The following is a 461,373-nucleotide window of genomic DNA, read 5'->3' as shown; positions in this document are numbered from 1 at the left end:
GGACTACACCCTGATCGCACCAGTTTCGAATATCAGCACCACCAGCGTGCAGCAGGCCGCCACTGAGCTCAGTGCTGTGTACGCGGCGCAAGGAGTCTCGGTATCAGTGTCTGCCAACAAGCTGCTCGTGCAGCCCGTAGCGGTATCAACCGGATCCAAGCTTTAAGGACGCGTCGACTGATGCGATGCACCTGTGGCATCACATTTACAAGGACGTCCATGCCTCCCAGATGCCCGCAACCCATCGCGGCAACAGTTTCAGGCCTGACAAGGCCCCACGGTGACGGATCTAGACATGTTGCGTAAGAAGGTCAGTGAGAAAGATGGATCTGCCCAAGTCGGTGCAGCCGTCCAGAAGGCGGTTAATTACGAGGTGAGCATCGCTGATCTTGCGCGCCGCAGTGAAAAGCGTGCGTGGATTGTGGCGACCTTGTCGATGGTCGTGACGGTCATGACTGCGGGCGGCTATTACTACATGTTGCCGTTGAAGGAGAAAGTGCCTTATCTGGTCATGGCAGACGCCTATTCGGGCACAAGCACTATCGCCAAGCTTGAAGCGAATTTTGGTGGGCGGACGATTACTACGAGTGAGGCCTTGGCGCGCAGCAATATCGCACGCTTCATCATTGCCCGCGAATCGTTCGATTTGTCGATCATCGGTCAGCGTGACTGGAATACCGTGTCAGCAATGGGCACGACAAATGTTGTAAACGAATATCGCGCACTGCATTCTTCAAACAATCCTCTACGGCCGTTGAATATATACGGCAAGCTTCGTGCAGTGCGCGTCAATATCCTGAGTATCACGCTGATTGGTGGGAAAGGCCAACCTTACAAAGGTGCGACCGTGCGCTTCCAGCGAACCGTATATGACAAGAATTCAACGCTTTCCACGCTGCTCGATAACAAAATTGCGACTATGGGATTCGTCTATCAGGACAATCTGGAGATGAGTGATAGCCTGCGTGTCGAAAATCCCCTTGGATTTCGGGTGACAGATTATCGGGTCGATAACGACTACTCCTCGCTGCCAGCAGCGCCTGCGGCTGGTGCCGTCATCAACGCGCAGCCTCAAGCAGCGGCACAGCAGCCTGGCACGGGCGTTGTCGATCCGAATGCGGCAAATGTCTCTGGTGCAGTCCCGCAAGGCGGCGTTCCGCTCCAGCAAGGAGCCTTGCCGCAGGGTGGCGTGCCGCAACAGCAAGCACAGCCAGCGTTTCCCGATCAGATGCAGCCACCGGGTCAGCCTGCGATTCAACCCCAAGGGACGCCGAATAATGTCAATGGAGCAAGCGGTCGATGAAACTCTTTAATCGGTACAGGGCTGCGTTATTTTCAGCACTGCCACTTGCACTATGTGCTTTTTCAGTAGCGGCGCAGGTGGTTCAGGAATACGAATATGCGCCTGATCGTATCTATCAGGTGCGTACGGGTCTGGGGATTACCACTCAGGTCGAGCTGAGCCCGAATGAGAAAATCCTGGACTACAGTACCGGGTTCACTGGTGGCTGGGAACTCACTCGGCGTGAGAATGTATTTTATCTGAAACCCAAAAATGTCGACGTCGACACGAACATGATGATTCGTACGGCGACGCATTCTTACATTCTTGAGCTCAAGGTGGTTGCAACAGATTGGCAGCGCCTCGAGCAGGCGAAACAGGCGGGTGTTCAATACAAGGTTGTGTTCACCTACCCGAAAGACACGAGCTTCAACAACGTGGAAGATGCAGACACATCGAAGAAAGGTCCACTGTTGAACGCAAAGATCCTGAAGGATCGTCGTTACTACTATGATTATGATTACTCCACGCGTACCAAGAAATCCTGGTTGATTCCAAGCCGGGTGTACGATGATGGCAAGTTTACTTACATCAACATGGATTTGACGCGTTTTCCGACTGGGAATTTCCCAGCGGTATTCGCTCGAGAGAAAGAACATGCCGAGGATTTTCTCGTCAATACGACGGTGGAAGGCAATACCCTGATTGTGCATGGGACCTATCCTTTCCTGGTGGTTCGCCACGGCGATAACGTCCTCGGTCTGCGAAGGAACAAGCAAAAGTGAACTCGAATATTCCAAACAGCCCAGACGATCACTCCCCGGCAAACCGCGGGGAAGAGCCGCGAAACGGCGAGTACGATGAGCGCAACAACCCGTACTTTGCACGTCAACAGGCAGGTGCCACGCCTGACCTGGATGCTAATGAGCCGGTGCTACGCTCCAGCGACATCAAGCGGCTGAACCGTAAGGCGCTCGTGTTTCTGGCTGCCATCGCCGCTCTGCTGATTCTCGTTATTTTCTGGCTAGCAACGCAAAGTGGGGACGATTCGGCACCGCCGAAGCCGCGAGCTGAGACTGTTGTGGCGCCTGCGCTACCGCAAAATATGACTGCGCCCGTCGAAGAGGCACCCGTGCCTCTCGCGCAGCAGCCGAGTCTGCCGCCACTGCCGCCGATGCCGACTGTTGATAGCGAAGAGGCCGGTTCTGCGCCGGAACGTCAGCGCGGTCCTACATTGTTGGAGCGCCGAATCCTCGCCGAATCCGCTGTGAATGGCGCAGGCATGCCCGGTCAACCTGGTCCGCCAGCTGCACCTGGAGAGGAAGACACTGCTGTCACACTGGCAAAGCCGATTAGCAACCCGGACGGATTGTTGGTGCGTGGTACGTACATTCGCTGCATTCTCGAGACCCGGATCATTTCCGATTTCGGTGGCTATACATCTTGCATCGTGACTGAGCCGGTGTACTCCATCAACGGGCATAACCTGCTGCTGCCGAAGGGTTCCAAGATGCTTGGTCAGTATGGCGCCGGAGAGCCAACGACACGGCGCCTGCAGGTGGTCTGGGATCGGGTTACCACGCCGACCGGGCTGGATGTCACGCTCGTGGGGCCTGGTATTGATACGTTGGGCAGCGCTGGCCATCCAGGCAACTACAACGCCCATTGGGGCAACAAGATTGCATCGGCTCTGTTCATCAGTTTGCTGAGCGATGCCTTCAAGTATGCGGCTGCCGAATATGGTCCAGAAACGACCACAATCGGTGTTGGCAGCGGGATCGTCACTCAGCAGCCTTTTGAAAGTAATACCGCCCGCAGCATGCAGCAGCTTGCCGAGCAGGCTGTCGAAAAGTCTGGGCGCCGTCCGGCAACCTTGACGATCAATCAGGGCACCGTGTTGAACGTTTATGTTGCCAAGGACGTCGATTTCTCGGCGGTCCTGCCGAAGTGAATGACATGGCTGCCATGACGATCGATGATTCCCCGACAGCGCGCATTTCGAACGACTTCCTGGATTACCAGTACTCAGTGCTGGGAATCCTGGATTACCTGAATTCGCCTGACGTGACCGAAATTTGCATCAATCGTCCGGGTGAGTTGTATCTTGAGACCATTCATGGGTGGCAGCGGGTTGATGTGCCGTCCCTCACCTACGATCGGGCTCGGCAGTTTTGTACGGCGGTCGTCAACGAGAGCAATACCGGACAACGTATTACTGACGCTGACCCGGTGGTGTCACTGACTTTTCCGACCGGGCAGCGCGCGCAGTTCGTGATGCCGCCGGCATGTGATGCCGGCAAGGTATCCATCACTATCCGGCTTCCTTCCAAGCACACCAAGTCGCTGGAGCAGTACAAACACGACGGTTTCTTCGACGAGGTGCTGGAACAGTCTGCGGATGTCAGCGATCATGATCAGGAGTTGCTGGAGTTACGACGCAAGCGTGACTATGCCGAGTTCTTCAAAAAGTGCGTGTTGTACAAGAAGAACGTCGTCGTTGCTGGAGCGACCGGCAGCGGCAAGACCACCTTCATGAAGGCGTTGGTCAATCATATTCCGAACCAAGAGCGCCTGGTGACCATCGAGGACGCTAGAGAGCTTTTTATCAGTCAGCCTAATTCCGTGCACCTGCTGTACTCGAAGGGCGGGCAGAGCGCCAGCAACGTGACTGCCAAGAGTTGTATGGAGGCGTGCCTGCGCATGAAGCCGGATCGCATCATCCTGGCCGAGTTGCGAGGTGATGAGTCGTTCTACTTCATCCGTAACTGCGCTTCGGGACATCCGGGTTCCATCACCAGTTGCCACGCCGGTAGTGTCGAGCAGACCTGGGACCAGTTGGCCTTGATGGTGAAAGCATCCAACGAAGGCTCTGGTCTGGAGTTCGAGGTGATCAAGCGTTTGCTGAGAATGACCATCGACATCGTGGTTCACATCAAGGCGCACGCGGGACGGCGGTTCATTACAGGCATCGACTTCGATCCTCTGAGAACCTTGCGCGGCAGTTGAGAGGTAAATTCTTTCGTTGGGGTTGGTTTGGTTTTGCAAGGAGTAATGACATGTTGCCTGGCATGGAACTGATGGGGTGCACTGGACTTGCTGTTCCTGGCGAGGTAATGCAGCACGTTGTCCGTGTCGAGTCGTCGCGCAATCCGTATGCCATCGGTGTGGTTGGCGGGCGCTTGGTGCGTGAGCCACGGGGTTTGGCTGAGGCAGTCGCCACCGCCAAGATGCTGGAACAGAAGGGTTATAACTTCTCCCTGGGGCTAGGCCAAGTCAATCGCTACAACCTGCAGAAGTACGGGCTGACCAGTTACGAGATGGCATTCGACAAATGCCCCAATCTTGTCGCTGCTTCAAGGATTTTAGCGGAGTGCCATTCGCGCTCAGGCGCTAATTGGGGCAAATCGTTCAGCTGTTACTACTCCGGCAACTTCGAGACCGGCTTCAAACATGGTTATGTCCAAAAGATCTATGCATCCATTCGTCAGTCGGTAGCATCGCCTGGACCCGAGCCCATTGCGGTCGTGCCGACCCGCCAGGTGCAGTTGCGGCCTGCCAATCCGCTTAAGCAGGCGGCCGCCGAATTGGCAGATGCGATTGTCGCGCGTCGTATTCAGGATCTATCCGGTGCCGGCAACACGGTGGCTTCACCGTCGGGGCCTATGCTATCGGCACCGTCGGTACCTTACTCTCTGCCGAGCCGGGCCACTCCTGTGGCTCCTGCGGCGGAGAACGAGCTGTATGTGATAAAGCCGACAGGCCAGGGGCGTGGGGTGGCGTTGCCCGCCGTCGCACCGCAGGCCTCGATGAAGACTGATCAACCCGCAAATTCCGTCTCAATGCCGCTTGCACCACAGACGGCTCCGCAAATAGACAGCGCATTTGTTTTTTAGGATGGAAGATCGCCAAGGATATGGCTGCTGGACCCCCTCTGTTCCCAAGGAGTTAGACATGAAGTTTGAAATCGACAAGAAGACAATGGCAAATGCCAAGATGGTTGGCGCTCAGGCGATGAAGGCACTGGTGTTCACCTCGCTGCTGTTGGTGGCCGGTGGTGCCGGGGCGACAAATGACCTCGGCGGCACCGATGCCCGGGTTTGTGGCTTCCTGAATAACGTGACGAAACTGTTGAACATGGGCTCGATCGCCGTCGTCACCATCGCCGTCATCGTGGCCGGCTATCAGATCGCATTTGCACACAAGCGCATCTCCGAGGTGTCCCCTATCCTTATTGGTGGCGTTTTGATCGGTGCTGCGGGCCAGATTGCAAATATGATCCTTCAGAACAAGGAGGGAGGCGCTGAGGAGTGCTCGACACTCACCTCCTCGCTGCTGCAGATAGCTCAGTACTATGCATAAAGACGTACTCTTCCGCGGCTGCACCCGCCCTGCGATGTTCTTGGGGGTGCCTTATATCCCTTTCTTCATCGGTGCGGGCGGTGGCTTGCTGCTGGGGATGTACATCAATCTTTGGTACCTGCTCACCATCCCCGTCATCATCTTTGGCATGCAGCAAATGGCAAAGAGGGACGAAATGATTTTCAGGTTGCTTGGATTGCGCTGGCTTTTCCGAATGCGCGCCCGAAACCTTCAGCGTTATTCCGGGATGTGGGTATTCACTCCCAACGAGTACCGCAAGGGACCCCCGGTCAAGCCGCGATGAGCACGTAAAAAAGTCAGCCAACCCCATGCGTTTAATCCGCGTGGGGTTGGTGTTTTAGATAGTTCCTGGTGTGATGCTTTCCCCTTAACTTGGTAAGACCATGTTCAGTCCAGACAGTCCGATCGGCGAATTTGTTTCCATTTCGACACATGTCGCACCGTCCGTCGTCAAGACGACTGGTGGCGACTATCTGTTGATCTGGCATCTGGCTGGCTTGCCCTTCGTTGGGCGTGACGAGTTCGAACTCGAACAGCGGCACAACACGTTTAATCGGTTGTTGCAAACCTTGCGTGCACCGGATTTCGCCAATATCGCGTTCTGGGTTCACGACGTTCGCCGTCGTCGTAGGATCGGTACCGGCGGACGCTTCAAGCAATCGTTCAATCAGACGCTGTCCGACGAGTATTACGCGGCGCTTTCATCGCAAAAAATCATGCAAAACGAGTTGTACTTCAGCATGATCTATCGTCCTGTCGTTACCGGACGACGTCTGGTCGAAAAGTCTGTCAATCCAGACAAGATCAGGGCCGAGGAAGAGCAGGCCATCTCCAAGATCATCGAGTTGGCCACGAACGTTGAAGCGGTGCTGAAGGATTATTCGCCTTACCGTCTTGGCATGTATGAAGCCAAGAATGGTGTCGTGTTTTCCGAGACACTGGAGTTTCTCGGTTACTTGCTCAACCGGATCGACGAGCCTGTCCCGGTGCTGCAGGCGCCTGTGCCGGCGTATCTGCCTGTCAGCAAGCACATGTTCGCCAACAAGACCGGCGATTTTGTCATTCGCACGCCGGATGGCATCAATCATTTCGGTGCGATCCTCAACGTCAAGGAATATGCGGACGGAACCTATCCAGGCATTCTCAATGGCTTGAAATATCTTGATTTCGAATACGTGATGACGCATTCGTTCAGCCCGGTCGGGCGCCACGATGCCTTGAAGGTGTTGGAACGCACCAAGGGAATGATGATTTCGTCAGGCGACAAGTCGTCCAGCCAGATCCGCGACCTGGACCTGGCGATGGACGACGTGGCCTCCGGCAACTTCGTATTGGGCGAATATCACTTTACCTTGGCAGTCTATGCCGATAGCCAGGAGAAGTTGGCCAGGCAGATCGCGACGACACGTGCCGAATTGTCCAACGCAGGTTTCGTGTCGGCCAAGGAAGATCTGGCAATCGCTTCTTCGTTCTATGCGCAACTGCCGGGCAACTGGCGCTTCCGCACGCGTATTGCGAATCTGAGCTCGCTCAATTTCCTTGGCCTGTCGCCTCTGCACAACTTCGCCCAGGGCAAGCAGCACAACAACCCGTGGGGCGACTGTGTCACCACGCTGCAGACCACCAACGGGCAGCCGTATTACTTCAACTTCCACGCCACACATCCGGCCGAAAATTCCCTCGGCGAGAAGGCGATCGGCAACACGATGGTCATCGGCAAGTCCGGTACCGGCAAGACGGCGCTGATCAACTTCCTGCTGAGCCAGGTACAGAAGTTCGATCCGATCCCGACCATTTTCTTCTTCGACAAGGACCGCGGCGCGGAGATCTTCGTGCGCGCCTGCGGCGGCAATTATCTGGCGCTGGAAAATGGCGTGCCGACCGGCTTCAACCCGTTCCAGTGCGAGCGCAATGAAGCCAACACGCAGTTTCTCGCCGAATTGATCAAGGTGTTGGGCGGCAAAGCCGAGTACAGCGCCCGCGAGGAAGAAGACATCTACCGCGCGGTGGAAGGCATGCTGGATACGCCCATGCACCTGCGCAGCATGAGCAACTTCCGCAAGAGCCTGCCCAACATGGGCGACGATGGCCTGTATGCGCGTCTGCGCCGCTGGACTACTGGTAACTCGCTGGGCTGGGTGTTCGACAACCCGGTCGATACCATCGACCTGACACGCGCCTCGATCATCGGCTTCGACTATACCGACGTGATCGACAACGCCGAAGTGCGCGTGCCGGTGATCAATTACCTGCTGCACCGCCTGGAAGCGTTGATCGACGGCCGTCCGCTGATCTACGTAATGGACGAGTTCTGGAAGATCCTCGATGGCAAGGGGGGCCTGAAGGAATTCGCCAAGAACAAGCAGAAGACCATCCGTAAACAGAACGGCCTGGGCATCTTCGCCACGCAAAGCCCGGAAGATGCATTGGCCAGCGATATCGCCGCGGCGCTGATCGAACAGACCGCCACGATGGTGCTGCTGCCCAACCCGAACGCCAGCCGCGACGATTACATCGAAGGCCTCAAGCTGACCGATGCCGAGTACCAAGTAGTGGTTTCGCTGGACGAGCGCTCGCGCTGCTTCCTGGTCAAGCAAGGCCATGCCTCGGCGGTGTGCCAGCTCAATCTGCGCGGCATGGACGATGCGCTGTCGGTGATTTCGTCTTCGACCGACAACATCGAGATCATGCATCAGATCCTGGCCGGCAAGGCCAGCAAGCTTGGCGTCACCGTCGATCAGCTGACGCCGGAGCAGTGGCTGGAAGACTTCTATGCCAACCGCAAGGGCTCTGGGAAGCGCAAGTCTGTCAAGGATAAGGAGGTCGAAGATGCGTAACTCCAACATTCATCAAGAAATTCACCCGGCAACATATCCATCTGTATCACAGGAGGCGAAGAACACCATGACAACCAAGTTCAGACATTTTTCTCGGGTATTCACGGGACTGGTGCTGCTCTGCATGGCGGGAGCGGCCAGTGCGCAGTGGGAAGTGGTGGACAAGACGTTGAACGAGAAGGTGGAGCAGATTCGCAAGAATCAGACCATCAAGAACGGCGATGGCAAGGAATCCAGCGGCAAGGAGGTCGAGAAGCCCAAGGAAGCGCTGAAGAAGGTGCCAGATGACTTCGGTGTGAGCACATGCGCTTCGTCGACCTCCGGCACGCCGGTCTCCAGTGTGCAAAAGCAGGTCTGTGAAATGACCCAGCGTACGCGCAATGCCCAGTACAACTACATGGTGGCGATGAACGAGATCACCACCAAACGTCTTGAGCGCTTACGCACGATCGAGGAAGAGCGCAAGAAGATCGGCGATCAGAAAATCGGCGAGCTGGAGAGCAATACCAACAAGCTGTTGGCGTTGAAGGCGATGATGGATATCGACCGTCAGCAGATGGAATCGGCAATGTTTGCCTACGACAAGCGCCTGGCGTATCTGACCGACAAGCAGACGGGAGCGGCATTGGCGGCGATGAGCGGCACCGAGCCACCGGATCCCGATGGCGAGTCCTCGTGGTGGTCGCAGATTACCGGCGATTTGATGAGCCTTGGCAAGACGGCGATCGCCGGCGCAGCGATGAAAGTTGCATTCGAGACCATCAAGAGCGATGAGCCTGAGGGTTACCGGCCATTGATGATCGATGAGAAGAAGTAATGCGCACTCACTGTGGTGGAAGCGTGTATTGCAATGGACTCAACATCGGGCAGCAGTTGCCCCACGGCGCAGCCGTCTCAGTGGATGTGGTGACTTATGAACCTCAGTGATTTCCTGACGAATATCGGTAATTACGAATTTTTTCGTCTCATCAACACGTACCTGCGCGACGAAATTTCCATCTTTCAATGGGAGTTGTTGCAGCGCACGACGGCCTGGGTCGGTATGGTGTCATTGACGGTGCTGACGCTGTGGATCTTCATCCAGGGCTACCGCATCGTGACCGGCCAGTCGCGCGAGGCAGCGATGGGGTTGGTAGTGACGGCGCTGCGGGCGGCGCTGATTATCGGTTTGGCGACGAGCATGGCCAAGGGCTCGCCGCAACTGTATTGGACCCTAACCGACGGGATCAGCTCTGCCATCACCAAGACAGTGACAGGGGACTCGGATAGCCCCTACAAGTCGATCGATCAGAACTTGATGCTGATGCAGATGGCGCTGGCAGGGCTTGACCAGATCAAGACCGGCGGCGACAAGGAAAGCGAAGATGCCAAGAACCGAGCACGCTGGTTCACCGGCATCGGCATGGCAGGGCCGGGCGTGGTGGCCGGTTCGATGCTGCTGTTGAACAAGCTGGCGATGGCGCTGGTGGTGGGATTCGGACCATTGTTCATCCTGTGCCTGCTGTTCCAGGCGACGAAGTCGCTGTTCAGCAAATGGCTGTTATATGGATTAGGCACCATGTTCTCGCTGTCGGTGTTGACCTTCACCGTGAGCTTGGCGACCAAGGTAGTTGGAGCGGTGGGCGTGGCGTTTCTGGCGAAGTGGGCGGTCAGCGGTGGCAATGGCGAAGGCATCAGCAGCATGGCGCTGCAGCAAGGAGGACTGGGCTTGGTCTTGACGACGTTGATCATCACCGCACCACCGATGGCAGCGGCCTTCTTCCAGGGCACGCTGGGCCAGTTCACGGCGTATTCGGCGCTGGGGCAGTTGGATCGAGCGAGCCAGGATGGGAGTGGTGGTAGACCTCAGACGCCGGCTCCTCATAGAGAAACGCAAATGAATACTAACGATAACGGTACTGCCTATCAGAAAATTAACAGTGGATCTGGTCATGAAAATCAGGTTGCACAGGCCGGTAGCCGCGGAAATGCTAATAATTCTTAAAAGGCAATCAATGAAAGCGATAATTTTTTCAATCCTTCTTATATTAACTTCATTATTGCCTATTGTTTCGGTTGCTCAAACTGCTTGCCCTGTAGGAGTTGCGCCTGGAAGTCCCCAATGTGGACCTGATTCCGGAACCTCAAGAGGTGACTCTGTTGCCCCACCTCAACCAACGGGCAGGTGGATCAAGACCTGGGGAGCAGTTGTTGGTTCGGACGAAGGAAAACAAGGATGGACCTCAACAGGAAAGTTAAATGAAGAAGCTGCTAAGCAAGATGCTTTGCAGAAATGTTTTGCAACCGGCGTACATGATTGTCGGGTAGATATGGCTTATTTCAATCAATGTGTGGCTATTGCAATGCCAGTTAATGGAGGCTCTAGTAGCATTGTTACTGGTAAAGATGAGCAGGTTGCTAGCGGTGTGGCTCTCGATAGGTGTAAGAAGAAGTCGGCTTCCACTTGCTCCATTTTTTTCACGGAATGCACAGAGCCATTTTTTGAGAAATTCTAGGTTTCTGCCTAGGTTGTCGCATCGGAATTAAAAACCGTAAGAAGAGCGGTGGCAACCCGTTTAATTTTTATAACCTGAATGTACTAAGCCAATGTTCCGAAAGTTCCAGGATTTTTCAACGGATGCGTTTGGCTTAACTTAAATTGGGAGGCATTAATTATTATGAATTATATTTTCGCCGCCAAGCCGCTTTATGGCGGCGTACCTTTTTTTAAATCAATCAATAGTATAAATTTTACATTTCTTATTTTTGCGTTTCTTGTGGCAGGGTGTACGTCAAGAGAAGATAAACTATCCTTAGAAAATAAATCTTCGACTGCGAAGACTTTGGGTACAGCAACGAGCGCGCCAGTTAGCGGTGGTGACCATGCTTCAATAGATCCGGCAAAGCTTACGTCTATCGCGAAAGAAGTGATGGATTCGGCTTACGGCGCTAATAATTTTGACGCGTTGCGTAGTTGCTGGAAATATTCATTTCAAGCAGGCAGTGAATCGCTGGATTACTGCATGATTGGTGCTGTCTCCAAGGTGTCCAGCGATGCCGATGGGGTCAAGGTCTACGTACAGTCGCACAGCGATCCGCAGGCTGAGATCTATTCACAAGTTGACCCTGGCCTGGAAGGGTTATTTTTTGTTGGGCTGGATGCTGACAAGAAGGTGACAGTGCTTGCCTCGAAGCCGGCAATCGATATGGGGCAAGCTGGGGATTGCGGTTGTCTCGATGCCAAGGTGATTCAAGTCGGGCCTGCTCGGTATGGCTGGTTGTCGACCACCGGCGGCGTTTGGCAAGGGGTGCAAGTGACGCGTTACTCACTCCAGGTTCCAGTGGGTAGCGAGATTCGTGACGTTTCGGGCATTCCGCGCGTCAGCGAGAACACCCCGGACGAGAGGATCGATCTCAACGTCAAGAGCGATGGGAAAGTGGTTGCCGGCATGTATCCACTGGAAATTACACGCAAGCGTGGCGACAATGTGCTGGAAACACGGTTGGTGTCTTACGACGAAGCGAAAGGAATCTACCCCTGGAGTCCTTGAGTCAACGCATGAATTCTGATTAAGGAGAATGTCGCATGGCAAGGATCGACGATAGATGGGCTGAGCATCGGAAAGAGCTTGAAGATGCAGCACATGCCGCGGGCATCGATCCGCGTGTGATGGTCAAGATTGCCGGATTTGAATCCGGATTCAATCCAGAAGCGCGGCCGGTTGCGATTACGCATCCTGAAAACAACACGGTCAAGCAGTTCGACGGGACGATGGCGATCTCGTCAGCGTACGGGTATGGCCAATTTCTCAATGGCACCTGGCAACAGATGATCAACACCTACGGTGAAAAGTATGGTGTTGAAAACGCTGCCGATCTTACTCGCACGCAGGCAAATTCGCCCGAGCTTCGTCAAGATACGCGTCTGCAGGCTGCGATGTTGGCTGAGTTCACGCGTGAGAATATCGTTCGCGCTGCAGAGTATGGTGGCAAGGATGTAGCAGCAAATGTCTATGCAATGCATAACCTTGGCACAGGTGACGGTCCCAAGTTTTTACAGGCAGTGCACGACAATCCAGATGGAAAAGTAAACAGTGTGCTGAGTGCGGCGGTTATCAAGGGCAATTCTTCCCTTTATGGGGATGGCAACATTACCAATGCCCAAGCATATGCGGCGATGGGCCGCAAGATGGACCAATATGCGGTCTATGCGGACAGTGTAGGTAATAGCCGGTCAGATCGTACGCCTACAGAAACCATTCAAAGAACTGCGGTCAAGCAATCGGGCGAGGGTGCTCCTTCCAGGCATCATGCTGGTTTTTCATCCCATGACGGCCATCTCGAGCAAGGCGAGCGTGGCCAGTCTGTCAAGCAATTGCAAAGCCAGCTCGCCCAACTCGGCGCCAAAGGCCGCGACGGCAAGCCGTTGCAAGCCGATGGTGACTTTGGTGGAAACACTAAGCATGCCGTGGAGCAGTTCCAGCGCGAGCATGGCTTGCAGGTGGATGGTGTGGTCGGTCAACGCACGCAGGCCACATTGGGCCAGGCGCTGTCGCAGCACACGGCCAAACACGCCGAGCAGTCAGCACTGCAAGCTGCACCGGCCGGCATCCCTCTGCTGTCCGATCCGCGCCATCCAGACAATGCGATGTACAACGGCGCAGTGAGCAAGCTAGAAGCGCTTGGCGAGCGTGGCGGTTTTGCCAACCGGCAAGAACTCCAGCAAGCGGCCGGCCAGATCGTGTTCGAGGCCAAGGTCAGCGGTATGCAACGCATCGACCATGTGGTTCCCAACAAGAGCGGAGACGGCTTCTTCGCAGTACAAGGCGAGATGACCGACCCGGCGATGCAACGGGTCTTTGTGGATCGCGCGCAGGCGCAGAATCAGCCGTTGGAACACAGCAGCCGACAAGCGGTTGAAGAAAGTCAGCGTCAGTCACAGCAAACACAAGTACAAGAAGCCGATACGCGCAGCCGAACGCTCTAGCTAGAACGTGCTCCGGCTTACCCGCTGGCCTTGGCTTTTGCCAAGGCCATCGTCTTTTTGGCTCTTCTGTTCGCTCACTGAGCGCATAGAGCGGTCGCTGTCGAGACGTTTTGCATATACCCATTTTTATCATTCATCCATCATTAATTTTAAGCGTTGTCTGATTTTACGGTGCCGACAGTCAGGAGAAGTTGGCCAAGCAGATCGCGACCACGCTTGCGGAGCTGTCCAACGCCGGATTCGTGTCGGCCAAGGAAGACCTAGCGATCGCCTCCTCGTTCTACGCACAGCTGCCGGGCAACTGGCGCTTCCGCACCCGCATTGCGAACCTGAGCTCGCTCAATTTCCTTGGCCTGTCGCCGCTGCATAATTTTGCCCAGGGCAAGCAGCACAACAATCCCTGGGGCGATTGCGTCACCACCTTGCAGACCACCAATGGTCAGCCGTATTACTTCAATTTCCACGCCACCCACCCGGCCGAAAACTCCCTTGGCGAGAAGGCGATCGGCAATACCATGGTGATCGGCAAGTCCGGTACCGGTGACCTGCCCCCACTGATCAACTTCCTGTTGAGTCAGGTGCAGAAGTTCGACCCGATCCCGACGATCTTCTTCTTTGACAAGGACCGCGGCGCAGAAATCTTCGTGCGCGCCTGTGGTGGCAATTATCTGGCGCTGGAAAATGGTGCGCCGACTGGTTTTAATCCTTTCCAGTGCGAACGTAATGAAGCCAACACGCAGTTCCTGGCCGAGCTGATCAAGGTACTGGGCGGCAAGCCCGAATACAGCTCGCGCGAGGAAGAGGACATCTTTCGCGCAGTGGAAGGCATGCTGGACACGCCGATGCACCTGCGCAGCATGAGCAACTTCCGCAAGAGCCTGCCGAACATGGGCGACGATGGGCTGTATGCGCGCCTGCGTCGCTGGACCGCCGGCAACTCGTTGGGCTGGGTGTTCGACAACCCCGTGGACACCATCGACCTGACGCGCGCCTCGATCATCGGCTTTGATTACACCGATGTGATCGATAACGCCGAAGTGCGCGTGCCGGTGATCAATTACCTGCTGCATCGCCTGGAAGCGCTGATCGACGGGCGCCCACTGATCTATGTGATGGACGAATTCTGGAAAATCCTGGACGGCAAGGGCGGGCTGAAGGAATTCGCCAAGAACAAGCAGAAGACCATCCGTAAACAGAACGGCCTGGGCATCTTCGCCACGCAAAGCCCGGAAGATGCATTGGCCAGCGATATCGCCGCGGCGCTGATCGAACAGACCGCCACGATGGTGCTGCTGCCCAACCCGAACGCCAGCCGCGACGATTACATCGAAGGCCTCAAGCTGACCGATGCCGAGTACCAAGTAGTGGTTTCGCTGGACGAGCGCTCGCGCTGCTTCCTGGTCAAGCAAGGCCATGCCTCGGCGGTGTGCCAGCTCAATCTGCGCGGCATGGACGATGCGCTGTCGGTGATTTCGTCTTCGACCGACAACATCGAGATCATGCATCAGATCCTGGCCGGCAAGGCCAGCAAGCTTGGCGTCACCGTCGATCAGCTGACGCCGGAGCAGTGGCTGGAAGACTTCTATGCCAACCGCAAGGGCTCTGGGAAGCGCAAGTCTGTCAAGGATAAGGAGGTCGAAGATGCGTAACTCCAACATTCATCAACAAACTCACCCGGCAACATATCCATCTGTATCACAGGAGGCGAAGAACACCATGACCACCAAGTTCAGACATTTTTCTCGGGTATTGACGGGACTGGTGCTGCTCTGCATGGCGGGAGCGGCCAGTGCGCAGTGGGAAGTGGTGGACAAGACGTTGAACGAGAAGGTGGAGCAGATTCGCAAGAATCAGACCATCAAGAACGGCGATGGCAAGGAATCCAGCGGTAAGGAGGTCGAGAAGCCCAAAGAGACGCTGAAGAAGGTTGCAGACGATCAGGGCGTGGCCGCCTGTTCGGCGTCTACCTCCGGCACACCTGTATCTGATTCGCAGAGAGAGTCCTGCGAGTTGATCCAACGTACGCGTAACTCTCAGTTCAATTACATGGTGGCGATGTACGAGATCACCACCAAGCGCCTGGAGCGCCTGCGAACGATCGAGGAAGAGCGCAAGAAAATTGGCGACCAGAAGATTGGCGAGCTGGAAAGCAACACCAACAAGCTTCTGGCGCTGAAGGCAATGATGGATATTGATCGCCAGCAGATGGAGTCGGCAATGTTTGCCTACGAAAAGCGCCTGGCGGCCTTGACCGAACTGCAAACAGGCGCTGCGAAAGCCGCCATGGCGGGGAAGGAGCCGCCGAAGGGAGATGGAAGCGGTTCATGGTTTCCATCCTGGATTCCAGCGGATCTGTTGAGCCTGGGCAAGACAGTCGCAGCCGGTCTGGTGATGAAAGGTGCATTCAAGACGATCGAGAGTGACAGGCCATCTGGCATGGAACCGCCGTTGGCGATCGACAAGGACTGACGCTGTGGCACGGCTGGATCACGCAACGTAATCAACCCCGGGGCAGCGACTGCCCCACGGCGTAGCCGTTAAGTGGATGTGGTGACATATGGATTTTTTGACGAACATCGCCAACTACGAATTTTTTCGTCTGATCAACGATTACCTGCGCGACGAGATCGCGATTTTTCAGTGGAATCTGTTGCAGCGGACGACGGCGTGGGTGGGCGTGGTGGCGCTAAGGAACCTCTGAACAACGCACCACAGATACGCGACACTACCCGCCTGATGTTGAGGAGTGATCCATGCAACTGACGTTCGGTGACGCTGAGGGCCTGGGCAAGCGCAAGCAGACCCGGCGCGAGATCTTTCTGGCCGAGATGGAGCAGGTTGTTCCGTGGCAGCAACTGCTCGGTCTGATCGCGCCGCACTATCCGGTATCGGGCCGGCCAGGTCGGCAGCCGTACGCACTGGCGACGATGTTGCGGATTCATCTGCTGCAGCAGTGGTATGCGCTGAGCGATCCGGCGATGGAAGAAGCACTGCACGAGATCCCGACCTTGCGGCGGTTTGCCCAGCTCGGTGGCTTGGACAACGTTCCGGACGAGACCACGATTCTCAACTTTCGGCGCCTGCTGGAGACCCATGGCCTTGCCGCGCGGATGCTGGAAGCGGTCAACGCGCATCTGGCGCGCAAGGGCCAGAGCCTGCGGTCGGGCACGATCGTCGATGCGACGCTGATCGCGGCGCCCAGTTCGACCAAGAATGCCGACAACGCGCGCGACCCTGAGATGCATCAGACCAAGAAGGGCAATCAGTGGTATTTCGGGATGAAGGCGCACATCGGCGTGGATGAATTTTCCGGGTTGGTGCACCACGTCCATTGCACAGCCGCCAACGTCGCCGATGTCACGGTGATGCACACGTTGCTGCATGGCAAAGAAGACAGCGTGTTCGGCGATAGCGGCTACACCGGTGCGGACAAACGCGAAGAACTGCAGGCCTGCAAGGCTGCATTCTTCATCGCCGCCAGGCCCTCGACGATGCAAGCCCTCGGCAACAAACGCGAGCGTGCTCGGGAAAGACGTTGGGAACACTTCAAGGCCAGCGTGCGCGCGAAGGTGGAGCATCCATTCCGGGTGATCAAGCGCCAGTTCGGCTACACCAAGGTCCGCTATCGCGGCCTGGCCAAGAACACCGCGCAGGTGCTGACCTTGTTTGCGCTATCGAACCTGTGGATGAAGCGAAAGCAGTTACTGCCGACGATGGGGAACGTGCGCCTGTAACCCGGGCAACACCCTGCAAACGCGCCGGAAACGGCAAAAAAATCGAGGATCTGAGCGCCGTCAGCCTGGTCGATGTGGTTAGGCTCATCCTCCGATGCCGTTGATCAGACCATCCCTAACGGTGCTGACGTTGTGGATTTTGATCCAGGGCTATCGGATCGTCACCGGCCAGTCGCGTGAGGCGGCGATGGGTCTGGTGGTGACGGCGCTGCGTGCAGCGTTGATCATCGGTCTGGCCACTAGCATGGCCCAAGGGTCGTCGCGGCTGTACTGGACGTTGACCGACGGGGTCAGCCATGCGATCACCAAGACGGTGACCGGCGACTCGGACAGCCCCTACGAGGCGATCGACAAGAACCTGATGCTGATGCAGGTGGCGATGTCCGGTCTGGACCAGATCAAGACCGGTGGCGATGAAGAAAGCAAAGACGAAAAAGACCGGGCCCGTTGGTTCACCGGCATCGGCATGGCTGGCCCGGGCGTCGTCGCGGGCTCGATGCTGCTGCTGAACAAACTGGCGATGGCGCTCGTTGTAGGGTTTGGGCCTTTGTTCATCCTGTGCCTGTTGTTTCAGGCAACGAAGTCGTTGTTCAGCAAGTGGCTGCTATACGGAATAGGCACTGTGTTTTCGCTGTCCGTATTGACGTTTACGGTGAGTCTTGCAACCAAGGTGGTGGGCGCAGTGGGTGCGGCCTTCGTGGCGAAGTGGGCAATGAACGGTGGCAGCGGCGAAGGCATCAGCAGCATGGCGCTGCAGCAGGGAGGATTGGGCTTGGTGTTGACGACGTTGATCATCACCGCACCGCCGATGGCGGCCGCTTTCTTCCAGGGCACGTTGGGCCAGTTCACGGCGTACTCGGCGCTGGGGCAGTTGGATCGGGCGAGCCAGGATAGTAGTGGTGGACGGCCGCAGACGCCGGCGGCGCCGGCCAGAAATGATGAAACACCCAATACACAGCAGGCGACGACTGGGCGCACTGCGTACTCTAATCCTTCATCTGATAATAGCGTCCAAACTGGAAAGCTTGGCAAGGCGACCTGAGAGTTCTTAAGTCATGAATATAAAATTTTTTAAACCCATTATAATAATATTTTTTTCTGTGATCTTCATGGATGCGTCAGCTCAGACTGCTTGCCCAGCAGGAGTCGCGCCCGGTAGTCCGCAGTGTGGACCTGATTCTGGCACCTCAAGAGGAGATATTGCACCTCGACCGCCTGTGCCTACAGGAGAGTGGATTAAAACCTGGGGTGCGGTTGCTACTGCTAATAATGGTGATGCCGGTGTTAGCTCTGGGCGTAAGACAAAGGAACAGGCTGAAAGAGATGCAATTTCTAGTTGTGAAGGTTTGGAGTCAGGGAAATGTAAAGTAAGTCTAGCTTTCTTCAACCAATGCGTGGCAGCTGCAGCTTCCGGACAGGGGCAGGGATCTATTTTCGGTGCTGCTAGCATTGAGAAAGCGTCAGAGTTAGCTCTTAGCCAATGTGAAGAAAACTCCAATACGAGATGTAAGATTACTCTTTCTAAATGTAGTGATCCGATTTTTAAAGAATATTGACTTTTTGAAATAGAACTTGGGTTGCACTGATATGCATGAGCTAGGGAAGTTTGTGGCACCTACAATTTCGGCATGTTTTCTCTTGCTTGCAGCTTGCAGCCCAGCCGTGCCACACACAGATGTCGAAGAAAAAAATGCAACTGCTGGTGATCAAGCTGGCGTGGCGGCCGAATCTGCTTCACAAAAGGATTTGAAGATGCCATCTACTGTCAGTGCCAAACTCAACGACAAGGGTGAGATTAGTGCAAAGATCAGTGATATTGCGGTTGTTGTTAAGGCGCAGGGCTGCAACGACGATAGTCCAGGGATCATGCTTTGTAATCGCTCACCGGTTGTAGAGGTAACTTTCCCGGGCGTTAAGGAACCTCTGAACAACGCACCACAGATACGCGACACTACCCGCCTGATGTTGAGGAGTGATCCATGCAACTGACGTTCGGTGACGCTGAGGGCCTGGGCAAGCGCAAGCAGACCCGGCGCGAGATCTTTCTGGCCGAGATGGAGCAGGTGGTTCCGTGGCAGCAACTGCTCGGTCTGATCGCGCCGCACTATCCGGTATCGGGCCGGCCAGGTCGGCAGCCGTACGCACTGGCGACGATGTCGCGGATTCATCTGCTGCAGCAGTGGTATGCGCTGAGCGATCCGGCGATGGAAGAAGCACTGCACGAGATCCCGACCTTGCGGCGGTTTGCCCAGCTCGGTGGCTTGGACAACGTTCCGGACGAGACCACGATTCTCAACTTTCGGCGCCTGCTGGAGACCCATGGCCTTGCCGCGCGGATGCTGGAAGCGGTCAACGCGCATCTGGCGCGCAAGGGCCAGAGCCTGCGGTCGGGCACGATCGTCGATGCGACGCTGATCGCGGCGCCCAGTTCGACCAAGAATGCCGACAACGCGCGCGACCCTGAGATGCATCAGACCAAGAAGGGCAATCAGTGGTATTTCGGGATGAAGGCGCACATCGGCGTGGATGAATTTTCCGGGTTGGTGCACCACGTCCATTGCACAGCCGCCAACGTCGCCGATGTCACGGTGATGCACACGTTGCTGCATGGCAAAGAAGACAGCGTGTTCGGCGATAGCGGCTACACCGGTGCGGACAAACGCGAAGAACTGCAGGCCTGCAAGGCTGCATTCTTCATCGCCGCCAGGCCCTCGACGATGCAAGCCCTCGGCAACAAACGCGAGCGTGCTCGGGAAAGACGTTGGGAACACTTCAAGGCCAGCGTGCGCGCGAAGGTGGAGCATCCATTCCGGGTGATCAAGCGCCAGTTCGGCTACACCAAGGTCCGCTATCGCGGCCTGGCCAAGAACACCGCGCAGGTGCTGACCTTGTTTGCGCTATCGAACCTGTGGATGAAGCGAAAGCAGTTACTGCCGACGATGGGGAACGTGCGCCTGTAACCCGGGCAACACCCTGCAAACGCGCCGGAAACGGCAAAAAAATCGAGGATCTGAGCGCCGTCAGCCTGGTCGATGTGGTTAGGCTCATCCTCCGATGCCGTTGATCAGACCATCCTTAGGTTGATCGTCAAAACCGCGCTTGAGAACGGTGTGACCGATCCAAAGCAAATATCGTACATGTTGGCGACGGCTCAGCATGAGACGCGTAACTTTCAGGCGCCTGAAGAAGATTTCGGGCGTAGCCAAGCGCGCAAGCTTGGATATAGCGGCGGCGAAGAATTTTATGGCCGTGGCTACGTGCATCTCACCCATGACTACAATTATGCAAAGTTTGACAAGTTGCTGGGCCTAAATGGCGAAATGGTCCGTAATCCAGATATGGCGAAGGATCCAGAAATCGCCGCAAAGGTGCTGGTTGTTGGTATGCGCGATGGCTTGTTTACCGGCAAGCCTCTTGATCGATACATTGATGCCGATAGCCACGACGTCTATAACGCCAGGCGTGTAGTAAATGGTGTTACGCCCAGCAAACCTTGGAGTATCGAAGCAGCCAAAGACTGCCAAAGGCACGCGGAAAGTTGGGAGCGTCGTGTTCCTGATTTGATCGAGAGCATCAAGCGCGATGGTGTTGATCTCAAAGCCAGCATAGCGCCCAGTTCGACCTCCCATCACGCCGTGAAATCGCACGATGGCAAACTAGAACAGGGCGAGCGCGGTGAGTCGGTGAAGCAGTTGCAAGGCCAGCTTGCTCAGCTCGGCGCAACCGGCCGCGACGGCAAGCCGCTGCACCCCGATGGCGACTTCGGCGGCAACACCAAATACGCGGTCGAGCAATTCCAGCGCGAGCGTGGTTTGCAGGTAGATGGTGTGGTGGGTAACCAGACGCAGGCAGCCTTGGGGCAGGCACTGTCGCAGCAAACGGCCAGGCAAGCCGAGCAGACGGCTGCTCCCGCTGCACAGGCACAGTCAGCATCTGGTCCCCTGCTTTCCGACCCTCGTCATCCAGATAACGCGATGTACAACGGAGCAGTGAGTAAGCTCGAAGCGCTAGGCGAGCGTGGCGGTTTCGCCAACCGCAAAGAGCTTGAGCAAGCAGCTGGTCAGATCGTTTTCGAGGCGAAAGTCAGTGGGCTCGAACGCATCGATCATGTGGCGCCGAATAAGAGCGGTGACGGTTTCTTTGCAGTGCAGGGCGAGATGACCGATCCGGCGATGCGCCGGGTTTTTGTGGACCGCGACCAGACGCAGAGCCAATCATTGGAAAACAGCTCCCGACAAGTGGCCGAGGAAGGCCAGCGCCAGGCGACACAGGTGCAGTCTCAGGTGCAAGAAACCGAGGCGCGTAGCAGGACGATTTGATCGTGCCGTAGGGGTCAACTGATGACCTTGGCATTTGACATAAGCATTGCCAAGGTCATCTTGTCTGCACATGAAGATCTTGCAGCGACGAGATCGATATATTTCAGTGGACGCTACTGCAGCGCACCTCGGCCTTGATTGGCATTGTGTCCTTGACGGTGTTGACGCTGTGGGTCATGTTCCAGGGGTATCGCATCGTGACCGGCCAGTCCCGCGAGGCGGCCATGGGCTTGGTGGTGACGGCGTTGCGTGCGGCGCTGATCATCGGTCTGGCGACGAGCATGGCCGAAGGTTCGTCGAAACTGTACTGGACGCTGACTGACGGTGTTAGCCAGTCCATTACTCAAGTGGTGACCGGGGATTCGGAAAGTCCCTACGATGCGATCGACAAGAATTTGGGCTTGATGCAGATTGCGATGATGAGCATCGATCAGATCCAGACAGCAGGCAACCAACAGCGCGACGACGAGAAGACCCGTGCGCGCTGGTTCACTGGGGTAGAGATGGCAGGCCCCGGCGTGGTGGGGGGGCACTGCTTCTGTTGAACAAGATTGGTATGGCGCTGTTTGTGGGCTTCGGTCCCTTGTTCATCATGTGCCTCCTGTTCCAGGCGACAAAGTCGTTGTTCAGCAAGTGGCTGCTATGCGGATTAGGTATGGTGTTTTCGTTGTCGGTGCTGAGCTTTACGGTGAGCCTGGCAGCGAAGGTGATCGGCGCAGTGGCTGTCGCATTCCTGGTGAAGTACGCGATGCCAGGAAATAGTGGCGAGGGCATCAGCAGCATGGCATTGCAGCAAGGAGGGCTTGGCCTGGTCATGACAACCTTAATCGTCACCGCTCCACCGATGGCAGCGGCCTTCTTCCAGGGCACGCTGGGCCAGTTCACGGCGTACTCGGCGCTGGGGCAATTGGATCGAGCGGGTCAGTCGCCTGCGGCTGGACGGCCTTATGAGCCGGGTGCGCCGGCTACAGATTCAGGTCGCCCCGACAGTCATGCTAGAGGTGGCGCGAATAACGTCGTTCGATCAGATACAGGAGCCCGTTTTGATTCTTCTCCTCCCCAGGAATCCGGGGACCGTGGTCTTGCGCAGCGGTAGGCGCAACTTTAAGGAGTGCTGAATGAAATTTATTTATTTAATAGTGGTCATATTTTTATTAACGAGTGCTAATCCAGTTCTCTCGCAGACGGCATGCCCTTCAGGAGTCGCTCCCGGTAGCCCGCAGTGTGGGCCTGACTCTGGCACATCAAGAGGCGACCTTCCGATTCCTCCCCCTAGACCTACTGGAGAGTGGCTTAAGACGTGGGGAGCAATTGCTACTTCTGAGTCGACTGGTGAGGCCGGTACATCAGCCAATAAATTTTCGGAAAAAGATGCTCGAAATTCCGCTATTAACCAATGTGCGTTGGGTGGTGCCTCGGATTGTAAAGTCCATTTAGTCTACAGAAATCAGTGCGCTTCATTTGCGGCTTCTCATTCTGATACTTTCTTCCAAGCAGCTGAAAGTAAAGAAGTGGCAATCGAATTGGCGAAGAGGAACTGCGAAAAAAGTGGAACTGGCTCCTGTAAAGTTATGTATTCCGATTGTACCGAGCCGGTATTTAAGAAATATTGATCTGAATTGGAAGGAATTTCTATAATGGAGCGTGCACTGGCAAAGGAGGGCTAGGCCTGGTCATGACAACCTTGATCGTCACCGCCCCGCCGATGGTAGCGGCCTTCTTCCAGGGTACGCTGCGTCAGTTCACGGCATATTCGGCGCTGGGGCAGTTGGATCTGTCAGCCTCCCGTAAAATTGTTCCAGCCATAACTATAGGTCTCCGGCATCCTGCCACGCGCCCGCCGGCCCCGTGCCGGCATGCGCAACGCCGGGTTGATTGGTTTACCATTCGTCTCCAAGACCCCTTGCGAGAAGGTGGCCCGCGCCCCGCGCCGGCCTAGCGTGCGACATGAGCACTACCACTGCCCACTGCTGATTCCGGCCGCGCCAGTTCGCACGGCGCCCGCACGGCGTTCTTTCTGCACCACCTCTCGCCGCATCCCTATCCGAGCCTGTCCCGCAGTGGGCAGGTCTCCCTTGCAGCCGTCGCGCTGCAGCCAGCACAGACCTCATTCTTGCCCATGATCAACATCACGCTCCCCGACGGCAGCCGCCGCGAATTCGAATCCCCCGTCTCGGTGATGCAGGTCGCCCAGTCGATCGGCGCCGGCCTGGCCAAGGCCACCATCGCCGGCCAGGTGGACGGCCAACTGGTCGATGCCAGCGACGTCATCGACCACGATGCCAGCCTGCGCATCATCACCGCCAAGGACGCCGAAGGCGTGGAGATCATCCGCCACTCCTGCGCGCATCTGCTCGGGCATGCGGTCAAGCAGCTGTACCCCGAGGTCAAGATGGTGATCGGTCCGGTCATCGCCGAAGGCTTCTATTACGACATCTACAGCGAGCGTCCGTTTACGCCGGACGACATGGCCGCGATCGAGCACCGCATGCAGGAACTGATCGCGCAGGACTACGAGGTGATCAAGAAGGTCACCCCGCGTGCCGAGGTGATCGAGGTGTTCGCCCGGCGCGGCGAGGAGTACAAGCTGCGCCTGATCGAGGACATGTCCGCCGACATCACCGCGATGGGCCTGTACTACCACCAGGAATACGTGGACATGTGCCGCGGCCCGCACGTGCCCAATACGCGCTTCCTCAAGGCGTTCAAGCTGACCCGCATTTCCGGTGCTTACTGGCGCGGCGATGCCAAGAACGAGCAGCTGCAGCGCATCTACGGCACCGCCTGGGCCGACAAGAAACAGCTGGACGCCTACATCCTGCGTATGGAAGAAGCCGACAAGCGCGACCATCGCCGCATCGGCAAGCAGCAGGACCTGTTCCATCTGCAGGAAGAGGCGCCCGGCCTGGTTTTCTGGCATCCCAAGGGCTGGTCGCTGTGGCAGGTGGTCGAGCAATACATGCGCAAGGTCTATCGCGACAGCGGCTACGGCGAAGTGCGTTGCCCGCAGATCCTGGACGTGTCGCTGTGGCAGAAGTCCGGTCACTGGGACAACTACCAGGACGCGATGTTCTTCACCGAATCGGAGAAGCGCACCTACGCGGTCAAGCCGATGAACTGCCCTGGCCACGTGCAGGTGTTCAATCAGGGCCTGCACAGCTACCGCGACCTGCCGATCCGCTACGGCGAGTTCGGCGCCTGCCACCGCAACGAGCCGTCCGGCGCGCTGCACGGCATCCTGCGCGTACGCGGCTTCACCCAGGACGACGGGCACGTGTTCTGCCTGGAATCGCAGATCGAATCCGAAGTCACCGCCTTCCATCAGCAGGCACTGGCGGTCTACACCGCGTTCGGCTTCGACGACATCGAGATCAAGATCGCGTTGCGCCCGGAAAAGCGCCTGGGCGACGACGTCACCTGGGACAAGGCCGAAGCCGCGCTGCGCAGCGCGCTGGGCGTGTGCGGGGTGGAGTGGCAGGAGCTGCCGGGCGAGGGCGCCTTCTACGGCCCCAAGATCGAATACCACCTCAAGGACGCCATCGGCCGCACCTGGCAGCTGGGCACCATGCAGGTCGATTTTATGATGCCTGGCCGCCTTGGCGCCGAGTACGTGGACGAGCACAGCCAGAAAAAACACCCGGTCATGCTGCACCGGGCGATCGTCGGTTCGATGGAGCGTTTCATCGGCATTTTGATCGAACACCACGCCGGCGCCTTCCCCTCCTGGCTCGCCCCGGTCCAGGTCGTTGTCGCAAATATCACCGATGCCCAGGCAGACTATGTGGACTCGGTTCGGAAAACCCTTGCAAATCAAGGCTTCCGTGTAAACGCCGATTTGCGTAACGAGAAGATCGGATATAAGATTCGCGAGCATACGCTGCAACGCGTGCCCTATCTGCTCGTGGTCGGTGACCGCGAGAAGGAAAACGGCGCCGTCGCCGTGCGGACACGTTCGGGAGAAGACCTCGGGACCATGACGGTCTCGGCCTTCGTCGAACGTCTGCAGGCAGAGCAGGCAGCGTGAGCCAACCCCGGCCGGTCTGGATGATCCGGATGCGCCGGTTCGATTCCCCTGGGAGATTGCAATATCAGTACCCCTGACAACAAACAGAACCGCAAGAACCAAGAAATCCGCGTGCCGCGCGTCCGCGTGATTGGCAGTGACGGAGAGATGGTCGGCGTGTTGTCGCGCGACGAAGCGCTCGCCAAGGCCGAGGAAGAAGGCCTGGATCTGGTCGAAATCCAGCCGCAGGCCGATCCGCCGGTCTGCAAGATCATGGATTTCGGCAAGTTCAAGTTCGAGCAGCAGAAAAAGGCCAACGAGGCCAAGAAGAAAACCAAGCAGGTCGAGATCAAGGAACTCAAGTTCCGTCCGGTCACGGACGAGGGCGACTACCAGATCAAGCTGCGCAACATGCGTCGCTTCCTGGAAGAGGGCGACAAGGTCAAGGTCAACATCCGCTTCCGTGGCCGCGAAATGAGCCACCAGGAGCTGGGTCGCGAAATGGCGTCCCGGATCGAGGCCGATCTTGGCGAAGACATCGTCATCGAGTCGCGTCCGCGCCTGGAAGGGCGGCAGATGGTCATGATGATCGCGCCCAAGAAGAAGATCTGATCCCGCGTTGCGGCCAGCCCCGGCGGGGTCGGTCGCAGTGCAGACAGCAGCGATTTGCAAGAATTCCCGGCAACGGGCATACTGCGCGACCCGGTTTTACCGTGGCGCCGCGTAAGCGGTACAGGACCTGTCCGGATCGTGTTCGATCACGGACTTACAAGCAGGCAAGGGCAAGGATGGAAAGCGTGGTCGCAAGACTGCCGCCCGGGTCAGTGACAAAACACCATCAAGGACATTGCAATGCCCAAGATCAAGACCAACCGGGCGGCGGCCAAGCGTTTCCGCAAGACCGCCTCCGGCAAGTACAAGTGCGGCCACGCAAACCGTAGCCATATCCTCACGAAGAAAGCGACCAAGCGGAAGCGCAACTTGCGGCAGACGAACCACGTCCGTCCCGAGGACGCAGGCCGTCTCGATCGTATGCTTCCCTATCTCTGAGGACTGAACCATGGCACGAGTAAAGCGTGGTGTGCAGGCGCGCCGCCGCCACAAGAAAATTCTGAACCTGGCGAAGGGCTACTACAACGCCCGTCGTAAGGTCTTCCGTGTTGCCAAGCAGGCGGTCATCAAGGCACAGCAGTACGCCTACATTGGCCGTAAGCAGAAGAAGCGCGTGTTCCGTGCGCTTTGGATCACCCGCATCAATGCGGCTGCCCGCATTAATGGTCTGAGCTACAGCCGTTTCATGAATGGCATGCTCAAGGCTGGCATCACCCTGGACCGCAAGGTGCTGGCTGATATCGCCGTGCACGACGCTGCCGGCTTTGCCGCGCTGGCTGAGAAGGCAAAGGGCGCGCTGGCGGCGTAAATGCAGGTCCCTCGCAGGAGCCCGCACGTCGTTGGTGCGAGTCCTTCGCAAGAGCCCGCACATCCATGTGCGGACTGTTGAAGGGGTAGATCGTCTCGAGCAGCCGCATACTCGTGTGCCTGCTTTGGGTGATGAAACGCAGATATGCAGGGGGAAGGGCGCGAGTCCTTCCCCTTTTGCGTTTTAAATAGCCGGCATCTCTAGATTTGGATGGTTGGCAAGAGTCATGTGGTAATGCGTTCCGGTGCATCCGGAAACACCGTTCGGCTGAGCAGTTGAGGCGCGAGTGCAATGAGTGAGATTCAATCCCTGACCGAGCGCGCGTTGGCAGATGTCGCCGCCGCACAGACGCCGGACCAACTGGAAGCCTTGCGCGTTGCATTGCTGGGCAAGAGCGGAAGCATCACCGCCCAGCTCAAGCAGCTCGGCACGCTGCCGGCCGATCAACGCAAGGCCGCTGGCGAGGCCATCAACCTGTCGCGCGACGCGCTGAGCGCTGCGCTGTCAGAGCGCAAACACACGCTGGAAAACGCCGCACTGGACGCACGTCTGGCTGGCGAGCGCATCGATGTCACCTTGCCGGGTCGTCGCAGCGAGCGCGGTGGATTGCACCCGGTCACGCGCACGCTCGAGCGCATTGTCGAGATCTTTGCACGCTTGGGGTATGAGCTGTCCGATGGTCCTGAGATCGAGGACGACTGGCATAACTTCGAAGCTTTGAATTTTCCGCCGCACCATCCGGCGCGCGCGATGCACGACACGTTCTATTTCGGCGATGGCCGCCTGTTGCGCACCCATACCTCCGGTGTGCAGGTGCGTTACATGGATGCGCACAAACCTCCGCTGCGCATGATTGCGGCCGGCAAGGTGTATCGCTCCGATTCGGACCAGACCCATTCGCCGATGTTCCATCAGGTGGAAGGCCTGCTGGTGGATGAGCATTCCAATTTCGCCGACCTCAAGGGCACCTTGTCCGAGTTCGTGCGTGCGTTCTTCGAACGCGATTTCGAAATGCGTTTCCGCCCCAGCTATTTCCCGTTCGTGGAGCCGGGTGCGGAAGTTGACATCGCCTGGCAGCAGCCCGACGGCAGCACGCGCTGGCTAGAAGTGCTGGGTTGCGGCATGGTGCACCCGAACGTGCTGCGCAGCGTCGGCATCGATCCGGAGCGCTATACCGGCTTCGCGTTCGGCCTGGGCGTGGAGCGCTTTGCGATGCTGCGCTATGGCGTCAACGACCTGCGCGCGTTCTTCGAGAACGATGTGCGCTTCCTCAGGCAGTTCGCCTGACGGCGAAGATTGGGGATTCGGGATTGGGGATTTGCAACAGCGCCCTCGTCCCGCCCCCGTCGACTGTTTTTTACGAATCTCAAATCCCGAATCCCCAATCCCGGCCCCTCATGAAATTCTCTGAAAATTGGCTGCGCAGCCACGTTCCCATCCAGGCCAGCCGCGACGAACTTGCCGCGACGCTGACGGCGATCGGTCTGGAAGTGGAAGAGGTCACGCCGTTGGGCGAAGCCTTGGGTCAAGTGGTGGTGGCGCGCATCGTCGAGGCGGTGCGTCATCCGGAAGCCGATCGTCTGCAGGTCTGCAGCGTCGACGCAGGGCAGGGCGAGTTGCTGCAGATCGTGTGTGGCGCGCCCAATGCGCGTGCCGGTCTGGTGGCGCCTTTGGCGCTTGTCGGTGCGCAGATCGGTGCGCTGACCATCACTGCGGCCAAGCTGCGCGGCGTGGCGTCCAACGGCATGTTGTGTTCGGCCAAGGAGCTGGGTCTGGATAGCGACGCGTCCGGCCTGTTCGAGCTACCGGACGATGCGCCGGTGGGTCAGGCCTTGGCGGAATATCTGGGGCTGCCCGATGCCAGCATCGAGATCAAGCTCACGCCCAATCGCGCCGATTGTTTCAGCGTGCGTGGCATCGCCTTCGATGTGGCCGCAGCGTGCGCCAGCGAAGTGGTGGCCTTCGATGCAGGCGCGGTGGCGCCGGTGTCGACGCGTACCTTGTCAGTGCAGCTGGATGCCGGCGACGAGGCGCCGCGTTACTGCGGTCGCGTGATCGAAGGCATCGACCCGGCGGCAAAAACGCCGGTGTGGTTGGCCGAGCGCCTGCGTCGCTGTGGCGTGCGGCCGGTGTCGCTGCTGGTGGATATCACCCAGTACGTGATGCTGGAGCTCGGCCAGCCGATGCATGCGTTCGACCTGGACACGCTGCAGGGGCCGATCGGTCTGCGGCGTTCGCGCAGTGGCGAGCAGCTCGCGCTGCTGGATGGGCGTCAGGTCACCTTGGACGACAGCTTTCTGACCATCACCGATGCAGGCCGGCCGGTTGCGCTGGCCGGTCTGATGGGCGGGTTGGAGACGCGTGTCACCGAGGCCACGCGCAATGTATTTCTGGAATCGGCGTATTTCGATCCGGCCGCGATCATGGGCCGTGGCCGCAAGCTCGGGTTGCATACCGATGCCGGTCATCGCTTCGAGCGTGGTGTGGATCCGGCATTGCCGCCACAGGCGATCGAAATGGCGACACGGCTGGTGCTGGAGCTGGCCGGTGGGACGCCGGGCCCGGTCGTACATGCGCAATTGCCGCAGCATCTGCCGCAGCATCTGCCGCAGCCTGCGCGCATCCTGCTGCGGCGTGCGCGGATTGCGCGCGTGCTGGGCATCCAGATCGACGATGCCGAGGTTGTGCGCATTCTCACTGCGCTCGGCATGCAGCTCGACGCGGTGGCCGAAGGTTGGCAGGTGATGGCGCCGAGCCGTCGCTTCGATATCGCCATCGAAGAAGATCTGATCGAAGAGCTGGCGCGTATCCACGGCTACGACCGGGTGCCGACCACGCTGCCCGGTGGCGCAAGCCGGATCGCGATGCCGAGCGAAACCCAGCTGGACGAACTCAGCGTGCGTCGCCAGCTGGTGGCGCGCGAGCTGCAGGAAACCATCAACTACGCCTTTGTCGATGCGAACCTGTTGGAGCGCTGGCAGCTGACCGATAGTCTGGTGCCGTTGGCGAACCCGCTCAGTGCGGAACTTGCAATCATGCGTCCGCGCTTGTTGCCGGGTCTGGTGGCGACGCTGGGCCGCAACGCCGCCCGCCAGGCCGGGCGGGTGCGCCTTTTCGAGCTGGGCAAGGTATTCACAGCGTCTGCCGAGACCGGCGCCGCACCGCAGGAAGCGCAGCACGTCGCCGCAGCAGTCTGTGGCGATGCCTTGGCGCTGCAGTGGGGCGAGTCTGCACGCAAGGTGGATTTCCACGATCTGAAGGGCGATCTGGTGGCGCTGGCTGCGGCCAGTGGCGCGGTGCTGGATTTCCAGCCTTCCACCCAGCCGTTCGGGCATCCGGGGCGGTCGGCCGATATCCATCGCGATGGCGTGCACATCGGCTGGATCGGGCAGGTGCATCCGCGTCTTGCCAAGCAGTTGGAGATCGACGTGGACGTGATCGCTTTCGAGCTGCAGCTGGCGCCGCTGGCGCAGCGTGCGCTGCCGCGTGCCGGCGAGCTGTCGCGGTTCCCCTCGGTGCGTCGCGATCTGGCCTTCCTGGTGCCGGAAGAGGTGACCTGGGCGGCGCTGTCTGCCAGTGTGCGCACCACGGTTGGCCCGTTGTTGCGCGAGGTGCAGCTGTTCGATCGCTATGTCGGGCAGGGGGTCGAGCCAGGTTTCAAGAGTCTGGCTATGGGCTTGATTTTGCAGGATAACTCGCGCACTCTCACCGACCGGGACGTCGATGCAGTCGTTGCCGATGTGGTGGCCGTGATCGAGCGCGAGCACCGCGCCCGGATTCGGAGTTGAGGCGGTAACCAGGGGATTGGCATGGCATTGACGAAAGCGGAGATGGCCGAACGTCTGTTCGACGAGGTCGGTCTGAACAAGCGCGAGGCAAAGGAATTTGTCGACGCGTTTTTCGATGTGCTGCGCGATGCGCTGGAGCAGGGCCGTCAGGTGAAGTTGTCCGGTTTCGGCAACTTCGATCTGCGGCGCAAGAATCAACGGCCCGGTCGCAATCCCAAGACCGGCGAGGAAATTCCGATTTCGGCCCGCACGGTGGTGACTTTCCGTCCAGGCCAGAAGCTCAAGGAGCGGGTGGAGGCTTATGCTGGATCCGGGCAGTAATCGCGAGCTACCGCCGATCCCGGCCAAGCGCTACTTCACCATCGGCGAGGTCAGCGAGTTGTGCGATGTCAAACCGCATGTGCTGCGCTATTGGGAAACCGAATTTCCGAGCCTGGAGCCGGTCAAGCGGCGCGGCAATCGCCGTTACTACCAGCGTCACGACGTGCTGATGGTGCGGCAGATCCGCGGCCTGCTGTACGAGCAGGGCTATACCATCGGTGGCGCACGTCTGCGTCTGGAAGGCGACGGCGCCAAGAGTGAGTCGGCGTTGAGCAACCAGATCATCAAGCAGGTACGCATGGAGCTGGAAGAAGTATTGCAACTACTGCGCCGCTAGGAAATTGTGTCGCAAAGCCGCTATAATCGCAGGCCGTCCTCGCGACGGAGTGCAGCATCTTCGGGGTATAGCGCAGCCTGGTAGCGCACTAGTCTGGGGGACTAGTGGTCGTCGGTTCAAATCCGGCTACCCCGACCAAACACAAAGCCCATGTCTACACTGACATGGGCTTTTTTGTTGCGTCGCAGCATGTGGGTTAGGGGCTTCGGGGAGAGGTGCTGCATATGCAGAACGGCATAGTGCGCTGCAGCAGGAAAAGGGCCGAAGAGCCCGCTTTGCACGGTCCCGTCTGCTGTGGACCTGGATCACAGAGCGGTGCTAAGTATCCGAAAATCCTCCAAATCATTAGCGCGTGATTAGTAACTGGATCACGTTTTGTTAACGTCGCAACGACGAACTTGAATCAATAGGCCAACGCCGTCAAAAAAATGGCGTGCAGCGTCTTGCGATGTTTTCTTTCTATGCCATAGTGCAGTGCAACACGTCACACCTGTCGTGATCCCGATGTCATACGGGATGAATTTCTCTGTCGTACGTTCGTGCTGGCGTGTTGGCCGGTTGAATGCTGCGCGGGTTCCTGTCCCACCAATCAAGGCAGCCAGCTACACGCATGAAAAGACTGATCGAACGATTCTGCCAAGGCCTCAGCCTGGCGTTGATCTGCTCGATGACACTGGGCGCTTGCAGCACCGGTCCGAAGATGGCGGACTCTCTGCCGCTCCCGGATCCGCTTGCGATGTCCGCAGTGCAGCCAGAGTATCGACTGGCGCCGGGCGACTTGCTGTTGGTCAAGGTATTTCAAGTCGACGATCTGGAGCGGCAGGTCCGCATCGATCAGAACGGTCACATCTCGCTGCCACTGATCGGCGATGTCAAGGCCACCGGCCTGGGCGTTGGCGAGCTGGAAAAACTGGTCGCAGAACGCTACGCCGCCGGATATCTGCAGCAGCCGCAAGTGTCGGTGTTTGTGGAGGAATCCAACGGCCGCCGGGTCACGGTCACTGGTGCGGTGGACGCGCCCGGGATCTACCCGGTGATCGGCTCCAACCTGACCTTGCAGCAAGCGATTGCGCAGGCAAAGGGTGTCAGTACGGTGGCCAGCCGCGGCAATGTCATTGTCTTCCGCATCGTCAATGGGCAAAAAATGATCGCTAGATTCGACCTGACCGAGATCGAGAAGGGTGCCAATCCCGACCCGGAGATCTACGGCGGCGACATCGTTGTGGTGTATCGCTCGGACGCACGCATCTGGCTGCGCACCATGCTTGAACTGACCCCCTTGGTAATGGTGTGGCGCGCTTACCGATGAGTATGAATTCCGAAAATCGTTCCTCTTCTTCTCATCGTCATGGCCATCTCGAGCTGGCGGATGTGGGTTTGCTCGACTACTGGCGTGCGCTGGTCTCGCAGCGCTGGTTGATCATCGGGGTCACGCTGTTCGCAGTGCTGCTGGCCTTTGGCATCACGCTGTTGATGCCGGAGAAGTACCGCGCCACCAGCACGCTGCAGATCGAGCGTGATTCGCTCAACGTGGTGAACGTCGACAATCTGATGCCGGTGGAGTCGCCGCAGGATCGCGATTTCTACCAGACCCAGTACCAGTTGCTGCAGAGCCGTTCGTTGGCGCGTGCAGTGATCCGCGAAGCCAAGCTGGATCAGGAGCCGGCGTTCAAGGTGCAGGTCGATGAGGCACTGGAGAAGGCTGCGGCCAAGAATCCGGAAGCCGGCAAGTCGGTCGATTCGCGCCAGGCGATCGTCGAGCGCACCTTGACCGACACTCTGCTGGCCGGATTGGTGGTCGAGCCGATCCTCAATTCGCGCCTGGTCTACGTCAACTACGACTCGCCGGATCCGGTGCTGGCCGCCAAGATCGCCAACACCTATACCAAGGTCTTCATCGTCAGCACGCAAGAGCGCCGGATGAACGCGTCCTCGTTCGCGACCAAGTTCCTGTCCGAACGTCTGGAGCAGTTGCGCGGCAAGGTCGAAGACTCGGAAAAGACGCTGGTCTCTTATTCGACCCAGGAACAGATCGTGTCGATGGGCGATGACAAGCCATCGCTTGCGGCGCAGAACCTGGGCGATCTCAACGCGATGCTTGCCTCTGCACAGGACACGCGCATCAAGGCCGAAGCGGCATGGCGGCAGGTCAGCACCGGCGACAGCATGTCGTTGCCGCAGGTGCTGAGCAATCCGTTGATCCAGAGCCTGCGCGGTGAGCAGATCCGCTTGAACACCGAGTACCAGCAGAAGCTGTCGACCTTCAAGCCGGACTATCCGGAAATGCGGCGCCTGAAGGCGCAGATCGAAGAGTCGCGCCGTCAGATCAACGGCGAGGTCATCAACATCCGTCAATCGTTGAAGGCCGCCTACGACGCCTCGGTGCAGCAGGAGCGTTTGCTCAACGAGCGCATTGCCGGTCTGCGCAGCAACGAGCTGGATCTGCAGAGTCGCAGCATCCAATACAACATGCTCAAGCGCGACGTCGATACCAACCGTCAGCTCTACGATGCGCTCCTGCAGCGTTACAAAGAGATCGGTGTTGCAAGCAACGTGGGCGCCAACAACGTGACCATCGTCGATACCGCAGACGTGCCTACGTCGAAGACTTCACCGAAACTCAAATTGAACCTCGCCTTAGGCTTCATCTTTGGCGTATTCCTTGGTGTGGCTGTGGCCCTCGTGCGCTACTTCCTGCGAGGCAATGGGCCGGAGACGCGGTTGAACTGACATCGTGATGTTGCAAAACGATGGTTAATTTAAGTGACAACTGATTCAGCGTGGAAAAAGTCGGATCCCGTAAGTTTCGGGATCCCTCGTTTGAAAGTTTGTCTCTGTTGAAACAAAGGGCTGTCGTGCGATCTGGGGTCGGTAGGTATTACCGCGGTGATCGTTCGACGGAGATGATTGAAAGCTCGCGTGCGTTTCGTATGTTCCCCCGCATGCGCCGTATCGAGTTTGGAGGACATCCCCATGCTTTTGGCAGACTTGAGTAGCGCGACCTACACCACATCCTCGCCGCGATTGTTGTCCAAGTATTCGGCTGCAGCCGACCTGGTTCTGCGCGTTTTCGACCTGACCATGGTCGTCGTCTCCGGACTGATTGCGTATCGCATCGTGTTCGGCTCCTGGGTGCCGGCGGCGCCGTATCGGGTCGCGATCGCCACCACCTTGCTGTATTCGGTGATCTGCTTTGCGCTGTTCCCGCTGTATCGCAGCTGGCGCGGTCGTGGGTTGTTGAGCGAGTTGTTGGTCCTGGGTGGTGCGTTCGGTGGTGTGTTCGCGCTGTTTGCGGTGCATGCATTGATCGTGCAGGTCGGCGAGCAGGTGTCGCGCGGCTGGATCGGCTTGTGGTTCGTCGGTGGCCTGGCTTCGCTGGTGGCGGCACGCACGGTACTGCGCGGCTTCCTGAACCACCTGCGTACGCAAGGTGTGGACGTGCAGCGTGTGGTGGTGGTCGGTCTGCGCCATCCGGTGATGAAGATCAATCACTACCTCAGCCGCAATCCCTGGGTCGGCATGAATCTGGTCGGCTACTTCCGTACGCCGTACGACATCGCCGTGACCGAGCAGCGGCAGTCGTTGCCGTGCCTGGGCGACCCGGACGCGTTGATCGAGTATCTGAAGGACAACCAGGTCGAGCAGGTATGGATCTCGCTGCCGCTGGGCGAGCGCGATCACATCAAGCAGTTGCTGCAGCGTCTGGATCGTTATCCGATCAACGTCAAGCTGGTGCCGGATCTGTTCGACTTCGGTCTGTTGAATCAGTCCGGCGAGCAGATCGGCAATGTGCCGGTGATCAATCTGCGTCAGGGCGGTGTGGATCGCGACAATTACTTCGTGGTCGCCAAGGCGCTGCAGGACAAGATCCTGGCCGTGATCGCGCTGATGGGCCTGTGGCCGTTAATGGCTGCGATTGCGGTGGGCGTCAAGATGAGTTCGCCGGGTCCGGTGTTCTTCCGTCAGCGTCGTCATGGTCTTGGCGGTCGCGAGTTCTACATGTTCAAGTTCCGCTCGATGCGCGTGCATGACGACCACGGCACCACCATCCAGCAGGCGACCAAGAACGACACCCGCATCACGCGCTTCGGTTCGTTCCTGCGTCGCAGCAGCCTGGATGAGTTGCCGCAGATCTTCAACGTGCTGGGCGGCAGCATGTCGATCGTGGGCCCGCGTCCGCACGCCGCGCAGCACAACACGCACTACGAAAAGCTGATCAACCATTACATGCAGCGGCACTACGTCAAGCCGGGCATCACCGGTTGGGCGCAGGTGAACGGTTTCCGTGGCGAAACCCCGGAGCTGCGCACGATGAAGAAGCGTATCCAGTACGACCTGGACTACATCCGTCGTTGGTCGCTGTGGCTGGATATCCGCATCATCGTGCTGACTGCGGTGCGTGTGTTCGGACAGAAGACCGCGTACTGATGATGGTGGGTAGTGTGCGACCTGGCGCATCCAGCGCCGCGGGCGGCTGCATCGCAGCCGCCCCCTTCAAGCAGGCGTCTGCATGCTGATCCAAATGAGCGAGGAGACCCGCGTTCGCTGGCATAACCTGCTGATCGAACTGACGCTGTTGGTCGGCGTGGGTTACAACCTAGTGCTGGCGCTGATCAACGCGAACGTGTTCACGGTGCGTCCGGTGATCACCTATGCAGTCGAATTCATCATCTACGCCGCGTGCTTCCTGCTTGGCCTGGGCTCAATGAGCCGCAAGCGCATCGCGTTGATCATCAGCGGGTTGGGGCTGATCGTCACCTTGATGTTCGTGCGCTTTTTGGTGAACTGGCAGATTGATCCCAAATTTTTCCGCGATGCCCTGGTGGTGTTTGCGTTTGTCGTGCTGGGTTCGGCCTATACCGGGTCGGTGCCCAAGCTGTTCGTGCGTATGACGATCATCGTCTCGCTGGTTGCCGCCTTCGAGCTGGCGATGCCAAGCGCCTACGGCGATCTGGTCAATCCGAAGAGCTTCTTCGTCAATGCGCGTGGCATGAGCGCGGAAGGCTTCTGGAACGAAGACAGCAATCTGTTCGTCAGCGCCACGCGGCCGGGCGAACGTAACTTCCTGCCGGGCTCCAACCTGCCACGCGCCTCCTCGATGTTCATCGAGCCGGTGACGATGGGCAATTACATCTGCTTCTTCACCGCAATCGTGCTGGTGTTCTGGCGTTGGATGCGGCCGTCGATGCTGATTCTGTCGGTCGGCTTGATCGGTTTCATGATTGTTGCCTCCGATGGACGGCTCGCGGCTGGCACCTGCGTGCTGATGGTGCTGCTGTCGCCGCTATTGAAACGCCTGGATCAGCGACTGGCGTTCCTGGTGTTTCTGGTGGTGATCATGACCGCGTGGTTGCTGGTGTGGATCACCGGGATCACCGCCTATCAGGACAACACGATGGGGCGGATATTCTTCACCGTGTATTCGATGAACAACCTGTCGTTCGAGTCCTGGATGGGCCTGGATTTTGCGCAGGCGTATCGCTACTTCGACAGTGGTATTGCCTACTTCATCGCATCGCAGTCGATCGTTGGCGTGCTGGCGTTTCTGTTGTCCTATTCGTTCCTGCTGCTGATGCCGAGCAAGGAAGGGCAGCTGTTCAAGAATCTGGCGATCTTTGCGTTCGCGCTGAGTCTGCTGGTGTCCAACGGCTACTTTTCGATCAAGACCTCGGCGCTGTGGTGGTTCGTGTGCGGCTGCATGTGGCACATGCTGCCGACCTGGTCTGCTGCAACGGCGGCTAAGGTGAGCAAGCAGGATCCAACCGACGATGGCGGGCAGCTGCCATTGCCTGCGGGAGGGGCGCGATGAATCTGGCGGCGACGCAGGCACAGCAGCCGGTCTTGCCGACTGCCGGCGCACACGTCGCCACCCCGCAACGCGGTCGCGACTTGCGTATCGATGCCGCCAAGGCGATCGCGATTTTGCTGGTGGTGTTTTGCCACGCCAAGGGCGTGCCGCACGGCATGACCTTGTTCGCCTACAGCTTCCATGTGCCGCTGTTTTTTCTGGTCTCCGGCTGGCTGGCCTCCGGGTACGCCTCGCGCGCCACCGGGCTATCGCAGACCGTCAGCAAGCAGGCGCGCAGCCTGTTGCTGCCGTATGTGGTGTTTTATCTGCTTGGCTATGCGTATTGGCTGCTGACGCGCAATATCGGCGAAAAAGCGGCACGCTGGGGCAGTCATCCGTGGTGGGAGCCGATCGTGGCGATGTTCACCGGGATCGGCCCGGACCTGTACGTGCAGCCTCCGCTGTGGTTTCTGCCGGTGATGCTGGTGACGGTGGTCGGCTATGTGCTGCTGCGCCGCTGGCTGCCGCCGGTGGTGATTGCCGTTGCGTCGTTGGTCGTTGCCTGGTTCTGGATGCACTGGTTCCCGGCACAGGGTGTGCGGATTTTTTTCGGGCTGGATGTGCTACCGGTGTCGCTGTGCTTCTATGCACTTGGCGCCTTGCTGATCCACCTCTCGCCGCACCTGCCGAAATCGTTGGTTGGGAGCGTGCTTGCGACGGTGGTGCTGGGGATTGCGGTTGCCTGGCTGGCTGATGTCAACGGCCGGATCGACGTCAACATGCTGGAATTCGGCCGCAATCATGCGCTGTTTCTGCTGAGTGCAGTGCTTGGGTCGCTGATGGTGATCTGCGCCGCGCGGTTGGTGCAAGGCTGGGCATGGGTGCAGTGGATCGGGCGCAATACGTTGTTGATCCTGTGCACGCACATGCTGGTGTTTTTTGTGCTTTCCGGTGTTGCGGCACTGGCTGGTGGATTCGGTACCTCGCGTCCGGGGCTTGGCTGGGCGTTGTTCGTCACCATCTTCGCGTTGGCCGCATGCGTGCCGCTGCGCTGGTTCCTGATGCGTTTCGCGCCGTGGACATTGGGTGCCCGCCCGGTGGCGGCATGACCGGCACCGCGCCATGACGACCGCGCCGTATTCCACTGCAGCCAGGCACGACAGCTCGGGGGCCAGGGCCGCGCCAGCACCGGCGTTGACCCGCGATTGGCAGATCGATGCAGCAAAAGCGCTGGCCATCGTCCTGGTGGTGTTGGGGCATGCCAGCGGCATGCCGGCGGCCTACAAGTTGTTCGCCTACAGCTTTCACGTTCCGTTGTTTTTTGTGCTGTCCGGCTGGGTGGGCGAGCGCTTCGGCCGCCGTGCAATGACGGTGGCGACGATCAAGAAGTTGGCGCGCACGCTGCTCCTTCCCTACCTTGCGTTCTTTCTCGTGGCCTACGCTTGCTGGATGTTGATGGGAGTGACCAGCCGCGCGGCGCATCCATCGCACAGCCTGCCGTGGTGGGACCCGTTTATGGGTCTGTTCTGGGCCAACGGCGCAAGCCTGTATGTGCTTCCGGCGTTGTGGTTTTTGCCGGCGCTGTTTGTCACCACGCTCGCCTACATTGCATTGCGCGCGCGCTTGGGTACGACGGTGCTGGCTGCAACCTGCCTGCCGCTTGCATTGGCATGGGCCGGCTGGTTCCCGTCGCTGCAGCTGCGGCTTCCGTTTGCGTTGGACGTGTTGCCGGTCGCGTTGTTCTTCATCGCCGTTGGCGGCTGGCTATCGCGCTACGCCGATGCGCTGCGATCGCTTGGCGCCATGGCGTGGGCATTGGCACTCCCGGTGCTGGCAGCAGCCTGGTGGTGGTTGGCGGCATGGAACGGGCAAGTGGATGTGAACAATCTGCAGTTCGGGCAGTCCGCTGCGGTGTTTTTGCTGGTGAGCTTGCTGGGCACGGCGATGACCTTGTGCGTTGCCTACTTCGTTCGGCAATGGCGTTGGCTGCAGTGGATTGGCGCCAACACCTTGCTGATTCTGTGCACGCATACGTTGGTGTTTCTGGTACTCACCAGCGTGGTGGCACGCACCGGTGTGATCGCACCCAGCATGATCGGGACACCTGCATGGGCGATGAGTTTGTGCACGGTGGCGATTGTTGCCAGTGTGCCGATGCGTGCAGTGTTGGTGCGCATTGCGCCGTGGATGTTGGGGTTGAAAGGTAAATGACGAGCTTCCAGAATCATCAGCCGTCGCAACACGCCGTTGCGCGTTGCGGGCACAGGAGATTGGCGTAATGAAAGTGGTGCATGTTGTCCGCCAATTCCATCCTTCGATCGGAGGCATGGAGGAAGTCGTTCTCAATGTGGCCCGTCAACATCAGGCCAACAGTGCCGATACGGTGGAGATCGTGACGTTGGACCGGGTGTTCACCGATCCAGGCGCGCAACTTGCTGCGCAGGAAACGCATCAGGGCCTGCCGATCCGGCGCATCGGTTACCGCGGTTCGTCGCGCTACCCGTTTGCGCCATCGGTGCTCGGTGCGATTCGCTCGGCGGATCTGGTGCATCTGCATGGCATCGATTTTTTCTACGACTATCTTGCGCTGACCAAGCCGCTGCATGGCAAGCCGATGGTGGTGTCCACGCATGGCGGGTTTTTCCATACCGCCTACGCCTCGCGGATGAAGCAGTTGTGGTTTCAGACGCTGACCCGCACTTCTGCGCTGGCGTATGCGCGGGTGATCGCTACCAGCGAGAACGATGGCGATCTGTTCGCCAAGGTGGTGTCGCCGGCGCGCCTGCGGGTGATCGAGAACGGCGTTGATGTAGAGAAGTACGCAGGGCAGGGCGCAACGACGCCCGGGCGGACGATGCTGTATTTCGGGCGCTGGTCGGTGAACAAGGGGCTGATCGAAACCCTGGAGTTGCTCCAGGCCGCGCTCAAGCGCGATCCGCAGTGGCGGCTGATCATCGCCGGCCGCGAGTACGATTTGAACGAGGCCGATCTGCGCAAGGCGATCGCCGAGCGTGGCTTGCAGGACAAGGTGCAGCTGAGCATGTCGCCTTCGCAGGAACAGTTGCGGGCGTTGATGCATCAGGCGCAGTTCTTCGTGTGCCTGTCGCGGCATGAAGGGTTCGGCATTGCGGCAGTCGAGGCGATGAGTGCGGGCCTGATTCCGATCCTCAGCGATATCCCGCCGTTCGTGCGTCTTGCCGGCGAGTCCGGTCAGGGCGTGATCGTCAATCGCGACAGGCTCGAGATAGCGGCCGATCAGGTGCAGGCGCTTGCGCTGCAGTCGGATGCGGATTTCGATACGCGTCGCGTGGCATCCATGGCATATGTGAGCCGCTACGACTGGAAGCATGTGGTGGGGCGCTATATCGACGAGTACCACACTGCGCTGGGCACGCGCCGCGCGCAGGAGGCGGTGCGATGAGTGCGCTTGCGTCTGCCTCGCTGACGCGTGCGGCCACGCAGCCGCAGGTCACCGTGCTGTTTTCCACCGAGAAGCCCAACGCCAACACCAATCCGTATCTGACTCAGCTCTACGCTTCGTTGCCGGATGCGGTGCAACCGCGCTTCTTCTCGATGCGCGATGCGTTGTTGTCGCGTTACGACGTACTGCATCTGCATTGGCCGGAGTATCTGCTGCGTCATCCGAGTGCTGCCGGCACGTTGGCCAAGCAGGTGTGTGCGGCGCTGTTGTTGCTCAAGCTGCAACTGACCGGCACGCCGGTGGTGCGTACCTTGCACAACCTGGCGCCGCACGAAGATCGCGGCTGGCGTGAGCGCAACCTGTTGCGGTGGATCGACCGTTTGACGCGTCGCTGGATCCGCATCAATGCGACCACGCCGCCGCGGCCGCCGTTCACCGACACCATCCTGCATGGCCATTACCGCGACTGGTTCGCGACCATGCAGCAGGGCAGTACGGTGCCGGGGCGGCTGCTGCACTTCGGTTTGATTCGTCCGTACAAGGGTGTGGAAACGCTGCTGGATGTGATGCGCGAAGTAGGAGATCCGCGCTTGAATCTACGCATCGTCGGCAACCCGGCCACGCCGCAGATGCGCACGTTGGTGGAGGATGCCTGCGCGCAGGATCCACGCGTCACCGCGCTGCTGGCCTATGTGGAAGAGCCGGTGTTGGCGCGCGAAGTCAGCCAGGCCGAGCTGGTGGTGTTGCCGTATCGGCAGATGCATAACTCCGGCACGCTGCTGCTGGCGTTGTCGCTGGCGCGACCGGTGCTGGCACCGTGGAGCGAGTCGAATGCGGCCATTGCCGAGGAAGTCGGCCCGGGCTGGGTGTTTCTCTATGAAGGCGACTTCGATGCAGCGCTGCTGACCGGCATGCTGGACAAGGTGCGCGCCGCGCCACGCGGCCCGGCACCGGATCTTTCGCAACGTGATTGGCCACGGATCGGGCAGTTGCACTACCGCACCTACCTGGAAGCGCTCGGCAAGGATGGAGACGCCGCGCTGTGACCGCAGAGATCCCAACGATGACATCCCCCACGCCGCCCCCACCACGCAGCCTCGGTTCGCGTGCCGCCGGTGGCGCAGCGGTGACCATGATCGGCCAGTCCGCCAAGATGGTCGTGCAGTTCGGCGGCATCATTTTGCTGGCGCGGTTGCTGACGCCTTACGACTACGGCCTGATGGCGATGGTCACCGCGATCGTCGGTGCAGCCGAGATCCTGCGCGATTTCGGTCTGTCCGCCGCTGCCGTGCAAGCCAAGCATGTCAGCCGCGAACAACGCGACAACCTGTTCTGGATCAACAGCGGTATCGGCTTGTCGCTATCGGTGGTGGTGTATGCCTCTGCCCACCTGATCGCCAATTTCTACAAAGAGCCGGCGCTGGTGATGATCTCGCAGGCGCTGGCGGTGACCTTCCTGATCAACGGCATGACCACGCAGTACCGCGCGCATCTGAGCCGTGGCCTGCGCTTCGGGCAGGTGGCGTTGAGTGATGTCGGTTCGCAGGTGCTGGGCTTGGTTGCAGCTGTTGCTGCGGCGTTGCTCGGTTGGGGTTATTGGGCGCTGGTGGTGCAGCAGGTGGTGCAAGCCAGCGTCAATTTCTTGATCGCCGCGAGTTGCTCGCGCTGGTTGCCGCGCGGCTACCAGCGTGCAGCGCCGATGCGCGATTTCATGAGCTTCGGCTGGAATCTGATGGCCGCGCAGTTGTTGGGATATGCCAGCCGCAATGTCGGGCAGGTGATCATCGGTTGGCGGACCGGCCCGGATGCACTGGGCCTGTACAACCGCGCCTTTCAGTTGCTGATGATGCCGTTGAACCAGATCAACGCGCCGGCGACCAGCGTGGCGTTGCCGGTGCTGTCGCAGCTGCAGGACGACCGCGAACGCTTCAACGCTTTCCTGCTGCGTGGGCAAACGGTGATGGTGCACTTGATCTTTGCACTGTTTGCCTTTTCCTGTGCGCTGGCGATGCCGTTGATCGTGCTGGTACTTGGCGAGCAGTGGCGCGATGCGGTGCCGTTGTTTCAGGTGTTGACCCTGGGCGGAATTTTCCAGACCGCGTCCTACGCCACCTATTGGGTCTTCCTGTCCAAGGGATTGATGCGCCAGCAGCTGATTTACTCGCTGGTCGGGCGCATCGTGCTGATTGGCTGCATCTTTGCCGGCTCGCGTTGGGGGGCGATGGGTGTGGCGATCGGCTATTCGTTCGGGCTGCTATTGATCTGGCCGTTGTCGCTGGTCTGGATTGGCAAGATTTCCGACGCGCCAGTGCGCTCGCTGTTCACCAACGCCTTGCGCCCGATGGTGGCCTACGGCGTGGCCGGTGGCTGCGCGTACTACGCCTCCGTCGTGGCCGGTGGCCCGTTGTGGCAGCAACTTGCCGCTGGTGCAGGGGCGATGGCAGCCGTCTGTCTGCTGGCTCTGGCGATCTGGCCGGCGTTCCGCCGCGATGTGCTGTCCATCGTCAACATCCGCAAATTACTGACCCAGGCCAAGGCACGCCGATGAGATCGACACTGTCCTCGCCTGCGTTGGTGCATGCTCTTTTCCACTCATCCATAGGACACGGCCCATGAGCGACACACCCGCCGCTGCTTCCGGCATTGCCCGGCCTTGCTATCTGGTCTTGTCCGCACACGATTACCGCACGCCGCGCCGCGCCAATATCCATTTCATCACCGATCAACTGGCGTTGCGCGGGACGACGCGATTCTTCTCGCTGCGCTACAGCAGGCTCTCGCGCATGAAGGGCGACATGCGCCTGCCGCTGGACGAAACGGCGAACACTGTCGTCTCGCACAAGGGGGTCGACTGCTATCTATGGCGCACCACGGTGCATCCGTTCAATACGCGCCGCGCGTGGCTACGTGCGGTTGAGGATGCGATGTTTCGCTGGTATGCCGCGCATCCACCGCGTCAGTTGCTTGACTGGATGCGCGAGGCGGACGTGATCGTGTTCGAGAGCGGCATTGCAGTTGCTTTCATCGAGCTCGCCAAGCGTATCAATCCTGCGGCCAAGCTGGTCTATCGTGCATCCGATGCGTTGAGCACGATCAATGTCGCTTCCTACATCGAGCGCGAGTTCGACCGTGTTGCGCCAACGCTCGATGTGATCGCGCTGGTGTCGCCAGCGATGGCCGAGGAAGTGGCAAGCCGTGACAACGTCTATCACGTCGGCCATGGCGTGGATCACAACCTGGACCAGCTGGGCGACCCATCGCCGTATGGCGAGGGCATCCACGCGGTGGCAGTGGGCTCGATGTTGTTCGATCCGGAATTTTTCGTTGTCGCCAGCAAGGCCTTTCCGCACGTCACGTTCCATGTGATTGGCTCGGGCATGGGGCGTCATCCTGGTTACGGCGACAACGTGACGGTCTATGGCGAAATGAAACACGTCGAGACCATCGGCTACATCAAGCACGCCCGTTTCGGGATCGCGCCTTATGCATCCGAGCAGGTGCCGATCTATCTGGCCGACAGTTCGATGAAGCTGCTGCAGTACGATTTTTTCGGGCTGCCGGCAGTCTGCCCGAACGTCGTCGTCGGGCCCTATCAGTCGCGTTTCGGCTACACTCCGGGCGACGCTGATTCGATCATTGCGGCAATCGGGCTGGCATTGGAAGCACCGCACGTGCGCTATCGCCAGTGCCTGAATTGGTCCGATACCACCGATCGCGTGCTCAATCCCGGTGCGTATCCAGAGACCCGGTTGTACCCGTACAACACCGGCGCAGCCGCGCGCACCTCTGCGGAGGCTGCGCTCTCGCATTGATGCGGCGCGCTCATTCGTTTTTTAAAGGAGATCCCTCACGATGGCCAACGCTTTACTGCAGAAGTGGATAGAACATGCCGAACGTCGTGCATTGTTCTGGTGGCAGCCGAAAAACGCTGGCGTCAACATGGGGGATCACCTGTCCAAGGTGATCGTCTCTTGCGTGCTGTCCTTGCAGGACAAAACGTTGATTGAAAAGCGCGATCTCAGCAAGAAATTGATCGCGATCGGCTCGGTGCTGCACTTCGCCAAAGATGGCGACACCGTCTGGGGCAGTGGCATCAACGGCAAGATTCCGGCCGAACGCAACACCTTCAGTACGCTCGATGTGCGTGCAGTGCGTGGGCCGAAGACGCGCAAATTCTTGATGGAGCGCGGCATCACGGTGCCCGAGGTCTATGGCGACCCCGGTCTGCTGACGCCGATGTTCTTTCCCGCCGATGCGCTTGGCGCGGTAAACAAGCGTCCGTTCGCCATCGTTCCGCACTTCAACGAGCCGGTCGAAAAATACAGCGCGTATGCCGACCATCTGGTATTTCCCAACGTCAAGCCTGCGACCTTCATGAGCGCATTGCTGGGCGCCGAGTTGGTGATCAGCAGCTCGCTGCACGGGCTGATTCTGGCCGAGGCCTACGGGATCCCGGCGGTGTATCTGGACTGGGGCAACGGCGAAGACCGCTTCAAGTACGACGACTACTACAACGGCACCGGACGCACGCAGTGGCATTCGGGCAATAGCGTGGAAGAGTGTCTGGAACTGGGCGGCAATGGCGAGTTCGACCTGGCGAGTTTGCAGGCCGGATTGCTGGCCGCATTCCCTTACGACCTTTGGTGATTCGATGATGCAGGGCCAGCACGTGGATACGGAAACAACGACTGCCGGCAATGGCGCGCCACCCCAAGGCGTGGTGATTCCGCTTGGCGGGTTTCCGGTGTTGTCCACGACGCAAGAAGCCTTTGCGCTGGAGTTGTTCCATGCGCTGGCGGCGCAGCAGCGGCGCCGGGTGTTCTTTGCCAACACCAATTTCATCGTGCAATGCCAGGCGTTGCGCATGCGGATGCGCGAGCCCAGCGTGCGCATCGTCAATGACGGGATCGGCATGGATCTGGCCGCGCGGCTGATCCATGGCCGCCGCTTTGCCGGCAATCTCAATGGCACCGATCTGATTCCGTATCTGTGTCGCCACGCTGCGCATCCGCTCAAGTTCTTCCTGCTCGGCGGGCGCCCGGGCGTGGGCAAGACCGCGGCCGCCACGCTGACCGGCACGCTGGGGCAGCAGGTGGTGGGCATGTGCGATGGCTACGGCGAGTTTGCCGCGGCGGGCGAGGGCCTGGCCGAGCGCATCAACCGCTCCGGCGCCGATGTGCTGCTGGTGGCCTTCGGCAACCCCTTGCAGGAGCGCTGGATCCTCGATCACAGCCAGGCGCTGACGGTGCCGCTGGTGTTCGGTGTCGGCGCACTGCTGGACTTCCTGTCCGGTACCGCCAAGCGTGCGCCCGAGTGGGTGCAGCGTCTGCACATGGAATGGATGTATCGGCTGCTCCACGAGCCGCGCCGTCTGCTCAAGCGCTATAGCTGGGATCTGCTGGTGTTTTTCCGCACCTGTCTGCGCGCGGGCAAGCATCTGCCGTGATGCATGGCGGCGCGCGCTGTCTTAGCATGCAGGGATGCATCCAACCGCCGCTGACCTGATTCGCTCGCTCGACCTCGCCCCGCATCCGGAAGGAGGGCACTTCCGTCGTGTCTACGCGTCTGCTCGTCAGATCACCGATGGCGGGCACACGCGTCCCGCGCTGACCGCGATCCGCTTTCTGCTCAGTGCCGGCGAATGCAGCGCCTGGCACCGCGTGGACGCCGAGGAAAGCTGGCATTGGCAGCAAGGCGATGCGCTGGAGCTGCTGATTTACGATGAAGCCAGCGGGCAGTTGCAACGCCTGATCCTGGATGCGGCCGAGCGCGGTGCGCCGATGCACGTTGTGCCGGCCGGCTGCTGGCAGGCAGCACGCTCGCTTGGCGATTTCACCCTGGTGGGTTGCACGGTCTCGCCCGGGTTCGTGTGGGAAGGGTTCGCGCTGCTCGACGATGCCTCGCGGCTGGCCGCGCAGTTGGCAGCTCTGGTCCCGCGCTGAGCCACGGTTGCGCCTGCCATGCCGAACGCTTCCCTAACGCGGCGGTGGCGGGCTTGGCGTAATGTCCGCGTCTCACACAGGGGCGACATGTGATGCGAGGCAAGGGGGCAGTGTGGGGAGCGGGATTGATGCTGGTGTCGCTGCTGGCGGCGGCCAGCGATGGCGTAGGGCCGAAAGTCGCTGCGCCATCGTCATCGCCACCGGCGGTGGTCGATCTGGAAGCGATGGTGGTGCGCGGCGTGCAGCCCGGCCCTGGCTTGTGGAAGGTCAGCAAGGGCGATCACGTGTTGTGGATCCTGGGCACCTTGTCGCCATTGCCAAAGCGGTTGCAGTGGCAGTCCACGGAGGTGGAAACGATCATCGGGCAGTCGCAGCAGGTCCTGATGGCGCCGACCGTGCAGATCGATGCGGACATGGGATTTTTCGGCAAGCTGACCTTGCTGCCGTCCGCCATGAAGGCGATGAAGAACGAAGACGGCGGCGAACTACGCGAGGTGTTGCCGGCCGATCTGTATGCCCGCTGGAGCCTGGCCAAGGCACGCTATATCGGTGGCGATCGGGGTGTGGAGCGCAAGCGCCCGATGCTTGCCGCCGGTGAGTTGTATCAGGCCGCGATCAAGCGCTCTGGCCTTGCCCGTTCGCCGGTGATCTGGTCGGTGGTGGAGCATGCCGCCAAGCGCGCAGGTATCAAGCCGACACCTACGGCGCTGGACTACAAGATCAAGGACCCGCGCCAGGCCATCAAGGAATTCCGTGCCGGTGGCATGGACGATACCGCGTGCTTTCGCAGCATTCTGGTGACAGTGGAGCGCGATCTGCCCACGATGGTCGAGCGCGCCAACGCATGGTCGGTGGGCGATATCGAAGCGCTGCGCCAGCTGCCGCGCGAAGATCCGCAGGCCGCCTGCATGAGCGCGATGGCCAGCTCCGGTGCGGCCAGGGCGCGTGGTATCGACGATCTCGAACGCCGCATGCGCGAGCACTGGCTGAGCATCGCCACCACGGCGTTGCAGCGCAATCGCAGCACCTTCGCGGTGCTGCCGATCAGCCGGCTGACGGCGCCGGATGGATATCTCGCACGGCTGCAGGCGATGGGGTATGCGGTGGAGGCGCCGTAAGCGCAGCAGGTTCGATGGCCGCTCCTAAGGCTTGATCGGCCGCGCCATGGTCTTCTTCGTTTGAAGGCGATGCGCAGCGTGCGATCGATCGAGTCGGCCAACGCCAGCCACGTTATGCTGCGCGCCTTGTCCAATGAGACCTCCGCGTTGAACGCATTGCCGCTGCGCATTCTGGGCACCGGGCGCCATGTCCCCGCGACGGAGGTGACCTCGCAACAATTGGACGCGCGCTGGCAGTTGCCGGCGGGCACCACGTTCGCGCGCTCGGGTGTGGCCACGCGCCATTACGTGGGCGAGGGCGAGACCGCATCGTCGATGGGCGCCGCTGCCGCGACCCAGGCGCTGGCAAGCGCCGGCATCGAGGCCGGCGACATCGATTGCCTGATCTCGGCCTGCAGCGTCATGGAGCAGCCGATTCCCTGCCAGGCGGTATTGATCCAGCGCGCGCTTGGCCTGGGCGATTCGGGTATTCCCGCGTTCGACGTCAACGCGACCTGTCTGAGTTTTCTGGTGGCATTGGACATGGCCGCCAATGCGCTGGCGCTCGGGCGCTACCAGCGCGTATTGATCGTCTCCAGCGAGGTGGCATCGGGCGGGCTGGATGCATCGGCGCCGGCCACGGCCGGGTTGTTTGGCGATGGTGCGGCTGCAGTGATCGTGGGACGCAGCGCTGCGGAAGACGGCTCGGCATTGCTGTCCAGCCGCCTGTGCAGTTATGGCAGTGGCGCCGATCTTTGCCGCATTCGCGGCGGCGGCACGCGCTATCCGCGTGGCGAAGAAAATGCGCCCGATGCTGCGCGCACCTTCAGCATGGATGGACGCGGCGCCTACCGCTTCGCGGCGCGCTACCTGCCTACCTTCTGGGAGCAATTGCTGCGCGAGGCCGGCACCACCACAGACGCCTTGCGCTGCTTTGTGCCGCATCAGGCCTCCGGCGGCGGTCTGGATCATGTGGTGCAGGCCTTGGGGCTGCGCGCCGATCAGGTGATTCGCATCCTGCATGCCACCGGCAATCAGGTCGCCGCATCGTTGCCGCACGCCTTGCATCACGCGCGGATCGAGCAGCGCCTGCAGCGCGGCGATCTGTTCGCACTGCTCGGCACCGGCGCCGGGCTGGCGATCGGCGGCATGGTATTGCGGTACTAGGACGTGTACTTACTTCCCGAACAGGACTCGCACTGATGCCGCCGCGCGTGCAGCTGGAGTTGCTGCGCATCGGCCATTGCCGCCATTGCGAGCGCATGGTGCGTGCGGACGGGCACTGGCATGCGGTGGAGTTCCCGGCATTGAGCGTGCTGATTCGGCATCCGCAGCGTGGGGCGCTGCTGTACGACACCGGTTATGCCGCGCATTTCTTTCGCGCCACCGATCCCTGGCCCGAGCGCCTGTACCGCTTGACCACGCCGGTGAGCTTGCCCGCGCACGAAACGCTGGGCGCACAGTTGGCGCGTCGCGGCGTGCAGCTGGAGGAGATTGCCTGGTGCCTGATTTCGCACTTCCATGCTGACCATGTCGGCGGTCTGCGCGATCTGCCGAATGCGCGCTTCATCTGCTTGCGTGCGGATTATCAACAGCTGCGCAGTTGTTCGCGCCTTGGCGGCCTGCGCCGTGCCTTGTTGCCGCAGCTGCTGCCGGCCGATTTCGATCGACGGCTGCAGTTCGCCGAACAAGCGCCAGTGCGCGCGCTGACCGGTGCCTGGCAAGGGTTGGGTGAGGCCTACGATCTGTTCGAAGACAGCAGCGTGCTGGCGGTGCCGTTGCCCGGACACGTGCCTGGGCAGATGGGCCTGTGGTTACGCGATCAGCACGACCGCGAGGTGTTGCTGTGTGCCGACGCGGTGTGGTCGTCGGTGACGTGGGCAACGCTGCAATGGCCAGCATGGCCCACGCGGTTATTGATGGACGATTGGGCAGCGTTTCAACGCACCGTGCATCAGTTGCACGGGCTGTCGCAAGTGCATCCTGAGCTGGCGATCCTGCCTTCGCACTGCCAGCCCAGCCTTGACCGTTATCAACCGGAGTGGCGATGAGCCTGCGCATTCTCGTGACCGGCGCTTCCGGTTTTGTCGGTGGTTCGTTCCTGCGGCGTTTCCAGGACCAGCCGGGTGTGGAGATCCATGGCATCGGTCGCCGCGCCAGCGATCTACCCAACTACCATCGCATCGATCTGAGCCGGCCGTTCGCGCTGCAGTGGCAGCCGGATGTGGTAATTCATGCAGCGGCACTGGCATCGCCGTGGGGCACGCGCGCGCAATTCCAGCTGCATAACGTAGAGGCCACCGCCAACGTCATCGATTTCTGCACGCGCAATGGCTGCCCGCGTCTGCTGTATGTGTCGTCGAGTTCGGTGTTCTATCGCGAGGCGCATCAATACGACCTCACCGAGGACAGCCCGATCGGGCCGGCGTTCGTCAATACCTACGCGCAGACCAAATATCTGGGCGAAACCTTGCTCGATCACTATCCAGGCGAGAAATCCGTGTTGCGCCCACGCGCGGTCTTCGGGCCGGGAGATACGGTGCTGTTCCCGCGCGTGATCGCCGCTGCGCGCAAAGGCGCGTTGCCACGCTTTGTCGGCCAGACCCAGCCGGTGATCGGCGATCTGATCTATATCGATACGTTGTGCGATTACCTCTATCGCGCGGCCACCGCGCCGCGGTTGCAGCCGGCCTACAACCTCACCAATGCGCAGCCGGTGGATCTGCAGCAGTTGCTAATGGACTTGCTGACGCGCCTGCAGCTGCCGTTGCCGCAGCGCGAGGTACGTATCGCAACCGCGCTGCGCATGGCAAGCGTGGTGGAGGCGGCCTACCGCCTGCTGCGACTGCGCGGCGAACCGCCGATCACCCGCTTCGGTGTTGGCGCATTTGCCTACTCCAAGACCTTCGATCCACGACGCACGCTTGCCGATCTCGGGCAACCCAGCGTTGGCCTGGAAGAAGGTATCGAGGCGTTCGTACGTTGGCAGGCGGCGCAATGGACGTAGCCGCACTGGCGTTGGCAGCGGCCTATCTAGCGGTGCTGATGGTCAAGACGGCTGCGGTGCTGTGGGTCGTGCGCGGCGCACGCGCGCGGCCATCGAGCGATGCCGCTGCAACCCAGGCCGAGGTGGCGATATTGCAGCCCGTCCTCGGCGGCGACGCGCATCTGCAGCAGGTGCTTGCCGCCAACCTGCAAGCATTGCCGGATGCACACTTCATCTGGTTGCTGGATGCGGAGGATCGCGCAGGAAACACGGTGGCCGATACATTGGTGATGCTGTATCCGCAGCGACGCATCGAGCGTGTGCTGGTGCCTCCGGCGCCACCTGGCATCAATCCGAAAGCATGGAAGCTCGACTACGCGCTGCCGCATGTGCGCGCACCGATCAGCCTGATCCTCGACGACGATGCGCAGCTGAGCAACAGCGCGCTTGCCCGGTTGTTGCAGGATCTGACCCACGCCGATGTGGTCACTGCGCTGCCGTATTACCAGGACAGCGCAACGCTGGCTGGCCGCCTGTTGTCGCAGTTCGTCAACAACAATGCGGCGCTCACCTATCTGGGCTGGCTGCCGTTCGCCGCGCCGCTGACCATCAATGGCATGTGCTATGCCGCCCGCACCGAACAACTGCGCGCCTGGGGCGGTTTTGCCGCGTTGCTGGAGCAACTGACCGACGACCTGGCGTTCGCAACACTGGTGCGTGAGCGCGGTGGGCGAGTACGCCAATCCACCGCGCCGGTGGCCATGCGCACTGCGATACCTGATCTTGCGAGTTACATGCGTCAGATGCATCGGTGGATGCTGTTCGCGCTGATCCTGCTGCGCCGTCAGACGTTGCTCGTACGCAGCGCAATTTTCGTACTGCAGGGGCTGCCGCCGCTGTTGCTGACGGGCTTGCTGCTGTGTGTTTGCGTGCAGCCAACATGGCTGGCCATCGCATGTGCGCTGACTACGTTGCTGCTGCGTGCCTTGCTGCTGTGTCTGGTGCAATGGCGCGTCAGCGGAGCGATTCGTCACCGGCCATTGCTGTCGATTTGCGCCGAAGTTCTACAGCCGCTGCATCTACTGCATGCAGCTGTGGTGCGCACGATCCGCTGGCGCACGCGTCGTTACCGCGTATTGCCGGATGGGCGTTTCCATGCCGATTGACAGCGCTACGCTGCAAATCGCCTTCCTTACCGGGCAAAGCAATCCACAGCGCTGCGCATTGAGCATCGAACAGCAGCACTTCTTGCAGCAGCTGCAAGGCCAGGGCCGGCAACTGATCGACTGCAATTATCCGTATCGCCCCGATCGCGCTGCGCACCGGCGCACGCCGCTCTGGCGCGCCAGTCTCTCCAACGCGCGGCAGTACCTGGCAGCACGCGCCGCACGTATCGTGGACGCCGATCGCATGCGTGTCATGGCGCTATTGGAGCAGGCGCCGATCACGGTAGTGCTGGCTGGCAGCTGCGGCCTGCAGTTACTCACCGCGCTGCAGCTTCCGCAGGCACTGCGTACGCGTCTGGCAGTGTTCGCCTACGGTCCGGTCTGTAACGCACCTGCCTCGTTCGCACAGTTGCGCGTGTTGCAAGGGCAGCGCGATTGGATCTCGCGCGCGCTGTTCGGTGCTGCGATCGATCTGAGGCCCGCGTGCGGGCACATGAATTACTTGCGTAACGCGGCGGTGCTCGCCGATTGCCAGACGTTCATCGCGCGGCTCGAATACGCCGTGCAGGGGAGGGCAGATGCGCATCGATCTGATCGCACCGCCATATAGCGGGCACCTGCATCCGATCCTTGCGATCGCCCGTCAGCTGGCGCCGCATCACCAGGTGCAGGTCATCAGCACGCCAGCGGCGCAGGCGCGCATCCGTGCATGCGGGCTGAGCGCAGTCAGTGTGCTGGATGCGCAAGCCGATCGGCTGTTGCTGGAGATCGCCAACCCACCGCACGCGGTGGGCCACAACCCGTTGCGCTTGCGTCGACAACTGCACAATGCGCTTGGGTTGATGGCGCGGATGGGGGATGCGCTGAAAGCGCGCTGGCGCGAGCGCAGGCCGGACCTGGTGATCGTCGATTTCACCTTGCCCAGCGCAGGACTGGCGGCGCAGGCGATGGACATCGCGTGGTGGACCAGCATGCCGTCGCCGTGCGTGATCGAAACAGTCGACGGGCCTCCAGCGTATTTCGGCGGTCTGCTGCCGGCGACCACAGTAACGCAGCGGATCTGGCATGCGATCGCGCGGCGTTTGACGCGTGGATTCAAACGAAGCGTGCATGCCTGTTATCGGCGCCAGATGCATGCCTGCGGATTGCCGGCGATATATCGCAGCGATCGTAGCGAGGCGGTGTATTCGCCGCAGTGCATCCTGGCGTTGGGTCTGCCGTCGTTCGAGTTGGCGCAGCGCTGGCCTGCGGCGGTGCGCTTCGTCGGGCCGCAGTTGTGTACGCCGCCATCGGCAGTTGCGTCGCCTGAGTTCGTCGCTGGGCAGCGGCATGTGCTGGTGACGCTGGGCACGCATCTGCACTGGGTCAAACACCACATGGATGCGGTGCTGCGCGCGTTGGCGCCGCAGTTCCCGGAAGTGATCTTTCATTTCAGCGATGGCGATACCGCAGCGCCGCAGCAGCAGGCGCACGGCAACTATCAACGTCTGCCGTATGTCGACTATGCGCAGCACCTGCATCGCTACGCGCTGGTGGTGCACCACGGCGGCGCCGGCATTCTGTACGCCTGCCTCGCTGCCGGCTTGCCATCGATCGTGTATCCGCTGGACTACGACCAGTTCGACCACGCCGCACGCCTGCAGGTCGCCGGAGCAGCCTGGTGGTTGCGCGCGCTGGACGAATTGCCGGCACTGTTGCGCGAGGCGCTTGGCACGAGCGAGCTGCCGTCAGGCGTGCGTCGATTGCAAACGGAGCTGCACGCCATCGATGCGCAGGCACGCATCATGCGGTTGGTGAATACGTTTGCGCAGACCGGTGTGGTGCCGCAGGTCTGATGCGTCGCCACGCGAGATCGGTCGCGCATTGCGTCAGCGCAGCCGCGTCAACACGACGCTTGGGTCGCGGTTGATACGGGCAGGCGAATCTCCAATCGCCTGCCGGGACTGAACATCCAAGAGCGGCTCACAAAACTGCCAAGTGTGCGCAGCCGGCTGATCTGCAGCTTGGTTGCGGGGCCCTTGCCCGCCCACCATCGCGGGACCTTACGCGGCATCCATGCCGCGTAAGGTCCCGCGACGGTGGGCGGGCAAGGGCCAGTCGAGAGGGTCAGTGTGCATGGTTGCGGGCAGTGCGCGCGGCGCGACCGTCCGATGCGGTCATGCTCGGCTCCTGTCGATCCGAGCAATGGCATTGCCATTGCCGACATCGCTCCAGTGTCCAACGAGGGCGAGTGCGACCAGCACGTTGTCGCCCTCGATAAAGCGTTCGAGAGGTTTTGTTAGCCGCCCCAAGTCGCTCTAGCGATCGCAGGCCTCAGCCCGCAGCAGCATTCAACGAAGGCGTCTTGCTGACCATCAGCTGCGGCCAGCGCTTGAGCACCGCGGCGCGGATGCCGGCCTGGTCGATTCCGGCGTCGGCCAGCAGGTCTTCGCGGCTGGCGTGGTGCTGGAAACTGTCGGGCAGGCCCAGGTGCAGCATCGGCATGGTGATCGCTTCGGCATTGAGCAGCTCTGCCACACCGGAGCCGGCGCCACCGGCGACGACGTTGTCTTCGATGGTGACGAAGCCTTCGTGGCTCTTGGCCAGTTCCAGAAGCATGGCTTTGTCGAGCGGTTTGACGAAGCGCATGTTGACCACGGTCAGGCCGAGTTCGCGCCCGACCGCTTCTGCCGCATCCACGCTCGCGCCGAAGCCGAGCAGGGCGATGCGTGCGCCGTTATGGCGCAGCTGCGCCTTGCCGATCGGCAAGGTGGTGAGCGATGTGTCGAGCGCACTGCCTGGGCCTGTGCCACGCGGGTAGCGCACTGCTGCCGGGCCTTCGTAGCGCACGCCGGTGGTCAGCATCTGGCGGCACTCGGCTTCGTCTGCCGGCGCCATCACTACCATATGCGGCACGCAACGCAGGAAGCTCAGATCCAGATTGCCGGCGTGGGTGGCGCCATCGGGGCCGACCACGCCGCCGCGATCGATCGCAAACAGTACGTCCAGTTTCTGCACCGCCACGTCGTGCACCAGCTGGTCGTAACCGCGCTGCAGGAAGGTGGAGTAGATCGCCACCACCGGTTTTGCGCCCTGGGTCGCCATGCCGGCCGCTAACGTGACCGCATGTTGCTCGGCAATCGCCACGTCGAAATAGCGCTGCGGATACTCCTTGCTGAAACGCACCAGGCCCGAGCCTTCGCGCATTGCCGGAGTGATCACCAGCAGCGTTGGCTCGGCCGCGGCCATGTCGCAGACCCAGTCGCTGAAGACATCGGTATAGGTCGGCTTCTTGGCGCCGGCCTTGGCAATCAGCCCCTTGCTCGGATCGAACGGACCCACCGCGTGGTAGCCGATCTGGTCGCCTTCGGCCAGCTCGTAGCCCTTGCCCTTGGTGGTGATGACGTGCAGCAACTGCGGGCCCTTGAGCGTCTGCAAGGTCTTCAGTGCGCCAACCAGGCTGGGCAGATCGTGGCCGTCGATCGGGCCGGTGTAGTGGAAGCCCATTTCTTCGAACAACGTGGACGGCACGAACATGCCTTTCCAGTGTTCTTCCCAGCGCCGCACGAAGCGCGCGGTGGGGTTGTTCTTCTTGTCGCCGAGGATCTTCTTGCCGCCCTCGCGGATCGCGTTGAGCGTGCGGCTGCCGCTGGCACGGCCCAGCATCTTGGTCAGCCCGCCGACCGCTTCGGAGATCGACATGCGGTTGTCGTTGAGGATCACCAGCAGGTTCGGTTCCGGGTCCATGCCGCCGGCGTGATTGAGCGCCTCGTAGACCATGCCGGCAGTCATCGCGCCGTCGCCGATCACCGCCACCACCTTGCGCTCGTCGCCGTTGCGCTGCGCGGCGATCGCCATGCCCAGCGCGGCCGAGATCGAGGTCGACGAATGGCCGACGCCGAAGGTGTCGTAGATGCTTTCTTCGCGCTTGGGAAACGGCGCCACGCCGTCCTTCTGCTTGACCGTGTGGATCTGGTCGCGACGGCCGGTAAGGATCTTGTGCGGGTAGGTCTGATGGCCCACGTCCCACACCAGCTGATCGACCGGGGTCTGATACAGGTAGTGCAAGGCGACGGTGAGTTCGATCACACCCAGGCCAGCCGCGAAGTGCCCGCCGCTCTTGCCCACCGACTCGATGAGGTAGGAACGCAGTTCTTCGGCGATCGCCGTGAGCTCGGCCTCGTCGAAGCGACGCAGATCGTCGGGGGTCTGGATGCGCGACAGGCGCGGATAGCGGGTGGAATCGATCATCATCGTGTCAATGTTCTGAAGCCATATTGTCCTCCCCATGCGAAGGCCCGGCAAGCAAACCGGTTCAGCTGTCAGCGGGAAGTGATGGCTGCGCTCGCCGCCATTGCTGGCGGGCACGGTGAACGCCTGTACATGCGGCAATCTGCCGCACCCGGTTGGACGCGCAGATGCATGCTGGGCGTGCGAACGCCAGGCGCTGGGAGTTGGTGGCTGAAACGACAGTGCTGGTCAGCCGCACGATTTACTGCGTCATCGCACAGGCGTGGACCCAGGTCCACTTACTCGCTCTTGTTGAGCCCGAATACGTGCAAGCCCGTGCGATGTGCGCGGGGATGGATGACACGCGCTACAGCGACAGCTTGGAGCGCTTGGGCAACTGCGCGCGCAGGAACGCCATCTGATCGGAGAGGATATTGCGGTTGGAGAGGATCAGATGTTCGATCCAGCTCGGCCTATACGGCACCGCCAGCAGCGGCATATGCGCCTGCTGTGGCGTGCGGTTGGCCTTGCGCGAGTTGCACTGGAAGCAAGCAGTGACCACGTTCTCCCAGGTATCGCGACCGCCCTTGGACACCGGCATGACATGGTCGCGGGTCAGTTGCGGGCGGCTGAAGTGCTGGCCGCAATACAGGCACAGCTGCGCATCGCGTGCGAACAACGCGGTGTTGCTGAGCGTGGGGGTCGGGTCCAGTGCGCGCGAGCGTGCGTGACCACGCGCGGCGATGATGGGATGCAATTCCAGCACGCTGCGCTCGCCGGTCAGCCGCGAGATGCCGCCATGGATTTGCATGCACGGTTCGCCCAGCGTCCAGGAGACCGCGCCGCGTGCGTACAGACAGGCGGCGTCTTGCCAGTTGATCCAGTCCAGCACCCGGCCATGCGCATCGAGCGAGAGCAGGCGCAATGCGGGAAGTTGCTGAAACGCAGCGACAGAGCTGCCCGCGACCGGGGCATCGAAGCCGCCGGGGACGATCACACCACGTGCGTGAGTGTCTGTCTCCATCGGGAAAACAGCTTATACCCGATCGTTGACAGTTTGTGTATCGCAGCGATCAGCCTTCGCCGAACAGCTCCGCTTCCAGCGTCATCAAGGGGACGGCGCCGCTGCGGATGGTGGCGGCATGGGTCAGCGTGCGTGGCAGCACGCGCGCGAAGTAGAAGCGTGCGGTCTCGCGCTTGGCGCGTTTGAAGTCCTCGCTGTGCGCGGAGGCATCGGCAGCGGCCACGCTGCGCGCCCACCAGTAGGCCAGCACCACGTAGCCGGAATAGAACAGATAGTCGTAGCTGGCGGCGCCGAGTTCGTCGGGGTTGCGGGCGGCGCGATCGAGCACGTCGCGGGTCAGCATCGCCCACTCGCTGGCGTTGTCGCGCAGCGGCTTGATGAACTCGGCCAGCGCCGCATTGCCTTGCTGGGCATTGGCGAAGGTTTCCACATCGGCCAGGAACAGCTTCAAGCCCGCAGCCTGGCTGGCGGCAGTCTTGCGGCCGATCAGGTCCAGCGCCTGGATGCCGGTGGTGCCTTCGTAGATGGTGGTGATGCGGGCGTCGCGGGCCAGTTGCTCCATGCCGTATTCGCGGATGTAGCCATGGCCACCGAAGCACTGCAGCGCGTGGTAGGTGTTCTCGATCGACCACTCGGTCTGGCAGGCCTTGGAGATCGGGGTGAGGAAGCTCACCAGGGTCTCGGCATCGGCGCGTTTCTGTTCGGTGGCGCCGTGGTGGCTGATGTCGACCAGGCTGGCCGCGTGCAGCGCCAGCAGGCGGCTGCCTTCGGTCAGCGACTTAATGGTGAGCAGCATGCGGCGTACGTCCGGGTGCACGATGATCGGGTCGGCCGGCTTGTCGGGGAACTTGGCACCGCTGAGCGCGCGCGATTGCAGACGCTCGCGGCTGTAACGCAGCGCATTTTGATACGCGCGCTCGGACAGGCCGATGCCCTGCAGGCCCACGCTCAGGCGCGCGGTATTCATCATCGTAAACATCGCCTGCAAGCCCTTGTGCGGCTGGCCGACCAGATAGCCTTGCGCGCCTTCGAAGTTCATCACGCAGGTCACCGAGCCCTTGATGCCCATCTTGTGCTCGATCGAGCCGCAATGCAGCGCGTTGCGCTCGCCCACGGTGCCGTCGCGGTCCACCTTGAATTTGGGGGTGACAAACAGCGAGATGCCCTTGGCGCCCGCCGGTGCATCGGGCAGTTTGGCCAGTACCAGATGCACGATGTTGTCGGTGAGGTCGTGCTCGCCGGCGGTGATGAAGATCTTGGTGCCGGTGATGGCGTAGCTGCCGTCGGCGTTGGGTTCGGCACGGGTCTTGAGCAGGCCCAGGTCGGTGCCGCAATGCGGCTCGGTCAGGCACATGGTGCCGGTCCAGCGGCCGTCGATCAGCGGCTTGAGAAAGACGTCCTGCTGCCAGGTTTCGCCGTGCTGACGCAGCGCTTCCATCGCGCCGTGCGAGAGTAGCGGGAAGTTGCCCCAGGCCAGGTTGGCGGCGTTGATCATCTCGCTCAACGGCACGCCCAGCGTATGCGGCATGCCTTGACCACCGAACTGCGTCTCGGCGGTGAGCCCGTTCCAGCCGCCTTCGACGAATTGGTCGTAGGCCGCGCGGAAGCCGGGCGGGGTGGTCACCGCGTGGGTGCTCTTGTCGAACGCACAGCCGATCTCGTCGCCGATGCTGTTGAGCGGCGCCAGCACCTGCGAGGTGAAGCGACCGGCTTCTTCGAGCACGGCGTCGATGATGTCGGTGCTGGCATCGGTGTAACCGAGCCGGGCGAACAGGGCTTGCGCACCGAGTACGTCGTGCAGGGCAAAGCGGAAATCTGTCAGCGGGGCGGTGTAGCTGCTCATGCGGAGTCCTTCAAACGAGTGCGGGAAGGCGTGCGCGTCAGCGCAGCACGCCGTTGAGGCCGGGGGCCGGGCTGAGCGTATTGCGCGATTCGACGGTGAAATCGCGCTGCTTCTTGTCCTGCGGGGTCGCCCATACCGTGCCCTTGAGCGTGTACGGCAGCGAGCGCCCGCTGGCGAGCACGTCGGCGACGGTGAGGCGGCCCAGCGAGGTCGGCTGCAGGGTGACAGTCACCACGTCGGCGGTCTCCGGGCCGATCGAAATACCCACGGCCTGGTCGAGCTTGCCGGCCAGCTGGTCGCCGGCGGAGATCTCCAGCGCCACGCGCTCGAACTGCATCGGGATGCTGCTGTAGTTTTGCAGCCGCAGGTCCACCGACCAGGCGCCATCTGGGCGCACGGTCAGCTGCTGGATGCGGGCGGCCGGCTCGGAGACGCGGCGCACCGCGCCGCCGCAGGCGCTCAGCAGCAGGGCGCAGGTCAGCGACACAATCACAAGGCGATAGGCACGACGCATGTACTCGGATCCTTGGCTGGGTAAGGCGGCGCCAAGAATACTACGCAGTACGGTTGCTGCCTTGCTGCCTTGCTGCGTGCACGGTGCAGAGGGCGTGCGGTCACAGCGCTGCACTCACAGCAATGGCGCCGCCACGATCAGCGGCGACAGGTCGTAGCCCATCTGCGTGGCTTGGCGTTTGAGCTGTTCAAACTGCGCGCGCTGCATCTGTGGCGAGCGCGACAGGATCCACAGGTACTTGCGATCCGGCTCGCCGACCACCGCCCATTGATAGTCCGGGTCGAGCGCGATCACCCAATAGTCGGCCCACACCAGCGGCAGCCAGCTCAGCCATTCCGGAGCGAAGCGCACCTGCAACTGGCCGGGGTGCCCGGCGACCGGCCGCGCCACACCCTCGGCCTGGGTCAGGGCGCCATCGGCGGTGCGGCAGCCGTTGCGCACGCCGATCAAGCCATCGTCGCGCAAGGTGTAGCTGGCGGTGATATCGCTGCGGCACTTCTTCTGGAACGACACCGGCAGGTGCGCGATCTCGTGCCACTGCCCGGCGTACCGGGAGATGTCCAGCTGCGGCACCGCGCGTATCGGCTGTTGGGCAACAGCGGTCAATGGCAGCAGCAAAGCGAACGACAGCAGCAGGCGGGGCAGGCGCATGACAATCTCCTCGGGACGCGCGCAGGCTAGGCCATGCCACCCGCCGCGCGGCGTGAACCGGCGCAAGAAACCCGGCTGCCGGCACCGGCCCGCAACAAAGTTGCGTGCAAGGCTTGCCCAAACTGCGCCTGCTCGCTATGATGCGCGTCCTCGCAACGCAGGCATCGCGTTGCAGGTAGTGGCCGAGTAGCTCAGTTGGTAGAGCAGGGGATTGAAAATCCCCGTGTCGGCGGTTCGATTCCGTCCTCGGCCACCATTTCTAAGCGTTGCAGCGCGGGCACTCGCCCCTTTCAGCCGCTGCTGATCCAACAGCCTTCCAATTGATGTGATCCGATTTTGCACCAGTTGCCAAAGTCGGTAAACGTGCTGCGTCGATCGCCAGATGTTCCGGCTACAAGTGAGCGTAGCGCAAGACGGATTGGTACGAGCGCCAGCCGCCCAACTCAATGAGCGATCGCAGCGACGTGCCGGCATGACGTGCCAGCTTGCCAATGTGTGCCGAAGGTCGTGCCAACGCAATGGCGCGATGCGCGCGCGCCGCTGTGCCGCTTTGAAGCCGTGGTTGTTGCCACGGTCGTACGGCTCGCCTTCGTCGTTCGGAAATACCCAGCGCGGGTGCTTGCCCTTTTGTGTTGCCAACACGGCCATTGCCTGGTCGTTGAGCGGTGAACCGATTGCGCGCTTCGCCTTTACCTGGCTGCCTGCCACCCACGCTACCTTGCGGTGCAGATCGATTCGGCTCCATTCCAACCGAAGAACGTTCTGCTTGCGCCAGCCGGTAGCCAGGGCAAAGAGGTAGGGCGCGCTAGCGTTCCGCCAGCACTGGTCCGGGTTCGTGTAAGCGGCCTTTATGATCGACGCGTACGCACGGCGGATCATGGGCTGGAATGTCTCGCCGACTGCGCATACGGATTTCGTGGTAAACGCAATGGAGCAGGCGTTGCATGCGCGGCGCCCAAACCGAATGCAGTCTGATCGACCACTCTAACTGCGGCGCGCAGTACGTTTCGATCCGCTACACCGAGAGGCTGGGCGAAGCAGGGATTGAGCCGTCGGTGGGCAGCGTGGGCGATAGCTACGAGCGCGAAGCCTGCACTTGGGGTGCAACGCGCCGGCCGAGACGATTAAAGACCGGGGTGATACACCAACGTTCGTAGCGTAATCGCCAGGACGTGGAATTGACCACGCTGGATTGGGTGGACTAGGGCCTGTTAACACATCCGAAGCCCATCAACGACTAGGACGAAGCTGAGGAATCCAAGGAACATGACATCTAGCTTCTCGAAGCGCGAGAAAATCCGGCGGTAGCCTTTCAAGCGACGGAACAGTCTCTCTACTTCGTTGCGCCGCTTGTACATCTCCCGGTTGTATTCCCAAGGCTCGACCCGATTGGATTTCGGTGGAACCACCGGAACGAAGCCAAGATCGAGCGCCAACTGGCGGGTTTCGTTGCCTTCATAAGCACGGTCCATCAACAAATGAATCGGCCGCTCCACTGGCCCGAGGTGTTCAAGCAACGCGCGGCCTGCAGGTGCGTCATGCACGTTGCCAGGCGTCAATCCAAAGGTGATGGCTGTTCGAGCATCTGCGGCAACCATATGAATCTTGGTGTTCCATCCACCGCGGGACTTGCCGACGGCCTGCGGGCCGTTTTTTTTAATGCACCCGTGCCATCGGGATGGACCTTGACGCTGGTGGAGTCCAGCGAGACTGCTTCGATTTTGATGCGCACGATCTGGGACTTCTGCAATTGGGCGAACATCCGGTCCAGCACACCCGCCTTGGCCCAACGGTTCATGCGTGTGTAGACCGTATGCCAGTTGCCAAAGCGCTTGGGTAGGCCGCGCCATTTGCAGCCATGCTCGGCAACGTAAAGGATGGCGTTGACCACTTGCAGGTTGGTCATGCTGACATTGCCGCGCTGCGCCGGCAGGCAGTGTTCGATCAGAGAAAATTGTGCTGGCGTGATCTCCATGCTCAATAGTTTAATCGCTCGGGCCATTAGTGTTAACAGGCCCTAGTACAACCGCAGACGCTTATTGGCGCGCATCGGGGACATTCCTCCAGCAGCAGCCGAAGAGACTCACTATCGACAACAAGCCGGTTATGCTGAAGCAGCGTGACTGAAACAAAACAGCCTCCTAACTTCTCGGGGCGGTTCAGTCTCGATGCAAAGTCCGTATGGAGAACGCCACTAACTGTGGCGAAGGGCGTAAAGCTGCTGCCCTATGAAGGGATGTTCAACGAGCGACGGTGTTCAACGCGGGTGTCAATGCCACGCTCAGGCGGCCAACGATGGCGTGCAAGGGTTCTTGCGGGAGTTCGTTCTTCTTGAGAAATGCCAGCCACAGCGCCTGGCGCGAAGCGTCGTGCGCAAACTCGTCCGTCAAACCGACTGGCAACGCGTCAGGAACCACCATACCCCGTCTTTCGAATGTGGCGTTGATCGCTTGGGCCAGCAGATCAGTGTCCAGAGTTTCTCGTTTCAACAGCACCGACAGATCGAAGTAGTCCTTCAGGCGGCTGTTGGTCATGCCCAGCAATGCGATTGCGTGGAGCTTTTCCGCGACGACGGTGTACGTTGGGTAGGCCCGCAGCCGTGGCGCGGGCATTTCCTCCAGCAGGACTGGGTAGACCGAATCAACAGGCGCCGGGGTGACGGCGTCGCCGAAGCCGACATCGATTTGGGTCTTGCAGCGAGCTCTGGCCAGATCGCCCGCAATCATCACGCGAACCCCGCCGTAGCCAGCTTCCTTGCGGATCTCCTCGACCGTGACGGATGCTGGGTCGAACACGATGCCGTCGTCGACCGGCACAGCTGCGATGTCCCAAAATACTTGGGCCACTGACTCCAGATCACTTGCCCCGAAACCCAACAGATCGGCGTCGCGTGTGGCCCGGTGTGGCATGTCGTACCAGAGCGTGAACAGCAGCGCACCTTTGAGCAGAAAACGGTCCGCGTGCGGCGACTTGGTCAGCCGATAAAGAATGCGCTCCAAGGCAAAGCGCACCAACACCTGATTGAAATCGACGCCTTGCGCCTTGGCGACATTGAGTAGACGCGCTCGGACGGACGCCGCGACATTTGGGGTGGCCGCACTCATCCGACGCTCTCCAGGTAGGGGCGCATCACGTTGGCCACGCGACATATCTTGGCGAAACGCCAGATGTCGTCGACGGATGCCTTGTTGCGCGCCCGGGCGTCCTTCAGCGCCTCCAGCGCCACATCCAGCCCGATCTTGTTGCGGTGCTTGAAGCAGTCCGCCACAGTCTTGGCTGCGCTGTACACCCGGAGCCTGACGCCGTCACGTTCGACTTCGTCAATTCCTGCCGAGTAGGCATCACCCGTGAACTGCACCAATTTGACGGGCGGGTAGTCGACACGGGGCGGGTGGCTGCCACGAGGCATGGCGATCCAGATCTGACGCGGCAGCTCCGTGGTCAGCTCATGAAACTGCAGCGCTGTAAGTAGGCAGAACACCGCTTGGGGTGCCTTGGTTGCAATGGTGCCCAGACTCTCAAATTCCGAAATCTGTGCATCCGGCAGGCGGTACAGGCCACGCCCTACCTTCTCCAGTAGACCCGCAGCGGTCATACGCGTCAGAACGACGCGGGGCGCACTGATGGCTTCCAGATCGCTGGCACGCAGTAGCCCTTTCTGGCTGGCCAGATCGAGGACGCGCTGATTGTGGGTACTGGAGAGCATGAGAGGATTATGTTCCGTTATTTCGTCGAATAAAAATTATGGAGGACAAAACGAAACATTCAACCCACGTTCTCCTGATAAAAGGTGCTGGCAGACGATCCGCTGGGCACGCTACAAATCGGGGATATCATGGCTTCAATCGCAGCATCATCCAAACGAAAACCTTTTAAGCGAAATTAATATAAGATAGAATCCTTTTTAGCGAAATCCGAGGACGGTTGTCGATGGCCCAGCCTAACCAAGAAACGATCCACGACCTGCTTGTGAGGAATATTCCGCGTGAGCTTGTTATGGGCCTCGAAGAGGCCAATCTGGTCGGCGCTCAACGTGCCTATGCTGCAGCGCGAGGGATGGACGACGGGCACTTGCCTAGCGTGGTGGGGCAGTTACGCCACTTCCATATAAACGAGTCCTTCCATCGCGCACTCGCCGTTGCAGACGCATCTCCTTCACCGCTACGCGGCAATCAGATCGTCACAGGCCGGTCGGGGATATTCACCTTGGCACGGTTCAATACCAAGTATGGGGTCTGGAATAGCGGGCGGCGTAGCGAAACCCGAAAACAGATGTCCCTGGCGAACGCAGCCATCGAGCCACTGGTTCAACCCGGACTCTTTTCAGGCTACGTGGAGCCATCCCAAGCGGTCGTGTTCGTTGTGGCCTGCTTTGCAGGATCGTTGTGCAGCCAGCCGGACACACCTGTCTCCATCGAAATCGCGGTCCCAGATCGCCACATGCAAGACTGGCTTTTCCGGGAATCCATTGACGCATTTATCAAGCGCTACGACCAGCAGCCGTCAGCAGGTCAGGACGATTTGGCTGTGCCGAAGCTGAAGAAGAACATTGGCAAACAACAAGACAAAGACGGAACAGGATCATGAGCAGGGGCGGTGTACAAGGATTTCAGAAAGACCGACTTAGCCAAATTCTTGCGGCCCGTCGTCTGACTCAAGTCCAGCTGGCCTCAATGGTCGATGTGTCTCCGGCGACCATTAGTAAGTGGCGCGCAGGAACGCAAGCGCCCGAGCGTGACGCGCTTGAACGCCTTGCTGGCGTGGTCAACGTTACGCCTGAATGGTTTACGCGTACGCCTGGTGCGAAGTTGTCGTTGCCGCTTTTTCGCAGCAACGCGTCAGCGCACGTCGCTGCACGAGCCATGCTGGAGGCCCGCCTCGAGTGGGCCCAAGACGTGGCGGCTGCCCTGATGGAGTACGTTGACTACCCCGATGTCAATTTACCCTCTCGCGATTACACCGATCCAGAAGAGATCACTAACGAGGACATCGAGAAGGCTGCCAGCGAATGCCGGGATCTGTGGCGCTTGGGCCGTTCGGCGATTCAAGACTTGGCGCTCGCAGTGGAAGGCGCAGGGGTGATTGTCGTGAGGGAAGAAACCGGCATCGCTCAGATCGAAGGGCTGTCGGCATGGAGTGAAGCATTGGGGCGACCGCTCATCCTGTTGTCCGCCGACAAAAACAATGGGTACCGCAGTCGCTTCGATCTTGCCCACGAGGTCGGGCATCTAATCCTGCATCGTTACATTCAGCGCACGACAGACAACGCGCGCCATAAAATGATGGAAGCACAGGCACACCGTTTCGCAGGCGCTTTTTTGCTACCCGCTGAAACGTTCGCCAGCGAAGTTCGCGTGCCACCGACTCTGGATGACCTGTTGCTGCTGAAGCGCCGTTGGGGCGTGTCGGCCGCGGCGATCATCATGCGGCTCAAGGCACTTGAGATGCTGGATGAAGATGGTGCTCTGATGCTTTTCAAGCGTCGCTCTGCCCGGTGGGGCGCGAAATCAGAACCCGGAGACGAGGATCGTCGACCAGAGCAGCCACGTTTGCTTCGTCGCACCATCGATCTGTTGGTTGAAGAGAAGGTCATGCCTTTGGAAGCCATCCCGAGGCATATCGGACTGGCTGCGGGCGACGTGGAAGCACTCGCAGGATTGCCCGAAGGCTACTTCCAGGGCAAAACCAATGTCGTGGAGTTTGCGCGACTCAAAGCAACCCAGAAGCAGGTTGAAGGCCAACCAGCCCAAGGCAACAAGGTGGTGCCATTCCGGCCCCTCTCCAAATCCTGATGTGAAAGGAGCAGCGATGTCCAAGAACACAAAGCAGACGTCCTCACGAGTTGGTCGGCTGGCGTCTGAAACGCTGCAAAGCAGCAGTTCGTCGCAAGTGGCCAAGAGCCTGGCCGCCTCCGCACTGTCTCAGCGCAGCGGCGACAAACAGACCGGTGCCCAGATGGAAGATAAGGCTGCACGCGTTTTAGCCAGCGACCGGTACGCCAAAGAGACGAAAGAACTGGCGGCTTCGGTTCTGTCCCAAGCCAACAAGCAGCGCTGATCCAGGGTGTCGAGTCCCTCTTGTCACAGGATCTGAGCGACTCGCGCCTGAAGTATCTCTGGCGTCAGGGAAAAATTCTGGTCATCTTTAAGCGCAATAAGCCACTTCCGGTTCTGGCGCGCATTCCGTTCGCCGAAGGAAACATAGAGGGGCTGCGGGATGACCGGCGCTTGACGCCCGATTGGTGTGCGCAGTTCAAGCCCTGGGAAATTCGACTGCTCTGATGTGATCACGTGTCGACGCAGACTAGCGCGTTTGTTCGGTATGATTAGGCGTCTGCGCAGATCTTTCGTTTGCGCGATGCAATCTATTTCCACGTGATCTTCAACTGCGCGTGGCGATACTTGCGCGCATGACGCACAAGACACTTCGACGCACGTTGATTCATGGCTATTGCGGTGAGTTCCGCGTGGAGACGTTGGAAAGCCAGGCGCCTGGCGCGACGTTGTGGCTCTCGACCGCGTTCGTCTACCACCGCGACCGCGCGTCGCCAGTGGCCACGATCGAGGGCGCCGGGCAGGGCGAGTATCGCGGCGATGCGCGTGAGCAGGCGCTGCGCGTCGGCTCCTGCCTGGCGGAGTTTCTGGATCCGAAGGAATACCGGGTTCGCGAGACCTAGGGATGGTCTGATCAACGGCATCGGAGGATGAGCCTAACCACATCGACCAGGCTGACGGCGCTCAGATCCTCGATTTTTTTGCCGTTTCCGGCGCGTTTGCAGGGTGTTGCCCGGGTTACAGGCGCACGCTCCCCATCGTCGGCAGTAACTGCTTTCGCTTCATCCACAGGTTCGATAGCGCAAACAAGGTCAGCACCTGCGCGGTGTTCTTGGCCAGGCCGCGATAGCGGACCTTGGTGTAGCCGAACTGGCGCTTGATCACCCGGAATGGATGCTCCACCTTCGCGCGCACGCTGGCCTTGAAGTGTTCCCAACGTCTTTCCCGAGCACGCTCGCGTTTGTTGCCGAGGGCTTGCATCGTCGAGGGCCTGGCGGCGATGAAGAATGCAGCCTTGCAGGCCTGCAGTTCTTCGCGTTTGTCCGCACCGGTGTAGCCGCTATCGCCGAACACGCTGTCTTCTTTGCCATGCAGCAACGTGTGCATCACCGTGACATCGGCGACGTTGGCGGCTGTGCAATGGACGTGGTGCACCAACCCGGAAAATTCATCCACGCCGATGTGCGCCTTCATCCCGAAATACCACTGATTGCCCTTCTTGGTCTGATGCATCTCAGGGTCGCGCGCGTTGTCGGCATTCTTGGTCGAACTGGGCGCCGCGATCAGCGTCGCATCGACGATCGTGCCCGACCGCAGGCTCTGGCCCTTGCGCGCCAGATGCGCGTTGACCGCTTCCAGCATCCGCGCGGCAAGGCCATGGGTCTCCAGCAGGCGCCGAAAGTTGAGAATCGTGGTCTCGTCCGGAACGTTGTCCAAGCCACCGAGCTGGGCAAACCGCCGCAAGGTCGGGATCTCGTGCAGTGCTTCTTCCATCGCCGGATCGCTCAGCGCATACCACTGCTGCAGCAGATGAATCCGCAACATCGTCGCCAGTGCGTACGGCTGCCGACCTGGCCGGCCCGATACCGGATAGTGCGGCGCGATCAGACCGAGCAGTTGCTGCCACGGAACCACCTGCTCCATCTCGGCCAGAAAGATCTCGCGCCGGGTCTGCTTGCGCTTGCCCAGGCCCTCAGCGTCACCGAACGTCAGTTGCATGGATCACTCCTCAACATCAGGCGGGTAGTGTCGCGTATCTGTGGTGCGTTGTTCAGAGGTTCCCTAGCGCCGCCACAACGGTGTGTGAGTTGTTGGCTGTGCGCAGGTGGTGCTCAGTCGCCTGTGGCGCTGCAGCGCGTGGTACTCCGCAACGCATCACCGGTCGAGGAGCCTGCATGGCCGGGTATGCTTGTGGGCTTGATCAGACGAAGGAACGGCAATGACGAAACACCACTGGTGGTTGGCAATGGCAATGGCAATGGCACTGGCCGCGGCCGTGCCGTGTGGCGCGTCCACGCTGCCTGCCAATGCGTCAAAGTTGCTGCCTGCCGGGCAGACGGTGATCGGCGTTGCCACTGCGGATCTGACTGGAGACGGCCGGCAGGATTATGTGGTGGCCCTGCGCGCCTCGTCTGAAGGCACATTGGATGCGCTGCGCTCCAGCGGGCGTGCTGCGCCTGCGCGCACCTTGCTGGTGTTGGTGGCGAACGCGGACGGTGGCTTTGTCGAAGCCGGGCGCAATACGCGGGTGATCTTCAAGGCCGACGAAGGCGGCCAGTGCGATCCGTTTCTGGATGGCGAAGAAGGCTTGGTGGCGAAGGGCGCGTATTTCACCGTACAGAATGGCGTGTCGTGCGGGCAGCATTGGACCGACTACATCACCTTCCGCTACGACCGTGCCCGCGGTGGGTTCTTTTTCCACAAGCGTGTGACGGAAAGCTGGGAAATGAATACCGATGACAGGCCTGATGCCGAGGCGATGCGGATGAGCGAGCACACCGAGATCAAGGCCGATCCGCGCAAGCCGGTGTCGCTGTCGGCGTACGCGCCGACGCCGTGATGGCATAGCGTTGCGATCAGCCGCCTGCCGGCCTCCAGTTGTCCATGTTGCGCCGATAGACGAACAGACGCGGTGCCTTGGCCACCTGCACCGAGGCCTGGCGATCGCCGGCAATCAGCGAAAACCCGATGTCTGCGAGCATGCGCGATAGTGCATTGGCATTGCCGCGGCCCGGGTCGCTGATGACGATCTCGCACGAGGGCTTGGCAAGCGCGGGGATGAGTTTTGCCAGCATGGTGGCGTGGCGGGTTTCGTAAAGCACGTCGCTGGCGATGATCATGTCGAACTGGCCCATGTTCGGCGCGCCGGTGTCCCAGTCCAGGCGCCGGTACGGCACCGATTCCAGCGCATTGAGCGCAGCGTTGTAGGCCAGAAACACTTCGGCCAGCGGGTGGTGATCGCTGGCGACGACGTCGGCGCCGCGCCTGCGCAGCACCAGACTCGCCAGCCCCAAGCCGCAACCGAGTTCGAGGATGCGTCTGCCTTCGATCGGGCGCGTGGCCATCGCTTCGGCCAGCAGTTGCCCGGCCGGCCAGACCTGGCCGAACAGACTCCACTGCGCGGACGAAATGCCCGCCTCGGCAGCGCTTTCATCGGGATCGGCGTACTGCTGCTTGTCGGCCAGTGCGCGAATGACGTAGGTCAGCTGCCCGAAGGTCAACTCGTGAATCTGGGTCTGGTAGCCCGGCATGGTGATACCGCATGGTCGCCAGACGAAGGCACTGGCGCGGGAAAGAATGCGCGCAACGGTGCCAGAACGGCCGGACGCGGCGCAGGAGCTGCTTGGTGCCCGCGCATGCTACGGCAAAACCTTGCCGATGCACGTCTGCGGATGTCTAGGCATGGCAGCGTGTGGCGCCAAGCTTGGCCGGCTTGCAGCAAGCGACCATGTCTGCGATGGCTCACAGCTGCGCGCTTGCATGCAAGCCGGCGCTGGCGGTTATGGTCGCCGGATTGCGGACGACAAGGTGGCAGCGATGAAGAACTGGGTGTTCCTGGCGGTGGCAATCTGCGCAGAAGTCACCGCGACCTCGGCGCTCAAATCCAGCGAAGGCTTCACGCGCTTGTGGCCATCGCTGCTGACGGTGCTGGGCTATGGCATTTCGTTTTATTTTCTTGGGCTCACATTGCGTGTCATCCCGGTCGGCATCGCCTACGCCCTGTGGTCGGGCGCGGGCATCGTGCTGATTTCGCTGGTGGCGTGGGCACTCCATGGGCAACGCCTGGATGCACCGGCGATGCTGGGTATGGGGTTGATCGCGGCTGGGGCAGTGGTGATCAATGTGTTTTCCAAGGTTGCGCCACACTAGCCTGCACGGGCGAACGCTGCCTTAGTGGCAAAACGTACGCAGCGCCTGTGAGGAGTCAACTAACCGCCTCCAACTAGACTCCGGTCATGAACATTGCCCTGCGCAGAAGATGCACTTGAACGATCCCGGTCACGGAGCGCCATGTGCGCCCCACATCAGCGGATCTCGCGGTCCTCCTGTCGAGAAGCAACGCTCGGATATCTTTTTTGCCGCGGTGGAAACCACGCGGATGCCGATGACGGTGACCGACCCGCATTTGCTGGACAACCCCATCGTGTTCGCCAACCGCGCATTTCTGGAAATGACCGGGTATTCGTCGGAAGAGGTCATTGGCCACAATTGCCGTTTTCTGCAAGGGCCGGACACCGACCCGGCCAACGTCAACGAGGTTCGCGATTCCATCGCCAACCGTCGCGCATTCGCCACCGAAGTGATGAATTACCGCAAGGACGGTTCTTCGTTCTGGAATGCGCTGTTCGTCTCGCCGGTGTTCGATGACAAGGGCGAGCTGGTGTATTTCTTCGGTTCGCAGCTGGATGTGAGCCGTCGCCGCGATGCCGAGGATGCCTTGCGTCAGGCGCAGAAGATGGAAGCGCTGGGTCAATTGACCGGCGGTATTGCGCACGATTTCAATAATCTGCTGCAGGTGATGTCCGGCCATCTGGAAGTGATCCAGATGATGGCTGCGGACGGCGGTGGTAATGCCAAACGCATTGCGTTCAGTGCCGAGCAGGCGGCCGCTGCTGCTACCAAGGCGGCCACATTGACCCAGCAACTGCTCGCATTTTCGCGCAAGCAGAAGTTGCGCGGCGGCGTGGTGAATCTCAACGGTCTGGTGTCGGGCATGAACAACATGGCCGAGCGCACGCTGGGCGGCGACATCAGCCTGCGGCAGTCGCTGGAAGAGGGGCTGTGGAATTGTCAGATCGACACCACCCAGGCCGAAATGGCGCTGCTGAATGTGTTGATCAACACGCGCGATGCGATGGCCTATGCCGAGCGCAAGGAAGTCACGGTACAGGCGCAGAATGTGGAGATCACCAGCCACAAGCTGGCGACCTATCACCAGTTGGCACCGGGCCGCTATGTGAGCATCGCGGTGCGCGACACCGGCTCGGGCATGCCGCCGGACATCGCCAGCCGGGTCATGGAGCCGTTCTTCACCACCAAGGAAGAAGGCCAGGGCACCGGGCTGGGGTTGTCGATGGTGTACGGCTTCGTCAAGCAGTCTGGCGGCACCGTGCGCATCCATAGCGAAGTGGGCGAGGGCACCACGGTACGGCTGTACTTCCCGGCATCCAGCAAGTATGCGGAGGACATGCCGGCGGTCGAACAGCGCGTGATCGAGCAGGGCGGTAGCGAGAACATCCTGATCGTGGAAGACAAGCAGGACGTGGCGGTGGTCGCCAAGCTCTTTCTGGAAGGTGCCGGCTACCGTGTCCTGTGCGCATCCAGCGGACGCGAAGCAATCGCAGTGCTGGAGCTGCATCCGGAGGTGGATGCGTTGTTCACCGATCTGATCATGCCGGGCGGCATGAATGGTGTGGTGCTCGCACGCGAGGCCTGCCGCATGCTGCCCAAGATCAAGATTCTGCTCACCACCGGCTACGCCGATGCCGGCATCCAGCGCACCGATGTAGGCGGCGCAGAGTTCGGCGTAGTCAATAAGCCGTATACGCAGAAGGAATTGCTCAAGCGGATCCGCTTGTTGCTGGACGGGCCTGTTGTTGTCTATTGAGCGGTGTTTGCCGAGGCAATTCGGGTGCCTGGGTGAAAAGGTGTCGCAGCTCAGAGCGAGTAACAAAGGTTAGCGAGCGGTCACCTGGCGGTGAGCGCAGCTTTTTGTTGGCCGCCTCTTGTTGGATGCAGCCCAACTCAAACGCTGGGGCGGTCGAGGGCGCGATGCCCTCACCGCTCGCGGGACACGCCGCAAGTACGTCCATGTAGGCTCGGTGGCGGCATCCATGCCGCCACACGGTCCCGCAATCGGTGAGGGCACCGCACCAGAAAGTGAGTCGGTTGCTTTGTTGAAAGCCTGCCTGTTAATCACATTGCATTTGGGAGCTGTAGGACACGCCGTCATCCAAACAACTTGCCTCTTACCTCATGCATTGCTTGCACCACGCACACCGACCATCTCCACTGGTCCTTGCCCGCCCACCATCGCGGGACCTTACGCGGCATGGATGCCGCGTAAGAGCCTACATGGATGTACTTGCGGCGTGTCCCGCGATGGTGGGCGGGCAAGGGCCCTGCAGCCAAGCCGCAGCCAAGCCGCAGATCATCCGCCCTACAGCGAAGACCCAAATCATCCGCTCTGCAACGGACCGGCATGAAGTCGTTTTTAGTAGTTCTAAATCAGTGCTGCATTTAGAGCGACTAACAAAACTACTGCGCGGCCGTCAGGCGTGCGCGGATGGTGCTCGGAATCCTCATGCACCACTCTTAGACTCCGGCCCCTGCGCGCCGTCCACGCCCACCTGACGACCGCTCGCTACATTTTGTTAGCCGCTTTTAGTCGGCAGGCTGCGCGCCCGCCTGGCGGTGAGCACAATGGTGCCCGATGGACGCGCTTACTCTTCGCTCATCGGCGCGACATAGCCATCCGGCTTGTCTGCATTGCGCTCGAACAGGAACTTCTGCAATTCGGCTTCGAGAAACGCGCGGTGCTTGGGGTCGCGTGGCGAGAGCCGGTTTTCGTTGATCAGCATGGTCTGATGCGCCAACCATGCCTGCCATGCGGTCTTGCCGATGTGTGCGAACACACGCTGGCCGAGTTCGCCGGGATACGGCACAAAATCCAGGCCGTCGGTGTCGCATTGCTGGTACTGGCAGAACACGGTGCGTGACATGCAAATTCCCTTGGATGCGCGCTCAACGTGCGCGCTTGGAGTGTGAGTGCGCCTTACAGAGCGTCGAGCAGTTTGCGGATCGGCGCCGGTAGGCCCAGCGCTGCGAGATCGGCGCGGGCCACCCAGCGCAGATCGTCATTGTCGCGCACCGCTGTACGCAGCGCGACCTTGCGGATGCGCAACGGCTGCAGATGCAGGCGGTAATGGCTGAAGGTGTGCACGATCAGCGGCATCTCATCGGCGCGCTCGTAATCACCTTGGATATGGTTGGCGAACCATGCGCGCATGCCGCTGTCGGTCTCGGCCTGTGGCAACGTCCATAGCGAGGCCCAGATACCGGTTGGCGGGCGGCGTTGCAGCAGGATCTGGTTGTCTGCGTTTTCCAGCAGCAGCGCGGTGGCTTCGCGCTCGGGTAATTGTTTGCCGGGCTTGGGCGTAGGCAATGCTTCCACCAGGCCCTCGCGGCGCGCCACGCAATCGTCCTGCAACGGACACAGCACGCATGCCGGTTTTGCGCGTGTGCACAGCGTGGCGCCGAAATCCATTTGCGCCTGCGTGTAGTCGGCCAAGCGGCCGGCCGGCACATGCGTGACATGCGTCGTCGCCAGTTGCCATAACTGCTTTTCGATCACCGGCAGGCCCGGATAGCCGGCAATGCCATGGAAGCGCGTCATCACGCGTTTCACGTTGCCGTCCATGATGGCAAAACGGTCGTTCCAGGCCTGGCTGAGGATGGCGCCCGCCGTGCTGCGGCCGATGCCGGGCAGCGCGAGCAGCGCATCGAAATCACGTGGCAACTCGCCGTCGTGCAAGGCGACGCATTGCTTGGCGGCCGCATGCAGATTGCGTGCGCGTGCGTAGTAGCCCAACCCGGCCCAATGCGCCATCACGGTGTCGTTGTCGGCCGCAGCCAGGTCGGCCAGGGTCGGGAAGCTGGCGACGAACTTCAGGAAGTACGGGATGACCACCGCGACCTGGGTCTGCTGCAGCATGATTTCCGACAGCCACACGCGGTAGGGCGCGCGCGGATGTTGCCAGGGCAGATCGTGACGACCGTGGCCGTCGAACCAGTGCAGCAGGCGGTGGACGAAAGCGTCAGCGGTGGGCGTGGCGTGGTCGGCTGGCATGGGCTCTGCTGGCGATGACTTCATAACGGCGGCAGACGCGTCCAGGCGTCTGCCGATCAGCTGCCCAACGCTTCCGGCAGCAACGCATCGACGAAGGCGACCGGGTCGAACACGCGCAGATCTTCCGGGCGCTCGCCGATGCCGGCGAAGCGGATCGGAATATTGAACTCGCGCGCCAGTGCGAACACCACGCCGCCCTTGGCGGTGCCGTCGAGCTTGGTGACCACCAGGCCGGTGACGCCGACGGCGGCATGGAACTGGCGCAGCTGCGAAATGGCGTTCTGGCCGGTGGTGCCGTCGATGACCATCAGCACTTCGTGCGGTGCGGCGGCGTCGATCTTGCCGAGCACACGGCGGATCTTGCCGAGCTCGTTCATCAGCCCGGTCTGGGTGTGCAGGCGGCCGGCGGTGTCGGCGATCAACACTTCGGTGCCGCGCGCCTTGGCCGCCTGCAGCGCGTCGAACGCCACCGATGCGGCATCGGCGTTTTGCCCTTGCGCGATCACCGCCACGCCGTTGCGGTCGCCCCAGGCCTGCAATTGCGCCACCGCGGCGGCGCGGAAGGTGTCGCCGGCGGCCAGCATCAAGCTGTTGCCGTCGTCCTTGAAACGCTTGGCGAGCTTGCCGATGGTGGTGGTCTTGCCGACGCCGTTGACGCCCACGGTGAGGATCACGAACGGCTTGACCGAGCGATCGATGACCAGCGGTTTGGAGACCGGCTGCAGCAGCGCGATGAGATCGGCGCGCAGCGCCTTGAACATCGCCTGCGCATCGACGAACTCGCGCGACTTCATGCGCTTGCGCAGGCCTTCGACCAATGCGGTGGTCGCGCCGATACCGACGTCGGCGGTGATCAGTGCGGTCTCGATCTCGTCGAGCAGATCGTCGTCGAGCTTGGGGTTGCGCGAGAACAAACCGCCGAAGCTGCGCGCGAAGGTACTGTTGCGCAGACGGTCGCGCCAGCCCGGCTTGCCGGCCGGGGCTGCGGGTAGCGCATCGCGCTGGCCAACGATGCTGTCGTTGTCCTGGGTACTCGGTAGCGGGGTGTTGACGACGACCGGTGGGGTTACGACGGGCGTGGCGACGGTGGGGGTTACGGCAACGGCCGGAGCTGCAGACGTCGGTGCAGCGGCAGGCGGTGCAACGACAGCGGGTGTTGCAGCTGGCGGGGCGGCAGGTGCCGCAGTCGTCGATGGAGCGGCAGGTGCGGGCGCAGAAGCAGCAGTCTGCGACGGCGTTGCAGGCGTTGCAGGCTGCGCGGGCACGGCAGCAGGCAGCACCGGCGCGGTGTGTGGCTGCGCGACAACCGGCGCCACCACCACTGGAGTGGGGGCAGTAGGCGTGACAGGCGGTTTGGGATCAGGCAGTGCCTGCAATGCCGAAGGCGCGGGCGTTGCCGGCGGGGCAGGCGCGGTGGGCACTGCGGCGATGCTCTGGGCCTGACCGGTACGCGCGGCGATATCTTGTGCAAGCTGTTCGGCCGGAGCGGCAGCGGGCGTGGGAGTCGCCGGCTCAGCCTGTGCGGGAGCAGGTGTGGCAACCGGTGTAGCAACCGGCACCCCTGCGGTTGTGCCGCTCGGCGCAGCAGCCGGCATGGCCTCAACCGGCGAAACCGGGGTGGCGGCAGAAGGTGCGGTCGGAAATGCGGCTGCCAGTTCTTCCAGGCTGTAGCGCGAGGTACGCGCGCTGTCGGGCGTGGTTGGCTTGTTGCGGCGAAAGAAGCTGGCCATTGGCAACGCAGTTGGGGAAACCCGAAATTCTACCATCCGGGCCCTGGCTCGCCTTGACGCGACCTTCAGCGCCGCCTCATCCGGGGCAGCACCCGGCGCGCTGCACGGTCGCCGCCGGAACCGCGAAAATCGCATCGCAACGGCAACCCAAATCCTGCCGAATTCGGCATTTGTGCCAGCCGTATGTCAGCGCCGATTTTTCGCTTACAACTGGCCTTTGAGCGCGCGGTAATCGCGCGGCGTCATGCCGACCGTGGCCTTGAATTGGCGTGCGAACGCGCTCTGGTCGGCAAAGCCGCAACGTTGCCCGATGCTGGCGATGCTGTCGTCGCCGTACAGCAGCCGCATCGCCGATTCGATGCGCAGCTTGGTCAGCAGCTGCTGCGGCGTCACCTGGAATACGCGGCGGAAATGCCGCTCCAGCTGCGCCACCGACAAGCCGGCCAGGTCGGCCAGACTCTGCACGCGCAGGTTGTCGCCGAAGTTGGCCTGCATGTGCTCCATCACCTGGCTCAAGCGTTCGTACGCGGAGTGACGGCTGTCGGGCTGGCCCAGATCGCGCGAAATACCCACGATGCCGATCACTTCGTCGGCTTCGCACAGCGGGCGCTTGAAGGTCAGGCACCAGCCGGGCAGGCGATTGGGGTACAGATGCACCTCCAGTTGATTGTCGATGAGCTCGCCGCACAGCACGCGGCGGTCCTGCATCATGTAGCTTCCGCCCAGCGGCAGCGGGAACACTTCCAGCGGCGAGCGGCCGATGATTTCGCTGCGCAGCTTGCGTCCCAGCCGGCGCACGAGCGTAAGGTTGCAGTGGGTGTAGCGGCCCTGCCCATCCTTGATGAAGAACACCACGTCCGGCAGTGCGTCGAACAGCGTCTGCATTTCCAGCGCGGGAAGGTTGAGGTCCATCGGCGTCATGGTGGCGGTCACGATTGACGGCTGCACGAAAGGCGCGGCCCAGCAATGATCCTAGCGCAAACGCGGGGCTGTGAACCGGGTTGTCGATTGTGCAGATTTCCGCATTTGCAACTCGCATTGGACGCTAGTCGCCTGCCAGCCCGCAGTGGGAGCATGAGCCATGCACACCATCGACGTCATCGACTCCCATACGGCCGGCGAACCTACCCGCGTGGTCCTCTCCGGCTTCCCCGATCTGGGCGATGGCGATCTGGCGCAGTGTCGCGAGCGCTTTCGTAACGAGTTCGATCAGTGGCGCAGCGCGATCGCCTGCGAACCACGCGGCTCGGACACCATGGTCGGCGCCTTGTTGCTGCCGCCACGCGACCCCAGCGCCTGCACCGGGGTGATCTTCTTCAACAACGTCGGCTACCTGGGCATGTGCGGGCACGGCACCATCGGGGTGGTGCGCACGCTGGCCGCGCTGGGGCGCATCGCGCCGGGCCAGCACCGCATCGAAACCCCGGTCGGCACGGTCGGCGTGGAGCTGGCCGAAGACGGCACGGTGTCGGTCGACAATGTCGAGAGTTATCGCTTTGCGACCGGCGTGGAGGTGGACGTGCCCGGTCACGGCCGCGTGCGCGGCGATGTGGCCTGGGGCGGCAACTGGTTTTTCATCACCGAGCAGGCGCCGTGTGTGCTGGATCTGGCGCATCAGCGCGAACTGACCGCTTATACCGAAGCGATCCGGCTGGCCTTGGAAGCGGCCGGCATCACCGGTGAGGCCGGTGGCGAGATCGACCATATCGAAGTCAATGGCGCCGCCCCCGATGCCAGCGGCGTGGCACGTAATTTCGTGCTGTGCCCGGGCCTGGCCTACGACCGCTCGCCGTGCGGCACCGGCACCAGCGCCAAACTGGCCTGCCTGGCCGCCGACGGCAAGCTGGGCGAGGGCGAGCATTGGGTGCAGCAAGGCATCCTTGGTAGCACGTTCGAAGGCAGTTATCGGTTGAGTGGGCGTGGCATTGCGCCGCGCATCAGCGGGCATGCCTACATCACCGCGCGCTCGCAGTTGTCGATCGACCCGGCCGACCCGTTCGCCTGGGGCATCGTGGCCTGATGCACCAGCTGCCGCGCGCGCAGGGAAGTGCCGGCGCAGCGCCTGCTGCGTCAGCCGCCGTGTCCGCGGCCGCGCAGACCGGTGATGCGGTGGCTGCATACGCCGCTGCACGAACAGACACGCACACATCGCCGACCGCTGCGGCCACGCGACGCAGCTACGACCTGATTGTGATTGGCGCAGGCATTGTCGGCGCGGCCTGCGCCGAGGCGGCGGCTGGCGAAGGGCTGCGCGTGGCCATCGTCGAGCCGGGGCCGATCGGCGGCGGCTCCACCGCTGCGGCGATGGGGCACCTGGTAGCGATGGACGACGACCCGGCCGAGCTGGCGTTGTCGGCGTACTCGTTACGGCTGTGGGAGCGGTTTGCGCAACTGAGCGAGGCCGAATTCAGCCGTTGCGGCACGCTGTGGGTGGCGCGCGATGCGCGCGAGCTGGCGGCGGTGCCGGCCAAGATCGCGCGCTTGGCGGCGGCCGAGCTGCATGCCGAAGCCATCGATGCGACGCAGTTGTATGCATTGGAACCGCAACTGGTGCCGGGCCTGGCCGGCGGCATGCGCGTGCCCGGTGAGGCCGTGGTGTATCCGCCGCGGGTGGCGCGGCATCTGGTGAGCCTGGCCTGCAAGGCGGGCGCGCAGCTGTTTGCTGGCCGCAAGGTGGAGCAGTTGCAGGCGCATGGGGTGCGTCTGGACGATGGCCAGCTGTTGGCCGGCCCGGTGCTGGTGGCCAGCGGTGTGGCCTTGCCGCAGTTGCTGCCCGAGCTGGCGTTGCGCCCACGCAAGGGCCATCTGGTCATCACCGACCGCCATCCGGGGGTGATCCGGCATCAGTTGCTGGAGTTGGGCTATGCGGATTCGGCGCATGGCGCCGACGACACTAGCGTGGCGTTCAATGTGCAGCCGCGACCGACCGGGCAGATCCTGATCGGCTCTTCGCGCCAGTTCGGCGAGCACGATCGCGCGCTGTCGATGCCGGTGCTGCAGCAGATGCTGCAACGTGCCTTTGCCTATCTGCCGGTGTTGCGCGAGTTGCAGGCGATCCGGGTGTGGACCGGGTTGCGCCCGGCCACACCGGACGGGCGGCCGTATCTGGGGGCGGTGCCCGGCCGGCGCGATGTGTGGGTGGCCGCCGGTCATGAGGGGCTGGGTGTCACCACGGCGCTGGGGAGCGCACGGGTGATCGTGGACAGCCTGCTCGGGCGCACGCCAGCCATCGACCCGGCGCCTTATGCACCGGCACGCGCCGTGCATGGTGCAGCCGCATGAGCGCGACGGTGCGTCTGCACGTAGATGCGCAAGCAGTCGAAGTGCCGGCCGGCGCCAGCGTTGCCGCGGCTGTGGCGCTGGCGACGCTGCAGTTTCGGCAATCGTGCAGTGGCCAGCCGCGCGCGCCGTTGTGCGGCATGGGCGTGTGTTTCGAATGCCGGGTGCGTATCGATGGCATCGGCCAGCAACGCGCCTGCCTGGTGGATGCGCGCGACGGCATGCAGGTACGCACCGATGGCTGAGCGCGTGCAGCATTTCGATGTGTTGGTGATCGGCGCCGGCCCGGCCGGCCTGGCGGCGGCGCAGGCGGCGGCCAGCCATGGCGTGCGCGTGGGCGTTGTCGACATGCAGCCGCGTGCCGGCGGGCAGGTGTGGCGCAGCGATGTGCAGTACGGTGCGCCGGCCGATGCGCGCGCGCTGTTGCAACAGGTGCAGGGCGATACCTCGATCACGCTGCTGACGCGCACGCAGATCCTGTTGGCGCAGCCGGGTTGGCTGTTGGCCGATGGCCCGGACGGCACGCTGCAACTGCATTACGCAGCCCTGGTGCTGGCCACCGGTGCGCGCGAATTGCTGCTGCCATTCCCGGGCTGGACCTTGCCCGGCGTTACCGGCGCCGGCGCGGCGCAGGCGCTGGCCAAACAGGGCTGGCCGCTGGCCGGCAAGCGCGTGGTCGTCGCTGGCAGCGGCCCGTTGCTGCTGGCCAGTGCGGCCACCTTGCAACGGCATGGCGCACAGGTGCTTGGCATCCACGAACAAACTTCTGCAGCTGCGTTGCGGCAGTTCGCATTGCAGTTGTGGCGCTGGCCGGGCAAGGCGGCGCAGGCGGTGTCGTTGCGCTTGCAGTTGCGCGCGGTGGCGTATCGCGCAGGTAGTTGGGTTGTTGCCGCTTACGGCGACACGCAACTGCGCGAAATCGAAATCGAAGGGCCTGCCGGCCGCACGCGTATCGCCTGCGATCAACTGGCCGTTGGCTATGGCCTGGTGCCCAATACCGAGCTTGCGCAGTTGCTGGGGTGTCAGCTCGAAGCCTGCGGCGCGCATCAGCAAGTACGCGTGGATGCGTTGCTGCGCACCAGCGTCACCCAGGTATTCGCAGCCGGCGAAGCCTGCGGCATCGGCGGGCGCGATTGCGCGCTGATCGAAGGCGCGATGGCCGGACATATGGCCGCCGATGCGCCCGAGGCCGCGCTGCGCTTGCAGCCACGTCGGCGTGCCGCGCGTGCGTTCGCGGAAGTATTGCAACAGCAGTTCGCACTGAATCCAGGCATCCGCACGTTGGCGCAGCCCGACACCCTGGTGTGCCGCTGCGAAGACGTGCCGCTGGCTGCATTGGACAGCTTCAACGATGCACGCGATGCCAAGCTCGCTTCGCGCTGCGGCATGGGCGCTTGCCAGGGCCGTATCTGCGGCACTGCGCTGGCCGAACTGGGGCGCTGCCCGCCCGAACTTTCCACCGACGCCGGCCGCCGGCCGCCGTTGTTCCCGGTCCGCCTCGCGGCGCTGGCCGACCCGTTCACTTCCGACTCGCAAGGGAATCATCCATGAGCATTGCTGCGTTCTGGCACGGCGTGTTGCCGGCCATCACCACCCCGTTCACCGCCTCCGGTGAGATCGACCACGACTTCCTGGGCAAGCACGCCAATCAGCTGGTGGACGCCGGTTGCACCGCGATCGTGCCGCTGGGCTCGCTGGGCGAAGCGGCCACCCTGAGCGTGGACGACAAGCTTGCCGTACTCAAGACGCTGATCACCGCGTTGAACGGCCGCGTGCCGGTGGTGCCCGGCATCGCCAGCCTGGCGACCGCTGAAGCGGTGGCGCTGGCCAAGGCCGCAAAGGAACTCGGTTGCGGCGGGCTGATGGTGTTGCCGCCGTACGTCTATTCCACCGATTGGCGCGAGATGGGCGCACATGTGCGCGCAGTGATCGCCGCGACCGATCTGCCGGTGATCCTGTACAACAATCCGGTGGCCTACAAGACCGATTTCGGCCCGGCGCAGATCGCCGAGCTGGCGGCCGAATTCCCCAATCTGCAGGCAGTGAAGGAATCCTCGGGCGATGTGCGTCGCTTCGCCGCGTTGCAGGAATTGCTGGGCGATCGTCTGGCGCTGCTGGTCGGCATGGACGATGCCATCGTCGAAGGCCTGAGCATGGGCGCCAAGGGCTGGATCGCCGGTCTGGTCAATGCGTACCCGAAGGAATCGGTGCGCCTGTTCGAACTCGCGCGCGATGGCGGGTATCCGGCGGCCAAGGAACTCTACGACTGGTTCCTGCCACTGCTGCGCCTGGATACCGTGCCCAAGTTCGTGCAGTTGATCAAACTGGTGCAGGAAAAAGTGGGCCTCGGCAGCGAGCACGTGCGCGCGCCGCGCATGGTGGTCGACGGTGCCGAGCGTGAGGCGGCGCTCAAGGTCATCGATCATGCGATCGCCACTGCGCCGACATTGTCCTGACGATGACGTCTTGCTGCACGCTACTGGGTGATCGCCGTGCACGGAGTCACGCGCTGACGTGGCGGCCGGTGTAGCGAGACGTTTGTCGATGAGGATGTCGCATTACCGCGACATCCTCCTCGCTCCTGGTCGGCCGCTGCCGCATGGTGCGCAGGGTCCGTCCTCATGCAACTGTTCCATGCAACCGAAGGTGCCGCAATGAACGACACGATCCACTCCATCCCCTTGCAGCAGGCCGAGGTATTGCTGGCCGGCCAGTGGCAAGCCAGCCGCGATGCGACCGGCAGCTTCCGTGCGGCCGACCCGACCACGGGCGAGGCGATCGGGCCGCAATTCCCGGTCAGCGGTGCGGACGACATCGAGACGGCAATTGCGGCGGCGCAAGCGGTGGCAGCAGAGCTTGCGGCAGCGTCGGTCGAACAGATTGCGGCGTTTCTGGACGCTTATGCCGACGCGCTGGACGCCGATGCCGACACGCTGGTGGCGCTTGCGCATGCCGAAACTGCATTGCCGGCGCCCACGCGCTTGCGCGGCAACGAACTGCCGCGTACCAGCGGTCAATTGCGCCAGGCCGCACAGGCAGTGCGCAGTTACAGCTGGACCCAACCCATCATCGACACCGCTGCCGATCTGCGTTCGCATCTGGCGCCGCTGGGCAAGCCGGTATTGGTATTTGGCCCGAACAATTTCCCGTTCGCCTTCAATGCGATCGCCGGCAGCGATTTCGCCTCGGCCATTGCCGCGCGCAACCCGGTGATCGCCAAGGCGCATCCGCTGCATCCGGCCACCAGCCAGCGCATGGCGCAGCTTGCGCACGCCGCCTTGGTCGCGGCGGGCCTACCGGCTGCGGCGGTGCAATTGCTGTATCACTTCGACAACGCGATAGGTGTGCGACTGGCCGGCGATGCGCGGCTGGGTGCGATCGGCTTCACTGGTAGCCGCGCAGGCGGGCTGGCGCTGAAGGCGGCCGCCGATGCGGCCGGCGTGCCGTTTTATGCGGAGCTCTCCAGCGTCAACCCGGTGTTCCTGCTGCCGGGCGCACTAGTCGAACGCGGTGCCGCCTTGGCGCAGGATTTCTTTTCCTCGTGCACCTTGGGTAGCGGCCAGTTCTGCACCAATCCCGGTGTGGTGGTGGTGCCGCACGGCGAAGCGGGCGATGCGTTCGTTGCCGCGACCACGGCGCATTTCGACGCCGCCATGCCGATGGTGCTGTTTTCCAGTTCAGGCGTGGAAGGCGTGCAACGCGGTGTGGCGGCCTTGCGCGCTGCCGGCGCCGCGCTGCTTGCCGGGGGGCATACCGGCGAAGACGGGTATCGCTATGCGCCAACCTTGTTGAATGTGGATGCGCAGGCATTCATCGCAAACCCGCAGGCGCTGCAGACCGAGGCCTTCGGCCCGGTGAGCCTGCTGGTGCGTACGCGCGACGTTGCGCAGATGCAACAGGTTGCCGCCGCATTCGAAGGCAATCTCACCGGCACCTTGTATCGCGCGGCCGATGGCAGCGACGATGCGGCCTGGCAGGCCATCGCACCGGTGCTGCGTGCGCGGGTGGGGCGGTTGATCAACAGCAAGATGCCGACCGGCGTTGCAGTAAGCGCGGCGCAAAATCATGGCGGGCCGTTCCCCAGCACCGGGCATCCGGGGTTCACCGCGGTGGGCATGCCCGGTTCGATTCGCCGTTTTGCTGCCTTGCATAGCTACGACGCGGTGCCGGACGCCTTGCTGCCGGCCGAGTTGCGTCAGCGCAATCCGGGCGGTGTCGCACGTCTGGTGGATGGGCAGTGGAGCACTGCCGATCTCGGAGCGGGCACATGAGCAGCCAGATCGGCGGGGTGTCGTTGGAACAGGCACGCGCGCAACTGACGCCGTGGACGCAACGCGCCGCGCCGATCGCCGCCGACGAATACCAACAGCGCATCGAACGCGCACGCCGCCTGATGCGCGCGCATGGCGTGGATGCATTGCTGGTCGGCGCCGGCACCTCGCTGCGTTATTTCACCGGCGTGCCGTGGGGTGCGAGCGAGCGTCTGGTCGCGCTGCTGCTCACGCTGGACGGCGACCCGGTCTTGATCTGCCCCGCGTTCGAAGAAGGCTCGCTGGATGCGGTGCTGAAGATTCCAGTTGCCAAGTATCTGTGGGAAGAACACGAGGACCCGTACGCGCTGGTGGTGCAGGCCATGGACGAACGCCACGCGCATGCATTGGCGCTGGATCCAGGGATTGCCTTTGCCGTGCACACCGGCTTGCGCGCGCATCTGGGTACGGCGATCCGCGATGCCGGCTCCATCATCGATGGCTGCCGCATGTGCAAGTCGCCGGCCGAGCTGGCGCTGATGCAGCAGGCTTGCGACATGACCTTGCTGGTGCAGCGGCTGGCGGCCGGCATCGCGCAGGAAGGCATCGGGACCGATCAGCTGGTGCGCTTCATCGACGAGGCACATCGCGCGCTGGGCGCGGACAACGGCTCGACCTTCTGCATCGTGCAGTTCGGCCATGCCACCTCGTTCCCGCACGGGATTCCCGGTGTGCAGCATCTGCGCGAAGGCGAGCTGGTGCTGATCGACACCGGCTGCACCGTGCAGGGCTATCACTCCGATATCACTCGCACCTGGAGTTACGGCACGCCCAATGCTGCGCAACAGCGGATCTGGGACCTGGAACAGGCTGCGCAGGCGGCGGCGTTTGCGGCGATACGCCCAGGCATCGCCTGCGAAGCAGTGGACCAGGCGGCGCGCAAGGTACTAGAGGCGGCAGGGCTTGGCCCCGACTATCGCTTGCCCGGCTTGCCGCATCGCACCGGTCACGGCTGCGGACTGGCGATCCATGAAGCGCCGTACCTGGTGCGTGGCAATGCGCTACCGCTGCAGCCGGGCATGTGCTCCAGTAACGAGCCGATGATCGTGGTGCCCGGCGAGTTCGGCGTGCGCCTGGAAGACCATTTTTATGTCACCGATGCCGGCGCGCAGTGGTTTACACCGCCATCGCTGGCGATCGACCAACCGTTTGCATAAGCCTGCACGGGCCAACGCATCCGTAGGAGCGCGCTTGCGCGCGATGGGCGTTACCGAGAAAGCCGCTCGCGCGCAAGCGCGCTCCTACCGCCGTCCTCGCATCTTGGAGTAACTGCATGAACCACCTGCGTCCTGTCGCCATCGGCCTGCTGGCCGCCGCACTGTTCACTGCCTGCAAGCCGGCGCCGCCCGCAGCGGAGACAGCGGCTGCGGCCACTTCCGCGCCGAGCAGCGAGCAGGCCGCCAAGGCCTTCGACGCGCTGTTGGACAAACAATGGCAGTACCAGCTGCAGCACAACCCGGAGTTCGCCAGCATTATCGGCGACAAACGTTACAACGATCGTTGGAGCGACTACTCGCTTGAGGCCGTGCAGGCCGAGCGCAGCGCCACTGCCGAGCTGCTCAAGCAGTTCGAGGCAATCGACAGCAAGACGCTGGACGAACAACGCCAGCTCAGCCTGCAGATGATGCTCGGCCAATTACGCGACAAGCTGGAAGGCATCGACCTGAAAACCTATGCGATGCCGCTGGAGCCGATCGGCGGCATCCAGTTGGGGTTGGCAGGCTATGGCGATGCGTTTCCGTTCGAAAACGCCAAGGATTATCAGGACTACATCAAGCGCCTGCAGACGATTCCAACGGTGATCGACCAGGTGATCGCGGTGTCGCGGCAGGGTGCTAAAGAGGGTCTCACCCAGCCGCGTTATCTGCTGGAGCGCCTGCCCGAGCAGATCGACAAGATCGCAGCGCTGACCGGCGAGCAGAGCCCGTTCGCCTCGCCGCTGAAAAAACTCGACGCCGCCGTGCCGGCCGACCAGCGCGACGCGCTGCGCAAACAATTACTCGCTGCGATCGAGCAACAGGTACGCCCGGCCTACGGCAAGTTGGCCGCGTTCGTGCGCGACGAATACGCCGCGCAAGGGCGCGCGCAGGAAGGTCTGTGGTCGCTGCCCGATGGCGAACGCCGCTATCGCTACGCCATCCATACCCAGACCACCACCGATATGGCGCCGGAGGAGATCCATCAGATCGGCCTGAAGGAAGTCGCGCGCATCGAAGGCGAGATGACGGTGATCGCCAAGGCGCAAGGCTTTGCGGATCTGGCCAGCTTCCGCAAGGCGGTGGAGACCGACAAACGCCACTTCGCCACCTCCAGCGAGCAGATCCTGCAGCAGTACCGCCAGTACATCGCCGCGATGCAGCCGGAACTGCCCAAGCTGTTCGGCCACCTGCCGAAAACACCGCTGGACGTACAGGCGATGCCGGCATTCCGGCGCAGCGCACCCGGCGCCGAATATTGGCAGAGCAATCCGGAAGGCACCAAACCGGCGATCGTGAAGGTCAACACCAGCGACTTCGCCAGCCGCACGCTGGTCAATATCGAAACCACCGCGTATCACGAGGGCGTGCCGGGCCATCACCTGCAGATCTCGCTTGCGCAGACGCTGCCGTTGCCGCCGTTCCGCCAGCAGGCCGGCTACAACGCCTACATCGAAGGCTGGGCGCTGTATGCCGAGCGGCTGGGCAAGGAGATCGGCTTCTTCAAGGACCCGTACAATGATTACGGTCGGCTCTCCGGCGAGTTGTTGCGGGCCAACCGCCTGGTGCTCGACACCGGCGTGCATTACAAGCATTGGAATCGCCAGCAGATGGTGGAGTTCTTCCACGCGCATCCGTCCGACGACGAGCCCAGCATCCAGTCCGAAACCGACCGCTATATCGTCTGGCCGGGTCAGGCACTGGGTTACAAGTTGGGGCAGCTGCAGATTCTTGCGCTGCGTGCGGAAGCCGAAAAAGAACTCGGCGCTCGCTTCGACGTGCGCGCCTTCCACGATGCGGTGCTGGGCGGTGGCGCGATGCCGCTGGCGATGTTGCAGCAACGCGTGCGGCAGTGGATTGCACAGGCCAAAGCTGCGCCGGAGGCACGCGGATGAAGACGGGCAGCGCTTTACGCGCGAGCGCATTGAGTCTGTTGATTGCGGCAAGCGTGAGTGGCGTTGCCTGGGCCGCCCAGGCTGCCGAGCCGGTCGCCGCCACGCAGAACACCGCCACGCAGAACGCGGCAGCCGCGCGCTTCAAGGCGTTGTACACGCGCGAATGGCGCTGGCGGCAGGCGCAGCTGTCCGGCGCGGTGGATGAAGACAATCAGGCTACGCAAGACAAGCAGTCCGACCATCTGCCAAAGGTCGATGTGGCCACGCAAAACCAGCGCACCGCGTATTGGCAACAGGCCTTGAAGGAACTGGATGCGATTCCGTCGGCGCAGTTGCCGGCCGAAGATCAGGTGAGTTATCAGGTGTATCGGCAACAGTTGCTGGTGCTGCTGGATCAGCAGCATTTTCGTGCCTGGGAAATGCCGTTCAACAGCGACTCGGCGTTCTGGAGCGATCTGGGTTTCAGCGCCGAGGCCAAGTTGCGCACGCGCGAGGACTACCTGCGCTATCTGAAGATGCTGGCCGATATCCCGCGCTATTTCGCCGAACACACCGACAATATGCGTGCCGGCCTGGCGCGTGGTTTCAGCCAGCCCAAGGTGACGCTCACCGGGCGCGACCAATCCATTGCCGATGTGGTGCAAGCCAAGGGCGAGGTCAACCCGTTCTATGCACCGTTCAAGCAGATGCCGGCGACGCTGCCGGCCGATGTGCAGGCGCAATTGCGGCAGCAGGCGGTGCAGACCATCGATGCGCAGGTGCTACCGGCCTACGCCAAGCTGCTGGACTTCATCCGCAACGAGTACCAGCCGCGCGCGCGCACCACGCTGGCCGGCGAGGCATTGCCGGATGGCCAGGCCTACTACCGCGCGCAGATCCGCGAGTTCACCACGCTCGAGTTGAGCCCCGATCAAATCCACCAGATCGGCCTGCAGGAAGTGGCCAAGCTGCGCACGCAGATGGATGAGACCATCGTCGCCAGCGGCTTCAAACCGCCGGCCGGGCAGGCGGTGTTTCCTACGTTCCTGCATTTCCTGCGCAGCGACCCGCAGTTCTATGCCAAGACGCCGGAAGAATTGCTCAAGCAGGCCGCATGGATCGCCAAGCGCGTGGATGCCAAGGTGGGCGATTACATCGGCCGGCTGCCGCGCCGACGCTTTGCGATCGAACCGGTGCCGCCGGAACTGGCGCCGTTCTATACCGGCGGCCGCGGCGGTCCCGGCATCTATCTGGTCAACACCTACAATCTGCCATCGCGGCCGTTGTACAACCTGACCGCATTGACGTTGCACGAGTCATCGCCCGGCCACGCACTGCAAATGCCGCTGGCGGCAGAAGCGCAAGGGCTACCGGAGTTCCGCCGCTATGGGTTCATCTCCGCCTATGGCGAGGGCTGGGCCTTGTACTCGGAGTATCTGGGCCAGGAAATGGGCATGTACGACACGCCCTATGATCGCTTCGGTTATCTCACTTATCAGATGTGGCGCGCCTGCCGTTTGGTGATCGACACCGGCATCCACCACAAGGGCTGGACGCGCGCGCAGGCGCAGGCCTATCTGCGCGACAACACTGCCTTGAGCGAACACGAAGTCACCACCGAGGTGGATCGCTATATCGCCTGGCCGGGGCAGGCGTTGTCGTACTACCTGGGCGAGCTGAAAATTCTTGAGTTGCGTCGCAAGGCCGAAGCCGCCTTGGGCGAGACATTCGACCTGCGCCATTTCCACGACGCGGTACTGCAGACCGGCTCGGTGCCGCTGCCGGTGCTGGAGGCGCGCATCGACCGGTTCATTGCCGACGGTGGTGTCTCGCCGTATGCCGCCGAAGATGCTGCCGAGTCACCGGCGGCAGATGCCAAGGCGGCTGCCAGCGACTGATACACGTAAAACCTGCTGACGTTTTTTCGCAACAGCAACCGCGCTTTCCACTCTTCGGGGCGACGAATGACCACACACGGTGCGACCACGCAAGGCAAGTTTCACAAGCGACTCAGCCTGACCGACCTGACCTTTATCGGGCTGGGTTCGATCTTCGGCTCGGGCTGGCTGTTTTCGGCCAGCCATGTCTCTTCCATCGCCGGGCCGGCCGGCATCCTGTCGTGGATACTCGGTGGCATCGCAGTGCTGCTGCTGGGGCTGGTGTATTGCGAATTGGGGGCAGCGCTACCGCGTGCCGGCGGGGTGGTGCGCTACCCGGAGTATTCGCATGGCGCCTTGCTCGGCTCGTTGACCGGCTTCATCACCTTGATCGCGTTCTCCAGCCTGATCGCGATCGAGGTGGAAGCCGCGCGCCAATATGCGGCGGCATGGTTTCCGGTGCTCAATCAGGCCAATGGCTCGCACCCAAGCATCTGGGGTTGGTTGGTACAGCTCGCATTGCTGCTGCTGTTTTTCCTGCTCAACTATTTCAGCGTCAAGACCTTTGCGCTGGCCAACAACATCGTCAGCGTGTTCAAGTTTCTGGTGCCGATCCTGGTGATCGTGCTGCTGATGAAGCACTTCAATCCGGGCAATCTCACCGTGCACGGGTTTGCACCTTCGGGCATGGCCGGGGTGGAAGCGGCGATCTCGGCCGGCGGCATCATCTTCGCCTACCTGGGCCTGACGCCGATCGTGTCGGTGGCCAGCGAGGTGCGCGACCCGCAGCGCAATATTCCGATCGCCTTGATCCTGTCGGTGGCCTTGTCCACGGTGATCTATGTGCTGCTGCAGCTGGCGTTTCTGGGCAGCATTCCGTCTGCGCAATTGGCGCCTGGCTGGAGCGGTATCGACAAGGTGTTTGCACTGCCGTATCACGACATCGCGCTGGCACTGGGCATGGCGTGGTTGGCCGCGTTGGTGATCTGCGATGCGATGGTCTCGCCCAGCGGCACCGGCAATATCTACATGAATGCCACCCCGCGCGTGGTGTACGGTTGGGCGCGTAGCGGCGGGTTCTTGCCGGTGCTGACGCGGGTGGATCCGCAATCGGGCATTCCGCGGCCGGCGTTGTGGTTGAGCCTGGGCCTGTCGATCTTCTGGACGTTGCCGTTTCCCTCGTGGGAGACCTTGATCGGCGTGGTGTCGGCGGCACTGGTGCTGAGCTATGCAGTGGCGCCGGTCACCGTGGCCGCGTTACGCCGCAGCGCGCCGGATTTGCCGCGGCCGTTCCGGGTGCGTGGTTTTGCGGTGCTGGGTCCGTTGTCGTTCATTGTCGCCGCCTTGATCATCTACTGGTCCACCTGGCCCACCTTGTCGTGGTTGCTCGGTCTGCAGGTGCTCGCGTTCGTGCTGTACGTACTGTATCGCTTGCCCTCACGCGAGGGCCGTGCACGCTTGCTGCGGCAGGTGCGTGCATCGCTGTGGTTGATCGTGTTCTTCGTGCTGGTGATGGCGGTGTCGTGGGCGGGCACGTTCGGCGGTCACGGCTGGATCGCGCATCCGTTCGATACCTTGAGCGTGGCGGTGATTGCGTTCTTCATTTACCACTGGGGCGCGCGTAGCGGCTTGCGCAGCGATGAGCTGGCGCTGGAGGAGGACGATGGCGAGTGAGCTGCGCCGTGACGCGCGCGTGTCGCACTGGTTGCGTGGCTGCTGGAATGGGTTGGCTGCGTGCATCGTGGTGCTATCGACTGCTGCGCAGGCGGCGCCAAGCGTGGCCGACTACCAACGCTCGCTGGGGTTGCGCGAACAATGGAGCACGTTGACCGAGAACGTGGCGTGGCCTGCGCAATGGAAGGACAATGGCGCGTTTTACTACCGCAAGACGGTGCCTGGCGGATTCGCCTTTGTCAGCATGGACGTCGCCACGCTGCAGAAAAAACCGGCCTTCGATCAACTGCGCGTGGCGCAGGCATTGCAGGCGGCGACCGGCAAGACCTACACCGCGCTGCAGTTGCCGTTCGAACGCTTTGCGTATGCACAAGACGGCGTGGGTGACGCCGTTGCGATCCGCTTCGAGCTTGGCGAAGAGATCTGGCGTTGCACGCTGACGAGCTACCGCTGCGCACGCGATGATGCCGGCACGCAGGCACGTCCACGCGGCTTCGATGTGGTGCGCGACCCTGGAGTGCCAGCCGACAACACGCCACGTCGTTCGCCCGATGGCCGTTGGGAAGCGCTGGCCGATGGCTGGAATTTGGTCTTGCGCCGCGTTGCCGATGGGCAGCTGACCCGGCTCAGCACCGATGGTCGTGCAGACGATTATTTCGATCCGGAGAGCATCGCCTGGTCGCCGGATTCGCAGCGCCTGGCGGTGTATCGCGTGCGTCCCGGCCTTGCCCGCCGCGTGACCCGTGTGGAAGCTGCGCCTGCGGGTGGCGGCCAGCCGGTCGTGCGCAGCCAGCTGTATCCCAAGCCGGGCGATGCGGTGGATGTGGAGCGGCCGGTGCTGTTCGCCGTGGACGGCACGCGCCATGACGTGGAGACCAGCTTGTTCGCCAATCCGTATGTGCTGTCGCCTTTGCAGTGGCGCAGTGATGGCCGCAGCGTGAGCTTCGACTATGTGCAACGCGGCTTTCAACGCATGCGGGTGATTGCGGTGGACGCGCAGACAGGTCGCGCGCATGTTGCGGTCGGCGAGGACACGTCTACATTCGTGTATGCCGACCGTAGTTTCCGTCACGATGTGGATGCACACGGCGATGAGCTCCTGTGGATCTCCGAACGCGACGGCTGGCGGCATCTGTATCTGATCGATGGCCGCAGCGGCAAGCCCAAGCGACAACTCACGCATGGTGCGTGGATCGTGCGCGATGTGTTGCGCGTGGACGATGCGCAGCGGCGCATCTGGTTCACCGCCAGCGGCATGGATGCCGGCAAGGACCCGTACTACCGGCAGCTCTACAGCGTGGATTTCGACGGCCGCCAGTTGACCCGGCTGACGCACACCGACGCCGACCACGATGTGGCGATTGCAGAAGACGGCCGGCATTACATCGATGTGTATTCGCGCCCGGATCTGCCGCCGGTGATGGAACTGCACGCCATCAATGGCCGGCTGCTGCAGCAAGTGGAACAGGGCAACATCGACAAGTTGCTGGCAGCCGGCTGGCGCGCACCGGAGACCTTCGTGGCCAAGGGCCGCGATGGGCGCACCGACATCTGGGGCATGGTGGTGCGCCCGCGCGATTACGATCCCAGCAAGAAATATCCGGTGATCGAGAACATCTACGCCGGACCGCACGACTCCTTCGTGCCCAAGACGTTCTGGCCGTTCGGCTATCACTCCGGTGGCGACAAGCAGATCGGCATGCAGGCGCAGGCGGATCTGGGCTTTATCGTGGTGATGATCGACGGCATGGGCACCGCCAATCGCTCCAAGGCCTTTCACGATGTAGCGTGGAAAAACCTCGGCGATTCCGGCTTTCCCGATCGCGTCGCCTGGCATCGTGCGTTGGCCGCAAAAGATCCGTCCTACGATATCGGCCGGGTCGGCATCTATGGCGCGTCGGCCGGTGGACAGAGCACGCTGGGCGCGCTCGAGCGGCATCCGGATTTCTACAGGGTGGGCGTGGCGTTTGCCGGTTGCTACGACAACCGCATGGACAAGATCAGCTGGAACGAGCAATGGATGGGTTGGCCGGTGGATGCCAGCTATGCGCAGGCCTCGGGCGTGGTCAACGCGGCCACGCTGCAGGGCGATCTGCTGCTGATCGTCGGCGAGCAGGACAGCAACGTGGATCCGGCCTCCACTGCGCAGGTGGTCGATGCGTTGATCAAGAGTGGCAAGGACTTCGAGCTGCTCAACGTGCCCGGCGGCGAACATTCGGTGGGCCGGTCAAGCGGGCCGATCGACTATGTGCAGCGCCGCCAGTACGACTTCTTTGTGCGCCATCTGCGCCATGAACCCACACCGCATTGGAACTCACTACCGTCGGAGGCGCGATGATGCGTTTGTTTGCCCGAAAAATGGCGCAACCGCGCGGCCGTATCGCAGGCCTGCTGTGGTCGCTCGCGGTGTTGGCCGGTAGCGCGCCGCTGCTGGCCAATGCAGAAGACCTGCCGCGCTTCGTTACCCAAAACGGCCACCATGCGGTGTTCGTCGATGGCGCGCCCTACACCATACTGGCTGCGCAGCTGCACAACTCCAGCGCCTGGCCGGCAGTGCTGCCCAAGGCGCTGGACGAAGTAGTGGCGCTGCATGCCAACACGGTGGAAGCACCGGTGTATTGGGAGCAGTTCGAGCCGGCGCCCGGGCGCTTCGATACCACCAACGTGGATGCCTTGATTGCCGGCGCGCGCAAGCGTGGTCTGCGTGTGGCGTTGTTGTGGTTCGGCAGCTGGAAGAACGGCCAGATGCATTACGTCCCCGAATGGATCAAGCGCGACGAGGCCACCTACCCGCGCATGCGCGATGCCAACGGCGAACCGGTAGATGTGTTGTCGCCGCATGTGGCCGCCAACGTACAGGCCGATGCGCGCGCGTTCACCGCGTTGATGCAGCACCTGCGCAAGGTCGATGGCGACCGCCACACGGTGATCCTGGTACAGGTGGAAAACGAGCCTGGCGCCATCGGCACTGTGCGCGATCATGGCCCGGCTGGCGAGGCGGCGTTCGCGCAGCCCGTGCCTGCCGCAATCGCGCAAGCGCTGGGTAAACCGCAGGGTAGCTGGCAGCAGCTGTTCGGTGCCGAAGCGGCCGAAGCCTTCAATGCGCATGCCACCGCGTCGTATATCGAACAGGTGGCTGCGGCCGGCAAGCGCGCCTACCCGCTGCCGCTCTACGTCAACACCTGGCTGCGCTACAAGGGCAAACGCTATCCGGGCCTGGATTATCCGTCCGGCGGTGCGACGGTGAACATGTTCGCGCTGTGGCGCGCGGCCACGCCGTCGATCGACTTCATCGGCACCGATATCTATACCAACGACTACAACGAGTACACCAAGGTCATCGGCCAGTACGCGCGGCCGGACAACCCGGCCTGGGTCTCGGAGACCGGCTTCGAGGCGGCGACGGCGCCGTATCTGTTCCATGTGCTGGGGCAGGGGGGGATCGGCTTTTCGGTGTTCGGCATGGATGGCAACCAGGACAGCGCCGCCAACCGCGCCGCGATCGCTGCGCACGCGGCCAACTTCAAGTTGCTGGCGCCGTTGCAGCGGATCCTGGCCCAGGCGGCCTTCGACGGCCGGCTGCAGGCGGTGGCCGAACAGCCCGGCGCGCCGCAACGCACGCTGCGCTTCGGCGACTGGGAGGCCAAGGTGTCGTTCGGTGCGCCGATGTGGGGCGATGCGCCGGCGATCCTGCCGGGCAACGACGACCACGCAGGGCGGCTGCTGGTGGCGCAGCTGGGGCCGGAGGAGTTCCTGGTCACCGGCATGGCCGCGCGGATTGAATTTTTCCGCGATGCGGCCGATACCCGTCATGGGCAACTGTTGCGGGTGGAGCAGGGGCGGTATGTGGACGGACGCTGGCAGGTCGAAAGACAGCTCAACGGCGACCAGACCGACTATGGCCTCAACTTTGGTCGTGTGGATGCGGCGGGCGAGGTGCCTGTGGTGCTGCGTGTGCGGGTCGGCACGTATTGAGCGTGCGTGAGGCGACTGCGCAGCCGTGTGGCGGGTGTGGTCGGAATCGGTGAGTGCTAGACCTGGATTGCAGTTTCTGTCCGCCGGTTGTCCTCACGTAAGGAACGCTTGCCACGCGGCTTGGATGGCGTAAGAGCGACAGCAGCACAGCGCGTTTGCCAGCAACGATTGTGCTGATTGGTCGGTAAACAAACATCATCGGTTTTTTCTCAGTTTCTGCACCGGAGCCACCATGAGCATCAGTCCCATCGCCAGTTCCGGAATGCAGGTTGCCGCGCTGCGTCAGCAGGTGGCCGCCAGCAATGTGGCACGCCAGCCGGTAGACGGCAGTCCGCGTCAGGCCGTTGCGGCCAGCACGCAGGCCAATGGTGGAGTGGCGGCCAGCGTGGTCGATGCCAGCTCCGATCCTTCTGCGCCAGCCACTGATCTGGTCGAAGGGCTATCGGCACGCAACGATTTCCAGGCCAACGCCACTGCGCTACGGCGCTCCGACGAGATGTTGGGCAGCTTGTTGGACGTATTGAGCTGAGAGCTCGGAGTGGACGAAGGCCGTTGTCGATCTAATGCACGGCTGTCCGTTTGATGCGGTGCTTGGCGACACTTGTCTGCCACTTCACTGCAGGGCCCTTGCCCGCCCACCATCGCAGGACACGCCGCAAGTACGTCCGTGTAGGCTCTTACGCGACGGTGGGCGGGCAAGGACCAGTCGAGAGTGTCGGTATGCATGGTGCAAACAGTGCATGACATGCGTTGTCTGGATCACAACGAGTCCAATCAGCTCCCCAGTGCAAGCAGAGCGACAGTACGCTCTCCCCCAAGTCATCGATCAACTTACTGGTGCGGTGTCCTTGCCGATTGCGGGACCGTGTGGCGGCATGGATGCCGCCACCGAGCCTACACGGACGTACTTGCGGCGTGTCCCGCGAGCGGTGAGGGCACCGCGCCCTCGACTGACTAGGCTTTTGACCTATAGCGTCATGCTGAAGTCGTTGTACTCACTGCCCTTCAGTGCCTAATACCTGCGCCGCATCGACGATATCCACGCCCTGCAGTTGTCCTAGCCAGTTGTCGAACCAGGGCTTGTGCATGGCGCCGACCACTGCCAGCACGCGCGCGCCGGGTTGTTCGGCAAAACTGGCGCGCACGTTCGAGACCATGCGCAGGTTGCGGATTTCCCAGCCGGACATGTAGCGGTAGCCGTAGCGTTGTGGCGAGCCCTCGCTCAATGCCGCGCGAAAATCCACTGCGATGGCCAACTGCTGGCTGGCCGGCAGGTTGATCGCGCGATAGAGCTCCAGCAATTTGCCTTCGCTGGCCAGTTGGTCTTCGCGCTCACGCATGGCGTTCGCACGCGGTGCGGCCTTGTCCCAAGCCGCCTGGATGGCCTTGCCGTATGCGACAGGGTCGCCCAGGTCCACGTTGTCGCCGGTGTGATCGTCGGCCGGGTAGACGCGCTGCAAGCCGAGCTTTGCGGCCAGTCGCGCCGCGATCTGGTCGCTCTCGTTCGGGCGAGTTTCCATGGCGCGCAGTCGCGTCACCAACGCCGCATCCAGGCCATCGCCGCTGCGCTGTTCGGCCTGCGCAAGCTGCAACCATTGCACCAGCGCAGACGACGGATCGCCGGAGGCCAGAAACAGCGCGGCCAGGTGTCGACGCTGTGCCGGTGTGGGCGCGCTCGGCAAGGTGCCGAGCGCTGCGCGTACCTGGCCTAGCGCGGTGGGAACATCCAGTCCGGTGGCACGTGCCGCGTCGCTGGTGTCGGGGCAATAGGTCGCACTGTCTTCGGGTAAATAGACTGCAGGATGGCGTCGCATCAGATCGCAGGTTTCTCCCGAAAGATTCTCTACGGTGATGATGGTCGGCTTGTAGGCGGCCAGCCGGTCCATCAACGGTTGCAAGCGCGCCGCACCGATGTCGCTGCCCTTGGGCAACTGTAACAAGTGCACGCTGCCTAGGACCAGTATCTGGGTGCGTGGGGCGGCCATCTCGGCATCCAGCTGCGACAGATCGACCTGCGCGTGTGCGATGCAGGGCGCGATCAAGGCCAGCCACAGCAAGTAACGCGCTGAACGTTTCAACAGCTTGGCGGAGTGCGCACTGGTGTCAACAACCCGTGCTGCCGCGCGGGCAATGTGCGAGATGCGAGGTGGCTGTGGCTGCATGACGTTCCTTGTGTACGGGTTATGGCTGCGCGGCTGTCTGGCGACGATGCAGCTTGGGTCTGTGCCGCAGTGTGGCGGTCACCGCACACTCGGGCGTGGCCGAAAAGTCACTTGGCCAAATGGCAGGGGCGACAAGCAGGCGCTGCACGTGGCTGCTACGGCAGCGCGCCAGCCGGTGCAGCCGACATCCTGCGTGTTTGAGCAATGCTGGCAGGCGCGCACCGTCGGGTACGCCGAGTCCGGCGTTGGCATCCCGTCCGTCCGACGCACGGAAGCCGCCGTTGTCGCCATCGCCGCTGTCGCGGAAGGCATCGGGTTGGCCAGACAGGTGCTGCACCACAACGCTGGGTTGGCTGCGATTGCAGCGAGATCCGTGCCAATCACGCAGCCCACGCCGGCAGGGCTGCGCTGGTGCCGCCATTATCGCCGGTTGTGTATCAAACTGCAGACAGCAGGCTCGGCATCGCAGCAGGTACAACTGTGAGTCGATCGATGCCCGCTTGTGTGCAGATTTCCGCACAGGTGCCGGACACGTGCCACAAGACGCCGGGCGCGTTGTCGCGCACGATGGGGCAGATATCACTTCGGGGCGCAACGATGGACCGTAGAACGTTTTTGCGTCAGGGCATGGCAGCGACCGCGGTGGTGGGTGCAGGTGCTGCGATCGCAATGCCGGGGACACTGCAAACGCCGACGACGCTGCCACCACCGGCCCTGCCACGTCTGGAAGCACTCCCCTCCGCCGCGCATGTCGGCAGCACGCTGTGCCGCTTTCGGCATCTGCAGCAGCAGTGGACAGTATACGAGCATCTCGACAACCCGCAGGGCCAGCTGACGCTGTGGACCGAGGCCGGCGTGCTGCGCCTGGACAAACGCACCGAGCCGGCCTATCCGGCCGAGGGCAAGCCGTACTTCGGCATGTCGCTGGCCGAGGTGGCGATGGCCGAAGCGGATCTGCTTGCCGACCGCCTGCTGCGCGATGGCGACCCGGACGAGGCGCAGGTGCGCGATGTCGCGCCGCCACCGGCCTCGCTGCTCGACCCCAAGGACAATGGTGGGCGCTGGCCGTGGACCACGTTTGTCGGCACGCGCGAAAGCCTGGACACCATGCCGATCCTGCCCAATGGCCGCAGCCGCACCTCGCGCCCTGAACAGGCGTTTGCCGAGTTGGGCGAAGAAGCCCTGATCAAGCGCCGCGAGGAAGGCATGCTGGGCGGGTGGATGCCGGCAGTGCGCAAGGTGATGCGCCGCGAGGGCGGGGCCGATGCCTGGTACGACGTACTGGTCTTTGCCGACGTGCGTGCCAGCGATCGCTTCGTGGTGCAGACCTGGCATCGCACGATGCATGTGCGCGGCGGCGAGATCGTTGGCGTGCATTACACGCACAGCTATCCCGCGTTCGCGCCTTCGCGAAAAGAGGCCACCGCCGAACAGTTCTACGCCGCGTTGATCGATTTCGCCGCGTACTGGCAGCAGGCCCTGGACGGTACGGTGCAGGCGCAGCTGCCCGATGCCAGCTGGAACGACATGGCGCAGTTCGCGTTCGCGCGCGAGCTGGTGGTGCGGCCCGGTGGCGATTACCCCAAGTACGGTGCGGTGGAGCGCGACTACTACGGCAACGAGTACGACGGCTTCCAGGACACCTTCACCAGTTCGTTCTACGCCAATCTGGAATGGGGCCGCTTCGCGCAGGCCGCCGCGGTGCTGGACAATTACTTCGACGCGTTCGTGCAGGACGATGGCCTGCCGAACATGCGCGGGCCGGAGGTCGGGCAGTTCGGGCTGACCCTGTCGCTGTTGGCGCGCTATCTGCGTTACACCGGCGATGCGGCGCGGCTGCGGCGCCTGTTGCCCAAGATCGCGGCCACTGCACAGGTGCTGTGCGACTTGCACGACCAGGCGTTGGCGTTGCCGCGCAGCGCGCATGGTCATGGCCTGCTGCACGGCTGGAACGAATCCGACGCCTGTCTGTTTCCCGATCCATCGCTGTGGTGGAAGCCGTACTACGCCAATAGCGCACTGACGATTCGCGGTTGGGAAGACATCGCGCAGGTCTGGAGCACGCTCGGTGGCGATGCCGGTTTGGCCAACCAATGGCAGCGCCGTGCCAAACAATTGCGCACGCGGTTGGAAGCCAGCCTGCGTGCCAATGTGCGCCGCGATGTATCGCCGCCCTATGTCGGCCCATTGCCTGGCGCCAAACTCACCTTTCGCCAATCGCTACTGCAGGAAAAACCCAGCGAGCAGCAATGGCCGCACCGCGCCTACGCTGAACTGTTGCAGGCCGATGTGTTGCCGGACGCGTTGGCTCACCTGGTGATCGATTGCCTGCGCGGCCATGGTGGCACCAGCATTGGCGTGGTGGCCAATATCGCGCCGCCGGAGCCGGGCAGCCGCGATCTGCTTGGATTCATTTCCTACGGTTATGCGCAACAGCTGCTGCGGCTGGATCGCATCGAAGAGTACCTGTTGTTCGTCTATGCACACCGCTACCAGGTGCATACGCGCGGCAGCTGGACAGCGGGCGAAGTCAGCGGTATCACCGGCGGCATGCCGTTGTTCTGCATTCCCGCGCAGATGACCATCCCGCTGCTGCTGCGCTGGATGCTGGTCAGCGACGACAGCGCCGGCGAGCAGTTGTTTTTGGCGCGTGCGTTGCCGCGTGCCTGGTTGGGCAGCGGTGCAACAGTCGGCATCACCGCAGCGCCGACGCGTTGGGGCAAGGTCACGCTGACGCTGCGTACGGATGTCGATGCGCAGCGTATCGATGCACAGGTGCAACTGCCGGAGCAGGCGCCCAAGCGCACCTGGCTGACCTTGCGTGCGCCACAAGGCACGCGGCTGGAGCGTGTGCTCGTGGACGGCAAGCCTGCACGCCTGCAAGGCCCACATGCGGATCGCGTGGCGTTGTCTGGCAGCGCTGCCGTGGTGGCAGTGCAGGCGTGGTACGTGTGACGCACCGTGCCGCAGTGCCGGAATCGGCACGCGGCGCGCGCTGGGTACAGCGTGGCGTCGGTGGCGTCGATCGCAGGATCTTGTGCGCTCGGTAAGCTGGTTACTTCCCATGTCAGCTGCGCTGATCGCGCCACGGTGTTGGCCGTGATGTCGACACATCGACACAAGCATGTGAATTTCCGCATGGCTGCCGGATAAATTCGTCAAGACGGCGCCGAGGCGTTGCCGCAAGATTTTTTAACGTGATCTGTCATCGATTGGTCATGTGCTCTCAGGGGGAGAGCAGCGTCGTCGTCTTGCTTGGATAGTTGCCGCTTCGTGCGGCAACTCACTGGTGTCGTGTTTGTCGCGATCGATCTCTCATCTTGCGCTGTCGCAGTGCGGCTTGGCCGTGCGCGCAGGTTGGCCGTTGTCCCCACGAAAGCACAAGGAATTCCGATGTCGCCCAGCCGCTCCGCCTTTCTGTCGCAACCCCTTGTTTCCACGCGTCATCCGTTGGTCAAGGCAATTATCCTGGTCTTGTCCATCGTTGCAGTGCCGGCAGGCGCACAGCAGCGCACACCCGACGACGACGCCACCCAGACCCTGGATCAGATCAACGTCACCGGTACCCATCTGCGCCGCGTCGATGCAGAGACGGCCAGCCCGGTCATCGTGGTCGACCGGCAGCGCATCGAAGACAGCGGCAAGAGCACGTTAGGCCAGTTGCTGCAGCAATTGCCGGCGATGGCCGGCTTCATGCCCGGCCCGGCGCTCAACTCCGGTTTCAGCCATGGTCGCGCACTGGTGTCGCTGCGCAATCTGGGGCCCGAACGCACCCTGGTATTGGTCAACGGTCATCGCATGGCCGGTCCTGCGAGCAGCGTGGCCTCGGCGCCGGGCGTGGACGTCAACGCGATTCCGGCATCGATGGTGGAGCGGGTGGAAGTGCTCACCGATGGAGCCTCGTCGGTGTATGGCTCCGATGCGATCGGCGGCGTGGTCAACATCATTCTCAAGGACAAGTACGACGGTTTTGCCGCCACGGTCGATTACGCACAGAGCACGCATGGCGATGCCAACAGCCGCACGCTGGGAGTGGAATGGGGCAAGACCTGGGAGCGCGGCGGGTTGATTCTCGGGCTCAGTCGCAATTCGATGAACCCGGTGTTCAACCGCGATCGCGGCTACGCGGCCAAGGCAGTGGAATATCTCGACGGCCAGGTCAGCGAAATCCGTGGCGGCAACACGCGCGCGTTCTTGAACGATGGGCGCGTGCTCACACCCGCAGAGGGCGTTGCACCTGGCGCTGTAGGTGAAGATGCGTTTCGCCCGTATCAACGCGCGACCGATAGCTACAACGTCTACGATGCGCAGTATCTGATCACGCCGATCGAGCGCACCAACGCCTCGTTGCACGGCAGTTTCGAGTTCACCCCGAACGTGCAGGGCTACATGGACGTGTTCTGGACCCGTAGCAAGACCACCTCGCGTCTGGATGCGTTCGGCATGCAGATGGATGGCGCGGCCGACAACTACTACAACCCGTTCGGCGATCAATTGGACCGCTATCTGTTGCGCTCCACGCAGGCCAATACGCGCGTCTACACTGCGACGATGTTTCAGACCAACATCGTGGCCGGGCTGCGCGGGCGCGTGGAAGGCACCAGTTGGCAATGGGACGCCGCAGCCGGCTATGCGCGCTACAAGGACACCTTGGTGCGCACCGGGTTTTCGATCACTTCTGCGTTGAACAATGCGGTGGGTGCTTCGTTTCTGGACAACGATGGGGTGGTCAAGTGCGGTGCGCCGGGTGCGGTGATTGCTGGCTGCACGCCGATCAATATCTTCAACCCCAACGACCCGGCCACCATCGCCGCGTTGCGCGGCACCCAGCGGCCGGTGGATCTGATCGACGAGAGCCAGATGCGCTTTGTCGATATCAGCGCCAACGGCGATCTGTTCGAACTGCCGGCCGGGACGGTGCAGGCCGCCGTCGGCCTGGTCTATCGCACCAACAAGTTTGCGCAAGGCACCAGCAGCGAGGTGGCGGCTGCCGATGCCGACGGCAATTGCGACTACAACGATGGCTGCATCCTCAAGCAGGGGCGCGACGAATCGGTGCGCGAGGCGTATGCAGAACTGCTGGTGCCGCTATTGAAGGAGGTGCCGTTTGCCAACAGTCTGAATCTCAATCTCGGTTCGCGCTATTCCAAGTACGACGCCTGGGGCGCCACCACCAACAGCAAGGTCGCCATCGAATGGCGGCCGATCGCCAACCTGCTGGTGCGCGCGACCGGCTCGCAGGTGTTTCGCGCGCCGGCGCTGGGGGATCTGTATGGCTCGCCGTACACGGCTGTGGTGGATAACACCGGCGATTTCCAGGACCCTTGCGAAGGCTTCACCGGCACGCCCAATCCGGCCTGCGCGAACGTGCCCAACGATGGCAGCTTCCGCAACACTGCGCAGTTCGATGTGGTGACGTCGGGTGCGAACAACGTCGGTTTTCAGCTCAAGCCCGAGCGCGGTCGCTCCTACAACGTCGGCCTCGTCTACGACCCGGATCGGATGCCCGGCTTGTCGCTCAACGTGGACAGCTGGCGCGTGGTGCTGGACGACATGCTGTCCGGCGTAGGCCTGCAGCAAGTGGTCAACGATTGCTTCGAGGGACGCGACGCCGCGTTCTGCCCGTTGATTCAGCGCGATGCGGCTGGCCAGCTGACCCGCGTGTCGGTGCCGTTTTCCTACAATAGCGGCAAGGTGGATATCCGCGGCTACGATGCCGGGATCCACTACACGCTGGCCGAGACCGCTTGGGGCGATTTCTCTGCCGGTCTGGACGCGACCTTCTTCTCCAGCTTTCGTTTTGCCGGTGAAACGCATAACTATGTTGGCGAAAATTCCAGTTGGGGCAACATGCCGCGCTGGCGTGCGGTGGCCAATCTGGCCTGGGACAACGGGCCGTGGCATGCAAGCTGGACCACCCGCTATCTGGGCCGTACCGTCAACGGAAGCGCGTACGACGATTTTTGCGCCGACACCGAAGCCGATGGCAGCTGCCGTTACTTTCCGATCGGGTCGGTGGTCTATCACAACGCCTCGCTGAGCCGGAAAATCGCGTCGCTGCATAGCACGCTCGCGCTGGGCGTGGATAACATCGCTAATCGCGCGCCGCCGCGGTTCTACAGCTACTCCAATGCGGCCAACACCGATGCCACCACGTACGACACCTTGGGCCGTTACTTCTGGAGCAGAGTGCGGGTGGAGTTTTGAAGTGCCGGTGCAGGTGCTGACCGCATGGGCTGGCACTTTTCAAGGAGCCTGCGCATGCGCAGATCTCGCGTGATGTCGTTCCTGGATCGGCACCGGCGCTGGCCTCGCCTGCTCCAGCGTTCCGGTGCGGCCGCGCTGCTCTGTGGGTGTGCGGTCTTGAGCGTGCCGTCGGCAATCGCCAATGAAACGCAGGACACGCCGATTGCGGCGACCAACGCCGCCATCGGCGAGCCACGTTTTCGCGGGCTCGCGCATCCGGTGCCAAACAGTGGTGTGGCCTTCGCGCCTGGCGGACAACTGGCAAGGATCTATGCCGCCGATATCGCACACGGGGCCGGGCAGGTGCCGGGCAAGGATTTCTGGATCGACCGCATGCTGGCGCGCGACGGGGAGGACGGTGGGGCAGGCGATAACAACCAGTGGTTGTTGACACGTGGCCGCGCCGCTTATCTGGCCGATCACCAACCTGCGCAACCCGGCTTCGTTGGCCAGGTGGCGTACTGGCATGCCACCGACTACGACGCGCTGCTGCGGATCCAGTCCATGCAGGGTACCCAGCCGGTGCAGTGGAAGGAGGACGCCACGCAGCGACGGCAAACGCCCAGTTATTTCAGCAGCGTGTACGACGATGCCGGCGTAGGCGTGCGCATGCGGCTGGTGAAATACATCACCGAACAGAATGTCGCAGTGGCCAGTCTCACCTTTTCCAGCCTGGATGGCGCAGCGCATGCACTATCGGTGCAGGCGCTTTCGCCGATGGCGCAGCATGCAGACGGCAATGAATTGACCGGCGCCTTCGCTGCCTACAACGCAATCACCACGGTGTTTCCACGCATGTCTGGCGATGGCTTCCAGGTGCAAGGCAAGCGCCTGGTGCGTGAGGTGGCCGTGCCCGCCACCGGCGAGACTGCTGCAGTGAAAGTGCAGTTGGGCCTGCTCACCCACGAACTGCCCGAAGCGCGCGCCGAGTACCTGCGCATCGCCGCGCAGTCGCCGCAGCAGGCCTACCAGGCACATGTCGCCAGCTACAACCGCTGGTGGGTGGACAACCTGCCGTATCTGGACACGCCCGACGAAAATATCACCAAGAGCCTGTTCTATCGCTGGTGGGTGCTGCGCTTCAATTTTCTCGATGCCGACGTGCCGGGCAACGACTACCAGTTTCCGGTCGCCATCGAAGGCGTGCTTGGTTACAACAACGCGATCGTGCTGACCACCGGCATGTTTCTGGATGACCTGAAGTATCTGCGCGATCCGCTGTATGCCTACGGCAGTTGGCTCAGTGCAGGCGAGACCGCCGGCGGCGGCAAGTACACCGACAATCCCGGCTCGCCGGAACACTGGTCCAACTCCTACGCGCAATACATCACCGCCGCCGCATGGCGATCGATGCAGTTGCATGGCGGGCCGGCCGCACTCGCGCAAAAATTGGCGCGTTATGGCAGCGGCGATGTGGATGGCGTCCTGGCCGCTTACGATCTCAATCACAACGGATTGATCGAGTACGACTGGGCCGCGATGACCGGCAACGACGCCGATGCGGTGTCGTTCGATTGGGCCAAGCAGCACGGGCAGATCCGCATGGATCGCACCGAAAGCGCCTATGTCTATGCCAACGCGCAGGCCGCCGCGCAGGCTGCGTTGCTGGCCGGCGACACCGCGACGGCGCAGCGCATGCAGGCCACCGCGCACCGCATCCGCAAGGCGGTGGTCGAGGTGCTGTGGCAGGACCATAGCGACTCCGCCGATTCGGTGGGTTTGCACGGCGATCTGCTCAAGCACCGCCAGGCCAGCGGGCCGCGCTTACCGGTGGACTGGAAGGAGACCAATAACTATTACCCCTTCAGCGTGGGCTTGATGCCCAAGCAGGGCGAGCCCGACTATGACCCCAAATATGTGCGCGCACTGCGCCTGTTCGCCGATGCGGTGCAGTACCCGCTGTTTCCGTTCTATACCGCCAACCAGGTCGATCTGCAGGCGCGCAGCAGCGGCGCCGATGCGGGCAGCAACAACTTTTCCACCATCAACGCCACTGTCGCGTTCCGTCTGTTAGGCGAGGCGCTGCGCGATTACCCCAGCCCGTTTCTGAGCGCGCAGAGTTACCGCACATTGCTGTACTGGAACGCGTGGGCGCCCTACATCGACGGCGACAACCGCTACCCGGACCAGAACGAATTCTGGGCCAAGGGCAGTGCAGGCAACGGCGGCAAGATCGGCTACCGCTCATGGATCCACCACACCCAGTTGGGTGCGACCAACTTCAGCATGATCGAGGATGCGATGGGCTTGCGTCCGCGCAGCGACGAGAGGATCGAGCTGTATCCGATCGATATCGGCTGGGCGTATTTTGCCGCCGAACATCTGCGCTATCGCGATCGCAACCTGAGCATCGTCTGGGACCGCACCGGCACCCATTACGGCGGCAAGGTGGGCAAGGGATATAGCGTGTATCTGGATGGACGGCTGGCGTTTCGCGTCGACCGGCTGGCACACGTGATCTACGACCCGGCGAGCGGCAAGGTGAGTGCAGCCCCGGATGCGGTCAATCGCAATGGCGTGGCGCAGGTGCTCGACGCACATCCCCTGCAACTGGCTGCAATGTCGCAGGTGTGCTTTGCGAGCACCTCGCGCACCGCGCAGATCCTGGCCAAGGCCGGTGTGGATGTGACATTGCCCACCACTGCCAGCCGCAATCTGGCCGAAGGCGCCGCTGTCACAGCCAGCTTCGCCGCGCCCGGATTTGCGGCAGCTGCAGCGGTGGATGGCAGCACCGCCAGCACGCCGTTCTGGGGCACGGTCGGCTCGCCGTTGGCTAGCGACTGGATTGCGCTGGACTTGGGCCAAGCACGGCAAGTAGATCAGCTGGTGCTGTATTTCTATCGCAGTTCTTCGCCCGCTGGCGAGCAACACGGCTTTGCGTCTGGCACCATTCCTGGCTACGCCGCGCCGTGGATCTATGCCGTGCAATACCAGGACGGCGCCGGCAACTGGAAGCGCGTTCCCGGACAGGTGCGTGATACAGCGATTGCGCAGGGCAATCGCAACCGCGTGCGCTTTCCGCCGATCCGTGCCCGTGCGCTGCGTGTAGTGGTGACCCACGCCGGCAGTGCGCGCACTGGCATCAAGGAAATTCAGGTCTTCGACAGCGGTATGCCCGCACCTGCACTCGCCGATAATGCGCCGCCGCAGGTACTGGCGTGGCAGCTGGACGATCCCGGTTCCGATGGCACCGTGGTGGTGGATGGCCGCGTGGGCGACGACGGCTTGCCCAACGGTGCGCTGCAGGTGCACTGGCAGACACAGCACGCGCCCGACGGCGGTGAAGCGCTGTTTGCAGATACCTCCGCACTGCGCACGGTGGTGCGCTTCACCCGCGCCGGGCGCTATACGCTGCGGCTGCTCGCCAACGATGGCACGCTTGCCGGCCATGCCGATGTGCAAGTGGATGCGCCCGAATCGCCGGCACTGCAGCAGGTGCCGTTACAGGGCATGGCCACTGCCAGCGCTGAGGTCACCAGCGCGCATCACCGCGTGGAGGCGCTCAACGACGGCTTCATTCCCGTTGCCGAAAGTGTGCCTGGCAATGCGCGTCGCTGGGGCAGTTATGGCCGCGCGCAACCTGCATCGGTCTGGTTGCAGTACCAGTGGCCACGGCCGGTGCGTGTCTCGTCCAGCACGCTGTCGTTGTGGGACGATCAGCCCGACGGCGGCGTGGCACCGCCCTCCAGCTGGAAGCTGCAGTTCCTGCGCGACGGGCGCTGGCAGGACATCGTGGCCAAGGGCGGTTACCCGATTGCCGGCGGCGGCGCAGCGAGCACGGCGACTTTTGCGCCCATCGTGACAGCAGGCCTGCGCGCAGTGTTGACGACGCAAGCCACTGCGACCGGGCATGCGGCAGTCGGCGTGGACGAATGGCAGGTGTTTTCCGAACTGCCCAGCCAGCTCGAGACGATCGACCTGCGCACTGCGCCCGGGCAGCTGCCCTCGCTGCCACAGGAAATCACCGCGTTCTTCGCCGACGGCAGCGTGTTGCCGGTTGCGGTGCAGTGGGCGCAGTTGCCTGCGGATCGTTTGAGCGGGGAGGGCGCAGTGGAGCTGCAAGGTTTGGTGGAAGGCGCGATTCCGATCAAGGCCAGCGTCTGGTTGCGCGCCACGCCGCCGGGGCAGATCACCACCGTGCAGGCGTTGCCAGTGGTGAGCGCGATGGCTGGGCATGCGCCGACGCTGCCGGGGTTTGTCAGCGTGCAGTACAACGACGGTTCGCGCGAACGGCTACCGGTGCAATGGCCGGCGCTGGCACCTGCGCGCTACGCGCACCCCGGCGAGATCGCATTGACCGGTACGGCCCAGGGGCGAGCGCCCACCGGGCAGGTGTCGGTCCCGCTGACGGTGCAGATCAAGACCGCCACTCCATGACGCGCATCCTCACGCGCGTGTTCGGACTGGCATGTGCAGTGTCGCTGGCCAGTGTTCCGGCATGCGCCGCAACGCCAACGCCAACGCCAACGCCAACGCCAGGCAAGCGCCTGCATGCACCCGGCAACCCGATCCTGGCCGATGGCAGCACCTATTCGGCCGACCCGGCGCCGCTGGTCGCCAACGGCAAGTTGTACATCCTGGCCGGGCGCGATACCGCCGCGCCCGACCAGAACGCATTCGTCATGCCGGCTTGGCAAATGTTCGTCAGCAGCGACCCGGGCAGCGGGCAGTGGATGCATTACCGCGATCTCCTGCACCCGCAGCAGGTGTTCGCCTGGGCAGACAAACGCTACGCCTACGCCGCGCAGATCGTGCAGGGGCCGGATGGGCGCTATTACCTGTATGCGCCGGTGCAGCAGCGCAATTCGCCGAACCCTGATCCGTTCGCCATCGGCGTGGCGGTGGCCGACAGCCCGCTCGGCCCCTGGACCGATGCGCATCCGCAAGGGCCGGTGGTGTCGCAGTCGGTGCCAGGCACCAACGACATCCAGAACATCGACCCAACCGTGCTGGTGGACGACGATGGGCGGGTGTATCTGTACTGGGGCACCTTCGGCGCGTTGTATGGCGTGGAGCTGCAGCGCGACATGGTCAGCTTCAAGGGCACGCCGGTGCGGGTGGAGACGCTGGCCGGCTATTTCGAAGCGCCCTGGCTGTTCAAGCGCAACGGCAGCTATTACCTGGCGTATGCGGCCAACAATGCCGGCCGCGATTCCGCCTGCACGCCCACGCTGTATCACGCGTGCATCGCCTATGCGAGCGCGCCGACTGCGCTGGGGCCGTGGACCTATCGCGGCATCGTGTTGCCGCCGGTGTCTTCGACCACCTCGCATCCCGGCATAGTGGCCTTCAACAAGCAGTGGTATCTGGTCTATCACACCGCCGATGCGCGCGGTGGCGGGCATTTTCGCCGCAGCGTGGCGATCGATCGCCTGGAGTGGGACGACAGCACGCAACCGGCGCGCATTCGCACCGTCACACCGACCCGGCGCCCGCAGCCGCCAACACCGCCGCAGCGCAATCAGGCGCCTGCCGCCTACGCCACCGCGTCCAACGGCCCGGACATTCCGCCGCAGTACTGGATGGCCGCGCTCAACGACGGCATCGTCAAGGCCAATCCGCTGCCGCCGCAACTATGGGGAAGCTGGACGCCGAACAATCCGCCGCAGCAGTGGATTCAATACAGCTGGTCACAGCCGGTGACCCTGGACCGCACCCGCATCGTGTTCTGGGCCGATCAGCCGGCCGGCGCGCAGATCGGCGTGGCGCCTCCGGCGCGTTGGCATCTGGAATTTCGCAAGGGCGGGCAATGGCATCCGGTGCAGCCGAGCGACAGCTACGGCACGCGCACCGATCGCTACGAAGCGGTGTCGTTTGCGCCAGTGACCACGCGCTGCGTACGCGTGGTGCTGGAGGCCTCCGGTGCCGGAACCCGCCACGCCGCGCTGGCGGTGCAGGAATGGGAAGTGTTGGCGCCGCAGCCGCAGCGTCTGCCTGCAGCGAGCGCTGCCGACAGTACACACTGCGATGCGCCATAACGCGGCTGAAAAAGCGCTGGCTCCCACGCTGCGGCTGGATGCTGGCGACGCTACGCAATCGTCGGCGTGCAGGCAGCCCAATCAGGGTGTGCCCGACTCGGGCAATCACCGCATTGCATCAACCACGCTGTCCCATCTCTACTTGCATGACAGATGTTGATCGTGACCACGCTCCATTCCCGGATAAACGCATGAAGCCAACGCTGCACCACACACAGACCTCCCGGTGGCACACCATCGCAGCGTGGTGCCTGAGCATCGCGCTCTGCGCGCTATCGGCAAGCGCAGTGGCTGCATCGGTCGCAGCCACGCCCACGCCCACACCGGCGCAGTACGCGCAGGCCATCGGCTTGTCCGATCACTACGCGTCCCTGGTCGACCAGCAACCGACGGCGCCAGTGTGGATCGATGCGGGACGCTTCCTGTATCGGCGCGGTGTTGCACGCACCAACCAGGCGCCGGCCATCGAGTACCGCCTGGTGGATGCCGCCAGTGGCCGCAATACGCCGGCCTTCGATCATGCGAGGTTGGCGGCGGCGTTGACCCAGGCCGGTGCGCAGGACATCGATGCAACGCAACTGCATCTGGAGGAACCCACGCTGCAACAGCAACGCCTGGGCTTTCAGCTGGCGAAGCTGGGCTGGCAGTGCGATCTGGCGCGCTACCGCTGCGAACATGTGCCCGAGCACGATGTGCCGGCCGAGACGATGGACATGCGTCTGCCGTTCAAGCAGGGCGAACGCGAGGCCAAGGTGTCGCCGGATGGCCGCTGGCGCGCCTGGGTGGAGCAAGCCAATCTGGTCATCGCGCCGGTGGCCGGTGGCGAGCGCAGCGTGCTCAGTCTTGATGGTCGTGCCGATGATTACTACGCGCTCGACAGCATCCAGTGGTCGCCGGATTCGCAGCATCTGGCCGCGTATCGGGTCAAGGCGCCACCGCCGCGCATGGTCTATTACATCGAATCCGCACCAGCCGATCAGGTGCAACCCAAGTTGCACCAACAGGTCTATCCCAAGCCCGGCGATGTGTTGCCGGTGATGCAGCCGGTGTTGTTCGACATCGCCACGCGTGCGGCGCATCCGGTGGCGATGACCTTGCTGCCCAATGCCTTCAGCTTGAGCGAGATGGTCTGGTGGAAGGACAGCCGCGGCTTCACCTTCGAATACAACGCGCGCGGCCATCAGCTGTATCGGGTCATCGAAGTGGACGCACGCACGGCCGCCGCGCGCACCGTGATCGAAGAAACCTCGCCCACCTTTATCGAATACTCCGAACTCAGTGGCGACCATGAGAACGGCGGCAAGCACGCGCGGCGGGATCTGGCCGATGGCAGGCAGATCCTGTGGGCGTCCGAACGCGATGGCTGGGAGCATGTGTATCTGTACGATGGCCGCAGCGGCGAGGTGATTCGCCAGGTCACCCGCGGCGATTGGGTGGTACGCAAGCTCGATTACCTCGACGAGGCCGCAGGGCAGCTGTATTTCACCGCCTCCGGCATGCAGCCCGGCGAAGACCCGTACTACCGCCACGCCTATCGCATCGGCCTGGATGGCAACGGACTCACTGCATTGACGCCAACCGCCGCCGACCATCAGGTCAGTTACTCGCCGGATGGAAAGTGGTTGCTCGACCTTTACTCGCGCGTGGATCTTGGGCCGGTGCTGGAGTTGCGGCGCAGCGTCGATGGCAGCCTGGCGCGCACGGTGGAGCGTACCGATCTGAGTCGTCTGCAGGCCGCTGGCTGGCAGCCGCCGTTGCCGTTCCACACCACCGGGCGCGATGGTAAGACCGAGATCTGGGGCGTGATCCAGCGCCCGCAGCAACCGAATCCGCAGCAGCGCTACCGCGTGATCGAATACATTTACGCCGGCCCGCAGGGCTCGTTCGTGCCGAAGAGTTTCACCACGCGCGTGCCGGCGCTGACCGGGCTGGGCTTTGCGGTGGCGCAGATCGATGGCATGGGCACCAATAATCGCGCGCGCGCCTTCCACGATGTGGCCTGGCGCAATCTCAAGGATGCCGGCTTGCCGGATCGTATCGCCTGGCATAAGGCCGCCGCCACGCAATATCCGTGGTACGACATCGCCGGCGGTGTCGGTGTGTACGGCACCTCGGCAGGCGGGCAGAACGCGTTGGGCGCGTTGCTGTTTCATCCGGAATTCTATGTGGCGGGCGTGGCCAATTCCGGTTGCCACGACAACCGCATGGACAAGATCTGGTGGAACGAACAATGGATGGGCTGGCCGGTGGGGCCGTGGTACGCCGAGTCGTCGAACGTGGAAAATGCCGCGCGGCTGCAAGGTCACCTGCTGCTGGTCACCGGCGACATGGACATGAATGTCGACCCGGCCAGCACCTTCCAGGTGGCCGATCGCCTGATCAAGGCCAGCAAGGATTTCGATCTGCTGGTGGTGCCTGGCGGCGATCACGGTGCCGGTGGCGATTACGGCAAGCGCCGTCTGCTGGATTTCTTCATGCGCTGGATGCAGCAATCGCCAACGCCGCAATGGAATCGCAACCCGGCAACGTCAACCACGCAGGCACCGTGATGGATGCGGCTTGCGTGCCACGGCACGCTGCCTGATCGCGCACTGTGTGCACTGGCGGAGTAAGCAATGCGCACAGGAGAATGCGCATTGCTCGCCGTCATTTTTGCCGGCGCGCCCAAACATCAGTACAGGTAGCGACAAGCGATACATCGACGCAGCTGCCTCAAAAACTGCCGCGCAAAGGCACGTCCAGCTGTGGACTGGACTGCCAAACACAACGCCACCCGATGATCGTTCAGATGCAAACCATGCTGTTTTCCGCATGCGTGGTCGCCAAATGCGACAAGACGTGGCGCGTGCGCACAGGCACATTGTGACCAGCTGATGAAACTGGAGCGCATGGGCGACTCCAGTGCGGAATGATCCCTTTAGACAACGCGCGTCGTTGCGTGGCCTCTGCTGGTCGCGCGCATCGCAGGTTGTCTGCGTGTCCACTGTATGGCCGTCGCCAAAGATGTCGTTGCGACGCGCCGCTGCCACTTGTCTCCACCCGTGCTGGTGCACGCCGGTACGGGCGTGTGTTGCCCGCCGTTTGTCTGTCGTTTGAATCAGGAGCCCCGCATGCCGATGTTGCTGTTGCCTTTCTCACGGACCACCGTTGCCAGTGTGCGGCCCGTGCCGAGCATGCTTGCCAGCGCGCTGGTACTGGCGCTTTCCGCAACTTCGGCAGCTCCAGTGGCTGCGCAGCAGGCAGGCAGCACGAGCGATGCGCCGCAAACGCTCGATAGCGTCGTCGTCACCGGCTCGCGCCTGCGCCGCGTGGATACCGAAACCGCCAACCCGGTGATCACCGTCAGCCAGGAACAGATTGCCGCCACCGGCAAGGCCACCGTCGGCGATCTGCTGCAGGAGCTGCCATCCATTGCCGGCAACGCCACCAACCCGTACACCAACAACGGCGGCGGTACCGGCGCCTCGGCGATTTCGCTGCGCGGCCTGGGCGATAAGCGCACGCTGGTGCTGGTCAACGGTATCCGGCTCGCCTACAACGACGTCAACGCGATTCCGGCCAGCATGATCGAGCGCATCGAAGTGCTCAGCAATGGCGCCTCTGCGGTGTATGGCTCCGATGCCATCGGCGGTGTGGTCAATTTCATCCTGCGCAGCCAGTTCGACGGCGTGCAGTTCAGCAGCGACTTCGGCACCAGCAGCGAGGGCGATGGCAACCGACGCAACTTCGCCTTGACCACCGGCAAGACCTGGGAGCGCGGCAGCCTGATCGGCGGCCTGTCGTACCACAACATCGACCCGGTCTCGGCGGCGGCGCGCGACTATTCCAAGGACGCGCTGGCATTGACCAACGGGCAACCGGTGAAGCAGGGCTCGTCCGCCACGCCGACCGGCACGATCAATTTCAACGATGGCTCGGAACAATCGAATCAACTCGCGCAGGCCAACGGCTGCGGACGCGTCACCCTCAACAGCGGCGTCAGCGGCCGCGCCGGTCCGGGCGATTTCCATTGCTACAACGCCAGCGCCGACTCCTACAACTACCAGCCGTTCAACCTGCTGCAGACCCCGCAAAAGCGCACCAATGCCTTTTTGCTAGGCACTTATCGCTTTAGCGATAATGTCGAAGGCTACGTCAACACCTGGTTCAGTAAAACCGAGTCCGCCTCGATCATTGCGCCGATTCCGATCTTCTCCAACGGCGACAACATCCTGGTGTCGTCGCAGAGTTACTACAACCCGTTCGGGGTGAACTTCGGCACCGATCGCAGCACGGGCACCTCTTACAACGACCTCAACACGCGCGCCACCGTGCTGGGTAATCGCAGCTATCAATACAACACCTACAACTTCCAGATCAGCCCGGGCTTGCGCGGTCACTTCGGCGACAGCTCCTGGCAGTGGGACGCCAACTTCAACTACGGCAAGGTCAAACAGAAATCGATCAACAACGGCTTTCTCGACTACGCAACGTTCAATCAGGCCATCGGCCCGTCATTCCTGGACAGCGATGGTGTGGTCAAGTGCGGCAGTGCGGGCGCGGCGGTTGCCGGCTGTACTCCGCTGAATTTCTTCAACCTCAACGACAGCAGCAACCTTGCCACGTTGCAGGGCATGGTGGTCAACCCGATCGTGACCAGCGTCTACACCGTCAAGCAGTTCGAGGCCAATGCCAACGGTTCGTTGTTCGATTTGCCGGCCGGCACCGTGAGCCTGGCAAGCGGCATCTCCTATCGCAAGGAGCGCTCGACCACTGCCTCCGATGCGCTATGGACTGGCGATGAAGACGGCCTGTGCGGTGTGATCGAGTTCTGCGCATCCACCTTGAGCGGCAGTTTCGACGTCAAGGAAGCCTATGCCGAAGCCTTGTTCCCGTTGCTCAAGGACTTGCCCGGCATCAACGCGTTGAACGTCACGCTCGGCACGCGTTTTTCCGACTTCAGCTCGGTCGGTAGCAAGACCAACAGCAAGGTGTCGCTGGAATACCGGCCGATCGAAAATCTGTTGCTGCGCGGCACTGTTTCGCAGGTGTTCCGCGCGCCCAACATCAACGAGTTGTATGCCGGCGTGGCCGGCGATGCGGCCACCGTCAACGACCCGTGCAACGGTTACACCGGCGGCAACAGCGTGGCCTGCGCAAATGTGCCGACCAACGGCAGCTATCAGCAATCCGATGGTCAGGTGTCGGGCAAGGTGTCCGGCGCGGTGGTGGCCGGTTATCAACTCAAGCCGGAAACCGGCAAGTCCTACGATGTGGGGCTGGTCTACGACCCGCAGTGGATCGATGGCCTGTCGCTGAGCGCGGACTGGTGGCGCATCGATCTGGAAGACACCATCACCACGGTGTCGGCGCAGACCGTACTCAATCAATGTTTCGCCAACTCGGCAAGTTCCTTCTGCGCGCTGATCCATCGCAACGGCAACGGCACCATCAATTACATCGCCGAGCCCACCGTCAACCTGGGCAAGCTGTGGGCCAAGGGCATCGATTTCAATCTGACTTATCGCCTGCCATCCACTCCGTGGGGCAATTTCACTGCAGGTCTCAATGGCACCTATCTCACCCGCTACGACGTGCTGCCCGATACCACCGATCCCAGCTCGGTCACCATCCACAACGTCGGCCGCTACACCCAGGCCTACGGCAATTTCCCGCGCTGGCGTGCGTTGGGGACCGTGAATTGGGCGTTGGACGATTGGAGCGCCACCTGGCGCATCCGTTATGTCGGCAATACCGCCATCGGTAATTCGGATCCGGACCAGAGCCTGTCGGCCGATTCCAGCGAGCCGACGGTGGTGCGCAAGATCGGCGCCTACGTCTACAACAACCTGCAGCTCGGTTATAACGTGGAGCCCTGGCATACGCGCTTTGAAGTGGGCGTGGACAATATCGCCAACAAGCAACCACCGTTGTATTACTCCAACAACGTGGGTAACGCCAACACCGATGTGGCGACCTACGATCTGCTTGGTCGGTTCTATTGGGCACGTGCGACGGTGAAGTTTTGATCGCCGCCTTGTCGTCGCCGTTTCAGTGCACTGGCGCGCGCCATCCGATCCGGTCGGGCGCGCGCAGGCGGTGCCACGCAATCGCTTCTCTGGCGGCTTCTGCCAGTGTGGGTTGTAACGGCGCGCGCAGTCTGCGCGCACCGACAGGAGCTAAGCTGATCCTATGACCGATGTCTTCGTTACCGAGCACACCACCGACCACGCGCTGAGCTTGTCGCGGCGGCGCTTTCTGGCCTGGAGCAGTCTGGCGGTTGCTGCGGGTTTTCTGCGATTTCCCGCGCAGGCCAACGCCGCACAACCGGGCAGTATCCGCGCGGTACCGTTGGCGCAGGTCAGGCTGACGCCGTCGCTGTTTCTGGATGCGCTGCAGACCAATCGACGCTATCTGATGCGGCTGGAGCCGGACCGGCTGCTGCACAATTTCGTGCTGTACGCCGGCCTCGACCCCAAGGCGCCGGCGTATGGCGGTTGGGAAGCGGACACCATCGCCGGGCATACGCTGGGGCACTATCTCAGCGCATTGGCCTTGATGCATGCGCAGACCGGCGATGCGCAATGTCGCACGCGTGCGCATTATCTGGTCGCAGAGCTCGCACGCTGCCAGGCGCATGCAGGCGATGGCTACGTGGCCGGATTCACGCGCAAGAACGCTGCAGGCAAGATCGAAAGCGGCCGCGCCGTGTTCGATGAACTGAAGAAAGGCAAGATCGACCCGGCGCCGTTCTATCTCAACGGCAGCTGGGCACCGCTGTACACCTGGCACAAGTTGTTCGCCGGCCTGCTCGACGTGCATGCGCATTGCGATAACGCGCAGGCGCTGCAGGTCGCGGTGGGCCTAGCTGGCTATCTGCAAGCGGTGTTTTCCGCACTCGACGATGCGCAGTTGCAGAAGGTGCTGTCGTGTGAATTCGGTGGCCTCAACGAATCCTTCGTCGAGCTGCATGTGCGCACCGGCGATGCGCAGTGGCTGGCGTTGGCGCAACGCCTGCATCACCACGCCGTGCTCGATCCGCTCATCGCCCAACGCGATGAACTGGTGCATCAGCATTCCAACACCAACATCCCCAAGCTGATCGGCCTGGCGCGCGAGTACGAAGTGACCGGCGATGCCGCCTCGGGCGCGGCGGCGCGCTTCTTCTGGCACACCGTCACCGATCACCACACCTACGTGATCGGCGGCAATGGCGACCGCGAATATTTCCAGCAGCCCGACAGCACTTCGAAGTTTCTCACCGAGCAGACCTGCGAGCACTGCGCCAGCTACAACATGCTCAAGCTCACCCGCCATCTGTACCAGTGGGGCCCGCAGGCGGAGTTCTTCGATTACTACGAGCGCACGCTGCTCAACCACGTGATGGCACAGCAGCATCCACGCACCGGTATGTTCACCTACATGACACCGATGCTGGCCGGCGAAGCGCGCGGCTGGTCATCGCCGTTCGACGATTTCTGGTGCTGCGTCGGCAGCGGCATGGAAGCGCACGCCCAGTTCGGCGATTCCATCTTTTGGCAGGACGGGCAGGGCGTTTACGTCAACCTCTACGTGCCCTCCAGCGTGCGTGATGCCGCCGGGCTGGACATGACCCTGCACAGCGCGATGCCGGAGCAGGGCAGTGCATCGCTCCGCGTCGATGCGGCGCCGGCAGAGCAGCGCACGCTCGCACTGCGCGTGCCCGGCTGGGCGCAGTCGCCGGTGTTGCAGCTTAATGGCCAGCCTGTCGATGCTGCCGTCAGCGAGGGCTATCTCCGTATCACCCGCGTCTGGCGCGCTGGCGACACGCTCGGCTTGTCGTTCGAAATGCCACTGCGCCTGGAAGCCGCAGCGGACGACCCGGCCTGGGTCTCGGTGCTGCGGGGGCCGCTGGTCTTGGCTGCGGACCTGGGCGATGCGGCAAAGCCATGGTCGGGCAAGACCCCGGCATTGATCGGCGGCGATGAGGTCTTGCAGCGTTTGCAGCCGGTGGCCGGCCAGTCCGCGTTCGACTACAGCGACGGCGCCCAGCACTGGCGGTTCTCCCCGTTCTACGCCCAATTCGATCGCCGTAGTGCGCTCTATCTGGAACACCGTGACACCGCCGCGTGGCAGCAGCAACAGGCCGAGCAGGCCGCAGCAGAAGCAAAACAACACGCGCTCGACACGCGCGCACTGGACCGTGTCGCCCTGGGTGACGAAGCATCCGAAAAAGCCCACGGCCTGCAGAGCGAAAGCTCCTACGCGCTCAGCTACCGCCGCCGCGCCGGCCGCGACGCCCGCACCGGCGGCTTCATCGCCTTCACCCTGCGCAACACCGCGCAGGCCCGCATCCTTCGCCTACGCTACTGGGGCGACGAAACCCGCCGCCGCTTCCGCATCCTCGCCGACGGCGAACTCATCGCCAACGAACGCCTGGACGGCAACCGCGGCCTGGACTTCGTCGATGTGGATTACGCATTGCCGGCAGCCGTAGCCGGACGCGCCACCCTGCAGATCTGCATCGAACCTGAAACCGGCTACTCAGCCGGGCCTGCGTTTGGGTGTTGGGTGTTGGAGTCGGCGTGAGCGCAGGCGCGAGTGTCGTAGCGAACACATCTTAATCATATGACGGGCCCTTACGAGACATCGAAAAGCAGTAAAGTAGTAAGGATTTATTCATACCCCTTAAAGCCTAGAACTTTCGCGTCCTTTTTGTCTAGCGTATATTCTCCGCCGCCGCCTATGATTCCTAAGCGCTTATTAACTAAAAAGACGACTATTATTTTTGAGGGCGTTTGGGAAATTCCCATCGAATAAGAGTCGAGGTCTCGCAGCAAAGAGTAATCGCCGCTGGGAGGATACATTGCTATTATTCGAGTTTGAAAATCTTTGCTTGCTGCTTCAATTGCTTTAATGATTTCTGCACTATTAGGTTCCGCGCTAGAGGTGCTAACGAAGAATAGCGATAAAAATAGCATAAAGGATTTGAATTTCATAATTGCCATCCGAAAGCATTGCTGAGAAATTCCAAAAGCCTATTGTTGTTGCCGTCGCATCCGCAGCCGGAGCTCGGAATTGCCTCAGGGAGATCAATGTAAGGCGAGCCTGAAGTGGAAAATCTCAATAACTTGCCCGAGGGCGTTCCTAAGTAGGCCGCATCCCCATAGGGTATTCTTGTGTCAGCCTTTGAGAACGCTTCTCCCAAATAGCCCGGAGTTACATCTCCGTGTGTGTGGTACGCGCCAGTTGCTCCATCTGGCCGCGGGCCAGGGTTCACTGAAGATGTCAGACCGCGTCGTGGCGCCGTGTAACTATAGTACCCGTTCGGTTTTTGATACACCCAGCCACCGTATTCCAAATCTTCTCTTATCGATGCCGGTAGGATGTCCTTAAGCGCCTGAGCTGCTGCCAAATTTTCTGTCCTGTAACAATCACCTGGAAGCAGGCCAAATTTGTCCGACCAACGGAATGGACTTGAGAGGCTATAAACGTAAGTGCCGATCCCTCCGTTAAATCCAATCGGATCACTCTGTCCATACCGTCCGGTAGCAGTGTCGTAGTCCCGGAAGTAGTTCTGATTCAACCCGCTCGCCGCGTCAAACCGCTGCCCCGGGAAGCGCATATCCAACACCAGCGCTGCACCATCTCCATCAGGATCCTGATTCGGTGCGGTGTTGCCGAAGGCTTCGCCCTTCAAGCTCCATGTCCACACGGCCACATCGCGGGTTGGGTCGATCACTACTCGCGAGCTGCCCAGGTGATCGGGTTCGATGTAGTGCAGGGTGTTGGCGTTAGCCAGCAGGCCGACCGGTAGATCGTCCAGCCAGATCGCCTGCTGCTTGGGCGCGCCGTTGCTGTCGTAGTCGCCTAGCCAGTGGCCGGCTTCATCGTAGAGCGTGTAGGTGTTGGTGGTGCCAAGGAAGCGGCGCACCTGCTCGCCACGGCCGTTGTAGCGGTAGTTCATGGTCACCGCACCGGCGCGGCGGGCCTGGGTCATGCGGGCGGTGGTGTCGTAGGTGCATTGGCGCGCGGTGCCGCCGATGGCGGTGGTGTTGTCGGTGGCGTCGTAGCTGTAGCCGCCGATCAGCGTGTCGGTGCTGCCGTCATTAAAGGCGGTCAGGCGGCCCAGGGCGTTGTAGCCTGGGTCGATTTTCAGAATAGTATCGATCCGGCCAAAGTCCAAACTCATCTTTTGCCTGCTTAGTTAGGTGAGGCGGATGTCTGGTGACGGACGGTATATTAATTAAATTAAATTAATTGGCTACGTTAGAATTTTCATTAACTGCTCTTTTGTCATCATTCCGCTAGGTAGGTAGGAGAAGTAATTATCAGGTATTAATAAGCACTCTCTTGATGCTTCATCGTATCTCTTTAATTTAAGCAGAATTGCTACTAAGTGCATGCGAGATGAGTTTGTGTAGTAATCAAAATCCTATTTATTTCCAAGAGTTATTGCTTCCGAAAAAGCTGTCGCTGCTTCAGAAAAACGGCCTGAGCGCCATAAGCCAATGCCCAACTCATAGTGGTCGCCCGGTTCCTCTGAGCCAAGATTGGCAAGAGATTCCAGGTCGGCAAGTTCCAGATTTCTCTCGCGCATGTCGGCATATATGTCAGCTCGGGCGCGCAGTCCTGCTAAGCAGGTTGATGGCTCATCCAAAAGTTGTTGGCAGGTCTTAAGCGCGGACTGAAAATCAGCAGCATCCTTGAATATTTCCGCAGTTCGCAGGATTTCTTAAAGTTCAGCTTCGTTTCTTGGAATCTCATTCATCTTTGCACTTTATTTTCACCGCATTTTGACTTAGTAGGCCGCGGGCACATTCCTTAGGGAACCTCTGAACAACGCACCACAGATACGCGACACTACCCGCCTCATGTTGAGGAGTGATCCATGCAACTGACGTTCGGTGACGCTGAGGGCCTGGGCAAGCGCAAGCAGACCCGGCGGGAGATCTTTCTGGCCGAGATGGAGCAGGTGGTTCCGTGGCAGCAACTGCTCGGGCTGATCGCGCCGCACTATCCCGTGTCGGGGCGGCCAGGTCGGCAGCCGTACGCACTGGCGACGATGTTGCGGATTCATCTGCTGCAGCAGTGGTATGCGCTGAGCGATCCGGCGATGGAAGAAGCGCTGCACGAGATTCCGACCTTGCGGCGCTTTGCCCAGCTCGGTGGCTTGGACAACGTTCCGGACGAGACCACGATTCTCAACTTTCGCCGCCTGCTGGAGACCCATGGCCTTGCCGCGCGGATGCTGGAAGCGGTCAACGCGCATCTGGCGCGTAAGGGCCAGAGCCTGCGGTCGGGCACGATCGTCGATGCGACGCTGATCGCGGCGCCCAGTTCGACCAAGAATGCCGACAACGCGCGCGACCCTGAGATGCATCAGACCAAGAAGGGCAATCAGTGGTATTTCGGGATGAAGGCGCACATCGGCGTGGATGAATTTTCCGGGTTGGTGCACCACGTCCATTGCACAGCCGCCAACGTCGCCGATGTCACGGTGATGCACACGTTGCTGCATGGCAAAGAAGACAGCGTGTTCGGCGATAGCGGCTACACCGGTGCGGACAAACGCGAAGAACTGCAGGCCTGCAAGGCTGCATTCTTCATCGCCGCCAGGCCCTCGACGATGCAAGCCCTCGGCAACAAGCGCGAGCGTGCTCGGGAAAGACGTTGGGAACACTTCAAGGCCAGTGTGCGCGCGAAGGTGGAGCATCCATTCCGGGTGATCAAGCGCCAGTTCGGCTACACCAAGGTCCGCTATCGCGGCCTGGCCAAGAACACCGCGCAGGTGCTGACCTTGTTTGCGCTATCGAACCTGTGGATGAAGCGAAAGCAGTTACTGCCGACGATGGGGAGCGTGCGCCTGTAACCCGGGGAATTCCCAAGGAAAGCTCCAGAAATTGCGAAAAATCCGAAGATCCAAACGCGACTCTCCGGAACGATGCGACATCCCGCACTCTCAGGCCTCATTGTTCAGACCTTCCTTAGGGAACCTCTGAACAACGCACCACAGATACGCGACACTACCCGCCTGATGTTGAGGAGTGATCCATGCAACTGACGTTCGGTGACGCTGAGGGCCTGGGCAAGCGCAAGCAGACCCGGCGCGAGATCTTTCTGGCCGAGATGGAGCAGGTGGTTCCGTGGCAGCAACTGCTCGGTCTGATCGCGCCGCACTATCCGGTATCGGGCCGGCCAGGTCGGCAGCCGTACGCACTGGCGACGATGTTGCGGATTCATCTGCTGCAGCAGTGGTATGCGCTGAGCGATCCGGCGATGGAAGAAGCACTGCACGAGATCCCGACCTTGCGGCGGTTTGCCCAGCTCGGTGGCTTGGACAACGTTCCGGACGAGACCACGATTCTCAACTTTCGGCGCCTGCTGGAGACCCATGGCCTTGCCGCGCGGATGCTGGAAGCGGTCAACGCGCATCTGGCGCGCAAGGGCCAGAGCCTGCGGTCGGGCACGATCGTCGATGCGACGCTGATCGCGGCGCCCAGTTCGACCAAGAATGCCGACAACGCGCGCGACCCTGAGATGCATCAGACCAAGAAGGGCAATCAGTGGTATTTCGGGATGAAGGCGCACATCGGCGTGGATGAATTTTCCGGGTTGGTGCACCACGTCCATTGCACAGCCGCCAACGTCGCCGATGTCACGGTGATGCACACGTTGCTGCATGGCAAAGAAGACAGCGTGTTCGGCGATAGCGGCTACACCGGTGCGGACAAACGCGAAGAACTGCAGGCCTGCAAGGCTGCATTCTTCATCGCCGCCAGGCCCTCGACGATGCAAGCCCTCGGCAACAAACGCGAGCGTGCTCGGGAAAGACGTTGGGAACACTTCAAGGCCAGTGTGCGCGCGAAGGTGGAGCATCCATTCCGGGTGATCAAGCGCCAGTTCGGCTACACCAAGGTCCGCTATCGCGGCCTGGCCAAGAACACCGCGCAGGTGCTGACCTTGTTTGCGCTATCGAACCTGTGGATGAAGCGAAAGCAGTTACTGCCGACGATGGGGAACGTGCGCCTGTAACCCGGGCAACACCCTGCAAACGCGCCGGAAACGGCAAAAAAATCGAGGATCTGAGCGCCGTCAGCCTGGTCGATGTGGTTAGGCTCATCCTCCGATGCCGTTGATCAGACCATCCTTAGATCAATTATCATTTCTGGGATCTGATCTCCATAATTCTTGACCAGGTTGTGTTGTCGCTACTTTCCCAAACTGCGTCAAGCATCTTCCTGAAAACCGGATTTTGCTCAGCTTCAACTTCTATTTGATCGATAAAGCGATTGCCATGCGAGTCAATTAAATCTTCAAGCGGTCCAGCGCCCGCAATACTGATGACGCCTTCCGGTGGATTGCGTCGGCTTATTTCCACAAGGGCTTCCCAACAGGCTTCTGGCTTCGATTCCATTAGTTCGAAAAATAGGTCTACAGCCCACCAAAGTGGATCTTCGGCATTGGTGATATGGCGCTTCTGTGCCTCAATGTAAGTCTGAGCCCAGCGTTGGATTTCATTAGATTTCATGATTTTTAAAAGCCTGGTGCGTTTAAGTTGGCGACACGTTCCCATTCGCCATACTCGGCTGGTAATGGCTTGCAGTACATTCGCACCCTTCTTAGGGCGTCGCGTAGGCGCGCTTGCAATTGAGTGATTGCCTGTAAGTGGCCGGGGTCGCGACCTCTGGTCCCACCGGTTTGGAATTGAGGGATTCTTTTTGTGATCAATTTAAAGTAGGCGTTTCGTGCGTCTGTCTTTGCTTTTTCGCAGAGCTCGTCATTGTTTTCAGGGCATAGCGCATTGGCTATTGTGAGCGACTGATCAAGCAAGGAAAAACCAGGTGTTGTTTTGGAGATTTGATAAAGTCCGCCAAGCACTCCTGCTGCGGTCGGCTCCGGTAGACGGGGGCCGCCAAAGTCATCCATGCCATTTTCTCCTTCTCCGAATCCTGGAGGTCCGATGGGAAGCGGCATAGGAAGAGGAATAGCTTGCAGCCCGTTATGATCTACGCTGCTTAGAGGTCTAGAGCTGACATAGGCGTAGGAACTCAATCCACCTTCTAGTCCAATCGGATCGCTCTGCCCATACCGCCCCGTAGCCGCCTCGTAGTCCCGGAAATAGTTCTGACTCAACCCACTCGCTGCGTCGTACCGCTGCCCCGGAAAGCGCATATCCAACACCAGCGCTGCACCATCTCCATCAGGATCCTGATTCGGTGCGGTGTTACCGAAGGCTTCGCCCTTCAAGCTCCACGTCCACACGGCCACATCGCGGGTTGGGTCGATCACCACGCGTGGGCTGCCCAGGTGGTCGGGTTCGATGTAGTGCAGCGTGTTGGCATTGGCCAGCAGGCCGACCGGTAGATCGTCCAGCCAGATCGCCTGTTGCTTGGGCGCGCCGTTGCTGTCGTAGTCGCCTAGCCAATGGCCGGCTTCGTCATAGAGCGTGTAGGTATTGGTGGTGCCGAGGAAGCGGCGCACCTGCTCGCCACGGCCGTTGTAGCGGTAGTTCATCACCAGCGCGCCTGCACGCTTGGCCATGCTCATGCGGCCGGATGCATCGTAGGAGAACTCCCTCGCTTTGCCGCCGATCGTCAGCGTATTTCCCGCTTTGTCGTAAGTGCGCGCCACGCTTGCTACCGCACTCAGGCGATGATTGGTCGCCGGATAGGTGTAGACCTGTGTCACGCCGCCGAACTTGGCGCTGAGGCGATTGCCGGTGGCGTCATAGCTATAGCCGTCGATGACTGTTCCAGTGGTACCGTCCGTGAGGGCGGTGAGGCGGCCAAGGGTGTCGTAGCCCAGGCCGATCTCTGGTGTGGGATTGCCTGCTGGGGTGAGCGCGGTGAGATTGCCGACAGGATCGAAGCCGAAGCCCACTTCCAGTCCGCCCGGGCGGGTGTCCCGGATAGCCTGTGGGCGATAGTCCAGATCGTACTGGCGGGCGAGGGTGCGGCCATTGCCGTAGGTCCAGCCGGCGGCCGGGCCGAACGGATAGTAGCTGGCGTTGCTCAGCAGTACCTGGCGGCTGCCACCGGCCGAGGTAACGCCAACTTCGGTGGTCTGGCCTTGCGCGTTGCGCAGGTAATCGACCACCGCGCCATCCGGATAGGTCATGCGCCGCAGCTGCCCTCCGACCGTGTAGTCGTAACGCAGCACTAGTACTTTGCCGTTGCTGGTCTGCACCTTGCGGGTAACATCGCCAAACGCGTTGTAGCAATATTCGGTGGTGCCACTGGCATCGCTCATGCGCGACAGGCGGCCGACAACAAACGCTTCGCCGGCCGCACAGACCGTCGGCACAACGTCGTAGGCGTAACTGATATCCAGGCCGTCGGTTGGCTTTGGATAGGTCAGCTTGGTGAGGCGATTGAGCGCGTCATAGCCGTAAGTCGTGATAACCCCACGCGCATCGGTCTGAGTGGCGCGGTTGCCGGCGCTGTCGTAGGTGTAAGCGGTGACGCCGGTATCTGGACTGGCCAGTTTTGTCAGGTCGCCAAACCCGTTGTACTCGTACGTGGTGCCCAATCCCTTTGGATCGCTGACCTTGGCCAGGTTGCCTTGGTAGTCGTAAGTAAATTTGGTTTCGGCCTTGATGCCGCTGGCGTCCTGCAAGCTGCGTGCGAGCCTGTTCAGCGGGTCATACTCGCTCAGCGTGGCGGTACCCAACGCGTCATTCACTGCGACGGTGTTGCCTTTTGCATCGTAAGCGAAATCGGTCGGATCACTTGCAGCCGTTGCCTGCGTCTTGAGTTGTCCAAGCTGGTTGTAGACGCGTGATAACGTACGCTTCAGCGTTCCGGCGACATCTCGGGTGTCTTCCTTGATCTGGTTGCCGGCGTTATCCAAGGTGTAATGCACCGTGTTACCGGCATTGTCGGCGACATCGGTCAGGCGATGCGCACCGTCATATGTGAAGGTAGTGAATCCGCCGTCAGGTTGCGTGACTTGCTTGATCAGGCCCGTGGGCCAGTAATCGATGCGTGTGATACGGTCGTCCAGGTCGCTCGCTGGATCGGCTCCGCGCACTTTGGTCGCGGTCAGCCAGCCGCGACGGTGGTAGCTGTAGTCGGTGATGTTGCCGTTTGCATCTTTGATGGAAAGCGGACGACCTGCGCCATCGTAGGCGAGATACTCAGTCACCTGTCCAAGTGCATTGGTGGCTTTCCAAAGATCGCCTTTGCGGTGCGGGCAGGTTGTGGGCGCTCCAGCGCACGAACTATCGTCGCTTCCGTAGTAGGTGTAGGCAGTCGTATCCGGTACATCCATACGCGCACCATCGGACAGTGTGATTAGCCCCAGGATGGGGCAGCTACCCGCATCGAGAGCTGCTTGTTCGCAGTATTCATTGCGTGAGGTTCTCACTACACCGGTGACAGCGTCTGTTTGTGTCCGGGCAATTTGCTGGCCACGTCCATTGTAGGTAAGAACGGTGGACTGGCGTAACTTGCCTTTGGGGTCGTAAATCCTGTGTTCGAGCAGTGTGTTTTTGGCGACATCGCGAACGAACTCCTCGCGTTGTTGCTGTGCAGTACCCGCAGCCTTGACGATTGCGGATAGATATGTCGGCTGGTACTCGTACTTCGTGACGGTTCCCGCGCGATCGGTTTTCGATTGCAAGCGTCCGTCGGCTAGGTAAGTATTTTTGTCGTTTCCAGCTTCACTGGCGAGGTTCTCCAGCGATCGATACAGGCCGGATCCTGCACTGAATATCTTCTTTTCGCCAAGTGCATAGGTCACGCTTGTTGTCGTTGAGCTATCGTAGCTAAGCGAGACGGCGTCCACCTGTTCGCTTCCGGACTCCAAAGCACTACCAATGACGCGGCCATTGGGCTCGTAATTGAACGTGCCGTAGCGACGCCCATCTTCCGATGTGATGCCGGTGAGGTGATGTATCAATTTAGGGTCGGCAAGACCTTGCTCGTGATAGTGATAGCGCTTTATGCTGCCTTCGCCATAATCTGCTGCGGTAAGATTTGAGTCGCGATCATAGTCATAACTGATCAGGCTTCCATCGGGAAGTGTGATGGATCGTAGGCGATCAAGTGCGTAGTTGAATTGGATCTTTCTGCCGGACGCGTCGGTCGCCGATGTCAATTGTTCTTCGATGTAAGAGAGTGTGACGTCATTAGAGGGGGTTGCCGGATTTCGTACGGATAGCAGCGCACCGTCGCGGTTGAAGTCCCGAATCTCACCAGAAGCCTCAAAGAGGCGATACTGCGCCTCTGGCGTATTCAGATAAATCATAATGCGATTCGAGTTTGCTCCTCGATAGATGTTTCCATCTACTTTGACGAAGTTTTCGTAGTTCCCCTCCGCATCGATCAAGACGGGGGAGTACGTGTCTGTTGAGACCAGATAGTCGCTATAGCTATGCGACCAGCCAACCGCAAAAGGGTTGTCGCGGTCGCGGAATTGAGCGAGTGAGTGGTAGTACCTGGAAAAGGGTCTCCCCGCGAACATGAAGTCGGTTTCGGTCCGCGTCTTGTCGCCAGTGGTGGGGTGACAGGGGTTTGCGGTGGAGCAACTCGATATCTGGCCCGCTCTGGCGGACATGAACGAGAAATCCGCGCTCGATCCGCACATCAGCGTTTGCGGAAGCTCGCTCTCGGTCCAGCCGCCGCCGAAGTTGGGGGAAAGTCCGGATTCACACGAAATCAGGCGTCTCTTGTAGATCGACCAATTGAGCTTTCCCTTCGTCACCGTGCCATTGGATGCGGTGCAAGTGGTCTCGCTGCTAAAGTCTTTTTGACCGTAGCGGATGGCATTCCCGCTCAAGCCGAGGTTGGTGGTGTTGTAGTCGCGGGTTGTTTTTCCGAGGTCGAGGCTGCATCCACTTTTGATGCGAGTGCGAAGATGCGCTAACGCAGCGCTAATCAGTTCGCCCTCGTTCGTGCAATATGTCGAATAATTTGGATCCTGCGGCGCGGCACAGCCTGGATTACCCTGGCCGTGGACACCCATGTCAACCGTATAAATCGGATCGGCAATTTGTTTCGCTGGACGATCCAGAACGTCGTAACGTAGCGAAAGCTGCCCCGTAAGCGGATTGGTCACAGAGGTGAATGTGTGTTGGAGATACTGTCCGACGCCGGCATATCGCGTGCTGGCCGCCAACGCCGCCAGTGCCTCCACTTGCGTCGGATAGCATCCTCCCGATACGCAAAATTCAGCAGGCGGCAACGCCTGTGCCAAGACTGGCTCGATAGGAGCTGATGCAATATAGGTAGCTGTGCAAAGTACAACTCTGAGCAGCACAGTCGGCACTTTGCAAAGACGTGTGTGCGACGAACGTAATGCAGAATCAGTTTCCTGAGAAACGCTGTCCATGCAATCTTCCTTTGATATGAGCCTTTAGATCTCCTGTCGGCTTGGCCGACGGGAGCACTTCCTGTTTGACGCTACATCCATGCAGTCGCGTGCGAGCCTACGCCTTCATCACCATGGCGTCCAGCGCTTGGCGCCCGAATAGCAGCGGCTTGTCGAAACTGCCCCGCTCAGTGACGAGGCTCAGTTCTGATAAGGATTGGCGCGGGAGGACGCCCTTTGCTATGGAGATTGCTGTAGACACTCAAATACAAAGACCGGCGATGACGCCGGTCTTTGTGTGTTTACCCCACCGCCACAACGGATTTAGGCAGACAACTCCAACAACAACTTATTCAACCGCTTCACATACCCAGCCGGATCCTTGAGGCTATCGCCCGCCGCCAACGCAGCCTGGTCGAACAAGACGCGGCTCAGGTCACCGAAGCAGTCCATATCCTGCTCCGCATCCAGCTTTTCGATCAGCGGGTGGGCCGGGTTGAATTCGAATACCGGCTTGGTTTCCGGCACGGCCTGGCCGCTGGCTTCCAGCAGCTGGCGCATCTGCAGGCCCAGGTCGCCCTGGCCGATGGCGAGGATGGCGGGGGAGTCGGTCAGGCGGTGCGAGACGCGTACTTCGGCCACGTCGTCGCCGAGGGCGGCCTTGATGCGCGAGGCCAGGCCTTCCTTGGATTTGGCGACTTCTTCCTGCGCCTTCTTGTCTTCTTCCGAATCCAGCTTGCCCAGGTCCAGGTCGCCGCGTGCCACGTCCACGAACGACTTGCCGTCGAACTCGGTGAGGTAGCTCATCAACCATTCGTCGATGCGGTCGGTGAGCAGCAGCACTTCGATGCCCTTCTTGCGGAACACTTCCAGATGCGGGCTGTCCTTGATCTGCGCATAGCTTTCGCCAGTGAGGTAGTACAGCTTGTCCTGGCCTTCGGTCAGGCGACCGACATAATCGGCCAGGCCCACGCTCTGCGCGCCGGTGGTGTCGTGCGTGGAAGAGAAGCGCAGCAGGCCGGCGATCTTCTCGCGGTTGGCATAATCTTCGGCCGGGCCTTCCTTCAACGCCTGGCCGAAGTTGCGCCAGAACGTCACATAGTCCTCGGGCTTGTCCTTGGCCAGTTTTTCCAGCATGTCCAGCGCACGCTTGGTCAGCGCGGACTTCATCGAATCCACCACCGGGCCCGATTGCAGGATCTCGCGCGACACATTGAGCGACAGGTCGGACGAATCCACCACGCCCTTGATGAAACGCAGGTACAGCGGCAGGAACTGCTCGGCCTGATCCAGCACGAACACACGCTGCACGTACAGCTTCAGGCCCTTGGCCGAATCGCGGTGATACAGGTCGAACGGTGCGCGGCCGGGCACGAACAGCAGCGAGGTGTAATCCAGCTTGCCCTCGACCTTGTTATGGCTCCACGCCAGCGGGTTGCCCGCATCGTGCGCAACGTGCTTGTAGAACTCCTGATATTCCTGCTCGCTGATCTCGCTCTTGGGGCGCGTCCACAGCGCGCTGGCGCGGTTGACCGCTTCCCACTCCGGCTCTGCCGGCGCATCGGCGTCTTCGCCGTGATGTTCCTTGCGCATTTCGATCGGCAGGCCGATATGGTCGGAATACTTCTTGAGGATGCCGCGCAGCGTCCAGCCGTCGGCAAAGCTGTCTTCGCCTTCTTTCAGCTGCAGCACGATGCGGGTGCCGCGCTCGGGCTTGTCGATGCTGGCGATTTCGAACTCGCCTTCGCCACGCGAGGACCAATGCACGCCTTCGTTGGCGGGCAGGCCGGCGCGGCGCGAATACACGTCGACCTGGTCGGCGACGATGAAGGCGCTATAGAACCCCACGCCGAACTGGCCGATCAGGTTGGCGTCCTTCTTCTGGTCGCCGCTCAGGTGCTTAAGGAAGTCGGCAGTGCCGGACTTGGCGATCGTGCCCAGATGCGAGACCGCATCTTCGCGGCTCATGCCGATGCCGTTGTCGTCGATGGTGACGGTGCGCGCGTCCTTGTCGTAGTCCACGCGAATGCGCAACTCGCCGCCGCCTTCCAGCAGTTCCGGCTTCACCAGTGCTTCGAAACGCAGCTTGTCGGCGGCGTCGGCGGCATTGGACACCAGCTCGCGCAGGAAGATTTCCTTGTTCGAGTACAACGAGTGGATCATCAGCTGCAGCAGCTGCTTGACCTCGGTCTGGAAGCCAAGCGTCTGCTTGTCGGTATCAACGGTCATTGGGGTCGTGCTCCGTGGTGGCCAAGGCCGCAGTGCGGCCGATGGCCTGGGGGATGAGGTCGCACGGGGATTTTTTCAAGGCAAGCCGGTGGATCCTGCAATGTCGGCGCACTGCGACAGCAGCGGCGCCAGCGCCGGGCAGCGCTATCATGGCGGCCCCGTTTGCCTTGCCTTGCTCCATGCCGCCACGCGTCCTGCCACTATCCCGCGCTTGCTGTCCTCCATCAGGAACGTTGCGATGAGCCGCCCCGCACGGCCGGCGCCGCGTGGCGCGGAAGGGCAGGTGCGCATCGTCGGCGGGCGCTGGCGCAACACCAAGCTGGCGGTGCCGGATCTGCCGGGCCTGCGCCCGAGCAGCGACCGGGTCCGCGAAACGGTATTCAACTGGCTGATGCCGCGCCTGCCCGGTGCGCGTGTGCTGGACCTGTTCGCCGGTTCTGGTGCGCTGGGCCTGGAAGCGGTGTCGCGCGGCGCCGCGCACGCAACGCTGATCGAGCGCGACCCTGGCCTGGTGCAGCGGCTGCGCGAGCACGTGGCCAGGCTGGATGCGGCCGATCAGGTGCAGGTGCTGCAGGAGGACGCGCTGCGCTGGCTGGAGCGCGCACCCGCCGCGCAGGCCAGCATCGTGTTCGTCGACCCGCCGTTTGCCGCCGGCCTGTGGCCGAGCGTGCTGGAACGCCTGCCCGCGCACCTCACTCCGGATGCCTGGCTATATCTGGAAGGCCCGGCCGAACTACCGCCGCAGGTGCCGGCCGGCTGGCATCTGCACCGCGAAGGCGCCACCCAGCAGGTGCGCTATGCGCTGTACCGCCGGGCCGCTGCTACACTGAACAGCGACCCGACCCCGGTAGTTTCCGTATGAGCGTGGCCAACAGCCGCACTGCTGTCTATCCCGGTACTTTCGACCCGATCACCAACGGTCATATCGACCTGGTGAATCGCGCTGCGCCGTTGTTCGAGCGGGTGGTGGTCGGCGTGGCCTACAGTCCGTCCAAGGGGCCGGCGCTGCCGCTGGAGCGCCGCGTCGAGCTCGCCCAGGAAGCCTTGGCCGCACATGCCAATGTGGAAGTGCGCGGCTTCGATACGCTGCTGGCCCACTTCGTGCGCGACATGGGCGCCGGTGTGCTGCTGCGCGGTCTGCGCGCGGTGTCCGACTTCGAATACGAATTCCAGATGGCCAGCATGAACCGCCATCTGATCCCGGAGGTGGAGACGCTGTTTCTGACCCCGGCCGAGCAATACAGCTTCATCTCGTCCTCGCTGGTGCGCGAAATCGCGCGGCTGGGCGGGGACGTGTCCGGTTTCGTTCCGGCTTCGGTCGTCGAGGCCTTGCGGCAGGTGCGGCAATCCCGCGCGCAGGCCTGATTCTCTAGCAGTCACATCACCACATGCTTTTCAAAGGGAGGAGTTTCATGAAACACACAATGCGCGCGCTGGTGCTCGCTTCGATCGCCGCTCTGGCCGTCACCGCCTGCAAGAAGGAAGAGCCGGCACCGACCGCCGCCGCAGCCCCGGCTGCGCTGACCGCACCGTCCAAGGACGACAACGCCGGCTGGAAGAAGTACCTGCAGGAAGTGGTCGGCCAGAACCTGGGCGCCACCACCAACAGCCCGTTCCTGTACTACTTGCCGCCGGAGTCCGATGCCGAGTTCGCCGGCAGCTACGAGCGTCAGCTGGAAAGCGTCAAGACCGCGCTCGCCCGTGGCGTGCAGCCGGGCAACATGCTGGCCTTCGGCTCGTCGGCCTCGACCAAGATGGCCGACTTGATCGACGCCGCGTTCAAGGACGTGCCGGCCGATTCGATGAAGGGCGTGCGCGTGTTGTTCATTGGCAATGCGGCCGAGAATGCGCGCGTGCAGACCATCGTCCAGCCCAAGGGCGTGGAATACACCTTCGTTGAAGCCAAGTAATGCCGTACCAGGCCGGACGCGCGGGAGGGCGCATCCGGCCGCAGCATGCGGATCCAGCCGCATGCTGCTGAATTCGCATACCACCGGAGCCGGCCGTGTCAGGCCGGTCTCCGACAGCGCCCACGGCGTTGTCCCCTGGTTGATTCGCGCCATGTGCGCCTGCCTGCAGCAGTACGTTGCGTTCCAGCGCCTGCGGTTGAATCGCGCTGCCTCGCATCGCATGGTGTTGCCGATATGTCGCTGAAAATCAACGAGCTCTGCGTCAACTGCGATGTCTGCGAGCCGGCGTGCCCGAATCAGGCCATCTCGATGGGCGAAACCATCTACGTCATCGACCCGGCACGCTGCACCGAGTGCGTGGGCCATTTCGACGAGGCGCAATGCGTGGTGGTGTGTCCGGTCGAATGCATCGACCCGGATCCGGCTATCCCGGAAACCCATGATCAATTGCTCGCCAAGCTCATGCAGCTGCAGCGCGATCACCCCGAACTGTACGAACAGGAGCCTCCCGCCCCGTGAGCATTTTTTCCCGACATTTCTCTGCGCGCGGCCTGTTGCTGCTGGCCTTCGTGCTGGCACCGCCGGCGTGGTCTGCCGATGGCAGCAAACCTGCGGCGGCTGCGACCTCGCCGGTGGCGGCGCATCCGCCGGGCGCGGCGATTGCCAGCGGTCACACCCTGGCCACCGATGCCGGCCTGCAGATCCTGCGCGAAGGCGGCAATGCCTTCGATGCGGCCATCGCGGTGTCGTCCACGCTGGCGGTGGTCGAGCCGATCAGTTCGGGTCTGGGTGGCGGTGGCTTCTTCCTGCTGCACGATGCCAAGACCGGCAAGGACGTGATGCTGGACGCGCGCGAGTACGCGCCCGAGTCGGCCAGCGAGGCGCAGTTCCTCGACAAAAAGGGCGAGCTGGACCGCGACCGCTCGGTCAACGGCCCGTGGTCGGCCGGTATTCCCGGGCTGCCCGCCGCGCTGGTGGAGCTGGCCTCCAAACACGGCCGGCTGCCACTCAAGCAATCGCTGGCACCGTCGATCCGCATCGCCACCGAAGGTTTCCCGGTCTACGCGCGCATGGCCAAGGGCTATGCCTCGCGGCGCGAAGTGATGGAGCGTTACCCCGGCACGCGCGAGGTCTATCTGCGCGGCGGCAAGCCCATTGCCGAAGGCGACATCTTCAAGCAGCCCGAACTCGCACATACGTTGAAGCTGCTTGGCGACAAGGGCTTTGACGGCTTCTACAAGGGCGAAACCGCCAAGAAGCTGCTGGCTGGCGTCAAGCAGGCCGGTGGGCAGTGGAAGGCCGCCGAGCTGTCCGGGTATCGGGTCAAGGAGCGCACGCCTATCCAGTTCGATTACCGCGGCTGGAAGATCACCACTGCGCCGCCGCCGTCCTCCGGCGGGATCGCACTCGCTGCCATGCTGCAGATTCTGGAAGGCTGGGACCTGGACAAGCTCGACGACGCGCACCGCACCCATCTGGTGGTGGAAGCGATGCGCCGCGCCTACCGCGACCGCACCTTTTTCCTGGGCGACCCGGACTTTGTCGCCGTGCCGCAGCGTGTGCTGACCAGCAAGGATTACGCGCAGGGCCTGCGTGCCACGATCAACCCGGAGAAGGCCACGCCCAGCGATCTGCTGTCGGGCAATCCCACCCCGCTGGAAGACGACGAGACCACGCATTTCTCTATCATCGATGGCGAAGGCAACCGCGTCGGCGCCACCCAGACCGTCAACCTGCTGTACGGCTCCGGGCTGATCCCCAAGGGCACCGGCGTGCTGCTCAACGACGAGATGGACGACTTCGCGCTCAAGCCGGGCACGCCGAACGCCTTCGGCGTGATGGGCTACGCCGCCAATGCGCCCAAGCCGGGCAAGCGCATGCTCAGCTCGATGACGCCGACCTTCATGGAATCGGCCGACAAGGTCGCGGTGATCGGCACCCCGGGCGGCAGCCGCATCATCACCATGGTGCTGCTCGGCATCCTGGGTTATGACGCCGGCCTGGACGCGCAGCAGGTCAGCGCCTTGTCGCGTTATCACCACCAGTGGTTGCCGGACGTGATCGAGGCCGAGAGCAACGCGTTCTCGCCGCAGACCGCCAAGGCGCTGCAAGCGATGGGCCACGCACTCAAGCTGCCCGGCGATACCGCCGCCGGCGGCCGCGGTTCCAGTCATGTGTGGGGCAACCTGCAGACGGTGGAATGGGACAAGCGCAGCAACGTGCTCAGCGGCGGTAGCGACCCGCGTAATCCGGTGGGCAAGGCGCAAGTGCAGCTGGCGACGCCGGCGCGTTGAGTGCGGCCATGTCCTGTACTCGCATTGCGAAGGACGCAATACGCATGTCGGTGCCTGCATAGTGACGCAGGGTGGGCCACGGCCCACCCTGCGCTGCCCGCAACAGCCTGTCAGCGGCGCATGCGCCAACACTGGCACGATCGCCGCATGCGATCAGTTGAGCTTTGCGATCAGTTGAGCTTGAAGTAGGTTCCGTTGTGCTGTGCGTCGTAGCAGGTGGCGCCTTGCAGGCGTTTATCGTTGGTGTTGCCGGGTGACTGTGGATAGACATGGCACGCCAGATACGGAGCCGGGTTGCCGGTGAAACGGAGCGTGAAGTGTTGCTTGTCATCGGTCGCACTGGTGTGGACCCCGCCATTGGCCAGGATTGTGACCTCGCACGTGGCCTGCGGCGCGGTTTCGCACTGGTGCAATAGCGTCTGCAACGGTCCTGTGATGTTGGTGTACATGCCGGAGATCCAATTGTTGAGGGTCTGGTTGGCATTGGCGTTCCATTGCTTGGTCGCCAGCGCGGTCTGACTCAGGGTCAGCAGACCCATCGACAGCATTGCGGCGAGGCATCTCCCTATGCGCGGACGCCGCCGCATGCTGCACGGCCTCGAGCCAGTGCGGGTGGAATGGGAGAGGCGTGTGATCGGCTGGGTAGTCATCTGTGATCCTTGGATGATGAGGAAGGCCATGCCCTGCCACTCGGGATGGCGAGTGCGCGGCAGGTCGATGCGGTGCGGTGATACATGGCATCGCCGCACCGCCAAGGTAGATCGATGCTGCTGGAAAGAATTGGCGGAAATGACGGCAATTGCCGGGCTTTCAACGTGAAGTCGCTGCCTGCGGTGAGCGGTTTGCAGCGTTTCCGCGAAAGGGCCGACCAACCCGGTGGAATTGCTGATACCGCACTGCGCGCATCGGCAGCCGGTCGCAGAATCGGAGCAGATCGCGGCCTGCACTGCGGTAGGGTGATGGTGCATGGCTGGGCAACCGATGGCACGCCCCGGCCAATGTCGGCAAGGTGTGCTTGTCGCTGCTATGCAATGCCGCCACCATTGGGGCATGAATCCTTTCCACGCCATCCCGACCGTCGTTCTCGCGCTTGCTTCTGCAGGCTGTTCCGCCCAGACCGCGGATGACCCTTCCGTTGGCCGCATCCACGTCAATCAGCTCGGCTATCTACCCGGCTCAGCCAAGCTTGCTGTCGTCGGGTTGCCGCAAGGCGCGGCAGCCGGCGCTGACCGTTTCATAGTGGAAGACGCGCAAGGGCGCCGCGTACTGCAGGGCACTTTGCAACCTGCCGCGCAGTGGTCGCCGGCCGGCCAGCAGGCGCGGGTGGCGGATTTTTCCGGCGTGCGTACAGCAGGCACGTATCGCTTGAAAATCGACGGGCTGCCGGCGTCCGATCCGTTCCCGATCGCGGCCGGCGCATACCGCCCGGTGCTCGATGCATCGCTGAAGGCGTTCTATTTCAACCGCGCCAGCACTTCGCTACCGGCGCAGTTCGCCGGGCGCTACGCGCGTGCGGCCGGACATCCGGATACGCAGGTACGCATCCATCCGTCGGCGGCATCGGCCACGCGTCCGGCCGACAGCGTGATCAGTGCGCCCAAGGGCTGGTACGACGCCGGTGACTACAACAAGTACATCGTCAACTCCGGCATCAGCACCTACACCTTGCTGGCGGCCTACGAGCAGTATCCGGCGCTGTTCAAGGCACAGGCGCTAACCATCCCCAACGACGCGCCCGGCGTGCCCGGCATCCTGCAGGAGACCTGGTGGAATCTGGAGTGGATGCTGGCCATGCAGGACCCGGCCGATGGCGGCGTGTACCACAAGCTCACCGACAAGCAGTTCGATGGCTTGGTGATGCCGGAGCAGGCTAAACAGCAACGCTACGTGGTGATGAAGGCCACTGCGGCCACGCTGGATTTCGCTGCGGTGATGGCGGCGGCCAGCCGCGTGTATGCGCCGTTCGAGAAGCAGTATCCGGGTGTGTCCGCACGCATGTTGAAAGCCGCGCGCAGTGCCTGGGCGTGGGCGCAGCAGCACCCGGATGTGATCTATCGCCAGCCGGATGACGTGCGCACCGGCGGCTACGATGACGCGCAGGTGGACGACGAATTCGCCTGGGCTGCGGCGGAGTTGTATGTGAGCACGCGCGAGGATGGCTTCTACGACGCGATGATCGCGCGTAGCGTGCCGGCCAGCGTGCCGGGTTGGAGCAATGTCGGCGGACTGGCGTGGATGTCGCTGGCCGAGCATCGCGATCAGCTCACCCCGCATGCCGACCGTGCACGCATCGCGCGTGAGATCACTGGTTTGGCGCAGCGTCTTGCCGATGAGTGGCAGTCCTCTCCCTGGCGTCTGGCGATGACGGACACCGACTTCGTGTGGGGCAGTAATGCGGTGGTGCTCAACCGCGCGATGATGTTGATGCAGGGCTACCGGCTGACCCGGCAGCGGCCATTTCTGGATGCCGCGCAGTCGCAGCTGGATTACATTCTGGGGCGCAATCCGCTCGGGTTGTCGTTCGTCACCGGGGTCGGGCTGCGCAGCCCGCTGCATATCCACCATCGCCCTTCCGAAGCCGACGGCATCGACGCGCCGGTCCCGGGCTGGCTGGCCGGCGGCCCGCAACCCGGGCAGCAGGATGCTAAGGACTGCAAGGTGGCGTATCCCTCAAAACTGCCGGCGTTGTCGTATCTGGATAACGCCTGCAGTTATGCCAGCAACGAGGTGGCGATCAACTGGAATGCGCCGCTGGTGTATGTGAGTGCTGCGATTGAGGCGTCTACGCAGTAAGGCGGGGCGTCTTCAATGCTATGTCGCAGTTGTTCCTTCTCCCACCGGGAGAAGGTGGCGCGTAGCGCCGGATGAGGGTACGGCGTCGGCAGGAACACTGACATACCGTACCCTCACCCCAACCCCTCTCCCGGAGGGAGAGGGGCTTTAAGCCACCGCAGCTCGTTCTCCCGGGGAGGGGGGCTTTAAGCCGCCGTAGCTCACTCCACCCGCGTACCAAAAATCCGGTCGCCTGCATCGCCCAGGCCGGGCAGGATGTAGCCCTTCTCGTTGAGGTGATCGTCGATCGCGGCGGTGTACACCTCCACATCCGGATGCACCGCTTCCAGCGCTTTCAGGCCTTCCGGTGCGGCCACTAAAAAGATGCCCTTGATGCGCCGTGCGCCGGCGCGCTTGAGCATGTCGATGGTGGCGATCAGGGTGCCGCCGGTGGCCAGCATCGGGTCCAGGATCAATGCGTCGCGTTCTTCCAGGCGGCCGGTGAGGCGTTCGAAGTAGGGCACCGGCTGCAGAGTTTCTTCGTCGCGCTGCAGGCCGACCACGCTCACGCGCGCGGCCGGGATCAGCGCCAGCACGCCCGGCAGCATGCCCAACCCTGCGCGCAGGATCGGCACCAGGGTGATTTTTGCGCCGGCAATCCGCTGGACGGTCACCGGGCCGGCCCAGCCGGGTTGCACGTGCGATTCGGTGTCCAGATTGGCGGTGGCCTCGTAAGCCAGCAACGTGCCCAGCTCGGTGACCAGTTCGCGGAAGCCCTTGGTGCTCAAGGCGGCATCGCGCAGCAGACCGATCTTGTGTTGAACGAGGGGGTGGCGAACTTCGACGATTTTCATGGGCAGCGACAGGCGGGAGAGACCGACAGTGTGCCGCAGCCGGCGGCAGCGTCGCCACACATTGCGCGTGATCGCGCTTGCAGATGTCATGTCAGTGAAACGTCGTAGACATAGTGTGCCCACCCATTCTTAACCAATTGGGGAAGCACCCGTGCTCAACAAGACTCCGCTCTGCCTGGCGATCACGCTGACGTTGGCTGCGGCCACGTGGAGCCCGCTGGCGCTGGCGGCCGAGGGTGCTGCTGCTGGCGGCGCGGCAAGCGCCGCGGCCATCGATCTGGAGCGTCTGGAAGTGCGCCCGCAAACGGAATCGCAGGTACGCGCGGTCGATCTCAAACGCAGTTCCGATGCCATCCAGGATGCGGTCGCGTCCGATGCGATGGGCCGTTACCCCGACAAGAATGTTGCAGAATCCTTGCAGCGCCTGCCCGGCGTCAGCGTGACGCGCGATCAGGGCGAGGGCCGCTTCGTGGTGATCCGCGGTCTGGATTCGGCGCTCAACAGCGTCACCATCGACGGCATGACCATGGGCACGCCGGAAGACGGCACGCGCTCGGCGCCGCTGGACGTGATTCCCTCCGATTCCACCGAGCGCCTCAAGGTGGTCAAGTCGCCGACTCCGGACATGCCGGGCGATTCCATCGGCGGCGCAATTCAAGTGGAGTCCACCTCCGCATTCGATCGCGATGGCCGCACTTTGCGCGGCTCGGTCGAAGGCAGCCACCAGTCGCTGTCGGGCAAGACCAGCCCGAAGGGCGCGTTCAACTACAGCGATATCTTCGATGGCACCTTCGGTGTGGCAGTGGGTGTGAACTACCAGGATCGCGAATTCGAATCCGACAACACCGAAGTGGCCTACGACAGTTTCGATGGCGGTGCGGCCGATGATTTGTTTGCCGGTGAAGTGCAGCGCCGCAAATACTTCATCGAACGTACCCGCATGGGCGCGAACCTCAATCTGGACTGGCGCCCGGACGAAGACAACCGCTATTACCTGCGCACGCTGTACAGCCGTTTCGACGATGCCGAAACGCGTCAGCGCACCATCTTCGGTCTGAGCGATGGTCAGGTCAGCGCCAATGGCGATGGCACCTACAACGTGGCCGATCTGCCGGCCGATTCGATCTCCAAGCGCGTGCGCTATCGCACCAAGAAAGAAGACACCATGGCCTTGAGCGTGGGCGGCGAAAATCGCCTGAGCGCCGCCACCGTGGATTACAAGGTGGGCTACACCAAGACCACCGAGCGCGTGAACGATGAAATGGAAGCGCGCTTCAACTATGACGGCGACGATCTGTCGGCCACGGTCGATCAGAACAGCGGGATTCCGCGCCTGGGCTTCTCCGACAACGGCTGGCAGAGCAACGACGATTTCGTGTTCGACCGCTTCGTACTTTCGCCCAAGCGGGTGGACGACAGCGAGCGCAGCGCGCAGGTCAACGTGCGCTTCGATGGCGAGCATGCCAGCCTGAAGATGGGCGTGCTCGGTCGCTGGCGCGAGCGCGATGTCAATGTGGACGAACGCGAGCTGCGTCGCGGCCCGGCGATCGACTTGAGCGACTGGACCACCGCCGCGCCGGAACACCGTGGCGGCACCTTGGGCGAAAGCATCGGCTCGGATGGCATGCGCCGTTACTGGAACACCTCCGGCAATCTGTACAGCGCACGTCCGCAGGATGTCGGCGGCAATCAGCAGGTCTCGCTGCAGGACGACTACACCGCCACCGAAGATGTGTTTGCGACGTATGCGATGGGCACCTGGGACATCGGGGCGCTGCGCATGATTGCCGGCGTGCGTGTGGAGAACACCCAGTTCAATGCCACCGGCAATCAGGTGGACGTGGCAGAAGACGGCCGCTCGGCCACGGTGACACCACGCGAAGCGTCCAGCAGCTACACCAACGTGCTGCCGGGCCTGCACCTGCGCTACGACACCGGCAACGACTGGGTGCTGCGGTTTGCGGCCAACAAGACCTTATCGCGCCCCTCGTTCGGTGATGTGTCGCCGCGCGTGAGCATCAATCGCGGCGATGAGGAAGTGAGCATCGGCAATCCCGATCTCAATCCTTACCGTTCCACCAATCTGGATCTGTCGTTCGAGAAATACATCGGCAGCACCGGCCTGATCTCGTTGGGCGTGTTCAACAAATCGATCGACGATTACATCGTGCAGACGATCAGCACCAACGATGCGGAATTCCCGGATTTGCAGGTCACGCGCTCGATCAATGGCGACACCGCAAAAGTACGCGGCGCCGAGTTCAATTGGCAGCAGACCCTGGACTTCCTGCCGGAAGGCTGGAATGGCCTGTTGGTCGGTGCCAGCGCCACCGTGCTGGACAGCGATTTCGATCCCGGCCTGAGCGACCGCGCCGGTGAGGACTTCACCTTGCCGCGTTCGTCCAAGCGGATCTACAGCGGGCATCTGGGTTACGAAAAATACGGTTTCAGTGCGCGTGTGGCAGCGGTGTATCGCAGCGAATACCTGGACACCATCGGCGCCAGCCGCGCGTACGATATTTACGTCGCTCCGCATACCCAGCTGGATTTCAGCATGAATTACCAATTCAACAGCCACGTCAGCCTGTATCTGGAAGCGCAGAACCTGCTGGACGAACCGCTGGAGCTGTACCAGGGCGTGCCCTCGCGCACGCTGCAGAATGAAGAGTACGGCCGTACCTATGCGCTCGGCCTGAAGGTGGCACTGTGATCGCAACGCGCACGCGGCTCCACACCACGTTATTCCACACCACACTGCTTGCCACCGCACTGGCGCTGACGGCTTGCGCCAGCGCGCCGGTCGATCGCGAAGCCGACGAGGCGCTGCTCAAGGACCCCTTGCTCAGCGAGGCCAGGGTGGCACACGAAGTGGTGCCGGAAGCCTTCATCACCACTTCCACGCCGTCCGACAATCTGGACTCACCTGCCAGCTGGAGTGCGCCGGATGGCAGCCGCTGGCTGATCGCCACTGCCAAGGCCACGCATGCGTTGGTGGTATTCGATGGCGACAGCGGCAAGCGCCTGCGCGTGGTCGGCGGCAAGGGCAAGGCCCTGGGCAAGCTGGATCGCCCGAACGGGATCTCGGTGGTCGACGATCTGCTGTTTGTGGTCGAGCGCGACAACCGCCGCGTGCAGGTGTTCTCGCTGCCGGACTTCAAGCCGTTGACCGCCTTCGGCCAGGACGAACTGCGCGAACCTTACGGCCTGTGGGTGCGCAAGCACGACGGCGGCTACGAGGTGGTGGTCAGCGACAACTACATGTCGCCGGCCAACAAGGATCAGCCGCCGCCGGTGGCCGAACTCGGTCAGCGCTTCCGGCGTTATCAACTGAACAACGCGGGGCAGGGCTGGCAGGCGCGGTTGACGCAGAGCTTCGGCGATACCACCGAAGCGGGTGCGGTGCGGATTGCCGAATCGGTGTTCGGCGATGAAGCCAATGCGCGCTTGATGATTGCCGAAGAAGACGTGGCCGTGGGCACGCAGCTACGCGAGTACGGCATGGACGGGCGTTATCGCGGGCGCAATGTCGGCAGCGGCCTGTTCAAGGCGCAGGCCGAGGGCATGACATTGCTGGCGTGCAGCGATGGCAGTGGTTACTGGATCGCCACCGATCAGTTCAAGGACCGCAGCGTGTTCCAGGTGTTCGATCGCCAGAGCCTGGCGCATGTGGGCGCATTCGCCGGCCGGGTGACCGCCAATACCGACGGCGTGTGGCTGGATCAACGCGGCGATGCGCGCTTCCCCGGTGGCGTGTTCTACGCATTGCATGACGACCAGGCGGTGGCCGCATTCGATTGGCGCGATATCGCACGCACGCTGCGTTTGAAAGAGTGCGCGCCATGAGCGCTGGGCGTGCGCGGGTATACGCGCTGCTCTCGCTCATCGTGATGAGCAGCGCTCAATCGTTCGCCGCCGAGCGGGCTGCCGAACCGAATACGCAGGTGCCGGCGGGCTCCACCCACTATGTCGCCGACGGCTTTCCGGACCGCATCGTCGCCACGCCCGCGCAGGATGCGGCCACCGGTTTCGCGGTGGCCTGGCGTACCGATGCCAGCGTCAACCAGCCGTGGCTGGAACTGGTCGTCGCCGGCGACTCGCCCGACGTGGGGACGCCGCGCCGCATTCGCGCCAGCACCGCCACGCTGAGCAGCGAAAACGGCAGTTCGCATCACCACCGCGCGGATGTCGATGAGTTGAAGCCGGACACGCTGTACGCCTACCGCGTACAGGGCAACAGCACCTGGGGCGCATGGAATCACTTCCGCACCGCCGCCACGGCCGCCACCCCGCTGACGCTGCTGTATTTCGGCGATACCCAGAACAAGAATCTCAGCCTGGTCTCGCGGGTGATCCGCCAGGCCTGGCGCAGCGCACCGGACGCGCGGCTGGCACTGTTCGCCGGCGATCTGGTCAGCGGCAAGGACGGCCAGGACGACAACGAGTGGGCCGAATGGTTCGAAGCCGGACGTTGGTTGCTGGAAGGCACCGCAGTGGCGCCGGCGCCGGGCAATCACGAGTATCACGAAGAGGGCGAAGACACCCCGCAGGCGACGCGCAGGCTCGGCAGCCATTGGCCGGTGACCTTCGCCTTGCCGCGCAACGGGCCGTCGGCCACCGCGCGCACCAGCTATTGGTTCGACTACCAGGGCGTACGCATCGCCGTGCTCGACGGTACCTCCGTGCTGGATCTGGGCACCGGCCCGGCGCAGGCGCAGTGGCTGGACACCGTATTGGCCGATAATCCGCATCCGTGGTCGATCGTGCTGATCCACCAACCGTTCTTCTCGCCGCGCGCCGATCGCGAGAACGAAAAGCTGGTCGAGCAGGTGCTGCCGGTGATCCGTCGTCACAAGGTCGATCTGGTGCTGCAGGGCCACGACCACACCTACGGCCGGCGTGGCGATGAGGCCGGGCAGGCGACGCCGGTGTTCGTGGTGTCGGTGGCCGGGCCCAAGCAGTACCGGCTCTCGGACATGGCCCGCAAGACCATGCGCCCGGTCGGCGAAGACACCCAGCTGTATCAGGTGCTTCGCATCGACAACCAGAAGTTGCGCTACGAGTCGCGCACCGCCACCGGACGTCTCTACGATGCCTTCGAGCTCAAGCGCGATACGAGCGGGGCCAAGCGGTTGATCGAACACGAAGCAGGGCGCATCGCCCCACGCGATTGCCCACGCAGTGCAACGCTCAAGGGACGGGCGGATCGCTGCTGGGAATGAGGGCGCTGTGACGAAATTGAAAGAATTGGGGTGGGTCGGCGTACCGCGTTAGGAAGATGTGAGGAAACTTCGCTGATGCATTGATTTTTTCAATGGTTACCTCGTATGCCAATTGAAAAGTGTGAGTTACATCACACAAAAAATGGGCATAGGGTGTGGTTAGCCGGATCTCCATCCGGGTAGCCGGGTGTCAGGTCGGCGTGGATGGAGGTGTTGGTGCCCCCAGCCCCCGAGAAACCACCATGATTCCCCATGTGTTTCATCTGACCGCGCCGACCAAGCAATTGCAGTGGGAAGAACGCAGGATCCAGGCCCGTCTGCAGCGGCTCTTGCCGGACTGGGTCTGTTACGTCTGGGATGACGCGGACAATTCGGAACTGATGCGTCGCGCGTTCCCGGAATTCGCCGAGCGCTACGAGGCGATCCGCTTCGGCGTGATGAAGGCCGACATCGCCCGCTGCGCCTATATGCACGCGCACGGCGGCTTTTATTTCGACACCGACTACAAGCTGCTGCAGCCGCTGGGCGCCGACCTGTTGGTACAGCAATGCGTGCTGCCGATCGAGGATGGCGCGCTAGGCAACGATCAGTTCAAGATCGGCAATGCCGTATTCGGTTCCCAGGCAGGGCATCCTTTGTGGCGCGCCTTTATCGAGCACATTTTCAATGTGCATGCGCCGGAGACGCTGGAAGATCACCGGCAGATTCCGATGATCTCCGGCCCGCGTGGGCTGACGCGCTTCTACAACGCGTATGGCGAGCAGTTCTCCGGCATCGTGTTCCCGCCGCGCGATGCATTCCATCCGGATCGCACCTGGTTCGGGCTCGGCCACCGCGGCGGCAAGATCGCGGTCGGCTCGCATCTGTGCTGGGCATCGTGGCGCGGCAAGTCGACGCGCCGCGCGGTGACCAATTACCTGCGTCGCAAGTTGAGCGCGGTGCCGATCTGATTGCTGCCGGTCGCCATGCAGATCTGTTGAACGGATCTGCATGGCGGCACGGCAGTGATTCCGGCTGCAGTACCCATCGCGGCGTTTTGTGCGGTTCACGCTGGTGAAGGACGCTTACGCCAGCGCCCTTCGCATCGTGCTTGCTATGTCATAAATGTCGCGCCATCAGCGCGGCAGCCCACAGGACTTCCGCGTTTCAGGCGTTGTAGAAATGTGCAGCCTCAGGCGGCCTCGGCCTGCACCTGGCGGGGGCCTTCCTTGAGCGCACGCGCGATCAAGCCGACCAATAGATCGAGCTCGTCTTCGTCCATGGCGAAGTGCGGCGTGAAGCGCAACGAATTCTCGCCGCCGTGGATCACGTTGACACCGCGGTGGCGCAGCCATTCCTCGGTGGACCCGGCGCCGTAACACTTGAACTGCGGTGCCAACTCGCAGGAAAACAGCAAGCCGGTGCCCTGTACCTTGGTGATCAAGCCGCCCAACTCGGACTGCAGCACCTCCAGCTTGGCGATCGCCTGCGCACCGCGGCTGCGGATGTTGGCGCGCACCTGCGGAGTGAACAACGCCAGCGTGGCGCAGGCCACATCGAGCGCGCGCGGATTGGTGGTCATGGTGTTGCCGTAGGTGCCCTTGCGATACACCTGCGCGGCGTGTTCGGTCACGGCCAGCACCGACAGCGGGTATTGCGCGGCATTGAGTGCCTTGGAGTAGGTTTCCAGATCAGGCGGGTCGAGCTGCTCGAAGCCGGGGTAATCCACCACCGACAGCACGCCGTGCGCACGCAGGCCGGCCTGGATCGAATCCACCAGCAGCAGGCTGCCGTGTAGGCGGGTCAGCTCGCGCGCCGCGGCATAGAACGCGGCCGGCAATGCGCGCCCCGGGTCGCCTTCGCCCATCACCGGCTCCAGGAACACCGCCTCGATGAACCAGTGATTGCGCGCAGCCTCGTCAAAGGCGCGCTGCAGCGCCGCCACGTCGTACGGCGCGATCGCGATCACCGAGTCTTCGTCGCGGTAACTGGCCAGGTACTTGGTGTAGGTCTTGCGGCTGGAATCGGAATACAGGCCGGGGCGGTCGGTGCGGCCATGGAAGCTGCCCTTGACCACCACGCGCTTGATGGTGGCACCGGCATGCCGCGCGCCCGGGTCGGTATGCAGCTTGGCGTTGGTGTCGACGATGCGCGCGGCCAGGCCGACCGCTTCGGAACCGGAGTTGAGACACATGAAGCGCGCAAACGGACAGCCGCCACGGGTATGCCCGATCTCCACGCGCAATGCGCGGTCGAGCCGGCGCTGCGCCAGGCTGGGCGTCATCACGTTGGCCATCACCTGCGGGCGCGCCATCGCCTCGAGCACCGGCGCGGGGGTGTGGCCGAAGCCGAGCATGCCGTAACCACCGGCGTCGTACAGCACCGCGCCCTTTAGCGTCACCACCCACGGGCCGCGCGCGGCCAGCGCCACGTATGGGGTCACCGCATCGTCGGCATAGAAGTTGATGAAGCCTTCCTGCACTGCGCCGATCTGTGCGTCTTCGTCCAGATCCAGCAGGTCGGCGGCCTCGGCGCGCACCAGCGCGTATTCGGCGGCGGCCGCATCGATGGCATGGGCGAGATCGTCGTGGGTGCTGGCCAGGCGCACGATGCTGGCATCGTCCAGGCCATCGGTCAGGCGGCGGCCGGCATGGGCACGCAGCGGGGCGAGCGGGGCAAGGACGGACATGGCGCATCTCCTACAAGGTGGCGTTCCCTTTCTATTATCGGCAGAAGATCGGCGTTTGGCAGCGTGAATCCGGGCAGGAAGTCAGGTATTTTCGTCGAATCGACGAACCATTTGGGCAAAAGTGAAAATCACTCCTTCCGACGAACGCCTGCTGTCGCTGTTGCGCGAGGATGCGCGCGCCTCCACCGCGCAGATCGCGCGCCGGCTCGGGCTGTCGCGCACCACCGTGCAAAGCCGTATCGAAAAACTCGAACGCGACGGCGTGATCAGCGGCTATACCGTGCGCACCCACGACGCCTACGAACACGGTCGCATCCGCGCGCATATCCTGATCACAGTGCTGCCCAAGAAGATGCCCGCGGTGGTCAAGGCGCTGCGCGACATTCCCGAGGTGCGCCTGCTGCACTCGGTCAGCGGCGCCTACGATCTGATCGCCCTGGGCGTGGTCGGCGGCGTCAACGAAATGGACGTGCTCACCGACGCCATCGGCGCCATTGACGGCGTGGAGCGCACGACCACGTCGATCATTTTGTCGACGAAGTTTGAGCGGTGAGGGGGAGTCAGGAGTTGGGATTAGAAAATCGGGATTGGGATCTGGGATGGATAGTGAGCAATGAATCGGCGGCGAGCAAAGCCCCTCTCCCCTCGGGAGAGGGGTTGGGGTGAGGGTACGGGGCGAAGCCCGCGTGCGCTCAAACTCCAATAGTGCTTCGCCCGTACCCTCATCCGGCGCTGCGCGCCACCTTCTCCCGATGGGAGAAGGATGTGCATCAGCATGTCCCGCTAAACTAGCGCCCCCAATCGCTGCACCGCCGAACCTTTGAAGAAGTCCGATTTCAATTATTCGCTACCCGACGAACTGATCGCCCAGGCGCCGCTGGCCGAGCGTGCTGCCAGCCGCTTGCTGGTGGTGCCGCCGTCGCCGCAGGCGCTGGTCGACCGCCAGGTGCGCGATCTGCCCGAGCTGCTGCAGCCGGGCGACCTGCTGATCTTCAACGACACCCGGGTGATCCCGGCGCGGTTGTTCGGGCAGAAGGCGAGCGGCGGGCGGGTGGAGATCCTGATCGAGCGGCTGCTCGGCGGGCAGCAGGCGCGGGCGCAGATCGGTGCCAGCAAGTCGCCCAAGGCCGGCAGCGTGATCGCGCTGGACGCCGGTGGCCAGGCCGAGGTGCTGGGCCGCGAGGGCGAGTTCTACCTGCTGCGTTTCGACATCCCCGCGCCGCTGGAGCATTGGTTGCTCGACGCCGGGCGTCTGCCGCTGCCGCCGTACATCCGCCGCGAGCCGGGGCTGGACGATCGCGAGCGCTACCAGACCGTGTTCGCGCGCGAAGTGGGCGCGGTCGCTGCGCCGACTGCCGGCCTGCATTTCGACGAAGCCCTGCTGGCGCGCCTGCGTGAGCGCGGGGTGGAGTTCGGCCATGTGACCTTGCACGTGGGCGCCGGCACCTTCCAGCCGGTGCGCGTGGATGCGCTGGACAAGCATGTGATGCACACCGAGTGGCTCAATGTGGGCGCCGCGCTGGTCGAGCAGGTGCGCCGCACCCGTGCGCGCGGTGGCCGCGTGATCGCGGTGGGCACCACCGTGGTGCGCTCGCTGGAAAGCGCCTGGCGCAAGACCGACGACGCCCCGGACGGCGAATTGCAGCCGTTCGCCGGCGAAACCCAGATCTTCATCCTGCCCGGCTACCGCATCCGCAGCGTCGATGCGATGGTCACCAATTTCCACCTGCCCGAAAGCACGCTGCTGATGATGGTCTCGGCCTTCGCCGGCCGCGACCGCATCTTCGCCGCCTACGCACACGCCATCGCGCAGCGCTATCGCTTCTTCTCCTATGGCGATGCGATGTTGTTGTGGAGCCGGGAGTGGGGATTAGAGATTGGGGATTCGTAACAGCACTCCGTTCGCCGCCTTCTCGCTTTTGCCAATCCCGAATCCCCAATTTCCATTCCCGGCCTTCCAATGTCCCGACTCCAGTTCCAGCTCCAGACCACCGACGGCCATGCGCGCCGTGGCCGCCTGACCTTTCCGCGTGGCACGGTGGAGACGCCGGCGTTCATGCCGGTGGGCACCTATGGGTCGGTCAAGGGCATCCTGCCCGAGCAGATCCGCGCGCTGGGCGCGGAGATCATCCTGGGCAATACCTTCCATCTGTACCTGCGGCCGGGCCTGGACGTGATCGTTGACCATGGTGGCCTGCACGGGTTTGCGCGCTGGGACGGGCCGATCCTCACCGACTCCGGCGGCTTCCAGGTGTTTTCGCTGGCGCATCGCCGCAAGATCACCGAACAAGGCGTCACGTTCTCCTCGCCAACCGATGGCGCGCGGGTGTTTCTGGGCCCCGAAGAAAGCATGCAGATCCAGAAGGTGCTCGATTCGGACATCGTGATGATCTTCGACGAATGCACGCCGTACCCGGCCACCGAAGACGTCGCGCGGCGTTCGATGGAGCTGAGCCTGCGCTGGGCGCAGCGCTCGCGTGAGGCGCATGACGGGCTGGGCAACGACGCGGCGCTGTTCGGCATCGTGCAGGGCGGGGTGCACCCGGACCTGCGCAGCCGCTCGTTGGACGGTCTGCAGGCCATTGGCTTCGACGGCTATGCCATCGGCGGCCTGGCGGTGGGCGAGCCCGAGCACGAGCGCAATGCCATGCTCGAACACCTGCATCCGCGCCTGCCGGCCGAGCGGCCGCGCTACCTGATGGGCGTGGGCCGGCCGGAGGATCTGGTCGAAGGCGTGGCGCGCGGGGTGGACATGTTCGATTGCGTGATGCCCACCCGTAACGCCCGCAACGGGCACTATTTCACCTCGTTTGGCACGGTGCGTATCCGCAACGCCAAGTACGAGCGCGACCTGGACACCATCGAGCCAGGCTGCGGCTGCCATGCCTGCAGCAGCGGCTACACGCGCGCGTACCTGCGCCATCTGGACCGCTGCAACGAGATGCTGGCGCCGATGCTGGGCACCCTGCACAACCTCTGGTACTACGAAAAACTGATGGCCGACATGCGCGCGGCGATCGCGGCGGGAACCTTTGTGGAGTTCCGGCGGTCCTTCTATGCGGCACGCGGCGCCACCACGCCGCCGCTGCCCGGGGAATCCAGCTGAGACCTGCCGTCCGTGCCCTGGCGCGGACGGCGTGGGACCTGCATGGCATAATTCCCGGCTGTTCCGCTCCGGCGGTACCTGAATGGCGAGCGGGCCGCTGGGCGCGCTGGCACCAAACCTAGGATGCATAGAATGAATCTGCTCGATTTCCTGATCCCCGTCGCCCAGGCGCAGGCCACTGGTGGCGCGCCGGCCCCCGGCCCGATGGGAAGCCTGTCCACCTTCGCGTTGCCGATCATCCTGATCGCGGTCATGTACTTCCTGATGATCCGCCCGCAGATGAAGCGCCAGAAGGAACACAAGGCGTTGCTGGACAAGCTGTCGCGTGGCGATGAGGTCATCACCTCCGGCGGCGTGGCTGGCGTGATCACCGATATCGGCGAGAACTTCATCACCGTGGAAGTGGCCGACAACGTGCGCATCCGCGTGCAGCGCAGCGCCGTTGGCCACGTGCTGCCCAAGGGCACGCTGAAGTCCGCCAGCTAAGTCGCGTCATCGGCAGCGGGCACCGTCCGGCGCTGCCGGCAGGTGCTCGAAAACGGCAGGGGCCGCTCGTACACTCCGCTGTCGTTGCGCTGCCAATGCGTGCTTGGGTCCGCCCAAGACGTCACTGCAAGTGAACACCTGCAACACCACAGCTGCGCGCACCTTCTGGTGGGCGTAGTCGGTGCACGAAGTCGGACCACGCCCCCGGGCGCTTTTGCTCCATGCACTGCCGTATCCACCGGATGACCGCTCGCGACGCTGTATCGGCCGCCTGAAGTCGTTCTCACTGCTAGGCGCGGCGCCGGGATGGTGCCGCGCGGGACTGTCGCAATGCTCGAATTTCCTCGCTGGAAGTATTTCCTGATCCTGGTGGTGCTGGCGGTCAGCGCGTTGTATGCGCTGCCCAACGTCTACCAGAAAGACCCGTCCGTGCAGATCACCGCCAGCCGCGGTGCGCAGCTGGACGACGCGTTGCGCAGCCGTATCGACGCCGACCTCAAGAGCGCCGGCATCACGCCCAAGGCGGTGACCCGGGAAGGCGACAGCCTGATGGTGCGCCTGCCCACCCTGCAGGCGCAGACCCGTGCCAACGACGTGTTGCGCCAGCAGCTGGGCGAGAACTACACGGTGGCGCTGAACCTGGCATCCACGGTGCCGGACTGGCTCGCCAAGCTGGGCGGCCGGCCGATGGTGCTGGGTCTGGACCTGGTCGGCGGCGTGCACTTCGCCATGCAGGTCGATCAGAAAGCCGCGCTGGAAAAGCGTCTGGAGGGCTTTGCCGAGGACATCCGCACCACGCTGCGCGATGGCCGCATTGCCTATCGCTCGGTCGAGCGTCGTGGCGACAACAGCATCCAGGTCTCGTTGGGCGAGGGCGCCAGCGCCGATGCCGCGCGGACCGCGTTGGCCAAGTCGCAGCCCACGCTGACCTACGACGTCAGCGGCCAGACCATCTCGGTGAAGGTGCCGGAGGCCGAACTCAAGCAGATCGCCAGCGGCGCGATCGAGCAGAACCTCACCACCTTGCGTAACCGCGTCAATGCACTGGGCGTGTCCGAGCCGACCATCCAGCGCCAGGGCGAAGACCGCATCGTGGTCGAACTGCCCGGTCTGCAGGACACGGCCGAGGCCAAGCGCCTGATCGGCGCCACCGCCTCGCTGGAATTCCGCGCCGTGGTCGAAGGCAATGCCGAAGACGCCGTGCGCAGCGGCAGCATCCCGCCGGAAGCCAAGGTCTACCGCGTGCGTGACAGCGGCGCGCCGGTGCTGCTCAACAAGCGCGCGCTGGTGACCGGTGACCAGATGGTCAGCGCCAGCGTCAGCACCGACCAGAACGGCATGCCCGCGGTGGCAGTGACGCTCAACAACGTGGCCGGCCAGCGCATGCTCGATTACACCAGCGCCAACGTCGGCAAGCTGATGTCGGTGGTGTATATCGAGCGCATCCCCACCGTGACCATGGTGGACGGCAAGGAAGTGCGCAGCGTGCGGGTCAAGGAAGAAGCCTTGTCGCCGACCCGCATCGCCGGTGTGTTCGGCAAGAACTTCCAGACCACCGGCCTTGAGAAGGTGGAGGCCGAGAACCTGGCCAAGCTGCTCAAGTCCGGTTCGTTGGCCGCACCGATGGATTTCGTCGAGGAATACGTGATCGGCCCGAGCCTGGGTGCGGAGAACGTGGAGCGCGGCGTCACTGCCGTGGTCTACTCGTTCCTGTTCACGCTGGTGTTCTTCACCATCTATTACCGCGTGTTCGGCGCGATCACCTCGGTGGCGCTGCTGTTCAACCTGCTGATCGTGGTGGCGGTGATGTCGTTGTTCGGCGCCACCATGACGCTGCCGGGGTTTGCCGGTCTGGCGTTGTCGGTCGGCCTGTCGGTGGACGCCAACGTGCTGATCAACGAGCGTATCCGCGAAGAGTTGCGCCTGGGCGTACCGGCCAAATCGGCGATTGCGGCCGGTTATGAAAAGGCCGGCGGCACCATTCTGGACGCCAACCTCACCGGCCTGATCGTGGCGGTGGCTTTGTATGCCTTCGGCACCGGGCCGCTGCGCGGTTTTGCGTTGACCATGATGATCGGTATTTTTGCCTCGATGTTCACTGCGATCACGGTCTCGCGTGCATTGGCGGTTCTGATCTATGGCCGCCGCAAGAAGCTCAAGTCTGTGGCCATCTGAGATGCGAGTCCTGCTGCGGCGCGCGCGCCTTTGCGCAACTCCGCAGCAGGAATCCCTGCGCAAGCGGCCGGACCTTGACGGTGCGGTCGTCCAACGGAAGCTCTTTTCATGAAACTGTTCCCGCTTCATCTCATTCCCAATGACACCAAGATCGACTTCATGCGCCTGCGCAAGCCGGTGCTGATCCTGATGCTGGTGATCGCGGTCGCCTCGGTCGGCGTCATTGTCGGCAAGGGCTTCAACTACGCACTGGAATTCACCGGCGGCACGCTGGTGCAGACCTCCTTCCAGAAGACCGTGGACGTGGACCAGGTGCGCGAGCAGCTGTCCAAGGCCGGCTTTGAAAACGCCCAGGTGCAGAACGCACGCGGCGGCAACGAAGTGATGATCCGCCTGCAGGCGCGCGAGCAGCACAACAACCGCGACGATGCCGCAAGCACCGTCGCCGAAGAAGTGCGCAAGGCCGTCAGCACCCCGCAGAACCCCGCCACCGTGCAGCCGGGCGAATTCGTTGGCCCGCAGGTCGGCAAGGACCTGGCCTTGAACGGTGTTTACGCCACGGTGTTCATGCTGGTGGGCTTTCTGATCTACATCGCGTTCCGCTTCGAGTGGAAGTTTGCGGTGGTGGCCAGCCTGACCGCGCTGTTCGACCTGTTGGTCACGGTGGCCTTCGTGTCGCTGACCGGGCGCGAGTTCGACCTGACCGTGCTGGCCGGCCTGCTGTCGGTGATGGGCTTTGCCATCAACGACATCATCGTGGTGTTCGACCGTGTGCGCGAAAACTTCCGCGCGCTGCGCGTGGAGCCGCTGGAAGTGCTCAACCGCTCGATCAACCAGACGCTCTCGCGCACGGTGATCACCGCGGTGATGTTCTTCCTGTCGGCACTGGCGCTGTACATCTACGGCGGCGAGTCGATGGAAGGCCTGGCCGAGACGCACATGATCGGCGCGGTGATCGTGGTGATCTCCTCGGTGATCGTGGCCGTGCCGATGCTGAGTATCGGACCGTTTGCGGTGACCAAGCAGGATCTGCTGCCCAAGGCCAAGGACGTGGAGGCGCTGGCGCGTCGTCCTTGATCGGTCATCGATCTTCGATCACGAAAAAACCGCGCGCTGCGCGGTTTTTTCGTTTCTGACGTTGAACCCTTAGTTCACGGTTGTGCACTGTGACGCCACTACTCACAAGCTGGAACACCAAGGATTTCGTCGGACACGTGATGCCGATCGATACTCAGTACTTTGCGGGAGAGAACCGCTGGCCAGGATGAAGCGCCGTATCCAACTGAGACATGCCTGCTCGGTGCGCAGGCTGTAGTGCCGAACGCGCAAGCGGTCGCGCACTTGATCGAGCAGCCGCGCCGGCGGACGTCCTGTTACGCCATTGTTTTTGGGGGTGTATTTCATACGCCTGTGTCCTTGCTGGATAAGGCTGGAGGCCTCGCGATGGTGGAGTCCGCTAGGGAACCTCTGAACAACGCACCACAGATACGCGACACTACCCGCCTGATGTTGAGGAGTGATCCATGCAACTGACGTTCGGTGACGCTGAGGGCCTGGGCAAGCGCAAGCAGACCCGGCGCGAGATCTTTCTGGCCGAGATGGAGCAGGTGGTTCCGTGGCAGCAACTGCTCGGTCTGATCGCGCCGCACTATCCGGTATCGGGCCGGCCAGGTCGGCAGCCGTACGCACTGGCGACGATGTTGCGGATTCATCTGCTGCAGCAGTGGTATGCGCTGAGCGATCCGGCGATGGAAGAAGCACTGCACGAGATCCCGACCTTGCGGCGGTTTGCCCAGCTCGGTGGCTTGGACAACGTTCCGGACGAGACCACGATTCTCAACTTTCGGCGCCTGCTGGAGACCCATGGCCTTGCCGCGCGGATGCTGGAAGCGGTCAACGCGCATCTGGCGCGCAAGGGCCAGAGCCTGCGGTCGGGCACGATCGTCGATGCGACGCTGATCGCGGCGCCCAGTTCGACCAAGAATGCCGACAACGCGCGCGACCCTGAGATGCATCAGACCAAGAAGGGCAATCAGTGGTATTTCGGGATGAAGGCGCACATCGGCGTGGATGAATTTTCCGGGTTGGTGCACCACGTCCATTGCACAGCCGCCAACGTCGCCGATGTCACGGTGATGCACACGTTGCTGCATGGCAAAGAAGACAGCGTGTTCGGCGATAGCGGCTACACCGGTGCGGACAAACGCGAAGAACTGCAGGCCTGCAAGGCTGCATTCTTCATCGCCGCCAGGCCCTCGACGATGCAAGCCCTCGGCAACAAACGCGAGCGTGCTCGGGAAAGACGTTGGGAACACTTCAAGGCCAGCGTGCGCGCGAAGGTGGAGCATCCATTCCGGGTGATCAAGCGCCAGTTCGGCTACACCAAGGTCCGCTATCGCGGCCTGGCCAAGAACACCGCGCAGGTGCTGACCTTGTTTGCGCTATCGAACCTGTGGATGAAGCGAAAGCAGTTACTGCCGACGATGGGGAGCGTGCGCCTGTAACCCGGGCAACACCCTGCAAACGCGCCGGAAACGGCAAAAAAATCGAGGATCTGAGCGCCGTCAGCCTGGTCGATGTGGTTAGGCTCATCCTCCGATGCCGTTGATCAGACCATCCCTAACAACTCATTCAAGCCGAACTTGCTTCGTTACGGCACAACATGGCCAAAGAGCTTGCCATGTTGTCGCCTCCACTGCGCAAGTCGGCTTAATTCAGGCGTTAGGCACGTAAAAACAGAATGCCGCAGACGGACACTGATCCGTCTGCGGCATTGTTAGTATCACTCTTCGGCAATGATTGTGATGCCACGTTCAGTCACTTGCACTTGTGCTTTGTGGCCTACGGAAAATCCTGCCGCTTGCAACCAATCTCCGCTCAAACGCAAGAACGGTACCTGTCTCGGCCGGGTCCGGCGCTCTACATCTTTGTGCTTACTTTCGTAGACCTGATAGCCAACGGTTAAAAAACGCAGTTCCGGTTGCGCAGTCTTTCTCTTTACGGCCATAGTGGTGCTCCTAGCGGATTGTTGAGTTACGCCCCTGTTGAGAGGGCGACCGAGTACTTCAACACCGCCGCTAGACGGCCCCCAGCTTTCCCCGGCAAGCCGGGTCTTGTATGACTGGACGCTACTCGGCCATAGAAACTATGGACGCAAAAAAACCGCGTTTCAGTCGCGGGCACTGCTAGCGGAAGGTATGTTGAGTACCTTAGGTCAACTTAGCGCCCTACTGGCTCTCGGTCAACTGGTGGGCATGGGCCTAACAATTCGTTCAAGCCGACCCCACATCGTGGCAGCGCCAGCGTGCTTTACGCTACGCTAGCACGTAGTCGCTGCCCCGCTGCGGGGCGGCTTGACTCAGGCGTTAGGCGGTGGTGAAGCAAAACAACTTGGCGTTCTACCTCGTCAGCTGCCTCAGCACGCACGGGGGGCGTCGGTTTCAAGATCATCATGAGATCGAGCAGCAGACGCTGAAGAACGAGTCGCACTTATCAACCAGGCCTTCTGCCAAACTCCAGATTGGCTGACAGAAGTAGTTGAATGCCCATGCAGCCGATGATGGCGCTAGACTTCGGTCACAGCAATCCAGGGGTGTGAGCCTGTGGACGGGATGCAACACATGGAAACCAACATGACCAATCAGCCCAAAAAGGGCGAGTTTTTCGAGCTGCTGCCGGACGGCCGGCGTGGAGGAAAGGGCCACGGGGTGATCTTCGAAAATGAGCAGGCTCTTTTGACGCCGCCCCGGCTTATTTTGCAGCCGGACGAAGGAGGATTTCCTCCGTTGAGAGAGACGCCACTATTGATCTACAACCCCATGGAAGGGGCGTTGCCTCAGGATCTAGAGGGAGGCTTCAGTGGCTACTGGCTGGTCTCCGAGCGGCTCCGCAAGGTGATGGAATCTGTGGATGCGGATGCCTTCGCCTTTGCTGATGCTGACTATCGCTTAGCCGATGGTTCCAAAGGTCCGACCGTCTTCCTCTGCGATGTCGTTCGCACATTAGATGCTTTGGATGAGGAAGCCTCGGAACTCGATATCAAAATCAGCGACGATTACGAGGCTGGAAAGTATTACAGCCTTGCGGGCGGTAGTCGCTTGGCTTTCAAGAGTGGCGTGCTCGGAAATGCGCATGTATTCAAGCTTCCGTTTAACGATGGTGTCTTTTGTGATCGGGTATTCAAGGAGGCGGTTGAGGCTGCCGGAATTAGCACTAATGGTAATTCCGACGGGCTATGGTTCTACGACGTCGTGAATCGTTGATGCGCCTAATACGGGCAGAGAAGAGCTTAGTTCATGTCGAAATATCGGACGCTTTTTCAAGATCATCACGAGATTGAGCAGCAAACGCTTAAAGGCAGTAAGTTGCTTGCGAAGCTGCAAGAGATCGGTCGGTTCGATATTCATGCACAGGAAAACCGCATCTTTTTGCCGTCCGATCCCAAGTTTGCTCACTCTCTGGTCATTTCGCCGCACAGCGGTGGCCCGCTTGGCGCCTATCAGTATGGCGTAATTAAGCGCTTGGAAGAAATTCAAGCAACGCGAGATGGTCGAGCGGCTTTGCGAGGCGACCCGGAGGCGTTGAATCGCGTTGTCCAGCGTGTGGAGCAGTTGCGCGACACCCTTGCGGTTGGCCTGATTAACAATGACTTGAACACCAACACGCCACTTGGTCTTACTCCCGCTCAGGCAAGCATGAAAGTTCAGGGTTTTATGCAAAACAGCCCGAACTATCACCAAGCCCATTCTCAACAGTTTGATGCTCTTAAGGGGCTCACTGGAGTTGATCGTGGTTGGGCAGGTGTGACGAACTCTGAGTCTCGCATTGTCACCACGCTCAGCCAGATCCAGGTCAGTAACACCGCCATCATTCGAGGCGGGGATATCCAGCTTCAGCGCAGCGGATTGTCGCTCGCCATCGCCAATGCCCATCACGATGGGCGCGTGGTCTTGTCTGAGCAGGGCATCCTCAAGGTCGAGCAGGTTCTCGGTGAGGTGGCCGCACACAACCTGCGCGTGCCCCGAGGCCAACGCGGTGCCGCGTCCATGGAAGTGTTGCTGGGCAATGCATCGGCGAGCACCCTGGTGCGTTCGGGCGGTTTGTTGGCAACTGGCGCGGATGCGGTGCTGACCGCCCGCCGTTCGTCCGAGTTGCTGGAACAAGGCAATGCCACTGCCGCACAATCAGAAGTTCAGCACGCCATTGCCCGCAATGCCGGCGGCTGGGCCGGCGGTGCGTCTACTGCAGCAGCATTGGGCGGTAGCGGTTTTGTGCCTGCGGCCTTGGTGGTTGGCGACGCGCTGTTGATGAGCAAGGCGTTCGACAAAGGCGCCGATCTGCTGGACAACCGCGCCATCTACCACCAGACCGACAAGGCGGGCGTTGAGTGGCAGTTCACCGGTCGCAACTGGCAGCGCGAAGCAGCCATAGATCTCGCCCATGATGGCCGGCGCACGTCGGGCGAGCGGCCCGTGGTCGCCAGCTATGAGAAATCGCAGGAGCTGGGGGCGCTGGCCAACGCCAAGGCAGTGGAGCTAGCGCTTGGCAAAGCGCCGCCGCCCCAGGACCCGTTCAACCTTCCAGCTCAAGCAAGCGACCAAGTCGGACTGGACAACCAGAACTGGCGGCGGAATCCCGAAAGCCAGGCGTGGGAGCGCCAAGTCAAAACCGCCGTGTCCGGTGCGACCGACCGGGGCAGCTACGAACACCAAACCGCCTCGCCGGAACGCGCGCAACAGCTCAACCAAGAAGCCCTGGGCCGTATCGAACACAATATCGCCACCGGGCGCGAAGCCATCGCCGCCGCCTACCTGGAAAACCATGCCGCGCAACGTGCCCAGGCTTACGGTGTCGAAGTGCCTGCGGCCGTCCAAGCCGCCCAGGCCAAGCCTGGAGCGGTGCTCGGTTCGGACGCTCAGCTTTACCAGCGCACCGAGTCAGGACAGTGGGCGGGCAAGGATGGCGTCGCCAGTGGCAACCTGGCGGTGGAGCTGGAACTGACCGACCGACTGCGGCAGCCCTCAATCGAGCGCTCCCAGGAAACCTTGGCGACGATCCAGGCACTTCCCGCGCCGACGGCTGCGCGGATGGAGCACAACGAACTGCTGCATCGTTACCGGGCCGCCGGCGTTGATTTGAACGTCAGCCCGCAGACCCAGCACGCCGTGGAGCTGGCCTCGCAGCGGACCATGGAGGTCAACGGCATCACCGGGCCGACCATGCAGCAGTTGCAGCGCAACGAGGCTGGGCAATACGGCTATGACAGCTCCATCGCACACCTGCAGCAAGGGCCCGATGGCATCACACGCGTGGTGGCTGTGACCAGCAGCGATGACATTCGGCAGGCGCTGAGTGAGACGCAAGGCAATCGGCGAGAATCGCCAACCCTTGGGCGCGTGCTTGAGGGAACGGCAGACGCGGACACCTCGACCTCCGAGTCGTCCAATCCGCAGCAGGTGCTGGATATCCAGGCGCGCATGCAAGCCTCTGTCGCGGCGCAGGCACGGCAAGAGCGCGAACAGCAAGATCGCCTTGCACAGGAGAAGCATGCCGCACAGGTGCGCGAGCACCTCCAGCAGGCACAGCCAGAGCGCGAAGATCAGTCGCCGAGCGAGCAGGCCATCCAGGCGCACGCGATGCTGGAAGGTCAACGCCAAGCCGAGCAGCAGCGCGAACTAGAAGAGCGCCAATTACAGGAGCGGCAAGCACAGACCAGCCAGCAACGCGAGCTGCAGGAGCGTGAGGAGAGAGACGCCCAGCAGCGGCAGGCGCATGAACGCCAAGCCGAAGACAACCAGCAGAGGGAGCAGCAAGACCGCCAGGCTCAAGAAACCAGGCAAGTTGAGGTCCAGGAACGTCAGGATCAGCAGGCACAGGATCAGCAGCAACAAACTCAAGCACTCGAACCGACGAAGGACCAACGTCAGCAAGCCTCGCAGCAACCAGACACTCAGCTTCACGCACCAGAGCTCGTGCCGACTCAGAAAAAAACGCTCCCTCAGTCGCAGCAGGAGGATGCACGCTCACGGCTGGAACCACAGAATCAACCAGCGAACGAACGTCTTGCTCCTGACGCACATGACGCACTGAAACAAACGCCCGAGGCAGGTGACGCGCAGCCGCGTCAAGCCCAAGAAGCAGAGCACTCGCTGGAAATGTCGGCGATGGAGAATCGCGCCGCCGCCCGCGTCCAAGTGTCTTCCTCCAAAGGCCCGGAGCCGGGAAGCCTACCTTCCCAGAGTGTGCAGGCCGATGCGAGGCCGTCAGCGCTAACGCAGCAGGTGGAGATGGAGCAAGCGTTGGTCCGCCAGCAATACACGGCGCGTGAGCAGGAGGCAGAGCTGGTTCGCGTCGTAGCTCAAACAACGCCTGCGACAGCAGAGCCGTTGAGTGCATCGCAGTCCGCAGCGTCTACCAATCCTGAGCAAGAAACGACGTCAGAGCAGAACCATCCTTCGGACACGTTTCTGGCTGAGCATGACGCGCCAGCGCTACCCCCTGCATACCTCGCGCAGGCACACGGGCAATCGTTAGGAGGTAGCGCAGAGAATCGCTTTCCCAAGGAGCCAGCAGACGCGGAAAACCAGCAGGCCCAATCGACTCAGGCGCAGGACCGCAGTGTCGCAGACCCGGGCGGTGCCCTATTCCTGGAAGAGACCATGCGCTCGCTACGCCAGCTGCAACAGGAAATTGAGCTGGCAGATCGGCAAGACGAACGCTTCCACCAGGAATGGAAGGAGCATCGCGAGCGCGGAGAACCCTATCCCTTCGTTCGCGACGAGACCCAAAGCGTGGACGGCGCAAGCCTCGACGAGTTCCCGCAGCGCGAGCAAGCGCGTCGCTCGCCCAGTGAAGCTGCTGAGCAAACCGATACCTTCCCACATCTAACTCAGCGCTCTAACGGTCCAGGGGTAGGGGATGGGCCAGATGATTCTTTGCAAACCGAGCGGAAATCCATCACTGGCGACCCGGATGTGGACGAGGTGCTCTACGCGCTCGACAGCAAGAACGAGTTGGCGATTGAGCAGGCGCTAAATCGTGTGGCCAACAGCGCAGCCACGCAGGCGTTGTTGAAAAAAGGCAACGATTTCCTGGAGGCGCAGGCCCAGCAGGAGGCCCAGGAACACGTCGCCACACGCCAGGCGCTTGGGATGGATGTCTCAGCGGAAATCAACACCAGCCGCGGGCCGGTGATGGTGATGACCTTGCCCGAGTTTGCAAAGGGGCCGATGCAGAGCGGTCCCCAAGGGGACGGCGGCGGAGGTGGAGACGGCGGTGGGGGCGGTGGAGGAGGCGGTGGTGGTGGAGGGGGCGGCGGTTAGTCAGAATCTCTTCCGTGACCAGCCGAGCTTAGGAGACCTCATGGACAGGCAAGACGCTGCCGCAATGGCGGAAATGATGGCGACGTTGAACGCATCCAACGCGTCTTTGCAAGAGACCATTACGGTGCTGACGACGCTGATGGCATCCATGCAGCAGCGCGAACAACGGTTGCGCGATGTGGTCGCCGAGCAACTCCAAGTGCTGCAACGCGCGGCCAGCAGCGCCGATGCCAAGGTCAACCGGGTGCTTGAGAATGCATTGCCGAGGCTGACGCAGTTGACCAATCAGGCGTTGACGCAGACTCTTGAGCCAGCCGCCAAGCGATTCAACAAAGAAATGGCCACGGCGGACGAGACGTTGCAACAGGCCACCCGGCGTTACGCGCAAGCGCAGCAGACGTTGGAGACACGGATCACGCGCCGCATGGGAATCGCATCCGCTACGATGCTCGTGGCGGGCGTGCTAGGGCTGGGTGCGGTGGCCTACTCGGTTGGCATCATCAACGAAAAGCGAACCGAACTCGCAAAGCTTCGAGCTTCCATCGACTACCTGGACCGCGTGTCGCGTGCCGACCTAGCTCCCTGTGGCGAAGGCCGGCTCTGTGCCACCTTGGAGAAGAATGGGCCGCGTTACGGCAACCAAAGGCAATACAGAGCGATCAATCTGCGTGCGACATCAGATTCGCAATGATGCGACGTCGTCATTACAGCGACTGCCTAGCGCGCGACAGCGGCGGCTGAAAAAGCCACATCGCGTGCGGTCGCGCACCGACGCGGCTCATCAAACTCGTCGGCCATATCCGGCAAATGCCCAGGCCAACCGAGTCGACGTAATGCGTTGCACTGCAGTCAGATGCAACGCACCCGCCACTCACTTCAAGCAGTGGTACCCGCCAAGCATGCGCGCAACGCGCGCAGCTTTTCGACGGGTCACAGATTCCAGTCGATCCGCATGCCCGCAATCAATGCATTCTTCAGATCGTTGGTGCGGGTCGGTTCGTTGAACTGGTCCGGGTTGATCACGTAATGCAGGTTCGGGGCGATGCGTAGGCGCTTGGTGACCTGGATGCCGTAGCTGAGCTCCATCATGATCTGGTTGTCGGCCGGGGTGCCGGTGCCGCCGGCTGAGGCGCGGGCCAGGCGCAGGTTTTCGATCGCTTCGTCGCTGTATTTCTGCTGGGTGATCACAAAGGCAATGTTGTCCTGCGGGCGGCTGGCGAAGGTGCCTTTCTGCACCAGCGACGTCCCCCCGCCCTGAGTAGCGGCTTGGTTTAGAGTCCGGGGGTAATGATATCGGTGTTTGCCAGATGTTGGGCATAAGCAGCCGGGGTCATGCCGCCGATTGCATTCTTGGGTCGCTCTTCGTTGTACGCGCGTCGCCAGCGTTCGATTTCGGTGCGCGCGTGCAGCAGTGTCGGGAACCAGTGCTCGTTGAGGCATTCGTCGCGTAGTCGGCCGTTGAACGATTCGACGTAGGCGTTCTGGTTCGGTTTGCCGGGTTGGATCAGCCGCAACTGCACACCACGGGCATGTGCCCAGGCGACCATCGCCCTGCCGCAAAACTCCTTGCCGTTGTCAGTGCGGATCACCTTCGGCAAACCGCGACTGTGTGCCAACCGATCCAGCACGCGCGCAACGCCATGTCCCGAGATCGCGCGCTCCACGTCGATGGCGACCGCTTCGTGGGTTGCATCGTCCACGATCACCAGACACTTGACCACCCGACCGTCGGCAGTGCGGTCGAACACGAAGTCCATCGACCACACCTGATTGGCCTGCGCTGGCCGCAGCAGCGGCTGACGCTCGCTTATTGGCACCTTTTTGCGTTTGCGCCGTCGGACCTGTAGCTGCTGCTCGCGGTACAACCGCTCCACCCGTTTGTAGTTCACGATGCGCCCTTCCTGTCGCAGTTTGAGATAGATCATTCCCACGCCATAGCGGCGATGGCGATGCGCCAACGCAACGATGCGCTCGCGCAGTTCGCCATTGCGGTCTTCGCGTGGGCAATAGCGCAGCGCACTGGCGCTCATGCCGATCGCTGCCAAGGCGCGACGCTCGCTGGCGCCACGCCCGATCCACTCGCGCACCAGCGTACGACGCGCCGGTGCGCTTACCACTTTTTTCGCAGCGCATCCTTGATCAGGTCGTTCTCGAACAATTGCTCGGCCAGCAACTTCTTCAGCCGCGCGTTCTCGGACTCGAGGTCCTTGAGCCGCTTGGCATCAGGCACGCTCATCCCGCCGAATTTGCTGCGCCACAGGTAGTACGAGGCCTCGCTGAAGCCATGGCGCCGGCACAGGTCCTTGATCGCCACGCCGCTTTCGGCTTCGCGCAGAAAGCCGATGACCTGCTCGTCAGTAAAACGTTTCTTCACGTCCAATCTCCTCGGGGTAGGGAATTGGACTCCAAACTGAGGCGCTACTCAAAATCGGGGGGACGTCGCCAGGCCCAGTTGCACGAAGTGGTCTTCGATGGCCTGGCCGCTGGTGCTCTTGAGAATGGCGGCGAAGACGGTCAGGCCCTGGGTGCCGGACGGGTCCGGGTTGGTGACCTGTTGTTCGAAGCGGCCAAACAAGCCGGAGCGGCCCTGCTTGTTTTCATAGCCCAGGCCACTGAGCACGGCCGGGTTGCCGTTGCGGTCGCGCAGCGGGTCGGTGTAGTCGGAGTTGTCCTGCCAGCCGCCGAGTTCGTACATCGCCGCCAGCGTGCCGTCGCCGCCCTTGTTCTTGTAGCCGATGGCGTAGGGCACCACCACGCCGGTGGTGTCGTCGGTGCTCCACTTCAGGCCGTGCTGGCCGTCCTGGGCCTGCACCGGGTTCACTTCGTACGCGCCCACATGCACGTAGACCTTGGGCGTGACCCAGGCGGTGGCATGCGCGGCCCAGCTGGACACCGGCCAGTAGGTGAAGTTGCTGGTGCGGAACACGAAGGTGGGGTTGCCGCAGGCCGAGTTGCCCTGGAAGTACTGGCACAGGTCCGAGCCAAGGAAGTGGATGTTGGCCACGCTGCGGCCGGCTTCCAGTTCCAGGCGGTCGTCGAGCAGTTTCTGCACCAGCGTGAGGTTGGCCAGGCGCGTGCCCTGGCCGCCGTAGATTTCCTGCACCGAGGTGCTGTTGCCGATGCTGCTGTTGGACAGGTTGGTGCCGTGACGGTTGGTGACGTAGGCCTTGACGGTGGCGCCGTGCCAGCCGAACAGGCTGTTCAGATCGACGTCGGTGCCGACCATCAACTGGCCGGCGTAAGCGTCGCCGCCCTTACGGCCGCCGTCGATCATCGAGGCGGCTTCGCCGGTGTAACCCAGCTTGAGCTTGAAGGCATCGGCGGCATCCTGCGCGTGGGCGAGCGGGGTCAGCGCCAGTGCCAGCGACAGGCACAGCAGGCGGGGACGGGCATGGCGGGGGGCGAGGGCGGTCATGGCAGGACTCCGAACAAAGAGGGCGTGGCCGAGAAGGCGAACGCGACAGCTAAGGGGTGGGCAAGCCGCTGGCCGCGCACGAAGGTGCGCAGCGCAGCGGTGAAACCAGTCAGGGGTGACGCAGATCAGCGATCAAATGCGCCGGATGCGCGGTGTGGAATTGGTCGGGGCGGGGCGGCCGAACGTCAGGCGATCACGTCGGCCACCGGCTTCTTGAGCAGGCGCAGTGCCACTGCGGTGACCACCACGCCGACCACCAGGGCCAGTACGTAATTGAGCAGGTGGGTCACGGCGTTGGGAATCAGCAGCACGAAGATGCCGCCATGCGGTGCCTTCAACTCGGCACCGGCGGTCATCGAAATGGCGCCGGCCACGGCCGAGCCGATCACCAGCGCCGGGATGGTGCGCAGCGGGTCGCGTGCGGCATACGGGATGGCGCCTTCGGTGACGAAGGCCAGCCCGAGCACGCCGGCGGCAGTGGCCGAGCCGCGTTCTTCGACGGTGAAGCGGTTGCGGAACACCCAGGTGGCCAGCGCGATGCCCAGCGGCGGGGTCATGCCGGCCACCATGGCGGCAGCCATCGGGGTGTAGACCTGGCTGGCGATCAGACCGGTGGAAAACGCGTAGGCGGCCTTGTTGACCGGCCCGCCCATGTCGAAGGCCATCATGCCGCCGAGCAACAGACCCAGCAGCAGCGCGCTGCTGCCCTGCATTCCGCGCAGCCAGGCGGTGAGCCAGGCCAGCAGATCGGCCACAGGTTGCCCGAACACATACATCATCGCCAGGCCAACCAGCAGCGTGCCGAGCACCGGCAGGATCAGCACCGGCTTGAGCCCTTCCAGGTTGCGCGGCAGGCGGATGTAGCGGTTGAGCGCGGCCACGCCGTAGCCGGCGATGAAGCCGGCAATAATCCCGCCGAGGAAGCCGGCATTGAGGTTGGCCGCGACCAGCCCGCCGATCATGCCCGGTGCGATGCCGGGGCGGTCGGCGATGGAGTAGGCGATATAGCCGGCCAGCGCAGGCACCATCAAGGTGAAGCCGGCCTTGGCGCCGATCTGGAACAGCGACCAGGCCAGCGTGCCCTGGTGCGCGTCGTCGCCGGCATAGATGCCGCCGAGCGCGAAGGCCAGCGCGATCAACAGGCCGCCGGCGGTGACGAACGGCAGCATGAACGAGACGCCGGTCATCAGGTGCTTGTAGGCACCGGTGCGGGCATTGCTCTTGGCGTCGGATGTGGCACTGGCGCCTGCGACCGGGGCTGCGCCGCCATGCACGCCGGCCTCGGCCAGGGCTTTCTGGATGAGCGCCGGGCCATCGTTGATCGCCGGCTTGGTGCCGCTCTTGAACAGCCGCTTGCCACCGAAACGGGCCAGGTCCACTTCGCGGTCGGCAGCGATGATGACCACGTCGGCCGCGCGGATTTCCTCGTCGGTCAATGCGTCCTGCGCGCCCACCGACCCCTGCGTTTCCACGCGCATCTGGTAGCCGAGTTTCTTGGCCGCCTGCTGCAGGCCTTCGGCGGCCATGAAGGTGTGCGCGATGCCGGTGGGGCAGGAGGTGATCGCAACGATGCGCTTGCCGCCTGCGCCGGATGCGTCGGTCGTTGCCGATGTACTGGCTGGTGCGGTGGTGGCAGCGAGCTGGCTGACGGCGGCGGCCGGGTCGTCCAGTACCGCGCCCAGGCTCAGATGCAGCAGTTGCGCGTCGCCGAACCGCGCGGTGTCGGCATCGGCATCGCCGACGATCAGGACGTGCGCGGCGCCGTTGGTCAGCTCGGTCGGCAGTACGCCGAGCACGCCCTGGTCGCTGCGGATTTCGATCGTCACGCTGCGCCCGGCGGCGGTGGCCGCACGGCGCAGCGCTTCGGCCGCCAGAACGGCTTCGGTACTGCGTTCGCCGGCGGCGATGACCACGATGGAAGAGGACATGGCAAAACTCCTGCTGTATTGCGGTCGCCGGTGAGGCCGGACGCGTGCGGGTGACGCTTGCCGGGATGACGCCAGCCGGAATGACGCGCGCAGACCTGCGTGCCGGTCGCCGGCAAGTGCAAGGCAGCGCTCACGACAGCGTCTCGATCACGACGTCGGCCGCAGCACGGCGCACGCCGTCGGCGCTGAGTCTGCGCGCGTCGCCGCTTTCCAGCCGGCACATCGAAAATGCCGTGGCCAGCCGCGCGCACTGCTCCAGATCGGTGGCCGCATCCAGCAGCGCGGCGGCCAGGCCGGCCACCATCGCGTCACCGGCGCCCACGCTGCTGCCCTGTGCCAGCCGCGGCGGCCGCGCAATCAGGCGCTGGTCGCGCTGCACGAACAAGGCGCCGTCGGTGCCCATCGAGATGACCACCAGCTGGATACCGCGTGCGATCAGTTCGTGCGCGGCGGCGCTGAGCGCGGCGCGATCGCTCAGCGGGCGGCCGGTCCAGGCTTCGAGTTCGTGCCGGTTCGGCTTGACTGCGTAAGGCAGCGCGCTGCGCGCGGCGCCGAGTGCGGCCACCAGTGGCGCACCACTGGTATCCAGCAGTACGCGTGCGCCAGCGGCGCTGGCCTGCGCCTGCAACTGCGCCCAGCTGTCGTCCGGCAGGCCGGCCGGCAGGCTGCCGGACAGCACCACCGGCAGGCCGGGGCGCAGCAGCGGGGCGAGCTGATCGGCAACGCCCTGCAGATGCGGCTGGCCCAGGCGCAGGCCGGGCAGGTTGATGTCGGTGGTGTCGTTGCTGCGCGCTTCGACCAGCTTGAGATTGGTGCGGGTCTCGCCGGCCACGCGTTGGCAGTGATCGGTAATGCCGCGTTCGCGGAACAGCGCCTCGAACACGCCGGCATTGCCTGCCCCGAGGACGCCGAGCGCGGCGACCTCAGTGCCCCAGTCGGCCAGGCAGGCGGCCACGTTGATGCCCTTGCCGCCGGCGTCGTTGCGCACGCTGCTGGCGCGATGCACCGCGCCCGGCTGCAAGTGCTCGAGCTGGATGGTCTGGTCGATCGCCGGATTCAGCGTGACGGTGATGGCGTGCAGGCTCATGCCTGGTCCTCGCGTTTGACTTCAAGCGCGCGCACTTGCTCTGCGGTTTCGCAGTCCAGCGCCTGCTCGGCCAGCTGCTGCAAGGTGCTCAGCGCGGTGCCGCGCAGGCGTGCCTTGACCGCCGGGATGTCGTTGGGCGTCATCGACAGTTCTTGCACGCCCAACCCGGCCAGCAGGCTGGCGCCGAACGGATCGCCGGCCAGACCGCCGCACACGCCGACCCAGCGATCGTGTTTGCGCGCACCTTCGATGGTGCTGCGGATCATGCGCAGCACCGCCGGATGCAGGCTGTCGGCTTCGGCGGCGAGCTCGGGGTTCTGGCGGTCGATTGCCAGCACGTATTGGGTGAGGTCATTGGTGCCGATCGAGAAGAAATCCGCATACCGCGCCAGCACGTCTGCCTGCGCAGCGGCGGCGGGCACTTCGATCATGATGCCGATCGGCACTTCCGGTGCGTCCAGCTCGGCGCGGATGCGTGCGCAGATTTCGCGCAAGGTGATCAGCTCCGGTACCGAGGTGATCATCGGGAACATGATCGACAGCCGCGCACCGTCTTTTGCAGCGCGATAAAGCGCACGCAGTTGCGGTTCGAGCAGGTCGGGGCGACGCAGCAGCAGGCGCGCACCGCGCACGCCCAGGAACGGGTTTTCTTCGTGCGGCAGTTCCAGATGCGCCACTTGTTTATCGCCGCCGATGTCCAGCGCACGCACGATCAGCGGGCGGCCATCCAGTGCCTGCGCCATCGCCAGGTAGGTAGCGTGCTGCTCGTCTTCGCTGGGGGTGCGGCCGCTTTCCAGAAACAGGAACTCGGTGCGCATCAGGCCGACGCCTTCGGCGCCCTGGGCCAGCGCCATCGCGACCTGGTCGGGCAGATTAACGTTGGCGCCGATGTCGATGTGGTGGCCGTCGGTGGTTTCGGCCGGCAATGCGCGTTGCGCGGCCTCGCGCTCGCGGATGGCTTGCTGCTCGGCGATATGCGTACGGGCGGCGTCCAGATCCAGCTCGGACGGGTTGATGTACAGCCGGCCGCTGCTGCCGTCGATGATGGCGGTGACGCCGTCTTCGATATCCAGCAACTGGCCGCCAGCTGCGACCAGCGCCGGCAGGCCAAGCGTGCGCGACAGGATCGCGGTATGCGAGGTCGGCCCGCCTTGCGCGGTGGCCAGACCGAGCACGCGCTCGGTGTCCAGGTTGGCGGTGTCCGACGGCGACAGGTCGCTGGCGAGCAGGATGCAGGGCTGGTCGGGCAGGTCGGTGAGGCCGGCGCCGGCGGCGGCCGGGTCGAGCTGGGCCAGCACGCGGCGGCCGACGTCGCGCAGGTCGGCGGCGCGGCCGGCCAGCACCGGGTTGCCGAGTGCGGCCAGGCCCGAGGCGATCTGTTCCACCGCCTGATGCCACGACCACGCCACGCCATGGCCTTCGACCATCAGCTGGCAGGTGCGGGTGATCAGGTCGGTGTCGTTGAGCAGCTCGGCCTGGGCCTTGAAGATGGCCGCATCCGAGGCGCCGAGACGGCGCTGGGTGTCGTCCTGGATCGCCGCCAGTTGCTGGCGGGTGCGGGTGAGGGCGTCGTGCAGCAATGCGCCGCCATCGCCCAGGCCGACCGGTTGATCGGCCACCTCGGTCTGCGCGGCACGCAGGCGATGCACGATGCCGATCGCCACGCCCGGGCTGGCGCCGATGCCGACGATGGCCGGCTGCGCCTGTGGCGGGGTCCAGCCGATGACCGGGGCGGCGCGGCGTTGCGCGGCGCGTTCGGCATCGGCCTTTTCCTGCGCGGTCAGGCTGTCCATCACCGCACGCAGGCGCTTGAGCAGCGCGGCGGCATCGCTGCCTTCGGCCGAGACGGTGATGCTGTCGCCGGCACGCAGACCGAGCTGCAACAGGCCGACCAGGCTCTTGGCATCGGCCGCCTGCTCGCCGGCGCGCACTTGCGCACGCGCAGAGAAGCCGCGTGCGGTCTCGGCCCAACGCGTCGCCGGGCGTGCGTGCAGGCCGCTGGGGTAGGCGATGGTCCAGTCAAATTTTTCGGCCAGATCGGTGGCCGGCGCGGCGCTGGTGTCGGGCGCGCGGTCGCCGGTAAGCGCGGCCACGATCACGCCGGGGTCGTCGGTGGTGAACAGCGCTTCCAGCTGCGCCGGGTCCTGGATCAGGCGGGTCAGGCGGCGCAGCAGGGTGATGTGGGTATCGGACTGGGCAGCAATGCCCACCACCAGCCGGGTGATCTGGCCGGGGTTCCATTCCACACCCTCGGGCAACTGCAGCACCGCGATACCGTCGCGGCGCACCAGATGGCGGTCTTCGCCCACGCCGTGCGGGATCGCCAGTCCGTGGCCGAGGAAGGTATTCGCCAAGCCTTCTCGGCGCCGCATGCTGGCGTCGTAGCCCGGCGCAACGCAGCCGGCTGCGACCAGTAGCTGGGTGGCCTGGGCGATGGCGTCATCCTTGTCGCGGGCATGCGCACGCAGGCGTACGAGTTCGGGAGTGACGGGAGCGACAGGCGACGGAGAGGACAAGACGGACTCCGGGGAGTAGGAACGGGCTGGGCAGTAGTGTGGGAACGTTCCCACACTCAGGTCAATGTGCACTGCACAAAAGCGCTGTAGTGCTTTCGGGTTAGCATCGAATCCGACGCAGCGCCTGGGTCAAGGTGCGCCAAATGGAGCGGGAACGGTCCCAGTGAGTATGTCCCAGTGAGCATCAGCATCAATGACGTGGCCCGGGTGGCCGGAGTGTCCAAATCCACCGTCTCGCGCGCGCTGGGCACCGGCCCGGTGAGCGAGGAGGTGCGTGCCAAGGTCGAGGCGGCCGTGCGCCAGACCGGTTACCGGCCCAACCTGATGGCGCGGCGCTTGCGCTCCCAGCAGTCCGGCATCCTGGGCGTGATCGTGGCCGATATCCGCAACCCGTACTTCACCGCGCTGATCCGCGCGGTGGAAGAGGTCGCCTATCGCGCCGGCATGCGCGTGACCCTGTGCAATACCGACGAAGACCCCGAGCGCGAGGCGCTGTACCTGCAACTGATGCAGGAAGAACGCATCACCGGGCTGATCTTCGCCCCGACCCGGGTCACGGTGGGGCGCATGCACGAACTCGCGCTGGATTACCCGACCGTGCTGGTGGACCGCGCCGGCCCCGGCAGCCGCTACGACAGCGTGGTGCTGGATAACGCAGCAGCGATGGGCGAACTGGTCGCGCATCTGCAGGCGCAGGGCTATGAACGTATCGGCGGGCTGTTCGGCACCAGCACCACTGCGGCCGAGCGCCGCAACGGCTATCTGGCCGCGATGGGCGCGCAAGGGCTGACGCCTGCGTACCGCGAAGTGGCGCCCACCGCCGAAGCGGCGATTGCCGAAGTCGGCCAATGGCTGGCCAGCGCAGACAGGCCCGAAGCCATCGTCACCAGTAACAGCCTGCTGTTGATGGGCGCACTCAAGGCCGCCCGCACCGCCGGCCTGCGCATTCCCGATGATCTGGCCCTGGCCGGCTTCGACAACGAGCGCTGGACCGATCTGGTCGAGCCAGGCATCACCGTGGTCGAGCAGCCGGTCGAGGACATGGGCCGCGCGGCGATGTCGCTGCTGCTGGAACGGCTCAAATCGCCGCAGCTGCCGATCCGCCGCCTGGTGATGACCGGCCGTTGCGTGGTGCGTGGCTCCACCGGCGCCCGCAGGCCGGGTATCTAACCGTCCCGAAGTAGCGCCCAGCGCCGGCCAAAAATCCTGGCTCGTCGCGCGTGCGGTGCCCTCACCGCTCGCGGGACACGCCGTGAACACGGTCCCGCAATCGGCGAGGGCACCGCATCAGACAGTTGGCTGGTGACGTTATTTGAAGAACGAAGACACTGCAGCACACGGTTAACGGTTGCTCTGTTGGAAAACGCCGCACACCGACCATCCCGACTGGTCCTTGCCCGCCCACCATCGCGGGACCTTACGCGGCATGGATGCCGCGTAAGAGCCTACACGGACGTACTTGCGGCGTGTCCCGCGATGGTGGGCGGGCAAGGGCCCTGCAACCAAGCCGCAGATCAGCAGCTCTACAACTGACCTATTCGCACTGTCGAACCGCTTCGATACGCTGAGCCGGTAAAGCCCCATCGCGCCCAGGTGCGCTCCTACCGGTCATCGCGTTTCGTTGCTGCGCACACAAAAACGGGGTATCGCGTTTCGTCGCTACAGCACACAAAAAAAAGCCCCGGCAGTGCCGGGGCTTTTTGGTTTACAGCGAACGCCTGACTCAGCGATCCGGACGATGCGATCCAGCATCGCCCTGTGCCGCGACGTATTCCTTGGACTGCTCGTCCAGCTTGTCGCCCAGCATGCGGCGCACCACCACGAAGAACAGCGGGATGAAGATCACGCCGAGCACGGTGGCGAACACCATGCCGCCGATCACGCCGGTACCGATGGAGTGACGCGAGTTGGCGCCGGCACCGGTCGAGATGGCCAGCGGCAGCACGCCCAGGATGAAGGCGAACGAGGTCATCAGAATCGGGCGGAAGCGCAGGTGTGCCGCTTCCATCGTCGCATCGCGCAGGGTCTTGCCCGCCGCACGCTGCTCCACTGCGAACTCCACGATCAGGATCGCGTTCTTCGCCGCCAGACCGATCACCGTGATCATGCCGATCTTGAAGTACAGATCGTTCGGAAGGCCACGCAGCATCGAGAAGACGATCGCACCCAGCACACCGATCGGCACCACCATTAGCACCGCCACCGGAATCGACCAGCTTTCGTACAGTGCGGCCAGGCACAGGAACACCACCACCACCGACAACGCGAGCAACAGCGTGGCCGCGTTACCGGCGATGATTTCCTGGTACGACATGCCGCTCCAGTCGAAGCCGAAGCCTGGCGGCAGATCGTTGTTGACGATCTCCTCCATCGCGGTCATCGCCTGGCCGGAACTGCCGCCCGGAGCCGGGTTGCCGACGATGTTTACCGCCGAATAGCCGTTGTAGCGGTTAAGTGCCGGCGAGGCGTAGGTCCAATCGGCCTTGACCACATTGCTCAGCGGAATCATTCCCGGCTGCCCATCGGCACCGACGGCTGTCGCACTGGGGCTGAAGAAGCTGCGCAGCGACTCGGGGCCGGTACGGAACTGGTCGTCGGCACGGATGTTGACGCGCTTGATGCGGCCTTCGGAGAAGTAGTCGTTGATATACACAGGCGCCAGCATCAGCTGGATCGAGCTGTAGATATCGCTGACTTCCAGGCCCATCGACTGCGCCTGCACACGGTCCACCGACAGCTGCAGCTGCGGCGCGTCTTCCAGCCCGTTCGGGCGCACGCCTACCATGGTGTCCTGCTTTTCCGCCGCCTTGCCCAGCACGATGTTGCGCGCCTGGGTCAGGGCTTGCTGGCCTGCGCCGGAGCGGTCCTGCAGCCACATGTCGAAGCCGCCGAACTGGCCAAGGCCCTGCACGGTGGGCAGGTTGACCACGAAGATCTGCGCGCCCTTGATGCCGTAGAACATGCCGTTGAGCTGCTTGATCAACTCCTCTGCAGTCACATCGCGCTCTTCCCACGGCTTGAGCCGGATAAAGCCCATACCGACGTTTTCGCCCGAGCCCAGGAAGCTGAAGCCGGCGATCTGCAGCATGCCTTCCACGGCCGGCTGCTTCTCCAGTACCGCACGCATCTGCGCAAAGGTCTCGTTGGTCCGGATCTTGGTGGCGCCTGGCGGCAACTGCACGATGGCCAACGCAAAGCCTTGATCTTCTTCCGGCAGGAAGCTGCCCGGCATGCGCGTAAACAGGAAGCCGCACAGCACCACCAGCACCACGAACACGATCATCCACGGTGGCGAGTGCTTCAGGGTATTGCCGACCACGCCCACATAGCGATGCGCCAGCTTGTCGTAGTACTTGTCGAAGGTGCGGTAGATCCAGTTCTTCTTGGTCGAATGGGTCGACTTGAGGAACGCGCCGCACAGCGCCGGGGTGAAGCTCAACGCCAGGAACGCGGAGAACCCCATCGACATGGCGATGGTCAGCGCGAACTGCTTGTAGATCGCGCCCGAGGCGCCGGGTTGCAGCGAGGAGGGAATGAACACCGCTGCCAGCACCACGGTGATGGCCACCACCGCGCCGGTGATCTGGGTCATCGCCTTCTGGGTGGCCGCCTTGGGCTCCAGATGCTCCTCGCTCATGATGCGTTCGACGTTCTCGATCACCACGATCGCGTCATCCACCACGATGCCGATCGCCAGCACCATCGCAAACAGCGTCAGCTGGTTGATGGTGAAGCCGATCATGTACATGCCGAAGAACGTGCCCAGCAACGCGACCGGAATCACCAGCGTGGGAATCACGGTGGCGCGGAAGTTCTGCAGGAACAGCAGCATCACCAGGAACACCAGCACGATGGCTTCCACCAGCGTGTGGATCACTTCCTCGATGGAAATGCGCACGAAGGTGGTCGACTCGTAAGGCGCAAACCAGGTCACGCCCTGCGGAAAGGTGGGCTGCAGTTCGTCGAGCTTGGCACCGACCGCCTCGGACACATTCAGTGCGTTGGCGCCCGGCAACAGCTGGATACCGAACGCACCGGTGGGCTTGCCGTTGTACTGGGTGTCGAAGCCGTAGTTGCTCGGCCCCACGGTGACCCGCGCGACATCCTTCAAGCGCACCGTGGCACCGTTGTTGTCGGTGCGCAGGATGATGTTTTCGAACTGGTCCGGCGAGCTGAAACGGCCCTCGGCCGAGACGGTGGCGGTGAAGCTGATGCCTTCCGGGGTCGGGTCGGCGCCGACCGAACCGGCAGCGAACTGCACGTTCTGGTTACGCACCGCGGTCAGCACCTGGGTGGCCGACAGGTTGTAGCCCTGCAGCTTCTCCGGGTTCAACCAGATGTTCATCGCGTACTCGGCGCCGAACTGGTTGGTGCTGCCCACGCCGGGCACGCGCGAGATCTGCTCGAGCACGCGCGAACCGACGATGTCGTTGAGCGCATCGCGGTTGATCGACGGGTTGTCCGAGCGCAACGCGGCCACCATCAGGAAGCCGGCGTTGGCTTTGGCCACCACCACACCCTGTTGGGTGACTTCCGAGGGCAGACGCGGCGTGGCCAGCGACACCTTGTTCTGCACCTGCACCTGCGCGATATCCGGGTCGGTGCCGGTTTCGAAGGTCAGGGTGATGGTGACGCGGCCGTTGGCGGCCGAGGACGAGTTGAAGTACAGCAGGTGGTCGATACCGGTGAGCTGCTGCTCGATGACCTGGGTCACCGCCTTCTCGGAGGTATCGGCGCTGGCGCCGGGGAAGTTGGCGGTGACGGTGACCTGCGGCGGGGCGATCGTGGGGTACGACTCGATACCCAGATTCAGGATCGAGATCACGCCCGCAAGCGAGATCAGGATCGCCACCACCCAGGCAAAGATCGGGTGTTCAATAAAAAACTTAGGCATGTCCGGTTTCCGTCACTGCTGCTTTGACTGGGAGTCGGCCGGCTGCGCCGCCGCATCCGGCTTGGGCTGCTGCTGCGCCGCGGGTGCGGCTGCATCGGCCTTGTCGGCTGCCGGTGCGGCCTGTGCGTCGCCGCCCTGCGCTGCGGCCGGAGCCGCGCCTGGCGCACCTGGCTGGCCGCCTTGCGCCGGCTTGTTCGGATTCCACGCAACGCCCTTGGCCGGCTGGCCTTCCTTCGCCTTCTGCACGCCATCGACGATGACCTGGTCGCCGGGGGCCACGCCGCCGGTGACGATCCACTGGCCCTTTTGCTGGCCATCGACGGTGAGGTTCTTGCGCGCCACCTTGCCGTCCTTGCCCAGCACCAGCACGAAGGCGCCCAGGGCGTCACGTTGCAAGCCCTGCTGCGGGACCAGATACGCGTTGTTGCGCTGGCCCAGGCTGGCCTTGAAGGTCACGAACGCACCCGGCAACAGTGCCTGCTCCGGGTTGGGCAGGGTCGCACGCAGCGACACCGCACCGGTGCTCGGGTCGACCGTGACCGCCGAGACGTCCAAGGTACCCGGATGCGGATACTGCGTGCCGTTGCCCAGTTCCACATTGATGGTGGATTTGCCATCGCCGCTGAGCTGCACATTGCCGCTGCTCTGCGCCTGGCGCAGTGCGGCCAGTTCTTCGCTGCTCATCGCAAAGTTCACGTACAGCGGGTCGATCTGGTCGACCGTGGTCAGCAAGGTCGCTTCACCGGAGCCGACCAGCGCACCTTCGGTGACGCGCTGAATGCCGGCGCGGCCGGTGATTGGCGAGGTGACGCTGGCGAAGCTGAGCTGGATGCGGGCGGACTCGACCAGACCGCGCGCCTGCTGCACGCTGGCGCCGGCCGAGCGCTCGGTGGCCTCGGCGTTGTCGATATCGGCACGCGAGACGTACTGCTGCGGTGCCAGGCTGCGCGCGCGCTTGGCGGCGATCTGGGCGTTGGCATAGGTCGCCTCGGCGGCGGCCAGCTGGCCCTGGGCCTGCAGCAGCGTGGCGCGCAGCGGCATCGGGTCGATTTCGAACAAGCGCTGGCCTTCCTTGACGTCGGTGCCTTCGGTGTAAAGGCGCTTGAGCACCACACCGTCCACGCGCGCACGCACGTCGGCCGAGCGGTACGCCGACAGGCGGCCCACCAGGTCGCGTTCCAGCGGCAGGGTCTGCGGCTGCATTTCCAGCACCGACACTTCCGGCGGCGGCGGCGCCTGTTGTTGTTCGGGCTTGCTGCAGGCAGCGAGCGCCACGGTGATGGCACAGGCCAGGCCGAGTGTGCGGAGCGGGGCAATCATCAGGAGGAACTCCGTTAGGGTCTTGAAGCGAGAAAGGAAAGCGGGGACAGCGAAGGCGTTGCAGCGGCCGCGGCGAACGCGCGCAGGAAGGTGTCGACAGCGAATTGCGCCCACTGCTGCCTGGCGGGGAGGCCGGCGCGATGGGGAACCTGAAAGCGTTGCCGATCGAAATCCAGACCGACGATCATGCTCAACAGCAGTTCGGCCATGAAGTGCGGATCGTCATGGCGCAGCTGGCCGGCATCCATCGCCTGCTCGAAGCGATGCGCCAGGCGCTGCTGCATGCCGACCACCCCGTCATGGAAGATCTGCTGCGACTGATCGGGAAACCGATGCGACTCGGCTTCCACCAACCGACAGGTCTGTACCACATCGGGGCGGTTCAGGCGATCCAGATGGGCCAGTGCGAAGGCCAGCAGATCCTCGCGCAACTCGCCCGAGGCGGTACCCAGCGGCACCGTGGCCAGATGCACATGGTCCTGAAGGACATCGCGCAGCAGGTTTTCTTTACAACCGTAATAACTATAGAGCGTCTGCTTGGAGCAGCCGGCGCGCTCGGCCACCGCGTCCATGCTCAGCCGCATGCCGCGCTCGGCGAGCAGCGCATGCACAGCCGCATGGATGCGGCGATCGCAGTCCGAGCGCCGGGCAGCACGGTGGGAACGGGGGGTCATGGCGGTAGACTATACCGTCCAGTTTAGTTTTTAAAAAGACTTGACGGTCGCAGTTTGGTCTGCGCAAGCCCTTATGCGACAAGCACCTGACCGGACTTTGCCGGATCTGGCGGTCCAGCTGCCACTGCGCCAGCGCGCATCGTATCTCTACGGGGAAACTACACAGCGGTAATGCTTTTGCAGCCTGCGCGCGCCGACTGACGGCTGAGGATTTGCGCTATGCAGCAAGGCGTCGTCATCGCGCATCGGTACAATTCAGGTTTTCCACCGAGCATCCCAGCTCTCTCATGACAGCCAAGAAAGCCGCTTCGAAATCGTCCACGACGCCGACCAAGCCGGTCGCCGAACGTGCCGTCCCCGTGCTTGCCGGCGCCCCGCAGGCGGTCGTTCTGGAGCCGGTGTTTGCCGCATTGCGCAAGCGCTACCCGGCGGCCCGCCAGGCCGAAGTGCAGCTGTTCGCAGCCGGCTTCTATCGCCGCATGGAAGAGGACGAGTTCCCCAACCATCCGCCCGAGCAGTGGGCGGCGCTGGCGGCGGACATGCTGGAATTTGCACGCGTGCGCAAGGCCGGCACGGTCAACGTGCGGGTGTTCAACCCGACCTTGAAGAGCCACGGTTACGAGTCGCCGCACACGCTGTTGCAGATCGTCAACGACGACATGCCGTTCCTGGTGGACTCGGTGAGCATGACGCTGTCGGACCTGGGCATCGGCGTGCACGTGCTCGGCCACCCGGTGCTGCGCATCGCGCGCGACAAGGCCGGCAAGCTGACTGCGGTGGGCGAGGGCAAGAGCGAGTCGTTGATGGTGCTGGAGATCGACCGCCAGCCCGCCGAAGAAATGCCCAAGGTGGAAGCGGCGGTGCGCAAGGTGCTGGCCGAAGTGCGCGCGATCGTGCACGACTGGGCCGCGATGCGCGAAAAGATGGTGATGCTGGCCGACGACCTGGCCACCCGGCGCTTGCCGATGGACGACATCAGCCGCCATGAGGCGCAGGAATTCCTGCGCTGGGCCTCGGCCGACCACTTCACCTTCTTCGGCTATCGCGAATACCGCGTCGAAAAGCAGGATGGCCAGGACGTGCTGGCCCCGGTGGAAGAGACCGGGCTTGGCCTGATGCGCGGCCACGACACCTCGCCGGCGCGCCCGGTGACCACGCTGGCAGCGCACGGTTTGAATACCACCTCCAAGCTCAAGGACGCGCTGATTCTGACCAAGACCAATGCGCGCTCGCGTGTGCATCGGGTTGGCTATATGGATTACATCGGCGTCCTGGAGTTCGATGCCAAGGGCCGCATCGTCGGCGAGCAACGCTTCCTGGGCCTGTTCACCTCCAGCGCCTACAACCGCCGCCCGTGGGAAATTCCGTTGGTGCGTCAGCGCCACGAATACGTGATGAGCAAGTCCGGGCTGACCCCGAGCAGCCATAGCGGCAAGGCGCTGCGGCACATCCTCGAGACGCTGCCGCGCGAGGAGCTGTTCCAGTCCAACGAAGAAGAGCTGTATCGCACCGCGATCGGCATTCTCGGTCTGCAGGAGCGCGTGCGTAGCCGCATGTTCCTGCGCCGCGACAAGTACAGCCGCTTTATTTCCGCGCTGGTTTACATCCCGCGCGAGCGTTTCAACACCGATGTGCGCCTGCGTATCGAAGCCTTGTTGAAAGATGCGCTGCACGGCGAGTACATCGACTCCAGCGTGGTGCTGGGCGAGTCGCCGCTGGCGCAGCTGCATCTGATCGTGCGGCCCAAGAGTGGCGAGGCGCTGGAATTCAACACCACCGAACTCGAATCGCGGCTGGCGCATCTGCTGCGCAACTGGCGCGATGCCTTGCGCGAGGCGCTGGTTGCGCGGCATGGCGAAGCCAACGGTTTGCGCATGGCGGCCAACTTCGGCCGTGCGTTGCCGGCTGGCTATATCGAAGATTCCTCGATCGAATCGGCGGTGTCCGACGTCGAGCATCTGGCCACGCTGGACGGCCCGGACGACCTGCATCTGAGCCTGCAGGAAATCCGCCGCGACGACGGCATGCGTCTGGATGCCGGCGAAGGCCTGCGCCTGAAGCTGTATCGCCAGCTCGACGACATTCCGTTGTCCGATGCGATGCCGATGATGGAGAACATGGGCCTGCGGGTGATCTCCGAGCGGCCGTACCGGCTGCAGGTCGGCGACACGCCGGTGTATATCCAGGATTTCGAGGTCGAATCGACCGCCGGCAAGATCAATGCGGCCCACGCCGATGCCGGCTTTGGCGAAGCGTTCGAACGTATCTGGAATGGCGATGCCGAGAACGACGGCTTCAATCGTCTGATTCTGGCCGCCGGCCTGCATTGGCGCCAGGTCGCGCTGCTGCGCGGCTATTGCAAGTATCTGTTGCAGACTGCGGTGCCGTTTTCGCAGGCTTATGTCGAGGCGACGTTCACCCGTTACCCGCTGCTGGCGCGCTTGTTGGTGGAATTGTTCGAGGCGCGCTTCGACCCATCCACCGGCAAGGAAACCAAGGCGCAGATCTTCGCCGGCCAGGAACGCCTGCGCGAGGAACTGTCGGTGTTCGCAGCCGGCGACGAAGCCACGCTCAAGGCCTTGGAGCCGGTGTTGCAGGCACGTGGCAGCGACCGCGCCGCGCAGCAGGAGGCCACGCGTGCCACGCTGCTGAAGTTGATTGACCGCGTGTCCAGCCTGGACGAAGACCGCATCCTGCGCAGCTTCATCGACGTGATCGATGCCACGCTGCGCACCAACTATTACCAGACCGACAAGAGCGGCAAGCACGGCCATTGCATCAGCTTCAAGCTGGATTCGGCGATCGTGCCGGATCTGCCCAAGCCGCGTCCGTACCGCGAAATCTTCGTCTACAGCCCGCGCGTGGAAGGCGTGCACCTGCGCTTCGGCGCGGTGGCGCGTGGCGGCCTGCGCTGGTCGGACCGTCGCGAAGATTTCCGCACCGAGGTGCTGGGGCTGGTCAAGGCGCAGATGGTCAAGAACACGGTCATCGTGCCGGTCGGCGCCAAGGGCGGTTTCTACGTCAAGCGCTCGCCGGTGGGCGGCGACCGCGACGCCGTGCAGGCCGAAGGCATCGCCTGCTACAAGCTGTTTATCCAGAGCCTGCTCGACATCACCGACAACATCGTCGGCGGCAAGATCGTGCCGCCGCCGCAGGTGGTGCGTCACGACCAGGACGACCCGTATCTGGTGGTCGCTGCCGACAAGGGCACTGCCACGTTCTCCGACATCGCCAACGGGCTGGCGCTGGATCACGGGTTCTGGATGGGCGATGCGTTCGCCTCCGGCGGCTCGGTCGGTTACGACCACAAGGGTATGGGCATCACCGCGCGCGGCGCGTGGGAGTCGGTCAAGCGCCACTTCCGTGCGATGGGGCGCGATTGCCAGAGCCAGGAGTTCAGCGTGGTCGGCATCGGCGACATGTCCGGCGACGTGTTCGGCAACGGCATGCTGTTGTCGCGGCATATCCGTCTGCTGGCCGCGTTCGACCATCGGCATATCTTCCTGGATCCCAATCCGGATGCAGCCGCCTCGTTCGCCGAGCGCGAGCGTTTGTTCAAACTGCCGCGTTCCAGCTGGGCCGATTACGAGGCCAAGCTGATCAGCGCCGGTGGTGGCATCTATCCGCGCACGCTCAAGTCGATCGACATCAGCGCGCCGGTGCGCGAAGCCTTGGGCCTGGAATCCAACGTCAAGCAGCTCTCGCCGAACGAACTGATGAACGCCATTCTCAAGGCGCCGGTGGATCTGTTCTGGAACGGCGGTATCGGTACCTATGTCAAAGCCTCCAGCGAATCGCACGCCGATGTGGGCGACCGCGCCAACAACGGGCTGCGCGTCAATGGCGGCGAGTTGCGCTGCAAGGTGGTGGGCGAGGGCGGCAACCTGGGCCTGACCCAGCTCGGCCGCATTGAGGCCGCGCAGACCGGCGTGCTGCTCAATACCGACTTCATCGACAACTCGGCCGGCGTGGACACCTCCGATCACGAGGTGAACATCAAGATCCTGCTCAACGACATGGTGCAGGCCAAGAAGCTCACCTACGACGCGCGCAATACGCTGCTCGCCTCGATGACCGACGAAGTGGCCGACCTGGTGCTGTGGGACAACTATCGCCAGAACCAGGCGATCAGCCTGATGGAGCGCATGAGCGTCAAGCGCCTCGGCTCCAAGCAGCACTTCATCCGCACGCTGGAACTGCAGGGCCTGCTCGATCGCCAGATCGAGTTCCTGCCTTCGGATGCGGAACTGTCCGCACGCAAGGCGCGCGGGCAGGGCTTGTCGCGCCCGGAGCTGTCGGTGCTGTTGTCGTATTCCAAGCTGGTGGCGTTCCAGCAGTTGCTGGAATCGGATATTCCCGAAGACCCGTACCTGTCCAAGGAATTGCAGCGTTACTTCCCGCAGCCACTGCAGAAGAAGTACGCCGATGCGATGGAGCGTCACCGCCTCAAGCGCGAAATCATCGCCACTGCGGTGACCAACACCACCATCAACCGCATGGGCGCCACCTTCCTGATGCGCATGCAGGAAGACACCGGCCGCAGCATCGGCGAGGTCGCCAAGGCCTACACCATCAGCCGCGAAACGCTGGATGCGCGCGCGCTGTGGACGCAGATCGATGCGCTGGACGGCAAGGTGCCCGAGTCGGTGCAGATCGATGCACTGGAAGTGATCTGGCGCCTGCAACGCTCGTTCGTGCGTTGGTTGCTGTTGCGTCCTGGCCAGATGCCGGGCATCACGGCGGCGGTGGAGCGTTACCACGGCCCGTTCAACGACATCCGTGTCGCTTCCGGTGTGCTCTCCGATACGCAGCGCCCGCAGTACGAAGGCAGCGTGCAGGAGTGGCAGGAGAAGGGCCTGCCGCCGCAACTGGCGCAACAGTTGTCCGAGCTGCGCTATCTGGAGCCGGCGTTCGACATCATCGAAACTGCGCGCACCCGCAAGCTCAAGCCGGTGGACGTGTCCAAGGTGCATTTCCGCCTGGGCGAAGCGCTGCGCCTGCCGTGGTTGTTCGAGCAGATCGACGCGCTGGAGGTCAACGGCCGCTGGCACGCCGTGGCACGTGGCGTGCTGCGCGACGAGCTGGCTGCGCACCAACGCGCGTTGGTCGGCCAGGTGCTGACGATGTCAGGCAGCACTGCCGAGGACAAGGTGGCCAACTGGCTGGCACGCGACGATTCCAGCCTGCGCTTCACCCTGGCCATGCTGGCCGATGTGGCGGAGCAGAAGACCCTGGACTACCCGACCGTGTCGGTCGCAGTGCAGCGGTTGGGGCAGTTGGCTGCGCACGGGATGTAACGGTGTGCAGCGAGATGATGGCGGAGCGATTGCTTCGTCATCATCCTCATTGGAATCAGTCGTCAACGTCGTTGTGTTGCCCCAAAAAGCCGCCTTTGGGCTTAGTGCTGTTTCACCTCAAATGGCGCTTCCTGGTGAGTCGAGGGCGCGGTGCCCTCACCGCTCGCAGGACACGCCGCAAGTACGTCCATGTAGGCTCGGTGGCGGCATCCATGCCGCCACACGGTCCCGCAAGCGGTGAGGACACCGCACCAGAAAGTTAGTCGGCTGCTTTATTGAAAACATGCACACCGACCATCTTGACTGGTCCTTGCCCGCCCACCGTCGCGGGACCTTACGCGGCATGGATGCCGCGTAAGAGCCTACACGGACGTACTTGCGGCGTGTCCCGCGATGGTGGGCGGGCAAGGGCCCTGCAGCCAAACCAAAGACCAGCCGCCCTACACCTGATCCATCCGCTCCGACCAATCACGACAAGACCACCGAGATCTCACGGTGTTGAAGTGACTGGCAAATCGTTGCGAAGAATAGACGGTAGGTGTGGCCGTACTCAGAGACGGCATGTGCACGTGTTGCGCACGATCGCTGAAACAGTGCTAAGGCCGGCTTATGTTGTAGGGCTTTCCTGTACGGCACCTTGGCCGAAGGATGTGCATCCGGCTTCTTACTTGATCTTGACGACCACCTTGCCCTTGGCACGGCCCTGCGCAAGATAGTCCAATGCGTCCTTCGCTTGCGCGAACGCAAACACCTTGTCGATGACCGGGCGGATGCGTTCGGCTTCGAGCAATTCGCCGATCTTGGCCAGTTGCGTGCCATCGGGGCGCACGAACAGAAAGGTGTAGGCGACGTTGTGCTTGTTCGCTAGTCGGATGATCTTGCGGCTCATCATGGCGAAGACGAATTGCAGCACGACATTCAACCGGCGTGCGCGCGCGAAGGCTGCATCCAGTGGCCCGACCAGCGACACGATCTTGCCGCCTGGCTTGAGAATGCCGAGGGATTTTTCGATCGTATCGCCCCGGATGGTGCCAAGCACGATGTCGTAGCCGCGCAGGACGGTCTCGAATTCCTGCTGCTTGTAGTCGACCACCTCGTCTGCGCCGAGGCTGTTCACCAGTGCGACGTTGCCGGTGCTGGTGGTGGTGCCCACGCTGGCGCCGAAGTGTTTTGCAAGCTGGATCGCAAAGGTGCCGATGCCGCCGGAGCCGGCAGGAATGAAGACCTTCTGGCCTGGCTGCAGCGCAGCGCGTTCTTGCAAGGCCTGCCAGGACGTGAGTGCGACCATCGGCACCGAGGCTGCCTGCACAAAATCCAGGTTGGCCGGCTTCAGCGCTGCGGCGCTTTCCGGGACCGCGACGTAGTCGGCGAGCGTTCCGCGGCCCAGATCGAACACGCTGGCAAAAATCGCATCGCCTTTCTTGAAGCGGGTGACGCGGCTGCCGACCTCGACGACGATACCGGCCACGTCGCTGCCCAGCGTGGCGGGCAAGTCGAACTTCACCACGGGCTTGAAGATCCCGGTGGGAATCATGTTGTCGATCGGGTTCACGCCGGCGGCGTGCACCTCGACCAGCAGCTCATTGGGTTTCACTGTCGGACGCGGCAACTCGCTGAAGCCGATGTCGGGAGACTTGCCATAGCGTTTGAAGGTCAGTGCTTTCATGTGGTTCGAGTCCAATGCTGTCGTTGTGTGTGGGTGGCCGGGCGTCTGCGAGTCCCGGCCGCCTTCACCTGTTGCACTAGCAAATCGGTGGGTGCAGCTTGACCGCGATGTGAGCCGTTGAATCGATTGAATCTGTGGAGTGGTGCCAACAAACGCAGATGCGTAAATCCTCACCTAAATGCCCGCACTGGTCGCGATGGCGACCAATGCAGGCATGGCACAAGCTGAAACCTCAGGCGCTTGGCTGATAGCGCTCGGCCGCGTTCGCCTGGCGAATGTCCGACAGCAAACCCTGGCGCGCGCCATCCAGTGCATCCCACCGTTCGGCCACGTGCAGCGGCGGGATGGTGACCAGTTCGCGGCGATCGAAGCCGACCAGCGCGGCGTCGACCAGTTCGTTAACGTCCATCAAGTCCTTGAGAGTGTTGACGTCGATACCGGCACGCTCCCAGATCTCGGTACGCGTGCCTGCCGGCAGCACTGCCTGCACATACACACCCTTGGCTCCCAGCTCAAGGTGCAGACCCTGCGACAGGAACAGCACGAATGCCTTGGTGGCGCCATAGACGGTCATGCCGAATTCGGGCGCCAGACCCACCACCGAGCCGAGATTGACGATGGCACCGCTGCCGGACTGCGCAAAGCGCGGCGCCACAGCGGCGGCAAGCCGGGTCAACGCGGTGATGTTGAGGGTGATCAGGCGTTCGATCGTCTCTGCGGTTTGCTGCAACACACCGCCGGACTGCGCCACGCCGGCGTTGTTGATCAGGATGCCGATCTGCGCATCGTCGCGCAGGCGGGTTTCCACTGCGGTCAGATCGGCGGGCTGGGTCAGGTCGGCCTGCAGCACGTCGACGTTGACACCATGTGTGTCACGCAGACGTGCCGCCAGTGTGTCCAGGCGCGGCTTGTCGCGTGCGACAAGCACAAGGTTGTGGCCGCGTTGTGCGAAGCGCTCGGCATAGACAGCGCCGATACCGGTGGAAGCGCCAGTGATGAGAACAGCGGGAAGTGTGGTCATGAAACGTTCCTTGATGAGAGAGGTGCGAAAGGTGCGAAGGCGCGAAAGCCTCAGCCGGTGAGCGTCGGATAATCGATGTAGCCCTCGGCGCCACCGCCGTAGAGCGTGGCCGGATTCAACGGCGCCAGCGCCGCGCCGGTTTGCAGACGTTCGACCAGATCCGGGTTGCTGATGAACGGGCGGCCGAATGCGAACAGGTCGGTGTTGCCTGCGCTCAGTTGCGTAGTGGCCAGCTCAAGGTCATAGCCGTTGTTGGCCAGGTAAGTGCGTTTGAACCTGCTGCGCAGCGCGGCATAGTCGAACGGGGCAACATCGCGCGGGCCACCGGTCGCACCTTCCACCACATGCAGATACACGATGCCCAGCGCATCGAGCTGCTCGGCGATGTAGTCGTATTGCGGCTGCGGATCGCTGCCGGAAATGCCGCTTGCCGGCGACACCGGCGAGATGCGCACGCCAGTGCGATCGGCGCCGATTTCCTTGCTTACGGCGGCCACCACTTCCAGCAACAGGCGTGCGCGGTTTTCGATCGAGCCACCATAGGCATCGGTGCGCTGATTGGCGCCGTCCTTGATGAACTGCTCCAGCAGATAGCCGTTGGCACCGTGAATTTCGACACCGTCGAAACCGGCAGCAATCGCATTGGCCGCCGCCTGGCGGAAGTCGTTGACGATGCCCGGCAGTTCGTCGAGCTCCAGCGCGCGTGGCTCGGAGACATCGGCAAAGCCGTTGTTGACGAACACCTTGGTCGCCGCACGGATGGCCGAGGGCGCGACCGGTGCCGCGCCGCCCGGCTGAAGGTCGACATGCGACACGCGGCCCACATGCCAGAGCTGCACGAAGATGCGCCCGCCCTTGGCATGCACGGCGTCGGTGACGGCGCGCCAGCCGGCGATCTGCTCGGGCGTGTACACGCCGGGAGTGTCCTGGTAGCCCTGGGCCTGCGGCGATATCTGGGTGGCCTCGGTGATGAGCAGGCCGGCCGAGGCGCGCTGGGCGTAATAGGTCGCAGTCAGGGCAGTAGGTGCCAGGCCGGCGCCGGCCCGGTTGCGGGTTAGCGGGGCCATGACGATGCGATTGGCAGGGTCAGGGTGCCCAGGGCATAGGGCTCGAACAGCGAAGAGTGGGTCATTGGCGGTGCTCAGAAATCAGTGGTTGACAAAGATTACGATCAAAATCTAAGATGTCAACACTTTGATGACGGACAACATCAATGTACGCTGCCGCTCTCCCCCAGTCCCGCACAAGCACGGAGTGTCCCAACGATGAAAGTGACCAAGGCACAGGCACAAGCGAACCGGGCGCACGTCGTCGAAACGGCCTCGGTGCTGTTTCGCGAACGTGGCTACGAAGGGATCGGCATTGCCGATCTGATGACCGCTGCAGGCTTCACGCACGGCGGCTTCTATAAGCAGTTCCGTTCCAAGGCGGACCTGATGGCCGAATCGGCGGCCTGCGGGCTGGCCAACATCGCCGCACAGACCGAGCACGCGGACAAGACGGATTTCGTGAAGTTCTATCTGTCGCGCGGACACCGCGACAGCCCCGCCACCGGTTGCACGATGGCTGCGCTGGGCGCCGATGCCGCGCGTCAGCCTGAGGAAGTGCGCGAAGCGTTTGCGGCCGGGGTCGAAAACCTGCTGGCTGCGCTCGACCGCAGCGGGGCTGCGCCCGGCACTGCCGAGGCAGCGGCTGAGCGCGCCAGCAACCTGGACATGATGGCGCACGCCATCGGCGCCATCGTGCTGTCGCGGTCGTGCCCGGACGATTCGCCACTGGCCGACGAAATCATCGCGGTGTCTCGCGACCAGATCCTGTCGTCGTTGCAACCATCCAACTAACCGACACACGCGCATCCCGACACACGTGTATCCGCATCCCGCGCGGTTTTTGATCGTCAAACACCTGCGCCTGTCACTCACTGCACTTTAGGAATTCCTATGACAAACACATCCCCTGTTGCGCTGGTGACCGGCGCATCCTCCGGCATTGGCGAAGCTAGTGCCGAAGCGTTGGCCGCCGCCGGCTATACGGTGTACGGCACCAGCCGTCGCGGCGCGCAATCCGGGCAGCGCGCCTTCAAGTTGCTGGCGCTGGATGTGACCAGCGATGAGTCCGTGGATGCGGCCATCCAGGAACTGTTGCGACAGGAGGGTCGCATCGACCTGCTGGTCAACAATGCCGGTTTCGGCGTGTCTCCCGCAGCGGCGGAAGAAAGCTCGATCGAGCAGGCCAAGGCCATTTTCGACACCAACTTTCTCGGCGTCGTGCGGATGACGCGTGCGGTGGTGCCGCATATGCGCCGCCAGGGCAGTGGCCGCATCATCAACATCGGCTCGATCATCGGTCTGGTGCCCACCCCGTATGCGGCGCTGTATGCCGCCAGCAAACATGCGGTGGAAGGGTATTCCGAGGCGGTGGACCACGAGCTGCGCAGCTACGGGATCCGGGTCACAGTCATCGAACCGGCCTACACCAAGACCCAGTTCGAGGCGAACAATCTGGCCCCCGACGCGCCGCTGGAAACCTATCGGCAGGTTCGCGCGGAAGTTGGAAAAGTGGTGGCGCAGGCAATGGCGATTGCAGACGAGCCATCCGTGGTGGCCGACGTGGTGGTGAAGGCGGCCCGCGCCGAGCACCCCAAGGTGCGCTACACCGCGGGCAAGATCGCCGGACAACTGCAGTTCTTGCGGCGGTTTGCACCGGCAGGCGTGTTTCAGTCGCTGATTCGCAAGAATCTGCACTTGGATGCAAACACGCCTGTTGATGCCAAGACACCCACGCACGCCAGATAAGTTTTGTCAGACGCTGCAGAGACCAGCAGCGGCAGTCGCAGCGACTGCCGTTGCCGATACACCGCCGTGACGCGATAACGCGCGCGGCCTCAATCCGAACAGGAGAAGGCAATGACCTTCAACGCTTTGCTGGCGAATCAAACCAGCGAGATGGTTGCTACCACCGTGGTCCAGTTCAACGAAGACGACCTGATGCCGGGCGATGTCACGGTTGCCATCGACTACTCGACCGTCAACTACAAGGACGCACTGGCGGTGACCGGGCGGGGCCCGATCATTCGTCAGTTCCCGCTGATTCCGGGCATCGACTTTGCCGGTGTGGTCGAAGCGTCCACGTTTCCGGGCATTGCGGTTGGAGATCGTGTGCTGGCCAATGGCTGGGGCTTGAGTCAGACCCACCATGGCGGCTTCGCGCAGAAGGCGCGGGTGCCTGGCGATTGGTTGGTCAAGATTCCAGACGCATTTTCCACGCGCGATGCGATGGCGATCGGTACCGCCGGATACACCGCCATGCTGGCGGTGCTGGCACTGGAACACGGCGGGCTGACACCCGAACGCGGTGACATCCTGGTCACCGGCGCAAACGGCGGTGCCGGTTCGGTCGCCATTGCCTTGCTCTCGGGCCTGGGCTATCGCGTGGTCGCCTCCACCGGCCGCCTGGAGCAAGCCGAGTATCTGCACAGCCTGGGCGCCGCCGAGATCATCGACCGCGCCAGCTTGTCCGAACCCGGTTCGCCGATCAGCAAGGAACGCTGGGCCGGTGTGGTGGATGCGGTGGGCAGCCACACGCTGGCAAACGCGCTGGCGCAGACGCAGTATCGCGGCGTCGTCACCGCCTTCGGCATGGCGCAGGGTGTTCAACTGCCGGCATCGGTGCTGCCTTTCATCCTGCGCAATGTCACGCTGGCCGGCATCGACTCGGTCAACGCGCCGCAAGCCGTGCGCGTGCAGGCGTGGTCGCGTTTGGCGCGCGATCTGGATCTGGGCAAGCTCGCAACGACAACCCACACCATCGGCCTGGCCGAGGTGCCGCAAATTGCCGTCCAGCTATTGGAAGGCAAGGTGCAGGGGCGCACTGTCGTGGACGTGAACGCATGAGCACGCCCACCGCGTCACGTGCATTCCGCTTCCTGGCCACGTTATCGGCGTTGTTGCTTTTCGCCTTGGGCGCCGCCTGGTTGCTTGCGCCTGCGACCATGCTGGCCAACTGGGGCGTCGCGTTCGACAGCAATGCGCTGGGCCTGGTCGGCCGCCGCGCCGCGCCGCTGTATGCCGCCATCGGCGTCATGCTGGTCCTGGTGAGAAATGCGCCGCCGTCGCCGGGCCGCCGGGCGGTGATCGCAGGCTTCGTCACCGCGTGCCTGCTGCTGGCAGTGCTGGGCGTTGCGGAGTGGGGGGCCGGGCACGTCAACGCAGGCATCTTTTCGGCGGTCGCGATCGAAGTCGGCTTTCCGCTGGCGTTCCTGCTGGTGACACGTGCCGATGCCGCACAGCGCCGAAACAAGAACGCGCGATGAGTGCATGCCTGACAACACCCGGCGGTGTTGTCAGGCGAATCCACGTTGATAATGCGCGCTAGGCGCGGTGCCCGCTCATTTCCTGCCCGGCATGCTTGTCGAAGCGCAGATGCCACCAGGTGGCGCTGAGCGAGATCAGGCTGACCACGCAGAACGCCAGCGAGAAATCGCGTTGCTGCGGCTGGATATGATCGCCAGCCAGCATCGCCAGTTTCAGAATCATCGCGCCGGCGCACACGCCCACCGAAAGCATCAGCTGCTGCAAGGTGGTGTATAGGCTGCTGGCGCGGCTCATGCGTGACGCGGGGACGTTTTCGTAGGCGATGGTGTTGTAGGCGGCGAACTGGAACGACATGAAGGCGCCGCAGCACAGCAAGAGCCCGAACATCAGGGCGTGCGGCCAGTCGGGCCGGAAAAAGGCACACACCATATAGCCCAGGCTGGCGAGCACGCCGTTGCCGATCAGGCTGTTGCGATAACCGAAGCGGCGCAGCAACTGCGGGGTGATGCTGCGCATCAACAACGCGCCGAGCGCGGTGGCCAGAATCAGGCGCCCGCTGTGCGCGGCGCTCATGCCGAAGCCGATCTGGAACAGCAGCGGCAGCAGGAACGGATGCGCGCCCTGGGTGATGCGCATCAGTGCGCCGCCAATCACCGACAACCGGAACGAGTCGATCCGCAACAGGCTCAGATCCAGCAGCGGGGCAGGGTGGTGGCGCGCATGCCACAGATATCCCAGTGCCGCGCCGCCGCCGATCGCCAGCAGCCAGCTCGCTTTGCCGATGCCGTTTTCCTGGCTGACCATTTCCAGGCCGAACAACAGGCAGCCCAACGCGGTGCCGCACAGCACGAAACCGCTCAGGTCGAAGCGTGCGGGGGCCGATTCGGTGGGAATGTCGGGGATGAAACGGCGCACCAGCAGAAAGCCGGCGATGCCGATCGGCACGTTGATGTAGAAGATCCAGCGCCAATCCAGATACGAGACGAAAAATCCGCCCAGCGGTGGGCCGAGCATCGGGCCGATAAAGGCCGGCACCAGCGTCCAGGCCATCGCCGACACCAGATGCCGGCGTTCGACCGTGCGCAACAGGATCAGCCGGCCGAGCGGGGCCATCATCGCGCCACCGGCGCCTTGCAGCACGCGCGCGGCGACCATGGTGGGCAGGCTGTCGGCCAGCGAACACAGGATCGAGCCGCTGACGAACACCCAGATCGATGCACCGAAGACGCGACGCAGGCCGAAGCGGTCGGCGATGGCGCCGCTGGCCGGAATCAGCACCGCCAACGCCAGCAGATAGCTGGTCATGGCGATGCTCATGGCCGGCGCGGCGACGCCGAAGTCGTGCGCCAGGGTCGGTAGCGCGGTCGCCAGCACGGTGGCGTCCATCTGCTCCATGAAAATGGCGCAGGCCAGGATCAGCGAGATGATGCGGTAATCGGGATAACGCGGCGGCGGCATGGCGCCGGCCTCGGACACGCTGGAGGACATCGGACTCTCGGTTGCGGGGTCGCATCGCTGGCGCCACAGACGGCAACCAGATCGGCCCGTGTCGCACGGTGTTGTGCGGCGCAACATGGGTATTGTCGGCTGGTGTGGGGCGGGGTTCAAGCGCACGTGGGTAACAGTGCGTGTGTGGTGATGTAGATGTGGTGGTTTGGGTGTTGTGTCGGGTGTTGGCGTTGATGCAGAGGTTGGCGGCTAAGGCGGCTGATGGTGACGTAGGAGCGCGCGATGGCGATGTAGGAGGCGCGAAGTGATGAATTGTCGGCCGGTCGTCCCCGAGCTGCCTGTACCCTCATCCGGCGCTACGCGTCACCTTCTCCCGATGGGAGAAGGATCCAGAGCCCCTCTCCCTGCGGGGCACCAAGGCACTGCTTGCGCGACACTGTCGCGCGTGCCTTGGTGCGCACGCGCTGCTAGCGCGGGCCGGGGCGCGGAGCGGGGGTTGGGGTGAGGGTACGGCGGGAGACAGCCGACTCTGATCGCTCGCTTCAGATCGCCCGGATCACCACTTGACCAACTCAAACCTTCCGCGCCAACACAGCGCGTATTCCGTACCCTCATCCGGCGCTGCGCGCCACCTTCTCCCGATGGGAGAAGGGAAGCATCAGCGCCCAGGTTTCAGATCAACGTTTCCAGATCCACTTTTCGGGTCACCGCTTTCAAATCAACGCTGTACAGCCGGGCTGTCCCAGGCGTCCTTGATCTGCAGGATCTGCGGCAAGGCCTCGCGGAAATGTTGCACTAGGCGCGGTTCCAGTTGTTTGCCGGCCATGCTTTCCAGCTTGCGCACGGCGTCTTCCACCGTCCATGGGGCCTTGTAGGCGCGCCGCCCGCACAGTGCGTCGAAGACGTCGGCCACCGCCACGATGCGCGCGGATTCGGGAATGGCATCGCCGGCCAACCCCTTGGGGTAGCCGCTGCCGTCCCAGCATTCGTGATGATGCAGCGCGATTTCTGCGGCCAGTTGAAACACCGGGCCGCGGCCGTGGCGCAGCAAATCGTGGCCGATCTGCGGATGCTGACGCACCACCGAGCGTTCGTGTTCGTCCAGCGCATCGGGCTTGTGCAGGATGCTGCCGGGCACGGCGATCTTGCCGGCATCGTGCAGGGGCGCGGCGTCCTGCAGCAGCTGCGCCTGTTGTGTGGACCAACCGACTGTTTCGGCCAGCACGCGCGCATACACAGCCATGCGCCAGATATGCGCGCCGGTGTCGGCGTCCTGTCCTTGGCCGGCGGTGCCGAGCAGATGGATCGCATCGCGGTACTGCTGGGCCAGGCGCGCATTTTCTGCCAGCTTCAGTTGGGTGGCGATGCGCGCCTTGAGCAGCGCGGGCGAGTAGGGCTTGCTGACGTAATCGGCCGCGCCCGCTTCCAGCCCCGCGCGTTCGTCCTGCTCGCTGCTGCGCGAGGTCACGAACAGGATCGGGATGATGGTGCTGGAAGGTTGCTGCTTGAGCGTGCGCGCCACCGCATATCCATCCATGTCGGGCAATTCGACATCCAGCAGGATCAGCGCCGGCGCGTGGCGGCTGACCGCATCCAGCGCCTCGCCGCCGGATTTGGCGAAGACCAACGGGAAATCGTCTCGCAGCAGCTGGCGCAGGGTCGCCAGGTTGCTGGATTCGTCGTCGACGCAGAGCAGTGGACGGGACGGCATGGATGGATCCTTGCGAACCGGCGCGGGCGGCGGTCAGCGGAAGTGAGTGGCCTGCCAGTCGCGCAACGTGGCTTCGGCGCGACGGAAGTCGAAATCCTCGATGGCGCGTTGCAGTTCCTGCAGCAAGTTACCCGGCAACTGTGGCGTGCAGATCAGCAACGCGTGGTAGATCTTGTCGGCATCGTCGCTGGCAAACGCCGCCTGCAGGATCTGCACGCTGTCGTCGTCCAGCGCGAGACCATCGTCGACAATGACTTCGTCGCCCTCGCTGTCTTGCAGGAAGGCATGGATCGCGGTGGCGGTGCGCTGCATGGTGTCTTTGAGCGCAGTCAACGCAGAGGTGAGGTCGTGGCCTTCATTGATGCGGTTTTCCAGATCGCCGGCCGCACCCGCCAGCGCTGGTAATGCCAGCGACCCTGCGGCGCCGCGCAGCTTGTGCGCCAGCGCACCGATGGCGGCCAGTTCGTTGTTGCGCAGATGCTCGGCGGCGGTTTCGGCCGGGTCCGGATTGTCGCGTAGCAGTTTGAGCAGATAGCGCGCATACGGCTCGCGTTCGCGCCACAGGCTGCGTGCGCGCGCCGCATCCAATAGCTCCGAATCGGCGTGTTGCCACTCAGGGCCGGCGTGCAGCTCGGCCTGCGGGGCAAGCGCGGGAATGCGGTGCAGTGCAGGCTGCAGGAAATGGCGGATGGCAGCGATCAGTTCCTCCACGTTGAAGGGCTTGGCGATGAAACCGTTCATGCCGGCTTCCAGTGCTTTTTCCTGTTGCGGACGAAACGCACCGGCCGTGAGCGCAATCACCGGCAGACTGGCCAGGGCAGGGATCTGCCGCAGCCGTCGCGTGGCTTCATAGCCGTCCACCACCGGCATCTGCACATCCATCAGCACCAGATGAAAAAGATCCGGCGCGCGCTTGAGCGTGTTGATGGCCTGCTCGCCATCGTGCGCCACGGTGACCATGGCGCCTTCGCCTTCGAGAATGCGTTGTGCCACTTCGCAGTTGATCTCGCTGTCGTCCACCAGCAATAAATGCGCGCCTTCCAGCCGGCGTGCGACGAAGGCGGGTGTGGCGGCGCGCGCAGCGGCGCGCCCTTCGAACAGTTGTTCCACTAGACGATGCAGCGCTGCACTGGTCACTGGTTTGGTCATCACCGCGTCCAGACCCTGTTGCTCGGGATGTTGCTCCAGCAGGCGGCGCTCGTACGCGGTGACCATCACGATGACCGGATGCGGGCCGGGTGTTGCACGTGCGCGTATCTGGCGCGCGATCGCCACGCCATCGATATCGGGCATGCGCCAGTCGAGCAGGAAGATGTCGTAGGGCTCGCTGGCCTGTTCGATCGCCTGCAACGCGGCCTGGCCGTTGGCCACCGCATCCACACGCCAGCCGAGTTCGGTGGCGATACGCACCAGATTATTGAGCGCCGCATCGTGGTCGTCGGCGATCAGGACGCGTGGCATCGACTCCAACGGCAACGCCGGCAACTCGCGCTGTGCCTGCGGCGGTGCGGATTTTTCCAGCGTCACCACAAAATAGAATTCGCTGCCGCGGCCGGGCACGCTTTCAACTTCCAGTTCGCCGCCCATCAATTCGATCAAGCGTCGGCTGATGGTCAGGCCCAGGCCGCTGCCGCCGTAACGCCGGCTGGTGGAGGTGTCGGCTTGCAGAAACGGCGAAAAGATCAGGCTCTGCTTTTCCTTGGAAATGCCGATGCCGGTGTCGCGTACCGAGAACAACAGCTTGAGCTTGTTCGGGTCGCCACTGGGGAAGCGCCGCACCGACAGCACCACCTCGCCCTGTTCGGTGAACTTGATCGCATTGCCGACCAGATTGACCAGCACCTGATTGATGCGCAGTGCATCGCCGAGCAGCCAGCGGCTGTCGCGCGGCAAGGGTTCGACAATCATTTCCACCGGCTTGGCGCTGAGCGAAGAACGCATCAGGTCGGCGATATTGTCGAACAGCTGGTTGAGGTCGAACGGTGCGCGTTCCAGATCGATGCGCCCGGCTTCGATCTTGGAAAAATCCAGGATGTCGTTGATGATCTCCAGCAGCGAGCGTGCAGACCGATCGATCTTGGCGACCATGTCCAGCGCCGCAACAGGCAGCTCGCTGCGTTGAAGCAGATAAAGCATGCCCAGGATGGCATTCATCGGGGTGCGGATTTCGTGGCTCATGTTGGCCAGGAAATCGGACTTGGACTGGTTGGCGCTCTTGGCCGCGTCCATCGCCAGACGCAGCTGTTTTTCGTGCAGTTTCTGCTCGGTGAGATCCACCGCCACGCCCAGGTAGCCGATCACCTGATCGTTGTCGTCGCGCAAGGTGCTCAGCGTGAGCAACACCGGTAGGTGACGGCCTTCGTGACTGACGTAGGTCCATTCGCTGGTGTCGCTGCGGCCGAGGCTGGTCAGCGCGGCCACCGCTTCCAAGGTGTGCGCCACCGGTGTGCCGGTCTGGTCGGCCAGCATGTGCGCGCGCTCCTGCAGTTCTTCCGGCTCGATGAACTGGCTGGCCTTGCGCCGGCCGATCACCTCTTCGGCCTTGTAACCCAGCAATTTTTCTGCAGCTGGGTTGAACAGCGTGACAAAGCCGCTGGAATCGGTGGCGATGATGGCGTAACCGGCGTGCGCCAGAATCGCGCGCTGCAGCGCGGAGAATTTCACCAATTCGCTGGTGCGCTCGGCCACCTGGTGTTCGAGCGATGCATTGAGCTCGACGATGCGCTGGTGCGAGCGCACCCGCTCGGAGATGTCGCGGAAGAAATGCGAATGCCCGGTAAGGGTGTCGTCGCCTTCGAGGATCGGCGCCTTGCTGGCCAGCACATAGACTGCGTGGCTATCGCGGTGGCGCATGATCTGCGCTGCAGAGGTCATCACCGGATGCGGCTCGTCGGGGTGCTCGACTTCCGGGACCGCATACGGTTGCGGCAACAACAGCGTTGCCAAGGTGCGGCCGATCGCCTCTTCCGAGCTGTAACCGAACATCGTTTCGGCAGCCGGATTCCAGTGCGTGATGCGTCCATCCGGGGTTTCGGCAACGATCGCTTCGCTGGAGTTGCTGACCAGTGCAGCCAGTTCCATCTGTTTGCGCAGCACTTCTTCGCGGCGCAATCCGTTGCTGAAATACAGCCAGAGCAGCGCGGCGAACAGCACCGAGCCACCCATCACCAGGCTGCCCATCAACCACGGCGAGGTCTGATGGAGCGAGGCGAGAAAGCTGGCAGTGGGGTGGGCGGTGATGATCCAGGTGCGCCCATAGATCGGCAGCAACTGGACAATCGGCGGACGACGCGCACTGTCGCTCGACGGCGTGCCGCTGCGATAGAACGTGTGGGTCGGCTCGTTCTTGTCGGACAGATCCAGCGCAACGTCGTCGCGTTCGCCCAGGGTGCTTTGCACCATCTGTTCGACGCTGAAAGGCGCGTAGACCCAGCCGGTGGTCGCAAGCATGCGTTGTTGCGGCGTCTGCAGCGGCATGCCTTCGCGATAGACCGCCAGCAGCACCAGAAATCCGCTTTCGCTGGGAATGCGATACCCCGACAGCGAGACCGGCGAGGTCATGATTGGCTCACCGCTGCGCGATGCCTGCAAGGCAGCGGCACGCCGGCGCGGCTCGGAGGCGATGTCCAACCCGAGCGGCCGGTTGCCCGAGGACTCGGGTTCAAAATACAGCACCATGAAACGTTCGCCATCCCAGGGCGCCAATGGGCGACGATGGATATCGGGCGCACCGTCGGCACGCGCAGCCTGCAGAAAGGCCGCTTCGTCGGCGGGCGCCACGCGATGGATATAGCCGTAACCCAGCACACCGGGAAACTCGCGCGAATAATCGCGCGAGCGGCTGTACTGGGTGAAGCGATCGCGACTGATGAGCCCGCTGCCTGCGCCGATCACCGCGCCGCGTGCGCCGCGCAAGCCATGTTCGAAGGTATACATGCGCTCGCTGATGTTGCGCGACAGGTTGCGCACCACATCGTTGAAACGCTGCTCACGCTCGAGTTCGTTATGCCGATGCACCGCAAGCCCGGTCAGGATGGCGGCGATCAAACCTGCGGTGAGAATCAGCAGTGCACCGATCGAGGTACGGCGCCCGTACTTCCTGCGCAGATCCCAGCGGCCATTCGGCATCTTGTTTCCTTTGCCTTGCTGTTGCGTGCCCAGTGTCCTGGCCGACGGCGAGGTCGACCTCGTGGTACCGCTTGAAGATCATCCAGTCCGTGCAGCACTCCCCTGGTGCTGCAACGTGCCATTGGTGGCCGGCAAATAATAGGTGGCCGTCAGCGGCTGGCCGTGATTGGGCAGCTGTCAGTGAGTGATCACGTCACTGCCAGTGCATCAGAACGCAAGCCAGATCGACAGCGCATGAAGAGCAAGGCCAATCAATCCACCAACCAGCGTTCCATTGAACCGAATGTATTGCAGATCGCGTCCGACACCCAATTCCAATTGTTCGACGAGGTGACGTTCGTCCCAACTTTTCATCGTCGATGCAATATGTTCGGTCACCGAGACACGCAAGCGCGAGGTGAGTTTGTCAGCAGCCTGCAACATATGCTGATTGAGTGCTTCACGCAGTGAGGGGTCCGACGACAACGCCTGGCCGAGCGATTGCATCGAGCGCTCCATATGCGCGGCCATCGACGATTGTTCACGTGCCAGGTCGTTGCGCAGCGCATCGCGAATCTCGCCCCACAGGCCTTGCACATACTCCTGCAGCGCAGGATGTTCGATCGCGCGCTGCTTGAGCTCTTCCACGCGCACGGCCATTTCCGGCTCGTCGCGCAGGCGCGCAATGTAGCGCTGCAGCCACGCCTCGTAGTCGAGCCTGATTGGGTGCTCGGGCGTCTTGAGAATGTCTTGCAGTTCTTCGATCGCTGCACGTGTCATGCGGTCGGCCAGGCTGTCGCCGATCTCTTCGATCGGCTTGACCCAGTTCACCGTGCCGACCAGCTTGGGCCACTCGCGGCGTGCGTAGCGCACGATCAATGCCGAGGCACGCGTCTTGACCTGTTCCTGGTCCAGCCATTCGCCCAGCCGCAGCAGGACTTCATCCAGCAACTTCTGATGGCGGCCGTCGGTGGTGAGCAGCGCCATCACATCGCCGGCGGTTGCGGCGGCATTCCATTTGCGCAGGCGGTCGACGACGAAGCGTTGGATCGCGCCACGCACGGCTTCTTCGTCCAGCAACTCCAGCGCCTGCTGCATCCAGCCGCGCGCCATCTGCGCGAGCATGCGGGCCTGCTCGGGTTTGGCCAGCCATTCGCCGAGCCGGCTGGCAGGGTCGAACACGCGCAGCTTGTCCATCAATGCATCGGGGGCGAGAAACTGGTCGCGCACGAAACCGGCCAGGCCGTCGGCCAGGCGGTCCTTGCCGCGCGGCAGGATGGCGGTATGCGGAATCGGCAGCCCCATCGGGCGGCGGAACAAGGCCACCACCGCAAACCAGTCGGCCAGCGCACCGACCGTGGCCGCCTCGCAAAAGGCCGACACCCAGGCCCAGATGCCTTGCTCGCCCATCAGGTGACTGACGACAAAGCCGGCAAACATGGCCACCAACAGGGCCACCGCCAACAGCTTCATGCGCTGCAGCTGGGCACGACGGGGATCGATGGGGCGGGGAGTGCTGACGCTTGGTTCCATGGCCTGAGTGTACCCAGTCGCGTGCGGATGGCATGTCCACGGCGATGCCTGACAACGCTGCTGGCGTGGTCGTAGGAGCGCCCTCGGGCGCGATGAGGCTTTCCCGGTAACGCCATCGCGCCCGAGGGCGCTCCTACGGGTGGTTACACCGATCGGTCGCGCGCGGGTTGCCGTTCGCGATTGCGGCGTGATGGTTCGGTAGGAGCGCGCTTGCGCGCGATGGCGTTACCGGGAAAGCCCATCGCGCCCAGGTGCGCTCCTACGGGTGACGCGCTGCGGTCTGTCGTGCACTCAGCCGCGCAGACGCTCCAGCTGCGACTGCAGCGCAGCTACCTTGGCCAGCAGCGCGGTGTTTTCGGTTTCCAGCTCGGTGACGCGGCGTTGCAGCGCTTTCACATCGCGGCGTTCGGCTTCGCCACCTTCGGCTTCCTCGGATTTGGGTTTGCGCTTGGCATCGCGCACCCGTTTGGCGGCCTGCTTGAGCTCGGCCTTGCCGGCCTGCGCGGCGGCGCGTTGCTCGTCCTCGGACAAGGTCGCCACGGCGGCGGCGGCGCTGATCGAAATCTCGCCGGCCCGCACGGCCTGCACCACTTCCGGGGCGGCCTGTTTGTGAATGCGCTCGATCATCACCACCTGGTTGTTGCTCAGGCGCGCCTCGCGCGCCAGCTCGGCGCGGCTGACCGGGGTGGAGGTCTCTTCCCACGGTGGGCTGTCGCTGTCATCGGTGCTGCGTGCGGCGCTGTCATCGAGGCCGGTGTCGGGCTGGTCATCGCCGACCACCGGCGCTTCGGCAGCGGCGTCGGCATCGCGCTGGGTACGTTGGCGCGCAGCCAGGATCTCGCGCTTGCGCAGCGCCAGCACGCCACGCTGGAAGTCCGACACGCTGCGCCGGCCCAGGTGCTGCTCGATCATCCACAGATGCACGTCCTGCATCGACTGGAAACGCGGGTTCTGCACGGTCTGGAACGGCAGATCGTGCTTCTGGCAGATGCCGTAGCGGTTGTGGCCATCCACCAGCACATCGCCCCACAACACCAACGCATCGCGGCAGCCCTCGGCCAGCAGGCTGCGTTCCAGCGCCTCGTGCTCGTCGGGCGTCAGCGGGTCGATATAGGCCTTGAGTTCTTCTTTGACAACGATGTTCATGCGGCAACTGCGGGGAAGTGCGGGGCCGGCATTGTAGTGAGCCTGCTCCGGCTTTGCGCGCTTGACCGCGACGCGCCCGGGCGCTACACGCGGGCGCTTACGCAGCCGTCATCAAGCCGCTGTCATCAAGCAATGCTGCGCAGGATCCTGCCCAGCGTTTCGACGATCTGCCCGATCTGCTCGGGCGTGACGATCAGCGGTGGCGACAACGCGATGACATCGCCGGTGACGCGCACCAGCAGGCCGCCGTCATGGAAGCAGCGCTCGAACACCTCGTAGCCACGTGCGCCCGGCGCACCGTCGCGCGGTGCCAGCTCGATCGCGCCGATCAGGCCGACGTTGCGGATGTCGATCACGTGCGGCAGCCCGCGCAGGCCGTGCAGCGCGTCTTCCCACTGCGGGCCTAGCGTGATCGCGCGCGAAAACAGATCCTCTTCGGCGTAGACGTCCAGCGTGGCGATCGCCGCGGCGCAGGCCAGCGGGTGGCCGGAATAGGTGTAGCCGTGGAAGAGTTCGATCGCCGCTTCCGGCCCGTGCATGAAGACAGCGTGGATCGTATCGGCCACCACCACTGCGCCCATCGGCACGGTGCCGCTGGTCAGGCCCTTGGCGGCGGTGATCAGGTCCGGGGTGACGCCGAAGCGCTGCGCCGCAAAGGCCTCGCCGACCCGCCCGAAGCCGGTGATCACTTCGTCGAATACCAGCACGATGCCGTGGCGGTCGCAGATGGCGCGCAGCCGTTGCAGATAGCCTTCCGGCGGCAGGATCACGCCGGCCGAGCCGGACACCGGTTCGACGAACACCGCGGCGATGGTGGAGGCGTCGTGCAAGGTGATCAGCCGTTCCAGATCGTCGGCCAGCTCGGCGCCGTGCGCGGGCAGGCCACGTGAGTAGGCATTGCGTTCGATATCGAGCGTGTGCCGCAGATGGTCGGTGCCGGCCAGCAGCGGGCCGAACCATTTGCGGTTGTTGGGCAGCCCACCGATCGACATGCCGCCGAAGCCGACCCCGTGATACGCCTTCTCGCGGCCGATGAAGCGGGTGCGCTGGCCCTCGCCGCGCAGGCGGTGATAGGCCAGCACGATCTTCATCGCGCTATCCACCGCCTCCGAGCCGGAGTTGGTGAAGAACACATGGCCTAGCCCGGGCGGGGCGATCGCGGCCAGCCGCTGCGCCAGCACGAACGGCAGCGGCGAACCCATCTGGAAGGTCGGCGCAAAATCCAGCGTGCCGGCTTGCGCGCGGATCGCCGCCACGATGCGCTCGCGGCCATGGCCGGCATTGCAGCACCACAGGCCGGCGGCGCCATCCAGGACCTGGCGGCCGTCGACATCGCGGTAATACATGCCGGCCGCCGAGGCCAGCAGGCGCGGGCGCGCCTTGAACTGGCGGTTGGCGGTGAACGGCATCCAGAACGCGTCCAATTGCGAGGGTGCCTGTAACGCATGCGCCTGATCGTTCAGCGGGTGGTCGTGCATTGCAGGCTCCATCGCGGGGATGGCATGACTGTACGGCAGGCGTCGCGTCGCCCGTCACCCCTGGGAATGCCCGATTGCGACGCCGATTCCGCGACACGCGTCGCGCGGCCTGCACGGACTAGTCAATTAGTCGCAGCGTCGGCCGCTAACCTCCGGGAATGCCTTGTGGCGCGGGCTGTGGCGGGACGCGGGCAGGGGATGGGGCTGGGTCGAAGCATTGCAAAGATCCAGTGATCGCCGATGATGCGCCAGACGACTGCCTGTTGGGCCTGGTAGTCGCTGCTGCCCTTATCGCAACACGCCAATCGATCGCAGCCATCAATCGTATTCGGGGCCGCTGACACACTCTTCGCGCAGTCGTTTGTCGGTCGCTCTACATCGCACTCATCGTATTTTTTGGGGAACGGAATGACACAAGGGTCCACCGTGGCGACAGCCAGCGCAGACGCCGGTCTGCTGTCCAAGGAGCGCATCATTGCGCGTCCGGGGTTCAATCGTTGGTTGGTTCCGCCGGCAGCGCTGGCGATCCATCTGTGTATCGGCATGGCCTACGGCTTCAGCGTGTTCTGGCTACCGTTGTCCAAGGCGCTGGGCATCACCGAGGCGATCGCGTGCCCGGCCGACATGGGCCTGTTCGCGCGCATGGTCGCCACCACCTGCGACTGGAAGATCAGCGAGCTGCAGTGGATGTACACGCTGTTCTTCGTGCTGCTGGGCTGCTCGGCGGCGATCTGGGGCGGTTGGCTGGAACGCGCCGGCCCGCGCAAGGCCGGTGTGGTCTCGGCGCTGTGCTGGTGCGGCGGCCTGGTGATTTCGGCCGCCGGCATCCACTTCCATCAGATCTGGATGCTGTGGCTGGGCTCGGGCGTGATCGGCGGGATTGGTCTGGGCCTGGGCTACATCTCCCCGGTGTCGACCCTGATCAAGTGGTTCCCCGACCGCCGCGGCATGGCGACCGGCATGGCGATCATGGGCTTCGGCGGCGGCGCGATGATCGGCAGCCCGCTGGCCGATGCGCTGATGCGCCACTTCGCCACGCCGACCTCGGTGGGCGTGATGGAAACCTTCCTGGTGATGGCGGCGCTGTACTTCGTCTTCATGATGGCCGGTGCGTTCGGCTACCGCGTCCCGCCGAGCGGCTGGACGCCCGCCGGCTGGACCGCACCGGTGGCCAGCAACAACGCCATGATCACCGCCAACCACGTGCACGTGAGCAAGGTCTGGGGCATCCCGCAGTTCTGGCTGCTGTGGGGCGTGCTGTGCCTGAACGTCTCGGCCGGTATCGGCGTGATCGGCATGTCCTCTCCGATGTTGCAGGAAGTGTTCGGCGGCCGGTTGATCGGCGTGGACGTCGGTTTCGGCAGCCTGGATCCGACCCAGCTGGCCAGCATCGCCGCCATTGCTGCCGGGTTTACCGGTCTGTTGAGCCTGTTCAATATCGGTGGCCGCTTCTTCTGGGCCAGCATGTCCGACAAGCTCGGCCGCAAGAACACCTACACGCTGTTCTTCGTGCTCGGCATCTGCCTGTACGCGGCGGCGCCGTCGGCCGGTGACGTGGGCGGCATCGCGCTGTTCGCCGGCATCTTCTGCATCATCCTGTCGATGTATGGCGGCGGCTTCGCCACCATTCCGGCGTATCTGGCCGACCTGTTCGGTACCCAGATGGTCGGTGCCATCCACGGCCGCCTGCTGACCGCCTGGGCCACCGCCGGCATCCTCGGCCCGGTGGTCGTCGGCTATATGCGTGAGTACCAGCTGGCCCACGGCAGCCCGCCGTCACAGGTCTACAACACCACCATGTACATCCTCGCCGGCATGTTGGTGCTCGGTCTGATCTGCAATCTGTTGGTGCGCCCGGTGGCCGCGCGCCACTTCATGACGCCCGACGAGTTGGCGCGCGAAAAGCAGCTGGCGCACGAGAAAGTGGACCGTAGCGGGCATGGCGTGTTGCCGCCCGAGCAAATGGCGCGCATCGGGCACGGCGGTAATCCTGCACTGGTGGCGTTTGCGTGGCTGGCGGTCGGTATCCCGATGCTGTTCGGTATCTGGGTCACGCTACAAAAAGCCTTCGTGCTGTTTCATTGAGATGAGATGACCACTTCGTCTGCCCGCTCCGTGCGCCCCGGTAGTGTGGTGCGCACGGTCCGTCGCCACCGCGGCGGTCGCAGCGCCACGGTGCAGGACATGGTGGCGGCCGAAATGCCGGTCGCCTTCAATTACAACGGCGTGCCATTCGCGGTGATGATGGCCACGCCGGAGGACCTGGAAGATTTCGCCCTTGGGTTTTCGTTGAGCGAAGGCATCGTCGATCACCCGCAAGACTTGCGGGTGATTGCAGTGGAGACCTTTCTGGAAGGCGCCTCGCTGCAGATCGAGATTCCACCCGAGCGCGCCGCCGCGTTGGACCAGCGGCGGCGCAATCTGGATGGACGCAGCGGTTGCGGGGTGTGCGGCAACGAATCCATCGAAGCGGTGTTGCGTGTGCCGCCGGTGCTGCAATCCTCGCTGCAGATCGATGTGGATGCATTGGCGCGTGCGTTGGATGCATTGCATGCGCAGCAGCCGATCGCCGCGCAGACCGGCGCGGTGCATGCCGCCGGTTGGGCCGATGCGCAAGGGGTTGTGCGCTACGTGCGCGAAGACGTTGGCCGGCATAACGCGCTGGACAAGTTGATTGGTGCATTGGCGCGCGACCGCATCGATGCAGCGCAAGGGTTTGCGGTTGTCACAAGCCGCGCCAGTTACGAAATGGCCATGAAAGCCGCGCAGGCCCGGATTCCGCTGCTTGCAGCGATTTCGGCACCGACCGCGCTGGCGATCAGCCTGGCCGACAGTGCGGGACTGACCCTTATCGGGTTTGCCCGCGATCACGATTGTGTCGTTTACAGCCATCCGCAGCGCCTGGATCTGGGCGTTGGCGTGGGAGAGCCCGCATGAGCAAGAAAACCATCCAGCAGTACGACAATCCCGCCGGCGGCTGGGGCGCATTGCGCTCGGTAGCCAAGCACCTGATGGAACAGGACATCGCGGTGCAGGGCGCCAAGACGCTGCTGCACGCCAACCAACCGGACGGCTTCGACTGCCCCGGCTGCGCCTGGCCCGATCGCGATCACACCTCCACCTTCGAATTCTGCGAGAACGGCGCCAAGGCCGTGGCGGCCGAATCCACCGCGCGTCGCGCCGGCAACGAGTTGTTCGCCGCGCACAGCGTCAGTCTGCTGTCGCAATACAGCGATTACTGGCTGGAAGGGCAGGGCCGCCTGACCCACCCGATGCGCTACGACGCGGCCACCGATCACTACGTGCCGGTGAGCTGGGACGATGCCTTCGCGCAGATCGCCGGGCACCTCAATGGCCTGGCGTCGCCGGACGAGGCGATCTTCTACACCTCCGGGCGCACCAGCAACGAGGCGGCGTTTCTGTATCAGTTGTTCGTGCGCGAGTTCGGCACCAACAACTTCCCCGACTGTTCCAACATGTGCCACGAGCCCTCCGGCACCGCGCTGCGTTCGCAGATCGGCGTGGGCAAGGGCACGGTGTCGCTGCACGACTTCGAACTGGCCGATGCCATCTTCATCTTCGGCCAGAACCCGGGCACCAATCATCCGCGCATGCTTGGCGAATTGCGCCAGGCCTCCAAGCGTGGCGCAGCGATTGCGGCGTTCAATCCGCTGCGCGAGCGCGGGCTGGAGAAGTTCGCCGACCCGCAGGACAAGCTGGAGATGCTGCACAACGGCTCCACGCGCATCGCCTCGGATTATTTCCAGCTCAAGATCGGCGGCGATCTGGCGGCGGTGAAGGGCATCATCAAGCATGTGCTCGAGCGCGATACGCAGGCACAGCGCGATGGCACGCCGCGTTTGCTGGATCTGGAGTTCATCGCCGAACACACCGCCAACTTCGACGCGTTTGCTGCCGACGTGCATGCGGAAGCCTGGGACACCATCGTCGAAGAGTCCGGCCTGGACGAAACGGCGCTGCGCAAGGCCGGCGAAATTTATCTCAACGCCGAGCGCGTGATCGCCTGCTGGGGGATGGGCATCACCCAGCACAAGCACTCGGTGGCCACCATCCACATGATCACCAACCTGCTGTTGCTGCGCGGCCATCTGGGCCGCCCCGGCGCAGGCGTATGCCCGGTGCGCGGGCACAGCAACGTGCAGGGTGACCGCACGATGATGATCTACGAAAAACCGCCGGCCGCATTCCTGGACAAGCTGCAATCGGTGTTCGGCTTTGCGCCACCGCGCGAAGACGGCTTCGACACCGTCGGTGCGATCGAGGCGATGCTGGACGGGCGCGGCAAGGTGTTCTTTGCGATGGGTGGCAACTTCGCCGCCGCCACGCCGGATACCGATGCCACGCATCGCGCGCTGCGCAATTGCGAACTCACCGTGCATGTCACCACCAAGCTCAACCGCAGCCACCTGGTGCATGGCCGCGATGCGTTGATCCTGCCGTGCCTGGGCCGTACCGAAATCGACATCCAGGATGCCGGCTCGCAAGGCGTGACGGTGGAAGATTCGATGAGCATGGTGCATCTGTCGGCCGGCATCAATCCGCCGGCCTCTCCGGACCTGCTGTCCGAGCCGGCGATCGTGGCGCGCCTGGCCGAGGCCACCTTGGGTCCGCGCAGTGCAATCCGCTGGCGTTGGTTGGTAGGCGACTACGACCGGGTGCGCGATCTGATCGCGCAGGTATTCCCGGACTTTGCCGACTTCAATCAGCGCGTGCGCACGCCGGGCGGATTTCGTCTGTCCAACACTGCGCGCGACCGCCAGTGGGTGACGCCCGAACAGCGCGCAGTGTTCAAGCCGCACGCAGTGCCCACCGACAACCCGATCCATCGCGCACGTCGCAGCCACAGCGACCAGATGGTGTTTACGCTGGCCACCACGCGCTCGCACGATCAATACAACACCACCATCTACGGCCTGGACGATCGCTATCGCGGCGTATTCGGCGAGCGCCGCGTGCTCTTCATCAACGGCGCCGACATCGCAGCGTTGAACATGAAGGCCGGCGACTGGGTGGACCTGGAAAGCCTGTGCGAGGACGGCGTACACCGCGAGGCGCGCCGCTTCCTGCTGGTGGACTACAACATCCCGCGCGGCTGTCTAGCGGCCTACTACCCGGAAACCAACGCGCTGGTGCCGCTATCCAGCTTCGCCGACGAAGCGCGCACGCCGACCTCCAAGTCGATTCCGGTGATCGTGCTGCCGCATCGCGCCGAAACGGCCGACGCGGCATCACGCGATATCGGGGCCGTGCTTGTCCGCTGATCCACAGCTCACCGCGCAGCTGCTCACAGCGCTGGCCGACGCACCCGATGGCGTGTCGCTGGCGCGGTTGTGCAAGCAATTGGGTGTGCGCATGAGCGTGCTGCTGCGCACATTGGCCTGGCTGGGCAGCGCCAGTCTTGATGGCCAACCTGGTCCGGGTTGGATCCAGGTGGAAGACCGCGGCGAGCGGCAATTCGCGCTGCTGACGCCTGCCGGGTTGGCAGCGCATGCGCAGCGCGAAACGGCGCAAGCGCCACACGTTGACTAAGAAAGTTGCTGGTTGTTTGCATGCAACCATGCACACCGACTTTCTCAACATGCACACCGACCATCTCGACTGGCCCTTGCCCGCCCACCGTCGCGGGACCTTACGCGGCATGGATGCCGCGTAAGAGCCTACACGGACGTACTTGCGGCGTGTCCCGCGACGGTGGGCGGGCGAGGGCCCTGCAGCAAAGCTGAAGATCATCGGCTCTAGAACTGATCTATCCGCAAGGGCAAATACTTCAAGACGACCGAGATTTCGAGTCGTCTCGTCGTTCGATGCAGTCAAATGCTTACGTCAAAAGCCTGGTTAGTCGAGAGCGCGGTGCCCTCACCGCTCGCGGGACACGCCGCAAGTACGTCCATGTAGGCTCGGTGGCGGCATCCATGCCGCCACACGGTCCCGCAATCGGTGAGGACACCGCACCAGATAGGTTGCTGGTTGCTCTGTCGAAAGCCATGCCTACCGACCATCTCGACTGGTCCTTGCCCGCCCACCGTCGCGGGACCTTACGCGGCATGGATGCCGCGTAAGAGCCTACATGGACGTACTTGCGGCGTGTCCCGCGACGGTGGGCGGGCAAGGACCCTGCAGCCAGGCCAAAGATCATCGGCTCTACAAGCGATCTATCTGCATCGTCCAAACGCTCCTAACTTTCCGTGTGTCCCACGATGCTGGGCGGGCAAGGGCCCTGCAGCCAAGCCGAAGATCGTCGGCTCTACAAGCGATCTATCCGCATTGTTCAAACGCTCCCTTACTTGCAGCGTGTCCCGCGATGGTGGGCGGGCAAGGGCTCTGCAGCCAAGCCGAAGATCATCCGCTCTACAAGTGATCTATCCGCACTCCTTCACCGCTTCAACCGAGATCTCACAGCCCTGCTGCCACAAAGAGGACGGTCACGCCTGTAACTTTTCCCAGGCCGGTTGGTCCGCGCAAACTGCTGCTGCAATCTGCCAGAATCGGCCATCTTGTCTTGTCTGGATGCCGATCAACGATGACTGCTGCCGCGCCGCTTGCTTCGCCCATCAATTCGCCTGCGCGCGTGCTGTTCGCCAGTTTGATCGGCACCACCATCGAGTTCTTCGATTTCTATATTTACGCCACTGCCGCGGTGCTGGTGTTCCCCACCTTGTTCTTTCCTGCCGGCGATGGCAGCGCCGCGATGCTGCAGTCGCTTGCGACATTTGCCGTCGCCTTTGTCGCGCGGCCGGTGGGCTCGGCCGTGTTCGGCCACTTCGGCGATCGGGTCGGGCGCAAGGCCACGTTGGTGGCGGCGCTGCTGACGATGGGCTTGTCCACGGTGGCGATCGGCTTGCTGCCCAGCTACGCGCAGATCGGCGTGTTTGCGCCCGCGCTGCTGGCGTTGTGCCGCTTCGGACAGGGCCTGGGTCTGGGCGGCGAATGGGGCGGGGCAGTGTTGCTTGCCACCGAAAACGCGCCGCCGGGTAAACGCGTGTGGTACGGCATGTTTCCGCAGCTGGGCGCGCCGCTGGGCTTTCTATTGTCCACTGGCACCTTCCTGGGCATGGGCGCAGTGCTCGACGATGCGCAGTTCATGCAGTGGGGCTGGCGGGTGCCGTTTCTGGCCAGTGCATTGCTGGTGCTGACCGGCTTGTGGGTGCGCCTGAGCATCACCGAGACACCCGATTTCCAGAAGACCCTGGACCACAAAACACGCGTACGCCTGCCATTGGGCACGGTGATCACCCAGCACTGGCCGGCCTTGATCATCGGCACGCTGGGTGCGTTCGCCACCTTTGTGCTGTTCTATCTGATGACGGTGTTCGCGCTGGGTTACGGCACCAAGACGCTGGGCTACGACAAGGAGCAGTTTCTGCTGCTGCAGATGGCCGGTATCGTCTTTTTCGCGATCGGCATTCCGCTTTCGGCCAAGTTTGGTGATCGCCATGGTGCACCGTTGGCGATGATGCTGGCCAGCATTGCGATCATCGTGTTCGGGCTGGCATTTGCGCCGCTGTTTCAGGCCAATCATCCGTTGCAGGTGTTGATCTTCCTGGGGTTGGGCTTCTTCTTCATGGGATTGACCTACGGCCCCTGCGGCACGCTGCTGGCCGAGTTGTATCCCACCGAGGTGCGTTACACCGGCGCCTCGTTGTCGTTCAATCTGGCCAGCATTCTGGGTGCGGCGCCGGCGCCGTATGTGGCCACGCAACTGGCCGCACGTTATGGCGTGCAGGCGGTCGGGCAGTATCTTGGGGGCGCTGCGGTGTTGAGTCTGTTGGCGTTGATCGCGGCGCGTGCGATGCGGCGCCGCTCCAGCGAAGCGCATCCGTTCGTGTAGGAGCGCGCTGACGCGCGATGAAGCGCTATCTCATGCTTGATTGCATGCGCCGGCAGGCGCTTGCTGAGCAGCTCAGCCGGCCTCGATCAGACTGCCAGACGAACCTGATTGCGACCGCCGGCCTTGGCCAGATACAGGTGCTTGTCCGCCTCGTTCAACAGATGATGCAGCGACTGGTCGCCTTCGCTGGCGATGCACACGCCGATGCTGACCGTCATGCTCAGCGTTTCGTCGCCCACGCGCACGCGCAAGGCACTGATGCGCTCACGCAAGGTTTCGAAATAGTCGCTGGCGTTGGCGACATCCAGCCCCGGTACCAGCAGGCAGAATTCTTCGCCGCCGAAGCGCGCTACCAGATCCTGCGGCCGCGCATGCCCGGAGACCGAGGCGGCCACCGCACGCAATGCCTGGTCCCCGGCTTCGTGGCCCCAGGTGTCGTTGATATGTTTGAAGTGGTCGATATCCACCATGGCCGCAGTCACCGTCTGATCCTGCGACAGCAAGGTGGGGATCACCCGCTGGCTCTGTTCCAGAAAATAGCGCCGATTGGGCAGGCCGGTGAGGAAGTCGCGGGTGGCCAGGTCCTGCAGCGTGCCGATCAGTTCCAGCTGGTCCACGTTCTGCGACACGCGGCAGAAGAATTCTTCGCGTGAGAAGGGTTTGCGCAGGAAATCGTTGGCACCGTTCTTGAGAAAACGCGGGATCAGCGACGAATCGCTGTTGCCGGAAATGCCGATCACGGCAACCTTGTCGCGTGAGCGGATCGCACGCAGCCGGCGGGTGAATTCCACGCCTTCCATGCCGGGCATTTCCTGATCGACGATGGTCAGGCGAATGCCGGGATCGCGCTCGATCGCCTGCAAGCCAGAGGCACCATCGGCAGCGAGCACCACGCGATAACCATACATCGACAGCAATGCGCCGGCATAGGTACGCGCAGACAAGGAGTCGTCCACCACCAATGCGGCGATACGCCGATTGCGCTCCAGGCGCTGCACCAGCCAGGCCAGATACTCGATCGCACCTGGCGCATTTTTGAGCACGTAATCGATGATCTGCTGCTGCAGCACGCGCTGGCGCAGATCCTCGTCGTAGACGCCGCTGACCACCACGGTGGGCAGTTTGCGCGAAAGGAAAAACTCCACGACCTTGTCGCGGTCGCCATCCACCAGCACCAGCCCGGTCAGGACCAGGAACCAACCATCTTCTTCGTCGAGTACGCGTGCCGCTTCGGCCAGGGTCGAGACAACCGTCACGGGCAGTTCCACACGTTGCTCAATGGCTTCGCGCAGCATGCTGGTGAACGTGCGCGAGTTTTCCACCAGCAACACGCGTTGCGGCAAGACTGCGCTTTCACTATTGCGATGTAAGGTGCCTGGGGACATCGGTTAGCCGTGCGGATCGAACCGTCATACCAGCTAGCGGCTCTGCTCGCCAAAACTTGAGCGCTTCGTCTCAAAGTGGCGAAGACTAAGAGCGGCTAACAAGACCTAGCGAGCGAGCGCCTGTCAGTGAGTGCAGTGGTTTTTGTCGGCCGCATCTTGGCGGATGAGGTCCAGATCAAACGCTGCGTGGGTCAAGGGCGCGGTGCCCTCACCGCTCGCGGGACACGCCGCAAGTACGTCCATGTAGGCTCGGTGGCGGCATCCATGCCGCCACACGGTCCCGCAAGCGGTGAGGACACCGCACCAGAGAGTTTGTCGGTTGCTTTCTTAAAGCTTGTCCATCGCTCGGCTTACATTGAGAAGATGAATCAGGCGTGCCGTTATCTAAGCAACCCACGTAAGGCATTGCTTGCACCATGCACACCGATCATCTTGACTGGTCCTTGCCCGCCCACCGTCGCGGGACCTTACGCGGCATGGATGCCGCGTAAGAGCTTACAAGGACGTACTTGCAGCGTGTCCTGCGATGGTGGGCGGGCAAGGGCCCTGCAGCCAAGTCGCAGCTCAGCAGCTCTGCAATCGAACAACGTGAAGTAGTTTGGTCAGCCGCTCTTGGGCGCAGATCACCACAGCGCATCGCGTAGCCGGTACCAGCTCATCGCCGCCACCAGTAGCGGGGTGCGCAGCCGCCGTCCGCCAGGGAAGGGCAGATGCGGGATGCGCTCGAACACGTCCAGACGCTGGCTTTGACCGGTGATGGCCTCGGCGATGACATGACCGGCAAGGCCGGTGGCTGCCACGCCATGGCCGGAGAAACCCTGCGCGAAATACACATTGGCCGCCAGCCGGCCCCAGTGCGGGGCGCGGTTGCGCGAGATGTCCACGTAGCCGCCCCACAGCGTTTCCAGCGGCACATCGCGCAACTGCGGGAACACCGTGTGCATGCGCTGCGTCATCAAACGGTTCAAGCCGGGCGGCGGGCGCGAGGAATAACTGGCGCGGCCGCCGAACAGCAGCCGGTGGTCGGCGCTGAGCCGGTAATAGTCCAGCGCCCAATTGGTATCGGCCACGGCCATGTCGTTGGCGATCAAGGCGCGTGCGCGCGCTTCGCCCAGCGGCGGCGTCGCGCCGACATAGGTGCCTACCGGCATGATGTGGCGCTCCAACGATGCGGAAATGCCGTGCAGCAAGGCGTTTCCTGCAATCACGCCGAAGTCGGCGCTGACGCTGCCCTGGGCGGTGTGCATCAGCACGCGGTCGCCGTGTTGCAGCCGGGTCACCGCCGAGCCTTCGTAGATGCGCACGCCGGCCTCCAGCGCCGCACGCGCCAGCCCGAGCGCGTAGGCCAGCGGATGCAGATGGCCGCTGGCCGGGTCGAACATCGCGCCCAGATACAGCGGGCTGTCCAGTACCTGCCGGGTGCGGGTGCGGTCCCACCATTCCAGTGGGTAGTCGTAGCGCTCGGCCATGCGCACGATGCCGTGCTGCAAGGCCTGCACCTGGCGCGGTTTCAGCGGCACGTGGGCGTGACCGTCGCGCCAGTCGCAGGCGATGGCATGACGCTCGATGCGCGCGCGCAGCAGGCGCATGCCGTCGCGTGAGAAGTCGAACAACAGCCGCGCATCGGCATTGCCGACCAGTGCTTCCAGCGTTTCCTGCTCGCAGCCGTAGCCCACGATGGCCTGGCCGCCGTTGCGCCCGGACGCGCCCCAGCCGATGCGCCTGGCTTCCAGCACGATGACCTTGTAGCCGGCCTCGGCCAGGGCCAGGGCCGCAGTGAGGCCGGTGTAGCCGGCGCCGAGAATGCAGACATCGGCGCGTTCAACGCCTTGCAGGCGCGGCTGCTCCGGCAAGGCGGGCGTGCTGCGCGCGTACCAACTGTCGGGATAGCCGTTGCCCGGCGTGTCGGTGTCTGGCAGTGATGTGGCCGTGCGGCTCATCAAACGGTCCGCAGATACCGGGCGTAATCCAGATCCGGCACCAGCGCCTGGTAGTCGAGCAATTCGCGTTGTTTCTGCTGGCCGAACACATGCTGGAACTGGCTGCCCAACTGCTCGCCGATGAAAGGGCTGGCGCCAAATGCATCGACTGCGCCTTGCCAGGTGCGCGGCTGGAACACCGCTTGCGCATAGGCATTGCCGGTGACTGGCGCAGTCGGCTCGCAGGGGTGCTGCAGGCCATCCAGCATGGCGGCGAGCACCGCGGCGGCGGCCAGATACGGGTTGGCGTCCGCGCCGGCGATGCGGTGTTCGATCCGGGTATTGCGTGCATCGCTATGCGGGATGCGCAGCGCCACGGTGCGATTGTTGAAGCCCCAGCTCGCATCCAAGGGCACGAAGGCATTGCTGACGAAGCGTCGATAACTATTGGCGTGCGGTGCGAACACCAGCAGCGAGGCATCCGCATGCCGCTGCAGCCCGGCGATGGCGTGGCGCAGACTGTCTGCCGGCGCATCGGCATGACTGGCAAACACGTTGCGACCGTCGGCATCGAGCACGCTCACGTGCAGATGCAGCCCGCTGCCGGCCTGGCCGGGGAAGGGCTTGGCCATGAAGCTGGCGAGCTTGCCCTGCTGCTGCGCGATCGCCTTGATGGTGCGCTTGAGCAGCAGTGCCTCGTCGCAGGCGGCCACCGCGTCGGCGCGATGCTGCAGGTTGATTTCGAACTGCCCGGGCGCGTATTCGGCCACCGCCGTATCGGCGGGGATGCCTTGTTGCCGGCAGGCGGTGGTCACCGCATCGGTGAAGTCGCGCTGGTCGTCCAGGTCCTGCAGCGAATAGACCTGGGTGCTGTCGCTGCGCACGCCGGTGACCGGGTCGCGCGGGGTCTGCGGACGCCCCTGCGCATCGGCCACCGCGTCGAACAGATAGAACTCCAGTTCCACCGCGATCACCGGGGTCAGGCCGAGCGCGGCAAAGCCACGCAACACACGCTGCAGCACCGCGCGTGGTGCGACCTCGAACACGCTGCCATCGGGGTTGTGCATCGCCAGCAGCAGCTGCGCCATCGGCTGCGGTGCCCACGGCACCGGGCGCAGCGAGCCTGCGATCGGCCGGCAGATGCGGTCGGCATCGCCGATGGCGTAGCCCAGCCCGGTCTCTTCCACGGTATTGCCGGTGATGTCGGTGGCGATCAGCGACATCGGCAGGCACACGCCATCGCGATAGATCTTGCTCAGTGCTTCGCCTGTCACACGTTTGCCACGCAGTACGCCGTTGGTGTCGGGCAGCAGCAGGTCGACGGATTCGCAGCCATCGATGCGAGCCAGCGTGGCGGCATCGGCAGCAGGCAAGGACGCGGCGAAGTTTTCGGAAGCCATGGGCACCACCTGCGAAGTCGCCGCCCAGCCTAGCAAAGCCTGCGTGAGCAGTCGCAACCGCAGTCGCGTTGCGCTTGGCAATGCGTGCGGCGGCGCGGTAAGTTCGGCTGCATCGCAAGTGCATTGCACCTGACGTTCAACGCTCTACACCGGGATGTCTGCATGGCTGTCGTTCCACTGGTCGGGTTGCCGACCGATCGCATCCAAGGGCCGCATCCGTTTCTGGCCGCTGGCGAAAAATACATTCGCGCGGTGGTGGAGGCGGCGGGCGCGATGCCGGTGTTGCTGCCGAGCCTGCAGCCCACGCTGGATGCAGACGTGTGGCTGGATCGGTTGGATGGCCTGTTGCTCACTGGTGCGGTGAGCAATGTCGAGCCGCATCACTACAGCGACGAGCCCAGTTGGGAAGGCAACCTGCATGATCCCGCACGCGATGCCACCAGCCTTGGCCTGATCCCGCAGGCGCTTGCACGTGGCCTGCCGGTGCTGGCGATCTGCCGCGGCCTGCAGGAGGTCAACGTGGCGCTGGGCGGGCGCTTGCATCAACGCGTGCATGAGGTGCCCGGCCTGGCCGATCATCGCGAAGACCGCAGCGCACCGCTAGACACGCAGTACGGCCCTGCGCATCTGGTGCAGCTGCAGCCCGGCGGCTGGTTGGCTGGCATGAGCGAGACCGCGCAGGTGTTGGTGAATTCGTTGCACGGGCAGGGTATTGCGAAGCTCGCCGATGGGCTGGTGGTCGAAGCCACTGCACCGGATGGCCTGATCGAAGCCTTTCGCGGCGCCGGGCCGGGCTTTTTGCTCGCGGTGCAATGGCATCCGGAGTGGCGTGTCACACAGCATCCGTTCTACCGTGCCATCTTTCAGGCCTTCGGCGAGGCCTGTCGTCAATACGCCGCTCAACGCGGTCAGTGAGGTTGCATGTCCATCCGCACACGTTCGCGCAAATCCACGCCCAAGCAGCCGGAGAGCGCGCTGCGCCGCTGGCTCAAGGAGCGCAACATCACCGAGGTGGAGTGCCTGGTGCCGGACATCACCGGCAACGCGCGCGGCAAGATCATCCCAGCCGACAAGTTCTCGCACGACTACGGCACCCGCCTGCCGGAAGGCATCTTCGCCACCACCGTCACCGGCGACTTCCCCGACGATTATTACGAGCTGACCTCGCCATCGGATTCGGACATGCATCTGCGCCCGGACGCCTCCACCGTGCGCATGGTGCCGTGGGCCGCCGACCCCACCGCGCAGGTCATACACGATTGCTACACCAAAGATGGGCAGCCGCACGAACTGGCGCCACGCAACGTGCTGCGTCGCGTGCTGGACGCCTATGCCGAGGTGAAGCTGCAACCAATGGTGGCGCCGGAGCTTGAATTCTTTCTGGTGCAGAAGAACACCGACCCGGATTTCCCGTTGCTGCCGCCGGCGGGGCGCTCCGGCCGCCCGGAAACCGCGCGGCAGTCGTATTCGATCGATGCGGTCAACGAGTTCGACCCGATCCTGGATCTGATGTACGACTACTGCGATGCGATGGAACTGGACGTGGATACCTTGATCCACGAATCCGGCGCGGCGCAGCTGGAGGTCAACTTCACCCATGCCGATGCGCTGTCGCGCGCCGATCAGGTCTTCATGTTCAAGCGCACCATGCGCGAGGCCGCGTTGCGGCATGGCGTGTACGCCACGTTTCTGGCCAAACCCATGGAAACCGAGCCGGGCAGTGCGATGCATATCCACCAGAGCCTGTTGCATACCGGCACTGGCAAGAATGTGTTCAGCGGCAAGCGCGAAGGCGGCTTCAGCGACACCTTTGCGCATTATCTCGGTGGCCTGCAGAAATACATTCCGATGGCGATGGGGTTGCTGGCGCCCAACGTCAATTCGTACCGGCGGCTGATGTTCGGCGAGGTGTCGCCGAGCAATGTGCTGTGGGGGTTCGACAATCGCACCTGCGGGTTGCGCGTACCGATCGACACCCCGCACAACATGCGTGTGGAAAGCCGCTTTGCCGGCTCCGATGCCAATCCGTATCTGGCGATGGCAGCGACCTTGGCGTGCGGGTTATTGGGCATCCGCGAAAAGCTGGAACCGACCGCGCCGATCAGCAGCAACGGCAAGGAGCAGGGATACGATCTGCCGCGCTCGCTGGGTGAAGCTCTAGACGGATTGGAGGGTTGCGATGCATTGCAGGAGATGCTGGGGCGGCGCTTTGTGCGTGCCTATATCTCGGTGAAGCGGAAGGAATACGAGACGTTCTTTCGTGTCATCAGTTCGTGGGAACGGGAGTTCTTGCTGTTGAATGTCTGAGGCGTTCGAGTCGCCCGGTGTGGCGCGCACGATTCCCTTCTCCCATCGGGAGAAGGTGCCCGAAGGGCGGATGAGGGTACGGCGTATAAGGATGCCTGACGCCTCGCACGTTGGACATTGCGCACCGCCCCGACCGCGCGTTTTCACGCCCTGTTCGGTGCGCGCCACTGAAAGCATTTTGTGCCCTGCCGATCGACCGTAGACTGCACGTACCCCGCAGCCGGAGTGCCCATGGATCCGCAAGCACTGAAGACCTTGCAGCAACTCGATGCCGCCCATCACCTGCACCCGTTCAACGACAACGCGGCATTGGCCGACAAGGGCACGCGCATCCTGACGCGCGGGCAGGGCGTGTATGTTTGGGATGCGGACGGCAACAAGTTGCTGGATGCATTCGGCGGCTTGTGGTGCGTGAATGTCGGCTACGGGCGCAAGGAGCTGGCACAGGCAGCGGCGCGGCAGATGGAGCAGTTGGCGTACTACAACAGCTTCTTTCAGTGCACCACCGAGCCCACCATCCATCTCGCCGCCAAGCTGGCGGAGCTGACGCCGGGCGATTTGAACCATGCGTTCTTCGCCAACTCCGGCTCGGAGGCCAACGACACCATCCTGCGGCTGGTGCGGCACTTCTGGGCGGTGCAGGGGCAGCCGGAAAAACGCATCTTTATCGGCCGCCACGACGGCTATCACGGCACCACCATGGCCGGTGCCAGCCTGGGTGGCATGAAAGGCATGCACAAGCAAGGCGGCTTGCCGATTCCGGATATTCATCACATCGCGCCGCCGTATCACTTTGGCGATGGCGGCGAGCTCGATCCAGAAGAATACGGGTTGCTGGCAGCGCGCCGCTTGGAAGAAAAGATTCTGCAGCTCGGCCCCGAGCACGTGGCGGCCTTCATCGGCGAGCCGATCATGGGCGCGATCGGGGTCTACATCCCGCCGCGCAGTTACTGGCCGGAAATCGAGTGCATCTGCCGGCGCTACGATGTGCTGCTGGTCGCCGACGAAGTGATCTGCGGCTTCGGCCGCACCGGTGCCTGGTTCGGTGCGGATTACTTCGGCTTCCAGCCCGATGTGATGACGCTCGCCAAGGGCATCACCTCCGGCTATATCCCGTTGGCGGCAGCGATGTTCAACGATCGCGTGGCCGGTGTGCTCAAGACGCACGGCGGCGAGCTGGCGCATGGCGGCACCTATTCCGGGCATCCGGTGTGTGCGGCGGTGGCGTTGGAGAATGTGCGCCTGTTGCAGGACGAGGGCATTGTGGAGACCGCACGCACCCGGATTGCGCCGTATCTGGCACAGCGCTGGGCCGAGCTGGGCGAACATCGCCTGGTGGGCGAGGCACGCATCGCCGGGCTGGTCGGCGCACTGGAACTGGTGCCGGACAAGCGCCAACGCGGCACGTATTTTCCCGAGCGCGGCCGGGTAGGGGCGCTGTGCCGCGACTTCGCGCTGCGGCGCGGGCTGATCCTGCGCGCGACTTACGACGCCATGCTGCTGTCGCCGCCGTTGATCATCACCTGCGAGCAGGTCGATGAGCTGTTCGACAAGGCGTGGGCGGCGCTGGAAGACACCGCGCAGGCGCTGGGCAGATGAGTTGCCACAACGCAGTGCGCCGCGTCTGACGGGTGCGCACAACGTGTAGAACCTGCAATGGTCGAATGCGACAAGCCGCCCCGCACAACGGCCGCGCCCGCCAGGTGCTGAACACAGCCGTTTTGATAGCTGCTACAGGCCAGGGAAATAAGCTGGGCAAACAGAAACCCGATGCGTAGGCTGGAACGCTCACCGGCCACACCGCCGGCCCCGCCATGACCGCACTGCTTTGGAGATCCACATGACGTTGCGACTGCTCGCCCTGACGCTGTCCACCACCTTGTTGGCCGCCTGCGGTGGCGGCACTGCGCCAGGTAATGCCGACGCACGGGCCAAGGTGCTCAACGTCTACAACTACTCGGACTACATCGCCGAAGACACCATTCCCGCGTTCGAAAAGAGCAGCGGCATCAAGGTCACCTACGACGTGTTCGACAGCGACGAGATGGTGGAAGCCAAACTGCTCGCCGGCGGCAGCGATTACGACGTGGTGGTGCCCACGCTGAGCTTCTTCGGCCGGCAGATCCAGGCCGGGGTGTTCCTGCCGCTGGACAAGAGCAAGATCCCCAACCTGGTCAATCTGGATCCGGACATCATGCGCCGCATCGCCGCGCAGGATCCGGGCAATGCCTTTGGCGTGCCGTACATGATCGGCACCACCGGCATCGGCTACAACGTGGACAAGCTCAAGGCCATCTTCGGCAGCACCGAGGTCGCCAACAGCTGGGATCTGGTATTCAAGCCGGAAAATCTGTCGAAGTTGAAGGACTGCGGCGTCACCATTCTCGACACGCCCTCGGACATGATTCCGATCGCGCTCAATTATCTGGGTCTGGATCCGCACAGCACGGTGCCGGCGGAGATCGAAAAAGCCGCCGCGTTGATCAAGACGATTCGCCCGTATGTGCAGAACTTCCACTCCAGCCAGTACGTGACTTCGCTGGCCAACGGCAATACCTGTCTTGCAGTTGGCTGGTCGGGCGACATCATCCAGGCGCGCGACCGCGCAGTGGAGGCCGGCAACACCGTCAAGGTGGCCTATTCGATCCCGAAGGAAGGCGCGCCGCAGTGGTTCGACATGCTGGCCATTCCCAAGGACGCCAAGCACCCCGACAACGCTTACGCCTTCATCAATTATCTGTTGAAGCCGGAGGTGGCCGCAGCCAACAGCAACTTCATCCACTACGCCAATCCGGTGCGCACCGCCACCCCGCTGGTGGATGCGGCGATCCGCAACGACTCCACCATCTACCCGCCGCCGGAGGTGACCGCCAAGATGTTCACCTATGCGATCAATCCGCCGGAAGTGGACCGGCTGTACACACGGCTGTGGACCGAGATCAAGACCGGTCGTTGAGGCGGCGGCGGGTTGAAGGCGCGGCCGCGTAGCCAGGTCTTCATAAAGAACCAATCAGTCCAAGCGGCAGCTGACCAGGCTCGTCACGCAATCTGTACCGGGCGGTTCAAATAATTGTATGGTTGCGCCGCCTTCGCCGGAACCGCTGCTGCGGCACGTCGTTGCGCGCGCCTCGCCCACGACACAGGACGCCTGACTTTGAGCAACCACGATCACCAGTCCAACGACGGCCAGGCTTCGGCCCAGGATGCCCAAGGCAACGCTGCACACAATCAGCAGGAGCCGCCCAAGCCCTCGCCGTTGAAGAACCCCAAGGTGAAGTGGACGCTGATCGTGGTCGGCCTGCTGGTGGTGGTGTTGCTGGCGCTGTGGCTGGCCTACTACCTGATCAAGGGCCGCTACATGCAGAGCACCAATAACGCCTATCTGCAGGCCGATTCGGTGGCGGTTGCGCCGCGCGTCAGCGGCTATGTGACCAAGGTGATGGTGGGCGACAACCAGATCGTGGAGGCCGGCCAGCCGCTGCTGCAGATCGACGACCGCACCTATCAGGCGACCCTGCAGCAGGCCGAAGCCGCAATCGCCGCGCGCCAGGCCGATATCGCTGCGGCAACCGCCAATGTGTCCGGGCAGGAGTCGTCGCTGGTGCAGGCGCGTAGCCAGGTGACCTCGGCGGCGGCAAGCCTGAAATTCGCCCAGGCCGAAGTGAAGCGCTTCGCCCCGTTGGCCGCCTCGGGTGCAGACACCCACGAACATCAGGAAAGCCTGCAGCACGAACTGGCCCGCGCACGTGCCCAGTACGACGCGGCGCAGGCCCAGGCCAAGGGCGCGCAGAGCCAGATCCTGGCCAGCAACGCACAGCTGGAACAGGCGCAGGCCGGCGTGAAGCAGGCCACCGCCGATGCCGACCAGGCCCGCGTGGCGGTGGAAGACACCCTCCTCACCAGCCGCATCCGTGGCCGGGTCGGCGACAAGACCGTGCAGGTGGGCCAGTTCCTGGGCGCCGGTACCCGCACCATGACCATCGTGCCGCAGCAATCGCTGTACCTGGTCGCCAATTTCAAGGAAACCCAGGTCGGCCTGATGCGTCCGGGCCAGCCGGCCGAGATCGAGGTCGATGCGCTGTCGGGCGTGAAGCTGCACGGCAAGATCGAAAGTCTGTCGCCGGGCACCGGTTCGCAATTCGCATTGCTGCCGCCGGAGAACGCCACCGGCAACTTCACCAAAGTCGTCCAGCGCATTCCGGTGCGGATCCGCGTGCTGGCCGGTGACGAGGCGCGCAAGGTGCTGGTGCCGGGCATGTCGGTCGAAGTGACGGTGGATACGCGCTCGGCCAAGGACGCCAAGCAACGGGCCGAGGAGGAATCCGATCGCGTGCAGGCGCAGGAGCGCGCGCGATGAGTGCAGCCGCAGCCACCGGCCCGCGTGCCGGCGGCAGCGCCCAACGCGAGAAGGCCGAACCGGGCGCCTGGCTGGCGGTACTGGCCGGCACCATCGGCTCGTTCATGGCGACGCTGGATATCTCCATCGTCAACGCGGCGCTGCCCACCATCCAGGGCGAGGTCGGCGCCAGCGGTACCGAAGGCACCTGGATTTCCACTGCGTATCTGGTGGCCGAGATCATCATGATCCCGCTCACAGGCTGGTTCGTGCGCACGCTGGGCCTGCGCAACTTCCTGCTGATCTGCGCGGTGATGTTCACCGCGTTTTCGGTGGTGTGCGGCTTGTCGACCTCGTTGACGATGATGATCATCGGCCGCGTCGGGCAGGGCCTGGCTGGCGGCGCGTTGATTCCCACCGCGCTGACCATCGTCGCCACCCGCCTGCCGCCCAGCCAGCAGACCATGGGCACCGCCTTGTTCGGCATGACCGTGATCATGGGCCCGGTGATCGGCCCGCTATTGGGCGGCTGGCTCACCGAAAACGTCAGCTGGCATTACGCGTTCTTCATCAACGTGCCGATCTGCGTCGGCCTGGTGGCCTTGTTGCTGCTCGGGTTGAAGCATGAAAAAGGCGATTGGGCCGGCCTGCTCGATGCCGACTGGTTGGGCATCTATGGCCTCACCGCCGGCCTGGGTGGGCTCACCGTGGTGCTGGAAGAAGGCCAGCGCGAGCGCTGGTTCGAATCCAGCGAGATCAACATGCTGAGCCTGATCTCCCTGAGCGGATTCATCGCCTTGGTGATCACCCAGTTCCGTCGCCGTCCGCCGGTGATCCACTTGTCGTTGTTGCTGCATCGCAGCTTCGGCGCGGTGTTCGTCATGATCATGGCGGTGGGCATGATCCTGTTCGGGGTCATGTACATGATTCCGCAGTTTCTGGCGGTGATCTCCGGCTACAACACCGAGCAGGCAGGCTATGTGCTGCTGCTGTCCGGTCTGCCGACCGTGCTGCTGATGCCGATGATGCCCAAGCTGCTGGAAGTGGTGGATGTGCGCATTCTGGTGATCGCCGGGCTGATCTGTTTTGCCGCGGCCTGTTTCGTCAATCTGTCGCTGACTGCCGACACCGTGGGCATGCATTTTGTCGCCGGCCAGTTGCTGCAGGGCTGCGGGTTGGCGCTGGCGATGATGTCGTTGAATCAGGCCGCGATTTCGTCGGTGCCGCCCGAGCTGGCCGGCGACGCATCGGGCTTGTTCAACGCCGGCCGCAACCTGGGCGGCTCGGTGGGCCTGGCGCTGATCTCCACGTTTCAGGAGCGCCGCATGACCTTCCATACCGAAACCATCGGCAGCGCGATTACCGCCAACGCCTCGCGCGCGCAGGAGTTCCTGGCCGGTCTGGGCGCGCAGATGCAGGGCAGCGCCGGTGCGGAGGGCGCGATCCGCTCGATCGCGCAGCTGGCGCGCCTGGTGCAGCAGCAGGCGCTGGTGATGACCTATAGCGATCTGTTCTGGATCTTCGGCGTGATCGTGGTCTGCACGATTCCGCTGGCCTTTTTGCTCAAGCCGTTACCCAAGGGGGCGCACCTTGCAATGCACTGATTCCATGCGCCTGATCCGCATGCCGCTGGCAGCCGCGCTGAGCGCGGTGCTGCTCGGCGGCTGCATGCTCGGCCCCAACTACACCAAGGCGCCGGTCGTGGCCGATGCGGCCATACAGGCGCCGGCATTGCATCGCGCCAGTGGCGCCGAGGTGGTCGCCGCTGCGCCGTTGAATCACTGGTGGGAGGAGCTGCACGATCCGATGCTCACCCAACTGGTCACCCAGGCGTTGGCCGACAGCCCCAATCTGCGTGCCGCGCAGGCGCGGTTGTTGGCTAACCGCGCACTGGCACGGCAGCGTCGCGCCGAGCGTCTGCCCAAGCTCAATGCCAGCGCGTTGTACGCGTATGCCGAGCCGCCGCAGACCATCGTCGATACGCTCGGCAACTTGCAGAATGGCCAGAACAGCCAGCCGCCGGCCGCAGGCAGCGAAGAGGCGAGCCTGGACAAGACCCAGATCTACAGCGTCGGGTTCGATGCCAGCTGGGAGCTGGATCTGTTCGGCCGCCGCCGCCGCGCCGCCGAAGGTGCGCTGGCACAGGCGCAGGCCTCCGAGGCCGAGCTGGCCGATGCGCAGGTGCAACTGGCTGCCGAAGTCGGGCAGGTCTATCTCAACTACCGCGGGCTGCAGGCGCGTCTGGCCATTGCCGACGCCAACCTCGACAAGATCGGGCAGACGTTGCGGCTGACCCAGCAGCGCCGCGAGCAAGGCGCTGCTTCGGACCTGCAGGTCGAGCAGATCGCCACGCAAGTGCAGCAGCAACAGGCGCAACGCCTGCCGCTGGACATGCAATCGCAGGAGGCATTGGACCAGCTGGCGTTGATGGTCGGGCGCGAGCCCGGTGCACTGGATACGCAATTGAGCACAGCGCAGCCGTTGCCGATGTTGCCCACGCAGGTGCGTGTGGACGATGCCGGTGCCTTGATCCGTCGCCGCCCCGACGTGCGCAAGGCCGAGCGCGAGCTGGCCGCCTCCAGCGCGCAGATCGGCGAGGCATTGAACGGCTATTTCCCGCAGGTGACCCTGCTGGGCGGTCTGAGCTGGGTGGCCGGTTCGCCGGGAGATTTCAATTCCGATGCGTTGACCACGTTGGCTGTGCCGATGTTGCGCTGGTCGATCTTCGATTTCGGCCGCACCAAGGCCCAGGTGGCGCAGGCGCGTGCAGGCAATGCCGGCCGCGAGGCCGCATACGAGGGTGCCGTGCTGGGTGCGTTGCAGGATGCCAATTCCGCGTTGGCGCGCTTCGGCTCGGCGCGCAAGCAATTGGTGGTGGCGCGGCAGGCCGAAGCCTCGGCCACGCGCTCGGCCGGGCTGATGCAGCAACGGCGCGATGCCGGCGCCACTTCGTCGATCGACCTGCTCGACGTGCAACGTCAGCAGCTGTCCGCGCAGGACGCCGCCGCGCAGGCGCAGGTGCAGTTGCTGGTGAACTACGTCGCCTTACAGAAAAGCCTGGGGTTGGGTTGGAGCGAGCCGGCGCAGGAGGCGCGCTGATCGATTTCTGATGCGGCGGGCGCAAGCGCTGCAGCCGCGTGCGGGTTTTGCCATGATGCGGTGAGTGGTCGCTGTGGCGGCACTCGCGCCTTCGCAATCGAGAGGTTTCATGGCACTGACCCAGCAGCTCTCCACCGGCGACACCGCGTATCTGAGCATCAGCGAGGTCCGCAAGGAGTTCGACGGCTTCGTCGCGGTCGACGATGTCAGCCTGCAGATCCGCAAGGGCGAGATCTTTGCGCTGCTGGGCGGCTCGGGCAGCGGCAAGTCCACGTTGCTGCGCTGCCTGGCCGGCTTCGAACGGCCGACCAAGGGGCGCATCGTGCTCGATGGCCAGCCCATCGACGCGTTGCCGCCGTACGAGCGCCCGATCAACATGATGTTCCAGTCGTATGCGCTGTTTCCGCACATGAGCGTTGAGCAGAACATCGCATTCGGATTGAAGCAGGAAGCCTTGTCCAGATCCGCCATCGCCGCACGTGTCGGCGAGATGCTGGAGCTGGTGCAGCTCGGCAGCTTGGCCAAGCGCAAACCGCATCAATTATCCGGCGGGCAGCAGCAACGCGTGGCGTTGGCGCGCTCGCTGGCCAAGCGGCCCAAGCTGCTGTTGCTGGACGAACCGATGGGCGCGCTGGACAAGAAGCTGCGCTCGCAGATGCAGCTGGAACTGGTCAACATCATCGAAACCTCCGGCGTCACCTGCGTCATGGTCACCCACGATCAGGAAGAGGCCATGACCATGGCCACCCGCATCGCGCTGATGGACAAGGGCTGGATCCAGCAGGTCGGCACCCCCGACGAGATCTACGAACAACCGGCCAACCGCTTCGCTGCCGAATTCATTGGCTCGGTCAATCTGATCGACGCGGTCATCGTCGAAGACGAGCCGGATTACGTCAGTTTGAAAACATCGGCATTCGCTGCACCCATCCACATCGGGCATGGCATCACCGGGTTCGCAGGACAGGCGGTGGCGTTCGCGCTACGTCCCGAAAAACTCGCCATCGGCAAGAACGAACCCGCGCAGACCTGCAACAAGGCGCACGGGGTGATCGAAGACATCGCCTATTTCGGCAGCCATTCGGTGTATCACGTGCGCCTGCCGAGCGGCTTCAAGTTGATGGCCCACTTCGCCAACCGCCAGCGTTGGGCCAGCGAAGCGCTGACCTGGGGCGACGCGGTGTGGGTGGGCTGGGGCGAGGACGATGGCGTGGTGCTGACCGCATGAGAGCGGCCAGCAAAACTACTGCGCAGCCGCCAGGGGCGCGCGGCCGGTGCTCGGAATCCTCATGTACCACTCGTACACTGCGGTTCCTGCGCGCCGTCCGCGCCCCCCTGGCGACTGCTCGCTACGTTTTGCTGGCCACTCTTCGCCATGCACTGCCGGGCGCACGCTGGGGCGTGATCGCCGCACCGTATCTGTGGCTGCTGCTGTTCTTTGCGATTCCGTTCCTGATCGTGCTGAAGATCTCCTTCGCCGAGCACGCCACCGCAATGCCGCCGTACACGCCATTGTTCGCCGTGGCTGCCGATGGCGCGGTGAGCATCAAGCTGCATCTGGGCAACTATCTGGCATTGTTGCGCGACAGCCAATACGTGGCGGCGTATGCGAGTTCGATCAAGATCGCAGCGATCTCCACTGCGCTTGCGCTGCTGATCGGCTACCCGATGGCCTACGTGATCGCACGTCTGCCGCTGGCCACGCGCAACGTGGCGATGATGCTGGTGGTGCTGCCGTCGTGGACCTCGTTCCTGATCCGCGTGTACGCCTGGATCGGCATTCTCGATGGCAACGGATTGCTCAATCAGGCGCTGCTGGCACTGGGCGTGATCCGGCAGCCGTTGCACCTGCTGTACACCCCGATCGCCGCCTACATCGGCATCGTCTACTGCTATCTGCCCTTCATGGTGTTGCCGCTGTACGCCAATCTGGTCAAGCACGATCAGCGTTTGCTTGAGGCGGCCTACGATCTGGGCGCGCGGCCGTGGCAGGCGTTTGTGCGCATCACCTTGCCGCTGTCGCGCAACGGCATCGTGGCCGGCTGCATGCTGGTGATGATTCCGGCAGTGGGCGAGTTCGTCATTCCGGAAATGCTGGGCGGCCCCAACACCTTGATGATCGGCCGCGTGCTGTGGGGCGAGTTCTTCAACAATCGCGACTGGCCGGTGGCCGCTGCAGTAGCCACGGTGATGTTGTTGTTGTTGCTGGTGCCGATCGTGATCTTCCACCGTTATCAACAGCGCGAGCTGGAAGGGCGGCTCACATGATGCGCGCCTCTCGCAGCGGACGCGTGCTGGGCGGCAGCGTGCTCGCGCTGGGTTTCGGCTTTCTGTACCTGCCGATCCTGTTGCTGATGGTGTACTCGTTCAACGCCTCGCGCCTGGCCACCGTGTGGGGCGGTTTTTCCACGCGCTGGTATGGCGAATTACTGCGCGACCGGCAGTTGCTGGACGCGGCCTGGGTCAGCCTGGAAGTGGCATTCTGGACCGCGTGTGCATCGACAGTGCTGGGCACCATGGCGGCGATGGCAATGGTGCGCATGCGGCGCTTTCCCGGCAAAACCTTGTTCGGTGCGTTGATTACCGCGCCCTTGGTGATGCCGGAAGTGATCATCGGCTTGTCGATCCTGCTGTTGCTGGTGTCGATGGGCGGGGTGCTCGGTATCGCACCGCGCGGGGCGGTCGCGATCTGGGTGGCGCATGTCACCTTCACCGTCTCGTTCGTCACGGTGGTGATTTCCTCGCGCCTGCAGGAACTGGATCGCTCGCTGGAAGAAGCGGCGATGGATCTCGGTGCGACACCGCTGAAGGTGTTCTTCCTGATCACCTTGCCGATCATCGCCCCCGCATTGGCCTCGGGCTGGCTGCTCGCCTTTACGCTATCGCTGGACGATGTGGTGATCGCCAGTTTTCTGGCCGGGCCCAATTCCACCACGCTGCCGATCAAGGTATTCGCCTCGGTGCGGCTGGGCATCAGCCCCAAGATCAATGCGCTCGCGACGGTGATGGTGCTGGCGGTGTCGATCGCCGCGGTGATCGGTTGGTGGCTGCTGGCACGCAGCGAAAAGCGCCGCCAGCGCGATGCGCAATTGGCATTGCAATCCGCTCTCTGAGCGCGTGCCGGTATTGGAGCGCGAGCGGGCAGTGGTCAGATATGCGCGGACGACGCGCTCATCACTGCATTGCACGCGTAGTACATGCAGTTTGCAGGCGCCTGCCTCGTGCTTTGATGTTGCGCAGTCGTCTGGTTAGCTGCATTTACTTTGCCGGAGGCGTATAGCCGCTATCCCATGGCTGTGGTTTGGTCAAAAAGCACTGGTACTCGGCGCTGATCTTGTAGCCCTGCTGCTCGGTTCTGGGCTCGGCGGACCGATCATCGCGGTTGCTTTTGCCGTCGCGTTTGTCGTCTTTGCGTTTTTGCTTGCTCGGATAGATCGTGACCATGTTCGGCAAGGAACTGGCGGTCACGAACTGGCGGATGGCGGTGTCCGAGCAGGCCCGCAGCGCCTCCTCCTCGCATGGCTGGGCAGGGTTGGGCAGGTTGTTGGTGCAAGTCACGGTCACGAATCCGTTCGCGCTGGGGCGTGGTCCGCGCATCACGTCCTGGATGAACGCGCAACCGGGCAGGGATGCGCTTACGACGATCGCCAACGCAGTGCAAAAGAACAAACGCATCGAGGTTCTTCCGTGAGTGATCGATTCTGATCAGAGCCGGAATGCTAGAGCATTTCTGGCCCTGTCATGCCATTGCGCAAAGTAAAGTTGGGCACTGGCGACAGTCTGTTTCGGGTAGGCGCTTCCGGGCGGTCATGTTGGTGGTCGCAAGCGCCATGTGATCGCGCTGCGGCATTCCGTCGCGGTGCCGGCAAACACAGCGTTGCACCGATTTCAGATGGTTGTGACGCGGCTGCAACTTCCCGGCGACTAGCATGGCCGCCTTGCTACAGGAGACCGTCATGTCCTACGACACCGTCAACCCGGCCAATGGCCAGGTCGAGCACACCCAGCAAACCCTGGATGCCGCCGCCATCGAGGCGCGTCTGGCCGCTGCCGCCAAGGCGTTTCCCGCTTGGGCGGCGTTGCCGCTGGCCGAGCGCGGCGCATTGCTGCGCAGGGTCGGCGAAGAGTTGACCAGGCGGCGCGAGGATCTGCAGCGCATCATGACTGCCGAGATGGGCAAGTTGCGCCATGAAGCGCTGGCCGAGGTCGACAAGTGCGCGCAGGGTTGCGCGTACTACGCAGATCACGCGGCCGAGTATCTGGCACCGCGCGACATCCCGACCGAAGCGCAATCCAGCTACGTGCGTTACGAACCACTGGGCTGCGTCTTTGCGGTGATGCCGTGGAATTTCCCGTTGTGGCAGGCGTTTCGCTTTCTCGCACCGGGCCTGATGGCCGGCAACGTCGCGTTGCTCAAGCACGCCAGCAATGTGCCGCGTTGCGCCGATGCGATGAAGGAAGTGCTCGATGCTGCCGGCATTCCGCCCGGCGTGTTCGACGTGCTGCACATCGATAACGACCAGGCTGCCGATGTGTTGCGCGACGATCGCATCGCCGCAGTGACGCTCACCGGCAGCGAGCGTGCGGGCCGGTCGCTGGCCGCAAACGCGGGCGACCAGTTGAAGAAGTGCGTGATGGAACTCGGCGGCAGCGATGCCTTCGTGGTGCTGGAAGACGCCGATCTGGAGCACACCGTCACGTCTGCCGTGCAGTCGCGTTTCGACAACAGCGGGCAGACCTGCATCGCCGCCAAGCGCTTCATCGTGGTGGATGCGATTGCCGATCAGTTCATCGAACGCTTTGTCGCTGCCGCGTCCAAGCGCGTGCTCGGCGACCCGCAGCAGGAAACCACCACGCTCGCGCCGATGGCACGCGCCGACCTGCGCGACGAGTTGCACAAGCAGGTGCAGGCCAGCGTGGAGAAGGGCGCAAAGGTGCTGCTCGGTGGCGAGCCTGTGGCTGGCTCGCATGCAGGCTATCCCGCCACCATTCTCGACCGTGTTGCCCCGGGCATGCCGGCTTACGAGGAAGAGTTGTTCGGCCCGGTCGCCTCGGTGATCCGCGTGGCCGACGAAGCAGAAGCGGTGCGTGTGGCCAACGACACCACCTTCGGACTGGGCGGCAGCGTGTGGACGGCAGATGCCAAACGTGGCGAGCGCGTGGCGCAGCAGTTGCAATGCGGTGCGGCGTTCGTCAATTCAGTGGTCAAGAGTGATGTGCGTTTGCCATTCGGTGGGATCAAGCGCTCCGGTTTCGGGCGCGAGCTGGCCGAGCATGGCATTCATGAGTTCATGAATATCAAGACGATCTATGTGGCTTGATTGCTGGGATTGGTGAGTCGGGATTGGCAATTCGCACAATCCCGGATCGCACAATCAGGATTTGTACAAGCGATGCACTTCCCTTCTCCCGTCGGGAGAAGGTGCCCGAAGGGCGGATGAGGGTACGGGTTACACGCCGTAGTTGATGGTTGCTTAAACAAGCAAATGCGGAAGCAGGGGCTTGAGGCAAAGCCAAGGCCAAAGCCAAAGCTTCCGCGCCTTGCGGCGCGGGTCACTTTTGTTTCGGCAAAAGTAACCAAAACCATGTCGCCCGACGCGATCCGGTGCGATGGAGCCGCACCGGTGCCCTGCGCTCCTCGCCACGCGCGGCACGGCGCCCAAACTCGCTGCGCTCAGACAGGGCGCCTCTTCGGCCACGAGTGGCTGCGGTGCTCGGCTCGCTCTAGGGCGAGGGGAAGCCAACAGCCAACCGCTGGAAGCCAACCGCTAGAAGCCAACCGCTAGAAGCCAACCGTTAGAAGCCAACCGTTAGAAGCGACAGAGCAAATAATTACACGCTAGACGCTAGACGCTAGACGCTAGACGTAAGGCATAAAACACCAGCTAAAAACCAGCGGTCAACGATGCGGCTCTAACCAACCCCGAATCCCAACTCCCGAATCCCGGCCGCAAAGCGGCCTCACAGCCACCGCGCGCGCTTGAACAGGCGATACAGCACCAGGCACGAGCCAACCACACCGGCTACCAGCAGCGGGTACGCGTAGCGTTTGTCCAGTTCGGGCATGTGGGTGAAATTCATGCCGTACCAACTGGTGATCAGTGTCGGGGCGGCCAGCAATGCAGCCCATGCGCCTAAGCGTTTGACGGTCTCGCCCTGCGCAAGGGTCACCATTGACAGGTTCACGCTCAGCGCAGTGCCCAGCATTTCGCGCAAGGTGTCGATGGCGTCGTTGATGCGCACGGCGTGATCGAGCACGTCGCGCAGGTAGATGCCGACTTCTTCGTGGATCAGTGAGCCCGGGTTGCGCTTCAGGTGCGAGAGCACGTCCTGCAGCGGCGCCACCACCAGCCGCATCTTGTTGAGTTCGCGCTTGAGTTCGTAAAGGCGCACCACGGTTTCGCGCTTGTAGTTGTCGGCAAAGATGTCTTTTTCCAGGCCTTCCAGCGTGTCGCGAAACTCGTCCATGATCGGCAGATAGTTGTCGACCACGAAGTCGAGCACGCCGTACAGGCAGAACGAGGCGCCCATGCGCAGCATCGCCGGTTCGCGTTCGACCCGGTGCCGCACCGGCGTATACGACAGCGAGGCACCATGCCGAACGGTCAACAAGAAGCGTGTGCCGAGAAACGCGTGCGTCTCGCCATAGCGGATGCGCTCGTTGACCAGCTGGGCAGTATTGACCACCACGAACAGCGAATTGCCGTAGCTCTCGGCCTTGGGCCGTTGGTGCGCCTTGAGCGCATCTTCGATGGCCAGATCGTGCAGGCCGAACTCGTCCTGCAGCTTGTGCAGCACTGATTCCTGCGGCTCGTACAGACCGACCCAAACGAAGCCATCCGGGCGCTGCAGCACGTCGCTGATCTGCTCCAGGCTGATGTCGTGGCGTTCGGCATCGCCGTCGTAATAGGCGCAGGTGATGACGCAGGACGGGTTGTCCGGATGGCGACCGTGATGGTTCATGGGCGCATCCTGGATCAGCGCGTGCGGATGGACAAGTCACGTCGCCGTAGGGCGATCGCGAGCGCAGCGTGGATCGGCAACAGCAGCAACACCCATTGCAGGTTGTCCTGCGCCTGGAACGAGAGCCAATGAATCAGCAAGGCCAACAATGCCGCGGCGGCGACCACCCAGCGCAGCACGTCGAACCAGCGTCCGGGCCGGCGCCCGCGCAGCACTGCGATGCCACCGATCAGCAGCAGCGCGCACAGCGGGTTGACCAGCAGCAGGTTGCGGTTGGCCCAGGCCGATTGATGCGCGGTGAAGCCCCATAGATACACCAGCAGCCCGCCGCCGATCGCACACAGCAGCCAATACGGCAGCGCAAGCGCGGCTAGCAGGCGCTGCCTGCGACCGAGTGCCAGTACGCCGGCAGCCACGATCAGACCCGTCAGCAGCCACGGCCACCAATGCCGTTGCTGTTCGTCCGGCTCCGGTGCAATGCGATGCGGCAGCAACACCTGGGTGGATTGGACCAACGGGCGGCCGGCGCTGTTGTGCACCTGGGTCAGGCTATCGGCCAGACGCATCGGCACGAAGGCTTCTTCCCAGCGCGATAGCGGGCGATCTGCGTACGGCCCCAGGCCCAGGTCGAAGCCCAGCCACATCCACGGGGCAGGGGAAGCCAGCCGCACCGCTTCGCTGCGGAAAGTGTTGCCGCGCGAACGACCGGCCAGCTGCGATTTCAGCGCGCCGCCCATTGCACGGTCCAGCGTGTCGCGAACCATCGTGGCGCAGTTGGCCACGAAATAATCGTAGTGATAGCGCGCGTTCTCGGGCTGGCTGCGCACGGCCAGCCCGTGGGCCAGTGCGCGCGCCTGTTCCGGCGGCAGATCCAGCCACTGGATACTGACGCCGCGGCCGACGTTACGGTATTGCGACAGGTCTTCCTCCAGCGGCAACGCCACCAGGTAATACATCATCTCGCCGCGGGTAAAACGCGGCACGAAGTCCGGCTCGCTCGGGTCGAAAAAGCCGAAGTTGTACGAGGTGGCCTGCTGGGTGACCGGGTCGACCACCACGATGGCATCGTGGCCGAAGCGTTCGAAAAACACTTCGCCGGGCTGCATGGTGACCACGCCAACGCGCGGTGCCGGCCCGGTCGTTTCGACGGGCGCCTGAGCGGCTGCCACCGGCGCGATCAGCAATGCCAACAACGCCAGGATGCAGAACGCAGCCCATCGCCGAACGCTGCCGCGACTCAACGCTGCAGCGGAAATGCCATGCGAGGGGTTCAAGCGTCGTCCTGCGGGTCGGGCGGCAATATGGTGACGTGGAAGGCATGCACGCGCCGCGCATCGGCCTTGGCTACACGAAACGCAAAGCGCCCCAGGGTCAGCTCTTCACCGGTTTCCGGAAGATGGCCGATCGCATCGGTGACCAGGCCACCGACGGTGTCGTACTCGTCATCGGGGAAGTCGGCGCCGAAGCGTTCGTTGAAGTCTTCGATCGGCGTCAGTGCATCGACCACGTAGCGACCGTCGGCCTGGATCGCGATCAGCGAATTCTCTTCTTCGGCATCGTCGTGCTCGTCGTCGATCTGGCCGACGATCTGCTCCAGCACGTCTTCGATGGTGACCAGCCCGGCGACGCCGCCGTACTCGTCCACCACGATCGCCATGTGGTTGCGCGACAGGCGGAATTCCTTGAGCAGCACGTTGAGCTTCTTCGACTCCGGGATCAGCACCGCCGGGCGCAGCAGCTCGCGCACGTTGCCAGGGCCGTTGTCGGCGACCACGCCGCGCAACAAATCCTTGGCCAGCAGGATGCCGAGCACTTCGTCCTTGTTCTCGCCGTGCACCGGGAAGCGCGAATGGCCGGATTCGACCACCTGCTGCATCAAGTCGAGAAAGCGCGCTTCTACGGGGAGCGAGACCATTTGCGAGCGCGAAATCATCACGTCGCCCACAGTGAGCTCGGACACGGAGATCGCGCCTTCCATCATGCGTAAGGTGTCTGCGGCGATGAGACCGTCTTGCTCGGCGGTCCGCAGCAGCGCGACCAGTTCGTCGCGGGTGTGGGGTTCGCCAGAGAAGGCAGCGCTCAGGCGCTCGAGCCAGCTACGGCGTTTTTCGGGTGTTTCTTGGGATTGGCTACTGTCGTCTTCGGACATCGTGACGTGGGACGGCACCCGGCAAACCAGGCGATAGCGGTCAGTCTAACAGGAAGCCGCTAAGGCGCTGTGGACAGGGCGCAGGGGCGCCCGCTGTCAGGGTAGATCCAGGCTGTAACCGCAGCCGACCACGGTCTTGCCGGGGTGGGATTTCACGTTGGAGACGCTGAGCACCACCGATTCGATCATTGCCTCGCCGGTCTTGGGATTGGTGGTGTCTTCGCTGACCAGCTCGCGGCCGTACATGATCTTGTCGGCGTTATCCACACCCAGTTCCAGGTTCAACTGCTTGGCCAGCGGGCGCGGGTCGGGCAGGTCCAGCAACGCCATGATGCTGGCGCCGGAAAACGCGATGTGGGTAGTGCTGTGACCGAACACGCTGATCGGCGTGTTGAGCGTGTATTCGGTCATGAACAGGTTGGCCTGCTCCAGCGGCGTCCAGCCCAGCGCGACCGCTTTGAGCGGGTCGGCCAGTACCGGCGCCAACGCGTTGAAGTCGCCGATACGTTGGCGGCATTCGATCAACGCGGACAGGTCGGGCCGCACCGGCGCGGCCTGGGCCCAGGCGGTGGAGGAGGTCAGCAACAGCAAAACAGCTGCGACGCCGGCACGCATCAAAGTTCCCCCGCGTACGGGTCGTCGATACCTAGATCGGCCAGGATCTCGCGTTCGAGTTGTTCCATCGCATCGGCCTCCTTGTCGTCTTCGTGGTCCCAGCCGAGCAGATGCAAGGTGCCGTGCACGGTCAGATGCGCGTAATGCGAGGCCAGCGATTTGCCTTGTTCGGCCGCCTCGCGTGCCACCACCGGCGCGCAGATCACCAGATCGCCCAGCAGCGGCATCTTGACGCCCTTGGGCAGGCCTTCGGGCAACTCGGCCGGGAAGCTCAGCACATTGGTGGCGTAATCCTTGCCGCGGTAATGATGGTTGAGCGAGCAGCCTTCCTTTTCATCGACAATGCGCACCGCCAGATCGGCCTCGCGGATGCGTCCCTTCAGCGCGGCCGCCACCCACTTGCGAAAACTCACCGCCGAGGGCAAACCGGCGCGCGGCAGCGCGTAACTGACAGCGACGTCGAGACGGACAGGTCCACGGGTCATGGCGGGAGTTTCCTGGGCAAGAGGGATTCAGTGGGAGCAGGTGATTAGCAGCATCACCTCCGACCCATCGGCAACGCTATAGCGCGTACTGCCGATCGGGCCACGTCTGCAGCCGTGATTGTAATCCTGCGCATTCAAGCTTGAAACGAAACCGGGCTGGTTGTGCAGCCAGACCGCAGCGATACTGCTTTCCAGGAGCCCACCGACCAGCGCCTGACTCATACGATTGGCGTGCGAGATCGGGGAGCTGTCACAGCCCTTAGCATCACGCACTGTTCCCGGTAAATCGAGCAGCCAGCGTGCGCTGCGGCCCTGCTGCCAGTGACCAAATCGCGCAGGCTCGTTGCCTGCTGGCATTTCGCCTTGCGCCTGGCTCGCCAGTCTTTCCAGATACGCGGTGGGAATACTGATGCTGGTGCGCTCGGCAGCCAGCGATATGCATTGTGGCGCCACCTGCGCCGCAGGAGTCACCTCGCGATCCACTATCGGGATGCCCGGTGGCAGCGGCGCTTCGGTGGCATCGAGCGATGCCGCGGCGACGAATGCGCCTGCCATCACCAGGCTGACAATGCGCGGACTCACTCAGGTTGTTCCTTGGCAGCGTCCTGCTGATCGCGGCGTTCATAGGCAGTGACAATACGCTGCACCAGCGGGTGGCGCACCACGTCGCGTGCTTCGAAAAAGGTGAAGCTGGCGCCGTCCACATCGCGCAGCACTTCCACCGCGTCGCGCAGGCCGGATTTGACGTGTTTGGGCAGGTCGATCTGGGTCAGGTCGCCGGTGATCACTGCGGTGGAGCCGAAGCCCAGGCGGGTCAGGAACATCTTCATCTGCTCGATGGTGGTGTTCTGCGCTTCGTCGAGAATCACGTAGGCATCGTTGAGCGTGCGGCCGCGCATGTAAGCCAGCGGCGCGATCTCGATGACGTTGCGTTCCAGCAGCTTGACCACTTTTTCCACGCCCAGCATTTCGTAGAGCGCGTCGTACAACGGGCGCAGGTACGGATCCACCTTCTGGCTCAAATCGCCGGGCAAAAATCCCAGTTTTTCGCCGGCTTCCACCGCCGGGCGCACCAGGATCAAGCGCTGCACGCGCGATTCGTTCAAGGCTTCCACAGCGCAGGCGACCGCCAGGAAGGTCTTGCCGGTACCGGCCGGGCCGATGCCGAAGTTGATGTCGTGGGTGGCAATCGCATGCAGGTACTTGGCCTGGTTGGCGCCGCGTCCACGTACGGTGCCGCGCTTGACCTTGATCGCCACGTCCTGGGCTTCGTAGGAACGCTCGACCACGTGTTCGACGTTGGCATCGTTCAGGCGCAGATGGATCGCGTGGTTGTCGAAAACGGTGGAGGCGGCCTCGTCGTACAACGCGATCAGCAGCGTCTGCGCGGCGGTGATCGCCGGCTCCGGGCCGGTGACACGAAAGATGTTGCCGCGGTTGGCAATCTCCACGCCGAGCTTGAGTTCGATCTGGCGCAAGTGCGCGTCGAACGGGCCGGCCAGATTGGCCAGGCGCTCGGTGTCGTCGGGTTCCAGGGTGAAGTCGCGGTGTGCAGATGAGTTCATGGTCGGCTCGGACAGCGCATGCATGCGGCGTCGGTAGGGCGGGACGAAAAGGGTAGCGCGCAGCGTGTGATCCCACCAACACGCCCGGCGGCACGGCGGCGTGACCATGCGCGTGCCCGCCCGTGCGTTGGAGTTCTCCACAAGCGCTGTGGAGTCACGCCTCCACAACCTGTGGATAGAATTGGTAACGCTTACTGGCGTAAGGCCTGGTAGGGTGGTGGTGAAAAAATCACCAATGTGCGCGCGCTTGTCCACAACCGATGTGGATCGAATTCGGTAAAGCCTGTGGGTAAGTGTGGCCAGGCCTTGCCTAGCAAGGCGTTGTGGATGGGTGGCGAATTTTTCGCCACCAGTGCGTGCTGCAAGCGATGCCTTCAACATGGCGCCGAGCAATCCGGCGCCTGCGCTGCATCAGCCTGCGCTTTCATCCAGGTGGATACGACCACGCAGCGAATTGCTCATCGCCTCGGTGATCAGCACATCCACGAATTGCCCGATCAAGCGCGCATTGCCGGGGAAATTCACCGGGCGCATGTTCTCGCTCTTGCCGGTCAATTCGTTGGGATCGCGCCGCGAGGGGCCTTCCACCAACACCCGCTGCACGCTACCGACCATGGACTGCGAAATACTGGTGGCATGCGCATTGATCTGCGCCTGCAGACGTGCCAGGCGCGCCTGTTTGACGGCGTCGGGCGTGTCGTCCTGCAGATCCGAGGCCGGCGTTCCAGGGCGACGCGAATAGATGAAGGAAAAGCTCTGATCGAAGCCCACGTCTTCGATCAACTTCATGGTCTTTTCGAAGTCCGCTTCGGTTTCGCCGGGAAAGCCGACGATGAAATCCGAGCTGATCGAAATGTCCGGGCGCACTGCGCGCAACTTGCGGATCTTGGATTTGAATTCCAGCGAGGTGTAGCCGCGCTTCATCGCCGACAGAATCCGGTCGCTGCCGGCCTGCACCGGCAAGTGCAGATAGTTGGCCAGCTGCGGCACGTCGCGATACGCATCCACCAGCGAATCGGAAAATTCCAAGGGATGCGAGGTGGTGAAACGGATGCGGCCGATGCCGTCGATCTGCGCGATGGTGCGAATCAGCAAGCCCAGATCCGCGTACTGCGCGGCGTCTCCCGCATCGGCGCCATACGCACCGCGATACGCGTTGACGTTCTGGCCGAGCAGATTGATCTCGCGCACGCCTTGCGCGGCCAGTTGCGCCACTTCCACCAGCACGTCTTCGAACGGCCGGCTCACTTCTTCGCCGCGGGTATAGGGCACCACGCAGAACGAGCAGTATTTGGAGCAGCCTTCCATGATCGACACGAACGCCGACGGACCATCGGCACGCGGCTCGGGCAGGCGGTCGAACTTTTCGATTTCCGGGAAGCTGATGTCCACCTGCGACTTGCCCGATTCGCGCCGCGCGCGGATCAGCTCGGGCAGGCGGTGCAGCGTCTGCGGGCCGAACACCAGATCCACATACGGCGCGCGCTTGACGATGGCTTCACCTTCCTGCGAGGCCACGCAGCCGCCAACACCGATGATCACAGGCGTGCCGCCGGCCTTGTGCCTGCTCTCCTTGAGCAGGCGCCAGCGGCCCAGTTGGCTGAACACCTTTTCCTGCGCCTTCTCGCGGATGGAGCAGGTATTGACCAGCACCACGTCGGCGTCTTCGGGGTTGTCGGTCAGCTCCAGGCCTTCAGAGGCGGCGAGTACGTCGGCCATCTTGGCCGAGTCGTACTCGTTCATCTGGCACCCGTGGGTCTTGATGTACAGCTTGCCGCGCACCACGGCGGGCGCTGCCGGGCGTGCCACGGGCAGCGGCAACAGGGCGGGTGCGTCCACGGCGGTGGCCGCGGACAGATCGGAAACGGATGTCCCGGGCATGGCGCTTATTCCAGGCGGGTAGAAGATAGCCGCGTAGTTTACCCGCTTGCGCCGGCTGCGTCCGGATGCTCAGGGCTTGGCGTTGATCGCCTCGGCGCGGCCGAATGCCGGCCGGTCGGCCATGCGTGCAATGTAGGCGCGGGTGGTGGCGGGCGGGTCGACCAGGCCGAAATCGACCATCCAGCCGAGTGCGCCGCCCCACAGCACATCGGCCGCACTGCAACGATCGCCCAACAGATAGTCGCCCTTGGCCAGCTGCGCATCGACCACCTGCAGCACCGTGTCGCAGTCGGCGTACGGCGAGATCGCGCGCGGCGGGGCGTCGCGCTTCATCGCGCGGTCGATGATCGCCGGCTCGAACGCCGAACCGTAGAAGGCCAGCCAGCGCAGATAGGCGCCGCGATCGGCATCGCCCGGTGCCGGCGACAGGCCGGCTTCCGGATACAGCTCGGCCAGGTATTGATAGATCGCGCCCTGTTCGGTAACCACGCTGTCGCCGTGCCGGATCGCCGGGATCTTGCCCATCGGGTTGATCGCCAGGTACTCAGGCGCGAGCTGCTCGCCTTTTTCCAGATCGAGGATCTGCAGGCTGTAACTGGCGCCGAGCTCTTCCAGCAGGACCAGCACGCCGCGTGAGCGCGAGCGGGGATTGTGGAAAAGTGTGATGTGGCGGTCGTCGGGCATTGCGGGTTCCTTGGTGGATACGGCAGGAGTTCAAACGGCAAGCGTTCGTGCAGCAGGAGTCGATGACGTCATCCTACGCAGCTATTGCGGACACTTTCTGTCCGCAATACGGTGACGCGATGGCCTCGACCGCTGCCCGCCTGTTGCGTCTGCTTTCTCTGCTGCAAGGCGGCCGAAGCTGGTCCGGCGTGGCCCTGGCTGAGCGCCTGGAGATTCATCCGCGCAGCGTGCGGCGCGATATCGACCGCCTGCGCGAGCTCGGCTACCCGATACATGCAACGCCCGGAACCGGTGGCGGCTACCGGCTAGGGCAGGGCGCAGCCGCCTTGCCGCTGTTGTTCGAAGAAGACGAAGCGCTCACCGTGGCGATCGCCTTGCGCGCGGCCGCGCCGACGATCCGCGACATGGACGCGGCAGCGGCGCGGGTGCTGGCCAAGCTCGATCCGCTGTTGCCACGACGCAGTGGCCAGCGCGCCAGCGCCGCGCATGCGGCCATGGCCAGTCTGCCGATCATGGAAGCCAGCGCGTTGGTGGACGCGGCACTGCTGGCGCAACTGGCCAGCGCCTGCCGCGACCGCATTACCTTGCGGCTGGACTATCGCCGCCACTCTGGCGCGCCGATCACCCGCTGCGTCGAGCCGGCGTTGCTGGTGAATTACGGGCGGCGCTGGTACTTGCTGGTCTGGGACTGCGAGCGTCAGGACTGGCGCACCCTGCGTGCCGACCGTATCGATCAGGCCGTCGCGACCGGCGCGCAGTTCGCTGCCCGTGCACTGCCGGAAGAGCCGCTGCAGTTGTTGCGCAAGGCGATCGGCGAGTCGCCATTCCCATGCCGGGCGCGGGTACGCCTGCAAGGCACGCTGGATGCACTCGCCGCCCGTATTCCGCCCTGGCTGGGGGCGCTGGAAGCCGACGGCCCCGCGCATTGCTGGCTCGGTCTGGGCGCCCCGAGCATGCCCGCCCTGGCGGCCAATCTGCTGCTGCTCGAACTGCCGTTCGAGGCGATCTCTCCTGCCGATATGCGTGAACCGCTGACCCAGGCCCTGAACGCGTTGCGCGCGCAACTGGACCAGCTACCCCGGTAACGCCGGCCGACACTTGGCAAGCCCAGGGCAAGCTGGGACACTCCGCCACATGAAGGGGATGTCAAGAGTGCTGGGGCTGTTACTTGTCACGTTGTCGGCGGCGCCGGCCAGCGCCGGCACCTTGTACAAGTGCGTCAGCGGCGACGGCGTCACCAGCTATTTGAGCAAGCGCCAGAGCGGCGCCGCCTGCAGCGTCATCAGCAGTTACACCCCGGATCGCTCTACCCGCCGCACACCGCCGTCTTCGGTGCGCGCGACGCCAGGCTCGATTGCCGCCCCTGCGCGCAGCATCGCCAATATCGACAGCGGCGCGCCGGCCACGATCATCAGCCAGCCGGTCAGCCAAACGCCGCGTCGCGCTGCCGAGGTCGCTTCAGCGGTGGTGCCGCGCGCGCTGCCGGGGTCGGAGACGTCCATCGTGCAGGCGCCTGCCGCCGCAACGGCGGTCAATCCGCGTCGGGTGGTCAGCGGGCAGGTCTATTCCTATATGAAGGACGGCGTGCGCCACTACACCAGCGCCCGCCCGCGTCAGGTCGCCAGCATCGAAGGCCTGCGCACCATCCACTACAGCTTTATCGAGACCTGCTACGCCTGCGGCGCCAAGCCAGGCGTCAACTTTGGTGCGATCCGGCTCAACACCAATGCCTACCAGCAGGAAATCACCGCGGCGGCACGTGAGTTCGGGGTCGAAGAAGCGATCGTGCGCGCGATCATCCATGCCGAATCGGCCTACAACCCGCTGGCGCTCAGCCGTGCCGGCGCGCAAGGGTTGATGCAGCTGATGCCCGGAACCGCGCGCCGCTTCGGCGTCAGCGACGCCTATGATGCATCGCAAAATATTCGCGGCGGCGTGCAGTATCTGTCCTGGTTGTTGAAACGCTTCAACGGCGATCTCACGCTTGCCGCTGCCGGCTACAACGCGGGTGAGGGCGCGGTGGATCGCTATGGCGGCGTGCCGCCTTACAGCGAGACCCAGCGCTATGTACAGCGCGTCGGCCTGCTGGCCGGTCGCTATCGCGGGCAGACCACGGCAGCCAACTGAGCTGCGTGCGTTATCGACACGCATCTGCATGCAGCGTTTGCACAGCGCAGCTCCGACTGCGTACATTGCATTGTCTGTGCATTAAGCGTTCCGCTACACTGCGGTCGATTCATCGCGGCTGGACCCCCCGCCAGCCGTTGGCAGCCTCACGCTACCTAATCAAGATCGGAGAGCCGGATGGCCAACGATGGGGTTAACGCACCTGCTGATCTCGGGCGTCGTCGGTTTTTGACCGCGACAACCTCCGTGGTCGGTGCGGTCGGAGCAGGATTTGTTGCAGTTCCGTTCGTGAAGTCGTGGAATCCCAGTGCACGCGCCAAGTTGGCCGGCGCACCGGTGACCGCCGACATCAGCGCCTTGCAGGAAGGGCAACGGCTGGTTCTGGAGTGGCGCGGTCAGCCGATCTGGATCGTCAAGCGCTCCAAGGCGATGCTCGACGCACTGCCCTCGCTGGACGACCGGCTCAAGGACCCCAAGTCCGAGAACAAGGACCAGCAGCCGGACTATGTGCTGAAGAACCCCGAGTACCGCTCGATCAAGTCCGATATCTCGGTATTGGTCGGCCTGTGCACGCATCTGGGGTGTTCGCCCGAGATGGTCGCCGAGATCCGGCCCGAGCCCTACGACCCGCAATGGAAGGGCGGCTACTTCTGCCCCTGCCATAAATCGCGCTTCGACATGTCCGGCCGCGTCTTCGACGGCGTGCCGGCACCGATCAACCTGCTGGTGCCCCCACACCACTACGTGGACGACAACACGCTGGTCATCGGCGTCGATCCGGATGGCGCCGGTACGTTGGCCAAAAGCACGGGGGCTGCCTGATGAGCAATATTCTTGTCCGTACCGCGAACGGCGTGTTCGAGTGGGTCAACGAGCGCGCGCCCGGCTTGATGCCGGTCTATCGCAAGCATGTCAGCGAGTACTACGCGCCGAAGAACTTCAACATCTGGTACTACTTCGGCTCGCTGGCGATGGTGGTGCTGGTCAACCAGATCGTCACCGGCATCTTCCTGACGATGCACTACAAGACCAGCGCCGCCGATGCGTTCGCTTCGATCGAATACATCATGCGCGACGTGGAGTGGGGCTGGCTGATCCGCTACATGCACAGCACCGGCGCCTCGCTGTTCTTCATCGTGGTGTATCTGCACATGTTCCGCGGGCTGATGTACGGCAGTTACCAGAAGCCGCGTGAGCTGGTGTGGATCCTCGGCATGCTGATCTATCTGGTGCTGATGGCCGAGGCCTTCATGGGCTACGTGTTGCCCTGGGGGCAGATGTCGTTCTGGGGCGCGAAGGTGATCATCTCGTTGTTCGGTGCCATTCCGGTGATCGGCAATGGCTTGACCGAATGGATCATGGGCGACTATCTGCCCGGCGATGCCACGCTCAACCGCTTCTTTGCGTTGCATGTGATCGCGTTGCCGTTGGTGCTGTTGCTGCTGATCGTGCTGCATCTGGGCGCGCTGCACGAAGTGGGTTCCAACAATCCCGATGGCGTCGACATCAAGAAAGGTCCCAAGGGCAATCGCTGGGATGCGCACAAGCCTGCCGACGGTATCCCGTTTCATCCGTATTACACGGTCAAGGATCTGGTCGGTGTCGGTTTCCTGCTGCTGATCGCAGCCTTCATCATTTTCTTCGCGCCGGCCTTCGGCGGTCTGTTCCTGGAGCACGACAACTTCACCGAGGCCAACCGGCTGGTGACGCCGGAGCACATCAAACCGGTGTGGTACTACACGCCGTACTACGCAATGTTGCGGGTGGTGCCCAACAAGCTTGGCGGCGTGGTGGTGATGTTCTCGGCGATCGCGATCCTGTTTCTGGTGCCATGGCTGGATCGCGCCAAGGTGCGCTCGATCCGCTACCGCGGCTGGATCTCCAAGGTCGCGCTCGGCGTGCTGGTGGTGTGCTTCGTATGGCTGGGCGTAATCGGCTCCGGTCCTGGCACCGACGCACACGAGACCTATGTCGGGCGGGTGCTGACCTTCCTGTATTTCGCCTTCTTCATCACCATGCCGGTGTGGACACGGATAGATAAGACCAAACCGGTACCGGAGCGGGTGACCACGCATGACTAAGCACATCGTGAAGTCATGGAAGTCACGCTTGGTTGCTCTGCTGTGTGCGCTGGTCGTTGCCGGTGGTGCGATGGCGGCCGAAGGCGGCGCAGTACATCAGGCCGGAAACGATCTAAGCGATCGCGCCTCGCTGCAACGTGGCGCGCAGTTGTTCATGAACTACTGTTCGGGCTGCCATTCCCTGAAATATCTGCGCTATTCGCGCATGGCCAGCGATCTGGGCTTGAGCGAAGCGGAGGTCATGGCCAACCTCAACTTCACCGGCGCCAAGATCGGCGAGCACATCGAAGGCACCATGCCGCACGATGCAGCGACCAAATGGTTCGGCAAGGCGCCGCCGGATCTGACCCTGATCGCCCGCGTGCGCGGCACCGACTGGGTCTATACCTACCTCAAGTCGTTCTATCTGGATCAGACCCGTCCATTGGGCTGGAACAACCAGTTGTTCCCTAACGCGTCCATGCCCAATCCGCTGTGGGAACTGCAAGGCCTGCAGCAGGCGCAGTACGGGCCGCCGGACAAGGCCACCGGCGATAAGCCGGTACAGGCGCTCAAGCTCGGTCAAGCTGGACGCCAGACACCAGTCGAGTTCGATCAGACTGTGCGCGATATCTCCAACTTCCTGGAGTACGCGGGCGAGCCGGCGGCGCTGAAGCGGCAAAGCATGGGCGTGTGGGTGATCCTGTTCCTGGCCCTGCTGACCTTCATCGCCTATCTGCTCAAGAAGGAATATTGGAAGGACGTGCATTGATCGCGCTGTGAGTGCGGCAGCGGCCGTGTAATGTCGCGGCCGCCCGACGCAGCGAACACAGCTTGGCGATCGCCAAGCGTTTGTGGAAGCTGTGGAAGAACCGGACTGGACGCGTGGTGCGTGCCGATTCCCGGCACCAGCCGCGTCCGTCCGGCTGTCGCGCAATCATTTCTGTCAGCCGCCTTTGGCGCTATCTGGATGGTCCCAGGCCGTGTTGGTCGGTTGGTCGGTTGGCCGGTTGGTCGAGGGCGCGATGACCTCGCCGCTCGCGGGACACGCCGCAAGTACGTCCATGTAGGCTCGGTGGCGGCATCCATGCCGCCACACGGTCCCGCAATCGGCGAGGACACCGCACCAGACAGTTAGTCGGCTGCTTCATTGAAAACATGCATACCGACTATCTCCACTGGTCCTTGCCGGCCCACCATCGCGGGACCTTACGCGGCATGGATGCCGCGTAAGAGCCTACACGGACGTACTTGCGGCGTGTCCCGCGATGGTGGGCGAGCGAGGGCCCTGCAGCAAACCCGCAGATCAGCCGCACCCCCCCCTGTCGATGACGCGTAATCGCCTGGCACGCCCGTCATTCAACAAGACAACATGGCTTGTTCGTATTTTGAGGCCTTATCACCCTTGGCTTTTGCGTGACGTGATTGCACACTCGAAGGACCGTGGTGACGGTCGGCGTTGGGCCGGCTGCACCGATGCGGCCGGCGGATTCCGGTCGTCGGAGAGCCTTGAATGGCGACGAGTGTGCGTATGCGAAATACCTTGACTTTGTTTTCGTCCAACGACGACGTGTTGTGCCACCGGGTCCGCTTGGTCCTAGCGGCGAAAGGGGTGACCTACGACCTGGTGCCGGTCGACCCACAAAATCCTCCCGAAGATCTGATCGATCTCAATCCCTATCACTCGGTTCCCACCCTGGTCGAACGCGACCTGGTGCTGTACGCCGCATCGGTGGTCAGCGAGTACCTTGACGAGCGCTATCCGCATCCGCCGCTGATGCCGGTCGACCCGCTGTCGCGCGCGCGCCTGCGTCTGGCGATGCTGCGGATCGAGCACGACTGGGTGCCGCAGGTGCAGGCCATCCAGCTCGGCAACAAGACCCAGGCCGAAGCCGGCCGCAAGCGCCTGAAGGAACTGCTCACCGCATCGGTGCCGTTGTTCAAGGCCAGCAAATTCTTCCTCAATCCGGAAATGAGTCTGGCCGATTGCGCCATGGCGCCGATCATCTGGCGACTGGACGCATTGGAGATCGGCCTGCCCAAGGACGGCAAGGCGATCGAGGACTACGGCAACCGGATCTTCCGCAATCCCGGCTTCATCCGCAGCCTCACCGATCAGGAACGCAAACTGCGCGACATGCCGGGCTGATGCGAGGGCTGTATGCCAACAGACCGAGGTCCGATCGTAGCGCCGCCGCTGCGGGCCGTGTGCGGGTAAAATGACGCCATGAGCGAAGATTTCCTCCGCATGACCAGCCATCGCCCGTACCTGTTGCGGGCCTTGGTCGAATGGATCAACGACAACGGCATGACGCCGCACGTTCTGGTGGACGCAGGCCTGCCTGGCGTGCAGGTGCCTGCCAGTGCCGTCAAGGACGGCCGCGTCGTGTTGAACATCGCCGAGCGCGCCGTGGTCGGGCTGCAGGTCGACAACGAAAGCGTGCGCTTTACTGCACGCTTCGGCGGCGTCAGCTATCCGGTGATGGTGCCGATGGCCGCCGTGCTGGCGGTGTACGCACGCGAGACCGGGCAGGGCATGGCCTTGCCGGACGACATCCCGGGCACCAGCACCGAGCCACCGGATCCCGGCGCACCGCCGCCACCGAGCCCGCCTACGCCGGACGAGTCGCCAAGTGCCGGCAAGCGCCCGCATTTGCGTGTGGTCAAGTAAGTGGACGTCCGGACGCGCATTGCGCGTCCGGCGTTCGATGTGTGGCAGGCGCTCGGTTATTGATGCGCACTGTGCGCATGAGGCACATGGACAATGGTGCTGCGACGAGCAGACGTGCTGCTGGGCAGGCACTTTGCAGTCGACGCATCGGTGCTGTCGATGCGTGATCAGCGCAGCGCAGACTTCGGTGGCGCATGCTCAAGCGCAAACGATGCATTCGGATGCGCGCAACCTAGTCAAGCCATACTCAATTCAAGCGCTCATGGTCCGGGTTCAGCGGCGTCACCGTGGCCACTTGCGGGCCGGTGAAGGCGATCAGCTGATCGCCGCGCAGCACCAGGCGACCACTGTGGCGGTCGACGCCGTCGTGCGAATACTCGAAACGAAACGTCCGCTCAAAGCCCAGCCAACCATTGGGTTTGCGGCAAATACGGATATTGGTGGAATGCACGCTCTGGTCCAGCCACTGCACATCGGCGGCGCGGCAGGCATTGCGGCCGAGGATATCGGCGCGTTCGGCAGCGGCACGCGAGGAGTTCCAGAACGCGTACAGCGCGGCGCCGGCAATCATGAAGAGAATAAGGCTGGGCATGGGCGCCAATGTGCCACGGCACGCGCCCGATCGACAATCGTCGTGCCAGGCCGCAGCGTTGCGTTGGCGGCTGGCAAGACATCCTGCCTTGGCCACAGTCTCCGACGATCATGCAGCTAGCGTCCTCGTTGCACCGGCTATGGAAGCGTTCTCGCTGTCCCAGCATTGGCTGAGCACACGTCGAAAACCTGCATAGGCCTGGCGCGAACGGCGCGCACAGGCGGATATGTACCCGCGATACGTCGATGGCGAGCGCTGAACACACTCGTCTGAACGCTAGGCAGTAGCATCGATCACTGCGCTAAACCATTCACCGCCATTGCTGTGTCTGGCTTGCGTCGGCGACCGCGCACCCCCATCCAGTGAACTCCCGCCGAGTTGAATCCGCGCACCGCTCGCCCTAACTTGGCGCGACGGTTCGGGGCATTGCCTATGCATCCTGTTCTGCAGCAGTTCCATCCTGTCGTGGCCGCATGGTTCGCGCAGACCTTTGCTGCGCCCACGCCGGCGCAGATTGCCGCGTGGCCTGCGATCCAGGCCGGGCGGCACACGCTGGTGGCTGCGCCGACCGGTTCGGGCAAGACGCTGACCGCGTTCTTCGCCGCCATCGATGCGCTGATCCGCGATGGTCTGGCCAACGGCGGCGCATTGCCGGACGAAACCCGCGTGGTCTACGTGTCGCCGCTGAAGGCGCTATCCAACGACATCCATCTCAATCTGGACGCGCCGCTGCAAGGCATCCGCGCAGCCCTGCGCGCAGACGGTTTGCCTGATGTAGCAGTGCGCACGGCGGTGCGTACCGGCGACACACCGCAGCGTGAGCGGGCCAAACTGCGGCGCGTGCCGCCGCATATTCTGGTGACCACGCCGGAGTCCTTGTATGTGCTGCTGGGCTCGGCCTCCGGGCGCAACGCGCTGCGGCACGTGCGCACCGTCATCGTCGATGAAATCCATGCGGTGGCGGCGGACAAACGCGGTAGCCATCTGAGCCTGACGCTGGAGCGCCTGCAACGATTGGCCGAGCGCCCGATCACCCGCATCGGGCTGTCTGCCACGCAGAAGCCGATTGAAACGGTCGCGCAATTTCTGGTCGGCGTCGGCGAAGACGGGCAACCTCCACCGCAGTGCGACATCGTGGATATCGGCTACACCCGCACGCGCGACCTCGCGCTGGCCTTGCCGCCGACGCCGCTGAGCGTGGTGATGTCCAACGACCAGTGGCTGCAGGTGTATGCCGAGGTGGCTGCGCTGGCGCAGCAACACCGCACCACGCTGGTATTCGTCAACACACGGCGCATGGCCGAGCGGGCCGCGCGGCATCTGGGCGATCTGCTCGGCAAACAGCGCGTGGCCGCACATCACGGCAGCCTGTCGCGCGAGACGCGCCTGCTGGCCGAGCAGCGCCTCAAGGCTGGCGAATTGACCGTATTGGTGGCCACCGCATCGCTGGAACTCGGGCTGGATATCGGCGATGTCGACCTGGTCTGCCAGCTCGGCTCGCCACGTTCGATCGCCACGTTTCTGCAACGCGCCGGACGCGCCGGGCATGCGGTCGGTGGCACGCCGAAGGCGCGGCTGTTTCCGCAGACCCGCGACGAGTTGGTCGAATGCGCTGCGCTGCTCGATAGCGTGCGCCGCGGCGAGCTGGACGCGCTACGGATTCCGCTCGCGCCGATCGATGTGCTTGCACAACAACTCGTGGCCGAGGCCGCCTGCGAGGACTGGGACGAAGATGCGCTGTTCGCGCTGGTGCGCCGCGCGTGGCCATTCGCTCAGCTGCGCCGGGAGACGTTCGATCGCGTGGTCGGCATGCTGTGCGAGGGCTTCAGTACCCGGCTCGGGCCGCGTGCGGGTTATCTGCATCGCGATGCGGTGCACCGCCGCCTGCATGCACGCCGTGGTGCGCGCATGACCGCGCTGACCTCCGGCGGCACCATTCCCGAGACCGGCGACTACAGCGTGGTGCTGGAGCCGCAGGCGGAAAAGATCGGCACGGTGAACGAGGATTTCGCGGTCGAAAGCCTGACCGGCGATGTGTTTCAGCTCGGCAATGCCAGCTACCGCATCCTGCGTGTGGATGCGGGCCGCGTGCGGGTGGAAGATGCCAAGGGCGCGCCGCCGAACATTCCGTTCTGGCTGGGCGAGGCGCCGGGCCGCAGCGATGAATTGTCGGCGGCGGTGTCGCGGTTGCGTGGCGAAGTTGCGGTGCGGCTGGACAGCGCGCCGTTAGAAGGCGCGCTACTCGAAAGCACGCCACGCGCCACCGCGCCACATCAAGCCGCCTGTGATTGGCTCTGCAGCGAGTTGGGTCTGGCCGCCGAAGCCGCGCGCCAACTGGTGGACTATCTCGCGCACGCCTGCGCGGCGCTGGGCACCATGCCGACCCAGCAATGTCTGGTGATGGAGCGCTTCTTCGATGCCAGCGGCGGCACCCAGCTGGTGATCCATTCGCCGTATGGCAGCCGCATCAATCGCGCCTGGGGGCTGGCGTTGCGCAAGCGTTTTTGTCGCACCTTCAATTTCGAATTGCAGGCCGCGGCAACCGAAGATGCGATCGTGCTGTCGCTGTCCACCAGTCATAGCTTTGCACTGGAGGAGGTGGCCCGTTATCTGCACTCGTCATCGGCCGAGCATGTGCTGATCCAGGCGGTGCTGGATGCGCCGCTGTTCGGCGTGCGCTGGCGCTGGAATGCGACCAATGCGATGGCGTTGCCGCGCTTCACTGGCGGCAACAAGGTGGCGCCGCAGTTGCAACGGATGAAGTCCGAAGATCTGCTGGCGAGCGTGTTCCCCGATCAGGTCGCCTGCGTGGAGAATCTGGTCGGCGAGCGGCAGGTGCCGGACCATCCCTTGGTGACGCAGACGCTGCAGGATTGCCTGCATCAGGCCATGGACAGCGAAGGCTGGTTGCAGGTGCTGCGTGGGCTGGAATCCGGCGAAATCACGGTGGTGGCGCGCGATCTGGCCGCGCCATCGCCGCTGGCGGCCGAGGCCTTGAACGCGCGTCCGTACGCGTTTCTGGACGACGCGCCGTTGGAAGAGCGCCGTACCCAGGCGGTTCAAAACCGCCGCTACACACCGCAGACCAGCGACGATCTGGGCCGGCTCGATCCGGACGCCATCGCCTCGGTGCGCGAGGAAGCCTGGCCGCAGCCACGCGATGCCGAAGAAATGCACGAAGCGCTGGTCGGGCTTGGCGTATTGCCCGTCGACGAAGCCGCCGATGCGCAATGGCAGGCCTGGTTGGCTGCGCTGGCTGCCGATGGCCGCGCCAGCTGTATCGCGTTGAACGGTGCGCCCGCGCTATGGATCAGCGCCGAGCGCATCGACTGGTTCATGCCGCTGTATCCAGATGCGTCGCCACAACCGCCGTTGCAGGCGCCGGCCGATTGCCATGTCGCCGAGTGGGAACGCGACTGGGCTGTGCGCGAACTGCTGCGCGGGCGCCTGTCTGCGATCGGCCCGGCGCAGGTGCCGGCATTGGCGGGCGCACTGCATTTGCCGCAGGCCGAGATCGTGCTCACGCTGGCGGCATTGCAGCGCGAGGGCTATGTCATGGCCGGGCAGTTCAGTGCGCAGGCGCAGTCGGAGGAATGGTGCGAACGCCATCTGTTGGCGCGCATCCATCGCTACACCCTGGGGCGCTTGCGCCGCGAGATCGAACCGGTGTCGCAACGCGATTACGCGCGCTTTCTGTTCGAGTGGCAGCACCTCGACAGCGCCAGTCGTGTGGCCGGCCCCGATGCATTGGCCGGTGTTGTCGGGCAGCTGGAAGGCTTTGAAGCGCCCGCGCTGCTGTGGGAGAGCGAGCTGCTACCTGCGCGGGTACGCGACTACCAACCGGCGTGGCTGGACGAGTTGTGCACGGCCGGGCGCACCGTGTGGGCACGGCTGCGTCCCGGCGGTGGCCGCAGCGGTGCCGCGTTGCGCGCGACGCCCATCGTGTTATTGCCGCGTCGCGAAGCGCAGCGCTGGAGCAGCCTGGCACGCGGTGTCGATGACGCACCGTTGGGCTCACGCGCGCAACGCGTGGCAGAGGTGTTGCAGCAGCAAGGCGCGTTGTTCTTCGATGAGATCGCCGATGCCGCCCGCTTGATGAGCACCGAGTTGGAAGACGCGTTGAGCGAGCTGGTGATGCGTGGCCGCGCGCATTGCGATAGTTACGCCGGCTTGCGTGCGCTGCTGGTACCGGCCTCCAAGCGACCGAGCGCGTTGTCGCGCCACCGTCGCCGCGCCAGTGCGCTGGGCATTCGCGATGCCGGTCGCTGGGCGCCGGTTCGCACGCTGCCGGAATTACCGTTGGCCGAAGCCGGCGAGCGGCATCAGGACACCCTCGAACACGTTGCGCGCACGCTGCTGCGTCGTTATGGCGTGGTGTGTTGGCGGTTGCTCGAACGTGAGGCTGCATGGTTGCCGCCGTGGCGCGAATTGCTGCGCATGTATCAACGGCTGGAAGCGCGCGGCGAGATCCGGGGTGGTCGCTTTATCGCGGGCCTGTCTGGCGAACAATTCGCGTTGCCGGATGCGATTGCCGCGTTGCGCCGGGTGCGTGCGCAGCCGCTGCAAGGGCAGTGGGTGTGCGTGAGTGCGAGCGACCCCAGTAATCTGCTCGGCAGTCTTCTGCCGGGCGAGCGCATCGCGCGCGTGCCGGGCAATCGCGTGGCTTATCTCGATGGCCTGCCGGTGGCGGTGTGGGCGGCAGATCGCTTCCAGCCGCTGCAGGAACTCACAGCTGAACAAGCCGAACAGGCACTGCGCTTACTGCAACGTGGCCCAGGCGCTGCCGAGCAGACGCCGATGGAACACTGGCTGGCTCAGTCGCCCGGCAGCACCGCGCGCGCGCCGGTCACGCGCGGAAGCGGGCGCGACAAATAGCGGCTATCGGGGACCACCCAGCGCCACGGCGCATCCACCGCCTTGCGGATGCCGATGCGCGGCGTCGTCAGCGGGATCGATGGCGGCGGCAGGCCATCGTCTTCGATCCACAGCCGCGCGCTTGCGTCGGTCAGATCCAGCCCGTTATCGGCAGCCGTCACGCCGAAGGCCTGGGCCAGGCGACCGGGTCCGGTGGTCAGGGTCTTGAGCGGGGCAGCGCTGCGTGCAGCCTGCATGGAAGCGATCCCAGCCAGCGGCTCGAGCGCGCGAATCAGCACTGCATGGCCAGGTGCGCCGCCGCACACCGCGTTGATCGCCCAATGCATGCCGTAGATGAAATACACATACAGATGCCCGGGCGCACCGAACATCACCTGCGTGCGTGGAGTCATGCCGCGGAACGAATGCGCTGCCGGATCTTCGCTGCCGCAATACGCCTCGACCTCGGTAATGCGCCCGCGTCGTCCGTCCGCACTGACCAACACCTTGTTGAGCAATTGCGGTGCGACGCTGCGTGCGTCGTGATCGTAAAACGTGCGCGGGAGTGGCCGAGGCGACATGCACGCAGCCTAGCGGCGTGGGCGTGATGTCGCTGCGGGTGTCCCTCAGGACTGTCCCGGACAACGCGCGAATCGCGGGTAGGATTTTTCCGAATGTGGGCTATTGCGAGCGCATGACCGGTCACAAAAGCGCACATCCAATTGCCTGAATAGGCATCGCGGTAATGCCCGCATCTCAAGCGCATTTTACCTGCGCCGATAGCCATTAACGAACGGTTTAGAAACGCCGCGTCGTCGTGATCGCTACCTCGCAGCACGCCATCGCTTGTCCTTGCAGCGCTTGTCGCGCGCACCATCCTCAAGAGAACTTTCCAATGTTAGGCAACTTCAGAATCGGAACCAGGCTGATCGTGGCGTTCCTGATCGTCTCGGCGATCGGCGCATGCATCGGCTGGGTGGGCTATTCCAACTCCGGTCGTATCAGCGACCTGTCGAGCTCGCTGTACGAGCGCGAATTGCTGGGCTTGTCGAACGTGAAAGAGGCCAATATCAACCTCATCTATGCCGGCCGCGCACGCGCCAATCTGTTATTGGCCAGCAGCGCCGAAGAACGCCAGTCGCATGTGCAGAGCATCGACAAGTACACCGCCAGGGTGGTCGATCACATCACCCGTGCGCGTGGCAGTTTCGAAACCGAAGAGGGCAAGACCAAGCTGGCGCAGTTCGATCGCGCCTGGCAAAAGTATCTGGACGAGCGCGGCCGCTTTATCGAAGTCGCCAACCGCGAGGCCTTGCGCGAAACCAATCCGGAATTGGCAGCGCTGTCGCGCGCCGTGCGCGCCAGTTCGGATGAAGTCGATAACCTGATGACCGATCTGAGCAGCCTGCGCGAGCGCAGCGCGGCATCGGCCAATGCGGAAACCGGTGCTATCCATGCACGCGCTTCCAAACTGCTGATCGCCATCATTTGTGGAGGTGTGCTGCTTGGCGCGATATTAGGTGTGGTGATCAGCCGCAGCGTCACTGGCCCGATCCGCCGCGCAGTGGCGGTTGCCAATGGACTGTCGGAAGGCGATCTGAGCATGCGCATCGAGGTGCAGGGCCGCGATGAAACCGCGCAGTTGCTCGAAGCCATGCGCACCATGGTGCAGAAGCTGTCGCAGGTGGTCGGCGAGGTCAATACCAGTGCCGAGACCCTGGCCAGTGCATCGGAAGAAGTCAGTGCCACTGCGCAGAGCCTGTCGCAGGCCGCCAGTGAACAGGCCGCTGGTGTGGAAGAAACCAGCGCATCGCTGGAACAGATGACCGCATCGATCAGTCAGAACACCGAGAACGCGCGCATTACCGATGGCATGGCCACTCAGGCCGCGAAAGAAACCATTGAAGGTGGCGAAGCAGTGGTCGCCACCACCCAGGCGATGAAGCAGATCGCGCAGAAGATCGGCATCATCGACGACATCGCCTATCAGACCAATCTGCTCGCGCTCAACGCGGCGATCGAAGCGGCGCGTGCCGGCGAACATGGCAAGGGCTTTGCCGTGGTCGCCGCCGAGGTGCGCAAGCTGGCCGAACGCAGCCAGGTGGCCGCGCAGGAGATCGGCGAAGTGGCAAGTTCCAGTGTGGAATTGGCCGATCGCGCAGGGCGTTTGCTGGACACCATCGTGCCCAGCATCAAGCGCACCTCGGATCTGGTGCAGGAGATTTCCGCCGCCTCCGAAGAGCAATCTTCCGGCGTCAGTCAGATCAACTCGGCGGTGGTGCAGCTCAGTCAGACCACCCAGCAGAATGCCAGCGCGTCCGAAGAACTGGCCGCCACTGCCGAAGAGATGAGCGCGCAGGCCGAACAACTGCAGCAGAGCATGGCGTTCTTCCGCCTGGGCGGGCAGGGGCCTGCGAGCACGCCGCCCAAGCGTGGCAAGGCGGTCGCCGCACGTCCGGCACGCGCCGCAGCTGCACGTGGCTGGCGCAGCACTGCAGCGCCGGCCTACGCCATGTCCGAGGGCCCGGACGAAGGCCAGTTCGCCCGCTTCTGAGAGACCGACCGATGACTGCACAGACCCCCGATGTGATGCCTGGCGACGCCAATGCGGCGGCCCAGTACCTGACCTTTCAACTGGCCGGCGAAACCTTCGCCATCAGCATTCTCGGCATTCGCGAAATCATCCAGTACCGCGCCCCCACGCCGGTGCCGTCGATGCCGGCCTGCGTGCGCGGGGTGATCAATCTGCGCGGTGCGGTGGTGCCGGTGGTGGACCTGCAATCGCGGCTGGGGCGTGCCGACAGCGCCATCGGCAAACGCAGCTGCATCGTGATCCTGGCTACCGAGCAGGCGCAGGGACCACAGGTGATCGGAGTGTTGGTCGATGCGGTCAACGCGGTGATCGAACTGGCCGATCAGGACATCGAAGCCGCGCCCGCGTTCGGTACGCATATCCGCCGCGATCTGCTACGCGGCATGGGCAAGGTCGGCGAGCGCTTTGTGGTATTGCTGGAGATGGAGCAGGTGCTGCATGTCGAGGAGATTGCCGGCACTGCCGATGCACTGGCCGCCTGAGCTGCAGCCTCGCCAGACGCCTGAACCAGGCATCTGGCGAGCGCTACCAATCAATCCTGCAGGTACCAACCAGCGAAGCGATGCACGCGGTTGCGCCCGCTGCGTACCGCGATCTGCAATGCATGCCGCGCGCGCGCCAGCAAGGCGTTGGTGTCGTGCGAATCGCAGGCAGGTGCATCCACCAGCCCGATGCTGACCGTCAACGGAACATTCGGCCAGGTGGCCGTTTCGATTGCCGCACGGATCCGTTCGGCGATTTCCACAGCGACCTGCGCCGACGTCGACGGCAATGCCACACACAGCTGATCCGAATTCAATCGGGCCACACTTGCGGTGGGCGGCAGCTGCGCTTCGATCATTCTTGCGGCCTTGACCAGTGTTGCATCCGCCGCAGCCGCGCCGGCCTGCAATTTCTGCCGTTTGAAACCATCCAGATCGATCAGCAGAAAGCCGAGCGATGGCTCAGCCGAAGCACTCGGCGCGTCTGCAAGCGCGTGCACTGCGCGCTCCAGACCGGCGCGATTCCACAAGCCGGTGAGCTCGTCGCGCAGCGCGTCCAGCTCGACCAGCTTGGCTGCGTGGCGCAACTCGATGGTAGTGACCACTTGCCGCGCCAGCGCCTTCAGTGCGTCGCGCTCGGCCACCGACAGGCGCCGCGGCGTGCGATCCAGCACGCACAGCGTCCCCAGCGCGATACCGTCGGAGGTCAGCAGCGGGGCACCTGCATAGAAGCGGATCTGCGGTTCGCCGGTGACCAATGCGTTGTCGACAAAACGCGCGTCCAGATGGGTGTCGCCGACTTCCATCACCTGATCGGGTTCGAGAATGGCATGCGCGCAGAACGACAGATCGCGCGGCGTTTCGCGCGGCTGCATGCCGATCCTGGATTTGAACCACTGGCGTTGCGTGTCGATCAGCGAAATCAGCGCCATTGGCGTCCGGCACACTGCCGCAGCGATCGCAGTGAATTCGTCGTAGCTGGGTTCGGGCGCGGTATCCAGGATCTGGTAATCGTGCAGTGCGGCCAGGCGATCGTCTTCATTGGCCGGCATGCGCGCGCCAAAGGTCGCGTTGATGCCACCGGGCAACAGTGTCGCGTGGATCAGGCTCAACGCGGGCGCGTCGGGATTCTGCATGCAAAAGACCACCAGGACAGGGCGCCGTCAGGCGATGAAAGACGAGGTGCGAGCACGGCGATGGCCGGTACAACCGAGCCATCGCCTGACTGTTGGAACCAGCGCGCCAGCCACCCTAGCGGCGAGCGTCTGCCTAGATCTTGCCACAGGAGCCACCGCGCGGACGCATCGAGCCATTTTAGAGCGGCTAACAAACGTAGCGAGCGGTCCTTAGGTGGCTGCGGGCGGCGCGCAGGAACTGGAGTGTAAGAGTGGTACATGCCGATTCCGAGCAACGACCGCGCGCACCTGGCGGCCGCGCAGTAGTTTTGCCAGCCGGTTTAGTCCCAGCTGACTGCGTGCCGACATCGCAGTGGCATCACTCGCCCTGACCGGCGTTGCCGTGCGGACGGCGGTTGTTTTCTTTGTCGATCTGCAAGTCCTTCTGGCCCGGGCGCTGCTTGGCCGCCTCATCGTGCTGACGGTCCTGCTGGCTTTCGGCAGCGCCATGCTGATTCTCTGTGACGTTGTCGGGCTGTTTCTGCTCATTGCTCATGGCGTGCATGTCCAGGGTGAATGAAGAAACGGACGTTAGCGCGCGCGGTGTGATCCTGGCGGCATGGTTCCGTTGTCACGGCTGCGCACGCTCAAAAGCCCAGGTCGGCGCCGAGTGAGTAACCCGAATGCCGCCAAGCGACAAACAAAAATCCCCGGCAACCAGTGGTTGCCGAGGATTCCTTGAAAAACAATGGTGGAGCGGAAGGGGATCGAACCCTCGACCTTCGCGATGCGAACGCGACGCTCTCCCAGCTGAGCTACCGCCCCACGTGCCTTGGATTCTAACCACATGCCGCGCGGTTCGCCAAGGGCTGGCTTGCGGTGTCGGACCGCACCGTCAGAGGGGGCGATCCGGATCAACGACGCGCTGCAATCACTCGCCGATCAGCGGGAACTTGAGGTCCGGGTTCTTGGCCTTCCATTCCTTGTACGACACCGAGCCTTCCCATGCAGCGAACGCCTTGGGGGTGCGGCCGCGGCCGGACCAGGTTTCGCCGGTGTGTGGCAGTTCGTACTTCGGCTTGACTTCGCTACGGCCGCTCTTGACCACTTCCTTGCGTGCGGTGCCGGTGCCCAGGTAGCCGGCGATATCGTTGCGCTGCTTGGTGTTGAAGTGGCCGGCGAACTGTTCGAGCAGCGAGACGATGGTGGCATGCGCAGACGATGCTTCGCTTGCGCGCTCGGTCTTCTCCTGTTCTTCCAGCTTCTGCAGTTCCTCCAGCAGCTTGGCTTTGGCTTGTGCGATGGAATCCAGTTTCGAAGTGGTATTGCTCACAGAGGTATAGCCTCGGAATAAAAAAGTAGTGGAGACGCCGCCCAGAGGGCGCGCGTCATTATGGCATGCGACCCGGGGGCGGCCGTTAGTCGCGCGGGTGCCTGCTCAGGGTGTGAAACCCCTGTCGCCGGGCCTGTGCGGTCGCTTTTTGCAGTACCGCGACAGGTGCCGTCCAGGGTCTGCCCGTGCAGCCAACCCGGCGGTCACCATACAGCGGGCGATACCTTACTGCGATCACCGCGCGGTAGCGTCATCCAGCAGCGGCAGCACTTGCGCCTCCAGCACCTCGCGGCGCCATTGGCCCAGCGGGGCAGGCCAGCTGTGTTGTTCGATCAGGCTCTCCAGGTGCCGGCGCGAGGCCAGGATGCCGTCCGGCAGGCCCAGTTCGCGGCTGCGCTGCGCCACCGCGTCCTGCAGACGCTTGAGCACCGCCTTGTTGCCGTCGGTGGCGGCCTGCGCCAGCGGCGCATGGTCCTCGTCCGGCAGCGGCGTGTTGAGCGCGTCCCACACTGCGGCCGCGAGCTTGCGCGGTGCCTTGGGGAATTTGTCGAACTGGCGCAGCAGTGCGTCCAGATCGTCGGGTGGAAAACGTGCCAGCTGGCTGGCCAGTTCGTTGTCCAGAATCCAGCTGCGTGGGCGGTCGCTCTGACGCGCCTGCAGATCGCGCCAGCGCAGCAGCCGCAGCAGCCGACGCTGCGCGGCAGGTTCCAAAAATTGCGCGGTGCGCAGGCTCACATGCGGCCAACGCTCGCCATCGTCGTGCTCCACCGTGGCGAGCAGGCGCTCGGCATCTTCGGCCAGCCAGCCCAGGCGGTCCTGCTCGGTCAGACGGCGGCTGAGTTCATCATGGATCGCAAACAGATAGCGCACATCGTCGGCGGCGTATTCGAGCTGTGCGGGCGAGAGCGGGCGGCGCATCCAGTCCGAGCGCGTCTCGCCCTTGGTCAGCAAAGTGCCGGTCACTTCCTGCACCAGCTTCTGATAGCCCATGCCACCGCCCACACCGGCCAGCGCGGCGGCGATCTGGGTATCGAACAACGGCCGCGGCAACACCCCGCAGGCGCATTTGAAGGTGACCAGATCTTCGCTGGCGCTATGCATCACCTTGACGATATCGGTGGCGGTCAACCATTCCCCGAGCGCCGCGTTCATGCCCGGAATCAGCGGGTCGATCAGCAGGATCTCCTCGCCGATGGCCATCTGCACCAGCGCCAGTTGCGGCCAGTAGGTGCGTTCGCGAATGAATTCGGTGTCCAGGCCAATGCGGGACGGACGCGCTGCATGCAGGCGTTGCGTCAGCTCGGAGGGGTGGGTGATCCAATGGGGCACGTGATTTCCGTCGACAGCGAGGGTTTGCGCAGAACGCGCAGAATAGCCTAACGTCGCGATCGCCTGTCGTGCGGCAGAGCACTGGAAGGAGCAGGTGGTGGGTGAGTGCGGTAACCGGATGGCAGCGTGGGGACTGGTCGCGCTAAGCCTGTGCGCCTGTTCGCGTGCACCCACGCCAGCGCCTGCCGCTGCGCCACAACCTGCAGCCGCAGCTGCGGTGCCGAGCAAGCCGAATGTCTCGATCAGTGGCGAAGAATCCGCCGAGACCGTGGCGCAATGGCAACCGCCGGCAGTGGACCTGGGCGACGAACCTTTGGCGCAGGCGCGCAAGCGTGCCGACCAGGCCTTGCAGGAAGATCGGCTGTTTCGCAGTGCCGACGATGCGATCCCGTTGTATCTGGCGATCCAGCAACGTGCCGACGGCAAAGATGCGGCCAGCCGTCGCGGGCTGGAGCAGGCGCGGCGCCGGCTGATCGAGCGCGGCGAGGACTTGATCGAACAGACCGAGCGCCAGGACGATGCGCTCGAACAGGCGCGTGAGCTGGCCATCGTGGCCCTGGCGCTGGCGCCGCAGGATCCCAAGGTGCGCGCGCTGCAGAGTGCGGTTGAAACTGCGCAGCGCGTGCTCGGCTTCAACCGTGCCGGCGAAGAAGATCTGCGCGGTGGGCGGCTGGGCGAAGACGGCAATGGCGCGCTGGTGAATTTTCGCGATGCGGCCCGGCTGGACCCCGACAACCCACGCACGCGCCAAGGACTTGCGGCTGTGGAAAGCGGCTTGCTGGCACGTGCCGAGCAGGCCGCCGAGGCAGGCGATTTCATCGCTGCGCGTTACTGGTTGCAGATGGCCGGGCAGGTGCGCGAGCGCGCGCCGACCATTGCCGATGCACGGGCACGCGTGGAGCGCATGCGCCACGCACAGATCGCCGCCTTGCACGATGCCGGCCTGCACGATCTGAACTCGCCGCGGGGGCTCAAGCCGGCCGGCGAGAAATTGGCCGAAGTGTTGCGCATCGCCGACCCGGGCGACCCGGTGGCCGGCGATCTGCGCCGTCGTCTCGAATTGGCCACCCATTACGGTAGTTTTCGCCCCGGGCAGGTGTTCACCGATGGGCTCAAAGTGGGCGGGCGCGGGCCGCAGATGATCGTGGTGCCGCATGGCGCGTTTCAGATGGGTGCAGGCGACGCCGAACCGGGGGCGTCCGACAACGAGCGCCCCGCGCATTACGTGCGCTTCGCGCGGGGCTTTGCGCTGTCGATCACTGAAGTGACCGTCGCCGAGTTTCGTCAATTCATCGAGGCGACCGGCGCACGCCCGCGTGCCACCCGACGCGGGCATTCGGTGGTGTACGACGAGCGCAGCGGCAACTTCATCCGCCGCAGCGGGGTGGATTGGCAATCCGACTACAACGGCGCGCAGGCCGCGCCCAACAGCCCGGTGATGCACGTCAGCATCCGCGACGCCGAAGCCTATGCGAGCTGGCTATCGGAACAGACCGGCCGCCATTACCACGTGCCCAGCGAGGCCGAGTTCGAATACGCGGTGCGCGCCGGCACCACCGGGCGTTATCCGTGGGGCAATGCCGGCTCGCCGCCGCTGGATGCGGGTAATTTCACCGGCGGCAACGATGTCTCGCGCAGTGGCCGGCATTGGAACAATGGCTTTGTCGGCTATGGCGACGGTTTCTGGGGGCCAGCGCCGGTCGGTAGCTTCCGCGCCAACGCCTGGGGCCTGCACGACATGGGCGGCAATCTGAGCGAGTGGGTGGCCGACTGCTGGCATGCCAGCTACCGGCGCGCGCCGGCCGACGGTGCGGCGTGGTTCAACCCCGGTTGCCGGCAGCGCATGATCCGCGGCGGCAGCTGGGCCAATTCTCCGCAGCAGACGCGCGCGGCCTGGCGGCAGTCGCAGGACTCCGATAGCACCAGCGCACGCATCGGTTTCCGCGTGGCGCGCGGTATCTAGGGCGGCGGTCCGGGCGGCATGCCTGTCGCCGCCAAGGGTGTGATCGCAGCAGCGCAGATCGACGTTCTTGGCGCCAGTCGGGGTGCGATTGCCGCGCGCCGGTTGCAGCTTCCCGGTGAGAGCCGGTCCGGTGTTGTTTACCGCTGACCACAGCTCACCCGGTGTGCAGGCTTAACCCCAGCGAACAGCCCCCGAACCGCTCCGGAACCCACGGACGTTCGCTGCGGTCTGCAGTGCCAGCACTTCTGAAGGATGGCTGCGATGAGCTGGGGAATCCGTTTGTTTCGTTGGCTGATCGCAGTGCTGCTGATCGGTGGGAGCGGCTACGCGGTAGCGCGGCATCTGCAGGATGGAAACACTGCCGGGCATTACGGCTCGGTCGAAGTGGTGCGCCCCGAGGGCACACCCAAGGCGATGGTGGTGCTGTTGCCCGACAGCGGCCATCCCCAGGACGGCCAGCGGCTTGCCGAGATGTTGAGCAACGACGGCGCGTTGGTCGCGGTGATCGATACCGCCAGCTACCGCGAACGTGTGCGGTCTCACCGCGCCGCCTGCAGCTCGCTGGCCGACGATGCCGAGCGGCTGGGCAAGAAGTTGCTGCGCGCCGAGCACGTGGATGCGTTCCTGCCGCCGGTGCTGGTGGGGCAGGGCGATGGTGCGGTGCTGGCGCGCCAGGCGCTGGCCTCGGCCGCGCCGGACGTGCTGGGTGGCGCGGTTGTCGCCGACGGCGGCGCCAGCGATGTCGGCCTGGCCTGCGCACGCGATGTGCCCGATGCGAATCAGGGCTTCCTCGATGATCTGGTCGACGACGCCAACCCGATGCAGATTGCCGCCGCCACCCTTGGCCATTTTCAGGCAGCGCAGGCGCAAGGTGTGGGCGATCTGCCGTTGGTGGAACTGCATGCGCCCGGCAGCGACCGCCTGGTGGTGATGCTGTCCGGCGATGGTGGTTGGCGCGAACTGGACAAAGGCATCGCCGCGCAGTTGCAGCAGCAGGGCGTGTCGGTGGTGGGCTGGAACAGCCTGCGCTACTTCTGGGGCAGCCGCACGCCGCAGCAGGTCGGGGCGGATCTGGATCGGGTGATCGCAACGTATCGGCAGCGCTGGCATATCCAGCACGTCGCCTTGGTGGGCTATTCGTTCGGCGCCGACGTGTTGCCGTTCGCCTATCCTGAGCTGTCGCCGCAGCAGCGTGCCTCGGTGCAATTCGTCAGCTTGCTCGGCCTTGGTCATCAGGCCGATTTCAAGGTGCGCGTCGGCGGCTGGCTGGGGTGGCACAACGATGCCGAGCGCGATGTGGAACCGGCGATCCAGTCGCTGGAAGCGCATCGCCTGCAATGCATCTACGGCGATCAGGAAAAAGACACGCTGTGCCCTGAGTTACGCGCACGCGGTGTCGAGGTGGTTGCGCGCCCGGGCGGCCATCACTTCGATCACGATCCTGCGGTGCTGGCCGGCGTGTTGCTGCAAGGCTGGCAGCATGCGGTGCAGACGTCCACGCCCAGCCGTGGTTGAGGGGCGACGCGACCAACAGAACAGCGCACGATCGAGTTGCCAGGTGCGATGTCCTCACCGCTTGCGGGACCCTTGGCGGCAGGGATGCTTCCAAGGATTCTTCATGGACTGATTCACGGCGTGTCCCACGAGCGGTGATGGCATTGCGCCCTCGATGCGCTGAACTTTTTGAACCGTGCATTTGATTGCATCTCGACGACGCTACGACGCTACGACGCGAATTCTCGTTTGTCCTGGAGTGATCGAATACCTCGATACATCACTTGCAGAGCGGCTGATCTGTAAGTTGGCTGCAGGGCCCTTGCCCGCCCACCATCGCGGGACACGCCGCAAGTACGTCCGTGTAGGCTCTTACGCGGCATCCATGCCGCGTAAGGTCCCGCGACGGTGGGCCGGCAAGGACCAGTCGGGATGGTCGGTGCGCTTGGTGCGAGCCGTGCATGCCGCGAGTTTTGTCCGATGACGGGCGGTCTGGTCAGCGCTTTTCGATTCGATCAATGTCGCTGCCATTCTCGACATCATTCCACGCGTCAACGAAGCTGGGTGCACCAGACATGGTGCCGCCATCGATACAGCGTTCAAGAGGGCGTGTTAGCCGCTCTTAGCCTTCACTGCGTTCCACCCGCACATCGATGCTGCCATCAGCCAGCTGCGCACGCAGGCGCTCGCCGGGGCTTACTTCGCCGGCGCTGCGCACCACGCTGCCGTCGACGGGTCTGGTCACGATGGCGTAGCCGCGCGCAACCGTGGCCAGCGGGCTGACCGCTTCCAGCGAGCGCGCAAGACCACGCAGCCGCAGTTGATCGTGTTGCAAGCGTCGCTGCATGGCTGCCTGCGGATGCAAGGCCTGCAGGCGCTGCTGCAAGTTGGCCAGATCGCGTTGCGGGTTGTGCGCATGCAGGCGTGCCTGCCCACGTTGCACACGTGCTTGCAGCCGCTCCAGTACCTGGGTCATGCGTGCACGCAACTGGCGGCCGGCATCTTCCTGTCGGCGGTGCAGCAGTTGCAGCCGCGCCTTCGGGCTATGCGCACGCAGACGCAATGCAAGCCGATCGGCGCGCTGCATCGCGTTGCCCAGCGCGTGTTGTTGCAGCTGGGCCATGCGCGCATGTGCACGCCGCACGCGGGCGACCAGCTCACGCTGATCGGGCACCAGCAGCTCGGCGGCCACCGAGGGCGTAGGCGCACGCACATCGGCAACGAAGTCGCTCAGGCTGAAGTCGGTCTCGTGGCCAACCGCCGACACCACCGGTGTCTGCGCGGCGGCAATTGCGCGGGCCAGGCGCTCGTCGTTGAACGCCCAGAGATCTTCCAGCGAGCCGCCGCCGCGGGTGATCAGAATGACGTCGTAGCGCCCGGAGGCGTCTGCGCGCTGCAGCAGCGAGGTGATCTGCGCGGCGGCGCTGTCGCCTTGCACCAGCGAGGGCAGCAGGTCCACTTCCAGCAGCGGGAAACGGCGCGCCAGCACGCTGAGCACATCACGCACTGCTGCACCGCTGGGTGAGGTAATCACCGCCAGGCGCCGCACATGCGCCGGCAACGGCTGCTTGCGCTCGGCATCGAACAAACCTTCGGCGGCCAGCCGTGCGCGCAGCTCGTCGAAGGCGCGGCGCAAGGCGCCTTCGCCGGCTTCTTCCATGTGGTCCAGCACCAGCTGGTAGTCGCCGCGCGCTTCGTACAGGGTGAGACGTCCGCGCGCGAGCACGCGCAGGCCTTCGCGCGGCTGGAATTTCAGCCAGGTGCTCTTGGGCTTGAACATCGCGCAGCGGATCTGCGCGCGTGCGTCCTTGAGCGTGAAATACAGATGGCCCGAAGACGGGCGCGTGACGCTGCTCAGCTCTGCTTCCACCCAGACCAGCGGGAAGCTGCCTTCCAGCAGGTCGCGTGCCAGCGTGTTGAGCTGGCTGGGGGTGAGGATCTGTTCGTTGCGGTCGGCCATCGGCGCATTATCCCGCAGCGGCGGTGCGCATGCGTGAGCGCATCGCGCGGACGCTCACAGGCCGTGTTGCGCCAGCGCCCAACCCACGTGTTCGCGTACCAGTTCCGAATCGTCGTTGCGACGCGCTTCCAGTGCCGCCAACACCTCCGGCGTGCCAGGCGCATTGCCCAGCCCCACTGCGATATTGCGCAGCCAGCGTTCGTGGCCGCTGCGGCGGATCGGGCTGCCCTCGGTACGGCGCAGGAACTCGTCCGTGTCCCATGCGAACAACTGCGGCAGCGTCGCCACATCCAGGTCGTTGCGGGCACGAAAATCGGCTTCGTCGGTGCGTTGGGCGAACTTGTTCCAGGGACAGACCAGCTGGCAGTCGTCGCAGCCGAAGATGCGGTTGCCGATCGGCTTGCGCATCTCCTCAGGGATTGCGCCATCGTGTTCGATGGTGAGGTAGGCGATGCAGCGGCGCGCATCCAGCCGGTGCGGGGCGATGATGGCCTGGGTCGGGCAGATGTCGATGCAGCGCGTGCAGGTGCCGCAATGCGCAGTGGCCGGGGTGTCGATGGGTAGCGGCAGATCGAGGTAGATCTCGCCCAGGAAAAACCATGAACCGCCATTGCGATCGATCAGGCAGGTGTGTTTGCCGATCCAGCCCAGCCCGGCGTTGCGCGCCAATGCGCGCTCCAGCACCGGTGCGGAATCGACGAATACGCGATAGCCGAACGCGCCGACTTCGCCCTGGATGCGCTCGGCCAGTTTCTGCAGCCGGTTACGCATCAGCTTGTGGTAATCGCGCCCCAGCGCATACCGCGCCACATAGGCGCGGCGGCCGTCGTGCAAGGTGTTCCAGGCTTCGGTGTCGTCCTTGCGGCCGTAGTCCATGCCCACCGACAACACGCGCAAGGTGCCGGGCACCAGCTCCTGCGGGCGCGAACGCTTGTCGCCGTGCTGGGCCATCCAATGCATGGTCCCGTACAGGCCTTCTTTCAGCCAGCTGCGCAGATGTACCTCGTCTTCGCCCAGCTCGATGCCGGTGATGCCGCAGCGTTGAAAGCCGGCCTCGCGCGCAAGCGCACGGATGCGCGCGGCGGCGTCGGTGGGGTCGGGGCGGGCGAGGACGGCAGACATGGCGACAAGTATAGAATTCCCGGCATGTACGTACCGCTCGATCTTTACGACACCGCCGCTGCGCGCAGGCTGGATGCGCAGGCCACCGCGCTGCTCGGTGGCGATGGCTACTTGTTGATGCAACGCGCCGGGCAGGCCGCCTGGCAGTACCTGCTGGAACGCTGGCCGCGAGCACGCCGCATCGTGGTGGTCTGCGGCACCGGCAACAACGGTGGCGATGGCTATGTACTGGCGCGCCTGGCGCAGCGGGCCGGGCGTGATGTGCGGGTGGTGCATCTTCCAGGGCACGGCCCGGCCTCGGCGCTGGCGCAACGCGCCTGCACCGACTATCTGGGCGTGGGCGGTGCGATCGCACTGTTTCCGTCGCCGCTGGCGCAGGCCGATGTGATCGTCGATGCGCTGTTCGGCATCGGCCTCAACCGTGCGCCGGATGCTGACACCGCGTCATTGATCGAGGCCATCAACGCAGCCGGCGTGCCGGTGTTCGCGCTGGATGTGCCCAGCGGCATCGATGCCGATCACGGCGTGGCCTTCGATGCCGCGGTGCGCGCAGACGTCACCTTGCAGTTCATCGTGCCGCATATCGGGCTGTACACCGGCGATGCGCTGGAGCATGCCGGCGAGCGCGCGATTGCCTCGCTTGAGGTGCCGGATGCCGCATTCGACGGGCTGGAACCTGCCGCACACAGTTGGGACATCGACGCCTTGGCCGCGCAGTTGCGGCCGCGCCGACGCAATACGCACAAGGGCGAATCCGGGCGGGTGCTATGTGTTGGCGGCAATCTCGGCAGCGGCGGCGCGATCATGCTGACGGCCGAAGCGGCCTTGCGCAGCGGGGCAGGGTTGGTGCAGGTCGCCACCCGCGCCGAGCACGTCACGCCACTGCTGGCGCGCTGCCCGGAGGCAATGGTGCGTGCGGTGCAGGACGACGACGACATCGCCGCACTGGCCAATGCGGCCGACGTGGTCGCACTGGGGCCGGGCCTGGGTCAGGACGCCTGGGCGCAGGCGTTATGGCATGCGGTGCTTGCCTCGGATACCGCGGTCGTCATCGATGCCGATGGCCTGAATCTGCTGGCTGCCAACGCAGTGCCGAGCCGCGGCCCGCGTGTGTTGACCCCACATCCCGGCGAGGCCGGCCGTTTGCTTGGCCTGTCCACCGCACACGTCCAGCGCGACCGTCTGGCCGCCGCAGACGCCTTGGCCAAGCGCTTCGACGCGGTTGTGGTGCTGAAAGGCGCCGGCAGCGTGATCGCCGCGCCGCACGCAGTGCCACGCATCATCGACGCCGGCAATCCGGGCATGGCGGTGGGCGGTATGGGCGATCTGCTGACCGGCGTGATCGCCGCCTTGCTGGCGCAGGGCTGGTCGCCGCTCGATGCCGCCAGCCTGGGCGCCTTGTTGCATGCCTGCGCTGGCGACGCGGCCGCGCGCGATGGCGAGCGCGGCCTGCTGCCAACGGATTTGTTACCCGAACTGCGCCGCCTGGCCAACGCCGGAGCCATTGCATGAGCCAACTCACCGCACAACTGGTCGATGCGCAGGCTACCGAAACCCTGGGCCAGGCCCTGGCCGCAGTGCGCCCCACGACTGCGATGGTGCAGCTGCATGGCGATCTCGGCGCCGGCAAATCCACCCTGGCGCGCGCGCTGTTGCGCGCACTCGGCGTTACCGGGCCGATCCGCAGCCCCACCTACACCTTGGTCGAGCGCTATCCGCTCAGTACCGGCGACGAGGCCTGGCACCTGGATCTGTACCGCATCGGGCATGCCGGCGAATTGGACTTTCTCGGGCTCGACGAGGGCAGCGCGAGCCTGTGGCTGGTCGAATGGCCGGAACGTGGCGCAGGCGCACTGCCGCCGGTGGATCTGGACGTGGAGCTGGCCGTTGAAGGCGAGGGTCGCAGCGTCAAGCTGCTGGGCCGAAGCGAAACCGGGCGCGGGTGGCTGACACGTCTGGCACAGCACCCCGAGTTGCAGGCGCTTTCTGTCGGCTCACAAGAACAATGAACGCCAGGTTGTGGATTATTAAGGGAAATCACCTTGCAATTGACACTATTGGGTGATTGAATCCAGCCCCATGACACCGGGGATCCGCCAGTTCTGTGTTTCCGCCCTGACCGCCAGCCTGAGCCTGGCGGTTTTTGCTGCGTGGGCCGGCGAAATCAAGAGCGTTGGCGTCAGCACCGGTGCAACCGGCACGCGCGCCGAGATTCAGCTTGCCGGCAGCGGCGGCTTCAAGACGCTGTCGTTGGCCAACCCCAATCGGTTGGTGGTGGATTTCCCCGATTCTGCGGGCGTGCGCGGTCTCAAGCTGCCTGGCGCTGCCGGTCTGGTGACTTCGGTGCGCACTGGCCAGCCGGTGCCGGGGACGTTCCGGGTGGTGTTCGAGCTGGCAACGCCGGTCACGCCGCTGAAGCCGCAGATGCAGACGCTGGGCAGTGCCTCGACCTTGGTGATCGAGTGGCCGGGCGATCCGACGCCGGTTGCGGCCACGGCCGCCACCACGGCGACAGCGCCTGCAGCAATGCCGGTGCCGCGCCCGGTCACGGCGCAGCCGGTGAATGCACAGGCCGAAGCAGCGCGTGCGACTGCAGCCTTGGCTGCATCTGCGCAGCGCGCCTCATCCGCGCCACCGCCGCCAGCACCAGCGGTGTACGTGCCGGCATCGGCCATGCCTACCGTCACAACGGCACCCGTTCCGACAACGGTCGCCACTGGCGTGCCGACGCCGCGTCCCGGCGTTGCCACGAGTACTGTGGCGACCAGCACGACCACGCCGACAAGCTCCGCCTACAACACTCCCAATCGCGTCACGGTCACGACCGCCAATGCTCCGGCAGGCGCGGCGATGCCAGGCAATGCCGCATCGCCCGCTGCGATCTTGAACGGTGGCACTGCGCCGATGGGCGCTGCGCCCGGCAACACCGCGGCAGCCATGCCGAACGCGGCGTCAGGCGTGGTTGCGGGCACAGACAGCGACGACATCCCGCCGCGCCCGGTACTTCCCAGCGAAGCCTCGCGGATCAAGATGGCGCCGGGCATGCGCCCGTTGATCGTGGCAATCGATCCCGGCCACGGTGGCCAGGACCCGGGTGCGATGGGCCCCACCGGCAAGCGCGAAAAAGACGTCACCCTGGCGGTCGGCCGCGAACTGGCGCGCCAGATCAACGCAACGCCCGGCATGAAGGCGTACATGACGCGCGACACCGACGTGTTCATTCCGCTGCCGATGCGCGCGCAAAAAGCGCGCGCCGCCAAGGCCGATATCTTCATCTCGATCCACGCCGATGCCGCAGAAAATCGCAGCGCAACCGGCTCGTCCGTCTACGTGCTGTCGACCAAGGGCGCTTCCTCGCAGCGTGCGCGCTGGTTGGCCGACAAGGAAAATGCTGCCGACCTGGTGGGTGGCGTGCGCTTGCAGCAGACCGAAAGCACGCTTGCCAACGTGTTGCTGGATCTGGCGCAAAGCGGCCACATGAAGGCTTCCGAAGATGCTGCCGGCCATGTGCTGGGTGGGCTCAAGCGGATCGGCAACAACCACAAGCCGTTTCTGGAACGCGCCAACTTCGCGGTACTGCGGACCTCGGACATGCCGGCGATGCTGGTGGAAACCGCCTTCATCTCCAATCCGGATGAAGAGCGTCGCCTGATCGATCCGGCCTACCAGCGCAAGATTGCCTCGGCCGTGCTGGACGGCATCGATACCTTCTTCACCCGCCAGCCGCCGCCGGGCACGCTGTTCGCCGCGCGTGCGCAGGCCGAAGCCGATGCAAGCGCCGGTACCGTGGCCGGCGGCAGCCGCTGACCCGCTCGGCTATTATTCCGCACTGATTCCTTGATGACGGCGCCTGCGCGCCGCCGGATTGCCGTGCCGACGTCTGTCTTGCTTGCTACACCCTCGATGCATCGTGTTTTCTGCTCCCGACATCGGAGCGCGCGCTGATGGCGATTCGTCAGCTGCCCGACATCCTGATCAACCAGATTGCCGCCGGCGAAGTGGTCGAGCGGCCCGCATCGGTGGTCAAGGAGCTGGTCGAAAACGCGCTCGATGCCGGCGCCACCCGCGTGGATATCGAGCTCGAAGAAGGCGGCGTGCGCTTGATCCGTATCCGCGACAACGGCGGCGGCATCCCGCCGGACGAACTGCCGTTGGCGGTGTCGCGGCATGCCACCAGCAAGATCGCCTCGCTGGACGATCTGGAAACCGTGGCCACGCTCGGTTTTCGCGGTGAAGCCTTGCCGTCGATCGCCTCGGTCAGCCGCTTCACCCTGGTCTCGCGCCGCCACGATGCCGAACATGGCTCCGCGTTGGAAATCGAAGGCGGGCGCCTGGGCGAAGTGACGCCGCGTGCGCATGCGCCGGGCACCACGGTGGAAGTGCGCGAGCTGTTCTACAACGTGCCGGCGCGGCGCAAGTTCTTGCGTGCCGAGCGCACCGAGCTCGGGCATATCGAAGAGTGGCTGCGCTCGTTGGCACTGGCGCGGCCGGATGTGGAATTGCGCGTGGCGCATAACGGCAAACCCTCGCGCCGCTACAAGCCGGGCGATCTGTATTCGGATGCGCGATTGGGCGAAACGCTGGGCGAGGATTTCGCCCGGCAGGCCTTGCGCGTGGATCACAGTGGCGCCGTTCTACGTCTACATGGCTGGGTCGCGCAGCCGCATTACTCGCGCGCCAGTACCGACCAGCAATATCTCTACGTCAATGGCCGCTCGGTGCGCGATCGCAGCGTGGCGCACGCGGTCAAGATGGCCTATGGCGATGTGCTGTTCCATGGCCGCCAGCCGGCGTATGTGTTGTTTCTGGAACTGGATCCGGCGCGCGTTGACGTCAATGTGCACCCGGCCAAGCATGAGGTGCGCTTCCGCGAGGCGCGGCTGATCCACGATTTCGTGTATCGCACCTTGCAGGACGCGCTGGCGCAAACGCGTGCCGGCGCGATGCCAAATAGCATCGGCACGGAAGGCAACAGCGACGCAGGCGCTGCGCCGAATGGAATGGCCAACACTCCGAACTACGGCGGCGCAACCGGCGGCGGCACCGGCTACGGCACCGGCTACGGCAACTGGACCCCATCGCAAACACCCTTGGGCCTGCGCGTGGATGAAGCGCGCGCCGCGTACAGCGCGCTGTACGCACCGCCATCCGGCAGCGCACAGCAGCAGTCCGCGGCCATGCAGACCTTCTCCGGCACCGGCTTGCCGGCGACTTCGCACGACAGCGGTGTTCCGCCGCTCGGCTATGCGGTTGCGCAATTGCACGGCATCTACATCCTTGCCGAAAACGCCGAGGGCTTGATCGTGGTGGACATGCACGCCGCGCACGAACGCATCGGTTACGAACGGCTCAAGAACGCGCACGACAGCATCGGTCTGCACGCGCAGCCGCTATTGGTGCCGATGACGCTGGCAGTGGGCGAGCGCGAAGCCGACACCGCCGAGCGCGAAGCCGATACGCTGGCCAGCCTGGGCTTCGAGATCACCCGCGCCGGCCCGCAATCGCTGCATGTGCGCAGCATTCCCGCGCTGCTTGCCAATGCCGAGCCGGAAGCGCTGTTGCGCGATGTGCTCGGCGACCTGCGCGAACACGGTCAGAGCCGCCGCATCGCCACTGCGCGCGACGAGCTGCTGTCGACCATGGCCTGCCACGGTGCAGTGCGCGCGAATCGGCGCCTCACCGTGCCCGAAATGAACGCGCTGCTACGCGATATGGAAGCCACCGAGCGCTCCGGCCAATGCAACCATGGCCGACCGACCTGGGCACGGTTTACGCTGGGCGAAATCGATCGTTGGTTTCTCAGGGGGCGTTGATGGTTGGGTTGCACAAGGGGAAACACTGGCTGCTCGGCATGCTGGTGTTCATCACGCTGGCCGGGTGCGGGCAAGAGGCACCGCCGCCGGCTGCGCCCGTCGCCCTGGACAAGACATTCCTGGCCGACAACGCCGCCTGGCGCGAAGCCCGCCTGGCAGAGCTGCGTGCGCCAGACGGCTGGACCAGTCTGGTCGGCCTGCATTGGTTATCGCTGAAAGCGCATTACATCGGCAGCAGCGCCGACAGCGGCATCAAGCTGGCGGTCGGGCCACCCAAGATGGGCATGGTGTCCAGCGAGGGCAACACGGTCTGGTTCGTGCCCGAGCGCGGTGCAGCGCTGACCGTCGATGGCAAGCCGCTGACCGGCAGGATCCGCTTCCACTCCGATGACGACCCACAGCCGACCTTGATCCATTTCGATGACGGCAAGGGCGTATTGAGCCTGATCCATCGCGGCGACCGCAATGCCTTGCGGGTCAAGCATGCCGATGCCGCATCGCGCACCGGCTTCGCCGGCCTGGACTACTGGCCGGTCGATCCGTCCTGGCGCATCACCGCACGCTATGTGCCCAACGATGTGGGCAAGACCATTCCCATCGTGGATATCGTCGGCATCAGCAGCGAGCAGCCGACCGCCGGCGCGTTGGAATTCGAGCGCGACGGCAAGCCGTATCGGCTGGAGACCATCGGCGAACCGGGGCGGCCGATGTTCGTGGTGTTCGCCGACCGTACCAGCGGGCATGGGAGCTACCCGGCTGGGCGCTTTCTGGATCTGGATGTCGCCGATGCCTCCGGGCATGTGGTGATCGACTTCAATCGTGCCTACACCCCGCCGTGCGCGTTTACGCCGTTCGCGACCTGTCTGTTGCCGCCACCGGAAAACCGTATCGACCTGGCCGTATCGGCGGGCGAGAAGGCTTACAAGGTGCCGCACTGACATGGAGAACACCGACGTGGTAAAGACAAGCGCGCGAACCCGACTTGCAACATGGTGCAGCAGCGCACTGATCTGCGTGGCACTGTGGAGCGGGGCAGTCGTGCCGACTTGGGCGCGTGTCGGCGGCGAGACCCCGGCCGGCCCACCGGTGCCGTTGTTGTGGAAGGTCGATGGCAAGGGCGGCACGTTGTATCTGCTGGGTTCGTTCCATGTGCTCAAGCCCAGCGATTACCCGCTTTCGCCGGATGTCATGCAGGCCTTCGCCAAGGCCGACCGGCTGGTGTTCGAACTACCGCCATCGGATGCGCAATCGCCGGAGCTGGCCGGTCGCATGCTGCAGGCGGCACGGCGCACCGACGGGCGCCGGTTGCAGGACGCGCTCGATGCAAAAACCTGGCAGGCCTTGAGCGCCTACGCGCGCAAATACGGCATGTCACTCGATACCCTGCAGCCACTCGAGCCCTGGTTTGTCGCCTTGACGATCAGCCTGGCCGAGATGAGCCGGCAAGGCATGGACCCGAACGCCGGTCTGGATCATTACCTGATGGAGCAGGCACAGGCCAAGGGCAAACCGGCTGATGGCCTGGAGCGCGCCGAACAACAGATCGCCATGCTCGATGGCATGTCGCCCACCGAGCAGCATCAGTTGCTGGAAGAGTCGCTGGACGAGGCGGAGGCCACCGATCAGTTGCGTCAGCTGCACACGGCCTGGCGCAATGGCGATGTGCATACGCTATCCACGCAAATGGCCGAAGACATGCGTCGGCAATACCCGGCGCTGTATCAGGACATCAACGTCGAGCGCAATGCGCGTTGGGTGCCGCTCCTGGAGCAACGGCTAGGTAAAGGCAGCGGAACCACGCTGGTGGTGGTCGGTACGCTGCATCTGCTGGGTAGCGACGGCGTGGTGGAGCGTCTGCGTGCACGTGGCTACCACGTGGAGCGGATCTGCTCGGCCTGCACGGAGCAGGCCGGTCGCTGATCTGGCTGCGCCGGGAGCATGTCACGCTCCCGCGCAGCAGTCGTCTTTCAGCCGCGATTGCGGGCCTTGCCGGTGGTGCCCGTGTTGCTGGACGTGCCGTGTGTACCGGTTCCCTTGTGCGTCCCGGTGCCCATCGGGCCACTGCCGATGCCGGAAGAACCTGGCGGTGTCGGCGGCGTACCAGGACCACCCGGGCGGCCGAAGCCGGCGCCGAAATTGCGCTGGAATTCCTGCCACAACTCCAGGTTGCGCTCGGTCAGCTGATTCATCATTGCCCACGGGGTCTGCCCAAGCAGGTTGCCCATCTGCTGGCGGAACTGCTGCTGCTGATCCAGGAACACCTGCATGCTGCGCTCCAGGTAGTTGCCCATGAAGCCCTGCAGCGAGTCGCCGTAGAAACGGATGATCTGACTCAGCAACTGGGTGGAGAGCATCGGCTCGCCGTCCTGTTCGCGGTCGGCAATGATCTGCAGCAATACGGCGCGACTGAGGTCTTCGCCACTCTTGGCGTCGCGTACTTCGAATTCTTCGCCGTCGATGATGAGCTGACGCACATCCTCTATGGTGATGTAGCTGGAAATTTCCGTGTCGTAAAGACGGCGATTGGGATACTTCTTGATGATGCGAAGTCCGGCCATGGAACGTTCACTCACAACGATAGTGCGCGCAGGATGGCGCACCGCAACAGCGCTTGCAACAGCAAAAGGCCTTATTTTCTTAAGTAGACACCTAAAAAATGCTGCGCAGCATGATTTCTAAGGAAATTTCATGCTGCAGCGCGAAGGTGCAGCAAACGCTACCAGCCCATGTGATGGCCGCCGTTGATATCCAGGTTGGATCCGGTGATCCAGGCGGCCTCTTCTGCGACCAGAAATGCCACCGCGTAGGCGATCTCTTCCGGGCGACCCAGCCGCCCCGTGGGGATGTCGGCAACGATCTTGGCACGCACCTCTTCCGGCACCGCCATCACCATGTCGGTGGCCACGTAGCCTGGTGAGACGGTGTTGACGGTCACCCCGAATGCTGCGTTTTCGCGCGCCAGCGAGATCGTGAAGCCGTGCATGCCGGCCTTGGCGGCGGCGTAGTTGGCCTGCCCGTACTGGCCCTTCAATCCGTTGATGGAGCTGATCTGGATCACCCGGCCCCAGCCGCGTTTGCGCATGCCCTCGATCACCGGGCGGGTGACGTTGAAGACCGAATTGAGGTTGGTATTGATGACCTCGTGCCACTGCTCGGCGGTCATGCGGTGGAAGGTGGTATCACGGGTGATGCCGGCGTTATTGACCAGTATTTCGATCGGTCCCAGTGAGGCTTCCACTTCTTCGACCAAGGCGCGCGCATGCTCGGAGGAGGCCACATCGCCGCGAAACAGGGCGAACTCGTAGCCCTGCGCCTGCATGCGCTGCTGCCATGCGTGGGCTTTTTCGGCATTGCGGAAATTGCTGGCGACCCGGTGCCCCTGGTCGGCCAGGCGCTTGCAGATGGCTGTGCCGATGCCGCCGGTGCCGCCGGTGATCAATGCGACGCGAGATGTCATGACGACTCCAATGAACAGATGGTAGGCGAGTGGGACGCGGACACTAGCGCCGCGCCCGGTTGCCGGTGCTGGGTCGCAATTCTAGTCACGCAGGCGCTGTGATGCGCGTTCGGTCACGTTCGGATGTGGTGGCGGGGCAGCAGTTGAGGCGAAAAATGCTGCACGGCATGTTGCAGCAGCGTGTCGACTGCAGTATGCCGCGGCAGTGCTGCCACGTTCTGTCCTAGTGCGGCCCAGGCGGCGTGCAGGGCCGGCAGCGGGTCGGCATCGTCCAGTGCGGGTGCGTCATGCGACTTGGACAGCTTGCGGCCGTCGCCATTCAGGATCAGCGGCAGATGCAGATAGCGCGGCTGCGGCAGGCCCAGGGCGCGCTGCAGCAGCAGCTGGCGCGGGGTGGAGTCGAGCAGGTCCGCGCCACGCACCACATCGGTGATGGCTTGCGCGGCATCGTCCACCACCACCGCCAGTTGGTAGGCCCAATACCCATCGGCGCGGCGCAGCACCACGTCGCCGACCTCGGCATACACGTCCTGCATCACGTGGCCCTGCAGTGCGTCGTCGAAGCCGACCGGCGCCTGCGGCGGCACCCGCAGGCGCACCGCGCGGCGGGTACTCAGCGGCGCCACACAGGCGTGGTGGATACCGTCCATGCCCGCAAGATCGGCGCGGCTGCAGCTGCATTCGAAGGCCAGCCCGGCCTCCAGCAACGTGGTCAGAGCGGCGGCGTACTGCGCGTCGCGATCGGATTGATACATCACCGGGATGTCCGAGCTCAGCCCGAATGCCGCCAACGTACGCAACTGGCGTTGGGTGGCGCCGGGCTCGGCACGCGGCGGGTCGATGTCTTCGATGCGCACGCACCACTCACCGCCGGCATGCCGCGCGAGTAGCCAGCTGCCGAAGGCCGCCAGCAGGGAGCCGAAGTGCAGGGGGCCGGTGGGGGAGGGCGCAAAGCGGCCGCGGTAGCTGGGTGATGACATGGGCAGCTGAATCGTCGGTCAGATGCTTGCTTGATTTCAAGCGCTGGCGGCCGCAAATCCGCAGCAGTTCATTCCCGCATGTGTGGAGTCATCGCGCCATGTTCAACCGCATTTTCCTGTTTCTGCTGACCAATTTTGCGGTGCTGATGCTGGCCGGCATCGTCATGTCCATGCTGGGCGTCAATCCCGCGCAGATGAGCGGCTTGTTGGTGATGGCGGCCGTGTTCGGTTTTGGTGGGTCGCTCGTTTCTTTGCTGCTATCCAAGTTCATGGCCAAGCGCAGTACCGGCGCCCATGTCATCACCGAGCCGCGTACGCCGACCGAGCGCTGGCTGCTGGAAACCGTGCGTCGCCAGGCGCAGGCGGCCGGCATCGGCATGCCGGAGGTGGCGGTCTACGACGGCCCGGAGATCAACGCCTTCGCCACCGGCGCCAATCGCAACAATGCCTTGGTGGCGGTGTCCACCGGATTGCTGCAGAACATGAGCCAGGACGAGGCCGAAGCGGTGCTGGGCCACGAAATCGCGCACGTTGCCAACGGCGACATGGTGACCATGGCGCTGCTGCAAGGCGTGCTTAATACCTTCGTGATCGTGCTGGCGCGTGTGGTCGGCGGTGTCATCGACGGCGCTATCTCCAGCAATCGCGAAGGTGGCCGCGGTTTTGCGTATTACATGATCGTGTTCGCGCTGGAGATGGTATTCGGCTTGTTCGCGACCATGATCGCAATGTGGTTTTCGCGCCGTCGCGAGTTTCGCGCCGATGCCGGTGGTGCGCAGCTGGCAGGGCGCAGCAAGATGATCGCCGCGCTGGAGCGTCTGTCGCTCAATCACGGCCAGAACACCTTGCCTTCGCAGGTGCAGGCGTTCGGCATCTCCGGCGGTGTGGGCGACGGCTTGCGTCGTCTGTTCCTGAGCCATCCGCCGCTGACCGAGCGCATCGCTGCGCTGCGTGCCGCGAACGGCACTGCGCGATAAGGCGGCACTGCTTTCGATTGTCTTGAAGTGGCTGGTCAGCGCGGATAGATCGGTTGTAGAGCCGCTGATTTGCGCCCTGGCTGCAGGGCCCTTGCCCGCCCACCATCGCAGGACACGCTGCAAGTACGTCCTTGTAAGCTCTTACGCGGCATCCATGCCGCGTAAGGTCCCGCGACGGTGGGCGGGCAAGGACCAGTCTAGATGGTCGGTGTGCATGGCTTTGAGTAAAGCAGTCAGCAAACTCTCTGGTGCGGTGTCCTCACCGATTGCGGGACCGTGTGGCGGCATGGATGCCGCTACCGAGCCCCCATGGACGGGTTCACGGCGTGTCCCGCGAGCGGTGAGGGCACCGCGCCCTCGACTCACCTAGCTTTGATTGTTGGTCTTTCGCTTGCCTCGGCAAGGCCTCAGCCGAACTCGTAGTTCATCAACGGCCCGGTCGGTGCGACGAAGTCGCCTTGCACATAGTCCACGCCGGCACTGAAGAAGCTGCTCATCGACTGCGCATCGGCCACGAATTCGGCCACGGTGAGGATGCCGGCCGGTTGCGCACGCGAGGTGATCTCGCGAATTTTTTCCTGACTTTCGCGGGCCGATGCGACATCTCCGGTGATACCGCGATCCAGCTTGAGAAATGCCGGCTGGAAGTGCGCCAGCAACTGGAACGAATCCAGGCCAGAACCGAATTGTTCCAGTCCCACCTTGCAGCCCATCGAAGACAGCGAGGCCAGAAACTGCTGGGCGTTGCGCAGATGCGTGAACACCTTCGATTCCGGCGTCTGCAGCCACAGCCGCTCGCCGGGCACGCCGTACACCGCCAATTGCTCGCGGATGGTGTCGATCATCTGTGGGTCGGAGAACGAGTTCGGTCCGATCCGCACCAACAGGTGTGTCTTGTGTCCGGCACGCTGCCGCTCGCCGAGCTGGCGAATCGCGCGCGCCACCACCCAGCGGTCGATTTCGGTGATCAGGTCGTGCTCTTCGGCGATGGCGATAAACGCGTTCGGCGACATGATTTCGCCATTGCGTTCCAGCCGCAGAAACGCCTGGTACAACTCCACCGGTTCGCCCTGCAGGTTGAGCACAGGCTGGTAGTGCAGCGAGAAGCCATCGCCGACCAGTGCTTCGCGCAGCTGTTCTACCCAACGTTCGATGCGTTCTTCTTCGGCGCGATCAGAGGCGGCCGGGTCATAGATGCTGACCGCATTGCCGCCGAGCTCGGCAGTGGTGCGTACCGCCTCGGTGCCGCGATTGAGCACCTGGCCGATGCTGGCGATCTTTTCGCCGATCTGTACCCCGCCAATGCTCACCGTGACCGTGGCCGAGCGCGCGCCGATGCTGAAGACATGCTGCGCAAACGCATCGCGCACCATTTCTGCCAATGCGTGGGTGCGCGCGTAGTTGCCGTCCATCAGTAACGCAAAGCTGTGCTCGCCGAAGCGCGCAGCCACCACGCTGTCATCCAGCACGCTGGCCACGTGCGCGGCCAGGGCGGCGATCAACGCGTCGGCCGAATCCAGGCCGATTTCGGGCAATAGCCGCGCGTAATGGTCCGGCTCGATGAGCAGGAAGCCGGATTGGCCTTCGCTGCGACCGGCCCGTGCCACCGCCTGTTCCAGCGCGACCATGAAGGTCGGCCGGTTGAGCAGGCCGGTGACCTGATCGCGTTGGCGCAGATCTTCGACCTCGCGTGCCAGTTCCGGGTCGAATTCCTCGCGGCGGCGGAACACCACCTGGATGCACGGCTCGCCTTCATACGTGGCGGTGGCAAATTCCATCGTCGCCGGGAAGGTGTCGCCTTCCAGCCGGCGTGCGTCGACCTTGTACTGCGCCGGTGGCGGTTCGCCCTTGGACAGCGACTTGAGCAATTGCTTGAAATCGTCCACGTACTGCGCGGCGATCATGTCCAGCAACGACACGCCCTCGACATCCTCGAACGACTCGAAGCCGAACATCTCCAGATACGCCTCGTTGGCACGGATATGCATGCCTTCGTGCACGTAGGCGATGGGGTCGCGCGAAGACGCGATCAGGGCATCGCACCGCCGCTCGGTTTCGCGCATCTGCGCTTCGATGCGGCGCAGTCCGCGCCGGGCCTGCAGATCGGCCCATTCCGAACGCACCAGTGCCAGCAGATGCTCCGGACGATGCCGCAGCACGAGCGCGCGAATGCCGTGCGAAGCGGCCTCGACCAACGCGTTTTCTTCGATCCGTTCGGCCAGCAGAATGATCGGAATGTCCTTGCCGCTGCTCGCGATCTGCTGCTGCAGCGCGCTCATCGGAATCTGCAGCGCCTGGCCATGCAGGGCCAGATCGATCTGGCCGGACAACATGCTGGCGAGGTCTTCCAGGGTCTGCGGCCGCGATGGACGCACTGCAATGCCGCCGTTGCGCAACGCGGTCACGATCGCCTCCGCGCTCTCGACACTGTCGTCGACGATCATCAGGCGGAGGGTGAGATCTTTACCTTTCTGCATGCGCGGCTTCCTGGAGACGGCTCTAAATACACGAAGGGGGTCGGAGGTGTCCATGTGTGTGGACAAGACCGCATCCGGGGTGAGACTTGGTCCACGTTTCTATCACCCAGCATAGGCTTAAGCGACGCTTCCTGCGGCGTGACCGGATGCCCATGCCCACTGAAAGTTGTAGCCGCCCAACCATCCCGTCACATCCAGCACCTCGCCGACGAAATACAAGCCGGCCACCAGACGCGACTCCATGGTTGCACTGGAGACCTGGTTGGTATCGACACCGCCGAGCGTTACTTCAGCGGTACGGTAGCCTTCGGTTCCGCTGGCGACCAGCGGAAATGCGCCGAGCAGGTCGGCCGCGGCCTGCAGTTGCGGCGGGTCGAGCTGACGCACCGGCTTGTCCGGCAGCCACACTTCGCACAGGCGCTGCGCAAAGCGTCGCGGCAGCACGTCGGCCAGTACATTGCGCAGTTCGGTGGCGCCGCGTTGGTTTTTTTGTTCGCGCAACCAGGCTGCAGCATCCTGGCCGGGCAGCAGGTCCAGGCGCAGATCATCGCCGGGCTGCCAATACGAGGAGATCTGCAGGATCGCCGGGCCACTGACGCCGCGGTGGGTAACCAGCATGAAATTGCGAAAGCTGACCCCGTTGCAGTGCGCCTCGACCGGCAAGGCCAGCCCGGACAACTCCTGCAGCCGCTCCTGATGCTTGCCACTCAGCGTCAGCGGAACCAGCCCGGCGCGTGTCGGCAGCAACTCGTGGCCAAACTGTTTGGCCAGCGTATAGCCGAAGCCGCTGGCGCCCATGCTCGGAATCGACAGCCCGCCGGTGGCGACGATCAGCGATTGCGCCTGCACGCGCCCCTGGCTGGTTTCGATACTGAAGCCATCGCTGTCGCGCCGCACCGAGCGTACTTCGCACTCGGTACGCACCTGCACGTCAGCCGCTTCGCACTCGTCCAGCAACATGCGCACAATCTGCTTGGACGAGATGTCGCAGAACAGCTGGCCCAGCTCTTTCTCGTGATAGGCGATGCCGTGGCGCTCGACCATTTCCACGAAATCCGCCGGGCTGTAGCGGGCCAGCGCGGATTTGCAGAAATGCCGATTGGCCGACAAAAAGTTGCCTGGCGTGGTGCCGGTATTGGTGAAGTTGCAGCGCCCGCCACCGGACATCAGGATCTTCTTGCCGACCTTGTTGGCATGGTCGATCACCAGCACCTGGCGGCCACGTCGGCCGGCGGTGAAGGCGCTCATCAGTCCGGCCGCGCCGGCACCGATGACCAGCACGTCGTAACGCGTGCTCATTCGGCCGGGGCTTGCCGCACTATCGGTGTCAGGGTGACATTGCCCTGATCTGCGAGCATCTGCACCTCGCCGTCCTGGATGATCACATCGAAGCGCATGCCGCGCTGGATCAGGGCGCCAAGCGCCTCGGTGGCCTGCGAATCGAACTCCAGCACGCGCAGGTTGCGTTGTCGGCCGAGCGCATTGGCCTGCTTCTTCCACCAGGTTTCGGTGGCCTGGCCGCCGTAGCCGATCACCACTGCCTCGCGCGAGCGATTGCAGGCCTTGCGCACGCGGCTTTCGTCCGGCTGGCCGAGGTCGATCCACAGATCCGGGTCGCCGGTGTAATCGCGCCGCCACAGGTCGGGCTCGTCGTCGTTGCTCAGCCCGCGGCCGAACTCCAGACGGTCGTCGGCAAACAGCGCGAACGCCAGCAGCCGCACCATCAGGCGCTCGTCGGTTTCGGAGGGGTGCTGGGCCAGGGTCAGCGAATGGTTGGCGTAATAGCCACGGTCCATGTCGCTGATCTGAAGTTCCGCCCTGCGGACGGTGGCGGTAAGAGCCATCAGGATGCCGATTGCAAAGGGCGCTCATGATACGCCGCCGCTGCAAGGCCGGCGTGCTGCCGCTAGATGCGCGGTTGCGCTGCCAGCCAGCGGTCCAGTTGCGCAGCAAATGCCTGGCGGTCGCGTGCATGCAGCGCAGGCGGCCCACCGGTGGCGACGCCGGCACCGCGCAGTTCTTCCAGAAAGCTGCGTACCGACAGACGCTCCTTGATGGAGTTGTCGGTGAATGGCTCGCCGCGCGGGCTGATGGCGGTCGCGCCTTGCTCCAGAACACGGGCGGCCAATGGAATGTCCTGCGTGACGACAAGATCGCCGGCGGCAACCCGTTCGGCAATGGCATCATCGGCCGCGTCCGGTCCGCCCGGAACCTGGACGACGCGCACATGCGCCAGGCTGGGTGTGGGCAGGAAATGATTGGCGACCAGGGTCACTGGGGTGCCGGTGCGCACGGCAGCTCTGAACAAGATGTCGCGGACCACGGCAGGACAGGCATCGGCATCGACCCAGATCTGCGCCTGGGTTGGCGTACTCGGCGTATTCATAAGGTGATATCGATAGGGAAGGGGCTGACATGCGGTCGGATTTGGCCCGATAGTAAAAATTTTGACGCGGGGTGTCGCTTTTTATTGGAATCGCGAGTATTGTGCACGCACTGTGTTTGCAAGGGTCACCGTGAATCGTGGCCTGATGCAGCCGGATCGTTACAGATCTCGCTTCATCGTTCCGCTTTACCAACGCCTGCAACTCAGTCTCAGCTCCGGCTTTCGGACGCTGCGATTTATCAATCAATAGTTCAGGAGTTAGTAAAATGTCAGAACGTCAAAACGGTACTGTGAAGTGGTTCAACGATGCCAAGGGCTTCGGCTTCATCACCCCGGAAATCGGCGCGGACCTGTTCGTCCACTTCCGTGCCATCCAGGGCACCGGCTTCAAGTCGCTGCAGGAAGGCCAGAAAGTGACCTTCGTCGCCGTGCAGGGCCAGAAGGGCATGCAGGCTGACCAGGTGCAGGCGGTCTAATCCGTCTGCAACCGTAAGGTTGCCAAAAACGCCGGTCGCGCAAGCGACCGGCGTTTTTTATTGGGCGTCGTTTGAGTAAGGCGCTTACATCGTCAGCAGCGCGGTGGCTGCAGTCGCGAGTGAGCGCGGCGACGACGCGTGGATGGGTAGGATGTGCGCTTTCCGCGCGCAGCCCTTCTCATGATCACTGTCCACCATCTCAATAATTCCCGTTCCCAGCGCGTGCTGTGGCTGCTGGAAGAACTGGCGCTGCCGTACCAGATCGTGCGGCATGAGCGCGACCCCAAGACCATGCTGGCACCGGCCGCATTGCTTGCGATCCATCCGCTGGGCAAATCGCCGCTGATTGTGGATGGCGATCTGACCGTGGCCGAGTCCGGCGCGATCATGGAGTATCTGACCGAACGCTACGACACCGAATGCGCGCTGTCGCCATCGCCGCGTCCGCAGGATTCGCCGGAGCGCATGCAGTTCCGCTACTGGATGCATTACGCCGAAGGCTCGGCGATGCCGCCATTGTTGATGACGCTGATCTTCGCGCGCATTCGCAGTGCGCCGATGCCGTTTTTCGTCAAGCCCATTGCGCGCGAGATTGCGGACAAGGCAATGTCGGGCTTCGTCAGCCCGCAACTCAAGCTGCATCTGGACTGGATGGAGCAATCCCTGCAGGCCAGCAACTGGTTCGCCGGTGAGCGCTTTACTGCGGCTGACATCCAGATGAGCTTTCCGGTGCAGGCCGCCGCGGCGCGTGGTGGCGGATTTGAAAATTATCCGCGTTTGCGCGCGTTTCTGGAGCGGATCGAAGCGCGTCCCGCGTATCAGGCCGCGCTGAAGAAGGGCGGCCCGTTCGAGCTGATGGGGCGCAAGTCCCCAGAGTAATGCTGGCAGCGGCTTGGAGAGCCGTAATGCTGCGGCAAGCAGCGATCACTTTGCTTGCCGCCATTCGTCTGGGTTTGCGACTCCCCAATCCCGTCCCAATCCCGCGCGCAACCACCTGCGCGCGGACGTCCAGACCTCAGGGCGCGTGACACTGCCGCAGGAACTGCAAGGTGTCGTGCATCACTTGCGATTCCTTGCGGAGTGACAGCACCAAGCCCATATGGCCCATTCCTGGATAAAAAATGCTGTGTGCCTGGACCCCCGCCTGTTGTTCGGCGGCAGCGAGAACCGTGCTGTTACGCGGTTCCACCACGTGGTCGGCATCGCCGTGCAGCAGCAGCATCGGCGGCTCGTCCCCATCCACATGACGAATGGGTTGTGAGGCTTCCTGTTCGGTAGGTGAAGTGCCGAAGATCTGGATCAATTCCGGGTCGGTCATCGGCGAGAAGTCGTAAGGGCCTGCGAGGCCGACGAAACCGCAGAGTTGGCGTGGTTGCATGCCCTGTGCCTGCAGCCATCGGCGATCGGTGGCGAGCAGTCCGGCGATGTGCGCACCTGCGGAGTGGCCCATCACGGCCAGGCGGGCAGGGTCTCCGCCGTAGGCGCGCGCATGCTGATGGCTCCATGCGGTGGCCTGTGCGGCATCGCTCATGAAGCCGTCCAGTCGGACCTGCGGGTACTTTCGGTAGTCGGCCACCATCACCACCATGCCCTCGCGGGCCAGCGAGCGGCCGACCCAGCGATAGTTGGCGCGGGCGCCACGCTTCCAGGTGCCGCCGTAGAAAAACACCACCACCGGCGCATCGACGGCGCCGCGCGGTTGGTAGACGTCCAGCGCCAGGCCGTGCTCCGGGTCGAAGACCTCGTTGCGGTGTTCGATGACGCCAGTGCGGCTGGATGCAGCGTTGATGCCGCCGAAGAACACGCTGCTGCAGCCATTCAGGCTTAACGCGCCGAGGAGCAAAAGGGCAGGGCGAAACCAGCGGGAAGTGTGCAAGCGCATGAGTAGGGTCGCTGTAATAACTGAAGAGGAATGAATCTGCGGCTGTTGTGATGTGCGAGTGCGCCTGGATGCTGGCAGTTCAGCGTGTCTGGAATGGGGATACGAGGCCGGTAGCGAATAGGATGCGCGGTTCACCCATGCGAAGTTCACCCGCTCTGGCCTAGGCTTGTCGCCATGACAGATATCCAGTTCGACAACCGTCTGCGTCAGCAGTTGCCTGGTGATCCGGAAGAAGGGCCGCGTCGCCGGGATGTGGTCGCTGCCTGGTCGTCGGTGTCGCCGACGCCGGTCGCAGCGCCCAGGCTGCTGGCCTATTCCGCCGAGATGGCGCAGCAACTCGGGCTGGACGAGGCCGAGATGGCCAGTGCCCGTTTTGCCGAGGTGTTTGGCGGCAACGCGTTGTATCCGGGCATGCAGCCGTGGGCGGTCAATTACGGCGGGCACCAGTTCGGGCATTGGGCCGGCCAGCTCGGCGATGGCCGGGCCATTTCGCTGGGCGAGGCGATCGGGGTCGATGGTGGTCGCTACGAATTGCAGCTCAAGGGCGCCGGTCCCACGCCTTACTCACGCGGCGCCGATGGGCGCGCCGTGCTGCGCTCGTCGATTCGTGAATTCCTGTGTAGCGAAGCGATGCACCATCTGGGTGTGCCGACCACGCGCGCACTGAGCCTGGTCACGACCGGCGATGCAGTGGTGCGCGACATGTTTTACGACGGTCGCCCGCAGCGCGAGCCCGGCGCCATCGTATGCCGGGTGGCGCCATCGTTCATTCGCTTCGGCAATTTCGAATTGCCCAGTGCGCGCGGGGATAGCGCGCTGCTGCGGCAGTGGGCGGATTTCACCATTGCACGCGATTTCCCGGAGTTGAAAGGTGCTGGCGAGAATCTGTACGCGGCCTGGTTTGCGCAGGTCTGCGAGCGCACCGCCGTGATGGTGGCGCACTGGATGCGGGTCGGTTTCGTGCATGGGGTGATGAACACCGACAACATGTCGATCCTGGGCCTGACCATCGATTACGGCCCATATGGCTGGGTCGACGACTACGACCCGGACTGGACGCCGAATACCACCGATGCGCAGGGCCGGCGTTACCGCTTCGGCACCCAGCCGCAAGTGGCGTACTGGAACCTGGGACGCCTGGCGCAGGCGCTGGCGCCGCTGTTTGCCGATGCGGCGCCGTTGCAGCAGGGGCTGGACCACTTCCGCGATACCTACATGGCCTGCGACCGCCGCGACACCGCGGCCAAGCTGGGTCTGGCCGACTGCCGCGACGAGGATCTGCACTTGATCGATGTGCTGCGTGAATTGATGCACGCGGGCGAGATGGACATGACGCTGACATTTCGTGGCCTGATCGAGTGGTCGCCGGAGCATCCCGACCCGGAGCTGCTGCGCGAAGCGTTCTACGACCAGGACAAGCGCCTTGCGCACGCCGGGCAGTTGCAGGAATGGCTGCAACGCTATGCCACACGGCTGGGTCAAGACACGCTATCGCCGGACCAACGCCGCGCACGCATGCGCCTGGCCAACCCACGCTACGTGCTGCGCAACTATCTGGCGCAGCAGGCGATCGATCTGGCGGAGCAGGGCGATCCCTCCGGAGTGCAGGAATTGCTCGAGGTCATGCGCCGGCCCTACGACGACCAACCGGGCCGCGATGCGTTTGCCGCGCGGCGACCGGAGTGGGCGCGCGACCGCGCCGGCTGCTCGATGCTGTCGTGCAGTTCCTGACGCACTCAGATGCACGTATGTCGTAAACGCGGCGTCACGGGTCTGCGCAGCCTAGAATACGGTGGTCCCCACCGGCCTTGACGCCATCGCCACCATGACTGACTGCACCCGCTGCGCCGGCAATACTTCTTCCGGACCCAACCATTGGGCTGAACGGATCCGCGACATCGCCGACTTTCCCAAGCCGGGTATCGTCTTCAAGGATATTACCCCGCTGCTGTCGGACGGCCCGGACTTTGCCTCGGCGCTGGACGAAATGGCGCAGCCCTGGCGCACCACGCCGCTGGACGCGGTCCTGGGCATCGAGGCGCGCGGTTTCATTCTGGGCGCGGCGCTGGCGCGCGAACTGCGCACCGGTTTTGTGCCGGTGCGCAAGCCAGGCAAGCTGCCCGGACGGACGTTAGTCCAGGAATACGCGCTGGAATACGGCACCGATCGCATCGAAATGCACGAAGACGCGTTGCCGCGCGGCGCGCGCGTGTTGATCGTCGATGACGTGCTCGCCACCGGCGGCACGCTGCGCGCGGCGCTGGGGCTTGCTGCACAGCTGGAACTGGAGATCGTCGGTGCGGCGGTGCTGGTCGAGTTGCTGGCGCTGCAGGGCCGCAGCAAGTGGGCTGATGACGTGCCGTTGCTGGCGACGTTGAGCTACTGATCCAGGCATCTTGCTGATCGAGCGGCTTGCCGATCGAGCGTCTGGCGACATGGATGCGCAAGAATGCGCATCCATATAGACGGTGCGACAGGCGCTTTAGCACCTCCGCTTGATCGTATGGCCGGCAGGGTATCTGCCGGGCCGCTGATTACAGCTTGCTGACCCGAAACCGGCGTCCCTTGATCTTGCCCGCATGCAGATGCGCCAGTGCCTTGGCAACGTGCGCGCGGGCGATGGCGACATAGGAGCGGGTGGGGTAGATCGCGATCTTGCCGATCGCCGCGCCCGAGAGTCCGGCTTCGCCGGTGAGCGCGCCGAGAATGTCGCCAGCGCGCAGTTTGTCGGTCTTGCCGCCATCAATGCGCAGCGTGGTCATGGCCGCCTGCGGCAGCTGCGCCGGGCGCGCGGTGGCCAACGGTGCACGCGACCACTTCAGCGGCTGGCCTTGTTCGGCTTCCAGTGCCTGCGCGCGCCCTGTTTCGCGTGAGGCCACCAGGCTGAGTGCAAGCCCGCGCTTGCCCGCGCGCGCGGTGCGGCCAATGCGGTGATGGTAGGTTTCGGTATCGGTGGGCAGCTCGTAATTGACCACTGCCGCCAGGTCTTCCACATCCAGCCCGCGCGCGGCCACATCGCTGGCCACCAACACGTTGCAGCTGCGGTTGACGAAGCGCACCAGCACTTCGTCGCGGTCGCGCTGCTCCATGTCGCCATGCAGGGCGAGCGCGGAGAAGCCGAACTCCTGCAGCGAACCGGCCACTTCGTCCACTTCCTTGCGGGTATTGCAGAACACCACGCTGGACTCGGGATTGAAGCGCAGCAGCAGCCCGGCGACGGCTTTCTGTCGATAGGTCGGGTCGACCTCGAAGAATTGCTGGTCGATTTCCGGCGCGTTATCGGCGCCTTCGACGGTGATTTCGATCGGGTCCTTCAGGATTTCGCGCGCAAGCGTACGGATGATGTCCGGGAAGGTGGCCGAAAACAGCAGGCTCTGACGGTGTTTGTCGCAGCGGCTGGCGATCTCGCGGATGGGTTCTTCGAAGCCCATGTCGAGCATGCGGTCGGCCTCGTCCAGCACCAGCGTACGCACGCCACCCAGATGCAGTGCGCGCTTGCGGGCCAGTTCCTGGATGCGTCCGGGCGTGCCGACCACCACTTGCGGGTCGTGCGCTTCCAGCGAGGCCAGTTGCGGGCCCAGCGGCATGCCGCCGGTCAGTACCACCAGTTTCATGTTCGGAATGCCGGTGGCCAGCTTGCGCAGCTGCTTGCCAACCTGATCGGCCAGCTCGCGGGTAGGGCATAGCACCAGCGCCTGCGCGCGGGTCAGCGCGGGATCTAGCTTTTGCAGCAGGCCCAGCCCGAAGGCAGCGGTCTTGCCGCTACCGGTGGGGGCCTGGGCAATGACGTCGAGCCCTTGCAGGATCGGCGGCAGGCTTTGCGCCTGGATGGGAGTAAGGACGGTGTAGCCAAGGGCGTCGATGCCGGGGGCCAGGGCCGGCGACAGCGGCAGCGCGGAAAATTCGTTCATGGGGCATTTTAGCCGGGATTGGTGATGGGGAATTGGGGATTCGCCACGGCAATGGCGCGTGTGCTTCCCAATCCCGAAATCCCCAATCACCAATCCCGTACAATTGGCCCATGCCTTTAATCACTCTGCAAAGCGTCGACTACAGCGTCGGCGGCCCCTTGTTGCTGGAAAAAACCGACCTCACGATCGAGCCGGGCGAGCGTATCGCCCTGATCGGCCGTAATGGCGCCGGCAAATCGACCTTGATGAAATTGATCGCCGGCGAGCTCAAGCCCGACGACGGCGAAGTGCGCGTGCAACAGGGCGTGCGTATCGCGCGGCTGGAGCAGGAGGTGCCGCAGGGCACCGGCGGCAGCGTGTTCGAGGTGGTGGCCGATGGCCTGGGCGAGCTTGGCCATTGGTTGGCCGAATTCCATCAGCTCAGCCATGCCGAGGTATTCGACGGCGATGCGTTCGGCAAGGTGCAGGCCAAGATCGACGCGGCCGACGGTTGGGCGCTGGATCAGCGCGTCACCGAGACGCTGACCAAGCTGGAACTGGATGGCGATGCGGAGTTTGCGCGCTTGTCCGGCGGCATGAAGCGCCGTGTGTTGCTGGCGCGCTCGCTGGTGTCTTCGCCGGACGTGCTGCTGCTGGACGAGCCGACCAACCATCTGGATATCGAAGCCATCGATTGGCTGGAGTCGTTCCTGAAGAACTGGAACGGCAGCGTGTTGTTCGTCACCCATGACCGGCGCTTCCTGCGTGCGTTGGCGACGCGCATCGTGGAAATCGATCGCGGCCAGGTCACCAGCTGGCCCGGCGACTGGGCCAATTACGAGCGCCGTCGCGAAGAGCGGCTCAATGCGCAGGCGCAGGAAAATGCGCGTTTCGACAAGATGCTGGCGCAGGAAGAAATCTGGATCCGGCAGGGCATCAAAGCGCGGCGGACCCGCGACGAAGGCCGTGTGCGGCGTCTGGAATCGATGCGCAACGAACGTGGCCAGCGCCGCGATCTGAGCGGCAATGTGCGCATGGAAGTCTCGCAGGGCGAGTCGTCCGGCAAGAAGGTGATCGAGACCAAGGAGGTCGGCTTCGCGTTCGGCGCACGCACGATGGTCAAGGATTTTTCGACCATCATCCAGCGTGGCGACCGCATCGGTCTGATTGGCCCCAACGGCAGCGGCAAGACCACCTTGCTCAAGCTGTTGCTGGGCGACTTGCAGGCGCAGCAGGGCGAAATCCGCATCGGTACCAATCTGCAGATCGCGTATTTCGATCAGTACCGCTCCACGTTGCGCGAGGACTGGAGTGCGATCGAAAACGTGGCCGAAGGCCGCGATTTCATCGAGATCAACGGCAAGCGCAAGCATGTGCATGCGTACCTGCAGGACTTCTTGTTCACCCCGGAGCGCGCACGCGCGCCGATCACCCGTCTCTCCGGTGGCGAACGCAATCGCCTGCTGCTGGCGCGGCTGTTTGCGCAGCCGTCCAACCTGCTGGTGATGGACGAACCGACCAACGATCTGGACGTGGAAACGCTGGAGTTGCTGGAAGAGCTGCTCGGCGAATACACCGGCACCTTGTTGCTGGTCAGCCATGACCGCGACTTCCTCGACAACGTGGTGACCTCCACGCTGGTGATGGAAGGCGAGGGCTTGGTCGGCGATTACGTCGGTGGTTACAGCGATTCGCTGCGTCAGCGTCGCACCCCGGCGCCCAATGCAATGGCGGTTGCCAAGGCATCGGCGACGGCGGCTGCGACTACGCCAGCGGCGCCTGCTGCCGCACCGGCGGAAGCTGCGCCCAAGCGCAAGCTCAGTTACAAGGATGCGCGCGAGCTGGAACAGTTGCCGACCTTGATCGACAGCCTGGAGCAACAGGTCGCAGCGCTCACCAATGCGATGAACGACCCGGCCTTCTATCAGCGCGACAGCGCAGCGATGGCCGCGCATACCGCCGCGCTGGGCGATGCACAGGCGCAGCTGGATGCGGCGTTCGCGCGCTGGAGCGAACTGGATAGTTGATTGCCGGATTGGCGCGCGACTGCGTGCCGGTCTTTTGGTTTTTAGGCGTGGTAAACAAGCATCGCGAGCTGATAGATGACTTGTAGAGCGGCTGATCTGCGGGTTTGCTGCAGGGCCCTTGCCCGCCTACCATCGCGGGACACGCCGCAAGTACGTCCGTGTAGGCTCTTACGCGGCATCCATGCCGCGTAAGGTCCCGCGACGGTAGGCGGGCAAGGACCAGTAGAGATGGTCGGTGTGCATTGTTTTCAACAAAGCGGCCAGTAATCTTTCTGGTGCGGTGTCCTCACCGCTTGCGGGACCGTGTGGCGGCATGGATGCCGCCACCGAGCCTCCACGGACGGATTCACGGCGTGTCCCGCGAGCGGTGAGGGCACCGCGCACTCGACTAACCAGGCTTTGATTCGCATCTAGATTTCGCTGCCAGTCCCAACAGTGCGTCATTCGCCAACGAAGGCGAGTGCGGCCAACATGTTGCCGCCATCGCTACAGCGTTTGTTAGCCGCTCTCAGTCGCAAGCACTCGCAGGCGCCACAAACGCTGCAAATGTGAGCCCGCGAACGGCCCAGGCAGTGGCGGCTTCATCGAGGATATCCAGCAAGGTGTTGCGATCGTTCGGTGCAGTGCGCGCCAGTGCGTCTGCGCCGTTGATCAACAGCGCATAGCCATGTGATGCGGGCAGCCAGGCCAGGTCGCGCAAGGCATCGGAGAGCGCGTCCCAGTTGCGACCGAAGCTGACCGGGAAGTCCAGTTGGGTGGCCAGGCGCATCAGCAACATGTGCTTGTCGCTGCAGCTGGCCAGATCCACACGCAGGATGCGCAGGCCGGCGTCGCGGGCGAGCGCGGCCATGGTGTCCAGATCGTCGGTGTTGGCTTGATAGACGCCTGATTGTTGCGGATCGGACAGGTCCAGTGCGAAGTCGCCTGCGCTCATGGCGCCTGCTCCGGCGTGGGGCCTTTGAACGATTTGAAGCTCTGGTAATGATCGTCGCTGTAGTACCACGCTTGCGGCGGCGTGCCGCCGGTGACGATGCGGCGTGCGCCGCGGTCAGGGCTGCCGGGCGTCTCCACGGTGTACTCGTGGTAGTAGCCGCGCTCGCGCTCGGGCAGGCGTTGTTCGCGATTGCCGAACACGCTGCCGTCTTGCGCATGCGGGAACGGCCCGCCGCGCTGGATCAATACGATGGTGGCCATCGCTTCGGTCGGCAGAAAACCCGGAAGACCCTGCCGAGGCGTCTGTTCGGGCGGCGCTGTTGCGGCGATCGGCGCGTTGAGCTGCGGCGCGAACTGCGGCTTGGGCGTCTGCATCACGCGCACGCCCCACAAGCCGGCGACGAGCAGCACGATGGCGACGATCAGCAAAGCGGGCTTGCGCATGAAGACGATCCGGAAGCGATTGTGGAGACAGCAGATCAAGTATGCCGTTGCGCGACTGTGTCGACTTTGAACGCCGCGGCATGTGTACGCCTGCGCGATTCACGCCCAAGTAACCGGGGCATGGTGCAAGGTGTGCAGCGAACACGACGCGGTGTGCGATGGGATGAAGTTTCCCTGCCAGCACTCTTGGTAAGCGCCGCCGCCGTCCCTACTATTTATCCCGCAACGCCCGGTCTTCGCCGGGCGGCAAGTCCAGGAGACACGCATGGCTTACACCCTTCCGCAATTGCCTTACGCCTACGACGCGCTGGAACCGAATATCGATGCGCAGACGATGGAGATCCATCACACCAAGCATCACCAGACCTACATCAACAACGTCAATGCGGCGCTGGAAGGGACGGAGTATGCGGACCTGCCGGTCGAAGAGTTGGTGTCCAAGCTGAAGAGCCTGCCGGAAAACCTGCAGGGCCCGGTGCGCAACAACGGTGGTGGCCACGCCAACCATTCGCTGTTCTGGACCGTACTGTCGCCCAATGGCGGCGGCGAGCCCAAGGGCGAGGTTGCCAAGGCGATCGACAAGGACATCGGTGGTTTCGAGAAGTTCAAGGAAGCCTTCACCAAGGCCGCCGTCAGCCGCTTCGGCTCGGGCTGGGCGTGGTTGAGCGTGACCCCGGACAAGAAGCTGGTGGTCGAAAGCACCGCCAACCAGGACAGCCCGCTGTTCGAAGGCAACACCCCGATCCTGGGTCTGGACGTGTGGGAACACGCGTACTACCTGAAGTATCAGAACCGTCGCCCGGAATACATCGGCGCGTTCTATAACGCGGTGAACTGGGAAGAAGTCGAGCGCCGCTACCACGCTGCGATCGCCTGATTCTTGAGTTGACGCTGTAACGCAAGAAGGCCGGGAGCGATCCCGGCCTTCTTCGTTTGCTGCGGTCCGTCGTGTAGGGGCGACCTTGGTCGCGAAGAGGCGTTCACTGGGAAAGCTTCATCGCGCGCAAGCGCGCTCCTACGATTGCCGGAGCGCCGATCAGAACTTGGCGTCGAACTCGCGCGCGTAGCCGGTGTTGACGATGACCTTCTGCAGCGCGTCGCTGATCTTGATGTTGCCGGCCACGATCTGCTGCGTTTCCGGGCCCATGTTGTCCATGCGCGGCGGGGTGGCGCCCTTGTAGTCGCAGACCCGGCCACCGGCTTCGCGTACCAGCAGCACGCCGGCGGCGATATCCCAGGCTTTGACGCCAGCTTCGAAATACGCATCGGCGCGGCCGCAGGCCACATAGGCCAGATCCAGCGCGGCAGAACCGGTGCGACGCACATCTTCGGCCTGCACCAGCAGCGCATCGACGCACTTCAGCTGCGCACTGATGCGTGCACGCTCGCGCGGCGGGAAGCCGGTGTGGACCATCGCGCCCTCCAGGTCCTTGCGTTCGGCAATGCGGATGCGGCGGTCGTTGAGTACCGCGCCGGCACCGCGGCTGGCGGTGAACAGCTCGTTGCGCAGCGGGTCGAAGATCACCGCATCGGTGGGCTCGCCGTTTTCCACCAGCGCGATCGACACGCAGTAATGCGGAAAGCCGCGCAGATAGTTGCTGGTGCCATCCAGCGGGTCGATGACCCAGGTGTAGCGGCCACTCTTGCCGCCCTGCACGCCGCCTTCTTCGCCGAACACGGCGTACTCGGGGTAGCCGCGCTTGAGTTCCTTGATGATGACCTTCTCGGCATCGGCATCGACTTCGCTGGCGTAATCCATGCGGCCCTTCTGCACCACATTGAGCGAGTCGAGCTTGTTGATACCGCGCAACAGCACATTGCCGGCGAGGCGGGCGGCTTTGACCATGACGGTGACGGCGGGTTTCTGCATGGTTAAAGCTCCCGTGAAGGCAGAATTGAAGAATTGGCGAAGGTAAAAGAGCGGTCCGGCACGAAACCGGTCGCGCAGTTTACCATCTACGACCGAACAGCTCCCCAATCTCCGTTCATGTCCGTCAGTCAGCGCATCCGTTTTGTTCTTGTCGGTACCCAGCATCCAGGCAATATCGGCGCCGCCGCGCGCGCGATGAAGACGATGGGGATCTCGCGTCTGGTGCTGGTCGCTCCTGAGCGCGCCCTCGACGAAGACGCTTACCGGCGCTCTGCCGGTGCCGAGGACGTGCTCGGCGATGCACCGGTCTTCGCCACGCTGGGCGAGGCGGTGGCCGATTGCACGCTGGTGATCGGCTGCACCGCGCGCGCGCGCCGGGTGGCGTTGGAAGAGTTGCTGCCGGACGCCGGCGCACGCCGAGCCCTGGCCAAGGCCGGCGAGCCGGCCGAAGTGGCAATCGTGTTCGGCCGCGAGCGCACCGGGCTGACCAACGACGAGTTGCAGCTCTGCCACGCGGCCGTGCATATCCCGTCCGACCCGGCTTTCAGTTCGCTCAACCTGGCCGCCGCAGTACAGGTGCTGGCCTATGAAGTCCGGCTGGCACAGTTGGAAGCGGGCCAGGCGGAACCGGCGCCGGCAGCCACCACCGGCGCACTGCGCGAAGGCCCCGCCAGTCACGCGCAACTGGAAGGCATGTTTGCCCAGTTGGGCGAGACGCTGGACGACATCGATTTCCACAAGGGCCGCGCGCCGGAGTCGGCGATGCGCAAGCTGCGGCGGCTGTTGTTGCGCACCGAGATGAGCGAGCAGGAGGTGCGCTTGCTGCGCGGCATCCTGTCCGATGCCCAGCGCATGGCCATGCTGGCAAAGCGGGCCGGAAACTGACGTCTGTCACATCTTGAGAGATTCGGCTAGGCTGTCGGCGGCTCTAGGGAGTGTCCTTTTTGCGCGGTCTACGATGGTGTCTGATTGCCTGTTGGCTGCTCGCTGGGGCGGGCTTTGCCGTGACGGCGGCGGCGGCGCCTTCTTCGGTCCTGGTGCTTGGCCGGATCAGCGACGATCCCGCCACCCATTACGAGCAACTCAAGCCCTTGCTGGACTATGTGGTGCCGCGCATGCGCGTGGTCGGCATCCGCCGTGGCGAAATCCTGATGGCGCCGGATGCGCGGCAGATGTCCAGCTATCTGCGCCGTGGCCGGGTCGATTGGGTCAGCGAAACCACCGGTGCGGCGATGCTGCTGGAACAGCGCGGCGGTGCGCATCCCTTGGTGATGACCGAGCGCGGCGGCATGCGCGAGTTCCACACCGTGTTCTTCGTGCGCCGCGACAGCCCGATTCAGTCGCTCAAGCAATTGCGCGGGCACACCCTGGCGCTGCAGAACGCCTCGTCCACCAGTGGCTATCTGCTGCCGATGCTGGAGTTGCTGCGCAACGGCATCGCCTGCGATGTGCTGCTGTCGCCGGACGACATCCAGGTGCCGGGGTCGGTCGGTTATTTGATGGTCGGTACGAAATTGAACGTGGCCGCATTCGTGCACAAGCGCCTGATCGATGCGGGTGCTTTCAGCAATGCCGATTGGGACGACGAACGCCACTTGCCGGCGACCTTCAAGCGCGACTTCCGCATCGTGCACCGCAGTGCGCCGGTGCCGCGCGCGGTGGAGATGGTGCGTACCGGGCTGGACCCGGCGGTGGAGCGGCAGTTGCGCATCGTCTTGCTGCAGGCCGCGTCCGATCCGCAAGCCGGCCCGGCGTTGAAGCGCTTTTTCGGCACCACCGCATTCCATCCACTGGATGACAACAGCCGCCGACGCTTGAATGCGTTGAGCGCAGGTGTGCAACGTGTCAGGGACCAGGTGGAATGACTCAGGTGCGCTTTGGGTTGCAGGCACGTTTTCTGTTGGTGATGGCGCTGACGCTGCTGTTGGTCGGCGCGATTCTGGCCTCGTTGCTGCAACGCCAGAGCGCGATGCAGCGCGAGGTGCGCGGGCTCAGTGCGCAGATCCTGCACGAGCTGTTCGATCGCAGCCTGCGCTCGCGTGGCGAAACACTGGCCACCGAGCTGGCGGCCGGCCTTGCCAATCCGCTCTACTACTCTGATCTCGGCGCGGTGGGTGCATTGGTGCGCAACGCCTCGCGTCAGCAGGTGGTGAGTTACGTGCTGGTGTTCGACCGACGTGGCCGGCTGGTGCACGACGGCACGCCGACGCTGCAGCGCTACGGTCAGGCGATGAACGACCCGCTGGCGGCCAAGGCGGCCAGCGCGCGCGCGATGTTGCTGCAATCCTCGGCCGAGGTGCTGGATGTGACGGTGCCGATCAAGATCGGCGACCAGCGCATCGGCGGCGTGCGCGTGGGCATGTCGCGCGAGCGGGTGCGCAAGATTGAGTCCGGCGCGAATCTGACCCTGGTGCAAAACCTCAACGCGATCGGCAAGCGCGATCTGGGCTGGTTACTGGTGCTGCTGGCCGCGCTGGTCGCGTTGGGTGTGTTGCTGGCCATCTACGTGCAGCGCACGCTGGTGGCGCCGGTGCGCTTGCTGGCTGCAGCGGCCAAGCAGATCGAGCGCGGCGATTACGCAGTGCAACTGCCGCCGCATCCGCGCAACGACGAAATCGGCGAGTTGATGTCCGCGTTCGGGCGCATGAGCGAAAGCATCGCGCGGCACGATCGCGAGGTGCGCCACATGGCCTATACCGACGCGTTGACCGGGCTGACCAACCGGCTGGGCTTCCGCGAAGGCCTGGACCATCTGCTCAATACCGCGCGCAGCACCGACAGCAAACTGGCGCTGCTGTTTGCCGATATCGACGACTTCAAGCGCGTCAACGACACGCTCGGGCACGAGGCCGGCGATGAGGCGCTGCTGCAGTTCGCCAGCCGTATCAGCCGGGCGGTGGGCGCCCTGGGTGGCGACGATGCGATTCTGGCGCGTTTCGGCGGCGACGAGTTCGTGATCCTGCTGCAGAGCGGCGATGTCACGCTGCTGGCCGCCCAGCTCGCAGACCGGTTGGTGCACGAGTTGAGCCGGCCGTTGAATGTGCAGGGCCGCGAAGTGTTCCTGGGCACCTCGATCGGCATCACGTTGTTCCCGGACGATGCCAACGATGCCACCGCGCTGTTGAAGAATGGCGACATTGCGATGTACCAGGCCAAGGTCGCCGGCAAGAATTGCCATCGTTTCTACAGCCGCGCCGCCGATCATGCGGTGGAGCGCCGTGTGCATATGGAGCACGAACTGCGCGGCGCCTGGGAGCGCGACGAGCTGCGCCTGGTCTATCAACCGATCTACCGCACCATCGACCGGGTGCTGGTCGGTGTGGAGGTGTTGCTGCGCTGGCAGCACCCGGCGCTCGGCACGATTCCGCCGTCCACTTTTATCGATATCGCCGAGCAGAGCGGCCTGATCGAAGTGATCGGCCCCAAAGTGCTGCGCGCGGCCTGCCTGGAAGCGGCGCAATGGCCGGAAGTGGGGGAGGGCTTGTTCATCTCGGTCAACGTCTCGCCGCGTCAGCTGCGCAGTGGCGACCTGATCGACACCGTGGCCGAGTGCCTGGCCGAATCCGGACTGCCGGCCGCGCGCCTGCATCTGGAACTGACCGAAACCGCAGTGATCGGCGACGAAATGATGGCCGCCAGCCTGCTCGATCAGTTGCACCGCACCGGCGTTAAGGTGTGGCTGGACGATTTCGGTACCGGGTTCTCCGGCTTGAGCCATCTGCGCCAGGTGCCGGTGGACGGGGTCAAGATCGACAAGAGTTTCATTGCCGACCTGCAGCGCGACCCGGACGATCTGGCGCTGACCACCGCCATCATCGGCATGGCGCATTCGCTGGGCATCACGGTGGTGGCCGAGGGGATCGAGCAGGAAGCGCAATTCAATCTGCTACGCGATCGCGGCTGCGACCTGGGCCAGGGCTACTGGTTCAGCAGGCCGCTGAGCCCGGCCGATTTGGTCAAGCTGATCGCGGCGGGGTGAGTGGCGTGCGTAGGTTGGTTTAACGTGCCGTGGCGCTGTGTGTAGGAGCGCCCCTGGGCGCGATGGGGCGTTACCGGGAATGCTTCATCGCGCCCAGGGGCGCTCCTACGGGGGTGTGCACGCGGCGGTGACGATTACAGCGGCCGCTTTCCGGTATCGCCAGGAATCTCGCGCACCAGGCGCGGCACCAGATAACCCGACAGACGCGTGGCCAATTCGGTATGCAGGGCGCGTGCATGTGCATCGTCCACTTCGAAATGCGCAACTCCTGCGACCCGGTCGAGCTGGTGCAGGTAGTAAGGCAGTACGCCCGCGGCGAAGGTGCGCTCGCTCAACGCGGCCAGTGCGTCCACGCTGTCGTTGACCCCGCGCAGCAGCACGGCCTGGTTGAGCAGTTGCGCGCCGGTGTCGCGCAGAGCACGCATGGCCGCATCCACGGCGGTGTCGAATTCGTTGGCGTGGTTGGCGTGTATCACAAAGGCCACCGGCCAGGGCAGGCTGCGCATCCAGGCCAGCAGCGGCGCATCGACGCGCTCGGGCAGCACCACCGGCAGCCGGCTATGGATGCGCAGGCGTTTGATGTGCCCGATGGCGGCCAGCGCGTCGGTGAGTTCGGCCAGTTTGCTGGCGGCCAGCGACAGCGGGTCGCCGCCGGACAGCAGCACTTCGTCGATGCTGGGGTCTGCGGCGATCGCGGCCACCGCCTCGCGCCATCCATCACGCGCGGCGGTTTCTTCGGCGTACGGGAAGTGGCGGCGGAAGCAGTAGCGGCAGTGCACCGCACAGCTGCCGGTGGCGATCAGCAGGGCGCGCCCGCGGTATTTCTGGATCACGCCGTCTGCGGTCTTGGCGGCGCCATCGCCGACCGCATCCAGGCCGAAGCCCGGCACCAGCCGCGTTTCGGCATCCAGCGGCAGCACCTGGCGCAGCAATGGGTCGTGCAGGTCGCCACGGCGCATGCGCGCCACGAACGCGCGTGGTACCCGCAGCGGGAACTGGGCGGCGGCCTCTGCGCTGATGCCGGCAGCCGCCGCGTCCAGGCCCAGCAGCGCCAGTAGCTCGCGTGGGTCGCGCACGGCATCGCGCCACTGCTGCTGCCAGTGGTGCGGCTGCAGGGTGGGAGGCGGAGATGGCTGTAAGGCGAGGGGGGCTGCGGGTATCATGTGCGGTCACAAAACCAATGCCCGCCGGTTGCGGCGGGCGCCACATTCTAATCCGACCTGTGTGGCAGGTCGTGGTCTTATCGAGGAGCTGCACCATGGCCACTGTTGGCATGAACGACGTCAAGAACGGCATGAAGATCCTGGTCAACAACGAGCCGGCGGTCATCACCGAGACCGAATACGTCAAGCCGGGTAAGGGCCAGGCCTTCACCCGCATGAAGTACCGCTTCATCAAGTCCGGTCGCGTGGTCGAAATGACCATGAAGGCGACCGACGACGTGGAAGTGGCCGACGTCGTCGATACCGACATGCGTTACCTGTACAGCGATGGCGAGTACTGGCACTTCATGGACCCGGAAACCTTCGAGCAGGTGCAGACCGACAAGGCAGGCATGGGTGGCGCCGAGAAGTGGCTGAAGGGCGAGGAAGACTGCATCGTGACGTTGTGGAACGGCGCGCCGATCTGGGTGCAGCCGCCGAACTTCGTCGAGCTCAAGATCACCGAGACCGATCCGGGCGTGCGCGGCGATACCTCGGGCGGCGGCGGCAAGCCGGCGACGCTGGAAACCGGTGCGGTGGTGCGCGTGCCGTTGTTCGTCAACCAGGACGAAATCATCAAGGTCGATACGCGTTCGGGCGAATACTCGGCGCGCGTCAAGTAAGCCGGATGCGCCCGGGACGCTGGCCTGGTCGAGCGGTACGCAGTGCCGGTGTCCTGGTGGGGCTGTGGGCGGCGCTCGCAGCGTGCCCGGCCTTTGCGCAAGCGGCTACCGCAACCTGCGGCGCCGGTGACGTGGCCGCCGTTGCGGCCATTGCAACCTCCGGGGTCGTGGGCGGCGCTGCAGCCACGGTGCCGGTCGAGCGTGCGGTGGCCCAGACCTGCAAGCCGTGGCCGAACGATGCGGCGATCCGGCTGGCGGCAATCGCATTTGCTGGCGATGCGGAGGCCGTGCCTGGCGAGCGCGACATTGAGTTGCGCGTGGCCATGCTCGATGCGGCCAGCGGCAAGGTGCTGGCGTTCTACGCGCAGGACATGGGTGAGGACGCCGCCTTCGAACTCGATGCAGACAGTCTGCGTCTGGATACCGCGCGCTACGACCTGGCCAAGGGCGTGCGCGCGATCGGCGTGGTGATACATAGCGCCGCGCATGGGCCCAGCTGCCCGGATTTTTACAGCAATCAGGAATTGACCTTGCTGGTGCGCGAGGGGCGTAGCTTGCGCCCGGTACTGCAACGCGATCTCTATGCGTGGCAACGTGTGAAAGGCGAGCCGTGCAGTGTGGGGAAGAGCGATGTGATCACCGAAGTCGCCAATCTGAGCCTGAGCATGGCGCCGCAGGGACATGCCGGCTATGCGGATATCGTGCTGACAGCCAACGTATCTACCGCGGAAAGCGTAGCTGACAGCGACACCATTACCGAACGCACCCGTCGCGTGCGCCAGGTGCTGCGCTACAACGGCCAACGCTATGTGCCTGTGGCCGGTGGCGATACCAGCTGGCCGTTCGACAACTAACCCTTTATGGATCCGCTCATGACCAATGCCCCTCCCGAAGCATGCGACCTCTTGATCGAAGCCGGCTACGTGGTGCCGATCGAACCGCATGCGGTGGTGCTCGAAGGCCACGCGGTGGCGGTCAGCAACGGCGCCATCGTGGCGATCCTGCCGATTGCCGAAGCGCGCGCACGGTTTGCGCCGAAGCAGACCGTCTCGCGCCCGGAGGCGGCGCTGATGCCGGGCCTGGTCAACGCGCACACGCATAATCCAATGACGCTGCTGCGCGGCATTGCCGACGATCTGCCGCTGATGGTGTGGCTGCAGCAGCACATCTGGCCGGTAGAAGCGGCGGTGATCGGGCCGGAGTTCGTGGCCGACGGCACCACGCTCGCCATCGCCGAGATGCTGCGCGGCGGCACCACCTGCGTCAACGAAAACTACTTCTTCGCCGATGTGCAGGCGGCGGTGTACAAGCAGCATGGTTTCCGTGCGCTGGTGGGCTCGGTGATCATCGATTTCCCCACCGCGTGGGCCTCGTCGGACGACGAATACTTTGCGCGTGCCGGTGAGTTGCACGACCAATGGCGCGACGATCCGCTGATCAGCACCGCCTTCGCGCCGCATGCGCCGTACACGGTGAACGATGCCAACTTCGAGCGTGTGCGCATGCTGGCCGACCAGCTCGACCTGCCGGTGCATCTGCATACGCACGAGACCGCGCAGGAAGTGGCCGATTCGATCAAGCAATACGGGCAGCGTCCGCTGGCGCGTCTGGATCGGTTGGGCCTGGTCAACGACCGCCTGATCGCCGTGCACATGACCCAGCTCACCGAGGCGGAAATCCATCTGTGCGCCGAGCGCGGCGTGAGCGTGGTGCATTGCCCGGAATCCAATCTCAAGCTGGCCTCGGGGTTTTGCCCGGCCTGCGCGCTGCAACGTGCCGGCGTGAACCTGGCCATCGGCACCGACGGCTGCGCCAGCAACAACGATCTGGACATGTTCAGCGAGAACCGCACCGCTGCCATTCTGGCCAAAGCGGTGGCCAACGATGCCACTGCACTGGATGCGGCCACCACCTTGCGTGCGGCTACGCTGGGCGGCGCGCGCGCGTTGGGCTTCGGCGACAAGATCGGCTCGATCGAGATCGGCAAGCAGGCCGATCTGGTCTGCGTGGACCTGTCTGCACTGGAGACCCAGCCGCTGCATCATGTGCTGTCGCAACTGATCTACTCAGCCGGCCGACATCAGGTCACCGATGTGTGGATCGCCGGCAAGCCCAAACTGGTGCAGCGCGAGCTGGTCGACATGGATATCGCCGCCCTGGTCGCCAATGCGCGGCAGTGGCGCGACCGCATCCGCACCGTCCGCGCCTGAGCGCGCCATCGAATCACGGAGCTCCGCATGAATCCGAATACTCACACCACTTCCGGCAATTTTCATCAGAGCGAGCTGGATAAATTCGCCGCGCTGGCAACGCGCTGGTGGGACGCCGACGGCCCGCAAAAACCGCTGCATGCGCTGAACCCGGTACGTCTGGATTACGTGTCCGCGCGGCTGGATCTTGCCGGCGCGCGCGTGCTCGATGTGGGCTGCGGCGGCGGCTTGCTCAGCGAGTCGATGGCGCGTCTGGGCGCACAGGTCACCGCGATCGATCTGGCCCCGGAGCTGGTCAAGGTGGCGCGCCTGCACAGCCTGGAATCGGGTGTGCAGGTGGATTACCGCGTGCAATCGGTGGAAGACCTGGCGGCCGAGCAGCCGGGCAGTTTCGATGCGGTGACCTGCATGGAAATGCTCGAGCACGTGCCGGATCCGACCGCGATCATCCGCGCCTGCGCCAGCCTGCTCAAGCCGGGCGGCAAGCTGTTCCTGTCCACACTCAATCGCACCCCGGCCGCGTTCGCGCTGGCGGTGGTCGGTGCCGAATACATCGCGCGGTTGCTGCCCAAGGGCACGCATCACTACAAGGATTTCATCAAGCCGGCGGAACTTGCGGCGTGGTTGCGCAGCGCCGAACTGCAGCTGGAAGACGTCAGCGGCATGCTGTACGAGCCGTGGCGCAATCGTGCGCGGCTGTCGTCGCGCACCGAGGTGAATTATCTGGCCTATGCGGTGAAGCCGTGACGCGCAGGGATTGGGGAGTGGGGAGTCGGGATTGGCAACAGCAGGTGCGTGCTTGATGTCTGCGCATTCCCACCTTGCGGATGGCGAGACGCAGCCGTCCAGCGGCGGGGCGTCTATGAATTTCCCGCGTGCGGTGTTGTTCGATCTGGATGGCACCTTGCTGGACAGCGCGCCGGACATGCTTGCCACCGTCAACGCGATGCTGAGCGAGCGGGGACGTGCGCCGATCGCGTTGGCGCAGCTGCGCCCGGTGGTGTCGAAAGGGTCGCGCGCGATGCTGTCAGTTGCGTTTGCCGAACTCGATGCGGACGCACGCGATGCCTTGGTGCCGGAATTCCTGCGTCGCTATGAGGCCTTGATCGGCAAGCAATCCCAGCTGTTCGAGGGTGTCGAAGAACTGCTGCTGCGGCTGGATCGTGCGGGGTGCGTGTGGGGCATTGTCACCAATAAGCCCGAATACCTGGCGCGGCTGATCCTGCCGCAACTGGGCTGGGAACAGCGCTGCGCGGTGTTGATCGGCGGCGATACGCTGGCCGAGCGCAAGCCGCATCCATTGCCGTTGCTGACAGCTGCCGAACGCATCGGCATTGCGCCTGCGCAGTGCGTCTACGTCGGCGACGATGAGCGCGACATCCTGGCCGCACGCGCGGCCGCGATGCCATCGGTAGCTGTGTTGTGGGGCTATCGGTTGCACGATGACGATCCCTTGAGCTGGCAAGCCGACGTGTTGGTCGAGCAGCCGCAACTGTTGTGGGATGCCGCGACGTGGCCGCAGCCCTGACCTTCTTTCGTTTTTTTCTGGACCCGCCATGAGCCAATCCAGCGCTCTCGACAGTTTTCTCGACAAATGGCGCACCCGCTGGCCGGAATGGTCGGTTGCCGAGCCTTTCGTTCCGCAACTGCAACGGCCGCTGGCTGCCGCCTGGTTTGCCTTGCTGCAGGAATGGGAAGACATCATGAATATTGCCGGCGACCCGTTGCCGGCCGATGCCAAGCTGGCCTGGTGGCAGCAGGAGCTGCGCGATTGGTCGCAGCAGCGCTCGCGGCATCCGCTGGGGCGCGTGCTGGAACCGGTGCGTGCGCCGTGGGCGCAATTGGCCGACACCTTGCCCGCAATGCAGGACGCCCGCGTGCCGCCGCAATCGTTGCAGCAAGCGCTGGACACCTTGCGCGTCTTTGCCGAGGCCGTGGTTGCAGTCGAAGCGGTGATGTTTACGCGCAACCAGCCTGGCGATGCCACGGCGGTGGCGGTGCAATGGCTGGACGCACGTCAGCGTGTGGCCGGCGACAGCGCAACGCCCGGCGGCATGACGACAGCTGCATGGCGCGCGCAATTGCTGCAGGCCTGGCCGCGCAAGCCTGCGTTGGCGCGGCCGCATCGGGTGTGGTCGCGGCTGGCACGTTTGCGCTTGCAGCGCGAACTCGCTGGGAAGGCGGCGTATCCACCGCCGGTGCAGCAGCTGTGGCATAGCTGGCGTGCGGCCAGCGGTGCGGACTAAGAGCGACTGACAAAATACTGTGCTCACTGCCAGTTGGGCGCGGCCGGTTTTGTGGTTCCCATCAGCCACGACCACGTTAACCGGTGCGATGCCTTCGACTGACTAAGCTTCTTATCGCATCTAATTACGCTATGACTCGAAATCTCGTTCGTCTTGAAGCGATGAGAGAGTGTGGGTAGATCACTCGTCAAGCGGATGATCTGAGGCTTGGCCGCAAGGCCCTTGCCCGCCCACCGTCGCGGGACACGCCGCAAGTACGTCCATGTAGGCTCTTACGCGGCATCTATGCCGCGTAAGGTCCCGCGACGGTGAGCGGGCAAGGGCCAGTCGAGATGGTCGGTGTGCATGGTGCAAGCAATGCATGATGTGCTTCTACTTTGCTAGGGCCTGTTAACACATCCGAAGCCCATCAACGACTAGGACGAAGCTGAGGAATCCAAGGAACATGACATCTAGCTTCTCGAAGCGCGAGAAAATCCGGCGGTAGCCTTTCAAGCGACGGAACAGTCTCTCTACTTCGTTGCGCCGCTTGTACATCTCCCGGTTGTATTCCCAAGGCTCGACCCGATTGGATTTCGGTGGAACCACCGGAACGAAGCCAAGATCGAGCGCCAACTGGCGGGTTTCGTTGCCTTCATAAGCACGGTCCATCAACAAATGAATCGGCCGCTCCACTGGCCCGAGGTGTTCAAGCAACGCGCGGCCTGCAGGTGCGTCATGCACGTTGCCAGGCGTCAATCCAAAGGTGATGGCTGTTCGAGCATCTGCGGCAACCATATGAATCTTGGTGTTCCATCCACCGCGGGACTTGCCGACGGCCTGCGGGCCGTTTTTTTTAATGCACCCGTGCCATCGGGATGGACCTTGACGCTGGTGGAGTCCAGCGAGACTGCTTCGATTTTGATGCGCACGATCTGGGACTTCTGCAATTGGGCGAACATCCGGTCCAGCACACCCGCCTTGGCCCAACGGTTCATGCGTGTGTAGACCGTATGCCAGTTGCCAAAGCGCTTGGGTAGGCCGCGCCATTTGCAGCCATGCTCGGCAACGTAAAGGATGGCGTTGACCACTTGCAGGTTGGTCATGCTGACATTGCCGCGCTGCGCCGGCAGGCAGTGTTCGATCAGAGAAAATTGTGCTGGCGTGATCTCCATGCTCAATAGTTTAATCGCTCGGGCCATTAGTGTTAACAGGCCCTAGCTCACATGTAATTCTGCGACCCGCATCAGCAGGCCAGTGCAACTTGCGAGACGGCCAGCTTTTTACGCAGCTACCGACCAACGTCCTGGCGCGGTGTCCTTACCGCTTGCGGGACCGTGTGGCGGCATGGATGCCGCCACCGAGCCTACATGGACGTACTTGCGGCGTGTCCCGCGAGCGGTGAGGGCACCGCGCCCTCGATCAGCCGCGTGCACGGTTGCGAGCAGTGCACGCAGCGCGGCCTCAAGCACACTCAGATCGGCGAATCAGGCAATACCGAGTGGTAAGCAATGAAGGCGTCATCGCACTGTAGCGGTGTGCCCGGTCCGGGCTTGCCTTGCAGTTGCACATCGTTGGGCACCGATTCCGACAGCTGATCGAAGAAGCTCACCGGGCCGCCCTTGAAGGTGAAGTGCGTTGCACCCGGATTGCTGGCCGGCCCGCCGAAATGTGGCTTTGCGAACGAGATCGGGCCACCTTCCAGCACCACGTTGTCCAGCGACAGGGTGATCGGCAAGGTGGTGGTCGCATCGCGATAGCCGTAGAAGCTCAGCTCACCGCCACCAAACGCCTTGGAACCGAGCGAGTGCACGTTGGTCAACGCAATGCCGCTGAAATTGGGCAGCTTGTTGCGTACCGCTGCATTGGCGTAGTTGGCATCGAATACCAGCGGCCTGGCAACGCCGCGCATGCAGACGTTTTCGAAACTGATGTCGTAGACCTGGCCGCCACGGCTGCCGTCGGATTTGATACGCAAGCCGTTGGCAGAATACGGATCGGAGTTCACGTCGTTGCTGTTGAAGCCATCGATGCTCAGGCCGCGCACGGCGATATGGCGCATGCCCGAATCGGTTTCGCTGCCCAGCGAAAAACCGTGCGTGTAATAGAACTGGTTGTAGGCGAACAGCATGTTTTCCGAGGCGATGCTGCGCTTGCTGCTGGCATGCGCCTTGATCGCCACGCCATCGTCGCCGGTGCCGATATACGAGTAGGCCAGCAATACCTTCTTCGACTGGCCAGGATCGAAGCCATCGGTGTTCTTGGCTGTTTCCGGAGTGAAGCAGGTCGCATGCGGATTGACATCAGGCGTGCTGCCGGCCGGGCAGCGATAGCCAGGACGTGAGTAGACCAGGCTGGGCGCGAGAATCTTGATGCCCCATGCCGTCAAGCCGACCACGTTATCGGTGGTGACGTGGAAGTTGGGCGAGTTTTCCAGGGTGATGTCGTACAGGGTGAAGTCGCTGCTGTCGTCGATCTGCAGCAGACGCGGCACGTGCTGGCTCAGTCCCTTTGTGACGTTGAGATAAGCCAGATCCCACCAGCTGGCGGTGCCGGCATTGGGCCCGGCAGTGAGCGTGCTGCCGCCGCGGCCGTCGATCTTGCCGGCGCCCACAATGGCGCTGTTGGCGGTATCGGCCACATGTATCAGCGGGTTGCAGGATTTGGCCTTGTCGCTGGTGGCGGTGCCGCAGGTGCCCAGGCCATTGTCGTAGTCGCGCGGATTGCGCGAGCCGAACAAGGTGACGCCGCGATCGATCCACAGCGTGACCCCGCTCTTGATCGTCAACGGGCCGCTCAACACGCCCGACTCGCCGGCATCGCCGGTGACCAGACGCACCGCGCCGCCGGCGGGGCAGTCATCGATGGCCGCTTGCAAACGCGCGGTATCGCGCTTGGATTGCGCCGGATCGCTGTCGAGCGTATCCAGCGAACCGGCAACCGGCACCAGCGCGGCCTTGAGCGTGGCGCAGACCTGCGTCGGTAGCGTGGGCTGCTGGATCACGCCCCAACTGGTGGAGATGCTGTGCGCGGTATCGGCCACGTCTGGCGTGTGCGGGCGCGCGGCGCTGGCTTCGTATGTCACCAGACCGAGTAGCGCAAGCGTCAACGGCGCAAGCGCTGGAAAGGGGGGATGAGACTGCATGGGATGACTCCGAGAGTGGAATGCGAAAAACGCCGTCGATCAGTCACAGGCGCGTCGCCGGTGTGTTGCATTCGCATGACAGCGATTGCAAACACGCGCCGTTGGCGGGCCCGAAGTATCGATCGCTACACAGCGTGATCGGGAGCGATCGACGATCAAGCGTGGCCCTTCATGCCAGCGCGCGATGTCGGATGGGCGAATTCAGCGCCGCATCGCCGAAGGCAACGCAGGCGTTGTCGCAATCGGTGCAGTTTCCACCGGTCCTTGCCCGCCCGCCATCGCGGGACCTTCTGCGGCATGGATGCCGCAGAAGAGCCTAAACGGACGTACTTGCGGCGTGGTCCCGCGATGGCGGGCTGGCAAGAACCCTCCAGCGAATCAGCAGATCAGCCGCTCCACAACGCGGACTGCCGAAAGGCGATGATGGCCGCGTTGAACCGCGTGTTGACGCGTAGAGTCAGTCTGCGCTGCCGGCACCGCTATTGCTGTATTCGTAAAAACGGTTTGGCGAATTGGCGCAATTGCTGCTGCAATACGGACGGCTCGCGGTGGACGCATTCCACGGTGCGGTCTTGCGGATATGGCTGCCCAGCGTGGAATTGCGCACCGTGACCTGCCCGTTGGGCGAGGTGCCATCGACGTAGGCACTCAGATCGCTGATGCCCTCGTCCCAGGCGCGCCCCAGATAGGTGTTGTTGTCGGGTGAGCCGGAAATGGCGACGAAGTTGCTATCGATCGCCAGAAAGCCGTAGCTGCTGCCGGGGCGCGTGCTGGGCGCAAAGATGTAGCCGCCGCGGCTGGTGCCAAGCCGCGCGCCGGTGGAGCGGATGGTGGCGTGATCGAACACACCCACGCCGGAGCCGAAGATGAAATCGACATCGCCATCGATCGTGCTGTTCTTGAAATAGGCACGGATCACGTTGGCCGCGTTGGTGGCGCTGATCAACAACGTGTCCTGGTTGCCGGTCACAAGCACATCTTCGAAGCTGGCTTTGTCGCCACGTACTGCCAGCGCCACTGCTGCCTGGTTGTTGTTGGTGTAGGTGCCTTCGACATAGTTGTTGTCCACGCGCAGATGGCGTGCCTGAAAGCCGGCGGCGCGTACGGTCAGCGTTGCGCTATTGGACGTTCCCACCGTGGTTGCCGATGCATTGCTGGCACAGGCGTGGCTTGCGGTGCCCGCCGGCTTGGGCGTGGGATTGGCGTTGTTGAAGCGGATAACGGTGTCTGCGGTATTCGTGCCCAAGCCGAACACGGTCAGCGGCGGTGCGCCCGTCGGCACGCAGACCAACCCGGTATAGGTACCTGCCTTGATGCTGATGTAACGACGCGTGGTGCCGCCTGCGGCCACGGCTGCATCGATCGCCGCTTGCACGGTGCGATAGCGCGTGGAGCCGTCGGCTGCGACCGCGTAATCCGCGCTGAGCAATGCAACGCCTGCAGTGGGATTCCAGTTGTCGGTCACCAGTGCGTTGAGTGGCCCGGCCTTGGCCAGCGCCTTGGCAATCGTGTAGGTGCTCGCTTCGCTGCTGGTGAGTTGTGGCCGGCTGGCGGTGCCGGTCAAGGCAGTCGCATCGATGCTGACAAGACTCAGCAGTGCGGCAGCGATGCAGCTCGTGCGGATAGGCAATGCAGACATGAGTGGCGCTCTCCATGGACAGGGCACGGTGGATAGGTCGATACGCTGCAGACGCTGAACCTTGCGCGCGGGATGGGGAAGCCATGGCGCGACATGGGAAGGCAGGTGTCGATGGCCATGGTTGAGTCCTCTGTGTTGTCACCACGCGAGCGGCGAGGGGATGGTACTGCCGTGTCCGTTTGTTCCGGCTTCGCTACCAGGTGCAATGTCCAGGACCATCGGCGGCATCACGGTTTTCGACGAGATTGCGTCGCAAACGAGCCACGTGTGCTGCGCTGCGATACACGTGCGCAGTCGTATTGCGTACTGCACGTTGCTGTTGTGTGCAGACAACGGTGCGCGTCGTCACATGCTGTGGTCGCTCGCGCTTACAGACTCAATCACCCGCGTAGACATGCGCTTGTCAGGAATCGAAATGACAGATCCCAAAGAGTTGCAGGAAAAGTTCTGGAAGGCGCTCAAATCCGATCGCACCGTGATGCTGGGCCTGGACGGCGTCGAAGACGGCCATGCGCGCCCGATGACCGCGCAAATCGAAGGTGACAGCGGCGGCCCGATCTGGTTCTTTACCTCCAAGGACAATGCGCTGATCGCGATGCTGGGGCAGGGCCGTCGCGTCATCGGCGCCTTCAGCAGCAAGGGGCATGATCTGTTCGCCAGCATCAGCGGCGCCTTGCACGAAGACACTGACCCTGCGGTGATCGATCGCTTATGGAACCCGCACGTTGCTGCGTGGTACGAAGGCGGCAAGGATGACCCGAAATTGGCGCTGCTGCGCCTGGACGCGGACCACGCACAGATCTGGCTCAATGGTTCCAGCCTGCTTGCCGGTATCAAGGTGCTGTTCGGTGTCGATCCGAAGAAGGACTATCAGGACAAGGTGGCGGACGTCCCGCTGCGTTGAGGGTTTGTTTGGCGGATGCGGATGGTGATCAGGATCGGCATGTGGGAGCTGTTACATGCCGCAATGCACACCGGCCGCGTCCGCTTGGCGTCCGTGTCGTGTTTTGAGCGCTTTGCTTGAAAGTCACATCTACGTGGTTTTCAGGTATCAACTGGCGCGATGCGCGCCCACCAGGAGATGCGACATGCAACGGATCGAAATTGGCCAGATGGTGTTCCTGCGTGATGGTGAAGTCGGCGTAGGCGCTATACGCGATATTCGTAACGAAGGCGCCGAGCTCGTCATCAATATCGAAAACGGCGGCGATTTTGTGCTACCTGTGTCGGTGGTGCGCGACGTGCATTCCGGCAAGGTGATGCTGGATGTCGATCAGTTGCCGGAGGAAGTGCGCGATGCGTTGCGCCACCCGCACGACAACGAGTTGCGAACCAGTCGGTATGCAGCCAGCAACCCGCAGGACGGCGCGCTCAAGTAGTGTTCGTCTCCCAGCGCGGGTAATGCGCGGATGCTCGGCGGCCTAGCGCGGTACCTGGATGGGTGTCAGTGGCCGCGGTGGGCGTGTCCATCTGTAGCTGAGGGCGTCCCATGCGGCATGGTGACTTTCGGGTCGTGCCGCCAGATGACCGATGTTTTACTGTCGAATCTCAGGACAGTGGAAGGGGATGATGGGAATCAGCAAGCTGGCACTGGCTCTATCGGTCCTTGTTGCGTTCGATGCTTGCGGTGCGACTGCTCAACAGGACGAAGCCCAGGTGCGATCTGCCGACGCGGCGTTCTGGGAGGCCTACAACGCCTGCGATATGCAAGCCATTGCGGGTCTGCTCACGGCGAACGTGGAGTTCTATCACGACAAGACCGGGCTCACGACCTCGCGCGAGGCGGTCGTCGAGTCGTTGCGTCAGGGACCCTGCGCCGACGAAACCTTGCGTCTTCGACGTGAGGCGCTCAATGACAGCATCGCATTCCATCCGCTCAAGGACGGTTACGCAATGTTGTCGGGCCATCACCGCTTTTATGTGCAGGAACGTGACAAAGCGGAGCGATTGGACGGTCAAGCCGACTTCACCACGGTCTGGAAATTTGCCGATGGACGTTGGCGCATGCATCGCGTGCTCAGTTATGCGCATGGCCCCGTGCCGTATACGCCGCCACCAAGAACGACAACACTCCCGGTCACGGTGCTGCAGCGCTACGCAGGCCGTTATCGCTCGCCTCGCATCGGAATCATTCAGATCGCGGTCGCCGGCGATCATCTGACGCTCACCGCCGGCAGTTTCATCGCCACGCTCTATCCGCAATCCACCACGCGTTTCTTTGCGATGGAGCGCGATCTGCGCTTCGACTTCGAGACCAACGGCGACGGACTTTCCAAAACGTTGGTGGTGTATGAAAACGGCGTCGTCAGCGAACGTGCCATGCGCGAAGATCCTGCTGCGCGCGAAGAATGAGCACAGACATGCTTCGCCGGCTGCGTTCGAAAGTACTCAAGCGAATACATCGATGCAGGCAGGCCGCCATATCGCACGGGTCTCTGGCTCAGCTGCCCACAACGTCTGGCGGCAGACCATCCGGTAATAAAAACGTACGCGGCGCGGCATCTGGCGGGCCAGCCGAGGGTAGTGCCGGTTGCTCGGCTTCGTCCTTGAGTTGCACGCCGGATAGCTTGCGTCGAAACGCCTCGCGTAACAGGTACGCAAGTTTGTGCGTGGCTTCGGCGTAACTCAGCCCTTCGGCGCGGATATTGGAGATGCAATTACGCGCGGCGTCGGTCAGGCCGAGCCGTGGGGTGTAAGTCAGATACAGGCCCAGGCTGTCGGGCGAACTCAGTCCCGGCCGCTCGCCGATCAGCACGATCACTGCACGGGCCTTGAGCAATTCGCCGACCTCGTCGCCGATGGCCACACGCCCTTGCGCGATCAGCACCACCGGTGCCAACGACCAGCCCTCGTGTGCGGCCAAGCGATCGATATGTTCCAGCATCTGCGGGGCATTGCGGTGTACGGCCAGCGCCGAAAGCCCGTCCGCGACCACGACCGCCACGTCATGTCCACCGCCATGCACGGCGGTCAGACCACGCAGTTGCGTGGCGGCGTCGGCGGCCAGGCGCCGGCCCAGATCCGGGCGTTGCAGATACACATGCCGATCCGCCGCCGCGCTGTGCAGCAGCATGCTGGTACGCCCGCGCTGTTCGAGTTCGGCCTGCAACGGCGCCGGATCGAACGCCAGATGCACCGCATCGCGTGCCTGCGCATGCGCCAGCTGGAAATCCAGATGCGCAGCTGTCGGCAGGCTGGTGCCGACGCGCCCCAGCGCGATCCGTGCCGGCGTGAGGTGACGCAGCTGCGCCCAGGCATCGCGAGGTGGCGTCGTGGGGCTGCTCATTGCGCCGTGCCGCTGTTCAATTGCGCCAGCGCACGCCGGAACGGTGCCGGCACCTCGTTACCGAGTTCGAAGCGGCCATCGCGCAGGCGCAGGATGCCTTGCTGTTCCAGCCACTGTTCGAACTCGGGCGCAGCACGCAGGCCCAGTGCCTGGCGCGCATACAGCGCATCGTGGAACGAGGTGGTCTGGTAGTTGAGCATCACATCGTCCGAGCCGGGGATGCCCATGATGAAGTTGATGCCGGCGGTGCCGAGCAGGGTCAGCAGCACGTCCATGTCGTCCTGATCGGCTTCGGCATGGTTGGTGTAGCAGATGTCGCAGCCCATCGGGACGCCGAGCAACTTGCCGCAGAAATGATCCTCCAGCCCGGCGCGGATGATCTGCTTGCCGTCGTAGAGATACTCCGGGCCGATAAAGCCCACCACGGTATTCACCAGCAACGGTTTGAACTGCCGCGCCACTGCATACGCGCGCACCTCGCAGGTCTGCTGATCGACGCCATGATGCGCATTGGCCGACAATGCGCTGCCCTGGCCGGTTTCGAAATACATCACGTTGTCGCCCACGCTGCCACGGCGCAACGACAGACCCGCCTCGTAGCCTTCCTGCAGCAACGCAAGATTGATGCCGAAGCTGGTATTGGCCGCTTCGGTGCCGGCGATGGACTGGAACACCAGATCCACCGGCACGCCGCGTCCGATCGCCTCGATGGTGGTGGTGATGTGCGCCAGCACGCAGGACTGAGTGGGAATCTGGTAGCCGGCGATCACCGCATCGAGCATGCGCAACAATGCGGTGGTGGCGGCCAGGCTGTCGCTGGCCGGGTTGATGCCGATCACCGCATCGCCGTTGCCATACAACAAACCGTCGAGCACGCTGGCGGCAATGCCGGTGGCGTCGTCGGTGGGGTGGTTGGGTTGCAGGCGCGTCGACAAGCGTCCGCGTAATCCCAGCGTGTTGCGAAAGCGCGTGACCACGCGCGTTTTCTGCGCGACCAGAATCAGGTCCTGCACCCGCATCAGTTTGGACACCGCCGCCACCATCTCCGGTGTCAGTCCGGGCGCTAGTGCGGTGAGTGCCGCTTCGTCGGCCTGCGCACTCAACAGCCAATCGCGAAAGCCGCCGACGGTGAGATGCGCGACCGGGGCGAACGCGGTTGCATCGTGTTGGTCGACGATCAAGCGGGTGACTTCATCCGCTTCGTACGGCACCACCGCTTCATCCAGAAAATGGCGCAGCGGTAGGTCCGCCAGCGCCATCTGCGCAGCGACGCGCTGCAGACCGGAGTCAGCGGCGAGCCCGGCCAGTTGATCGCCCGAGCGTGCCGGCGTGGCCTTGGCCAGCAACGTTTTGAGATCGGCAAACTGGAAGCGCTCGCCGCCGGCGGTGAAGGCGAACCCACTCATCTGACAGTGCTCGCAGGTGTGTGTTGGCCGCGCAAGCTCAGCACGCAACACACCGCACCAAACAGCAGCAGGCCTACAAAGATCAGCGCCACGATCGGGTTGAACCACACCATCGCCACCAGGCACACCAGCGCCAGCAGCAGCGCAATCGCCGGCACCACCGGATAACCCGGTGCGCGAAAACTGCGCTCAAGCAATGGCTCGGCGCGGCGCAGTTTGAACAGGCTGAGCATGCTCATCAGATACATCACGATCGCGCCGAACACCGACATGGTGATCATCGCCGCGGTCAGCGACATGCCCTGGATCTTGACCACGCCATCGCTGCAGATCGCCGCGATGCCGATCGCGCCGCCAGCAAGAATCGCGCGATGCGGCGTGCGAAAGCGCGACAGTTTGGCCAGCCCGTGCGGCAAAAAACCCGCACGCGCCAATGCGAAGAATTGCCGCGAATAGCCCAGGATGATGCCGTGGAAACTGGCCACCAGACCGAACAGGCCGATCCACACCAGCATGTGCAGCCAGGTCGAGCTATTGCCGACCACCGCTTTCATTGCCTGCGGCAACGGGTCGTTGATGTTGGACAGCTGGCGCCAATCGCCGACGCCGCCGGCAAACACCATCGTTCCCAACGCCAGCACCACCAGCGTGAGGATGCCGGCGATGTAGGCGCGCGGGATCGTGCGCTTGGGATCCTTGGCTTCTTCGGCCGCCATCGCCGCGCCCTCGATCGCCAGAAAGAACCAGATCGCAAACGGAATCGCAGCGAAGATGCCGGAGATCGCCGCCGGGCCGAAGTCGTTGCTGCCGGCCCAACCGTTGGCGGCAAAGCGCGCGACGCTGAAACCCGGCGCCACCACACCCATGAACACCAGCAGTTCGATCACCGCCAGCAGAGTCACCACCAACTCGAAGGTGGCGGCGATCGCCACGCCGACGATGTTCAAGCTCATGAAGATCACATACGCCCCGATTGCGGCGATACGTGGGTCCAGGGTCGGAAACTGCACGTTGAGATAGGCGCCGATCGCCATCGCAATGGCCGGTGGCGCGAACACGAATTCGATCAGTGTGGCCAGGCCCGCCAGCATGCCGCCGTAGGTGCCGAACGCGCGCAGGCTATAGGCGAACGGCCCACCGGCGTTCGGGATGGCCGTGGTCAACTCGGTGAAGCTGAAGATGAAGCAGGTGTACATCACCGCCACCAGCACGGTGGTCACCAGAAATCCCAGGGTACCGGCGGTGCCCCAGCCGTAGCTCCAACCGAAATACTCGCCGGAAATCACCAGTCCCACGGCGATCCCCCACAGTTGCCAGGTGCCCAGTGTGGGTTTGAGTTGCTCGTTGCGCATGTCGCACATCTCCTGCGGTCGGGGGAGGGGAGATGAAGCACGTCCGACGCCGCAGCGATGGACTAACCGTCTGGCTCGATCGTCCGCTACGAAAGTGGCGAGGATCGAAGATCGACGGTCGTCCCGGTTATACCGCAAAGCCCCGCGACCAACACAGGCACAGCGGGTAGGCCGCAGAGAACAGGCCGCCACGCTAACGCAACCGGTGCCCGCTGTTTCATTTCGCTACCCAACGGCTCTATTTGTTGCGCTCAAGCACCAGCAACGGATCGATGCGCACATCGAACCAATTCATCCCCCAATGCAGATGCGGCCCGGTCGCGCGCCCGGTGGCGCCCACGGCAGCAATCACCTGACCCTGCTCCACGCGATCGCCCACTTTCACGTCGATGCGCGACAGGTGCAGAAAGTTGGAGCTCACCCCGAAGCCATGATCGAGCAGCACCGTGCCACCGGTCAGATACAGATCCGGCGCGGCGAAGGTGACCACGCCGGCGGCCGGCGCCTTGACCGGCGTGCCGGTGGGTACCGCGATATCCATGCCCGAATGACCGGCGCCGGGCTGACCGTTATAGACACGCGCATTGCCGAAGCGCCCGCTGATGCGGCCCTGCACCGGCCAGATGAAGGGCTGCGCGAAATCAGTACGCGCGTCGTCGCGATCGCGCGCAGCGGTGACCTGCGCTTGTTCGCGCTTGATCCGTTCGGCGATCGCCGCAGGCGGGTTGACGGTCTTGGGCGGCACGCCGTTGACGCGTTCCACCGGCCAATCGCGCGGCGTCACTGCGATGCTGGCAGTCTCCTTGCCGCCATCGGGCCGGGTGATCTGCACCTGCAAGGGGCCGGTGGCATCGCGGCCGATACCGAACACCACGCTGCCATAGCCGCTCACCCGCAACGTGCGGCCGGCGTACTGCACCTGGCTGCCTGCCGGCACCTTGCCGATCACCATCGCGCCTTGCGAGGCGCTTGGCGGAAACACCACATCCGCAGCGCTCGCAGATTGCGCAGCGGCATCACCCACAGCAAACGCGAGCGGCGCCAGCGCAAGCCAGGCGCCAAGCAGGGCTGCGCGCATCAGCGGTCGAAGGTCAGGCGCTGACCGGCGGCGCTACCGACCAACTGTTCGCCATCCCACACCTGCTGGCCGTTGACCCAGGTCGCGGCGATGCGCGAGCGGAAGGTGGTGCCTTCGAACGGCGACCAGCCGCACTTGGACAGCACCTGCTCGCGCTTCACGGTGAACGGGGTGTTGTCGATCATCACAAGATCGGCGAAATAGCCTTCGCGCAGAAAACCGCGCTCTTCCACATCGAACAACTGCGCCGGCGCATGCGCGAACTTCTGCACGATACGGGTGATCGGCAGCTTGCCTTCATGCACCAGCTCCAGCGCGGCGACCAGCGCGTACTGCACCAACGGCAGGCCCGACGGCGCCTGCGCGTAGGGCTTCTGCTTCTCTTCCCAGGTGTGCGGGGCGTGGTCGGTGGCAAGCACGTCGATGACGTCTTCGGCCAGCGCTTCGATCAGCGCCAGGCGGTCGTCGGCGTCCTTGATCGCGGGGTTGCACTTGATCAGGTTGCCCAGCCGCGCGTAATCGCTGCGGTCGAAGCGCAAAAAGTGGATGCAAGTCTCGGCGGTGATGCGCTTGCGCACTTTGCCGTCGGCGTCGACCAGCGGGCCGGCCTCGAACAGCGCCAGCTCGTCGGCAGTGGAGATATGCAGCACGTGCAGGCGCGTGTTGTGCTTGCGCGCCAACGACACCGCCAGCTGCGAGGACTTCAGGCAGGCCTCGCGCGAGCGGATGTCCGGGTGCATCTCCGGGGTCAATGCGTCGCCGTACTTTTCCTTGAACTGCGCCAGCGTCGCATCGATGGTCGGGGTGTCTTCACAGTGGGTGATGATCGGCGTGGGCGCGTCGCGGAAGATCGCATCCAGCGTTTCGGGGTTGTCGACCAGCATGTTGCCGGTGGAGGCGCCCATGAACACCTTGATGCCCGGCGCGGTCTTGGGATCCAGCGTCTGGATCGCGGCCAGATTGTCGTTGCTGGCGCCCATGTAGAAGCCGTAATTGGCCCAGGCGCGCCCGGCCGCAGCGTCGTACTTGGACTGCAGCGCAGCCGCATCCAGGGTCGGCGGATTGGTGTTGGGCATGTCCATGAAGCTGGTCAGGCCGCCGGCCACGGCAGCGCCGGATTCGGTGGCGATATCGCCCTTGTGGGTCAGCCCCGGCTCGCGGAAGTGCACCTGGTCGTCGATCATGCCCGGCAGCACCCAGCGCCCGGCCGCGTCCACCACCGTATCGCCTGCAGCCGGAGTGATCTTGTCGGCGATCTTGGCGATGCGGCCACCCTCGATCAGGAGATCGGCGTCGAACTCCTTGCCTTCATTGACCAGGCGGGCATTGACGATGACGGTTCGGCTCATGGGTGGGGTCCTTTGCAGCGGCAGGAAGTGGAAGAGGGCGAAGACGCGGACGTAGGCGCGTCGGGGACGGGATCGAACCCGCCCGGATGGAAAGGATGGCAACGGCCCAGCCGGCGTGCAGCCAGCCAGCAGCCGCGAAGCGGGCCAAAGCGGCCGATCGCGGTCATTGCATACTCCGAGCAACTGGGCGCAAACCGGCAGCGCGGCCCTAACAGAGGGCTAATGAATATTTTGTAGAAGCGCAGCAGCGCGATGAGCAGGCGTGAGATCACTTGCCAATGATATGCCACTTGGACTAATGGGTGGTTGCCGGGGGTCATTGGGGTAAGCTATAAAGGCCCGCTTTCCCGGGCCCCGGGGGAACCAAGGATGAGCGTTTCGTGGCTGCTAAAAAAACTGCAAACAAGGCCGTAGAGGCCGCCAAGAAGTCCGCCAAACCCGTTGCGAAGAAAGCGGCGGCGCCTGCCGCTGCAAAACCGGCTGCCAAGCAGGCGACGCCGGCCACCAAGCAACCTGTTGCCAAGAAGGCAGCTGTGACCAAGGCCGCTGCCAAGCCGGCGCCGGCCTCCAAGGCCGCAGTGCCCCAGCCCGCGGCTGTTAAACCTGTAAAACCGGCCGCCAAGAGTGCTGCAAAGCCGGCGGCAAACAAGGCAGCTCCGGCTGCCGCCAAACCGGCCGCCACGCCGGTGGCGCCCAAGTCCGTACCGAAGCCGGCTGCCAAGCCGACTCCGGCCAAGTCAGTCCCGGTCAAGGCTGAAAAGCCCGCGCCCGCACCGGCCCCCAAGGCCGTCCCTGCGAAGCCGGCAAAGCCTGCGACCCCGTCAGTTAAGAATCCCGTGCCCGTTTCGAAATCTTCAGCAAAAACACCAACCAAAACCGAAGCCCCCGCCAAGCCCGCCGCGACCCGTCCGGTCGGTAAGGTGGCCGTGGCCGTGACTGCCAAGTCGTCCAGCCCGACGCCCAAGACCAAGTACAAGGTGGTCGACTACAAGATCGACGAGACCACCGGTCGCCCGATCCTGCCGCAGGGCTACAAGCCTGCCGCGGACGAGGAGTACATGAGCAAGCTGCAGCAGGAGTACTTCCGTCAGCGTCTGCAGCGGTGGCGCAACGAGATGGTCGAGGAATCCAAGCAGACCATCGAGAACCTGCGCGAAGAAGTGCGCGATATCGGCGACGAAGCCGAGCGTGCCACCCGCGAGACCGAGAACTCGCTGGAACTGCGCGCCCGCGACCGTGCACGCAAGCTGATCTCCAAGATCGACAGCACGCTCAAGCGTCTGGAAGATGGCGACTACGGCTATTGCGTGGACACCGGCGAAGAGATCGGCCTGGACCGCCTGGAAGCGCGTCTGACCGCCGAGCGCACCATCGACGCGCAAGAGCGTTGGGAGCATCTGCAGAAGCAGCAGGGCGATTGATCGTTAAAATTGATCGCTCAGCAAGCGTCGAAGCCTCATTGGTCGACTAAAAAAACCCCGCCATGTGCGGGGTTTTTGATGCGTTAGGGGAATAGCGATGCCGGCTGCGTTCGCTACCGGCATCTCGCCATTGCGCACATCACTGCAAGTCGCGCAGATCCAGCTTGCGTAGCTTCGGCGCCTTCCACGCGGTGGTCGCAACCACGCCCAGCGTGACGCAGCCGCCGATCACCACCGCCGGCACCAGGCCGACCAGGCGCGCCATCACCCCGTCGTAGAACGCGCCCAGCTCGTTGGACGAGCCGATGAAGATGCCGTTGATCGACGACACCCGGCCGCGCATCGCATCGGGCGTGGCCAGCTGCAGGATGGTCTGACGCACCACCACCGAGACGCCGTCGCACATGCCGTAGACCAGCAGGATGGCCGCCGACAGCCAGAAATGCCGCGACAGGCCGAACGCGATCGTGCACAACCCGAAACCGGCCACCGACAGCATCAGGATGCGCCCGGCATTGCGCTGCAGCGGGTGCCGCGCCAGCCACACGCCGACCACGATCGAGCCCAGTGCCGGTGCACCGCGCAGGATGCCCAGGCCTTCCGGACCGTAGTGCAGGATGTCGTGGATGAAGGCGGGCAGCATCGACACTGCGCCACCCAGCAGTACCGAAAACATGTCCAGCGCCATCGCGCCCAGCATGATCTGGTTGGACAGCACGAATTGCGCACCTTCGGCGATGCTGCGAAAGATCGGCGCGCGCGGACCTTCGTTGACCGGCTCGCTGACGCGCAACAGGGCCAGCGCCAGGATCGCCACCAACGCCACACTCGCCGCAACGCCATAAGCCAGGCCCTTGCCGCCCCAGCCGACCAGCACGCCGCCCAGCGCCGGGCCGATGACCATGCCGGCCTGAAAAGTGACGCTGCCGATGCTAGCGCCGCGCGCGAAGGCCTCGCGCGGCAACGCGCGCGCGAACAAGGCGTTGTAAACCGGCGACAGGAACGAGCGCGCCGCACCGGTCAGTGCGATGGCCGCATAGATCGGCCACACGCCTTGTACCGGCAGCCAGCCATGCGTGATCGCCAACAGCAGTAGCGCAGTGGCGACCAGGCCCAGCACCGCGACCATGCCCAGACGGCGGCGCGGCAAGTGATCGACCAGATAACCGGCAAACGGCGCGATGCAGAAGAACGGCAGGATCTCCGCCAGCCCGATCAGCCCGAGCGAGAGCGGATTGCGGGTGATCTCGTAGATATGCCAACCGACCGTGACCGCGACGATCTGGTACGACAGCATCGCCGCCACGCGATACAGCAGCACCAGGCCGAAGCCGGGGTAGGCAAAAAGCGTGCGCAGCGAGGCGGCGGGCGAGGGAGGCGTGGGCGTGCTCACTGCTGGGCGCGGGCGGTGTCGCGAATGAAGGCCAGCATCGCCGCCACACCGTTGCTGCGGGTCGGCGACAGGTGCTTGGCCAGTCCAATCCCGGCGATATAGTCCGGCTCGGTGGCGATGATTTCCTGCGCGCTACGCCCCGAGTACACGCGCAAGGCGAGATAGATCAGCCCGGAGACGATCGCCGAATCGCTGACGGCGTGGAAGTCCAGCCGCTCGGCGTTGCCCTCCGGCACGATCCATACCATCGACTGGCAGCCATGCAGGCGGTGTTCTTCGGTCTTCCACTGTTCCGGGAAGGTGGGCAGTTTGCGGCCCAGGTCGATCAGGTACTGGTAGCGCTCGGACCAGTCGCTGAAGAAGGAAAATTCCTCGGCGATGGTGGCCTGTGCTTCGATGGCGGTGGGTTCGAGCGGGAAGGGGGTAGTGGTCATCTAAAATCCAGAATCAATTCTGTGAAAGCCCCTCTCCCTATGGGGCGAGAAGGCGCGGTTTGCGCGCCACTGGCGCGCGTGCCTTGGAGCGCCCGCGCCGCCCGCGCCGCCAGCGCGGGCCGGGGCGCGGAGCGGGGGTTGGGGTTGGGGTGAGGGTGCGGGCGGAGCCACGTGCATTAACTTCTTCTCATGTGGCTTCGCCCGTACCCTCATCCGGCGCTACGCGCCACCTTCTCCCGAAGGGAGAAGGGGAGAGTCATGCGCGCTTCCAGCGTACGCCTTGCGGGGTGTCTTCCAGCACGATGCCTTCGTCGGCCAGTTGCTTGCGGATGGCGTCGGCACGGGCGAAATCCTTGGCTTTCTTTGCCGCATTGCGCTCTTCGACCAGCGTGGTGATGCGCGCATCGTCGCCGGCATCGGTGCCGCGCGAGAACCATGCGGCCGGGTCCTGCTGCAGCAGGCCTAGCGCCAGGCCTGCGCCAAGCAGAACGGATTTGGCTCGGCGCAGCGCCGCAAGATGCTCGCCGCTTCGCTCGCTGTCCGGCCCGCCCGCCTGTGCGAAATCGTGCAGTGCCCGGCTGGCCTCCTTTGCAAGCTTCGCCAGTGCTGCAAGCGCCAGCGGCGTATTGAGGTCATCGTCCAGCGCAGATTCCACATCGCCAGGAATCGTGGTCGGCTGTGTGGGGCCGACGCCTGCATCGGTTTCCACAGCTGCCAGATCGCGCAACGTGCCATACAGCCGGTCCAGCGTGTTCTTGGCCTGCTCGATCAAGCCATCCGACCAGTCCAGCGGCTGCCGGTAATGCGCGCTCAGCAGGGCGTAGCGCAGCGCTTCGGGCGGGTGCCTGGCGATCAGGTCGTGCACGGTTTCGATGTTGCCCAGCGACTTGCTCATCTTGGCGCCGCTGAAATTGAGCATGCCGTTGTGCAGCCAGAACCGCGCAAAGGTGGCCCCGCCATGCGCGCACTCGCTCTGCGCGATCTCGTTCTCGTGATGCGGGAACTGCAGGTCCACGCCGCCGGCATGGATGTCGATGGTCGGGCCCAGGTGCGCGGCGGCCATCGCCGAGCATTCGATATGCCAGCCCGGGCGGCCACGGCCCCAGGGCGATTCCCAACCGGGCAGCTCGTCGCTGGAGGGTTTCCACAGCACGAAGTCGCCCGGGTCGCGCTTGTAGGGAGCCACATCCACGCGCGCGCCGGCCAGCATCTCGTCCGGGTCGCGACGCGAGAGCTTGCCGTAGTGTTCGAAGCTGGCCACCGCGAACAGCACGTGGCCTTCGGCGGCATAGGCATGCCCGTTGGCGATCAGCTGCTCGATCATCGCCACGATCTGCGGAATATGCGCGGTGGCTGCCGGCTCGATGTCCGGCGGCACCACGCCGAGCGCGGCCATGTCCTGGCGGTAGATCGCGGCGAAGCGATCGGTGATGGTCGAGATCGGCACGCCCTGCGCCTGGGCGGCGGCGTTGATCTTGTCGTCCACGTCGGTGATGTTGCGCGCGTAGCGCAGCGCGCCATAGCGCCGCCGCAGCAGTGCGGCCAGCACATCGAACACCACCGGGCCGCGGGCGTTGCCGATATGCGCGTAGTTGTAGACGGTGGGGCCGCACACATACAGGGTGGGGCTGGTGGGGTCGAGCGGCGCGAACGGCTCGACCCGCCGCGTCAGGTTGTTGTGCAGGCGCAGGATCATCGGCATCTGGAAAAGGGTAACTGCACGATTCTAGCCGGTCGCGGCGGCTAGGCGAACCAAACCCCCAGGCGATGGCATGTCACGGCCGGCACTCGCAATCGGATGGGTTGCGTTCAGCCCCGGAGATCGCAAGCTCCATACACTTACGTACTGCCTGGCGACGCCTTCTCTGGTACTGATGCGACCTTCCCTGTTCTTCATGCTGCTGTGTGTGTTTGCCTGGCAGGCACTGGCGGCGCATGCGGCAGAGCCTGACCCCAAGAACCGGGTCGTGGTGATCGAGAACGTGAAGCTGGATTACGCGCAGGTACTCAACGTGGAGCCGGTCTACCAGACCTTGCGCGCCACCCGTATCGAAGAACAGTGCGAGGCCGAGCAGATTGCGCCTGTCGCCGCTGCGCCTGCGGTAGACGACGAAGGCCGGATCAACCGGATGGTCGATTCGGTCAAGGAGATGTTCTCGCGCAGGCCCGAGCTGCCGTCTGCACCGGTGGCAGTGCCGCCGACCAGCACGCGGCGCAATTGCCGGGTGGTGGAAGTGCCGCGCGAGTTCCGGCGGCCGATCGCCTTCGATGTGGATTACGTCTACAAGGGCACCAAGTACCGTTCGCGGCTGCCGGAAGATCCGGGCAACCGGCTGCGTATCCGGGTCTCGGTGACTCCGTATATTCCCGACGCCATCGTCGCGCCGCCGCGATGACGCGCGCAGCGGTTGCGCCGTGCGCGCATGCATGCGAGGATTCGCGCCCTATGCACGCAAACGCCTTTCAGCACGACACCAGCGCCGCCCGGATGGCCTCCGGCATGACCTCGCGTGCCCGCCGACCGGAATCCCACATTTTCGCTGGGTGACCCGGGCGTTTTGCTGTCCGTTGTTGAAAACCCAGCCTCTAAGGCTGGGTTTTTTCGTTTCAGGCGTCATAAAAGTTTCAACCGCAAGAAACGCGCATGTCGCGCACCCCGTCGCTCCTGGCGGACCACGCAGCAGAAGCACGCAGCACAAGGATCGATCGATGTCACTGAAGCACTTCTTGAACACCCAGGACTGGAGCCGCGCCGAACTGGATGCGCTGTTGACCCAGGCCGCGTTGTTCAAACGTAACAAGCTGGGAAGCGAGCTGAAGGGCAAGTCGATCGCGCTGGTGTTCTTCAACCCGTCCATGCGTACTCGCACCAGCTTCGAGCTGGGCGCGTTCCAGCTGGGCGGGCATGCGGTGGTACTGCAGCCGGGCAAGGATGCCTGGCCGATCGAGTTCAACCTGGGCACGGTCATGGACGGCGACACCGAAGAGCACATCGCCGAAGTGGCGCGGGTGCTGGGCCGCTATGTCGACCTGATCGGCGTGCGTGCGTTTCCCAAGTTCGTCGACTGGTCCAAGGACCGCGAGGACCAGGTGCTCAAGAGCTTCGCCAAGTATTCGCCGGTGCCGGTGATCAACATGGAGACGATCACCCACCCGTGCCAGGAGCTGGCGCACGCGATGGCGCTGCAGGAACACTTCGGCACGCAGGATCTGCGCGGCAAGAAGTACGTGCTGACCTGGACCTATCACCCCAAGCCGTTGAACACCGCGGTGGCCAATTCCGCGTTGACGATCGCCACGCGCATGGGCATGGACGTGACCTTGTTGTGCCCGACGCCGGACTACATCCTGGACCCGCGCTACATGGACTGGGCGGCGCAGAACGTGGCCGAAAGCGGCGGCTCGCTGCAGGTGAGTCACGATATCGACAGCGCCTATGCCGGTGCCGACGTGGTGTATGCCAAGAGCTGGGGTGCGTTGCCGTTCTTCGGCAACTGGGAGCCGGAAAAGCCGATCCGCGACCAGTACCAGCATTTCATCGTCGACGAACGCAAGATGGCGCTGACCAACAACGGCGTGTTCTCGCACTGCCTGCCGCTGCGTCGCAACGTCAAGGCCACCGACGCGGTAATGGATTCGCCCAACTGCATCGCCATCGATGAAGCTGAGAATCGCCTGCATGTGCAGAAGGCGATCATGGCTGCCCTGGTGGGCCAGGGCAGCCGGGATTCGTGATTCGTGATCGGGGATTCGCAACGGCGAACCCCGCTCCCGATCCAACTTAGTCAACTTTCACAGAGAGCCCCCATGTCGCAGCAGACCGCTTCCACCAATCCCGAATCCCCACTCTCCAATCCCGGCACCAAGAAGGACATCGTCCTGGCGTTCTCCGGTGGCCTGGATACCAGCTTTTGCATTCCGTATCTGCAGGCGCAAGGCTATGCGGTGCACACCGTGTTTGCCGATACCGGCGGGGTGGATGCCGAGGAGCGTGATTTCATCGAAAAGCGTGCTGCCGAACTCGGCGCCGCCAGCCATGTCACCGTCGATGGCGGCCCGGCGATCTGGCAGGGCTTCGTCAAGCCGTTCGTGTGGGCGGGCGAGGGCTATCAGGGCCAGTACCCGTTGCTGGTGTCCGACCGTTACCTGATCGTGGATGCTGCGCTCAAGCGCGCCGAGGAACTGGGCACGCGCAGCATCGCGCATGGTTGCACCGGCATGGGTAACGACCAAGTGCGTTTCGATCTGGCAGTGAAGGCCTTGGGCGACTACCAGATCGTGGCGCCGATCCGTGAAATCCAGAAAGAGCACACCCAGACCCGCGCCTACGAGCAGAAGTATCTGGAAGAGCGCGGCTTCGGCGTGCGTGCCAAGCAGCAGGCCTACACCATCAACGAGAACCTGCTCGGGCTGACCATGTCCGGCGGCGAGATCGACCGTTGGGAAGCGCCGGGCGAGGGCGCGCGCGGCTGGTGTGCGCCGCGCAGCGAGTGGCCGGTGGAGCCGTTGAACGTCACCTTGAAGTTCGTCGAAGGCGAGGCGGTCGCGCTGGACGGCAAGGCATTGCCGGGCGAGCAGATTCTGGCCCAGCTCAACAAGCTGTTTGCGCCTTACGGCGTGGGCCGTGGCGTGTACACCGGCGATACCGTGATCGGCCTGAAGGGCCGCATCGTGTTCGAAGCGCCCGGCCTGATTTCGCTGCTCACCGCGCACCGCGCGCTGGAAGACGCGGTGCTGACCAAGCAGCAGAACCGCTTCAAGCCGGACGTGGCGCGCAAGTGGGTGGAGCTGGTGTACGAGGGCTTCTATCACGACCCGCTCAAGACCGACATCGAGGCGTTCTTGCAGTCCTCGCAGTCCAAGGTCAACGGCGAAGTCACGCTGGAAACCCGCGGTGGCCGCGTCGATGCGGTGGCGGTGCGCTCGCCGCATCTGCTCAACACCAAGGGCGCGACGTACGCACAGTCGGCCGACTGGGGTGTGGAAGAAGCAGAGGGCTTCATCAAGCTGTTCGGGATGAGCTCGACGTTGTATGCGCAGGTGAATCGCTGAGGATCTAAAGCCCCTCTCCCGTCGGGAGAGGGGTTGGGGTGAGGGTACGGAGCGAAGCTCTCGCAATGTTCAGTGCACGAGGCTTCGCCCGCACCCTCATCCGCCCCTTTGGGGCACCTTCTCCCGGTGGGAGAAGGGTGGCTTCGACGAGATTTATGAGCTGTTTGCGCACCTTCCTTACTTCCGTTTAGCCGCTGCTTCGGACCTTTGATCGAACCAACATGACCGATCTACTCGCATCCACCCTCAAACACCTGGAAACGCTGGTGTCCTTCGACACCCGCAATCCGCCGCGTGCGATCGCTGCCGAGGGCGGCATCTTCGATTACTTGCGTGCGCAGTTGCCTGGTTTCCAGGTTGAGGTGATCGACCACGGTGCCGGCGCGGTGAGCCTGTATGCGGTGCGTGGAAAGCCCAACTACCTGTTCAACGTGCATCTGGACACGGTGCCGGATTCGCCGCACTGGAGTGCCGATCCGCACGTGATGCGGCGCACCGACGATCGTGTGATCGGGCTGGGTGTCTGCGATATCAAAGGTGCGGCGGCGGCGCTGGTGGCGGCGGCCAATGCCGGGCAGGGCGACGCGGCATTCCTGTTTTCCTCCGACGAAGAAGCCAACGACCCGCGCTGCATCGCCGCGTTTCTGGCGCGTGGATTGCCGTATGAAGCGGTGCTGGTGGCCGAGCCGACCATGAGCGAGGCGGTGCTGGCGCATCGCGGCATCAGCTCGGTACTGATGCGGTTTGCCGGGCGTGCCGGGCATGCGTCGGGCAAGCAGGATCCGTCGGCAAGTGCCTTGCATCAGGCGATGCGCTGGGGCGGCAGGGCGCTGGATCATGTCGAGTCGCTGGCGCATGCGCGCTTCGGTGGCTTGACTGGATTGCGCTTCAACATCGGTCGCGTCGATGGCGGCATCAAGGCCAACATGATCGCGCCGGCAGCCGAAGTGCGTTTTGGCTTCCGTCCGCTGCCGTCGATGGACGTGGATGGATTGCTGGCCACCTTCGCCGGATTTGCCGAGCCGGCTGCAGCGCAGTTCGAAGAAACCTTTCGCGGGCCGAGCCTGCCGTCTGGCGATATCGCGCGTGCAGAAGAACGCCGGCTGGCCGCGCGCGATGTGGCCGATGCGCTGGATCTGCCGATCGGCAATGCGGTGGACTTCTGGACCGAGGCCTCGCTGTTTTCCGCTGGCGGTTACACCGCGTTGGTGTACGGCCCCGGCGATATCGCACAGGCACATACCGCCGACGAGTTCGTGACGCTTGCGCAGTTGCAGCGTTATGCCGAGTCGGTCCACCGCATCATCAACGGCGCGCACTGACCGCTTTCACTAACGGCTCGTACTAAAGCCGCATTCCGCGCCTGGCGCGGCCATTCCTCTTTTCGATCACGGCAATGTCCCTCTCCGCACAGCCCCACAAACAGACCCGCCAGACCATCGTGCGCCTGCTTTCGAGCATGGCCAGCGCCAAGGAAATCAGCCAGTACCTCAAGCGTTTTTCGCAGCTGGATGCCAAACGCTTTGCGGTGGTCAAGGTGGGCGGCGCGGTGCTGCGCGACGATCTGGACGCGCTGACCTCGTCGCTGTCGTTCCTGCAGGAAGTGGGGCTGACCCCGATCGTGCTGCATGGTGCCGGCCCGCAGCTGGATGCCGAACTCTCGGCGGCCGGCATCGAGAAGCGCACCGTCAATGGACTGCGGGTGACCTCGCCTGAAGCCCTGGCGATCGTGCGCAAGGTGTTCCAGGCCTCCAACCTCAAGCTGGTCGAAGCGCTGCAGCAGAACGGTGCGCGTGCGACCTCGATCACCGGCGGCGTGTTCGAAGCCGAGTATCTGGACCGCGACACCTATGGCCTGGTCGGTGAGGTCAAGGCGGTGAATCTGGCGCCGATCGAAGCCAGCCTGCAGGCTGGCTCGATCCCGGTGATCACCAGCCTAGGCGAGACGCCGAGCGGGCAGATCCTCAACGTCAACGCAGATTTTGCTGCAAACGAACTGGTGCAGGAACTGCAGCCATACAAGATCATCTTCCTCACCGGCACCGGCGGCTTGCTGGATCCCGACGGCAAGGTGATCGATTCGATCAACCTGTCCACCGAGTTCGATCACCTGATGCAGCAGCCGTGGATCAATGGCGGCATGCGGGTCAAGATCGAGCAGATCAAGGACTTGCTCGATCGTCTGCCGTTGGAATCGTCGGTGTCGATCACCCGGCCGGCAGATCTGGCCAAGGAGCTGTTCACGCATAAAGGCTCGGGCACGCTGGTGCGGCGTGGCGAGCGCGTATTGCGCGCGACCTCGTGGGACGAACTGGATCTGCCGCGCCTCACCTCGCTGATCGAATCCAGCTTCGGCCGTACGCTGGTGCCCGATTACTTCAGCAACACCAAGCTGCTGCGTGCCTATGTCAGCGAGAACTATCGCGCCGCGGTGATCCTCACCGATGAGGGCATGCTGGGTGCAAGCGCGCTGATTTATCTGGACAAGTTTGCCGTGCTCGACGATGCGCAAGGCGAGGGCCTGGGCCGCGCGGTGTGGAATGTGATGCGCGAAGAAACCCCGCAGCTGTTCTGGCGCTCGCGTCATAACAACCAGGTCAACATTTTCTATTACGCCGAGGCCGACGGCTGCATCAAGCAGGAAAAGTGGAAGGTGTTCTGGTACGGGCTGGAAAACTTCGAGCAGATCCAGCATTGCGTGGCGCATTGCGCGATGCGTCAGCCGACGCTGCTGGGCTGAGTACGATGGCCCCCATCCCCTTGCAACCGCGCTGGCGCGATTTGCCCACACTACGCGGCCAACACGCAACGCTGGAACCGCTGCAAGCTGCGCATGCCGACGGTCTGCGTAATGCGCTGGGCGACGGTGGCTTGTCGCGGCTGTGGTACACCGGCGTGCCGGCACCGGCGCAGGTGGACGACTACGTTGCTGCAGCCTTGGCTGCGCAAACCGACAGGCTGGTGCTGCCTTACGTGGTACGTGATGCGGCCGGCGAGATCGTCGGCTGCACGCGCTATTACGGGCTGGATGCGACCGTGCCCAAGCTGTCGATCGGCTACACCTGGTACGCGCCGCGCGTGCAGCGCAGCGGCGTCAATACCGACACCAAGCTGCTGCTGTTGCAGCATGCCTTCGAAATGCTGGGCTGTTTGAGCGTGGTCTTCGAAACCAGTTGGTTCAATCACACCTCGCGCGCGGCAATCGCGCGGCTCGGGGCCAAGCAGGACGGCGTGCTGCGCAACCACACCCGCCATGCCGACGGCACGCCGCGCGATACCGTAGTGTTCTCCATCATCGATACGGAATGGGCCGGGGTGAAACGCCACCTGCAGTTCCGCCTGGAAGCAAACGCATGACTGTTAAAACAAGCATCGGCATTGTCGGCGCCCGCGGGCATACCGGTTCGGAATTGATCAAGCTGGTGACGGCGCATCCGCACCTGCGGCTGGTGTTCGTGTCCTCGCGCGAACTGGCCGGGCAAGCTGTGGCCGGCCACAACGATGCCTATCAGGGCGAGTTGCGTTACGAGAGCCTGGATGCCGATGCGGTGGCCGCCAAGGCCGCCGATGTGGTGATCCTGGCGCTGCCCAACGGCAAGGCAGAGCCGTTCGTGGCAGCGATCGATGCGGCCAGACCGCAGACGCTGTTGATCGACCTGTCGGCCGATTACCGCTTCGATCCGGCCTGGTATTACGGGCTGCCGGAGTTGACGCGAGGAAAGTACGCCGGGCAGAAGCGCATCAGCAACCCGGGCTGCTACGCCACCGCAATGCAGCTGACGATCGCGCCGCTGCTCGATCAACTGGCCGGCCCGCCGCAGTGCTTTGGCGTCTCCGGCTATTCCGGCGCAGGTACCACGCCCTCGGACAAGAACAACCCCGCGCTGCTGGCCGATAACCTGATGCCGTATGCGCTGACCAACCACATGCACGAGCGCGAGGTCTCTGCGCAGCTCGGCGTGCCGGTGGAGTTCATGCCGCATGTGGCGCCGCATTTCCGCGGCCTCACCATGACCGTCAACCTGTGGCTGCAGCAACCGCTCACACGCGAGCAGATCCAGGCGCGCTACGCGCAGCGTTATGCCGACGAGCCGCTGATCGAGATTGTCGATGAGGCGCCGTGGGTCAGCCGCATCGCCGGCAAGCACGGTGTGCAGATCGGTGGCGTGACATTGGCGCCGGGCAACAAGCGCGTGGTGGTGGTGGCAACGCTGGACAACCTGCTCAAGGGCGCGGCCACGCAGGCGATGCAGAACCTCAACCTGGCGTTTGGCTGGGACGAATTGACTGCGATTCGTTGATGCGCGTCCCTCGCAAGAGCCCGCACATCCATCATGTGCGGGGATTAAAAGACGCGAGTCCCTCGCAGAAGCCCGCACATCCATGTGCGGAGATTCAACTGGACGACCTATTTCGAGACGCTTTCCAATGACCAATCTGTTGTGGCAAAAACCCGGTGTGGCAGTGGACGCCAAGATCCAGCGCTTCCTGGCCGGCGACGACGTCATCCTGGACCGCGAGTTTTTCCTGTACGACATCGCTGCCAGCAAGGCGCATGCGCAGGGGCTGCAGCACATCGGCATCCTGTCGCTGCAGGAACTGGGCGGGCTGAGCGAGCAACTGGATCTGCTGGCCGATGATTTCCGCAGCGGCGCGTTCGTGCTCGATGCGCAATACGAAGATTGCCATTCGGCGATCGAGGCGCGCCTGACCGAGCGCCTGGGCGATGCCGGCCGCAAGATCCACACCGGACGCAGCCGTAATGACCAGATTCTGGTCGCCACGCGGCTATGGTTGAAGGACAAGCTGCAACGTGTGGCCGAGCTCAGCGCGGAGATCGCCAAGGTGGCGCTGGACCGCGCGCAGGCCGAAGCCGACCTGCCGGTGCCGGGCTATACGCATATCCAGCGTGCGGTGGTGTCGTCGGCCGGCATGTGGTGGGCAGGCTGGGCAGAAGCCTTTATCGACAATGCACTGCGCGCAACCGACACCTTGCGGTTGGTGGACAGCAATCCGCTCGGCACTGCGGCCGGTTACGGCGTCAATCTGCCACTGGACCGTGCGCATACCACCGCCGAGCTCGGCTTTGCGCGCCTGCAGGTCTCGCCGATCTACGCACAGCTCTCGCGCGGCAAGTACGAACTGGCTGCACTCGAAGCGCTTGGCAGCGCCACCCTGGACTTGCGGCGTATTGCCTGGGATCTGTCGTTGTTCACCAGCGGCGAATTCGCTTTCGTCGCGTTGCCGGCGCAATACACCACCGGCAGCTCGATCATGCCGAACAAGCGCAATCCTGACGTCATCGAACTGATGCGTGCCACCCATGCCAGCATCGCGGCGGCGCGGACCGAAATCGAACAGTTGTTGTCCCTGCCGTCCGGTTATCACCGTGATCTGCAGAGCAGCAAGGGCGCGATCGTGCATGGCTTCGGGCGCGGCCTGGCCGCGCTCGAACTGCTGCCGGCGTTGCTGGCCAATCTGGAATGGCGCCCGGACAAGCTGCGCGCGGCGATCGATTCGGGCATGTACGCCACCGATGTGGCGGTGGAAGCGGCCGTGGCCGGTGTGCCGTTCCGCGAGGCCTACAAGGCGGCAGCGGAAGCCTCCGACACTGCAGGGCAGGGGCGCACGCCGGAAGGCAGCCTGGCCGCACGCGTCTCGCCAGGCGCCGCCGCGGATCTGCAGCTGGATGTCTTGCGTGCCCGTTGGGAGGCGCTGCGCTGATGGCCGTGATCAGTATCGAGACCGCAGAACACTATCCCTGGGGCGAAGCCTGCGAAGGCTGGCATCTGTTGCGCGACCCCAGCTTGAGCGTGCTCGAGGAACGCATGCCGCCAGGCGTTGCGGAGTCGCGTCATCGGCATAGTCGCGCACGCCATTTTTCTATGTGCTGGCCGGCGAAGTGATGCTGCAACTGGATGGCGCGCAGCACGTGCTCGGGGTCGGGCAGGGCCTGGACGTGCCGCCTGGCACCACGCACCAGATGCACAATCTGTCCGATGTCGAGGCGCGCTTTCTGGTGATCTCGGCACCGCATGGTCGCGACGATCGTGCACCCACGACAGCACGCGCGAAGGACGTCAGCTGATGACTACGCGCTATCTGGTGCTGGCGATGCGCAAGCCGGATTTTCCCGCCGATGTGGTGCAGCCGCATCTGGATTTTCTCGCTGCATTGCGTGCGGCCGGGCAGCTCGAAATGACCGGTGGTTTCGGCGATCGCACCGGCGGTGCGTATGTGTTGGTCAATCTGGGCAGTCTGGAGGAGGCGCAGCAGATCGTTGCGCGTGATCCCTTGGTGCTGCGCGATGCCTCGACGCTGACCGTGTATGAGTGGAACACGCACTGAGCGTCTGGCTGCCATGACAACCCCTGCCGACATGCCGTCGTTATTTACCGAGCAGCCGTTGCCGCCATGGCGGCGCGCGGTGCTCAAGGTCGGCAGCAGCCTGTTGGCCGCCGATGGTGGTGGCCTGTCGCCGCGCTTTGCGTTGGGCCTGGCGCAGTTCGTCTCGGCCAACCTGGCCGCAGGGCGCGAGCTGGTGATCGTCTCTTCCGGTGCGGTGGCGGCAGGCCGTGCGATCCTGCCGAAAGCCGCCGAAGCCGGTGCACCGATCGCCGCGCGCCAGGCCCTGGCGGCGCTCGGTCAGGCGCAATTGATCGCGCTGTGGCAGCGCTTTTTCGAACGTCCGGTGGCGCAGGTACTGCTCACCCACGACGACCTGCGTAACCGCCGCCGGTATCTCAATGCGCGCGCCACCCTGGGCGAGTTGTTGCGGCTGGGTGCGTTGCCGGTGATCAACGAGAACGACACCGTCTCGGTGGACGAGCTCAAGCTGGGTGATAACGACAATCTCGCCGCGATCGTGGCCGCGCTGGTCGATGCCGATGCGTTGTTCATCGCCACCGATATCGATGGCTTGTACAGCGCCGACCCGCGCAGCAATCCGTTGGCGCGTCCGCTCGACGATGTGCCTGAGCTCACTGCCGAGGTGCTGGCAATGGCCGGCGGCAGCGGCAGCAGCGTGGGTACCGGCGGCATGCGCACCAAGCTGGAAGCCGCCGCAAAAGCCGGTGCTGCCGGCATCGAAACCTATCTGTTCAACGGCCGCAGCAGCGAGGTGGTGCGCGGGCTTGCGCAGGATCGCCTGCGCGGCACGCGCATCCACCCCGCACGCACGCGCATTGCCGCCCGCAAGTACTGGCTGCGCCACGCACCGGTGGAGCCGGGCGCGATCCTGATCGATGCCGGTGCCGCGGCGGCGCTGACCGGAAAGGGCGCATCGCTGCTACCGGGCGGTGTGGCCAGCGCGCAAGGCGACTTCCGGCGCGGCGACATGGTGGAGATCCGCCTGCGCGACGCCGATGGCGAACGCTGCCTGGCACGCGGCGTCAGCCAGTATTCGGCAGTGGATATCCGCCGCATCGCCGGACGCCATTCGCGCGAGATCGAAACCGTGCTCGGTTACAGCTATGGCGAGAATGTGGTGCATCGCGATGATCTGGTGCTGTTGTAGCGGGGATTGGGGAGTCGGGATTGGGGATTCGCAAACGCATGTGCATTGCGTTTCCCAAACGCCGCCTCCGCGTCCCAGTGACTGATTGCTTTCTGGTGGTAAAACGATACGGATTGCTTTTGCCAATCCCCAATCCCGACTCCCCAATCCCGGCCCCCAAATGACCATCAAAACCCTCGCCCTGCAATGCCGTGATGCTGCGCACGTGCTGTCGCAACTGTCGTCGTCTGCCAAGCAGGCCTTGCTGGAGGCGATGGCCGCTGCGCTGGAGCACGATGCGGCGGTGATCCTGGCGGCGAATGCGCGCGATCTGGAGGCGGCGCGGGAGAAGGGCGTGGGTGCTGCGATGCTCGATCGTCTGGCGTTGGACACAAAGCGCCTGGCCGGCATCGCCGCCGCATTGCGCGAGGTCGCGCAGCTGCCCGATCCGGTCGGGCAGATCACGCGCGAAGACGTGCGCCCCAATGGCATCGTCGTGCAGAAGGTGCGCGTGCCGCTCGGCGTGATCGCGATGATCTACGAGGCGCGCCCGAACGTGACCGCCGACGCCGCAGCGCTGTGCATCAAGGCCGGCAACGGTGTGATCCTGCGTGGCGGCTCGGAGGCGATTCACTCCAACACCGCGATTGCGCGCGCACTGCAGCGCGCATTGCGTGAGGCCAATGTGCCCGAGGCCGCGTTGACGCTGGTCGAGGATCTGCGCCGCGAGACCATGCTGGAGCTGCTGCAGCTCAGCGATATCGTCGACCTGGCGATTCCGCGCGGCGGCGAAGGCCTGATCCGTTTTGTTGCCGAACACGCGCGCGTGCCGGTGATCAAGCATTACAAGGGCGTGTGCCATCTGTTCGTGGATGCCTCCGCCGACGTGGACCTGGCCTTGCGTCTGTTGGTCGATGGCAAGGCCAGCCGACCGTCGGCCTGCAATTCGCTGGAGACCTTGCTGGTGCATGCAGACATCGCCGAGCGTTTTCTGCCGGCCGCCGCGCAAGCGCTGCGCGAACGTAAGGTGGAGTTGCGGGGCGATGCGGCAACGCGTGCATTGCTGCCCGATATCGCGCCTGCCAGCGATGACGACTATGCCGCTGAATTCCTCGATCTGATCCTGGCGATCCGCGTGGTGCCGGATCTGGACACCGCGCTGGCGCATATCCGCCACTACGGCTCGGACCACACCGAGGTCATCGCCACGCAGAGCACAGCCAATGCCGAACACTTCGTGCAATCGCTGCGCTCGGCCGTGGTCATGGTCAACGCGTCCTCGCGTTTTTCCGACGGTGGCGAGCTTGGCCTGGGCGCCGAAATCGGCATCTCCACCACGCGTCTGCATTCCTACGGCCCGATGGGCCTGGAAGCGCTCACGGTGGAGCGCTTCGTGGTGCGTGGCGAGGGCCAGGTGCGGCACTGATATACACCTCGTGCCGACCAAACTTCCTTGTGGCGGCACCCTCGGCGACCCTCCGGGGAACGCAAGCCACGATGTGCGTGCGTACCAATGCCATGCCGCTGTAAAGGCGAGCCACCTTTTGCTTGCAGCGGGTAAGGGCACCGCATCCGGATGTCGTATTTTCAGTCGTTCTTGGAGGTAGTGGGGGGATCAATAAGCGATCTTTTTTCCGCCCAGCACCGCATCAATCCAATTGGGGTCTGTCGGTGAGGTAAAACCACTCGTGGTATATGCAATCTGCTTGCCGTCGCGCTCCCATTTGTGCATCTTCTCGACGAACTGGTGTGGGTAGTCATTGGCGCGGCAAGCGATTTTGCACCACGGGTCGCAGATATAGATTTCCGAATCCCATTGGGTCATGTCTGCGGGCAGTTCACCTGAAGGCGCACCGATCATGGCAACGCCATGGCTTTCGCCGAAATGGCCCATCCTTGCAGTATATCCGCAGTCTTGCAGGAGGTGCGTCGCGAGCCGAGACAGCTCTTCGCAGTTGTGTGCTCTTCCGCTCATTGCCACGCCGATGACATCCTCGTCCTCGTATTGCTGCTTACGCATCCTGACGATTTCTTCCTGTGCGTCCATCAGTCGGAACACTTCATCATCTCCGCGACTGAGCCGCATCTTGTTTCCCGACTTAAGGTTGGGGTCATAGTAGTATTTGCGTACCTTAAGCAGCACTGTGCTAACTGCATCTTGCATAGGAGATGTGGCGCTCTGGCTGGGAGACGTGCCGGATGCAGAAGGGCGGCTGCGATTCAGGTCACGCAAGCCGCTCAACTGGGCGCCGGTCTGGTCGATGTTTCCCGCGCCTTGCGCGCTGCTGCCCGTGTGTTGTGAGGTGGCTTGGGCGTCGCCGGTGTAGGTAATTCTTTCCGAATGCCCCCGGTTGACTGATCCACAAAGGCCCATGGTTTATCTCCTCAATCATTGGATGTGGGCGATATGTTGTGAGTGGATGCATGTCGAGGCAACATCAAAGACGAAGCGATCACTGGATAGGCGAATCGCTTTCGTCTGCGCCGAATCAGTTTCTATACGAACGTCGGTCCCGGCGCGCAGTCTGATCGAGAAGGCGCATTGAAATAGCGTTGGTTGGATGGTCTTAATGAAGTCTCACATCAAGCGCGTTAGTGCAGGTGGCGTTATCGACACTGCACTCCGGGTCGTCGTCACTCCAGTCGACCAGACTTCAGCGAACCAGATGCACCAGCGTGGGCAGACCGTGCGCCCCGTCCGACGGTCTCCCTCATGGGCAATCGCACGAGCTGAAGTTGCCACCCACGACCTTTGACACTCCCCTGGCAGGCCTGCGCCTGCCTACAGTGGACAGCTGCCCCGTCCTTCCGGAGTCGTCATGCGCCGCCTTGCCACCTGTTTGCTCGCCACCGCCATTGCTGCCGCCACCGGCAGCACGATGGCGCAAACCTCGCCGATGACGCCGGATATTACCGGCAAGCCGTTCGTGGCAGGCGACGCCGCCAACGACTACGTCAAACGCGAGGTGATGATCCCGATGCGCGACGGGGTCAAGCTGCATACGGTGATCGTGCTGCCCAAGGGCGCGCGCAATGCGCCGATCGTGCTCACGCGCACGCCGTACGACGCCAGCGGCCGCACCGAGCGTCTGGCCTCGCCGCATATGAAGGACCTGTTGTCTGCAGGCGATGACGTGTTCGTGGAAGGCGGCTATATCCGCGTGTTCCAGGATGTGCGCGGCAAGTACGGCTCGGAAGGCGAGTACGTAATGACCCGGCCGTTGCGTGGCGCGCTCAATCCCAGCGAGGTCGACCATGCCACCGATGCCTGGGACACCATCGATTGGCTGGTGAAGAACCTCAAGGAGTCCAACGGCAAGGTCGGCATGATCGGCTCGTCCTACGAAGGTTTCACCGTGGTGATGGCGCTGACCAATCCGCATCCCGCATTGAAGGTAGCTGCGCCGGAGAGCCCGATGATCGATGGCTGGATGGGCGACGACTGGTTCAATTACGGTGCGTTCCGCCAGGTCAATTTCGACTACTTCACCGGCCAGCTCAGCAAGCGCGGCAAGGGCGCCGGCATCCCGCGTCAGGGGCACGACGATTACAGCAATTTCCTGCAGGCCGGCTCGGCCGGCGACTTCGCCAAGGCCGCCGGCCTGGAGCAGCTGCCGTGGTGGCACAAGCTCACCGAACACGCGGCTTACGACAACTTCTGGCAGGAGCAGGCGCTGGACAAGGTGATGGCACGCACGCCGTTGAAAGTGCCGACCATGTGGTTGCAGGGCCTCTGGGACCAGGAAGACATGTGGGGCGCCATCCACAGTTACGCGGCGATGGAACCGCGCGACAAGCGCAATACGCTCAACTATCTGGTGATGGGGCCGTGGCGGCACAGCCAGGTCAATAGCGACGCCAGTTCACTGGGTGCACTGAATTTCGACGGCGATACCGCGCGCCAGTTCCGTCGCGATGTGCTGCGCCCGTTCTTCGATCAATACCTGGTCGATGGCGCGCCCAAGGCGAGCACGCCGCCGGTATTCATCTACAACACCGGCGAAAACCATTGGGACCGTCTGCAGGCCTGGCCGCGCAGTTGCGCCAAGGGTTGTGCCTCGACCAGCAAGCCGCTGTATCTGCAGGCCGGCGGCAAGCTGTCGTTCCAGCAGCCGGCGGCGGGGCAGGTGGGCTTTGAGGAATACGTCTCCGACCCGGCCAAGCCGGTGCCGTTCGCGCCGCGCCCGGTGGACTTCGGCGATCGCGCCATGTGGACCACCTGGCTGGTGCAGGACCAGCGCTTCGTCGATGGCCGTCCGGACGTGCTGACCTTCGTCACCGAGCCGTTGACCGAGCCCTTGCAGATCGCCGGCGCACCGGAAGTGCATCTGCAGGCCTCCACCAGCGGCAGCGACAGCGATTGGGTGGTGAAGCTGATCGACGTGTATCCTGACGAGATGGCCTCCACTCCCAAGATGGGCGGCTACGAGCTCCCCGTCTCGCTGGCGATCTTCCGCGGCCGCTACCGCGAGAGTTTCAGCACGCCCAAGCCGCTGGCAGCCAATCAGCCGCTGGGGTTCCAGTTCGGCCTGCCGACTGCCAATCACACCTTCCAGCCCGGGCACCGGGTGATGGTGCAGGTGCAGTCCAGCCTGTTTCCGCTGTACGACCGCAACCCGCAGACCTATGTGCCGAACATCTTCTTCGCCAAACCAGGCGATTACCTGAAAGCCACACAGCGGGTTTACGTGACACCGGAGCAGCCCAGCTACATCAGTCTGCCGTTACGTTGAGCACACGGGCGCCGCGTGCTGGCGGCGCCCAGACGTCTTCCAGCAGCTGCGGGCGGCAGGCCACCCAGGCGGCGGCCAGCTGCACCAGCAGGCAGATGACCAGGAACACGAACGGCGACGTCCAGCCGCCGTGGTGCGCGTGCAACCAGCCGAACAGGAACGGCCCCAGGCAGCTCACCGCATACCCCATGCCCTGCGAGAATCCGGACAACGCTGCCGACCCGGCAGCGGTGCGGCAGCGTTGATTGACCAGCACCAGCGCCAGCGGAAACGTGCTCGGACCCAAACCCAGCAAGGTCACCCAGAGAATCGGCGCGGCCAGCGGTGCCCACCACAGCCCGGCAAACGCGACCAGATGGCAGGCCGCGCACAGCAGCACGATCGGGAAGGGATTGCGCATGCGCACCGCCAGCGCCGGCATGGTCAACGCGCCGACCATGCCCAATGCCGCAAACAGCGCGACCATGGTGCCGCCGAATGCGGGCGAGGCGCCGGCTTCGCGCAGCAGCGTCGGCAGCCAGGTGAACATCGAATAGGTGATCAGCGAGGTCATGCCGAAGGTCAGCGCCATGCTCCAGCCCAACGCTGTGCGTGCGACGCGGCCTTCTGCCTCGGTTGTCGGCGTGATCGGTGCAGGCCCGGTGGCGCGCAGGCGGCGATGGTTGGCGTACACCAACGCCCAGGCCGCAAACGCCAGCAATGCCGGCAATACCCACACCACCATCGAGCTGCGCCAGCCCAGCGCATCGGCCACCGGCACCGCCAGCAACGCGGGCAACAAGGTGCCGATCTGCAGCACGGTGATGTACAGCGTGCTGACCCCGCCCACGCGATCGCCGAAATAGCGCTTCACCAGCGGCGGCAACACCACGTTGCCCATGCCCATGCCGGCCAGCGCAATCAGCGATCCGACCAGCAGGCCGGCGGTGTCCGGCAGCAGCGGTCGCAACACTAATCCGAGCGTGGCCAATGCCATCGACAACAGCGCAGTGCGCAGCAGGCCGAAGCGGCGCAGCAACGCGGGCGTGGCGACGCCGGTGAGTGCGAACGCAGCGGTCGGCAACATGCCGATCGCACCCATGGTGGGCGCACCGAATGCGTACTCATCTGCGATGCGTTCCAGCAGCGGCGTCAACGAGGTGACCGCCGTACGCAAGTTGAATGCGGACAACAAAATGGCAGCCAGCACCAACCCGCGGCCACGCAACTGGGCAGACGAGGAAGCACCGGCAATGACAACAGACATGACAGACCATCCGCATTGCGCGCATCGCTGCGCCAACGCCTGAAAACACAAAACCGGCACGAGGCCGGTTTTGTGTTTTGAAACTGGTCGGGGAGACAGGATTCGAACCTGCGACCTCTACGTCCCGAACGTAGCGCTCTACCAGACTGAGCTACACCCCGAAGGAGCCGCGTATGTTACATACGGATTGCCGAATCGGCAAGCATCTGCGCGATTTATTTTACTGGCGCGGCTGACCACGCTCGGATTCGCGTGCTTCGAACCACATGCCGTTGAGCACGGCAGCCAACGCAGCCAGGCCGGTGCCGAGGATCCATGCGAAATACCACATCGGTGTTCTCCTTAAAATTGTTGAAGGGTGTGAGATGTCGAGCGGGTGCGGCAACGTGCTTGTGCACCGCAGTCGCAGCGGGCGCGGTCAATACGCGTTGGGATTGGCCGATAGTTCATCGGCGGTGACCTTGCCCTTGAGCACGCGGTAGACCCAGCTTGTGTAGGCCAGCACGATCGGCATGAACACCGCCGTCGCCAGCAACATGATCCACAGCGTCAGACGGCTGCTGGACGCATCCCACAGCGTCAAGCTCATGCGCGGTGCAGTGGAGGAGGGCAGCAGGAACGGAAACAGCGCAAAGCCGACAGTGAGAATGATGCCGACGATGGCGCAGCCCGAGGCGATGAACGCCAGGCCGCCACGCCGCACACGCAGCAGCAGCGCATTCATCGCAAGCCCGACCAGGCCGACCAGCGGTGCCATCAAGGTGGCCGGCATGCTGCTGTAGTTGTGCAGCCAGCCACCGGCGGCGGTGAGCGCGGCGGTCTTGGCCAGCGGATTGGTCGGCGCATCGGTGGCCAGGACCGAAGTCACCGCGTAACCAGGCAGACCCAGCGCGACCCATGCACCGGCACCTGCGAACAGCGCCACCGCACACAACGCGGCGATGCTGCCGAGGCGCGCGGCGCGATCGGCCACCGGCCCATCGGTCTTGAGCACCAGCATCGCCGCCCCGTGCGCCATCAGCATCGCCACGCTGAGCAAACCGGCGAGCAGTGCGAATGGCGTCAGCAAGCCGAACAGATTGCCGGTATAGAAGATGCGCATGCTGTCGTCGAAATGGAACGGCACCCCGAGCAGCACGTTGCCGACCGCCACGCCCATGATCAGCGCAGGAATGCAGCCGCCGATAAACAACGCCCAGTCCCAGTTATTGCGCCAGCGCTGATCGGCCAGCTTGCCACGGAACTTGAAACCGACCGGACGCAGGATCAGCGCGAACAGGATCAGGAACATCGCCAGATAGAATCCGGAAAAACTCACCGCGTACAGCGGCGGGAACGCAGCGAAGATCGCGCCGCCGCCCAGGATCAGCCACACCTGGTTGCCTTCCCAGACCGGGCCGATGGTGTTGATCACCAGGCGGCGTTCGGCATCGTTACGGGCAACCAGCGGCAGCAACGTGCTGACCCCCAGATCGAAGCCGCCCATCACCGCGTAACCGGACAGCAAGACGCCCAGCAGCAGCCACCAGATCACGCGCAGTGTGGTGTAGTCGAGCAAGATGAAATCCATGGTGTTTCTCCTGGCTTACGGTGCGCCGCCGGCCAACGCACCGGTGCTCAATGGGGCGCTGGGTGAGGAAGCGTGAGGCGATGTGGTGTTCGGCGAGGTGCCTTGATATGTCGGCGGAAACAGCGCATCCGGGCCCTTGCGGATGGTCTTCAGCGACAGCTTGATCGCGATGACCAGCAGCGTGGTGTACAGCGCGGTGAAGCCGACCAAGGTCAACACGATTTCGTACAGATCCAGGCCAGAGGCGGCATAGAAGGTCGGCAGCACGCCTTCCACCGCCCACGGCTGGCGGCCGTATTCGGCCACGAACCAACCGCATTCGATCGCAATCCACGGCAGCGGCAGCGTCCACAGCGCCAGCGTCAGGAACCAGCGCTTGTCCTGGAAGTTGTGCTTGCAGGCAAACCAGAACGCGACGGCGAAGAACACGATCAGGTAGATGCCGATGGCGGCCATGATGCGGAAGGTCCAGAACAGCGGCAGCACCCGCGGTACGGTGTCCATGGCGGCCTGAGCGATCTGCTCCGGCGTGGCATTGCCGATATCGTCGCGATAACGCTTGAGCAGCAGGCCGTGGCCCAGATCCTGCCAATGCGCATCGAACACCTTGCGCGCTTCGGCATCGTCCTTGTTGGCGCGCACGCGCTCCAATGCACCGTAGGCGATCTGGCCGCCGCGGATGCGATGCTCGGCACGCCCCACCAGTTCCAGAATGCCGGGAATCGGCTCATCCAGCGAACGGGTCGCGATCAAGCCCATCAGATACGGAATCTTGATCGCGTAGTCGTTGCGATGGGTCTGCTGATTGGGAATGCCGAACGCGGTGAAGTCGGCCGGCGCGGCTTCGGTTTCCCACATTGCCTCGATCGCTGCCAATTTCATTTTCTGATGTTCGTTGGCGGCATAGCCGCTCTCATCGCCGAGCACCACCACCGACAGCGACGACAACAGGCCGAACGCGGCAGCCACGGCGAACGAGCGTCGCGCCATCTCCACATGCTTGCCGCGCAGCAGGTAGAACGCGCTGATCGACATCACGAACACCGCACCTAGCACGTAGCCCGCGCTGACGGTATGCACGAACTTGGCCTGCGCCACCGGGTTGAACAGCACCGCCATGAAATCGACCACCTCCATGCGCATGGTGTCCGGGTTGAACACCGCGCCGGCCGGGTTCTGCATCCAGCCGTTGGCGATCAGGATCCACAGTGCCGAGAAGTTGCTGCCCAGCGCCACCAGCCAGGTGGTGGCCAGATGCTGCACCTTGCTCAGGCGGTTCCAGCCGAGGAAGAACAGGCCCAGGAAGGTCGCCTCCAGGAAGAACGCCATCAACCCTTCGATCGCCAGCGGCGCGCCGAAGATGTCGCCCACGTAATGGCTGTAGTACGACCAGTTCATGCCGAACTCGAACTCCATCACGATGCCGGTGCCGACACCCATGGCGAAGTTGATGCCGAACAGCACGCCCCAGAACATGGTCATGCGCCGCCAGATCTGCTTGCCGGTCATCACATAGACGCTCTCCATGATGCCGAGCAGGAACGACAGGCCCATGGTCAGCGGCGGAAAGATGAAGTGGTACATCGCGGTGACTGCGAACTGCAGCCGCGACAGTTCAACAACTGTCGAGTCGATCATGGCGGGGTGGCCTGGTTGGGTGTCGATGAAGGAATGCAACCGATCATCTGCGCTTGCCGCGACATGCGCGTTGATCCAAATCAATGCCGTGGCGAGCGGGTGCGGCACAATGCGCAGCCCGTAGCGGGAAGTGGCGACTTACAATCGCTTGCAACACGATGTCTTCTTAGAGAGCGATGTGAGCCAGCCCAGCGTGCGAGCCAGCGAAACGCCAGCCCAGCGCCGTCAACGCGGCCAATGGCTGGATGCGCTCGCCGCACCGGCTGCGCGTGCGAAGCGGCTGGCTGGTGTGGCGGTCGCGGTGTCGGGCGGGCTGCTGCTGGCGCAAGCAGCGGCGATCGCCTGGTTGTTGCAGGCGGTGCTGGTGCAGCATCTGCCGCTGCTGCACTTACGCGATGTGGGCGTGGGGTTGTTGGCTGTACTGGTCGGACGCGCCTTGCTCAATGCCTGGGCGCAGTCGCTGACCGGCGAGGTGGCCGATGTGGCCAAACGCGAACTGCGGGCACGCATCGCACGCCGCCTGGTGCAGCACGGGCCGGTGTGGTTGCGTCGGCAACGCAGCGGCGAACTGGGCGAGCTGAGCCTGGCGCACACCGATGCGCTGGAGGGCTATTTCGTTGGCTATCAACTGGCGCGCACCGAGATGATGCTGGTGCCGCCGCTGATCCTGATCGCAGTGTTCTCGGTCGACTGGGTGGTGGGCCTGGTGTTGCTGCTGACTGCGCCACTGATCCCGTTCTTCATGATGCTGGTGGGTTGGGGCGCCGAAGCTGCGGGGCGCGAGCAACTCGGCGAGCTGGCGCGGATGGGCGGGCACTTTGCCGATCGCCTCAAGGGCCTGGGCCTGCTGCGTGTGTACGGGCGCGGCGAAGCCGAGTTGAGCGGCATTGCCGCCGCAGCCGAGGGCGTGCGCGAGCGCTCGCTCAAGGTGCTGCGGATCGCGTTCCTGTCGTCCACGGTGCTGGAATTCTTCGCCTCGGTGAGCGTGGCGATCGTGGCGCTGTACTTTGGCCTGAGTTATCTGGGCATGCTCGATCTGCACGGCCTGCCGACGCTGGGCGCGGGCATGTTCTGCCTGCTGCTGGCACCGGAATTCTTCGCGCCGCTGCGCAGGCTTGCCGCGCATTACCACGACCGTGCCAATGCGCTGGCGGCGGTGGCCGAAGCCGAGCGCTTGCTGGAAGGATTCGCGCCGCCCGCAATCGCGCAAGCAGCCACGGTGCCGCCGCGTGCATTGGAGCCGGCGCAGGCACATGCGCCATTGTTGCAGGCGCGTGGACTGGCGCTGCGTCCACCGGGCGCGCCACACGTGGTGGTGGAGCATTTTTCGCTGATCTTGCAGCCCGGGCAGCGCGTGGCGGTGATCGGTGCAAGCGGCAGCGGCAAGAGCACCTTGCTGGAAGGTCTTGCCGGCTGGCTTGCGCCCGAGGCGGGTAGCGTTGCGCTGCGTCCGGGTGCACGCATCGGCTACGCCACGCAGCGGCCGTATCTGTTTCACGGCAGCATCGCCGACAACCTGCGCCTGGCCGATCCACAGGCCAGCGATGCGCGGCTGCATGCGGTGGCCGACGCGGCGCAAGTATTGCGCTTTGCCGCGCAGCTGCCGGCCGGCCTGGACACGGTGATCGGCGAGCGCGGCTTCGGGCTCTCCGGTGGCGAGGCGCGTCGCGTGGCCCTGGCGCGGCTGTTGCTGCGCGAGCCGGACCTGTTGCTGCTGGACGAGCCCACCGCCTTTCTCGACCCCGATACCGAAGCGGAGCTGCTGCGCACGCTGGGCGTGTTCGCACGCGGCCGCGCGGTGATCCTGGCCACGCACAGCGCTGCGGTAATGCGCTGGGCCGATACCGTGATCGATCTGCGCGGCGCCACCGTCGCAGCGGAGCTGCCATGAACAGCACACCCCCCGATCGTCTGCGCGATGTATTCCGCCAGCATGTCTGGCGCCTGCTGCTGTCGGCCTTGTTGGTGCTGGTCACCATGCTGGCAGGCGTCGGTTTGCTCGGCCTGTCCGGCAGTTTCCTGACCGCCGCTGCATTGGCGGGTGTTGCCGGCATGGGCACAGGTTTCAATTTCTTCTCGCCCTCGGCCGGCATTCGCGCGCTGACCTTTGCGCGCATCGTTTCGCGCTATGGCGAAAAATTGATCGGCCACGACGCCACGCTGCGCATCGCCCGCGATCTGCGCGTGTGGTTCTTCCGCCGTGCGTTGCCGCTTGCGCCAGGCCGGTTGTCGGCCACGCGTACCGGCGATCTGCTGGCGCGGCTGATGTCCGATATCGGCGAAGTTGATGGCTTGAGCGTGCGCGCGCTGGCGCCGTTGACCGCATTGCTCGGGATCTGGCTTGCTGGTGAGGGTGCAGCGGCGCTGATCTATCCGCCCGCCGCGCTGTTGCTGATACTGCTCGGTGTGGTCATCGGTGGCGTGGTGCCGTGGCAGGTGGCACGCGGCGGTGCGCAGCGCGAACAGCTGCGCGCGCAGCAACGCACCGCGTTGCGGACGCAGGCGTTCGAGGGATTGGAAGGTGCAGCGGATCTCACCGCAGTGGATGCGCAAGGTGCCTGGTTGCATCAGGTCGATGCGGCTGCGGCGGCCGTCGTCGACGGCGACCGCATTCAGCGCCGTCGCTTGATCGGCGGCAATCTGCTGCACGCCTTCTGTGGCGGCATCGGCCTGGCCGGCATGGTGTGGCTTGGGTTGAGTGCGGCAGAGCGCGGATTGATTGCGGCGGAGATGGCGGCCGGCTTGGTGTTTTTGACCATGGCGTTGCTGGAAGTCTGGGCCGGCGCCGGGCTCGCCTTGCAGGCACTGCAGCGCGCACGCGTTGCGGCCAAACGCCTGCAGTCCATCGTCGATCAGGCGCCGTCGGTCGTCGATCCGCCGCACGCCACGGATGCGCCGCGCAGCGGCACGCTGCAGCTGCATCAGGTCAGCTTTGCGTGGCCGGGCAGCGTGCGTCCGGTGTTGAAAGGTCTCGATCTGACGCTGGCGCCTGGCGAGCGTATCGCCATCAGCGGCGACAGCGGCAGCGGCAAGAGCACCTTGTCCGCACTGCTACTGCGTTTGTGGGATCCGCAGGCCGGGCAGGTGACCTACGCCGATATCGACCTGCGCCACTTCGCGCAGACGCAATGGCATCGACGCATCGCCTGGCTGCCGCAGAACGCCCCGGTTTTTGCCGGCACGGTGCGCGACAATCTGCTGATCGGCGATGCCAGCGCCAGCGATGCCACCATGTGGAGCGTGCTGGATCAGGTGCGTCTGCGCGAGTGGGCCACTGCGCAGAACGGCCTGGACACCTGGGTTGGCGAAAACGGTGCCACGCTCTCTGCCGGACAGGCGCGCCGGCTGGCACTCGCACGCGCGCTGCTGCGCGACGCACCGATCCTGTTGCTGGACGAACCCACCGACGGCCTGGATGTGGATACCGCAGACGCGTTGCTGCTGGATCTCTCCGCTGCGCTCGGCGAACGCAGCCTGGTGATGATCACCCACGACAGCCTGCCGGCTGGCGTGGTGCATCGGCGGTATCGCATGCGTGCGGGTGTGTTGGAACTGTTGCGCTGACGCGTTTCTTTCAATGCGCCAGCAGCGAATAGGTGGCGACCCATGCCCATGTCGTGCGGACGGGGGTTGCAGGTCTTCGCGTTGATTTCTTGCACGCACGCATTGCACGTGTGCGGCTCATTCCAGCAGCGCGTGTAATGCAGCCATCAGTGCAGACTGGCGTAATGCCAGAACCAACACGGCGACGTTCACCATGACGATGATCCAGAACCACGCCTGGAAGGCCGCCTTGCTGGATTTATGTCGGAACAGCCCCTGCGCCAACAACGCACCCGGCCATCCGCCGAGCAGCGCGATGATGTGCAAGGTCGTTTCCGGTGTGCGTTGCTGGCCGCGCTGTGCTGCGCTCTTGTCGCGCCGGTAGACGATCATCGCCACCACACTGGCGGCCGCGTACCACAGTGCCAGCAGCGCCGGCAGTCGACCTGCAACCACCATCGCTGCCATGCCGGTCAGAAACAGCAGGGCCAGCGTCTTGCGCGGCAGGCCACGATGCTTGGGAAGATCACGGCGCCGTTGCGCGGTTCTGGAAATTAGCAAGCATCCAGAAAGGTGCGCACGGCCGGACCGAAGCGCGCGAAATCGACCAGGAAGGCGTCGTGGCCCTGTGGCGAATCCAGCCCGAGAAACTGGGCATTGGCGCCGCCGGCGCGTAAGCCTTCGGCGATCTGTTCCTGTTGCTGCACGGGAAACAGGATATCGGTATTGGCACCGATCGCCAGCGCGCGCGCGATGCGGATCTGCGCCAGGCCGGCCAGCACCGTGGCATCGGTCGAGACGCCTGTGTCTGGCTTGGCGGCGAGGTGTGAATTATCGACTTGCTGGCCATCGACTCCGGCGTCAATGACCGGTTTGTCGGCGACATATTCGGCCAGATCGAACCAGTCCATCGAGCGGCTCAGATACAGATAGCAATTGGGATCGAAGAAGCGCACGAAGCGGCGCGCGTGACCTTCCAGATAACTTTCTACCTGGAATTCCAGGCCGAACGGGTCGTCGGCAGCCTGTTCGGAATCCAGCCGCACGCGGCCGAAGCGGCCGTCCCATTCCAGTGCGGAGCGGTAAGTGATCACGCCGAGTTTGCGCGCCATACGCATGCCCGATTCGGGATAACGGGTATCGTCGTAGCGGCCGCCGTTCCAGTGCGGATCCAGGCGGATGGCTTCACGCTGCAGCGAGCGGATGGCGATCGAAAACGGCAGTGCCTGCGCGCTGCCGGAGATGTTGATGTGGCTGCGCGCAATGCCTTGGTGCCGCAGCAGCAACGCCAACGCGGTCATGCCGCCCATCGAGTTGCCGATCAGGCAGGCCAGTTGTTCGATGCCCAACGCACGCACGACATCGGCTGCAGCATCGGCCACATCTTCGATCGACAACTCCGGAAATGTCAGGCGATACAGCGCGCCGGTGGCGGGGTCGATCGAGGCCGGGCCGGTCGAGCCCTTGCAACTGCCCAGGGAATTGACGCACACCACGAACCAGCGCTCGGTATCAATCGGCTTGCCTGGCCCGAGCATCGCTTCCCACCAACCCGGTTCGGGGTTGGCTTGATTTGCCGCAGCATGCGCGTTCGGCGACAACCCGGTGACGATCAACACCGCATTGCTGCGATCGGCGGCCAGCGTGCCCCAGGTTTCGTAGGCGACGTGCGCCTGGTGCAGCGCGCCGCCACGCTTCATCGGAAACGGCGAGGGCAGGGCGTGGAAGCGCGTGCCGGGGGGAATGAATTCAGTCATGTCGCAATTCTATCTGCCATGGCGTGCGCCGGGTGCAGGATGGGAATGGGTTTGAGCCCTTGCGCTGCTTGATGTCAGCCTTCAGAGCGCTGATCTGCTTCTTGGCTGCAGGGCCCTTGCCCGCCCACCGTCGCGGGACACGCCGCAAGTACGTCCGTGTAGGCTCTTACGCGGCATCCATGCCGCGTAAGGTCCCGCGAGGGTGGGCGGGCAAGGACCAGTCGATATGGTCGGTGTGCATGGTGCAAGCAATGCATGACGTACTTCTGATGCGCTGGATCTCTGTAGTTGCGGCCCGTACTCGCAAGCCAATGCAACCCGCGAGATGACCCGCTTTTTACTTGGCTACCGACCAACTTCCTGGTGCGGTGTCCTTGCCGATTGCGGGACCGTGTGGCGGCATGGATGCCGCTACCTAGCCCTCATGGACGGGTTTACGGCGTGTCCCGCGAGCGGCGAGGGCATCGCACCCTCGACCAACGCGGCTTGGGACCATCCAGATGACGTTGGTAGCAGCTAACACAACGATGGCGCAGCCGTTACTCGGTGCGGCATGTGATAAGTGACGCTCCGATTCCTCGGCGCCGTCCACATCGGCCTTACGACTGCGCGCTACGTTTTGTGGCCGCTCTTCGTCCATTGGCCCAAGCGTCGCGACGAAACATGGCGAGCAATCAGCGCCCGATCACCAACTCCACTGGAGCATCGGCCGGGAGTGCCACCATCACTGGCGCGCTTTCCACATCGTCGGCCTGGCGCATTGCGTTGCCGCTGCGCGACACCCGTGCCAGCACCTGCACTTTGTCCAGCGACGACAGCGTGCGCGTCGGCATCGGGCTGTCGCCATCGTCCAGGGTGATGGTCAACGGCAATTCGCTGAGCGCGTGTTTTTCCACCGCCACCGGCATCGGGGTGTCTGCCGCGCGTGCGATCACGAAGACGCTGGTATTGCCGGGCAATCCGGCGCGTTTGGCGAACTCGGCATCCAGCGTTACGCGCACCTGGATGCGTTTGCCGCTGGCTGCAGCAGCAGGCGCAGCCGGTGCCTGAATCAGCTCAAGCTTTGCTTCCTGGCGCGCGGCATTGATCTGTTCGAGCAGGCCGGGGCGGGTGTTGGCATCGACCACAGCGAGCAACGGCGTCCAGGTCTCGCTGGCCCTGGCCGGTTGACCGGCCTGGCGCTGCACCACACCGAGAAACCAGCGCGCGCGTTGATGGTCCGGTTGCACCGCCAACGCGTGTTCGAGCAAGCGCATGGCCTCTGGATCCGGGCGCCCGCTTTCGTCGGCGAGCATGCGCGATTGCGCGGCAGCCACCAGCACGTCCGGCTCATCCGGGCGCAACGCAACCGCGCGCGCAAATGCGTCACGCGCTTCGGCGAATTTTTGCTGGCTGGACAGTGAGCGCCCCAGCAACACCCAGCCTTCGGCCTGATCGGGATTGCTTGCCAATGCCGCGCGCAGTTGCACAATGGCTTCGTCCAACGAGCGTGGTGTGGCGGGCCGATTGGCCGGCTGTTGAATCGCACTCGGCGTACCGACCAGCCAATACAAGGCCGCGCTCGCGGCCAGCAACAACATCGCGACGCTGGCAGCCAGCCCGCGTGTCTGGCGCCACAGCGGCCGCAGCGCCACGGCGAACGCGAGCAAGGCCAGCACCACCACTGCAATGACGAAGCCGACCATCACCACTCCTGCTCATCGGCGGGCAGGGCGGGCGCAGCAACGCTGCGTCTGCGCACCACGAACACAACCGCGCCACCGCCCAGCAACAACACCAGCAGCGGGCCGAACCACAGCAGCCAGGTGCGCGATTCGACACGCGGGCGATACAGCACGAACTCGCCATAGCGCGCGACCAGAAACTGGCGGATCTGCGTATCGCTGCGGCCTTCGTGCATCAACGCCAACACTTCGCGGCGCAGGTCCTGCGCAATTTGCGCATTGGAGTCGGCCAGCGACTGGTTCTGGCATTGCACGCAACGCAATTCGGCAGTCAACGCGTGGAAGCGTGCTTCTTCTTCGGCAGAGGCATAGCGCAGCGGCGCCGGGTCGCCGACCGGCTGTGCCAGGGCCAGCCAGGGCAACAACAGCAGCGTCAGCAGCCAGGCGCGCATCATCGGCTGGTGTGCAGATCCGGTGCGGCGCTGGGCGAGCGCTCGATCTTGCTCAACGCCGGAATCAGTTGCGTGTCGATGATGGATTGGGTGAGCATGCCGCTGTATTTCCAGCGCACCACGCCGCGCCCGTCGACCAGGAAGGTTTCCGGTGCCGCCGCAATACCGAAGTCGATCGCGGTACGGCCGTCTTTGTCGGCGACCACCAGCAGATACGGGTTGCCCAGTTGTTCGAGCCAGCGCAGCGCATCGGTGCGCTCGTCCTTCCAGTTGTAGCCGATCACGCGCACGCGCTTGGTCAGCGCAAAGCGGCTCAGCACCGGGTGTTCTTCGCGGCAGGCCGGGCACCAGCTGCCCCACACGTTGATGATGTAGGGGGCGCCACGCAGCTCGCGTGCGTGCACCACGATGCTTGGGTCGTGCAGCAATGGCAGCGCGAACTCCGGCGCAGGCTTGCCGATCAGTGCCGAGGGCAGGGCATCGCGATCGTCCTGACCGGAGCGCACCACCGCGTAGACCAGCAGCGCTGCAAGTGCGAGCAGCAGCACGATGGCACCCACGAGTACGGCAGTGGGTAGGCGGGGCGAACGTGACTCAACCATCTTGGATCTCCGGAGAACGACGAAAACGCCGGTCGGCCGCGGTGACCAGGCCACCGAGCGCCATCAGCAGCGCTCCCAGCCAGATCCAGCGGACGAACGGTTTGAGGTGGACGCGCACCGCCCAGGCCTGATTGCCCAGCGGTTCGCCAAGGGCGACATACAGATCGCCGAACGGACCGGGACGGATCGCCGCCTCGGTCAAGGTCTGCCCGCCGCTGGCGTAGCGGCGTTTTTCCGCATACAACAGGCCCACCGGCGCATCGTCCTTGAACACCTGCAGGTTGGCACGATCGGAGACGTAATTGGGCCCGCGCAATTCTTCGACGTGATCGAAGTGCAGCGCGTAGCGGCCGATCTGCATCTGCTCACCGGGCGCCAACGCGACCTCGCGCTGCAGGCTCAGCGATTCCACCAGCAGCGCACCGGCCAGGAACACCGCCACGCCCAGATGCGCCAGCACCATGCCAAGCATTTCGGCGGTGAATTTCCGTCCCTTGGCCGCGCGCCGCGTCCACAGGAACCGCAACGTGCCGAACAGGACCCAGGCTGCGCCGGCCACACCGATCGCCGCTTTCAGCTGACCCTGCGGGGCGACGAACCATGCCAGCACGCCTGCGGCAACCGCCAGGCCCGCCCACGGCGCCAACATCGCCAACGGGCGCGAGGCCTGCTCGCGCTGCCAGCGGGTCAATGGGCCGAACGGCAGCAGCGCCACCAGCGGCGCCATCAACACCAAAAACAGCGTGCCGAAGTAGGGCGGGCCCACCGACAACTTGCCCAGCCCAAGCGCGTCGGCCAGCAGCGGATACAGCGTGCCCAGCAACACCATCGCGCAGGCGCAGGTGAGCAGCAGGTTATTCAACAGCAACAAGGTTTCGCGCGAGCTGCCGGCGAACGCGCGGCGCGGGTCATCGACCAGCGACAAGCGCGGCGCGCGAATCGCATACAGCACCAGCGAACCACCCACCACTGCCAGCAGGAACACCAGAATAAACAGCCCGCGCGAGGGATCGGCCGCAAACGAATGCACGCTGGTCAGCACGCCCGAGCGCACCAAAAACGTACCCAATAGCGACAATGAAAATGCAGCGATCGCCAGCAATAACGTCCAGCTGGCGAAGTTGCCGCGCTTTTCGGTCACCGCCTGCGAATGCAGCAACGCAGTGCCCACCAGCCACGGCATGAAACTGGCGTTTTCCACCGGGTCCCAGAACCACCAACCGCCCCAGCCCAGTTCGTAATACGCCCACCAGCTGCCCAGCGCGATGCCGACGGTGAGCATCGCCCAGGCCACATTGGTCCACGGCCGCGTCCAGCGCAGCCAGCGTGCATCCATCCGGCCTTCCAGCAGCGCGGCGATGGCGAAGGCGAACGGCACCGCAAAGCCGACGTAGCCGCAATACAGCATCGGCGGATGGATGATCAGGCCCGGATCCTGCAACAGCGGGTTGAGATCGGCGCCTTCCAGCGGTACCGGGAACAACCGCGCAAACGGATTGGAGGTGAACAGCAAGAACGCCAGGAACCCAATGCTCACCAGCGCCATCACCCCGAGCACGCGCGCGATGACATGTTCGGGCAGCTGCAGCGACCAGATCGCCACCGCGCCGGTCCACAGCGCCAGCACCAGCGTCCACAGCAGCAGCGAGCCTTCGTGCGCGCCCCACACTGCCGAGTAGCGATACATCACCGGCAACAAACTGTTGGAATTCTCAGCGACGTAGCGCACCGAAAAGTCCTGCACCAGGAAGGCATGCGTCAACAGCGCGAATGCCGCGGCGATCAGGCCGAGCTGCACCAGGGCTGCCGGCCGCGCGACCGCCATCCAGCTACTGCGTCCGCGCTGCGCGCCGGCCAGCGGCAGCGCGGCCTGCACCAACGCCACCAGCAACGCCAGAATCAGCAGGAAGGTGCCGAGCTCAGGCAGCATTGGGCAGGCGCGTTTTTGACGATGAAGCGGTGCAGCGATTGCGCGCGCAATGACGAGGCCTCATTGATGCAGCGTCGGCGTAGCGTTGCGCAGCTACAGCGACGTTGTCAGCCAGGCTGCTTTCGCGCCAGCCACCATCTTGCAGCAACGCCACGGTCATACCGACATCTGCCATCAACGCAGCCCTCCAGCCTGGTCAGCCGCCGCCGGCACATCGTGCTTGCGATGCGCGCTGCCCATCTTGTCGGCGACTTCCTTCGGCATATAGGTCTCGTCGTGCTTGGCCAGGATATCTTCGGCCACGAACACGCCTTGCTGCATGCGACCGGTGGCCACCACTGCCTGCCCCTCGCGGAACAGGTCCGGCAGGATGCGGTCGTAGCGCACTGCCAGCTGTGCATCGCCGTCGGTGACGCGGAACTGCGCTTCCAGCGAGCCGGACGCGCGTTTGAACGAGCCTTTTTCCACCATGCCGCCGAGCCGGAAGCGCGCGTGGTCGCCGGCGTCGCCACGCAGTACTTCCGACGGCGTGTACAGATAGGCCACGTTGCGTTGCAGCGCCATCGCCACCAGCGTGGTCGCCAGCCCGCCGGCCAGCACCAGCGCGATCACCAGCCACATGCGGCGGCGGCGTTGCGGGTTCACCGGATCAGCTCCGCATCGGTGGGCACCGCCGCGCGCTTGCGCTCGCGCAGGCGCCGCGCCTGCGCAATCTTCAAGGCGCGGCGCACCTGCCAGCGGCCGGCGATCAGGTCCCACAGCAGTACCAGCACGAACACCGCGTAGGCGGCGATGACGTAGGGCAGGTAGCTCATGCCGCGCCCTCCGGGGCATCGCGCACGATCCAGGCCTTGCCAGCCTCGCGGCGCAGGTTGTCGGCGCGCGCACGCGTCAGCAGCGACCCGGCGAACCAGAACTTGGTGCCGATCACCATCAGCCACAGCGGCAGCAACATGCTCGCATCGATGGTCGAGGGGCCGAGCAGGCGAATGCTCTGGCCTTGATGCAGCGAGTTCCACCACACCACCGAATAGCGGATCACCGGCAGCAGCGCCACGCCGACGATCGCCAGCAGCGCGGCCGCGCGCGCGGCCTGACGTCGATCGTCGATGGCGTGATACAGGCCGATCACGCCCAGATACAGAAACAGCAGGATCAATTCGGTGGTCAGGCGCGGGTCCCAATCCCACCAGGCGCCCCACATCGGCTTGCCCCAGATGCTGCCGGTGAGCAGGGTGATCACGGTGAACGCAGCGCCGATCGGCGCGCAGGCCATTGCCAGGATTTCGCAGATCTTGATGCGCCAGATCAGCGCAATCGCCGCATATACCGCCATCAGTCCGAACACGAACAAGCTCATCCACGCGCTGGGCACATGGATGTAGAGAATGCGGAAGCTGTCGCCCTGCTGGTAATCGGCCGGCACCGCGAACAAGGCCTGCCAGATGCCCACGCCCAGCAGCACCGCGGCCAGCGCATAGCACCACGGCGCCCAGCGCGCAGTGAAACGGTCGAAGATCGGGGGGGAGGCGAGTTGGTGGAACCAGTGGACGACGACGTTCATACGATGGCAGTAGCCCTTGGAATGGCATTAGCTCTCGAAACAGCAGGGGCGCTTGCAACTGAAATAGCGCTTGCAACTGCAATGGCGCTCGGCGCTGTGCGCCTCATCACCACCGCATCGATCACACACTCAGCTCAGCGAAATACGGATCGCGGCAGCCGCAGCCAGCGGTGCCAGGACCACGCCAATCACCAAGCCGGCGCCCAACAACAACAACGCACCCACCGCATCCTGTCCTTGTCCACTTGCCGCAACACTGCCGGCACCGAACACCAGCACCGGCACATACAACGGCAACGCCAGCAACGCCACGAGAATACCAGAGCGTTTCATCGTCACCGTCAGCGCTGCAACCACGGCGCCGAGCAGACTTAAAAGCGGTGTTCCCAGCGCCAACGATGCCAGCAACACAGGGAGTTGGTCATGTGGCAGGTGCAGCAATTCGCCCAGCAGCGGCGTCACCGCAATCAGCGGCAACGCGCTGGTCGCCCAGTGCAGCAGCACGCGTACCGCGATCAGCCAAGCCAACGGCACCGGCGCCAGCAGCCATTGCTCCATCGAGCCGTCTTCCACATCGCTGCGGAACAACGCATCCAGCGACAGTAAGCCGGCCAGCAGTACCGACAACCACAGCACTGCCGGCGCGGCCTGCGCCAGCAGGTCGGGGCGTCCGCCCAGGCCCAGCGCGAACAACACCACGATCAGCAGGGCGAACAGGGCCGGCTGCAGCGCATCGCTGCGGCGCCGCCACAGCAATTGCAGATCGCGGCTGAGCAGGGCGCGTGCGGCCTGCCACAGCGAGGGTTGCGGCGAATGCAGGCTCATACCGCCGCCTCCAGCGTGAGCATGCGCGTGCGCACCGGCGGCGCCGCATAGGCGCCGTGGGTGGTGACCAACGCCGCGCCACCGCCGCGCAGATGCGCGGAGATCATCCGGTTGACCAGGGTGATGCCGTCCAGATCCAGGTTGGCGTAGGGCTCGTCCAGCAGCCACAGCGGGGCCGGCGACAGCCACAGCCGCGCCAATGCCAGGCGCTTGCGTTGGCCGGCCGACAATTGCCGCACCAGTGCATCTTCGTAACCGGCCAGGCCGACGATGGCCAGCGCACTGCCGGGCATCTGCTTGGCGCGGCGGCCATGCAAACCGCACAGAAAATGCAGGTTCTCCAGCGTGCTGAGGTCGGCCTTCAGGCCCGGCAGGTGGCCCAGATAAGCCATGAAGCGGCTGCGGTCGCCACGCCGCGCAGTCTTGCCGTCGATCAGGATCTGCCCACGCTCCACATGCAGCAGCCCGGCCAGCACCCGCAACAGCGTGGTCTTGCCGGCGCCGTTGTCACCCTGCACCAGCAAGGCCTCGCCGGCATCGACATGGAAATCCAGCGGGCCGAACACCGGCTCCTCGTTGCGGCTGAAGGCCAGGGCGCGCGCGGCCAGCAGCGGTGGCGCAGTGTGCAGCGGTTCGATCATCGGCGCAGCGGGCTCCCGTCGCAGGACGGCATGGGGAAGGGCCTGGGCATGGCACGCTCCAGACTGGGCGCGCATTGTAGCGACGATGGCCCGGTGCCGGGGGCGAGTGGGGCGGCGTGATGTGTCCGGGAACGCTGTTTTGCACCGGCCGGGCGCAACCACCTGGCGGCTTTGCGTACACTCGCGGTCCCCCCGTTTCTTGTCCGGACCGGCACGATGCCCCTCACGACCAAGCTGCCCAAGGTGGGCACCACCATCTTCACCGTCATGTCGCAGCTGGCGGCCGAGCACGGCGCGGTGAATCTGGGCCAGGGTTTTCCTGATTTCGCGGTGCCGTCGCGGCTGATCGATGAACTGACCAAGGCCATGGCGGCCGGCCACAACCAGTACCCGCCGATGACCGGCGTGGCGGCCTTGCGCCAGGCCATCGCCGGCAAGGCGCAGCGCTGCTATGGCGCGCAGGTCGATGCCGACAGCGAGATCACCGTCACCAGCGGAGCCACCGAGGCGATCTTCAACGCCATCCACGCGGTCGTGCGCGCAGGCGAGGAGGTCATCGTGCTGGACCCGGCCTACGACTGTTACGAGCCGGCGATCGATCTGGCCGGCGCGCGCGCGGTGCACGTGGCGCTGCACCCGCAGACCTTCGCGGTCGATTGGGATGCCTTGCGCGCGGCGATCACGCCGAAGACGCGCCTGCTGATGATCAACTCGCCGCACAATCCGTCCGGCGCGATGCTGTCTGCCGACGACATGCAGGCGCTGACCGAACTGCTGCGCGGCACCGACATCTTCCTGCTCTCTGACGAGGTCTACGAACACATCGTGTTCGACGGCCGCCGTCACAAGTCGGTGCTGCGCTGGCCGGAGTTGCGCGAGCGCGCATTCGTGATTTCCAGCTTCGGCAAGACCTATCACTGCACCGGCTGGAAGATCGGCTACGCCATCGCACCGCCCGCACTGAGCGCCGAATTCCGCAAGGTGCACCAGTACAACACCTTCACCAGCTTCGGCCCGGCCCAGCACGCGTTTGCCGCGATGATCCGCGACGAACCCGAACACGACGAGCAACTTGGCGCGTTCTATCAAGCCAAGCGCGACCGTTTCCGCGAACAGCTGCTGACCACACGTCTGAAACCACTGCCGGTGCCTGGCGGCTATTTCCAGCTGGTGGATTATTCGGCGATCAGCGACTTGCCCGACACCGAGTTCGTGAAGTGGCTGACGGTGGAGAAGGGCGTGGCGGCGATTCCGCTCTCGCCGTTCTATGAAACCGCGCCCGCCGGCCAGCGTCTGGCACGGCTGTGCTTTGCCAAGAACGATGCGACGCTGGATGCGGCGATCGAGCGCTTGCAGAAGCTCTGAGGGGCTGGGATTCGGGAATGGGGATTCGGGAATCGAAAAGGCGGTTGGTCGCTTTTCGATCTGAATCCGCAGAAAGCCTGATGCCATGAAGCCGCACGAAAACTCGCCGTCCGATTCCCGAATCCCGATCCTACATTCCCGAGCCTCAACCATGCACGACCTCCGCATCTCGCTTGTCCAGGGCGACACCCGCTGGCATGACCCGGCCGGCAATCGCGACTATTACGGCGCGTTGCTGGAGCCGTTGGTCGGGCAGACCGATCTGGTGATCCTGCCGGAGACCTTCACCAGTGGGTTCTCCAACGATGCCATCTTCAAGGCGGAAGGCATGGACGGCCCCACGGTGGCGTGGGTCTGTGCACAGGCAGCAACGCTGGGGGCCGCCATCACCGGCAGCGTGCAGGTGCGCACCGAACAGGGCGTGTTCAACCGCCTGCTATGGGCCACGCCCGATGGCGCGCTGCAGTACTACGACAAGCGCCATCTGTTCCGCTTCGGCAACGAGCATCTGCGCTACGCGGCAGGGCGTGATCGCCTGTCGGTGGAATGGAAGGGCTGGCGGATCAATCCACAGGTTTGCTACGACCTGCGTTTTCCGGTGTTCTGCCGCAATCGCTACGATGTCGAGCGGCCGGGCCAGCTGGATTTCGATCTGCAATTGTTCGTGGCCAACTGGCCGTCTGCGCGCGCCTACGCGTGGAAGACGCTGCTGCGCGCACGTGCGATCGAGAACCTGTGCTTTGTGGCAGCGGTCAACCGCGTCGGCGTCGATGGCAATCAGCTGCACTACGCCGGCGACAGCGCGGTGATCGATTTCCTGGGCCAGCCGCAGGTGGAAATTCGCGAGCGGCCGCAGGTGGTCACCACCACCATCAGTGCGTCGGCGCTGGCCGAGCATCGCGCGCGCTTCCCTGCGATGCTGGATGCGGATACGTTTTCGTTGACGGAGTAGGGCGGAGTCGGCGGTCGGGATTGGGAATTAGGGATTAGGGATTAGGGATTCGCAACAGCGGGCATGCTGCTGCCTGCGCCAATGTCGCTTACGCCAATTCCGAATCCCGAATATCCAATCCCCAATCTCGGCTACTCAGCCAGCCGAATTTCATAAAGCTTCGGCCAATGCTTGCCGGTCACGAACAGGCGATCGTGCTTGGCGTCATAGGCGATGCCGTTGAGCACATCGTTGGCCGGATCCGTCAGTGTCTGGTCATCCGGCACCAGTGCCTTCAGATCGATCCAGCCGACCACCTTGCCGCTGGCCGGGTCGATGCGTGCGATGCGCGTGGTCAGCCAGACATTTGCCAACAACTCGCCTTTCACCCATTCCAGCTCGTTGAGGTTGTCCAATGGCCTGCCGCTGGCGGTGACCTTGATGCTGCCAACCTGTTGCAGCGTCTCCGGATCGAGGCGGCGGATGGTGGCGCTGCCATCGCTCATGTACAGGCTGCTGGCATCGCTGGTCAGCGCCCAGCCCTCGCCGGAGTACGCAAAACGCGTACGCGGCGTGAGGGTGGCCAGGTCGTAGACAAAGCCTTGCTGATTGCGCCAGGTCAGTTGAATCAGCTTGTCGCGCCAGGCCACGATGCCTTCGCCGAAGTAGGGCGGCGGTGTCGTGGCTTGCTGCAATACGCGGCCGGTGTGCAGCTCGACCTTGCGTACGCTGGAACGGCCCAGTTCCCCGGTGCTTTCGTAAAGGTATCCGTCCAGATAGAACAGGCCCTCGGTGAACGCGCCGGTGTCGTGCGGATAGGTCTTCACCACGGTGTAGCGCTGGGTCGGAATGGCCTCGCCGGCAATGGCCGCAGACGGCAATAGCAGGGCGGTCAACATTGTTAGGTGAGCGGTACGCAACATGCCGCGATCATCCCATGTGCAAGGCGCTTTCTGCACCACCAGGCACGCCTGGCGGCAGCGGCAAACATTCGCTGAACGGTCGCCTGTGCGATGCCCGGAAGTTGTCGCGACTGCCACGCCGGCGCTGCTAGGCTCGGCGCCACGTTCATCAACCGGAATGCCCACATGATCAAGTCGCTTTCTCTTTTCGCGCTGCTGGGCGCTGCCGCACTCGCACCGCAGGCCCAGGCTGCAGGCAACATCGACTGCAAACTGTCGTTCAATCTGGAAGGCTGGTCGGTGTTCTACAAGACCGCCAGCGGCACCGGCACCATCACCTGCGACAACGGTGCAGTGATTCCGGTCAAGATCTCCAGCAAGGGCGGCGGCCTGACGGTTGGCAAGTCCAAGATCACCGGCGGCCGCGGCACCTTCAGCGGCGCCTACAGCCTCAATGATCTGCTCGGCACCTACGCGGCGGCCGAAGCGCATGCCGGCATCGTCAAATCCAGCACCGCACAGGTCGTCACCAAGGGCGACATTTCGCTGGCCTTGGCCGGAACGGGCGAGGGCGTGGATCTGGGCGTCAATGTAGGCAACTTCGTGATCGAGCGTCGCAAGTAAGGCGCAGCAGATCGCGCTGAAGACGGCACTGAACAAGCGCATCGGACGGCCGTGCAACACGCACTGCTCGTAACTACGCATACCGACCATCTCGACCGGTCCTTGCCCGCCCACCATCGCGGGACCTTACGCAGCATGGATGCCGCGTAAGAGCCTACACGGACGTACTTGCGGCGTGTCCCGCGATGGTGGGCGGGCAAGGGGCCCTGTAGCCAAGCCGCAGATCATCTTGTTGGCCGCGCTAAAGCTGCCTCGCGTGCCGGTTCGCTGGTGCGAGCCACAGTTAATATTTTCGCGCTTACTTCGATGTATCGCGTGATTCAAGCGGACATGATCCAAGCGAAAACGAAAAACGGCCCTTCGCAGGGCCGTTTTTTTATTGCGCGTCTTGTAGCTTAGCGACCGCGATTGCCGCCACCTGGTGGCCGACGGTTGCCGCCACCCGGGGGACGACCGCCTGGACCACCTGGGCCACGTGGAGCGCCGCCCGGACCACCGGGACCGCGATTACCGCCCGGTCCACGGTTGCCGCCGGGGCCGCCTGCACGTGCGCCGGTCGGGCGACCAGCTGCCGGACGTGCCGCGCCATACGGGCTGAAACCCGGGTTGGCGTGGTCGGACGGGAAGCTCGGTGCGTTGCCCGGGTGACCGTACGGATGCTTGCGCTGACCCTGGCCTTGACCCTGCGACTGGCCTTGTCCACCGCCGCCGCCAGCACCGCCACGGCCCTGACCCTGGCCCTGACCGCCTGCACCCGGACGCGCACCGCCCGGACCCTTCTTGGCGTACGGACGTGCCTGGCCGGTGCCGGGACCGCTGGGGCCGGCGTTGCGGTGGCCGCTCGGGCCGGTGCTCACGCCATCGGGCACATACCAGCTGCGGAACGCGGCCGGATTGCCGTCCGGCAACGCGCGGTCGCCCTTGCCCGGCGCGCGCGGCTTGAACGGGCGCTGCTGCGACTGCCGCGCGGCCGCTTCGCCGCTGACAGTGAGACCACCCTTGAAACCGCCGGGCTTGCCGCGACCACGGCCGCCACGATCGTCACGCGGATTGTCGAAACGCCGCAGCTCGCGGCCTTCGTCGGCGCCGGAAGTCTGGCCGTTGACGTAGGCATTGCTGCGACCATCGCGCGAGACGTGCACGGTGGATTTGGCCGCACGGCGCTGGCCGATCACCGGCTGCAGCGTCAGTGCCGACGGTGCGCCTTCTTCCAGCTTGAGTTCGGCGCGCAGGGCGTCGACCTTTTCCTGCGCCACTTCCACCGACTGCCCACGCAGCAACTCGCGCGGCAGCGAGATCTTGCCGTAGCGGCTGCGCTTGAGGCGGCTGACCTGGCAGCCTTGCGACTCCCACAGGCGGCGCACTTCGCGGTTGCGGCCTTCCTTGACCACCACGCGGAACCAGTCGTGCGAGTCGGTACCGCCGATACGTTCGATCTCGTCGAACTTGGCACCGCCGTCTTCCAGCAGCACGCCGCGCGACAGGCGCTCGATGATGGCGTCGGAGACCTTGTCCTCGCCTTCCGGCGCACGCACGCGAACCACGTATTCGCGTTCGACTTCGTAGGAGGGATGCATCATCGCGTTGGCCAGCTCACCGTCGGTGGTCAGCAGCAGCAGGCCGGTGGTGTTGATGTCCAGGCGGCCGATCGCGATCCAGCGCGAACCTTTCAGTGCCGGCAGCGACTCGAACACGGTCGGGCGGCCTTCTGGATCTTCGCGCGTGGTCACTTCGCCTTCGGGCTTGTTGTAGATCAGCACGCGCGAGGGCTCGGTCAGCGCGCTGGCGACGAAACTGCGGCCGTCCAGTTCGATCTTGTCGCCGCTGCGCACCGACATGCCGGTCTGCGCGACGGCGCCATTGACCTTGATCAGGCCATCGGCAATGCGCTGTTCCAGCGCGCGGCGCGACCCCAGGCCGGCCTGGGCCAGCACCTTGTGCAGGCGCTCTTCCAGCTTGGGCGCTTCGGGCGCGCTGTCGCGCTTGAGGGAGAGTTTGTTCAACGACAGCTTGCGGGGGGTGTCACTCATGTGTCTGGCTCCGGCCGACGCGTTGCGGGTCGGCCTCTGGGTCGGAATCGGCTTCGTCAACAGCCACGGTCGTCGTCGCGACGGCGTTGTCTTCGTCTTCGTTCACTGCATCCGCGCGCGTGCCCGGCGCGGTGTCGGGGGCGCCCTCACGGGCGTCGTCTGGGTCCAACGTGTTCTGGTCCTGCGCCGAGGCATGCTCGGAGTGTTGCGGTGTTGCGTCGATCGGGTCTTCGGCGTCGGTGGCGTTGTCTGCATCGCCGGCGTCGTGTGTTTCTTCATCCAATTCGGTATCGGTGGTGTCGCCATCAGAGTCCGCGTCTGCCGCATCGGCATGCGTCTCACCCAGTGCTGCATCCATCGCCACCGATGCCGGCACTGCGCCATCCAGCTGACCATCGCGGTCCAGCGGCAGCTGCGGTTCCAGCTCGGCGATGTCCTTCAACTCAGACAATGGCGGCAGCTCGTCCAATCGCTTGAGTCCGAAGTAGTCCAGAAACCCCTTGGTGGTACCGAACAGGGCCGGCTTGCCGGGCACGTCGCGGTGACCCACCACGCGGATCCATTCGCGTTCTTCCAGGGCCTGGATGATGTTGCTGCTGACCGCCACGCCGCGCACCTGCTCGATCTCGCCGCGGGTGATCGGTTGGCGGTAGGCGATCAGCGCCAGGGTTTCCAGCGTGGCGCGGGTGTACTTGGTGCGGCGTTCGGTCCACAGCCGGGCAACCCAGCCATGCACGTCGGCCTTGACCTGGAAGCGGAAGCCAGAGGCCACCTCGACCAGTTCCACGCCGCGGTCGGCGCAGCCCTCGCGCAACAGTTCAAGCGCGCGCTCGACGCTGCCGGGCGGCGCCGGTTCTTCTTCCGGAAACAGCCCCTGCAGCTGCGCCAGCGTCAGCGGCTGGCTGCTCGCCAACAGGGCGGCTTCGATAATGCGGGTGATCAACGCTTGATCCATTCGGTGATCGGCTTCAGATAGGTTCGTTGGCGGCATCGCTGTCGTCGAATTCGCTGGAGAATTGCAACGGCGCATTGGTATTGCCCAACGCCAGCGACTTCACGTAGATCGGCGCCAGCGGCGCTTCCTGCACGATGTCCAGCAACTGCTCCTTGGCCAATTCGAGCAGCGCCAAAAAGGTGACCAGTACGCCGAGCTTGCCTTCTTCGGCAGTGAACAGCGATTCGAAACGGTAAAACTTGCCATCGTCCAGACGGCTCAGCACGTCGCCCATGCGCTGGCGCACACTCAGCGCCTCGCGCTTGATCGCATGGCCGGTGAACAGCTCGGCGCGCTTGAGCACGTCGTACAGCGCCATCAGCATTTCTTTCAGTTCCACCGGCGGCGGCAGCTTGACCGCTGCGCGCTCGGGCAGATGCGCCTGTACCGGCGCGCTGTCGCGGCCCATGCGGGGCAGGGTGTCCAGATCCTCGGCGGCCTGTTTGAAGCGTTCGTATTCCTGCAACCGGCGTACCAACTCGGCACGCGGGTCGTTTTCTTCGCCTTCCTGGCTGGGCGGGCGCGGTAACAGCATGCGCGATTTGATCTCGGCCAGGATCGCGGCCATCACCAGATATTCGGCCGCCAGTTCGAAGCGCAGCTCCTGCATCACATTGATGTAGTCCACGTACTGCCGGGTGATCTCGGCGACGGGGATATCCAGAATGTCCAGATTCTGGCGGCGGATCAGATACAGCAGTAGATCCAGCGGGCCTTCGAAGGCATCCAGGATGACTTCCAGCGCGTCCGGCGGAATATACAGATCCTGCGGGATCTGCAGCACCGGTTGCCCATGCACCACCGCCAGCGGCATTTCCTGCTGCTGTGGCGGCGCGCTTGTGGCTGGCGGATTCGCGTCGTGCGCGAGTTCGGAATTCATCAGGTCGACATCGGGTGTTACGGTCGCCGGCCGCGGTCTGAGCCGCGCCTGCAGGGCTTTGCCTTGAGTAATTGCAATCTAATGTCGCGCCTGTGCCGGCACGATCCCATAAATCCACATACGCCAATCCACATAAAAACAGACGCCACGTGGCATGCGGCGACGGAACAGCGAGGAGGTCGTCTACACGGGGCCGGTGGTAGGCAGCGAATCGGTCGTCGAGTGAGGCGTGGGGCCTGGGCCGACGGGCCGCTGTGTCCGGTTGCGTGTGCAGTGGTGCCAAGGGTAATGCGTGCGCGGGGGCGGTGTCCAGCGCTGACACGGCTAGAATCTCCGGCAGTGATCTTCAAGTCTTTGGCGAGGTGGCGTGTGTGGTACGTAATCGAAGGGTATGACCAGGCCGAGGCGCTGGCCGCGCGGCAGCAGGCGCGACCGGCGCATCTGGCACGTTTGCAGGCGCTTGCGGCGTCCGGCCGCTTGCTGGTGGCGGGCCCATGCCCGGCCATCGATGCCGAGGATCCGGGTCCGGCCGGTTTCAGCGGCAGCGTGGTCATTGCCGAATTCGAATCGCTGGAACAGGCGCGCGTCTGGGCCGATGCGGATCCGTATGTGGCGGCGGGCGTGTATGTGCGCACCGAGGTCCGCCCGTTCCGGCGGGTGCTGCCATGAGCCGGGTCGAGCGGATTCGCACCGCATTGCAGACGGCCCTGGCGCCGAGCGAGCTGGAGGTGGTGGACGACAGCCATCGCCACGCCGGGCATGCCGGTGCGCGCGATGGGCGCGGGCATTTCAATGTGCGCGTGGTCAGTGCCGCGTTCGTTGGAAAGGCGCCGCTGGCGCGCCACCGGGCGGTGTACGCCGCAGTCGGCGAGATGATGCAGACCGATATCCACGCCTTGTCGATCGAGGCGTTTGCGCCTGGTGAGGCGGGGTAACCAAGTCAGCCGTCGTAGGAGCGCACCTGGGCGCGACAGGGGTTATCGGTAAGGCCCGTCGCGCCCAGGTGCGCTCCTACGGGGTCGACTGTCCCCTGACATGGCGGAACAAACTGCCCCAACCGTGATCCACGTTGTGCTTCGCTTGTGGACACGACAGTGCGGGATTGTTGCGACGCAGCACAATCTTTCACCTATTCATCACCTGCAGCTACTTGATCTGTAAGCGTTTTCATTGATGTGAAGATGGGGGTTTACGCCCTCATATGAAAACGCTTACAGTCCGCGCCAGTTTTGGGAACTCGGTCGCGGAGGGCGACACGAATGGCCAATGGTGCGGTCACCATCAAAGATGTCGCTCGGGAAGCACAGGTCTCCGTCGCAACGGTGTCGCGTGCGCTCAATGGGCACGATAACGTCGCCGGGCCGGTGCGCCAGTTGGTGCAGGAAGTGGCCGCGCGGTTGCGCTACAGCCCGCATGCGGCGGCGCGCAGCCTCAGCAGCCGACGCACCCAGACCCTGGGCGTGGTGCTGCCGGATCTGTACGGCGAATTCTTTTCCGAACTGATCCGCGGCATCGATGGTGCGGCGCGCGCCGCTGGCCAGCACCTGCTAGTGTCCAGCTATCACGGCGATCCGGAAGCGCAGGGCAGGGCGTTGCAGTCCATGCGCGGACGCGTGGACGGCTTGCTGGTGCTGTCTCCCTACGCCGAGCAGCCGGGTTTTCTCACCGATAACCTGCCGCAGGCGCTGCCGACGGTGTTGATCAATGCGCATCTGCCCGGTGCCGATTACCCGGTACTGAGCATCGACGACCATGCCGGCGCCATGGCGATGACCGAGCATCTGCTGCGCGCCGGCCATCGGCGCATCGCCTTCATCGGCGGTCCGGCGCTCAATTTCGATGCGCGCGAACGCCTGCGCGGGTTCCGCGATGCGATCGCCGCGCATGGCGATCAAGCACAGGGTCTGGAATATCCGGGCGACTTCGACGAGGCCTCCGGTCACCGCGCCGGGTTGGCGATGCTGGCCGACGGCACGTTGCCGGATGCGGTGTTCGCCGCCAACGACATGACCGCGCTGGGCTGCCTGTACGCGTTCGCGCAGGCCGATGTCTCGGTGCCTGGCGATGTGGCCCTGGCGGGCTTCGACGATATTCCGCTGGCCCGTTTCGTCCATCCGGCACTGACCACGATGCGGGTCAGCATCGCCCACCTGGGCGGGCAGGCGATGACCCGGCTGATGCGGCTGGTCGACCAGACCGGCGACGACGACGGCATCCGCCAGTTGCTGACGCCAGAGCTGGTGATCCGCGCCTCCTGCGGTGCCGGCGAGCCCGGCCTCTGACTCCATTCGCTGCTGATCCATTCGGCCCTGACCTTTGTCTGGCCACTGACCTCTTCGCGGACGTTCTGTCCGCTCCCGCTGCCCCCGCAGCGGTCGTTCCTGCAAGACCGCAACGCCACAACAACACTCTGTACCGATCCCTGGAGGGACCAATGCGCCACCACAACCCCTATTCCGCCAGTCCGGCGCGCAAGCTGCTCAGCTGCGCCCTGGCCAGTTGCCTGCTGCTGGGCGCCGCACCGTCCTTTGCGCAGAGTGCTGCCGCGACCATCCGCGGCCAGGTCACCGTCGACTCCGCACCTGCCACCCAGGCCCAGGTCACCGCCACCAATCTCGCCACCGGCCTGACCCGCAGCGTGCAGGTCAGCAACGGCGGCTATTCGCTCGGCGGCCTGCCGCCGGGTTCGTACCGCCTGGACGTCACCGCCAATGGCCAGACCACCTCGCAGAACGTCACCGTGCAGGTCGGCCAGACCGCCACGTTGAACCTGGGCGTCGGCGGCGAACCTGCCACGGCCGACGGTGGTAACGCCACCACGCTGGATGCGGTGCAGGTGAAGGCGCCGCCGGTGCTGGTGGAAACCCGCACCTCCGAGAACGCCACGTATATCTCCAACGTGCAGATCCAGAACCTGCCGCGTGCCACGCGCAACTTCCTGGAACTGGCCGACACCGTGCCGAACGTGCAGTTCACCCGCGATGCCAACGGCACCACCAAGGTCCGTTCGGGCGCCACCTCGGCCGAAGGTACCAACGTCTACATCGACGGCGTGAGCCAGAAGAACTACGTGCTGACCGGCGGCGTCAGTGGCCAGGATTCCAGCCGCGGCAACCCGTTCCCGCAGTCGGCGATCGGCGAGTACAAGGTCATCACTTCGAACTACAAGGCCGAGTTCGACCAGGTCAGCGGCGCGGCCATCGTGGCCTCGTCCAAGTCCGGTACCAACGATTTCCACGGCAGCTTCTTCTGGGACACCAGCAACGACGGCTGGCGCGAAGAGAGCCCGCTGGAAAAGCGCGCCGGCGTGCGCGACGACTTCGAAGAGACCCAGTACGGCGCCACCTTCAGCGGCCCGATCCTCAAGGACAAGGCGCATTTCTTCATCGCCTATGAGGCCAAGGAATACACCACCCCGAACGTGGTGATCCCGGGTTCGATCTATTCCGACCGCATCGACCAGCTGCCCGCGCAGCTGCAGCCGCTGGTGGCCACCTACAGCACGCCGTTCAAGGAAGACCTGTACTTCGCCAAGATCGACTGGACCATCGGCGAGAACAACCTGTTCGAACTGAGCGGCAAGTACCGCAAGGAGGACGAGCTCAACGACGTCGGCGGCACCTCGACCTTCGAGCACGGCAGCATCAACGGCCAGGAAGAAAAGCGCGCCAACCTGCGCTGGCAGTACAGCGGTGCCAACTTCCTCAACGAAGCCAACCTCAGCTACGAGAGCGCGTTCTGGAACCAGGCGCCGATCAACAACGGCACCGGCTACGTGCTCAGCTACACGCCCAACCGCGGTAACGAGACCGACGTGCTCGCCGCAGGCGCGGGCAGCAGCTTCCAGCGCAAGGGCCAGAAGGGCTGGACCTTCCAGGACGATTTGACCTTGAACAGCCTGGAATGGCACGGCGCGCACACCGTCAAGATGGGCGTGAAGTTCAAGAGCATCGATCTGAATTCCACCCAGTTCAACCCGGCCAACCCGCAGTACTACTACAACATCCTCAGCGACGTCGAAACGCCGTACCGGGTGCGCTTCGGTGCGCCGCTGGTGGAAGGCGGCGGCTCGGTGGTGTCCAAGAACAAGCAGTACGGCATCTACCTGCAGGACGACTGGGAGGTCAACGAGCACTGGACCCTGAACCTGGGCGTGCGCTACGACTATGAAGAATCCCCGGCGTTTCTGGACTTCGTGACGCCCTCCGACGTCGCCGGTGCGCTGCAGAACTGGCCCAACCTGCAAAACGCCAACTACAACATCAACGACTTCATCAGCACCGGCAACAACCGCAAGGCGTTCAAGAACGCCTGGCAGCCGCGCCTGGGTGCCTCCTATGACCTATTCGGCGATCAGGCGCATGTGATCTACGGCGGTGCCGGCCGTGCGTACGACCGCAACATCTTCGATTACCTGGCGTTGGAGCAGCTCAACAACTCGTTCAACTCCTATAGCTACTACTTCACCAGCGCCAACAACCCGGCTTGCCTGGGCGACCCGTGCACCGCATGGGATCCGGCCTACAGCACGCAGGAAGGCTTGAACACCTTGACGGCCAACAGCACCGGCGGTGGCGGTCGCGAGGTCTACCTGATCGACAACAACATCAAGACCCCGTACTCGGACCAATACAGCATCGGCATGCGCAACATGGTGCCGCTGTGGGGCCAGGACTGGTACACCGATGTGACCTTGAGCCGTATCGAAAGTCATGACGGCTTCGCGTTCGTGCGCGGCAACCGTCTGCCGGACGGCTCGTTCTTCCAGCCGGGTACCACTTCCGGCTCGCCGAACGATGGTCCCAATGGCTACAGCGCCATCGTGCTGGGCACCAATGGCGTGGAAACCCGCAACAACCAACTCGCCTTGCAGGTCGAAAAGCCCTATGACGAGGAATCCGGCTGGGGCCTGACCGTGGCCTACACCTTTTCCGATGCCAAGGAAAACCGCCAGTTCGGCGAGCATTACGCACTGGATCGCGAACGCGTCGAAGACTACGGCTGGCGTGAGGCCGGCGGTATCGCCAAGAACCGTCTGGTGGTCACCGGCATCTACGAGCTGCCGTACGAGATCAAGCTGTCCGGCAAGCTGTCGCTGGCCAGCCAGACTGCGCGCTATGGCCAGAACTGCGTAGCCGGTAACGACCAGTGCTATATCGTCCAGTTCAAGCCGGACGGCACGCTGGGCTACAAGGAGTTCAGCATCGCGGCCAATAAAGAATGGGATACCGGTGGCGGTGTCAAATTCAACGTGCGTGCGGATATCCTCAACGTGTTCAATTGGGTGAACTACGCCAACTTCAACGGCGAAACCGGGACACTCGAAGACTTGAACACGGCTTACGGCACACCAACCGGTGTGCTGGCGTCGCCGATGCGTACCTTCCGTCTGGCCTTTGGCCTGAACTGGTGAGGTACTCGACCGCCCTGGCAGTGTTAGGGCGGTCGAACTCGGCGCCTGGATAGGGTAGGTTGGCGTGCGAGATGTAATCGATTACACGAGTGGGGGGCGGATGAACAGGGGCAGGACTTCGTATTGGTTGACGATTCCACTATTGCTGGGCGCGCTGGTGCTGGCGTCATGCAAACAGGCCGAGGAACCTAAGGTGGCCGAAAAGAAGGCACCGGTGAAAGTCATTCTGGTGGAAGCGCAGCTGCCACCCAAACCGGTCAAACCGCCGTTGCCGCCGCTGTTTTCGGACATCGAGCGACGCACCTTCCAGTTTTTCTGGGACACCACCAACGAACTCAACGGACTGGCACCGGATCGGTTTCCGTCGCGCCCGTTTGCCAGTATCGCGTCGGTCGGGTTTGCGCTGACCGCGTATCCGATCGGGATCGAGAATGGGTGGATCAGCCGCAATCAGGCGATCGACCGCACCTTGACCACACTGAAATTCTTCCGCGATGCGCCAATGGGGCCGCAGCGGACCGGTAGGGCCGGTTACAAGGGCTTCTACTACCACTTTCTGGACATGCAGCAGGGCAACCGGTACGACAGCTGGGTCGAGTTGTCGAGCGTGGACACCGCGCTGCTGATGATGGGCGTGTTGTTCACCCAGTCGTATTACGACGGCGAGGACCCGCGCGAAAAAGAGATCCGCCAGATCGCCGACACGCTGTACAAGCGTGTGGATTGGCGCTGGCTGCAGCAGCGTGCACCGCTGATCTCGATGGGCTGGTTCCCCGAGAGCGGCTTCATCGACCACGACTGGATGGGCTACAACGAAGCGATGATGCTGTACATCCTCGCGCTCGGCTCGCCCACCCACGGCGTGGATCCGGAGGCGTGGACCAGCTGGACCCGCACCTACAACAACGACTGGGGCGTCTACCAGGGTCAGGAATACCTGTCCTTCGGCCCGCTGTTCGGTCACCAATACAGCCATGTCTGGATCGATTTCCGCGATATCCAGGACCAGTACATGCGCGAGCGCGGCATCGACTACTTCCTCAACAGCCGCCGCGCCACGCTGGCGCAGCGCGACTACGCCATCGACAACCCGATGAAGTGGAAGGACTACGGCGAGAACGTCTGGGGCCTGACCGCCGGCGATGGCCCGCAGAACACCAGCCAGGAATACCGTGGCGAGCAGCGCCAGTTCCGCCATTACTCCTCGCGCGGCGCCGGCCTGCGCGAGAACTTCGACGACGGCACCATCGTGCCGTCGGCGGCGATCTCCTCGATCGTGTTCGCGCCCGAGGTGGTGATTCCGGCGGCCGAAGAAATGCACAAGCGCTACGGCGACTTCCTGTATTCCAGCTACGGCTTTCTGGATTCGTTCAACCCCAGCTTCAACTACGACATCCCGCTCAAGACCGGGCGCATGGTGCCGGACCGCGGCTGGGTGGCCAGCGACTACATCGCCATCGACCAGGGCCCGATCCTGGCGATGATCGCCAACTACCAGAACGAATTTGTCTGGACGGTGATGAAGAAGAACCCCTACATCCGCGCCGGTCTGGAACGTGCCGGCTTCACCGGCGGTTGGCTCACCCCCGAAGGCGAGCCGCAGCCGTTGCCCAAGAAGGACGAGCAGGCAGCCGCTGCACGCTCGCTGGGCATGGCCGAGTCGCGCGCCGCCGCCGCCCAGGCCCAGCAGGACCCGTCGCAGCGGCAAAACTCCACGCAACGCCCCAAACCCGAGTAATCCGTGCGCCTTTTGAAATTGTTGATACTGGCCGCCGCCCTGTGTGCAGGTGCGGCGGGATGCGACCGCGCCGACCCGGCCAAGACCACCGTGCGCTTCTGGGCCATGGGCAAGGAGGCCGAGGTGGTCGCCGAGTTGGTGACCGAGTTCGAGAAGCAGAACCCGGACATCCGGGTGGATGTGCAGAACATTCCGATGACGGCGGCGCACGAAAAACTGCTCACCGCCTTCGCTGCGGATGGCTTGCCGGACGTGTGCCAGCTCGGCAACACCTGGCTGCCGGAGTTCGCCTTGCTCGACACGCTGGAACCGATGCAGCCGTACGTGGCGCGCTCCAAGATTGTCGACCCGCAGGATTACTTCCCCGGCGTGTGGGACACCAATCTGGTCGACGGCACCTTGTATGGGGTGCCGTGGTATGTGGACACGCGACTGCTGTTCTATCGCAAGGATCTGCTGCGCGAAGCCGGCTATAACGAGATGCCCAAGACCTGGGCCGGGATGGAACAGGTGATGGCGGCGATCAAGCGCAAGGTCGGCCCCGACCGCTACGCCATCCTGATGCCGCTCAACGAATTCGAGCAGCAGCTGTCGTTCGCGCTGCAACAGGACGACCGCCTGCTGCGCGACCACGACAACTACGGCAACTTTCGTGGCGAAGGCTTCCGCAAGGCGCTGGGCTTCTACGACACCATGTATCAAAAAGGCTGGGCGCCAAAGGTCTCCGAGACCCAGGTCTCCAATGTCTGGTACGAATTCTTCAACGGCTATTACGCGTTCTATCTGTCCGGCCCGTGGAACGTGCGCGAGTTCAAGTTGCGCCAGCCGCCGGGCATGGAAGGCAAGTGGGGCACCGCGCCGCTGCCGGGTCCGAATGGGTTGGGCGCGGGCATCGCCGGCGGTTCCAGCCTGGTGATCTTCAAGTCGTCCCAGCACAAGGACGCCAGCTGGAAGCTGATCGAATACCTGTCGCAGCCGCAGGTGCAGGCGCGCTTCCACGCCATCATCGGCGACCTGCCGCCGCGTCGTAGCACCTGGAAGTTGCCCTCGCTGGCCAACGACGAACTGGCGCATGCCTTTGGCGACCAGCTGGAGCGGGTCAAGGCCACGCCCAAGGTGCTGGAGTGGGAGCGCATCGTGCAGGAAATGCGTCTGGTGACCGAGCGCGTGGTACGTGGCGGCCAATCGCACGAGGCCGCCGTGCAGGAACTGGATAAACGCGTGGACGAGATTCTGGCCAAGCGCCGCTGGATCTTCGAGCAGGAAGGCGGGCATGTCGGTCCGGCGGGTGACTCGGCCCAACCTGCCGCTGCCCCGGTCGCAGCGCCCGTCGTGACGCCGGCCGCCGCGCCAGCCGCAGCAGCGGACAAGGAGGCAGCACGATGATGAAGCGCAATTCCGTCGCCGGCTGGGTGTTTGCCGCGCCCTCGATCCTGGTGCTGGGCATGTTCTTCGGCGTGCCGGTGTTCGCCGCGCTGGTGCTCAGCGTCACCGACTTCGACCTGTACGCGCTGGCCGACAGCAGCCATCTGCGCTTCGTCGGCCTGGGCAATTACATCGAGCTGCTGCAGACGCCGCTGTTCTGGAAGTCGTTGTGGAACACCACGTACTTCGTGCTGCTGGGCGTGCCGATGTCGATTGGCGTGTCGCTGGGCGCGGCCTTGCTGCTCAACGCCAAGGCCTCGCGCTTCAAGGCGGTGTTCCGCACCGCATTGTTCGCCCCGGTGGTGACCACGCTGGTGGCAGTGGCGGTGATCTGGCGCTACCTGTTCCACATCAAGTACGGCCTGGTGAACTTCGGTCTGAGCCATCTGGGCATCGCCCCGATCGACTGGCTGGGCGACCCGCGCTGGGCGATGCCGACCATCATGCTGTTCGCGGTGTGGAAGAACTTCGGCTACAACATGGTGATCTTCCTGGCCGGCCTGCAGGCGATTCCGCAAGACCTGTATGAAGCCGCGCGCATCGATGGCGCCTCGCGCTGGAAGCAGTTCCTGCACATCACCTTGCCGATGCTCGGCCCGGTGCTGATGGTGGTCGGGGTGATCACCATTTCCGGCTACTTCCAGCTGTTTGCCGAGCCCTACGTGATGACCCGCGGCGACCCACTGCAAAGCACCGTGAGCGTGCTGTATTTCATGTTCGAAGAAGGCTTCAAGTGGTGGAACCTTGGCCGCGCGTCGGCAGTGGCGTTCCTGCTGTTCCTGATCATCCTGGCGGTGACCACCGTGATGCTGCGCTTCGGCCGCAAGAGAGATTTGATATGAGTCGTGATGTCGGCCAATCGCACTGGAATGCCGTGCTGATCAACGGCGGTTTGCTCGTGTTGGCGCTGGTCAGCCTGGCGCCGTTGCTGTGGATGTTGTCGGTGTCGTTCATGCCCACCGGCGAGGCCAGCCGCTTCCCGCCGCCGATGCTGCCTTCGGCGTTCACCCTGGCCAACTACCACGAGCTGTTCGCGCGCACCGGCATGGCGCGCAACTTCGCCAACAGCCTGATGGTGTCCGGGCTGATCACGCTCGGCTCGTTGCTGATCAACACCATGGCCGGTTATGCGTTCGCCAAGCTGCAGTTCGTCGGCCGCGAGCGCATCTTCAAGATCCTGATGGCCGCGCTGGTGATCCCGGCGCAGGTGGCGATGCTGCCGTTGTTCCTGCTGATGAAGCAGCTGCATCTGGTCAACAACATCGGCGGGGTGGTGGTGCCGGCGTTGGCGACGGTGTTCGGCATCTTTCTGGTGCGCCAGTACGCGCGCAGCATTCCCGATGAGCTGATCGAAGCCGCGCGCATCGATGGCGCCAGCGAGATGCGCATCTTCTTCCAGATCGTGCTGCCGATGCTCAAGCCGGTGCTGGTCACCTTGACCATTTTCACCTTCATGGGCTCGTGGAACGACTTCATGTGGCCGCTGATCGTGCTGACCGACCAGGAGCAATACACCTTGCCGGTGGCGCTGGCGGCACTGTCGCGCGAGCACATCATGGACGTGGAACTGATGATGGCCGGCGCGGTGGTGACGGTGATTCCGGTGCTGCTATTGTTCGTCGCGCTGCAGCGTTACTACATCCAAGGTCTTCTGCTGGGGAGTGTGAAGGGGTGAGGCGAGTGTTCCTGCGACTGTTTGCCATGGCCGCTGTCGTCACGTCTGCGGGCGCGGCGCAGGCGCAGGAGCGCGTGCTCGACGGTTTCAACGACATCGGCGCCTGGCGCCTGGTGGTGTCCAATCAGGTCAGCGGCTCGCTGCGCCCGGTGGCCACTACATCCGGCGGGCATGCGCTATGCCTGGACTACAACTTCAACGGCGTGTCCGGCTATGTCGGCATCCGTCGCAACTTGCCGATCGAGTATCCGGACAACTACCGCATCGGCTTCGCGCTGCGCGGCGAATCGCCGTCCAACGATCTGCAGGTCAAACTGATCGATGCCAGCGGCGACAACGTGTGGTGGGTCAACCGGCCAGGCTTCAATTTCCCGAAGAACTGGACCACCTTCGCCTACCGCAAGCGCAATATCGAGAAGGCCTGGGGTCCTGGCGCGGACAAACAGTTGCGCAGCAGCGCGGATGTGGAATTCACCGTCTACAACAAGGTCGGTGGCAAGGGCTCGGTGTGCTTCGATCGGCTGACCCTCACACCGCTGCCGCCGGAAGACACCTCGCCGTTGAAGGCCGAGGCCATCACCGACACCGCTCCCGCACTGGAACAACGCCTGGCCGACGGCAAGCCGGAGACCTTCTGGCTCAGCGGTGCGGTCAAGCAACAGACCGTGACGCTGGATCTGGGCAAGGTGCGCGAATTCGGCGGCGCGGTGGTGCAGTGGGTGCCGGGCCTGCAGGCCTCGCAATACGTGGTGCGCGCGTCCAGCGACGGGCGCGGCTGGCGCGACCTGCGTACCGTCACGGCCGGTGCCGGTGGCACCGACTGGCTGGCGCTGCCGGACACCGAGGCGCGCTACCTGCGCTTCGATCTCAAGGACGGCCCCAACTGGCGCTACGGCATCAAGGAAGTGCAGCTGCAGCCGCTGGCGTTTGCGGCGACCCCGAACGACTTCATCAAGTCGCTGGCCGCGCAGATGCCGCGCGGCAGCTATCCGCGCGGTTTCTCCGGCGAGCAGCCGTACTGGACCATCCTGGGCCTGGATGGCGGCACCGAGCAGGGCCTGATCGGCGAAGACGGCGCGGTAGAAGTGGGCAAGGGCGGTTTCAGTATCGAACCGTTCGTGGTCACCGGCGGCAAGCTGCTGCATTGGTCCGACGTCAGCAGCGAGCAGAGCCTGCAGGACGATTACCTGCCGATTCCCAGCGTCGACTGGCACCACGACCTGATGAATCTGCGAGTGACTGCCTTCGTGCAGGGCACACCGGATCAGGCGCAGCTGGTCGCACGCTACCAACTGCACAACACCGGCAAGGAAGCGCGCGACTTCACCCTAGCATTGGCGGTGCGTCCGTTCCAGGTCAACCCGCCGGCGCAGTTCCTCAACACCCTGGGCGGCGTCAGCCGGATCGAGCAACTGGCCGTGGACGGCGCGCAGGTCAGCGTCAACGGCAAGCCGCGCGTATTCGCCGCGCAGCGTCCGGATGCCGGCTTTGCCAGCGCTTTCGACAGCGGCATGGACGTCAGCCATCTCACCGCTGCCACACCGCCGACGATCACCCAGGTGAAGGACGAGACCGGTCTGGCCTCGGGTGTGTTGTTGTATCGCTGGAAGCTGGAGCCTGGCCAACGGCGCGAAGTGGCGTTGGTGATTCCGCAAACCGGCACCGCGCAACTGCCGGCCGGCTTCGATGCCGACAAGGCGCAACAGCAGGTTGCCCAGCAGTGGCGCAGCAAGCTCGATCGCGTACGCATCAGCGTGCCGGCCGAAGGCAAGCCGGTGGTCGATACCTTGCGCACCGCGCTGGCGCATATGTTGATCTCGCGTATCGGCCCGCGTCTGCAGCCGGGCACGCGTTCGTACTCGCGTAGCTGGATCCGCGATGGCGCAATGATTTCCGAGGGCCTGTTGCGGCTTGGCCGCGAAGACGTGGTGCGCGAGTACGTCGACTGGTTCGCGCCGTATCAGTTCGACAACGGCATGGTGCCGTGCTGCGTGGACGACCGCGGCAGCGACCCGGTGCCGGAGAACGACAGCCATGGCGAGCTGATCTTCAACATCGCCGAGTACTACCGCTATACCGGCGACAAGGCGTTCCTGGAAAAGATGTGGCCGCACGTCACCGGCGCCTACGACTATATGGAAACGCTGCGCGCCAGCGAGCGCACCGAAGACAACTTCATGCGCAATCCGGCCTTCTACGGAATGATGCCGGTGTCGATCAGCCACGAAGGCTATTCGGCCAAGCCGGTGCATTCGTACTGGGACAACTTCTGGGCGCTGCGCGGCTACAAGGATGCGGTGATGCTGGCCGGCGCGCTCGACAAGCCCGATGAGGTCGCCCGCTTCAGCACCGCACGCGACGAATTCAGTGGCGACCTGATCGCCTCGCTGGGTGCGGCGGTGCGCCAGCACAATCTCGATTTCCTGCCTGGCTCGGCCGAGCTCGGCGACTTCGATGCGACCTCGACCACCATCGCGCTGGCACCGGGTGGCGAGCAGCAGCGACTGCCGCAGGACCTGCTGACCAATACCTTCGAGCGCTACTGGAAGGAGTTCTCCGACCGCCGCGACAGCAAGCGCGAATGGAAGGACTACACGCCCTACGAATGGCGCAACGTGGCCGCGTTCGTGCGCCTGGGCTGGCGCGACCGCGCCTGGGACGCCACCGCATTCTTCTTCAAGGACCGCGCGCCGCAGCCGTGGAATCAATGGGCCGAAGTGGTCTCGCGCACGCCACGCACACCGTTCTTCGTCGGCGATCTGCCGCATGCCTGGGTCGCCTCGGACTTCGTGCGCTCGGTGCTGGACATGTTTGCCTACGGGCGCGAATCCGATGCCAGCCTGGTGATTGCGGCCGGCACGCCCACGCGCTGGTTCGAAGGCAAGGGCATCGGGATTGCCGAATTGCGCACCCCGTACGGGCGCCTCAACTACACCCTGCAACGCACCGACAAGCAACTGGTGCTGCAACTGCAGCCCGGCCTGATTTTGCCGCCGGGTGGAGTGGTGTTGCCTTGGCCGTACCAGGGCACGCCGGGCAAGGCCAGCATCAACGGCGAATCGGCCGAATGGCAGAACGGTGAACTGCGCATCCAGCAACTGCCGGCCAATGTGCAGATCGATGTGCCCAGCGCGGTGCGGCGCGCCGAGCGCGCTACGCAATGAAGGACGCACGTCGGCCTACCCGGGCAGCGCCGGCGCGGCGACGTGCCGGATGGCCGGTCGTGTTGGCTGCACTGCTGCTGTGTTCTGTTGCTGCACACGCCACGCAGGCCACCCACGCCGTGCAGGCTGCGCAACCCGCACAGGTAGACAAGACCGATCACATAGCACGCGCATCCCGGGCAGCGCAGTCTCCGGGCGCGGTGCAGCGCGAAATGACCCTGGTCACGCTCAACCTGCATCACGACCGCGAAGACTGGCCGGCACGTCGCGCCTACATCGCCAAACAGCTCAAGCAACTGGCGCCGGATGTGATCGCGCTGCAGGAAGTGATCGAACGGCGGAGCAGCGTGGAAAACCAGGCTGCCTGGCTGGCACGCAAGCTCGGGTACGACTACACCTTCGCCTCGGTCGATCCGGTCGGCGCGCCCAAGCGCTACGGCAATGCGTTGTTGAGCCGGCGTAAAGTGCTGGCCATGCATCAGCGCCTGTTGCAGCCCTTGGACGATTACCGCGTCGCCGCGCATTTGCAGGTCGATGTCGACGGCCAGCCGGTCAACGTCTACGTCACCCATCTCAACGAACGCGCCGATGCGCGCGGCACTGCCACGCGCACGCGCCAGGTGGCCGACCTGCTGGACTTCATTGCCTCCAACAGCGATCAAGCCCCAGTCGTGATTGCTGGCGATTTCAACACCGCCGCCGATGCCCTCGATCTGGAAGCGCTACGCAAGGGCTATGGCGACAGCTACGGCAGCGTGCATCGCAACAGCGACGCCACGGTCAGCACCTTGAACCTACACGTATTCGACAAGCCGGCGCGGATCGACCACGTGTTCTTCCAGCAAAACCGCCTGCTGGCCCGTGAAGCGCGCATCCTGTTCGACGCGCCGTACGCCGAAGGCCGCTGGGCCTCGGACCACTACGGCGTGTGGGTGCGTTTGCAGCTAGCGCCAGGCGCACCTGCCGCCCCGTAACCTGGCGTGTGCTCCAGCTCTCGTAGGAGCGCCCCTGGGCGCGATGGGCTTTGCCGGTAAAACCCCATCGCGCCCAGGGGCGCTCCTACGGAAGGCAACGGATGTTTCGCGGATTGCGGCGCAACGCATCGCCGCCGCAATCAACCATGCAGACGATTGAAGATCTGCACACCCGCCAGCCACACACCGGCCATGCTGCCGAAGTTGGTCAGCAAGAACGTCAGCACCACACGCGAGACGCGATTGCGGTACCAGCCGCGCAAGGTCTGCGCATCGTCGCGCAGCGTCAGGAAATCGCCATAGGCCGGCTTGCGCATATGCACCTCGACCAACGCTGCGAACGCACCGGTCGGTACGCTCAACCGGAACGGCTTGAACGGCGCGACCACCGCAGCGGTCAAAATGCTCAACGGATGACTGCCGGCCAGCAGACAGCCCAGCGCCGCCATACCGCCGGTGTACATCGCCCATTGCAACAACAAATCGGCTCCCATGCTCAGGCCGCCGCGCCAGAAACCGATCCCGATGCCAACGATGATGACCGCCAGCACGCCCAGCGTGATCCACGGAACGCGCTTGCGTTGCTGCACGTATTCCAGCGACTCGCGCAGCGGGCCGGGTGCATCGGTGTCCTGTTCCAGATGACGTGCAAGCCCGGCCAGATGTCCCGCGCCGACCACCGCCAGCACCTCGTGCTGACCGGCGTTGGCTTCCTCGCGCAGACGCGCAGCCATGTACTGATCGCGCTCGGCAATCACGGTCTCGTACAGCTCCGGGCTTTCGCTGGCAAAATCGCCGAAGCTCGCTTCCAGCATGTCGCCTTGCTTGAGCTTTTCGATTTCCTCTTCGCCCACCTCATCGGCGGCGAACAGGCCGCTCAGCAGACCGCCGGCCAGCTTCATCTTGCCGAAGAATCCCAGCCGCCCGGAGGCGCGCTTGAAGGTCAGGCCGACCTCGCGATCGATCAGATGCACCGGCAAGCCTTGTGCGCGCGCCAGATTGACCGCCTCCTTCAATTCCGCACCCGGCTCGATGCCGAGCTGCTTGGCCAGGCGGCGCTGATAAGCCGCCAAGGCAAGGTTTGCAGCGAACAAGGCCACGCGGCCCTTGCGGATCACCTGCACCAGGTCCAGGCGGGCGAGGGCGTCCGGGTCGCTGAGCGCCTGCAGGCGCTGTGCATCCAATTCCACCGCCACCGCATCGTAGCGCCCGCTGCCGATCGCCCGCTGCACCGCAGCCACGCTGGCCAGCGAGACATGCGCAGTGCCGAGCAAGGTGTAGCGCACGCCGTCGCGCTCGACGATGCGGTGCGGCTGGCCGGACAGCGCATCGTCCAGAACGTGGGTGGTCTGCTCAGTCATGGGGTCATTCATCAGAAGGAGGGGCGGTGTCACCGGGGCCGAGCGGGCGTTGCATCTGCAAACCGTCCAGCCAGCGGCCATGCTTGCGGCCGATTCCGGTGAACACTCCGACCGTGCGAAAACCAAAACGTTCGTGCAGCCGTCGCGATGCCTGATTCTCGGCATCGCCGATCACTGCAATCATCTGTCGATAGCCGCGTTGTTCACAGCGTGCGATCAGCTCGCCCAACAAGGCCTTGCCGATGCCACGTCCTTGCATGTTGCAGGCAAGGTAGATCGAATTCTCCACGGTCCAGCGATACCCCGAGCGTGCGCGGTACGCGCCAGCATAGGCATAACCGACCACCGCAGCATCGCGTTCGGCGACCAGATACGGATATCCCGCATCCACGGTGGCGCGCACCCGCGTGCGCATCTCGTCGCTCGACGGCGCGCTGTATTCGTAGCTGTTGACCCCGGCGATCTGCTCCGCATAGATCGCGGTGATCGCCGGGATGTCCGCCTCGCGGACCTCGCGTACCTCGACAGGCATGCGGTCAGTCGATGTAACGCTTGAGCAGATCGCCATACGCATCGATGCGGCGATCGCGCAGGAACGGCCAGATGCGCCGCACATGCTCGCTGCGCTGCAGATCGACATCGCATACCAGCACCGTCGGGTCCTGTCCGGCTTCGGCGATGAACTCGCCCTGCGGCCCCAGCACATGGCTGTTGCCCCAGAACTGGATGCCCGAGGCGCCCATCGGCGAAGGCTCATGCCCCACGCGGTTGCACGACAGCACCGGCACCCCGTTGGCCACTGCATGGCCGCGATGGCTGAGCACCCATGCATCGCGCTGACGCTCCTGTTCGGGTTGCTGATCGTCCGGATCCCAGCCGATCGCGGTGGGGTAGAGCAACAGTTCTGCACCGGCCAGCGCCATCAGGCGCGCAGCCTCGGGGTACCACTGATCCCAGCACACCAACACGCCGAGACGACCCACCGAAGTATCGATCGGAGCGAAACCCAGATCGCCCGGCGTGAAGTAGAACTTCTCGTAAAAACCCGGGTCGTCGGGGATATGCATCTTGCGGTACTTGCCGAGCAGGCGGCCGTCCTTTTCGAACACCACCGCCGTGTTGTGATACAGCCCGGCCGCGCGGCGCTCGAACAACGAGGCCACCAGCACCACGCCGTGCTGCTTGGCCAGCGCGCCCAGCCGCTCGGTGCTGGGGCCGGGGATCGGCTCGGCCAGGTCGAATTCGTCCACCGACTCGTGCTGGCAGAAATACGCACCGTTGTGCAGTTCCTGCAGCAGCACCAGCTTGGCGCCCTGAGCGGCGGCTTCGGCCACGCGCGATTCGATGATGGCCAGATTGGCCGCGGCGTCGCCGTGGTTGCGCTCCTGGATCAGCGCGACGGGAAGGAGATGACGGGTCATGGCGATTCGTCCAGCGTAGTGACGCACTAAGGTAGCGCGCGATGGTGTAACACCGGCCTGCCGGCCGGAACAGGAGTGACTCAGGCAGCCAGCAGACCGGCGGGCAGCTGCATGGTCAGACAGTGCAGGCTGCCGTTCTGCCAGATCAATGGGCGGCACGGCACCGGCACGATGACGTGCTGCGGAAACGCCTCGGCCAGCACCGCCTGCGCGCCCGCATCGGCCTTGTCGCCGTAAGCCGGCATCAGCACCGCCCCGTTGACGATCAGGAAGTTGGCGTACGAGGCGGCCAGACGCCGGCCCTGATCCAGGATCGGCTCGGCCCACGGCAACACGAACAGCCGATACGGCTGCCCATCGGCCTTGCGCAACGCAGCCAGTTCGGCGCCCATCGCCTGCAGTTCGGTGTAATGCGAATCGTTGGCCACGTCGCAGCCCTGGTAGACGATCGCATCCGGGCCGGCGAAGCGCGCCAGCGTATCGATATGCGCGTCGGTGTCGTCGCCTTCCAGATAGCCGTGATCCAGCCACAGCACGCGGTCCTGCGCCAGCCACGCGGCAAGATCGGCACTCAGCGAATCGCGCGTGCGCTGCGGATGCCGCTCGTGCAGGCACTTCCAGGTGGTCAGCAAGGTGCCCGCACCATCGGTCTCGATCGCGCCGCCTTCCAGCGCGAAGTCCACCGTCTGCACCTGCGAGGGCACGAATACCTGCGCCGCATCCAGCGAGGTGACCAGCTGATCGTCCAGGCTGGCCTCGAACTTGCCGCCCCAGCCGGTGAAGCGGAAATCCATCAGGCGGAAACCGCCGTCCTGGCGCAGCGTGATCGGGCCCGAATCGCGCAGCCAGGTGTCGTTGTAGGCTGCAACCACGAAGCGCACCCGCGCCATGTCCACCCGTGCCGAGCGCAGCCGCGCTTCCGCGTAGATCTGCAGGTCGTCATCGGCCACGCACACGATCACCGGCTCGAAACGGGAAATCGCCGTCACCAGCGCGATATAGGTCTCTTCCACCTCGGCCAGACGCTCGGCCCAATCGGTGCCCGCATGCGGCCACGCGATCAATACGGCGGATTGAGGTTCCCACTCGGCAGGAAAGCGAACGCTGTCGGTCATACCTGAAAATTACCTATCGATACCCAAGCGAGCCCAGGCTGTTAATTCAATCCCCGCACATGGATGTGCGGGCTCTTGCGAGGGACTCGCATCAAAGCGGCTTGGGCCCGATCTCGTTCGCATCGGCCTGATTGGCCACCACGTCGATCACCCGGCTCTTTTCGAAATACACGGTAAAAGCCGGATACACCCAGCGATGGATGGTCGGCCACTGACGCTTCTGACCACCGCGCGGATCCAACTTTTCCTGCGGCGCGCCGTAACGGCCTTCGACCTGGCTCATGCTGTCGCCACGCAAGGGCAGGGCGGCGGCGGGCTTTTGCTTTGCACGATCGACCAACAGTGTGTCGGCCGAGGCAACGGCACTGATCCCCATCAGCGCGATTGCCAGCATGATCGGCGGCATCACAAACAAACGGTTGCGCATGTCATCTACTCCCCAGTGGACAAGACTTCGAGTGGTGATTACAGCAAAAAACCAGGTCAGGCGTTGGTGCCAGTGCTGGGCCCGATGACGACGTGCAGGTTCCGGCACGCTGCGCCGGGGCGTCCTCGACCGCCGCACCCAAGCGCATCACGGTGTCCGTCAAGACGATGCCCGTGAAGTCTCCATCGGCCAGGAAACATCGGCCAAGAAAAAACCGCCCGAAGGCGGCTTTCTCGGGTCTTGCACGCGCAGCAAAGGTTTAGCGCTGACGCGCCTTGAAACGCGGGTTCGACTTGCAGATCACGAACACCTTGCCACGGCGGCGGACCACCTTGCAGTCGCGGTGACGGGTCTTCGCAGACTTCAGGGAGGACAGGACTTTCATGGCACACCTCGGCGTAAACGGTTGGATTCGATGGAAGAGTGCCCGCTATCGAGGGTGCACCCGGAATTAAGCCGGCAATTCTAACCGGCTTTTCGTCGTGCTTTCAAGTGGTTGCATCCGAATCGCTGCGAGCGGCGCTACACTGGTCGCTTCATTACCTTCCGGAAACCTGAATGACCGACCTTTCGCCCGTCCTCACCATCGACGGACCCTCCGGTGCCGGCAAGGGCACCGTGAGCCGGATCGTGGCCGCGCGGTTGGGCTGGCACTACCTCGATTCGGGCGCACTGTACCGCGCCGTCGGTGTTGCAGCGAGTTGGGCCGATCTGGACGTGTCCGACCCGGCGGCGCTGGTGCGTTGCACCTTCGACACCAAGGTCGAATTCGATGACGCAGGCGAGGCGGGGCTGCGGGTGCTGGTCAATGGCGTGGACGCCACCAGCGAGTTGCGCCTGGAAACGACCGGTGCGCTGGCCTCTGCAATTGCGGCCATTCCCGAGGTGCGCAGTGCCCTGAAAGAGCGCCAACGCGCATTCAGGCGAGCGCCCGGCCTGGTTGCCGATGGGCGCGATATGGGCACGGTGATCTTCCCGGATGCCGCATTCAAGATCTTTCTGACCGCCAGTGCCGAGGAACGTGCGGGCCGTCGCCATAAACAGTTGATGGAAAAGGGTGTTTCGGTTATCTTTGACGACCTGCTGCGCGAGATCATGGCTCGCGATGCGCGTGATGCGCAGCGGGTGGTGGCGCCATTACGGCCGGCCGAAGACGCCGTGCTGATCGATACCAGCGGGATGGGAATCGAAGATGTCGTCCAGTGTGTGGTCGGGTTGTTAGCCGCTCGCACGTCGTCGTAAGCGTTCCGCAAGCGGGCACGTCCCGCCGACCGTAAGGCGTTCCAAGGCTCTGCCGCACATCCCGTGTGGCGGTTCTATGACTACTTAACCGACTCGCTGTCCGGAGTCGACCAACAGGCTGGGCGGCTCGTATCTGTCGCAATCCGACGATCAACGCCCGTGTGTTCAACTGAGTAAAATTCAAATGACAGAATCTTTTGCTGAACTGTTCGAAGCCAGTCAAGCCAATCTGGCGAAGCTGAAGCCGGGCTCGATCGTCACCGGTACCGTCGTGGAAGTGCGCGGCGACGTGGTGGTGATCAACGCTGGCTTGAAGTCCGAAGGCATCGTGCCGATCGAGCAGTTCCGTAATGACGCTGGCGAGATCGATGTCGGCGTAGGCGACCAAGTCAAGGTTGCCCTCGATTCCATCGAGAACGGCTTCGGTGAGACCGTGCTGTCGCGCGAGAAGGCCAAGCGCGCAATGGTGTGGGACGAGCTGGAAGAGGCGTTGGAAAAGAACGAAACCATCACCGGGCGCATCAGCGGCAAGGTCAAGGGTGGTTTCACCGTGGACATCAAGGATGTTCGCGCGTTCCTGCCTGGTTCGCTGGTGGATGTGCGCCCGGTGCGCGACCCGGCCTACCTGGAAGGCAAGGAACTCGAGTTCAAGCTGATCAAGCTGGACCGCAAGCGCAACAACGTGGTGGTTTCGCGTCGTGCAGTGGTCGAGAGCGAGCATTCGGAAGAGCGCGAGCAGCTGATGGACAAGCTGCAGGAAGGCGCGATCTTGAAGGGTGTCGTCAAGAACCTGACCGATTACGGCGCATTCGTGGACCTGGGCGGTATCGACGGTCTGCTGCACATCACCGACATGGCCTGGAAGCGCGTGCGCCATCCGTCCGAAGTCGTCAATGTCGGCGACGAGCTCGACGTGCGCGTGTTGAAGTTCGATCGCGAGCGTAACCGCGTCAGCCTCGGCCTGAAGCAGCTGGGCGAAGATCCGTGGGACAACATCGCCCGTCGTTACCCGGCCAACAGCCGCGTGTTCGGCAAGGTCTCCAACGTCACCGATTACGGCGCATTCGTCGAGATCGAGCCGGGCGTCGAAGGTCTGGTGCACGTCTCCGAGATGGATTGGACCAACAAGAACGTCAACCCGTCCAAGGTTGTGCAGGTTGGTGACGAAGTCGAAGTGATGGTGCTGGATGTCGACGAGGAGCGTCGCCGCATCTCGCTGGGCATGAAGCAGGTTGCCGCCAATCCGTGGGAAACCTTCGCTGCCACCCACAAGAAGAACGACAAGGTGTCCGGTCAGATCAAGTCGATCACCGACTTCGGCATCTTCATCGGTCTGGACGGCGGCATCGACGGTCTGGTGCACCTGTCCGACATCAGCTGGAACACCACCGGCGAAGATGTCGTGCGCAACTACAAGAAGGGCGACACGCTGGAAGCCGTTGTGCTGGCAGTGGACCCGGAACGTGAGCGCATCAGCCTGGGCGTCAAGCAGCTGGAGCAGGATCCGTTCGGCCAGTACATGGCGTCCAACCCGAAGGGTTCGAAGGTCGAAGGCGTGGTGCGTGAAGTGGACGCCAAGGGCGCCACGATCGACCTGGCCGACGGCATCGAAGGCTATGTCGCTGCACGCGACATCGCCAACGAGCGCGTCGACGACGCGACCCAGCACCTGAAGGTCGGCGACAAGATCGAAGCCAAGTTCGTGGGCATGGACCGTAAGGGCCGCACCCTGCAGCTGTCGATCAAGGCCAAGGACGATGCCGAAATGCGCGAAACGATGGAGGAATACCAGTCCTCTTCCGCAGCGTCGGGCGGCATGACTCAGCTGGGCGCGCTGCTGCGTGCACAGTTGAACAGCAACAAGTCCGAGTAAGCGCGTAGCGCTCGCAAGAGCGTGATGGATCGGCCCGGGCTTGCCCCGGGCCGATTCCGATGTGTCAGTCGAAAAAAGCAAGTCTTCCCATGACCAAGTCCGAATTGATTGAAATCCTGGCGCAACGCCAAGCGCATCTGAAGTCGGACGACGTGGATCTGGCAGTCAAGTCGCTGCTGGAAATGATGGGGCAAGCGCTCTCCGATGGTGATCGGATCGAAATCCGTGGGTTCGGCAGTTTTTCGCTGCATTACCGTCCGCCACGTCTGGGGCGTAATCCCAAGACCGGCGAATCGGTTGCGCTGCCGGGCAAGCATGTTCCGCACTTCAAGCCGGGCAAGGAATTACGTGAGCGTGTCAGCTCCGTGGTGCCCGTCGATCTGGCCGATACGGCAGATTGAAGATCGTTCTACCGCTGTGTTTATGTCGGCTCGGTTAAGCTAGGCCCCTTCCCGACGGAGTCTGTCCATGAAGGTGTTTCGCTTGCTGGTGATGTTGGCCTTCCTGCTGGCCGGTCTGATCATCGGTGCGGTCAATTCCCAGGATGTCACTCTCGATTTCCTGTTCTCAAGTGTGCACACGACCTCCGGGGTCGCGATCATCGTCGCGCTGCTGGTCGGTGTGTTGATCGGTGCCGGCATGGTGCTGGTCAGTGTGGTTATTCCCCTCTATTCCAGATTGCGCCAGGCCAACAAGGCTGTTGCGGTCAGTCGCGTCGACGCCGGGCCCGTTGCGCCTGCCGCAGTCCAGACGCGCCCCATCGATGGACTGTAAGTACGTATGGAATTTCTGACCGAGTGGATCTGGTTCTTCCTGTTTGTGCCGCTGGCAGCACTGGGCGGGTGGATCGTCGGCCGTCGTGGCGGTCAGCGCCACGGCGATACGCAGGTCAGTCGTCTCTCCAGTACCTACTTTCGCGGTCTGAACTATCTGCTCAACGAGCAGCCGGACAAGGCGATCGAGCTGTTTCTGCACATCGCCGAACTGGACAAGGAAACCTTCGAAACGCAGGTCGCGCTGGGGCATCTGTTCCGTCGTCGTGGTGAAGTCGATCGTGCGATTCGTTTGCATCAGGGGCTGGTGCAGCGCGCCGACCTGACCGATCAGCAGCGTGTGCAGGCCTTGCTGGCGCTGGGCGAGGACTACATGAAGTCCGGTCTGCTGGATCGCGCCGAAACAGTCTTCACCGAGTTGGCGCAGCTGGATCAACGCGCGCCACAGGCATTGCGGCACCTGATTGGCATCTATCAGGCCGAGCGCGATTGGGAAAAAGCGATCGACAACGCCACCCGCTACGAAGAAGTCACCGGCGAGCCGATGGGCAAGCTGATTTCCCAATTCGAGTGTGAGCTGGCCGATCGCTATCGCGGTTCGAGCAAGACCGACGAGGCGCTGCAGGCCGTCGCCCGTGCCTACCAGGCCGACGGTACGTCCGTGCGTGCGGGCATTCTGGAAGGCCGTATCGAAGCCGAGCGCGGTCATGACGAAGCGGCGGTACGCGCATTCGAACGAGCGGCGCGGCATGACCCGGAATACCTGCCGGAAATCATTCCTGCATTGATGGCGGCCTATCGCCGTGTCGGCGACATTGCTGGCGCGCGCAACTTCCTGTCGGAGATGACCGAGCACTATCGCGGCATCGCACCGGTCTTGGCGCTGACCCAGTTGATGGAAGCGCAGGATGGGGTGGCGCCTGCGTTGGCGTACCTGGGGCGCCAGCTCAAGGATCGGCCGTCGGTACGTGGCGAATCGGCGTTGATCGATCTCACCCTGGCTGAAGGCAGCGACCCGGTTGGCACGCTGCAGGATCTCAAGCACATCACCGACCAGCTGCTGGTACGTAACCCAAGCTACCGCTGCACCCGCTGCGGCTTCGGCGCCAAGACGCATCACTGGCAATGCCCGAGCTGCAAGGAATGGGGCACGGTCAAACCGCTGTTGAACTACGCGGTGGTCTAATGCCGCAGGTCTGGCTGTGGTGCCTGTCGCACCTGGTGGTCGCAGCGCTGGGAACTTGGCTGTTGCGCCGTTATGCCTTGCATCGCCGCCTGCTGGATCAGCCGGGCGAGCGCCGCAGTCATGTGATCGCGACCCCGCGTGGCGGTGGCATGGCGATCGTGGCGGCAATCCTGCTGGGTTGCATCGCTGCCACGGTGTTCTGGCCGGCTGCTCGCATGGTCATTGGCTGGTTCGCCGTCGGGCTGGTACTGGTGGCGGGCGTGGGTTGGTGGGACGACCATCGTCCACTGTCGGCCAGGCTGCGTTTTGCGATCCATCTGACGGCATCGGCGTCGTTGGGAGTCTTGGTCAGTCACTCCACTGGCAATGTCTGGGATGGCGTGCTCAGCGCAGTGGCGTCTGTCGTGTTGATCAACGTCTGGAATTTCATGGACGGCATCAACGGTCTGGCTTCCAGCCAGGCGGCCTTGGCGGCGTTGGCATTTGCGTTTGTCCTACCCGGCGCATGGGCATGGGCGGGTCTTGCAGTTGCGGCGTCCTGCCTGGGGTTCTTGCCGTTCAATTTTCCGCGCGCGCGCATTTTTCTGGGCGATGGCGGCAGTGGCGCGCTGGGATATGTGCTGGCCGCGTTGCTCGCACTCACCGTAGCGACGGGGCAGGTGAGCTGGTGGATCGGTTGGCTGCCATTGACCGCATTTCTCGTAGACGCAGGCTTCACGTTGCTGTCTCGCATGCTCGCCGGGCAACGTTGGTGGGAGCCGCATGCTCAGCACGTCTATCAACGACTTGCACGCCGGCTTGAGACGCACGTTCCGGTAACGGGTGTTTATTTCGCTTTCAGCGTCGCTGCGTTCTGCTTGTATGTGTTAATTCGTCATGATCCGGTTTGCATGCAGGTGGTCGGTGCCCTGACCTGGGCTGCGGGTGCTACCGCGATCTGGCACTTTCTGCGCGATGGACTGCGCAATTCCTGAGTAATGGACTTTTATGATTTCCTGGCGTGACCGTTTGACCAAAGTGTTGCCGCAAGCGGCAGTCGTGCTGCACGACCTGTTGATGGTCTGGGTGTGCTGGCAACTGCTGCATGCCGGCCGCTACTCCATGCTGCGCGACGCGCCCGACCTTCCACTGTGGGATTGGCGCACTGCGGTGGTGCTGGTCGCGCAGGGACTGGTGTTCTGGAAGATGGGGCTGTATCGCGGGCTGTGGCGATTCGCCTCGGTGCCGGACCTGTGGAATATCTTCAAGTCCAGTTTCCTTGGCCTGGTCGCGATCGTGCTGGCGCTGTCTTACGACCGCCTGGATGGGGTGCCGCTGTCTGTGCTGGTGGTCTATCCGTTCGCGCTGTCGGCATTGCTGGGGACGCCGCGGCTGCTGTATCGCGCCTGGAAGGATTATCAGATCGCGCATTCCGGCGATGCCGCGCAGCGCGTGTTGATCCTGGGCGCCGGTCGCGCTGCCGAAGGGCTGGTGCGCGATCTTCGTCGTAGCGGCACGTTCGTACCGGTCGGGTATCTGGACGACGCCAGCAATCTGCATGGCGCCAAGATCCAGGGCCTCAACGTCCTGGGTAACCTGGATCAGGCCGCATCGATCGCCAAGGAGACGGCGGCCAAGTTGCTGGTGATCGCGATCCCGTCGCTGGATGCTTCGGGGATGCAGCGCGTGGTGGCGATCTGCGAAAGCACCGGTTTGCCGTTCCGTATGGTGCCCAAGCTGATCAATGTGCTGGAAGGGCGCTCCTTGCCTGGCGAATTGAAGGAGGTCGCGATCGAGGACCTGCTCAATCGCAAGCCGGTCACGCCCGATTGGCGCCTGATCCGCGATTGGCTGACCAACAAGACGGTGATGGTCACCGGTGCTGGCGGTTCGATTGGCTCGGAAGTCTGCCGCCAGTGCGCGCGGCATGGTGCGCGTCGGATTGTGCTGCTGGAAATCGACGAGCTGGCATTGCTGACCATCGATTCGGATCTGCGCCGGCTGTTCCCCGATATCGAAGTGGTGCGCGTGCTCGGCGATTGCGGCGACCCGGCTGTGGTCGCGTATGCGCTGAACACTGCGACCCCGGATGCGGTGTTCCATGCCGCCGCCTACAAGCAGGTGCCGTTGCTGGAAGAACAGTTGCGCGAAGCGGTGCGCAACAACGTGCTGGCAACCGAGAACGTGGCGCGCGCCTGTCAGCGTGCGCGCATCGAGACCTTCGTCTTCATCTCGACCGACAAGGCCGTCGAGCCGGTCAATGTGCTGGGCGCGAGCAAGCGCTACGCCGAGATGATCTGCCAGAGTCTTGACGCCCGCGATGCGCCGACGCGCTTCATCACGGTGCGCTTCGGCAACGTGCTGGATTCGGCCGGCAGCGTGGTGCCGTTGTTCCGTGAGCAGATCCGTCAGGGCGGGCCGGTCACGGTGACGCACCCGGATGTGACGCGTTACTTCATGACCATTCCCGAAGCCTGCCAGTTGGTGGTGCAGGCCGCTGCCTCCGCTTCGCATGGTGCGATCTACACATTGGACATGGGCGAGCCGGTGCCGATCCGTTTGCTGGCCGAGCAGATGATTCGGCTTGCCGGCAAGCAGCCGGGCAAGGATGTGGCGATTCTCTATACCGGCTTGCGTCCGGGCGAGAAGCTGCATGAAACGCTGTTCTATTCGGACGAAGACTATCGCCCCACCGCGCATCCCAAGATCCTGGAAGCCGGTGTGCGCGAGTTCTCGCACGAGCAGGTGTTGCAGCTGGTGACGCGCTTGCGTGAGGCGGTTAACCGCTATGACATCAAGGCAATGGAGACTGTGTTGGGCAGTCTGATGCCGGATTTTGCGGCTGCTCGACGGAAAGTCGACACGCGATCTGATACGGTCGTTCCATTCCCCGCACGTGAGGTCAGAAGACTTTAATGAGCAAGCGTATTCGCAAGGCCGTATTCCCCGTCGCAGGTCTTGGGACCCGCTTTCTTCCGGCAACCAAGACGGTGCCGAAAGAAATGCTGCCAATCATCGACAAACCGTTGATCCAGTACGCCGTCGACGAGGCCATCCAGGCCGGTTGCGATACGCTGATCTTCGTGACCAATCGCTACAAGCACTCGATCGCCGACTACTTCGACAAGGCCTACGAGCTTGAGCAGAAGCTCGAGCGCGCCGGCAAGCTCGAACAGCTGGAGCTGGTGCGTCATGCATTGCCCGAAGGCGTGCGCGCCATTTTCGTGACGCAGGCCGAGGCACTGGGTCTGGGTCATGCGGTGCTGTGCGCTAAGGCCGTGGTCGGCGACGAGCCGTTCGCGGTGTTGTTGCCTGACGATCTCATCTGGAACCGCGGTGCTGGTGCGCTGACCCAGATGGCCGATGTGGCCGAAGCGTCCGGCGGCAGCGTCATCGCCGTTGAAGACGTGCCGCATGACAAGACCGCCAGTTACGGCATCGTGGCTACCGATGCATTCGATGGTCGCAAGGGGCGTATTAACGCCATCGTCGAAAAGCCCAAGCCGGAAGTGGCACCGAGCAATCTGGCAGTGGTCGGTCGTTACGTGCTCAGCCCGAAGATCTTCGAACTGCTCGAAGAAACCGGTGCAGGCGCAGGCGGCGAGATCCAGCTGACCGATGCGATTGCCGGGCTGCTGCAGCAGGAAACCGTCGATGCGTATCGCTTCGAAGGCCGTCGTTTCGATTGCGGCGCGCACATCGGCCTGATCGAGGCCACGGTGCATTTCGCGCTCGAGCACGAGAAGCATGGTGGGCCGGCCAAGGAAATCCTGCGTGCTGCATTGGCCGAGGCCGACGCGCGCGGCTGATTGCTCGGCCATTGCCTGCATCCACGAACGACGCCATCTGGCGTCGTTCGTCATTTGGGGCGTCGCAGATCAGGATCGACGTGCTGGTCGAGATCGATGTGGAAGCGCTGGCTGATCGACCGATGCGCACGCAGGTGCAGGGCAGCGCCAAGCCTGTGCCGCTAGAATCCTTGGCATGAGCCAAGCAGCCGAATCCAGTGAACTGATCAATGTCGTCGTCCTGCTCGGCGCTGCCGTCGTTGCGATCCCGTTATTCCGACGTCTCGGCCTGGGCTCGGTGTTGGGATACCTGGCCGCGGGATTGGCGATTGGTCCGTTCGGCCTGGGGCTGTTCGATGAGCCGCAGGCGATCCTGCATGTGGCCGAGTTGGGCGTGGTGATGTTCCTGTTCGTGATCGGGCTGGAAATGCGGCCGTCCCACCTGTGGAGTCTGCGCAAGGAGATCTTCGGTCTTGGGACCGCGCAGATTGCCGTTTGCACGCTGGTACTGACCGGCATCGGCATGTTGCTCGGCTTTGCGCCGCCGGTGGCCTTTGTCGCCGCGTCCGGCTTCGTGCTGACCTCCACGGCGGTGGTGATGCAATTGCTGGCCGAGCGTGGCGATGTCGCCTTGCCGCCGGGTCAAAAGATCGTGGCGATTCTGCTGTTCGAAGATCTGTTGATCGTGCCGCTGCTGGCGATCGTGGCCTGGATGGGGTCCAACGGTGACCCGCAGGCGGCGTCGCAGCGCTGGCAGGATATCGGCATCGGTCTGGCCTGCATCGTCGGGTTATTGGTGGCAGGGCGCTGGCTGCTCAATCCCTTGTTTCGGATCCTGGCTGCGTCCAAGGCACGCGAGGTGATGACGGCGGCTGCCTTGTTGGTGGTGCTGGGCGCGGCGCTGTTGATGCAGGTGGGTGGGTTGTCGATGGCGATGGGGGCGTTTCTGGCCGGTGTGCTGCTGTCCGAATCCACCTTCCGCCATCAGATCGAAGCGGACATCGAGCCGTTTCGCGGGATTTTGCTGGGGCTGTTCTTCCTTGGCGTCGGCATGAGCCTGGACCTGCACGTGGTTGCGGCGGATTGGCGGCTGATCGTTGCCGGCGTGCTGGCCTTGATGGTGGGCAAGGGCGTGTGCATCTATGCGGTGGCGCGGCTGATGCGCAGCGACCATCGCCAGGCGCTGGACCGTGGCGTGCTGATGGCGCAGGGCGGCGAGTTCGCGTTCGTGCTGTTTGCCGCGGCATCGGCTTCCGGCGTCATCGATGCACAGGTCAACGCCAGCCTGACCGCGATCGTGGTGGTGTCGATGGCGCTGACGCCGTTGTTCGTGCTGCTGCAGCGCCGGCTGACGCCAGCCGCCAAGCCGTCGCTGGAGGGCGTGGAAGCAGTCAATGGCCAGACCGGCAGCGTGCTGATCATCGGGTTCGGGCGCTTTGGCCAGGTCGCCAGCCAGTCGCTGCTGGCGCGCGATGTGGACGTGACCATCATCGACAACGACATCGAGATGATCCAGAGCGCGGAGGAGTTTGGTTTCAAGATCTACTACGGCGACGGCACCCGGCTGGATGTGTTGCATGCGTCCGGTGCGCATAGCGCACGCGCGATTGCGGTGTGCGTCGACAGCCGCGAGGCGGCCAATCGCATCGTGGAGCTGGCAACGCGCGAGTTCCCGCACGCCCGATTGTTGGTGCGCTCGTACGATCGTGAGCATTCGTTGCAGTTGGTCGCTGCCGGCGTGGATTACCAGATCCGCGAGACCTTCGAGTCGGCGGTGGCGTTCGGTCAAGCGGCCCTGGTCGAGTTGGGCGTTGACGAGGACGAGGCCGTCACCATCGCGCGCGAGATCCGGCGTCGCGATGCGGAGCGTTTCGAATTGGAGATTGCGGCCGGCAACACGCGTGCCGGTGCTGTGTCAGGGCTGATGTACGGCAATATCACGCCGACCGTGCCCAAGCCCACGCCATTTACCCCGCCGCGGCGCGAAAGCCGTACGCTCAATCCCGATGCGGTGCCGCAGGCCAATCAGGTAGAAGAAGCGGCCCGCGACTGAGCCACGTGTGCAGGGTGAGCGCCGACACGTGTTCAGTGCTGCGCTTGCATTGGCTGGTCGAGAAAACACATTGGGCGCCAACGTAGCCGGCGCCCATGCGTCAGCCGCCAGCCGATCGACTCAGCCGTGCGTGCGTTGCGCGGCCGCAAAGGCTTCCAACTGCTCGGGCGTGGCGTCCTTCTGATGCTGCTGTTTCCAGTCGGCAAACGGCATGCCGTACACCGTTTCGCGAGCCTGATCCTTGCTCATCGGTTGGCCGTGCGCTTCGGCGGCTTCGCGGTACCAGTCGCCCAGGCAATTGCGGCAGAAGCCGGCCAGGATCATCAGATCGATGTTCTGCACATCGAGGCGGTCCTGGTTGAGATGCTGCAACAGACGGCGAAATGCGGCCGCTTCGATAGAGGTGGTGATGGAATCGGGCGTTGAGGTGGTGTCGGTCATGACGGAATCGGGGACAATAGACGGCCTTCGACTCTACACCTGACGCCCCATGACCGTTTCCGCGCCAGCTGCCTCTGCTCCGGCCCGCCTCCTCGATGGCCGCCGCATTGCCGAGGACCTGCTCGACGGATTGAAGCTGCGGGTGGATGCGCGCGTGGCGACCGGCAAGGCGCGCCCCGGGTTGGCGGTGGTGCTGGTGGGCGGCGATCCGGCCTCGTCGGTGTATGTGCGCAACAAGCGGCGCGCGGCAGAGAAGGTCGGTATCGCGGCTTTCGACTACGACTTGCCGCAGGGCACCAGCGAGGCCGAACTGGCGCGGCTGATCGACCGGCTCAACGCCGATCCCAAGATCCACGGCATCCTGATCCAGCTGCCGCTGCCGGGCATTCCCGACGCCAATCGCCTGATCCAGCGCATCGACCCGCGCAAGGACGTGGATGGCTTTCATCCGCAGAATGTGGGGCATCTGGCGCTGCGCGAATTCGGCCTGCGCCCGTGCACGCCGCGCGGCATCGTGACCTTGCTCGCGCATACCGACCAACCGGTGCGCGGGCGCAATGCGACCATCGTGGGCGTGAGCAATCACGTGGGCCGGCCGATGGGTCTGGAATTGCTGATCGCCGGTTGCACGGTCACCAGCTGCCACAAGTTCACCCCGCCCGAGGTGCTGGAAGCCAGCGTGCGCAACGCCGACATTTTGGTGGTCGCGGTGGGTCGCCCGGGTTTGATTCCGGGCGAATGGGTCAAGCCGGGCGCGGTGGTGATCGATGTGGGCATCAATCGGCTGGAAGACGGGCGTCTGGTTGGCGATGTCGGTTTCGACGCCGCCGTGCAGCGCGCGGCCTGGATCACGCCGGTGCCGGGTGGAGTAGGGCCGATGACGGTCGCCACGTTGATGCAGAACACGCTGGAAGCGGCCGATGCAGCCGGCTGAGGCACGCGCGTAACGCAGCATTGCGGTTGCGTTGTGTCTTCGTGAAGGCTTTCAGGGTAAAATGCCGCGCTTCCCCAAACTCGGGTCCGCCGATGCTCCGCATCCAGGCTGAAGCTCTCACCTACGACGACGTTTCGCTCGTCCCCGCTCATTCGATCGTCCTGCCCAAGGATGTCAGCCTGGAAACCCGGCTGACCCGCGATCTGCGCCTGAAACTGCCGATTCTTTCGGCCGCGATGGATACAGTGACCGAACACCGCCTTGCGGTGGCCATGGCCCAGCTGGGCGGCATCGGCATCATCCACAAGAACCTGACACCTGCGCAACAGGCCGGCGAAGTGGCCCGGGTCAAGAAGTTCGAATCCGGCGTGATCACCGAGCCGTTCACGGTCAGCCCGGATACCACGATCGGTGAAGTGATTGCGCTGACCCGCGCGCGCAACATCTCCGGCGTGCCGGTGGTAGATGGCAGCGAACTGGTCGGCATCGTCACCAGCCGCGATATGCGCTTCGAGAAGAAGCTCGACGATCCGGTCCGCCACATCATGACCAAGAAGGATCGCCTGATCACTGTGCGCGAAGGCGCCAGCGATGAGGAAGTGCTGGAGCTGCTGCATCGCAACCGCATCGAAAAGATCCTGGTGGTCAACGACGGCTTCGAGCTGCGCGGCCTGATCACGGTCAAGGACATCCAGAAAAAGACCGACAACCCCAACGCTGCCAAAGACGCTGCCAAGCGCTTGCTGGTGGGCGCCGCGGTGGGCGTGGGCGGCGATACCGAACAGCGCATCGAACTGCTCGCCGCAGCGGGCGTGGACGTGGTGATCGTGGATACCGCGCACGGCCATTCGCAGGGCGTGATCGACCGCGTGGCGTGGGTCAAGAAGACCTATCCGCAACTGCAGGTGATTGGCGGCAATATCGTCACCGGCGATGCCGCGCTGGCGCTGATGGATGCCGGCGCCGATGCGGTCAAGGTCGGCGTGGGTCCGGGTTCGATCTGCACCACGCGCGTGGTCGCCGGTGTCGGCGTGCCGCAGATCACCGCGGTGGACATGGTCGCCGAGGCGCTGCAGGACCGTATTCCGCTGATCGCCGATGGCGGCATCCGCTATTCCGGCGACATCGGCAAGGCGTTGGTCGCCGGTGCGTCCACGGTGATGGTCGGCGGTTTGCTGGCCGGTACCGAGGAGGCACCGGGCGAGGTCGAGTTGTTCCAGGGCCGCAGCTACAAGAGCTACCGCGGCATGGGCAGCCTGGGCGCGATGGAGAAGGGGTCCAAGGACCGCTATTTCCAGGATTCCAGCGACGCCGACAAGCTGGTGCCGGAAGGCATCGAAGGGCGTGTGCCGTATCGCGGCTCGGTCGGCGGCATCATTCATCAGCTGATCGGCGGCCTGCGCGCGACCATGGGCTATGTCGGCTGCGCCACCATCGAAGACATGCGCACCAAGCCGAAGTTCGTCAAGATCACCGGCGCCGGCCAACGCGAAAGCCATGTCCACGACGTGCAGATCACCAAAGAGCCGCCGAACTATCGCGCTGGGTAAGCCAGCGCGCGGGAGTGGGGATTCGGCATTCGGGATTCGCAAGAGCCTACCGCGTCCTCATCCGGCAGCGGTTGTGGCTAGCGTTTTTGCGAATCTCCAATCCCAACTCCCCAATCCCGGCCCTCGATGACCAACATCCATACCGACAAGATCCTCATCCTCGATTTCGGCGCGCAGTACACCCAGCTGATTGCGCGGCGTATCCGCGAAATCGGCGTGTACTGCGAGATCTGGGCCTGGGATCATGATCCATCCCAGATTGCTGGATTCGGTGCCAAGGGCATCATTCTGTCTGGTGGGCCGGAATCGACCACCTTGCCGGGTGCGCCGGTCGCGCCGCAGGAAGTGTTCGACAGCGGCCTGCCGGTGTTCGGCATCTGCTACGGCATGCAGACACTGGCGGCGCAGCTGGGCGGTGCCACCGAGGCGGCCGACCAGCGCGAATTCGGTCATGCAGAGGTCGATGTGGTGGCGGCCGATGCGCTGTTCGCCGGCCTGACCGATCACGCCGGCGCCTCGCGTTTGAATGTGTGGATGAGCCACGGCGATCACGTGTCGCAGGTGCCGCCGGGCTTCACCGTTACCGCAGTGACCGACCGCATACCGGTGGCGGCGATGTCCAACGAGGACAAGCGCTGGTACGGCGTGCAGTTCCACCCGGAAGTCACCCACACGCTGCAGGGCCAGACCTTGCTGCGTCGCTTCGTGGTCGATGTATGCGGCTGTCAGACGCTGTGGACGGCGGCCAACATCATCGACGACCAGATTGCGCGCGTGCGCGCGCAGGTGGGCGATGACGAAGTCATCTTGGGTTTGTCTGGCGGCGTCGATTCGTCGGTGGTCGCGGCGTTGTTGCACAAGGCGATCGGCGACAAGCTGACCTGCGTGTTCGTCGATACCGGCCTGCTGCGCTGGCAGGAAGGCGACCAGGTGATGGCGATGTTCGCCGAGCACATGGGTGTGAAGGTGATCCGCGTCAACGCGGCCGATCGCTACTTCGCCAAGCTCGAAGGCGTGAGCGACCCGGAAGCCAAGCGCAAGATCATCGGCAACCTGTTCGTGGATATCTTCGACGAAGAATCCAACAAGCTGGCCAATGCCAAGTGGCTGGCGCAGGGCACGATCTATCCGGACGTGATCGAGTCGGCCGGCAGCAAGACCGGCAAGGCGCACGTGATCAAGAGCCACCACAACGTCGGTGGTTTGCCGGAGCACATGAAGCTGGGCTTGGTCGAACCGCTGCGCGAATTGTTCAAGGACGAAGTGCGTCGTCTCGGTGTCGAGCTCGGCTTGCCACGCACGATGGTGTATCGCCATCCGTTTCCGGGCCCGGGCCTGGGCGTGCGCATTCTGGGCGAAGTGAAGCGCGAGTACGCCGAACTGCTGGCCAAGGCCGATGCGATCTTCATCGACGAACTGCGCAAGGCCGATCTGTACGACAAGACCAGCCAGGCGTTCGCGGTGTTCTTGCCGGTGAAATCGGTGGGTGTGGTCGGCGATGCACGCGCCTACGAATGGGTGATCGCGCTGCGCGCGGTGGAAACCATCGACTTCATGACCGCGCACTGGGCACACCTGCCGTACGACTTCCTCGGCAAGGTCTCCAACCGCATCATCAACGAACTGCGCGGCGTCTCGCGCGTGGTCTACGACATCTCCGGCAAGCCGCCTGCGACGATCGAGTGGGAGTGAAATTAGTCCATCGGGGACTATCGCTGACTATCGAAAAATTGTCGTAACGTGTTGATTTAAGAAAAATACGTCACGAAAGCTATCGGTGGCTATCGCCGGCTAGTACAGCGTGGATCTCCTGTTTGGCACCGCCGAACTGCGGCTAGGCGGTGATGGCAGCGACGGAGTGAGGATAGAGCGCATCGATGGCGTGGTGCGGAGGAACAGACCATGAGCCGGGATGACACTGCTGACCTTGCTGCCCCAAAAGCGGCCAAGGTTGCGCCGGAGGCGTGGCGCTTATGGCTGTTGTGGCCTCTCGATTGTTCAAGCTCGCGAAAACTTGCTTTCGGCAACTGCCTTCCACTGACGGGGCGATTCTGACAAGCATTCTGATAGGTGAGCATACTGAAGCGGCGCCGTGGCGCTGAAGCCATGCAATGGTGCAGTGCCTGAAAATATCGAAGAGTCTCATGCGCCGGTTTGCAATTGAGCACTAATTGCTTTGCGTCACAGATTGCCTTTTGCTGACCATACAGCCATATTTTTCATGATGCGGTGATGGCAAGATAATTTCTTATTGGCACAGAGAATTGCATTCGATGTTCGCCGCAAAGCGGAATCAAGATGCCGTTCGCACACGAATAAGGGACGTATGGTTTCTATCCATGTGGATGGCGAAGATAAGACTGCGAAGATCAGTGATTGGGTGATTTGCTGGAGCGACAAGTACAAAGCCCTGCAACTGACTTGTCATTACCCCTCAAAGAAAACCTACACCCGCCCACTTAGCAACTGTTGCGTTTCTCCATCGCGCGAATTGGGCGAGATGTTACTAACAAAACCAACTAGTACGATCGTCAAGCCCGTCTCCAAGGTGACGATCTATGGCGAACGGTATGCGGTCGTGCACTATCCGGACGCCAATAGGCCCTACGTTCATAAGATGGACGGTATCGGTCTTGTGGCGCCGACGGCGATAAAAGATACGCCGATCTTCCATTACTTCTTAGCCGTGGCGAATGCCCGTCGCGATTGCGCGAAATCTGAGACTGACCGTGAAATCGCTGCAAATGTCGTGCGCCAACTGGAAAGATTGCCTGCCAGTGCCGACACTGCCTTGCAGGCCTATTGCACGGGGCGTAACGGTGCACTGGTGCCAAGCCGTGGGCTAATCTATCCGTTCGGGCTTAACGAGAGCCAGCTTGCGGCAGTCGAGCAGGCGTTCCGCGCGCAGGTAAGCGTAATCGAGGGCCCGCCAGGGACCGGCAAGACACAGACCATCCTCAACATCCTCGCCAATATCCTTCTGCGTGGACAGACGGTGGCGGTACTGTCCAACAACAATGCGGCGGTGGAAAACGTCTACGAGAAGCTGGAAAAGTGCGGCTTGGGCCACCTAGTCGCCAAGCTCGGTAACCAGGACAACCGTAGGGACTTCTTCGCGGATCTAGCGCCGTGGCCCCCCATCGAATCCGAGCCCGCGCCGTCGCTAGAGGAAATCCAGGTCCTGCTTGACCGCTTGAAGCAGCACCTGCACGATCGCAATCGGGTAGCGCAACTGCAGGTCGAGCTAGACGAGCTGACTGTCGAGCGGCGCTATCTGCAGCAGTGGCAAGCAGAAAGCGGTGTGCAGGTGGCGGCCTCGCTGGACAAGTACGGACTGTCGCCGCCCAAGACCACGGATCTGATGGCCTATCTGGCCTATCTAGGTGAGCAGCGCATCCGCCTGAAAGATCGCATCGAGCTGCTGTTCCAGTTCAAGATTTTCCGCACCAAGCCGTTCGCTGATGGCGATGCGCGCCTGACCGTTTTCCATGCCCTGCAGATGCACTACTACGACAAGGCGTTACGGGATAAGGAAGCGGAGTTGCAGAAGTGCCGCGACTCGCTGGCGCTCGCAAATTTTGATGTTTCGCTGGAGGCGTTGAAGGCGGCATCGATGCGTCACCTGAAGCAACATCTGCAAGCTCAGGTGCGGCCTTTGGATAGCTTCAATGCCAATACGTACCGGCATCAACAACAATTCGATGCCTTCCTGCAGCGTTTTCCAATTCTGGGTAGCGGCACGCACTCCATTGTCAATTCGATCGCGTCTGGGGCAATCCTCGATTATGTGATTATCGACGAGGCTTCACTGCAGAATATTGTGCCGGGCATCCTGCCGCTGGGCTGCGCAAAGAATCTGATCGTCGTCGGCGACAACCGCCAGTTGGCGCATATTCCGGTGGTGCTGGACCTGCCTGCGCCAGCCGACGCCTACGATTGCGAGCGCTACAGTTTGCTCGATTCGTGCATCAAGGTATTCGGTGCTGCGATACCCAGGACGATGCTGAAAGAGCACTACCGCTGCCACCCCAGGATCATCCAGTTCTGCAATCAGCAGTTCTACGACAACGCATTGATACCAATGACCGAGGACAAAGGGGAGGCGCCTCTACGCTTGGTGGTGACTGCCAGGGGGAACCATACCCGTAAGAACACCAACCTTAGGGAGCTGGATTCCCTGCTTAAGCTGCTAGACGACGAGGGCGATCCCGTCGGGATGGACCACGACGGCCGTGGCTTTATCGCCCCGTTCCGGGCGCAGGTTAATCTCTCGGGCAGGTGCCTGCCGGAGGATTTCGTTAAGGATACCGTGCACAAGTTCCAAGGCCGGGAGTGCGACGAGATCGTCTTCTCCACCGTGCTGGACAAGAAGCGCTACAACCAGCAACGCGAGCGGCTAGATTTCGTCGACGACCCGCACATGATCAACGTAGCGGTGTCGCGAGCCAAGCACCGCTTCACCCTGGTGACGGGCGACGAGGTGTTCACCGGCAACAACGGCCAGATTGCGGCTCTTGTGCGTTACGTCACCTATTACGCGCAGGACGAGCAGATTTTGCGCGCGCCGGTGGTGTCGGCCTTCGATCTACTGTATCGCGAGTACGACCACTCCCTTGCGCGCTTGAACGCGCGCTTGAGGCCCGAGGACTCACGCTACAAGTCCGAACAGATCGTGGCGCAGCTACTGCGCGAGGCGCTGTCCGCCTCGGTGTACCGATCGTTGATGTACCACGATCAGATTAAATTGGATCAGGTCGCATCGCCGAATAATCCAGATTTAACGCAACGCGAGCGAGCCTTCATGGCACGCGCCAGCTGCGATTTTGTGATTTATTTCAAGGTGGGCAAGGTGCCTTTAGGGGTGATCGAGGTCGATGGTGGTTCCCATGACCGGCCAGATCAGGCGGCGCGGGACGCCTTGAAGAACGGAATTCTGGCGAAAAGTGGCATCCCCATCCTACGCCTGAGCACGATCAAGAGCGGCATCGCAGAGAGTATCGACGACTTCATCGCTCAGTGGGCAGGTGCACCGCGCAGCGCCTAGGGCGGGGGGCGCCAGGTCCGGGGCACGATGACCGTATTTCAATCCGGCTCAATCACTGTGCAACCGTCGACGCGGTGTCTGGTCTGTAATGCCCCCGCAGATTTCCTGCTCAAGTATTACTTTTCGAAGGAGACAGTGATGAGTGAAGTGGTGGACGAGGACTAGATCGGCGCTGGATGGTTTGATGCGTCGCTGGCAGCGTGGCCTCGCCTCAGCGCAGCTTGGCCAGCGCCACGCGCGCGTCGGCCATGAACTTCTGCGTTTCCTGCGGCGTGGAGAGGTTGGCGCCAAGCTGATTGAGCACTTGCTCGATGTCGCTCGATGCCTCCCAGGCTTCGTCGCAGAGCATGCCGGCGATCGGGCCGAGGTAGTTCAACGCGACTTTTTCCAATGCATCGCGTACGCGCTCGTCGGGTGCAGATCCAACGCCGACGGATGCAGACGCTGCGCTCGGTGCCGCGACAGGCGTTGCTGCGGTCGTCACGACTGCCGGTGCAACTGGCGCACGCGGCGCAGCCGGCGCACCGCCCAGATCCTGCTCGAAACCACCCATCAACCACTGGCGCGAGTCATCGCTCAGCAGCGAGGGCTTGCCCATGCCGGCGCCGGGGTCGGTCTGAAAACGTGCCTTTGCCGCGTTGACCATGGTGAGACGTTGCACTGCCTCGTCATTGCGCAGCATGCGGAACACCACTTCTTCGATCTGCCCGGCATTGAGGCGGACGATGCAGGAGTGGTTTTCCTCGGTGACGATGAACAGAAAGCCGGACGCCTTCTTCAATGCCAGCGCCTTGAGCTCGCGCAGGATCTCGATCAGCGGACGGAATTCAGTGGACATGGCGTCTTCCTTGCATCATCTGGTACGGAGTGGGTGCGAGCGGCTCAGCGTTTGCTGAGGCGCTCCATGGCCAGCCGAACACTGTTGGACAGGCGAGAGATGGCGCGCGCCAGGGTACCGATTTCATCTTTGAGATTGACCTCGTCGATGGTGTGGTTCCACTTGCCCAGGCTCAGTTCTTCGGCCACGGTGGTCAAATGCTGGATGGGGCGCAACACGCGGCTCCAGATCAATGCCCATTGCAGGCCGAGCAGCAACGCGCAGACCAGCAGGCCGATGCCGGCGATCCACAGCGATTGGCGCACGATCACGCCATTGACGTCGCTCTTGGGATAGGCAGAGACCAGGGTGAAGCCCCAATCGGGCACTTCCTGCTTGGTCACGACCCAATCGCCGGGGCTGTCCTTGACGATGCGTTCGATGGTGGCGGTGTCGGTGGTGGCACCGGTGGTGGACTGGAAGCGCAGCTTGTTCTTGCTGTCGAAGATGGCGATGAAGCCGGAATCGAGCACGCGGCGGCTGCTGACCACGTTTTCCAGTGCCTGCGTATCGGCCTTGTAGCCGACGTACCAGGCACCGATCACGCGCTTGTCGTTGCCGGCAAAGATCGGCTCGTAGCCGGTAACATACGGGTTGCCGAGGATGTCGACCACGCCGTAGAAACTTTCGCCGTTACGCAGCTTGGCGGCGGCCTGGCCGTTGGGATCGAGCACGGTGCCGATGGCGCGGCTGCCGTCGTCCTTCTTGACGTTGGTGGAGATGCGCACGAAGTCATCGCCGGTCCGCGAGAACAGCGTGGCGGTGCCTTCGTGGATGGCGGTGACATCGTCGAGCATGTCGAAGGCATTGGCCTGCGCCTTCTGGCCCAGCAGCAAGTCGTTGGCGTTGCGGTCGCCCACGCGCACTTCGTTGCCGATGCTTGCGGCGCCGTGTGCGTTGGCTTCCTTGCGCAGCTGGCGCATGGAGGAATTGACGCGGTCGAGCATCATCGCGCGAGTGACCGAGAACAGGGTCTGCAAGGACACCGACTGGCGCTCGATCGCGTCGCCGGCCTCGAACTTGACCCGGTTCGCTTCGGTAATGGCCAGAATGACCGTCAGTGCCGCCACCACGACCAGCACCAAGGCCAGCACCGGCAACAGCAGGCGCACCCGCAAAGAGTGACGAAGCATCGCAATTCCCCTGAACGCGTTTAGTGATTGGATCGAGTGCCGCCGCTGCGCTTTGCTGCGTCCGGACGTAGCCGTTATCGGCTGTCGCACACGATGCTGAAGCGGCCCCCTTGCCGCTCGGCGGTGCATACCATAGCGCAAGCCGGTCGATTTGACAGGGCGGCGGTCACGCTGCCTGGCCCTGCGTTCAAGAATGCTGGACCGCTCAGGTCTCCAGCGACAGGATCCCGCGACGCAAAGCAACGGTCACTGCATGGGTGCGATCGTGCACGCCGAGCTTGCACAGGATGTTTTTCATATGCGCCTTGACGGTCTCTTCGGAAATCGTCAAGGCGCTGCCGATCTGCTTGTTGGAGCAGCCGGTGGCGACCAGGCTGAGTACTTCGGTCTCGCGCGCAGACAGGGCATCGTCGAGTACGTGTGCGGCGATGTTTTCGGCCACCAGCGCCGGCACATGCCGACGTTGTCCGCGGCGCACGTCGCGGATGGTGTCCACCAGTTCGCGGCGCAGCGAACTTTTCAGCAGGTAGCCGCAGGCACCGGCCTGCAACGCGCGCACCGCACGCACATCGCCGGTGTAGGTGGTCAGCACGATGACCTTGGCTGCCGGGTCGAGGCGGCGAATGCGCTGGATCGCTTCCACACCATCCACGCGCGGCATCTGCAGATCCATCAGCACCACATCCGGGCGCAGGCTGCTGTAGCAGGCCACCGCCTGCTCGCCGTCTTCGGCCTCGCCGACCACGCGCATGTCGTGCTCGGCCGCGAGCATGGCGCTGAGACCATCGCGCAGCAGCGGATGATCGTCTACCACCAGCACATCGGTTGCTTTGACCATCTCAACCATTGCGGCTCTCCGTGGATGTTGCCTGTCGAAATGGCCACCACCAGCGCGGTGGACTTGCGTAGGCCGCACGCGCGGGTACCAGGATCTGAATTTCGGTACCGCTGCCGGGGCGCGACCACAACTGCATCTTGGCGCCGATGCGTTGCGCGCGTTCCTGCATGCCGGTAAGTCCCCAGTGGCCGGTGCGGGCCTGGCCGTGCAGCACGTCCGGTTCGAGACCGCAGCCATCGTCGTGGATGCGCAGCACGAAGTCACGTGCACCGTAACGCAGTTCCAGCGCAATGCGGGTGGCATTGGCATGCCGGTCGGCATTGGTGAGCGCTTCGCGGCCGAGCTGGAACAGCTCATCGGCCACCAGCGGGCGCAAGCGCAGGGGCCGGCCTTCGACCAGGAGATGCAGTTCCGCCGTGGGTGGCGGCATGGTCGCATTGCGTGCCCGTTGCAGGGCACCGGCCAGGTCTTCGTGCAGGGATTGGCTGTCGCGCAGCCCGTTGACGCGGTCGCGGCCTTCGATCAGCGCGTCTTCGGCCAGGTCCACCGCCTGCTCCAGTTCCAGCCGGCGCGGGTCGTTCGAGGGCAACGAGCGGCTGGCCGCGTGCAGACGCAGAATCAGTCCCTGCGTGCCCTGCAACAAGGTGTCGTGCAATTCGCGGGCGATGCGCTCGCGTTCGCGATAACGCTCTTCCAGGCGCGCACGCAAGCGGCCGGCAACGTGGCGGGTACGCATGCGCCAGGCGATGCCCAACGCCAGCAGCACCGCGAGCGCGCAGCAGAGCTTGAACTGCCAGGTCTGCACGAACGCTGCGGCAATGACGAACTCCAGCGTGTCGCCGCGTTGGTTCCATACGCCGTCGTTGTTGGCTGCGGCAATGTGGAAGCGATAACGCCCCGGAGCGAGATTGGTATAGAACGCCTCGTTGCGATTGCCGGCGTCCTGCCATTGCGCGTCCACGCCCTCCAGCCGGTAGCGGAAGCGCACGCGTTCGGGGCGGGTGAGGCTGATGGCGTCGTAGCCGATGCGCAGGCGATCGGTCCATTTTGGCAGTTGCAGGCCCTCCTGCCGCGGATAGGGCCGGTCGTTGGCGACTACCTCGGTGATGAACACCGCCGGTGCGATCGGGTTGCGGTAGGTCTGTTCGGGATCGAGCCAGGCCAGGCCCTGATTGGTGGCGAACCAGAGCAACCCATCGTCGGCGGCAAGTGCGGTGGGCACCGGCGTGGCCTGCTGGGCGACGCCCGGCAGCCCATCCATGATGTCGTACAGGTGCAGCGCCGGGCTGGCCACGTCGGTGCGCAGGCTGGTCAGCAGCGCTTGCCGACCGAGGTGCACCACGCCGCGATTGCCGTTCAACCAGAACGTGCCGCGGCGGTCCTGCGCGATGCCGGTGATGCCTTGCAGTAGCGCAGTGGCCTGGTCGGGTACCTGCCGAAAGCGGCCATCCTCGCCCAACACCGCAAGCCCGGTTTCGCCAGCCACCAGCGTGAGCGAGCCGCGTTGCAGCACGGCGGTGATCGGGCCGACCGACAAGCCGTCGGCCGCGCTGTATCGGTGGACCTGCGTGCCGCGCAACATGCGCAGCTCGCCCGTGACGGTACCCACCCACATGCCGCCATCGCTGCTGTTTGCCAGCACCGAACATGGCGTGTCCTGCAGGCTGGTGATGGGTTGCCAGAGGCCGTTGTCGAACTGGAAGGCTCCATCGGCTTCGGTGCAGATCCATGGACGGTTATGCGCATCGACAACCAGGGCGCGCACCGAGCCGGCCGACAATGCATGTGGCAGCGGCACTGCTTGCCCGCGGCCTGCTTGCAGCCGTAACAGGTCGTGCCTGCCCAGCACCCAGCCGCTGGCGGTCGCCGGGACGTCCAGCACCGCGACAGACGCACCGTGCTGCAAACGTTCGACGCGATCGCGCGTCAACGCCTGCAGGCGACCGTCGCGAAAGGTCGCCAGTAGCGGTGCTGCGGTCTGGCTGGGCGTGGTGGTGAACAGCGCCACCGCCATCGCCTGACCCGGCAACAGCGGCGCAAGCGGCAGCAACGCGCGATGACGGAAGCGGTTGAGGCCCAGATTGGTGCCGGCCCACAGATTGCCTTCGCGATCTTCCAGCAGCGGGCCGGCGGTGGTCGAGGTCAGGCCCTGCATGGTGTCGAAGCGTTCCAGCACCGGCGCCGGTGACGCCGGCGATGCGATGCGGAACAGCCCGCGCGCCGCGTAGTCGCTGCCCCACAACGCACCGTCGCGGGTGAAGCGGATGCGGTGCGCGAATAGGCCGGGAAACTGCGGCTGCGCGCGTACCGCCGCGGGCAGCACCCGGCCGTGCGCGTCGGTCAGCGCGAACACGCCGCGATATGGATCGGCCACCCAGATCGCGCCATCGGGACTCTCGGTCATGGTGACGAAATGGCCGATTTGCTGGCCGCTGGGCTCGAAACGTTTGGCGCCGGGCCGCAGCAGCAGAATCTGCGCGCCATCACTGACCCACAGCACGCCGCGGCGATCGCGCAACAGCCATTGCGCGCGGGTGGCTGCATAGCCCCAATCCATACCGGCGCGTTGCCAACGTTGCCTGTCGAACCAGCACAACCCGCCATCGATGGCCGCCCACAGACGCCCGCTACCATCGCGCTCGATCCGGAACACCATGCCGGCCGGCAGGTCCTTGCCGGGTGCGAAGTGGGTGAGGTGGCCGTCCGCCATCCGGTCGATGCCGGCGTTGAAATAGCCGATCCAGGCGCTGTTGTCCGGCGTCAGCGCCAGCGTGGTCATGTTGTGCGAGGCATAGGCCTCACCGTCGGGCGGCGGCTGCCGCGCGAAGCGTTGGCCATCGAACTGGAACAGCCCGAAGCCGGTGGCCAACCACAACGGGCCGGTGTCGGCCTGCTGGATGTCCCAGATATCGGCCGGCGCACCGCGCTCGGTGCTCCACGCGGTGTGGTGGAACTGCAGCAATCCGTCGCGCGTGGAGGCGATCGCGCTTGCCCAGGCCGGTGCGCACAGCAGGTTGCTGCCACAGCACGCCAACGCCGCCAGCGCGATGCACAGGCGCAGCAGCGAAGACGATCGAATAGCGGGCGCATGCGGCATCGCGGCATTGTCGGGCGAGATCAGGGCAAGCACCAACACCTCTTTCGGGGGAGCGACGTGTGGATCGGATTCGAGTAGGTGCTACTAGAGAGCGAGATTCGGCACGGTTGGACTTCAGCGCCGGGTGCGCTGCGCTGTACGCAACTATAGGGCGGGGCGATTGTGGTGATGAGCGGCGTAACGTGCAGGCTGGCGATGCGGTTGTGATCGGTTGCCTGCGTTCTCTACTGCCGAGCACGTCGATCGATACCCCCGAAAGAGTGAGCGATTTGCCTCACCATCAGGGGTAGGGCGCGACGGCACCTGACCTCACCATGAGCTCATTCCACGCCGGAGACGCCGCATGGCAGGTCTGACCGCCGCCGCTCGCCCCGATGCGCACAGTGCATGCGTCAGCCAACCGACTGCACCACGTGTGCGTGCGGTGGCCAGAGCCATGCACTACATCGACACGCATCTGTGCGAACCCATCAGCGTGGCGCAATTGGCGGGTGCGGCGTGTATGAGCCGCTTCCATTTCGCACGCGTGTTTCGCGAGGTGGTGGGTGCCAGCCCGATGGAATACCTGCGTGGTCGCCGCATCGAACGTGCACAGGTGTTGCTGCGCCAAAGACGTCACAGCATCAGCCAGATCGCCACCGATCTGTGCTTCTTCGATCAGAGCCATTTCGTGCGCAGCTTTCGGCATGCCACCGGCTGCACACCGGCGCGCTTTGCCGCGCAAGACGCGATGGATGCCTGCGCTGCGTTGACCACATCGCGTGCGCAAGTGCGCAGCGGCCACGCCTTTTCAACTTCCCTGGAGCATCACCCATGAGCACCGCTACTGCAGTTCCCGGCACACGCCTGCTGTCGCCCGGCGATCACGTCCTGATCCTGATCGACCATCAATCGCAGATGGCCTTCGCCACCCACACCATCGACATCTCCACGCTGCGCAACAACGTGGCGCTGATTGCCAAGGGTGCCAAAGGCTTCAAGGTGCCGGTGATCCTGACCACCGTGGCGGAAAAGTCTTTCTCCGGTCCGTTGTTTCCCGAGCTGCCGGAGATCTTTCCCGGCGAGCCGGTGTACGACCGCACCAGCATGAATGCCTGGGAAGATCCTGCCGTGATCGACCGCGTCAACGCCATCGGCAAGCAGCGGCTGGTGATCGCCGGGCTGTGGACCAGCGTGTGCATCGTCGGCCCGACGCTGTCGGCGATCGAGCAAGGGTTTGAGGTCTACGTCATCACCGATGCCTGCGGCGATGTCAGCGATGAAGCGCACGAACGCGCGGTCGCGCGCATGCTGCAGGCCGGCGCCGCGCCGATCACCAGCGTGCAATATCTGCTGGAATTGCAGCGCGATTGGGCGCGTGGTGAGACCTATGAGCTGACCACCGGGATCGCACGCGCACATGCCGGCGGCTACGGCATCGGCATCCAGTACGCCAAGACGATGTTCGGCGCGCAGGAAGGCGGGCATTGAACCGCTCTCTGCTGCGCGGCACTGCCGGCCAGGCAGCTGCGGTATTGCTGCTGCGCCTCGCCGGTGGCGGCTTTCTGTTGCCGCATGGATTAGGCAAGTTGCTTGGGTGGTTTGGTGGTCCGGGCCTGGTCGGCTTTGCTGGTGAATTGCAGCACTTTGGCTTTCCTGCAGCGGCACCGTTGCCGCTGGTGTTGGCACTGGTACAGGCCTTGTCCGGCGTTACGGTCTTGCTCGGCGCATGGACGCGCGCCAGTGCGACGCTTGCCGCGTCGTTCATCGCCATCACAGTGGTGTTGGCAGTGCCCAACGGCTGGTTCTGGATGCACGGCGGCATGGAGTATCCGCTGATGTGGCTGCTGGTCTTGCTGGCACTGATCGGCACCGGTGGCGGCGACTGGTCGCTGGATGGATGGCGCAGGCGCGTCGCCAGATGAGCAACAACCCCTCACACGATGCCGGACGACGTCAACTGCTGCAGGGCGCTGCGGCCAGCCTCGCGGTTGCTGCACTCCCGGGCGTCGTGTCTGCCGCCAGCTCGCCGACTTCCAAGGCACCTGACATGGTCGATCTTGTCGTTCGCAATGCGCGCATCACCACACTGGATCCGCGCCAGCCCAGTGCCAGCGCAATTGCGGTGGCCGATGGACGCATCGTCGCGGTCGGCGACGATGCACACGTCATGGCGCTAGCTAAGGGCGCACGCGTCATCGATGCGCAGGGTCGACGCCTGCTGCCCGGCCTCAACGATAGCCATACCCATCTGATTCGCGGCGGGCTGAATTACAACCTCGAGTTGCGCTGGGACGGCGTGCGTTCGCTGGCCGATGCGATGGCAATGCTCAAGGCGCAGGTCGATCGCACGCCTGCGCCGCAATGGGTGCGCGTAGTCGGCGGTTTCACCGCGCATCAATTCGTCGAAAAACGTCTGCCCACATTGGATGAGATCAATACGATCGCACCGGACACGCCGGTATTTCTGCTGCATCTGTACGACCGCGCCTTGCTCAATCGCGCCGCGCTGCGCGCCTGCGGCTACGACAAACAGACACCGGATCCGCCGGGCGGGCGTATCGAACGCGACAAACTCGGCAATCCCACCGGCCTGCTCTTGGCCAAGCCCAACGCGCTGATCCTGTACGCAAGTCTGGCCAAAGGCCCGCGCTTGCCGCTGGAATACCAAGCCAACTCAACGCGCCACTTCATGCGCGAACTCAACCGGCTGGGTATCACCTCGGTGATCGATGCCGGCGGCGGTTTCCAGAACTATCCCGAGGACTATCAGGTCATCGAGCAGTTGCATGCAGCCGATCAACTGAGCGTGCGCATCGCCTACAACCTGTTCACCCAGAACAAGGGCAAGGAGGTCGATGACTTCCGTGGCTGGACCGAGATGATGCCGGTACGCAAGGGCGACGATCTGCTACGTCACAACGGTGCTGGTGAAATGCTGGTGTTCTCTGCGGCCGACTTCGAGCAGTTCAGCGAGCCGCGTCCGGAGTTGCCGCCGGAACTGGAGCCGGAGCTTGAACAGGTCGTGCGGCTGTTGGTGGAAAAGCGTTGGCCGTTCCGCATCCATGCCACCTACGACGAAAGCATCGGGCGCATTCTCGATGTCTACGAAAAGGTCAACGCGGAGATTCCGTTCGATGGCCTGCACTGGTTCATCGATCACGCCGAAACCATCACCCCGCGCAATATCGATCGCATCCGGGCCTTGAATGGCGGCATCGCCGTGCAGCACCGCATGGCCTATCAAGGCGAAGCCTTCGTCGAACGCTATGGCGTGCAAGCCGCACGGCACACACCGCCGGTGCGTCGCATGCTGGCCGCCGGGGTACCGGTCGGTGCCGGCACCGATGCCACGCGTGTTGCCAGTTACAACCCGTGGGTGGCGCTGTCGTGGCTAGTCACCGGCCGCACCGTAGGCGGGCTGGCCTTGTATGGCGAGGAGAATCTGCTCGATCGCGAACAGGCCTTGCGATTGTGGACGCAGGGCAGTGCGTGGTTCTCCGGCGACGAGGCCAACAAGGGCACGTTGGCGGTGGGGCAGCTGGCCGACTTCATCGTGTTGTCGAACGATTACCTGCACGTCGACGATGCCGCCATCGCCGACATCACCAGCGTGCTGACCGTGTTGGGCGGGCGCGTGGTGCATGGCGATGGCGACTTTGCCGCGCTGGCGCCGACCCTGCCACCTGCCATGCCGGACTGGTCGCCGATTAACCGTTTCGGTGGCTATCACGTTGGTGGTGTGGTTACCGGGCTTGCCGGTGCCACGCATGTGCACGGCCACGGCTGTCACACCCATGGCGCACATCGCCACGCGGCGCAGCACGCTGCACCGTCCGACGATCTGCGCAGTTTCTGGGGTGCATTGGGATGCGCGTGTTTCGCGTTCTGATGCCGCTGCCATGGTGCGCTAGCGTGCGTTGCGCATACCGCCGCATCGCCTGTTTCATCCCACTGCCTGGAGCTTGGCCGCAATGACTTCTTCCGCTGCACCTGCCGATGGCGGTGCCTGGGCACCGCTGCGCGAGCCGGTCTTCCGTGCGTTGTGGCTGGCGATCCTGGGCAGCAACATCGGCACCTGGATCAACGATGTCGCCGCTTCGTGGGTGATGGCCGAACAGACCGGCTCGCCGTTGATGGTGGCGGCGGTGCAATCGGCCACCACCTTGCCGGTGGTATTGTTTGCGCTGGCGGCCGGCACCCTGGCTGACATCGTCGACCGGCGCCGCTATCTGATGTTCACGCAAGCGTGGATGTTGCTGGTGGCCGGCATGTTGGCACTGCTGTCGCATCTGCAGTTGCTCACCCCCTGGGTGCTGGTGGGCCTGACCTTTGCGATGGGCACCGGCGCGGCGATGGCGATGCCGGCACAGGCGGCGATCGTGTCGGAGCTGGTGCCGCGCCCGATGCTGGCCTCGGCAGTGGCGCTCAACTCGATTGGAATGAACATCGCACGCTCGATCGGCCCGGCGATAGGCGGCCTGATCGTGGCGCAGTTCGGCCCGCCATGGGCCTTCCTGCTCAATGGGCTCACCTTCGGATTGATGCTGTGGGTGGTGTGGCGTTGGCGCCGCGAGACGCATGCCTCGGCGTTGCCACCGGAGAGTTTTGGCGCCGGCTTGCGCGCCGGCTTGCGTTACGCCGCGCGTGCCGGTGTGCTGCAGGCGGTGTTGATCAAAGCCGGCGGATTTTTTCTGTTTGCCAGCGCGCTGACGGCATTGTTGCCCTTGGTAGTGCGCCGCGAGATGCAACTGGGCGCGGGCAGTTACGGCATCTTGCTGGGCTGTATCGGGATCGGTGCGATCAGTGGCGCATTGCTGTTGCCGCGGCTGCGCGCGTGGTACGACCGCGATCTGCTGGTGTTCGTCGCCACCTTGGTGTGCGCGGCATCGCTGTTGGGGCTCGCGTTGTCGCGCCAGATCGGCGTGTTGTGCGTGGTGATGGTGGTGAATGGGCTAGCCTGGATCACCGTGCTGTCGTCGCTGCAGATCGCCGCGCAAACGTCGGTGCCGGCATGGGTGCGTGCGCGTGCGCTGTCGTTGTACATCGTGGTGTTTTCTGCAGGCATGGCCAGCGGCTCGTTGCTGTGGGGTGCGTTGGCGCAACGCACCTCGATTGCCACTGCGCTGCAGATCGCCGCCGCCGGTGCGGTGATTGCGGCGGTACTGGTCAAGCGCGCGCGCATTGCCGGCACCGAACAGCTGGACCTTGCACCCGGGGGACACTGGCCCACGCCTGCGCAATCGGACATGGTCGAACACGATCGCGGCCCGGTACTGGTGACAGTGGAATACCGCATTGCCGTAGATGCACGTGCCGCGTTCATCCAATTGATGACGCAACTCGGCAACGCACGCCGCCGCGATGGCGCAGTGGTCTGGGGGGTGGCCGAAGACGCCGCAACGCCTGGCGTGCAGCTGGAATATTTCATCGTCGCCTCGTGGCTGGAGCACTTGCGCCAGCACGAACGCGTTACCGGCGACGACCGCCAGTTGCAGGAGCGGATCCGCGCTTTGCATCAAGGCGAGCGTGCGCCGGTGGTGCGGCATTTTGTCGGTGGCGGTGGCGTGGCCGTTCCACCGCATGCGCATTCGGACATCTGATGACCGTGAACTGGAAATTCATCAGCGGTGTTGTGCTGGGTGTGGCAATCGGCTTCGGCTGCCGCGCGGCGGGCATTCCATCGCCTGCACCGACAGCTTTTGTAGGCGCGCTGCTGGTGCTGGCGATGACCTGCGGCTACGCATTGGCCGACCGCTTTCTGGCCCGCCGTGCTGCGCGCAACCTGGTGCATTGCGGCGGGCCCAGCGGCCGCGTTGCGGGGCATGGCGAAGGATGAGCCTGGCATTGCTTGGCGTACTGCTCGCATTGGCAATTGGTGTCGGTTGCCGGCTGCTGGATCTGCCGTTGCCGGCACCGCCACGCCTCACTGGCGCGTTATTAGTGGTCGCGATGAGTGGCGGGTTTTTGCTGGCCGATTGGGTGCTGCGTTAACTCAGCACGATGTTTGGTAGGCGCTGGTGACGCAGATGCACTGACGAATCAATGATGTCGAATTGATGTGTTGGAGCGGCTGAAAAAACTACTTCATGCCGGTCTGTTGCGGAGCGGCTGATCTGGGTCTTCGGTGCAGGGCGGCTGATCTGTTGATTTGCTGCAGGGCCCTTGCCCGCCCACCGTCGCGGGACACGCCGCAAGTACGTCCGTGTAGGCTCTTACGCGGCATCCATGCCGCGTAAGGTCCCGCGACGGTGGGCGGGCAAGGACCAGTGGAGATGGTCGGTGTGCATGGTTGCAAGCAAGGCATGGTGTGTTGTCTGGATAACACCGCGACGGATCAGCTTCGCAGCGCCACGCGATCGACGGGCAGGTTTCAACAAATCAACCGGCAGACTTCCTGGTGCGGTGCCCTCGCCGATTGCGGGACCGTGTGGCGGCATGGATGCCGCCACCGAGCCTACATGGACGTACTTGCGGCGTGTCCCGCGAGCGGCGAGGGCACCGCGCGCTCGACCAACCAGGCTTGTGACAGCATCCAATAAAAAATGCATCCAATAAGTTGCGGCTAACAAAACTACTGCGCTCACTGCCACGCTAGTGCGAACAATGCTCGAAATCGGCAGGTACCACTCGTACACGGCAGTTCCCACGCGCCGTCCGCGCCTATCTCACGACCGCTCGCTAGGGTGTGTTAGCTGCTTTTAAGCACACCCTCAGTATCGCCAAAAAAAGGCCGGCTCTCACAAGCCGGCCTTCTCTCAGCGATTCAAAACAGATCAGGCTTTTGCGAACGCCAGCAGATCCTTGTTGAACTGGTCGGCATGGGTGACCGGTAGACCATGCGGCGCACCGGCATAGATCTTCAGTTCGGCGTGCTTGATGATCTTGGCCGACAAATTGCCCGACGCATCGATCGGCACGATCTGGTCGTCGTCGCCATGTACCACCAGCGCCGGCACATCGATCTTCTTGAGGTCGGCGGTGTAGTCGACCTCGGAGAATTCCTTGATGCAGTCGTACTGGCCCTTGTGGCCGCCCAGCATGCCCTGCAGCCAGAACGAGTCGCGCATGCCCTGGGTGACCTTGTTGCCGTCACGGTTGGCGCCGAAGAACGGCGTGGTCAGATCCTGATAGAACTGCGAACGATCCTTGGCCACGCCTTCGCGAATGCCGTCGAACACGCTCAGCGGCAGGCCGCCCGGATTGGTCGGGCTCTTGACCATCTGCGGCGGCACCGCGCCGACCAGCACGACCTTGGCCACACGCTTGCTGCCATGGCGGCCCACGTAATGCGCCACTTCGCCACCGCCGGTGGAATGCCCGACCAGGATCGCGTCTTTCAGATCCAGCTTTTCGATCACCGCAGCCAGATCGTCGGCGTAGGTGTCCATGTCGTTGCCGTCCCAGGTCTGGGTCGAGCGACCGTGGCTGCGACGATCGTGCGCAATCACACGGAAGCCGTGTTGGCCCATGAACAGCATTTGCGCATCCCAGGCATCGGCGCTGAGCGGCCAGCCGTGCGAGAACACGACCGGTTGGCCCTTGCCCCAATCCTTGTAGAAAATGTTGGCGCCGTCGGGGCGGGTGACGAAATTGGACATCGGGTTGACTCCGTTGTTGGTCGGGTGGGGCGGTGTGGAGGGAGGTGCGCGCACGGCTGCGGCGGCACTGGCGAGAGCGGGCAAGGACAACGCTGCCACGGCGGCCGTGCTGGAGATGAGAAAGCTGCGGCGTCCGGCGTCGGCCGGAGTGGGCTCGAACGGATGCATAAACACTCCTGTGGGCGAGGGCATGCATCCCGGGCGTCGCGTGACAGCGTGAAGCGTCATGGCTGTCTCTGCGAAGCGCAGCGCGAATGCAGCGCAGGCCGTGGACACACCGGTGCATCCACTCAGTAGACCCGCGCAAGCAGCAAGCAGATTGCACACGCGTGCGCACTGTCGCAGGGGTGCACGCTGACTGTGATCTGGTCGATCAAAGCAAGCGGCGGCTGCGAAACACGCTGGTCAAGCAGACTCGGTCGTGCGGCAAGAGCATGCATCGTGCAGGCGATCGCACACGCGCTTCGAATGGATGGCGAGTCGATGAGGCTCGCTCAGCCCCAACCGATATCGCCAGTCACTGCAGCGCGGTATCCCACAACAACTTGATGTTCAAACAGACGATCACCGCCGCGATCACCCAGGCGATGCGTACCAGCCACGCCGGTGCCACCAGCGCACCCATCAATTGACGATCCGACACGAAGCGCACCAGCGGAATCACCGCAAACGGCAGCTGCATGGATAACACCACCTGGCTGAGCACCAGCAGCCGCGCAGTACCGGCTTCGCCGTACAGCCAGGTCACGATCACCACCGGCACGATGGCGATGCCGCGGGTCAGCAGGCGGCGTATCCACGGGGGTAGCCGCAGTTGCAAGAATCCTTCCATCACGATCTGACCGGCCAACGTTGCAGTCACCGTGGAGTTCACGCCTGAAGCAAGCAACGCAACCGCAAACAAGGTGGAAGCCAGGCCCACGCCCAGCATCGGCGCCAGCAGCGCATGTGCCTGTTCGATCTCCTGCACATCGGTGCGGCCCTGCGCATGAAACACCGCCGCTGCCAGAATCAGGATCGAGGCATTGATGAACAACGCGAACATCAAGGCCACGGTGCTGTCGGTCACCGCCCAGCGCAACGCCGACTTGCGCCCGACATCGGTGCGCGGATACGCACGCGTCTGCACGATCGACGAATGCAGATACAGGTTATGCGGCATCACCGTCGCACCGATGATGCCGATTGCCAGATACAAGGCCTGCGGGTCGGTGATCACTTGCGCACGCGGAATGAAGCCGCCCAACACCGCCGCGATCGGCGGTGCGGCCAGCGCGATCTGGATGCCGAAGCACACGAAGATGATCAGCAGCAACGCCATCACGAACGCTTCCAGCGCGCGGAAACCGCGGTTCATCAGCAGCAGCACCAACACCACATCGACCGCGGTGATGATCGCGCCCATGGTCAGCGGGATGCCGAACAACAGCTTCAATGCGATGGCGGTGCCGATCACTTCGGCCAGGTCGCAGGCGATGATCGCCAGCTCGCACAATCCCCACAGCGCCAGGTTCACCCCGCGCGGGTAACGCGCCCGGCAGGCCTGGGCCAGATCCAGCCCTGTCGCGATGCCCAGGCGTGCCGACAAACTCTGCAACACGATCGCCATTACGTTGGACAGCAGGATCACCGACAGCAGCAGATAGCCGAACTGCGAGCCGCCGGCCAGATCGGTGGCCCAGTTGCCCGGGTCCATGTAACCCACCGACACCATGTAGCCCGGCCCCAGAAACGCCAGCAAGCGGAACCACCAGTGGCCGTCCTTGGGCACGGCGACACTGGCGTGGTGCTCGCCCAGACCGCCGCTGGCGGAATGCGCTACTGGGGTGGGCGGATGAGTGGGCGAGAGGGTGTCGGCGGACATGCGAGACGGTGTCGGCAATGGATCGGAGCGATGATATAGCAACTGCTATGCTATTGAGCATTGGCAATTTAAATCGTAATGATCGGCGGTGTGCTTCACACTACGCAGACCGGCACTCGCGCCGGACGCGATGACGAGGAAGAGGGTGGGCAAGAGCGAAGAACAGGAAGCCGCCGCGCCGGTGCTGATCGATGCGCAGGTGCATATGGAAAGCTTCCGTCAGGTGCGCGAAGCGCGCCGCGCCGAGTTGGTCGAGGATTATGTGGAGCTGATCTCCGATCTGCTGGTCGACGGTGGCGAAGCGCGTCAGGTCGATATCGCCGCGCGCCTGGGCGTGGCCCAGCCGACCGTGGCCAAGATGCTCAAGCGGCTGGTGCGCGATGGCTGGGTGGTGCAGCGCCCGTACCGCGGCGTGTTCCTGACCCCGGCCGGCGAGGCGCTGGCCGCGTCCAGCCGGCAGCGCCATCAGATCGTCGAGCGCTTCCTGCTGGCGCTGGGCATCGACGAAGCCACCGCGCGCCGCGATGCCGAGGGCATTGAGCACCATGTCAGCGAAGCCACCGTTGCCGCGTTCGCCGCCTTCCTGGATCGCCAGGGCGGCAGCGCTGCGTGAGCACATCGGTGGAGATGCCCTTCGACGCGGCGCGGTCGCCGATAGACCAGCAATGGATGCAGCGCGCCCTGCAACTGGCCGAGCGTGCCGAGCGCGACTATGACGAGATCCCGGTGGGTGCGTTGCTGGTCGATGCCGATGGCAACGTGCTGGGCGAAGGCTGGAACTTCAATATCGCCAGCCACGACCCTACTGCGCATGCCGAAATCATGGCCATGCGCGAGGCCGGCCGCCGGCTGGCCAATCACCGGCTGATCGGCTGCACCTTGTACGTCACCCTGGAGCCGTGCGCGATGTGTGCGATGGCGATGATCCATGCGCGTATCGCGCGGGTGGTGTTCGCCGCCAGCGACCCCAAGACCGGCGCCTGCGGCAGCGTGTTCGACCTGTTGGCCGACCCGCGTCACAATCATCGTGTGCAGGTCAGCGGCGGGGTGCTCGCAGCAGAAGCGAGCCTGCGGCTGACCAATTACTTCAGGGCCAAGCGTGGCAAGCCGCCCCTCGCGCCCTGAGCGGCGCGGCCGCGGTATGATGCGCGCCCTTCAGCATCTGGCCGGCGACGGCCCTCCACAGGACGGCGATATGGCAGACAACCTTGCGGGCAACGACCGACTGATCTGGATCGATCTGGAAATGACCGGGCTGGATACCGATCGCGACTCCATCATCGAGATCGCCACCATCGTCACCGATGCGCAGTTGAACGTGCTTGCCGAGGGGCCGGAACTGGCCATCGCCCATCCGCTGGAAAAACTCGAAGCGATGGACGAATGGAACCGCAATCAGCATCGCCGTTCGGGCCTGTGGCAACGCGTGCTCGACAGCCAAGTCACCCATGCGCAGGCCGAAGCGCAGACCGTTGCGTTCCTGAGCGAATGGATCCGCGCCGGCGCCTCGCCGATGTGCGGCAACTCGATCTGCCAGGATCGCCGCTTCCTGCACCGGCAGATGTCGCGCCTGGAGCGCTACTTCCACTACCGCAATCTCGACGTGTCCACCATCAAGGAACTGGCACGCCGCTGGGCGCCGACGGTGGCCAATGGGTTTGCCAAGAGCTCGGCGCATACCGCGCTGAGCGACGTGCGTGATTCGATCGACGAGTTGCGACATTACAGGCAGTTCATGGGCGCGTTGGGCGGTGCCAACCAGGGCGGCGCGCAGGGATAAGGGCGGCATTGGTTCGCGGCACGCCGACGGCGTGCTGCAACTGGTGTGCAGCGAACGTTGCGACTTGGAAATTGCGTATCTTCAGGCTCATCCGTTCGATGCAGCAGGCGCCGGAGACGCCACACAACAAAAAGGCCGCATCACTGGATGCGGCCTTTTGCATGACAGATTGCTTTACACGCGAAAACGCACTCAACGCGCCAACGACGGCCCCTTGCTCACATCGCCATCATCGGCGATGCCTTTCAGCAACAGATCCGAGATCGGCTTGCCGTCGGCATCGTGGTGATACACATGCAGGTCGCGCTGCGGGTACGGGATATTGAGCCCGTTTTCCAGCAGCTGGTTGCGGATCTGTTCCAGCGTGGTGCTCTTGGCCGCACCGAAGTTGCCGTTGGTGGCATACGCAAACAACATCAGATCCACCGTGCTCTCGCCCAGGTTGGTGACCTGTACGAACGGTGCCGGCGAATCCAGCAAGTTCGGATTCTCCTTGGCGATCTGCAGCAACAGCTGCTGGGCTTTTTTCAGATCGTCGCCGTAGCCCACGCCCACGGTCACTTCCAGGCGACGGTTGGGCAGGGTGCTGTAGTTGACGATCGGTGAGGTGGTGATCGTGCTGTTGGGCAGGGTGATCATGCGTTCGTCGAATGAGCGCAGCCGGGTCTGAAAGATCCGGATCTCGTCCACGATGCCTTCCTGGCCTGCGATCACGACATGGTCGCCATCGCGCATCGGTCGCAGCACGATCAGCATCACGCCTGCGGCGATGTTGGACAGCGAATCCTTCAACGCCAGACCGACCGCCAGACCGGCCGCACCCAGCACCGCGATCAGCGAGGTTGGCGGCACGCCGATCTTGCTCAACGCGCTGACGAACACCAGCACCAGCAACAACGCATACAGCACGTTGCGCAGGAAGTTGGTCAGCGTGATCTCGATACGCGCGCGGGTCAGCGCACGATGCAGCCACTGGCTGAGTTGCTTGGCCAGCCACATGCCGACCACCACGATCAGCAGCGCCAGCCCCCAATTGAGCGCGTACTGCGCCCACGGGATGTTGGCCCAATTGAACGCCGGCTCCGCCACCTTGGTGGCCGCCGCTGCCGGCTTTGCGGCGACTGCTCCTGCAGCCGCCGCCCACACCACACCCAACATTCCCATCAGCTCTCGCTCTTCAACTTGGCCAGACGCAACCAGGTGTCGACCACGGTGTCAGGATTCAGCGACACCGACTCGATGCCTTCCTGCATCAACCACTCGGCCAGTTCCGGGTGATCCGACGGCCCCTGGCCGCAGATACCGACGTACTTGCCCTTGGCGCGCGCGGACTTGATCGCCATCGACAGCAGCTTCTTGACCGCCGGATTCCGCTCGTCGAACAGATGCGCCACGATCGAGGAGTCACGGTCCAGGCCCAATGTCAGCTGGGTCAGATCGTTGGAACCGATCGAGAAGCCGTCGAAGATCTCCAGGAACTCATCGGCCAGCAGCGCATTGGACGGCAGCTCGCACATCATGATGATCTTCAGTCCGTTCTCGCCCTTCTTCAGGCCGTTCTGCTCCAGCACCTCGATCACCTTGCGACCTTCTTCCAGCGTGCGCACGAACGGGATCATCACCCAGAGGTTGTCCAGGCCCATCTCGTTGCGCACCTTCAGCACCGCCTTGCACTCCAGCGCGAACGCCTTGGTGAAGGACGGGTCGACGTAACGGCTGGCGCCGCGGAAGCCGATCATCGGGTTTTCTTCATGCGGCTCGTAACGCGAGCCGCCGATCAGGTTGGCGTACTCGTTGGACTTGAAGTCCGACAACCGCACGATCACCGTGTTGGGCGCCACCGAGGCGGTCAGCGTGGCGATGCCTTCGGCTAGACGGTTGATGTAGAAGCTCACCGGATCGCCGTAACCGGCGGTCTTGGCGTCGATCTTCTTGCGGACGTCGGCGTCCTGCTTGTCGTATTCCAGCAGCGCATTGGGATGAATGCCGATATGCGCGGCGATGATCATTTCCAGACGCGCCAAACCAATGCCGGCATTGGGCAGCTGACCGAAGTCGAACGCACGCTCCGGGTTGGCCACGTTCATCATGATCTTGAGCGGGGCAGGCGGCATGTTGCCCAGATCGGTGGTGGTGCGCTCGAACGGCAGCAGACCGTCGTAGATGAAGCCGGTATCGCCTTCGGCGCAGCTCACCGTCACTTCCTGGCCATCGCTGATCATGTCGGTGGCATTGCCCGAGCCGACCACGGCCGGCACACCGAGCTCGCGCGCGATGATCGCCGCATGGCAGGTGCGGCCGCCGCGGTTGGTGACGATCGCCGAGGCGCGCTTCATCACCGGCTCCCAATCGGGATCGGTCATGTCGGCGATCAACACATCGCCGGCCTGCACACGATTCATATCGTCCAGCGAGCGCACCACGCGCGCGACGCCGCTACCGATCTTGGCACCGACCGCGCGGCCTTCGACCAGGATCTTGGCATCCTTGGCATCCAGCGAAAAACGCTCGATCTGGGTGGCATGACTGCGCGACTTCACCGTCTCAGGGCGCGCCTGCACGATGAACAGCTTGCCGCTGACACCGTCCTTGGCCCACTCGATATCCATCGGGCGGCCGTAATGCTTTTCGATCACCAGCGCCTGCTTGGAGAGCTCCTGCACGTCTTCGTCGCTGATCGAGAAGGTGTTGCGCAGTTCCACCGGCGTGTCCTCGGTGCGCACACGCTCGCCGGGCACATCCGAATACACCATGCGGATCGCCTTGCTGCCGAGCGAGCGACGCAGGATCGCCGGCTTGCCTGCATTGAGTGTGGGCTTGTAGACATAGAACTCGTCCGGGTTGACCGCGCCTTGCACGACCATCTCGCCCAGTCCGAAGCTGGAGGTGACGAATACCACATCGCGGAAACCCGATTCGGTGTCCAGGGTGAACAGCACGCCGGCCGCACCGACGCCCGAGCGCACCATCAACTGCACGCCGGCCGAGAGGAACACGTCTTCGTGCTTGAACCCGTGATGCACGCGATAGGCAATCGCACGGTCGTTGTAGAGGCTGGCGAACACTTCCTTGACCTTGTGCACCACATCGTCGGCGCCGGTCACGTTGAGGAAGGTTTCCTGCTGACCGGCGAACGAGGCATCCGGCAGATCTTCGGCCGTTGCCGACGAACGCACTGCCACTGCCACTTCGCCGCCGCCGTTTTCGGCGCACAGCTGTTCGTAGGCGGTGCGGATGTCGCGGTCCAGTTCGGGTTGCAGCGGCGCATCGATCACCCAGCCGCGGATCTCCTTGCCGGCGATGGTGAGCGCAGTGACATCTTCCACGTCCAGCGTGGCCAGCTTGTCGAAGATGCGTTTGGACAGATCGTTGTGGGCGATGAAGTCCTTGAAAGCTTCCGCAGTGGTCGCATATCCACCGGGAACCGAAACGCCAAGCCCGGCCAGGTTGCCAATCATCTCGCCAAGCGAGGAATTTTTACCGCCTACGCGGGCCAGATCGACCAGGCGTAGCTCATGCAACCACAGGATATTCTCGTTCAAGCGCGATGCTCCGTAAGGCCATCGCCCGAGCGGGCTGGATGGCCGCGACCGTAGGAAGAAGCCGCTATGATGCAGTGCACAGCGGAATCTGCACAAGCATGAACCCGTAAGTTTTGAACACCAGTTCAAAGAGGTGGCCTTGATGTCAACAATTCGACCGGTGTTCTACGTCTCCGATGGAACCGGTATCACCGCTGAAACGATTGGGCATAGCCTGCTCACCCAGTTCAGTGGATTCAACTTTGTCACCGACCGCATGTCGTTCATTGACGATGCAGAAAAAGCGCGCGATGCCGCGCTGCGCATTCGTGCCGCAGGCGAGCGGTACCAGGTGCGCCCGGTGGTGGTCAATTCGTGCGTCGACCCACAATTGAGCATGATCCTGGCCGAAAGCGGCGCGTTGATGCTGGATGTGTTCGCGCCCTTCATCGAGCCACTGGAGCGCGAACTCAACGCGCCGCGGCACTCGCTGGTGGGCCGCGCGCACGGCATGGTGGACTTCGAGACCTATCACCGCCGCATCAATGCGATGAATTTCGCGCTGAGCCACGATGACGGCATCGCGCTCAATTACGACGAGGCCGATGTGATCCTGGTCGCAGTGTCGCGCGCGGGCAAGACGCCCACCTGCATCTATCTGGCATTGCATTACGGCATCCGCGCCGCCAACTATCCGTTGACCGAAGAAGATCTGGAAAACGAACGTTTGCCGCCGCGCTTGCGCAACTACCGCAGCAAGCTGTTCGGTCTGACCATCGACCCGGAGCGGCTGCAGCAGATCCGTCAGGAGCGGCGCGCCAATTCGCGCTATAGCGCGGCGGAGACCTGCCGGCGTGAAGTCGCCACCGCCGAGCGCATGTTCCAGATGGAGCGCATTCCCACCTTGAGCACCACCAATACCTCGATCGAGGAAATCTCCAGCAAGGTGTTGTCCACGCTGGGGCTGCAGCGCGAGATGTTTTGAGGCCGGGATTGGTGGGGCGGGATTCGGGATTGGGCAAGCAGGCGGCGCGTTCACACACAATCCGGGTGCTGCCGCGACGCGGCTGATGGCTTGCTGACAACCCAAGCGAAATCAAGCGGGCGGGACAATGCTCGAATAAAGTAGGCCTGCCGATGGGCAGTCGTCAATGCTGCCCGTGCGGCAGCGCAGCGTGTAGGATCGGTTTATGGCGCAAGCACTGAGCAAACTCGAACGCATCCCCAAGTTGAGCCGATTTGGCTGGCTGATGGGTTTGTACGCAGAAAACTTCCAGCACCTGACCCGGCTGTTCGCACCGGCCGACCTCGCTCCCGGCTCCTATGTGTCCTCGATCGACGATGGGCTGAACCTGCGTCTGGACGTGATCGAGTGCCACCGCTATACGGTGGAGCTGCGGCTGACCTACGACCTGTGCGACCCGGTGACCGGGGAACCCGATCCTTCCGCGTACGTGCGCCTGTACCGCGACGCGCGCCAGGCCGAGACCACGCATTGCTATGTCGGCCGCCGCTGGCAGGACGTGATGGGCATGTTCCCGCCGCCGGCGGAGCTGATCAGCCACCGCATGCGCATGAATACGTTCCTGGGCAAGTGGCTGGACTATCTGGCCGAGCGCGGTCACGGCGTCGCCACGCTGCGCCGGGATCACGATTACGTTGCACCGCCGCGCGCCGGTTCGCAGATCGGTTGAGCGGGCGCGTCGCTGCCGTGCCCACTCGTGGTTGACGACGCGTCCGCTGTTGATGGCGCATCGGTCATACTGATGTGCTTCGTGTCAGATCGCATGCCATGCCCTATACCCCTATCGTCGCCACACTTGGCTACCTGTTGTCGCCGGACGGCAGCCAGGTTTTGATGATCCACCGCAATGCCCGCCCCGGCGATCAGCACCTGGGCAAGTACAACGGGCTCGGCGGCAAGGTGGAACCGCATGAAGACGTGCTGGCCGGCATGCGCCGCGAAATTCGCGAAGAAGCTGGCGTGGAATGCGGCCAGATGCAATTGCGCGGCACCATCAGTTGGCCCGGCTTCGGCAAGCACGGCGAAGACTGGCTGGGCTTTGTCTTCCTGATCCACAGCTTCGAAGGCGAGCCGCAGGCCTCCAACCCGGAAGGCACGCTGGAGTGGGTGGCACTCGATCGCATGGAGCAGCTGCCGATGTGGGAAGGCGACCGCAATTTCCTGCCGCTGGTGTTCGATGGCGACCCGCGTCCGTTCCATGGCGTGATGCCGTATCGCGACGGGCGTATGCAATCGTGGACGTACTCGCGCATCTGAGCGCATGGGTCCGCTAGCGAGCGCGAGGGTGGTCTTTTCTCTTATATCAAGGCTGCGTTGAACCCAGCTGCCGCACCGAGCACTTCTCCACATCCGCTGTGGATGAAACCTGCGCAAGTCTGTGGACAACTGTGCACGCGCCTTGCGGCGCAAGGCTGTCAAGTCGACTGGTGAAATTTTCGCCAGTCGTGATTATTGCGCCGTCCAGCCGCCATCGATGGCGATCGACTGGCCGGTGATGTTGCGCGCAGCATGCGACATCAGGAACGCGACCGTTCCGGCCAGTTCGTCGTACGCGATAAAGGCGCCCTTGGGCATCGGCTTGAGCATTACATCGCGGATCACCGCATCCTCCGCGATGCCGCGCGTGCGTGCCTGGTCGGCAATCTGGCGCTCCACCAACGGCGTGCGCACATAGCTGGGGCACAGCGTGTTGACGGTGATGTCGCAGTCTGCGGTTTCCAGCGCGATGACTTTCGCAAGACCGACCAGGCCATGCTTGGCCGCGACATACGCACTCTTGTACGGGCTGGCCACCAACGAATGGATGCTGCCGATATTGACAATGCGCCCGTAGCCGGCTTCACGCATACCGGGCAACACCGCACGGCTGAGCCGTGCGGCACCGGTCAACATCACCTCCACCAGCAAGGCCCAACGCTGCATCGGGAAGTCTTCCAGCGCGGACACGTGCTGCAGGCCGGCGTTGTTGATCAGCACCTGCGGCGCGCGCGATGCGCTGGCCAGCGCATGCGCGATGCTGTCGTCATCGGTCACGTCCAGCGCCAGCGCTTCGGCCGAGCCGCCGGCGTCGCGCAGAGTGCGCGCAGTGTGCTCGGCGGCCGCCAGGTCCATATCGCTGACGATCAGATGGTGGCCAGCGGCGGCCAGCTCGGTGGCGATACCGGCGCCAATGCCGCTGCCTGCACCGGTGATCAGGATGCTGCGCATCGGGTGTCCTTCTCGGGAATCGTGCGCGGCCAGGGCGGCAACGCTGGCCGCCAGACTAGCCGAGTCCCGCGAAACGGTCGCCTGCGTGGCGCGCGCGCGTTACCCTTTGCGCCTCAATCACCTCAGGCTGCGCATGAAACGCCATTTCTCGATGCTGCGCGATTTCCAACTCGCGGACTGGTTCACCCTGGCCAACGCCTTCTGCGGCACCGGTGCGGTGTTTGCCTCGATGCGCTTTCTGCAGGAAGGCCATCGCGGCGACCTGCTGCTGGGCATGGCGCTGATTCCGCTGGCGTTCGTCTTCGATGCGCTGGACGGGCACGTGGCGCGCTGGCGCAAGGCATCCTCGACGCTGGGGCGCGAGCTGGATTCGCTGGCCGATGTGATCTCCTTCGGCGTGGCGCCGGCGGCGCTGGGCTATGCCTGCGGCATGCGCGGCGGCTGGGACTGGCTGGTGCTGAGCTATTTCGTCTGCTGCGGCGTGAGCCGGTTGGCGCGCTACAACGTGACCGCCGAAGAGATCGCAGGCGAGGCCGACAAGGTGCCGTATTTCGAAGGCACGCCGATTCCCAGCAGCCTGCTGCTGGTGATCCTGCTTGCGGTGGCCGCCAGCAGTGGCCATATCGGTCAAAGCCTGTGGTGGGGCCAGTGGCAGCTCGGGCCGTGGCAGCTGCATCCGTTGGTGCTGCTGTTTGCGGTTTCCGGCTCGCTGATGATCAGCAAGACGCTGCGTATTCCCAAACCCTGACCGGCACGCCGGGACACACGCGGTAGGATGGCTCGGTGAACAGGCACAGGAAGGGATGATGGCAAGCAGCGGTTCGGACAATGGCAACGAGGACAAGGCGCGCCAGTACTGGAACGCCTGGGCAGATGCCATGCGCCACGGCCAGTCCGGCTCCGCTGCGCCGCCGGGTGCGGTTCCAGGCATGGGGCCGGGCACGGACGCACCGCAGGACTGGCGCAAGGCGATGGACTGGTGGTCGCAGTTGTTGCCCACCCAGGCCGCACCGCAGGCGCAGGAGGCGATCGACCGCTTCCGCAATCAGGCCGGCGACTGGTTCGGCACGATGCAACAGGTGGCCGCGCAGTTTGCCGGGCGCGATACCTCGGCCAACGAAGTCTCCGATGCCTGGCGACAGGCCGTGCAAGGGCAGGGCGAGCAACTGATGCAGTGGACGCTGGGCTCGTTGCGCGGCGGCAGCCCGGGCGGGTTCGATCCGTGGCTGCAGCAGGCAGCGCAGACCCTGGAAAAGTGGCAGCAGGAAAACGCGCCCTGGCTGCAGATGCCGGCATTCGGCTTGAACCGCAATCATCAGGCACGCCTGCAGACGCTGGCACGCGCGCAGCAGGACTATCAAGCGCAGTCGCAGGCCTATGGCGAACAACTCAAGTCGGCCGTCGAGCAGGCGTTCGGGCGGTTTACCTCCAAGCTGGGCGAGCATGAAAGCAGCGGCAGTCAGCTGACCAGTGCGCGCGCCTTGTTCGATCTGTGGATCGAAGCGGCCGAAGAGTCTTATGCAGACATTGCGTTGTCCGACCGGTTCCGCGAGGTGTACGGCGGCTTTGCCAACGCGCATATGCGCCTGCGCGCCGCACTGCAGGAAGAAGTGGAGCAACTGAGCGAGCGCTTCGGCATGCCGACCCGGTCGGAGATGGATGCTGCGCATCGCCGTATTGCCGAGCTGGAGCGCGCGGTGCGGCGGATGCTGCGCACTGCAGCGAGCCCGGCGAGCAAACCTGCGGCAGCGCCGGCAGCAGATCCGGTGGCATCGGCCACGGCCAAGCGTGCGTCGTCGTCCAAGGCGAGCGCAGTGTCCGAAGCAGCGCATGCAGCGAGCGCCGTCAAAAAGACCGCAGCGAAAAAGACTGAAGCTAAAAAGTCTCCGGCCAAACACTCTCCGGCCAAACAAGCGACCGCTTCGAAGCCGGTCTCCAGGCCAGCCACTGGCAAACCCGTCAGCAAGGCGGCCGCACGCAAGCCACGTGGAGCGCAGGCATGAAAGGCCCGTTGGGATTCAGCGCCGAAGACCTCATGCAGGAAACCTTGTCGATGCAGCGCAAGCTGCGCGAGGGGCTCAAGCTGCTGCCCGGTGTGGAAGACGTGGATTACGGCGTCACCGAGCGCGAAGAAATCTGGCGCGACGGCAAGGTGGTGCTGTATCGCTTCGTTGGCGAACAGGCACCGGTGGCCAAGACGCCGCTGCTGATCGTCTACGCGCTGGTCAATCGTCCGTACATGGTCGACCTGCAGGCCGACCGCTCGCTGGTCAAGGGCTTGCTGAGTCATGGCCAGGATGTCTATGTGCTGGACTGGGGCTACCCGGACCGCTCCGAGCGTTACCTCACACTCGAGGATTATCTGCTGCGCTATATCGATGGCGCGGTGGATCATCTGCGTGCGCAATCAGGTCTGGATGCGGTCGATGTGCTCGGCATCTGCCAGGGCGGCACGTTCTCGCTGTGCTACGCCGCGTTGCAACGGCCCAAGGTGCGCAACCTGGTCACCATGGTCACGCCGGTGGATTTCCACACGCCCGACAACATGCTCTCCAACTGGGCGCGCATGGTCGATGTGGATCTGTTCGTCGATACGATGGGCAACGTGCCGGCGGATTTGATGAATGCCAGTTACCTGATGCTCAAGCCGTTCCGGCTGAATCTGCAGAAGTACGTCGGCTTGCTCGACATCCTCGACGACAAGCAGGCGCTGGAAGATTTCCTGCGCATGGAAAAATGGATCTTCGATTCGCCCGACCTGGCCGGCGAAGCCTTCCGCGAGTTCGTCAAGCTGTTCTATCAGCGCAATGGCCTGGTGACGGGGCAGGTGAGCATCGGCGGGCAGGCGGTCGATCTGCAGGCCGTCGACATGCCGGTGCTGAACATCTACGCCGAACACGATCACCTGGTGCCGCCTGATGCCTCGCGCGCGCTGCGTGGCCTGGTCGGCAGCGACGATTACAGCGAGCTGAGTTTTCGCGGCGGGCATATCGGTATCTACGTCTCCGGGCGTGCGCAGCGCGAAGTGCCGGTGGCGATCCATCGCTGGCTGCAGGAGCGTGGCGGCAACGCCTGACGCGGCGCGAGGGGCGTGATCCAGAGGCCTGCCATCAAGCACGCCGCCGTCGCCATCACCACACGCTGTCGCCGGTCTTTTTAGACTAAACGCAACGTTTGCAGGAGCCTTGCCATGTCCACCAGCACCACGCTGTCCCGTTCTCTCAACGATCGCATGATCGCCGGCGTTGTCGGCGGCATCGCGCGCCGGCTCGGCTGGAGTTCCACGTTGCTGCGCGTGTTGTTTGTGATCGTGTCGATCGCTTCTGCCGCATTCCCTGGCATCCTGGTCTATCTGATCCTGTGGCTGCTGATCCCCAATCAGGCCGATTGACGCCCGCTCCGCGCGGGTGGCCCGCAATGCAGGTGTTGGGCGCGTTGTGGACGCTGCCCAACACTTTGCTTGGTGTTGCGATCGGTGCGGTGGGCAGCTGTTTCGGCGCACGCCCGCGCTGGTCCAGCCAGGAGCTGGCACTGGTCTTCCACGCCTGGCCATGGGGGCCGGGCGGGGCGATGACGCTGGGCAACGTGATCCTGTTGAAAGGTGCCTCGCTCGATCTGCAGTGCAGCACCTATGCGCATGCCGCCGGCCGCTGCCAGCATCCTCCGGTGCGTCTGGGCGATCACGAACGTGCACACGTCTATCAATACATGCTGCTCGGGCCGCTGTTCTTGCCGGTCTATGTCCTGTGCGGCGGCATCCACGTGCGCAATCCGCTGGAGCGGGCTGCTGATCACTATGCGATGTACGGCCACGGGTGGTGGCCGTGGTGGGTTCAGCCCAGTCGCGAGAACCCGAACAACTCGGACAAGGGATGAGATCTGCCTTCCAGTTGCGCGCGCAGTAACCCGGCGCCGATTACGCTATAGGTGATGCCGTTGCCGCCGTAAGCCATTGCGAACGACACGCGCGGCCCGTATTGGGGGTGGGTGCCGAAGAACGGCAATCCGTCTGCGGTTTCGGCGAAGGTGCCGCCCCAGGCAAACACCGGGCGCAGGCTCACATCCGGCATCGTCTTTTCGATTTTCTTCAACAGCGTTTTCAGCTTGCGCATGACGCGCGCATCGCGACGTGCCGGGAGATCGACGTTGTCGTCTTCGCCACCGGCCACCACGCGCCCATCCGGCGTGCTGCGCAAGTACAGATACGGACGCGCGGTTTCCCACATCATGGTGTGCTTGAGCGCGCCCATCTCGCTGTCGTGCAAGGGGTCGGTCACGAATGCGTAGCTGCTGCGATTGCGCGCCACGCGTTGCGATAGCCACTGCTGATTGCCATAACCGGCAGCCATGATCACGTGGCGCGCGCGCAAGCTGACACCATCCTGGGTGCGCAATACCACGTGCTGGTCGTGAGGTTCGAGCGTGGCAATCGTGCTGCGGTCGTAGATGCGCGCACCGTACTGCTCGCACTCGGCGAGCAGGCGATAGCACAGCCGGTACGGGTCGACGCTGGCGGCCAGGCGGCTGAGGATCGCGCCCTCCGAGCGTACGCCGTAGTTGTGCCATAGCGGTGCGCGCTCGATCCACTCCACCGGCAAGGCATGCGCCTGGCGTGCCTCCAGCTCGCTGCGTAAATCTTTCAGATCGCGTGCCCGGCTCGCGTAATACAGGCTGTCCTGGCGGGTGAAGTCGCAGCCGCCCAGCGTATTGCACAGGCCCTGCAGGTCGAGGATGGCCTGCGCGCACGCGCCGTAAGCGAGCGCGGCCGCCGTCATGCCGTGTTGCCTGGCCAACTCGATCATCGGCGTATCGATTTCGTATTGCAGCAAGGCGGTGCTGGCCGAGGTGCTACCCCAGCCGATCTCGCGTTGTTCGACCACTACCACGTCGTGCCCGTGCTTGAGCAGTTCGTGCGCGATCAGGGCTGCGGTGACGCCGCCACCGACGATGGCGACCTCGCAGTGGGCGTCTTGTTCCAGGCGCGGATAGGCGCGCATCAATCCGTTGCGGATCGACCAGAACGGGTAGCCACTTTTGAGGTCCATGCGGTGTCGTCAGAGAGCGGGCGGTCTGCAATTTGACGGCCAAGCGGGGTGAAGCGGTCGTGCAGATCGAGCAGACGCGGGGCCGTCACCAAACCGCAAACAGCCGGCGTTAACGTGCGTGGAAAGCTCCTCACGGCACGGTCGTTATGCTCGCGCCACTAACGTAGTCACAGTTGTTAACGAGGGTGTGGGTATGTCGATCGTTTTGTACGTCGGTGGCAGCAAAGATGGCGACAAAGGCGTTGTGCCTTATGGGTTCAGCAAGTCGCGTGCGATGACCGATGCCGGCCCGGAGGTCTATGTTGAGCGCATGGTGCCGCTGAAAGACGTCGGCAAGATCCGTGTGATGGCGCTCGAATCGCTGCACGAAAGCATTCTGGTCGAGCGCGCAGCCACCCATTACGCGCGCCGCGTCAGCTGAGCGCGTCGGCATAGGTTTACGGGTGCCCTGTCAACGGGTTCCCGCAGCGGGCCAGCACTGCGAAAATGCTTTTTTCAGTGAAGCGGTTCTTACCGCGCCGTCATGATCGATAGTCAGCTTGCCCAGCAGATCGCTCGCACCATCGCCGATGAGATCGGTGCCCAACCCGCTCAGGCGCGCGCCGCCATCGCCCTTCTCGACGAAGGCGCCAGCGTTCCGTTCATCGCCCGCTACCGCAAGGAAGTCACCGGCGGTCTGGACGACACCCAACTACGTAATCTGGAAACGCGGCTGACCTATCTGCGCGAGCTGGAAGAGCGCCGCGCAGCGATCCTGTCCAGCATCGGCGAGCAGGGCAAGCTCAGCGACGAATTGCGTGACGAGATCGGCGCGGCCGATACCAAGTCGCGGCTGGAAGATCTGTATCTGCCGTACAAGCCCAAGCGCCGTACCCGCGCGCAAATCGCGCGCGAAGCCGGCCTGGAGCCTTTGGCCGATGGGTTGTTGGCTGACCCGAGCCAGGCGCCGGAAGTGGCCGCCGCGCCGTTCATCGATGCAGAGAAGGGCGTTGCCGACATCAAGGCGGCGCTGGAAGGTGCGCGCGCCATCCTGATGGAGCGCTGGGGCGAAGATGCCGCCCTGGTCGGCGAGCTGCGCAGCTGGTTGAACGACAACGGCGTGATCCGCGCGCGCGTGGCCGAGGGCAAGGAAGAGGCCGGTGCCAAATACCGCGATTACTTCGACCATGTCGAATCGTTGGCAAAGATTCCTTCGCACCGCTTGCTGGCGTTGTTCCGCGCGCGTCGCGAGGAATTTCTGTATCTGGATCTGGACCCGGGCAGCGACGCCGAGACCGGCCACCAGTATGCCGAAGGCCGGGTGGCACTCAGCGCCGGCGTGTCCAACCAGGGCCGCCCGGCCGACCGCTGGCTGCTGGACGCCTGCCGGCTGACCTGGCGCGCCAAGCTGCACATGCATCTGCTGCTGGACCTGTTCAACCAGGCGCGCGAAAAGGCCGAGGCCGAGGCGATCGCGGTGTTCGGCGACAACCTCAAGGACCTGATGCTGGCCGCGCCGGCCGGCGCACGCGTGGTGCTCGGGCTGGATCCGGGCATCCGCACCGGTTGCAAGATCGCCGTGGTCGATGCCACCGGCAAGCTGGTGGCGACCGAGACGATCTATCCGCATGAGCCCAAGCGGCAGTGGGATCAGTCGCTGCAGACGATCAAGCAGCTGTGCCTGCAGCACAATGTGGAACTGATCGCGATCGGCAACGGCACCGCCAGCCGCGAGACCGACAAGCTGGCCGGCGAAGCAATTGCGCTGTGCGGCGCGGCCAAGCTGCAGAAGGTGGTGGTCAGCGAAGCCGGTGCGTCGGTGTATTCGGCATCCGAATTCGCGGCTAAAGAGTTCCCCAACCTGGATGTCTCGATACGCGGTGCGGTATCGATCGCGCGGCGCCTGCAGGATCCATTGGCCGAGCTGGTCAAGATCGAACCCAAGGCGATCGGCGTGGGCCAGTACCAGCACGACGTGGATCAATATCGTCTGGCCAAGGCGTTGGAAGCGCGCGTGGAAGACTGCGTCAATGCGGTCGGCGTGTACGTCAACACCGCCTCGGCGGCGCTGCTGTCGCGGGTGTCGGGGCTGTCGAGCACGGTGGCGGAAAACATCGTGCGCCATCGCGACGACAACGGTCCGTTCAAGCGCCGCAAGGACTTGCTCAAAGTGCCGCGCCTGGGCGACAAGACCTTCGAGCAGTGCGCCGGTTTCCTGCGCATCGCCGATGGCGACGAGCCGCTGGACGTGTCGGCGGTGCATCCGGAAGCCTATCCGGTGGTGGAGCGCATCGTCGGCAGCACCGGCAAGCCGATCAAGGCCTTGCTGGGCGACGGCAGCTTTCTGCGCGGCTTGAAGCCGGAGCTGTTCACCGACGAGCAGTTCGGCGTACCGACCGTGCGCGACATCCTTAAGGAGCTGGAAAAACCCGGCCGCGATCCGCGCCCCGAGTTCAAGGCGGCGCAGTTTGCCGACGGCATCGAGGACATCAAGCATCTCAAGCCCGGCATGGTGCTCGAAGGGGTGGTCAGCAACGTGGCTGCATTCGGTGCCTTCGTCGATATCGGTGTGCACCAGGATGGGTTGGTGCATATCTCGGCGTTGTCGGACACCTTCGTCAAGGATCCGCGCGATGTGGTCAAGGCCGGCGACATCGTCAAGGTCAAGGTGTTGGAAGTGGACGTGGCGCGCAAGCGCATCGCGCTGACCTGCCGCCTGTCCGACACGCCGCCGCCGGCCGATGCTGCGGCCCAGTCGCGTGATCAACGCGGCAATGGCGGCCCGGGGCAGGGCCGCCGCGACGGTGGTGGTGGGCGAGGCCCTGGGCAGGGCAACAACAAACCGCGCACCACTGCACCGCCGGCCGACAACGCGCTGGCAGCCGCGTTTGCACGCGCAAAGCGCACTTGAGTGATGTTGCCCGGCTGCTGTCTTGGGGGCGTTGTACCTTGCGGATAGATCAACTGTGCGGATAGATCAGTTGTAGGGCCGCTGATCTGCAGCTTGGCTGCAGGGTCCTTGCCCGCCCACCATTGCGGGACACGCCGCAAGTACGTCCATGTAGGCTCTTCTGCGGCATCCATGCCGCATAAGGTCCCGTAACGGTGAGCGGGCAAGGACCAGTCGGGATGGTCGGTGTTTCCGGTTGCGAGCAAGTGCATGACGTTTCAACTCGCTAGCTTTCATCTAGTGCTGCGAACTGCACAAGCAAGCCAACGCAACCCGCGAGATGGCGCGATTTTTAAACCAGCTACCGACTAACTTTCTGGTGCGGTGTCCTTACCGCTTGCGGGACCATGTGGCGGCATGGATGCCGCTACTGAGCCTACATGGACGTACTTGCGGCGTGTCCCGCGAGCGGTGAGGGCACCGCGCACTCGACTCACTGGCTTCTGATTTACTAGCTTTTGACCTATCTCAGTAACGCACTAGCCGAGCAGCGCACGAAGCGGTTGAGCATCGTCAATGTCGGTCTAAAGCGCGCGTCCGATGGTAAACAAGGTCGTTTTAGTCAGCCGCTCCCAGCGATATCAAACCTCGTCCAGTAGCGCGCGCTTCGGCAACATCAAACGTTCGATCAGATCGACCAGACCGGGCGGCTCCACCGGCTTGCCCATATGTGCATCGAACCCGGCGATGACGGCGCGGTCGCGGTCTTCTTCGCGCACATAGGCGGTCAGCGCGATCGCCGGAATATGCTGCGGCAGGTCGGCGCAGCCGGAGCGCACCGTGCGAATGAGATCGTAGCCATCGCGTACCGGCATCGCAATGTCGCTGACCAGTATGTCGAATTGCCCTTGTGCCAGGCATTGTTCGGCGGCGTCCACCGAGCCGGCCGCATGCACCTGTGCGCCCGCGTGCATCAGGAATTGCATCACCGCCTCGCGTGAATCCTGGTCATCGTCGACCAGTAGCAAGCGCACGCCCTCCAATCGTCCATGACAATCGGCCGGCAACGGGCCGACCTGCTTGGTTTCTGTCGAGGCCGGACGTAGGTCGCTGACGCCGTGCTGGAATGGCAGCACGATGGTGAAGGTCGATCCCTTGCCTTCGCCTTCGCTGGAGGCGCCCAGACTGCCGCCATGCAGATCCACCAGCTGGCGCGAGATCGACAAGCCCAATCCCAGCCCGCCGACACGACGCGTGGTGCCTGCATCGGCCTGCCGAAAACGGTCGAACACGTGCGGCAGGAAGTCGGCCGCAATGCCCATGCCGCTATCCTGTACGCATAGCCGCAGTCGCTCGTCTTCGATGTCCAACGCCACCCGCACCGTGCCGCCGGGGGCGGTGAACTTGAGCGCGTTGCTGAGCAGGTTGGTCAGCACCTGCTGCAGGCGCCCGGCATCGCCGAAGAACCACAATTCGCCCTGCGTGGGCGCATCCAGCTCCAAGCTGATCTCGCGTGCGAATGCGGCCGGCTGCATCAATTCCACTGTGCTGCGCGCCAGCCCGGCGATGTCGAAATGCTCCGGCTGCAAGCGGAGCTTGCCGGACAGGATCGCGCTCATGTCCAGCAGGTCGTCGATGATCTGCGTTTGCGCACGCGCGCTGCGCTCGATGATGACCATGCCCTTGCCCAGATTGGCCGGCTCGAAGATGTCCGACTGCATCAGCCGCGACCAGCCCAGGATGGCGTTGAGCGGCGTGCGCAATTCGTGGCTGAGCGTGGCCAGAAACTCGTCCTTGACCCGGCTGGCATGTTCGGCCTGGCCGCGCGCGGTGGTTTCTGCTTGCAGAGACAGCTTGAGCTTGGCATCCACGCGCGTGCGTTCGATGACGATGCCGGCCAGATGCGATGCAGAGCGCGCCATCGCCTGTTCGCGCAGCGAGGGCAGGTGAGTGCGGTCGTAATAGATGTTGAGCGTGCCCAGCACCTGGCCATTGCTGTCCAGGATCGGCGTCACGCAACAAGCCACGATACCCAGTGCCGACGAGACGGCGTGATGGTCGCTGAAGCTGGGGTCTGCCTGGATGTCCTCACAGATCACTTGCCGGCCAAGATAGGCCGAGCGCGCGCAGGGCGGCCCGCTCAGCCCGATCGGCGATGCTTCGAACGGCCCGCAGTACTCGATTGGAAAATGTGGCGCCGAGCCGAAGCTCAGTGTTTTTCGTACTTCATCCAGCACCATCACCGCGCAATACAAGGGGATTTCGCCACGCGCTTCCACGCTCAAGGCGATGGCGTCCAGCACCACCTGCAGTGGTGCGCCGGTAGTGATCAGACTCAGGATGGCGCGGTCCGAGGCAGTGGCGTCTTCGATGTGCTTGCGTTCGGAGATGTCGGTGAGCGAGCCGATGTGGCCCAGAAAACGTCCATCGCTGGCGAAGTGCGGCGAGGCGTTATCGATGCACCAGCGGTATTGCCCGTCATGGCGACGCACGCGGTATTCGGCCAGAAATTCACCGCGCTGCTGCAGCGATTGTTCGAACGCGTCGCGCACGCGCGCGGCATCGTCGGGATGCATCACATCCCACCAGCCCTGATCCATGGCCTGGTCTTCGGCCTGCCCGGTGAAGTCGTACCAGCGCGGATTCCAGTACACGCAGTCGCCTTGCGCGTCGGACATCCAGATCATTGCCGGCACGGTCTCGCACAAGGCGCGGAAGCGCGTCTCACTTTCGCGCAATTGCTGCTCGAACGCGCGCCGGTCGTGGATGTCGGTATAGGTACCGATCCATTCGCTGATGCTGCCAGCGTCACCGCGCACCGGCAGCGCACGCGCTAGATGCCAGCGCGTCTGGCCGTCGTGCCGCCGCAGTTCGCATTCGACCTCGTAAGCGCGCTCGCCACGCAATGCCTGCGTCCACGCCTGCGCGGACAGTTGCAGGCCGTCGGCGGTATGCGCTTGCTGCCATGCAGCCGCTTCGCTGTCTGCGGGATTCAGCCCGGTGTACTCGTACCAACGCTGGTTGAAGTAGTGCGGATGCCCATCCGCTGCGGCAATGAAAATGATCTGCGGCAGCGTGTCTGCCAGGCGACGCAGACGTGCTTCGCTGGCAGCCAGTTGCTGCTGCGTCTTGGCCCGTTGCATGGATTCCCAGCAGCGTGCCGCGACCAGGCGGACCAGTTCGATCTCGGTCGACAACCAGCGTCGCGGTGCGCGCTGATGCACGCCGATCGCCGCGACCAGGCGGCCGTGTTTGTGCAACGGAATGGCCAGCGATGCGCGCAGGCCGGAGCGGCGATATTGCTCTGCCACATAGTCCGGTGCACCGGGCGCGGTGGCATCGGTGGTGAACCAGGGGCGATTTTCCAGTAAGGCATCGCGCAGTCCTTGCGCCACTTCCAATGGGAAATCGCCTTGCAGGCTCGGCATGTCCTGCACGTGGTCGCTGATCACGTGCATGGTCTTGCCGTCCGCACCCGCTAGACCGAACGCACAGCGATTGGCCTGCAGATGTTCGCCGAGCAAACGCACGCTGGTGTCGATGATCTGACGCGGATCGGACACGTGCTGCAGCGCGTCCTCGAGCATCAACAGGAAACTGTCGCGACTCTCGCCGCGGCGTGGTTGGGTGACGTCGAATCCGTGCACCAGAATCGCATCGATGCAGCCTTCGCTATCGCGCATCGGCTGATAGAGAAAATCCACGAAGGTTTCATCCAGCGCACTGCCGGGCGTGCGCTGCAGGTAGGCGGTCATCGATTCGCCGATGAAGGGCTGGCCACTGCGACGCACTTCATCGAGCAGACCCAGATAGCCCTGGTCGACGATTTCCGGCATCGCTTCGACCAACGGACGACCAATCAGCAGCCGCTCGCCAACCAGTTCGTGGAAGCGTTGATTGACGCTTTCGATGATGTAGTCGGGTCCGCGCAGCACTGCCATGAAGGCGGGCGATTGATCGAGTGCCGTGGACACGGCAAGCGGATCGGGGTCGCTGCCGGCAGCGCGGATGTTGGCGGCTGGTGTGCCGGCAACATATAACGTACCCACGCGTTCGCCGGCATCCAATACCGGGCTGCACGACCATGCCGCCAGATTCGGTGCAGGCGTCGCTTCGACACGCACGCCGTTGGAGGTGCGCGCGTTGGTCGGTGTTGCAAGCGGTTGTCCGAATGCCGCCGGATGCCGCTCACCCAGTAACGCAATGCAGGCATCGTTGTAGACGCAGTGCGACGCCTCGCCCCAGACCAGTAGCATCGGAAGCTGCGCGTGCAGACACACCGACAAGGTGGTGCGCAACGCCGCACTGTTGCGCAACAACGTGTCGGCAGCGCACGTAGAGGCGTGAAACAACACGGCAGTTTCGCTCGTCTCCGGCAGCAGGCCGGCAAACGGCAACACGGCGCTATCCATCCGGCGGCCCGCCTGTAAACCTTCAATCCACGATTCTAGTGGCAACCAGGGTGGTAGCGGCTGCTTTGGACCGGCTGATAGCGCAGCAGGTGCCCACCATTTAGATGCGGGCACGCACAGACTGCGACATAGGTGGAAACCTGCGGATTTCGAACGGCGGCCGCGCTCGCTTTGCGCTGTGTGGTGGTGCTGTTCGCTGCTTTAGCTGTTTGCGTCGCTCAGCTGCCGCGCCCTGGACAGAGCACCGACGAGTTCTTCGGACAAATAGGGCTTGGTCAGGATCACGCCGCGTTCGAAGCCGCTCGGGATGCTGCCGCTGGCAACACCGGTGGCCAGCACGAACGGAATTCCGAGCTCCGACAATAGCCGAGCGATCGGCTCGCTGGTCTGACCATTGCCGAGACGATAATCCAGCACTGCAATATCGGGCGCGTCGGCATTGATCAGCTGCAACGCTTCGGCGACTTCTCCAACAGGGCCCAGCACGGCGGCGCCAGCCTGGACGAGCTGCAACTCGAGCAGCATGGCATTCATGTCATCGTTTTCGACCACGAGTACCCGAATTCCACGCAACACCGACATTGCCCACTCCTCCACGTAAGTCGGCCAGTATATCGACACCGGTTCGCCCACGGGTTGCAGACCCCGCTTGCAGCTGAATTCGTCAGCCACGTCCTGACACTGTTCGTTTCGCTCGCGACTCGCTATACTGCGCGGCCACGCCGAAGTGGCGGAATCGGTAGACGCAGCGGATTCAAAATCCGCCGCCCTTAAAAGCGTGTGGGTTCGAGTCCCACCTTCGGCACCAAGTTACTGTAGTACAAGCGAAAGCCCTTCCGGCGAAAGTCGGAGGGGCTTTTTGCTTTGGCGGTTTGCTGGTGATGAAAGGAGTGATGGGTCTGCTGATTTGCCTCACCACGCACACTGATGTTGTCGCATGCGAGCGCTTTTTTTCGCACCCGCGGTCGAGCCGTGCGATGTGGCGCATGTCTGCGGTGTAGCGCAGTGCGTTCTGTTCGCACGGCGGGCACATGATCGGCATGGCATTGCGCAGTGCAAGCGCATGCACGCGAGATGATCTAGATGCGCGTCGAACGACATGCAGGCACGCAGCCATCACGCCCGGTCCGTACCGTGGAAGGCTCTTTACAAGCAGGTGGCCTCCATGGATTTTGACTCTTCGCAGCAACTGCGCATTCTTCGCGACATCCACGACACCACACCGGTCGCCGACGAAGAAGCTAATTGGGCAGTGCGTGCCGGCTACGCGACACAAGCCGAAGACGGCGATATCGATCTGACTCACGAAGGTCGCAAGGCATTGGACGATGGGCAGACCTGACGCAGTTTTTTGCGTAGACGTTCGCATACGTAAACGTCAGGCAAAAAAAGCCCCGGCAGTGCCGGGGCTTCTAGATGATTGGCGTCCCCACGGGGATTCGAACCCCGGTGTCCACCGTGAAAGGGTGGTGTCCTAGGCCTCTAGACGATGGGGACGCGTATCAAAACCTGGTTGTAGATTCCAGACGGCCTATGTCTAGAATTGGTGGAGCCAGGCGGGATCGAACCGCCGACCTCCTGCATGCCATGCAGGCGCTCTCCCAGCTGAGCTATGGCCCCGCAGTGTTGCTAGCCGGCAATCATAGCGACATCGAGAGCGCTTGGGAAGTGATTCGTAGAAAAAATTTACTAGATGCATCTGCCGCTGGGTGCCTCGACTAATGCATCTGCTCGCCCGCAGTGGTCGCAACAAAAAGCACGCAAAAAAAAGCCCCGGCAATGCCGAGGCTTTCAGATGATTGGCGTCCCCACGGGGATTCGAACCCCGGTGTCCACCGTGAAAGGGTGGTGTCCTAGGCCTCTAGACGATGGGGACGCGTATCAAAACCTGAGTTGTCATCCTGACGGCCTAATGCCAGGAGTGGTGGAGCCAGGCGGGATCGAACCGCCGACCTCCTGCATGCCATGCAGGCGCTCTCCCAGCTGAGCTATGGCCCCACGAAGCTGAGAACGAAATGATAGCGGCCGGTTAAGGTTCGCGCAAGTGGTTTTTCATTCGGAATGAGACGGAGCGTGCGCCCGATACGGCACGCACGCCATGACTCAATTGACGCCGTGCAGATCGCGCAATTGCGTCTGCCGTGCACCGAAATACGCGGCCAGATCGGCGATGTCCTGGTCGCTCAACGCGGTGGCCTGCGCGGTCATCAACACGTGTTGGCGGTCACCGCTGCGGTAGGCCTGCAAGGCATGCGCAAGATAGTCCCCGTACTGGCCGCCGAGCTTGGGGTAGCTGGGGTCGATCGGCGCATTGCCATCGGCGCCGTGACAATCCACGCAGCTCTGGCCGGTGGCTTTGCCTTTCGCGTGAGCCAGCTTGTCGCCGGCGGCAGCGCGGCCGGTCGGCAGGCCGGCTGACGAGCCGGAGCCGTGCTCGCCGCTGGCGTGGCCGGCATCGCCGGCAGAGTGATCGGTGGATTCCACCTGGGATTGGGAGCAGGCCGCCAGCATCAGGGCAGCGACCAGGGCGATGGCTAGACGCGGAGCGTACAGGGCGTTCGTCATGTGGGCGCTTATTTGAGGGTGGACAGGTAGGCGGAGATATCGGCGATATCCTGCTCGGAAAAGCTCTGCGCCTGTGCCTGCATGGTCGGGTGTTTACGCTTGCCCTGGCGATATTCGGTCAGCGCCTGCGTGAGGTACTGGCTGGACTGGCCGCCGATCTTGGGCACGCGATAACTGGGGTAGGCGTTCTTGTAGCCGGTCACGCCATGGCAGCCCTGGCAGGTATAAGCCAGTAGCCGGCCATTCGACGGATTGCCGGTGGGCGCTGCAGGTGCTGCCACCGCCGCGGCGGGCGCAGGCGTGGACGGAACTGCAGGCGGGATTGACGGTGTCGCTGATGCGCCCCCAAACGGCAGGAAGACGACCAGAGCGAGACAAGCGGCGAGCGGCTGCGGGCGCATGGTTTCGTATCCGGAAGACTGATTGAGCGTCCGCACGTGGGGGCGTGGCGAACCGGTCCGAGTATGCCTGCGATTTGGCGCGGCGCAAACCGGGGGTGAATAGGCAAACTTGAACAGACCATGACCTTTGGCGCATTGGCGACATGATCGTTCGGGTGGTCTACTTGCCTACAACACCTGTTCACGCATCCACTAGGACACGACGATGTCGCCACTCTCTTTCTTGCCCGGCCGCAGCGGAACCTGCGCCGCCGCTTTGTTGATCACCACTAGCCTGCTGCTGGGCGGTTGCAAGACCGGAGACGGCGAGGCCAAGGCCGCCGAGGAAAAGAAAACCGTCGATGCGGTGCCGGTGGAAATCGCCAAGGCCGCGCGCCGTGCGGTGGCGGCCAGCTATACCGGCACCGCCGCCCTGGAGCCACGTGCCGAAGCACAGGTGGTGGCCAAGACGTCCGGCGTGGCGTTGGCGGTGATGGTGGAAGAGGGGCAAAAAGTGTCGGCTGGCCAGGCATTGGTACGGCTGGACCCGGACCGCGCGCATCTGGCGGTGGCGCAAAGCGAGGCGCAATTGCGCAAGCTGGAAAACAGCTATCGCCGTGCCACGCAACTGGTCGGCCAGCAATTGGTCAGTGCCGCCGATGTCGATCAGCTCAAGTTCGATGTCGAAAACAGCCGCGCGCAGTACCGGCTCGCATCGCTCGAGTTGTCCTACACCACGGTGCAGGCGCCGATTTCCGGGGTGATCGCCTCGCGTTCGATCAAGACCGGCAACTTCGTGCAGATCAACACGCCGATCTTCCGCATCGTCGACGACTCGCAGCTGGAAGCCACGCTCAATGTGCCCGAGCGCGAACTGGCCACGCTCAAATCCGGCCAGCCGGTGACCTTGCTCGCCGACGCATTGCCGGGCCAGCAATTCATTGGCAAGGTCGATCGCATTGCGCCGGTGGTGGATTCGGGCAGCGGCACGTTTCGCGTGGTGTGTGCGTTCGGCCAAGGCGCCGAAGCGCTGCAGCCGGGCATGTTCGGGCGCATCCGTATCGATTACGACCAGCGCAAGGATGCATTGGTGATTCCGCGCCTGGCGCTGCTGGACGATGGCGAACCGGCGGTGTTCGTGGTGCGTAACGGCAAGGCCAGCCGGGTGCCGGTGAAGCTCGGTTATGCCGAAGGTCCGTGGCTGGAAGTGCGGCAAGGCCTGAAAGAGGGCGACCAGGTGGTCACCGCCGGCAAGGTCGCGCTGCGCGATGGCACGGCGGTGCAGATCATCGGCCAGCCCGAGCGCAAGCCGGTGGCGGCGGCACCGGCAGCCGGCGACAACACCGGCAGCGATGAGACGCGCTCATGAGCGATCACGGCAACGCGCACGGACCCGTGCACGACCCGCATGCGCCATTGCACGGAGGTGGTGGCGGTTTGGTGGCCTTCGCGACGCGGCGGCGGGTGACCATCGCGATGATCACCGTGACCATGCTGCTGTTCGGGCTGATCGCGCTGCGTAGCCTCAAGGTCAATCTGCTGCCGGATCTGAGCTATCCCACGCTGACCGTGCGCACCGAGTACACCGGTGCGGCGCCGGCGGAAATCGAGACGCTGGTGACCGAGCCGGTGGAAGAAGCGGTCGGTGTGGTCAAGAACCTGCGCAAGCTCAAGTCGATCTCGCGCACCGGGCAAAGCGATGTGGTACTGGAATTCGCCTGGGGCACCAACATGGACCAGGCCGGCCTGGAAGTGCGCGACAAGATGGAAGCCCTGTCGCTGCCCCTGGAAACCAAGCCGCCGGTGCTGTTGCGCTTCAATCCTTCGACCGAGCCGATCATGCGGCTGGCGCTGTCGCCCAAGCAGGCGCCAGCCTCCGACAGCGATGCGATCCGCCAGCTCACCGGCTTGCGTCGTTATGCCGATGAGGATCTGAAGAAGAAGCTCGAGCCGGTGGCCGGCGTCGCGGCGGTCAAGGTCGGCGGCGGGCTGGAAGACGAGATCCAGGTCGATATCGACCAGCAGAAACTCGCCCAGCTCAATCTGCCGATCGACAACGTGATCACCCGGCTCAAGGAAGAGAACGTCAACATCTCCGGCGGCCGCCTGGAAGAAGGCTCGCAGCGGTATCTGGTGCGCACGGTCAACCAGTTCGTGGATCTGGACGAGATTCGCAACATGCTGGTCACCACGCAAAGCAGCAGCGGTAGCGCGGCGCAGGCGGCGATGCAGCAGATGTATGCGATTGCTGCGTCCACCGGCTCGCAGGCGGCATTGGCGGCAGCGGCCGAAGTGCAAAGCACCTCGTCGTCGGCCAGCAGCAGCATTGCCGGCGGCATGCCGGTGCGATTGAAAGATGTGGCCGAGGTGCGCCAGGGTTACAAGGAACGCGAGGCGATCATCCGCCTGGGCGGCAAGGAAACGGTGGAACTGGCGATCTACAAGGAAGGCGATGCCAATACCGTGTCCACGGCAGCTGCGTTGCGCAAGCGCCTGGAGCAGTTGAAGGCGACCGTGCCCGGCGATGTGGAGATCACCACCATCGAGGACCAGTCGCACTTCATCGAGCACGCGATCAGCGACGTCAAGAAGGATGCGGTGGTCGGTGGCGTGCTGGCGATCCTGATCATCTTCTTGTTCCTGCGCGATGGCTGGAGCACGTTTGTGATCAGCCTGTCGTTGCCGGTGTCGATCATCACCACGTTCTTCTTCATGGGTCAGTTGGGACTGAGCCTCAACGTGATGTCGCTGGGCGGCTTGGCGCTGGCGACCGGCCTGGTGGTGGACGATTCGATCGTGGTGCTGGAAAGCATCGCCAAGGCGCGCGAACGTGGCTTGAGCGTGCTGGATGCGGCGATCGCCGGCACCCGGGAAGTGAGCATGGCGGTGATGGCCTCCACGCTGACCACGATCGCGGTGTTTCTGCCGCTGGTGTTTGTCGAAGGCATAGCAGGGCAGCTGTTCCGCGACCAGGCGATGACGGTGGCGATTGCGATCGCGATTTCGCTGGTGGTGTCGATGACGCTGATTCCGATGTTGAGTTCGCTCAAGGGCGCGCCGCCGATGGCGTTCCCGGACGAGCCGAGCCATCCGCAGTGGCAGCCGGAGCAGGGCTGGCTCAAGCCGGTGGCCGCAGGCCGGCGTGGCGCGGGTGCGAGCGTGCGCTATGCGTTCTTCGGTGCGGCGTGGGCGGTAGTCAAGCTGTGGCGCGGCGTGGCGCGGGTGGTGTCGCCGGTGATGCGCAAGGCCAGCGACCTGGCGATGGCGCCATATGGGCGTGCCGAGCGTGGTTATCTGGCGATGTTGCCGGCTGCCTTGCGGCGTCCCGGCCTGGTGCTGGGATTGGCGGCGGCTGCGTTTATCGGCACGGTGTTTCTGGTGCCGATGCTGGGCGCGGACCTGATCCCGCAGCTGGCGCAGGACCGTTTTGAAATGACCGTGAAGCTGCCTTCCGGCACGCCGCTGGCGCAGACCGATGCGTTGGTGCGCGAGTTGCAGCTGGCGCACGACAAGGACCCGGGCATCGCCTCGTTGTATGGCGTCAGCGGCAGCGGCACGCGGCTGGATGCCAACCCCACCGAGAGCGGCGAGAACATCGGCAAGCTCACCGTGGTGATGGCCGGCGGCGGCAGCCCGGCAGTGGAGGCGGTGGCCACCGAGCGGCTGCGCAGCAGCATGGTCGGGCATCCGGGTGCGCAGGTGGATTTCGCGCGTCCGGCGTTGTTCAGCTTTTCCACGCCGCTGGAAGTGGAGCTGCGTGGGCAGGATCTGGGCGAACTGGAACGCGCCGGGCAGAAGTTGGCGGCGATGCTGCGGGCCAATGGCCACTACGCCGACGTCAAATCGACGGTGGAAGAAGGCTTTCCGGAAATCCAGATCCGTTTCGATCAGGAACGCGCCGGTGCGTTGGGGTTGACCACGCGTCAGATCGCCGATGTCATCGTCAAGAAGGTGCGCGGCGATGTGGCCACGCGTTACAGCTTTCGCGATCGCAAGATCGATGTGCTGGTGCGTGCGCAACACAGCGACCGCGCCAGTGTGGAGGCGATCCGGCAGCTGATCGTCAACCCGGGCAGCAGCCGACCGGTGCGTCTGGCGGCGGTGGCCGAGGTGTTGGCGACGACCGGGCCAAGCGAGATCCATCGCGCCGACCAGACCCGCGTGGCGATCGTCTCGGCGAGCCTGCATGACATGGATCTGGGCGGTGCGGTGCGCGAGGTCGAGTCGATGGTGCGCAACAATCCGCTGGCCGCCGGGGTGGGCATGCATATCGGCGGGCAGGGCGAAGAGTTGGCGCAGTCGGTGAAGTCGCTGTTGTTCGCGTTCGGCCTGGCGATTTTTCTGGTCTATCTGGTGATGGCCTCGCAGTTCGAATCGCTGCTGCATCCGTTTGTCATCCTGTTCACCATCCCACTGGCGATGGTCGGCGCGGTGTTGGCCTTGCTGATGACCGGCAAGCCGGTGTCGGTGGTGGTATTCATCGGCTTGATCCTGCTGGTAGGGCTGGTGACCAAGAATGCGATCATCCTGATCGACAAGGTCAACCAGTTGCGCGAGGAAGGCGTGCCCAAGCGCGAGGCCTTGATCGAAGGCGCGCGTTCGCGGTTGCGGCCGATCGTGATGACCACGCTGTGCACGCTGTTCGGCTTCCTGCCGCTGGCGGTGGCGATGGGCGAGGGCGCGGAAGTGCGCGCGCCGATGGCGATCACCGTGATCGGCGGCCTGCTGGTGTCCACGCTGCTGACGCTGCTGGTGATTCCGGTGGTGTACGACTTGCTGGATCGCCGCGCGGACGCGTACTACCTGGAGCGCGGCCGGCGCATGGCGCGGCAGCAGGCGCAGGCGCGCGATAACACCGACGGACTGGAGGCGCTATGAGCGTTGCCGCCTTCAGCATCCGTCGCCCGGTCACCACCATCATGTGCTTCGTGTCGCTGGTGGTGGTGGGGTTGATCGCCGCCTTCCGGCTGCCGCTGGAAGCATTGCCGGATATCTCCGCACCGTTCCTGTTCGTGCAATTACCGTACACCGGTTCCACCCCGGACGAGGTGGAACGCAACCTGGTGCGGCCGGCCGAGGAAGCGCTGGCGACGATGACCGGCATCAAGCGCATGCGCTCGACCGCCACCGCCGATGGCGCGAATATCTTCATCGAGTTCTCCGACTGGGACCGCGACATCGCCATCGCTGCATCGGATGCGCGCGAGCGGCTGGATGCCATTCGCGATGATTTTCCGGAGGATCTGCAGCGCTTCCATATCTTCAAGTGGTCCAGCAGCGACGAGCCGGTACTCAAGGTGCGCCTGGCCAGCCAGACCGACTTGACCGGCGCGTACGACATGCTCGACCGCGAGTTCAAGCGGCGTATCGAACGGATTCCCGGCGTGGCCAAGGTGGAGATCTCCGGCGCACCGCCGAACGAGGTCGAGATCGCCATCGCGCCGGACCGGCTGACCGCGCACGACCTCAGCCTCAACGATTTGAGCGAGCGACTGAGCAAGCTCAATTTCTCGGTATCTGCTGGCCAGATCGATGACAACGGCCAGCGCATCCGCGTGCAGCCGATCGGCGAACTGCGCGATCTGCAGGAGTTGCGCGATTTGGTGCTCAACGCAAAAGGACTGCGTTTGGGCGATATCGCCGAGGTGCGGCTCAAGCCGACGCGGATGAATTATGGGCGTCGTCTAGATGGACGCCCGGCGATCGGGTTGGATGTCTACAAGGAGCGCAGCGCCAACCTGGTGGACGTGTCAAAGGCCGCGTTGAAGGAAGTCGAAGATATCCGCGCCGAGCCTGCGATGCGCGATGTACAGGTCAAGGTGATCGACAACCAGGGCAAGGCGGTGACCTCATCGCTGGCCGAACTGGCCGAAGCCGGTGCGGTGGGCTTGTTGTTGTCGATCACGGTGCTGTTCTTCTTCCTGCGTCATTGGCCCTCGACGCTGATGGTGACGCTGGCGATTCCGATCTGCTTTGCGATCACGCTGGGCTTCATGTACTTCGTCGGCGTCACGCTCAACATCCTTACGATGATGGGCTTGCTGCTGGCGGTCGGCATGTTGGTGGACAACGCGGTGGTGGTGGTGGAAAGCATCTACCAGGAACGCGAGCGCATGCCGGGCCAACCGCAGCTGGCGGCGCTGCTGGGTACGCGCAGCGTGGCGATCGCACTCAGCGCCGGCACCTTGTGTCACTGCATCGTGTTCGTGCCCAATCTGTTCGGCGAGACCAACAACATCAGCATTTTCATGGCGCAGATCGCGATCACCATTTCGGTGTCGTTGCTGGCCTCGTGGTTGGTGGCGATCAGCCTGATCCCGATGTTGTCGGCGCGCATGAAGACACCGCCGATGGTGACCTCCGAACATGGCGTGATCGCGCGGCTGCAGCGTCGCTACGCCAAGGTGCTGGCATGGACGCTTGCCCATCGCGGCTGGAGCGTGGCCGGCATCGTGTTGGTGAGCGCGATCAGCCTGGTGCCGATGAAGCTGACCAAGGTCGACATGTTCGGTGGCGATGGCGGCAACGAGGCCTTCATCCAGTACCAATGGAAAGGCTCGTACACGCATGAGCAGCTCGGCGAGGAAATCGGGCGGGTCGAAAATTTCCTGGAAGCCAATCGCGACAAGTACCACATCACCCAGGTGTATTCGTGGTTCAGCGAGGTGGAAGGCAGCAGCACCACGGTGACCTTTGACGCGAGCAAGGTCAAAGACCTGCCCGCATTGCTTGAGCAGATCCGCAAGGCCCTGCCGCGCTCGGCGCGTGCGGACTACAGCATCGGCAACCAGGGCGATGGCGGCAGCGGCAATCAAGGCGTGCAGGTGCAGTTGGTCGGCGATTCGACCCAGGCATTGCAGGCGTTGGCTGACGACGTGATTCCATTGCTGGCACAGCGCAAGGAATTGCGCGATGTGCACGTGGACACCGGCGACCGCACCAGTGAGTTGGCGATCCGCGTCGATCGCGAGCGTGCGGCGGCCTTCGGTTTCAGTGCCGAGCAGGTGGCGAGTTTCGTCGGGCTGGCCTTGCGTGGGACGCCGCTACGCGAGTTCCGCCGCGGCGACAACGAGGTGCCGGTATGGGTGCGGTTTGCCGGTGCCGAACAGAGCAAGCCTGAGGATTTGGCCAGCTTCACTGTGCGTACCAAAGATGGACGCAGCGTGCCGTTGCTCAGTCTGGTGGACGTGCAGATTCGCCCGGCGGCGACGCAGATCGGCCGCACCAATCGGCAGACCACGTTGACCATCAAGGCCAATCTGGCCGAAAAGGTGACCGTGCCCGAGGCACGCGCGGCGATGGAAAAACCGCTCAAGGCGATGAGCTTCCCGGCCGGTTACAGCTATACCTTCGACGGCGGCGATTATCAGAACGACGGCGAAGCGATGGGCCAGATGGTGTTCAATCTGGTGATCGCGCTGGTGATGATCTACGTGGTGATGGCAGCAGTGTTCGAGTCGCTGCTGTTTCCTGCAGCGATCATGAGTGGCGTGCTGTTTTCGATCTTCGGGGTGTTCTGGCTGTTCTGGATCACCGGTACCTCGTTCGGCATCATGTCCTTCATCGGCATTCTGGTGCTGATGGGGGTGGTGGTGAACAACGGCATCGTGATGATCGAACACATCAACAATCTGCGCCGCCGCGGCATGGGCCGCACGCAGGCGTTGATCGAAGGCTCACGCGAGCGCTTGCGGCCTATCATGATGACGATGGGCACAGCGATCCTGGCGATGGTACCGATCTCGCTGACCAGCACCACGATGTTCAGCGACGGCCCACCGTACTTCCCGATGGCCCGCGCGATCGCGGGAGGGTTGGCGTTTTCGACGGTAGTGAGCCTGCTGTTCCTGCCGACGATCTACGCGATTCTCGATGACATGAGCAACGGAGCAGCAGCGCTGGTACGACGTGCGCGTGGTATGCCGAAGACGACGCAGGCGAGTGCTGCTTTGGAGTCATGAGCAGTCAATCGTGCTGAGGTCTTTCATGGCGTAGTCATCGACCAGTGTGCTGGAGTCTTCAAACAACGCCAGGTACATAAAGCCCCTCTCCCGTCGGGAGAGGGGTTGGGGTGAGGGTACGGTTTCTCCGGGTACTGCCAAGTGCGCGGCTGTTGGTTACTGGCGTCGGTGAGTGGCGGCAGCGCGGCCGGGGACTGGCTCTTCGGCTCGGTCAGACATCCTGTCTGACTCGCCGCCGCGGCACATCCCTGTGCCGCTCTCCGCCAATCCCCGGCCACGCTGCCGCCTCGGCGAGTCACTGCAACGCCTTAGTTAAGGCAAGCGAATTCCTTCCTGTTTTCCGTGACCTGCGCGATTTTCGATGACAGCAGCAGATCAGGTATCTGCTGGCGTGTCGTGGTGCGCCGAAAACGGCACCGCTACGTAGCGCTAGAGTCTTGAATGTCATGAGCCGCCCGAAGCCCCTCTCCCGTCGGGAGAGGGGTTGGGGTGAGGATACGGTTTTCCGGGCACTGCCAAGTGCGCGGCTGTTGGTTACTGGCTTCGGTGAGGGGCGGCAGCGCGGCCGGGGATCGGCTCCTCGGCTCGGTCAGACATCCTGTCTGACTCGCCGCCGCGGCACATCCTTGTGCCGCTCTCCGCCAATCCCCAGCCACGCTGCCGCCTCGGCGAGTCGCCATCATGATCTTGATCAGGTAAGGCAATTTTTCAAAGCTTGGCGGGGATGTGCCCGACAGGAATCGCCGCTCCCCGTTCCGCCAACACAGGAACATTTGAAGAGCGGTCCGCGGGTGCCGGGGCAGGACCTTACACGACATGGATGTCGTGTAAGAGCCCCCATGGATGGGTTCACGGCGTGTCCTGCCCCGGCGCCCGCGGGCCGCTCCCACGCAAAGATCAAGGCGCCAGCCAATCAGGCTTTAATCGAGCAACCAGCTTTCTTCACGCAGAAGCCCGGCCTTACAAGTCGCTGGATGCGGCGCCCAGAAATCAGCCCGCACGCACCTGTCGAACGATCGCCGCCGCCTTGGCCGAGCTTTCCTTGACCTTGTCCCACTGACCCTGGGCCAGCCAGTCTTTGGGCACCATCCACGAGCCGCCGATGCACACCACGTTCGGTTGCGACAGGAATTCGGCCGCGTTGGCCTCGCTGATGCCGCCGGTAGGGCACAACTTGAGCTCGGACAGCGGACCTGCCAGGCCCTTGAGCATCTGCAAGCCACCCACGGCGGTGGCCGGGAACAGCTTGCACACACGGAAACCCAGGCCCATCAGGGTCAGCAGTTCGGTCGGCGTGGCCGCGCCAGGCACGGCCGGAATCGGCGCATCGGCGAGCAGGCGTGCCAGCGGCGCGGGGGTGCCTGGGGTGACCAGAAAGTCCGCACCGGCATCCACCGACTGACGCAGTTGCAGCTCGCTCAGCACGGTGCCGGCGCCGATCACGATGTTGGGTAGCTCGCGCTTGAGCATGGCCAGCGCTTCGATCGCGATCGGGGTGCGCAGGGTCAGCTCGATCGCGGGCAGGCCGCCTTCGAGCAGCGCATCGGCGACGCGGCGCGCCTGGTCCAGCGTATCGACGGTGACCACCGGCAGGATGCCGGCGTCGCGCAGCAGCTGTTCGGCGGTGTTCTGGGTCTGGGCAATCGTCATTGCAACTCCGTTAGACGGCGACCGCCAGGCGGTCGCTCAGAGGGAAGGGGATCAGGCGTCCTTGGACTCGTGTGGTGCCGCAGCAGCGGCGGCATCGGCACCGAGTTCGTACTCGGCGTCGTAGCTCCACAGTGCGCCGTCCTGATGGGTCGGGCCGCAGGAAATCGAGATCGCGCCCTGGTCTGCCGGGCCCACGACCTGGCGGTTGATGCCGAACAGGTTGCGGCCCAGGTCATTGCCGGCCACCGTGGTGTTCGGTGCGACTTCGCGCGATGCCCATTCTTCGGCCGAGACCAGCACTTCCAGCGTGCCGGCTTCGCCATCCAGGCGCACGATGTCGCCTTCGCGCACGCGCCCGATCGGACCGCCGCGTGCGGCTTCCGGGGTCATGTGGATCGCGGCCGGGAATTTGCCCGAGGCGCCGGACAAACGGCCGTCGGTGACCAGCGCCACACGCCGGCCCTGGTTCTGCAGCAGGCCCAGCAGCGGTGCCATCGAATGCAGTTCCGGCATGCCGTTGGCACGCGGCCCCTGATAGCGCAGCACCACCACAAAATCGTGCGGCAGCACACCGGCGGCGTGCAGTTTGTTGAGTACCTGCGGTGTATCGATCACTACCGCCGGCGCCTCGATGGTGCGGTGTTGCGGCTTGACCGCCGACAGCTTGATCAGTGAGCGGCCGAGATTGCCGCGCAACAGACGCAGCCCGCCTTGCGATTCGAATGCGGCGCTGACCGGACGCGCCACGCTGTCGTCGGCGGTGGTCGCGGTGCCGGGCACGTACACGACCTTGCCGTCCTGCAGCCGCGGCTCGTTGGCGTAGGCACGCATGCCGCCTTCGACCACGGTGGGGATGTCGTCGTGCATCATCCCGGCGTCCATCAGCTCGCGGAACACGAATGCCGTGCCGCCAGCGGCCTGGAAGCGGTTCACGTCGGCTTCGCCGTTCGGGTAGACGCGGGTCAGCAGCGGCACGGTCTGCGAGATCAGATCCATGTCGTCCCAGGTCAGCACGATGCCGGCCGCGCGCGCCACCGCAATCCAGTGGATGGTGTGGTTGGTCGAACCGCCGGTGGCCATCAGCGCGACCACGGCGTTGACGATGGCGCGCTCGTCGATCAGGCGGCCGAACGGGCGGAAGTCCTGACCCAATCCGGAAATCGCCAGCGCACGCGCGGTCCCCTCACGCGTCAGCGCATCGCGCAACGGCAGTTCCGGGTTGACGAACGAGGCGCCGGGCAACTGCACGCCCATTGCTTCGAGCAACACCTGGTTGGAGTTGGCGGTGCCGTAGAAGGTGCAGGTGCCGGGCGAGTGGTAAGACGACGACTCGGCCTCCAGCAACTCGGCGCGAGTGGCTTCGCCGGCCGCATAGCGCTCGCGCACTTCGGCCTTCTGCTTGTTCGGAATGCCCGGCGTCATCGGGCCGGCCGGCATGAACAGCGCCGGCAGATGCCCGAACGCCAGCGCGCCGATCAGCAAGCCCGGCACGATCTTGTCGCACACGCCCAGATACACCACGCTGTCGAACATGTCGTGGCTGAGGCCGATCGCCGCGGCCTGGGCGATGTTGTCGCGCGAGAACAGCGACAGCTCCATGCCGGCACGGCCCTGGGTCACGCCGTCGCACATCGCCGGCACACCGCCGGCAACCTGTGCGGTGGCACCGAGCGCGCGCGCGGTTTCGCGTATCAGCTGCGGGTAATGCTCGAACGGCTGATGCGCCGACAGCATGTCGTTGTAGGCGGTGATGATGCCGAGGTTGGGCGTTGCGGCACCGCGCAGGCGCGACTTGTCAGTCGGCTCGGACGCGGCAAACCCATGTGCAAGATTGCCGCAGCTCAAACGGCTACGGAACGGCCCCTCACGCAGGGCGGCATCGAGACCGGCCAGATACGCCGCGCGCGACGGCGCGCTGCGCTTGCGGATACGGTCGGTGACAGCTTGGATATTCGGATGCAGGCTCATTGGCTACCGGCTATGAGAAACGGGGGAAGAAAATGCTGTTTTAATTCCCCGCACACTGATGTGCGGGCTGTTGCGAGGGACTCGCATTAACGATTCGCACTCAAGCACACCAATGCACCCGTAAACGCGGACCCGACTGCTGCAACGCCACCCGGATCGGATATTCGCTGACATCGTCACCCGCCAATGCGGCCTGCAGCACGTCGAGCTTCTGCTTTCCGCGCAGCAACAGCAGGCGGGTCGGGATCGCAGCGAGCCCGGCCGGCGTCAGCGTGATGCGCAGCGGCCACTGATTGGAGCCTGGGCAGCCAGTGGCATCCAGTGAGGCGTACGGCTGCGGACTGGCCAGCGCCTTGGGCAGATCGGTGGCGCCGGGAAACAGCGAGGCGGTATGCCCGTCGCCGCCCATGCCCAGCACCGCCAGGCAGGCGGGTTCGGCATGCGTGGCCTGCAGGTTCGCGGTGTGCACGCACTCGGGCAACTGCTTGCCCGGGCGCACCAGCGGGATGAAGGTCGCTGCCGGCGCATGGCTCAGGAAGCTGTGATTCACCAGCCAGGCATTGCTGTCCTGATCCTGCGGCGACAGCCAGCGCTCATCGACCAGGCCCACTTCCACCCGCGACCAGTCCAGCGAACGGTGGGGGAGGGATTCGTACACCGGCGCCGGCGTGGTGCCGCCGGACAGCAGCATGCGCGCCTGACCGCGGCGCGAAATCTCCTGTTCCAGCAGATCGGCCATCTCGCTGGCCACCGCCTCGGTCCATTCGGCCGGGTCTTCGTAGCGCACCAAGGTGATGCGCGGATTGTCCTGCAGGCTCATCGCTGCTCTCCTGGATGCTGACGCTGCGCATCCACCGCATACGCGGCGGCGCCGAGCAGGCCGGCATGCGGATGCATGACGGCCAGCGACGGTACCCGCGACATGATTGCGGAGAAGCGTCCCTTGTGTTCGAAGCGCTGGCGGAAGCCGGAATGCTGCAGCGAATCCAGCACCTTGGGCACCAGCCCGCCAGTGAGGAACACGCCGTCCCAGGCGCCCTGCATCAACACCATGTCGCCAGCGATCGCACCGAAGATGGCGCAGAACAGATCGATGGTGCGCGACGAGCGCGGGTCGCCCGCAGCCGCACGCGCGGTGATGTCCTTGGGCTGCAGCGGGCCCGGGTCGACCCCGGCAATCTCGCTGAGCGCACGGTGGATGTTGACCAGGCCCGGCCCACAGATCAGGCGCTCGTTGGAGACCCGGCCGAACTGCTCGGAGAGGATTTCCAGGATGCGGATTTCTTCCGGAGTACCCGGCGGGAAGCTGACATGGCCGCCTTCGGTTTCCAGCGGAAAACAGCGCCCGTTGCGCACGATCAGGCCGCCCACACCCAGGCCGGTGCCGGGGCCGATCACCCCGTAATTGCGCGGTTGATCGATCGCCGCCGGCCGCCAGCTGGCGCCGCCCACCTGCACCACGTCCTGCGGACGCAGCAGGCTGATCGCCATGGCCTGCGCGGCAAAGTCGTTGATCAGGTGCAGGGTGCTGAAGCCCAGCATGGCCGCAGTGCGCGAGCGCGAGATCACCCACGGGTGGTTGGTGATGCGCGCCTCGTCGCCATCCACGCGGCCAGCCACGGCGAACACGCCCTGGGTAGCCTGCACGCCGATCTGGTCGAGGTAATACCGTGCGGCTTCGCCGAGCGAACCGAAATCAACCACCGCAAATTCGCGCGAGGTGTCATCCAGCAGCGGTACCGAGGCGTCGACGTCGGCCAGCGCGAAGCGCGCATTGGTTCCGCCGATATCGGCAACCAGCACCGGCTTGGAAGGAGCGGTCATGCGGTGTGTCCCTGTGCGTCGGTGGCCGGGGGCAGGAAGGGCGCAGCGCTATCTGGTCCCCAACTGCCGGCCGGGTAGGTCTGAAGCGGCAACTGCGCGTCTTTCCAGGCATCGCTGACGCTGTCGATCCACGACCAGGCGGCCTTGACCTCATCGTCGCGCACGAACAGCGCCGGGTTGCCGTTGAAGGCATCCACGAACAGGCGCTCGTACGCGATGCGGCGGTGCAGGCCGGTGGGGACCGACAATTCCAGTTCCAGCGGCTGCAGTTCGATCGCGCCCCATTCCGGGCCGGCGAGGCTGCTCATCAGGCCGAGCTCGATGTTTTCCTGCGGCTGCAGCTGGAAGGTCAGACGGTTGGGCACCGCGTTCTGACGGTCCGGGCGCTCGAACAACCAATGCGTCACCGGCTTGAGCGTGACCACGATGCGGGTGGAGCGCTCGGCCAGGCGCTTGCCGGTGCACAGGTGGAACGGCACGCCGGCCCAACGCCAGTTGTCGATATGCGCGGTCACCGCAACGAAGGTCTCCACATCGCTGCCTTCCGGCGGGTGATAGGCCTGCGCCGGCTGGCCGTTGATGCTGCCGGCGGTGTAGCGGCCGCGTACGCTGTCATGGGCGGCGTGTTCGGCGGTCATCGGGCGCAGGGCGCGCAGTACCTTGACCTTCTCGTCGCGGATGCGGTCGGCTTCCAGCGAGGCCGGCGGCTCCATCGCCACCAGACACAGCAGCTGCAGGATGTGACTCTGCACCATGTCGCGCAGCGCACCGGAGCGGGCGTAATAGGCATCGCGCCCGTCCACACCTTCGCTTTCGGCCACCAGGATCTGCACCGACTCGATGTAGGTGCGGTTCCACACCGCCTCCAGCAGCGTATTGCCGAAGCGCAGCGCGATCAGGTTCTGTACCGCCGCCTTGCCCAGGTAATGGTCGAGGCGGAACACGCGGTCTTCGTCGATCAGCGCGCCGATCGACTGCAAAATCTCGAGCGCGCTATCCGAATCGTGGCCGATCGGCTTTTCCAGCATCAATCGATGCGGGGCTGCCAGCGCACCACCCAGGGCCAGACCCTGACAGGTGCTGATGTACAGGCCCGGCGGAATCGCCAGGTAGCTCACGCACTGGCGGCTGGACAGCTCGCGCACGGCGTTGGCCACCGATTCGGCATCGCGCAGATCCACCGAGCGGTAGTCGACCCGCTGCAGCAGCGTTTCGATCTGTTCGGGCGTGGCGATCGGCAAGGCCTGGGTCAGACGCGGCCGCAGCACCTCGCGGAAGGCCTCGGTGTCGTGCGGCGACAACGCCAGCGCACGGATACGGAAATCCTCCGGCAGCAAGCCGTCGACGAACAACCGCAACAGGGAAGGAAACAGATAGCGCTGGGCAAGATCGCCGGTGGCGCCGAACAGGATCAGGGTGTTGTGCATGGACCGAATTTCAGATTCTGGAGACATCGTTATCAGCAGCTTGTCGGAAAGGCGCCGGACAGCCGGCGGTCGGTACGTCTGTTCCTGAGCGACACTGACGTGCGCGCAGCGGAGGATGGACGCGCACGCCCAATCCCCGATTGTTGCAGCAAGTGGCCGTCAGCGGTTAGCGCTGCGGCGGTAGACCTGCACATGCGTGGCGAAATGCCTGGCCTCGCACGGTAGGCTGCACCGCTTGAAACAGCGGCGTGGGTAACTGGCGTCATGGTCCCTCCCGAGATCGATGTTGCCATGTGAAAACGATTACATGTCAGAATAAACCAATGCATCCGCTTGCAGGAGATTTCCTTGAAAGCGCATGTGGCGTCACCGCCGTCGGGAGGGCCGAGGGCAGGGCGCACAACTTACGTTGAGGCCGAAGATGGCGAAAGTGCAGTTGGAAGGTGTCCGCAAGGTCTACGAGAATGGCCAGGTCGCGGTGCAGGGTGCGAGCTTCGAAGTCGCCGATGGCGAGCTGATGGTGCTGGTGGGGCCATCCGGCTGCGGCAAGTCGACCTTGCTGCGCATGATCGCCGGGCTCGAGGACATCAGTGCCGGCAGGCTGAAGATCGGCGAGCGCGTGGTCAATGATGTGGCACCAAAAGACCGCGACATCGCCATGGTGTTCCAGAGCTATGCGCTGTATCCGCACATGACCGTGGCCGAGAATCTGTCCTTCGGTCTCAAGCTGCGCGGCCATCCCAAGCAGGTCATCGCCGAACGCGTCAACAACGCCGCCGAACTGCTTGGCCTGACTCCGATGCTCGACAAGCTGCCCAAGGCGATGTCCGGCGGCCAGCGGCAGCGTGTGGCGCTGGGCCGGGCGATGGTGCGCGAATCGTCGGTGTTCCTGCTCGACGAGCCGCTCTCCAATCTGGATGCCAAGCTGCGCCACAGCGTGCGTACCGAGATTGCGCAGCTGCACCGCAAGCTCGGCACCACCATGATCTACGTCACCCACGACCAGGTCGAGGCGATGACGCTCGGCCAGCGCATCGTGGTGCTCAAGGATGGCGTGATCCAGCAGATCGACAGCCCGATGGCGCTGTACGACCGCCCGGCCAATCTGTTCGTGGCCGGCTTTCTCGGCAGCCCGGCAATGAACATGCTGCAGGGGCGGCTGGACGAGCAGGACGGCCTGCATCTGGTCATGGCCGACGGCTGGCGTGTGCCACTGGGTGCGGCGCGGGTGGATCGCAGCTGGTTCGATCGCGAGGTGATCGTCGGCGTGCGCCCGGAGCATCTGCAGCCGTCGAGCGATGCGCTGCTGGGCTTCGAGGCGAAGGTGGAAGTCATCGAGCCGGTCGGCAACGAGATCTTCCTCAACCTGGATCGTGGCGGTCAGCCGCTGGTCATCCGCGTCGCGCCGCAGGCTTTGCCGGCGGTCGGTGAGCCACTGCGCCTGGCGTTGCGCAGCGAGGCGCTGCACTTCTTCGACCCGGCCACCGGCGAGCGGCTGGATCCGGCTTAACGCTCCAATCCGGGTGTCATGGCAAGTGGGCGTGCGCTGTGCGCGCCTGCTTGCAGTGCGGTGGTGGCGTCCAATGTCAGCTCCAGCGGCAGCACCGCCAGCGCAAGAGTGCCGGCAACACTCACCAGCGTGCCGATGGCTGTGCCATCCAGCGTGACCGCATCGCCCGCCTCGATGGCGCCATCGACTTCCAGTAGCTGCAAAGCGCGTTTGGCCTTGCCCAGAAAGTGCGTGCGCGCGACGATTTCCTGGCCGGGATAACAGCCTTTTTTCACGCTGAAGGCGTGCAGGCGATCCAGTGCCAGCTGTTGCGGTGTCCACTGCTCGCGTTGTGCATCGGGCAGGCGGACCAATCCCAGTTGCAGATCGGCGCGGCGCCACTGCGCATCCACGCCTGGCACTTCGATAGGCGCTGCCAATGCCTGGTCGGTGTGCAACAGCAAGGTGCGGGGCAGGGCGGCCGTGCCCATATCCAATTCGATACGCTGCGTTCCGATATCGGCCTGTGCGCCCCGCGCGCGTTGCGCTGCTTCGAATCCGCCGTAGGCAGATAGCGCTGCAACAACGATCTTGAGCTTGCGCCGGAACACGAAACGGCCCAGTTGCAAGGCGATCTCGGCCGCGTTGCCGTCGGGCAACAGCATCAATACGTGTGTGTCGTCCTCACGCAACAGTGCGAAGATGGCAATCACGCGCCCCTTCGCAGTCAACCACGCATTCCACTGCCACTGCCCAACCACCAGCGCCTGTACGTCGTTGGCAAATTGCGCATGCGCGAACGCCACTGCATCCGTCCCGATCAAGCGGACGTATTGCATGTCGTGCAGGGAGCCAAAACCCTGTGGAATAAGATTCAGGTTGTCAGCCATGGAAGGGGAGGACTAAAATCGCAATGTTGTGAGACCACTATGATAGGCCATCCAACCCCCACCCCAGCGCAGGATTCCGAGACGCAGCCTTCTCCTCAGGAGCATGTTCCCGAGAAGCAGCCACTGCCCAAGGAGATTGGTGGGCGCGACGGCCCTGAGCCAACGCGCTACGGCGACTGGGAAAAAAATGGACGCTGCATCGATTTCTGATCAGCTTTTAGCCACAGCGGCCTAGTGCCGCCCAGCCGAGATAATGAGCCCAGCGAATGGCGATCCGAGAACGTCCTCTTTCCCCGCATCTCCAGGTGTACCGCTGGCAGATACAAATGGTCACCTCGATCCTGCATCGAGCGACCGGCATCATTCTGTCAGGAGGAGCGCTGGTGATTGCCGCCGCTTTGCTGGTGTTGATGCTCGGCCAGGACCACTGGACCTGCCTCACGCAACAGCTTGGCGCCTGGTATGGCCAGCTGTTCCTGTTCGGCTGGACATGGGCATTTGCCTACCATCTGTCCAACGGCATCCGCCACATCGTGCAGGACTTCGGGTATGGCTACAGCATTCCCGCCTTCGTGCGTAGCGGCTGGGCCTCGGTTGTGGTCAGCCTGCTGATCACCGCTGCGATCTGGGCCTATGTATTGATTGGAGCTGGCGCATGAACCGTTACCGCACCCCGCTGAAAAATGTGCGTGGTCTGGGCGCGGCCAAGACCGGCACCGAGCATTTCGTTCTGCAGCGACTGACCGCCACCGCGCTGGTGGTGTTGTCGATCTGGTTCCTGGTCTTCGTGCTGAGCCTGCTCGGTTCGGACTACCCGACCGCTGTTGCGGCCGTGTCCAAACCCTGGAACGCGATCTTGCTGGTCGGCTTCCTGGTGGCGATGTTCTGGCATGCGCAGATCGGTCTGCAGGTCGTGCTCGAGGACTACATCCACAACTCGTTGCTGGCGCTGGCGTTGCAGACCACGGTCAAGTTCGTCGCCGCGCTCGGTGCGATCGTCAGCATTTTCGCAGTGGCGCGCATCGCGCTGGGCGGTGCCTGAGTCATCGGGCACCCAGAACAGGAATCCAGATTAGATGTCCGCTTATAAGATTACAGAACACAAGTACGACATGGTCGTGGTGGGCGCCGGCGGCGCCGGCCTGCGCGCCACGTTCGGCCTGGCCCAGAAGGGCCTGCAGACGGTCTGCCTGACCAAGGTCTTCCCGACCCGTTCGCATACTGTGGCAGCGCAGGGCGGTATTTCCGCCGCGCTCGGCAACATGGGCGAAGACGATTGGCGCTACCACTTCTACGACACCATCAAGGGCTCCGATTGGCTGGGCGACCAGGACGCGATCGAGTACATGTGTCGCGAGGCGATCCCGGCCATCATCGAACTCGAACACTACGGCGTGCCGTTCTCGCGCACCGAAGAGGGCAAGATCTATCAGCGCCCGTTCGGTGGCATGACCACCAAGTACGGCGAAGGCCCGTCTGCCCAGCGCACCTGCGCGGCGGCCGACCGTACCGGTCACGCCATGTTGCACACGCTGTATCAGCAGTCGCTGGCGCATAACGCGCGTTTCATGATCGAGTACTTCGCGCTCGACCTGATCTTCGACGAAGAAGGCGTCTGCCGCGGCGTGCTTGCGCTGGACATGGCCGACGGCACCTTGCATCTGTTCCGCGCCCACGGCGTGGTACTGGCCACCGGCGGTTATGGCCGTGCGTACTTCAGCGCCACCTCCGCCCACACCTGTACCGGTGACGGCGGCGGTTTGGTGATGCGTGCCGGCCTGCCGGTGCAGGACATGGAGTTCGTGCAGTTCCATCCCACCGGCATTTACGGTGCGGGCTGCCTGATCACCGAGGGCGTGCGCGGCGAAGGCGGCATTCTGCGCAACAGCAACGGCGAGCGCTTCATGGAGCGCTACGCACCGCATTACAAGGATCTGGCATCGCGCGATGTGGTCTCGCGCTCGATGACGGTGGAGATCCGCGAGGGCCGCGGCGTGGGCGAGCACAAGGATCACATCCTGCTCGACCTGACCCATCTCGGCCCGGAAGTCATCAACGAAAAACTGCCCGGTATTGCCGAAAGCGCGCACATCTTTGCCGGTGTGGACGTGACCAAGCAGCCGATCCCGGTGCTGCCGACCGTGCACTACAACATGGGCGGCATTCCGACCAATTTCTACGGCGAAGTCGTGCGCAAGCAGGGCGACGACCCGGATGCGGTGGTGCCGGGCTTGTACGCGATCGGCGAAGCCGCCTGCGTGTCGGTGCACGGTGCCAACCGGTTGGGTTCCAACTCGCTGCTGGATCTGGTGGTGTTTGGCCGTGCGGTGGCAAACCGCTGCGCCGAGACGGTCAAGCCCAACCAGCCGCACAAGACCTTGCCTTCAGATGCCTGCGACAAGGCGCTCGGCCTGCTGGACAAGTTGCGCTACGCCAACGGCTCCACGCCGACCTCGGTGATCCGCGACAACATGCAGCGCACCATGCAGTCCGATGCTGCGGTGTTCCGCACCAGCAAGACGCTTAAGGAAGGCGTGGACAAGATGGCCGAGATCTTCGCCACCTTCGAAGACGTCAAGGTCTCCGACCGCTCGCTGGTCTGGAACTCGGATCTGATCGAGACCTACGAGTTGAACAACCTGCTGCTCAATGCGGTGGCGACGATCAATTCGGCCGAGCAGCGCAAGGAAAGCCGTGGCGCGCATTCGCACGAAGACTTCCCGGACCGCGACGACGTCAACTGGCAGAAGCACACGCTGGTCACCGTCGACGACAAGGGCAAGTGCGAGTTCGAATATCGCCCGGTGCACATGTACACGCTGAGTCAGGACGTGGATGTCGTCCCGCCGAAGCCGCGCGTCTACTGATCGATGCGCATGCAACGCGCCCTCGCTGCATTGAGGCCAGTCGCCGGGTTGTCCTGGCGCAGCGGCAATCGCTTGCAGCGGTCGGGGCGTTTCATCACGCAGGGGCAGGGCCGGCAATACGCCGGTCGCTGCACCGCCGCTTCGGTGGCGGGATCCATCGTCTTTACCTTCATGCGCACGGTGCGGCTGTCGTTCGCACCGCGCATCGCCTGAGCCAACGAGAGCAGCTATGGCAGAGTTCACCCTCCCCAAGAATTCAAAGATCGGCAAGGGCAAGCATTACCCTGCACAGGGCGCCAAGAACACGCGCACCTTCAAGGTCTACCGCTGGGATCCGGATGGCGACGCCAACCCGCGGACCGACAGCTATGAGATCGATCTCGACAAGTGCGGCCCGATGGTGTTGGACGCGCTGATCAAGATCAAGAACGAGATCGACCCGACGCTGGCGTTCCGCCGTTCGTGCCGCGAAGGCATCTGCGGTTCATGCGCGATGAACATCGACGGCACCAACACGCTGGCCTGCACCAAGGCGATCGATGCCTGCGGCAAGGCCGAAGTGCCGATCTATCCGCTGCCGCACATGAGCGTGATCAAGGATCTGGTGCCGGATCTGACGCATTTCTACGCGCAGTACGCGTCGATCAAGCCGTGGATCCGTACCCAGACGCCGCCGCCGCCGGATCGCGAGCGCCTGCAGTCGCCGGAAGATCGCCGCAAGCTCGATGGGTTGTACGAATGCATCCTGTGCGCCTGCTGCTCGACGAGTTGCCCAAGCTACTGGTGGAATGGCGAGCGTTATCTGGGCCCGGCGATCCTGCTTCAGGCGTATCGCTGGATCATCGATTCGCGCGATGAAGATACCGGCGCGCGTCTGGACGATCTGGAAGATCCGTTCAAGCTGTATCGCTGCCACACCATCATGAACTGCGCGCGGACCTGTCCGAAGGGGCTGAACCCTGCGCTGGCGATTGCCGAAATCAAGAAGTTGATGATGGCGCGCCGCGCCTGATCGCAAGGCAATGCCGCCCCGCCTTGGCGGGGAGGTGGTTCACAGCGGCACCGGCCCTTGGTCTGGTGCCGCTGTCGTTTTCGGCGCCGCGTCAGGCGAGGAGAGTGAGATGGACGAAGAAACCCTGCTGAAAAAACTGCGCTGGCGCTGCCGGCGCGGTATGCGCGAGCTCGATCAGTTGTTCGGGCGCTATCTGGATCAACGCTGGGCGCAGGCGTCCGAGTCCGAGCGCGCGGTTTTCCTACGGCTGCTGGATTGCGAAGACGATAAGTTGTGGCGCTGGTTCATGGGATACGAGGCCTGCCCCGATGCCGACAACGCCGCACTCATTGCCGATATCCGCGCCTTGCCAGCTTGAATGGCGGCCTTCGCGCGGGATGGGTTGCGCATTGAGCGTGTTGAACGCGCTGGCGCTTTGGGCGGTCTGGCGTAGCGGGGTGCCGGTGTGGCTGGCAGCGGTGTTGTCTGCCTACGCGCTGTTGGCCAGTGGACGAACGTTGCGCATGCTGTTGCGTTCGCCAGTGCGAGAAGTGATCGTGCCCTGGGGCGAAACGCCCGCCAGCGTTGACGGCGCGCAGGTACAAAGCCTGCAGGTCGCATGGCGCGGGCCGATCGCGGTGGTGTCGTGGACGCGTCTGGATGCACGCCGCGAGCGCCTGCATTTCTGGCCTGATACGTTGCCGGCAGCGCAGCGACGTGAACTGCGTCTGGCCGCTCAGGCACACGCCATTTCGTCCGGGCCGCCGCAAGTGGCACCATGGCGTCCCTTTCCTGGTTGAACCGCATGTTCAAACCTATCCCGGTTGCCATCGGCTTGCGCTATCTGCGTGCCAAACGGCGCAATGGCTTCATCTCGTTTATCTCGATGGCATCGATCCTGGGCATTGCCCTGGGGGTGACGGTGCTGATCACTACGCTGGCAGTGATGAGCGGTTTCCAGAAGGAAATCCGCGATCGCCTGTTGCAGATGGCCGCGCATGCCACGGTCAGTGCGGACGGCGCGCCGATGCGCGACTGGAAGCATGCGGTCGAGGTCGCCACCGCCGATCCGCGTATCGCCGGTGCCGCACCTTACATCGAAACCGAGTCGTTGCTGCAGGGCCCGCGCAAGCAGCCGGCCATCGTGCGCGGCATCATTCCTGCCGAAGAAGGCAAGGTCTCGGTACTGGCCAAGAAGATGCAGCAGGGTTCGGTAGATAGCCTGACCCCGGGCTCCTACAACATCGTCATCGGCAAGGAACTGGCAATCTGGCTGGGCGTGGATGTCGGCGACAGCATCGTCGTGTTGCTCAGCGATACCCAGGCCACGCCGCTGGGCGCGATGCCGCGGCTCAAGCGCTTCACCGTCAGCGGTATTTTCGAGGCCGGCTACAACGAGATCGACCGCGGTCTGGCGGTGGTCAACATGCAGGACCTGGCCCGCGTGCTGCGCATGGATGGTGTCACCGGCGTGCGGCTGCGGCTGCACGATATGGATCAGGCCTGGACGGTGGCGCGCGATCTTGCGATCAAGTTGCATGGTCCATATCGGGTCAGCGACTGGACCCAGGAGAACGCCAATCTCTATCACTCGTTGAAGATGGAAAAAACCGTGATGGGCATCCTGCTGTCGCTGATCGTGGCGATGGGCGCGTTCAACCTGGTGTCTTCGCAGGTGATGCTGGTGACCGACAAACAGGCCGATATCGCGATCCTGCGCACCTTGGGTCTGTCGCCTGCGGGCGTGATGCAGGTGTTCATGGTGCAGGGCTCGCTGATCGGCTTCATGGGCACGATCATGGGGGTGATCGGCGGCATCGTGCTGACGCTCAATCTTGAGCGCATCCTCGGTGTGATCGAGACGATCTTCAGCGTCAAGCTGCTGCCCGAAGACGTGTATTACATCACCGGCCTGCCGACCGATATGCAGACCCAGGACGTGGTGGTGATCACCGTGGTGGCGTTGGTGATGAGTTTTCTGGCGACCTTGTATCCGGCATGGCGCGCCTCGCGTACGCAGCCGGCGGAGGCGCTGCGTTATGAATGAGAACCGGGAATCGGCCGTGCAAAAGTCAGGTCAAGCAGAGGCGGTGATCCGCGCCGAGGGTCTGGCCAAGACCTACGCCGAAGGCAAGATGCGCACGCCGGTGTTCGATGGATTGGATCTGTCGGTGGCGACCGGCGAAACGGTGGCGATCGTCGGGGCGTCCGGCGCGGGCAAGAGCACGTTGTTGCATCTGCTCGGCGGGCTGGATATTCCGACCTCGGGCGAGGTGTATGTGGCCGGTCGGCGCATGTCGGCGTTGTCCGATGGCGAGCGCGGCAAGCTGCGTAATCAGGCGTTGGGTTTCGTGTATCAGTTCCACCATCTGCTGCCGGAATTCACCGCGTTGGAAAACGTGATGATGCCGGTGCTGTTGTCCGGCAAAGAGGTGTCGGTGGCCAGGGCGCAGGCATTGCAACTGCTGGAATCGGTCGGGCTGGGGCATCGCATCGAGCACAAGCCCAGCGAGTTGTCCGGCGGCGAGCGCCAGCGTGCTGCCGTGGCACGTGCGCTGGTGAACAAGCCGGGCTGCGTGCTCGGCGACGAGCCCACCGGCAACCTGGACGACAAGACGGCGGAGACCGTGTTCGAGCTGATGCTGGAACTCAATCGTGCCCAGCGCACCAGTCTGGTCCTGGTGACGCACGATCGCAGCCTGGCGCGTCGTCTGGATCGCGTGCTGGAGCTGCATCAGGGCAAGCTACGCGAGTTGGCGCCGTCTGCGGTGTAAGCAACGCCCAGCCGTCGGAATCTCTGGCGGCTGGGTCATATTGAACTCCGGATTTCAGTTTGAAAATCCTGATTCCGGTTGCCGATGCATCGGCGCGATGCATTAGCCGGCTAGCGCAGCAACACGCTTGCTCACGATGTGGTGCTCGCAAGCGCTATCGAGTCAATCGTCGCATTGACAACACGCGGTCGCCGCCACGCATGTGACGGCGACCTTGCGCATCAGGGAATGATGCGCTGCGCACGCAATCGCGTGAACAGCTCCAGGAACGAGGCGCGGCTGTCGTAGAAATCCAGAAAGCCCAGCTCGCGGCTCTTGGTCATATCGTTGACGCACTCGATCTCGCGGCCCAGGTCGGCGTCGGTATGCCACCACGATGCCAGTCGGTTGACGTCGGCTTCCACCAAACCATGCTGCTTGGCGATCTCTGCCCACACTGCCGGCGCGGTCTCGCTCAAGCGTGCTTCTAGAGGTGCCGGCGTTTCGGGGCAGGGCAGAACTTCGAGTTCGAAGAAGTCGGCAATCTGGCCCCACATCCAGCGCCAGCGGAACACATCGCCGTTGACGGTGTTGAAGGCCTGATTGCGTGCGGCCGGGCTCAAGCCGGCCCAGGCCAGCTGCCGGCCAAGCAGGCCGGCGTCGGTGAGGTCGGTGAGGCTGTTCCACTGCGCTTGCGAGCCGGGGAACACGAACGGCTGACCGGTGTGCTTGCACAGCGACGCATACACCGCCAGCGTCACGCCCATGTTCATCGCATTGCTGCCGTTGGCCATGCCGATCATGGTGTGCGAGCGATGCACGCTCCAGCCGAAGCCATGCTGCTCAGCATTCGTGAACAGCAGGTCTTCCAGCGTGTAGTAGAAATTCTCGCCAGGCTGGCGCGGCTCGCTTTCGCGAAAGGGGGTTTCGGCCTTGCCGCTGCCGTAGTTCTCGAACGCACCCAGATAGTGCTTGGTGCCGGTGACCAGCGCCATGTGCTGCAGCGGTGCATCGCTCAGCGCCTCGCACAGATGACGCATCATCGCGCCGTTGGCCTCGACGTTCTCACGCTCGGTATCGCGGCGTGTCCAGGTGCAGAAAAATACGTGGGTGATCGGCAAGCCACGTAGCGCGTTGGCGGTGCTCTCGGCATCCAGCAGATCGGCTGCCACCGGAATCACGCCGTCCTGGGCGAGCGGACGCCGCGCCAGGCCATAGACGGTCCAACCGTCGGCGACCAACACGTTGGCGAGGTTGTAACCAGAAATGCCGGTCACGCCGACAATCAATGCAATGCCTTTACGCATGGGGGGAGCTCCTCGAAGACAGCATTGAACATAGCGCTGCGGCCATGAAATCGAGGCGAATGCATGCCGGAGTGATGCGTGTGTCGCGTGCACAGCCGTCTTCCTACCCGCCAATGCGCCGATCGCCGCTGTGGTCCAGCTGTGCGATCAATTAGCTTGAATCGGTGGATGGACCACGGACGGGAGGCGACCGGCAGCATGGATGTGTCAGCACCAGTGCCGTCGGCGACGCGCGCAGGATCGGCGGTCGCCGCTGCAGCGGCGTTGCTGCTGGGCGTGGTGGTGTGCGCCTGGTCGCCTGCGGTGTTGCCGCGTGCGGTCTACGCGATCTTTGTGTGTGCAGGTGGGCTGGGTATCGGCTTGACCCTGTGGCTGCGGCCGCAGCGGATCTTGTTGTTGCTGGCAACGGCAACGGCAACGGCACTGTGCGGCTTCGGTCTGATGGGCTGGCAAGTCACCAGCACCTTGCAGGCGCAGCTGCTCCCGCAAGACGAAGCGCGCGAGCTGGCTGTGCGCGGCCAGATCGTAGGACTGCCGGTGGCCGAGCAACGACGCACGCGCTTTCAGCTGCGGGTGGATGACGACCACACACAACCAGCATCGCTACGCGGCAAGCTAGTGCAGTTGGCCTGGTACGACGACTTCGGTGCCGAACACATCGGTCCACGCGCAGCACTTCGCGCCGGTGCAGGTTGGCAATTGCGCCTCAAGCTGCGGGCGCCGCGTGGCTTGCGCAATCCCGGTGGGTTCGATGCCGAACGTCAGGCATTGGCGCAGCGCATTGTCGCGACCGGTTACGTGCGCGTCCCTGCTGCCGCACGGCAAATCGCGGCACCGCGTGGCGTGGATGCCTGGCGCGAACGCATGTCGCAGCGGATTGCCGAGCACGTGCCCGGGCCTTCAGCGCCTTATCTGCGCGCACTTGCGCTAGGCGACACGCGCGGGCTGGACGATGCGGCCTGGGCGACGCTGCGTGCGACCGGGCTCAGCCATCTGATCGCAATCTCCGGATTCCATGTCGGATTGGTCGCCGCGTTCTTCGCGATGCTGGTGGCCGGACTCTGGCGAGTGTGGCCCGGTCTGGGAACGCGCCTTCCACGCCTCCACGCCGCGGCCATCGCGGCATTACTCGCCGCCGCTGCGTATGCAGTGCTGGCAGGATTGGCGCTGCCCACCGTGCGCACGGTGTTGATGATTGCCGTGGTCGCGCTGGCGCGGGTTGTGCGCCGCCGTGCCACGACCGCGCAGATCCTTGCGCTCGCCTTGTTGGCTGTCGTGCTGTGGGACCCGCTGAGCGTGCTGGTCGCCGGCTTCTGGCTCAGCTTCGCCGGTGTGGCCTGGTTGGTGTGGTGCCTGCTGTCCGACGATCGCGCCATCCTGCGTGGCTTTTTATCGGCGCAGACCGTCGCCACTGTGGGCCTGCTGCCGCTGACGGTCAGCCTGTTCGGGCAGGCGTCGTTGGTCGGGCCATTCGCGAATCTTGTTGCGATCCCATGGTGGACCTTCGTGGTGGTGCCGCTCGCCTTGCTGGGTACTGCGCTCGAAGCGCTCCATCCAGGCGCGGGCGTGTGGGCATGGCGATTGGCCGGCTGGTGTTTCGAGCTGACCTGGCCGGGCTTCGTCTGGCTCGGGCAGACCCCGATGGCGTTGTGGTGGGTGCCCGAATCCGATGCGATCGCGCTGGTGTTGGCCTTGCTCGGCGCGTTCTGGCTGTTGCTGCCGCGCGGTACGCCCGGCAAGTCATTGGCCGTGCTGTTGTGGTTGCCACTGCTATGGCCGGACCGCGAACTGCCTGCAGCCGGCGAGGCGGATGTGCAGGTGCTGGACGTGGGGCAGGGCCTGGCGGTGCTGGTGCGCACGCAACGGCATGCGCTGTTGTTCGATACCGGCCCTGCAGTGCGCGATGGCTTCGACGCCGGCGAGCGGGTGGTACTGCCGGCATTGCGTGCGCTCGGCCTGCGCCGCCTGGATGCCATCGTGCTCAGTCATGCCGATGCCGATCATGCCGGCGGCTATACAGCAGTGCGTGCGGGATTGCCGGTTGCCATCACCACTGCGCCGCCGGATGCACCGCTGGACGTCAGCACGCGCTGCCATGCCGGCCAACAGTGGGAATGGGACGGCGTACGCTTTCGCTTCCTGCATCCGAGTGCCGGTTTTCCGTATCTGCGCAATCAGTCCAGCTGCGTGCTGCGAGTGGAGACGTGGTATGCAAGCGCGCTGCTGCCGGGCGATATCGGCGAGATCGTCGAACGTCGATTGA

The 461,373-nt window shown here is 63.6% G+C and carries 367 protein-coding genes, 9 tRNA genes, 4 other RNA genes and 15 pseudogenes (2 of these 395 only partly in view); 249 read left to right on the top strand and 146 right to left on the bottom strand.

The window, feature by feature from the left end:
• From NMB96_RS20060 to NMB96_RS19795, 55 genes and pseudogenes are all read left to right on the top strand, one after another.
• On the top strand, positions 1 to 166 hold the 3' portion of the coding sequence (locus NMB96_RS20060) for a TcpQ domain-containing protein (protein ID WP_006449256.1). Its footprint begins 245 nt before the window's first position; only the last 166 of its 411 coding nucleotides appear in the window; its start codon lies off the left edge, out of view; its stop codon occupies positions 164 to 166.
• Between the two features lie 129 nt (positions 167 to 295).
• Entirely contained in the window at positions 296 to 1,303 is a 1,008-nt protein-coding gene (locus NMB96_RS20055) for a VirB8/TrbF family protein (protein ID WP_043889824.1), read from the top strand.
• Positions 1,300 to 2,067 (top strand): TrbG/VirB9 family P-type conjugative transfer protein, encoded by a 768-nt coding sequence (locus tag NMB96_RS20050; protein ID WP_255085482.1) that lies wholly within the window; start codon positions 1,300 to 1,302, stop codon positions 2,065 to 2,067. The genes NMB96_RS20055 and NMB96_RS20050 overlap by 4 nt, the downstream gene beginning before the upstream one ends.
• Positions 2,064 to 3,233: a TrbI/VirB10 family protein gene (locus tag NMB96_RS20045; RefSeq protein ID WP_310888839.1), complete on the top strand. Its 1,170-nt coding sequence runs from the start codon at positions 2,064 to 2,066 to the stop codon at positions 3,231 to 3,233. The genes NMB96_RS20050 and NMB96_RS20045 overlap by 4 nt, the downstream gene beginning before the upstream one ends.
• Positions 3,234 to 3,238: 5 nt before the next feature.
• Positions 3,239 to 4,288: a P-type DNA transfer ATPase VirB11 gene (gene virB11 / locus NMB96_RS20040; protein WP_183086726.1), complete on the top strand. Its 1,050-nt coding sequence runs from the start codon at positions 3,239 to 3,241 to the stop codon at positions 4,286 to 4,288.
• A 62-nt stretch (positions 4,289 to 4,350) separates the two neighbouring features.
• Positions 4,351 to 5,175 carry a lytic transglycosylase domain-containing protein gene (locus NMB96_RS20035; protein ID WP_043889823.1) on the top strand — a complete coding sequence of 275 codons (825 nt, stop codon included), beginning with the start codon at positions 4,351 to 4,353 and terminating at the stop codon, positions 5,173 to 5,175.
• Positions 5,176 to 5,233: 58 nt separating this feature from the next.
• The gene (locus NMB96_RS20030) at positions 5,234 to 5,641 is read left to right on the top strand and encodes a TrbC/VirB2 family protein (RefSeq protein ID WP_023904412.1); all 408 of its coding nucleotides are present in this window, start codon (positions 5,234 to 5,236) and stop codon (positions 5,639 to 5,641) included.
• On the top strand, positions 5,634 to 5,945 hold the full coding sequence (locus NMB96_RS20025; RefSeq protein WP_043889292.1) for a VirB3 family type IV secretion system protein: 312 nt from the start codon (positions 5,634 to 5,636) through the stop codon (positions 5,943 to 5,945). The genes NMB96_RS20030 and NMB96_RS20025 overlap by 8 nt, the downstream gene beginning before the upstream one ends.
• Before the next feature lie 100 nt (positions 5,946 to 6,045).
• A complete protein-coding gene (locus tag NMB96_RS20020) occupies positions 6,046 to 8,499 on the top strand; it encodes a VirB4 family type IV secretion/conjugal transfer ATPase (protein ID WP_255085481.1) in 2,454 nt (817 codons plus the stop codon).
• Between the two features lie 67 nt (positions 8,500 to 8,566).
• Positions 8,567 to 9,316, top strand: a complete 750-nt coding sequence (locus tag NMB96_RS20015) for a hypothetical protein (protein WP_255085480.1) — start codon at positions 8,567 to 8,569, stop codon at positions 9,314 to 9,316.
• 96 nt (positions 9,317 to 9,412) lie between these two features.
• Positions 9,413 to 10,483: a TrbL/VirB6 family protein gene (locus tag NMB96_RS20010; protein WP_255085479.1), complete on the top strand. Its 1,071-nt coding sequence runs from the start codon at positions 9,413 to 9,415 to the stop codon at positions 10,481 to 10,483.
• Positions 10,431 to 10,994: a DUF4189 domain-containing protein gene (locus NMB96_RS20005; protein WP_255085478.1), complete on the top strand. Its 564-nt coding sequence runs from the start codon at positions 10,431 to 10,433 to the stop codon at positions 10,992 to 10,994. The genes NMB96_RS20010 and NMB96_RS20005 overlap by 53 nt, the downstream gene beginning before the upstream one ends.
• Before the next feature lie 162 nt (positions 10,995 to 11,156).
• A complete protein-coding gene (locus NMB96_RS20000; RefSeq protein ID WP_255085476.1) occupies positions 11,157 to 12,029 on the top strand; it encodes a hypothetical protein in 873 nt (290 codons plus the stop codon).
• 35 nt (positions 12,030 to 12,064) lie between these two features.
• Entirely contained in the window at positions 12,065 to 13,465 is a 1,401-nt protein-coding gene (locus tag NMB96_RS19995; RefSeq protein ID WP_255085475.1) for an XVIPCD domain-containing protein, read from the top strand.
• 173 nt (positions 13,466 to 13,638) lie between these two features.
• Positions 13,639 to 15,114, top strand: a pseudogene (locus NMB96_RS19990) (TraG/VirB4 family ATPase); the annotation flags it as partial.
• Positions 15,107 to 15,934 carry a hypothetical protein gene (locus NMB96_RS19985; RefSeq protein ID WP_425520897.1) on the top strand — a complete coding sequence of 276 codons (828 nt, stop codon included), beginning with the start codon at positions 15,107 to 15,109 and terminating at the stop codon, positions 15,932 to 15,934. The pseudogene NMB96_RS19990 and the gene NMB96_RS19985, both read left to right, overlap by 8 nt.
• An 88-nt stretch (positions 15,935 to 16,022) precedes the next feature.
• Positions 16,023 to 16,154 (top strand): annotated as a pseudogene (locus NMB96_RS19980) (type IV secretion system protein); the annotation flags it as partial.
• Positions 16,155 to 16,218: 64 nt separating this feature from the next.
• Positions 16,219 to 17,199 (top strand): IS5 family transposase, encoded by a 981-nt coding sequence (locus tag NMB96_RS19975; RefSeq protein ID WP_183086593.1) that lies wholly within the window; start codon positions 16,219 to 16,221, stop codon positions 17,197 to 17,199.
• 94 nt (positions 17,200 to 17,293) lie between these two features.
• On the top strand, positions 17,294 to 18,241 hold the full coding sequence (locus tag NMB96_RS19970; protein ID WP_343237618.1) for a TrbL/VirB6 family protein: 948 nt from the start codon (positions 17,294 to 17,296) through the stop codon (positions 18,239 to 18,241).
• A gap of 13 nt (positions 18,242 to 18,254) precedes the next feature.
• Complete coding sequence (locus NMB96_RS19965; RefSeq protein WP_255085474.1) at positions 18,255 to 18,755, top strand: DUF4189 domain-containing protein; 501 nt, start codon at positions 18,255 to 18,257, stop codon at positions 18,753 to 18,755.
• A 106-nt stretch (positions 18,756 to 18,861) separates the two neighbouring features.
• A complete protein-coding gene (locus NMB96_RS19960; protein ID WP_255085473.1) occupies positions 18,862 to 19,188 on the top strand; it encodes a hypothetical protein in 327 nt (108 codons plus the stop codon).
• The gene (locus NMB96_RS19955; protein ID WP_255085250.1) at positions 19,179 to 20,159 is read left to right on the top strand and encodes an IS5 family transposase; all 981 of its coding nucleotides are present in this window, start codon (positions 19,179 to 19,181) and stop codon (positions 20,157 to 20,159) included. The genes NMB96_RS19960 and NMB96_RS19955 overlap by 10 nt, the downstream gene beginning before the upstream one ends.
• Before the next feature lie 72 nt (positions 20,160 to 20,231).
• On the top strand, positions 20,232 to 21,518 hold the full coding sequence (locus NMB96_RS19950; RefSeq protein WP_425520896.1) for an XVIPCD domain-containing protein: 1,287 nt from the start codon (positions 20,232 to 20,234) through the stop codon (positions 21,516 to 21,518).
• Between the two features lie 92 nt (positions 21,519 to 21,610).
• Positions 21,611 to 22,614, top strand: a pseudogene (locus NMB96_RS19945) (TrbL/VirB6 family protein).
• A gap of 22 nt (positions 22,615 to 22,636) precedes the next feature.
• Complete coding sequence (locus NMB96_RS19940) at positions 22,637 to 23,131, top strand: DUF4189 domain-containing protein (protein WP_084217891.1); 495 nt, start codon at positions 22,637 to 22,639, stop codon at positions 23,129 to 23,131.
• Between the two features lie 41 nt (positions 23,132 to 23,172).
• Positions 23,173 to 23,292 (top strand): annotated as a pseudogene (locus NMB96_RS23630) (type IV secretion system protein); the annotation flags it as partial.
• A 345-nt stretch (positions 23,293 to 23,637) separates the two neighbouring features.
• Positions 23,638 to 25,542: a threonine--tRNA ligase gene (gene thrS, locus NMB96_RS19935; protein WP_023904406.1), complete on the top strand. Its 1,905-nt coding sequence runs from the start codon at positions 23,638 to 23,640 to the stop codon at positions 25,540 to 25,542.
• A gap of 48 nt (positions 25,543 to 25,590) precedes the next feature.
• On the top strand, positions 25,591 to 26,133 hold the full coding sequence (gene infC / locus NMB96_RS19930) for a translation initiation factor IF-3 (protein ID WP_080639730.1): 543 nt from the start codon (positions 25,591 to 25,593) through the stop codon (positions 26,131 to 26,133).
• A 240-nt stretch (positions 26,134 to 26,373) separates the two neighbouring features.
• Positions 26,374 to 26,571, top strand: coding sequence for a 50S ribosomal protein L35 (gene rpmI, locus NMB96_RS19925; RefSeq protein ID WP_006449141.1), 198 nt, complete (start codon positions 26,374 to 26,376; stop codon positions 26,569 to 26,571).
• A 10-nt stretch (positions 26,572 to 26,581) separates the two neighbouring features.
• The gene (gene rplT, locus NMB96_RS19920) at positions 26,582 to 26,941 is read left to right on the top strand and encodes a 50S ribosomal protein L20 (protein ID WP_006449140.1); all 360 of its coding nucleotides are present in this window, start codon (positions 26,582 to 26,584) and stop codon (positions 26,939 to 26,941) included.
• Positions 26,942 to 27,232: 291 nt separating this feature from the next.
• Positions 27,233 to 28,228: a phenylalanine--tRNA ligase subunit alpha gene (pheS, locus tag NMB96_RS19915; protein WP_023904405.1), complete on the top strand. Its 996-nt coding sequence runs from the start codon at positions 27,233 to 27,235 to the stop codon at positions 28,226 to 28,228.
• Positions 28,229 to 28,338: 110 nt separating this feature from the next.
• Complete coding sequence (gene pheT / locus NMB96_RS19910; protein ID WP_255085471.1) at positions 28,339 to 30,729, top strand: phenylalanine--tRNA ligase subunit beta; 2,391 nt, start codon at positions 28,339 to 28,341, stop codon at positions 30,727 to 30,729.
• Between the two features lie 21 nt (positions 30,730 to 30,750).
• A complete protein-coding gene (locus tag NMB96_RS19905; protein WP_002811076.1) occupies positions 30,751 to 31,050 on the top strand; it encodes an integration host factor subunit alpha in 300 nt (99 codons plus the stop codon).
• Positions 31,031 to 31,387, top strand: a complete 357-nt coding sequence (locus tag NMB96_RS19900; protein WP_005995911.1) for a MerR family transcriptional regulator — start codon at positions 31,031 to 31,033, stop codon at positions 31,385 to 31,387. The genes NMB96_RS19905 and NMB96_RS19900 overlap by 20 nt, the downstream gene beginning before the upstream one ends.
• Positions 31,388 to 31,448: 61 nt before the next feature.
• Positions 31,449 to 31,525 (top strand) — tRNA-Pro (locus NMB96_RS19895).
• Positions 31,526 to 31,997: 472 nt separating this feature from the next.
• Positions 31,998 to 32,696 (top strand): polysaccharide biosynthesis/export family protein, encoded by a 699-nt coding sequence (locus NMB96_RS19890; protein ID WP_006449137.1) that lies wholly within the window; start codon positions 31,998 to 32,000, stop codon positions 32,694 to 32,696.
• Positions 32,678 to 34,117 (top strand): GumC family protein, encoded by a 1,440-nt coding sequence (locus tag NMB96_RS19885; protein ID WP_255085470.1) that lies wholly within the window; start codon positions 32,678 to 32,680, stop codon positions 34,115 to 34,117. Before NMB96_RS19890 ends, NMB96_RS19885 begins: the two co-directional genes overlap by 19 nt.
• A gap of 243 nt (positions 34,118 to 34,360) precedes the next feature.
• A complete protein-coding gene (locus tag NMB96_RS19880; RefSeq protein ID WP_023904402.1) occupies positions 34,361 to 35,815 on the top strand; it encodes an undecaprenyl-phosphate glucose phosphotransferase in 1,455 nt (484 codons plus the stop codon).
• Positions 35,816 to 35,909: 94 nt separating this feature from the next.
• Positions 35,910 to 37,196, top strand: a complete 1,287-nt coding sequence (locus tag NMB96_RS19875) for a polysaccharide biosynthesis protein GumE (RefSeq protein ID WP_255086995.1) — start codon at positions 35,910 to 35,912, stop codon at positions 37,194 to 37,196.
• A complete protein-coding gene (locus NMB96_RS19870) occupies positions 37,193 to 38,284 on the top strand; it encodes an acyltransferase family protein (protein WP_255085469.1) in 1,092 nt (363 codons plus the stop codon). The genes NMB96_RS19875 and NMB96_RS19870 overlap by 4 nt, the downstream gene beginning before the upstream one ends.
• 13 nt (positions 38,285 to 38,297) lie before the next feature.
• The gene (locus tag NMB96_RS19865; protein ID WP_255085468.1) at positions 38,298 to 39,386 is read left to right on the top strand and encodes an acyltransferase family protein; all 1,089 of its coding nucleotides are present in this window, start codon (positions 38,298 to 38,300) and stop codon (positions 39,384 to 39,386) included.
• Positions 39,387 to 39,453: 67 nt separating this feature from the next.
• A complete protein-coding gene (locus tag NMB96_RS19860; protein ID WP_023904397.1) occupies positions 39,454 to 40,596 on the top strand; it encodes a glycosyltransferase family 4 protein in 1,143 nt (380 codons plus the stop codon).
• Entirely contained in the window at positions 40,593 to 41,642 is a 1,050-nt protein-coding gene (locus NMB96_RS19855) for a glycosyltransferase (RefSeq protein WP_023904396.1), read from the top strand. The genes NMB96_RS19860 and NMB96_RS19855 overlap by 4 nt, the downstream gene beginning before the upstream one ends.
• 17 nt (positions 41,643 to 41,659) lie before the next feature.
• On the top strand, positions 41,660 to 43,144 hold the full coding sequence (locus NMB96_RS19850) for a lipopolysaccharide biosynthesis protein (RefSeq protein WP_043889285.1): 1,485 nt from the start codon (positions 41,660 to 41,662) through the stop codon (positions 43,142 to 43,144).
• Between the two features lie 64 nt (positions 43,145 to 43,208).
• On the top strand, positions 43,209 to 44,408 hold the full coding sequence (locus tag NMB96_RS19845) for a GumK N-terminal domain-containing glycosyltransferase (protein WP_255085467.1): 1,200 nt from the start codon (positions 43,209 to 43,211) through the stop codon (positions 44,406 to 44,408).
• A 40-nt stretch (positions 44,409 to 44,448) separates the two neighbouring features.
• Positions 44,449 to 45,243, top strand: a complete 795-nt coding sequence (locus NMB96_RS19840; RefSeq protein ID WP_255085466.1) for a polysaccharide pyruvyl transferase family protein — start codon at positions 44,449 to 44,451, stop codon at positions 45,241 to 45,243.
• Between the two features lie 4 nt (positions 45,244 to 45,247).
• A complete protein-coding gene (locus tag NMB96_RS19835) occupies positions 45,248 to 46,042 on the top strand; it encodes a WecB/TagA/CpsF family glycosyltransferase (RefSeq protein WP_255085465.1) in 795 nt (264 codons plus the stop codon).
• 34 nt (positions 46,043 to 46,076) lie between these two features.
• Positions 46,077 to 46,538, top strand: coding sequence for a cupin domain-containing protein (locus NMB96_RS19830; protein WP_255085464.1), 462 nt, complete (start codon positions 46,077 to 46,079; stop codon positions 46,536 to 46,538).
• 92 nt (positions 46,539 to 46,630) lie between these two features.
• Positions 46,631 to 47,656, top strand: coding sequence for a TraB/GumN family protein (locus tag NMB96_RS19825; protein WP_255086994.1), 1,026 nt, complete (start codon positions 46,631 to 46,633; stop codon positions 47,654 to 47,656).
• 114 nt (positions 47,657 to 47,770) lie between these two features.
• Positions 47,771 to 48,802, top strand: a complete 1,032-nt coding sequence (locus NMB96_RS19820; RefSeq protein ID WP_023904389.1) for a 3-oxoacyl-[acyl-carrier-protein] synthase III C-terminal domain-containing protein — start codon at positions 47,771 to 47,773, stop codon at positions 48,800 to 48,802.
• A 35-nt stretch (positions 48,803 to 48,837) separates the two neighbouring features.
• Positions 48,838 to 49,686, top strand: coding sequence for an MBL fold metallo-hydrolase (locus NMB96_RS19815; protein WP_255085463.1), 849 nt, complete (start codon positions 48,838 to 48,840; stop codon positions 49,684 to 49,686).
• Positions 49,683 to 50,642 carry an NAD-dependent epimerase/dehydratase family protein gene (locus NMB96_RS19810; protein WP_255085462.1) on the top strand — a complete coding sequence of 320 codons (960 nt, stop codon included), beginning with the start codon at positions 49,683 to 49,685 and terminating at the stop codon, positions 50,640 to 50,642. The genes NMB96_RS19815 and NMB96_RS19810 overlap by 4 nt, the downstream gene beginning before the upstream one ends.
• The gene (locus tag NMB96_RS19805; protein WP_255085461.1) at positions 50,633 to 51,787 is read left to right on the top strand and encodes a glycosyltransferase family 21 protein; all 1,155 of its coding nucleotides are present in this window, start codon (positions 50,633 to 50,635) and stop codon (positions 51,785 to 51,787) included. Before NMB96_RS19810 ends, NMB96_RS19805 begins: the two co-directional genes overlap by 10 nt.
• Positions 51,777 to 52,397: a hypothetical protein gene (locus NMB96_RS19800; protein ID WP_023904385.1), complete on the top strand. Its 621-nt coding sequence runs from the start codon at positions 51,777 to 51,779 to the stop codon at positions 52,395 to 52,397. Before NMB96_RS19805 ends, NMB96_RS19800 begins: the two co-directional genes overlap by 11 nt.
• On the top strand, positions 52,366 to 53,622 hold the full coding sequence (locus tag NMB96_RS19795; RefSeq protein WP_023904384.1) for a glycosyltransferase: 1,257 nt from the start codon (positions 52,366 to 52,368) through the stop codon (positions 53,620 to 53,622). The genes NMB96_RS19800 and NMB96_RS19795 overlap by 32 nt, the downstream gene beginning before the upstream one ends.
• A gap of 478 nt (positions 53,623 to 54,100) precedes the next feature.
• Here the strand turns inward: NMB96_RS19795 and dxs are convergent, their stop codons facing one another.
• The 5 genes from dxs to NMB96_RS19770 form a co-directional block, all read right to left on the bottom strand.
• Positions 54,101 to 56,017: a 1-deoxy-D-xylulose-5-phosphate synthase gene (gene dxs / locus NMB96_RS19790; RefSeq protein WP_255085460.1), complete on the bottom strand. Its 1,917-nt coding sequence runs from the start codon at positions 56,015 to 56,017 to the stop codon at positions 54,101 to 54,103.
• 346 nt (positions 56,018 to 56,363) lie between these two features.
• Positions 56,364 to 57,020 carry an HNH endonuclease gene (locus NMB96_RS19785; protein WP_023904381.1) on the bottom strand — a complete coding sequence of 219 codons (657 nt, stop codon included), beginning with the start codon at positions 57,018 to 57,020 and terminating at the stop codon, positions 56,364 to 56,366.
• A 49-nt stretch (positions 57,021 to 57,069) separates the two neighbouring features.
• The gene (locus NMB96_RS19780; RefSeq protein ID WP_255085459.1) at positions 57,070 to 58,863 is read right to left on the bottom strand and encodes an acyl-CoA dehydrogenase C-terminal domain-containing protein; all 1,794 of its coding nucleotides are present in this window, start codon (positions 58,861 to 58,863) and stop codon (positions 57,070 to 57,072) included.
• Between the two features lie 37 nt (positions 58,864 to 58,900).
• Positions 58,901 to 59,377: an LEA/WHy family protein gene (locus tag NMB96_RS19775; protein WP_023904379.1), complete on the bottom strand. Its 477-nt coding sequence runs from the start codon at positions 59,375 to 59,377 to the stop codon at positions 58,901 to 58,903.
• A gap of 114 nt (positions 59,378 to 59,491) precedes the next feature.
• Positions 59,492 to 60,028, bottom strand: a complete 537-nt coding sequence (locus NMB96_RS19770; protein WP_023904378.1) for a lipocalin family protein — start codon at positions 60,026 to 60,028, stop codon at positions 59,492 to 59,494.
• Between the two features lie 180 nt (positions 60,029 to 60,208).
• Between NMB96_RS19770 and NMB96_RS19765 the strand changes: the two genes are divergently transcribed.
• A tRNA-Phe gene (locus NMB96_RS19765) sits at positions 60,209 to 60,284 on the top strand.
• Between the two features lie 284 nt (positions 60,285 to 60,568).
• Here NMB96_RS19765 and NMB96_RS23625 read toward each other — a convergent pair.
• Positions 60,569 to 60,832, bottom strand: a pseudogene (locus NMB96_RS23625) (tyrosine-type recombinase/integrase); the annotation flags it as partial.
• 19 nt (positions 60,833 to 60,851) lie between these two features.
• On the opposite strand from NMB96_RS23625, the pseudogene NMB96_RS19760 reads away from it, so the two are divergent.
• A pseudogene (locus NMB96_RS19760) lies at positions 60,852 to 61,110 on the top strand (DDE-type integrase/transposase/recombinase); the annotation flags it as partial.
• A 129-nt stretch (positions 61,111 to 61,239) separates the two neighbouring features.
• Here the strand turns inward: NMB96_RS19760 and NMB96_RS19755 are convergent.
• From NMB96_RS19755 to NMB96_RS19745, 3 genes are all read right to left on the bottom strand, one after another.
• Positions 61,240 to 62,003, bottom strand: a protein-coding gene (locus NMB96_RS19755) for an IS5 family transposase (protein ID WP_095574585.1) whose coding sequence is annotated in 2 segments (ribosomal slippage) — positions 61,240 to 61,688 and positions 61,688 to 62,003 — 765 coding nt in all. Because the reading frame shifts where the segments join, the coding sequence is not laid out codon by codon here.
• Positions 62,004 to 62,268: 265 nt separating this feature from the next.
• Positions 62,269 to 63,132 (bottom strand): nucleotidyl transferase AbiEii/AbiGii toxin family protein, encoded by an 864-nt coding sequence (locus NMB96_RS19750; RefSeq protein ID WP_023904377.1) that lies wholly within the window; start codon positions 63,130 to 63,132, stop codon positions 62,269 to 62,271.
• Positions 63,129 to 63,734, bottom strand: a complete 606-nt coding sequence (locus NMB96_RS19745; protein ID WP_023904376.1) for a type IV toxin-antitoxin system AbiEi family antitoxin domain-containing protein — start codon at positions 63,732 to 63,734, stop codon at positions 63,129 to 63,131. Before NMB96_RS19745 ends, NMB96_RS19750 begins: the two co-directional genes overlap by 4 nt.
• A 224-nt stretch (positions 63,735 to 63,958) precedes the next feature.
• Between NMB96_RS19745 and NMB96_RS19740 the strand changes: the two genes are divergently transcribed.
• The 5 genes from NMB96_RS19740 to NMB96_RS19720 all read left to right on the top strand — a co-directional run bounded on the left by NMB96_RS19740 (position 63,959) and on the right by NMB96_RS19720 (position 66,704).
• Entirely contained in the window at positions 63,959 to 64,615 is a 657-nt protein-coding gene (locus NMB96_RS19740) for a hypothetical protein (protein ID WP_023904375.1), read from the top strand.
• On the top strand, positions 64,612 to 65,820 hold the full coding sequence (locus NMB96_RS19735) for an XRE family transcriptional regulator (protein WP_023904374.1): 1,209 nt from the start codon (positions 64,612 to 64,614) through the stop codon (positions 65,818 to 65,820). Before NMB96_RS19740 ends, NMB96_RS19735 begins: the two co-directional genes overlap by 4 nt.
• A gap of 16 nt (positions 65,821 to 65,836) precedes the next feature.
• The gene (locus NMB96_RS19730; RefSeq protein WP_023904373.1) at positions 65,837 to 66,085 is read left to right on the top strand and encodes a hypothetical protein; all 249 of its coding nucleotides are present in this window, start codon (positions 65,837 to 65,839) and stop codon (positions 66,083 to 66,085) included.
• Between the two features lie 20 nt (positions 66,086 to 66,105).
• Positions 66,106 to 66,309 (top strand): hypothetical protein, encoded by a 204-nt coding sequence (locus tag NMB96_RS19725; protein WP_023904372.1) that lies wholly within the window; start codon positions 66,106 to 66,108, stop codon positions 66,307 to 66,309.
• 128 nt (positions 66,310 to 66,437) lie between these two features.
• Positions 66,438 to 66,704, top strand: coding sequence for a hypothetical protein (locus NMB96_RS19720; RefSeq protein WP_043889283.1), 267 nt, complete (start codon positions 66,438 to 66,440; stop codon positions 66,702 to 66,704).
• A 115-nt stretch (positions 66,705 to 66,819) separates the two neighbouring features.
• Here NMB96_RS19720 and NMB96_RS19715 read toward each other — a convergent pair whose 3' ends face one another.
• Entirely contained in the window at positions 66,820 to 67,800 is a 981-nt protein-coding gene (locus NMB96_RS19715; protein ID WP_183086603.1) for an IS5 family transposase, read from the bottom strand.
• Between the two features lie 259 nt (positions 67,801 to 68,059).
• Here NMB96_RS19715 and NMB96_RS19710 point away from each other — a divergent pair, with 259 nt between their 5' ends.
• On the top strand, positions 68,060 to 68,641 hold the full coding sequence (locus NMB96_RS19710; RefSeq protein ID WP_043889282.1) for a hypothetical protein: 582 nt from the start codon (positions 68,060 to 68,062) through the stop codon (positions 68,639 to 68,641).
• Positions 68,642 to 68,657: 16 nt separating this feature from the next.
• Here the strand turns inward: NMB96_RS19710 and NMB96_RS19705 are convergent, their stop codons facing one another.
• Entirely contained in the window at positions 68,658 to 69,332 is a 675-nt protein-coding gene (locus NMB96_RS19705) for a class I SAM-dependent methyltransferase (RefSeq protein ID WP_023904369.1), read from the bottom strand.
• Positions 69,333 to 69,618: 286 nt separating this feature from the next.
• Between NMB96_RS19705 and NMB96_RS19700 the strand changes: the two genes are divergently transcribed.
• From NMB96_RS19700 to NMB96_RS19690, 3 genes are all read left to right on the top strand, one after another.
• Complete coding sequence (locus tag NMB96_RS19700; protein ID WP_043889818.1) at positions 69,619 to 69,951, top strand: SMR family transporter; 333 nt, start codon at positions 69,619 to 69,621, stop codon at positions 69,949 to 69,951.
• A 115-nt stretch (positions 69,952 to 70,066) separates the two neighbouring features.
• Positions 70,067 to 71,689, top strand: a complete 1,623-nt coding sequence (locus NMB96_RS19695) for a histidine kinase famiy protein (protein ID WP_255085458.1) — start codon at positions 70,067 to 70,069, stop codon at positions 71,687 to 71,689.
• 696 nt (positions 71,690 to 72,385) lie between these two features.
• Positions 72,386 to 72,461, top strand: a non-coding RNA gene (locus tag NMB96_RS19690) — sX9 sRNA.
• Positions 72,462 to 72,524: 63 nt separating this feature from the next.
• On the opposite strand, the gene NMB96_RS19685 is transcribed toward NMB96_RS19690, so the two are convergent.
• From NMB96_RS19685 to NMB96_RS19670, 4 genes are all read right to left on the bottom strand, one after another.
• The gene (locus NMB96_RS19685; protein ID WP_006451832.1) at positions 72,525 to 72,803 is read right to left on the bottom strand and encodes an oxidative damage protection protein; all 279 of its coding nucleotides are present in this window, start codon (positions 72,801 to 72,803) and stop codon (positions 72,525 to 72,527) included.
• A gap of 53 nt (positions 72,804 to 72,856) precedes the next feature.
• Complete coding sequence (mutY, locus tag NMB96_RS19680; protein ID WP_043889281.1) at positions 72,857 to 73,930, bottom strand: A/G-specific adenine glycosylase; 1,074 nt, start codon at positions 73,928 to 73,930, stop codon at positions 72,857 to 72,859.
• A gap of 56 nt (positions 73,931 to 73,986) precedes the next feature.
• Positions 73,987 to 75,660, bottom strand: a complete 1,674-nt coding sequence (gene ftsY / locus NMB96_RS19675; RefSeq protein ID WP_255085457.1) for a signal recognition particle-docking protein FtsY — start codon at positions 75,658 to 75,660, stop codon at positions 73,987 to 73,989.
• A gap of 204 nt (positions 75,661 to 75,864) precedes the next feature.
• Positions 75,865 to 76,581 (bottom strand): AraC family transcriptional regulator, encoded by a 717-nt coding sequence (locus NMB96_RS19670; protein WP_006451835.1) that lies wholly within the window; start codon positions 76,579 to 76,581, stop codon positions 75,865 to 75,867.
• A 160-nt stretch (positions 76,582 to 76,741) separates the two neighbouring features.
• Here NMB96_RS19670 and NMB96_RS19665 point away from each other — a divergent pair, with 160 nt between their 5' ends.
• From NMB96_RS19665 to NMB96_RS19605, 13 genes are all read left to right on the top strand, one after another.
• Entirely contained in the window at positions 76,742 to 77,680 is a 939-nt protein-coding gene (locus tag NMB96_RS19665) for a proline racemase family protein (protein WP_255085456.1), read from the top strand.
• Positions 77,680 to 78,942, top strand: a complete 1,263-nt coding sequence (locus tag NMB96_RS19660; protein ID WP_255085455.1) for an NAD(P)/FAD-dependent oxidoreductase — start codon at positions 77,680 to 77,682, stop codon at positions 78,940 to 78,942. The genes NMB96_RS19665 and NMB96_RS19660 overlap by 1 nt, the downstream gene beginning before the upstream one ends.
• The gene (locus NMB96_RS19655; RefSeq protein WP_006451839.1) at positions 78,939 to 79,184 is read left to right on the top strand and encodes a 2Fe-2S iron-sulfur cluster-binding protein; all 246 of its coding nucleotides are present in this window, start codon (positions 78,939 to 78,941) and stop codon (positions 79,182 to 79,184) included. Before NMB96_RS19660 ends, NMB96_RS19655 begins: the two co-directional genes overlap by 4 nt.
• Entirely contained in the window at positions 79,177 to 80,490 is a 1,314-nt protein-coding gene (locus NMB96_RS19650) for an FAD-dependent oxidoreductase (RefSeq protein ID WP_023904360.1), read from the top strand. The genes NMB96_RS19655 and NMB96_RS19650 overlap by 8 nt, the downstream gene beginning before the upstream one ends.
• The gene (locus tag NMB96_RS19645) at positions 80,487 to 81,395 is read left to right on the top strand and encodes a dihydrodipicolinate synthase family protein (protein ID WP_023904359.1); all 909 of its coding nucleotides are present in this window, start codon (positions 80,487 to 80,489) and stop codon (positions 81,393 to 81,395) included. The genes NMB96_RS19650 and NMB96_RS19645 overlap by 4 nt, the downstream gene beginning before the upstream one ends.
• Positions 81,396 to 81,593: 198 nt before the next feature.
• Complete coding sequence (locus NMB96_RS19640) at positions 81,594 to 83,210, top strand: aldehyde dehydrogenase family protein (RefSeq protein WP_043889816.1); 1,617 nt, start codon at positions 81,594 to 81,596, stop codon at positions 83,208 to 83,210.
• Positions 83,207 to 84,406 carry a M24 family metallopeptidase gene (locus NMB96_RS19635; protein ID WP_023904357.1) on the top strand — a complete coding sequence of 400 codons (1,200 nt, stop codon included), beginning with the start codon at positions 83,207 to 83,209 and terminating at the stop codon, positions 84,404 to 84,406. Before NMB96_RS19640 ends, NMB96_RS19635 begins: the two co-directional genes overlap by 4 nt.
• Before the next feature lie 116 nt (positions 84,407 to 84,522).
• A complete protein-coding gene (locus NMB96_RS19630) occupies positions 84,523 to 86,340 on the top strand; it encodes a DUF885 domain-containing protein (protein WP_255085454.1) in 1,818 nt (605 codons plus the stop codon).
• On the top strand, positions 86,337 to 88,217 hold the full coding sequence (locus tag NMB96_RS19625) for a DUF885 domain-containing protein (protein WP_255085453.1): 1,881 nt from the start codon (positions 86,337 to 86,339) through the stop codon (positions 88,215 to 88,217). The genes NMB96_RS19630 and NMB96_RS19625 overlap by 4 nt, the downstream gene beginning before the upstream one ends.
• A gap of 66 nt (positions 88,218 to 88,283) precedes the next feature.
• Positions 88,284 to 89,870, top strand: coding sequence for an APC family permease (locus NMB96_RS19620; protein ID WP_023904354.1), 1,587 nt, complete (start codon positions 88,284 to 88,286; stop codon positions 89,868 to 89,870).
• Complete coding sequence (locus NMB96_RS19615) at positions 89,860 to 92,208, top strand: S9 family peptidase (RefSeq protein ID WP_023904353.1); 2,349 nt, start codon at positions 89,860 to 89,862, stop codon at positions 92,206 to 92,208. The genes NMB96_RS19620 and NMB96_RS19615 overlap by 11 nt, the downstream gene beginning before the upstream one ends.
• Positions 92,208 to 93,845: a DUF5597 domain-containing protein gene (locus tag NMB96_RS19610; protein WP_425520895.1), complete on the top strand. Its 1,638-nt coding sequence runs from the start codon at positions 92,208 to 92,210 to the stop codon at positions 93,843 to 93,845. Before NMB96_RS19615 ends, NMB96_RS19610 begins: the two co-directional genes overlap by 1 nt.
• A gap of 232 nt (positions 93,846 to 94,077) precedes the next feature.
• Positions 94,078 to 94,374, top strand: a complete 297-nt coding sequence (locus NMB96_RS19605; protein WP_115040378.1) for a flagellar basal body rod protein FlgC — start codon at positions 94,078 to 94,080, stop codon at positions 94,372 to 94,374.
• A gap of 466 nt (positions 94,375 to 94,840) precedes the next feature.
• Here the strand turns inward: NMB96_RS19605 and NMB96_RS19600 are convergent, their stop codons facing one another.
• Both NMB96_RS19600 and NMB96_RS19595 read right to left on the bottom strand, forming a co-directional pair.
• The gene (locus NMB96_RS19600) at positions 94,841 to 95,923 is read right to left on the bottom strand and encodes a DUF5694 domain-containing protein (RefSeq protein WP_255085451.1); all 1,083 of its coding nucleotides are present in this window, start codon (positions 95,921 to 95,923) and stop codon (positions 94,841 to 94,843) included.
• Between the two features lie 280 nt (positions 95,924 to 96,203).
• Positions 96,204 to 96,426 (bottom strand): annotated as a pseudogene (locus NMB96_RS19595) (peptidase S53); the annotation flags it as partial.
• 178 nt (positions 96,427 to 96,604) lie between these two features.
• On the opposite strand from NMB96_RS19595, the gene NMB96_RS19590 reads away from it, so the two are divergent.
• The 7 genes from NMB96_RS19590 (at position 96,605) to NMB96_RS19560 (ending at position 116,778) form a co-directional block, all read left to right on the top strand.
• The gene (locus tag NMB96_RS19590) at positions 96,605 to 98,962 is read left to right on the top strand and encodes a glucosidase family protein (RefSeq protein ID WP_255085450.1); all 2,358 of its coding nucleotides are present in this window, start codon (positions 96,605 to 96,607) and stop codon (positions 98,960 to 98,962) included.
• Positions 98,963 to 99,457: 495 nt separating this feature from the next.
• Entirely contained in the window at positions 99,458 to 102,214 is a 2,757-nt protein-coding gene (locus tag NMB96_RS19585; RefSeq protein ID WP_425520932.1) for a TonB-dependent receptor plug domain-containing protein, read from the top strand.
• A gap of 54 nt (positions 102,215 to 102,268) precedes the next feature.
• Positions 102,269 to 106,630, top strand: a complete 4,362-nt coding sequence (locus NMB96_RS19580) for an Ig-like domain-containing protein (RefSeq protein ID WP_255085448.1) — start codon at positions 102,269 to 102,271, stop codon at positions 106,628 to 106,630.
• Positions 106,627 to 108,231 carry a family 43 glycosylhydrolase gene (locus NMB96_RS19575; RefSeq protein ID WP_255085447.1) on the top strand — a complete coding sequence of 535 codons (1,605 nt, stop codon included), beginning with the start codon at positions 106,627 to 106,629 and terminating at the stop codon, positions 108,229 to 108,231. The genes NMB96_RS19580 and NMB96_RS19575 overlap by 4 nt, the downstream gene beginning before the upstream one ends.
• Positions 108,232 to 108,422: 191 nt before the next feature.
• Complete coding sequence (locus tag NMB96_RS19570; RefSeq protein ID WP_043889278.1) at positions 108,423 to 110,780, top strand: S9 family peptidase; 2,358 nt, start codon at positions 108,423 to 108,425, stop codon at positions 110,778 to 110,780.
• Between the two features lie 561 nt (positions 110,781 to 111,341).
• Positions 111,342 to 114,239 carry a TonB-dependent receptor plug domain-containing protein gene (locus NMB96_RS19565; protein ID WP_023904342.1) on the top strand — a complete coding sequence of 966 codons (2,898 nt, stop codon included), beginning with the start codon at positions 111,342 to 111,344 and terminating at the stop codon, positions 114,237 to 114,239.
• Positions 114,240 to 114,402: 163 nt separating this feature from the next.
• A complete protein-coding gene (locus tag NMB96_RS19560; RefSeq protein WP_255085446.1) occupies positions 114,403 to 116,778 on the top strand; it encodes a glycoside hydrolase family 127 protein in 2,376 nt (791 codons plus the stop codon).
• A gap of 86 nt (positions 116,779 to 116,864) precedes the next feature.
• Here NMB96_RS19560 and NMB96_RS19555 read toward each other — a convergent pair whose 3' ends face one another.
• Together NMB96_RS19555 and NMB96_RS19550 are read right to left on the bottom strand one after the other, a co-directional pair.
• Complete coding sequence (locus NMB96_RS19555) at positions 116,865 to 117,188, bottom strand: hypothetical protein (protein ID WP_084217888.1); 324 nt, start codon at positions 117,186 to 117,188, stop codon at positions 116,865 to 116,867.
• Positions 117,185 to 118,345: pseudogene (locus NMB96_RS19550) on the bottom strand (DUF4329 domain-containing protein); the annotation flags it as partial. The gene NMB96_RS19555 and the pseudogene NMB96_RS19550, both read right to left, overlap by 4 nt.
• Positions 118,346 to 119,080: 735 nt before the next feature.
• Between NMB96_RS19550 and NMB96_RS19545 the strand changes: the two are divergent.
• Both NMB96_RS19545 and NMB96_RS19540 read left to right on the top strand, forming a co-directional pair.
• Positions 119,081 to 120,061: an IS5 family transposase gene (locus NMB96_RS19545; protein ID WP_183086603.1), complete on the top strand. Its 981-nt coding sequence runs from the start codon at positions 119,081 to 119,083 to the stop codon at positions 120,059 to 120,061.
• Positions 120,062 to 120,243: 182 nt separating this feature from the next.
• Positions 120,244 to 121,224: an IS5 family transposase gene (locus tag NMB96_RS19540; RefSeq protein ID WP_183086593.1), complete on the top strand. Its 981-nt coding sequence runs from the start codon at positions 120,244 to 120,246 to the stop codon at positions 121,222 to 121,224.
• A 127-nt stretch (positions 121,225 to 121,351) separates the two neighbouring features.
• Here NMB96_RS19540 and NMB96_RS19535 read toward each other — a convergent pair whose 3' ends face one another.
• The 3 genes from NMB96_RS19535 to htpG all read right to left on the bottom strand — a co-directional run bounded on the left by NMB96_RS19535 (position 121,352) and on the right by htpG (position 128,730).
• The gene (locus tag NMB96_RS19535) at positions 121,352 to 121,720 is read right to left on the bottom strand and encodes a DUF6869 domain-containing protein (protein WP_006448936.1); all 369 of its coding nucleotides are present in this window, start codon (positions 121,718 to 121,720) and stop codon (positions 121,352 to 121,354) included.
• A 5-nt stretch (positions 121,721 to 121,725) separates the two neighbouring features.
• Positions 121,726 to 126,522 carry an RHS repeat-associated core domain-containing protein gene (locus NMB96_RS19530; protein ID WP_255085445.1) on the bottom strand — a complete coding sequence of 1,599 codons (4,797 nt, stop codon included), beginning with the start codon at positions 126,520 to 126,522 and terminating at the stop codon, positions 121,726 to 121,728.
• Positions 126,523 to 126,825: 303 nt separating this feature from the next.
• Positions 126,826 to 128,730, bottom strand: a complete 1,905-nt coding sequence (gene htpG / locus NMB96_RS19525; RefSeq protein WP_255085444.1) for a molecular chaperone HtpG — start codon at positions 128,728 to 128,730, stop codon at positions 126,826 to 126,828.
• 238 nt (positions 128,731 to 128,968) lie between these two features.
• Here htpG and rsmD point away from each other — a divergent pair, with 238 nt between their 5' ends.
• The 5 genes from rsmD (at position 128,969) to ggt (ending at position 132,934) form a co-directional block, all read left to right on the top strand.
• Positions 128,969 to 129,592 carry a 16S rRNA (guanine(966)-N(2))-methyltransferase RsmD gene (rsmD, locus tag NMB96_RS19520; RefSeq protein WP_043889812.1) on the top strand — a complete coding sequence of 208 codons (624 nt, stop codon included), beginning with the start codon at positions 128,969 to 128,971 and terminating at the stop codon, positions 129,590 to 129,592.
• A complete protein-coding gene (gene coaD, locus NMB96_RS19515; RefSeq protein WP_006448932.1) occupies positions 129,589 to 130,095 on the top strand; it encodes a pantetheine-phosphate adenylyltransferase in 507 nt (168 codons plus the stop codon). Before rsmD ends, coaD begins: the two co-directional genes overlap by 4 nt.
• 47 nt (positions 130,096 to 130,142) lie before the next feature.
• Positions 130,143 to 130,640: a hypothetical protein gene (locus NMB96_RS19510; protein WP_023904336.1), complete on the top strand. Its 498-nt coding sequence runs from the start codon at positions 130,143 to 130,145 to the stop codon at positions 130,638 to 130,640.
• A gap of 234 nt (positions 130,641 to 130,874) precedes the next feature.
• Positions 130,875 to 131,159, top strand: coding sequence for a YfhL family 4Fe-4S dicluster ferredoxin (locus NMB96_RS19505; protein ID WP_003489796.1), 285 nt, complete (start codon positions 130,875 to 130,877; stop codon positions 131,157 to 131,159).
• Positions 131,156 to 132,934, top strand: coding sequence for a gamma-glutamyltransferase (gene ggt / locus NMB96_RS19500; RefSeq protein ID WP_255085443.1), 1,779 nt, complete (start codon positions 131,156 to 131,158; stop codon positions 132,932 to 132,934). Before NMB96_RS19505 ends, ggt begins: the two co-directional genes overlap by 4 nt.
• 170 nt (positions 132,935 to 133,104) lie before the next feature.
• Here ggt and NMB96_RS19495 read toward each other — a convergent pair whose 3' ends face one another.
• On the bottom strand, positions 133,105 to 133,902 hold the full coding sequence (locus NMB96_RS19495) for a hypothetical protein (RefSeq protein WP_152025562.1): 798 nt from the start codon (positions 133,900 to 133,902) through the stop codon (positions 133,105 to 133,107).
• 82 nt (positions 133,903 to 133,984) lie between these two features.
• Between NMB96_RS19495 and NMB96_RS19490 the strand changes: the two genes are divergently transcribed.
• Positions 133,985 to 135,727, top strand: coding sequence for a glycoside hydrolase family 9 protein (locus NMB96_RS19490; protein ID WP_255085442.1), 1,743 nt, complete (start codon positions 133,985 to 133,987; stop codon positions 135,725 to 135,727).
• A gap of 200 nt (positions 135,728 to 135,927) precedes the next feature.
• On the opposite strand, the gene upp is transcribed toward NMB96_RS19490, so the two are convergent.
• Complete coding sequence (gene upp / locus NMB96_RS19485) at positions 135,928 to 136,560, bottom strand: uracil phosphoribosyltransferase (protein ID WP_006448928.1); 633 nt, start codon at positions 136,558 to 136,560, stop codon at positions 135,928 to 135,930.
• Between the two features lie 151 nt (positions 136,561 to 136,711).
• Between upp and NMB96_RS19480 the strand changes: the two genes are divergently transcribed.
• The 4 genes from NMB96_RS19480 to NMB96_RS19465 all read left to right on the top strand — a co-directional run bounded on the left by NMB96_RS19480 (position 136,712) and on the right by NMB96_RS19465 (position 142,729).
• Complete coding sequence (locus tag NMB96_RS19480; RefSeq protein WP_255085441.1) at positions 136,712 to 139,270, top strand: TonB-dependent receptor; 2,559 nt, start codon at positions 136,712 to 136,714, stop codon at positions 139,268 to 139,270.
• Positions 139,267 to 140,403 (top strand): phytase, encoded by a 1,137-nt coding sequence (locus tag NMB96_RS19475; protein ID WP_255085440.1) that lies wholly within the window; start codon positions 139,267 to 139,269, stop codon positions 140,401 to 140,403. Before NMB96_RS19480 ends, NMB96_RS19475 begins: the two co-directional genes overlap by 4 nt.
• Positions 140,400 to 141,779, top strand: a complete 1,380-nt coding sequence (locus NMB96_RS19470; protein WP_023904328.1) for a purple acid phosphatase family protein — start codon at positions 140,400 to 140,402, stop codon at positions 141,777 to 141,779. The genes NMB96_RS19475 and NMB96_RS19470 overlap by 4 nt, the downstream gene beginning before the upstream one ends.
• 242 nt (positions 141,780 to 142,021) lie before the next feature.
• Positions 142,022 to 142,729 (top strand): glycosyltransferase family 32 protein, encoded by a 708-nt coding sequence (locus NMB96_RS19465; RefSeq protein ID WP_168958394.1) that lies wholly within the window; start codon positions 142,022 to 142,024, stop codon positions 142,727 to 142,729.
• Between the two features lie 221 nt (positions 142,730 to 142,950).
• Here NMB96_RS19465 and NMB96_RS19460 read toward each other — a convergent pair whose 3' ends face one another.
• The gene (locus NMB96_RS19460; protein WP_255085439.1) at positions 142,951 to 144,447 is read right to left on the bottom strand and encodes an aminotransferase class III-fold pyridoxal phosphate-dependent enzyme; all 1,497 of its coding nucleotides are present in this window, start codon (positions 144,445 to 144,447) and stop codon (positions 142,951 to 142,953) included.
• A gap of 121 nt (positions 144,448 to 144,568) precedes the next feature.
• On the opposite strand from NMB96_RS19460, the gene NMB96_RS19455 reads away from it, so the two are divergent.
• The 7 genes from NMB96_RS19455 to NMB96_RS19425 all read left to right on the top strand — a co-directional run bounded on the left by NMB96_RS19455 (position 144,569) and on the right by NMB96_RS19425 (position 152,718).
• A complete protein-coding gene (locus NMB96_RS19455) occupies positions 144,569 to 145,000 on the top strand; it encodes an Lrp/AsnC family transcriptional regulator (RefSeq protein WP_023904325.1) in 432 nt (143 codons plus the stop codon).
• Positions 145,001 to 145,267: 267 nt separating this feature from the next.
• Complete coding sequence (gene queA, locus NMB96_RS19450) at positions 145,268 to 146,338, top strand: tRNA preQ1(34) S-adenosylmethionine ribosyltransferase-isomerase QueA (protein ID WP_255085438.1); 1,071 nt, start codon at positions 145,268 to 145,270, stop codon at positions 146,336 to 146,338.
• Positions 146,339 to 146,407: 69 nt separating this feature from the next.
• The gene (gene tgt / locus NMB96_RS19445) at positions 146,408 to 147,553 is read left to right on the top strand and encodes a tRNA guanosine(34) transglycosylase Tgt (RefSeq protein ID WP_255085437.1); all 1,146 of its coding nucleotides are present in this window, start codon (positions 146,408 to 146,410) and stop codon (positions 147,551 to 147,553) included.
• A 132-nt stretch (positions 147,554 to 147,685) separates the two neighbouring features.
• Entirely contained in the window at positions 147,686 to 148,039 is a 354-nt protein-coding gene (gene yajC, locus NMB96_RS19440) for a preprotein translocase subunit YajC (protein WP_011037519.1), read from the top strand.
• A 330-nt stretch (positions 148,040 to 148,369) separates the two neighbouring features.
• Positions 148,370 to 150,214: a protein translocase subunit SecD gene (secD, locus tag NMB96_RS19435; RefSeq protein ID WP_043889274.1), complete on the top strand. Its 1,845-nt coding sequence runs from the start codon at positions 148,370 to 148,372 to the stop codon at positions 150,212 to 150,214.
• A 108-nt stretch (positions 150,215 to 150,322) separates the two neighbouring features.
• Positions 150,323 to 151,291 carry a protein translocase subunit SecF gene (gene secF / locus NMB96_RS19430; RefSeq protein WP_040941150.1) on the top strand — a complete coding sequence of 323 codons (969 nt, stop codon included), beginning with the start codon at positions 150,323 to 150,325 and terminating at the stop codon, positions 151,289 to 151,291.
• Between the two features lie 446 nt (positions 151,292 to 151,737).
• Positions 151,738 to 152,718 carry an IS5 family transposase gene (locus NMB96_RS19425; protein ID WP_183086603.1) on the top strand — a complete coding sequence of 327 codons (981 nt, stop codon included), beginning with the start codon at positions 151,738 to 151,740 and terminating at the stop codon, positions 152,716 to 152,718.
• A 278-nt stretch (positions 152,719 to 152,996) separates the two neighbouring features.
• Here the strand turns inward: NMB96_RS19425 and NMB96_RS19420 are convergent, their stop codons facing one another.
• Positions 152,997 to 153,221, bottom strand: coding sequence for a SymE family type I addiction module toxin (locus NMB96_RS19420; RefSeq protein WP_076037648.1), 225 nt, complete (start codon positions 153,219 to 153,221; stop codon positions 152,997 to 152,999).
• A gap of 595 nt (positions 153,222 to 153,816) precedes the next feature.
• Between NMB96_RS19420 and NMB96_RS19415 the strand changes: the two genes are divergently transcribed.
• Genes NMB96_RS19415 through NMB96_RS19405 form a run of 3 tightly spaced genes read left to right on the top strand, consistent with a single transcriptional unit; the run spans position 153,817 to position 159,226 of the window.
• Positions 153,817 to 154,476 (top strand): DUF1629 domain-containing protein, encoded by a 660-nt coding sequence (locus NMB96_RS19415; protein WP_043889270.1) that lies wholly within the window; start codon positions 153,817 to 153,819, stop codon positions 154,474 to 154,476.
• A 33-nt stretch (positions 154,477 to 154,509) separates the two neighbouring features.
• Positions 154,510 to 158,535 carry a coiled-coil domain-containing protein gene (locus tag NMB96_RS19410; protein WP_255085436.1) on the top strand — a complete coding sequence of 1,342 codons (4,026 nt, stop codon included), beginning with the start codon at positions 154,510 to 154,512 and terminating at the stop codon, positions 158,533 to 158,535.
• A gap of 40 nt (positions 158,536 to 158,575) precedes the next feature.
• On the top strand, positions 158,576 to 159,226 hold the full coding sequence (locus tag NMB96_RS19405; protein WP_023904315.1) for a hypothetical protein: 651 nt from the start codon (positions 158,576 to 158,578) through the stop codon (positions 159,224 to 159,226).
• A gap of 239 nt (positions 159,227 to 159,465) precedes the next feature.
• On the opposite strand, the pseudogene NMB96_RS19400 reads toward NMB96_RS19405, so the two are convergent.
• The 6 genes and pseudogenes from NMB96_RS19400 to ptsP form a co-directional block, all read right to left on the bottom strand.
• A pseudogene (locus tag NMB96_RS19400) lies at positions 159,466 to 159,774 on the bottom strand (carbohydrate porin); the annotation flags it as partial.
• Positions 159,775 to 159,806: 32 nt separating this feature from the next.
• Positions 159,807 to 160,909 (bottom strand): IS3 family transposase gene (locus tag NMB96_RS19395; RefSeq protein ID WP_183086658.1). Its coding sequence is split into 2 segments (ribosomal slippage): positions 159,807 to 160,651 and positions 160,651 to 160,909, totalling 1,104 coding nucleotides; the frame shifts between segments, so codons are not numbered across the junction.
• Between the two features lie 51 nt (positions 160,910 to 160,960).
• Positions 160,961 to 161,950: pseudogene (locus tag NMB96_RS19390) on the bottom strand (carbohydrate porin); the annotation flags it as partial.
• 185 nt (positions 161,951 to 162,135) lie between these two features.
• Positions 162,136 to 163,878 carry a PTS fructose transporter subunit IIC gene (locus tag NMB96_RS19385; protein WP_255085435.1) on the bottom strand — a complete coding sequence of 581 codons (1,743 nt, stop codon included), beginning with the start codon at positions 163,876 to 163,878 and terminating at the stop codon, positions 162,136 to 162,138.
• A 130-nt stretch (positions 163,879 to 164,008) separates the two neighbouring features.
• Complete coding sequence (gene pfkB, locus NMB96_RS19380) at positions 164,009 to 164,965, bottom strand: 1-phosphofructokinase (RefSeq protein WP_255085434.1); 957 nt, start codon at positions 164,963 to 164,965, stop codon at positions 164,009 to 164,011.
• Positions 164,962 to 167,481 carry a phosphoenolpyruvate--protein phosphotransferase gene (gene ptsP / locus NMB96_RS19375; RefSeq protein ID WP_255085433.1) on the bottom strand — a complete coding sequence of 840 codons (2,520 nt, stop codon included), beginning with the start codon at positions 167,479 to 167,481 and terminating at the stop codon, positions 164,962 to 164,964. Before ptsP ends, pfkB begins: the two co-directional genes overlap by 4 nt.
• Before the next feature lie 177 nt (positions 167,482 to 167,658).
• Between ptsP and NMB96_RS19370 the strand changes: the two genes are divergently transcribed.
• Positions 167,659 to 168,651 (top strand): LacI family DNA-binding transcriptional regulator, encoded by a 993-nt coding sequence (locus NMB96_RS19370; RefSeq protein WP_023904310.1) that lies wholly within the window; start codon positions 167,659 to 167,661, stop codon positions 168,649 to 168,651.
• 553 nt (positions 168,652 to 169,204) lie between these two features.
• On the opposite strand, the gene NMB96_RS19365 is transcribed toward NMB96_RS19370, so the two are convergent.
• The 3 genes from NMB96_RS19365 to NMB96_RS19355 are packed head-to-tail and all read right to left on the bottom strand — an operon-like array spanning position 169,205 to position 174,369.
• Entirely contained in the window at positions 169,205 to 172,375 is a 3,171-nt protein-coding gene (locus NMB96_RS19365) for a multidrug efflux RND transporter permease subunit (RefSeq protein WP_251755130.1), read from the bottom strand.
• 12 nt (positions 172,376 to 172,387) lie between these two features.
• Positions 172,388 to 173,695 (bottom strand): efflux RND transporter periplasmic adaptor subunit, encoded by a 1,308-nt coding sequence (locus NMB96_RS19360; protein WP_023904308.1) that lies wholly within the window; start codon positions 173,693 to 173,695, stop codon positions 172,388 to 172,390.
• A gap of 14 nt (positions 173,696 to 173,709) precedes the next feature.
• On the bottom strand, positions 173,710 to 174,369 hold the full coding sequence (locus tag NMB96_RS19355) for a TetR/AcrR family transcriptional regulator (RefSeq protein WP_176341904.1): 660 nt from the start codon (positions 174,367 to 174,369) through the stop codon (positions 173,710 to 173,712).
• A gap of 287 nt (positions 174,370 to 174,656) precedes the next feature.
• Here NMB96_RS19355 and NMB96_RS19350 point away from each other — a divergent pair, with 287 nt between their 5' ends.
• Positions 174,657 to 179,666 (top strand): NAD-glutamate dehydrogenase, encoded by a 5,010-nt coding sequence (locus tag NMB96_RS19350; RefSeq protein WP_255085432.1) that lies wholly within the window; start codon positions 174,657 to 174,659, stop codon positions 179,664 to 179,666.
• 664 nt (positions 179,667 to 180,330) lie between these two features.
• On the opposite strand, the gene NMB96_RS19345 is transcribed toward NMB96_RS19350, so the two are convergent.
• The 3 genes and pseudogenes from NMB96_RS19345 to NMB96_RS19335 all read right to left on the bottom strand — a co-directional run bounded on the left by NMB96_RS19345 (position 180,331) and on the right by NMB96_RS19335 (position 183,485).
• Complete coding sequence (locus NMB96_RS19345) at positions 180,331 to 181,332, bottom strand: NADP-dependent oxidoreductase (RefSeq protein WP_043889268.1); 1,002 nt, start codon at positions 181,330 to 181,332, stop codon at positions 180,331 to 180,333.
• A gap of 232 nt (positions 181,333 to 181,564) precedes the next feature.
• On the bottom strand, positions 181,565 to 182,353 hold the full coding sequence (locus NMB96_RS19340) for an SDR family NAD(P)-dependent oxidoreductase (RefSeq protein ID WP_023904303.1): 789 nt from the start codon (positions 182,351 to 182,353) through the stop codon (positions 181,565 to 181,567).
• Between the two features lie 50 nt (positions 182,354 to 182,403).
• Positions 182,404 to 183,485, bottom strand: a pseudogene (locus NMB96_RS19335) (alkene reductase).
• A 133-nt stretch (positions 183,486 to 183,618) separates the two neighbouring features.
• Between NMB96_RS19335 and NMB96_RS19330 the strand changes: the two are divergent.
• The 4 genes from NMB96_RS19330 (at position 183,619) to NMB96_RS19315 (ending at position 186,665) form a co-directional block, all read left to right on the top strand.
• The gene (locus NMB96_RS19330; protein WP_023904301.1) at positions 183,619 to 184,194 is read left to right on the top strand and encodes a TetR/AcrR family transcriptional regulator; all 576 of its coding nucleotides are present in this window, start codon (positions 183,619 to 183,621) and stop codon (positions 184,192 to 184,194) included.
• Between the two features lie 99 nt (positions 184,195 to 184,293).
• Positions 184,294 to 185,148 carry an oxidoreductase gene (locus tag NMB96_RS19325; protein WP_023904300.1) on the top strand — a complete coding sequence of 285 codons (855 nt, stop codon included), beginning with the start codon at positions 184,294 to 184,296 and terminating at the stop codon, positions 185,146 to 185,148.
• 111 nt (positions 185,149 to 185,259) lie between these two features.
• A complete protein-coding gene (gene acuI / locus NMB96_RS19320; protein ID WP_023904299.1) occupies positions 185,260 to 186,246 on the top strand; it encodes an acrylyl-CoA reductase (NADPH) in 987 nt (328 codons plus the stop codon).
• The gene (locus NMB96_RS19315) at positions 186,243 to 186,665 is read left to right on the top strand and encodes a hypothetical protein (RefSeq protein WP_255085431.1); all 423 of its coding nucleotides are present in this window, start codon (positions 186,243 to 186,245) and stop codon (positions 186,663 to 186,665) included. Before acuI ends, NMB96_RS19315 begins: the two co-directional genes overlap by 4 nt.
• Positions 186,666 to 186,723: 58 nt before the next feature.
• Here NMB96_RS19315 and NMB96_RS19310 read toward each other — a convergent pair whose 3' ends face one another.
• From NMB96_RS19310 to aptA, 6 genes are all read right to left on the bottom strand, one after another.
• The gene (locus NMB96_RS19310; RefSeq protein ID WP_255085430.1) at positions 186,724 to 188,154 is read right to left on the bottom strand and encodes a DHA2 family efflux MFS transporter permease subunit; all 1,431 of its coding nucleotides are present in this window, start codon (positions 188,152 to 188,154) and stop codon (positions 186,724 to 186,726) included.
• Between the two features lie 679 nt (positions 188,155 to 188,833).
• Positions 188,834 to 189,826, bottom strand: coding sequence for a response regulator (locus NMB96_RS19305; protein ID WP_023904296.1), 993 nt, complete (start codon positions 189,824 to 189,826; stop codon positions 188,834 to 188,836).
• Positions 189,827 to 189,859: 33 nt separating this feature from the next.
• Entirely contained in the window at positions 189,860 to 193,954 is a 4,095-nt protein-coding gene (locus tag NMB96_RS19300; RefSeq protein ID WP_023904295.1) for a CHASE domain-containing protein, read from the bottom strand.
• Positions 193,955 to 194,161: 207 nt separating this feature from the next.
• Positions 194,162 to 195,466: a DUF445 domain-containing protein gene (locus tag NMB96_RS19295; RefSeq protein WP_255085429.1), complete on the bottom strand. Its 1,305-nt coding sequence runs from the start codon at positions 195,464 to 195,466 to the stop codon at positions 194,162 to 194,164.
• A 291-nt stretch (positions 195,467 to 195,757) separates the two neighbouring features.
• Complete coding sequence (locus NMB96_RS19290) at positions 195,758 to 196,612, bottom strand: plasmid replication/partition related protein (protein ID WP_255085428.1); 855 nt, start codon at positions 196,610 to 196,612, stop codon at positions 195,758 to 195,760.
• Between the two features lie 125 nt (positions 196,613 to 196,737).
• The gene (aptA, locus tag NMB96_RS19285) at positions 196,738 to 198,102 is read right to left on the bottom strand and encodes an omega-aminotransferase AptA (RefSeq protein ID WP_183086736.1); all 1,365 of its coding nucleotides are present in this window, start codon (positions 198,100 to 198,102) and stop codon (positions 196,738 to 196,740) included.
• 396 nt (positions 198,103 to 198,498) lie between these two features.
• On the opposite strand from aptA, the gene NMB96_RS19280 reads away from it, so the two are divergent.
• The 5 genes from NMB96_RS19280 to NMB96_RS19260 all read left to right on the top strand — a co-directional run bounded on the left by NMB96_RS19280 (position 198,499) and on the right by NMB96_RS19260 (position 205,939).
• Positions 198,499 to 200,175, top strand: coding sequence for an OFA family MFS transporter (locus NMB96_RS19280; protein WP_006449708.1), 1,677 nt, complete (start codon positions 198,499 to 198,501; stop codon positions 200,173 to 200,175).
• A 6-nt stretch (positions 200,176 to 200,181) separates the two neighbouring features.
• Positions 200,182 to 201,027, top strand: coding sequence for a formate dehydrogenase accessory sulfurtransferase FdhD (gene fdhD, locus NMB96_RS19275; RefSeq protein WP_255085427.1), 846 nt, complete (start codon positions 200,182 to 200,184; stop codon positions 201,025 to 201,027).
• Positions 201,024 to 203,372: an FdhF/YdeP family oxidoreductase gene (locus tag NMB96_RS19270; RefSeq protein ID WP_023904290.1), complete on the top strand. Its 2,349-nt coding sequence runs from the start codon at positions 201,024 to 201,026 to the stop codon at positions 203,370 to 203,372. The genes fdhD and NMB96_RS19270 overlap by 4 nt, the downstream gene beginning before the upstream one ends.
• The gene (locus NMB96_RS19265) at positions 203,362 to 203,640 is read left to right on the top strand and encodes a hypothetical protein (RefSeq protein WP_023904289.1); all 279 of its coding nucleotides are present in this window, start codon (positions 203,362 to 203,364) and stop codon (positions 203,638 to 203,640) included. Before NMB96_RS19270 ends, NMB96_RS19265 begins: the two co-directional genes overlap by 11 nt.
• 991 nt (positions 203,641 to 204,631) lie before the next feature.
• Positions 204,632 to 205,939 carry an MFS transporter gene (locus NMB96_RS19260; protein ID WP_023903886.1) on the top strand — a complete coding sequence of 436 codons (1,308 nt, stop codon included), beginning with the start codon at positions 204,632 to 204,634 and terminating at the stop codon, positions 205,937 to 205,939.
• Between the two features lie 86 nt (positions 205,940 to 206,025).
• On the opposite strand, the gene NMB96_RS19255 is transcribed toward NMB96_RS19260, so the two are convergent.
• From NMB96_RS19255 to NMB96_RS19245, 3 genes are all read right to left on the bottom strand, one after another.
• Positions 206,026 to 207,324 (bottom strand): diguanylate cyclase, encoded by a 1,299-nt coding sequence (locus NMB96_RS19255; protein WP_023903885.1) that lies wholly within the window; start codon positions 207,322 to 207,324, stop codon positions 206,026 to 206,028.
• Between the two features lie 623 nt (positions 207,325 to 207,947).
• Positions 207,948 to 209,264 (bottom strand): NAD(P)/FAD-dependent oxidoreductase, encoded by a 1,317-nt coding sequence (locus tag NMB96_RS19250; protein ID WP_023904277.1) that lies wholly within the window; start codon positions 209,262 to 209,264, stop codon positions 207,948 to 207,950.
• Positions 209,264 to 210,643: a glutamine synthetase family protein gene (locus NMB96_RS19245; protein ID WP_183086738.1), complete on the bottom strand. Its 1,380-nt coding sequence runs from the start codon at positions 210,641 to 210,643 to the stop codon at positions 209,264 to 209,266. Before NMB96_RS19245 ends, NMB96_RS19250 begins: the two co-directional genes overlap by 1 nt.
• Before the next feature lie 162 nt (positions 210,644 to 210,805).
• Here NMB96_RS19245 and NMB96_RS19240 point away from each other — a divergent pair, with 162 nt between their 5' ends.
• The 11 genes from NMB96_RS19240 (at position 210,806) to NMB96_RS19190 (ending at position 223,498) form a co-directional block, all read left to right on the top strand.
• Positions 210,806 to 211,558 (top strand): gamma-glutamyl-gamma-aminobutyrate hydrolase family protein, encoded by a 753-nt coding sequence (locus NMB96_RS19240; RefSeq protein WP_023904274.1) that lies wholly within the window; start codon positions 210,806 to 210,808, stop codon positions 211,556 to 211,558.
• A 6-nt stretch (positions 211,559 to 211,564) separates the two neighbouring features.
• Positions 211,565 to 212,950 (top strand): glutamine synthetase family protein, encoded by a 1,386-nt coding sequence (locus NMB96_RS19235; protein WP_255085426.1) that lies wholly within the window; start codon positions 211,565 to 211,567, stop codon positions 212,948 to 212,950.
• 231 nt (positions 212,951 to 213,181) lie between these two features.
• Entirely contained in the window at positions 213,182 to 214,549 is a 1,368-nt protein-coding gene (locus NMB96_RS19230) for an aspartate aminotransferase family protein (RefSeq protein WP_023904272.1), read from the top strand.
• Positions 214,550 to 214,790: 241 nt separating this feature from the next.
• Positions 214,791 to 215,906, top strand: coding sequence for a polyamine ABC transporter substrate-binding protein (locus tag NMB96_RS19225; RefSeq protein WP_023904271.1), 1,116 nt, complete (start codon positions 214,791 to 214,793; stop codon positions 215,904 to 215,906).
• Between the two features lie 198 nt (positions 215,907 to 216,104).
• A complete protein-coding gene (locus tag NMB96_RS19220) occupies positions 216,105 to 217,307 on the top strand; it encodes an HlyD family secretion protein (RefSeq protein ID WP_255085425.1) in 1,203 nt (400 codons plus the stop codon).
• Positions 217,304 to 218,890 (top strand): MDR family MFS transporter, encoded by a 1,587-nt coding sequence (locus tag NMB96_RS19215; RefSeq protein WP_023904268.1) that lies wholly within the window; start codon positions 217,304 to 217,306, stop codon positions 218,888 to 218,890. Before NMB96_RS19220 ends, NMB96_RS19215 begins: the two co-directional genes overlap by 4 nt.
• 4 nt (positions 218,891 to 218,894) lie before the next feature.
• Positions 218,895 to 220,385 carry an efflux transporter outer membrane subunit gene (locus NMB96_RS19210; protein ID WP_043889265.1) on the top strand — a complete coding sequence of 497 codons (1,491 nt, stop codon included), beginning with the start codon at positions 218,895 to 218,897 and terminating at the stop codon, positions 220,383 to 220,385.
• A gap of 109 nt (positions 220,386 to 220,494) precedes the next feature.
• Complete coding sequence (locus NMB96_RS19205) at positions 220,495 to 221,613, top strand: ABC transporter ATP-binding protein (RefSeq protein WP_183086739.1); 1,119 nt, start codon at positions 220,495 to 220,497, stop codon at positions 221,611 to 221,613.
• A gap of 61 nt (positions 221,614 to 221,674) precedes the next feature.
• Positions 221,675 to 221,750: non-coding RNA, sX9 sRNA (locus tag NMB96_RS19200), on the top strand.
• Positions 221,742 to 222,653, top strand: coding sequence for an ABC transporter permease subunit (locus NMB96_RS19195; RefSeq protein WP_023904265.1), 912 nt, complete (start codon positions 221,742 to 221,744; stop codon positions 222,651 to 222,653). Before NMB96_RS19200 ends, NMB96_RS19195 begins: the two co-directional genes overlap by 9 nt.
• Complete coding sequence (locus NMB96_RS19190; RefSeq protein ID WP_023904264.1) at positions 222,650 to 223,498, top strand: ABC transporter permease subunit; 849 nt, start codon at positions 222,650 to 222,652, stop codon at positions 223,496 to 223,498. The genes NMB96_RS19195 and NMB96_RS19190 overlap by 4 nt, the downstream gene beginning before the upstream one ends.
• A gap of 145 nt (positions 223,499 to 223,643) precedes the next feature.
• On the opposite strand, the gene NMB96_RS19185 is transcribed toward NMB96_RS19190, so the two are convergent.
• A complete protein-coding gene (locus tag NMB96_RS19185) occupies positions 223,644 to 224,060 on the bottom strand; it encodes a hypothetical protein (RefSeq protein WP_023904263.1) in 417 nt (138 codons plus the stop codon).
• Positions 224,061 to 224,314: 254 nt separating this feature from the next.
• Between NMB96_RS19185 and NMB96_RS19180 the strand changes: the two genes are divergently transcribed.
• The gene (locus NMB96_RS19180; protein ID WP_183086740.1) at positions 224,315 to 225,706 is read left to right on the top strand and encodes an NAD-dependent succinate-semialdehyde dehydrogenase; all 1,392 of its coding nucleotides are present in this window, start codon (positions 224,315 to 224,317) and stop codon (positions 225,704 to 225,706) included.
• Positions 225,707 to 226,346: 640 nt separating this feature from the next.
• Here the strand turns inward: NMB96_RS19180 and NMB96_RS19175 are convergent.
• From NMB96_RS19175 to NMB96_RS19135, 9 genes are all read right to left on the bottom strand, one after another.
• Entirely contained in the window at positions 226,347 to 227,348 is a 1,002-nt protein-coding gene (locus tag NMB96_RS19175; protein WP_006449555.1) for a magnesium and cobalt transport protein CorA, read from the bottom strand.
• 14 nt (positions 227,349 to 227,362) lie between these two features.
• Entirely contained in the window at positions 227,363 to 228,622 is a 1,260-nt protein-coding gene (locus NMB96_RS19170) for a lipoprotein N-acyltransferase Lnb domain-containing protein (protein WP_255085424.1), read from the bottom strand.
• Positions 228,619 to 229,497, bottom strand: coding sequence for a CorC family transporter (locus tag NMB96_RS19165; RefSeq protein WP_104550075.1), 879 nt, complete (start codon positions 229,495 to 229,497; stop codon positions 228,619 to 228,621). Before NMB96_RS19165 ends, NMB96_RS19170 begins: the two co-directional genes overlap by 4 nt.
• Positions 229,498 to 229,593: 96 nt before the next feature.
• A complete protein-coding gene (locus tag NMB96_RS19160) occupies positions 229,594 to 230,112 on the bottom strand; it encodes a hypothetical protein (protein ID WP_023904258.1) in 519 nt (172 codons plus the stop codon).
• On the bottom strand, positions 230,112 to 230,597 hold the full coding sequence (ybeY, locus tag NMB96_RS19155) for an rRNA maturation RNase YbeY (RefSeq protein ID WP_023904257.1): 486 nt from the start codon (positions 230,595 to 230,597) through the stop codon (positions 230,112 to 230,114). Before ybeY ends, NMB96_RS19160 begins: the two co-directional genes overlap by 1 nt.
• A gap of 27 nt (positions 230,598 to 230,624) precedes the next feature.
• Complete coding sequence (locus NMB96_RS19150; protein ID WP_023904256.1) at positions 230,625 to 231,179, bottom strand: hypothetical protein; 555 nt, start codon at positions 231,177 to 231,179, stop codon at positions 230,625 to 230,627.
• The gene (locus tag NMB96_RS19145; RefSeq protein WP_043889806.1) at positions 231,176 to 232,162 is read right to left on the bottom strand and encodes a PhoH family protein; all 987 of its coding nucleotides are present in this window, start codon (positions 232,160 to 232,162) and stop codon (positions 231,176 to 231,178) included. Before NMB96_RS19145 ends, NMB96_RS19150 begins: the two co-directional genes overlap by 4 nt.
• A 411-nt stretch (positions 232,163 to 232,573) precedes the next feature.
• Entirely contained in the window at positions 232,574 to 234,043 is a 1,470-nt protein-coding gene (miaB, locus tag NMB96_RS19140; protein ID WP_023904254.1) for a tRNA (N6-isopentenyl adenosine(37)-C2)-methylthiotransferase MiaB, read from the bottom strand.
• A gap of 69 nt (positions 234,044 to 234,112) precedes the next feature.
• Positions 234,113 to 234,727: a glutathione S-transferase family protein gene (locus NMB96_RS19135; RefSeq protein WP_255085423.1), complete on the bottom strand. Its 615-nt coding sequence runs from the start codon at positions 234,725 to 234,727 to the stop codon at positions 234,113 to 234,115.
• A 119-nt stretch (positions 234,728 to 234,846) separates the two neighbouring features.
• On the opposite strand from NMB96_RS19135, the gene NMB96_RS19130 reads away from it, so the two are divergent.
• The 7 genes from NMB96_RS19130 to NMB96_RS19100 all read left to right on the top strand — a co-directional run bounded on the left by NMB96_RS19130 (position 234,847) and on the right by NMB96_RS19100 (position 241,585).
• Complete coding sequence (locus NMB96_RS19130; protein ID WP_255085422.1) at positions 234,847 to 235,812, top strand: helix-turn-helix transcriptional regulator; 966 nt, start codon at positions 234,847 to 234,849, stop codon at positions 235,810 to 235,812.
• Positions 235,813 to 235,861: 49 nt separating this feature from the next.
• Entirely contained in the window at positions 235,862 to 236,854 is a 993-nt protein-coding gene (locus tag NMB96_RS19125) for a lytic transglycosylase domain-containing protein (protein WP_023904251.1), read from the top strand.
• Positions 236,855 to 237,031: 177 nt separating this feature from the next.
• A complete protein-coding gene (petA, locus tag NMB96_RS19120) occupies positions 237,032 to 237,676 on the top strand; it encodes a ubiquinol-cytochrome c reductase iron-sulfur subunit (protein WP_183086741.1) in 645 nt (214 codons plus the stop codon).
• Entirely contained in the window at positions 237,676 to 238,935 is a 1,260-nt protein-coding gene (locus tag NMB96_RS19115; RefSeq protein WP_006449543.1) for a cytochrome b, read from the top strand. The genes petA and NMB96_RS19115 overlap by 1 nt, the downstream gene beginning before the upstream one ends.
• Positions 238,928 to 239,686 carry a cytochrome c1 gene (locus tag NMB96_RS19110; RefSeq protein ID WP_023904248.1) on the top strand — a complete coding sequence of 253 codons (759 nt, stop codon included), beginning with the start codon at positions 238,928 to 238,930 and terminating at the stop codon, positions 239,684 to 239,686. The genes NMB96_RS19115 and NMB96_RS19110 overlap by 8 nt, the downstream gene beginning before the upstream one ends.
• A gap of 741 nt (positions 239,687 to 240,427) precedes the next feature.
• Positions 240,428 to 241,063: a glutathione S-transferase N-terminal domain-containing protein gene (locus tag NMB96_RS19105; protein ID WP_006453247.1), complete on the top strand. Its 636-nt coding sequence runs from the start codon at positions 240,428 to 240,430 to the stop codon at positions 241,061 to 241,063.
• A 78-nt stretch (positions 241,064 to 241,141) separates the two neighbouring features.
• On the top strand, positions 241,142 to 241,585 hold the full coding sequence (locus tag NMB96_RS19100; RefSeq protein WP_023904247.1) for a ClpXP protease specificity-enhancing factor: 444 nt from the start codon (positions 241,142 to 241,144) through the stop codon (positions 241,583 to 241,585).
• A gap of 247 nt (positions 241,586 to 241,832) precedes the next feature.
• Here the strand turns inward: NMB96_RS19100 and NMB96_RS19095 are convergent, their stop codons facing one another.
• Positions 241,833 to 242,177 (bottom strand): DUF3301 domain-containing protein, encoded by a 345-nt coding sequence (locus tag NMB96_RS19095; protein ID WP_023904246.1) that lies wholly within the window; start codon positions 242,175 to 242,177, stop codon positions 241,833 to 241,835.
• 432 nt (positions 242,178 to 242,609) lie between these two features.
• Here NMB96_RS19095 and NMB96_RS19090 point away from each other — a divergent pair, with 432 nt between their 5' ends.
• Positions 242,610 to 247,052, top strand: coding sequence for a DEAD/DEAH box helicase (locus NMB96_RS19090; RefSeq protein ID WP_255085421.1), 4,443 nt, complete (start codon positions 242,610 to 242,612; stop codon positions 247,050 to 247,052).
• Here the strand turns inward: NMB96_RS19090 and NMB96_RS19085 are convergent.
• Positions 246,992 to 247,612: a DNA-3-methyladenine glycosylase gene (locus NMB96_RS19085; protein WP_043889263.1), complete on the bottom strand. Its 621-nt coding sequence runs from the start codon at positions 247,610 to 247,612 to the stop codon at positions 246,992 to 246,994. The two genes, NMB96_RS19090 and NMB96_RS19085, sit on opposite strands and share 61 nt — an antisense overlap.
• 314 nt (positions 247,613 to 247,926) lie before the next feature.
• On the opposite strand from NMB96_RS19085, the gene NMB96_RS19080 reads away from it, so the two are divergent.
• Both NMB96_RS19080 and NMB96_RS19075 read left to right on the top strand, forming a co-directional pair.
• Positions 247,927 to 249,585 carry a methyl-accepting chemotaxis protein gene (locus NMB96_RS19080; RefSeq protein WP_023904244.1) on the top strand — a complete coding sequence of 553 codons (1,659 nt, stop codon included), beginning with the start codon at positions 247,927 to 247,929 and terminating at the stop codon, positions 249,583 to 249,585.
• Positions 249,586 to 249,596: 11 nt separating this feature from the next.
• Complete coding sequence (locus tag NMB96_RS19075; protein WP_023904243.1) at positions 249,597 to 250,106, top strand: chemotaxis protein CheW; 510 nt, start codon at positions 249,597 to 249,599, stop codon at positions 250,104 to 250,106.
• A gap of 50 nt (positions 250,107 to 250,156) precedes the next feature.
• On the opposite strand, the gene NMB96_RS19070 is transcribed toward NMB96_RS19075, so the two are convergent.
• Positions 250,157 to 251,242: a GGDEF domain-containing protein gene (locus NMB96_RS19070; protein ID WP_043889262.1), complete on the bottom strand. Its 1,086-nt coding sequence runs from the start codon at positions 251,240 to 251,242 to the stop codon at positions 250,157 to 250,159.
• 185 nt (positions 251,243 to 251,427) lie between these two features.
• A non-coding RNA gene (locus tag NMB96_RS19065) (sX9 sRNA) lies at positions 251,428 to 251,502 on the bottom strand.
• Between the two features lie 92 nt (positions 251,503 to 251,594).
• On the opposite strand from NMB96_RS19065, the gene NMB96_RS19060 reads away from it, so the two are divergent.
• Positions 251,595 to 251,801 (top strand): hypothetical protein, encoded by a 207-nt coding sequence (locus tag NMB96_RS19060; protein ID WP_176339802.1) that lies wholly within the window; start codon positions 251,595 to 251,597, stop codon positions 251,799 to 251,801.
• Between the two features lie 169 nt (positions 251,802 to 251,970).
• Here NMB96_RS19060 and NMB96_RS19055 read toward each other — a convergent pair.
• The 3 genes from NMB96_RS19055 to rnd all read right to left on the bottom strand — a co-directional run bounded on the left by NMB96_RS19055 (position 251,971) and on the right by rnd (position 253,883).
• A tRNA-Ala gene (locus NMB96_RS19055) sits at positions 251,971 to 252,046 on the bottom strand.
• A gap of 106 nt (positions 252,047 to 252,152) precedes the next feature.
• Complete coding sequence (locus NMB96_RS19050; protein ID WP_023904240.1) at positions 252,153 to 252,554, bottom strand: H-NS family nucleoid-associated regulatory protein; 402 nt, start codon at positions 252,552 to 252,554, stop codon at positions 252,153 to 252,155.
• Positions 252,555 to 252,788: 234 nt separating this feature from the next.
• Positions 252,789 to 253,883, bottom strand: a complete 1,095-nt coding sequence (gene rnd, locus NMB96_RS19045; protein WP_023904239.1) for a ribonuclease D — start codon at positions 253,881 to 253,883, stop codon at positions 252,789 to 252,791.
• A 118-nt stretch (positions 253,884 to 254,001) separates the two neighbouring features.
• Here rnd and NMB96_RS19040 point away from each other — a divergent pair, with 118 nt between their 5' ends.
• Together NMB96_RS19040 and NMB96_RS19035 are read left to right on the top strand one after the other, a co-directional pair.
• Positions 254,002 to 255,846: a formylglycine-generating enzyme family protein gene (locus NMB96_RS19040; RefSeq protein WP_180334220.1), complete on the top strand. Its 1,845-nt coding sequence runs from the start codon at positions 254,002 to 254,004 to the stop codon at positions 255,844 to 255,846.
• Positions 255,847 to 256,107: 261 nt separating this feature from the next.
• Positions 256,108 to 257,361, top strand: a complete 1,254-nt coding sequence (locus NMB96_RS19035; RefSeq protein ID WP_255085420.1) for a virulence factor family protein — start codon at positions 256,108 to 256,110, stop codon at positions 257,359 to 257,361.
• A 601-nt stretch (positions 257,362 to 257,962) separates the two neighbouring features.
• Here the strand turns inward: NMB96_RS19035 and xseA are convergent.
• Positions 257,963 to 259,300, bottom strand: a complete 1,338-nt coding sequence (xseA, locus tag NMB96_RS19030) for an exodeoxyribonuclease VII large subunit (RefSeq protein WP_023904236.1) — start codon at positions 259,298 to 259,300, stop codon at positions 257,963 to 257,965.
• 54 nt (positions 259,301 to 259,354) lie between these two features.
• Complete coding sequence (queG, locus tag NMB96_RS19025; protein WP_043889261.1) at positions 259,355 to 260,422, bottom strand: tRNA epoxyqueuosine(34) reductase QueG; 1,068 nt, start codon at positions 260,420 to 260,422, stop codon at positions 259,355 to 259,357.
• Between the two features lie 24 nt (positions 260,423 to 260,446).
• Between queG and NMB96_RS19020 the strand changes: the two genes are divergently transcribed.
• From NMB96_RS19020 to NMB96_RS18995, 6 genes are all read left to right on the top strand, one after another.
• Positions 260,447 to 261,934: a bifunctional ADP-dependent NAD(P)H-hydrate dehydratase/NAD(P)H-hydrate epimerase gene (locus NMB96_RS19020; RefSeq protein WP_043889260.1), complete on the top strand. Its 1,488-nt coding sequence runs from the start codon at positions 260,447 to 260,449 to the stop codon at positions 261,932 to 261,934.
• Positions 261,931 to 262,431, top strand: coding sequence for a tRNA (adenosine(37)-N6)-threonylcarbamoyltransferase complex ATPase subunit type 1 TsaE (gene tsaE / locus NMB96_RS19015; protein ID WP_023904233.1), 501 nt, complete (start codon positions 261,931 to 261,933; stop codon positions 262,429 to 262,431). Before NMB96_RS19020 ends, tsaE begins: the two co-directional genes overlap by 4 nt.
• Positions 262,432 to 262,501: 70 nt before the next feature.
• Positions 262,502 to 264,229 carry an N-acetylmuramoyl-L-alanine amidase gene (locus tag NMB96_RS19010; protein WP_255085419.1) on the top strand — a complete coding sequence of 576 codons (1,728 nt, stop codon included), beginning with the start codon at positions 262,502 to 262,504 and terminating at the stop codon, positions 264,227 to 264,229.
• A 137-nt stretch (positions 264,230 to 264,366) separates the two neighbouring features.
• Positions 264,367 to 266,235, top strand: coding sequence for a DNA mismatch repair endonuclease MutL (gene mutL / locus NMB96_RS19005; protein ID WP_023904231.1), 1,869 nt, complete (start codon positions 264,367 to 264,369; stop codon positions 266,233 to 266,235).
• Positions 266,235 to 267,173, top strand: a complete 939-nt coding sequence (locus NMB96_RS19000; RefSeq protein WP_043889259.1) for a DUF1684 domain-containing protein — start codon at positions 266,235 to 266,237, stop codon at positions 267,171 to 267,173. The genes mutL and NMB96_RS19000 overlap by 1 nt, the downstream gene beginning before the upstream one ends.
• A gap of 1 nt (position 267,174) precedes the next feature.
• Positions 267,175 to 268,155 carry a TraB/GumN family protein gene (locus NMB96_RS18995; RefSeq protein ID WP_255085418.1) on the top strand — a complete coding sequence of 327 codons (981 nt, stop codon included), beginning with the start codon at positions 267,175 to 267,177 and terminating at the stop codon, positions 268,153 to 268,155.
• A gap of 47 nt (positions 268,156 to 268,202) precedes the next feature.
• Here NMB96_RS18995 and phaR read toward each other — a convergent pair whose 3' ends face one another.
• The 3 genes from phaR to gluQRS all read right to left on the bottom strand — a co-directional run bounded on the left by phaR (position 268,203) and on the right by gluQRS (position 270,672).
• Positions 268,203 to 268,793, bottom strand: a complete 591-nt coding sequence (gene phaR / locus NMB96_RS18990; protein ID WP_023904228.1) for a polyhydroxyalkanoate synthesis repressor PhaR — start codon at positions 268,791 to 268,793, stop codon at positions 268,203 to 268,205.
• A 158-nt stretch (positions 268,794 to 268,951) separates the two neighbouring features.
• Complete coding sequence (phbB, locus tag NMB96_RS18985; protein ID WP_255085417.1) at positions 268,952 to 269,692, bottom strand: beta-ketoacyl-ACP reductase; 741 nt, start codon at positions 269,690 to 269,692, stop codon at positions 268,952 to 268,954.
• A 113-nt stretch (positions 269,693 to 269,805) separates the two neighbouring features.
• The gene (gene gluQRS, locus NMB96_RS18980; RefSeq protein ID WP_255085416.1) at positions 269,806 to 270,672 is read right to left on the bottom strand and encodes a tRNA glutamyl-Q(34) synthetase GluQRS; all 867 of its coding nucleotides are present in this window, start codon (positions 270,670 to 270,672) and stop codon (positions 269,806 to 269,808) included.
• 98 nt (positions 270,673 to 270,770) lie between these two features.
• On the opposite strand from gluQRS, the gene htpX reads away from it, so the two are divergent.
• The gene (htpX, locus tag NMB96_RS18975; RefSeq protein WP_255085415.1) at positions 270,771 to 271,649 is read left to right on the top strand and encodes a protease HtpX; all 879 of its coding nucleotides are present in this window, start codon (positions 270,771 to 270,773) and stop codon (positions 271,647 to 271,649) included.
• Between the two features lie 407 nt (positions 271,650 to 272,056).
• Here the strand turns inward: htpX and NMB96_RS18970 are convergent, their stop codons facing one another.
• The 4 genes from NMB96_RS18970 to NMB96_RS18955 form a co-directional block, all read right to left on the bottom strand.
• On the bottom strand, positions 272,057 to 274,126 hold the full coding sequence (locus tag NMB96_RS18970) for a GGDEF/EAL domain-containing response regulator (RefSeq protein ID WP_023904225.1): 2,070 nt from the start codon (positions 274,124 to 274,126) through the stop codon (positions 272,057 to 272,059).
• A gap of 117 nt (positions 274,127 to 274,243) precedes the next feature.
• On the bottom strand, positions 274,244 to 275,425 hold the full coding sequence (locus NMB96_RS18965; RefSeq protein WP_255085414.1) for a BaiN/RdsA family NAD(P)/FAD-dependent oxidoreductase: 1,182 nt from the start codon (positions 275,423 to 275,425) through the stop codon (positions 274,244 to 274,246).
• Positions 275,422 to 275,970: a YaeQ family protein gene (locus NMB96_RS18960; protein WP_255085413.1), complete on the bottom strand. Its 549-nt coding sequence runs from the start codon at positions 275,968 to 275,970 to the stop codon at positions 275,422 to 275,424. The genes NMB96_RS18965 and NMB96_RS18960 overlap by 4 nt, the downstream gene beginning before the upstream one ends.
• A gap of 62 nt (positions 275,971 to 276,032) precedes the next feature.
• Positions 276,033 to 276,512 carry a YaiI/YqxD family protein gene (locus NMB96_RS18955; protein ID WP_255085412.1) on the bottom strand — a complete coding sequence of 160 codons (480 nt, stop codon included), beginning with the start codon at positions 276,510 to 276,512 and terminating at the stop codon, positions 276,033 to 276,035.
• 266 nt (positions 276,513 to 276,778) lie between these two features.
• On the opposite strand from NMB96_RS18955, the gene NMB96_RS18950 reads away from it, so the two are divergent.
• Complete coding sequence (locus NMB96_RS18950; RefSeq protein ID WP_023904220.1) at positions 276,779 to 276,988, top strand: cold-shock protein; 210 nt, start codon at positions 276,779 to 276,781, stop codon at positions 276,986 to 276,988.
• Between the two features lie 180 nt (positions 276,989 to 277,168).
• Positions 277,169 to 277,867, top strand: a complete 699-nt coding sequence (locus NMB96_RS18945; RefSeq protein ID WP_255085411.1) for a glutathione S-transferase — start codon at positions 277,169 to 277,171, stop codon at positions 277,865 to 277,867.
• Between the two features lie 136 nt (positions 277,868 to 278,003).
• Here the strand turns inward: NMB96_RS18945 and NMB96_RS18940 are convergent, their stop codons facing one another.
• Complete coding sequence (locus tag NMB96_RS18940; protein ID WP_255086993.1) at positions 278,004 to 278,870, bottom strand: alpha/beta hydrolase; 867 nt, start codon at positions 278,868 to 278,870, stop codon at positions 278,004 to 278,006.
• A 174-nt stretch (positions 278,871 to 279,044) separates the two neighbouring features.
• Here NMB96_RS18940 and NMB96_RS18935 point away from each other — a divergent pair, with 174 nt between their 5' ends.
• The gene (locus NMB96_RS18935; protein ID WP_255085410.1) at positions 279,045 to 280,601 is read left to right on the top strand and encodes a protein adenylyltransferase SelO; all 1,557 of its coding nucleotides are present in this window, start codon (positions 279,045 to 279,047) and stop codon (positions 280,599 to 280,601) included.
• Positions 280,602 to 280,695: 94 nt separating this feature from the next.
• Positions 280,696 to 281,256 (top strand): adenine phosphoribosyltransferase, encoded by a 561-nt coding sequence (locus NMB96_RS18930; protein WP_043889258.1) that lies wholly within the window; start codon positions 280,696 to 280,698, stop codon positions 281,254 to 281,256.
• A gap of 148 nt (positions 281,257 to 281,404) precedes the next feature.
• On the opposite strand, the gene dbpA is transcribed toward NMB96_RS18930, so the two are convergent.
• A complete protein-coding gene (dbpA, locus tag NMB96_RS18925; protein ID WP_255085409.1) occupies positions 281,405 to 282,781 on the bottom strand; it encodes an ATP-dependent RNA helicase DbpA in 1,377 nt (458 codons plus the stop codon).
• 110 nt (positions 282,782 to 282,891) lie between these two features.
• On the opposite strand from dbpA, the gene NMB96_RS18920 reads away from it, so the two are divergent.
• Entirely contained in the window at positions 282,892 to 284,787 is a 1,896-nt protein-coding gene (locus tag NMB96_RS18920) for an ATP-binding cassette domain-containing protein (RefSeq protein WP_023904215.1), read from the top strand.
• Between the two features lie 508 nt (positions 284,788 to 285,295).
• Here NMB96_RS18920 and NMB96_RS18915 read toward each other — a convergent pair.
• Together NMB96_RS18915 and NMB96_RS18910 are read right to left on the bottom strand one after the other, a co-directional pair.
• Positions 285,296 to 285,721 (bottom strand): barstar family protein, encoded by a 426-nt coding sequence (locus tag NMB96_RS18915; RefSeq protein WP_255085408.1) that lies wholly within the window; start codon positions 285,719 to 285,721, stop codon positions 285,296 to 285,298.
• Complete coding sequence (locus NMB96_RS18910; protein ID WP_255085407.1) at positions 285,718 to 286,164, bottom strand: guanyl-specific ribonuclease; 447 nt, start codon at positions 286,162 to 286,164, stop codon at positions 285,718 to 285,720. Before NMB96_RS18910 ends, NMB96_RS18915 begins: the two co-directional genes overlap by 4 nt.
• Positions 286,165 to 286,429: 265 nt before the next feature.
• Between NMB96_RS18910 and NMB96_RS18905 the strand changes: the two genes are divergently transcribed.
• The gene (locus tag NMB96_RS18905) at positions 286,430 to 287,041 is read left to right on the top strand and encodes a superoxide dismutase (RefSeq protein ID WP_016904847.1); all 612 of its coding nucleotides are present in this window, start codon (positions 286,430 to 286,432) and stop codon (positions 287,039 to 287,041) included.
• A gap of 159 nt (positions 287,042 to 287,200) precedes the next feature.
• Here the strand turns inward: NMB96_RS18905 and NMB96_RS18900 are convergent, their stop codons facing one another.
• Positions 287,201 to 288,034 (bottom strand): inositol monophosphatase family protein, encoded by an 834-nt coding sequence (locus NMB96_RS18900; protein ID WP_006450337.1) that lies wholly within the window; start codon positions 288,032 to 288,034, stop codon positions 287,201 to 287,203.
• 117 nt (positions 288,035 to 288,151) lie between these two features.
• Here NMB96_RS18900 and NMB96_RS18895 point away from each other — a divergent pair, with 117 nt between their 5' ends.
• From NMB96_RS18895 to NMB96_RS18885, 3 genes are read left to right on the top strand one after another with little or no spacing between them, the layout of a single operon-like run.
• Complete coding sequence (locus NMB96_RS18895; protein ID WP_006450336.1) at positions 288,152 to 288,919, top strand: RNA methyltransferase; 768 nt, start codon at positions 288,152 to 288,154, stop codon at positions 288,917 to 288,919.
• Positions 288,920 to 288,969: 50 nt separating this feature from the next.
• Positions 288,970 to 289,899, top strand: coding sequence for a phosphate/phosphite/phosphonate ABC transporter substrate-binding protein (locus tag NMB96_RS18890; RefSeq protein ID WP_255085406.1), 930 nt, complete (start codon positions 288,970 to 288,972; stop codon positions 289,897 to 289,899).
• Positions 289,896 to 292,013 carry a putative bifunctional diguanylate cyclase/phosphodiesterase gene (locus NMB96_RS18885; protein WP_023904210.1) on the top strand — a complete coding sequence of 706 codons (2,118 nt, stop codon included), beginning with the start codon at positions 289,896 to 289,898 and terminating at the stop codon, positions 292,011 to 292,013. The genes NMB96_RS18890 and NMB96_RS18885 overlap by 4 nt, the downstream gene beginning before the upstream one ends.
• 134 nt (positions 292,014 to 292,147) lie before the next feature.
• On the opposite strand, the gene epmB is transcribed toward NMB96_RS18885, so the two are convergent.
• The gene (epmB, locus tag NMB96_RS18880; protein WP_255085405.1) at positions 292,148 to 293,176 is read right to left on the bottom strand and encodes an EF-P beta-lysylation protein EpmB; all 1,029 of its coding nucleotides are present in this window, start codon (positions 293,174 to 293,176) and stop codon (positions 292,148 to 292,150) included.
• A gap of 95 nt (positions 293,177 to 293,271) precedes the next feature.
• Between epmB and efp the strand changes: the two genes are divergently transcribed.
• From efp to NMB96_RS18850, 6 genes are all read left to right on the top strand, one after another.
• Positions 293,272 to 293,838 carry an elongation factor P gene (gene efp / locus NMB96_RS18875; RefSeq protein WP_006450332.1) on the top strand — a complete coding sequence of 189 codons (567 nt, stop codon included), beginning with the start codon at positions 293,272 to 293,274 and terminating at the stop codon, positions 293,836 to 293,838.
• Positions 293,839 to 293,969: 131 nt separating this feature from the next.
• The gene (locus tag NMB96_RS18870) at positions 293,970 to 294,692 is read left to right on the top strand and encodes a PA3715 family protein (RefSeq protein WP_485130452.1); all 723 of its coding nucleotides are present in this window, start codon (positions 293,970 to 293,972) and stop codon (positions 294,690 to 294,692) included.
• Positions 294,693 to 294,710: 18 nt separating this feature from the next.
• A complete protein-coding gene (locus NMB96_RS18865) occupies positions 294,711 to 296,048 on the top strand; it encodes a TRZ/ATZ family hydrolase (RefSeq protein ID WP_255085403.1) in 1,338 nt (445 codons plus the stop codon).
• A gap of 27 nt (positions 296,049 to 296,075) precedes the next feature.
• Positions 296,076 to 296,795 carry a bifunctional 2-polyprenyl-6-hydroxyphenol methylase/3-demethylubiquinol 3-O-methyltransferase UbiG gene (ubiG, locus tag NMB96_RS18860; protein ID WP_006450329.1) on the top strand — a complete coding sequence of 240 codons (720 nt, stop codon included), beginning with the start codon at positions 296,076 to 296,078 and terminating at the stop codon, positions 296,793 to 296,795.
• 115 nt (positions 296,796 to 296,910) lie between these two features.
• Complete coding sequence (locus tag NMB96_RS18855) at positions 296,911 to 297,576, top strand: phosphoglycolate phosphatase (protein WP_043889256.1); 666 nt, start codon at positions 296,911 to 296,913, stop codon at positions 297,574 to 297,576.
• 28 nt (positions 297,577 to 297,604) lie between these two features.
• Positions 297,605 to 298,294: an isoprenoid biosynthesis enzyme family protein gene (locus tag NMB96_RS18850; protein WP_023904205.1), complete on the top strand. Its 690-nt coding sequence runs from the start codon at positions 297,605 to 297,607 to the stop codon at positions 298,292 to 298,294.
• A gap of 390 nt (positions 298,295 to 298,684) precedes the next feature.
• Here NMB96_RS18850 and NMB96_RS18845 read toward each other — a convergent pair.
• The 3 genes from NMB96_RS18845 to NMB96_RS18835 all read right to left on the bottom strand — a co-directional run bounded on the left by NMB96_RS18845 (position 298,685) and on the right by NMB96_RS18835 (position 303,015).
• Positions 298,685 to 299,448 (bottom strand): IS5 family transposase gene (locus NMB96_RS18845; RefSeq protein WP_095574585.1). Its coding sequence is split into 2 segments (ribosomal slippage): positions 298,685 to 299,133 and positions 299,133 to 299,448, totalling 765 coding nucleotides; the frame shifts between segments, so codons are not numbered across the junction.
• Positions 299,449 to 299,747: 299 nt separating this feature from the next.
• Positions 299,748 to 301,418, bottom strand: a complete 1,671-nt coding sequence (locus tag NMB96_RS18840) for a diffusible signal factor-reguated family 28 glycoside hydrolase (RefSeq protein WP_183086742.1) — start codon at positions 301,416 to 301,418, stop codon at positions 299,748 to 299,750.
• Positions 301,419 to 301,875: 457 nt separating this feature from the next.
• The gene (locus NMB96_RS18835) at positions 301,876 to 303,015 is read right to left on the bottom strand and encodes a putative acyl-CoA thioester hydrolase (RefSeq protein WP_183086799.1); all 1,140 of its coding nucleotides are present in this window, start codon (positions 303,013 to 303,015) and stop codon (positions 301,876 to 301,878) included.
• 457 nt (positions 303,016 to 303,472) lie between these two features.
• Here NMB96_RS18835 and NMB96_RS18830 point away from each other — a divergent pair, with 457 nt between their 5' ends.
• The 3 genes from NMB96_RS18830 (at position 303,473) to NMB96_RS18820 (ending at position 305,409) form a co-directional block, all read left to right on the top strand.
• Positions 303,473 to 303,961 (top strand): pyridoxamine 5'-phosphate oxidase family protein, encoded by a 489-nt coding sequence (locus tag NMB96_RS18830; RefSeq protein WP_043889254.1) that lies wholly within the window; start codon positions 303,473 to 303,475, stop codon positions 303,959 to 303,961.
• Between the two features lie 184 nt (positions 303,962 to 304,145).
• On the top strand, positions 304,146 to 304,436 hold the full coding sequence (locus tag NMB96_RS18825; protein WP_006452612.1) for a hypothetical protein: 291 nt from the start codon (positions 304,146 to 304,148) through the stop codon (positions 304,434 to 304,436).
• A gap of 190 nt (positions 304,437 to 304,626) precedes the next feature.
• On the top strand, positions 304,627 to 305,409 hold the full coding sequence (locus tag NMB96_RS18820; RefSeq protein WP_023904201.1) for a nuclear transport factor 2 family protein: 783 nt from the start codon (positions 304,627 to 304,629) through the stop codon (positions 305,407 to 305,409).
• 88 nt (positions 305,410 to 305,497) lie between these two features.
• On the opposite strand, the gene eutC is transcribed toward NMB96_RS18820, so the two are convergent.
• The 7 genes from eutC to NMB96_RS23620 form a co-directional block, all read right to left on the bottom strand.
• A complete protein-coding gene (gene eutC / locus NMB96_RS18815) occupies positions 305,498 to 306,343 on the bottom strand; it encodes an ethanolamine ammonia-lyase subunit EutC (protein ID WP_023904200.1) in 846 nt (281 codons plus the stop codon).
• Entirely contained in the window at positions 306,340 to 307,749 is a 1,410-nt protein-coding gene (locus tag NMB96_RS18810; protein ID WP_183086743.1) for an ethanolamine ammonia-lyase subunit EutB, read from the bottom strand. Before NMB96_RS18810 ends, eutC begins: the two co-directional genes overlap by 4 nt.
• Positions 307,746 to 309,110 (bottom strand): ethanolamine permease, encoded by a 1,365-nt coding sequence (gene eat, locus NMB96_RS18805; protein ID WP_023904198.1) that lies wholly within the window; start codon positions 309,108 to 309,110, stop codon positions 307,746 to 307,748. The genes NMB96_RS18810 and eat overlap by 4 nt, the downstream gene beginning before the upstream one ends.
• A gap of 229 nt (positions 309,111 to 309,339) precedes the next feature.
• Positions 309,340 to 310,179 (bottom strand): M23 family metallopeptidase, encoded by an 840-nt coding sequence (locus NMB96_RS18800; protein ID WP_023904197.1) that lies wholly within the window; start codon positions 310,177 to 310,179, stop codon positions 309,340 to 309,342.
• Positions 310,179 to 311,528: a dihydroorotase gene (locus tag NMB96_RS18795; RefSeq protein WP_023904196.1), complete on the bottom strand. Its 1,350-nt coding sequence runs from the start codon at positions 311,526 to 311,528 to the stop codon at positions 310,179 to 310,181. The genes NMB96_RS18800 and NMB96_RS18795 overlap by 1 nt, the downstream gene beginning before the upstream one ends.
• Entirely contained in the window at positions 311,525 to 311,818 is a 294-nt protein-coding gene (gene yidD, locus NMB96_RS18790) for a membrane protein insertion efficiency factor YidD (protein WP_043889253.1), read from the bottom strand. The genes NMB96_RS18795 and yidD overlap by 4 nt, the downstream gene beginning before the upstream one ends.
• Positions 311,819 to 311,844: 26 nt before the next feature.
• On the bottom strand, positions 311,845 to 312,471 hold the full coding sequence (locus NMB96_RS23620; protein ID WP_425520894.1) for a hypothetical protein: 627 nt from the start codon (positions 312,469 to 312,471) through the stop codon (positions 311,845 to 311,847).
• Between NMB96_RS23620 and dksA the strand changes: the two genes are divergently transcribed.
• Positions 312,461 to 312,949, top strand: a complete 489-nt coding sequence (dksA, locus tag NMB96_RS23615) for an RNA polymerase-binding protein DksA (protein ID WP_369910408.1) — start codon at positions 312,461 to 312,463, stop codon at positions 312,947 to 312,949. The two genes, NMB96_RS23620 and dksA, sit on opposite strands and share 11 nt — an antisense overlap.
• A gap of 139 nt (positions 312,950 to 313,088) precedes the next feature.
• On the opposite strand, the gene NMB96_RS18780 is transcribed toward dksA, so the two are convergent.
• The 3 genes from NMB96_RS18780 to cysS all read right to left on the bottom strand — a co-directional run bounded on the left by NMB96_RS18780 (position 313,089) and on the right by cysS (position 316,472).
• On the bottom strand, positions 313,089 to 314,342 hold the full coding sequence (locus NMB96_RS18780; RefSeq protein ID WP_074057389.1) for an MFS transporter: 1,254 nt from the start codon (positions 314,340 to 314,342) through the stop codon (positions 313,089 to 313,091).
• The gene (locus NMB96_RS18775) at positions 314,339 to 314,776 is read right to left on the bottom strand and encodes a SufE family protein (RefSeq protein ID WP_104550734.1); all 438 of its coding nucleotides are present in this window, start codon (positions 314,774 to 314,776) and stop codon (positions 314,339 to 314,341) included. Before NMB96_RS18775 ends, NMB96_RS18780 begins: the two co-directional genes overlap by 4 nt.
• Before the next feature lie 256 nt (positions 314,777 to 315,032).
• A complete protein-coding gene (gene cysS, locus NMB96_RS18770) occupies positions 315,033 to 316,472 on the bottom strand; it encodes a cysteine--tRNA ligase (protein WP_255085402.1) in 1,440 nt (479 codons plus the stop codon).
• Between the two features lie 199 nt (positions 316,473 to 316,671).
• Between cysS and NMB96_RS18765 the strand changes: the two genes are divergently transcribed.
• The 12 genes and pseudogenes from NMB96_RS18765 (at position 316,672) to NMB96_RS18710 (ending at position 328,749) form a co-directional block, all read left to right on the top strand.
• Positions 316,672 to 317,172 (top strand): hypothetical protein, encoded by a 501-nt coding sequence (locus NMB96_RS18765; protein WP_043889250.1) that lies wholly within the window; start codon positions 316,672 to 316,674, stop codon positions 317,170 to 317,172.
• A 313-nt stretch (positions 317,173 to 317,485) separates the two neighbouring features.
• Positions 317,486 to 318,511, top strand: a complete 1,026-nt coding sequence (locus tag NMB96_RS18760) for an N-acetylornithine carbamoyltransferase (RefSeq protein ID WP_255085401.1) — start codon at positions 317,486 to 317,488, stop codon at positions 318,509 to 318,511.
• 72 nt (positions 318,512 to 318,583) lie between these two features.
• Positions 318,584 to 319,828, top strand: a complete 1,245-nt coding sequence (locus NMB96_RS18755) for an argininosuccinate synthase (RefSeq protein WP_255085400.1) — start codon at positions 318,584 to 318,586, stop codon at positions 319,826 to 319,828.
• Between the two features lie 221 nt (positions 319,829 to 320,049).
• Positions 320,050 to 321,150: an acetylornithine deacetylase gene (locus NMB96_RS18750; protein ID WP_205394562.1), complete on the top strand. Its 1,101-nt coding sequence runs from the start codon at positions 320,050 to 320,052 to the stop codon at positions 321,148 to 321,150.
• Positions 321,151 to 321,224: 74 nt separating this feature from the next.
• Positions 321,225 to 322,568, top strand: coding sequence for an acetylglutamate kinase (locus NMB96_RS18745; RefSeq protein WP_255085399.1), 1,344 nt, complete (start codon positions 321,225 to 321,227; stop codon positions 322,566 to 322,568).
• A gap of 5 nt (positions 322,569 to 322,573) precedes the next feature.
• Positions 322,574 to 323,185 carry a GNAT family N-acetyltransferase gene (locus NMB96_RS18740; protein WP_255085398.1) on the top strand — a complete coding sequence of 204 codons (612 nt, stop codon included), beginning with the start codon at positions 322,574 to 322,576 and terminating at the stop codon, positions 323,183 to 323,185.
• Positions 323,182 to 324,129, top strand: a complete 948-nt coding sequence (gene argC, locus NMB96_RS18735; protein ID WP_255085397.1) for an N-acetyl-gamma-glutamyl-phosphate reductase — start codon at positions 323,182 to 323,184, stop codon at positions 324,127 to 324,129. Before NMB96_RS18740 ends, argC begins: the two co-directional genes overlap by 4 nt.
• Positions 324,130 to 324,256: 127 nt before the next feature.
• A complete protein-coding gene (argH, locus tag NMB96_RS18730; protein ID WP_255085396.1) occupies positions 324,257 to 325,552 on the top strand; it encodes an argininosuccinate lyase in 1,296 nt (431 codons plus the stop codon).
• Positions 325,552 to 325,916: pseudogene (locus NMB96_RS18725) on the top strand (cupin domain-containing protein). The gene argH and the pseudogene NMB96_RS18725 overlap by 1 nt, the downstream one beginning before the upstream one ends.
• The gene (locus NMB96_RS18720) at positions 325,916 to 326,176 is read left to right on the top strand and encodes a YciI family protein (RefSeq protein ID WP_255085395.1); all 261 of its coding nucleotides are present in this window, start codon (positions 325,916 to 325,918) and stop codon (positions 326,174 to 326,176) included. Before NMB96_RS18725 ends, NMB96_RS18720 begins: the two are co-directional and overlap by 1 nt.
• Positions 326,177 to 326,189: 13 nt before the next feature.
• Positions 326,190 to 327,344: a glutamate 5-kinase gene (gene proB, locus NMB96_RS18715; RefSeq protein ID WP_255085394.1), complete on the top strand. Its 1,155-nt coding sequence runs from the start codon at positions 326,190 to 326,192 to the stop codon at positions 327,342 to 327,344.
• Between the two features lie 160 nt (positions 327,345 to 327,504).
• On the top strand, positions 327,505 to 328,749 hold the full coding sequence (locus tag NMB96_RS18710) for a glutamate-5-semialdehyde dehydrogenase (RefSeq protein ID WP_255085393.1): 1,245 nt from the start codon (positions 327,505 to 327,507) through the stop codon (positions 328,747 to 328,749).
• Positions 328,750 to 328,938: 189 nt separating this feature from the next.
• Here the strand turns inward: NMB96_RS18710 and NMB96_RS18705 are convergent, their stop codons facing one another.
• Positions 328,939 to 329,697, bottom strand: a complete 759-nt coding sequence (locus NMB96_RS18705) for a hypothetical protein (RefSeq protein WP_255085392.1) — start codon at positions 329,695 to 329,697, stop codon at positions 328,939 to 328,941.
• Between the two features lie 445 nt (positions 329,698 to 330,142).
• On the opposite strand from NMB96_RS18705, the gene NMB96_RS18700 reads away from it, so the two are divergent.
• On the top strand, positions 330,143 to 332,056 hold the full coding sequence (locus NMB96_RS18700; protein ID WP_255085391.1) for a CocE/NonD family hydrolase: 1,914 nt from the start codon (positions 330,143 to 330,145) through the stop codon (positions 332,054 to 332,056).
• Here NMB96_RS18700 and NMB96_RS18695 read toward each other — a convergent pair.
• The 5 genes from NMB96_RS18695 to NMB96_RS18675 form a co-directional block, all read right to left on the bottom strand.
• Positions 332,037 to 333,263: a CynX/NimT family MFS transporter gene (locus NMB96_RS18695; RefSeq protein ID WP_043889247.1), complete on the bottom strand. Its 1,227-nt coding sequence runs from the start codon at positions 333,261 to 333,263 to the stop codon at positions 332,037 to 332,039. The two genes, NMB96_RS18700 and NMB96_RS18695, sit on opposite strands and share 20 nt — an antisense overlap.
• 123 nt (positions 333,264 to 333,386) lie before the next feature.
• Positions 333,387 to 333,463 (bottom strand) — tRNA-Pro (locus NMB96_RS18690).
• Positions 333,464 to 333,522: 59 nt separating this feature from the next.
• Positions 333,523 to 333,633, bottom strand: a complete 111-nt coding sequence (gene cydX, locus NMB96_RS18685) for a cytochrome bd-I oxidase subunit CydX (protein WP_006449411.1) — start codon at positions 333,631 to 333,633, stop codon at positions 333,523 to 333,525.
• An 87-nt stretch (positions 333,634 to 333,720) separates the two neighbouring features.
• Positions 333,721 to 334,872 carry a cytochrome d ubiquinol oxidase subunit II gene (gene cydB / locus NMB96_RS18680; protein ID WP_023904177.1) on the bottom strand — a complete coding sequence of 384 codons (1,152 nt, stop codon included), beginning with the start codon at positions 334,870 to 334,872 and terminating at the stop codon, positions 333,721 to 333,723.
• A 15-nt stretch (positions 334,873 to 334,887) separates the two neighbouring features.
• The gene (locus NMB96_RS18675) at positions 334,888 to 336,510 is read right to left on the bottom strand and encodes a cytochrome ubiquinol oxidase subunit I (RefSeq protein WP_255085390.1); all 1,623 of its coding nucleotides are present in this window, start codon (positions 336,508 to 336,510) and stop codon (positions 334,888 to 334,890) included.
• Positions 336,511 to 336,658: 148 nt separating this feature from the next.
• On the opposite strand from NMB96_RS18675, the gene cydD reads away from it, so the two are divergent.
• Entirely contained in the window at positions 336,659 to 338,401 is a 1,743-nt protein-coding gene (cydD, locus tag NMB96_RS18670) for a thiol reductant ABC exporter subunit CydD (RefSeq protein ID WP_255086992.1), read from the top strand.
• Complete coding sequence (cydC, locus tag NMB96_RS18665) at positions 338,398 to 340,074, top strand: thiol reductant ABC exporter subunit CydC (protein ID WP_255085389.1); 1,677 nt, start codon at positions 338,398 to 338,400, stop codon at positions 340,072 to 340,074. Before cydD ends, cydC begins: the two co-directional genes overlap by 4 nt.
• A 117-nt stretch (positions 340,075 to 340,191) precedes the next feature.
• Here the strand turns inward: cydC and NMB96_RS18660 are convergent, their stop codons facing one another.
• The 11 genes from NMB96_RS18660 to ccmA form a co-directional block, all read right to left on the bottom strand.
• Positions 340,192 to 340,614 carry a DUF1294 domain-containing protein gene (locus NMB96_RS18660; protein ID WP_255085388.1) on the bottom strand — a complete coding sequence of 141 codons (423 nt, stop codon included), beginning with the start codon at positions 340,612 to 340,614 and terminating at the stop codon, positions 340,192 to 340,194.
• A complete protein-coding gene (gene metX / locus NMB96_RS18655; protein ID WP_255085387.1) occupies positions 340,608 to 341,810 on the bottom strand; it encodes a homoserine O-acetyltransferase MetX in 1,203 nt (400 codons plus the stop codon). The genes NMB96_RS18660 and metX overlap by 7 nt, the downstream gene beginning before the upstream one ends.
• A 674-nt stretch (positions 341,811 to 342,484) precedes the next feature.
• A complete protein-coding gene (locus tag NMB96_RS18650) occupies positions 342,485 to 343,495 on the bottom strand; it encodes a tetratricopeptide repeat protein (RefSeq protein ID WP_023904171.1) in 1,011 nt (336 codons plus the stop codon).
• Positions 343,495 to 343,929 (bottom strand): cytochrome c-type biogenesis protein, encoded by a 435-nt coding sequence (locus tag NMB96_RS18645; RefSeq protein ID WP_023904170.1) that lies wholly within the window; start codon positions 343,927 to 343,929, stop codon positions 343,495 to 343,497. Before NMB96_RS18645 ends, NMB96_RS18650 begins: the two co-directional genes overlap by 1 nt.
• The gene (locus NMB96_RS18640; protein ID WP_006452120.1) at positions 343,926 to 344,528 is read right to left on the bottom strand and encodes a DsbE family thiol:disulfide interchange protein; all 603 of its coding nucleotides are present in this window, start codon (positions 344,526 to 344,528) and stop codon (positions 343,926 to 343,928) included. Before NMB96_RS18640 ends, NMB96_RS18645 begins: the two co-directional genes overlap by 4 nt.
• Positions 344,521 to 346,458, bottom strand: coding sequence for a heme lyase CcmF/NrfE family subunit (locus tag NMB96_RS18635; RefSeq protein ID WP_255085386.1), 1,938 nt, complete (start codon positions 346,456 to 346,458; stop codon positions 344,521 to 344,523). Before NMB96_RS18635 ends, NMB96_RS18640 begins: the two co-directional genes overlap by 8 nt.
• A 174-nt stretch (positions 346,459 to 346,632) precedes the next feature.
• Positions 346,633 to 347,103, bottom strand: a complete 471-nt coding sequence (gene ccmE, locus NMB96_RS18630) for a cytochrome c maturation protein CcmE (protein ID WP_023904168.1) — start codon at positions 347,101 to 347,103, stop codon at positions 346,633 to 346,635.
• On the bottom strand, positions 347,100 to 347,273 hold the full coding sequence (locus NMB96_RS18625) for a heme exporter protein CcmD (protein WP_023904167.1): 174 nt from the start codon (positions 347,271 to 347,273) through the stop codon (positions 347,100 to 347,102). Before NMB96_RS18625 ends, ccmE begins: the two co-directional genes overlap by 4 nt.
• A complete protein-coding gene (gene ccmC, locus NMB96_RS18620) occupies positions 347,270 to 348,022 on the bottom strand; it encodes a heme ABC transporter permease CcmC (RefSeq protein ID WP_023904166.1) in 753 nt (250 codons plus the stop codon). The genes NMB96_RS18625 and ccmC overlap by 4 nt, the downstream gene beginning before the upstream one ends.
• Before the next feature lie 129 nt (positions 348,023 to 348,151).
• A complete protein-coding gene (gene ccmB, locus NMB96_RS18615; RefSeq protein ID WP_006452115.1) occupies positions 348,152 to 348,847 on the bottom strand; it encodes a heme exporter protein CcmB in 696 nt (231 codons plus the stop codon).
• Entirely contained in the window at positions 348,844 to 349,488 is a 645-nt protein-coding gene (gene ccmA, locus NMB96_RS18610) for a heme ABC exporter ATP-binding protein CcmA (RefSeq protein ID WP_255085385.1), read from the bottom strand. The genes ccmB and ccmA overlap by 4 nt, the downstream gene beginning before the upstream one ends.
• Positions 349,489 to 349,704: 216 nt before the next feature.
• Here ccmA and NMB96_RS18605 point away from each other — a divergent pair, with 216 nt between their 5' ends.
• Together NMB96_RS18605 and NMB96_RS18600 are read left to right on the top strand one after the other, a co-directional pair.
• Positions 349,705 to 350,853: a pyridoxal phosphate-dependent aminotransferase gene (locus NMB96_RS18605; RefSeq protein ID WP_255085384.1), complete on the top strand. Its 1,149-nt coding sequence runs from the start codon at positions 349,705 to 349,707 to the stop codon at positions 350,851 to 350,853.
• A gap of 151 nt (positions 350,854 to 351,004) precedes the next feature.
• Positions 351,005 to 351,805: an amidohydrolase gene (locus tag NMB96_RS18600; protein ID WP_255085383.1), complete on the top strand. Its 801-nt coding sequence runs from the start codon at positions 351,005 to 351,007 to the stop codon at positions 351,803 to 351,805.
• A gap of 131 nt (positions 351,806 to 351,936) precedes the next feature.
• Here NMB96_RS18600 and NMB96_RS18595 read toward each other — a convergent pair whose 3' ends face one another.
• Positions 351,937 to 352,707 carry a glutaminyl-peptide cyclotransferase gene (locus tag NMB96_RS18595; protein ID WP_043889244.1) on the bottom strand — a complete coding sequence of 257 codons (771 nt, stop codon included), beginning with the start codon at positions 352,705 to 352,707 and terminating at the stop codon, positions 351,937 to 351,939.
• Between the two features lie 165 nt (positions 352,708 to 352,872).
• Between NMB96_RS18595 and NMB96_RS18590 the strand changes: the two genes are divergently transcribed.
• Entirely contained in the window at positions 352,873 to 353,310 is a 438-nt protein-coding gene (locus tag NMB96_RS18590; RefSeq protein WP_006452110.1) for a hypothetical protein, read from the top strand.
• A gap of 395 nt (positions 353,311 to 353,705) precedes the next feature.
• Here NMB96_RS18590 and NMB96_RS18585 read toward each other — a convergent pair whose 3' ends face one another.
• Genes NMB96_RS18585 through NMB96_RS18575 form a run of 3 tightly spaced genes read right to left on the bottom strand, consistent with a single transcriptional unit; the run spans position 353,706 to position 357,214 of the window.
• Positions 353,706 to 355,340 (bottom strand): pseudouridine synthase, encoded by a 1,635-nt coding sequence (locus tag NMB96_RS18585; protein ID WP_168957421.1) that lies wholly within the window; start codon positions 355,338 to 355,340, stop codon positions 353,706 to 353,708.
• Positions 355,333 to 356,295 carry an SMC-Scp complex subunit ScpB gene (scpB, locus tag NMB96_RS18580; RefSeq protein WP_255085382.1) on the bottom strand — a complete coding sequence of 321 codons (963 nt, stop codon included), beginning with the start codon at positions 356,293 to 356,295 and terminating at the stop codon, positions 355,333 to 355,335. Before scpB ends, NMB96_RS18585 begins: the two co-directional genes overlap by 8 nt.
• Positions 356,296 to 356,308: 13 nt before the next feature.
• Positions 356,309 to 357,214, bottom strand: coding sequence for a segregation and condensation protein A (locus tag NMB96_RS18575; RefSeq protein WP_023904160.1), 906 nt, complete (start codon positions 357,212 to 357,214; stop codon positions 356,309 to 356,311).
• 369 nt (positions 357,215 to 357,583) lie between these two features.
• Between NMB96_RS18575 and NMB96_RS18570 the strand changes: the two genes are divergently transcribed.
• The 10 genes from NMB96_RS18570 to NMB96_RS18525 all read left to right on the top strand — a co-directional run bounded on the left by NMB96_RS18570 (position 357,584) and on the right by NMB96_RS18525 (position 371,603).
• Positions 357,584 to 357,883 carry a YciI family protein gene (locus NMB96_RS18570; RefSeq protein WP_023904159.1) on the top strand — a complete coding sequence of 100 codons (300 nt, stop codon included), beginning with the start codon at positions 357,584 to 357,586 and terminating at the stop codon, positions 357,881 to 357,883.
• Positions 357,880 to 358,149, top strand: a complete 270-nt coding sequence (locus NMB96_RS18565) for a BolA family protein (protein ID WP_006451821.1) — start codon at positions 357,880 to 357,882, stop codon at positions 358,147 to 358,149. The genes NMB96_RS18570 and NMB96_RS18565 overlap by 4 nt, the downstream gene beginning before the upstream one ends.
• Positions 358,150 to 358,473: 324 nt before the next feature.
• The gene (locus tag NMB96_RS18560) at positions 358,474 to 359,496 is read left to right on the top strand and encodes a LacI family DNA-binding transcriptional regulator (RefSeq protein ID WP_006451820.1); all 1,023 of its coding nucleotides are present in this window, start codon (positions 358,474 to 358,476) and stop codon (positions 359,494 to 359,496) included.
• Positions 359,497 to 359,648: 152 nt separating this feature from the next.
• On the top strand, positions 359,649 to 362,627 hold the full coding sequence (locus NMB96_RS18555; RefSeq protein WP_255085381.1) for a TonB-dependent receptor: 2,979 nt from the start codon (positions 359,649 to 359,651) through the stop codon (positions 362,625 to 362,627).
• A gap of 100 nt (positions 362,628 to 362,727) precedes the next feature.
• Positions 362,728 to 364,365 (top strand): glucoamylase family protein, encoded by a 1,638-nt coding sequence (locus NMB96_RS18550; RefSeq protein ID WP_255085380.1) that lies wholly within the window; start codon positions 362,728 to 362,730, stop codon positions 364,363 to 364,365.
• 3 nt (positions 364,366 to 364,368) lie between these two features.
• Entirely contained in the window at positions 364,369 to 365,751 is a 1,383-nt protein-coding gene (locus NMB96_RS18545) for a sugar ABC transporter substrate-binding protein (protein WP_255085379.1), read from the top strand.
• Positions 365,748 to 366,632, top strand: a complete 885-nt coding sequence (locus NMB96_RS18540) for a carbohydrate ABC transporter permease (protein WP_006451816.1) — start codon at positions 365,748 to 365,750, stop codon at positions 366,630 to 366,632. Before NMB96_RS18545 ends, NMB96_RS18540 begins: the two co-directional genes overlap by 4 nt.
• Positions 366,629 to 367,465, top strand: coding sequence for a carbohydrate ABC transporter permease (locus tag NMB96_RS18535; protein WP_023904154.1), 837 nt, complete (start codon positions 366,629 to 366,631; stop codon positions 367,463 to 367,465). The genes NMB96_RS18540 and NMB96_RS18535 overlap by 4 nt, the downstream gene beginning before the upstream one ends.
• A 26-nt stretch (positions 367,466 to 367,491) precedes the next feature.
• Positions 367,492 to 370,629: a discoidin domain-containing protein gene (locus NMB96_RS18530; protein WP_043889801.1), complete on the top strand. Its 3,138-nt coding sequence runs from the start codon at positions 367,492 to 367,494 to the stop codon at positions 370,627 to 370,629.
• 62 nt (positions 370,630 to 370,691) lie between these two features.
• On the top strand, positions 370,692 to 371,603 hold the full coding sequence (locus NMB96_RS18525) for an endonuclease/exonuclease/phosphatase family protein (RefSeq protein WP_043889800.1): 912 nt from the start codon (positions 370,692 to 370,694) through the stop codon (positions 371,601 to 371,603).
• Between the two features lie 140 nt (positions 371,604 to 371,743).
• On the opposite strand, the gene NMB96_RS18520 is transcribed toward NMB96_RS18525, so the two are convergent.
• The 6 genes from NMB96_RS18520 to ykgO form a co-directional block, all read right to left on the bottom strand.
• On the bottom strand, positions 371,744 to 372,976 hold the full coding sequence (locus NMB96_RS18520) for a TraB/GumN family protein (RefSeq protein ID WP_023904151.1): 1,233 nt from the start codon (positions 372,974 to 372,976) through the stop codon (positions 371,744 to 371,746).
• Positions 372,969 to 373,496 (bottom strand): GNAT family N-acetyltransferase, encoded by a 528-nt coding sequence (locus NMB96_RS18515; protein WP_023904150.1) that lies wholly within the window; start codon positions 373,494 to 373,496, stop codon positions 372,969 to 372,971. The genes NMB96_RS18520 and NMB96_RS18515 overlap by 8 nt, the downstream gene beginning before the upstream one ends.
• Positions 373,497 to 373,500: 4 nt before the next feature.
• Positions 373,501 to 374,385 carry a carbon-nitrogen hydrolase gene (locus NMB96_RS18510; RefSeq protein ID WP_023904149.1) on the bottom strand — a complete coding sequence of 295 codons (885 nt, stop codon included), beginning with the start codon at positions 374,383 to 374,385 and terminating at the stop codon, positions 373,501 to 373,503.
• Between the two features lie 80 nt (positions 374,386 to 374,465).
• Positions 374,466 to 375,500 carry an agmatine deiminase family protein gene (locus NMB96_RS18505; RefSeq protein ID WP_023904148.1) on the bottom strand — a complete coding sequence of 345 codons (1,035 nt, stop codon included), beginning with the start codon at positions 375,498 to 375,500 and terminating at the stop codon, positions 374,466 to 374,468.
• A gap of 91 nt (positions 375,501 to 375,591) precedes the next feature.
• Positions 375,592 to 375,927: a hypothetical protein gene (locus NMB96_RS18500; protein ID WP_104550831.1), complete on the bottom strand. Its 336-nt coding sequence runs from the start codon at positions 375,925 to 375,927 to the stop codon at positions 375,592 to 375,594.
• A gap of 259 nt (positions 375,928 to 376,186) precedes the next feature.
• Positions 376,187 to 376,312: a type B 50S ribosomal protein L36 gene (gene ykgO / locus NMB96_RS18495; protein ID WP_005913193.1), complete on the bottom strand. Its 126-nt coding sequence runs from the start codon at positions 376,310 to 376,312 to the stop codon at positions 376,187 to 376,189.
• A 173-nt stretch (positions 376,313 to 376,485) separates the two neighbouring features.
• On the opposite strand from ykgO, the gene cmk reads away from it, so the two are divergent.
• The 9 genes from cmk (at position 376,486) to NMB96_RS18450 (ending at position 386,821) form a co-directional block, all read left to right on the top strand.
• Positions 376,486 to 377,169 carry a (d)CMP kinase gene (cmk, locus tag NMB96_RS18490; RefSeq protein ID WP_023904146.1) on the top strand — a complete coding sequence of 228 codons (684 nt, stop codon included), beginning with the start codon at positions 376,486 to 376,488 and terminating at the stop codon, positions 377,167 to 377,169.
• 184 nt (positions 377,170 to 377,353) lie between these two features.
• Positions 377,354 to 379,042 carry a 30S ribosomal protein S1 gene (rpsA, locus tag NMB96_RS18485; protein WP_023904145.1) on the top strand — a complete coding sequence of 563 codons (1,689 nt, stop codon included), beginning with the start codon at positions 377,354 to 377,356 and terminating at the stop codon, positions 379,040 to 379,042.
• Between the two features lie 89 nt (positions 379,043 to 379,131).
• A complete protein-coding gene (locus NMB96_RS18480) occupies positions 379,132 to 379,443 on the top strand; it encodes an integration host factor subunit beta (RefSeq protein WP_006451179.1) in 312 nt (103 codons plus the stop codon).
• Positions 379,444 to 379,510: 67 nt separating this feature from the next.
• Positions 379,511 to 379,816, top strand: a complete 306-nt coding sequence (locus tag NMB96_RS18475) for a lipopolysaccharide assembly protein LapA domain-containing protein (RefSeq protein ID WP_006451180.1) — start codon at positions 379,511 to 379,513, stop codon at positions 379,814 to 379,816.
• Between the two features lie 6 nt (positions 379,817 to 379,822).
• Entirely contained in the window at positions 379,823 to 381,001 is a 1,179-nt protein-coding gene (lapB, locus tag NMB96_RS18470; RefSeq protein ID WP_006451181.1) for a lipopolysaccharide assembly protein LapB, read from the top strand.
• Positions 381,001 to 381,975, top strand: a complete 975-nt coding sequence (locus NMB96_RS18465) for an MraY family glycosyltransferase (protein WP_023904143.1) — start codon at positions 381,001 to 381,003, stop codon at positions 381,973 to 381,975. The genes lapB and NMB96_RS18465 overlap by 1 nt, the downstream gene beginning before the upstream one ends.
• Positions 381,976 to 381,988: 13 nt before the next feature.
• A complete protein-coding gene (locus NMB96_RS18460; protein WP_006451183.1) occupies positions 381,989 to 383,896 on the top strand; it encodes a polysaccharide biosynthesis protein in 1,908 nt (635 codons plus the stop codon).
• A complete protein-coding gene (gene galU / locus NMB96_RS18455) occupies positions 383,896 to 384,789 on the top strand; it encodes a UTP--glucose-1-phosphate uridylyltransferase GalU (RefSeq protein ID WP_006451184.1) in 894 nt (297 codons plus the stop codon). Before NMB96_RS18460 ends, galU begins: the two co-directional genes overlap by 1 nt.
• A gap of 175 nt (positions 384,790 to 384,964) precedes the next feature.
• Positions 384,965 to 386,821 carry a monovalent cation:proton antiporter-2 (CPA2) family protein gene (locus NMB96_RS18450; protein ID WP_255085378.1) on the top strand — a complete coding sequence of 619 codons (1,857 nt, stop codon included), beginning with the start codon at positions 384,965 to 384,967 and terminating at the stop codon, positions 386,819 to 386,821.
• Between the two features lie 120 nt (positions 386,822 to 386,941).
• On the opposite strand, the gene NMB96_RS18445 is transcribed toward NMB96_RS18450, so the two are convergent.
• Positions 386,942 to 387,262 carry a DUF1244 domain-containing protein gene (locus tag NMB96_RS18445; protein ID WP_255085377.1) on the bottom strand — a complete coding sequence of 107 codons (321 nt, stop codon included), beginning with the start codon at positions 387,260 to 387,262 and terminating at the stop codon, positions 386,942 to 386,944.
• A gap of 49 nt (positions 387,263 to 387,311) precedes the next feature.
• On the opposite strand from NMB96_RS18445, the gene folD reads away from it, so the two are divergent.
• From folD to NMB96_RS18420, 4 genes are all read left to right on the top strand, one after another.
• On the top strand, positions 387,312 to 388,196 hold the full coding sequence (gene folD, locus NMB96_RS18440) for a bifunctional methylenetetrahydrofolate dehydrogenase/methenyltetrahydrofolate cyclohydrolase FolD (protein ID WP_023904139.1): 885 nt from the start codon (positions 387,312 to 387,314) through the stop codon (positions 388,194 to 388,196).
• A 92-nt stretch (positions 388,197 to 388,288) separates the two neighbouring features.
• On the top strand, positions 388,289 to 389,746 hold the full coding sequence (gene guaB, locus NMB96_RS18435; protein WP_255085376.1) for an IMP dehydrogenase: 1,458 nt from the start codon (positions 388,289 to 388,291) through the stop codon (positions 389,744 to 389,746).
• 126 nt (positions 389,747 to 389,872) lie between these two features.
• Positions 389,873 to 391,438: a glutamine-hydrolyzing GMP synthase gene (guaA, locus tag NMB96_RS18430; protein WP_255085375.1), complete on the top strand. Its 1,566-nt coding sequence runs from the start codon at positions 389,873 to 389,875 to the stop codon at positions 391,436 to 391,438.
• Positions 391,439 to 392,072: 634 nt separating this feature from the next.
• Positions 392,073 to 394,790: an AAA domain-containing protein gene (locus tag NMB96_RS18420; protein WP_023904136.1), complete on the top strand. Its 2,718-nt coding sequence runs from the start codon at positions 392,073 to 392,075 to the stop codon at positions 394,788 to 394,790.
• 211 nt (positions 394,791 to 395,001) lie between these two features.
• On the opposite strand, the gene NMB96_RS18415 is transcribed toward NMB96_RS18420, so the two are convergent.
• The 4 genes from NMB96_RS18415 to NMB96_RS18400 all read right to left on the bottom strand — a co-directional run bounded on the left by NMB96_RS18415 (position 395,002) and on the right by NMB96_RS18400 (position 400,735).
• A complete protein-coding gene (locus tag NMB96_RS18415) occupies positions 395,002 to 395,628 on the bottom strand; it encodes a DUF8082 domain-containing protein (protein WP_023904134.1) in 627 nt (208 codons plus the stop codon).
• Positions 395,629 to 395,672: 44 nt separating this feature from the next.
• Entirely contained in the window at positions 395,673 to 396,800 is a 1,128-nt protein-coding gene (locus NMB96_RS18410) for a Cache 3/Cache 2 fusion domain-containing protein (protein WP_180316130.1), read from the bottom strand.
• 205 nt (positions 396,801 to 397,005) lie between these two features.
• Positions 397,006 to 397,647, bottom strand: a complete 642-nt coding sequence (locus NMB96_RS18405) for a response regulator transcription factor (RefSeq protein ID WP_023904132.1) — start codon at positions 397,645 to 397,647, stop codon at positions 397,006 to 397,008.
• Positions 397,640 to 400,735, bottom strand: coding sequence for a sensor histidine kinase (locus tag NMB96_RS18400; protein ID WP_255086990.1), 3,096 nt, complete (start codon positions 400,733 to 400,735; stop codon positions 397,640 to 397,642). Before NMB96_RS18400 ends, NMB96_RS18405 begins: the two co-directional genes overlap by 8 nt.
• A gap of 343 nt (positions 400,736 to 401,078) precedes the next feature.
• Between NMB96_RS18400 and NMB96_RS18395 the strand changes: the two genes are divergently transcribed.
• From NMB96_RS18395 to NMB96_RS18360, 8 genes are all read left to right on the top strand, one after another.
• Positions 401,079 to 401,552: a helix-turn-helix transcriptional regulator gene (locus NMB96_RS18395; protein ID WP_425520893.1), complete on the top strand. Its 474-nt coding sequence runs from the start codon at positions 401,079 to 401,081 to the stop codon at positions 401,550 to 401,552.
• Entirely contained in the window at positions 401,549 to 402,205 is a 657-nt protein-coding gene (locus NMB96_RS18390) for a hydrolase (protein ID WP_255085374.1), read from the top strand. The genes NMB96_RS18395 and NMB96_RS18390 overlap by 4 nt, the downstream gene beginning before the upstream one ends.
• Positions 402,202 to 402,639: a DoxX family protein gene (locus NMB96_RS18385; protein ID WP_255085373.1), complete on the top strand. Its 438-nt coding sequence runs from the start codon at positions 402,202 to 402,204 to the stop codon at positions 402,637 to 402,639. Before NMB96_RS18390 ends, NMB96_RS18385 begins: the two co-directional genes overlap by 4 nt.
• A 125-nt stretch (positions 402,640 to 402,764) precedes the next feature.
• Positions 402,765 to 404,606, top strand: coding sequence for an amidohydrolase (locus tag NMB96_RS18380; protein ID WP_255086988.1), 1,842 nt, complete (start codon positions 402,765 to 402,767; stop codon positions 404,604 to 404,606).
• A gap of 82 nt (positions 404,607 to 404,688) precedes the next feature.
• Positions 404,689 to 406,317 (top strand): MFS transporter, encoded by a 1,629-nt coding sequence (locus NMB96_RS18375; RefSeq protein ID WP_255085372.1) that lies wholly within the window; start codon positions 404,689 to 404,691, stop codon positions 406,315 to 406,317.
• A 5-nt stretch (positions 406,318 to 406,322) separates the two neighbouring features.
• The gene (locus NMB96_RS18370; RefSeq protein ID WP_043889798.1) at positions 406,323 to 406,553 is read left to right on the top strand and encodes a DUF1427 family protein; all 231 of its coding nucleotides are present in this window, start codon (positions 406,323 to 406,325) and stop codon (positions 406,551 to 406,553) included.
• A complete protein-coding gene (locus NMB96_RS18365) occupies positions 406,550 to 406,708 on the top strand; it encodes a XapX domain-containing protein (protein ID WP_043889239.1) in 159 nt (52 codons plus the stop codon). The genes NMB96_RS18370 and NMB96_RS18365 overlap by 4 nt, the downstream gene beginning before the upstream one ends.
• A gap of 627 nt (positions 406,709 to 407,335) precedes the next feature.
• Positions 407,336 to 407,411: non-coding RNA, sX9 sRNA (locus NMB96_RS18360), on the top strand.
• 79 nt (positions 407,412 to 407,490) lie between these two features.
• On the opposite strand, the gene NMB96_RS18355 is transcribed toward NMB96_RS18360, so the two are convergent.
• Entirely contained in the window at positions 407,491 to 408,315 is an 825-nt protein-coding gene (locus NMB96_RS18355) for an alpha/beta fold hydrolase (RefSeq protein ID WP_043889797.1), read from the bottom strand.
• A gap of 517 nt (positions 408,316 to 408,832) precedes the next feature.
• On the bottom strand, positions 408,833 to 410,179 hold the full coding sequence (locus NMB96_RS18350; RefSeq protein WP_183086746.1) for an Nramp family divalent metal transporter: 1,347 nt from the start codon (positions 410,177 to 410,179) through the stop codon (positions 408,833 to 408,835).
• Positions 410,180 to 410,324: 145 nt separating this feature from the next.
• Between NMB96_RS18350 and mntR the strand changes: the two genes are divergently transcribed.
• From mntR to orn, 3 genes are all read left to right on the top strand, one after another.
• Positions 410,325 to 410,792, top strand: a complete 468-nt coding sequence (gene mntR, locus NMB96_RS18345) for a manganese-binding transcriptional regulator MntR (protein ID WP_043889237.1) — start codon at positions 410,325 to 410,327, stop codon at positions 410,790 to 410,792.
• A gap of 14 nt (positions 410,793 to 410,806) precedes the next feature.
• On the top strand, positions 410,807 to 411,304 hold the full coding sequence (gene tadA / locus NMB96_RS18340; protein WP_043889795.1) for a tRNA adenosine(34) deaminase TadA: 498 nt from the start codon (positions 410,807 to 410,809) through the stop codon (positions 411,302 to 411,304).
• A gap of 70 nt (positions 411,305 to 411,374) precedes the next feature.
• Complete coding sequence (gene orn, locus NMB96_RS18335; RefSeq protein ID WP_023904122.1) at positions 411,375 to 411,959, top strand: oligoribonuclease; 585 nt, start codon at positions 411,375 to 411,377, stop codon at positions 411,957 to 411,959.
• Positions 411,960 to 412,151: 192 nt separating this feature from the next.
• On the opposite strand, the gene NMB96_RS18330 is transcribed toward orn, so the two are convergent.
• The gene (locus tag NMB96_RS18330) at positions 412,152 to 413,123 is read right to left on the bottom strand and encodes a mechanosensitive ion channel family protein (RefSeq protein WP_043889236.1); all 972 of its coding nucleotides are present in this window, start codon (positions 413,121 to 413,123) and stop codon (positions 412,152 to 412,154) included.
• Complete coding sequence (gene ppsA / locus NMB96_RS18325; RefSeq protein ID WP_255085371.1) at positions 413,123 to 415,501, bottom strand: phosphoenolpyruvate synthase; 2,379 nt, start codon at positions 415,499 to 415,501, stop codon at positions 413,123 to 413,125. Before ppsA ends, NMB96_RS18330 begins: the two co-directional genes overlap by 1 nt.
• A 142-nt stretch (positions 415,502 to 415,643) precedes the next feature.
• On the opposite strand from ppsA, the gene ppsR reads away from it, so the two are divergent.
• From ppsR to NMB96_RS18310, 3 genes are all read left to right on the top strand, one after another.
• Positions 415,644 to 416,465, top strand: a complete 822-nt coding sequence (gene ppsR / locus NMB96_RS18320; RefSeq protein WP_043889794.1) for a posphoenolpyruvate synthetase regulatory kinase/phosphorylase PpsR — start codon at positions 415,644 to 415,646, stop codon at positions 416,463 to 416,465.
• A gap of 205 nt (positions 416,466 to 416,670) precedes the next feature.
• The gene (locus NMB96_RS18315) at positions 416,671 to 417,174 is read left to right on the top strand and encodes a DUF1249 domain-containing protein (protein WP_255085370.1); all 504 of its coding nucleotides are present in this window, start codon (positions 416,671 to 416,673) and stop codon (positions 417,172 to 417,174) included.
• 98 nt (positions 417,175 to 417,272) lie between these two features.
• On the top strand, positions 417,273 to 417,761 hold the full coding sequence (locus tag NMB96_RS18310) for an NUDIX hydrolase (protein WP_006450927.1): 489 nt from the start codon (positions 417,273 to 417,275) through the stop codon (positions 417,759 to 417,761).
• A gap of 192 nt (positions 417,762 to 417,953) precedes the next feature.
• On the opposite strand, the gene NMB96_RS18305 is transcribed toward NMB96_RS18310, so the two are convergent.
• A complete protein-coding gene (locus NMB96_RS18305; RefSeq protein WP_255085369.1) occupies positions 417,954 to 418,712 on the bottom strand; it encodes a 3-hydroxybutyrate dehydrogenase in 759 nt (252 codons plus the stop codon).
• Between the two features lie 133 nt (positions 418,713 to 418,845).
• On the opposite strand from NMB96_RS18305, the gene NMB96_RS18300 reads away from it, so the two are divergent.
• The 5 genes from NMB96_RS18300 to NMB96_RS18280 all read left to right on the top strand — a co-directional run bounded on the left by NMB96_RS18300 (position 418,846) and on the right by NMB96_RS18280 (position 422,588).
• Positions 418,846 to 419,460 (top strand): CDP-alcohol phosphatidyltransferase family protein, encoded by a 615-nt coding sequence (locus NMB96_RS18300; RefSeq protein ID WP_043889235.1) that lies wholly within the window; start codon positions 418,846 to 418,848, stop codon positions 419,458 to 419,460.
• 55 nt (positions 419,461 to 419,515) lie between these two features.
• Positions 419,516 to 420,715 carry a class III poly(R)-hydroxyalkanoic acid synthase subunit PhaE gene (gene phaE / locus NMB96_RS18295; protein ID WP_043889234.1) on the top strand — a complete coding sequence of 400 codons (1,200 nt, stop codon included), beginning with the start codon at positions 419,516 to 419,518 and terminating at the stop codon, positions 420,713 to 420,715.
• Positions 420,712 to 421,788 carry a class III poly(R)-hydroxyalkanoic acid synthase subunit PhaC gene (locus NMB96_RS18290; protein ID WP_023904114.1) on the top strand — a complete coding sequence of 359 codons (1,077 nt, stop codon included), beginning with the start codon at positions 420,712 to 420,714 and terminating at the stop codon, positions 421,786 to 421,788. The genes phaE and NMB96_RS18290 overlap by 4 nt, the downstream gene beginning before the upstream one ends.
• 114 nt (positions 421,789 to 421,902) lie before the next feature.
• Positions 421,903 to 422,103, top strand: coding sequence for a PspC domain-containing protein (locus NMB96_RS18285; protein WP_006450932.1), 201 nt, complete (start codon positions 421,903 to 421,905; stop codon positions 422,101 to 422,103).
• Between the two features lie 26 nt (positions 422,104 to 422,129).
• Complete coding sequence (locus NMB96_RS18280; protein WP_043889233.1) at positions 422,130 to 422,588, top strand: hypothetical protein; 459 nt, start codon at positions 422,130 to 422,132, stop codon at positions 422,586 to 422,588.
• Here the strand turns inward: NMB96_RS18280 and NMB96_RS18275 are convergent.
• The gene (locus NMB96_RS18275) at positions 422,546 to 423,757 is read right to left on the bottom strand and encodes an NAD(P)/FAD-dependent oxidoreductase (RefSeq protein WP_023904113.1); all 1,212 of its coding nucleotides are present in this window, start codon (positions 423,755 to 423,757) and stop codon (positions 422,546 to 422,548) included. The two genes, NMB96_RS18280 and NMB96_RS18275, sit on opposite strands and share 43 nt — an antisense overlap.
• 193 nt (positions 423,758 to 423,950) lie before the next feature.
• Between NMB96_RS18275 and NMB96_RS18270 the strand changes: the two genes are divergently transcribed.
• Both NMB96_RS18270 and NMB96_RS18265 read left to right on the top strand, forming a co-directional pair.
• Positions 423,951 to 424,178, top strand: a complete 228-nt coding sequence (locus tag NMB96_RS18270) for a hypothetical protein (RefSeq protein ID WP_006450935.1) — start codon at positions 423,951 to 423,953, stop codon at positions 424,176 to 424,178.
• A 102-nt stretch (positions 424,179 to 424,280) separates the two neighbouring features.
• A complete protein-coding gene (locus tag NMB96_RS18265) occupies positions 424,281 to 426,647 on the top strand; it encodes a Tex family protein (RefSeq protein WP_023904112.1) in 2,367 nt (788 codons plus the stop codon).
• A gap of 620 nt (positions 426,648 to 427,267) precedes the next feature.
• Here the strand turns inward: NMB96_RS18265 and NMB96_RS18260 are convergent.
• From NMB96_RS18260 to NMB96_RS18255, 3 genes and pseudogenes are all read right to left on the bottom strand, one after another.
• A pseudogene (locus NMB96_RS18260) lies at positions 427,268 to 430,246 on the bottom strand (PAS domain S-box protein); the annotation flags it as partial.
• 54 nt (positions 430,247 to 430,300) lie between these two features.
• Positions 430,301 to 430,567 (bottom strand): annotated as a pseudogene (locus tag NMB96_RS23450) (hybrid sensor histidine kinase/response regulator); the annotation flags it as partial.
• A gap of 672 nt (positions 430,568 to 431,239) precedes the next feature.
• A complete protein-coding gene (locus tag NMB96_RS18255; RefSeq protein ID WP_023904110.1) occupies positions 431,240 to 431,620 on the bottom strand; it encodes a response regulator in 381 nt (126 codons plus the stop codon).
• A 139-nt stretch (positions 431,621 to 431,759) separates the two neighbouring features.
• On the opposite strand from NMB96_RS18255, the gene NMB96_RS18250 reads away from it, so the two are divergent.
• Positions 431,760 to 431,846, top strand: a tRNA-Leu gene (locus NMB96_RS18250).
• 357 nt (positions 431,847 to 432,203) lie between these two features.
• Entirely contained in the window at positions 432,204 to 432,380 is a 177-nt protein-coding gene (locus NMB96_RS18245) for a hypothetical protein (RefSeq protein ID WP_043909075.1), read from the top strand.
• A 79-nt stretch (positions 432,381 to 432,459) separates the two neighbouring features.
• On the opposite strand, the gene NMB96_RS18240 is transcribed toward NMB96_RS18245, so the two are convergent.
• The 6 genes from NMB96_RS18240 to NMB96_RS18215 all read right to left on the bottom strand — a co-directional run bounded on the left by NMB96_RS18240 (position 432,460) and on the right by NMB96_RS18215 (position 434,004).
• Positions 432,460 to 432,535 (bottom strand) — tRNA-Glu (locus NMB96_RS18240).
• Between the two features lie 47 nt (positions 432,536 to 432,582).
• A tRNA-Ala gene (locus NMB96_RS18235) sits at positions 432,583 to 432,658 on the bottom strand.
• Positions 432,659 to 432,838: 180 nt separating this feature from the next.
• Positions 432,839 to 432,914, bottom strand: a tRNA-Glu gene (locus tag NMB96_RS18230).
• Between the two features lie 46 nt (positions 432,915 to 432,960).
• Positions 432,961 to 433,036, bottom strand: a tRNA-Ala gene (locus tag NMB96_RS18225).
• A gap of 105 nt (positions 433,037 to 433,141) precedes the next feature.
• Entirely contained in the window at positions 433,142 to 433,603 is a 462-nt protein-coding gene (locus NMB96_RS18220; protein ID WP_006452401.1) for a c-type cytochrome, read from the bottom strand.
• Between the two features lie 8 nt (positions 433,604 to 433,611).
• A complete protein-coding gene (locus NMB96_RS18215; RefSeq protein ID WP_023904106.1) occupies positions 433,612 to 434,004 on the bottom strand; it encodes a c-type cytochrome in 393 nt (130 codons plus the stop codon).
• A gap of 205 nt (positions 434,005 to 434,209) precedes the next feature.
• On the opposite strand from NMB96_RS18215, the gene NMB96_RS18210 reads away from it, so the two are divergent.
• The 3 genes from NMB96_RS18210 to NMB96_RS18200 are packed head-to-tail and all read left to right on the top strand — an operon-like array spanning position 434,210 to position 441,944.
• Positions 434,210 to 435,352: an efflux RND transporter periplasmic adaptor subunit gene (locus NMB96_RS18210; protein ID WP_023904105.1), complete on the top strand. Its 1,143-nt coding sequence runs from the start codon at positions 434,210 to 434,212 to the stop codon at positions 435,350 to 435,352.
• On the top strand, positions 435,349 to 438,861 hold the full coding sequence (locus NMB96_RS18205) for an efflux RND transporter permease subunit (RefSeq protein WP_183086748.1): 3,513 nt from the start codon (positions 435,349 to 435,351) through the stop codon (positions 438,859 to 438,861). The genes NMB96_RS18210 and NMB96_RS18205 overlap by 4 nt, the downstream gene beginning before the upstream one ends.
• Positions 438,858 to 441,944: an efflux RND transporter permease subunit gene (locus tag NMB96_RS18200; RefSeq protein ID WP_183086749.1), complete on the top strand. Its 3,087-nt coding sequence runs from the start codon at positions 438,858 to 438,860 to the stop codon at positions 441,942 to 441,944. The genes NMB96_RS18205 and NMB96_RS18200 overlap by 4 nt, the downstream gene beginning before the upstream one ends.
• A 990-nt stretch (positions 441,945 to 442,934) precedes the next feature.
• On the opposite strand, the gene NMB96_RS18195 is transcribed toward NMB96_RS18200, so the two are convergent.
• The 5 genes from NMB96_RS18195 to zwf form a co-directional block, all read right to left on the bottom strand.
• Entirely contained in the window at positions 442,935 to 443,594 is a 660-nt protein-coding gene (locus NMB96_RS18195) for a bifunctional 4-hydroxy-2-oxoglutarate aldolase/2-dehydro-3-deoxy-phosphogluconate aldolase (protein ID WP_023904102.1), read from the bottom strand.
• Positions 443,595 to 443,645: 51 nt separating this feature from the next.
• Positions 443,646 to 445,562, bottom strand: a complete 1,917-nt coding sequence (edd, locus tag NMB96_RS18190) for a phosphogluconate dehydratase (RefSeq protein ID WP_023904101.1) — start codon at positions 445,560 to 445,562, stop codon at positions 443,646 to 443,648.
• A 100-nt stretch (positions 445,563 to 445,662) separates the two neighbouring features.
• Positions 445,663 to 446,382: a 6-phosphogluconolactonase gene (pgl, locus tag NMB96_RS18185; RefSeq protein ID WP_255085367.1), complete on the bottom strand. Its 720-nt coding sequence runs from the start codon at positions 446,380 to 446,382 to the stop codon at positions 445,663 to 445,665.
• Positions 446,379 to 447,386, bottom strand: coding sequence for a glucokinase (gene glk / locus NMB96_RS18180; RefSeq protein ID WP_023904099.1), 1,008 nt, complete (start codon positions 447,384 to 447,386; stop codon positions 446,379 to 446,381). The genes pgl and glk overlap by 4 nt, the downstream gene beginning before the upstream one ends.
• The gene (gene zwf, locus NMB96_RS18175) at positions 447,383 to 448,813 is read right to left on the bottom strand and encodes a glucose-6-phosphate dehydrogenase (RefSeq protein WP_043889231.1); all 1,431 of its coding nucleotides are present in this window, start codon (positions 448,811 to 448,813) and stop codon (positions 447,383 to 447,385) included. Before zwf ends, glk begins: the two co-directional genes overlap by 4 nt.
• A 421-nt stretch (positions 448,814 to 449,234) precedes the next feature.
• Here zwf and NMB96_RS18170 point away from each other — a divergent pair, with 421 nt between their 5' ends.
• Positions 449,235 to 450,323: an ABC transporter ATP-binding protein gene (locus tag NMB96_RS18170; protein WP_043889230.1), complete on the top strand. Its 1,089-nt coding sequence runs from the start codon at positions 449,235 to 449,237 to the stop codon at positions 450,321 to 450,323.
• Here NMB96_RS18170 and ygfZ read toward each other — a convergent pair.
• Positions 450,320 to 451,192 (bottom strand): CAF17-like 4Fe-4S cluster assembly/insertion protein YgfZ, encoded by an 873-nt coding sequence (ygfZ, locus tag NMB96_RS18165; protein WP_023904095.1) that lies wholly within the window; start codon positions 451,190 to 451,192, stop codon positions 450,320 to 450,322. The genes NMB96_RS18170 and ygfZ overlap by 4 nt on opposite strands.
• On the opposite strand from ygfZ, the gene NMB96_RS23440 reads away from it, so the two are divergent.
• The 10 genes from NMB96_RS23440 (at position 451,094) to lolD (ending at position 457,824) form a co-directional block, all read left to right on the top strand.
• On the top strand, positions 451,094 to 451,402 hold the full coding sequence (locus NMB96_RS23440; protein WP_318768392.1) for a DUF1674 domain-containing protein: 309 nt from the start codon (positions 451,094 to 451,096) through the stop codon (positions 451,400 to 451,402). The two genes, ygfZ and NMB96_RS23440, sit on opposite strands and share 99 nt — an antisense overlap.
• Positions 451,403 to 451,458: 56 nt before the next feature.
• Positions 451,459 to 451,851, top strand: coding sequence for a succinate dehydrogenase, cytochrome b556 subunit (gene sdhC / locus NMB96_RS18155; RefSeq protein WP_006449605.1), 393 nt, complete (start codon positions 451,459 to 451,461; stop codon positions 451,849 to 451,851).
• Entirely contained in the window at positions 451,848 to 452,234 is a 387-nt protein-coding gene (sdhD, locus tag NMB96_RS18150; protein ID WP_023904094.1) for a succinate dehydrogenase, hydrophobic membrane anchor protein, read from the top strand. Before sdhC ends, sdhD begins: the two co-directional genes overlap by 4 nt.
• 34 nt (positions 452,235 to 452,268) lie before the next feature.
• Positions 452,269 to 454,059 carry a succinate dehydrogenase flavoprotein subunit gene (sdhA, locus tag NMB96_RS18145; protein ID WP_023904093.1) on the top strand — a complete coding sequence of 597 codons (1,791 nt, stop codon included), beginning with the start codon at positions 452,269 to 452,271 and terminating at the stop codon, positions 454,057 to 454,059.
• A 9-nt stretch (positions 454,060 to 454,068) separates the two neighbouring features.
• On the top strand, positions 454,069 to 454,272 hold the full coding sequence (locus NMB96_RS18140; protein ID WP_043889229.1) for a hypothetical protein: 204 nt from the start codon (positions 454,069 to 454,071) through the stop codon (positions 454,270 to 454,272).
• Between the two features lie 16 nt (positions 454,273 to 454,288).
• The gene (locus NMB96_RS18135) at positions 454,289 to 455,071 is read left to right on the top strand and encodes a succinate dehydrogenase iron-sulfur subunit (protein WP_006449601.1); all 783 of its coding nucleotides are present in this window, start codon (positions 454,289 to 454,291) and stop codon (positions 455,069 to 455,071) included.
• A 109-nt stretch (positions 455,072 to 455,180) separates the two neighbouring features.
• A complete protein-coding gene (locus NMB96_RS18130) occupies positions 455,181 to 455,429 on the top strand; it encodes an FAD assembly factor SdhE (protein ID WP_023904091.1) in 249 nt (82 codons plus the stop codon).
• A complete protein-coding gene (locus NMB96_RS18125; RefSeq protein ID WP_043889228.1) occupies positions 455,380 to 455,850 on the top strand; it encodes a YgfX family protein in 471 nt (156 codons plus the stop codon). Before NMB96_RS18130 ends, NMB96_RS18125 begins: the two co-directional genes overlap by 50 nt.
• 5 nt (positions 455,851 to 455,855) lie before the next feature.
• The gene (locus tag NMB96_RS18120; protein WP_023904089.1) at positions 455,856 to 457,097 is read left to right on the top strand and encodes a lipoprotein-releasing ABC transporter permease subunit; all 1,242 of its coding nucleotides are present in this window, start codon (positions 455,856 to 455,858) and stop codon (positions 457,095 to 457,097) included.
• Between the two features lie 43 nt (positions 457,098 to 457,140).
• Positions 457,141 to 457,824: a lipoprotein-releasing ABC transporter ATP-binding protein LolD gene (lolD, locus tag NMB96_RS18115; protein WP_095574784.1), complete on the top strand. Its 684-nt coding sequence runs from the start codon at positions 457,141 to 457,143 to the stop codon at positions 457,822 to 457,824.
• 221 nt (positions 457,825 to 458,045) lie between these two features.
• On the opposite strand, the gene NMB96_RS18110 is transcribed toward lolD, so the two are convergent.
• On the bottom strand, positions 458,046 to 459,110 hold the full coding sequence (locus NMB96_RS18110) for an SDR family oxidoreductase (RefSeq protein ID WP_255085366.1): 1,065 nt from the start codon (positions 459,108 to 459,110) through the stop codon (positions 458,046 to 458,048).
• Positions 459,111 to 459,278: 168 nt separating this feature from the next.
• On the opposite strand from NMB96_RS18110, the pseudogene NMB96_RS18105 reads away from it, so the two are divergent.
• Positions 459,279 to 461,373: pseudogene (locus tag NMB96_RS18105) on the top strand (DNA internalization-related competence protein ComEC/Rec2); its annotated part runs 473 nt beyond the window's last position; the annotation flags it as partial.

This window comes from Xanthomonas hortorum (assembly GCF_024339125.1).
Taxonomy (GTDB): Bacteria; Pseudomonadota; Gammaproteobacteria; order Xanthomonadales; family Xanthomonadaceae; genus Xanthomonas; species Xanthomonas hortorum.
Note: the sequence above shows the minus strand (reverse complement) of the source record. Positions and strands in the feature narration are given on the sequence as shown.

Coding starts and splice junctions, on each gene's coding strand:
- NMB96_RS20055 (WP_043889824.1), top strand. CDS start 296: ATGTTGCGTAAGAAGGTCAGTGAGAAAGATGGATCTGCCCAAGTCGGT.
- NMB96_RS20050 (WP_255085482.1), top strand. CDS start 1,300: ATGAAACTCTTTAATCGGTACAGGGCTGCGTTATTTTCAGCACTGCCA.
- virB11 (WP_183086726.1), top strand. CDS start 3,239: ATGGCTGCCATGACGATCGATGATTCCCCGACAGCGCGCATTTCGAAC.
- NMB96_RS20035 (WP_043889823.1), top strand. CDS start 4,351: ATGGAACTGATGGGGTGCACTGGACTTGCTGTTCCTGGCGAGGTAATG.
- NMB96_RS20030 (WP_023904412.1), top strand. CDS start 5,234: ATGAAGTTTGAAATCGACAAGAAGACAATGGCAAATGCCAAGATGGTT.
- NMB96_RS20025 (WP_043889292.1), top strand. CDS start 5,634: ATGCATAAAGACGTACTCTTCCGCGGCTGCACCCGCCCTGCGATGTTC.
- NMB96_RS20020 (WP_255085481.1), top strand. CDS start 6,046: ATGTTCAGTCCAGACAGTCCGATCGGCGAATTTGTTTCCATTTCGACA.
- NMB96_RS20015 (WP_255085480.1), top strand. CDS start 8,567: ATGACAACCAAGTTCAGACATTTTTCTCGGGTATTCACGGGACTGGTG.
- NMB96_RS20010 (WP_255085479.1), top strand. CDS start 9,413: ATGAACCTCAGTGATTTCCTGACGAATATCGGTAATTACGAATTTTTT.
- NMB96_RS20005 (WP_255085478.1), top strand. CDS start 10,431: ATGAAAATCAGGTTGCACAGGCCGGTAGCCGCGGAAATGCTAATAATT.
- NMB96_RS20000 (WP_255085476.1), top strand. CDS start 11,157: ATGAATTATATTTTCGCCGCCAAGCCGCTTTATGGCGGCGTACCTTTT.
- NMB96_RS19995 (WP_255085475.1), top strand. CDS start 12,065: ATGGCAAGGATCGACGATAGATGGGCTGAGCATCGGAAAGAGCTTGAA.
- NMB96_RS19985 (WP_425520897.1), top strand. CDS start 15,107: ATGCGTAACTCCAACATTCATCAACAAACTCACCCGGCAACATATCCA.
- NMB96_RS19975 (WP_183086593.1), top strand. CDS start 16,219: ATGCAACTGACGTTCGGTGACGCTGAGGGCCTGGGCAAGCGCAAGCAG.
- NMB96_RS19970 (WP_343237618.1), top strand. CDS start 17,294: ATGCCGTTGATCAGACCATCCCTAACGGTGCTGACGTTGTGGATTTTG.
- NMB96_RS19965 (WP_255085474.1), top strand. CDS start 18,255: ATGAATATAAAATTTTTTAAACCCATTATAATAATATTTTTTTCTGTG.
- NMB96_RS19955 (WP_255085250.1), top strand. CDS start 19,179: ATGCAACTGACGTTCGGTGACGCTGAGGGCCTGGGCAAGCGCAAGCAG.
- NMB96_RS19950 (WP_425520896.1), top strand. CDS start 20,232: ATGTGGTTAGGCTCATCCTCCGATGCCGTTGATCAGACCATCCTTAGG.
- NMB96_RS19940 (WP_084217891.1), top strand. CDS start 22,637: ATGAAATTTATTTATTTAATAGTGGTCATATTTTTATTAACGAGTGCT.
- thrS (WP_023904406.1), top strand. CDS start 23,638: ATGATCAACATCACGCTCCCCGACGGCAGCCGCCGCGAATTCGAATCC.
- rpmI (WP_006449141.1), top strand. CDS start 26,374: ATGCCCAAGATCAAGACCAACCGGGCGGCGGCCAAGCGTTTCCGCAAG.
- rplT (WP_006449140.1), top strand. CDS start 26,582: ATGGCACGAGTAAAGCGTGGTGTGCAGGCGCGCCGCCGCCACAAGAAA.
- pheS (WP_023904405.1), top strand. CDS start 27,233: ATGAGTGAGATTCAATCCCTGACCGAGCGCGCGTTGGCAGATGTCGCC.
- pheT (WP_255085471.1), top strand. CDS start 28,339: ATGAAATTCTCTGAAAATTGGCTGCGCAGCCACGTTCCCATCCAGGCC.
- NMB96_RS19905 (WP_002811076.1), top strand. CDS start 30,751: ATGGCATTGACGAAAGCGGAGATGGCCGAACGTCTGTTCGACGAGGTC.
- NMB96_RS19900 (WP_005995911.1), top strand. CDS start 31,031: ATGCTGGATCCGGGCAGTAATCGCGAGCTACCGCCGATCCCGGCCAAG.
- NMB96_RS19890 (WP_006449137.1), top strand. CDS start 31,998: ATGAAAAGACTGATCGAACGATTCTGCCAAGGCCTCAGCCTGGCGTTG.
- NMB96_RS19880 (WP_023904402.1), top strand. CDS start 34,361: ATGCTTTTGGCAGACTTGAGTAGCGCGACCTACACCACATCCTCGCCG.
- NMB96_RS19875 (WP_255086995.1), top strand. CDS start 35,910: ATGAGCGAGGAGACCCGCGTTCGCTGGCATAACCTGCTGATCGAACTG.
- NMB96_RS19870 (WP_255085469.1), top strand. CDS start 37,193: ATGAATCTGGCGGCGACGCAGGCACAGCAGCCGGTCTTGCCGACTGCC.
- NMB96_RS19865 (WP_255085468.1), top strand. CDS start 38,298: ATGACGACCGCGCCGTATTCCACTGCAGCCAGGCACGACAGCTCGGGG.
- NMB96_RS19860 (WP_023904397.1), top strand. CDS start 39,454: ATGAAAGTGGTGCATGTTGTCCGCCAATTCCATCCTTCGATCGGAGGC.
- NMB96_RS19855 (WP_023904396.1), top strand. CDS start 40,593: ATGAGTGCGCTTGCGTCTGCCTCGCTGACGCGTGCGGCCACGCAGCCG.
- NMB96_RS19850 (WP_043889285.1), top strand. CDS start 41,660: ATGACATCCCCCACGCCGCCCCCACCACGCAGCCTCGGTTCGCGTGCC.
- NMB96_RS19845 (WP_255085467.1), top strand. CDS start 43,209: ATGAGCGACACACCCGCCGCTGCTTCCGGCATTGCCCGGCCTTGCTAT.
- NMB96_RS19840 (WP_255085466.1), top strand. CDS start 44,449: ATGGCCAACGCTTTACTGCAGAAGTGGATAGAACATGCCGAACGTCGT.
- NMB96_RS19835 (WP_255085465.1), top strand. CDS start 45,248: ATGATGCAGGGCCAGCACGTGGATACGGAAACAACGACTGCCGGCAAT.
- NMB96_RS19830 (WP_255085464.1), top strand. CDS start 46,077: ATGCATCCAACCGCCGCTGACCTGATTCGCTCGCTCGACCTCGCCCCG.
- NMB96_RS19825 (WP_255086994.1), top strand. CDS start 46,631: ATGCGAGGCAAGGGGGCAGTGTGGGGAGCGGGATTGATGCTGGTGTCG.
- NMB96_RS19820 (WP_023904389.1), top strand. CDS start 47,771: ATGCTGCGCGCCTTGTCCAATGAGACCTCCGCGTTGAACGCATTGCCG.
- NMB96_RS19815 (WP_255085463.1), top strand. CDS start 48,838: ATGCCGCCGCGCGTGCAGCTGGAGTTGCTGCGCATCGGCCATTGCCGC.
- NMB96_RS19810 (WP_255085462.1), top strand. CDS start 49,683: ATGAGCCTGCGCATTCTCGTGACCGGCGCTTCCGGTTTTGTCGGTGGT.
- NMB96_RS19805 (WP_255085461.1), top strand. CDS start 50,633: ATGGACGTAGCCGCACTGGCGTTGGCAGCGGCCTATCTAGCGGTGCTG.
- NMB96_RS19800 (WP_023904385.1), top strand. CDS start 51,777: ATGCCGATTGACAGCGCTACGCTGCAAATCGCCTTCCTTACCGGGCAA.
- NMB96_RS19795 (WP_023904384.1), top strand. CDS start 52,366: ATGCGCATCGATCTGATCGCACCGCCATATAGCGGGCACCTGCATCCG.
- dxs (WP_255085460.1), bottom strand. CDS start 56,017: ATGATCGATTCCACCCGCTATCCGCGCCTGTCGCGCATCCAGACCCCC.
- NMB96_RS19785 (WP_023904381.1), bottom strand. CDS start 57,020: ATGGAGACAGACACTCACGCACGTGGTGTGATCGTCCCCGGCGGCTTC.
- NMB96_RS19780 (WP_255085459.1), bottom strand. CDS start 58,863: ATGAGCAGCTACACCGCCCCGCTGACAGATTTCCGCTTTGCCCTGCAC.
- NMB96_RS19775 (WP_023904379.1), bottom strand. CDS start 59,377: ATGCGTCGTGCCTATCGCCTTGTGATTGTGTCGCTGACCTGCGCCCTG.
- NMB96_RS19770 (WP_023904378.1), bottom strand. CDS start 60,028: ATGCGCCTGCCCCGCCTGCTGCTGTCGTTCGCTTTGCTGCTGCCATTG.
- NMB96_RS19750 (WP_023904377.1), bottom strand. CDS start 63,132: ATGAGTGCGGCCACCCCAAATGTCGCGGCGTCCGTCCGAGCGCGTCTA.
- NMB96_RS19745 (WP_023904376.1), bottom strand. CDS start 63,734: ATGCTCTCCAGTACCCACAATCAGCGCGTCCTCGATCTGGCCAGCCAG.
- NMB96_RS19740 (WP_023904375.1), top strand. CDS start 63,959: ATGGCCCAGCCTAACCAAGAAACGATCCACGACCTGCTTGTGAGGAAT.
- NMB96_RS19735 (WP_023904374.1), top strand. CDS start 64,612: ATGAGCAGGGGCGGTGTACAAGGATTTCAGAAAGACCGACTTAGCCAA.
- NMB96_RS19730 (WP_023904373.1), top strand. CDS start 65,837: ATGTCCAAGAACACAAAGCAGACGTCCTCACGAGTTGGTCGGCTGGCG.
- NMB96_RS19720 (WP_043889283.1), top strand. CDS start 66,438: ATGACGCACAAGACACTTCGACGCACGTTGATTCATGGCTATTGCGGT.
- NMB96_RS19715 (WP_183086603.1), bottom strand. CDS start 67,800: ATGCAACTGACGTTCGGTGACGCTGAGGGCCTGGGCAAGCGCAAGCAG.
- NMB96_RS19710 (WP_043889282.1), top strand. CDS start 68,060: ATGGCACTGGCCGCGGCCGTGCCGTGTGGCGCGTCCACGCTGCCTGCC.
- NMB96_RS19705 (WP_023904369.1), bottom strand. CDS start 69,332: ATGCCGGGCTACCAGACCCAGATTCACGAGTTGACCTTCGGGCAGCTG.
- NMB96_RS19700 (WP_043889818.1), top strand. CDS start 69,619: ATGAAGAACTGGGTGTTCCTGGCGGTGGCAATCTGCGCAGAAGTCACC.
- NMB96_RS19685 (WP_006451832.1), bottom strand. CDS start 72,803: ATGTCACGCACCGTGTTCTGCCAGTACCAGCAATGCGACACCGACGGC.
- mutY (WP_043889281.1), bottom strand. CDS start 73,930: ATGCCAGCCGACCACGCCACGCCCACCGCTGACGCTTTCGTCCACCGC.
- ftsY (WP_255085457.1), bottom strand. CDS start 75,660: ATGGCCAGCTTCTTTCGCCGCAACAAGCCAACCACGCCCGACAGCGCG.
- NMB96_RS19670 (WP_006451835.1), bottom strand. CDS start 76,581: ATGACGCCGATGGACCTCAACCTTCCCGCGCTGGAAATGCAGACGCTG.
- NMB96_RS19665 (WP_255085456.1), top strand. CDS start 76,742: ATGCACACCATCGACGTCATCGACTCCCATACGGCCGGCGAACCTACC.
- NMB96_RS19660 (WP_255085455.1), top strand. CDS start 77,680: ATGCACCAGCTGCCGCGCGCGCAGGGAAGTGCCGGCGCAGCGCCTGCT.
- NMB96_RS19655 (WP_006451839.1), top strand. CDS start 78,939: ATGAGCGCGACGGTGCGTCTGCACGTAGATGCGCAAGCAGTCGAAGTG.
- NMB96_RS19650 (WP_023904360.1), top strand. CDS start 79,177: ATGGCTGAGCGCGTGCAGCATTTCGATGTGTTGGTGATCGGCGCCGGC.
- NMB96_RS19645 (WP_023904359.1), top strand. CDS start 80,487: ATGAGCATTGCTGCGTTCTGGCACGGCGTGTTGCCGGCCATCACCACC.
- NMB96_RS19640 (WP_043889816.1), top strand. CDS start 81,594: ATGAACGACACGATCCACTCCATCCCCTTGCAGCAGGCCGAGGTATTG.
- NMB96_RS19635 (WP_023904357.1), top strand. CDS start 83,207: ATGAGCAGCCAGATCGGCGGGGTGTCGTTGGAACAGGCACGCGCGCAA.
- NMB96_RS19630 (WP_255085454.1), top strand. CDS start 84,523: ATGAACCACCTGCGTCCTGTCGCCATCGGCCTGCTGGCCGCCGCACTG.
- NMB96_RS19625 (WP_255085453.1), top strand. CDS start 86,337: ATGAAGACGGGCAGCGCTTTACGCGCGAGCGCATTGAGTCTGTTGATT.
- NMB96_RS19620 (WP_023904354.1), top strand. CDS start 88,284: ATGACCACACACGGTGCGACCACGCAAGGCAAGTTTCACAAGCGACTC.
- NMB96_RS19615 (WP_023904353.1), top strand. CDS start 89,860: ATGGCGAGTGAGCTGCGCCGTGACGCGCGCGTGTCGCACTGGTTGCGT.
- NMB96_RS19610 (WP_425520895.1), top strand. CDS start 92,208: ATGCGTTTGTTTGCCCGAAAAATGGCGCAACCGCGCGGCCGTATCGCA.
- NMB96_RS19605 (WP_115040378.1), top strand. CDS start 94,078: ATGAGCATCAGTCCCATCGCCAGTTCCGGAATGCAGGTTGCCGCGCTG.
- NMB96_RS19590 (WP_255085450.1), top strand. CDS start 96,605: ATGGACCGTAGAACGTTTTTGCGTCAGGGCATGGCAGCGACCGCGGTG.
- NMB96_RS19580 (WP_255085448.1), top strand. CDS start 102,269: ATGCGCAGATCTCGCGTGATGTCGTTCCTGGATCGGCACCGGCGCTGG.
- NMB96_RS19575 (WP_255085447.1), top strand. CDS start 106,627: ATGACGCGCATCCTCACGCGCGTGTTCGGACTGGCATGTGCAGTGTCG.
- NMB96_RS19570 (WP_043889278.1), top strand. CDS start 108,423: ATGAAGCCAACGCTGCACCACACACAGACCTCCCGGTGGCACACCATC.
- NMB96_RS19565 (WP_023904342.1), top strand. CDS start 111,342: ATGCCGATGTTGCTGTTGCCTTTCTCACGGACCACCGTTGCCAGTGTG.
- NMB96_RS19560 (WP_255085446.1), top strand. CDS start 114,403: ATGACCGATGTCTTCGTTACCGAGCACACCACCGACCACGCGCTGAGC.
- NMB96_RS19555 (WP_084217888.1), bottom strand. CDS start 117,188: ATGAAATTCAAATCCTTTATGCTATTTTTATCGCTATTCTTCGTTAGC.
- NMB96_RS19545 (WP_183086603.1), top strand. CDS start 119,081: ATGCAACTGACGTTCGGTGACGCTGAGGGCCTGGGCAAGCGCAAGCAG.
- NMB96_RS19540 (WP_183086593.1), top strand. CDS start 120,244: ATGCAACTGACGTTCGGTGACGCTGAGGGCCTGGGCAAGCGCAAGCAG.
- NMB96_RS19535 (WP_006448936.1), bottom strand. CDS start 121,720: ATGAAATCTAATGAAATCCAACGCTGGGCTCAGACTTACATTGAGGCA.
- NMB96_RS19530 (WP_255085445.1), bottom strand. CDS start 126,522: ATGGACAGCGTTTCTCAGGAAACTGATTCTGCATTACGTTCGTCGCAC.
- htpG (WP_255085444.1), bottom strand. CDS start 128,730: ATGACCGTTGATACCGACAAGCAGACGCTTGGCTTCCAGACCGAGGTC.
- rsmD (WP_043889812.1), top strand. CDS start 128,969: ATGAGCCGCCCCGCACGGCCGGCGCCGCGTGGCGCGGAAGGGCAGGTG.
- coaD (WP_006448932.1), top strand. CDS start 129,589: ATGAGCGTGGCCAACAGCCGCACTGCTGTCTATCCCGGTACTTTCGAC.
- NMB96_RS19510 (WP_023904336.1), top strand. CDS start 130,143: ATGAAACACACAATGCGCGCGCTGGTGCTCGCTTCGATCGCCGCTCTG.
- NMB96_RS19505 (WP_003489796.1), top strand. CDS start 130,875: ATGTCGCTGAAAATCAACGAGCTCTGCGTCAACTGCGATGTCTGCGAG.
- NMB96_RS19495 (WP_152025562.1), bottom strand. CDS start 133,902: ATGCACCATCACCCTACCGCAGTGCAGGCCGCGATCTGCTCCGATTCT.
- NMB96_RS19490 (WP_255085442.1), top strand. CDS start 133,985: ATGAATCCTTTCCACGCCATCCCGACCGTCGTTCTCGCGCTTGCTTCT.
- upp (WP_006448928.1), bottom strand. CDS start 136,560: ATGAAAATCGTCGAAGTTCGCCACCCCCTCGTTCAACACAAGATCGGT.
- NMB96_RS19470 (WP_023904328.1), top strand. CDS start 140,400: ATGAGCGCTGGGCGTGCGCGGGTATACGCGCTGCTCTCGCTCATCGTG.
- NMB96_RS19465 (WP_168958394.1), top strand. CDS start 142,022: ATGATTCCCCATGTGTTTCATCTGACCGCGCCGACCAAGCAATTGCAG.
- NMB96_RS19460 (WP_255085439.1), bottom strand. CDS start 144,447: ATGTCCGTCCTTGCCCCGCTCGCCCCGCTGCGTGCCCATGCCGGCCGC.
- tgt (WP_255085437.1), top strand. CDS start 146,408: ATGTCCCGACTCCAGTTCCAGCTCCAGACCACCGACGGCCATGCGCGC.
- yajC (WP_011037519.1), top strand. CDS start 147,686: ATGAATCTGCTCGATTTCCTGATCCCCGTCGCCCAGGCGCAGGCCACT.
- secD (WP_043889274.1), top strand. CDS start 148,370: ATGCTCGAATTTCCTCGCTGGAAGTATTTCCTGATCCTGGTGGTGCTG.
- secF (WP_040941150.1), top strand. CDS start 150,323: ATGAAACTGTTCCCGCTTCATCTCATTCCCAATGACACCAAGATCGAC.
- NMB96_RS19425 (WP_183086603.1), top strand. CDS start 151,738: ATGCAACTGACGTTCGGTGACGCTGAGGGCCTGGGCAAGCGCAAGCAG.
- NMB96_RS19420 (WP_076037648.1), bottom strand. CDS start 153,221: ATGGCCGTAAAGAGAAAGACTGCGCAACCGGAACTGCGTTTTTTAACC.
- NMB96_RS19410 (WP_255085436.1), top strand. CDS start 154,510: ATGTCGAAATATCGGACGCTTTTTCAAGATCATCACGAGATTGAGCAG.
- NMB96_RS19405 (WP_023904315.1), top strand. CDS start 158,576: ATGGACAGGCAAGACGCTGCCGCAATGGCGGAAATGATGGCGACGTTG.
- NMB96_RS19385 (WP_255085435.1), bottom strand. CDS start 163,878: ATGTCCTCTTCCATCGTGGTCATCGCCGCCGGCGAACGCAGTACCGAA.
- pfkB (WP_255085434.1), bottom strand. CDS start 164,965: ATGAGCCTGCACGCCATCACCGTCACGCTGAATCCGGCGATCGACCAG.
- NMB96_RS19365 (WP_251755130.1), bottom strand. CDS start 172,375: ATGCCTAAGTTTTTTATTGAACACCCGATCTTTGCCTGGGTGGTGGCG.
- NMB96_RS19360 (WP_023904308.1), bottom strand. CDS start 173,695: ATGATTGCCCCGCTCCGCACACTCGGCCTGGCCTGTGCCATCACCGTG.
- NMB96_RS19355 (WP_176341904.1), bottom strand. CDS start 174,369: ATGACCCCCCGTTCCCACCGTGCTGCCCGGCGCTCGGACTGCGATCGC.
- NMB96_RS19350 (WP_255085432.1), top strand. CDS start 174,657: ATGACAGCCAAGAAAGCCGCTTCGAAATCGTCCACGACGCCGACCAAG.
- NMB96_RS19345 (WP_043889268.1), bottom strand. CDS start 181,332: ATGAAAGCACTGACCTTCAAACGCTATGGCAAGTCTCCCGACATCGGC.
- NMB96_RS19340 (WP_023904303.1), bottom strand. CDS start 182,353: ATGACCACACTTCCCGCTGTTCTCATCACTGGCGCTTCCACCGGTATC.
- NMB96_RS19330 (WP_023904301.1), top strand. CDS start 183,619: ATGAAAGTGACCAAGGCACAGGCACAAGCGAACCGGGCGCACGTCGTC.
- NMB96_RS19325 (WP_023904300.1), top strand. CDS start 184,294: ATGACAAACACATCCCCTGTTGCGCTGGTGACCGGCGCATCCTCCGGC.
- acuI (WP_023904299.1), top strand. CDS start 185,260: ATGACCTTCAACGCTTTGCTGGCGAATCAAACCAGCGAGATGGTTGCT.
- NMB96_RS19315 (WP_255085431.1), top strand. CDS start 186,243: ATGAGCACGCCCACCGCGTCACGTGCATTCCGCTTCCTGGCCACGTTA.
- NMB96_RS19310 (WP_255085430.1), bottom strand. CDS start 188,154: ATGTCCTCCAGCGTGTCCGAGGCCGGCGCCATGCCGCCGCCGCGTTAT.
- NMB96_RS19305 (WP_023904296.1), bottom strand. CDS start 189,826: ATGCCGTCCCGTCCACTGCTCTGCGTCGACGACGAATCCAGCAACCTG.
- NMB96_RS19300 (WP_023904295.1), bottom strand. CDS start 193,954: ATGCCGAATGGCCGCTGGGATCTGCGCAGGAAGTACGGGCGCCGTACC.
- NMB96_RS19295 (WP_255085429.1), bottom strand. CDS start 195,466: ATGGAACCAAGCGTCAGCACTCCCCGCCCCATCGATCCCCGTCGTGCC.
- NMB96_RS19290 (WP_255085428.1), bottom strand. CDS start 196,612: ATGAACATCGTTGTCAAAGAAGAACTCAAGGCCTATATCGACCCGCTG.
- aptA (WP_183086736.1), bottom strand. CDS start 198,102: ATGGAGCCTGCAATGCACGACCACCCGCTGAACGATCAGGCGCATGCG.
- NMB96_RS19280 (WP_006449708.1), top strand. CDS start 198,499: ATGACACAAGGGTCCACCGTGGCGACAGCCAGCGCAGACGCCGGTCTG.
- fdhD (WP_255085427.1), top strand. CDS start 200,182: ATGACCACTTCGTCTGCCCGCTCCGTGCGCCCCGGTAGTGTGGTGCGC.
- NMB96_RS19270 (WP_023904290.1), top strand. CDS start 201,024: ATGAGCAAGAAAACCATCCAGCAGTACGACAATCCCGCCGGCGGCTGG.
- NMB96_RS19260 (WP_023903886.1), top strand. CDS start 204,632: ATGACTGCTGCCGCGCCGCTTGCTTCGCCCATCAATTCGCCTGCGCGC.
- NMB96_RS19255 (WP_023903885.1), bottom strand. CDS start 207,324: ATGTCCCCAGGCACCTTACATCGCAATAGTGAAAGCGCAGTCTTGCCG.
- NMB96_RS19250 (WP_023904277.1), bottom strand. CDS start 209,264: ATGAGCCGCACGGCCACATCACTGCCAGACACCGACACGCCGGGCAAC.
- NMB96_RS19245 (WP_183086738.1), bottom strand. CDS start 210,643: ATGGCTTCCGAAAACTTCGCCGCGTCCTTGCCTGCTGCCGATGCCGCC.
- NMB96_RS19240 (WP_023904274.1), top strand. CDS start 210,806: ATGGCTGTCGTTCCACTGGTCGGGTTGCCGACCGATCGCATCCAAGGG.
- NMB96_RS19235 (WP_255085426.1), top strand. CDS start 211,565: ATGTCCATCCGCACACGTTCGCGCAAATCCACGCCCAAGCAGCCGGAG.
- NMB96_RS19230 (WP_023904272.1), top strand. CDS start 213,182: ATGGATCCGCAAGCACTGAAGACCTTGCAGCAACTCGATGCCGCCCAT.
- NMB96_RS19225 (WP_023904271.1), top strand. CDS start 214,791: ATGACGTTGCGACTGCTCGCCCTGACGCTGTCCACCACCTTGTTGGCC.
- NMB96_RS19215 (WP_023904268.1), top strand. CDS start 217,304: ATGAGTGCAGCCGCAGCCACCGGCCCGCGTGCCGGCGGCAGCGCCCAA.
- NMB96_RS19210 (WP_043889265.1), top strand. CDS start 218,895: ATGCGCCTGATCCGCATGCCGCTGGCAGCCGCGCTGAGCGCGGTGCTG.
- NMB96_RS19205 (WP_183086739.1), top strand. CDS start 220,495: ATGGCACTGACCCAGCAGCTCTCCACCGGCGACACCGCGTATCTGAGC.
- NMB96_RS19190 (WP_023904264.1), top strand. CDS start 222,650: ATGATGCGCGCCTCTCGCAGCGGACGCGTGCTGGGCGGCAGCGTGCTC.
- NMB96_RS19185 (WP_023904263.1), bottom strand. CDS start 224,060: ATGCGTTTGTTCTTTTGCACTGCGTTGGCGATCGTCGTAAGCGCATCC.
- NMB96_RS19180 (WP_183086740.1), top strand. CDS start 224,315: ATGGCCGCCTTGCTACAGGAGACCGTCATGTCCTACGACACCGTCAAC.
- NMB96_RS19175 (WP_006449555.1), bottom strand. CDS start 227,348: ATGAACCATCACGGTCGCCATCCGGACAACCCGTCCTGCGTCATCACC.
- NMB96_RS19165 (WP_104550075.1), bottom strand. CDS start 229,497: ATGTCCGAAGACGACAGTAGCCAATCCCAAGAAACACCCGAAAAACGC.
- NMB96_RS19160 (WP_023904258.1), bottom strand. CDS start 230,112: ATGCGTGCCGGCGTCGCAGCTGTTTTGCTGTTGCTGACCTCCTCCACC.
- ybeY (WP_023904257.1), bottom strand. CDS start 230,597: ATGACCCGTGGACCTGTCCGTCTCGACGTCGCTGTCAGTTACGCGCTG.
- NMB96_RS19145 (WP_043889806.1), bottom strand. CDS start 232,162: ATGAACTCATCTGCACACCGCGACTTCACCCTGGAACCCGACGACACC.
- miaB (WP_023904254.1), bottom strand. CDS start 234,043: ATGCCCGGGACATCCGTTTCCGATCTGTCCGCGGCCACCGCCGTGGAC.
- NMB96_RS19135 (WP_255085423.1), bottom strand. CDS start 234,727: ATGCCCGACGACCGCCACATCACACTTTTCCACAATCCCCGCTCGCGC.
- NMB96_RS19130 (WP_255085422.1), top strand. CDS start 234,847: ATGGCCTCGACCGCTGCCCGCCTGTTGCGTCTGCTTTCTCTGCTGCAA.
- NMB96_RS19125 (WP_023904251.1), top strand. CDS start 235,862: ATGAAGGGGATGTCAAGAGTGCTGGGGCTGTTACTTGTCACGTTGTCG.
- petA (WP_183086741.1), top strand. CDS start 237,032: ATGGCCAACGATGGGGTTAACGCACCTGCTGATCTCGGGCGTCGTCGG.
- NMB96_RS19115 (WP_006449543.1), top strand. CDS start 237,676: ATGAGCAATATTCTTGTCCGTACCGCGAACGGCGTGTTCGAGTGGGTC.
- NMB96_RS19110 (WP_023904248.1), top strand. CDS start 238,928: ATGACTAAGCACATCGTGAAGTCATGGAAGTCACGCTTGGTTGCTCTG.
- NMB96_RS19105 (WP_006453247.1), top strand. CDS start 240,428: ATGGCGACGAGTGTGCGTATGCGAAATACCTTGACTTTGTTTTCGTCC.
- NMB96_RS19100 (WP_023904247.1), top strand. CDS start 241,142: ATGAGCGAAGATTTCCTCCGCATGACCAGCCATCGCCCGTACCTGTTG.
- NMB96_RS19095 (WP_023904246.1), bottom strand. CDS start 242,177: ATGCCCAGCCTTATTCTCTTCATGATTGCCGGCGCCGCGCTGTACGCG.
- NMB96_RS19090 (WP_255085421.1), top strand. CDS start 242,610: ATGCATCCTGTTCTGCAGCAGTTCCATCCTGTCGTGGCCGCATGGTTC.
- NMB96_RS19085 (WP_043889263.1), bottom strand. CDS start 247,612: ATGTCGCCTCGGCCACTCCCGCGCACGTTTTACGATCACGACGCACGC.
- NMB96_RS19080 (WP_023904244.1), top strand. CDS start 247,927: ATGTTAGGCAACTTCAGAATCGGAACCAGGCTGATCGTGGCGTTCCTG.
- NMB96_RS19075 (WP_023904243.1), top strand. CDS start 249,597: ATGACTGCACAGACCCCCGATGTGATGCCTGGCGACGCCAATGCGGCG.
- NMB96_RS19070 (WP_043889262.1), bottom strand. CDS start 251,242: ATGCAGAATCCCGACGCGCCCGCGTTGAGCCTGATCCACGCGACACTG.
- NMB96_RS19040 (WP_180334220.1), top strand. CDS start 254,002: ATGGCAGCGTGGGGACTGGTCGCGCTAAGCCTGTGCGCCTGTTCGCGT.
- NMB96_RS19035 (WP_255085420.1), top strand. CDS start 256,108: ATGAGCTGGGGAATCCGTTTGTTTCGTTGGCTGATCGCAGTGCTGCTG.
- xseA (WP_023904236.1), bottom strand. CDS start 259,300: ATGGCCGACCGCAACGAACAGATCCTCACCCCCAGCCAGCTCAACACG.
- queG (WP_043889261.1), bottom strand. CDS start 260,422: ATGTCTGCCGTCCTCGCCCGCCCCGACCCCACCGACGCCGCCGCGCGC.
- NMB96_RS19020 (WP_043889260.1), top strand. CDS start 260,447: ATGTACGTACCGCTCGATCTTTACGACACCGCCGCTGCGCGCAGGCTG.
- tsaE (WP_023904233.1), top strand. CDS start 261,931: ATGAGCCAACTCACCGCACAACTGGTCGATGCGCAGGCTACCGAAACC.
- NMB96_RS19010 (WP_255085419.1), top strand. CDS start 262,502: ATGACACCGGGGATCCGCCAGTTCTGTGTTTCCGCCCTGACCGCCAGC.
- mutL (WP_023904231.1), top strand. CDS start 264,367: ATGGCGATTCGTCAGCTGCCCGACATCCTGATCAACCAGATTGCCGCC.
- NMB96_RS19000 (WP_043889259.1), top strand. CDS start 266,235: ATGGTTGGGTTGCACAAGGGGAAACACTGGCTGCTCGGCATGCTGGTG.
- NMB96_RS18995 (WP_255085418.1), top strand. CDS start 267,175: ATGGAGAACACCGACGTGGTAAAGACAAGCGCGCGAACCCGACTTGCA.
- phaR (WP_023904228.1), bottom strand. CDS start 268,793: ATGGCCGGACTTCGCATCATCAAGAAGTATCCCAATCGCCGTCTTTAC.
- phbB (WP_255085417.1), bottom strand. CDS start 269,692: ATGACATCTCGCGTCGCATTGATCACCGGCGGCACCGGCGGCATCGGC.
- gluQRS (WP_255085416.1), bottom strand. CDS start 270,672: ATGTCATCACCCAGCTACCGCGGCCGCTTTGCGCCCTCCCCCACCGGC.
- htpX (WP_255085415.1), top strand. CDS start 270,771: ATGTTCAACCGCATTTTCCTGTTTCTGCTGACCAATTTTGCGGTGCTG.
- NMB96_RS18970 (WP_023904225.1), bottom strand. CDS start 274,126: ATGCAGAAAGGTAAAGATCTCACCCTCCGCCTGATGATCGTCGACGAC.
- NMB96_RS18965 (WP_255085414.1), bottom strand. CDS start 275,425: ATGAGCACGCGTTACGACGTGCTGGTCATCGGTGCCGGCGCGGCCGGA.
- NMB96_RS18960 (WP_255085413.1), bottom strand. CDS start 275,970: ATGGCTCTTACCGCCACCGTCCGCAGGGCGGAACTTCAGATCAGCGAC.
- NMB96_RS18955 (WP_255085412.1), bottom strand. CDS start 276,512: ATGAATACGCCGAGTACGCCAACCCAGGCGCAGATCTGGGTCGATGCC.
- NMB96_RS18950 (WP_023904220.1), top strand. CDS start 276,779: ATGTCAGAACGTCAAAACGGTACTGTGAAGTGGTTCAACGATGCCAAG.
- NMB96_RS18945 (WP_255085411.1), top strand. CDS start 277,169: ATGATCACTGTCCACCATCTCAATAATTCCCGTTCCCAGCGCGTGCTG.
- NMB96_RS18940 (WP_255086993.1), bottom strand. CDS start 278,870: ATGCGCTTGCACACTTCCCGCTGGTTTCGCCCTGCCCTTTTGCTCCTC.
- NMB96_RS18935 (WP_255085410.1), top strand. CDS start 279,045: ATGACAGATATCCAGTTCGACAACCGTCTGCGTCAGCAGTTGCCTGGT.
- NMB96_RS18930 (WP_043889258.1), top strand. CDS start 280,696: ATGACTGACTGCACCCGCTGCGCCGGCAATACTTCTTCCGGACCCAAC.
- dbpA (WP_255085409.1), bottom strand. CDS start 282,781: ATGAACGAATTTTCCGCGCTGCCGCTGTCGCCGGCCCTGGCCCCCGGC.
- NMB96_RS18920 (WP_023904215.1), top strand. CDS start 282,892: ATGCCTTTAATCACTCTGCAAAGCGTCGACTACAGCGTCGGCGGCCCC.
- NMB96_RS18915 (WP_255085408.1), bottom strand. CDS start 285,721: ATGAGCGCAGGCGACTTCGCACTGGACCTGTCCGATCCGCAACAATCA.
- NMB96_RS18910 (WP_255085407.1), bottom strand. CDS start 286,164: ATGCGCAAGCCCGCTTTGCTGATCGTCGCCATCGTGCTGCTCGTCGCC.
- NMB96_RS18905 (WP_016904847.1), top strand. CDS start 286,430: ATGGCTTACACCCTTCCGCAATTGCCTTACGCCTACGACGCGCTGGAA.
- NMB96_RS18900 (WP_006450337.1), bottom strand. CDS start 288,034: ATGCAGAAACCCGCCGTCACCGTCATGGTCAAAGCCGCCCGCCTCGCC.
- NMB96_RS18895 (WP_006450336.1), top strand. CDS start 288,152: ATGTCCGTCAGTCAGCGCATCCGTTTTGTTCTTGTCGGTACCCAGCAT.
- NMB96_RS18885 (WP_023904210.1), top strand. CDS start 289,896: ATGACTCAGGTGCGCTTTGGGTTGCAGGCACGTTTTCTGTTGGTGATG.
- epmB (WP_255085405.1), bottom strand. CDS start 293,176: ATGATACCCGCAGCCCCCCTCGCCTTACAGCCATCTCCGCCTCCCACC.
- efp (WP_006450332.1), top strand. CDS start 293,272: ATGGCCACTGTTGGCATGAACGACGTCAAGAACGGCATGAAGATCCTG.
- NMB96_RS18865 (WP_255085403.1), top strand. CDS start 294,711: ATGACCAATGCCCCTCCCGAAGCATGCGACCTCTTGATCGAAGCCGGC.
- ubiG (WP_006450329.1), top strand. CDS start 296,076: ATGAATCCGAATACTCACACCACTTCCGGCAATTTTCATCAGAGCGAG.
- NMB96_RS18855 (WP_043889256.1), top strand. CDS start 296,911: ATGAATTTCCCGCGTGCGGTGTTGTTCGATCTGGATGGCACCTTGCTG.
- NMB96_RS18850 (WP_023904205.1), top strand. CDS start 297,605: ATGAGCCAATCCAGCGCTCTCGACAGTTTTCTCGACAAATGGCGCACC.
- NMB96_RS18840 (WP_183086742.1), bottom strand. CDS start 301,418: ATGCAGTCTCATCCCCCCTTTCCAGCGCTTGCGCCGTTGACGCTTGCG.
- NMB96_RS18830 (WP_043889254.1), top strand. CDS start 303,473: ATGACAGATCCCAAAGAGTTGCAGGAAAAGTTCTGGAAGGCGCTCAAA.
- NMB96_RS18825 (WP_006452612.1), top strand. CDS start 304,146: ATGCAACGGATCGAAATTGGCCAGATGGTGTTCCTGCGTGATGGTGAA.
- NMB96_RS18820 (WP_023904201.1), top strand. CDS start 304,627: ATGGGAATCAGCAAGCTGGCACTGGCTCTATCGGTCCTTGTTGCGTTC.
- eutC (WP_023904200.1), bottom strand. CDS start 306,343: ATGAGCAGCCCCACGACGCCACCTCGCGATGCCTGGGCGCAGCTGCGT.
- NMB96_RS18810 (WP_183086743.1), bottom strand. CDS start 307,749: ATGAGTGGGTTCGCCTTCACCGCCGGCGGCGAGCGCTTCCAGTTTGCC.
- eat (WP_023904198.1), bottom strand. CDS start 309,110: ATGTGCGACATGCGCAACGAGCAACTCAAACCCACACTGGGCACCTGG.
- NMB96_RS18800 (WP_023904197.1), bottom strand. CDS start 310,179: ATGCGCGCAGCCCTGCTTGGCGCCTGGCTTGCGCTGGCGCCGCTCGCG.
- NMB96_RS18795 (WP_023904196.1), bottom strand. CDS start 311,528: ATGAGCCGAACCGTCATCGTCAATGCCCGCCTGGTCAATGAAGGCAAG.
- NMB96_RS18775 (WP_104550734.1), bottom strand. CDS start 314,776: ATGACCACTACCCCCTTCCCGCTCGAACCCACCGCCATCGAAGCACAG.
- cysS (WP_255085402.1), bottom strand. CDS start 316,472: ATGATCCTGCGCCTGCACAACAACCTGACGCGGCGGGTCGAGCCGTTC.
- NMB96_RS18765 (WP_043889250.1), top strand. CDS start 316,672: ATGCTGCTGTGTGTGTTTGCCTGGCAGGCACTGGCGGCGCATGCGGCA.
- NMB96_RS18760 (WP_255085401.1), top strand. CDS start 317,486: ATGTCACTGAAGCACTTCTTGAACACCCAGGACTGGAGCCGCGCCGAA.
- NMB96_RS18755 (WP_255085400.1), top strand. CDS start 318,584: ATGTCGCAGCAGACCGCTTCCACCAATCCCGAATCCCCACTCTCCAAT.
- NMB96_RS18750 (WP_205394562.1), top strand. CDS start 320,050: ATGACCGATCTACTCGCATCCACCCTCAAACACCTGGAAACGCTGGTG.
- NMB96_RS18745 (WP_255085399.1), top strand. CDS start 321,225: ATGTCCCTCTCCGCACAGCCCCACAAACAGACCCGCCAGACCATCGTG.
- NMB96_RS18740 (WP_255085398.1), top strand. CDS start 322,574: ATGGCCCCCATCCCCTTGCAACCGCGCTGGCGCGATTTGCCCACACTA.
- argC (WP_255085397.1), top strand. CDS start 323,182: ATGACTGTTAAAACAAGCATCGGCATTGTCGGCGCCCGCGGGCATACC.
- argH (WP_255085396.1), top strand. CDS start 324,257: ATGACCAATCTGTTGTGGCAAAAACCCGGTGTGGCAGTGGACGCCAAG.
- NMB96_RS18720 (WP_255085395.1), top strand. CDS start 325,916: ATGACTACGCGCTATCTGGTGCTGGCGATGCGCAAGCCGGATTTTCCC.
- proB (WP_255085394.1), top strand. CDS start 326,190: ATGACAACCCCTGCCGACATGCCGTCGTTATTTACCGAGCAGCCGTTG.
- NMB96_RS18710 (WP_255085393.1), top strand. CDS start 327,505: ATGACCATCAAAACCCTCGCCCTGCAATGCCGTGATGCTGCGCACGTG.
- NMB96_RS18705 (WP_255085392.1), bottom strand. CDS start 329,697: ATGGGCCTTTGTGGATCAGTCAACCGGGGGCATTCGGAAAGAATTACC.
- NMB96_RS18700 (WP_255085391.1), top strand. CDS start 330,143: ATGCGCCGCCTTGCCACCTGTTTGCTCGCCACCGCCATTGCTGCCGCC.
- cydX (WP_006449411.1), bottom strand. CDS start 333,633: ATGTGGTATTTCGCATGGATCCTCGGCACCGGCCTGGCTGCGTTGGCT.
- cydB (WP_023904177.1), bottom strand. CDS start 334,872: ATGGATTTCATCTTGCTCGACTACACCACACTGCGCGTGATCTGGTGG.
- NMB96_RS18675 (WP_255085390.1), bottom strand. CDS start 336,510: ATGATCGACTCGACAGTTGTTGAACTGTCGCGGCTGCAGTTCGCAGTC.
- cydC (WP_255085389.1), top strand. CDS start 338,398: ATGAACAGCACACCCCCCGATCGTCTGCGCGATGTATTCCGCCAGCAT.
- metX (WP_255085387.1), bottom strand. CDS start 341,810: ATGACTGAATTCATTCCCCCCGGCACGCGCTTCCACGCCCTGCCCTCG.
- NMB96_RS18650 (WP_023904171.1), bottom strand. CDS start 343,495: ATGGTCGGCTTCGTCATTGCAGTGGTGGTGCTGGCCTTGCTCGCGTTC.
- NMB96_RS18645 (WP_023904170.1), bottom strand. CDS start 343,929: ATGATGCGCGCCTGGCTGCTGACGCTGCTGTTGTTGCCCTGGCTGGCC.
- NMB96_RS18640 (WP_006452120.1), bottom strand. CDS start 344,528: ATGGTTGAGTCACGTTCGCCCCGCCTACCCACTGCCGTACTCGTGGGT.
- NMB96_RS18635 (WP_255085386.1), bottom strand. CDS start 346,458: ATGCTGCCTGAGCTCGGCACCTTCCTGCTGATTCTGGCGTTGCTGGTG.
- NMB96_RS18625 (WP_023904167.1), bottom strand. CDS start 347,273: ATGAGCTACCTGCCCTACGTCATCGCCGCCTACGCGGTGTTCGTGCTG.
- ccmC (WP_023904166.1), bottom strand. CDS start 348,022: ATGAACGTCGTCGTCCACTGGTTCCACCAACTCGCCTCCCCCCCGATC.
- ccmB (WP_006452115.1), bottom strand. CDS start 348,847: ATGAGCCTGCATTCGCCGCAACCCTCGCTGTGGCAGGCCGCACGCGCC.
- ccmA (WP_255085385.1), bottom strand. CDS start 349,488: ATGATCGAACCGCTGCACACTGCGCCACCGCTGCTGGCCGCGCGCGCC.
- NMB96_RS18605 (WP_255085384.1), top strand. CDS start 349,705: ATGCCCCTCACGACCAAGCTGCCCAAGGTGGGCACCACCATCTTCACC.
- NMB96_RS18600 (WP_255085383.1), top strand. CDS start 351,005: ATGCACGACCTCCGCATCTCGCTTGTCCAGGGCGACACCCGCTGGCAT.
- NMB96_RS18595 (WP_043889244.1), bottom strand. CDS start 352,707: ATGTTGCGTACCGCTCACCTAACAATGTTGACCGCCCTGCTATTGCCG.
- NMB96_RS18590 (WP_006452110.1), top strand. CDS start 352,873: ATGATCAAGTCGCTTTCTCTTTTCGCGCTGCTGGGCGCTGCCGCACTC.
- NMB96_RS18585 (WP_168957421.1), bottom strand. CDS start 355,340: ATGAGTGACACCCCCCGCAAGCTGTCGTTGAACAAACTCTCCCTCAAG.
- scpB (WP_255085382.1), bottom strand. CDS start 356,295: ATGGATCAAGCGTTGATCACCCGCATTATCGAAGCCGCCCTGTTGGCG.
- NMB96_RS18575 (WP_023904160.1), bottom strand. CDS start 357,214: ATGAATTCCGAACTCGCGCACGACGCGAATCCGCCAGCCACAAGCGCG.
- NMB96_RS18565 (WP_006451821.1), top strand. CDS start 357,880: ATGAGCCGGGTCGAGCGGATTCGCACCGCATTGCAGACGGCCCTGGCG.
- NMB96_RS18560 (WP_006451820.1), top strand. CDS start 358,474: ATGGCCAATGGTGCGGTCACCATCAAAGATGTCGCTCGGGAAGCACAG.
- NMB96_RS18555 (WP_255085381.1), top strand. CDS start 359,649: ATGCGCCACCACAACCCCTATTCCGCCAGTCCGGCGCGCAAGCTGCTC.
- NMB96_RS18550 (WP_255085380.1), top strand. CDS start 362,728: ATGAACAGGGGCAGGACTTCGTATTGGTTGACGATTCCACTATTGCTG.
- NMB96_RS18540 (WP_006451816.1), top strand. CDS start 365,748: ATGATGAAGCGCAATTCCGTCGCCGGCTGGGTGTTTGCCGCGCCCTCG.
- NMB96_RS18535 (WP_023904154.1), top strand. CDS start 366,629: ATGAGTCGTGATGTCGGCCAATCGCACTGGAATGCCGTGCTGATCAAC.
- NMB96_RS18530 (WP_043889801.1), top strand. CDS start 367,492: ATGGCCGCTGTCGTCACGTCTGCGGGCGCGGCGCAGGCGCAGGAGCGC.
- NMB96_RS18520 (WP_023904151.1), bottom strand. CDS start 372,976: ATGAATGACCCCATGACTGAGCAGACCACCCACGTTCTGGACGATGCG.
- NMB96_RS18515 (WP_023904150.1), bottom strand. CDS start 373,496: ATGCCTGTCGAGGTACGCGAGGTCCGCGAGGCGGACATCCCGGCGATC.
- NMB96_RS18510 (WP_023904149.1), bottom strand. CDS start 374,385: ATGACCCGTCATCTCCTTCCCGTCGCGCTGATCCAGGAGCGCAACCAC.
- NMB96_RS18505 (WP_023904148.1), bottom strand. CDS start 375,500: ATGACCGACAGCGTTCGCTTTCCTGCCGAGTGGGAACCTCAATCCGCC.
- NMB96_RS18500 (WP_104550831.1), bottom strand. CDS start 375,927: ATGCGCAACCGTTTGTTTGTGATGCCGCCGATCATGCTGGCAATCGCG.
- ykgO (WP_005913193.1), bottom strand. CDS start 376,312: ATGAAAGTCCTGTCCTCCCTGAAGTCTGCGAAGACCCGTCACCGCGAC.
- cmk (WP_023904146.1), top strand. CDS start 376,486: ATGACCGACCTTTCGCCCGTCCTCACCATCGACGGACCCTCCGGTGCC.
- rpsA (WP_023904145.1), top strand. CDS start 377,354: ATGACAGAATCTTTTGCTGAACTGTTCGAAGCCAGTCAAGCCAATCTG.
- NMB96_RS18480 (WP_006451179.1), top strand. CDS start 379,132: ATGACCAAGTCCGAATTGATTGAAATCCTGGCGCAACGCCAAGCGCAT.
- NMB96_RS18475 (WP_006451180.1), top strand. CDS start 379,511: ATGAAGGTGTTTCGCTTGCTGGTGATGTTGGCCTTCCTGCTGGCCGGT.
- lapB (WP_006451181.1), top strand. CDS start 379,823: ATGGAATTTCTGACCGAGTGGATCTGGTTCTTCCTGTTTGTGCCGCTG.
- NMB96_RS18465 (WP_023904143.1), top strand. CDS start 381,001: ATGCCGCAGGTCTGGCTGTGGTGCCTGTCGCACCTGGTGGTCGCAGCG.
- NMB96_RS18460 (WP_006451183.1), top strand. CDS start 381,989: ATGATTTCCTGGCGTGACCGTTTGACCAAAGTGTTGCCGCAAGCGGCA.
- galU (WP_006451184.1), top strand. CDS start 383,896: ATGAGCAAGCGTATTCGCAAGGCCGTATTCCCCGTCGCAGGTCTTGGG.
- NMB96_RS18450 (WP_255085378.1), top strand. CDS start 384,965: ATGAGCCAAGCAGCCGAATCCAGTGAACTGATCAATGTCGTCGTCCTG.
- NMB96_RS18445 (WP_255085377.1), bottom strand. CDS start 387,262: ATGACCGACACCACCTCAACGCCCGATTCCATCACCACCTCTATCGAA.
- folD (WP_023904139.1), top strand. CDS start 387,312: ATGACCGTTTCCGCGCCAGCTGCCTCTGCTCCGGCCCGCCTCCTCGAT.
- guaB (WP_255085376.1), top strand. CDS start 388,289: ATGCTCCGCATCCAGGCTGAAGCTCTCACCTACGACGACGTTTCGCTC.
- guaA (WP_255085375.1), top strand. CDS start 389,873: ATGACCAACATCCATACCGACAAGATCCTCATCCTCGATTTCGGCGCG.
- NMB96_RS18420 (WP_023904136.1), top strand. CDS start 392,073: ATGGTTTCTATCCATGTGGATGGCGAAGATAAGACTGCGAAGATCAGT.
- NMB96_RS18415 (WP_023904134.1), bottom strand. CDS start 395,628: ATGTCCACTGAATTCCGTCCGCTGATCGAGATCCTGCGCGAGCTCAAG.
- NMB96_RS18410 (WP_180316130.1), bottom strand. CDS start 396,800: ATGCTTCGTCACTCTTTGCGGGTGCGCCTGCTGTTGCCGGTGCTGGCC.
- NMB96_RS18405 (WP_023904132.1), bottom strand. CDS start 397,647: ATGGTTGAGATGGTCAAAGCAACCGATGTGCTGGTGGTAGACGATCAT.
- NMB96_RS18400 (WP_255086990.1), bottom strand. CDS start 400,735: ATGCCGCATGCGCCCGCTATTCGATCGTCTTCGCTGCTGCGCCTGTGC.
- NMB96_RS18395 (WP_425520893.1), top strand. CDS start 401,079: ATGGCAGGTCTGACCGCCGCCGCTCGCCCCGATGCGCACAGTGCATGC.
- NMB96_RS18390 (WP_255085374.1), top strand. CDS start 401,549: ATGAGCACCGCTACTGCAGTTCCCGGCACACGCCTGCTGTCGCCCGGC.
- NMB96_RS18380 (WP_255086988.1), top strand. CDS start 402,765: ATGGTCGATCTTGTCGTTCGCAATGCGCGCATCACCACACTGGATCCG.
- NMB96_RS18375 (WP_255085372.1), top strand. CDS start 404,689: ATGACTTCTTCCGCTGCACCTGCCGATGGCGGTGCCTGGGCACCGCTG.
- NMB96_RS18365 (WP_043889239.1), top strand. CDS start 406,550: ATGAGCCTGGCATTGCTTGGCGTACTGCTCGCATTGGCAATTGGTGTC.
- NMB96_RS18355 (WP_043889797.1), bottom strand. CDS start 408,315: ATGTCCAATTTCGTCACCCGCCCCGACGGCGCCAACATTTTCTACAAG.
- NMB96_RS18350 (WP_183086746.1), bottom strand. CDS start 410,179: ATGTCCGCCGACACCCTCTCGCCCACTCATCCGCCCACCCCAGTAGCG.
- tadA (WP_043889795.1), top strand. CDS start 410,807: ATGCCCTTCGACGCGGCGCGGTCGCCGATAGACCAGCAATGGATGCAG.
- orn (WP_023904122.1), top strand. CDS start 411,375: ATGGCAGACAACCTTGCGGGCAACGACCGACTGATCTGGATCGATCTG.
- NMB96_RS18330 (WP_043889236.1), bottom strand. CDS start 413,123: ATGGGAATGTTGGGTGTGGTGTGGGCGGCGGCTGCAGGAGCAGTCGCC.
- ppsR (WP_043889794.1), top strand. CDS start 415,644: ATGTCAACAATTCGACCGGTGTTCTACGTCTCCGATGGAACCGGTATC.
- NMB96_RS18315 (WP_255085370.1), top strand. CDS start 416,671: ATGGCGCAAGCACTGAGCAAACTCGAACGCATCCCCAAGTTGAGCCGA.
- NMB96_RS18310 (WP_006450927.1), top strand. CDS start 417,273: ATGCCCTATACCCCTATCGTCGCCACACTTGGCTACCTGTTGTCGCCG.
- NMB96_RS18305 (WP_255085369.1), bottom strand. CDS start 418,712: ATGCGCAGCATCCTGATCACCGGTGCAGGCAGCGGCATTGGCGCCGGT.
- NMB96_RS18300 (WP_043889235.1), top strand. CDS start 418,846: ATGAAACGCCATTTCTCGATGCTGCGCGATTTCCAACTCGCGGACTGG.
- phaE (WP_043889234.1), top strand. CDS start 419,516: ATGATGGCAAGCAGCGGTTCGGACAATGGCAACGAGGACAAGGCGCGC.
- NMB96_RS18290 (WP_023904114.1), top strand. CDS start 420,712: ATGAAAGGCCCGTTGGGATTCAGCGCCGAAGACCTCATGCAGGAAACC.
- NMB96_RS18285 (WP_006450932.1), top strand. CDS start 421,903: ATGTCCACCAGCACCACGCTGTCCCGTTCTCTCAACGATCGCATGATC.
- NMB96_RS18280 (WP_043889233.1), top strand. CDS start 422,130: ATGCAGGTGTTGGGCGCGTTGTGGACGCTGCCCAACACTTTGCTTGGT.
- NMB96_RS18275 (WP_023904113.1), bottom strand. CDS start 423,757: ATGGACCTCAAAAGTGGCTACCCGTTCTGGTCGATCCGCAACGGATTG.
- NMB96_RS18270 (WP_006450935.1), top strand. CDS start 423,951: ATGTCGATCGTTTTGTACGTCGGTGGCAGCAAAGATGGCGACAAAGGC.
- NMB96_RS18265 (WP_023904112.1), top strand. CDS start 424,281: ATGATCGATAGTCAGCTTGCCCAGCAGATCGCTCGCACCATCGCCGAT.
- NMB96_RS18255 (WP_023904110.1), bottom strand. CDS start 431,620: ATGTCGGTGTTGCGTGGAATTCGGGTACTCGTGGTCGAAAACGATGAC.
- NMB96_RS18245 (WP_043909075.1), top strand. CDS start 432,204: ATGGATTTTGACTCTTCGCAGCAACTGCGCATTCTTCGCGACATCCAC.
- NMB96_RS18220 (WP_006452401.1), bottom strand. CDS start 433,603: ATGACGAACGCCCTGTACGCTCCGCGTCTAGCCATCGCCCTGGTCGCT.
- NMB96_RS18215 (WP_023904106.1), bottom strand. CDS start 434,004: ATGCGCCCGCAGCCGCTCGCCGCTTGTCTCGCTCTGGTCGTCTTCCTG.
- NMB96_RS18210 (WP_023904105.1), top strand. CDS start 434,210: ATGTCGCCACTCTCTTTCTTGCCCGGCCGCAGCGGAACCTGCGCCGCC.
- NMB96_RS18205 (WP_183086748.1), top strand. CDS start 435,349: ATGAGCGATCACGGCAACGCGCACGGACCCGTGCACGACCCGCATGCG.
- NMB96_RS18200 (WP_183086749.1), top strand. CDS start 438,858: ATGAGCGTTGCCGCCTTCAGCATCCGTCGCCCGGTCACCACCATCATG.
- NMB96_RS18195 (WP_023904102.1), bottom strand. CDS start 443,594: ATGACGATTGCCCAGACCCAGAACACCGCCGAACAGCTGCTGCGCGAC.
- edd (WP_023904101.1), bottom strand. CDS start 445,562: ATGAGCCTGCATCCGAATATCCAAGCTGTCACCGACCGTATCCGCAAG.
- pgl (WP_255085367.1), bottom strand. CDS start 446,382: ATGAGCCTGCAGGACAATCCGCGCATCACCTTGGTGCGCTACGAAGAC.
- glk (WP_023904099.1), bottom strand. CDS start 447,386: ATGACCGCTCCTTCCAAGCCGGTGCTGGTTGCCGATATCGGCGGAACC.
- zwf (WP_043889231.1), bottom strand. CDS start 448,813: ATGCACAACACCCTGATCCTGTTCGGCGCCACCGGCGATCTTGCCCAG.
- NMB96_RS18170 (WP_043889230.1), top strand. CDS start 449,235: ATGGCGAAAGTGCAGTTGGAAGGTGTCCGCAAGGTCTACGAGAATGGC.
- NMB96_RS23440 (WP_318768392.1), top strand. CDS start 451,094: ATGCGCGAACGCCACTGCATCCGTCCCGATCAAGCGGACGTATTGCAT.
- ygfZ (WP_023904095.1), bottom strand. CDS start 451,192: ATGGCTGACAACCTGAATCTTATTCCACAGGGTTTTGGCTCCCTGCAC.
- sdhC (WP_006449605.1), top strand. CDS start 451,459: ATGGCGATCCGAGAACGTCCTCTTTCCCCGCATCTCCAGGTGTACCGC.
- sdhD (WP_023904094.1), top strand. CDS start 451,848: ATGAACCGTTACCGCACCCCGCTGAAAAATGTGCGTGGTCTGGGCGCG.
- sdhA (WP_023904093.1), top strand. CDS start 452,269: ATGTCCGCTTATAAGATTACAGAACACAAGTACGACATGGTCGTGGTG.
- NMB96_RS18140 (WP_043889229.1), top strand. CDS start 454,069: ATGCAACGCGCCCTCGCTGCATTGAGGCCAGTCGCCGGGTTGTCCTGG.
- NMB96_RS18135 (WP_006449601.1), top strand. CDS start 454,289: ATGGCAGAGTTCACCCTCCCCAAGAATTCAAAGATCGGCAAGGGCAAG.
- NMB96_RS18130 (WP_023904091.1), top strand. CDS start 455,181: ATGGACGAAGAAACCCTGCTGAAAAAACTGCGCTGGCGCTGCCGGCGC.
- NMB96_RS18125 (WP_043889228.1), top strand. CDS start 455,380: ATGCCGACAACGCCGCACTCATTGCCGATATCCGCGCCTTGCCAGCTT.
- NMB96_RS18120 (WP_023904089.1), top strand. CDS start 455,856: ATGTTCAAACCTATCCCGGTTGCCATCGGCTTGCGCTATCTGCGTGCC.
- NMB96_RS18110 (WP_255085366.1), bottom strand. CDS start 459,110: ATGCGTAAAGGCATTGCATTGATTGTCGGCGTGACCGGCATTTCTGGT.